This is a genomic window from Arenibacter echinorum, assembly GCF_003259375.1.
GTDB classification, from domain to species: domain Bacteria; phylum Bacteroidota; class Bacteroidia; order Flavobacteriales; family Flavobacteriaceae; genus Arenibacter; species Arenibacter echinorum.
This window is the reverse complement of sequence record NZ_QLLN01000001.1, coordinates 101,360-562,732: the sequence shown is the minus strand read 5'-3', so window position 1 is coordinate 562,732 and position 461,373 is coordinate 101,360. Positions and strand designations below refer to the sequence as shown.

General features: G+C 39.3%; 392 protein-coding genes, 5 tRNA genes, 2 other RNA genes and 1 riboswitch. Of the genes, 247 read left to right on the top strand and 152 right to left on the bottom strand.

All coding sequences use genetic code 11. The features are described from left to right. Positions 1–22: 22 nt before the first annotated feature. The 5 genes from LV92_RS02475 to LV92_RS02455 form a co-directional block, all read right to left on the bottom strand. Positions 23–373: an endonuclease domain-containing protein gene (locus LV92_RS02475; RefSeq protein ID WP_111622080.1), complete on the bottom strand. Its 351-nt coding sequence runs from the start codon at positions 371–373 to the stop codon at positions 23–25. A 437-nt stretch (positions 374–810) separates the two neighbouring features. Further along, positions 811–3,138, bottom strand: coding sequence for a beta-N-acetylhexosaminidase (locus LV92_RS02470; protein WP_111622330.1), 2,328 nt, complete (start codon positions 3,136–3,138; stop codon positions 811–813). 61 nt (positions 3,139–3,199) lie between these two features. Further along, on the bottom strand, positions 3,200–4,267 hold the full coding sequence (locus tag LV92_RS02465) for a carbohydrate-binding family 9-like protein (RefSeq protein WP_111622079.1): 1,068 nt from the start codon (positions 4,265–4,267) through the stop codon (positions 3,200–3,202). Between the two features lie 56 nt (positions 4,268–4,323). Continuing rightward, positions 4,324–5,304, bottom strand: coding sequence for a glycoside hydrolase family 130 protein (locus tag LV92_RS02460; protein WP_111622078.1), 981 nt, complete (start codon positions 5,302–5,304; stop codon positions 4,324–4,326). A gap of 74 nt (positions 5,305–5,378) precedes the next feature. After that, entirely contained in the window at positions 5,379–7,256 is a 1,878-nt protein-coding gene (locus LV92_RS02455) for a sodium:solute symporter family protein (protein WP_111622077.1), read from the bottom strand. A 315-nt stretch (positions 7,257–7,571) separates the two neighbouring features. Here LV92_RS02455 and LV92_RS02450 point away from each other — a divergent pair, with 315 nt between their 5' ends. From LV92_RS02450 to LV92_RS02420, 7 genes are all read left to right on the top strand, one after another. Continuing rightward, the gene (locus LV92_RS02450) at positions 7,572–8,654 is read left to right on the top strand and encodes a sensor histidine kinase (protein ID WP_245946220.1); all 1,083 of its coding nucleotides are present in this window, start codon (positions 7,572–7,574) and stop codon (positions 8,652–8,654) included. After that, positions 8,654–9,370 carry a LytR/AlgR family response regulator transcription factor gene (locus LV92_RS02445; protein ID WP_111622075.1) on the top strand — a complete coding sequence of 239 codons (717 nt, stop codon included), beginning with the start codon at positions 8,654–8,656 and terminating at the stop codon, positions 9,368–9,370. The genes LV92_RS02450 and LV92_RS02445 overlap by 1 nt, the downstream gene beginning before the upstream one ends. Positions 9,371–9,501: 131 nt before the next feature. Further along, positions 9,502–11,874 carry a PSD1 and planctomycete cytochrome C domain-containing protein gene (locus tag LV92_RS02440; RefSeq protein ID WP_111622074.1) on the top strand — a complete coding sequence of 791 codons (2,373 nt, stop codon included), beginning with the start codon at positions 9,502–9,504 and terminating at the stop codon, positions 11,872–11,874. 2 nt (positions 11,875–11,876) lie between these two features. Next, the gene (locus LV92_RS02435) at positions 11,877–13,370 is read left to right on the top strand and encodes a DUF1501 domain-containing protein (protein WP_111622073.1); all 1,494 of its coding nucleotides are present in this window, start codon (positions 11,877–11,879) and stop codon (positions 13,368–13,370) included. A 16-nt stretch (positions 13,371–13,386) separates the two neighbouring features. Then, positions 13,387–15,444 carry an FN3 associated domain-containing protein gene (locus LV92_RS02430; RefSeq protein WP_111622072.1) on the top strand — a complete coding sequence of 686 codons (2,058 nt, stop codon included), beginning with the start codon at positions 13,387–13,389 and terminating at the stop codon, positions 15,442–15,444. A 93-nt stretch (positions 15,445–15,537) separates the two neighbouring features. Further along, a complete protein-coding gene (locus LV92_RS02425; RefSeq protein ID WP_111622071.1) occupies positions 15,538–16,101 on the top strand; it encodes a YeeE/YedE family protein in 564 nt (187 codons plus the stop codon). A 133-nt stretch (positions 16,102–16,234) separates the two neighbouring features. Beyond that, the gene (locus LV92_RS02420) at positions 16,235–16,648 is read left to right on the top strand and encodes a DUF6691 family protein (RefSeq protein ID WP_111622070.1); all 414 of its coding nucleotides are present in this window, start codon (positions 16,235–16,237) and stop codon (positions 16,646–16,648) included. Between the two features lie 168 nt (positions 16,649–16,816). Here LV92_RS02420 and LV92_RS02415 read toward each other — a convergent pair whose 3' ends face one another. The 5 genes from LV92_RS02415 to LV92_RS02395 form a co-directional block, all read right to left on the bottom strand. After that, positions 16,817–17,092 carry an ATP-dependent Clp protease adaptor ClpS gene (locus LV92_RS02415; RefSeq protein ID WP_072862636.1) on the bottom strand — a complete coding sequence of 92 codons (276 nt, stop codon included), beginning with the start codon at positions 17,090–17,092 and terminating at the stop codon, positions 16,817–16,819. 21 nt (positions 17,093–17,113) lie between these two features. After that, on the bottom strand, positions 17,114–17,950 hold the full coding sequence (prmA, locus tag LV92_RS02410; protein WP_111622069.1) for a 50S ribosomal protein L11 methyltransferase: 837 nt from the start codon (positions 17,948–17,950) through the stop codon (positions 17,114–17,116). Between the two features lie 144 nt (positions 17,951–18,094). Further along, positions 18,095–18,847, bottom strand: coding sequence for a triose-phosphate isomerase (gene tpiA, locus LV92_RS02405; protein ID WP_111622068.1), 753 nt, complete (start codon positions 18,845–18,847; stop codon positions 18,095–18,097). Positions 18,848–18,925: 78 nt separating this feature from the next. Further along, a complete protein-coding gene (locus tag LV92_RS02400) occupies positions 18,926–20,023 on the bottom strand; it encodes a BT_3928 family protein (protein ID WP_111622067.1) in 1,098 nt (365 codons plus the stop codon). A gap of 81 nt (positions 20,024–20,104) precedes the next feature. Continuing rightward, positions 20,105–20,653, bottom strand: coding sequence for a DUF1599 domain-containing protein (locus LV92_RS02395; protein WP_111622066.1), 549 nt, complete (start codon positions 20,651–20,653; stop codon positions 20,105–20,107). 108 nt (positions 20,654–20,761) lie between these two features. Between LV92_RS02395 and folP the strand changes: the two genes are divergently transcribed. Further along, positions 20,762–21,601 carry a dihydropteroate synthase gene (folP, locus tag LV92_RS02390; protein WP_111622065.1) on the top strand — a complete coding sequence of 280 codons (840 nt, stop codon included), beginning with the start codon at positions 20,762–20,764 and terminating at the stop codon, positions 21,599–21,601. Between the two features lie 110 nt (positions 21,602–21,711). Continuing rightward, entirely contained in the window at positions 21,712–22,497 is a 786-nt protein-coding gene (locus tag LV92_RS02385) for a diadenylate cyclase (RefSeq protein WP_111622064.1), read from the top strand. A 22-nt stretch (positions 22,498–22,519) separates the two neighbouring features. Here LV92_RS02385 and LV92_RS02380 read toward each other — a convergent pair whose 3' ends face one another. Together LV92_RS02380 and truA are read right to left on the bottom strand one after the other, a co-directional pair. Beyond that, the gene (locus LV92_RS02380) at positions 22,520–24,286 is read right to left on the bottom strand and encodes an ABC transporter ATP-binding protein (protein ID WP_111622063.1); all 1,767 of its coding nucleotides are present in this window, start codon (positions 24,284–24,286) and stop codon (positions 22,520–22,522) included. Further along, positions 24,279–25,031, bottom strand: coding sequence for a tRNA pseudouridine(38-40) synthase TruA (truA, locus tag LV92_RS02375; RefSeq protein ID WP_111622062.1), 753 nt, complete (start codon positions 25,029–25,031; stop codon positions 24,279–24,281). The genes LV92_RS02380 and truA overlap by 8 nt, the downstream gene beginning before the upstream one ends. A 224-nt stretch (positions 25,032–25,255) precedes the next feature. On the opposite strand from truA, the gene LV92_RS02370 reads away from it, so the two are divergent. Continuing rightward, the gene (locus LV92_RS02370; protein WP_111622061.1) at positions 25,256–25,753 is read left to right on the top strand and encodes a metallophosphoesterase family protein; all 498 of its coding nucleotides are present in this window, start codon (positions 25,256–25,258) and stop codon (positions 25,751–25,753) included. 173 nt (positions 25,754–25,926) lie between these two features. Here the strand turns inward: LV92_RS02370 and LV92_RS02365 are convergent, their stop codons facing one another. Next, positions 25,927–26,337, bottom strand: a complete 411-nt coding sequence (locus LV92_RS02365) for a DUF4293 domain-containing protein (RefSeq protein WP_111622060.1) — start codon at positions 26,335–26,337, stop codon at positions 25,927–25,929. Positions 26,338–26,534: 197 nt separating this feature from the next. On the opposite strand from LV92_RS02365, the gene rho reads away from it, so the two are divergent. The 5 genes from rho (at position 26,535) to LV92_RS02340 (ending at position 31,053) form a co-directional block, all read left to right on the top strand. After that, complete coding sequence (gene rho, locus LV92_RS02360; RefSeq protein WP_111622059.1) at positions 26,535–28,220, top strand: transcription termination factor Rho; 1,686 nt, start codon at positions 26,535–26,537, stop codon at positions 28,218–28,220. A 239-nt stretch (positions 28,221–28,459) separates the two neighbouring features. Continuing rightward, entirely contained in the window at positions 28,460–29,149 is a 690-nt protein-coding gene (locus LV92_RS02355) for a hypothetical protein (protein ID WP_111622058.1), read from the top strand. A gap of 40 nt (positions 29,150–29,189) precedes the next feature. Continuing rightward, complete coding sequence (locus LV92_RS02350) at positions 29,190–29,870, top strand: hypothetical protein (RefSeq protein ID WP_211322915.1); 681 nt, start codon at positions 29,190–29,192, stop codon at positions 29,868–29,870. Further along, on the top strand, positions 29,861–30,061 hold the full coding sequence (locus tag LV92_RS02345) for a hypothetical protein (protein WP_111622056.1): 201 nt from the start codon (positions 29,861–29,863) through the stop codon (positions 30,059–30,061). The genes LV92_RS02350 and LV92_RS02345 overlap by 10 nt, the downstream gene beginning before the upstream one ends. Positions 30,062–30,435: 374 nt before the next feature. Further along, positions 30,436–31,053: a nitroreductase family protein gene (locus tag LV92_RS02340; RefSeq protein WP_111622055.1), complete on the top strand. Its 618-nt coding sequence runs from the start codon at positions 30,436–30,438 to the stop codon at positions 31,051–31,053. Positions 31,054–31,077: 24 nt separating this feature from the next. Here the strand turns inward: LV92_RS02340 and LV92_RS02335 are convergent, their stop codons facing one another. Further along, entirely contained in the window at positions 31,078–32,439 is a 1,362-nt protein-coding gene (locus LV92_RS02335; protein WP_111622054.1) for an NAD-dependent succinate-semialdehyde dehydrogenase, read from the bottom strand. Between the two features lie 94 nt (positions 32,440–32,533). Then, complete coding sequence (locus tag LV92_RS02330) at positions 32,534–33,814, bottom strand: DUF2254 domain-containing protein (RefSeq protein WP_111622053.1); 1,281 nt, start codon at positions 33,812–33,814, stop codon at positions 32,534–32,536. A gap of 481 nt (positions 33,815–34,295) precedes the next feature. Between LV92_RS02330 and LV92_RS02325 the strand changes: the two genes are divergently transcribed. The 10 genes from LV92_RS02325 (at position 34,296) to LV92_RS02285 (ending at position 41,991) form a co-directional block, all read left to right on the top strand. Then, entirely contained in the window at positions 34,296–35,180 is an 885-nt protein-coding gene (locus LV92_RS02325; protein ID WP_111622329.1) for a mechanosensitive ion channel family protein, read from the top strand. A gap of 140 nt (positions 35,181–35,320) precedes the next feature. Further along, a complete protein-coding gene (locus tag LV92_RS02320) occupies positions 35,321–35,482 on the top strand; it encodes a DUF1328 family protein (protein WP_031443085.1) in 162 nt (53 codons plus the stop codon). Positions 35,483–35,550: 68 nt separating this feature from the next. After that, the gene (locus LV92_RS02315; RefSeq protein WP_111622052.1) at positions 35,551–35,742 is read left to right on the top strand and encodes a hypothetical protein; all 192 of its coding nucleotides are present in this window, start codon (positions 35,551–35,553) and stop codon (positions 35,740–35,742) included. 203 nt (positions 35,743–35,945) lie between these two features. Then, positions 35,946–36,266 carry a hypothetical protein gene (locus tag LV92_RS02310; protein WP_111622328.1) on the top strand — a complete coding sequence of 107 codons (321 nt, stop codon included), beginning with the start codon at positions 35,946–35,948 and terminating at the stop codon, positions 36,264–36,266. A gap of 303 nt (positions 36,267–36,569) precedes the next feature. Then, a complete protein-coding gene (locus LV92_RS02305) occupies positions 36,570–37,133 on the top strand; it encodes a helix-turn-helix domain-containing protein (protein WP_111622327.1) in 564 nt (187 codons plus the stop codon). A gap of 12 nt (positions 37,134–37,145) precedes the next feature. Next, positions 37,146–37,592 (top strand): response regulator, encoded by a 447-nt coding sequence (locus LV92_RS02300; RefSeq protein ID WP_111622051.1) that lies wholly within the window; start codon positions 37,146–37,148, stop codon positions 37,590–37,592. Between the two features lie 13 nt (positions 37,593–37,605). Beyond that, complete coding sequence (locus tag LV92_RS02295) at positions 37,606–40,185, top strand: ATP-binding protein (protein ID WP_111622050.1); 2,580 nt, start codon at positions 37,606–37,608, stop codon at positions 40,183–40,185. A gap of 401 nt (positions 40,186–40,586) precedes the next feature. Beyond that, positions 40,587–40,727 (top strand): hypothetical protein, encoded by a 141-nt coding sequence (locus LV92_RS21715; RefSeq protein ID WP_170126267.1) that lies wholly within the window; start codon positions 40,587–40,589, stop codon positions 40,725–40,727. 60 nt (positions 40,728–40,787) lie between these two features. After that, positions 40,788–40,934 (top strand): lmo0937 family membrane protein, encoded by a 147-nt coding sequence (locus tag LV92_RS22155; protein WP_111622049.1) that lies wholly within the window; start codon positions 40,788–40,790, stop codon positions 40,932–40,934. A gap of 25 nt (positions 40,935–40,959) precedes the next feature. Continuing rightward, positions 40,960–41,991 carry a helix-turn-helix domain-containing protein gene (locus tag LV92_RS02285; RefSeq protein WP_111622048.1) on the top strand — a complete coding sequence of 344 codons (1,032 nt, stop codon included), beginning with the start codon at positions 40,960–40,962 and terminating at the stop codon, positions 41,989–41,991. Positions 41,992–42,234: 243 nt separating this feature from the next. On the opposite strand, the gene LV92_RS02280 is transcribed toward LV92_RS02285, so the two are convergent. After that, the gene (locus tag LV92_RS02280; RefSeq protein WP_111622047.1) at positions 42,235–42,726 is read right to left on the bottom strand and encodes a Dps family protein; all 492 of its coding nucleotides are present in this window, start codon (positions 42,724–42,726) and stop codon (positions 42,235–42,237) included. 356 nt (positions 42,727–43,082) lie between these two features. Next, positions 43,083–44,585, bottom strand: coding sequence for a hypothetical protein (locus tag LV92_RS02275; protein ID WP_146613495.1), 1,503 nt, complete (start codon positions 44,583–44,585; stop codon positions 43,083–43,085). Positions 44,586–44,846: 261 nt separating this feature from the next. Between LV92_RS02275 and LV92_RS02270 the strand changes: the two genes are divergently transcribed. The 7 genes from LV92_RS02270 (at position 44,847) to LV92_RS02240 (ending at position 52,560) form a co-directional block, all read left to right on the top strand. Continuing rightward, entirely contained in the window at positions 44,847–45,350 is a 504-nt protein-coding gene (locus LV92_RS02270; RefSeq protein ID WP_111622045.1) for a hypothetical protein, read from the top strand. A gap of 373 nt (positions 45,351–45,723) precedes the next feature. Further along, complete coding sequence (locus LV92_RS02265; RefSeq protein ID WP_111622044.1) at positions 45,724–46,467, top strand: SDR family NAD(P)-dependent oxidoreductase; 744 nt, start codon at positions 45,724–45,726, stop codon at positions 46,465–46,467. A gap of 64 nt (positions 46,468–46,531) precedes the next feature. Continuing rightward, entirely contained in the window at positions 46,532–47,320 is a 789-nt protein-coding gene (locus tag LV92_RS02260) for a glucose 1-dehydrogenase (RefSeq protein WP_111622043.1), read from the top strand. A gap of 57 nt (positions 47,321–47,377) precedes the next feature. After that, entirely contained in the window at positions 47,378–48,712 is a 1,335-nt protein-coding gene (locus LV92_RS02255) for an enoyl-CoA hydratase-related protein (protein ID WP_111622042.1), read from the top strand. Between the two features lie 83 nt (positions 48,713–48,795). Beyond that, positions 48,796–49,974: an acyl-CoA dehydrogenase family protein gene (locus tag LV92_RS02250; RefSeq protein ID WP_111622041.1), complete on the top strand. Its 1,179-nt coding sequence runs from the start codon at positions 48,796–48,798 to the stop codon at positions 49,972–49,974. A 5-nt stretch (positions 49,975–49,979) separates the two neighbouring features. After that, positions 49,980–51,062 (top strand): phosphotransferase family protein, encoded by a 1,083-nt coding sequence (locus LV92_RS02245; protein WP_111622040.1) that lies wholly within the window; start codon positions 49,980–49,982, stop codon positions 51,060–51,062. A 76-nt stretch (positions 51,063–51,138) separates the two neighbouring features. Next, positions 51,139–52,560: a sulfatase family protein gene (locus LV92_RS02240; RefSeq protein WP_111622039.1), complete on the top strand. Its 1,422-nt coding sequence runs from the start codon at positions 51,139–51,141 to the stop codon at positions 52,558–52,560. A 58-nt stretch (positions 52,561–52,618) separates the two neighbouring features. Here the strand turns inward: LV92_RS02240 and LV92_RS02235 are convergent, their stop codons facing one another. From LV92_RS02235 to LV92_RS02220, 4 genes are all read right to left on the bottom strand, one after another. Beyond that, positions 52,619–53,608: a bile acid:sodium symporter family protein gene (locus tag LV92_RS02235; RefSeq protein ID WP_111622038.1), complete on the bottom strand. Its 990-nt coding sequence runs from the start codon at positions 53,606–53,608 to the stop codon at positions 52,619–52,621. A gap of 288 nt (positions 53,609–53,896) precedes the next feature. Next, positions 53,897–54,925 (bottom strand): zinc-dependent alcohol dehydrogenase family protein, encoded by a 1,029-nt coding sequence (locus LV92_RS02230; RefSeq protein ID WP_111622037.1) that lies wholly within the window; start codon positions 54,923–54,925, stop codon positions 53,897–53,899. A 181-nt stretch (positions 54,926–55,106) separates the two neighbouring features. After that, on the bottom strand, positions 55,107–56,192 hold the full coding sequence (locus LV92_RS02225; RefSeq protein WP_111622036.1) for a DUF6544 family protein: 1,086 nt from the start codon (positions 56,190–56,192) through the stop codon (positions 55,107–55,109). A gap of 212 nt (positions 56,193–56,404) precedes the next feature. Next, the gene (locus LV92_RS02220; protein WP_111622035.1) at positions 56,405–56,854 is read right to left on the bottom strand and encodes a hypothetical protein; all 450 of its coding nucleotides are present in this window, start codon (positions 56,852–56,854) and stop codon (positions 56,405–56,407) included. Positions 56,855–57,012: 158 nt separating this feature from the next. Between LV92_RS02220 and LV92_RS02215 the strand changes: the two genes are divergently transcribed. From LV92_RS02215 to LV92_RS02205, 3 genes are all read left to right on the top strand, one after another. Further along, entirely contained in the window at positions 57,013–57,855 is an 843-nt protein-coding gene (locus LV92_RS02215; RefSeq protein WP_111622034.1) for a universal stress protein, read from the top strand. A gap of 350 nt (positions 57,856–58,205) precedes the next feature. Next, complete coding sequence (locus LV92_RS02210) at positions 58,206–60,584, top strand: TonB-dependent receptor (RefSeq protein ID WP_111622033.1); 2,379 nt, start codon at positions 58,206–58,208, stop codon at positions 60,582–60,584. A 23-nt stretch (positions 60,585–60,607) separates the two neighbouring features. Continuing rightward, positions 60,608–61,762 (top strand): PepSY-associated TM helix domain-containing protein, encoded by a 1,155-nt coding sequence (locus LV92_RS02205; protein ID WP_111622032.1) that lies wholly within the window; start codon positions 60,608–60,610, stop codon positions 61,760–61,762. A gap of 46 nt (positions 61,763–61,808) precedes the next feature. Here the strand turns inward: LV92_RS02205 and nhaA are convergent, their stop codons facing one another. Together nhaA and LV92_RS02195 are read right to left on the bottom strand one after the other, a co-directional pair. Continuing rightward, complete coding sequence (nhaA, locus tag LV92_RS02200) at positions 61,809–63,116, bottom strand: Na+/H+ antiporter NhaA (RefSeq protein ID WP_111622326.1); 1,308 nt, start codon at positions 63,114–63,116, stop codon at positions 61,809–61,811. 189 nt (positions 63,117–63,305) lie between these two features. After that, entirely contained in the window at positions 63,306–65,531 is a 2,226-nt protein-coding gene (locus LV92_RS02195; protein ID WP_111622031.1) for an FUSC family protein, read from the bottom strand. Positions 65,532–65,732: 201 nt separating this feature from the next. On the opposite strand from LV92_RS02195, the gene LV92_RS02190 reads away from it, so the two are divergent. The 12 genes from LV92_RS02190 to LV92_RS02130 all read left to right on the top strand — a co-directional run bounded on the left by LV92_RS02190 (position 65,733) and on the right by LV92_RS02130 (position 76,345). Next, positions 65,733–66,632 (top strand): MerR family transcriptional regulator, encoded by a 900-nt coding sequence (locus LV92_RS02190; protein WP_111622030.1) that lies wholly within the window; start codon positions 65,733–65,735, stop codon positions 66,630–66,632. A 286-nt stretch (positions 66,633–66,918) separates the two neighbouring features. Beyond that, positions 66,919–67,575: a TetR family transcriptional regulator C-terminal domain-containing protein gene (locus tag LV92_RS02185; protein ID WP_111622029.1), complete on the top strand. Its 657-nt coding sequence runs from the start codon at positions 66,919–66,921 to the stop codon at positions 67,573–67,575. 9 nt (positions 67,576–67,584) lie between these two features. Beyond that, positions 67,585–68,895, top strand: a complete 1,311-nt coding sequence (locus LV92_RS02180) for an ABC1 kinase family protein (protein WP_111622028.1) — start codon at positions 67,585–67,587, stop codon at positions 68,893–68,895. Positions 68,896–68,937: 42 nt separating this feature from the next. Continuing rightward, the gene (locus LV92_RS02175) at positions 68,938–70,362 is read left to right on the top strand and encodes an SDR family oxidoreductase (RefSeq protein WP_111622027.1); all 1,425 of its coding nucleotides are present in this window, start codon (positions 68,938–68,940) and stop codon (positions 70,360–70,362) included. Positions 70,363–70,571: 209 nt separating this feature from the next. Further along, a complete protein-coding gene (locus LV92_RS02170; protein ID WP_245946218.1) occupies positions 70,572–70,910 on the top strand; it encodes a hypothetical protein in 339 nt (112 codons plus the stop codon). Continuing rightward, positions 70,907–71,179 carry a TIGR03643 family protein gene (locus tag LV92_RS02165; RefSeq protein WP_111622025.1) on the top strand — a complete coding sequence of 91 codons (273 nt, stop codon included), beginning with the start codon at positions 70,907–70,909 and terminating at the stop codon, positions 71,177–71,179. The genes LV92_RS02170 and LV92_RS02165 overlap by 4 nt, the downstream gene beginning before the upstream one ends. Positions 71,180–71,233: 54 nt before the next feature. Beyond that, entirely contained in the window at positions 71,234–71,932 is a 699-nt protein-coding gene (gene folE / locus LV92_RS02160; protein WP_111622024.1) for a GTP cyclohydrolase I FolE, read from the top strand. A gap of 4 nt (positions 71,933–71,936) precedes the next feature. Then, the gene (locus LV92_RS02155) at positions 71,937–72,167 is read left to right on the top strand and encodes a hypothetical protein (protein ID WP_111622023.1); all 231 of its coding nucleotides are present in this window, start codon (positions 71,937–71,939) and stop codon (positions 72,165–72,167) included. Positions 72,168–72,177: 10 nt separating this feature from the next. Beyond that, positions 72,178–72,861, top strand: coding sequence for an SDR family NAD(P)-dependent oxidoreductase (locus tag LV92_RS02150; protein WP_111622022.1), 684 nt, complete (start codon positions 72,178–72,180; stop codon positions 72,859–72,861). Between the two features lie 3 nt (positions 72,862–72,864). Continuing rightward, positions 72,865–73,407 carry a glutathione peroxidase gene (locus LV92_RS02145; protein WP_111622021.1) on the top strand — a complete coding sequence of 181 codons (543 nt, stop codon included), beginning with the start codon at positions 72,865–72,867 and terminating at the stop codon, positions 73,405–73,407. Positions 73,408–73,409: 2 nt separating this feature from the next. Further along, complete coding sequence (locus LV92_RS02140) at positions 73,410–73,580, top strand: Lacal_2735 family protein (RefSeq protein WP_111622020.1); 171 nt, start codon at positions 73,410–73,412, stop codon at positions 73,578–73,580. 503 nt (positions 73,581–74,083) lie between these two features. Further along, positions 74,084–76,345, top strand: coding sequence for a carbohydrate binding family 9 domain-containing protein (locus tag LV92_RS02130; protein ID WP_146613494.1), 2,262 nt, complete (start codon positions 74,084–74,086; stop codon positions 76,343–76,345). 21 nt (positions 76,346–76,366) lie between these two features. Here LV92_RS02130 and LV92_RS02125 read toward each other — a convergent pair whose 3' ends face one another. The 3 genes from LV92_RS02125 to LV92_RS02115 form a co-directional block, all read right to left on the bottom strand. Continuing rightward, complete coding sequence (locus tag LV92_RS02125; protein ID WP_111622017.1) at positions 76,367–77,386, bottom strand: acyl-CoA dehydrogenase family protein; 1,020 nt, start codon at positions 77,384–77,386, stop codon at positions 76,367–76,369. After that, the gene (pnuC, locus tag LV92_RS02120; protein ID WP_111622016.1) at positions 77,355–77,957 is read right to left on the bottom strand and encodes a nicotinamide riboside transporter PnuC; all 603 of its coding nucleotides are present in this window, start codon (positions 77,955–77,957) and stop codon (positions 77,355–77,357) included. The genes LV92_RS02125 and pnuC overlap by 32 nt, the downstream gene beginning before the upstream one ends. 60 nt (positions 77,958–78,017) lie before the next feature. Beyond that, positions 78,018–78,129: riboswitch (TPP riboswitch) on the bottom strand. 139 nt (positions 78,130–78,268) lie between these two features. After that, positions 78,269–79,138, bottom strand: a complete 870-nt coding sequence (locus tag LV92_RS02115; RefSeq protein WP_262511289.1) for a DMT family transporter — start codon at positions 79,136–79,138, stop codon at positions 78,269–78,271. 330 nt (positions 79,139–79,468) lie between these two features. Between LV92_RS02115 and LV92_RS02110 the strand changes: the two genes are divergently transcribed. The 4 genes from LV92_RS02110 (at position 79,469) to LV92_RS02095 (ending at position 82,484) form a co-directional block, all read left to right on the top strand. Beyond that, positions 79,469–80,131, top strand: coding sequence for an adenylate/guanylate cyclase domain-containing protein (locus tag LV92_RS02110; RefSeq protein ID WP_111622015.1), 663 nt, complete (start codon positions 79,469–79,471; stop codon positions 80,129–80,131). A gap of 44 nt (positions 80,132–80,175) precedes the next feature. Then, entirely contained in the window at positions 80,176–80,577 is a 402-nt protein-coding gene (locus LV92_RS22150) for a DUF6010 family protein (protein ID WP_111622014.1), read from the top strand. Positions 80,578–80,666: 89 nt separating this feature from the next. Then, positions 80,667–81,161, top strand: coding sequence for a helix-turn-helix domain-containing protein (locus LV92_RS02100; RefSeq protein WP_245946216.1), 495 nt, complete (start codon positions 80,667–80,669; stop codon positions 81,159–81,161). A 408-nt stretch (positions 81,162–81,569) separates the two neighbouring features. Further along, positions 81,570–82,484 carry a GlxA family transcriptional regulator gene (locus LV92_RS02095; protein WP_111622013.1) on the top strand — a complete coding sequence of 305 codons (915 nt, stop codon included), beginning with the start codon at positions 81,570–81,572 and terminating at the stop codon, positions 82,482–82,484. A 317-nt stretch (positions 82,485–82,801) separates the two neighbouring features. Here the strand turns inward: LV92_RS02095 and LV92_RS02090 are convergent, their stop codons facing one another. Next, positions 82,802–83,482, bottom strand: a complete 681-nt coding sequence (locus LV92_RS02090; protein WP_111622012.1) for a Crp/Fnr family transcriptional regulator — start codon at positions 83,480–83,482, stop codon at positions 82,802–82,804. A gap of 231 nt (positions 83,483–83,713) precedes the next feature. Here LV92_RS02090 and LV92_RS22145 point away from each other — a divergent pair, with 231 nt between their 5' ends. From LV92_RS22145 to LV92_RS02080, 3 genes are all read left to right on the top strand, one after another. Further along, positions 83,714–83,902, top strand: coding sequence for a GDCCVxC domain-containing (seleno)protein (locus LV92_RS22145; RefSeq protein WP_394336253.1), 189 nt, complete (start codon positions 83,714–83,716; stop codon positions 83,900–83,902). 95 nt (positions 83,903–83,997) lie between these two features. Then, positions 83,998–84,594 (top strand): methyltransferase domain-containing protein, encoded by a 597-nt coding sequence (locus LV92_RS02085; protein WP_111622011.1) that lies wholly within the window; start codon positions 83,998–84,000, stop codon positions 84,592–84,594. After that, positions 84,576–84,836, top strand: a complete 261-nt coding sequence (locus tag LV92_RS02080; protein ID WP_111622010.1) for a hypothetical protein — start codon at positions 84,576–84,578, stop codon at positions 84,834–84,836. Before LV92_RS02085 ends, LV92_RS02080 begins: the two co-directional genes overlap by 19 nt. Positions 84,837–85,499: 663 nt before the next feature. Here the strand turns inward: LV92_RS02080 and LV92_RS02075 are convergent. From LV92_RS02075 to LV92_RS02065, 3 genes are all read right to left on the bottom strand, one after another. Next, positions 85,500–85,577 (bottom strand) — tRNA-Pro (locus tag LV92_RS02075). 43 nt (positions 85,578–85,620) lie between these two features. Continuing rightward, positions 85,621–85,704, bottom strand: a tRNA-Ser gene (locus LV92_RS02070). A 155-nt stretch (positions 85,705–85,859) separates the two neighbouring features. Further along, positions 85,860–87,908, bottom strand: a complete 2,049-nt coding sequence (locus LV92_RS02065) for an HD family phosphohydrolase (RefSeq protein ID WP_111622009.1) — start codon at positions 87,906–87,908, stop codon at positions 85,860–85,862. 237 nt (positions 87,909–88,145) lie between these two features. Here LV92_RS02065 and LV92_RS02060 point away from each other — a divergent pair, with 237 nt between their 5' ends. Then, positions 88,146–89,321: an acetyl-CoA C-acyltransferase gene (locus tag LV92_RS02060; RefSeq protein ID WP_111622008.1), complete on the top strand. Its 1,176-nt coding sequence runs from the start codon at positions 88,146–88,148 to the stop codon at positions 89,319–89,321. A 22-nt stretch (positions 89,322–89,343) separates the two neighbouring features. Then, entirely contained in the window at positions 89,344–90,096 is a 753-nt protein-coding gene (locus LV92_RS02055) for a C40 family peptidase (protein WP_111622007.1), read from the top strand. 54 nt (positions 90,097–90,150) lie between these two features. Here the strand turns inward: LV92_RS02055 and LV92_RS02050 are convergent, their stop codons facing one another. Together LV92_RS02050 and gyrA are read right to left on the bottom strand one after the other, a co-directional pair. Continuing rightward, positions 90,151–91,413: a tetratricopeptide repeat protein gene (locus tag LV92_RS02050; protein ID WP_111622006.1), complete on the bottom strand. Its 1,263-nt coding sequence runs from the start codon at positions 91,411–91,413 to the stop codon at positions 90,151–90,153. 43 nt (positions 91,414–91,456) lie between these two features. Next, entirely contained in the window at positions 91,457–93,988 is a 2,532-nt protein-coding gene (gene gyrA, locus LV92_RS02045; RefSeq protein WP_111622005.1) for a DNA gyrase subunit A, read from the bottom strand. A 257-nt stretch (positions 93,989–94,245) separates the two neighbouring features. Between gyrA and LV92_RS02040 the strand changes: the two genes are divergently transcribed. Beyond that, positions 94,246–96,798: an ATP-dependent Clp protease ATP-binding subunit gene (locus LV92_RS02040; RefSeq protein ID WP_111622004.1), complete on the top strand. Its 2,553-nt coding sequence runs from the start codon at positions 94,246–94,248 to the stop codon at positions 96,796–96,798. A 204-nt stretch (positions 96,799–97,002) separates the two neighbouring features. Next, positions 97,003–97,413 carry an STAS/SEC14 domain-containing protein gene (locus LV92_RS02035; RefSeq protein WP_111622003.1) on the top strand — a complete coding sequence of 137 codons (411 nt, stop codon included), beginning with the start codon at positions 97,003–97,005 and terminating at the stop codon, positions 97,411–97,413. Between the two features lie 45 nt (positions 97,414–97,458). On the opposite strand, the gene LV92_RS02030 is transcribed toward LV92_RS02035, so the two are convergent. Next, entirely contained in the window at positions 97,459–99,003 is a 1,545-nt protein-coding gene (locus LV92_RS02030) for an NAD(P)H-hydrate dehydratase (RefSeq protein ID WP_111622002.1), read from the bottom strand. 268 nt (positions 99,004–99,271) lie between these two features. On the opposite strand from LV92_RS02030, the gene thrA reads away from it, so the two are divergent. The 3 genes from thrA (at position 99,272) to thrC (ending at position 104,048) form a co-directional block, all read left to right on the top strand. Next, the gene (gene thrA / locus LV92_RS02025) at positions 99,272–101,716 is read left to right on the top strand and encodes a bifunctional aspartate kinase/homoserine dehydrogenase I (RefSeq protein ID WP_111622001.1); all 2,445 of its coding nucleotides are present in this window, start codon (positions 99,272–99,274) and stop codon (positions 101,714–101,716) included. A gap of 36 nt (positions 101,717–101,752) precedes the next feature. Beyond that, complete coding sequence (locus LV92_RS02020; protein ID WP_111622000.1) at positions 101,753–102,685, top strand: homoserine kinase; 933 nt, start codon at positions 101,753–101,755, stop codon at positions 102,683–102,685. Positions 102,686–102,752: 67 nt separating this feature from the next. Then, positions 102,753–104,048, top strand: a complete 1,296-nt coding sequence (thrC, locus tag LV92_RS02015; RefSeq protein WP_111622324.1) for a threonine synthase — start codon at positions 102,753–102,755, stop codon at positions 104,046–104,048. 11 nt (positions 104,049–104,059) lie between these two features. Here the strand turns inward: thrC and glf are convergent, their stop codons facing one another. Beyond that, complete coding sequence (gene glf, locus LV92_RS02010) at positions 104,060–105,157, bottom strand: UDP-galactopyranose mutase (RefSeq protein ID WP_111621999.1); 1,098 nt, start codon at positions 105,155–105,157, stop codon at positions 104,060–104,062. A 141-nt stretch (positions 105,158–105,298) separates the two neighbouring features. Between glf and LV92_RS02005 the strand changes: the two genes are divergently transcribed. After that, a complete protein-coding gene (locus LV92_RS02005) occupies positions 105,299–106,342 on the top strand; it encodes a beta-1,6-galactofuranosyltransferase (protein ID WP_111621998.1) in 1,044 nt (347 codons plus the stop codon). 18 nt (positions 106,343–106,360) lie between these two features. Here the strand turns inward: LV92_RS02005 and LV92_RS02000 are convergent, their stop codons facing one another. Continuing rightward, the gene (locus LV92_RS02000; RefSeq protein WP_111621997.1) at positions 106,361–107,974 is read right to left on the bottom strand and encodes an aminopeptidase P family protein; all 1,614 of its coding nucleotides are present in this window, start codon (positions 107,972–107,974) and stop codon (positions 106,361–106,363) included. Between the two features lie 259 nt (positions 107,975–108,233). Here LV92_RS02000 and gcvT point away from each other — a divergent pair, with 259 nt between their 5' ends. The 4 genes from gcvT to LV92_RS01980 all read left to right on the top strand — a co-directional run bounded on the left by gcvT (position 108,234) and on the right by LV92_RS01980 (position 111,291). Beyond that, positions 108,234–109,319 (top strand): glycine cleavage system aminomethyltransferase GcvT, encoded by a 1,086-nt coding sequence (gene gcvT, locus LV92_RS01995; protein ID WP_111622323.1) that lies wholly within the window; start codon positions 108,234–108,236, stop codon positions 109,317–109,319. A gap of 39 nt (positions 109,320–109,358) precedes the next feature. Continuing rightward, on the top strand, positions 109,359–110,177 hold the full coding sequence (locus LV92_RS01990; RefSeq protein WP_111621996.1) for a sugar nucleotide-binding protein: 819 nt from the start codon (positions 109,359–109,361) through the stop codon (positions 110,175–110,177). A 48-nt stretch (positions 110,178–110,225) separates the two neighbouring features. After that, positions 110,226–110,513 (top strand): 4a-hydroxytetrahydrobiopterin dehydratase, encoded by a 288-nt coding sequence (locus LV92_RS01985; RefSeq protein WP_111621995.1) that lies wholly within the window; start codon positions 110,226–110,228, stop codon positions 110,511–110,513. Between the two features lie 67 nt (positions 110,514–110,580). Beyond that, the gene (locus LV92_RS01980; RefSeq protein ID WP_111621994.1) at positions 110,581–111,291 is read left to right on the top strand and encodes a YebC/PmpR family DNA-binding transcriptional regulator; all 711 of its coding nucleotides are present in this window, start codon (positions 110,581–110,583) and stop codon (positions 111,289–111,291) included. 106 nt (positions 111,292–111,397) lie between these two features. Here LV92_RS01980 and LV92_RS01975 read toward each other — a convergent pair whose 3' ends face one another. The 9 genes from LV92_RS01975 to LV92_RS01935 form a co-directional block, all read right to left on the bottom strand. After that, a complete protein-coding gene (locus LV92_RS01975; RefSeq protein ID WP_111621993.1) occupies positions 111,398–112,492 on the bottom strand; it encodes a right-handed parallel beta-helix repeat-containing protein in 1,095 nt (364 codons plus the stop codon). 391 nt (positions 112,493–112,883) lie between these two features. Further along, complete coding sequence (locus LV92_RS01970; RefSeq protein WP_111621992.1) at positions 112,884–113,771, bottom strand: PorP/SprF family type IX secretion system membrane protein; 888 nt, start codon at positions 113,769–113,771, stop codon at positions 112,884–112,886. A gap of 35 nt (positions 113,772–113,806) precedes the next feature. Further along, complete coding sequence (locus LV92_RS22110) at positions 113,807–116,767, bottom strand: thrombospondin type 3 repeat-containing protein (RefSeq protein ID WP_111621991.1); 2,961 nt, start codon at positions 116,765–116,767, stop codon at positions 113,807–113,809. A gap of 372 nt (positions 116,768–117,139) precedes the next feature. After that, entirely contained in the window at positions 117,140–117,679 is a 540-nt protein-coding gene (locus tag LV92_RS01960; protein WP_111621990.1) for a 1-acyl-sn-glycerol-3-phosphate acyltransferase, read from the bottom strand. Positions 117,680–117,815: 136 nt separating this feature from the next. Next, the gene (locus LV92_RS01955; RefSeq protein ID WP_245946214.1) at positions 117,816–118,943 is read right to left on the bottom strand and encodes an iron-containing alcohol dehydrogenase family protein; all 1,128 of its coding nucleotides are present in this window, start codon (positions 118,941–118,943) and stop codon (positions 117,816–117,818) included. 4 nt (positions 118,944–118,947) lie between these two features. Continuing rightward, complete coding sequence (locus LV92_RS01950; protein WP_111621989.1) at positions 118,948–119,649, bottom strand: HAD family hydrolase; 702 nt, start codon at positions 119,647–119,649, stop codon at positions 118,948–118,950. Further along, complete coding sequence (gene kdsB, locus LV92_RS01945; RefSeq protein ID WP_111621988.1) at positions 119,640–120,368, bottom strand: 3-deoxy-manno-octulosonate cytidylyltransferase; 729 nt, start codon at positions 120,366–120,368, stop codon at positions 119,640–119,642. The genes LV92_RS01950 and kdsB overlap by 10 nt, the downstream gene beginning before the upstream one ends. A gap of 117 nt (positions 120,369–120,485) precedes the next feature. Continuing rightward, complete coding sequence (locus LV92_RS01940) at positions 120,486–121,049, bottom strand: DUF4126 domain-containing protein (RefSeq protein WP_111621987.1); 564 nt, start codon at positions 121,047–121,049, stop codon at positions 120,486–120,488. Positions 121,050–121,083: 34 nt separating this feature from the next. Next, positions 121,084–122,517: an ATP-dependent DNA helicase gene (locus LV92_RS01935; RefSeq protein ID WP_111621986.1), complete on the bottom strand. Its 1,434-nt coding sequence runs from the start codon at positions 122,515–122,517 to the stop codon at positions 121,084–121,086. A 101-nt stretch (positions 122,518–122,618) separates the two neighbouring features. Between LV92_RS01935 and LV92_RS01930 the strand changes: the two genes are divergently transcribed. From LV92_RS01930 to LV92_RS01920, 3 genes are read left to right on the top strand one after another with little or no spacing between them, the layout of a single operon-like run. Next, the gene (locus LV92_RS01930; protein WP_111621985.1) at positions 122,619–123,269 is read left to right on the top strand and encodes a hypothetical protein; all 651 of its coding nucleotides are present in this window, start codon (positions 122,619–122,621) and stop codon (positions 123,267–123,269) included. Continuing rightward, positions 123,247–124,083 (top strand): DUF3822 family protein, encoded by an 837-nt coding sequence (locus LV92_RS01925; protein WP_111621984.1) that lies wholly within the window; start codon positions 123,247–123,249, stop codon positions 124,081–124,083. Before LV92_RS01930 ends, LV92_RS01925 begins: the two co-directional genes overlap by 23 nt. Then, on the top strand, positions 124,083–124,628 hold the full coding sequence (locus LV92_RS01920; protein ID WP_111621983.1) for an RsmD family RNA methyltransferase: 546 nt from the start codon (positions 124,083–124,085) through the stop codon (positions 124,626–124,628). Before LV92_RS01925 ends, LV92_RS01920 begins: the two co-directional genes overlap by 1 nt. Before the next feature lie 264 nt (positions 124,629–124,892). On the opposite strand, the gene rnpB is transcribed toward LV92_RS01920, so the two are convergent. Continuing rightward, positions 124,893–125,209: RNase P RNA component class A (rnpB, locus tag LV92_RS01915), an RNA gene on the bottom strand. Between the two features lie 133 nt (positions 125,210–125,342). Here rnpB and LV92_RS01910 point away from each other — a divergent pair. Beyond that, on the top strand, positions 125,343–127,178 hold the full coding sequence (locus tag LV92_RS01910) for a DNA polymerase III subunit gamma/tau (protein ID WP_111621982.1): 1,836 nt from the start codon (positions 125,343–125,345) through the stop codon (positions 127,176–127,178). Here LV92_RS01910 and LV92_RS01905 read toward each other — a convergent pair. The 8 genes from LV92_RS01905 to LV92_RS01870 all read right to left on the bottom strand — a co-directional run bounded on the left by LV92_RS01905 (position 127,167) and on the right by LV92_RS01870 (position 138,065). Continuing rightward, on the bottom strand, positions 127,167–127,526 hold the full coding sequence (locus tag LV92_RS01905) for a transmembrane 220 family protein (RefSeq protein ID WP_111621981.1): 360 nt from the start codon (positions 127,524–127,526) through the stop codon (positions 127,167–127,169). The genes LV92_RS01910 and LV92_RS01905 overlap by 12 nt on opposite strands. A gap of 1 nt (position 127,527) precedes the next feature. After that, positions 127,528–128,904: an alkaline phosphatase family protein gene (locus LV92_RS01900; protein WP_111621980.1), complete on the bottom strand. Its 1,377-nt coding sequence runs from the start codon at positions 128,902–128,904 to the stop codon at positions 127,528–127,530. 3 nt (positions 128,905–128,907) lie between these two features. Further along, a complete protein-coding gene (eboE, locus tag LV92_RS01895; RefSeq protein ID WP_111621979.1) occupies positions 128,908–130,101 on the bottom strand; it encodes a metabolite traffic protein EboE in 1,194 nt (397 codons plus the stop codon). Beyond that, on the bottom strand, positions 130,095–131,276 hold the full coding sequence (locus LV92_RS01890; protein WP_111621978.1) for a 3-dehydroquinate synthase: 1,182 nt from the start codon (positions 131,274–131,276) through the stop codon (positions 130,095–130,097). Before LV92_RS01890 ends, eboE begins: the two co-directional genes overlap by 7 nt. 11 nt (positions 131,277–131,287) lie before the next feature. Beyond that, positions 131,288–132,190, bottom strand: coding sequence for a UbiA-like protein EboC (gene eboC / locus LV92_RS01885; RefSeq protein WP_111621977.1), 903 nt, complete (start codon positions 132,188–132,190; stop codon positions 131,288–131,290). After that, positions 132,190–133,098, bottom strand: coding sequence for a TatD family hydrolase (locus tag LV92_RS01880; RefSeq protein ID WP_111621976.1), 909 nt, complete (start codon positions 133,096–133,098; stop codon positions 132,190–132,192). Before LV92_RS01880 ends, eboC begins: the two co-directional genes overlap by 1 nt. A gap of 245 nt (positions 133,099–133,343) precedes the next feature. After that, a complete protein-coding gene (locus LV92_RS01875; protein WP_111621975.1) occupies positions 133,344–136,694 on the bottom strand; it encodes a ThuA domain-containing protein in 3,351 nt (1,116 codons plus the stop codon). A 513-nt stretch (positions 136,695–137,207) separates the two neighbouring features. Further along, entirely contained in the window at positions 137,208–138,065 is an 858-nt protein-coding gene (locus LV92_RS01870; RefSeq protein WP_111621974.1) for an EboA domain-containing protein, read from the bottom strand. Positions 138,066–138,242: 177 nt separating this feature from the next. Between LV92_RS01870 and miaE the strand changes: the two genes are divergently transcribed. Continuing rightward, complete coding sequence (gene miaE, locus LV92_RS01865) at positions 138,243–138,824, top strand: tRNA-(ms[2]io[6]A)-hydroxylase (protein ID WP_111621973.1); 582 nt, start codon at positions 138,243–138,245, stop codon at positions 138,822–138,824. 53 nt (positions 138,825–138,877) lie between these two features. On the opposite strand, the gene LV92_RS01860 is transcribed toward miaE, so the two are convergent. The 9 genes from LV92_RS01860 to rpsA all read right to left on the bottom strand — a co-directional run bounded on the left by LV92_RS01860 (position 138,878) and on the right by rpsA (position 148,426). Continuing rightward, positions 138,878–139,765 (bottom strand): Ppx/GppA phosphatase family protein, encoded by an 888-nt coding sequence (locus LV92_RS01860; RefSeq protein ID WP_111621972.1) that lies wholly within the window; start codon positions 139,763–139,765, stop codon positions 138,878–138,880. Between the two features lie 14 nt (positions 139,766–139,779). After that, a complete protein-coding gene (gene ppk1, locus LV92_RS01855) occupies positions 139,780–141,858 on the bottom strand; it encodes a polyphosphate kinase 1 (RefSeq protein WP_111621971.1) in 2,079 nt (692 codons plus the stop codon). Positions 141,859–141,860: 2 nt separating this feature from the next. Continuing rightward, positions 141,861–142,343 (bottom strand): SixA phosphatase family protein, encoded by a 483-nt coding sequence (locus LV92_RS01850; RefSeq protein WP_111621970.1) that lies wholly within the window; start codon positions 142,341–142,343, stop codon positions 141,861–141,863. A gap of 136 nt (positions 142,344–142,479) precedes the next feature. Next, on the bottom strand, positions 142,480–143,127 hold the full coding sequence (gene pdxH / locus LV92_RS01845; RefSeq protein ID WP_111621969.1) for a pyridoxamine 5'-phosphate oxidase: 648 nt from the start codon (positions 143,125–143,127) through the stop codon (positions 142,480–142,482). 312 nt (positions 143,128–143,439) lie between these two features. Then, a complete protein-coding gene (locus LV92_RS01840; protein ID WP_111621968.1) occupies positions 143,440–144,345 on the bottom strand; it encodes a ribonuclease Z in 906 nt (301 codons plus the stop codon). Between the two features lie 145 nt (positions 144,346–144,490). Then, the gene (locus LV92_RS01835; protein WP_111621967.1) at positions 144,491–144,823 is read right to left on the bottom strand and encodes a ribonuclease Z; all 333 of its coding nucleotides are present in this window, start codon (positions 144,821–144,823) and stop codon (positions 144,491–144,493) included. A gap of 7 nt (positions 144,824–144,830) precedes the next feature. After that, the gene (locus LV92_RS01830; RefSeq protein ID WP_031442959.1) at positions 144,831–145,757 is read right to left on the bottom strand and encodes an aspartate carbamoyltransferase catalytic subunit; all 927 of its coding nucleotides are present in this window, start codon (positions 145,755–145,757) and stop codon (positions 144,831–144,833) included. A gap of 2 nt (positions 145,758–145,759) precedes the next feature. Continuing rightward, complete coding sequence (gene pyrR / locus LV92_RS01825) at positions 145,760–146,299, bottom strand: bifunctional pyr operon transcriptional regulator/uracil phosphoribosyltransferase PyrR (protein ID WP_031442958.1); 540 nt, start codon at positions 146,297–146,299, stop codon at positions 145,760–145,762. Positions 146,300–146,584: 285 nt separating this feature from the next. Continuing rightward, on the bottom strand, positions 146,585–148,426 hold the full coding sequence (gene rpsA / locus LV92_RS01820; protein ID WP_111621966.1) for a 30S ribosomal protein S1: 1,842 nt from the start codon (positions 148,424–148,426) through the stop codon (positions 146,585–146,587). Positions 148,427–148,690: 264 nt separating this feature from the next. On the opposite strand from rpsA, the gene LV92_RS01815 reads away from it, so the two are divergent. Further along, positions 148,691–149,068: a LysM peptidoglycan-binding domain-containing protein gene (locus tag LV92_RS01815; protein WP_110357789.1), complete on the top strand. Its 378-nt coding sequence runs from the start codon at positions 148,691–148,693 to the stop codon at positions 149,066–149,068. Positions 149,069–149,177: 109 nt separating this feature from the next. Here LV92_RS01815 and cmk read toward each other — a convergent pair whose 3' ends face one another. Continuing rightward, positions 149,178–149,870, bottom strand: a complete 693-nt coding sequence (cmk, locus tag LV92_RS01810) for a (d)CMP kinase (protein WP_111621965.1) — start codon at positions 149,868–149,870, stop codon at positions 149,178–149,180. A gap of 227 nt (positions 149,871–150,097) precedes the next feature. Next, positions 150,098–152,548 (bottom strand): endopeptidase La, encoded by a 2,451-nt coding sequence (gene lon / locus LV92_RS01805; protein WP_245946212.1) that lies wholly within the window; start codon positions 152,546–152,548, stop codon positions 150,098–150,100. A 218-nt stretch (positions 152,549–152,766) separates the two neighbouring features. Between lon and LV92_RS01800 the strand changes: the two genes are divergently transcribed. From LV92_RS01800 to LV92_RS01785, 4 genes are read left to right on the top strand one after another with little or no spacing between them, the layout of a single operon-like run. Next, positions 152,767–153,330, top strand: a complete 564-nt coding sequence (locus tag LV92_RS01800) for an RNA polymerase sigma factor (protein ID WP_111621964.1) — start codon at positions 152,767–152,769, stop codon at positions 153,328–153,330. Further along, on the top strand, positions 153,320–153,880 hold the full coding sequence (locus LV92_RS01795) for a hypothetical protein (RefSeq protein WP_111621963.1): 561 nt from the start codon (positions 153,320–153,322) through the stop codon (positions 153,878–153,880). The genes LV92_RS01800 and LV92_RS01795 overlap by 11 nt, the downstream gene beginning before the upstream one ends. Beyond that, a complete protein-coding gene (locus LV92_RS01790; protein WP_111621962.1) occupies positions 153,861–154,952 on the top strand; it encodes a DUF4097 family beta strand repeat-containing protein in 1,092 nt (363 codons plus the stop codon). The genes LV92_RS01795 and LV92_RS01790 overlap by 20 nt, the downstream gene beginning before the upstream one ends. 16 nt (positions 154,953–154,968) lie before the next feature. Next, positions 154,969–155,694, top strand: coding sequence for a head GIN domain-containing protein (locus tag LV92_RS01785; RefSeq protein ID WP_111622320.1), 726 nt, complete (start codon positions 154,969–154,971; stop codon positions 155,692–155,694). Positions 155,695–155,722: 28 nt separating this feature from the next. Here the strand turns inward: LV92_RS01785 and LV92_RS01780 are convergent, their stop codons facing one another. From LV92_RS01780 to glgB, 4 genes are all read right to left on the bottom strand, one after another. Continuing rightward, positions 155,723–157,045 carry an MFS transporter gene (locus LV92_RS01780; protein ID WP_111621961.1) on the bottom strand — a complete coding sequence of 441 codons (1,323 nt, stop codon included), beginning with the start codon at positions 157,043–157,045 and terminating at the stop codon, positions 155,723–155,725. A gap of 72 nt (positions 157,046–157,117) precedes the next feature. Further along, positions 157,118–157,927: a M48 family metallopeptidase gene (locus tag LV92_RS01775; protein ID WP_111621960.1), complete on the bottom strand. Its 810-nt coding sequence runs from the start codon at positions 157,925–157,927 to the stop codon at positions 157,118–157,120. Between the two features lie 39 nt (positions 157,928–157,966). After that, entirely contained in the window at positions 157,967–160,366 is a 2,400-nt protein-coding gene (locus tag LV92_RS01770; protein ID WP_111621959.1) for a glycoside hydrolase family 31 protein, read from the bottom strand. A gap of 98 nt (positions 160,367–160,464) precedes the next feature. After that, positions 160,465–162,360 (bottom strand): 1,4-alpha-glucan branching protein GlgB, encoded by a 1,896-nt coding sequence (gene glgB, locus LV92_RS01765; RefSeq protein WP_111621958.1) that lies wholly within the window; start codon positions 162,358–162,360, stop codon positions 160,465–160,467. Positions 162,361–162,542: 182 nt separating this feature from the next. Here glgB and LV92_RS01760 point away from each other — a divergent pair, with 182 nt between their 5' ends. The 4 genes from LV92_RS01760 (at position 162,543) to LV92_RS01745 (ending at position 165,727) form a co-directional block, all read left to right on the top strand. After that, positions 162,543–163,118, top strand: a complete 576-nt coding sequence (locus LV92_RS01760) for a collagen-like protein (protein ID WP_111621957.1) — start codon at positions 162,543–162,545, stop codon at positions 163,116–163,118. A 160-nt stretch (positions 163,119–163,278) separates the two neighbouring features. Then, entirely contained in the window at positions 163,279–163,773 is a 495-nt protein-coding gene (gene msrB, locus LV92_RS01755; RefSeq protein ID WP_111621956.1) for a peptide-methionine (R)-S-oxide reductase MsrB, read from the top strand. 163 nt (positions 163,774–163,936) lie between these two features. Then, entirely contained in the window at positions 163,937–165,328 is a 1,392-nt protein-coding gene (lpdA, locus tag LV92_RS01750) for a dihydrolipoyl dehydrogenase (RefSeq protein WP_111621955.1), read from the top strand. Between the two features lie 99 nt (positions 165,329–165,427). Beyond that, a complete protein-coding gene (locus tag LV92_RS01745; protein WP_111621954.1) occupies positions 165,428–165,727 on the top strand; it encodes a DUF3817 domain-containing protein in 300 nt (99 codons plus the stop codon). A 115-nt stretch (positions 165,728–165,842) separates the two neighbouring features. Here LV92_RS01745 and aroQ read toward each other — a convergent pair whose 3' ends face one another. Then, positions 165,843–166,268, bottom strand: coding sequence for a type II 3-dehydroquinate dehydratase (aroQ, locus tag LV92_RS01740; protein ID WP_111621953.1), 426 nt, complete (start codon positions 166,266–166,268; stop codon positions 165,843–165,845). 212 nt (positions 166,269–166,480) lie between these two features. On the opposite strand from aroQ, the gene xerD reads away from it, so the two are divergent. Beyond that, positions 166,481–167,392: a site-specific tyrosine recombinase XerD gene (gene xerD, locus LV92_RS01735; RefSeq protein ID WP_111621952.1), complete on the top strand. Its 912-nt coding sequence runs from the start codon at positions 166,481–166,483 to the stop codon at positions 167,390–167,392. A 27-nt stretch (positions 167,393–167,419) separates the two neighbouring features. On the opposite strand, the gene LV92_RS01730 is transcribed toward xerD, so the two are convergent. Continuing rightward, positions 167,420–168,712: an NAD(P)/FAD-dependent oxidoreductase gene (locus LV92_RS01730; protein ID WP_111621951.1), complete on the bottom strand. Its 1,293-nt coding sequence runs from the start codon at positions 168,710–168,712 to the stop codon at positions 167,420–167,422. 262 nt (positions 168,713–168,974) lie between these two features. Between LV92_RS01730 and LV92_RS01725 the strand changes: the two genes are divergently transcribed. Beyond that, entirely contained in the window at positions 168,975–169,469 is a 495-nt protein-coding gene (locus LV92_RS01725) for an RNA polymerase sigma factor (protein ID WP_031442937.1), read from the top strand. A 4-nt stretch (positions 169,470–169,473) separates the two neighbouring features. Next, the gene (locus LV92_RS01720) at positions 169,474–170,121 is read left to right on the top strand and encodes a hypothetical protein (RefSeq protein ID WP_111621950.1); all 648 of its coding nucleotides are present in this window, start codon (positions 169,474–169,476) and stop codon (positions 170,119–170,121) included. Here LV92_RS01720 and LV92_RS01715 read toward each other — a convergent pair. Both LV92_RS01715 and LV92_RS01710 read right to left on the bottom strand, forming a co-directional pair. Continuing rightward, positions 170,118–170,921, bottom strand: coding sequence for a lysophospholipid acyltransferase family protein (locus LV92_RS01715; protein WP_111621949.1), 804 nt, complete (start codon positions 170,919–170,921; stop codon positions 170,118–170,120). The two genes, LV92_RS01720 and LV92_RS01715, sit on opposite strands and share 4 nt — an antisense overlap. Before the next feature lie 41 nt (positions 170,922–170,962). Beyond that, positions 170,963–171,604: an NUDIX hydrolase gene (locus LV92_RS01710; protein ID WP_111621948.1), complete on the bottom strand. Its 642-nt coding sequence runs from the start codon at positions 171,602–171,604 to the stop codon at positions 170,963–170,965. A gap of 100 nt (positions 171,605–171,704) precedes the next feature. Between LV92_RS01710 and LV92_RS01705 the strand changes: the two genes are divergently transcribed. Further along, positions 171,705–172,424 carry a peptidylprolyl isomerase gene (locus tag LV92_RS01705; RefSeq protein ID WP_111621947.1) on the top strand — a complete coding sequence of 240 codons (720 nt, stop codon included), beginning with the start codon at positions 171,705–171,707 and terminating at the stop codon, positions 172,422–172,424. Between the two features lie 78 nt (positions 172,425–172,502). On the opposite strand, the gene LV92_RS01700 is transcribed toward LV92_RS01705, so the two are convergent. Both LV92_RS01700 and LV92_RS01695 read right to left on the bottom strand, forming a co-directional pair. After that, positions 172,503–173,120: a trimeric intracellular cation channel family protein gene (locus LV92_RS01700; RefSeq protein ID WP_111621946.1), complete on the bottom strand. Its 618-nt coding sequence runs from the start codon at positions 173,118–173,120 to the stop codon at positions 172,503–172,505. Positions 173,121–173,123: 3 nt separating this feature from the next. Continuing rightward, entirely contained in the window at positions 173,124–173,849 is a 726-nt protein-coding gene (locus tag LV92_RS01695) for an RDD family protein (protein ID WP_111621945.1), read from the bottom strand. A 38-nt stretch (positions 173,850–173,887) separates the two neighbouring features. On the opposite strand from LV92_RS01695, the gene LV92_RS01690 reads away from it, so the two are divergent. From LV92_RS01690 to LV92_RS01665, 6 genes are read left to right on the top strand one after another with little or no spacing between them, the layout of a single operon-like run. Continuing rightward, positions 173,888–174,868 (top strand): stage II sporulation protein M, encoded by a 981-nt coding sequence (locus LV92_RS01690; protein WP_111621944.1) that lies wholly within the window; start codon positions 173,888–173,890, stop codon positions 174,866–174,868. Beyond that, entirely contained in the window at positions 174,837–175,787 is a 951-nt protein-coding gene (locus tag LV92_RS01685) for a hypothetical protein (protein WP_111621943.1), read from the top strand. Before LV92_RS01690 ends, LV92_RS01685 begins: the two co-directional genes overlap by 32 nt. A gap of 17 nt (positions 175,788–175,804) precedes the next feature. Next, positions 175,805–176,512 carry a hypothetical protein gene (locus tag LV92_RS01680; RefSeq protein WP_111621942.1) on the top strand — a complete coding sequence of 236 codons (708 nt, stop codon included), beginning with the start codon at positions 175,805–175,807 and terminating at the stop codon, positions 176,510–176,512. Next, positions 176,505–177,716, top strand: a complete 1,212-nt coding sequence (locus LV92_RS01675; protein ID WP_111621941.1) for a DUF4350 domain-containing protein — start codon at positions 176,505–176,507, stop codon at positions 177,714–177,716. The genes LV92_RS01680 and LV92_RS01675 overlap by 8 nt, the downstream gene beginning before the upstream one ends. A 3-nt stretch (positions 177,717–177,719) precedes the next feature. Beyond that, positions 177,720–178,724 (top strand): AAA family ATPase, encoded by a 1,005-nt coding sequence (locus LV92_RS01670; protein ID WP_111621940.1) that lies wholly within the window; start codon positions 177,720–177,722, stop codon positions 178,722–178,724. Positions 178,725–178,772: 48 nt separating this feature from the next. Continuing rightward, the gene (locus tag LV92_RS01665) at positions 178,773–180,107 is read left to right on the top strand and encodes a DUF58 domain-containing protein (RefSeq protein ID WP_111621939.1); all 1,335 of its coding nucleotides are present in this window, start codon (positions 178,773–178,775) and stop codon (positions 180,105–180,107) included. A gap of 25 nt (positions 180,108–180,132) precedes the next feature. On the opposite strand, the gene LV92_RS01660 is transcribed toward LV92_RS01665, so the two are convergent. Continuing rightward, positions 180,133–180,525, bottom strand: coding sequence for a hypothetical protein (locus LV92_RS01660; protein ID WP_211322914.1), 393 nt, complete (start codon positions 180,523–180,525; stop codon positions 180,133–180,135). A 93-nt stretch (positions 180,526–180,618) separates the two neighbouring features. On the opposite strand from LV92_RS01660, the gene LV92_RS01655 reads away from it, so the two are divergent. Continuing rightward, the gene (locus LV92_RS01655) at positions 180,619–180,843 is read left to right on the top strand and encodes a putative signal transducing protein (RefSeq protein ID WP_111621938.1); all 225 of its coding nucleotides are present in this window, start codon (positions 180,619–180,621) and stop codon (positions 180,841–180,843) included. Positions 180,844–181,174: 331 nt separating this feature from the next. Then, the gene (locus tag LV92_RS01650) at positions 181,175–182,905 is read left to right on the top strand and encodes a tetratricopeptide repeat protein (protein WP_111621937.1); all 1,731 of its coding nucleotides are present in this window, start codon (positions 181,175–181,177) and stop codon (positions 182,903–182,905) included. Between the two features lie 108 nt (positions 182,906–183,013). Here LV92_RS01650 and LV92_RS01645 read toward each other — a convergent pair whose 3' ends face one another. The 6 genes from LV92_RS01645 to LV92_RS01620 all read right to left on the bottom strand — a co-directional run bounded on the left by LV92_RS01645 (position 183,014) and on the right by LV92_RS01620 (position 191,203). Further along, a complete protein-coding gene (locus LV92_RS01645) occupies positions 183,014–183,955 on the bottom strand; it encodes an NAD(P)H-dependent flavin oxidoreductase (protein ID WP_111621936.1) in 942 nt (313 codons plus the stop codon). Then, positions 183,955–185,580, bottom strand: a complete 1,626-nt coding sequence (locus LV92_RS01640) for a S8 family serine peptidase (protein ID WP_111621935.1) — start codon at positions 185,578–185,580, stop codon at positions 183,955–183,957. Before LV92_RS01640 ends, LV92_RS01645 begins: the two co-directional genes overlap by 1 nt. 1 nt (position 185,581) lies before the next feature. Continuing rightward, a complete protein-coding gene (mnmA, locus tag LV92_RS01635; protein ID WP_111621934.1) occupies positions 185,582–186,772 on the bottom strand; it encodes a tRNA 2-thiouridine(34) synthase MnmA in 1,191 nt (396 codons plus the stop codon). Positions 186,773–187,304: 532 nt separating this feature from the next. Further along, positions 187,305–189,161 (bottom strand): membrane protein insertase YidC, encoded by a 1,857-nt coding sequence (yidC, locus tag LV92_RS01630; RefSeq protein ID WP_111621933.1) that lies wholly within the window; start codon positions 189,159–189,161, stop codon positions 187,305–187,307. Positions 189,162–189,280: 119 nt separating this feature from the next. Then, a complete protein-coding gene (locus LV92_RS01625; protein ID WP_111621932.1) occupies positions 189,281–190,906 on the bottom strand; it encodes a CTP synthase in 1,626 nt (541 codons plus the stop codon). Between the two features lie 63 nt (positions 190,907–190,969). Continuing rightward, on the bottom strand, positions 190,970–191,203 hold the full coding sequence (locus LV92_RS01620; RefSeq protein WP_072862729.1) for a DUF3820 family protein: 234 nt from the start codon (positions 191,201–191,203) through the stop codon (positions 190,970–190,972). A gap of 316 nt (positions 191,204–191,519) precedes the next feature. Here LV92_RS01620 and LV92_RS01615 point away from each other — a divergent pair, with 316 nt between their 5' ends. Next, complete coding sequence (locus tag LV92_RS01615; protein ID WP_111621931.1) at positions 191,520–192,389, top strand: hydroxypyruvate isomerase family protein; 870 nt, start codon at positions 191,520–191,522, stop codon at positions 192,387–192,389. A gap of 40 nt (positions 192,390–192,429) precedes the next feature. Here LV92_RS01615 and LV92_RS01610 read toward each other — a convergent pair whose 3' ends face one another. The 4 genes from LV92_RS01610 to guaA form a co-directional block, all read right to left on the bottom strand. Beyond that, positions 192,430–192,960 carry a DUF922 domain-containing protein gene (locus tag LV92_RS01610; RefSeq protein WP_245946210.1) on the bottom strand — a complete coding sequence of 177 codons (531 nt, stop codon included), beginning with the start codon at positions 192,958–192,960 and terminating at the stop codon, positions 192,430–192,432. Continuing rightward, a complete protein-coding gene (locus LV92_RS01605; RefSeq protein WP_111621929.1) occupies positions 192,948–193,352 on the bottom strand; it encodes an OsmC family protein in 405 nt (134 codons plus the stop codon). Before LV92_RS01605 ends, LV92_RS01610 begins: the two co-directional genes overlap by 13 nt. A gap of 5 nt (positions 193,353–193,357) precedes the next feature. Continuing rightward, positions 193,358–195,523: a LysM peptidoglycan-binding domain-containing protein gene (locus LV92_RS01600; protein WP_245946209.1), complete on the bottom strand. Its 2,166-nt coding sequence runs from the start codon at positions 195,521–195,523 to the stop codon at positions 193,358–193,360. A 139-nt stretch (positions 195,524–195,662) separates the two neighbouring features. After that, positions 195,663–197,195 carry a glutamine-hydrolyzing GMP synthase gene (gene guaA, locus LV92_RS01595; protein ID WP_111621927.1) on the bottom strand — a complete coding sequence of 511 codons (1,533 nt, stop codon included), beginning with the start codon at positions 197,193–197,195 and terminating at the stop codon, positions 195,663–195,665. 418 nt (positions 197,196–197,613) lie between these two features. Here guaA and LV92_RS01585 point away from each other — a divergent pair, with 418 nt between their 5' ends. Then, complete coding sequence (locus LV92_RS01585) at positions 197,614–198,159, top strand: pyridoxamine 5'-phosphate oxidase family protein (protein WP_111621925.1); 546 nt, start codon at positions 197,614–197,616, stop codon at positions 198,157–198,159. 16 nt (positions 198,160–198,175) lie between these two features. Here LV92_RS01585 and LV92_RS01580 read toward each other — a convergent pair whose 3' ends face one another. Then, positions 198,176–199,561, bottom strand: coding sequence for a pyridoxal phosphate-dependent decarboxylase family protein (locus LV92_RS01580; protein WP_111622319.1), 1,386 nt, complete (start codon positions 199,559–199,561; stop codon positions 198,176–198,178). 79 nt (positions 199,562–199,640) lie between these two features. Further along, on the bottom strand, positions 199,641–201,242 hold the full coding sequence (bshC, locus tag LV92_RS01575) for a bacillithiol biosynthesis cysteine-adding enzyme BshC (RefSeq protein WP_111621924.1): 1,602 nt from the start codon (positions 201,240–201,242) through the stop codon (positions 199,641–199,643). Positions 201,243–201,444: 202 nt separating this feature from the next. On the opposite strand from bshC, the gene LV92_RS01570 reads away from it, so the two are divergent. The 7 genes from LV92_RS01570 (at position 201,445) to LV92_RS01540 (ending at position 212,211) form a co-directional block, all read left to right on the top strand. Further along, complete coding sequence (locus LV92_RS01570; protein ID WP_111621923.1) at positions 201,445–203,901, top strand: M14 family zinc carboxypeptidase; 2,457 nt, start codon at positions 201,445–201,447, stop codon at positions 203,899–203,901. 230 nt (positions 203,902–204,131) lie between these two features. Further along, complete coding sequence (locus tag LV92_RS01565; protein WP_111621922.1) at positions 204,132–204,584, top strand: DUF1569 domain-containing protein; 453 nt, start codon at positions 204,132–204,134, stop codon at positions 204,582–204,584. A gap of 156 nt (positions 204,585–204,740) precedes the next feature. After that, positions 204,741–206,840, top strand: coding sequence for a beta-N-acetylhexosaminidase (locus LV92_RS01560; RefSeq protein ID WP_111621921.1), 2,100 nt, complete (start codon positions 204,741–204,743; stop codon positions 206,838–206,840). Between the two features lie 130 nt (positions 206,841–206,970). Continuing rightward, positions 206,971–207,705, top strand: coding sequence for a 23S rRNA pseudouridine(2604) synthase RluF (rluF, locus tag LV92_RS01555; RefSeq protein WP_111621920.1), 735 nt, complete (start codon positions 206,971–206,973; stop codon positions 207,703–207,705). 43 nt (positions 207,706–207,748) lie between these two features. Beyond that, positions 207,749–209,278 carry a carbon-nitrogen hydrolase family protein gene (locus tag LV92_RS01550; RefSeq protein WP_111622318.1) on the top strand — a complete coding sequence of 510 codons (1,530 nt, stop codon included), beginning with the start codon at positions 207,749–207,751 and terminating at the stop codon, positions 209,276–209,278. Positions 209,279–209,720: 442 nt separating this feature from the next. Further along, positions 209,721–211,058, top strand: a complete 1,338-nt coding sequence (locus LV92_RS01545; RefSeq protein WP_111621919.1) for a carboxypeptidase-like regulatory domain-containing protein — start codon at positions 209,721–209,723, stop codon at positions 211,056–211,058. A 94-nt stretch (positions 211,059–211,152) separates the two neighbouring features. Then, positions 211,153–212,211, top strand: a complete 1,059-nt coding sequence (locus tag LV92_RS01540; RefSeq protein ID WP_111621918.1) for a S66 peptidase family protein — start codon at positions 211,153–211,155, stop codon at positions 212,209–212,211. Between the two features lie 113 nt (positions 212,212–212,324). Here LV92_RS01540 and recQ read toward each other — a convergent pair whose 3' ends face one another. Further along, on the bottom strand, positions 212,325–214,526 hold the full coding sequence (gene recQ / locus LV92_RS01535) for a DNA helicase RecQ (protein WP_111621917.1): 2,202 nt from the start codon (positions 214,524–214,526) through the stop codon (positions 212,325–212,327). A gap of 212 nt (positions 214,527–214,738) precedes the next feature. On the opposite strand from recQ, the gene LV92_RS01530 reads away from it, so the two are divergent. The 4 genes from LV92_RS01530 to lptB all read left to right on the top strand — a co-directional run bounded on the left by LV92_RS01530 (position 214,739) and on the right by lptB (position 217,685). Next, positions 214,739–215,704 carry a KpsF/GutQ family sugar-phosphate isomerase gene (locus LV92_RS01530; protein ID WP_111621916.1) on the top strand — a complete coding sequence of 322 codons (966 nt, stop codon included), beginning with the start codon at positions 214,739–214,741 and terminating at the stop codon, positions 215,702–215,704. Then, a complete protein-coding gene (tatC, locus tag LV92_RS01525) occupies positions 215,704–216,546 on the top strand; it encodes a twin-arginine translocase subunit TatC (protein WP_111621915.1) in 843 nt (280 codons plus the stop codon). Before LV92_RS01530 ends, tatC begins: the two co-directional genes overlap by 1 nt. Next, positions 216,530–216,880 carry a carboxymuconolactone decarboxylase family protein gene (locus LV92_RS01520; protein WP_111621914.1) on the top strand — a complete coding sequence of 117 codons (351 nt, stop codon included), beginning with the start codon at positions 216,530–216,532 and terminating at the stop codon, positions 216,878–216,880. Before tatC ends, LV92_RS01520 begins: the two co-directional genes overlap by 17 nt. Before the next feature lie 64 nt (positions 216,881–216,944). Continuing rightward, a complete protein-coding gene (gene lptB / locus LV92_RS01515) occupies positions 216,945–217,685 on the top strand; it encodes an LPS export ABC transporter ATP-binding protein (protein ID WP_111621913.1) in 741 nt (246 codons plus the stop codon). 124 nt (positions 217,686–217,809) lie between these two features. Here the strand turns inward: lptB and LV92_RS01510 are convergent, their stop codons facing one another. Beyond that, the gene (locus LV92_RS01510; protein WP_111622317.1) at positions 217,810–218,571 is read right to left on the bottom strand and encodes a CDP-alcohol phosphatidyltransferase family protein; all 762 of its coding nucleotides are present in this window, start codon (positions 218,569–218,571) and stop codon (positions 217,810–217,812) included. A gap of 198 nt (positions 218,572–218,769) precedes the next feature. On the opposite strand from LV92_RS01510, the gene LV92_RS01505 reads away from it, so the two are divergent. The 8 genes from LV92_RS01505 (at position 218,770) to LV92_RS01475 (ending at position 228,667) form a co-directional block, all read left to right on the top strand. Then, positions 218,770–219,954 carry a lipoprotein N-acyltransferase Lnb domain-containing protein gene (locus tag LV92_RS01505; protein WP_111621912.1) on the top strand — a complete coding sequence of 395 codons (1,185 nt, stop codon included), beginning with the start codon at positions 218,770–218,772 and terminating at the stop codon, positions 219,952–219,954. A gap of 8 nt (positions 219,955–219,962) precedes the next feature. Beyond that, positions 219,963–221,843 carry an ABC-F family ATP-binding cassette domain-containing protein gene (locus LV92_RS01500; protein ID WP_111621911.1) on the top strand — a complete coding sequence of 627 codons (1,881 nt, stop codon included), beginning with the start codon at positions 219,963–219,965 and terminating at the stop codon, positions 221,841–221,843. Between the two features lie 21 nt (positions 221,844–221,864). Then, positions 221,865–222,371, top strand: coding sequence for a hypothetical protein (locus LV92_RS01495; protein WP_111621910.1), 507 nt, complete (start codon positions 221,865–221,867; stop codon positions 222,369–222,371). Between the two features lie 45 nt (positions 222,372–222,416). Then, positions 222,417–222,572 (top strand): hypothetical protein, encoded by a 156-nt coding sequence (locus LV92_RS21705; protein WP_170126264.1) that lies wholly within the window; start codon positions 222,417–222,419, stop codon positions 222,570–222,572. A gap of 106 nt (positions 222,573–222,678) precedes the next feature. Then, positions 222,679–223,254: a cob(I)yrinic acid a,c-diamide adenosyltransferase gene (locus LV92_RS01490; RefSeq protein ID WP_111621909.1), complete on the top strand. Its 576-nt coding sequence runs from the start codon at positions 222,679–222,681 to the stop codon at positions 223,252–223,254. A gap of 137 nt (positions 223,255–223,391) precedes the next feature. Then, positions 223,392–223,616: a DUF2795 domain-containing protein gene (locus LV92_RS01485; protein WP_013994285.1), complete on the top strand. Its 225-nt coding sequence runs from the start codon at positions 223,392–223,394 to the stop codon at positions 223,614–223,616. A 173-nt stretch (positions 223,617–223,789) separates the two neighbouring features. Beyond that, the gene (secA, locus tag LV92_RS01480; protein ID WP_111621908.1) at positions 223,790–227,149 is read left to right on the top strand and encodes a preprotein translocase subunit SecA; all 3,360 of its coding nucleotides are present in this window, start codon (positions 223,790–223,792) and stop codon (positions 227,147–227,149) included. A gap of 309 nt (positions 227,150–227,458) precedes the next feature. Beyond that, on the top strand, positions 227,459–228,667 hold the full coding sequence (locus tag LV92_RS01475) for a sensor histidine kinase (protein WP_111621907.1): 1,209 nt from the start codon (positions 227,459–227,461) through the stop codon (positions 228,665–228,667). A 278-nt stretch (positions 228,668–228,945) separates the two neighbouring features. Here the strand turns inward: LV92_RS01475 and LV92_RS01470 are convergent, their stop codons facing one another. Further along, positions 228,946–229,185: a hypothetical protein gene (locus tag LV92_RS01470; RefSeq protein ID WP_111621906.1), complete on the bottom strand. Its 240-nt coding sequence runs from the start codon at positions 229,183–229,185 to the stop codon at positions 228,946–228,948. A gap of 414 nt (positions 229,186–229,599) precedes the next feature. Between LV92_RS01470 and LV92_RS01465 the strand changes: the two genes are divergently transcribed. The 5 genes from LV92_RS01465 (at position 229,600) to LV92_RS01445 (ending at position 233,461) form a co-directional block, all read left to right on the top strand. Next, positions 229,600–230,163 (top strand): TetR/AcrR family transcriptional regulator, encoded by a 564-nt coding sequence (locus LV92_RS01465; protein WP_111621905.1) that lies wholly within the window; start codon positions 229,600–229,602, stop codon positions 230,161–230,163. A gap of 78 nt (positions 230,164–230,241) precedes the next feature. Beyond that, entirely contained in the window at positions 230,242–230,805 is a 564-nt protein-coding gene (locus LV92_RS01460; protein ID WP_111621904.1) for a carboxymuconolactone decarboxylase family protein, read from the top strand. A gap of 322 nt (positions 230,806–231,127) precedes the next feature. Beyond that, positions 231,128–231,772 (top strand): DsbA family oxidoreductase, encoded by a 645-nt coding sequence (locus LV92_RS01455; protein ID WP_111621903.1) that lies wholly within the window; start codon positions 231,128–231,130, stop codon positions 231,770–231,772. 44 nt (positions 231,773–231,816) lie between these two features. Then, on the top strand, positions 231,817–233,058 hold the full coding sequence (gene fabF, locus LV92_RS01450) for a beta-ketoacyl-ACP synthase II (RefSeq protein ID WP_111621902.1): 1,242 nt from the start codon (positions 231,817–231,819) through the stop codon (positions 233,056–233,058). Between the two features lie 163 nt (positions 233,059–233,221). Beyond that, positions 233,222–233,461 carry a DUF1059 domain-containing protein gene (locus LV92_RS01445; protein WP_111621901.1) on the top strand — a complete coding sequence of 80 codons (240 nt, stop codon included), beginning with the start codon at positions 233,222–233,224 and terminating at the stop codon, positions 233,459–233,461. A gap of 215 nt (positions 233,462–233,676) precedes the next feature. Here the strand turns inward: LV92_RS01445 and LV92_RS01440 are convergent, their stop codons facing one another. Then, the gene (locus LV92_RS01440; protein WP_111622316.1) at positions 233,677–233,916 is read right to left on the bottom strand and encodes a hypothetical protein; all 240 of its coding nucleotides are present in this window, start codon (positions 233,914–233,916) and stop codon (positions 233,677–233,679) included. Positions 233,917–234,280: 364 nt separating this feature from the next. Between LV92_RS01440 and LV92_RS01435 the strand changes: the two genes are divergently transcribed. The 5 genes from LV92_RS01435 (at position 234,281) to arsB (ending at position 237,519) form a co-directional block, all read left to right on the top strand. After that, positions 234,281–234,877 (top strand): class I SAM-dependent methyltransferase, encoded by a 597-nt coding sequence (locus LV92_RS01435; RefSeq protein ID WP_245946207.1) that lies wholly within the window; start codon positions 234,281–234,283, stop codon positions 234,875–234,877. 72 nt (positions 234,878–234,949) lie between these two features. Then, the gene (locus LV92_RS01430) at positions 234,950–235,282 is read left to right on the top strand and encodes an ArsR/SmtB family transcription factor (RefSeq protein WP_111621899.1); all 333 of its coding nucleotides are present in this window, start codon (positions 234,950–234,952) and stop codon (positions 235,280–235,282) included. 47 nt (positions 235,283–235,329) lie between these two features. Beyond that, complete coding sequence (locus tag LV92_RS01425; protein ID WP_111621898.1) at positions 235,330–235,803, top strand: DUF6428 family protein; 474 nt, start codon at positions 235,330–235,332, stop codon at positions 235,801–235,803. A gap of 30 nt (positions 235,804–235,833) precedes the next feature. Then, on the top strand, positions 235,834–236,466 hold the full coding sequence (locus LV92_RS01420) for an arsenate-mycothiol transferase ArsC (RefSeq protein ID WP_111621897.1): 633 nt from the start codon (positions 235,834–235,836) through the stop codon (positions 236,464–236,466). Positions 236,467–236,469: 3 nt separating this feature from the next. Further along, positions 236,470–237,519, top strand: a complete 1,050-nt coding sequence (gene arsB / locus LV92_RS01415; protein ID WP_111621896.1) for an ACR3 family arsenite efflux transporter — start codon at positions 236,470–236,472, stop codon at positions 237,517–237,519. A gap of 58 nt (positions 237,520–237,577) precedes the next feature. Here arsB and LV92_RS01410 read toward each other — a convergent pair whose 3' ends face one another. Continuing rightward, on the bottom strand, positions 237,578–237,817 hold the full coding sequence (locus tag LV92_RS01410) for a hypothetical protein (protein ID WP_111621895.1): 240 nt from the start codon (positions 237,815–237,817) through the stop codon (positions 237,578–237,580). Positions 237,818–238,247: 430 nt separating this feature from the next. Between LV92_RS01410 and LV92_RS01405 the strand changes: the two genes are divergently transcribed. Further along, a complete protein-coding gene (locus tag LV92_RS01405) occupies positions 238,248–238,631 on the top strand; it encodes a VOC family protein (protein WP_111621894.1) in 384 nt (127 codons plus the stop codon). 48 nt (positions 238,632–238,679) lie between these two features. Further along, positions 238,680–239,432, top strand: coding sequence for a class I SAM-dependent methyltransferase (locus LV92_RS01400; protein WP_111621893.1), 753 nt, complete (start codon positions 238,680–238,682; stop codon positions 239,430–239,432). Positions 239,433–239,506: 74 nt separating this feature from the next. On the opposite strand, the gene LV92_RS01395 is transcribed toward LV92_RS01400, so the two are convergent. Continuing rightward, positions 239,507–240,715, bottom strand: coding sequence for a multidrug effflux MFS transporter (locus LV92_RS01395; RefSeq protein WP_111621892.1), 1,209 nt, complete (start codon positions 240,713–240,715; stop codon positions 239,507–239,509). 236 nt (positions 240,716–240,951) lie between these two features. Between LV92_RS01395 and LV92_RS01390 the strand changes: the two genes are divergently transcribed. Continuing rightward, positions 240,952–241,560 carry a hypothetical protein gene (locus LV92_RS01390; RefSeq protein WP_111621891.1) on the top strand — a complete coding sequence of 203 codons (609 nt, stop codon included), beginning with the start codon at positions 240,952–240,954 and terminating at the stop codon, positions 241,558–241,560. A 48-nt stretch (positions 241,561–241,608) separates the two neighbouring features. Here the strand turns inward: LV92_RS01390 and LV92_RS01385 are convergent, their stop codons facing one another. After that, entirely contained in the window at positions 241,609–242,853 is a 1,245-nt protein-coding gene (locus LV92_RS01385) for an NAD(P)/FAD-dependent oxidoreductase (RefSeq protein ID WP_111621890.1), read from the bottom strand. A 105-nt stretch (positions 242,854–242,958) separates the two neighbouring features. Between LV92_RS01385 and LV92_RS01380 the strand changes: the two genes are divergently transcribed. The 34 genes from LV92_RS01380 (at position 242,959) to LV92_RS01215 (ending at position 278,752) form a co-directional block, all read left to right on the top strand. Continuing rightward, positions 242,959–244,515, top strand: coding sequence for an HAL/PAL/TAL family ammonia-lyase (locus LV92_RS01380; protein WP_111621889.1), 1,557 nt, complete (start codon positions 242,959–242,961; stop codon positions 244,513–244,515). Positions 244,516–244,648: 133 nt separating this feature from the next. After that, positions 244,649–245,785 (top strand): WG repeat-containing protein, encoded by a 1,137-nt coding sequence (locus LV92_RS01375; protein ID WP_111621888.1) that lies wholly within the window; start codon positions 244,649–244,651, stop codon positions 245,783–245,785. An 18-nt stretch (positions 245,786–245,803) separates the two neighbouring features. Beyond that, entirely contained in the window at positions 245,804–246,547 is a 744-nt protein-coding gene (gene fabG, locus LV92_RS01370) for a 3-oxoacyl-ACP reductase FabG (RefSeq protein WP_111621887.1), read from the top strand. 17 nt (positions 246,548–246,564) lie between these two features. Continuing rightward, positions 246,565–247,788 (top strand): beta-ketoacyl-[acyl-carrier-protein] synthase family protein, encoded by a 1,224-nt coding sequence (locus LV92_RS01365; RefSeq protein WP_111621886.1) that lies wholly within the window; start codon positions 246,565–246,567, stop codon positions 247,786–247,788. A gap of 2 nt (positions 247,789–247,790) precedes the next feature. Further along, a complete protein-coding gene (locus LV92_RS01360; protein ID WP_111621885.1) occupies positions 247,791–248,033 on the top strand; it encodes a phosphopantetheine-binding protein in 243 nt (80 codons plus the stop codon). Positions 248,034–248,050: 17 nt separating this feature from the next. Continuing rightward, positions 248,051–248,932: an LpxL/LpxP family acyltransferase gene (locus tag LV92_RS01355; protein WP_111621884.1), complete on the top strand. Its 882-nt coding sequence runs from the start codon at positions 248,051–248,053 to the stop codon at positions 248,930–248,932. Between the two features lie 165 nt (positions 248,933–249,097). After that, positions 249,098–250,024, top strand: a complete 927-nt coding sequence (locus LV92_RS01350; protein ID WP_111621883.1) for an NADPH-dependent FMN reductase family protein — start codon at positions 249,098–249,100, stop codon at positions 250,022–250,024. Beyond that, positions 250,024–251,154 carry a beta-ketoacyl-ACP synthase III gene (locus LV92_RS01345; RefSeq protein WP_111621882.1) on the top strand — a complete coding sequence of 377 codons (1,131 nt, stop codon included), beginning with the start codon at positions 250,024–250,026 and terminating at the stop codon, positions 251,152–251,154. Before LV92_RS01350 ends, LV92_RS01345 begins: the two co-directional genes overlap by 1 nt. Next, positions 251,155–251,592, top strand: coding sequence for a hypothetical protein (locus LV92_RS01340; protein ID WP_111621881.1), 438 nt, complete (start codon positions 251,155–251,157; stop codon positions 251,590–251,592). It abuts the gene before it with no gap. Between the two features lie 68 nt (positions 251,593–251,660). Further along, entirely contained in the window at positions 251,661–252,053 is a 393-nt protein-coding gene (locus tag LV92_RS01335; protein ID WP_245946206.1) for an ABC transporter permease, read from the top strand. Between the two features lie 84 nt (positions 252,054–252,137). Further along, on the top strand, positions 252,138–252,539 hold the full coding sequence (locus tag LV92_RS01330) for a hypothetical protein (RefSeq protein WP_111622315.1): 402 nt from the start codon (positions 252,138–252,140) through the stop codon (positions 252,537–252,539). 3 nt (positions 252,540–252,542) lie between these two features. Continuing rightward, on the top strand, positions 252,543–253,544 hold the full coding sequence (locus LV92_RS01325; RefSeq protein ID WP_111621879.1) for a BtrH N-terminal domain-containing protein: 1,002 nt from the start codon (positions 252,543–252,545) through the stop codon (positions 253,542–253,544). An 8-nt stretch (positions 253,545–253,552) separates the two neighbouring features. Further along, on the top strand, positions 253,553–254,296 hold the full coding sequence (locus LV92_RS01320; RefSeq protein WP_111621878.1) for an ABC transporter ATP-binding protein: 744 nt from the start codon (positions 253,553–253,555) through the stop codon (positions 254,294–254,296). After that, positions 254,289–255,557 carry an ABC transporter permease gene (locus LV92_RS01315; protein WP_111621877.1) on the top strand — a complete coding sequence of 423 codons (1,269 nt, stop codon included), beginning with the start codon at positions 254,289–254,291 and terminating at the stop codon, positions 255,555–255,557. Before LV92_RS01320 ends, LV92_RS01315 begins: the two co-directional genes overlap by 8 nt. Next, positions 255,547–255,984, top strand: a complete 438-nt coding sequence (locus LV92_RS01310) for an acyl-CoA thioesterase (RefSeq protein ID WP_245946205.1) — start codon at positions 255,547–255,549, stop codon at positions 255,982–255,984. The genes LV92_RS01315 and LV92_RS01310 overlap by 11 nt, the downstream gene beginning before the upstream one ends. After that, on the top strand, positions 255,977–257,125 hold the full coding sequence (locus tag LV92_RS01305) for a beta-ketoacyl-[acyl-carrier-protein] synthase family protein (protein WP_111621875.1): 1,149 nt from the start codon (positions 255,977–255,979) through the stop codon (positions 257,123–257,125). The genes LV92_RS01310 and LV92_RS01305 overlap by 8 nt, the downstream gene beginning before the upstream one ends. Continuing rightward, the gene (locus tag LV92_RS01300) at positions 257,122–257,745 is read left to right on the top strand and encodes a 3-oxoacyl-ACP synthase (RefSeq protein ID WP_111621874.1); all 624 of its coding nucleotides are present in this window, start codon (positions 257,122–257,124) and stop codon (positions 257,743–257,745) included. Before LV92_RS01305 ends, LV92_RS01300 begins: the two co-directional genes overlap by 4 nt. Further along, a complete protein-coding gene (locus LV92_RS01295) occupies positions 257,742–257,999 on the top strand; it encodes a phosphopantetheine-binding protein (RefSeq protein ID WP_111621873.1) in 258 nt (85 codons plus the stop codon). The genes LV92_RS01300 and LV92_RS01295 overlap by 4 nt, the downstream gene beginning before the upstream one ends. A 97-nt stretch (positions 258,000–258,096) precedes the next feature. Next, positions 258,097–259,293, top strand: coding sequence for a beta-ketoacyl-[acyl-carrier-protein] synthase family protein (locus tag LV92_RS01290; protein ID WP_111621872.1), 1,197 nt, complete (start codon positions 258,097–258,099; stop codon positions 259,291–259,293). Between the two features lie 84 nt (positions 259,294–259,377). Next, a complete protein-coding gene (locus LV92_RS01285) occupies positions 259,378–260,442 on the top strand; it encodes a beta-ketoacyl synthase N-terminal-like domain-containing protein (protein WP_111621871.1) in 1,065 nt (354 codons plus the stop codon). Further along, positions 260,436–261,212, top strand: coding sequence for a polysaccharide deacetylase family protein (locus LV92_RS01280; protein WP_111621870.1), 777 nt, complete (start codon positions 260,436–260,438; stop codon positions 261,210–261,212). Before LV92_RS01285 ends, LV92_RS01280 begins: the two co-directional genes overlap by 7 nt. Then, positions 261,205–261,834, top strand: a complete 630-nt coding sequence (locus tag LV92_RS01275) for a LolA family protein (RefSeq protein ID WP_245946204.1) — start codon at positions 261,205–261,207, stop codon at positions 261,832–261,834. The genes LV92_RS01280 and LV92_RS01275 overlap by 8 nt, the downstream gene beginning before the upstream one ends. Further along, on the top strand, positions 261,815–262,423 hold the full coding sequence (locus LV92_RS01270; protein ID WP_111621869.1) for a hypothetical protein: 609 nt from the start codon (positions 261,815–261,817) through the stop codon (positions 262,421–262,423). The genes LV92_RS01275 and LV92_RS01270 overlap by 20 nt, the downstream gene beginning before the upstream one ends. Before the next feature lie 2 nt (positions 262,424–262,425). After that, positions 262,426–263,019 (top strand): porin family protein, encoded by a 594-nt coding sequence (locus LV92_RS01265; RefSeq protein ID WP_111621868.1) that lies wholly within the window; start codon positions 262,426–262,428, stop codon positions 263,017–263,019. A gap of 5 nt (positions 263,020–263,024) precedes the next feature. Next, on the top strand, positions 263,025–263,393 hold the full coding sequence (locus tag LV92_RS01260; protein ID WP_111621867.1) for a 3-hydroxyacyl-ACP dehydratase: 369 nt from the start codon (positions 263,025–263,027) through the stop codon (positions 263,391–263,393). Next, positions 263,394–263,882, top strand: a complete 489-nt coding sequence (locus LV92_RS01255) for a hypothetical protein (protein WP_111621866.1) — start codon at positions 263,394–263,396, stop codon at positions 263,880–263,882. 109 nt (positions 263,883–263,991) lie between these two features. Then, positions 263,992–265,161, top strand: a complete 1,170-nt coding sequence (locus LV92_RS01250; protein WP_211322913.1) for a DUF2062 domain-containing protein — start codon at positions 263,992–263,994, stop codon at positions 265,159–265,161. Next, positions 265,154–268,843: an MMPL family transporter gene (locus LV92_RS01245; protein ID WP_111621864.1), complete on the top strand. Its 3,690-nt coding sequence runs from the start codon at positions 265,154–265,156 to the stop codon at positions 268,841–268,843. The genes LV92_RS01250 and LV92_RS01245 overlap by 8 nt, the downstream gene beginning before the upstream one ends. Positions 268,844–268,977: 134 nt before the next feature. Continuing rightward, positions 268,978–270,513 carry a phytoene desaturase family protein gene (locus LV92_RS01240; protein WP_111621863.1) on the top strand — a complete coding sequence of 512 codons (1,536 nt, stop codon included), beginning with the start codon at positions 268,978–268,980 and terminating at the stop codon, positions 270,511–270,513. A 1-nt stretch (position 270,514) separates the two neighbouring features. Beyond that, positions 270,515–271,387, top strand: a complete 873-nt coding sequence (locus LV92_RS01235) for a cupin-like domain-containing protein (RefSeq protein ID WP_111621862.1) — start codon at positions 270,515–270,517, stop codon at positions 271,385–271,387. 14 nt (positions 271,388–271,401) lie between these two features. Then, positions 271,402–273,072, top strand: coding sequence for a C45 family autoproteolytic acyltransferase/hydolase (locus tag LV92_RS01230; RefSeq protein ID WP_111621861.1), 1,671 nt, complete (start codon positions 271,402–271,404; stop codon positions 273,070–273,072). Further along, on the top strand, positions 273,072–274,361 hold the full coding sequence (locus LV92_RS01225) for a phenylacetate--CoA ligase family protein (protein ID WP_111621860.1): 1,290 nt from the start codon (positions 273,072–273,074) through the stop codon (positions 274,359–274,361). Before LV92_RS01230 ends, LV92_RS01225 begins: the two co-directional genes overlap by 1 nt. A gap of 223 nt (positions 274,362–274,584) precedes the next feature. Further along, entirely contained in the window at positions 274,585–277,491 is a 2,907-nt protein-coding gene (locus tag LV92_RS01220) for a PEP/pyruvate-binding domain-containing protein (RefSeq protein ID WP_111621859.1), read from the top strand. A 1-nt stretch (position 277,492) separates the two neighbouring features. Next, positions 277,493–278,752 (top strand): serine hydrolase, encoded by a 1,260-nt coding sequence (locus LV92_RS01215; RefSeq protein WP_111621858.1) that lies wholly within the window; start codon positions 277,493–277,495, stop codon positions 278,750–278,752. On the opposite strand, the gene LV92_RS01210 is transcribed toward LV92_RS01215, so the two are convergent. Together LV92_RS01210 and LV92_RS01205 are read right to left on the bottom strand one after the other, a co-directional pair. Beyond that, positions 278,742–281,597, bottom strand: a complete 2,856-nt coding sequence (locus LV92_RS01210; protein WP_245946203.1) for an Npt1/Npt2 family nucleotide transporter — start codon at positions 281,595–281,597, stop codon at positions 278,742–278,744. The genes LV92_RS01215 and LV92_RS01210 overlap by 11 nt on opposite strands. A gap of 126 nt (positions 281,598–281,723) precedes the next feature. Next, positions 281,724–282,668, bottom strand: coding sequence for a serine hydrolase (locus LV92_RS01205; protein WP_111621857.1), 945 nt, complete (start codon positions 282,666–282,668; stop codon positions 281,724–281,726). A 369-nt stretch (positions 282,669–283,037) separates the two neighbouring features. Here LV92_RS01205 and udk point away from each other — a divergent pair, with 369 nt between their 5' ends. The 11 genes from udk to LV92_RS01150 all read left to right on the top strand — a co-directional run bounded on the left by udk (position 283,038) and on the right by LV92_RS01150 (position 294,035). After that, positions 283,038–283,646, top strand: coding sequence for a uridine kinase (gene udk, locus LV92_RS01200; protein ID WP_111621856.1), 609 nt, complete (start codon positions 283,038–283,040; stop codon positions 283,644–283,646). Positions 283,647–283,652: 6 nt separating this feature from the next. Next, positions 283,653–283,985 carry an FtsB family cell division protein gene (locus tag LV92_RS01195; RefSeq protein ID WP_111621855.1) on the top strand — a complete coding sequence of 111 codons (333 nt, stop codon included), beginning with the start codon at positions 283,653–283,655 and terminating at the stop codon, positions 283,983–283,985. After that, positions 283,978–285,360 (top strand): methylmalonyl-CoA mutase subunit beta, encoded by a 1,383-nt coding sequence (locus tag LV92_RS01190; RefSeq protein WP_111621854.1) that lies wholly within the window; start codon positions 283,978–283,980, stop codon positions 285,358–285,360. Before LV92_RS01195 ends, LV92_RS01190 begins: the two co-directional genes overlap by 8 nt. Positions 285,361–285,436: 76 nt before the next feature. Beyond that, positions 285,437–287,611 (top strand): methylmalonyl-CoA mutase, encoded by a 2,175-nt coding sequence (gene scpA, locus LV92_RS01185; RefSeq protein WP_111621853.1) that lies wholly within the window; start codon positions 285,437–285,439, stop codon positions 287,609–287,611. Between the two features lie 331 nt (positions 287,612–287,942). Beyond that, positions 287,943–288,716: a ParA family protein gene (locus LV92_RS01180; RefSeq protein ID WP_111621852.1), complete on the top strand. Its 774-nt coding sequence runs from the start codon at positions 287,943–287,945 to the stop codon at positions 288,714–288,716. After that, complete coding sequence (locus tag LV92_RS01175) at positions 288,716–289,642, top strand: ParB/RepB/Spo0J family partition protein (protein ID WP_111621851.1); 927 nt, start codon at positions 288,716–288,718, stop codon at positions 289,640–289,642. The genes LV92_RS01180 and LV92_RS01175 overlap by 1 nt, the downstream gene beginning before the upstream one ends. Next, the gene (locus LV92_RS01170; RefSeq protein ID WP_111621850.1) at positions 289,635–290,282 is read left to right on the top strand and encodes a DUF5683 domain-containing protein; all 648 of its coding nucleotides are present in this window, start codon (positions 289,635–289,637) and stop codon (positions 290,280–290,282) included. Before LV92_RS01175 ends, LV92_RS01170 begins: the two co-directional genes overlap by 8 nt. A 3-nt stretch (positions 290,283–290,285) precedes the next feature. Next, positions 290,286–290,987 (top strand): 4-hydroxy-tetrahydrodipicolinate reductase, encoded by a 702-nt coding sequence (gene dapB, locus LV92_RS01165; protein WP_111621849.1) that lies wholly within the window; start codon positions 290,286–290,288, stop codon positions 290,985–290,987. A gap of 84 nt (positions 290,988–291,071) precedes the next feature. After that, positions 291,072–292,805 (top strand): signal peptidase I, encoded by a 1,734-nt coding sequence (lepB, locus tag LV92_RS01160; protein WP_111621848.1) that lies wholly within the window; start codon positions 291,072–291,074, stop codon positions 292,803–292,805. Between the two features lie 296 nt (positions 292,806–293,101). After that, positions 293,102–293,734 carry a WbqC family protein gene (locus LV92_RS01155; protein ID WP_111621847.1) on the top strand — a complete coding sequence of 211 codons (633 nt, stop codon included), beginning with the start codon at positions 293,102–293,104 and terminating at the stop codon, positions 293,732–293,734. Then, positions 293,727–294,035: a DUF6122 family protein gene (locus LV92_RS01150; protein ID WP_111621846.1), complete on the top strand. Its 309-nt coding sequence runs from the start codon at positions 293,727–293,729 to the stop codon at positions 294,033–294,035. Before LV92_RS01155 ends, LV92_RS01150 begins: the two co-directional genes overlap by 8 nt. 327 nt (positions 294,036–294,362) lie before the next feature. Here the strand turns inward: LV92_RS01150 and LV92_RS01145 are convergent, their stop codons facing one another. The 7 genes from LV92_RS01145 to LV92_RS01115 all read right to left on the bottom strand — a co-directional run bounded on the left by LV92_RS01145 (position 294,363) and on the right by LV92_RS01115 (position 300,544). After that, the gene (locus LV92_RS01145) at positions 294,363–295,397 is read right to left on the bottom strand and encodes an endonuclease/exonuclease/phosphatase family protein (RefSeq protein WP_111621845.1); all 1,035 of its coding nucleotides are present in this window, start codon (positions 295,395–295,397) and stop codon (positions 294,363–294,365) included. A 3-nt stretch (positions 295,398–295,400) separates the two neighbouring features. Further along, positions 295,401–296,273 carry a rhomboid family intramembrane serine protease gene (locus LV92_RS01140; RefSeq protein ID WP_111621844.1) on the bottom strand — a complete coding sequence of 291 codons (873 nt, stop codon included), beginning with the start codon at positions 296,271–296,273 and terminating at the stop codon, positions 295,401–295,403. Next, a complete protein-coding gene (locus LV92_RS01135) occupies positions 296,273–297,019 on the bottom strand; it encodes a rhomboid family intramembrane serine protease (RefSeq protein WP_111621843.1) in 747 nt (248 codons plus the stop codon). Before LV92_RS01135 ends, LV92_RS01140 begins: the two co-directional genes overlap by 1 nt. Then, entirely contained in the window at positions 297,020–298,873 is a 1,854-nt protein-coding gene (mutL, locus tag LV92_RS01130; RefSeq protein WP_111621842.1) for a DNA mismatch repair endonuclease MutL, read from the bottom strand. Beyond that, positions 298,873–299,163, bottom strand: coding sequence for a riboflavin synthase subunit beta (locus LV92_RS01125; protein ID WP_111621841.1), 291 nt, complete (start codon positions 299,161–299,163; stop codon positions 298,873–298,875). The genes mutL and LV92_RS01125 overlap by 1 nt, the downstream gene beginning before the upstream one ends. 135 nt (positions 299,164–299,298) lie before the next feature. Next, positions 299,299–299,778, bottom strand: coding sequence for a 6,7-dimethyl-8-ribityllumazine synthase (gene ribH / locus LV92_RS01120; protein ID WP_111621840.1), 480 nt, complete (start codon positions 299,776–299,778; stop codon positions 299,299–299,301). 1 nt (position 299,779) lies between these two features. Next, entirely contained in the window at positions 299,780–300,544 is a 765-nt protein-coding gene (locus tag LV92_RS01115) for a tetratricopeptide repeat protein (protein WP_111621839.1), read from the bottom strand. Between the two features lie 124 nt (positions 300,545–300,668). Between LV92_RS01115 and recF the strand changes: the two genes are divergently transcribed. From recF to LV92_RS01100, 3 genes are read left to right on the top strand one after another with little or no spacing between them, the layout of a single operon-like run. Beyond that, positions 300,669–301,748, top strand: a complete 1,080-nt coding sequence (gene recF / locus LV92_RS01110) for a DNA replication/repair protein RecF (RefSeq protein WP_111622312.1) — start codon at positions 300,669–300,671, stop codon at positions 301,746–301,748. A gap of 1 nt (position 301,749) precedes the next feature. Further along, a complete protein-coding gene (locus tag LV92_RS01105; RefSeq protein WP_111621838.1) occupies positions 301,750–302,166 on the top strand; it encodes a lipocalin family protein in 417 nt (138 codons plus the stop codon). Positions 302,167–302,168: 2 nt separating this feature from the next. Further along, positions 302,169–302,465 carry a DUF721 domain-containing protein gene (locus tag LV92_RS01100; RefSeq protein ID WP_111621837.1) on the top strand — a complete coding sequence of 99 codons (297 nt, stop codon included), beginning with the start codon at positions 302,169–302,171 and terminating at the stop codon, positions 302,463–302,465. Between the two features lie 72 nt (positions 302,466–302,537). Here the strand turns inward: LV92_RS01100 and LV92_RS01095 are convergent, their stop codons facing one another. After that, the gene (locus tag LV92_RS01095; protein ID WP_111621836.1) at positions 302,538–302,957 is read right to left on the bottom strand and encodes a nucleoside-diphosphate kinase; all 420 of its coding nucleotides are present in this window, start codon (positions 302,955–302,957) and stop codon (positions 302,538–302,540) included. A 226-nt stretch (positions 302,958–303,183) separates the two neighbouring features. On the opposite strand from LV92_RS01095, the gene LV92_RS01090 reads away from it, so the two are divergent. After that, a complete protein-coding gene (locus LV92_RS01090; RefSeq protein WP_111621835.1) occupies positions 303,184–303,336 on the top strand; it encodes an SsrA-binding protein in 153 nt (50 codons plus the stop codon). On the opposite strand, the gene LV92_RS01085 is transcribed toward LV92_RS01090, so the two are convergent. Then, positions 303,333–303,845 carry an adenine phosphoribosyltransferase gene (locus tag LV92_RS01085; protein WP_111621834.1) on the bottom strand — a complete coding sequence of 171 codons (513 nt, stop codon included), beginning with the start codon at positions 303,843–303,845 and terminating at the stop codon, positions 303,333–303,335. The genes LV92_RS01090 and LV92_RS01085 overlap by 4 nt on opposite strands. Positions 303,846–303,930: 85 nt before the next feature. Here LV92_RS01085 and LV92_RS01080 point away from each other — a divergent pair. Both LV92_RS01080 and LV92_RS01075 read left to right on the top strand, forming a co-directional pair. Further along, positions 303,931–304,007, top strand: a tRNA-Arg gene (locus tag LV92_RS01080). A 434-nt stretch (positions 304,008–304,441) separates the two neighbouring features. Further along, positions 304,442–305,284, top strand: a complete 843-nt coding sequence (locus tag LV92_RS01075; protein WP_111621833.1) for an AraC family transcriptional regulator — start codon at positions 304,442–304,444, stop codon at positions 305,282–305,284. A gap of 158 nt (positions 305,285–305,442) precedes the next feature. On the opposite strand, the gene LV92_RS01070 is transcribed toward LV92_RS01075, so the two are convergent. The 5 genes from LV92_RS01070 to proS all read right to left on the bottom strand — a co-directional run bounded on the left by LV92_RS01070 (position 305,443) and on the right by proS (position 309,161). Continuing rightward, positions 305,443–306,870, bottom strand: a complete 1,428-nt coding sequence (locus LV92_RS01070) for a purple acid phosphatase family protein (RefSeq protein ID WP_111621832.1) — start codon at positions 306,868–306,870, stop codon at positions 305,443–305,445. Positions 306,871–307,086: 216 nt separating this feature from the next. Further along, positions 307,087–307,338: a 30S ribosomal protein S20 gene (gene rpsT / locus LV92_RS01065; protein ID WP_031442787.1), complete on the bottom strand. Its 252-nt coding sequence runs from the start codon at positions 307,336–307,338 to the stop codon at positions 307,087–307,089. Positions 307,339–307,389: 51 nt separating this feature from the next. After that, a tRNA-Glu gene (locus LV92_RS01060) sits at positions 307,390–307,461 on the bottom strand. Between the two features lie 72 nt (positions 307,462–307,533). Further along, positions 307,534–307,605 (bottom strand) — tRNA-Glu (locus tag LV92_RS01055). 80 nt (positions 307,606–307,685) lie between these two features. After that, positions 307,686–309,161, bottom strand: a complete 1,476-nt coding sequence (proS, locus tag LV92_RS01050; protein WP_111621831.1) for a proline--tRNA ligase — start codon at positions 309,159–309,161, stop codon at positions 307,686–307,688. A 99-nt stretch (positions 309,162–309,260) separates the two neighbouring features. Here proS and LV92_RS21700 point away from each other — a divergent pair, with 99 nt between their 5' ends. Next, positions 309,261–310,520 (top strand): hypothetical protein, encoded by a 1,260-nt coding sequence (locus LV92_RS21700; RefSeq protein WP_146613493.1) that lies wholly within the window; start codon positions 309,261–309,263, stop codon positions 310,518–310,520. Between the two features lie 46 nt (positions 310,521–310,566). Continuing rightward, positions 310,567–312,075: an OmpP1/FadL family transporter gene (locus LV92_RS01035; protein ID WP_111621828.1), complete on the top strand. Its 1,509-nt coding sequence runs from the start codon at positions 310,567–310,569 to the stop codon at positions 312,073–312,075. 67 nt (positions 312,076–312,142) lie between these two features. Here the strand turns inward: LV92_RS01035 and LV92_RS01030 are convergent, their stop codons facing one another. Both LV92_RS01030 and LV92_RS01025 read right to left on the bottom strand, forming a co-directional pair. Further along, entirely contained in the window at positions 312,143–313,579 is a 1,437-nt protein-coding gene (locus LV92_RS01030) for a T9SS type B sorting domain-containing protein (protein ID WP_111622311.1), read from the bottom strand. A 228-nt stretch (positions 313,580–313,807) separates the two neighbouring features. Then, on the bottom strand, positions 313,808–315,613 hold the full coding sequence (locus LV92_RS01025) for a T9SS type B sorting domain-containing protein (RefSeq protein ID WP_111621827.1): 1,806 nt from the start codon (positions 315,611–315,613) through the stop codon (positions 313,808–313,810). 137 nt (positions 315,614–315,750) lie between these two features. Here LV92_RS01025 and folE (LV92_RS01020) point away from each other — a divergent pair, with 137 nt between their 5' ends. The 7 genes from folE (LV92_RS01020) to LV92_RS00990 all read left to right on the top strand — a co-directional run bounded on the left by folE (LV92_RS01020) (position 315,751) and on the right by LV92_RS00990 (position 323,589). Then, a complete protein-coding gene (gene folE / locus LV92_RS01020) occupies positions 315,751–316,431 on the top strand; it encodes a GTP cyclohydrolase I FolE (protein WP_111622310.1) in 681 nt (226 codons plus the stop codon). 15 nt (positions 316,432–316,446) lie between these two features. Continuing rightward, complete coding sequence (gene cysS / locus LV92_RS01015) at positions 316,447–317,928, top strand: cysteine--tRNA ligase (protein ID WP_111621826.1); 1,482 nt, start codon at positions 316,447–316,449, stop codon at positions 317,926–317,928. A 149-nt stretch (positions 317,929–318,077) separates the two neighbouring features. Then, positions 318,078–318,299, top strand: coding sequence for a membrane protein insertion efficiency factor YidD (gene yidD, locus LV92_RS01010; RefSeq protein WP_034248263.1), 222 nt, complete (start codon positions 318,078–318,080; stop codon positions 318,297–318,299). A 179-nt stretch (positions 318,300–318,478) separates the two neighbouring features. After that, the gene (lgt, locus tag LV92_RS01005; RefSeq protein ID WP_111621825.1) at positions 318,479–319,447 is read left to right on the top strand and encodes a prolipoprotein diacylglyceryl transferase; all 969 of its coding nucleotides are present in this window, start codon (positions 318,479–318,481) and stop codon (positions 319,445–319,447) included. 44 nt (positions 319,448–319,491) lie between these two features. Next, positions 319,492–319,983 (top strand): DUF192 domain-containing protein, encoded by a 492-nt coding sequence (locus LV92_RS01000; RefSeq protein ID WP_111621824.1) that lies wholly within the window; start codon positions 319,492–319,494, stop codon positions 319,981–319,983. Between the two features lie 80 nt (positions 319,984–320,063). Then, positions 320,064–322,277 (top strand): DUF5916 domain-containing protein, encoded by a 2,214-nt coding sequence (locus LV92_RS00995; RefSeq protein WP_245946202.1) that lies wholly within the window; start codon positions 320,064–320,066, stop codon positions 322,275–322,277. Positions 322,278–322,341: 64 nt separating this feature from the next. Beyond that, positions 322,342–323,589: an ATP-binding cassette domain-containing protein gene (locus LV92_RS00990; protein ID WP_111621822.1), complete on the top strand. Its 1,248-nt coding sequence runs from the start codon at positions 322,342–322,344 to the stop codon at positions 323,587–323,589. A 50-nt stretch (positions 323,590–323,639) separates the two neighbouring features. Here LV92_RS00990 and secDF read toward each other — a convergent pair whose 3' ends face one another. Further along, the gene (gene secDF, locus LV92_RS00985) at positions 323,640–326,603 is read right to left on the bottom strand and encodes a protein translocase subunit SecDF (RefSeq protein ID WP_111621821.1); all 2,964 of its coding nucleotides are present in this window, start codon (positions 326,601–326,603) and stop codon (positions 323,640–323,642) included. A 171-nt stretch (positions 326,604–326,774) separates the two neighbouring features. Continuing rightward, on the bottom strand, positions 326,775–327,701 hold the full coding sequence (mdh, locus tag LV92_RS00980) for a malate dehydrogenase (RefSeq protein ID WP_111621820.1): 927 nt from the start codon (positions 327,699–327,701) through the stop codon (positions 326,775–326,777). A 297-nt stretch (positions 327,702–327,998) separates the two neighbouring features. Between mdh and LV92_RS00975 the strand changes: the two genes are divergently transcribed. After that, positions 327,999–328,373, top strand: coding sequence for a hypothetical protein (locus LV92_RS00975; protein ID WP_111621819.1), 375 nt, complete (start codon positions 327,999–328,001; stop codon positions 328,371–328,373). A 24-nt stretch (positions 328,374–328,397) separates the two neighbouring features. Here LV92_RS00975 and LV92_RS00970 read toward each other — a convergent pair whose 3' ends face one another. The 3 genes from LV92_RS00970 to asnB all read right to left on the bottom strand — a co-directional run bounded on the left by LV92_RS00970 (position 328,398) and on the right by asnB (position 333,645). Beyond that, a complete protein-coding gene (locus LV92_RS00970) occupies positions 328,398–329,408 on the bottom strand; it encodes a DUF6588 family protein (RefSeq protein WP_111621818.1) in 1,011 nt (336 codons plus the stop codon). A 73-nt stretch (positions 329,409–329,481) separates the two neighbouring features. After that, positions 329,482–331,437 carry a DNA topoisomerase (ATP-hydrolyzing) subunit B gene (gene gyrB / locus LV92_RS00965; protein ID WP_111621817.1) on the bottom strand — a complete coding sequence of 652 codons (1,956 nt, stop codon included), beginning with the start codon at positions 331,435–331,437 and terminating at the stop codon, positions 329,482–329,484. A gap of 537 nt (positions 331,438–331,974) precedes the next feature. Continuing rightward, positions 331,975–333,645, bottom strand: coding sequence for an asparagine synthase B (gene asnB / locus LV92_RS00960; protein WP_111621816.1), 1,671 nt, complete (start codon positions 333,643–333,645; stop codon positions 331,975–331,977). Between the two features lie 242 nt (positions 333,646–333,887). Here asnB and LV92_RS00955 point away from each other — a divergent pair, with 242 nt between their 5' ends. Beyond that, complete coding sequence (locus LV92_RS00955; RefSeq protein WP_111621815.1) at positions 333,888–334,427, top strand: DUF2911 domain-containing protein; 540 nt, start codon at positions 333,888–333,890, stop codon at positions 334,425–334,427. Between the two features lie 102 nt (positions 334,428–334,529). Here the strand turns inward: LV92_RS00955 and LV92_RS00950 are convergent, their stop codons facing one another. After that, complete coding sequence (locus LV92_RS00950) at positions 334,530–334,964, bottom strand: hypothetical protein (RefSeq protein ID WP_111621814.1); 435 nt, start codon at positions 334,962–334,964, stop codon at positions 334,530–334,532. A 188-nt stretch (positions 334,965–335,152) separates the two neighbouring features. On the opposite strand from LV92_RS00950, the gene LV92_RS00945 reads away from it, so the two are divergent. Then, positions 335,153–335,863: a hypothetical protein gene (locus LV92_RS00945; protein WP_111621813.1), complete on the top strand. Its 711-nt coding sequence runs from the start codon at positions 335,153–335,155 to the stop codon at positions 335,861–335,863. Positions 335,864–335,990: 127 nt separating this feature from the next. Here LV92_RS00945 and LV92_RS00940 read toward each other — a convergent pair whose 3' ends face one another. Beyond that, entirely contained in the window at positions 335,991–336,680 is a 690-nt protein-coding gene (locus LV92_RS00940; RefSeq protein WP_111621812.1) for a GNAT family N-acetyltransferase, read from the bottom strand. Continuing rightward, positions 336,652–337,521, bottom strand: coding sequence for a BKACE family enzyme (locus LV92_RS00935; RefSeq protein WP_111621811.1), 870 nt, complete (start codon positions 337,519–337,521; stop codon positions 336,652–336,654). Before LV92_RS00935 ends, LV92_RS00940 begins: the two co-directional genes overlap by 29 nt. A 279-nt stretch (positions 337,522–337,800) precedes the next feature. Here LV92_RS00935 and LV92_RS00930 point away from each other — a divergent pair, with 279 nt between their 5' ends. Beyond that, positions 337,801–339,438 (top strand): ABC-F family ATP-binding cassette domain-containing protein, encoded by a 1,638-nt coding sequence (locus LV92_RS00930; protein WP_111621810.1) that lies wholly within the window; start codon positions 337,801–337,803, stop codon positions 339,436–339,438. A gap of 63 nt (positions 339,439–339,501) precedes the next feature. On the opposite strand, the gene LV92_RS00925 is transcribed toward LV92_RS00930, so the two are convergent. From LV92_RS00925 to LV92_RS00895, 7 genes are all read right to left on the bottom strand, one after another. Then, positions 339,502–340,317 (bottom strand): alpha/beta hydrolase, encoded by an 816-nt coding sequence (locus tag LV92_RS00925; protein WP_245946200.1) that lies wholly within the window; start codon positions 340,315–340,317, stop codon positions 339,502–339,504. Positions 340,318–340,666: 349 nt separating this feature from the next. Further along, entirely contained in the window at positions 340,667–341,269 is a 603-nt protein-coding gene (locus tag LV92_RS00920; protein ID WP_317046751.1) for a YkgJ family cysteine cluster protein, read from the bottom strand. A 139-nt stretch (positions 341,270–341,408) separates the two neighbouring features. Next, positions 341,409–343,169 carry an arylsulfatase gene (locus LV92_RS00915; RefSeq protein WP_111621807.1) on the bottom strand — a complete coding sequence of 587 codons (1,761 nt, stop codon included), beginning with the start codon at positions 343,167–343,169 and terminating at the stop codon, positions 341,409–341,411. 112 nt (positions 343,170–343,281) lie between these two features. Then, positions 343,282–344,439, bottom strand: coding sequence for a sialidase family protein (locus LV92_RS00910; RefSeq protein WP_111621806.1), 1,158 nt, complete (start codon positions 344,437–344,439; stop codon positions 343,282–343,284). Positions 344,440–344,475: 36 nt separating this feature from the next. After that, positions 344,476–345,492 (bottom strand): exo-alpha-sialidase, encoded by a 1,017-nt coding sequence (locus tag LV92_RS00905; RefSeq protein WP_146613492.1) that lies wholly within the window; start codon positions 345,490–345,492, stop codon positions 344,476–344,478. A gap of 226 nt (positions 345,493–345,718) precedes the next feature. Next, the gene (locus tag LV92_RS00900; RefSeq protein WP_111621804.1) at positions 345,719–346,435 is read right to left on the bottom strand and encodes a ribonuclease activity regulator RraA; all 717 of its coding nucleotides are present in this window, start codon (positions 346,433–346,435) and stop codon (positions 345,719–345,721) included. Between the two features lie 25 nt (positions 346,436–346,460). Then, a complete protein-coding gene (locus LV92_RS00895) occupies positions 346,461–347,429 on the bottom strand; it encodes a sugar phosphate isomerase/epimerase family protein (protein WP_111621803.1) in 969 nt (322 codons plus the stop codon). Positions 347,430–347,564: 135 nt separating this feature from the next. Between LV92_RS00895 and LV92_RS00890 the strand changes: the two genes are divergently transcribed. From LV92_RS00890 to LV92_RS00840, 11 genes are all read left to right on the top strand, one after another. Continuing rightward, positions 347,565–349,874, top strand: coding sequence for a chondroitinase-B domain-containing protein (locus LV92_RS00890; RefSeq protein WP_111621802.1), 2,310 nt, complete (start codon positions 347,565–347,567; stop codon positions 349,872–349,874). A 635-nt stretch (positions 349,875–350,509) separates the two neighbouring features. Then, positions 350,510–352,564: a polysaccharide lyase family 7 protein gene (locus LV92_RS22105; protein ID WP_317046750.1), complete on the top strand. Its 2,055-nt coding sequence runs from the start codon at positions 350,510–350,512 to the stop codon at positions 352,562–352,564. 71 nt (positions 352,565–352,635) lie between these two features. Continuing rightward, entirely contained in the window at positions 352,636–353,013 is a 378-nt protein-coding gene (locus tag LV92_RS00880) for a cupin domain-containing protein (RefSeq protein WP_085495706.1), read from the top strand. 48 nt (positions 353,014–353,061) lie between these two features. Further along, positions 353,062–353,814, top strand: coding sequence for an SDR family NAD(P)-dependent oxidoreductase (locus LV92_RS00875; RefSeq protein ID WP_111621801.1), 753 nt, complete (start codon positions 353,062–353,064; stop codon positions 353,812–353,814). Positions 353,815–354,280: 466 nt separating this feature from the next. After that, complete coding sequence (locus tag LV92_RS00870; RefSeq protein ID WP_111621800.1) at positions 354,281–357,463, top strand: SusC/RagA family TonB-linked outer membrane protein; 3,183 nt, start codon at positions 354,281–354,283, stop codon at positions 357,461–357,463. 10 nt (positions 357,464–357,473) lie between these two features. After that, entirely contained in the window at positions 357,474–358,808 is a 1,335-nt protein-coding gene (locus tag LV92_RS00865) for a RagB/SusD family nutrient uptake outer membrane protein (protein WP_211322912.1), read from the top strand. A gap of 336 nt (positions 358,809–359,144) precedes the next feature. After that, entirely contained in the window at positions 359,145–359,852 is a 708-nt protein-coding gene (locus LV92_RS00860) for a FadR/GntR family transcriptional regulator (protein ID WP_111621799.1), read from the top strand. A gap of 235 nt (positions 359,853–360,087) precedes the next feature. Continuing rightward, complete coding sequence (locus LV92_RS00855) at positions 360,088–361,389, top strand: MFS transporter (RefSeq protein WP_111621798.1); 1,302 nt, start codon at positions 360,088–360,090, stop codon at positions 361,387–361,389. Between the two features lie 30 nt (positions 361,390–361,419). Beyond that, the gene (locus LV92_RS00850) at positions 361,420–362,184 is read left to right on the top strand and encodes an SDR family NAD(P)-dependent oxidoreductase (RefSeq protein WP_111621797.1); all 765 of its coding nucleotides are present in this window, start codon (positions 361,420–361,422) and stop codon (positions 362,182–362,184) included. 202 nt (positions 362,185–362,386) lie between these two features. Further along, positions 362,387–363,055 (top strand): bifunctional 4-hydroxy-2-oxoglutarate aldolase/2-dehydro-3-deoxy-phosphogluconate aldolase, encoded by a 669-nt coding sequence (locus tag LV92_RS00845; protein WP_111621796.1) that lies wholly within the window; start codon positions 362,387–362,389, stop codon positions 363,053–363,055. A 4-nt stretch (positions 363,056–363,059) separates the two neighbouring features. Continuing rightward, entirely contained in the window at positions 363,060–364,334 is a 1,275-nt protein-coding gene (locus LV92_RS00840; protein ID WP_111621795.1) for an Nramp family divalent metal transporter, read from the top strand. A gap of 16 nt (positions 364,335–364,350) precedes the next feature. Here LV92_RS00840 and LV92_RS00835 read toward each other — a convergent pair whose 3' ends face one another. The 6 genes from LV92_RS00835 to LV92_RS00810 all read right to left on the bottom strand — a co-directional run bounded on the left by LV92_RS00835 (position 364,351) and on the right by LV92_RS00810 (position 372,663). Further along, the gene (locus LV92_RS00835; protein ID WP_111621794.1) at positions 364,351–365,067 is read right to left on the bottom strand and encodes a sugar isomerase domain-containing protein; all 717 of its coding nucleotides are present in this window, start codon (positions 365,065–365,067) and stop codon (positions 364,351–364,353) included. 394 nt (positions 365,068–365,461) lie between these two features. Then, entirely contained in the window at positions 365,462–365,653 is a 192-nt protein-coding gene (locus tag LV92_RS00830; RefSeq protein ID WP_031442744.1) for a cold-shock protein, read from the bottom strand. Between the two features lie 124 nt (positions 365,654–365,777). After that, entirely contained in the window at positions 365,778–366,863 is a 1,086-nt protein-coding gene (locus tag LV92_RS00825; protein WP_245946198.1) for an OmpA family protein, read from the bottom strand. Positions 366,864–367,016: 153 nt separating this feature from the next. Next, positions 367,017–367,442 (bottom strand): hypothetical protein, encoded by a 426-nt coding sequence (locus LV92_RS00820; RefSeq protein ID WP_111621792.1) that lies wholly within the window; start codon positions 367,440–367,442, stop codon positions 367,017–367,019. A 420-nt stretch (positions 367,443–367,862) separates the two neighbouring features. Then, positions 367,863–369,614: a TonB-dependent receptor domain-containing protein gene (locus tag LV92_RS00815; protein ID WP_111621791.1), complete on the bottom strand. Its 1,752-nt coding sequence runs from the start codon at positions 369,612–369,614 to the stop codon at positions 367,863–367,865. A gap of 25 nt (positions 369,615–369,639) precedes the next feature. After that, positions 369,640–372,663, bottom strand: coding sequence for a tetratricopeptide repeat protein (locus LV92_RS00810; protein ID WP_111621790.1), 3,024 nt, complete (start codon positions 372,661–372,663; stop codon positions 369,640–369,642). Positions 372,664–372,810: 147 nt separating this feature from the next. Between LV92_RS00810 and LV92_RS00805 the strand changes: the two genes are divergently transcribed. The 4 genes from LV92_RS00805 (at position 372,811) to LV92_RS00790 (ending at position 376,199) form a co-directional block, all read left to right on the top strand. After that, on the top strand, positions 372,811–373,494 hold the full coding sequence (locus tag LV92_RS00805) for a cell division ATP-binding protein FtsE (protein ID WP_111621789.1): 684 nt from the start codon (positions 372,811–372,813) through the stop codon (positions 373,492–373,494). Between the two features lie 281 nt (positions 373,495–373,775). After that, entirely contained in the window at positions 373,776–374,258 is a 483-nt protein-coding gene (locus tag LV92_RS00800; protein WP_111621788.1) for a hypothetical protein, read from the top strand. Positions 374,259–374,403: 145 nt separating this feature from the next. Further along, positions 374,404–375,441, top strand: a complete 1,038-nt coding sequence (locus LV92_RS00795; protein ID WP_111621787.1) for a sensor histidine kinase — start codon at positions 374,404–374,406, stop codon at positions 375,439–375,441. Next, positions 375,438–376,199: a LytR/AlgR family response regulator transcription factor gene (locus LV92_RS00790; protein ID WP_111621786.1), complete on the top strand. Its 762-nt coding sequence runs from the start codon at positions 375,438–375,440 to the stop codon at positions 376,197–376,199. Before LV92_RS00795 ends, LV92_RS00790 begins: the two co-directional genes overlap by 4 nt. A gap of 70 nt (positions 376,200–376,269) precedes the next feature. Here LV92_RS00790 and LV92_RS00785 read toward each other — a convergent pair whose 3' ends face one another. After that, positions 376,270–379,305, bottom strand: a complete 3,036-nt coding sequence (locus LV92_RS00785; protein WP_111621785.1) for a ThuA domain-containing protein — start codon at positions 379,303–379,305, stop codon at positions 376,270–376,272. 274 nt (positions 379,306–379,579) lie between these two features. Here LV92_RS00785 and LV92_RS00780 point away from each other — a divergent pair, with 274 nt between their 5' ends. From LV92_RS00780 to ppgK, 3 genes are all read left to right on the top strand, one after another. Continuing rightward, the gene (locus tag LV92_RS00780; protein ID WP_111621784.1) at positions 379,580–380,395 is read left to right on the top strand and encodes an NUDIX hydrolase; all 816 of its coding nucleotides are present in this window, start codon (positions 379,580–379,582) and stop codon (positions 380,393–380,395) included. A 55-nt stretch (positions 380,396–380,450) separates the two neighbouring features. Continuing rightward, on the top strand, positions 380,451–381,938 hold the full coding sequence (locus LV92_RS00775; protein ID WP_111621783.1) for a sulfatase: 1,488 nt from the start codon (positions 380,451–380,453) through the stop codon (positions 381,936–381,938). Between the two features lie 146 nt (positions 381,939–382,084). After that, positions 382,085–382,837: a polyphosphate--glucose phosphotransferase gene (gene ppgK / locus LV92_RS00770; protein ID WP_111621782.1), complete on the top strand. Its 753-nt coding sequence runs from the start codon at positions 382,085–382,087 to the stop codon at positions 382,835–382,837. A gap of 125 nt (positions 382,838–382,962) precedes the next feature. Here the strand turns inward: ppgK and LV92_RS00765 are convergent, their stop codons facing one another. The 3 genes from LV92_RS00765 to typA form a co-directional block, all read right to left on the bottom strand. Continuing rightward, complete coding sequence (locus LV92_RS00765) at positions 382,963–383,871, bottom strand: hypothetical protein (protein ID WP_111621781.1); 909 nt, start codon at positions 383,869–383,871, stop codon at positions 382,963–382,965. A gap of 40 nt (positions 383,872–383,911) precedes the next feature. After that, a complete protein-coding gene (locus tag LV92_RS00760) occupies positions 383,912–384,700 on the bottom strand; it encodes an SDR family NAD(P)-dependent oxidoreductase (protein WP_111621780.1) in 789 nt (262 codons plus the stop codon). A 307-nt stretch (positions 384,701–385,007) separates the two neighbouring features. Next, entirely contained in the window at positions 385,008–386,807 is a 1,800-nt protein-coding gene (gene typA, locus LV92_RS00755) for a translational GTPase TypA (protein ID WP_111621779.1), read from the bottom strand. Between the two features lie 169 nt (positions 386,808–386,976). Between typA and kdsA the strand changes: the two genes are divergently transcribed. Next, complete coding sequence (gene kdsA, locus LV92_RS00750) at positions 386,977–387,795, top strand: 3-deoxy-8-phosphooctulonate synthase (protein WP_111621778.1); 819 nt, start codon at positions 386,977–386,979, stop codon at positions 387,793–387,795. A 306-nt stretch (positions 387,796–388,101) separates the two neighbouring features. Beyond that, the gene (locus LV92_RS00745; protein ID WP_111621777.1) at positions 388,102–389,709 is read left to right on the top strand and encodes a sulfatase family protein; all 1,608 of its coding nucleotides are present in this window, start codon (positions 388,102–388,104) and stop codon (positions 389,707–389,709) included. Positions 389,710–389,831: 122 nt separating this feature from the next. Here the strand turns inward: LV92_RS00745 and LV92_RS00740 are convergent, their stop codons facing one another. Beyond that, positions 389,832–390,188, bottom strand: a complete 357-nt coding sequence (locus LV92_RS00740) for a DUF1801 domain-containing protein (RefSeq protein ID WP_111621776.1) — start codon at positions 390,186–390,188, stop codon at positions 389,832–389,834. Positions 390,189–390,280: 92 nt separating this feature from the next. Here LV92_RS00740 and LV92_RS00735 point away from each other — a divergent pair, with 92 nt between their 5' ends. Next, on the top strand, positions 390,281–391,396 hold the full coding sequence (locus LV92_RS00735) for an Sb-PDE family phosphodiesterase (protein WP_111622307.1): 1,116 nt from the start codon (positions 390,281–390,283) through the stop codon (positions 391,394–391,396). 113 nt (positions 391,397–391,509) lie between these two features. On the opposite strand, the gene LV92_RS00730 is transcribed toward LV92_RS00735, so the two are convergent. Continuing rightward, positions 391,510–392,733, bottom strand: coding sequence for an NAD(P)-dependent oxidoreductase (locus LV92_RS00730; RefSeq protein ID WP_111621775.1), 1,224 nt, complete (start codon positions 392,731–392,733; stop codon positions 391,510–391,512). Positions 392,734–393,191: 458 nt separating this feature from the next. Here LV92_RS00730 and ssrA point away from each other — a divergent pair. The 3 genes from ssrA (at position 393,192) to LV92_RS00715 (ending at position 396,423) form a co-directional block, all read left to right on the top strand. Continuing rightward, positions 393,192–393,590: a transfer-messenger RNA gene (gene ssrA / locus LV92_RS00725) on the top strand. Positions 393,591–394,164: 574 nt separating this feature from the next. Then, a complete protein-coding gene (locus LV92_RS00720; RefSeq protein WP_111621774.1) occupies positions 394,165–394,449 on the top strand; it encodes a DUF2188 domain-containing protein in 285 nt (94 codons plus the stop codon). Between the two features lie 414 nt (positions 394,450–394,863). Next, a complete protein-coding gene (locus LV92_RS00715) occupies positions 394,864–396,423 on the top strand; it encodes a M81 family metallopeptidase (protein ID WP_245946196.1) in 1,560 nt (519 codons plus the stop codon). A gap of 246 nt (positions 396,424–396,669) precedes the next feature. On the opposite strand, the gene LV92_RS00710 is transcribed toward LV92_RS00715, so the two are convergent. Continuing rightward, positions 396,670–398,823, bottom strand: a complete 2,154-nt coding sequence (locus LV92_RS00710; protein WP_111621772.1) for a hypothetical protein — start codon at positions 398,821–398,823, stop codon at positions 396,670–396,672. A gap of 527 nt (positions 398,824–399,350) precedes the next feature. Here LV92_RS00710 and LV92_RS00705 point away from each other — a divergent pair. From LV92_RS00705 to LV92_RS00695, 3 genes are read left to right on the top strand one after another with little or no spacing between them, the layout of a single operon-like run. Beyond that, positions 399,351–400,748: an efflux transporter outer membrane subunit gene (locus tag LV92_RS00705; protein ID WP_111621771.1), complete on the top strand. Its 1,398-nt coding sequence runs from the start codon at positions 399,351–399,353 to the stop codon at positions 400,746–400,748. A 12-nt stretch (positions 400,749–400,760) separates the two neighbouring features. Further along, positions 400,761–401,969 (top strand): efflux RND transporter periplasmic adaptor subunit, encoded by a 1,209-nt coding sequence (locus LV92_RS00700; protein WP_111621770.1) that lies wholly within the window; start codon positions 400,761–400,763, stop codon positions 401,967–401,969. Between the two features lie 7 nt (positions 401,970–401,976). After that, complete coding sequence (locus LV92_RS00695) at positions 401,977–405,150, top strand: efflux RND transporter permease subunit (RefSeq protein ID WP_111621769.1); 3,174 nt, start codon at positions 401,977–401,979, stop codon at positions 405,148–405,150. A gap of 348 nt (positions 405,151–405,498) precedes the next feature. Here the strand turns inward: LV92_RS00695 and LV92_RS00690 are convergent, their stop codons facing one another. The 3 genes from LV92_RS00690 to LV92_RS00680 all read right to left on the bottom strand — a co-directional run bounded on the left by LV92_RS00690 (position 405,499) and on the right by LV92_RS00680 (position 411,146). After that, positions 405,499–405,927: a response regulator gene (locus LV92_RS00690; RefSeq protein WP_111621768.1), complete on the bottom strand. Its 429-nt coding sequence runs from the start codon at positions 405,925–405,927 to the stop codon at positions 405,499–405,501. Between the two features lie 428 nt (positions 405,928–406,355). After that, positions 406,356–408,593 carry a hypothetical protein gene (locus LV92_RS00685; RefSeq protein ID WP_211322911.1) on the bottom strand — a complete coding sequence of 746 codons (2,238 nt, stop codon included), beginning with the start codon at positions 408,591–408,593 and terminating at the stop codon, positions 406,356–406,358. 147 nt (positions 408,594–408,740) lie between these two features. Beyond that, on the bottom strand, positions 408,741–411,146 hold the full coding sequence (locus LV92_RS00680; RefSeq protein ID WP_111621766.1) for a transglycosylase domain-containing protein: 2,406 nt from the start codon (positions 411,144–411,146) through the stop codon (positions 408,741–408,743). Positions 411,147–411,696: 550 nt separating this feature from the next. Between LV92_RS00680 and apaG the strand changes: the two genes are divergently transcribed. Both apaG and pruA read left to right on the top strand, forming a co-directional pair. Further along, positions 411,697–412,083, top strand: coding sequence for a Co2+/Mg2+ efflux protein ApaG (gene apaG / locus LV92_RS00675; protein WP_072865274.1), 387 nt, complete (start codon positions 411,697–411,699; stop codon positions 412,081–412,083). Positions 412,084–412,292: 209 nt separating this feature from the next. Further along, on the top strand, positions 412,293–413,921 hold the full coding sequence (pruA, locus tag LV92_RS00670) for an L-glutamate gamma-semialdehyde dehydrogenase (RefSeq protein WP_111621765.1): 1,629 nt from the start codon (positions 412,293–412,295) through the stop codon (positions 413,919–413,921). A 411-nt stretch (positions 413,922–414,332) separates the two neighbouring features. Here pruA and rsmG read toward each other — a convergent pair whose 3' ends face one another. Then, positions 414,333–414,968: a 16S rRNA (guanine(527)-N(7))-methyltransferase RsmG gene (rsmG, locus tag LV92_RS00665; protein WP_111621764.1), complete on the bottom strand. Its 636-nt coding sequence runs from the start codon at positions 414,966–414,968 to the stop codon at positions 414,333–414,335. 116 nt (positions 414,969–415,084) lie between these two features. On the opposite strand from rsmG, the gene LV92_RS00660 reads away from it, so the two are divergent. Together LV92_RS00660 and LV92_RS00655 are read left to right on the top strand one after the other, a co-directional pair. Further along, on the top strand, positions 415,085–416,188 hold the full coding sequence (locus LV92_RS00660; RefSeq protein WP_111621763.1) for a fatty acid desaturase family protein: 1,104 nt from the start codon (positions 415,085–415,087) through the stop codon (positions 416,186–416,188). Positions 416,189–416,202: 14 nt separating this feature from the next. Then, positions 416,203–417,387, top strand: a complete 1,185-nt coding sequence (locus LV92_RS00655) for a pyridoxal phosphate-dependent aminotransferase (RefSeq protein WP_111621762.1) — start codon at positions 416,203–416,205, stop codon at positions 417,385–417,387. A 70-nt stretch (positions 417,388–417,457) separates the two neighbouring features. Here the strand turns inward: LV92_RS00655 and LV92_RS00650 are convergent, their stop codons facing one another. Together LV92_RS00650 and trkA are read right to left on the bottom strand one after the other, a co-directional pair. Continuing rightward, entirely contained in the window at positions 417,458–418,948 is a 1,491-nt protein-coding gene (locus LV92_RS00650) for a TrkH family potassium uptake protein (protein ID WP_111621761.1), read from the bottom strand. A gap of 1 nt (position 418,949) precedes the next feature. Continuing rightward, positions 418,950–420,299, bottom strand: coding sequence for a Trk system potassium transporter TrkA (gene trkA, locus LV92_RS00645; RefSeq protein WP_111621760.1), 1,350 nt, complete (start codon positions 420,297–420,299; stop codon positions 418,950–418,952). Positions 420,300–420,649: 350 nt separating this feature from the next. Between trkA and ubiE the strand changes: the two genes are divergently transcribed. Together ubiE and porT are read left to right on the top strand one after the other, a co-directional pair. After that, positions 420,650–421,378 (top strand): bifunctional demethylmenaquinone methyltransferase/2-methoxy-6-polyprenyl-1,4-benzoquinol methylase UbiE, encoded by a 729-nt coding sequence (gene ubiE / locus LV92_RS00640; protein ID WP_111622306.1) that lies wholly within the window; start codon positions 420,650–420,652, stop codon positions 421,376–421,378. A gap of 3 nt (positions 421,379–421,381) precedes the next feature. Further along, entirely contained in the window at positions 421,382–422,077 is a 696-nt protein-coding gene (gene porT, locus LV92_RS00635) for a type IX secretion/gliding motility protein PorT/SprT (protein ID WP_111621759.1), read from the top strand. A 4-nt stretch (positions 422,078–422,081) separates the two neighbouring features. Here the strand turns inward: porT and LV92_RS00630 are convergent, their stop codons facing one another. Beyond that, complete coding sequence (locus LV92_RS00630; protein WP_111621758.1) at positions 422,082–422,804, bottom strand: TrmH family RNA methyltransferase; 723 nt, start codon at positions 422,802–422,804, stop codon at positions 422,082–422,084. 75 nt (positions 422,805–422,879) lie between these two features. On the opposite strand from LV92_RS00630, the gene tamL reads away from it, so the two are divergent. Genes tamL through accD form a run of 3 tightly spaced genes read left to right on the top strand, consistent with a single transcriptional unit; the run spans position 422,880 to position 427,435 of the window. Beyond that, complete coding sequence (tamL, locus tag LV92_RS00625) at positions 422,880–425,423, top strand: translocation and assembly module lipoprotein TamL (RefSeq protein WP_317046748.1); 2,544 nt, start codon at positions 422,880–422,882, stop codon at positions 425,421–425,423. A gap of 59 nt (positions 425,424–425,482) precedes the next feature. After that, entirely contained in the window at positions 425,483–426,550 is a 1,068-nt protein-coding gene (gene fbaA, locus LV92_RS00620; RefSeq protein ID WP_111621756.1) for a class II fructose-bisphosphate aldolase, read from the top strand. A 24-nt stretch (positions 426,551–426,574) separates the two neighbouring features. Beyond that, a complete protein-coding gene (gene accD, locus LV92_RS00615) occupies positions 426,575–427,435 on the top strand; it encodes an acetyl-CoA carboxylase, carboxyltransferase subunit beta (protein WP_111621755.1) in 861 nt (286 codons plus the stop codon). A 46-nt stretch (positions 427,436–427,481) separates the two neighbouring features. On the opposite strand, the gene LV92_RS00610 is transcribed toward accD, so the two are convergent. Further along, entirely contained in the window at positions 427,482–428,342 is an 861-nt protein-coding gene (locus tag LV92_RS00610; RefSeq protein ID WP_111621754.1) for a hypothetical protein, read from the bottom strand. A gap of 249 nt (positions 428,343–428,591) precedes the next feature. Here LV92_RS00610 and rpsO point away from each other — a divergent pair, with 249 nt between their 5' ends. The 5 genes from rpsO (at position 428,592) to LV92_RS00585 (ending at position 435,426) form a co-directional block, all read left to right on the top strand. Beyond that, positions 428,592–428,861: a 30S ribosomal protein S15 gene (gene rpsO / locus LV92_RS00605; protein ID WP_103474172.1), complete on the top strand. Its 270-nt coding sequence runs from the start codon at positions 428,592–428,594 to the stop codon at positions 428,859–428,861. A 229-nt stretch (positions 428,862–429,090) separates the two neighbouring features. Then, on the top strand, positions 429,091–431,310 hold the full coding sequence (locus LV92_RS00600) for a polyribonucleotide nucleotidyltransferase (protein ID WP_111621753.1): 2,220 nt from the start codon (positions 429,091–429,093) through the stop codon (positions 431,308–431,310). A gap of 186 nt (positions 431,311–431,496) precedes the next feature. Next, positions 431,497–432,360 (top strand): sigma-70 family RNA polymerase sigma factor, encoded by an 864-nt coding sequence (locus LV92_RS00595; protein WP_031442671.1) that lies wholly within the window; start codon positions 431,497–431,499, stop codon positions 432,358–432,360. Between the two features lie 276 nt (positions 432,361–432,636). Beyond that, entirely contained in the window at positions 432,637–434,838 is a 2,202-nt protein-coding gene (locus LV92_RS00590) for a B12-binding domain-containing radical SAM protein (RefSeq protein WP_111621752.1), read from the top strand. Positions 434,839–435,132: 294 nt separating this feature from the next. Then, positions 435,133–435,426, top strand: coding sequence for a hypothetical protein (locus LV92_RS00585; protein WP_146613491.1), 294 nt, complete (start codon positions 435,133–435,135; stop codon positions 435,424–435,426). A gap of 124 nt (positions 435,427–435,550) precedes the next feature. On the opposite strand, the gene LV92_RS00580 is transcribed toward LV92_RS00585, so the two are convergent. Beyond that, entirely contained in the window at positions 435,551–436,525 is a 975-nt protein-coding gene (locus LV92_RS00580; protein WP_111622305.1) for an NmrA/HSCARG family protein, read from the bottom strand. Between the two features lie 517 nt (positions 436,526–437,042). On the opposite strand from LV92_RS00580, the gene LV92_RS00575 reads away from it, so the two are divergent. The 3 genes from LV92_RS00575 to LV92_RS00565 all read left to right on the top strand — a co-directional run bounded on the left by LV92_RS00575 (position 437,043) and on the right by LV92_RS00565 (position 440,031). After that, entirely contained in the window at positions 437,043–438,278 is a 1,236-nt protein-coding gene (locus LV92_RS00575; RefSeq protein WP_111621750.1) for a DEAD/DEAH box helicase, read from the top strand. Positions 438,279–438,379: 101 nt separating this feature from the next. Continuing rightward, a complete protein-coding gene (gene rpe / locus LV92_RS00570) occupies positions 438,380–439,039 on the top strand; it encodes a ribulose-phosphate 3-epimerase (protein WP_111621749.1) in 660 nt (219 codons plus the stop codon). After that, a complete protein-coding gene (locus LV92_RS00565) occupies positions 439,039–440,031 on the top strand; it encodes a YpdA family putative bacillithiol disulfide reductase (protein WP_111621748.1) in 993 nt (330 codons plus the stop codon). Before rpe ends, LV92_RS00565 begins: the two co-directional genes overlap by 1 nt. Before the next feature lie 86 nt (positions 440,032–440,117). Here the strand turns inward: LV92_RS00565 and LV92_RS00560 are convergent, their stop codons facing one another. Together LV92_RS00560 and LV92_RS00555 are read right to left on the bottom strand one after the other, a co-directional pair. Then, complete coding sequence (locus LV92_RS00560; RefSeq protein ID WP_111621747.1) at positions 440,118–441,347, bottom strand: glycoside hydrolase family protein; 1,230 nt, start codon at positions 441,345–441,347, stop codon at positions 440,118–440,120. 76 nt (positions 441,348–441,423) lie between these two features. Further along, on the bottom strand, positions 441,424–442,452 hold the full coding sequence (locus LV92_RS00555; protein ID WP_111621746.1) for a LacI family DNA-binding transcriptional regulator: 1,029 nt from the start codon (positions 442,450–442,452) through the stop codon (positions 441,424–441,426). Between the two features lie 152 nt (positions 442,453–442,604). Between LV92_RS00555 and kduI the strand changes: the two genes are divergently transcribed. The 12 genes from kduI to LV92_RS00495 all read left to right on the top strand — a co-directional run bounded on the left by kduI (position 442,605) and on the right by LV92_RS00495 (position 456,702). Then, the gene (gene kduI, locus LV92_RS00550) at positions 442,605–443,447 is read left to right on the top strand and encodes a 5-dehydro-4-deoxy-D-glucuronate isomerase (protein ID WP_111621745.1); all 843 of its coding nucleotides are present in this window, start codon (positions 442,605–442,607) and stop codon (positions 443,445–443,447) included. Between the two features lie 18 nt (positions 443,448–443,465). After that, on the top strand, positions 443,466–444,260 hold the full coding sequence (locus LV92_RS00545; RefSeq protein WP_111621744.1) for a gluconate 5-dehydrogenase: 795 nt from the start codon (positions 443,466–443,468) through the stop codon (positions 444,258–444,260). A gap of 10 nt (positions 444,261–444,270) precedes the next feature. Next, on the top strand, positions 444,271–445,449 hold the full coding sequence (locus LV92_RS00540; protein ID WP_111621743.1) for a DUF4861 family protein: 1,179 nt from the start codon (positions 444,271–444,273) through the stop codon (positions 445,447–445,449). Positions 445,450–445,635: 186 nt separating this feature from the next. Further along, positions 445,636–447,177 carry a pyruvate kinase gene (locus tag LV92_RS00535; RefSeq protein WP_170126263.1) on the top strand — a complete coding sequence of 514 codons (1,542 nt, stop codon included), beginning with the start codon at positions 445,636–445,638 and terminating at the stop codon, positions 447,175–447,177. 254 nt (positions 447,178–447,431) lie between these two features. Next, entirely contained in the window at positions 447,432–448,874 is a 1,443-nt protein-coding gene (locus tag LV92_RS00530; RefSeq protein ID WP_245946194.1) for an ATP-binding protein, read from the top strand. 196 nt (positions 448,875–449,070) lie between these two features. Beyond that, the gene (locus LV92_RS00525; protein WP_111621740.1) at positions 449,071–449,562 is read left to right on the top strand and encodes a DUF2975 domain-containing protein; all 492 of its coding nucleotides are present in this window, start codon (positions 449,071–449,073) and stop codon (positions 449,560–449,562) included. Positions 449,563–449,902: 340 nt separating this feature from the next. Beyond that, positions 449,903–450,913, top strand: a complete 1,011-nt coding sequence (locus tag LV92_RS00520) for a hypothetical protein (protein ID WP_111621739.1) — start codon at positions 449,903–449,905, stop codon at positions 450,911–450,913. Between the two features lie 6 nt (positions 450,914–450,919). Beyond that, positions 450,920–452,224, top strand: a complete 1,305-nt coding sequence (locus LV92_RS00515; RefSeq protein WP_211322910.1) for a YHYH protein — start codon at positions 450,920–450,922, stop codon at positions 452,222–452,224. A 40-nt stretch (positions 452,225–452,264) separates the two neighbouring features. Next, positions 452,265–452,939, top strand: a complete 675-nt coding sequence (locus LV92_RS00510; RefSeq protein WP_111621738.1) for a hypothetical protein — start codon at positions 452,265–452,267, stop codon at positions 452,937–452,939. A gap of 134 nt (positions 452,940–453,073) precedes the next feature. After that, on the top strand, positions 453,074–453,541 hold the full coding sequence (locus LV92_RS00505; RefSeq protein WP_111621737.1) for a hypothetical protein: 468 nt from the start codon (positions 453,074–453,076) through the stop codon (positions 453,539–453,541). 197 nt (positions 453,542–453,738) lie between these two features. After that, positions 453,739–454,257, top strand: a complete 519-nt coding sequence (locus tag LV92_RS00500) for a GNAT family N-acetyltransferase (protein ID WP_111621736.1) — start codon at positions 453,739–453,741, stop codon at positions 454,255–454,257. Positions 454,258–454,572: 315 nt separating this feature from the next. Beyond that, complete coding sequence (locus LV92_RS00495; protein WP_111621735.1) at positions 454,573–456,702, top strand: S9 family peptidase; 2,130 nt, start codon at positions 454,573–454,575, stop codon at positions 456,700–456,702. A gap of 235 nt (positions 456,703–456,937) precedes the next feature. Here the strand turns inward: LV92_RS00495 and LV92_RS00490 are convergent, their stop codons facing one another. Further along, positions 456,938–458,734 carry an arylsulfatase gene (locus tag LV92_RS00490; RefSeq protein ID WP_111621734.1) on the bottom strand — a complete coding sequence of 599 codons (1,797 nt, stop codon included), beginning with the start codon at positions 458,732–458,734 and terminating at the stop codon, positions 456,938–456,940. Between the two features lie 272 nt (positions 458,735–459,006). On the opposite strand from LV92_RS00490, the gene LV92_RS00485 reads away from it, so the two are divergent. Further along, on the top strand, positions 459,007–461,163 hold the full coding sequence (locus LV92_RS00485; protein WP_111621733.1) for a cation:proton antiporter: 2,157 nt from the start codon (positions 459,007–459,009) through the stop codon (positions 461,161–461,163). Positions 461,164–461,373 lie beyond the last annotated feature (210 nt).

The window sequence follows — 461,373 nt, the reverse complement described above, 5'->3', positions numbered from 1 at the left end:
TTCATAATCCCGGATATAGGATTCAATTGCCCTCAACACATTGTCCATATCCCTCAATATTTTGGTCATCGGTAAAACGTAAAATATCAATACCCAAGTTATTCATCTTCTCCTCTTTTACTATATCCTTATCATATACTTCGACTATACCGTGTGAATAACCGTCAACTTCAATACCCAACATAAGTTCCTGGCAAAAGAAATCCAAAATATAGTTGTCTATAGGTTTCTGACGATGAAAATCGTAACCATACATCTGTTTTGATTTCAACTTTAACCATAGTATTATTTCTGCTTTCGTACTATTATTACGCAAATCACGAGCTAATTCTTTCAATTTAGGGTTATAAGGAATGATTTTTCTTTTTTTCATTGCTTATCTTATTACACACCCCCAGCCCCTCTCAAGAGGGGAGTTCTCAATGCCCCAATAACAAAATTTATCCTCACAATAAAACATCCTTCTTACAATTATTTCTCACATAAATATTGAACCAAGAAATAAATCTCTACTTCCAAAATACTACTCCTAATTGAATACGACTCATATTTTAATAACCGTCAACATTCCCCTCTGAAGAGGGGAGTTCTCAATGCCCTAATAATAAAATTTATCCTCACAGTAAAAACATCCCTCTTACAATTATTTCTCATATAAATTTTGAACCAAGAAATAAATCTCTACTTCCAAAATACTACTCCTAATTGAATACGACTCATATTTTAATAACCGTTAACATTCCCCTCTTGAGAGGGGTTAGGGGTGTGTTTTCAGTGGAAGGCTAAGGGTATGTTTCCCCAGCTTTCCAATTATTCCACGACTACCTCATCTATAAACATCCAAGAGCCACCTCCTGTAGGCGGAGTTCCTAAATTTGTTGCCTTTACCTTAAGGTATCTAGCGGTTTGTCTCTCTGTTTCGATTAAAAAATCCTTTAATTCCGAACCATTGTTTGCCGCATAAGCCCGTTTTACGATTCCTGCACTTCTGAAGGTTTTGCCATCATCCGAAAGGAAAACTTCCACTTGAATTGGAAAGTAGATCCCAGAACCTTGATTTTCCAAAGCGCCAACAGATATTTTTTCCATTTCTGTAGGAGACTCCATATCGATCACCAATTCCATATCATCACCCAACCATCCCTGCCATTGTCCGTCGTGAAAATTTTTGGAACCGCGAACTACATTCACCATCCCCAATTCTTTGGCTCCCTGATAACTGTCGTGATATTTATTGATATAGTTTACGGGTTTCCCAACAGCTTTATGATAGGTGATCGTTTTTTCAAATAAGGCACCAACTGGTAGGTCATCTTCAAAAACTTGAGCCTTAATGGTAGTGGTATTTTTGACGTCTATAGGAGTAGTGTACTTTTTGGAAGCCGAAGTAATATCACTACCATCTACAGTAAAGCGAATATCCGCATTGGGGAATTCCGACTTAAGGGCGATTGAAATAACTGCGTTTTCAGTATTGACCGAAGTCTCAGTGGTTACCTGATAGGCACTTTTGGCATAATTGACCCCCATAGCACCATATCTCTCAAAAAGACTGCTTACCCTGTTTGAGAAATCGTCCCAATTTCTATTATCCTTACTACTCCAAACAGCTTCTGCCAAGGCGGCCAAACGCGGATAGGTCATATACTCCGCTTGGTCATTGGTCGGGACGTATTCCGTCCATAAATTAGCCTGACCTCCCAAAACATGCTTGGCCTGCTCCTCACTCATCCCCTCAACCACAGGATCAAATTGATAGACCTTGCTAAGCGGTAAATTACCACCCCAAGCCAAGGGCTCTGCATCTTGGTCCCCTTGGTAATAGTCAAAATAACAATGCGAATTAGGAGTCATCACTACATCATGACCAGCTTCGGAGGCCTCCAAGCCACCTTTTACCCCACGCCAACTCATAACGGTTGCGCCTGGAGCCAAGCCACCTTCCAATATTTCATCCCAACCCAATAAAATTCTTCCCTTGGAACTTAAAAAACGTTCCATGCGTTGAATAAAGTAGCTCTGAAGCTCTTCAACATTGGCCAAGCCTTCTTTTGCCACTCTTCTTTTACAGTCAGGACATATTTTCCAATTGGTCTTGGTAGCCTCATCACCGCCTACATGAATGTATTGTGAGGGAAACAATTCCATCACCTCCAATAAAACATTCTCCAAAAACTCGAAAGTTGAATCCTTCCCAGCACAATAAATTTCAGTTATGGGCCATACCCCTCCGGAAGGTACCATGATCGGATTTTGGAAACATGATAATTCAGGGTATGCCGCTATAGCGCTCATTACATGGGCGGGCATTTCTATTTCGGGAACCACAGTTACACCCCTGCTCTCGGCATAAGCCACAATTTCTTTAATATCCTCCTGGGTATAAAATCCACCATATGTAGTCTTAGTCCCCAAGTCAGGTGTTGGTCTAGCATTCCAAGGCTTATCTTCTTGGTCCACCCTAAAGCCACCTACCTCTGTTAATTTTGGATATTTTTTTATTTCTATACGCCAGCCTTGGTCATCTACCAAATGAAGATGAAGGGTGTTCATCTTCAGCAATGCCAATTGATCTATAGTGGCCAAAACATAGTTCTTGTCGAAAAAATGCCTGGAAACATCCAACATAAAACCTCGCCATTTAAAACGAGGACTATCCTTTATTTCCACATTGGGAATATCCCAATTAATATTGGTAACCACGCTTTTACTTTCTATAGCAACTGGAAGTAATTGTCTAATAGTTTCCAAACCATACAAGAATCCATTATAGCCTTGGGCCTTAATAATCACCTGATCATCCGTTACCTGTAGGTTGTAGTCCTCCTCGGCCAAGGACGGATCTATAGATAATAGTACAAAATTCCTACTAGGCGCCGTCTCTACCACTTCCAATTTCCATCCGGCTGCCGAAACAAATTTATTTTGCAATACTTCTAGGACATGGGCTTTATCCATATCCACCACCAATTTGGTGTCCTTGGTAAACCTAAATGCCCCTTGGTTAAATTTCATTTCCAAAGGTTTGGGAACAATACTTATATCATTCTCCGTAAAAATGGTTTTGCTCTCCTCTCCACATCCCATCAGGATAACTAGCAGAATCACTAAAAAGCTTTGAATTATTGTCTTTTTCATTTTACTCCCTTTATTCATTTCCATTGACCAGCCCTATAGCTTGTATTACGATATCATTTTTTTATTTATCCACACTACGAAATTCCCCATCTTCCTTGATAGTCAATATTTTACCCGTAAATGGACTTTTTACCCAAATATTATATCCAAACCGGTGCTTGTCCAGGTTTGGCTTTATAGTCTTGTCCAAAATAGTCTTGGGCATTTCCACCAATTTTTCAGCGTCCTTTTTCCCTTGTAAAACTCCCCTGTAAAGCGAATACAAGTGCCATTTTATATAATCGTCCTTAGGAATGGTGAAATTGGCCTTTCCACCGGCCTCTTCGGATGAAAAGTATACATAGCCCCAATGTTCCGGTTCATGCATATTAATAACTCCCTGAGGCGACCACACCCAGTTATATTCGGGCATAAACTTGCCGTTATCGTCCTTTTTCCTGGAATAGCGTCCATCCGTTAGATCAAATTTCCAATTTACCCTAGAAAAGTTGATCCTCCAAAAATCGTTCTCCGGCACCTGGCCTCCGCTGCTTGCCTCAGTGATCACCTTCCAAGGAATGGCTATTTCCACCGTCCATCCTTTGTCCGTGTCCGAGGAATCATTTAAGGTGCCATCGATATTCACTGCCGATTTCACCCCTTGTATATCCCAGCTATCCACCACCTTGCCGTGGTTCCTATACGGCTTTGTCAAAAACAAGTCCCACAATGTATTATGGGCATTCATTTCATATTCATAATAATTGTGGGTATCCCCGTCCGGGTCTATAAAAATTTCAAAATCATTGTTGTAAAAAATAACGGTGTCCCGTTGCTTTAAAGTAGCCCATACATGAGGCTCCTCCATTTCCGCCAAAACATATAGGTAATCATTATCCCATAACATTTTCATCCTAGTCCTGTAATTAGGTATCTGTTTCCCTTCGATATCGATATAATCCTGCGACAAAGGTGCTTTTTGCCATGAATCATCATCCGCTTTCCCATCTATAACAAGTGTTTCACTTGCCTTAAATGCAATATAGCTTCTTGGTACAAGCTCTTGCCCTTTTATGGTAGTAATGCCAAGGCACAAAAGCAAAAGCGCTAATGACCAGGTTCTGGTTTGGAAGGAAATAGTGGTTTTCATATTTTGATTTTTATGGTTTCTATTTAAAAAGGAAGGGCCGTGCGGAAAAGAACGGATTACAAACTATTCTCCTTAGTGAATTTTACAATTTCAGATATACGTCCAAAAGCCAGTCCGGTAACCGTATCCGCAGCCCCATAATAAATAGCAACCTTGTCCTCTTCGATCGAATGCAATGCAGCACATGGAAACACCACGTTGGGCACATCACCTACACATTCATAATTGGTCTGTGGAGATAACAAATAGGGCTTGGTCCTATATAACACTTGATCTGGACGCTCCCTATCCAAAATAGCCGCTCCCATAGAATATCTAAATCCGTTACAGGTATTTATTACCCCGTGATAAAAGGTCAACCAACCCTCATCGGTCAGTATGGGAATGGGTCCGGCTCCAATTTTGGTGCACTGCCATGCGCTATCCACAAAAGGAGTTACCTTCATTACACAGCGGTGTTCCCCCCAATATTTCATATCCGGACTATAGCTAATGTAAATATCTCCAAAGGGGGTATGTCCATTATCACTTGGGCGGCTCAACATAGCATATTTGCCATCTATTTTCTCCGGAAATAATACGCCATTCCTATTAAAGGGTAAAAAGGCATTTTCACACTGAAAAAATTCCTTAAAATCGAAGGTATACCCAATACCTATGGTTGGACCGTTGTATCCGTTACACCAAGTTATCCAATACCTATCCTCTATAAAGACCACCCTGGGATCGTATTTATAGTCCGATTCGATCATATCGGTGTTACCAGCTTGAAACTGAATGGGCTCATGGTTAATATCCCAATCTATCCCATTCCTACTGAAACCGGGAAAAATATTCATTTGTACCGCTTTGTTATCACAACGGAATACCCCGGAAAAGCCATCTTGGAATGGCACTACCGCACTATTAAAAATACTGTTGGAAGAAGGAATTGCATCTCTCTCAACAACTGGATTCTCTGAATATCGCCAAACTACATCTGCACAATTGGCAGGCCTTTCTTGCCATGGAATGTTACTCACTTTATTTTGATTCATAAATTATTATTAAACCTTTTTTATCTCTAATTTAAACTATCCAATACGTTAATCAAGGGCACTTCAATTTTATTCTAATTGGGAATTTTCCTAACCTTATCCAACCAGGTGAATTTTAGAATTGAGGTAGTTATACCAAAGACAATCAAAGCAATGATGGCTTTTGGGTAATCCCTGATCATAAAATATATGGGGAGGACGATCATACTGGATTGCCAAATGATACCAATGGCACAGTTCATCATATCCCACCAAAACTCATGATTCTTTTCAAAACTGGGGTCTTCTGCTTTCAATTCCTTATAAACAGGATTCCACCAACCCCAAGGTTTCACATTTTTATAGAACGCCTTTAGTACTTCCTTGTCGGTAGGGGGACTAAAATAGGTTCCCAAAAACGATCCCAACATGGAAACCCCGAAAATGATTGGAAAAAGATAAATGGCGTGCACATGGGAAAGATCGTACAATAAACTACCCTCCATAAAATTGCCCTTGTTGTTATCCAGTACAAATTGCAAGGAAGCAACAATCAGTCCGGACAACATACCCCAAAAATAACCCCAGCCGTTAAATCTCCACCAGATCCATTTTAAAAAATTGGCCGCAACATAGCCCCCAAAAAGGGCACTTGTTATCCAAAGGGTCAGGGAATTGATGGAATCTGCGAAAAACCCCATAATAACACCTAAAATCACCACCAAAAACGACGCTATATGACTCACCTTAATATAATGTTTATGCGACGCCTCAGGCCTAAAGTATTTTTTGTAAATATCATTGACCAAATAAGCTGGGCCGGCATTTACAAAGGCAGAGAAAGTAGACATAAAAGCGGCAAGCAACCCTGCCAACAACAAGCCCTTTATTCCTACGGGCACATGAAAGTTGATTACTTTGGGAAGCAGCACCTCCAATTCAGCACCCGAAAGTGCAGGGTTAGCAATCATTTCCGGTGTTAGAACCACCAAGGCGATGACCACGATCCCGGATATAAGCAAATACCTTGGGATAAACAACACCAAATTGGTGAAACCACTCATATACGCGGCATCTTTGACCGTTCTGGTAGACAATATTCTCTGAAGATCATAACTAGGGGTTGGCCCTGCAATACTAGCAAAGAAACCTTTAAAAAGTGTCATACCTATCAAGGCCCCGAACATCTTATAACCTTCGGAATCGATCAAATCATTAAATGCTTGAAATTCTTTGTCCCAATGGGTTCCCAATTCCCAACCGAAAAATACGTTTTTCCATTCGGTGCTTATTACCGAATTGATCTCTACATCGGAGAAAGCAAAAAAAGCATAGCCTGCCACAAGTATTCCTGCAATAACCATAATGATATATTGCAGAACTTCTGTAGCTACCACCGAGAACATTCCACCTTTTACGGTATAGATCGTGGTCAAAAATATAATTATCATGGCATAGGACTGTTCGGAGTTCAACAAAACCAGACTCCCTATATGCAAAGCCATATCCCATGGTAAAATAATGGTCAAAAATTTGCCAACACCTTCAAAGAAATAAGCAATAAAACCTACGGCGGCAACAATGGCAAACACGGCAACTATACTATGGGAAGCCCTCCCCGCCCTATCGTCGCCAAAACGGGTAAGTATCCATTCCGATCCGGTCATAATATTGGAGCGCCTAATCCAAACGGCCAAAAACATCATTACAAAGATTTGGTTCCAAATTGGCCATAGCCACATGAACATAAAACTCTTTACACCGTACAAAAATAGAATTCCAACCATCCAGGCCGTACCGGAAACATCGAACATGCCAGAACCATTACTAAGCCCCAGATAATACCATTTTATGTTATTGCCCCCTAAAAAATAAGACTTTAGCCCTTGGGAGGCTTTTTTTGAAACCCAAATACCTACAAAAAGGGTCAGTATTATATAGGCAACTATAATTGCCACATCGATTACATTCATTCAAATTAATTTTTAGAGTTGAAACAAAGAGTCCAACAACCAGTATTTTCTAATTTTCAAAGGTTAAAAAGATAACGCAACCTTGTGTTTTTTCATTCCCATAGACAACAACTCTTATTTTTTTTATAAATTCCCCAAATTTTCAAGACGGCATTGGGGGTATAATTCATAAAATAAACAAAAATCAACAAGGGGATTCCACTTACCTGAATTAAATATTTGATTTTTTTTCATGACGAGGAATAAAATTAGACCAACAACCAACCCGTAAAGCCAAACGCCAATTTTTAGAAATCAATATTGTGACCCATGCTAATGCAAATCAAAACACTGAATCATAAATTACTTGGTAGAAATAGTTCCGGTGATTTCAATATAAATTACCGGCACCATGTTATTTTTTGGGCCGTATATATCCTTTTCAATATTTTCCGTTGGGGAAATCTGCATCAGGATTTTGCCTATTCCATAAAAACCAACCTGTTGGGATTCCCAATACATATGGCCTTGGCATACTTTAATATTTATTTTTTGATGCCCAAATTCGTATACAAAAAACGATATATCACTTATACTTTTTTGCTTCTCGCATCTTTACTTATTGGACTTTTGGTAAAATTCAACCTTACTTACTATTTGGTCAGCAATAACGTAATGCCCGAAGCCGGAGATGTTGAAAGCCTCACATTAAATTACGCCATAGTAACCATGCTGGGAGAACTTTATGTAATGTCGTTTGTGACGGCCATAAAAATTACGGTGGACTGGTTAAATGAAAACAGCAAACTCCATGAACTGGAAAAAAGGCAGTTGACCACTGAATTAAAATTCCTGAGATCGCAGGTATCCCCTCATTTCTTTTTTAACACGCTTAATAACATATATTCCTTAACTTTAGAAAAATCGGACAGGGCACCCCAGGTTGTCCTTAGGTTATCAGAATTAATGCGTTATTTGCTATATGCCACGGACAAACCTTACCAAGATTTGAACAAAGAAATTGAATGTATCCAAAACTATATCGATTTGGAACGTATCCGATTTGACAATTCCTTAAAAATTGATATGAATGTATCGGGCGATATAGAAGGAAAAGGTATTGCCCCGATGCTGTTAATGCCCTTTATAGAGAACAGTTTTAAGCACGGCGCCAGTAAAAATATTGGCAACATGTTTATCAAAATTAACTTGGAAGTTGTTGACGACATCCTGAATTTTGAAATCAGCAACAATATTCCTCAAAATAAATCACGCAACCCAATAAACCCAGAAGTGGGAGGAATTGGACTTTCCAATGTAAAAAAACGTTTGGAACTAGGCTACGAACCCAAAGATTACAACTTATCTATCTTTGAAAAAGACAAAATGTTTAACGTTATTCTTAAATTAAAAGTGTAATGAGTTTTAAGGTAATAATTATTGACGATGAACCCCTGGCAATCAATATATTAAAAAACTATGTAGAACAGATCAAGGAATTGGAGTTGGTACAAACCTTCACCAATGCCATTGACGCTTCCACTTTTTTACAAAGAAATGAGGTAGATATTGTGTTCCTGGATATCAATATGCCCATTATGAACGGGCTTGACCTTCTAGGTAGTGTAAATTCGAAGGCCATGGTAGTTATGACAACGGCCCATGAAGATTATGCCCTTAAAAGTTTTGAATTGGAGGCTATAGACTATTTGGTGAAACCCATACCTTTTCAGAAGTTTCTAAAGACCGTTAATAGAATTATTAATCTAAAGGAAGGAGTTACCAAAAACGAAGTGCATACTACCAATGATAATCCCAGCATTTTTGTAAAGGTAGATAAGAAAAAATTGCAAAAAATTTATTTGGACGACATTATTGTTATTGAAAGTCTAAAGGATTACATCAGGATAAAGACCAAAGCCAACAAACATATCATTCATAAAACCTTGAGCAGTTTTACCGAAGAACTCCCAGCGGACAAATTTATTAGAATCCATAGGTCCTATACCATAGCCATTAACAAGATAGATGCTATTGAAGGCAACAGTGTGGAAGTGCAAGGCATTAGATATACCATTGGGCGTAGTTATCTCAATGAAGTAAAAAGTAAAATCTTAGATGGCAATTTGGAATAAACCGTCCTGAATAAACTTTATTCCCTTTTTTTTCGGCGCATTTAGCTACTTGGGATTGTCATTTGTCGAAATTTACCGTTAAATAATTGTAAACTCGTTAACTTAGAGGGTATTAATTTATCTAAAGTCAAATGTTCGCCCATCCCATAAGTAAATACATTACTCACTACCTATCTGGGTTATATTCGCTATTGGTATTCATTCCTGTTTTAGTTGTCCATGGCTGTAACACTGGAGAACAAACCTCCGAAACAATCGCCAACCATGATTTTAATGGGAGAATACCTGATAAAATAGACTTTACTTTCCATGTAAAACCAATCCTATCGGACCGTTGTTTCAAATGTCATGGTCCCGATAAAAATGCCATAGAGGGTGGACTATCCTTGAATACGGCCGAAGATGCCTATATGGCCTTGGGCAAAAAGAAGGATCATTACGCCATTGTTCCCGGAGATGTTGAAAAAAGCGAAATGGTCAATCGGTTGTACACTACGGACGAATCTTTAATGATGCCGCCTCCAGAATCGAACCTTATCGTCACCAAATACGAAAAGGAAATTCTAAAAAAATGGATAGAACAAGGAGCCGAGTACAAAGAACATTGGGCATTTATTGCTCCAGAAAAGCCGAGCATACCGAAAACAACCAACACTGCATGGGCCCAAAATGAAATTGACCAATTTGTTTTATCCAAACTGGAACAAAACGGTTTGGAGCCCAATGAAAAAGCTTCAAAAGAAAAGATGCTGAGAAGGGTATTCTTTGACCTAACTGGATTACCACCAAGCGTGGAACAGATAAACAATTTCGTTCACAACAACTCCCCCACCGCCTATGAAGAAATTATAGATTCACTATTAAATACAGTTGATTATGCTGAGCACATGTCGGCTGAATGGATGGATATTGCCCGATATGCAGACACCCATGGATACCAGGACGATTTTGAACGAATCATGTGGCCTTGGCGCGATTGGGTGATTCACGCCTTTAAGGAAAACATGCCCTATGATCAATTTGTCACCTATCAATTGGCGGGCGATCTTATGCCAAATGCCAATGCCGAACAGATTCTTGCAACGGGCTTTAACAGAAACCATAAGATCACCTTTGAAGGCGGGGTTATACCCGAGGAATATCGTATTGAGTATGTAGAGGACAGGGCGGTGACCTTTGGAACCGCTTTTCTGGGCCTCACTTTTGAATGTGCCCGATGCCATGATCACAAATATGACCCTATAAGTCAAAAAAATCATTTTGAATTGTTCAGTTTCTTTAACAATATTGACGAATTGGGACTGACACCAGGCGGGGCAGGAAAAATTCCAAAACCCTACATGACCATTACCGAAAAGGAAAAAAATGGTGTATTGAGCTTTGTTCAACTCCAAAAATCTACCATGAAGACAGTACCCGTAATGGTCATGAACGAAATGGAGGAAATTAGGCCATCCTATATCTTGAACAGGGGCGTTTATGACCAACCTACTACACAGGTATTCCCCAATACACCCGAATCCATACTCCCTTTCCCGGAGGAATATCCCAAAAACAGATTGGGATTGGCAAAATGGCTGTTCCATAAAGACAATCCATTGACTGCCAGGGTTACCGTAAATAGGTTTTGGCAACGCATGTTCGGTACGGGCTTAGTGGCATCTTCCTTCGATTTTGGAAATCAAGGTTCACTGCCAACACATCCCGAATTGCTGGACTTCCTTGCTATTAAATTAAAGGAAGAAGGTTGGGATTCAAGAAAAATATTAAAATATATGGCTCTTTCGGCTACCTACCAACAAAGTACCAAAGTATCCAAAGAATTACAGGAATTAGATCCTGAAAACCGTCTCTTGGCACGTGCCCCAAGATTAAGGCTAACAGCCGAACTCATAAGGGACCAAGCCTTAAAGATCAGTGGTTTGCTCAACCCAGAGGTGGGAGGCCCAAGTGTTAAGCCCTATCAACCGGCCGGTATTTGGGAGGCCACTACCGGAGGTGGAGGAGGAAGTACGGCAACCTATATTACCAGCACTGGAAAAGATCTATATAGAAAAAGTTTATATACCTTTTGGAAAAGGACCGTTCCCCCACCAAGCATGATGACTTTTGATGCTGCATCAAGAGATCTTTGTACGGTAAAACGGCAAGAAACAAATACCCCCTTACAGGCGTTGGTATTGCTAAACGACCCTCAAATCATAGAGGCATCCAGGCTCATTGCCAAAAACGCTATTGATGGTAACAAAGAAATCAGTGATCAAATAAAATACATTTTTAAACTGGCAACGTCCAGAACTCCGGATGAGGAAGAATTGTCCGTGTTGAACAATTATTACAATAGCATGCTCCAAAAAGTAGATGAAGAAGGCATAGACCCACAGGAGTACCTGTCCATCGGAGATTACGAAATAGACGGTACCTATTCAAAGAACCAATTGGCCGCATTGGCATTAACGGCACATACCATTTTAAACTTAGATGAAACTATAACCAGGGGTTGATCATGAGCGAAAAAAAAATTATAGAAGAAAGATCCTTGATTTTAAACCGAAGGTCATTTTTGGGCAAAACGGCCTTAGGCGTAGGCGGGGTAGCCCTAGCATCCCTTTTAGGTGCCAACCTATTTAGAAAAGATGAAAATGGCCTACTTACCAAGGATGATGGACTGGAAGGGGTCAAGGGAATTTTAAATTCTCTGCATCACCCGGCCAAAATTAAAAGGGTAATATATCTGTTTCAAAGCGGGGGACCTTCCCAATTGGAGCTTTTTGACTATAAACCTCTTCTGAACAAAAGGCGTGGGGAAGATCTTCCGGAATCTATAAGAAATGGACAACGGCTTACTGGGATGACTTCCGGACAGGATACATTTCCATTGGTCGGCTCCCTGCACAATTTTAGTCAGCATGGCAAGAATGGCACCTATATAAGTGATATTCTGCCTTATACTGCAAAAATGGTCGATGAGCTTTGCATTATAAAATCCATGTATACGGAAGCCATCAATCATGATCCTGCGGTTACGTTCTTCCAGACGGGATCCCAACAACCGGGAAGACCCAGTATAGGATCATGGCTTAGCTATGGCTTGGGAAGCGAAAATGAAAACCTCCCGGCTTTCACCGTCCTATTGTCACGAGGTACCGGAAGACCCAACGGACAACCCTTATACACAAGGTTATGGGGTAATGGATTTTTACATTCCCTGCACCAAGGCGTTCAATTTAGGGCAGCCAAGGATCCCGTATTGTATTTGAACGATCCCAAGGGGATTACCAAAGAGGTTAAGCGCGAAATGCTGGACAATTTAGCAGCTCTGAACGATAAGCATTATCAAGATTCCGGTGATCCAGAAATAAAAAGTAGAATTGCCCAATATGAAATGGCGTACAGGATGCAAACCTCCGTGCCCAATGTTATGGATACCGCCAATGAACCGGATTATATCTATGAAATGTACGGACCCGAAGCTAAAATTCCGGGAACCTACGCAGCAAATTGCCTTTTGGCAAGAAGATTGGCGGAACAGGACGTACGTTTTATCCAATTGTACCATATGGGTTGGGATCAACACGACAATCTTCCAGGGGCCATTGCCAAACAGGCAAAAGATGTGGACCAAGCTTCAGCAGCTCTTGTAGCCGATCTAAAACAACGTGGATTATTGGAAGATACCCTGGTGATTTGGGGAGGAGAATTTGGAAGGACCAATTATTCCCAAGGTCTTTTAACCGATACCAACTATGGTAGGGACCACCATCCGAGATCTTTTACCATTTGGATGGCTGGGGGAGGTATTAAACCTGGTATCGTCTATGGAGAGACGGATGATTTTGGATACAATATTGTAAAGGATCCGGTACATGTCCACGATTTCCAAGCTACAATGTTACATTTATTGGGAATAGATCATGAGAAATTAACCTATAAGTACCAGGGAAGAAGGTTTAGATTAACAGATGTTGAAGGCCATATCGTAAAGGATATCCTAACCTAAACCTATAAACCAAAGAATGATACTACAGATTATAAGCATTGGTCGCCTACATCCACTATTGGTACATTTGCCCATCGGCATTCTTGTGTTGGCCTTTCTAATGGAGCTATACTTTAGGGATAAAGATTCCGAAACAGAAAACAATATTATCAAATTTACCCTTGCCATTGCTGCAGCAACCACAGTTCTATCTGTGGCCAGCGGTTGGTTATTGGGTGAAGACGGGGGGTATGATGAGACCTTGTTGTTTAGGCATCGCTGGATGGCCGTTGGCTTGGCCATAGGCAGTACTCTTCTATATTTTATTAAAAAGTATCCTAAGGTCTGGTCCAAAAAAATATACCTGCCCCTTTTTATCTGCGTAATGGGCCTTTTAGGCCTAACGGGACATTATGGCGGGAGCATGACCCATGGGGAGGATTATCTGTACAAAAGTGAGAAGGGCAAAAAGGTAGTTATTACCGATGTGGACAAAGCCGTGGTATTCAATGATATTATTATGCCAATTCTGGATGATAAGTGTATAGGTTGTCACAATCCCAACAAGATCAAGGGAGGTTTAATTATGACCAACAAGGAACAAATGCTTGCAGGGGGAGACTCCGGCAGCTTATTGCTTGCCGAAAAGGGGGAAGCCCCCAGGTTGATACACCACATTAAACTACCCATGGAAGACGAGGACCATATGCCCCCAAAAGGCAAGGTTCAATTGACCAATCACGAAATTCAATTATTGGAATGGTGGATAAGCCATGAGAACTGTTTCGACTGTGTGGCCGGGACTTTGGATAAAACCGAAAAGATCAATGATATTTTAAATTCTTTGGAAGAAGACACTTCCACGAGGGCGATTATTGCAAAGGAAGTGGCAATGGTTCCAGAAGACTGGTTGGCCTCCATAAACATCAACGGACCAATTATCACAAAATTGGCGGAAAAAAATCCCCTTTTGATAGTCAACTTGTCGGGCAATAAAAGTTTAGGGAAGAATGATCTAAAAGCATTAAAAAAGCATGCCGACAACATTGTTGAACTCAATTTGGGAAACTCCAATTTTAATGACACCATTTCTTCGTATCTAACTTCCTTCAAGAATCTCACCAAACTACAATTACAAAATACAAAGATCACGGATAAGTCCATGGCGTCTATTGGAGATTTAAAACACCTGGAATCCCTAAATATTTATGGTACCGATATTACGGATCAGGGTCTGGAAAAGTTGACCGCCCTTAGTGGTTTAAAAACTTTGTATCCATGGAATTCCAAAATCACCAAAGAAGCTCTGGATCGATTTAGCGAAAAGAACAATGGTGTAACAGTGGTCAGTATCAGCGAAGATCTCTTTACCCCATCCAGTTTGGAACCTCCATCTATAATTGCAGATACGGATTTCTTCAAGGATTCCATTGAAGTGACCCTAGATTATTTTTTCAAGGGAGTGGACCTCTACTATACCTTGGACGGTTCAGAACCGGACACCACATCCACGAAATACAATGAACCCATTTTACTGACCAACTCTACCCAGCTCAAAGCAGTTAGCCATAAACCGGGTTGGGAATTAAGCCCTGTTAAAACCGTCAGTTTTAAAAAATCGAATATTCTACCCAATTCCATTACCCTAAACAATAAACCCAACGAAAAATACAAAGGAAATGGAGGAAACACCTTGATAGATCTTAAAAGAGGAACCATCAATTTTGTTGACGGCAATTGGATAGGTTATGAAGGCAGTAATTTTACAGCCACTCTAAAACTCCAAAAAGAAGAATTGATATCTACGGTATCGGTAGGGGCATTTTCTTCACCTGAAAAATGGATTTTTTATCCAACAGGTTTCAAAGTGTGGGTATCACAGGATGGCAATAATTTTAAGCTTGTCCACACGGAGAAAGTTCCGACGGAAAAACCCAACTCGGATACCAAATTCCAATTTTTCGACCTAAACATACCTCCAACCAAATCTACTTATGTAAAAGTAGAAGTAATAAGTCAACTTAAGAACCCGTCCTGGCATACCAACCCAGGTGGAAAAAGTTGGTTGTTCGTAGATGAGATAGTCCTTAACTAAAAACAATGGAAATTTCAACGTCAAAATCCCTTGTGTAACAATTGTTACAAAGAGAATTTTAGATAACTTTATATTTGCATTTTAATAAATAATATGGATTATATACTTCAACCCTGGCCATGGTATGTGTCCGGGCCTTTGATTGCCCTTGTAATGCTAATTTTGGTGTTTTTCGGGAAAACTTTCGGAATGTCCTCCAATTTACAGACGCTTTGCAGTATTGGTGGTGCAGGAAAATATTCGGACTATTTCCGGTTCGATTGGAAAGCCCAGCGCTGGAATCTCACCGTTGTTCTAGGTGCCATCCTTGGTGGATTTATAGCAACACAATATTTATCCGATGGTTCTGCAATTGCCTTGAGTGCCGAAACCGTTGCGGACCTAAATGAATTAGGATTTAGTGAGGTTGGGGAAACACTCTTACCTCCCGAGATTTACAGTTGGGAAAATGTGTTGAGCCTAAAAGGGATTGCAGTCTTGGTCATTGCGGGATTTTTAGTGGGCTTTGGAACAAGATATGCCGGAGGATGTACTTCAGGTCATGCCATAACCGGTCTAAGCAACCTTCAACTGCCCTCACTAATAGCGGTAATTGGCTTTTTTGTAGGCGGACTTATTATGACCTTTTTTATTCTACCCTTAATTTTTGGATCTTAAAAACGAATTTCAGGAGGTTCACCGCATATATGTGGGGCTAAATATTCGATTCATAAATTATTGTAGTAACAATTAAAAATAAGCTTAAGGCTGAAGAAATTGTTCTCAGCAAAAAGTACATAACATAAATAAAATGAAGTTTTTAAAATTCTTGTTGGTAGGTATCTTCTTTGGGATAGTACTAGTAAAATCGGAAGCGGTATCCTGGTATCGCATCTATGAAATGTTCAAGTTTCAAGCCTTTCATATGTATGGAATAATTGGGTCTGCAGTATTTCTAGGCGTTCTATTTATTTGGCTATTTAAGAAGTACAAGATAAAAAGTATTGAGGGCAAAGACATAGATTTGGTCCCAAAAGATAAAGGGGTTGCAAGATACATTCTTGGTGGCACCATCTTTGGATTCGGATGGGCCTTGGCAGGTGCATGTCCTGGTCCCATGTATATATTAGTGGGTACCGGTGTTTTTAGTATGTTCATTGTAATAGCCGCTGCCCTTTTGGGCACTTTTACCTACGGCCTACTCCAGAAGAAATTGCCCCATTAAATTATGCCCATAGACCAACATACTGGAGGTCATTTTACCAATTACCACAAACCTAATTTTTGGGATCAATTAAGGGAAACGGGTATGGACAAAACAACTCCCTGCATTAGAAAGTGAATTGGTTGGTTGAAATAAGGAAGAAAAGGCTTTTTGGTATCTATTTCCTGTTTACACGATCTCGGCACTTAATCCAGCATTCAAAAGCTTACTACACCTTGGCTTTAAATCGTTATATTCCCCTGTCTTAACCGTACATTTTCCATTGTAATGTACAATGAGGGAACATTGCTCCGCCTGTTCCGGAGTATGGTCACAGGCCATTATTAAAGTTTCAATAACGTGATCAAAAGTATTAACCTCATCATTGAACAAAACAATCTCATTTTGCTTTACAGTCTCCTCATCCAAAAGTAATTCTTCCGAGACTTTTTCCTTTGTACTCATAGAATTCAATTTTAATACCTCCTAAAATACATATTTTACGGCAACCCAATTATTCTTTTCCAGATTTTTTTCGAATTTTAACCCTACTTCCTTACATCTTTCCGAAATCCGTGGGATATCCTCTTTATAAAAGCCACTTAAAAATAATATGCCGCCCTTTTTTAATGATTTCACATAGGTCGGTATGTCTTCCAGCAAAATGTTTCTATTTATATTGGCTATGATAATGTCGTATTTCTGGTCTACCAGTAAGTCGGCTGTTCCTTCGTACACATTAATATGGTTGCAATTGTTGCGCTCTACATTTTCTTTGGCATTTAGGTAGCACCAGTTATCAATATCTATAGCATCTATGGCAGCTGCTCCTTTCATGGCCGCCAAAATAGCCAAAACCCCGGTTCCACTTCCCATATCCAAAACGGATTTCCCTTTTAAATCATGTTCCAGTATATGTTGTAACATCATATGGGTGGTTTCATGATGGCCAGTCCCAAAACTCATCTTTGGCTCTATAACAATGTCATACTCCACCTTGGGCTTTTCATGAAACGGCGCTCTTATAACACACTGCTGACCAACTTGAATAGGATTGAAGTTACTCTCCCAGGTAGCGTTCCAATTCTCCTGTTCTATCTCCGAATAATCATAATCAATACTAAACAAAGGATTGGAAAGAATCTGTAGGTCATCCAGAATATTTGGATACCAATCTTCCTGTTTAATATAAGCTTGAACCCCATCTTCCGTTTCCACAAAACTTTCAAATTGCACTTCTCCCAATTCCGCAATGAGAATATCCGAAGCCGGTTGAACAGGGACTACCTTAAAATTATACTCTAGATATATAGAATTCAACATTTCGTTAAAAAACTTAATTAGACACCTTTTAGGTAAGAAGAACCCGTTGATATTTCAACGGGCCTTTAAATTATTTCGTTGCACCCAAACCCTTCAATTAAGTAATTATCACAAGGCTTGAATCCAATATTTATTGTCGGTTTCTTATGCTATTGCGTTAATTATAGCAATAAAGTCGTCCGCTACCAAAGCAGCTCCACCTATTAAACCGCCATCTACATCCGGTTTGGAAAAAATCTCTACCGCATTATTTGGTTTCACACTACCTCCGTAAAGTATGGAAACATTGTTTGCTATACCTGCATCATAAGCATTGGTAATAGTCTTGCGAATAAAAGCGTGCATTTCCTGTGCTTGTTCCGGCGAAGCGGTTTCTCCGGTACCTATGGCCCATACCGGCTCATAGGCCAGGATAATTTTACTCCATGCAGAGGCATCTAAGGAAAATAAAGCATTTTTTAATTGGCTTTCCACAATTTTAAAGTGGTTACTGGACTTACGATCCTCCAATTCCTCTCCAAAGCAAAACATTACTCTCATGTTTTTTCCCAGGGCAGCTACTACCTTTTTGGCTAAAATCTCATCGGTCTCTCCAAAATAAGCCCTTCTTTCCGAGTGACCTATAATTACGGTGTCTACCCCTATCCCTAACAGCATATTGGCCGATATTTCACCAGTGTAGGCGCCATTTTCCGCAAAATGCATGTTCTGGGCTACTACCTCAATGCTGGATGATTTTAATTGATCCACCGCAGCGCTCAAATTTACAAATGTAGGTGCCACCATCACTTCTGCCTTGGTATCTGGAAGTTTAGCGGAAAGTTCTGCTAACAAAACTTCTGTTTCCGCTAAATTCTTGTTCATTTTCCAATTTCCTGCTACTATTTTACTTCTCATTTTGATTCTAATTTATGTTGTTCCCTTTAATATCGTTAAGGCTAATTTATCTTTGGTTATAGAGGCATTGCTTAAGAATTATTCAAACTTCAAATCCTCCAAGTCGTTGTAATGGACTTTTTGTATTATTGTCCCCTCTTCCAACACCAACACACCAGGATTGGAGCGTACAATGGTTTTTAAAGTGGTTTCATCTGTGAAATAAAAATCGAAACCCAATTGATATTCCTTTTTCAGTTTTTGGGTATAATCCTTTCCCGAAGCGGACATTCCTATAACCTTATATCCATTCTTCATAGCCTTATCTGTTACCTCCTTAATCTCACCAAAAGCCCTGTAATTGCTCTTTGCCAGATCATAGGCTATCACCATAACCAATTTAGGTTCCTGTAGCAAGGAGGCTGCCATATCCTCACCATCCAATTCAATTGTAAAATCATGGATCGGAGGTTCGTATCCCTTTTGAATTTCCTTGGTTTCCACTCCAATAAACTCTCCATTTACAGCCGGATAATCGCCATTGGTAACCACTACCTTTTCTTCGCCATCCACATTAAACTTCCAACTGTAATCAAAAATGGCTACCGGAGCGTCCTCTGGCACACTCATGCCTTCCTCAATATTGGCACCTATTTTATAAGGCCTAAAATCCAAAGCTGGTAAATGATTAAGCACATAATAGGCAAAGATAGCACTAACCAACAAACTAAGACCTACAATAAGTCTTTTGGAACTATCACCAAAAGGCGATTTAATATGTTTTACACCCATGAAGAGTACGACAATAAGTAGCAATAAAATCACATCCTTGGTAAAGGATTCCCAAGGCGTTAATTTTATGGCATCCCCAAAACAGCCACAATCGGTAACCTTATTGAAATATGCGGAATAAAAAGTAAGAAAAGTAAAGAAAATGATCATCAAAAGTAAGCTCCAGACCGTAATTCTAGCTCTGAACCCAATTAATAACATAATACCCAACAGTACCTCCAGGATTACTACAAAAATAGAGATTCCTAATGCATAGGGCATCAAAAAACCCAAATCGAGTACTCCTGGACTAAAATATTCTTCCAATTTAAAGGAAAACCCAACTGGATCATTCAATTTAATAAATCCGCTGATTATAAATAAAATGCCTACAATTATACGACACAAAGTCACTAAATATTTCATATTCTAATACAATTCTGATTTTTATACTTAAATTGATATCATCACTTACCGGCCTTAAATGGACAAGTTTAAATATTAAATTTAGGATGTTGTTTTTTGCCCAAGATGTATCATTGCAAATACAGCATAGTTGATCATATCCTGATAGTTGGCATCTATCCCTTCACTGACTAATGTTTTTCCTTTATTGTCCTCTATTTGCTTAACGCGCAACAACTTCTGCAAAATTAGATCTGTCAGGGAACTCACCCTCATCTCCCGCCAGGCTTCGCCATAATCGTGGTTCTTATTTTCCATTAAGGTCTTGGTAATGGAAATGTGCTTATCAAACAGGGTCACAGCTTCTGCAGCGGAAAGATCTGGTTGATCAACTATTCCTTTTTCGATTTGAATCAAAGCCATAATGGAATAATTAATAATTCCGATAAACTCGGAAACCTCATCCTCATCCACCTTGCGCACTTCATTTTCCTGCAAACTCCTAATGCGCTGTGCTTTGATATAAATTTGATCTGTAAGGGATGGAAGCCTTAAAATTCGCCATGCACTGCCGTAATCTTGCATCTTTTTCAGGAAAAGGTCCCTACAAATTTTAATGACGGCATTGTATTGCTCGGAAGTATTATGCATTTAATCTTTCTAATTTGTGTAAATTTCGCTTAAAATTTTAAACTATTCAAAAATCGAGATTTAAACTTAACTACCAAAAGTTTTACTCCCCTTTATCTTATAAATAACATGACCATTAACTGCAAAGGAAATTTAGTGGACCTAAGTACTCCCAGAGTAATGGGGATAATCAATATTACTCCCGACTCCTTCTACGATGGTGGCAAATACAAAGACGAAACCGAGATTATTGCACAGGTAGAAACCATGTTGGCCAATGGGGCAAGTTTTATAGATATCGGGGCATACAGTTCCAGGCCAGGTGCGGATCTTGTAGAAGAAAGTGAGGAATTGGCTCGAATTATCCCTATCCTAAAACTATTACTAAAGACCTTCCCGGACATCCTTATCTCCATAGACACCTATAGAAGTAGGGTTGCCGATGAATGTCTTTCCCTTGGAGCAGCAATAATCAATGACATTTCCGCTGGTAATTTGGATCCAAATATGTTGGAAATAGTAGGTAAGCACCGGGCACCATATATTATGATGCATATGAAAGGAACTCCCGGAACTATGCAGGGCATGACCAATTACGAAAACCTTTTGGGAGAAATACTATATTATTTTTCGGAAAAAGTAGCCTTGGCAAGGGCTGCCGGTATTAATGATATTATTATTGATCCAGGTTTTGGGTTCGCAAAAACCTTGGGACAGAACTATGAAATTCTGAAAAAATTTAATCTACTGCACACCATGGACCTGCCAATTTTAACGGGCGTAAGCAGGAAATCCATGATTTACAGACTACTCGAAACCACTCCAAAAAATGCCTTGAACGGCAGTACGGCCCTACATATGTACTCGCTTACCAAAGGATCTCATATATTAAGGGTACATGATGTTAAGGAGGCCATGGAATGTATCCATTTGTTTAATGCCATTAACGGATCCGAGAATCATCTGTGACCAATTTTTATTCCCAGCTAATGAAAAATTGTTCAAAAAAGAGCCAAAACATTTTTTCGAATTTATCATGAGGTTATAGCTTATTTCCTATTTTTACAAAAACCACAGGATTGGATTTTTTAAACTTCTTAGATTTTAGTGTTACCGATATTATAGACATCTTTTTGGTGGCTATACTAATGTATTATGTATACCAATTAGTCCGTGGAACCGTAGCCATTAACATATTTATAGGAATCGTTATTGTTTGGGCTTTTTGGAAGTTGACCGAAGTTTTGGATATGAAAATGATCAGTAGCATGGTCGGTGGTTTTATGCAAGTGGGCCTAATTGCCCTTATCATTGTTTTCCAACAGGAAATCAGAAAATTTCTATTGATGGTAGGCTCTACCAATTTAGCCTCCAAACGCAATTTTTTAAAGCATTTTAAATTCCTCAAGGAAGACGGACTTACCATAGGCACTAATGTTGATGCTATTATATCTGCCTGTGAAAGAATGGGAAGTACCAAAACCGGTGCCCTGATCATTATTGGCAGAAATAATTCCTTGGACTTTGTTAAGTCGACCGGAGATAAAATGTATATTGAAATAACCCAGCCTATTCTGGAAAGTATTTTTTATAAGAACAGCCCCTTACATGATGGAGCGGCCGTTATTGAGGATAATTTTATAGTGGCTACCCGTGTAATACTCCCTGTTTCCAACGAACGTTCCATACCATTGCGATTTGGACTTAGACATAGGGCAGCAGTAGGTATAACGGAAAAAACAGATGCCCTGGCCATCATAGTGAGTGAGGAAACGGGCCTTATATCCTATATAAAAAATGGTGAATTTGTATTGTACAAGGATTTGGAAGAACTTTCCAGTTTAATTAAATCGGACCTGCTTTAATTGTATAACCTCAAAGGAAACCTTAGGCTACCTCTTCGGCCAAAAATTGGGCTTCATATAAATTTTGATAATACCCTTTTTGTTTCAATAGTTCTTTATGGGTTCCTGTCTCGACTATCAAGCCGTCCTGCATTACCAATATTTTATCGGCCTTTTTAATCGTTGCCAAACGATGTGCTATTATAATGGAAGTACGCCCTTCGGTAATCTTTTCCGTTGCACGTTGTATCAACTGCTCGGAATAGGTATCTACCGAAGATGTAGCCTCATCCAATACCAAAATACTGGGATTACTTACATAGGCCCTTAAAAAGGCTATCAACTGTCGCTGACCACTGGAAAGCATGGTACCCCTTTCCTTTATATTGTAGGTATAACCTCCGGGAAGACTGGAAATAAATTCATGGACACCTATCTGCTTTGCGGCCTGTTCCATAAGCTCTATGGTAATAGCATCATTCTTTAGGGAAATATTATTGGCTATTGTATCGGCAAAAAGAAATACATCCTGCAACACTACGGCAATTTTAGACCTTAAAGAGTTTAACTTGTAGTCCTTGATATTAATCCCATCAATCAAAATAGCTCCGGAATTAATTTCGTAGAAACGATTGAGCAAATTAATTATGGTAGATTTTCCGGCTCCCGTTGCCCCCACTATGGCAATGGTCTCTCCCGCCTTTACCTTAAAGGAAATTCCATGTAGCACTTCCTCATTTTCCAAATAGCCGAAGCGCACATTTTGAAACTCAATATCCCCTTTAATACTGTCTTTATCTATTGTACCTACGTCTTGAATATTACTGTCCGTATCCAATATTTTAAACACCCTATTGGCGGCTACCATTCCCATTTGTAAGGTATTGAATTTATCCGCAATTTGCCTAAGTGGCCTGAACAACATACTGGACAGCAATATGAACATGAAAATGGTACCGTATTCTTCCTTACTAATATTGGTAACATTCTGCAGACCCCCGTACCACACTATCAATCCAACGGTAATAGAGGATACAATTTCAGCCACCGGAAAAAAAATGGAGTTGTACCAAACTGTTTTTAACCAGGCATTTTGATGTTTCTCATTGATTTCCCTGAATTTTTCCTTCTCTATCTCTTCCCTCGTAAACAACTGTACTATCTTCATTCCGGTGATACGTTCCTGCACAAAAGAATTTAGATTTGAAACCTGTGCCCTTACCTCAATAAAAGCAACCTTCATGGCCTTTTGAAACAGTCTGGTTGCGTATAAAATTATGGGCAATACGGCAAATACTATTAGCGACAGTTTCCAATTAGCTACAAGCATTACAATCGCCACCACCAACATTTTAAGGAGGTCGGATACGATGACGAAGAAACCTTCACTAAAAATTTCACCTATCCTTTGCATGTCCGTAACCGCACGCGTAACCAACACGCCTATGGAGGAATTGTCATAATACTTCATTTTAAAACCCATGAGGTGCTTAAAGAGATTTATCCGAATATCCTTAATGACGGATTCCCCCAACCAATTGGCGTAATAATTAAAATAAAGCTGACTTAAAACTTCGCCGATCAAAACTCCTACCATAGCCAAGGTCAAGGTCAATAATTTTTGCCCGTCCTTATTGGTAATGGCGTTATCCACAATTTCCCCTACTAAAATAGGGGTCAGAACAGCAAAACCCGACAATAAGATTGCCGCTATGGCAACGCCGTAAAAAGTTAATTTATATGGCCTAACATGTCTAAGCAGACGCTTGAACAATCTATAATCAAATGCTTTTCCTGTATCCTTATCCATTGTACTCAATAATATTTTTTGGATATTTTATTGCTGTCAAATATAATCCTTTTGCAGGTACCGATACCCCGGCCTCACCCCTATCCTTGCTTGCCAAAATATACTCCATGTTGCTCGGGGAAGATTTGCCCAAACCAACATCTATAAGGGTTCCTACTATGGCGCGGACCATATTCCGCAAAAATCTATCGGCGCTTATGGTAAAAACCAACTTCTCTCCATCTTTGGTCCATTGGGCCTTTCTAACATCGCAGCGGTAGGTTTTTACATCGGTATTGGATTTTGAAAAACATTCAAAATCCTTATGCTCCACTAAAATAGCTGCAGCTTTGTTCATCTGCTCTATATTTAACGGATATTTCACATAATAGGCCCCATCTACCAAAAAGGGATTCTTATTTTGCACTATCCAATATTCGTATGTACGCTCAGTAGCATCGAAGCGGGCGTGTGACTCTGCGGGAACTTCAAATATAGAAACAATGGCTATATCTTCTGGAAGATAAGCGTTTAAACGATGAACTATTTCCGTTCCAGCAAAAAGTAAATCGGAATCAAAGTGGGCGAACATTTCCCTGGCGTGGACCCCTGCGTCTGTTCTCCCTGCCCCTGTCAGAGACACTGATTCCCGTAAAATTAAGGAAAAAGCGTTTTCCAAAACCTCCTGTACGCTTATTGCATTGGGCTGTTTTTGCCAACCGTGATACGACCTGCCCTGATAAGAAAATTGGACGAAATATCTCAAATGAATAATTTAGTTTTGTAGTAGGCAAAGATACTTGTTCTAAGGGAGAAAAACAGATAGAGGAAATGTTTTAATACAATATTGTTATAAAGTATTACTATGCCCATTTGAGCAATTCCCTTATGTTTACAGCTCCAAAAATTCCAATGTAAAACCCGTTGGGTTACCTAGTTTTTATATTTGTCATTTGTTTTCTTGGCAAAAAATTAAAAAGAATTAAACGCATGAAAAAAATACTCCTTCTTTCCGATACCCATGGGCATATGGACGAGAAAATCCTAAAATATGCCGGGGAGGCCGATGAAATATGGCATGCGGGGGACATTGGTAATTTGGAAGTAATGGATACCTTACTAAAAATAAAGCCGGTAAAAGGCGTCTATGGAAATATAGACGAAAACAAAATTCAGTTGGAATATCCTTTGGACAACCGATTTAAATGTGAGGAAGTTGATGTCTGGATGACCCATATTGGCGGATATCCCAACAAATATAATGTGCGTATCAGGGAGGAGATCAAAAGAGATCCCCCAAAACTTTTCATCTCTGGACACTCCCATATTCTAAAAGTAATGTGGGATAAAAAGTTAAACCTTTTACATATGAACCCAGGGGCATGTGGAATTCATGGTTTTCATCAAATACGGACCATGTTGAGATTTAAGATAGAAAAAGAGAACATTAAGGAGCTGGAGATCATAGAGCTTGGTAAGAGGGGATGATTCTCAGGGGCCTCTGATACCAAAATTAAACCACAATATCCCGCTAAAAAAGCGGAATTAGTTCTACTATCAGCTACAAATTCGTTGCAAGCAACTTTTTTAAACCGAGTTTCAATAAAAAAAACCCGGGCACTACCCCGGGTTCACGCACTAATACTACTAAGATGTTAGGCTTAACGCAATCGATCAACAGATTTTACAAGATCTTCATCCTTTTTTATTGCCCTGTTGGCCAGGACTAAAAAAACGATAGAAAATACAGGAATCAGCATCCCAATACCCTTCTCAGAAACAATAGTTTCTCCGGATAAGTTTAGTGATCGGTAAACGAAAAATCCTAGTAAAAAAAGATTCAATATTATATTCAACCTGTTCACTACAAATTGATTTTGTCTATTTTTATATAAAACTATCCCCAACAGCCCAAGGACTGCAACGGCATAAAAAGCAATGGAAACAAATACTGCATTTTCCGCGAATATTTCATTACCCCTAGCATCCGACCATAGATTTACAAAAAACGGAACAACCGCCCCTAATAGTATAACTACGATTAAATAAAGGGTCTGAATTCTTTGAATCATGCTTTTTAATACAATTGAGAAGCAAAAATAAGCGTCTTTTTAAAAATTATCACTCTAATATTGAAAATAATTTGTAATATTGCTACGTTATAAGTCAGATTACTTACCAACAGGGGATTTCATTCCCCTTATTATCCAAAAACAATAACAACATACACTTCATATTTTCGTAATAAGTATAATTTATTCAAAACTTAATGTTTGAGATTTCAGATTTAAAATCAAAAAAGCTTCCTGAGCTTCAGGAAATAGCCCAGGGCCTAAATGTTGCCAAATTTAAAACTTTAAAAAAGCTCGATTTGGTCTATCAAATTTTGGATGTTCAAGCATCCAATCCAAAAATTGTTCAAGAAAGAACCGAGGTAACCACAGAGGAAAGCAGTACTGCCAAGCCCAAAAGGTCTAGAATAATCAAGTCTAAGCCAAAAGAAACGGCGGCAAAGGCACCCGCACCTGAAAAACCGGAGGTGAAATCTATTGAACCAACAGAAAAATTGAGCACCCCAGAAGAAACCACTTCTGTGGTTGAAGATAAAAAAGAGGATACAAAACGCGAAAGAAAACCTCGCCAACACAATAATCCTGTACAGGCAAAAAAGGATTTTCAAAAAGGTGCAACGCAACAAAATGCATCACAGCAAAATACTCCGCAACCCAACAAACCTCAGCATAAAAAAAATCCACACCATCAAAAAGGTAATGTTGACAAAAACAACAGCAATTTTGATAAGGACCTAAAAAACAAATACAAAGAACCGGAATTTGAGTTCGACAGTATTATAGAAAGTGAAGGGGTCCTGGATATTATGCAGGATGGCTACGGATTTTTAAGATCCTCGGATTACAACTACCTTTCTTCTCCAGATGATATTTATGTATCACAATCCCAAATAAGATTGTTTGGATTAAAAACTGGAGATACCGTACTTGGAAATGTTCGTCCTCCAAAAGAAGGTGAGAAGTATTTCCCACTTATTAAGGTAAATAAGATAAACGGAATAGATCCCCAAATAGTTAGGGACAGGGTGTCTTTTGAACACTTGACCCCGTTATTCCCACAAGAAAAATTCAATCTTGCTGAAAGACAAAGTACCATCTCAACAAGAATTATAGATTTATTCAGTCCTATAGGAAAAGGACAAAGAGGTATGATCGTATCCCAGCCAAAAACTGGTAAGACCATGCTTTTGAAGGATATTGCCAATGGTATTGCCGCCAATCATCCAGAAGTTTATCAAATTATCCTTTTGATAGATGAACGCCCAGAGGAAGTTACGGACATGCAGCGTAATGTTCGCGGAGAGGTTGTTGCCTCTACTTTTGACAAGGAAGCAACAGAACATGTTAGGGTTGCCAATATTGTTTTGGAAAAAGCTAAGCGCTTGGTAGAATGTGGTCACGATGTGGTTATCCTATTGGATTCCATTACCCGTCTTGCCCGTGCTTACAATACAGTACAACCAGCCTCCGGAAAGGTATTGAGTGGTGGTGTTGATGCCAACGCCCTTCATAAGCCAAAGCGTTTCTTTGGAGCTGCGCGTAATATTGAAGGCGGAGGTTCCTTAACCATTATTGCAACAGCACTTACCGAAACCGGCTCTAAAATGGATGAAGTAATCTTTGAGGAATTCAAAGGAACTGGTAACATGGAATTACAATTGGATAGAAAAATATCCAACCGTAGAATATTCCCAGCCATCGATCTTACTTCCTCAAGTACAAGAAGGGACGACCTTTTATTGGATGAAAACACCATTCAGAGAATGTGGATCATGAGAAAGTATTTAGCGGACATGAATCCGGTTGAGGCCATGGAATTCATTGAACAAAGATTTAGACAAACCAAGAATAACGAAGAGTTTTTGCTCACCATGAATCAATAAAACCAATAAGAATAATCCCTAAAAAATTAGGGACAGACTTAAAATCCCATTTGGCGTTACAACCAAATGGGATTTTTTTTGTTATCAACACCTTAAATAAAAATACATATATATTTTTGCGGGATTTTTTTAGATGTACAATAATCAGTACTTTAACATATAATTTAACAAGTGTTTTCCCCCAACGCTTACCACTAAATAATTACTTTAATTAACAACTAATTGTAAAAATTTGAATTATGAAAAACCTAAAAAGAATTCATGCAACATTATGCCTTGGAATCCTTGCCGTTTTTGGTTTCACGTCCTGTGAACAAAAAAAGGAAAAAACCCCGGTAACAGAACCTGAACCTATGGAAATTAGTGCTCCCAAGCAGATTGTTTCCGTTTCCCAAGCAAAAACCATGTACGATGCCTACGGCGAGCGCAGGGTAGGCTTAATTGAAAAATATGAAAATGAACTTGCCCCAGAGAAGAAATTCGATGTGGCCCGTTTTGGTTATTATGACTACAACACCATTAAGGAATACATGAACTATATTGAACAAGAAGCTAAAAAGGCCAATGTGGAGATTTCTTCCCTACGTTTTTATTTTTCCAATTATCCGGATAAAATGTCCTTCGAAGATGGTAGGGAAATAAAACATCCAAAACAAAATTCATTTTTTATAATACCTGCTGTAAAGGACAACGATCGGGAATATGGGTTCTATATTAGGGAAGAGGACGATGGTAAGAATGTCCCCGTTTTACTTACTGATAATTTGGAACCAAAAAAAGATGGAGTAATGGACAAGATGCAGACAGGGGAAAGTAAATCCGAGGCTTCCTTTATGCCTACAGCAGCCCCTGCTCCCTTCTATGCCAGAAATAAGAGTCTGGTGCTGAACGAGGCCAATATGGTTCCTCCGCCTTATCACGAGGATTAAAAAGATCCATTAACCCCAGATCGAAGTAAAAATGGAAATATTGGATACTATTTTAGAGAATGCCAGTCAACCTCTCTATGCCCTAACCTTATTAGTAGCCTTAATAAAATACCCCAAATATTACAGTACTCCTTTAAAGTATTTTCCAATACTTTTAATGTACACCTTCTTAACAGAATTATTGGGCTATTTTACAAAGAACTATGAGGTATTCCATATTTCCATTTTTTCTGCTTTTGTAAAGCACAATGTTTTTATTTACAATATTTACAACTTAGTTTTCTTTAGCTATTTTTTTTACGTCTATTGGAACTATATAGAGAACAAAAAATATAAAAATTACATATTATTGATCGGAATATTTTATCTGACCGCCTCGCTGATAAATCCATTTTTTCAAAACTTTAAGTTAGAATCCCAGGTATATAGCTATTTGGCCGGAGCGTTTGCTATTTTGATATGCATTGTCCTATTTTTCTTGGAACATAGGCATAGTTCAAAAAAATTGGATTACAGGTTTACTGGCATTAAATGGATTAGCATTGGGCTTTTAATTTTTTATCTGGGTTATGCCCCCATCAAGGCTTCCAGGTTTTACAATTATACCTACCAATTAAACGAATATGTTCACATTAGAAGAATACACCTATCACTGATCGCATTGATGTATATCAGTTTTATTATCGGATTCCTAAGAATGAAACGCAAGTTTTGGATTTAACCTGGGCCAATCTGGAACCCTTGGAGTTTCTAGGTAGAAATCCTATCTCAGAAATAGACCACCGCATTACCCTTGGAGCTATTTCAGGTGGATATGTTACAAATGCCACATTAAACACGGCATATCATTATCAGCTTATAAAGAAACCTCGAAAAACCATTTTGGAAAGAATCAATTATTATTGGTTTTGAGTCAATGAAGCATCCCAAAATTTATTATCATTGGTATAATAATTAAGGCCTCGACAGTTCAAACTCCCTTGTGGGCTATCCCTTGGGAAGCTACAAATAACTGGCTCAGAGGTATACAATGCCCTTTGTCAGCGGCAAATACAACTCAAAATAATTAGGAATAAAGTAGACCCGCTAGCAACGCCCGACAAAAGCTGTGTTAGGGTCCATTTAATAAAAGTTGAAACTAATGATGTTAAGCCCTAGAGCAAGTTGCGAACCCATAGAATGAACGGTCATAATAAAATAGCTGCTATAGTAGAATCATTTATTATGGCAACCCAGTTATTTCACGAAAAAAACCGATTAACAAAACATTGCTAAAAAAAGAAATCATGACAGCACCGGAACAAATACAATTAGAAAACATTGCCGATTCCGATTACGAAATATTTGCACTCTTAAAACAAAGATATAGTCCTCGGATTTTTAAGGATAAAAAAATTACCGAACAACATTTGCACCAACTTTTTGAAGCTGTGCGCTGGGCTCCGAGTTCCAATAATCAACAGCCCTGGCGATTCCTATATGCGGAGAAAGGTTCAGAGGCCTATAGAAAAATTATAGACAACCTAACAGATTCCAATAAGATATGGGCCAAGAATGCTCCCCTTTTAATACTTACGGCATACAAGAAAGAAACCGAAAAGGGAAAAGAGAATTTACACGCGCTTCATGACCTGGGCATAGGATTGGGTGCTATGACAGTTCAGGCACAGTACATGGGAATAGCCATGCACCATATGGCCGGATTAGACTACAAAAAAGCCCAACACATCTTCAATATCCCAGAAGATTTCCATATTGTAACGGCAATTGCCCTAGGCTATTATGGTGGGGAACTGGATGATCTGCCCCAAAAACTTCAGGAGAAAGAAATTAGCGAACGGCAACGTATGCCCCAAAACCAATTTGCGTTTAAAAATAGTTGGGGTACAGACCAAAATATATAGCTATAGCAAATTCGAGCCAAAATTCTATTTCCTTATATAGACCGTCTTTTTGTTCACAAACTCCAATATACCTTCCATGGAAAGCTCACGACCAAATCCCGACGCTTTCGTTCCTCCGAATGGTAATCTTGGATCGGACTTCACCATTTCATTTATAAAAAATGCCCCATCAGGTATGTCCCCAATTATTTTCCGTGCAGATTTTATATCTTCTGTGAACAGCATGGACCCCAGACCAAATTTAGAATTTGCCGCCATCACAACGGCCTCCTTCCTATCCTTTGCCTTGACCACTGCTGCCACTGGGCCAAAAAGTTCTTCATCAAAGGCAGGCATACCTGGTAGTACACCAGTAAGTACTGTAGGCTCATAATAGGCTCCGTCCCGCTTATTTCCAATCTTAACTTGAGCCCCCTTGTCCAAGGAATCCTTGACTTGTTCCTCCAAAGTTTTGGCCAGGTCCTCTCTAGCCATGACCCCTATATTCGTGTGTTTATCCAAGGGATCTCCAGATTTAAGATCTTGGACTCTTTTGGTAAACTTGATTAGAAACTCCTCGTAAATAGTTTCGACAACTATGAATCTTTTTGCCGCTATACAACTTTGACCGGTATTTTGCATTCTGGCCATAACCATGGTGTCCATATATTTGTCCAAATCAGCATCTTCCCATACTATACAGGCATTATTGCCCCCTAGTTCCATAACACATTTTTTTAAATGCTTTCCTGCCTGGGCCGCAATTGCCCTACCTGCCTTCTCACTTCCCGTAAGGGTTACACCTTGTACAATAGAATTCCCAATGATAGATTCAAGCTTTTGATGGTCCGCAATAAGAGACTGAAAGCTGCCTTCTGGATAGCCTGCCGAAAGAAACAATTCCTGAAGTGCCAAGCTGCAGCCTGGGACATTACTGGCATGTTTTAATATTACAGTATTACCTGCAGTGAGCGTTGGTGCCGCGAAACGGATTACCTGCCAAAAGGGAAAGTTCCATGGCATAATGGCCAATACACATCCAATGGGATCGTAACTTACAAAACTTTCGTCCGCCTCGGTATCTATAAGGTCATCTGCAAGAAACCCAACGGCATTCTTAGCATAAAAATCGCAGGCCCAAGCGCACTTTTCAATTTCGGCAATACCTTGATTTACGGGTTTCCCCATCTCCTTGGACATTAATTGAGCGTAAGATTTTTTATTTTTCAACAAAGCCTTGGCCAGTTTTTTTAAAAGTCCCGACCTATGTTCTACACTTACATTTTTCCAGTTTTGGAAGACCTGTTCGGTTTTGGCCAATACCTTATCTATATCGTCATCCGAAAATATTTTATATTTTTCCAATGACTTGCCATCATAAGGGTTCACTGATTCTAAATATTCCATTTTAATACCAATTTATAGTTATTGATCTAAGTTTATAAATATGTCCGTGAATATAAGTAAAGGTCAAGGGCATTAATATTTGCCCTAAGGTTTATTAAAAAAAAGCCAGAATTTTTTCCCGGTCATATTTATTTTCAATTGTGGCAATTATATCCATTTTTAAGGCCTCCAATTCCTTTTGTATTTCGTCCCTATTTTCCTTAGAAATTTTTGTGTCTTGTACAAGATATTTTAAAGCTCCAATAAGGACAAGAACAACTGAGCTATCTTTTTTTGCATACAACCGGATAGGTTGAATAATTGTCTGCATTAGTTCCTTGGCGGTAACGTTCGTTCTGACCAGAATGATCTTGCCTTCCCTTAAATAATTAGATGTTTTATGTGGAAATCTCATGATTTTTACCAGTAGAGGTGCCAATCTATTAATGGCATCAATAGCTGTCCCAGGATCATTTATCCCAGGTGACATTGCTTTGACTGCTATTTCCATCAATTTAATAAATCCATCAAATCCCTCGTTTTGATCGCTTCTATTACTGCTAATATTTACACACAACATTAGGTCCTCCAAATCTTCATCCTTAAGCACATTCTGAACCTTTAACAAGGGCATTCCCTCCCATAAATGCCTGCCAACGTATGGCACTACTTCAATTTGATGGCAATGTTCAGCTAAGGAATCGCTTAACAAAGAATTATCAAATCCTCTGTAATAGCCCGACTTATGGGAATAAATGGTTTCAAAATTATCCATCCTAAATTCTTGCAAGCCAACTTTCAAATTACAAGTATCTTCATAATCTTTGTCCAAATACCTTGAGCTGGATCGAAATATATTATCTATAATATTTTGAATTTGAATAGATGTGGAAATACTATGAATGAAATAGACAAACAGTCCTATACAAAATACTCCTGAAATTGCGGCCAACATGGTTGAGAACCCAACCGAATGTGTATCAATATCGTTAGCTCCTAGAGCAATTAGAATTATAATACAGTACAACAAAGTACCGATGTATACTCCCAGAATTAGTTGATGTCTTTTATTGGAAACCAAACTCGGTAATAATCTCGGTGAAAAATTGGAAGAAGCTTGGCTGAGTACAACCATGACCATTGTAAAACTAAACACCGTTAATGAAAGAATGCCACCAATCAACGTTGTTAAAATGGCACGGGCCGTTTCATAATCTTTTATAAAAAGGTAAGGTATCCGTTCTTTTAACGTTTCGGCCAATTCCAAACTTTCCAGTTCCAATATTATAAATGCCAATAGAAAAAATGCAAATGAAATTAGCACAGGATAAAATGCAATACTCAGTAGCACTCTGCGATAAAACACCTTCAATATTTTAATGGCATATTTAAACATGGTGCAATTAATTAACAAGTTGTTTAAAGGTAATTAATCCCTTTTATACGACTAGCCCAATACCAATAAATTGTATCGCAAACACTGGAATGAATTAAAAAAACCAACAATTGTCTGCTGCCTTGTTTATTTGTATAAGAGTCAATATTATTTAGATTACAGCACATAAATGTTAACCCCCTTTGATAAATTTGACTTATAAGAAAAAGAAAAATATTGCCATTTAAGAATTGGCAATCAGATAAACCCAAAATTTCGGGGGGACATTTGGGTTTAAATGTATTCTTCTTTGAATTACTACGAACTACAACTGTAATTCAATTTAGATGGTTAGGTTGGTTGTTAATTAATGGTTCCGATACACTTTATTATCGGAACCATTTTTATTGGAACAATTTCTTTTACATCGGTATATTTAAGAATCATGGGGTTATTCCTAAAAATCTTCTTAACTTTTAGAACAACAACTAAAATTATGGTTATGGATTTAAAGATAGACGAGGCCTGGGCGGAAATGATCAATAGACTGACTTCTTGGGTGGACAGTTTAATAGTGAATTTGCCCAATATCATTTTAGCACTTCTCGTATTCACCATCGTAATTCTACTTTCCAAATATTTTACCAAACTTACCTGGAAACTATTGGCGAAAAGTAGTTTACAGAAATCCATGAAGAATTTAATCACCAAATTAATTTCAGTTCTGGTCATTCTAACAGGGCTATTTTTAGTGCTTGGGATCTTGGACCTAAGCAAAACGCTAAATACAATTTTAGCCGGTGCAGGGGTAGCCGGTCTGGCTGTAGGCCTGGCTTTACAGGGTGCCTTGGCCAACACCTATTCCGGTATAGTACTGTCCTACATAAAGCATATTAAATTTGGGGATTGGATAGAGAGTAATGATTATGAGGGTGAGGTGATAGATATAGATCTAAGGGCTGTAACCATAAAACAATCGGACAACAATTTGGTTTATATACCCAATAAATTGGTTTTGGAGAACCCCATAAGAAATTTCTCGACAACAGCACAATCACGAGTAATCCTTAAGTGCGGAGTTGCCTATTCGTCCAATTTGGAATTTGTTCGCGACCTAGTTTGCAAGACTATTTCCTCCAATTTTGACAACGTAGAAAATGCCAAGGAAGTAATTTTTCTCTATACCGAATTTGGAGATAGCTCCATTAATTTTGAAACTCGCTTTTGGATCAAATCTACCTCCTCACTAGAAGTGCTAAAGGCCAAAACCATCGCCATGATAGCCATTAAGAAAGCATTTGACGATAACAGCATTAATATCCCCTTCCCTATACGAACATTGGATTTTCCAGAAAACTTCAAATTCAACAACCCTACAAACAATTGAATCAAAACAAGTTACAACAAAGTCATCTGTGTTAACCATTAACGTGATAACGTTAAACAATGTGATTGAATATCCCGAGATTTGTTTTAGAAATTGTTTAAAGAACAATTTATAGTATTAACCTAAAAAACACATATATCATGCTACGATGGACAGTAACATTTGTAATATTAGCAATAATTGCCGCAATTTTCGGATTTGGGGGAATAGCAGCAGGCGCTGCCAGTATTGCTAAAATCTTATTTTTTATTTTCTTAATTCTCTTTGTAATATCCTTATTTACAGGAAGAAGTAAGATCTAATCAAGACAGCTTTTTAAAAATTAATAAAACTTTAAGTACACTATGTACATAATCCTAAAACTATAAAAATGAAAAAATCGATAATATACTTCTTATTCGCTCTACTATTTACTGTTTCATTGGCCACCTTTACCAGCTGCAGGGAAGAAAAAACTGCAGGTGAGAAAATTGAAGATGGAATAGAAAAGGTAGGTGACGACATTGAGGAAGGTGTGGAAGAAATTGGAGATGAAATAGATGACGCCACAGACGACAATTAAAAATTCTCTTTGGTTGGTTAGATTTTGTTTTGAACGGACATTTTCCTTTGCGGATCTTGTCCGTTCTTATTTCAACTACGAAATAAATGAACATACCCGGGGAAACGTTATAACCAATGGCTTGTGGTTGCACTCAACATAGGAGCCTTTTACCAAAGACTCAATTAAAAATATAATCCGTTATTAATTTAAAAAATATGAAAATGAAGAATGAATTTGCCAAGAACGAAAAAGAAATTATAGACGAATATCAAAAAAAGGGCTTTAAGGGCAACTACCGTGTAGATAACATGAAATTGATCGATTTGAAGACAAAAATTGGGTACGAGCCCGAAAATGTTACCATTTTGAAGGAATATCGCTTCGAAGGTATGAGCAATCCGTCCGACATGTCCATCTTGTATATTGTCGAAACAAACGACGGCAGTAAAGGCACGGTATTAGCCAATTATAGCCCATCCAGCAATATTGAAACGGCCGAATTTTTTAAGGAAATCCCCAAAGAAAACTACATGGCAAAATAAAATTAAACAAAGCTTGATAAAGCAATCTCATCTGGGAAGAGAAGAAAGTGTTTTCCTATTAACTCATGTTGTGCATTAGGCTTTATCAACACATCTTACACTACACAACAATTAAAAGATATAGGTAGTTGTGAAGTCACCTACAATATCAATTAGTAATACATAGGCATAAGCCAATATTGATAAAAAATTCACTGAGCAGTTTAATTGAAATTAAAAATTCATCATCTTTGTGTATAACGCCTACATTGTTTTCCCAAGTTTATAGGAATCGATGTCACAGGCCCATATTATATGCAATTAATGAGAATCTATCTGAAATTTGATTTTAACCTTATCTGTAAAGCTGTTTTACAGGAACAACTGGACGCCTTGGGAATGAACTATACCATTCATGGTGTTGGGGAAATTGAATTTGATAGAAGGCCAACAGATGAGGAAGATCAGGAAATGGCCTCGCTCTTGGGAAATTATGGCATAGAAATTATGGATGATCAACAAATGGCCTTGGTACAACGTATTAAAGATTCTGTTTCAGAATGGATAAATGATGAAGAGAATCCTAAACTTTATAATTTCTCTACCTATCTTTCTGAAAAACTGGATTATTCATATACCTATTTGTCCTCGGTATTCTCTGAAGCCACCTACTCTTCAATCGAGAACTTTGTAATTCTAAAAAAAATAGATTTCGCCAAAAGTTTAATCCTCCAAAATAACCTAACCTTAACGGAAATAGCGTATAAGCTCAACTATAGCAGTGTATCACATTTATCGGCCCAATTCAAAAAGACGACCGGACTTACTCCCTCGACTTTTCAGAAAATAATCCTGAAGCGGAAAGAAAGAGCCTTAAACCAAAAATAACCAGACCAAAATATGCCCCTACATTCCCTAAACATAGCCCTTGCCGATGATGATGAAGATGACAGAACATTGTTCAAGGAAGCCATGAACGAAATAAAAATTAAGACCAAATTATCCCTTTTTAACAATGGCAAGGAGTTGATGGATTACTTGACCCTGCCCAATGTGATTTTACCGGAAATAGTATTTCTAGATTTGAACATGCCCATCAAGAATGGAATGCAATGTCTCAATGAAATTAGAAACCACCCTAGACTTCAGGACCTATTGGTTGCCATATATTCAACCTCCTCTTCTGAATCCGATATTGAAGAAACCTTTGTGAACGGTGCCAATATTTACATTAATAAGCCCAATAACTTTGGGGCTCTAAAACAAGCCATTGAAAAAGTTTTACAGCTCAACTGGCAATACCACACCTCGGCCTTGAACAAGGATAATTTTTTATTAAGGATCTAAAGGGAGTTAAGGCATGCCAATAAGAAAAATAACATCGTCTCCAAAAGTACTTGCCGTATCCCTTATTTTGGCCATTGCCCTTCTCATGTTTCTCGGAAGTATTAGTTACAAGCAAATAGTACAACTTGGAGAATCGGCAGATATGGTTTCCCATACCTTGGAAGTGGACATGGAAATTAATCAGCTTTTTTCCTATTATGCCCAAATGCAATCCACCGAGCTTAAAAATCTGCTTTCCCAGGACACTTTAGGTATTGCTTCCTTTGAAAATTACAAACCGGAAGTACAGGAATCATTCCTAAAACTCAAGGAACTAACCCAAGAAAATGCTATACAGCAGAAAATTCTACTTTCGGTACAATCTTGGCAGGATAGCCTTTATAGTTCCTTAAAAATAATAGCAAATATCCCATTTCAAAAAACAAATTATTCTTCCAAGGATAGAGAAAAAATAAACAGGGTTTCAAAATCCATTACCCAGTTAAATCTGCTCAGGAACCAAATGTATCAAGAAAAGCAGATACAATTAGCAAAGCGTAAGGAAGAATATAGATCGCAAATATTATTTACGCCCCTAATGACTTTGCTCTTGGGTATGTTTGCGTTATTTATCTTCATTATTTCATTTCTTCAGATCAACTCCCAACGAAAAAAAACGGCTACTGCGGAGAAATTCCTTCAAAATATTTTGGGCAGTACGGACAATATTATAAGTTATTTCACCCCTATCTATAATATTGCAGGGGAAGTAGAAGATTTTACCATTGTATTTTCCAATGACAAAATAGAGTCGGTCCTCGGACGAAAACCCAACCGAATAGCACAGAGTAAAATGTCCGAATTAGTTCCCATTAACTTTGAAAATGGCATTTTTGAAGAGTTGACCAAGGTTATTAATGAAGGGACCACCCGTAAATTCGAAAAACATTTTCATTATAATGGCCATGAGTTTTGGTTCAGGACCACTGCCGTAAAAATGGAGGAAGGTGTTTTAACCACTTCCATCGATACCACCTCGGAAAGGGAGTTTACGCGAAATTTAAAGGATTTGAACGAACAGCTGGAAAAGCAGAACCATAACTTGATAGAAACCAAGTCTTTTTTGAACAACATCCTTGAAAGTACAAGTAACACTGTTAGCCATCTTGTTACCGAGAGAGATGCCAATGGTAAAATAATAGATTTTAAATATTTATTCACCAATACCGAAAGTGAGAACCTTACCGGAAAACAGGTAGATGAAGTGATTGGAATGTCCATTTCCAAAATCTATCCCTTTGTCCACGAAACGGGATTATACGACCTTATGGTAAAATGCGCCAACAATGGAACCATAGAAACACATGAAACCGAATATCCTTTAAAAGAAAAACGCGTTTGGGTCCATACTACCATAAATAAACTGAACGATGGTATCACCCTTACTTCCTATGATAGCACTCAGATAATTAATGCCAAACAACGCTTACTGGAGCTCAATGAACAATTAATGGTACAAAATTCTATTTTAAATGATGCTGAGGCAGTTGCCAAAATTGGTAGCTACCGTTGGAACATTGAAACTGAAGAGGCCACCATGTCCGATAATTTTTTCAGGTTATTGGGTTGTGAACCCATGGAGTTTAAACCAGCACCTGAAAATTACAGACCTTTTGTGCATCCCAAAGACCTTAAGGTTTATGACGAAAAAATTAACCAGGCCTTGGAGAAAAAAATAATCAGTCATTATACCTACCGCATTATCACCAAAAATGGAAAGGTAAAATATCTTCAGAATACAGGTCATTTTTTAAAGACCGAATTCATTGGAGTGGTAAAGGATATTACTAAAGAACTAAAAAATGAACAAAAGCTGAAGGACAAGAACTTGGAACTAAAACGCACCAATAGTGAATTGGAATCTTTTAACCGCGTTGCCAGTCATGATCTTCAGGAGCCTTTAAGGAAAATTCAGATGTTTATTTCGCGGATAATTGATTCCAATTCCTCCAATTTTACGGAACAACAAACACAGTACATTGATAAAGTACAATCTTCTGCCAACCGGATGCAGACCCTTATTAAATACCTATTATCCTATTCCAGACTTAGCAAGAAGAAAAAGGACTTTCAACAAGTAGACCTGAATCTGGTATTGGAAAAAGTACAGGAAGATCTGGAGGCCCCTATTAGGGAATCCAGGGTAGAATTTGTTATTGGTGATCTTCCTGAGGTAAGAGGTGTCCCCTTTCAGTTAGAGCAACTTTTCAACAACCTTATTTCCAATTCCATCAAATATCACAGTATTCAAAATACTCCAAAAATAGAAATCGACTGCAAGAAAATGGAAAGCACTTCAATTCCTGATAATTTTAATAAAAAAACAAAGGAATATTACTGCATTTCCGTAAAGGATAACGGAATTGGCTTTGAACAGGCAAATGCCCAAAAAATATTTGAACTATTCCAACGCCTTCATCAAAAAAACGAATATTCGGGTACAGGAATAGGGTTGGCTATTTGCAAGAAGATTGTGGAAAAACACAAAGGGCATATTGTGGCCCATGGCCATGTAAACAAAGGAGCTACTTTCTTTATTTATTTACCTGTCTAAATAGGATTTTTTGCCTCTGGGCAATTTTCCTCTCCAGTAGGCATCGTTAACAAAACCAACAACTAGAGCTAGGCCTTGTAAAAGTTGATTATTTCCCTAATTATTATACCCATTAAATCGTAATAAGTATAAAGTTACTCTAAGGTCGAGTCCAACCTGTAATTCCCTTTATTAAGAAGAATACCTAGTCTTAGGCACTCTAACCTGAGCTCGAAATTCCATTAAACTGCAGTTAAAATTCGTCTTAAGCATTGATTCAACCCATTAAAATATTGCTTCAATTAATGAAATAAGGGTCATTTCGTGGAATTATATAACAGAATATAAAAATTGTATAACATAAAAGGAACGCTCATTAACGAACTTTGTTAAACACAACAAGACATTTAAAGACAGCCTACATGAAAAAGACGACAGAACCATATCAACTGAATTCAAAAATTGGAAAAAGCTGGACTTTGGATTCCAAAGACAACAGAAATTATGACCTCCCAGATAATTTTATCATGGGCATGACCAATAGCAATTCAGAATCAAACTAAGTTCAATACTTATTTAATTCGGAAGACCAAGGAGGCCTTTTAATTATCATAAAACAGGATATGTCGAAAATGTTGATTATCGCCGCAATAATAATGCTCTTTCTATGGGCTATCGGCTTTTTTATATTCAACATAGGCATAATAATACATCTCCTCCTCCTTCTTGCAGTTGTACTATTTATTGCGAGGGTGATCAAAGACAAATGAAGTAATAATTCTAAAATACGGGAACATGAAAATTGTATATCTTAAAACGAACAATATAGCTAACATATTCAATCAGTTACAACAAGACTTAGGTGGAAAATTAAAAATCCGCCCACAGGAGTATAGTCTAGAATTGCACAATAATTTAGTAAGCGGGGTCATAAGCGGAGTTTCCTTTAAGAACAATATATCTTTTATAGAATACGACATTGTCTTTAAGGAAGATATGCTTCTCATAAATAATATGCCTATTACCAACCCTATTCACTTTATGTATTGTGCCAAAGGAAAAATCAGTCATAGTTTCGGAATCAAAGGAGAAAAAAGACAACTGAACCAATTCCAAACAGGAATTTTTTCCTGTGACCCCAGTCAGGATACCACTCTATTCTTTAGGAAAAATGAAACTGTGAAACTTTCCAATATAATGGTGGACACCCATGAAGTTCACCAAGATGATGAAAATGCCGATCTACTAAGAAATCAGTTGTTAAAAACCTTTTTGCCAAAGGCAGGGGAGAACATCTTTGCCTATACCGGATCCTATAATCTTAAGATTGCAGAAAAAATGCAACAGTTAGGTACCATTAATCAAAAAGGATTGGTTAGAAATTTATTGATAAAGGGTATTGTGCACGTTATTTTGGCCATGGAAATTCAACAACATAAAGAGGATAAAAAGAACGCGAAAAACAATTTCGGATCCTTGACCAAAGATGAGATGGATGATATAAAAGAGCTATCCCATTTCATTAAGAATTATCCTGAAATTCAATACAGCCTAAAATACCTAAGTAAGAAATCCGGTCATTCACCAGCGAAGCTACAGGAAGGATTTAAACTATTGTTCGATAGAACGGTTACAGATTACATAAGGAACGTAAGGGTAGAGACGGCAGAAAATCTTATTAAAACTACCGACCTGAACATTTCGGAAATAGTATATAGTGTAGGCTTAACGAGCAGAAGCTATTTCTCCAAGATATTTAAAGAGAAATACAATTGTAGCCCAAAGCATTATCAGGACAATCAAAATCCGATAGCTGTCACAGCCTAATATATAGTTAAGTTAGTTTACACAACCAGTCTAAAGACTGGTTTTTTTGTTATCATAAGCTAGCCCAAAATACACTCATTCCTTTTGGTCCGCCCATTCCCCTTTGCCCTGACTGAACTGGGCTAATACCTTAACTTAAATATCCATTAAGGTATTAGGGGCCTAAACCACATATATCCTTATTACAAAAAACGGCAGGAGAAATTCCCGCCGTTGTTGTATGATTTGCAAAGTCTTATTGACTTATTTAAAGGTTTTCAAGGAAGCCCTTAGCATCCAGGACATCTGCTCATGTAATTGCATGATTCCTGTAATGAAATCGGCCGTACCTTCGTCATTGTGTTCCTCTGCATTTTCACTAATACTTTTTCTAATGAACTTGATAATGGTGACATGGTCTTCCAATAAAACTTCCATAAAACTTGAGCTATCGTTCCTTTTTGGACTTTCATCCTTCAAATGTGAAAGTTCTAAAAACTCCTTCAAAGTCCCGGGAGAATAAAACCCTAGCATACGGATTCTCTCGGCCACCTCATCTACTATTTTTTCTATCTTATTGTATTCTTCCTCAAAAAAAACGTGTTTGGTATGGAAGTCGATTCCCTCCACATTCCAATGTGCGTTCCGCAGTTTAGTATAGAGCAAATATTCGTCCGCCAAAAGTTTGCCCAGCATTCCCACGACGGCTTTTCTATTGTCTTTTTTGATTCCGATAGTTGCTTGTGCTGTTTCCATAATATATAAATAATTTTATTTTTTGTTATAACAACAAGTTAGGGCGTTTTCTAGGGAAACATTGATCCAAACGATTTTTTGCTTTGCTCTATTTAAGTAATCTTTACAAAGTTCAAATGCATAGCTATAAACCAACAAAAAATAGCCTTCGTGAGACTTATTTGGATCTTGTAGGCCCAGCCATAGGAATAACAAGGTGGGTGTATATTTCTTAGGAAAAAAGTTACCTCGGCATAAGAACACTGCCCGGATTAAGAGAATGCCAATTTTGATGTATTCTTTTACAAGACAAAAAAAATAACCCCTAAATCAGGAGGTCCAATCCTTTTTCAATTTCATCTTATCCTTACAGCAAATTATTCCTTTTTGCCATCGCCGGTAAGTGTATTTACAATCCCGTCCCTTACATTGAGCCATAAATAATTAAAGAATGACTTGGTATTATCCCTCTCTGCATAAATTTCGCCATATCTATAGCCAGTTTTGTCTGTTTTGGAGCCGTCATTAGTAAAAATATTACCAACGAAAGTCAATAGTTTATTGACTCCCGCTCTATCCTTTTTAAGAACCGTAAAACGAAAATCTTCATAGTTCATTTTCATATCCCCACTAGAGCTAATGGCGTCGCCACTTACGGTAAAATAGAGTTCTTGCACATCACCTTCAGCCTCGGTACGCAGATTGGATCTTAGGAATTGATTGATGCTTTCGGACTTAAAATTAGTAACAACGCCAGATACGAAAAACGCATCGTTCTCCTTGTGGACATCAAAATTCCATGTAAGCTCAATTGGGGCTTCTCCCATAAGTTGGGCCACGGCCTCTATCTCCGTCATTTCTCTATTTTCATGGGTATTGGAAACATTGCTTATCGTAGCTTCAAGATCTGCAAATACAATCTCACCCGGAACGGTTCCCATTTTTACCAATTCTGAATACGCAATATATCCATCGTTGATTTCAACTGTAGAAACATTGAGATCTATGGGCAACTCGCGTAACATTCGGCTGTATAGTCTTTTTTGTTCAAAATCGTCCTGAACAAGCTTGTCGCGATATACTTCCATTTTTGGTTTTTGGAGAGCAAACAATGTGGAGTTAAGAAAAAAACGTTCGGCATTAAATCCAAAATCCAAATTGACCATCCTAACTTCGGGAATTTCCAAATCAATATAATCATGCTCCTTGTCCAGCTTTCTGGAAAGCGTTAACTTACTATATTTGGACTTCAAGGATAAATTAATAAGTTGAGATTCTTTGTTGTTGATATTGGTACCGCTCAATGTTAGGGCTTCATATGGTCCAAGATCAACATAAATCATCCCTGAGCTCAAATCGTAATCCCCATAGGAAAACGGAATTTCCCGTTCTATAGTTTCTTTATTCAAGTTTAGATTTTCAAGGGACAAATTCAAGTTTTCCACCGAAAAAACCGCAGAATCCCCACCCTTTCCCAAAATCCTGAATTCGCCGTCAACAATGGACAATCGCGCTATGGACAAAGTTCTCTCCTTGGCACTGTCATTAGTAACAATCCCATTATTTTCAACTTGATGCTCACTTTGATAATATTCTGCTTTTGGCTTTAACAATCGAATTTCACGAAAGCTTATTTTGTTTCCAAATAGGGCCTGGTAATAACCTATGTCTTTTAGGTCAATAGCTTCCAACCTCATCCCTGCTTTTTTAATATTGGTATCTTTATCCAAAAAATCCAACCCAACATTTGTTAATCCTACGGAGCCTGTTATAAGGTTTACTTGAATTTGGCTATAAGTCAAATGTATATGATCGGGTATTTTTTTATCAAGGAAATTGACAATATATTTTTTTACAACAATATGCAAGATGAGTATCATCGACAAAATTATGGCTATCGCAATAGCAATAATTTTGAATAATCTATTTTTTAAAATTTGAATTGACATGAGCATCCTTAAAAAACATCAGCTACAAAATTGGAATATTAAACCTTATTTATTGGTCCAACAAAATTTTATTTTGACTGAATTGAACACTAAAATTCAATTTCATCTAATGAGTTATAATTTGGTTGGATGGAGGTCTTATTGAAGCCATATTTTCACTAAGCTTGCCAATAAATTTAACAATAAATAATTATGAAAAAAATATTGAGTCTACTTACAGTTATAACACTGACTATTGTCGCGGCCAACGCCCAATCCATCTCCAAAAATGCCTTAGGATTAAGACTTGGAGACAACGACGGATTTGGTGGAGAGATTTCCTATCAGGCACGTTTAAGCGATACCCATAGGCTAGAGGTGGATTTAGGTTGGAGAGATGGCAAAAATTATGATGGATTTAAACTTGCCGGCTTGCACCAATGGGTATGGAATATTGAAAATGGTTTTAATTGGTATGTTGGTCTTGGCGGTGGGGTCGGATCTTATAGTTTTAACGACAATAAGAACTTTAATGACGGTAATGATTATACCGATACATTTGTTTTTGGCGCTGGTGATATAGGAATTGAATATAATTTTGACATCCCTTTATTAATTTCTTTGGACTTTAGACCTGAAATAGCTTTTGGAGACGATCGTTATAACAATAACGATTTAGGTCTAGATATTGCACTGGGATTAAGATATCAGTTTTAAATAATGTAAATCCTGGGGTCAAATTAATTGATTCCAGGATTTATTAATCACACCGCTTTACCACAAGATTTGAAATTGGAATAATCACTTTTCAAATACACATAGCTGGCTGCCACCTATTTTGATTATATTCCTCTTTTCCATTAATAAGTACTCTCCCTTTAGACCTTCCAAGGTTTTATAAACCAAGTCAATACTCCCTTAGTAATATTTCAATTTATTTTTAAATTAATTTTGGGGTATTGGAAATTTCCCAATAGCATTAAAAGGCTATTGCAGATGCGTTAATTAATAATACTTGTTTGATCATTAGAGTTTGTCTTTAAAGTTTTTTAAATTACTGAAGTAAAATCAGTTAAATAATTAAAGAAAAATGAAAAAACTAGAAGGGCAGGTCGTAATTATTACGGGTGGGGCAAGAGGCATAGGTGAAGGCATCTGCAAAGTCTTCTGCAATGAGGGAGCCACTGTGGCCTTATGGGATGTGCTGGAAGAAGGCCAGAAAACTGCTGAAAAGATTGCCAAGGATGGGGGTAGAATATTTTACCAAAAGGTGGATGTTTCCAGCCAAGAATCCGTTGACAAGGCTGTTGCAAAAGTCATCTCCGATTATGGAAAGATAGATGTACTCATTAACAACGCCGGAATAATTCGCGACCGATCTATCCTAAAAATGAGTCGTGAGGAATGGGACCAAGTTATGCACGTAAATGTTGATTCCCTTTATATTACTGCCAAAGCGGTAGTACCCCATATGAAGACGGCCAATTATGGTAGGATTATTTCCGCCTCTTCCGTGAACGCCTTCCAAGGCGCCTTTGGGCAGACCAACTACAGTGCCAGTAAGGCGGCTATAGTAGGCTTTACACATTCCCTTTGTAGGGAAGTTGGCAAATACAATATTACTGTAAATGCCGTTGCCCCTGGATTTATTAAAACTGAAATGACAGATTCCATGCCAGAGGATGTTATCCAGGCAGGGATTTCGATGATTCCCGTAGGGCGAATTGGTACTCCAGAAGATATGGGGCATGCCTATCTCTTCCTGGCCTCCAAAGAAGCCGGATTTATAAGCGGGCATACCTTACATGCCAATGGTGGTGCCATGCCAATGTAATACCAACCTTTTAGACCTCTAATATAATTCACATAACCAATGGTACTCTAACAATTAAAGTGGGATGCAAACAAGGATAAAACAAAAATTCGATTTAAAGAACAAAGTGGCTATTGTCACCGGTGCCAGTAAAGGTATTGGGGAATCTATTGCCAGAGGTCTTGCCGAATACGGAGCCAAGGTTGTCATTAGTTCCCGTAGCCAAGAAGCAGTTGAACATGTAGCAAACAATTTTAAAAAGGAAGGTTACGATGCTTTAGGGATAGGCTGCCATGTTGGCGATGAAGACCAATTGAAAAAATTGGTAGAGGAAACGGTAAATGCCTATGGAGCTGTGGATATCTTAGTAAACAATGCCGCCACCAATCCGTTCTATGGCCCTTTGGATACTATGGAGAACTCACTATTCGACAAAATAATGGACATAAATACCAAGGCACCATTCCAGTTGGCCAATCTATGTTATCCGATTATGAAAAAAAGGGGAGGCGGGAGTATCATCAATATTGCTTCAGTGGAAGGAATGAAACCAAGTGTTGGATTAGGATTGTACAGTGTTAGTAAGGCAGCTTTAATTATGTTGACAAAATCACAGGCCGTGGAATGGGGCAAATTTGGTATCCGTTCCAACGCCATCTGCCCAGGACTTATCAAGACCAAATTTAGTTCGGCCCTATGGCAGAACGAAAAAATATTGGACCAAGTAACCCGTCATTTACCAGCAGGGAGAATGGCCGTACCGGACGAAATGGCCGGCCTAGCCTGTTTTTTGGCCTCAGATGCTTCCAGCTATTGCACTGGATCGGTTTTTACGGCCGATGGGGGGCATATGATTGCAGGCGGATTTAACTAGTAATTGTACGAAGCTTAGGAAATACCAAATAATTTAAAAGGAAATAAAACAAACCAAATGGCAGAAGAAAAACTAATCAATAAGGCGTATTCTACCGAAATTCCACAGCTGTCGGATCTGACCCATTACCTAGGGAAGGAATTGGGGCTATCCAATTGGATGACAATAACCCAGGATATGATCAACACTTTTGCCAGCACCACGGAGGATAAGCAATGGATCCATACAGACCCCGAAAAATCCGCCAAATATTCCCCCTATAAAAAAACGGTGGCCCATGGATTTTTGGTCCTTTCCCTAGCTTCAAAATTCTGCTTTGAAACCCTCAAGATCAAAGATATTGCAATGGGGGTAAATTATGGATTGGACAAAGTGCGGTTCATGAATGCCACCCCGGTAGGGGCCTTGTTAAGGGCGCGAGTGTCCTTAATGGAATTCAGCCCTTTTGAAGGCGGGGCCAAATACAAATTAAAACTTGTATTTGAGCTAAAAGGGGAAGAAAAACCGGCTTGTGTAGCCGAATTTATAGCCCAAGCCTATTCAAACCCAAATAGTAAAAAAACAAATCCGGCACCTAAAAAAGACACCCCAAAGAAAATTGAAAACAACAATAATGAGAGTGTTCTTTTTGAAAAGGAGGGGGATATCGGACTTATCACAATTAACAGGCCTTCACGATACAATGCGGTTACAGACGATGTAGTGAACGGAATTACCAACGCCATCAATATCATCCGTAAGGATGATGACATTCGCGCAGTGGTTATTACAGGAGCCGGAAAAGGTTTTTGTGCCGGTGCGGATATGGCTGTCTTCGGCCAAGTTACACCAGAAGAAGGCAGGGCATATATTACCAGTACCTACCAACCATTGATGCGCACTCTTTTTACACTTCGCAAGCCCATTATCGGCGCAATTAACGGAACTGCGGCCGGAGTAGGAGCTTCCCTGGCCCTTGCCTGCGATTTTAGGGTAATGTCCCAAAGCAGTGCTCTTTTGTATGCCTTTATCAATATAGGCTTAGGCCCCGACGGCGGTGGCAGTTGGCTTTTGGCAAGACAAGTAGGATATAGCAAAGCATTACAAATAGCCGTGGAAGGCAAAAAAATAATGGCTGCAGAATGCCTGGATCTTGGCCTCACCAATAAGTTGGTACAGGACGATTCCGATTTGCTTAAAACGGCCAAAAATTGGGCCCATGAATTGGCCAAACTGCCCACTTTAGCTATTGGTGTTACCAAAGAAGATATGTTCTATGCCATGGGCCATGATCTATATGACACTATTGCTTATGAAGCGGAAAAACAGGTTACCACATTTGGGAGCCGCGATTTTGCAGAAGGCGTCAATGCCTTTTTGGAAAAGCGTCCCGCTAAATTTATAGGCAAATAACACTTTATTACAGTTGCTGCCGAATTCAAAAAATATCCCCAGCTGATTATATATTAAGACCGAAACTTCCAAAAACTAAACAAATGAATTTCGACGATATAAAAAATAGGATAAAAGCCTTTGTTAAGGAGGAACTATTTCCTTTGGAACCCTGGATTTTAAATTGTAGCTGGGATGAAAAACTACCAAAGCTCAATGAACTTCGAAAAAAAGTAAAATACCTCGGACTCTGGCTACCTCAGATTCCAAAGGAATACGGCGGTTTAGGGCTAAGCAATAAGCAGCACGGGGAAATCAGCGAAATTTTAGGTGCCAGTCCCTACGGACATTATTGTTTTAATTGTCAGGCCCCTGATGCCGGTAACATGGAAATTTTGATCGAGTTCGGGACCAAGGAACAAAAAGAGGCATACCTCTCCCCTCTTCTAGCAGGAGATATTAGGAGCTGTTTCGCCATGACCGAACGCGATTTTGCAGGCTCCAATCCTGTAAATATGGGCACAATGGCCTTTAAAAAGGATGGCAATTATGTAATAAACGGTCATAAATGGTTTACCTCGGGTTTTGACGGGGCCGCCTTTGCCATTGTAATGTTGGTAACCAATCCAGAAGCAATAGAAGCCCATAAAAAAGCAAGTCAGGTTATTGTCCCCACCAATACCACAGGTCTGGAATTTGTTAGAAACATTCCCGTTATGGGACATGCCGGAAACGGCTGGGAAAGTCATTCAGAAATAAAATTCCAAAATGTAAAAGTACCATTGACCAACGTACTTGGGGGAGATGGCGAAGGATTTACAATTGCCCAAAAACGTTTGGGACCGGGCCGTATCCACCATTGTATGCGTTGGATGGGAATATGCGAACGCTCCTTTGACCTGATGTGCCAGCGGGCCGTATCCAGGGAATTGGCACATGGAAAAACATTGGCCGATAAACAGACCATCCAAAACTGGATTGCAGAATCCAGGGCCGAAATTAACGCCGCGCGATTGCTGATCCAAGATGCTGCCCATAAAATTGATACTCAGGGTGCCTATAAAACAAGAAAAGAAATTTCCATCATTAAATTTTACTGTGCCAACGTCCTACAAAAAGTGGTGGATCGGGCCATTCAGGTCCATGGTGCCCTAGGCCTAACAGACGATACCATCCTAGCTTTCTACTATAGACATGAGCGGGCTGCCCGAATTTATGATGGGGCAGACGAGGTGCATAAGAGCAGCTTGGCCAGACAGATTTTAAAAGAATACAGAATTTAACAGCTATGTTGAACACATGGAACGATAAATCCACGACCATCCGTCAAGGGGAAGAATTGCAACTGGAAAATTTACAATCCTATTTGCAACATTTCTTTGACCACAAGGGAGATTTAAAAGTAACCCAATTTCCAAGTGGCTATTCCAACCTGACCTATTTGGTACAATTGGGAAATAGTGAATATGTATTGCGAAGACCGCCCATTGGGGCCAATATAAAATCCGGTCACGATATGAAGCGTGAGTACGACATTTTAACGGCATTAAAACCTAAGTACGGCAAAGTCCCCACACCAATACTTTACTGTCAAGACGAATCCATTCTAGGCTGCCCCTTCTACCTTATGGAACGGGTAGAGGGGGTAATATTGAGGGCAAAAATGCCAACTGAAATGATTCCCTCCCCTGAACTGATGCAGGGCATATCCAACAGTTTTGTAGATACGTTTGTTGATCTTCATCAATTGGATGTAAAGGAAATTGGTTTGGCCGATTTTGGTAAACCTCTAGGATATATGCAACGACAAATTGAAGGTTGGACCAAACGATATTACAAATCCATAACGGATGAAATACCGAAAATTGAAGCCGCGGCCAAATGGTTGGGCGAGAATATACCCAAGGAACCAAAAAACTATTCCCTGATCCATAACGATTTTAAATACGACAATTTGGTACTGGATCCCCGGGATTGGACCAAAGTAAATGCAGTACTGGACTGGGAAATGGCTACCATCGGAAATCCGTTGATGGATCTGGGTACCACTTTGGGATATTGGGTAAACCCCAATGACCCAGACTTCATGAAGGCCTTAAACCTAACCCCAACCCATCTGCCGGGTAATCTTTCCAGGGAAGAAGTGGTGCATCAATATAGCCTAAAAAGTGGACAAACAGTAGACCATATTATCTTTTATTATGTCTACGGCCTGTTCAAAATAGCAGTAATCATCCAACAAATATACTTTCGCTATAAAAAAGGATTTACTCATGACCAGCGTTTTGCAAAACTCATTGATGGGGTAAACCTGCTTGGGGAAATAACACACATGGCCATTGCCAAAAAACGCTTGGACCGCCATTTTTAAACCTTTAGGGCTATCATAAATCTTCCTTTATCATTTTTTGTTATCTTCAAATCCGAACAATAACAACCAAAAAAAAATGATCATACATTGGCTTAAAACAGGCTTAACTTTTAAAACATTTTTAACTCTAGTTCTACTATCTTCTTATTGCAGTATTGCCTATAGCCAAGAAAGCCTAGGCAAAACCCCTAATTTCATCATCATTTTTGCGGACGATCTGGGTTATGGCGACCTGGGTGTTTATGGTCATCCCACCATTAAAACGCCGCATTTGGATAAAATGGCGGCCGAAGGTCAAAAATGGACCAATTTTTATGTGGGGGCCAGTGTATGTACCCCTAGTAGAGCGGCCATATTAACTGGCCGGTTACCCGTAAGAAGCGGAATGGCAAGTGATACAAAAAGGGTGTTGTTCCCAAACTCTAAATATGGTTTGCCAAGCTCGGAAATAACCCTGGCGGAACAATTAAAAAAGGTTGGCTATAGCACGGCTTGTGTTGGCAAGTGGCATTTAGGCCATAAAGAAGAATATCTGCCCACCAATAATGGTTTTGATTATTATTTTGGCATCCCCTACTCCAACGACATGGATTTTGTGGGCGACGGAACAAAGTTTAAGGAGGCCAGAGGAAATTTACCCACGGAAAATTTTAATGTTCCCTTGATGCGGAATACGGAAATAATAGAAAGGCCTGCCAATCAAAATACCATTACCAAAAGATATGCGGAGGAAACTATTTCTTTCATCAAAAAAAATAAGGACAATCCCTTCTTTATTTACTTGGCGCACAATCTGCCCCACATACCCCTATTTGCCTCAGAGGACTTTTTGGGCAAAAGTAAAAGGGGTATTTATGGAGATGTATTGGAGGAAATTGATTTTGGCATAGGACAAATTATCGCTGCGCTAAAGGAAGAAGGATTGGACAAGAATACCATTGTGGTATTTACCTCGGATAACGGTCCTTGGCTTTCCTATGGGGTTAATGGAGGAAGTGCAGGCTTATTAAAGGCCGGAAAAGGAATGACCTGGGAAGGTGGCATGCGCGAACCATGTATATTTTGGTCGCCAACCAACATTAAGCCAGCAGTGATTTCCGATTTGGGTACTACCATGGACCTTTTCCCCACTTTTAGTGCCTTGGCCGGTGTTCCAATGCCTAAGGACAGGATTATGGATGGGTTTGACCTAAGTGCCACCTTATTGAAAGGCGATCCCACCCCAAGAAAGGGGGTTTTCTATTATAGGGGAACACAATTATATGCGGCCCGACTTGGAGATTACAAGGCGCATTATATCACCGAAGGTTCCTATGGGCAATTTGGTGAAAAGGAAATACATAATCCACCAATCCTTTACAATCTAAGTGTGGACCCATCCGAAAACTTTGATTTAGGGGCAAATCACCCAGAAATTCTTACCGAAATTGATCTTATGGTCAAGGAGCACCAGTCCAATTTAGTAAAAGGTAAAGACCAACTGGTGGATATTGAATAAACAATTATAAGAAAACAGCCCTAAAGTTCAGTAGAAACTAGGTCTATGGAATTTTAGGCTAAGCCTCTACTATGGGTTCCCCCTCTTCTGGTCTGGTGGCCCGTATTCCGGCAATTATGCTCAAAATTAAGATTTGGGTGGCATGGAATATCATAAGGGGCAGTAAAATTATGCCTATAGAAGCCATATTTCCGAATAGAATTTTGGAGAAAACGGTCCCGTGAACCAAGGATTTTTTGGTACCACAAAACTGGGCCGTAATTTGGTCCTCCGTATTGAATTTTAATTTTTTGGCTACAAATCCTGTTAAAAAAAATGCCAAGTAAAACAATCCCAATACAGCTACAAAAAGTATCCCCAAATCCAAAAAGGATACCACACCAAAAATGTTTTCTTCAAACGATTCCGCAAAACTTTTATAGATGATAAGTAGAATAATGGACTTATCGAAAAGGCTTAAATAGCTATTATATTTTTGTGCCAGCATCCCAAGAAATCGCTGTAAAAACAATCCTAATATTACGGGTAGAATAATTTGAAGGATGAGTTTTGAATAGATGACTGCAAAATCAAAATCTGTTCCTGTTTCCTGTACAAAGGGCCCCATCCACAATGGCGTTATCAAAATGCCAATAATCCCCGAAATACTGGCATTAAATATTGCAGCCGGGATATTGCCCTTGGCCATGGAGACCATTACCACCGAGGAAGATACGGTGGATGGTAGTGCCGCCAAAAAAAAGAAGGCCAACCATAGGGTCTGCTGCTCTGCATTTTGCATGAGCGGATAAAATGCCAAAACAATTAGGGGGAAAATTAAAAACGTGGAGGCCTGCACCAACAAATGCAACTTCCAGTTCTTGAGTCCTGCCTTTAATTTGGAGGGACTCAATTTTAATCCATAAAAGAAGAAAATCAATGAAATTCCTATTGCACTAATCGTATCGATAGGAACGCGACTGTCTGCCGCACCCCATTGTGGAAAAATATAAGCTATTCCAATAACAGCTATTATAGATAGGACAAAGCCATCAAATCTTATTTTCATATTAATTTCAATATTACCTTAAACTAAACAGCAGGGCATAACAAACCTCACCAACTTGGGCATAACCCCGATACCCTTAACACGAAAGCAGGTACAAACAAATACCTGCAATGTTGGCGCAAAGGTATTTGTTTTCTAAACATTTTAAACGCTATTATTTTTTTCAATGGTCAACAACACCCAACTAAAAATTAAGTTGAATATCAAGTAGAAAATGTACGGGAAACTTTAATTAAGGGAATAAGGATTGTAATCTGTCATGGAAACAGTTGGCTTTCACGTTCCAGCTCATGAAATTTTTAAAACCTTGGCTCCAATAATATGTTTTTGCTTTAATTCCAAAAGGGCCAAATTGGCATCTTCCAAAGGGTACACCTGTACTTTAGGTTTAATGCCAGCTTTCGCTGCCAGATTCAAAAATTCCACCACGTCCTTTGCCGTAACATTGGCGACGGACTTAATTTCTTTCTCCATCCACAGATGATCTTTATAATTCAGGTTTTGGAGGTAATTTTGATCGGTTTCCTCCTTCCTAATGGCATTGATTACCAATCTGCCACCCTTATTTAGAAATTGAAGTGCTTCCACTATAGGTTTCCATGCCGGGGTTGTATCTATAATACTGTCCAATTTAACCGGTGGGGTACTGGAGGTATCTCCTGCCCAGTCCGCTCCCAAATCCAGGGCAAAACGCTGTTCCTCCTTTTTTCTGGCAAAAACATAGATTTTGGTATTGGGGTAACTGTATTTTACCATTTTTAGCACCAAGTGCGCCGACCCTCCAAAACCGGTAAGCCCCAGACTATCCCCGTCCGTCAATTGTGAAAGTACAATTGATCGGTAACCAATGGCCCCTGCACATAAAAGTGGAGCGGCCTCGGTATCCGAATAAAATGCAGGAATTACATGGGCGTATTTTTCAGGAACTGTCATATATTCGGAATATCCGCCATTCACATCTTTTCCCGTCGCCAGAAAATTATCGCAGAGATTCTCCTTGCCGTCCAGACAAAATTTGCATTTGCCACAGGCCGAATATATCCAGGCAACCCCTACCCTATCCCCAATCTTGAATTTGGACGCAGCTGTTCCCAACTTATGCACCCTACCAACCACTTGATGCCCTGGCACCACAGGAAATGTCATGGGGCTTATCCTCCCCTCTATTTCATCCAATTCCGTGTGGCATACCCCGCAAACGGATATCTTTATCAAAACTTCATTTGCTTCAGGTTCAGGGATGGGAATATTCACCAAATCCAAAGGATGTTCATTAACTGTTAAATCGCTAACGCGATTCAATATCATTGCCTTCATTCTTTCACTTTATTTGTATTCCCCTTACTGCATTTCAACTATAAATTCTTGGGGAATATTTGTTCTGTATTGGCAGTTTTATAATTATTCCAAATGTCATTGTATTCTGTGATCCAAATTGGCTTTTTAAGGCAATCTATAGACCATGTGCCATTATTTATTGGATTTCATTACCAAATACCTAAGGACTCAAAACATTGTAAACCACATCCTTGACCCGGAATTTCCCATAGACAAAATCCCCATCAGGATAGTGCCATATCGCCTCGCCATAGTTAGGCAATTTATAGCCGTTAACTTCCTGATAATTGCTCGCAGGAGTTGAAAAAGGAAATGCTTTCATTTCCGAAACGGAATAGCGGTCATTGGAAACAAAATTTACCAATTGTCCCTTTTCATTAAAATATAAAATGGCAGATATAGTGGTTCCCTTGTTATTAAAGGTGGCTTTAGCGCTCAAAGCATCCAAGGTCTCCCATGTTATTCTATCATCTATTAGGGCTGCCGGGGCAAATAAACATAGATCGTTAAAAAAGGTGACTGTTTCCGTGGGATACAATTCCGGTTCTGACAAGTCCACCACCGAAAAAAGAGAAAGGAGCTTTATACGCATGCTTGCCGTTTCGTTGGTATACTTATGATAGCCATTAGTTGGCAGCCCCATTATCTTGGCCTTCATAAAAAACAAACGCGTTGGGGAATCCATAAAATTGTATTGTTCCGAGGTAAAATGAAACCAATCCTTGCCCTTATCGCGCATTTCTCCAGTGAACACAATTTTCATATTGTAAACCTTGGGTTTTCCCACCGCCCCCACATAACGCAGATAGTTCTGGACGCATTCTGGCAAAGGTTCCAGATCTTTTTCATTTAGAATTTCAGGTATTGGGGCCACTACGCTCATGGCTGAAGCAACATCCTCCTTAAAACTATTTTCAAATGTTAAATTAGATTGGCCAATTATAGCTGCGCCCAAAATAATAGCATTCGCAATTGTCCCATATTTGGCATCTGCCCAAGTGGTGAAAATTAAACCCTGTGAAAGAACCACCATAATAATTCCCAGTATTGGCCACCAGTCCTTTCTTAAAAAAAATCCAATTGCCGTCACTAGAAAGAGTAACGCAGCCAAAAGCCAAAGTATTCCCATTGGCCTTGAAATTTCTTTGGTGAATTGTGCCATTTCCCCAAATTGGAAAGCTTTTGCAAAACCCATAAAATGTATAAGGCCGTGCAGGATTATCAATAACACCAACACAATGCGCATATCCTACCTCTTTAAAATTATCAATAAATTAATTAGCTTATAATTCATAGGTTTAGTTGAATTTTCGAAGCATTTGCTCATTTGTTCTTCTTATATCGGTTGTTGCCAGAATATGTTGATCAATTGTTTACAATCCCTTTATAAGGGGAGAAAAAGTACCGCTTCAAACATATCGCACTATAATACCACTAGGGTGGACGAAGTTATTTATTTCACTGGTCCATCAAACTTGCAAGGGACTCACTATCAATTATAAATTCCGTTATGGCAAAGACCTCTTTCCTATTGCTACGGAACAGTGTTACGAAATTTGCTACCTCTTCTTCAAGATGTTCATGCTCGGTCCTAATTATACTGGCATCGGCCTTATTGTAATCCTCAACCATTTGGCCCAAATGTGTCCTGTGTCTTCCTACTTTCTCCAATAAATCCCGGCATTTATTCTTTAAGTCGAACAATCCAACTTTTAACTCTTTTACCATATCCAAATTTTCCGGTTTGGTAATCCACATAAAGTATTTATCTATTAAATGATGTAAAAAGCGAAGGTCGTCCTTATAAAACTCCAAATCGGATTTCCAATGCTCCGTTAAAACATACAATTCGGACCATGGTCCGTCCTTAACAAATTGAAGTTCCTTGTTGTTTTTGGTATGTTCCATGATATTAAATATTAAAGGTTAAAGGATTAAAATTAGTCTAGTCACGGGTCTTTGAAAATGACATATATCAGGTACCCCAAAAGCAATGCATGACAACGGTCATTTTGAATAAAAAATATATACAGTAGATTAGGAAAAGAAATCCTAATCGGCAAAAGATGAAAAACATTCTCTACGCAACGGACTATTCCCAAAATTCGGTCGCGGCCTTACGATTGGCCCACCTATTGACGAAAAAATTTGATGCAAAATTGTTTGTAATGCATGTATTTGATATCCCAATAACACTAAGCACTGTTTCTATTAGCCACATTAAAAAGGAAAAGCGACTTTTGATCGAAAACCACAATAAGTTGAAAGAATTTTGTGCTGAACATCTGGGAGACACTTGGGAAGGCTGTAGTATTGATTTTATAGTTGAAGAAAACGCATCAGTGGTACAAGGCATATTGGAAAACGCTACGAAACATGAAGGTGATCTCATTGTTGTTGGGACCAAGGGTACAAGTGCTGTCAAGGATTTTCTTTTTGGCAGTGCTACCACAGCCATGATCAAAAAGGCGCCATGTGCTCTATTGGCAGTTCCTGTCATGTCCCCACTAGAGGATTTTAAAACCATGGTTTATGCCACCGATTTTGAACAGGCCGACATTTTTGCCATCAATAGACTTGTGGAAATTGCCAAGAAATTCAACTCTAAAATAAGTATCGTTCATATATCCACCAGCCGGGAATATGCTGGTGATCAGCAGATGGAATGGTTTAAAGAAATGCTAATTCAAAAAGTGACCTATGACAAAATGGAATTCGATCTGATCTTGGACGATGACATTTTTGAAGGGTTAAATAGGTATTTGGTGAAATCCAATGCCAGCCTGTTGGCAATGTTGGAGAGAAAGGACAACTCCTTTTCCCAAAAATTCCTGCAAACAGATATGATCAAGAAAATGGTATCGGGTAGTAACGTTCCCCTTATTAGTTTTAACATTGGGGGACTATAAGCTGTCCTGCAGATTACCAAACCTGTAAAATTCTCCGTTACAATGTTCTATCAAAAATTACACGATAGACCTTAATCCTACAGCTTCCCCATTACACCTTTTTTTTTAATCTTCCTTGTTTTTTTTGGGTCTTAAATATTGAAACCCATGTAGAATTGCTCATAAAATTATATTAAGTTGATGAATTTGACAATTTCTGTATAGATGCTATCGGTTGCCAATCCCCGTAAAATTGGGACTCAATAATTGATTTCATTTTCTTATTTAAAATTATTCTAAATAGTTTTGCACATTAAAAATTTCCATTCTATTTTAGCGCCTTATTTATAACCAGTCTAATTTAAAATAAGATGAGAAATTTATTTCTATTTATCAATCTGTTGATCACTACCTCCATTTTTTCCCAAAATTATGGAACGGTTAGCGGAACTATACTTGACAATGACAACAATCCTGTTCCATTCGCCAATATCTATATAGAAAACCTAAAAAAAGGTGGAATGGCCGATGAGTTGGGAAAATATACCCTAACCGAAGTACCCTATGGAGACTGGCAAATTAAAGTTAGTTCGGTAGGATTTAGAACTATAAAATTTCCAGTGACCGTATCTTCTGCCATAATCGACAAGCAAGTAATAAAGCTTAGTATGGACAATCCTTTAAGCGAAGTAGAAGTATTTGGCAGGAGATTGTCTCATCCAGATAAAATAGAGGCCCTTACACGTCTACCCTTAGAGCCTTATGAACAGATTCAGAGTATATCGGTCATTTCAGAAAAATTAATAGCAAATCAAGGCGCACTTACTATTTCAGAAGCTACAAAAAACGTTCCCGGAGTATACACCTTTGCCACCTATGGCAACAAACGCGAGAGTATGTCCTCCCGAGGTTTTAGAGGCATCCCTATCCTAAAGAATGGGGTTAGGGTTCATTCCGATTTTAGGGGGGTTGGTATTTTAACCGATATGCAGGGAGTGGACAACATACAGGTACTAAAAGGCGCGGCTTCCATTACCCAAGGGGTTGCAACAGATTTAGGAAGTCCGGGAGGGGTGATCAATATTGTAACCAAGACCCCGATTTACCAATTTGGTGGAGCGGTTACCCAGCGCTTCGGCAGTTTTGGGCAGGTAAGGCCTACCTTCGATATTTATGGACCCATGGACGACAATCAATCTGTAGCCTTCCGTATCAATGGTGCCCTGGAAAGGGCAGATAGTTTTAGGACTGGTGTCAGTTCCGAACGTATCTATATCAATCCTTCCCTACAATGGAAAATAGATGACAGAACGAAGATTACCTTGGAGTTTGATCATTTTGACGATAGCAGAACCCCTGATCTCGGAACCGTAAATCTGGCCTCCAACGATGTAAGTGCCATTTATGATCTACCTACCGATCAGTTTCTAGGATTCGAAAACGACCGTTCACTTACCAAAAACACAACCTATTCACTGAGATTCGACAGACAGTTGAACGATAAACTTACTTTGAAGACCGCCTTTTACAAATCCCATCTAAAACTGGACGACAAAGGAGCCAGTCTTGGAAATGTAGTTTCCATAGATGATGTGGAGCAATACAATCTGCGTACCAGAGGCTACTCTACCTCTACCCGAAACGATAACAACGGTGTTTTACAGATTGATCTAATTGGTGATGAGGTTAAAACTGGAAGCATAAAACATACCTTTCAGGTGGGCTTCGACTATAGAACTTCAAAATATAGTACAAACAGCCAATCCCTAAGTGCCATAGACACCATCAATGTTTTTGAGAGCAATTCCAATACTTTGCCCAATGTGGCACTCAACAGTGGGAATCCCGCTGCCGCCGAAAGCAAATCCTTGGGTCTTGTAGCACAGGACGTAGTTTCCTGGACAGAATGGTTCAAAACATTTTTGGGAATTAGATATAGTACTACGGAAACCATTACAGATGTAGAAAATGACAAGAGTGATGCCTTTAGCCCTCTCGGCGGAATAATAGTTAATCCCTTTAAAAATATTAACGTTTTTGCCTCATACACCAATAGTGCTTATCCCAGAACAGCTGCACGCCTAAGTGTCAATGGCGAAGCTCTGGGAAATGAACGATATGACCAACTGGAAGCTGGTGTAAAAACGAGTTGGCTTGCCGACCGTCTAAGATTTAACCTGACCCTTTTTAAAATCAACAATAAGAATATTAACTTACCCGTATACGATGAAAACTGGGTAGCTACCGGCTATTATCAAAAAGGTGGTAACGACCAAAGGCAGGGAGTTGAAGTGGAACTTACAGGTCGAATTCTGGAAAACTTGACCGCAGTTGCCGGTTACTCCTACATTGATGCGCAGTATAAGGAACACACCTCTTATGTTTATGGTTCGGCACCACTTAACACCCCTAAACATTCGGCCAATGCATATTTAGACTATAAATTTCAAGGTCAGCTGGAAGGACTTTCATTGGGAGGTGGGGTATACTATACTGGCGAAAGGCCCATCAACGATTGGTCTTCTGGGGCAGTTACCCATCAAGGTATAGTTCCCAATGAAAAACCATTCAATGTAGAAGCTTATACCTTGACCAACTTTCAGGCTGGATATAAGTTCAACCATCATTGGGATGTTAGGCTTATGGTAAACAATGTTTTTGACCAAATTGGTTACAATGCCTATCGTACCAGCTATATTAACCAAACCGACCCCAGGTCCTTTGCCGGGATATTACGATATACACTTTAAAAGCTTATAAAAATAGTCTGACCATGTCCAAAAAAGCTAAAAAATATACCTTCAGAAAATTTATCAACGATGCCCATCTTTGGTTGGGAATAGGCAGTGGAATTATTTTATTCCTTGTCTGTCTAAGTGGCACCGTATTAACTTTTGAGGAGGAAATAAAAGCCCTATTTGTCAAAGAATTTGTAGTTGCAGATGCATCGGGAAGTCCTCTTTCCATGAAGGAATTGGCGGAGTCTTTGTCCAAGGAAGGAATTGTAAGCAATGTCATTATCCCGGCAGAAACGAACGAAGCGCTAAAATTCAGTGTAAAAACCTCTCCACAAGAGAGAAGGGGCACAACCTATTTCGTTGACCCATATTCCGGAGAATACCAAAAAGTTCAAAAATCCAATTTGGACGGATTCTTTCTGACCATGTTCAAAATGCACAGGTGGTTATTATTGGAAACCGAAGTAGGAAGGCCCATCGTAGGAGTTGCCACCCTTATATTTCTGTTCATGGCGATCAGTGGTATTATCTTATGGTTTCCTAAAAGGATAAAGTGGAAGAATTTTAAGCCAGGATTCAAAATTAAGCTTAACGCCAACTGGAAACGGATCAACCACGACCTGCACAACACACTTGGATTTTATGCCTCTATCTTTTTGGTCATCATGTCGCTTACTGGGCTATTTTGGTCCTTTGAATGGTATCGCGATGCCGGGAGCAAGGTATTGGGCACCAAAGTTTTTGGGAACCGCGATGGCGGACCAAAATTTGAATCAGCACTAAAGCCTGGTACAACGGAAAAAACCTTTGAGGAGATATTACAGCTAACGTCAGCGGAGTTCGCCTTTAAAGGCGAGACCACCATCACTATCCCGGCTAAGGACAAAGAGGTCTATACGATAACCAAAAATAACCATTCCAGATTTTCCCCTATCATAACCGATAAGCTTGTATTGGATAGGGATGGAACCCTACTCCATAAAGAACTTTTTGCAGAAAAGCCTTTGAACGTTCAGATAGCCTCTTTGATCAAACCTATACATATGGGTACCATATACGGTACCTTTTCTAAAATTATTTACTTTTTTGCCTGCCTAATCGCTACTAGTTTGCCTATTACAGGAACCCTAATCTGGATCAACAAACTAAAAACCAAAAAGTCGAAAAAGAAACAGCCTGCATTTGTCTAAACCCCTTTCACCGAGGTTTAAACATATTTAGGTAAACATAGGGCCTTTATTGGCCCTTTTCTTTTTCTCCACTCCACCGTAATACAAGATATCCCACCAAACCTGAAACAACAGACCCAATTAAAATACCAACCTTGGCGGAATCAATAAATATTAAATTGCTCGCAAATGCCAAGTTGGCTATAAAGATCGACATGGTAAAACCAACTCCGGCCAAAATCGCTATTCCCGAAATCTGGAGAAAATTAATGTCCTCTGGCAATACCGCAATCTTTAATTTAACACCTAACCAGGATAACAAAGTAACACCCACCAATTTCCCAAAAAACAAAGCTAAAGCAATGTTCAGCATCAATGAGGAATTCAATTCCATATTAGAACCAAAGACGACTCCTGCATTGGCCAAGGCAAAAATGGGCATAATAAAATAAGCCACCCAACCATGAAGTCGATGCTCTAATTTTTGCAGTGGCGAAGTAAATTTATCGGTCAAATCTTCCAGATCGTCCATATGCCCTATTTGTTCATTGGACAGGACCGGAACATTCTCGTTATTGGATTGGGCAATACCTGTCATAATTTTGGATAAGTTCTCCTTAAAATAATGCATATCTACCTTTTGCCGAATAGGCACGGTAAAGGCCACAAGTACACCCGCGATAGTTGGATGTATTCCCGACTTTAAAAAAAGCACCCAAATTATGATCCCAAGAATTACTGTCCAGTACTTGGAATAGATTCCCTTGTACCCAAGAAAAGAGAGTATTAGCAAAGGAATCAATGCATATGATATTAATAGCCAATCAACCCCGCCGCTATAAAAAATAGCAATTACCATTACGGCTCCCAAATCATCCACTATGGCAAATGCAGTAAGGAATATTTTAAGGCTTAGGGGAACCCTATCCCCTAATAGTTTCAAGATTGCCAAAGAAAAAGCAATATCGGTTGCCATGGGAATACCCCATCCTTGGGCCGTTTGGGGCGAATCATTTAAGAACAAAAATAACAACAAAGGAAAGATCATTCCCCCTATTGCCGCGAACAAAGGAAACATTGCTTTTCGAAATCCGTTAAGTTCCCCAATCAGAAGCTCCCTTTTAATTTCCAATCCGATCAGAAAGAAAAATAAAGCCATGAGTCCGTCGTTGATCCAAAGAATAAGCGGTTTTGTAAGTTGGAAAGTTTCAGAGCCGATGCCTATTTTATATTGCCATAAGGAATTGTAGGAATCACTAAAGCCGGAATTTGCCCAAATCATGGCAATAAGTGTAGCACTAAATAATAGGATACCACTTAAACTTTCAATTTTTACGAATTTTTGAAAGGGAGTCAGGATAATTCTTTTGATCATAAAATTTAAATGTGAGTTTACAGAATTGTCATAAATGTAAAAATACATAAATGCTTTAAATTGCAAAGGACAAGCAATTATTATAGGTCAATTACATAGGACGCCGAACAGTATAAAACAAGGAACTATCCGTACCCAATTTTCTCCACTTAATCCACCAACAACAGCTAATAGCTTTCTGTGAAGCTTCTATTCAAACTCAATTTTTGAGACTAGCCCTAACATTTTTCCACTTAAGGAAAATAGCCATTGTAATTGTTCAGTAACCAAATGGGCTTCCTGAAGTTCACGCTCCAATTTTACATCAAACTTAGAGGAAAGCTCAATATTCTGCGGTACAAAGCTGGGAAGCTGTTCCTTGGGTAATTGATCGCCTTGCTGGTCTATAGCTGATTTAGAACCCTCCAAAGCAAGAAGTACCTGCTCCAGATTTTCATCAATTTCAGCAATAAAATTTTTAAATTTTAACGAAGCTTCAGTGGTAGGATTGTTCTGGATATAAGTACTGAATGATGCCAAAGACGAAAGAAATGTATGGTTCAGCACAACCAGTTCATATATTTTATCCAGATTTTTCTGTTTGGATACAGGTTCTTGGGCCATTCTTTGAAAGGCCGAACTAAGGTTGGAAGTTTCTACAAAAGCGTCCTTACGGGATACCTTATATGTGGTAGTCACCTTACCCTTTTGTTGGTAATAACAGGCAATTTGGGCAAGAAACGCTCTATTGGCCTTGACGCTATTTTCTATTTGCTCCCGGATCTCCATGAATCCCCAAGCCGGCAAAATCCACAACATGGCCACAAAGGACAGTCCGGCACCGATCAGCGTGTCCAGTATTCTATACTGTATAACGGTTATCACATCGGGACGAATAATGGCATAAACGAATACTACTGTAAGTGTTATGAATGTTGCCCCTGCCCTATAATTTTTCTGAACCATTGAAAAGGCAATAACCAATGACACCACTCCCAATGCTCCAAACACATAGGGGTTCTGTATAAGAAAAACAAAACCTGTTGCAATAGCGCCTCCTAAAAGAGTTCCAATAATTCTATCCTTAGTGCGTGATTTGGTAAGTCCGTAACTGGGCCGCATTATTACAATTATAGTTAAGAGTATCCAATACGGATTTTGAAAATCGAAAAAGTTACCTAGGGCATATCCGAGCATAACAGTCACTGACAGCCTTAAGGAATGTTTAAATATGGCAGACCTAAAACTAAAGTTGCTCAGCAATAGTTTGGGATCATAATCTTGGGCAACTATAAAACGTTTGGCAGCGGCCTGATCTACCAAATCCACCGAACCCATATCCGGATTCCCTAGAAGCCATTTTATCTTTTTGAGCTTTTCAAATTGTTTTTCCAGATATTGTAAAAGGTTTTGAAGCATTAGAAAGCCCTCGTAATCTTCCATGCCCGTTTCATTCCTAAAGCTCGCTATTTCATGTTCCACCTTCCCAAAATATTGGACCAATTTGGAGTTTTTGGGAAACTTGCTATGGTCGGTTCCCACCTCGGCGATTATCCTTAATTGACTGGCCATTTCGAATATCAGATTCTGAAAGCTCTCAATAAACTCTGGGTGGTCTCCAAAAAGAGCATCCATTTTATCATAATTGACCGGATTGGCAATAGCGGTTTCAAGCATATCTATCAATTCAACAAAAATCAAAAGCCTCTTGGCCTGATAACTGGACCTTCCAGAGCTTTTCCTTGAAAGAAGTAAAATCTCCCTTAGGGTTTCGTGATGCTCAATTAACTTACTTTGGATTTCATATAATTTGGATTGCAATTCCAATCGATCCATCTTCGGGCCTACCAATTTAGCCCGCGTTTCCAAAAATTCAGCTGTGAGCCTATAAGTCTCCCAAAAAAGTTCCTCGGTCTGCGCCTTGGGGTTTATCCGGTACCAAAGTACTGCCAAAAGCAAATACCATAGTCCACCGGCACCTATTAAAAGTGCGTATTCATAAATTTCGAGTTCCTGCGATTGATGGGCAAAACTCAATACCAGGGCCAGCAAGCCGGAAAAACTGATAAGGGAAGCCCGAAACCCATAGACCGAAATAAAGGCGATTGCAAAAGTCAGAAGCCCCAAAACGGGGATTAATAACCACGTTTGGAACTTCAAATAACCCCCGATGAAACTTACCAACATTATCAGGAATGCAGAAAACAAGATCCCATACTTCTTATGACGAAAATTCCCGCTCACATCACTGGGCGAACTCCAAAAGGCCCCAAAGCAAAGCGCAAGTCCAATTTCTAAATGTCCCCATCTAATGGAAAGTAAAATAGGTAACGTAACTGCAATGGTAATCAGAATGGCCTTAGAGAAATTGGTACTTTTCAAGAAGTGCAGCAGTTCCCTAAAATTATTGAAAATGATTTGGCTGTATGATTTCAATACATAATTGTTCAGCCATAAAGATACGATTTGCCATGGCTACAGCAAATATTGGAATATTCTGTTTTCAGGAAATATTCCCTGGGAAAATAACTAGCACACGATAAAGCTACAAGCAAGGACCCCATAAATTAAAGGTCTCAAGAAACTTTGAAATAAAATATAAAAATGATATTTTTGTTTAATCTTTTTTAAAAATACATGAACAACGTTAAGAGTAACTTTAGCATTAAAGATCTTGAGAATCTTTCCGGTATAAAGGCCCATACCATTCGCATATGGGAAAAGCGCTACAATCTTTTTCAACCTAACAGAACGGATACCAACATAAGATGCTATGATTTAGAGAACCTACAGAAACTTCTTAATGTTACTTTTCTCTACAATAACGGTTATAAGATTTCAAAGATCTCGCAGCTAGGGGAAGATAAAATTCCGGGCGTTGTTAGAAATTTGGTTTCAGAACAAAGCGATAACGGACATGTTTTAAATTCCTTTAAAATGTCCATGATGAACTTTGATCAGGCACTATTTTTTAAAACGTATAATGCCCTTTTAAAGGAAAAATCGTTTAGGGAAATTTTCTATGAAGACTTTATTCCTTTTTTAAACGAAGTAGGACTGCTTTGGCAAACTGACACCATAAAGCCCTCCCATGAACATTTTATTTGCGCCTTGATCAAACAAAAGATCTTGGTAAATACCGAAAAGTTGCAATTCAGCACACCCACCAATAACTCCAAAACATTTGTACTGTATCTTCCAGATAACGAAATTCACGAGTTGGGCTTAATGTTCCTTAATTATGAAATCCTGTCCAAAGGCTATCAAGCCATTTTTCTTGGACAAAGCATCCCTATATTTAGTTTAAAGGATTTAATACGATTGTATGATAATGTTGTATTCGTTTCCTATTTCACAGTACAACCGGACAAGGAAAACATTATGCTATATCTAAAGGATTTTCATGACTTGCTGCTGAAAAATACTACTTCCGAGCTTTGGATATTGGGAAAAATGCTCCAGGAAATAAATCAAAAAGATTTGCCCAAAAATGTTGTTGCCTTTTCCCAGATAGATCAATTGGTCCAAAATCTTTGACAACCCAAGGCTTAAATAGTTTTTGAACCTTCTTTTCAAGCTGAGTACCATCATTACTCCGTAAACCGGTTTGGGAAGAAATCCCAGCGAACCCTACTTACATCCAAGATTGTAAACCCACCACCCTTAAATAGTAGCGCTTATATTGAGTTCTAAAATTATATACAAATAATAATGCCTTTATAGGCTTTGTAAGCAAGGACAGCATAAATCCAAGTTAAATTTTGTTTAATATTTAATCTAAAACGTTAAACATTTCGTATCTTGTACCATACAATATAAAGTCATGGCAAAAAAGAAAACAATAACAGAAAACGACATCATTTCATCTTATATGGATTATGTCCTTGAACATAATGAAAACCCCAAATCGGTTTATGCCTTTGCAAAAGCCAGCAACTTTGAAGAGTCTAAATTCTATGATCTTTTTGGTTCGTTTGAAGCCATTGAAAATCATATTTTCGAAGCTTTTTTTAAGAATACCGTTACCGTTTTGGAAAAAAGCGAAGATTATAAATCCTTCGATGCTCGCAATAAACTCTTAAGTTTTTACTTCACCTTTTTTGAAAATTTAACGGCCAATAGAAGTTATGTTATATACGCCCTGGATCGCCATAAAAACGGACTTAAAGGACTAGCAGTTCTTTCAGATTTTAAAAGATCTTTTACCTCCTACATTGAGGAATTGAACATAGATACCTTGGATATAAAACAGGAACAAATAGATAAAATTCAGCGGCGTGCACTACAAGAATCGGCTTGGCTACAATTGTTATTGACCATGAAGTTCTGGATGGAAGACACCTCAGCTGCTTTTGAAAAGACCGATATATTTATAGAGAAATCGGTCAACACCAGTTTTGATGTTTTAAATATTTCGCCTCTTAAAAGTGTGCTCGACTTTGGAAAATTCATTTTCAAAGAAAAAATGAACATGAATTAAAAACACTGGATGAAAACAATTGACAATATACCTGTTTCAAAAATACATCGTGCCTCAAAATTAGTGTCCACGGGCGCCAGAGTTGGAGTTAACTATCTAAAGTACTATGGCGATAAACTAACAAAAACAGAGCTGGAGGCAAGATCAAGGCTCAACGAGAACAATGCCGAGGACATATATGACAGCCTTAAACAACTTAAAGGCAGTGCTTTAAAAGTAGCTCAAATGTTGAGCATGGAAAAAAGCATAATGCCCCAAGCGTATGTGGAAAAATTTTCTTTGGCCCAATTTTCAGTTCCCCCTTTATCGCCTCCTCTGGTAATTAAAACTTTTAAAAATTATTTTGGCAAACTGCCCAATGAATTATTTGATTCCTTCAACACAACTTCAGTCAACGCTGCCAGTATTGGACAGGTCCATGAGGCAGCAAAATATGGGAAAAAACTTGCTGTGAAAATCCAATATCCTGGAGTTGCCGAGAGTATAGCCTCCGACCTTGCACTTGTTAAACCTATTGCAATTAAAATGTTTAATATAAAAGGCAAAGATTCGGACAAGTACTTTAAGGAAGTTGAAGGAAAGTTAATAGAGGAAACAAATTATGTGTTGGAAATGGAACAGAGCAAGGAAATTGCAAAAGCCTGCTCACGCATTCCCAACCTTTTGTTTCCTCAATATTACGAAGAATTGTCCTCTGATCGAATTATTACCATGGACTATATGCAAGGGGAACACCTTTCGGAGTTTACGGCCTACAATACCGATCAAGAAAAAGCCAATAAGCTTGGGCAGGCGTTATGGGATTTTTATATGTTTCAAATGCATAATCTGAGAAAAGTACATGCAGACCCACATCCCGGAAATTTCCTGGTGTCCAAGGAAGGTAAATTGATTGCCCTGGATTTTGGCTGTATGAAAATTATTCCCAACGAATTCTACGTGCCCTATTTTGAGTTGGCCAAACCAGAAAATATTAACGACCAGAAATTCTTCGTTTCCAAATTATACGAACTGGAGATTTTACGTGAAGACGATTCCCCAGAGGAAGCAGAATTCTTCACGGAGATGTTCCATGAATTGTTAAGCCTTTTCACCCAACCGTTTCAAGTGGAAACCTTCGACTTTTCAAATGGCGAATTCTTTGGAAAAATCACAGAATTGGGGCAGCGATACTCCAAAAGCACCGAACTGCGCAAAATGAACGGTAACAGGGGTTCCAAACATTTTATCTATATCAACAGAACCTTTTTTGGCTTATATAATCTTATGTTCGATTTAAAAGCCGACAATATTAAGATCAACAACTTCAACGGATTTTAGTGTTTAACGGAAGTTGAACAATTTATCCAATAAATATAACAAATGAAAATTCTCGTAACAGGCGCCACAGGGTATATCGGTAAACGATTGATTCCCATTTTAACCAACGAAGGGCATCATGTGGTTTGCGCTGTAAGGGATACATTAAGAGCTGATAAAAATTATCTTGATGATGAAAATATCAGTATAATCGAGGCCGATTTTTTAAAACCTGAAACTCTTAAAGGCATACCTAAAGATATTGATGTGGCATATTATCTTATACACTCAATGTCTAACTCTTCAAATAATTTTGAACGTTTGGAAGCTGCTTGTGCAGCCAATTTCAAAGCCTATTTTTCCACTACCAACCTTAAGCAAGTTATTTATCTAAGTGGCATTACAAACGAAGAGCAGCTTTCCAAACATTTACAGTCCAGAAAAAATGTGGAAGAAATTTTAGCCTCGGATTCCTACGGGCTTACCGTTTTTAAGGCAGGTATCATTGTTGGATCGGGAAGTTCATCCTTTGAGATCATAAGGGACCTGGTCGAAAAACTACCCGTAATGGTAGCACCAAAATGGCTCAATACCAAAACGCAACCCTTGGCGGTAAGGGATGTATTGGCTTTCTTATCACGGGCAAAAGGAAGGAAAGAGCTTTTTAACACCTCATATGACATTTTTGGGCCAGAAATTTTGACCTATAAGCAAATGCTCCTGGAATTTGCTCAAATAAGGGGGTTAAAGCGGTATATTTTAACGGTACCGGTCATGACTCCAAAACTCTCTTCGTATTGGCTGTATTTTGTAACCTCCACCTCTTACAAATTGGCAACGACATTAGTGGATAGCATGGGAGTTCAGATTGTAGGGAAACCCAGCAATATTAATCAACTCCTGGACGTACACCCTATTACCTATAAAGAGGCCGTACAATTGGCTTTCGAAAAAATTGAACAAAACAGTATAATATCCAGTTGGAAGGATTCCATGGTGAGCAGCGGCCGCTTAAAGAACAGCCTGCACAAATACATTAATGTTCCCAAATACGGATGTTTTAAGGATTATAAAGAACGTAAAGTCCAAAATGAGCAGGCCACCATCAACAAAATTTGGTCTATTGGTGGAACCACTGGTTGGTATTACGGCAATTTTCTCTGGAAAATCAGAGGATATCTGGACAAATTAGTAGGAGGTATTGGACTGCGTAGGGGACGAACCCATGTTTCCGAATTGGATGCTGGGGATGCACTGGATTTTTGGAGGGTTATTTTCAGCGATAAGAAAGAAAAGAAACTTTTGTTATACGCAGAAATGAAATTACCAGGGGAAGCTTGGCTGGAGTTTAAAATTGAAAATGGACTTCTAAAACAAACTGCCACCTTCAGGCCCCGTGGACTTGCCGGACGTTTGTACTGGTACAGCGTGTATCCATTTCATGGATTTATCTTCAATGGGCTGATCAATAAATTGGTAACCAATTAAAACTCCTTTATATAGTGATAGCCTATACCATCATAAGAAAATAGAATGTAATACTGTTTAACTTATTTCAAAAACCCTTAAACATTTTGTAACTTTGATTACACCGTTTGAATAAGATGATTTTAGAAACCTCACACAATAATAAAGATATTTCCCTACTAATAAACGATGTAGTTGGGAAACCTTTCAGTTTTATAAAAACAATAAAATTGAAAGGAACTGTTTCTAAAAGAATGATTATAGAGGAATCCAGTGCCAATATGAAAGATTATCTCAACAGCACTTTTGATGCTACTTATGCCAATATAGAATTACGTCCGCTAGGAATATTGGTGAGAATAATTAAAGGTTTTAGCAATTTCACTTGGGTTATTCCCTATTATCAATTGGTCATGTATAAAGGTGACTATAGCAGTCTATATGCCCAAGGACGATTTATTAGGTTCAGAAAAGATGAGACCTTTAAAAGCAGTAAATCTTTCCTTCATAAGTTGCTGAAATATAAAGCGAGATACGAGTCGAAATATGATTTTTTAAATTTTAAATGAGATTTAACGAAAGGGATATTGACCGAATTATTGAAATGGCCTGGGAAGACAGAACTCCTTTTGAAGCCATAACCTATCAGTTTTCAATACCGGAACAAGAAGTAATTAAGCTAATGCGCCGGGAAATGAAACCAAGTAGTTTTAAAATGTGGCGCCAACGTGTTCAAGGACGCGCTACCAAACATCAAAAATTAAGAACCTTTGAACAAGGACGCTTTAAATGTTCTAGACAAAAACAGATTACACATAACTCAATTTCAAAAAGATAACAGTGCTTTGACTTATGGGATGAGTTCATAAGTACAGCACACTAAAAAGATAATATGAATGCAGATACCTTAACCCTAAACAAAAAAAACGGACATAAATTAAATGGTTTTACCCATGAGGATATTGGCGATGACCATCTTTATACAGGTTTGGAAACCCCAATGAAACTAGATGCCTTTAAACTGTCTGACACAGAGAAAAAGCAGCGTATTGCCCTATTGTTTGAGGAAATTATGGATGTCATGGGATTGGACCTAACGGATGATTCCCTAAAAGGTACTCCAGAGCGAGTTGCCAAGATGTACATCGATGAGATTTTCTCGGGATTAAATCCGGCAAACAAACCAAAAATAGCATTATTCGATAATAAATATCAGTACAATCAAATGTTGGTGGAAAAGAACATTAGCTTTTATTCCAACTGCGAGCATCATTTTGTACCGATCATTGGAAAAGCACACGTGGCCTATATCTCCTCGGGGAAGGTAATAGGTTTGTCCAAATTGAATAGAATTGTACAGTACTATGCCAAACGGCCACAGGTACAGGAACGCCTTACTAATCAAATCGCAGAGGATTTGAAACGTATTTTGGGCACTGACGACGTTGCGGTCATTATAGATGCCAAACACCTTTGTGTGTCTTCAAGGGGCATCAAAGATGAAACATCCGCAACAGTAACCTCCTATTATGGAGGAAAATTTAATACTCCATCAAAAATAGCAGAATTGCAAAACTACATTAAAGACTAAAATTATGGACCTCATCAACGAAGCATTGGAATTTGAGCAAAGGAAATTAAGATCACTTTCAACAAGCGACAGAATTGAAATTTCAAGAAAAGCAAAAGCCTTAATCTTGGGCCTGAATGAAATTTATAAGAGCAAGAAGGATGATAAGATTATGGATATCATGAAACGCCTGACCGCTATAAAACGTAAAGTAGAAAAAAGGTTAAAGGGTAAACATTTGGTAACCAATATTTAATACAAAAAAAATGAAGACAATAGTCATTGTAGGGGGCAGTAAGGGAATAGGAAAAGCTATTGTTGGTAATTTGGTAGATGCCCATAAAGTAATCAACCTTAGTAGGTCGGCGCCGGAAAATACCCACGCCAACCTAACACATTATAATGTTGATATCCTTAAGGACGATTTACCGGAAATTACTGCCCTGGACGCCATAGTTTACTGTCCTGGAAGTATCAATCTAAAACCGATTGCGCGTTTAAGTTTGGAAGACTTTAGGGAAGATTTTGAAATAAATGTTATTGGTGCCGTCAAGACCATTCAGAAGTATTTGGAGGTATTAAAAAAAGGGCAACACCCCTCAGTGTTACTTTTTAGCACTGTGGCCTCCAAATTAGGAATGCCATACCACGCCAGTATTGCCACAGCCAAATCCGGCGTGGAAGGTTTGGTAAAATCCCTAGGTGCGGAATTGGCGCCCAACGTACGTATTAATGCCATTGCACCTACGGTGACGGATACCCAATTAGCTTCAAAGCTTCTGCGTAATGAAAAGATGATCGAAAATATTAAAGAGCGCCATCCTTTAAAAAAATTCCTGGATCCCAAGGAAGTAGCGGAAATGGCCGAATTTCTATTATCTGAAAAAGCATCCTCGATCTCAGGTCAAATATTTGAAATGGACTATGGAATCGTAACTTTTAAAATATAGTATATGAATCCCTTCAAAACCTTTGCCGCAACCTTATTCACTAGTACCAACCCCAAGGAAAAGATGGATCAGCAATCCATATATGATATCAAAATCAATAGCCTAAGCGGTAAGCCCATGAATCTGAAAGACTTTGAGGGCAAACATATCCTATTTGTAAATGTGGCTTCAAAATGTGGCTTTACCCCACAATACAAGCAATTGCAGGAACTCCAGGATTCCTATAAAAACAATTTAGTAGTTATTGGGTTGCCCTGCAATCAATTTGGAGGACAAGAACCAGGTAGCGCAGCAGAAATTGAAACATTTTGTGAAGTTAATTATGGGGTAAAATTCATAATAACAGAAAAAATCGATGTTAAAGGAAAAGACCAACATCCTTTATACAGGTGGCTTACTAAAAAAGCTGTAAATGGCCATAAAAATTCTACTGTAAAATGGAATTTTCAGAAATATCTTGTGGACGAAAAGGGAAGTTTGGTCGATTATTTTTTTTCCAACACCAAGCCCATGAGTTCTAAAATAACTAAATTCTTAAAAAAATAGTCATGTTCGGAATATTCAAAAACAAATCCAAGGAAGAAAAACTTCAAGAAAAATACAATGGACTTATGAAGGAGTGGCATACACTTTCCAGCATCAATCGTTCTAAAAGCGACGAAAAATATGCAGAAGCGCAGGAAGTCCTGGAGGAACTAGTAGCCCTGCAAAAGAATTGAGTAAACTTATACGTCAATTATTTTGTACATGCCTTTAAAGCATTAATGTATTCCACTACCGTGTAATTAGTAACAACTATCTTTCATACTCTTATACTTCCAAGATTGGGCAACAAGCCTTTAACCATTTTTCTGTTTTTACTCCTATCTACCAGTTATAGATTATCCTATTTCTGGAATTGATTTATATATCCTTAGGTGACATAATACCCATGGCAAACTTTACAGACTCAAACACTTGATTCAGCACTATATTTCCATCTCCAGCTCTTGAGCTTTACTTATTTCACAGGCCAAATAAGAATTGGTCACAATCGAAAAAGAAATTTTAAGATTATACCTACTAATTAAAATCACATAGTCCGTTGAAATACCCATGCATTTCCGAACTATCTCAAGGTAAATCCAATAAAAATTGGATTGGCCAGCTATAGAAATAATAACCATAAATAGTTTATCTTTAAGTCATATAGACCAAAAACCAACCATAAAACTGGGAACAAATGAAGTGTTGCTTACATTTGACCTTACTTTTTTTATCTTCCATTGTGTATGCCCAAAACCTACCGGGCACTAAATTGAAGATCAAAAAGTTTCAAGGCGACATTGTGCTGGACGGGGTCCTGGATGAAAATGCCTGGAAGGAAGCCGACGTAGCCGACGATTGGTACCAAAACTTTCCCGTGGATAGCTTGCCCTCCCCTTTTCAAACAGAAGCTCGGATGACTTATAACGACGAGTTTCTATATGTATCCTTTGTATGTTATGATGACAACACCCCAGATGTAGTGAGTACTCTTAGAAGGGATTTTAATTACGCCATCAACGATAATGTTTCCTTTATATTTGGACCGTACAACGACCGTTTGAACGGTTATTTCTTTAATGTAACTGCTATAGGGGCGCAAAGAGAGGGAACGGTATCCAGCGGCGGAAATGGCGAAAACGCCTTCAATATATACTGGGACAATAAGTGGTACTCCAAGGTAGTTAGATACGAGGACAAATGGATTGCCGAATTGGCAATCCCGTTTAAGAGTTTTAAATACAAAAGTGATGTAAAAGAATGGAATGTTACTTTTGATCGACTGGATAAAAAACGGAATATAAAGTCTGCCTGGGTGCGCACACCCAGACAATTCTATACCGGTACCTTTGCCTATGCGGGCCAGCTTGTTTGGGAGGGTCCTATTCCCAAGGCCAGTTCCAATATTTCACTTATCCCTTATATTTCTGGAGGTACGTTCGAAGATAGGGAGGTAGATCCAAAAGATTCCTCAACAGAACTACAGACTGGATTCGATGCGAAAGTAAGCATTAGCCCTTCCATGAATTTAGACCTTACGGTGAATCCCGATTTCTCCCAAATAGAAGTTGATGAACAAATACTAAATTTATCAAGGTTCGAATTTAGGTTCCCGGAAAGAAGACAATTTTTTCTAGAAAATAGCGACCTTTTTGACAATGCCGGTTTTGATTCGGCCAGACCATTTTTCTCCAGACGTATCGGCATAATCCAGGATTCTACCGGAATTCCCCAGAAAGTACCTATAATGTATGGGGCGAGACTTAGTGGAACTATAAACGAAAAATGGCGTTTAGGGGTCATGAATATGCACACAAAGAAAATGTTGGAATTGGGATTACCCGCCCAAAACTATACCGTGGCAACGGTTCAAAGAATGTTTCACGAACAATCCAGTTTTTCCATGACCTTTGTGAACAAAGAAAGTTTGGGGGTAACGGAAAGTGATTCCCTGAAATATTACCACCCCAGTATTTTCGGCAGACCTACCTTGGAAGATCGTCTTAGGCCAAACACTTACAACAGGGTCCTTGATGCCGATTTAGTGATGAGAAGTAAGGATAACAGGTGGTACCACAGTTCGTTTCTGGCCCAATCCTTCGACAATAGAAACAAAGCCAAGACCATGTCCGGTTCAGCCTTCTTTCAATATTCGGACCGTAGCCTTTTAGCTAATTTGGGAACCTTCTTTGTTGATAAGAACTTTAATGCCGAAGTTGGTTATGTACCTGGAAGTATGGTCTATCCTGGACAAATGGGCTATTATTCCGAAGTAGCCTACAAAATTTACCCCGAGAACAACAGTTTGCTTTATTCAGGGCCCCAAGCCAGAATAAATGACACCTATTTACCTAATGGTAATTTGGTAGATAGGGAATTTGCCATAGCCTATGTATTCGATTTTAAAAATTCTGCAAACCTAACCTTCGATTTAGCCCATATTTTTCAACAATTGACCTTTGATTTTAATCCAGTGAACGATGGGGAATCCAGAAAATTTCTAGAGGGAGAGGAATATCGTTGGAATACTATTTCTGCTTCCTATCAAAGTAACACGGTCAAGAAAATGAATTTCCTTTTAAATTCTACTTATGGCGGATTTTACAATGGCACCAATCTAAATATATCCGGGCAGCTGGATATGCGCTTTCAACCATATGTAAATATTGCAATGCGTTTTGACTATAATAATCTTAAATTGGATGAAGATTATGGTGAAGCAGAGTTATTTCTTCTAGGACCAAAGCTCGATGTTACCTTTACGGATAAGCTGTTCTTCACTGGTTATTACCAGTACAATAATTTAACGGACAACATGAATTTGAATGCTAGGTTTCAATGGCGATATAAACCGGCTTCCGATTTCTATATTGTTTATACCGAAAATTATTTTCCTTCCAATTTTACGAGTAAGAATAGGGCTTTGGTATTTAAACTTACCTATTGGATTAATCTTTAAGCGGCTTATTTACTTTCTCTATTATTTCCTTGTAAAAATGTGATGTTGGGTTGCCGTAAAATAATCACAGAAAATTTGGTTTAAGTTATGGCCATTTGTACTTGCCTTCACTCCCAAACTTGGGAAGATTTCTATGATATTCCTAGAAATCCCTTTCACCGATTGTACGGCCACATGGTGTATTTCTTCCATAAAATCCGCCTCAATCGCCCTTTTTTCATCGATCCTTTTCTCAATCTCACTGGCGTAAAAGAATATTTTTCGATCGGACTCTAGAATAATCTCTTCCAAATCGTTCAACTTCCCTTTGCCTATATCTGAACCGACTTCTTCCAATAAATGATCGGCAATACCTATATAATTTACCCATAGCGTTAAATCGGCAAATAGGGCAAAGGGAATTTTAAAAATAGGGTGAGGCAGATGGCAATCATCATAGCCAAAACTACAGCTCTTATGGGCCATATAATCTGCAACAGCAAAAGAATGGGTGGCGGTAGCTTTTAGACCCATGGTATTCCAGTCTTCAATGACCTGCACCGCATCTTTAGGAATTACAAATGACTGCACCCTAGGCGACCCGTCATCATTCCGCAATTGGATCCCGTTTTCCAATATTTGTGCGTTTAATGTGAAATGTGTGAGGTAGGGAGCGCCAGTGGCGTAGTGCCATTTTCCTGAAATTTTGTACTGATCATCAACAATTTCAGCCGTACCAAAAACCCCTCCACTTCCCCCTAAACAAGGGGAAACTCCTGCCGTCATAAAAATTTCCTTGGCCTTACTTGGCCGTAAATTGCCTATAAAATAATTGGCCCCACTACATAATGTGATGGTCCATCCCAAGCTGGCATCAATCTTGGCCAATTCCCTAAGCCTGGACAATCCCTCTGATAGGGGTAGTTCCAATCCGCCATAAGTTTCAGGAACCCATATGTTCCAGAGGTTTTCATTGTTGATCCAATCCAAAACATCTTGCGGAAACACCTCAGCTCCCTGATATAATTTTCTAAGCTTGTAAAGGTTGTCCACTAGTGCCATCTATAATTAATTTTCTCCATTTAAAATATCCCGAGGTTCCAACTATAAACAAGAAAATGGTCAAGCCTGCATAAATGTACAGTTCTTTGTACAAGAGCAAGGGAATTGAAATAATATTACTAATATTTAAGTAGATCCAATTCTCTATCTTTCTTTTGGCCATGAGCCACATCCCGGCCCAAGCAAAGGCACTTATAGCCGCATCCCAGATAGGAACATCCGAATTGGTATAAAACCTTAGCCAGTAGACCATCAGTGCAAAACAGGCCATTACAATGCCAACTGCCTTAATCTGTTCCGATCTATCCGAGTAAGTAATAGGAGTTTCTTCTTTTTGCCTACCATACTTCCAATAAAGCCAGCCGTAGATACTCATAAGCAAATAGTAAAGATGCAGTACAATATCCGCATACAGTTTTGTTTGGTATAGTACCCAGATGCCAATCAGAATGGAAACAATCCCGAATAAATAGTTGTGGATATTATTATTCCTTGCCAATAGCACTTGCGCTACTCCAAGAACTGTTCCAATTGCCTGCAACCAAGTAAGGTGTGTAAAAAAATTCTCCATCGATTCCCTAATCTTTGTTTATGAAATGGGAAGATGAAGAAAGTACCGACTTGCAATGGTGCAACATCGAACTAAAATCCCTACGCCGGCATTATCCGGATCAGGTTCGGAGCTAAAACTCCTGGGTATCTTCTCAGCCCGCCTTTAATGGCAAGCACCCCATTTCAAGGACAAAGCTAAAACTTATTTGCGATATGTAGTCCATTTTTAGATATGTATTTCAAAAAAGAATACTACTAAACTAGATAGTCATACTTGAAAGTGAAAGTGTAATTTTATACGTCTATCATGAAGGTAGTGAAGGTGGATATTTAATCTTTCTTCACCAATGTATTCAACACCAAGGCTGAAATAATCATAAATAGTCCAATAAAACTATAAATAGTGTAGGACTCATTGAACCATAAAACACCGATGGAAATTGTAAAAATCACCTCAATGTATTTTAAGGGTGCAACAAGGTTTGTTTTTGCTATTTGAAATGCTTTGGTCATATATAATTGCCCCATGAAACCAAAGACACCTAACAGAAGTAAAAACATCCATTCGTAACCCATAGGCCTTACCCAAACGGCAATAGCCAAAAGTCCGCCAATTACGGTACCTACGAACATAAAATAATTTACCACAACGGCAGGGTGATCGGAAACTCCTATTTTTCTAATAACCACATAGACCATTCCACTAAAAACGGAGGCGGTTAAGATAAGCGTCAACCCTATGGTATTAATATTGCCATCAAACCCTTTTAAAACAAGTACCCCTGCAAAAGCAGTTATAAAGAAAAGCCATTGAATATTTTTCAACTTTTCCCTTAACACGAAAACGGCAAAAACAGCCGCAAAAATTGGAGCTATATACCGCAATGAAACTGCCGTACCAACGTTCAAGTATTTTAAGGAAAGAAAGAACAAACTCATGGCCGTTAGGCCCAACACAGCTCGTAACAACATAAGTCTTCTCTTGATTCCAAAAATGGGAATCCCCTTGACCAAAATATAGGTGGTTGCCAATACCAAGGAACCAAAACATCTGAAAAACACAATTTGAAATGTTGGGATTCGGTCTAAATATTTTACGGATACATTCATCAACGCAAATGAAAAGGTGCTGATGGTCATAAAAAGCACTGCTTTTTTAAAATCCAATCCGGAAGATTTACTCCATTTAATATTTAACAAAATATCGTTGTTGTTTTGCCAAAGCCAATGTTTATTGACTTAAAAGTGCTAAGGTATGAATACCTCACCTTTCCTTACGCTTATAGGCGTATAAATTCTAAGAATCAACGATTTTAGAATTCCATACTACTTGAAGTCTGTGTATTAGAGAGGGGGGCGAAATTACTTCACAGCGTCGAGAGCTGCTGGTTTTGTATTTTCCTTGGACCAGATGATTTCAATTTAAAATTTGCCTCTGCTAAATTAACAAATGGATTGTCCGTTTTTGACATCTTGTTGTCCGTTGCAAGCATTAATTCTAGGATACATTTGTATTATAAAATATTATCGATGGAAAAAAATATAGCCATTCTAATAGCAGATTTATCGGGATATACTGCGCTTACAGAAACCCATGGCGCCACCTCTGCTGCTAATTTAATTGACAAATATATACGTATCGCAGAAAATTGCCTTGTTGGTGACAGCAAAATGCATCAGCGTACAGGGGATGAAATTATGTTCATCTCCGACTGTCCTGACTTTTTACTTGCCACTGCACTTAATTTAGAAACCAATACATCAAACGAAGAATATTTTCTTCAGATACATGGGGGCTTACATTTTGGTAAAGTTTTGAACCGGGACGATAATTATTATGGATCTACTGTAAATCTGGCGTCAAGAATTGCCGCCAATGCTATTGCAGGCACCTTTTGGTGTTCTGATGACTTTGTGAAATCATTAACGAACAAATCTATTTGTGCATTTAAACCCATGGGTAGTCATCTATTTAAAAATATTAATGGACAGAAAGAAATATATGAAGTAAGTATCGAAAAAACAAAAACTACTCTTATCGATCCCATTTGCCGTATGTTGATCGTCAACCCTCAAAATGCCTTCCATCATCCAAATGAAAACCAAATCTATTTTTGCTCCATACAATGTAGCGAAGAATATAATAAGAGCCAAAGTAGTGTTCAATGCCTAGAAATGCATGAGCAATCTTAAAATTAGCTAATTTCCAATTAAGTCGATTTAAAAAACAAAATATTATGATTCCAATCACAATAGGTATTTCCTCGGGACTTCTCATTATATTACTATTTAGCATAGTAAAACAATTGGACAAAAAATTAGTTTATGGGCTTATCCTGTCTGGAATCGGATTTCTCTATGTAGGTTTTGTCTGGACAGATATACAGGCTCTGGTGATAAATGCCATCCAAGCAGTTTTGTTCCTGTTTTTGGCCTATTATGGCATCAGAAAGGGTGTTCATATACTTGCTCTCGGTTATTTTCTGCATGGATGTTGGGATGTTGCCTATAATTTCTTTTCAAACCCAGGATTGATTCCTCCAAGCTACGATATGTTTTGCTCATCACTTGATTTTACAGTTAGTGCTTATATTTTAGTCTTCAACAACCAGTTTACAATAAAAAGATTTAACCAATAAATAAGTATTATGAATACTACTACACTACTTATTAAAAATATGGTCTGCAACCGCTGTATACTTGCAGTTGAAAATATTTTAAAAATAATATGATCCCTTTTCAAAAAGTCAATATTGGGGAAATAAGGTTAATGTTAGCGCCTTCAACAAATGAAAAAGAGCAGCTAAATGAAAAACTCAATGCACTAGGCTTCGAAATTATTGATAATAAAACCGGGGGTCTTATTGAGAAAATTAAAAACCTCGTGATTAAAAGGGCTCGTAATGAAGTGGATGAAAAGGCCATTAGAGTAAATTTGTCTACCTACCTCTCCGAGAACGTTCATCATGAGTATACTTACTTGAGTAGTTTATTCTCATTTGTTGAAGGAAGAACAATTGAGAATTATTTTATTGAACAGCGCATTGAAAAAGCGAAGGAGTTGTTGATCTATGACCAGATGACATTATCACAAATTGCCTGTGAACTAAATTATTGTGGTGTATCCCATCTATCAAAACAGTTTAAAAATATTACTGGTTTAACTCCTACTTTTTTTAAGGGAATGGCTATTGCCCACCGTTTCGCAATGGACAAGATTTAACTCAAAACTGTACAATCAATTCCCAAAGATGTATAACAACGAAATCCTTACATAGGCTACTTTTACTCCATTAAAAAACAATAAAAAACATAATTATGAAATCAACAACAGTGAGCAATAGCGCTCAAAAAACAGACAATGTAAAATGCGGAAATCCAAATTGTAAATGTGTTAATTGCAAATGTGGTTCAACATGTACATGTGCAGATTGCATTTAGATAACGCTTGGTTAATTTTATAGGCCGTTCATTAGTGGACGGCTTTTTTTTGTCTATTTAGATATGGGATATCCTTTGGATATATTAAATTCAGGATAACTTGAATAGATCGTCTGTAATTGACGCCTTAATGTCTGATATTAAAATTAGACTTGGCTTACCTTTATGAAATAGATTAAAAACCAAAAATATGCAAAAGGTCGCCTTTATTATTCCACCAACTGTTGAATTACTTGACCTTGCAGGTCCGGTGCAGGTTTTTACCGAGGCTAAATTTTATGGCCTTCAAATTGATATTGAATTTTATCAATTTCAGGATAAACCTGTAAGTACGGCTGGATTGGGGTTTGAAAAAATCAAGAACTATAGTGAAGCCAATTTAAATGAAGGGGATTTTGTCTTTGTTCCAGGTATGCATTTTGATTACGTTAACAGTATAGCTTTTAAGGCTGAAAAAGAATTTTTCAAATGGCTCAAAGATGTTTCTGAGACAGGGGTAATGGTGTGTTCCATTTGTAACGGAGCTTTTGCTTTAGGGTATGCGGGTTTATTAAAGGATACAGAATGTACTACACATTGGCGAAGAATAAATGAGCTGCAACTCCAATTTCCACAGGCAAAGGTTGTAGCCGATATATTATATATTAAGAGTAATAATGTTTACACAAGTGCCGGCATAAGTGCAGGAATCGATCTTGCCTTGGCCATTCTTGAAGATTTAAAGGGGCCTCTATTTACGCATAAAGTGGCAAGAGGCCTTGTTGTTTATCATCGGAGGGGTGGAAAACACAAACAGCAAAGCATTTACCTCGATTATAGAAACCATATCAATCCACATGTGCATCAAGTTCAAGATTATTTAATTGATAATCTTTCTAAAGAGAATGACATAGAATCCTTAGCTTCACTTGTGGGGATGAGTTCACGAAATCTTAGCAGGGTATTTAAGGACAGAACAGGGTTAACAATTCTGGAATATCTGACCCTATTGCGAAAAGAATATGCCAGTACCATGCTTAATAACCCCGACTATACCGTTGAATATATAGCTTCTAAATGTGGATTTAAAAGTGCAAGACAACTACAAAGAATTTTAAAAAAATGAGCCACAATAAAACTAAAATTAGCTAATGGATTTTAAGGATAACTGCCAAAAAGGAAAAATTCAAAAGACTAGGATATAGTCTTAAAATCCTAAACCAACTTATAATGCTCAACCCCAAACAATCTTTAATCCTTAAGCAGCTCGAGTTAAACTCTTTACAAACCAAGTGCCACTAGTTAAGGTTTATCCTCCACCTTCTATGATCCCTTATGGGCGTCGGTACTCAAGAAAATCGAACACAGGCCAACGCCTGTCCTTATTTTTTTTGTTTTCCTCCTTCCTAAGCTCCTGTAGAGGTTAACAAGAAATTAATTAGATCAATAAAAATTCGCAATCTGTATGAGACGTTCAATATTTAGCAATTGAATTTTACGACCATCTGTAGCAATAAGTTTATCATGTTTAAAATCATGAAGTACACGTGCTAAAGTTTCAACCACTGTCCCAGCCATATTGGCTAAATCTGAGCGCGAAAGCTTAATATAGGTAATTGCCAAAGCATCAACCTTATATTTATCATGTAAAATTAATAAATTAAGAGCCACTCTTTCCCTAACAGTACGTTGAGATAATACCGCTATAAGATTTGCCAAAACACTAAATTCGTGGCTTAAACTTTTCAATAGCAAACGAGAAAATGATGAAGAAGCGTTAAGTATCTCATTAAAATCCTTAATGGTTATAAATGAGATAATAGCGTTTTCTATGGCGACTGCTGTATCTCCGTAAGTATTTTCACTTAAAACCGATGAATAGCCAAAAAACTCACCTTCATTGTAGATATAAATAATTTGTTCTCGCCCATCATTGTCTATTTTGTATTTTTTTACTTTACCGCTTTGCAAATAAAAAATACCCGATGGCAAGGTGCCTTCCGTAAATATGGGTTGGTTTTTACGATACTTTTTATCAATCATTAATTCCTCAAGCAAATCTTTATCAGCTGGAGGTAATTCATTTAAAATATACTGGCTATTGAATGTGAATTTAGTAATCATAATTGGGTCATAAAGTTACGTCTTAATTATTTTTTAATTTAAAACTTGATTTAAATCAAACTTTTCCAAGACTCCCATCAAGCACATTTATTTTTAGACATGGTAATTTTACATCCATGGTTTGCAGTTATTTATTAATGAACAAAATAACGATGAAATCTTTTATAGAATTCCGATTCATCTAAAAAATTAAAACTATTTCGTTTGGTAAAATTAATTTCTTATGCAACAATGAGCTGTCCAATCTGCGGTTCTAAATACAAAGAAAAAATGCCCCAAATCGGCAAACATATTAATAGTAGGTGTGTGTTTTGTCATACTCTTTTTGGAATAAAAGATACAAATGACTGTTGTGTTTATTGTACATATAGTGATAAAATATGTCCAAAAGCACAAATGAAAATAAAGAAGAATAAATAAAAATACCAGTAAATCTTTACTCATAAATACTAGCTTGCAATTTTAACAACTAAAATAGCTACTGTTGCCTTATTAGCTAATCAAGTTTACACACAATGATTTTTAAAAATCTGCAATTAAATATTGACATTGAAGACCATCTTTTTAACTCACTCTATCCGCTGCGTATCAAAAAGCTTTCTGAGCGCCATTGGACACCTGTAGAAGTAGCTAAATTAGCGGCCGATTATTTAGTGGATAAACCACAATGCAAAGTTTTGGATATTGGCTCGGGAGCAGGGAAGTTTTGTTTAATAGGAGCAGCTTCAACAAAGGGCATTTTTTATGGTGTTGAGCAACGAAAGGAACTTGTTACCTTATGTCAAAGTATAGCAAAAACACATCATATAAATAATGTAGAATTTTTTCACTCCAATATTACAGAAATTTCTTTTTCTGATTATGATGCCTTCTATTTTTATAACCCCTTTTACGAAAACATAGATAATTCCCTTTTAATAGACAACAAAATCGTTTTAGACGAAAAATTATATTTTACGTATTCAGAATATGTAGAAAATCAATTAAAAAAAACGCCCATTGGAACTCGTGTTGTTACCTATTGGAGTATGTGGGTAGAAATTCCAGAAGGTTTTGATTTAGAATTTACGGCCTACAATGGGAAACTAAACTTTTGGGAAAAGAAATTTTGATAGCCATGAATAAAAATTTGAATCACATTCAAAAAACTAAGGAAGCGCTATTGATACAAGGTGTTGAAAAGCTCAAAATCATTGGCTTTGACAATGTTACCATACATAATATTTTGACCGAGGAAATTTATATTCTCTACTTCTCAAGCTATTTAAAAAAAATATCCGATCCGAAAAACGATAATGAGATTATTGCAATAAAAGAACTAAAATCATTCATTACCAAACGACGTGAGATTTAAAAAAGATAAGGTCGTAATTAACTATTTAACAAAATAGCGATGTTGTATTGCCAAAAGCAAAGTCCAATGGCATAAAAGTACTAAGGTATGAATACCTCTCCCTTTCTTACACTCAGAATTGAACGAATTGCCCTTATTTGATGAATTTCATGTTTTTTAGCCAGGCCCGGTCAGTCGGGTTGGTGAAATTACCTCATTGAGTTCGGTGAACATGTCCCTACAGCTATCGTGACGGGTCGGTGCTCAAGATAATCCGATACAGGCTGGCGTCTGTACGGTTTTTTTGTTTCCATTGCTTAACCGCCTAACGGTGCTACGCTTTAAAATCCGAACATGCCAATTCAGGATTACCTCGCTCTTCTCGGTGATCCTGTCCCGATAGCTATCAGGAGGCTGGGTGCTCAAGATAATCCGACACAGGCTGGCGTCTGTACGTATTTTTTGTTTTCCTAAGCTTAAGTGCCCAGTGGCAAAAGGAAAAATTAGAATACCAAAGTGGATTACCTCGCTGTGCTAGGAGAACCTGTTTAGGTTTCGGTGCTCAAAATAATCCGATGCAGGCTGGCGCCTGTTCTTATTTTTTTGTTTTCCGACGCTTAAGTGCCCAGTGGCACTACGCGTCAGAAAACAAAAAATCCGATCACTTTCGTGATCGGATTTTCTTGGTCGGGGTGGCAGGATTCGAACCTGCGACCTCCGCGTCCCAAACGCGGCGCGATAACCGGGCTACGCTACACCCCGAGAATGGTTAAAACCATCTCAATAATACTACTCTAAAAAAAAGCGGAGAGACAGGGACTCGAACCCTGGCGACAGTTACCCGTCGACAGATTAGCAATCTGCTCCGTTACCACTCCGGCACCTCTCCAATAATTTTAAAGCTCACGCATTAAAAATGCGGTTGCAAATGTACTTTTTCATTCATAAGAACGCAACAATTTTTCAATTTTTTTTTACTTGTTCTTGCTAATTAGTTATTTATTCTACTTATCTAATTAAGCTTCAAACAATTCTAAAAACCAACTACTCTGGATATTCTACCCTTAAATGATAAATATTGACCAATTTCTGTTTCAAAATCTTCTTTATCGCTTCTATTTCCTTGAAAGTAATATTGGCATTTAAAAACTGGCCCGCCTTGATTTGCCCCCCAATGATCCTTTCCACGAATTCATCGATTATCAAAAAAGTCGGGTTCTTTAGACTCTTGGAAGCAGCTTCCACCGAATCTGACATCATTAAAATAGCAGTTTCCTTCGAAAAAGGAATCGGTCCGGGATATCTAAAATCCTCTTCATTGACTTCTCCGTCCAAAGCCTCCTGCTTTTTGTAAAAATAAAAGACCAAAGAAGTTCCATGATGGGTACGTATAAAATCTATTACGCGATCCGGCACCTTGTTCTTCCTTGCTATTTCTATGCCTTCAATGACATGGTTAATAATTATGGCTGCAGCATCCCTGGGCTCAAGGTCATCGTGAGGATTTACATTGGTAACCTGGTTTTCCGTAAAATAGGTTGGATTGTTCATTTTTCCGATATCATGGTACAGTGCCCCTACCCTCACCAGCATGGCATTGGCCCCAATTTCATTGGCCGCAGCTTCGGCCAAATTGGCTACCTGAAGGGAATGATGAAAGGTTCCCGGAGCCTTATTGGACAACTCCTTTAATAATTTGGAATTGGTATCGGACAATTCCAACAAAGAAACATCGGACACCAAACCAAATATTTTTTCATGGATATAAATTAAGGGCTGAACGAAGAGCGTAATCATTCCATTCAAGAAAAAATACCCAAAAGACATCCAATATATATCTTCCAGGTTTCCCTCATGGATCATATGAAAAGCAAAATAACCAATTATATAAATCAGGGTTATTTGCCCTACCGATATAAATAAATTTGCCCTTTTATACAGTTCGGACACAGACAAGATGGTAACAATACCGGCCAAAGTTTGGAGAAATATATATTCAAAACTGTTGGGTACCACAAAACCTAAAATTAAAACGGTAAGAACATGCACAAAGAGCCCCATTCTGGCATCAAAAAACGTCTTGAGCACCAAGGGTAGAATGCATAATGGAACTACAAACACATACTCTACATCATATTTTACCACCATGGTAGTTAAAAATACCATGATGAGAATATTGACTACAATAAAGGTAACTTTTGTATTGTCCTTAAAGATTTCCGGACGATATTTTTTAAGAAAAAGAAAAAACATCATCAACACCATTGCCACTAATACAGTATAGCCGAACAGTATAAAATATTGATTGTTTTCTGCCCATAATTCCGATTCAAACTCACTTTTCAACGAATCCAACACCCTTACGTCCTCCTGTTCCACCACCTCCCCTTTGGCAATAATGAGTTTGCCCTCGTCCACATTCCCCAAAGTATAGGAAATCTTAGAAAATTCGGACTCCAGCTCCTTACTGGACAGATCGGCATCAAAACTAACATTGGGTTTTATAAAATTGAAAAATACTTCCTGAAAGGAAGGCTCATAAGCCGACAAATTGCTTTGGGCCAATTTTTTCCTAACAACGCCCTCTACCTCGGATAAGCTATATATATCATTAAAATTTAATTTAGTGGCTTCATTATTCTTAACCAGATAAAGACTATTACTAGTGCTCCTCCGCTCAATTTTAGACAGAATACCATTCGCATATAGATCCGCCAAAACGTCATTGGCAACCACTTGTATCCTTTCAAGTTCATTCTGGTTAAAACTGGAGGAGTTAAAAACCTTACCCAACTCTTTGCCAATTGTACTGTCCACTTCGACTACAATATTGGAGTCATAATAATAGTAGTCTATATGATTGCTTTCTATTTTTTCCTTTTCCTTAGTAATTTCCTCCTCGCCCTTATTTATAGAAAAATCAAATGGAGCATAAAAATTATTGTATTGCCATGGCTTGCCTTTTTGGTATTCGTACTTAAACTTTCCGCCACGTGGAAAAAAGAATACAATAAAGAAAACAGCCGAGAAATATAAAAAATACTTATAAACCAGGGAGTGATTTTTATAAAGGCTGTCCAAAAAAGTGCGCATACGGAAAGTATATATAGTCAAAAATAGAAAAATATAAACTTAAAATGATACTTTACCCAAATAACACCACTTTTGAAACCAACTTATAGAATTTAACCAACTGGCAGTGGCTTTATTTCCCCTATTAACAATACCCAAAAAACAGTTTCGGATTTATAAATAACTTGGAATATTACACCGTTGCGCATCTCATTGCACATTAATTTATTAAATTCGCAAATAATAAAAATGAACTTGATGAAAGATGTTGTGATCGTTTCCGCTGTTAGAACACCCATAGGAAGCTTTATGGGAGCATTGTCCACCATTACGGCACCAGAACTTGGCGCTATTGCCATTAAAGGTGCATTAAGCAAAATAAAATTGGATCCTTCCCAGGTGGAGGAAGTTCTAATGGGAAACGTTGTACAGGCAGGAACCGGTCAGGCACCGGCTAGACAAGCCGCCATTTATGCCGGCATACCCAATACGGTACCTTGTACTACAATCAACAAAGTATGTGCCTCCGGAATGAAATCGGTGATGATGGCGGCCCAGTCCATAGCATTGGGAGACAACAATATTGTTGTTGCCGGGGGTATGGAAAACATGAGCCTAATACCCCATTATATTCATTTAAGGAGTGGCCATAAATTTGGGCCTGCCACGATGATCGATGGCATGCAAAAAGATGGACTTGTGGACGCTTATGACCAGCAGGCCATGGGAACATGTGCGGACGCCTGCGCTATTGAATATAAATTTAGCAGGGAAGACCAAGATAATTTTGCAATTCAATCCTACCAAAGATCCGCGGATGCCTGGGCAAGTGGAAAATTTGCCAATGAAGTAGTACCCGTAGAAGTTCCGCAAAGAAGGGGCGAACCTATATTGGTAACCGAAGACGAAGAATTTAAAAATGTTACACTGGACAAAATTCCTGGATTGCGCCCTGCATTTTCCAAGGAAGGTACAGTAACGGCAGCCAACGCCTCAACCATTAATGATGGTGCAGCGGCTTTGGTACTAATGAGCAGTGAAAAAGCGAAAGAGCTGGGGCTAAAACCCTTGGCAACCATAAAAAGCTATGCCGATGCGGCCCATGAACCCAAGTGGTTCACAACAGCCCCGGCAAAAGCCCTTCCAAAAGCGTTGACTAAAGCCGGCATCGGCATGGACGATGTTGATTATTTTGAATTTAACGAGGCCTTTTCGGTGGTTGGCCTGGCCAATATGAAAATACTTGGTCTTACCGATAAAAATGTAAATGTGAATGGCGGAGCCGTTTCTTTGGGTCACCCCCTGGGTTGTTCCGGTGCAAGGATCATTATTACATTACTAAACGTACTTGATCAAAAAAAAGCTAAAATAGGAGCAGCAGCCATATGTAATGGTGGCGGTGGCGCTTCTGCAATAATTATAGAAAGAAATTAATAAGTTCTTGTAAAGCAAGCCCATGCAATACGGTATTTGCCACCTTAGTATTGTCCCAATACGTTCCGTTGCAGACGACACCAGCGAAATGGTTTCCCAACTTTTGTACGGGGAACATTTTAAGGTATTGGATCAGAGAAAAAAATGGAGCAAAATCCGCAATGCTTTCGATAATTTTGAAGGCTGGATCAACAATCAGCAATTTACCCTTATTGACGAAAACCTATTTAAGGAAATGGAGAGTCTGGAATCAACAAAAGTATCTTCCGAACTTATTTCATTTATAGAAACAGAGAACAATGTACTGCTTCCTATTGTACTGGGATCCTGCATACCACAAAATTGCCCTTTAAATCACAAATTCGACGGCTCTTTCACAGTAGGCAAACAAGATAAAGACCAACTCGTAAACAAAGCTCTTCTCTATTTAAACGCACCTTATCTATGGGGAGGAAAAACCACTTTTGGAATTGATGGTCCGGGATTTACCCAAATGGCCTACAAAACAAACGGCTATAGTTTACTAAGAGGAGCCCAACAGCAATCTACCCAAGGCGAGGCTCTAAGTTTTATTGAAGAAAGTGAACCGGGAGATCTGGCATTTTTCGACAATAACGACGGCACTATAGACCACGTAGGGATTATCATGGAGAACAACTATGTTATCCATTCCTTTGGCAAGGTAAGGATAGACCGGATAGACCATACGGGAATTTTCAACACCGAAACAAACACCTACACCCACAAACTAAGGGTAATCAAAAAAATCATATAAAAAAAGGGCCATCGTTTTGCGATAGGCCCTTTAAAATATGGTTGAAAAGTGATATTACTCTCCGCTAAGCTTTTTAAGGCGCAAGAAGTTTTCATTATCTCCCAAGGCACCATAAATATTCTTTAATTGGGAAAGAATACTTTGATTGTCAGGGTTCAATTTTAGAGCATCCTCCAAAATTATAGCCCCATCACGGAACAAGCTATCCTTTTGCTCCTTTAACTCGTCATATCTGGCGATATCCTTTTTGGAGTTTCCAAGTGAATTCATTTCATCTATCAGGCCATTACCCTCGTTAACATAGGTAGTAGAAAGATTCAATTGCGCATTCACATAGCCGGGATTAATTTCTATTGCTCTTTTATAAGCTTTCCTTGCGTCTTCAATTAACCCTTGTTCCATATTGATAACACCAACATTGTAGAACAAATCCGGGTTATCCGGAGCAACTTCTGAAGCTTCTGCCATTAAAGCCTTAAATTTCTCCTTATCGCCCATCTTATAATAAAGGTTGGCTTCGTTCAGAATCAAGTTCACATCATTTGGATCTTTTGCCCTAGCATCCTTGTAAGCATCCAAGGCATTGTCATCTTGACCCAATTGTGTATATATCAAGGCAATATTCTTAACAATTTCCGTGGTTTTCGAAGGAGTCTTCTCGTCCACTGGATCTTTGTAGGCACCGGATTTGACCATTAGCTCTCTTTGAGTTTTCTCCATCTCCTCGACTTCACCGGTAGACACGTTGGTAGCTTTGTAGACCATTCCGCCTCCATCATAACCCAAATCCTTTAACTCGTTGTAATATTTAAGTGCCTTCTCATAATGTCCTCCATTTACAGCGCTACTGGCCGCATAATAAAGATAAACAGTATCCTGAGGACTTAATTGGTATCCCATATAGAGTTTACCGGCCGCTTCCTCGTACTTTTTATTGTTGTTATCTTCCACGGCAGAATTGATAAGGTCGGCAGTCATACCAGAAAGTTTTTCCTTGGCATCGGCTCCGTACTTGGCCTTACCACTCTTCTCCTCTACTTCACTTACTTTTTTAAAGGAAGAGATAGCTTCATCAAAAGCTCCCGCGGTTCCTTTTTTAGCCAGTTCGGCATAAGCGCTTCCCCTTAAAAAGTAATATTGGGCCTGCATTTTTTCATCTGCACTGGCAATTAGTGAAGATGCACCATCCAATGCTGTTTTCGCAGCCATGGCATCGCCCGACTTTAACGCCTTATCAGCCGTTTTTATCTCATCCTTTTGAGCAATTCCGACTACCGAAAAAAGCATAGTCGAGAGTATTAAAATATTTGTTTTCATTTCAAATTAAATTTACTTATTAGTGTTTATTAGTGTTTAAATGTTATTCTTTGGTTTCCGCACTATCATTATCAAGAGCCGTGCCATCTTCTTCTTTGGCATCTACTTCCAAGGTTGTAATGTCATCTATTTCATCCTCGTCCTTCATCACTTTAGCCACAGCCGCAATGGAATCGTTGCCTTTAATGTTTATGAGTCGAACCCCCTGTGTTGCCCTTCCCATTACCCTTAAATCCTCAACACTCATCCTAATAGCGATGCCCGATTTATTGATAATCATTAAATCATCGGAGTCCGAAACATTTTTAATAGCTACCAATCCACCAGTTTTATCAGTAATGGAAATGGTCTTCACCCCTTTACCACCTCTATTGGTGATTCTATAGTCTTCAATACTGGAACGTTTTCCGTATCCATTCTCGGACACTACCAATATTTCCTCTTCAAAATTATGCACGGCCACCATGCCTATTACCTCATCGTTATCATCTGCAAGGGTAATTCCGCGTACACCGGATGCATTTCTACCCATAGGTCTCGTCTTTACCTCCTCGAACCTAATGGCCTTACCTGACTTTAACCCTAGGAATATCTGACTTGCACCTGTGGTAAGTTTTGCTTCCAAAAGTTCATCGTCCTCACGAATACCTATCGCATTAATACCATTCTGTCTTGGCCTTGAGTATTGCTCCAAAGATGTCTTTTTAACGATACCCTTTTTGGTCGCCATAATAACATAATGACTGTTTACATATTCCTCATCCTTTAAATCCTGGGTACAGATGAAGGCTTTAACCATATCATCGTTCTCAATATTGATCAAGTTTTGAATAGCACGTCCTTTGGAAGTTTTTGTACCCTCTGGAATTTCATAGACCCGCATCCAGAAACATTTACCCTTTTGGGTAAAGAACAACATATATTGATGGTTGGTACCCACGAAAAGATGTTCCAAGAAATCTTCATTTCTGGTGGAAGATGCTTTTTGGCCCACACCGCCCCTGTTCTGGGTCTTGTATTCGGTAAGGGGTGTTCTTTTAATATAACCGGCATGGGAAATGGTAATTACCACTTGCTCATCAGGAATCATATCCTCCATACTTAGGTCACCACCAGCAAAATTTATTTCGGAACGACGGTTATCCCCATACTTGTCCTTAACTTCCAACAGCTCGTCCTTAATTATCTGCATCCTGCGCTCTTTCTTGGCAAGGATATCCTTTAAATCCGCAATGGTCAAGATTATTTCATCATATTCCGTCCTTAATTTATCCTGCTCCAGACCTGTCAATTGGCGTAAACGCATTTCAACAATGGCCTTAGCCTGAATTTCACTAAGCTTAAAGCGCTCCATAAGCTTTTCCCTTGCCTCATCAGCATTGGAAGAAGCCCTTATGATCGCAATTACCTCGTCTATATTATCCGAGGCTATAATAAGTCCCTCCAAGATATGCGCCCTGTCTTCAGCCTTCTTCAGCTCAAACTCTGTACGCCTTACAACCACTTCATGACGGTGCTCCACAAAATAGTGGATCATCTCCTTAACATTCAATAATTTCGGCCTTCCCTTTACCAGTGCAATGTTATTAACACTAAAGGAAGACTGCAAAGAGGTATATTTGTACAACGTATTTAGAACGATATTGGGAATGGCATCCCTTTTAAGGATATAAACGATACGCATACCGTTCCTATCCGATTCATCCCTAATAGTAGAAATACCTTCTATCTTTTTTTCATTGACCAGATCGGCAGTCTTCTTGATCATGTCCGCCTTGTTGATCTGATAAGGAATTTCCGTCACTACAATACTCTCCCGTCCCTGAACTTCCTCAAAATTGGCTTTCGCCCTCATTACTACACGCCCACGTCCGGTATGAAAAGCCTCCTTTACCCCATCATAGCCATAAATTATACCACCTGTTGGAAAATCCGGCGCTTTGATATGGGTAATAAGCTCATCGATTTCAATATCGTTATTGTCTATATAAGCTACAGTCCCGTCCACTACTTCGGAAAGGTTGTGTGGCGGCATATTGGTCGCCATACCCACTGCAATACCTGAAGCACCATTGATCAATAAATTGGGTATTCTAGTAGGGAGTACGGTTGGCTCCTGCAAGGAATCATCAAAATTCAGTTGATGATCCACAGTATCCTTATCTATATCGGCCAACATATCATCCGCAATTTTACGCATACGGGCCTCCGTATAACGCATCGCTGCAGGACTGTCACCATCTACGGAACCAAAGTTTCCCTGGCCATCGACCAACATATACCTTAAACTCCACTCCTGGGCCATACGGACCATGGAATCATAAACAGAAGTATCTCCGTGTGGATGATACTTACCTAATACTTCCCCGACAATACGCGCGGATTTTTTATGGGCACTATTAGATCTAACACCTAACTCATGCATTCCGAACAAAACCCTTCTATGCACTGGCTTTAAACCATCCCTAACATCTGGCAGGGCACGTGACACAATGACCGACATTGAATAATCAATGTAGGCAGATTTCATTTCATCTTCAATGTTAATCGGAATTAATTTTTCTCCTTCTGCCATTTAAAATCTTCTATTTATTTTTAGTTAAAAAAGCAGGACAATATACGTAAAATCGATACTATACAAGTACATACGACATACTTTTGTGAAGAATTTATTAACACTTCAAATATGAGGTTCGGATATCGATTCGATTGTTAATTTTTTTGCAAATAATGGCTTATTTCGTCAAATCGACCACGTTTAACGAATATTAGGTATAGTATTTGCCATAGATTGATATAGATTTACTATTTTTAAAGTTGAAAGGATATTTTATGGACGACAATTTTTCCCCTAGAGTAAAAGATGTTATTGCTTACAGTAAGGAAGAGGCCTTAAGATTGGGTCACGACTTCATTGGAACTGAGCATTTAATGCTTGGATTACTGCGGGACGGTAATGGAAAAGCAATAAGCATTTTAGACGCATTGGACGTGGACTTGGATCACTTGAGAAGAAAAGTGGAGATATTAAGTCCTGCCAATCCAAATGCTGGCGCTGCACAAAAGGACAAAAAGAACCTGCATCTGACCAGACAGGCGGAGCGTGCGCTGAAAACAACATTTCTAGAAGCTAAATTATTTCAAAGCTCCTCTATCAATACTGCCCATTTATTACTGTGTATTTTGCGTAATGAAAACGATCCTACGACAAAATTATTACATAAATTAAAAGTGGACTATGATGGAGTAAAAGACCAGTTTAAATCAATGATAACAAGTGATGACGATTATATAGACTCTCCTACTTCGGAATCCTTTCCTAGTGATTCCGATGAGCCCAGTGAGGAAAAAGAAGGTACTTTTGGCACTTCAGGTACCGGGCAAAAAGGAAGTAAAAAATCAAAGACCCCTGTATTGGACAATTTTGGTCGCGACCTGACCAAAATGGCAGAAGAAAACAAATTGGACCCTGTTGTGGGCCGTGAAAAGGAAATTGAAAGGGTTTCCCAAATTCTTAGCAGAAGAAAAAAGAACAATCCTCTGTTAATAGGTGAACCCGGCGTTGGTAAAAGTGCCATTGCCGAAGGACTTGCCCTAAGGATAATCAACAAGAAAGTATCCAGAATCCTTTACAACAAAAGGGTAGTAACCTTGGATTTGGCTTCTTTGGTAGCCGGCACCAAATACCGTGGCCAGTTTGAAGAGCGAATGAAGGCGGTTATGAACGAACTGGAAAAAAACGACGATGTTATACTGTTCATAGATGAAATCCATACTATAGTTGGGGCCGGTGGCGCCACAGGCAGTTTGGATGCATCAAATATGTTCAAACCTGCACTCGCCAGAGGTGAAATTCAATGTATAGGAGCCACTACATTGGACGAGTACAGACAATACATAGAAAAAGATGGTGCCCTGGAAAGACGATTTCAAAAGGTAATCGTTGAGCCCACTACTGTAACCGAGACCATTGAGATCTTAAAAAATATCAAAGGAAAATACGAGGATCACCATAACGTAATTTACACCGATGAGGCCATAATTGCCTGTGTAAAACTTACCAATAGGTATATGACGGACAGGTATTTACCGGACAAGGCCATTGATGCCTTGGACGAGGCAGGTTCGCGCGTGCACATTGTTAACATGGATGTTCCCAAACAAATTTTGGAACTGGAAAAACAGTTGGAAGACGTTCGTGAACTAAAAAATACGGTCGTAAAAAAACAGAAATACGAGGAGGCCGCCAAACTAAGGGACGATGAAAAAAGAATAGAAAAAGATTTGGCCATTGCCCAAGAACGATGGGAGGAAGACAGTAAGCTCCACAAAGAAACTGTTACCGAAGACAATGTTGCGGACGTAGTTTCCATGATGAGTGGTATTCCCGTAAACAGGATTGCACAAACAGAAAGCAATAAACTGGCCGAATTGCCAAAACTTATCAAGAGCAATGTAATTGGTCAGGACGAAGCAGTGGCCAAAGTTGCCAAAGCGATTCAACGTAACAGGGCCGGTCTAAAAGATCCGAACAAACCTATTGGCTCCTTCATCTTTTTGGGGCAAACAGGGGTAGGTAAAACACAACTTGCCAAAATACTGGCCAAGGAATTATTTGATTCCGAAGATGCCTTGATCAGAGTGGACATGAGTGAATATATGGAGAAATTTGCCATATCACGACTTGTAGGTGCACCTCCAGGATATGTCGGATACGAAGAAGGCGGACAGTTGACCGAAAAGGTGCGCCGTAAGCCCTATTCCGTTATTCTGTTGGACGAAATTGAAAAAGCACACCCAGATGTATTCAATATGCTTCTACAAGTACTGGATGATGGATATTTAACGGATAGTCTTGGTAGAAAGATCGATTTTAGAAATACGATTATTATAATGACTTCCAACATTGGAGCTAGACAGATTAAGGATTTTGGCCAAGGGGTTGGTTTTGGGACTTCCGCAAAAAAGGCCCAAGCAGACACCCATCAAAAAAGTGTTATAGAAAACGCTTTAAAGAAGGCCTTTGCTCCAGAATTCTTAAACAGAATAGACGACGTTGTTGTCTTTAATGCCTTGGAACGCGAAGATATCCATAGGATAATCGATATTGAGCTGAACAAACTATTCCTTAGGATCAAGGATATTGGGTATGATTTGCAGCTAACCGATAAGGCCAAGGATTATATTGCTGAAAAAGGCTTCGACAAACAATACGGCGCCAGGCCACTAAAGAGAGCTATTCAAAAATACATTGAAGATGCACTGGCCGAAGAAATCGTAAATTCCAAATTAGAGGAAGGCGATACTATTCATATGGATCTAGATGAAACCAAGGAAGAGCTAACTATTAAGATCAAAAAAGCAGAAAAGTCGTCCAAAACCTAAATTGGACATCTATAATACACACAAAAAAGGAGTAGCAAAACGCTACTCCTTTTTTATTTATTCCCAGAGGTTTGTAAGAAATCAAACACAGTAAGCCCATTTCCTTTCCACATAAACGATTAAAGTGTCTTTAATCTAATAATTTTTATAATAGTTATACTTAATTCTACATTCGCTGCGGACACACTATATAAAATACGGAGAATGAAAGTCGGACGACCCAAGAAGACTATAATCGTACGAGAATATCAACTGGACATTGGAAAAGTACAGGTATTTGACGATTACATGGTTTCTATTTTTGACGAAGGAAGCACCATAACCAAAGAAAGAGTATTTCAAATAATTGGCATTATGGAAATTCATTTTAGAAATAAAAACTTCGGTTACATAAGTTTAAGGAAGAACTCTTATGCCATTGATCCAATGGTATACAATCAAATTAGGGAAATAGAGAATATTAAGGCTTTTGCAGTAGTTTCAATAAAAGAAATAGACATGCACAATTTTAATATTGAGAAACTATTTTACAAGAAACCCATGAAATTCTTCATTGATCAGGACAATGCCCTGATGTGGGTAAAAAGACGTGTAAGAACATCCAATACAGAATAGCAGAGTGAAGGTATGTCCTTATCATAATTGGTAATGACATACCTTCTACAACTCACTTTCACCTGTGGCAACATCAGGTTCCGAAACTTGAAAAAGATCCAAATAAGCCTTGCCAATATTATCTAATATACCACTGGCTATCAAGGCCTGAAATCCGCATTTCTCAACCGCAATATCAGCGGCTTTTCCATGGATGTAGACCCCAAAAATAGAAGCATTTAATGCAGAATACCCTTGGGCGATCAAGCCCGTTATTACCCCTGTCAACACATCCCCGCTTCCACCAGTTGCCATACCTGGATTTCCGGTGGTATTAACATAGCCCATATCCTTATAAACAGTAATGGTGTTTGCACCTTTTATAACCAAAATACAGTCGTACTTTTCAGAGAACTCCTTTGCTTTTTTCAACTTGTCAAAGTCATCGGCCCATTTCCCAATTAAACGCTCCAACTCCTTTGGGTGCGGAGTTAAAACTGTTTGTGGAGGCATTTCTTTAAACAAGTCCTGATTTGTGGAAAGAATGTTCAATCCGTCGGCATCTATAACCAATGGCAGTCTATTCCTTTTAAGAAATTCAGAGAAAGCTTTAATTGTAGTCGCCGTTGTTCCAATTCCAACACCAATTCCAATCACGCTGGGCAGCATGCTGAAATTAATTTCGGAAATTTCCAATTCTTCATTATCCGTAATTACCATGGCTTCAGGCAATGCCGTTTGCAAGGGTAAATAGCCGCACCTTGGGACAAAGGCCGTAACCAATCCGCTTCCAGCCAACATACTTCCTTTTGCCGCTAAAACAACGGCCCCGATCTTTCCGTAACTTCCACCAATTATCAGGGAATGACCATAGCTGCCCTTATGGGAATATTTCTCGCGGGGTACGTACATGGACAGTACTTCGTTCTTACCGATCAGCTCAAATTGCGATTTCAACGTAAACAAAAACTCTTTGTCCAAGCCAATATCCAGAATCTCCCAATGATCAATATATTTACCGGTTTCCGGAAGAAAAAAAACAAGTTTCGGCACTTGAAAAGTAAGCACGTAATTTGCTTTTATAACCCCTTCAGTATTGGGGAGGCCAGCCTCCATAAAAAGTCCGGAAGGCATATCTATTGAGAGAATAAAAGCTTTTGAGTTGTTAAGGTGATGCATTAGCCTAATCACCCATTCATCGGGAACCCTGTTCAATCCAATACCGAAAATAGCATCCACCACTATATCATCTTTTCCTATCGCGGGGAAATCCGATTGTTCATTTAGAAAATTGGGCCAAACGCCCTTCTCCTTTAAACGATCTAGATTTATTAAAAAATCCTTAGACCTGTGCTCGCTATAGTTAACAACAAATACCTCTATATTATAATCATGATCCTGCAAATGTCTGGCAAGTACCAGCCCATCCCCACCATTGTTGCCTATACCGCAGAACAAATGAATTTTTGCCTGAGCACCCTGCATTCTAGAATGCATCCAATTAAAAATCTGAATTGCAGCCCGTTCCATAAGCTGTTCACTGGTAATCTGCTGCTTATCTATTGTGAATTTATCAGCTTCGTATATCTGTTTAGCATTAAAAATCTTCATTCAATAAGATTATTTAGTAAAAATTGATGATTTAGTAAAAATCCGTCAAAACATTTGATTGGGTACTCAAAAATACTACATTTGATTCTTTATTCTTGCGATGACATTTAACCATACGGACAACAAACTACTTAATACGCCATTTATAGATGGTTGCATTGCCATTACCGTTATCAGCACCACCACCCCTTTGGGGTAAGCTACTACATATACGTCTGTTACACAATTTTATCAAAATTAAATTTTTCTTACTTAATACCTTTGAACCATGAAAGTTCTAAAATTCGGTGGCACTTCAGTGGCCAACGCCAATAATATAAGTTTAGTAAAAAATATTATCGCAGACCTTGGGTCCAACAAAACCATTGTAGTGGTTTCTGCTCTTGGAGGAATAACAGATCTTCTTTTAAAGACCGCAGCTCTAGCTTCCGCACAGGAACAAACCTACAAAACCTTTCTTAAGGAAATAGAGGACAGACACCTTTTGACTATAAAGGAACTGATCCCTATTCATTCCCAAAGTAAGGTACTAAGTAAAGTGAAGAGTGAGCTTAATACCCTGGAAACACTTTTGGAAGGGGCGTATTTAATTGGGGAGATTACACCCAAACTATCGGACAAAATTGTTAGTTATGGAGAGTTGCTGTCTTCCTATATAATAAGCGAATATTTCATTGTTGAAGGAATAGATACCGCGCATGCCGATAGCAGACAGCTTATAAAAACAAACTCCAATTTTGGTAAAGCGGCCGTTAACTTTGATCTGACGAACAAAAATATTACCGACTACGTCAACAACTGCAATACTTCCGTAATTCTTATGGGAGGTTTTATTGCTTCGGCCGTAAACGGAGATTCCACCACCTTGGGCCGAGGAGGATCGGACTATACTGCTGCCATTGTTGCAAATGCCATAAATGCGGAAGTTCTGGAAATATGGACAGACGTAAGCGGCATGTATACTGCCAACCCTAAAATAGTAAAACAGGCCATGGCCATTCCTCATATTTCTTATGAAGAAGCTATGGAACTATCGCATTTTGGGGCGAAGGTTCTTTATCCGCCTACGATACAACCGGTATTGACAAAAGGAATTTCTATAATCATCAAGAACACCTTTGATCCAAAGGCAGCAGGCACTTTGATTACCAAGAATAAAAATGGACAAGGCAAAACTGTAAGGGGAATAAGCCATGTGGAAAATATTGCCCTAGTGTCCCTTGAAGGCCCGGGCATGGTAGGAATCACAGGTATCTCCAAGCGCTTTTTCGAAGTACTTTCAACTGCAGGCATCAGTGTTGTAATGATTACCCAGGCATCGTCCGAACATTCTATCTGCATAGGAATAGACAATCAGGATGCAGACCATGCAGTTCAAGTTATCAATGATGCATTTGATATTGAAATTTCCCTTGGAAAAATAAAACCGGTAGTTGCAGAGAAGGATTTGGCCATCATTGCCTTGGTCGGAGATAACATGAAAAGTCATCAAGGGCTTAGCGGAAAAATGTTCAGTACCTTAGGTAAGAACAATGTTAATATCCGTGCCATAGCCCAAGGAGCTTCAGAGCGTAACATATCTGCCGTTATCCTTAAAGAGGATGTAAAAAAAGCACTCAATACATTACATGAGGAATTTTTTGAGGAAAATATAAAACAGCTGAATCTGTTTGTCATGGGAGTTGGTAATGTAGGGGCCAAGTTCCTGAACCAAATACAATCACAAAAAAAGTATTTAAAAGAGAAACTAAAACTTAATATCAGGGTTATCGGAATGTCCAATTCCAGGACTATGATATTCGACGAAGATGGCATTGCCCTTAAAAACTGGGAAGAACTTCTGAGCAAGGGAGAAAAAACCAACCTAGAACTTTTCTTCGAGAAGGTAAAAAAACTCAATTACAGAAATAGCATTTTTGTAGACAATACAGCCAGTCAGAAGGTATCGGAAACCTATAATTCATATTTAAGGAATAGTATATCCGTTGTTACCTGTAATAAAATAGCCTGTTCATCGGCCTATGAGAATTATCAGGAGTTAAAAGATCTAGCAAGACAGTACAATGCACCCTTTCTTTTCGAAACAAACGTAGGTGCAGGCCTGCCCATTATCGACACCTTAAAGCATCTAGTAGCTTCAGGCGACAAAATATTAAAAATTCAAGCGGTTCTTTCTGGTAGTTTAAATTTTGTATTCAACAATTTTAACAATAGCACCACCTTTCACGATATAGTTAAGCAAGCTCAAGCGGAAGGCTATACGGAGCCAGACCCCAAAATAGATTTAAGCGGGGTGGATGTAATGCGAAAAATATTGATACTGGCCAGGGAAAGTGGAAACGTATTGAACATAGAGGACATCCAAAACAATTCCTTTCTACCACAGGAAAGTTTGGAGACAACCAACAATGAGGATTTCTTCAAATCGTTGACCAAGTATGAAGATTCGTTTCAAGAGATGTACAAGAAAGCGGTTGAGGAAGACAGCAAATTGAAGTATGTGGCGCAATTCGAAAACGGACAAGCCAGTGTGGGTCTCCAAAGGATACCCAAAGGACATGATTTCTATAATTTGGAAGGAAGTGATAATATCGTTTTGTTCTATACCGAACGCTATCCTAACCAACCTATGATTATTAAAGGCGCCGGGGCCGGAGCTGATGTTACGGCCTCTGGAATCTTCGCAGATATTATACGTATCGGTAATTTTTAAAAGTGGCCCGAGAGTGTGAAATTTATTTGATTAAAAATGAAAACTAACGAAATTAGAATTTTCTGTCCAGCTACCATAGCCAATGTTTCCTGTGGCTTTGATGTTCTGGGGCTTGCATTGGACTCCGTAGGTGATGAGATGGTGGTAAGGAAAACCAATGAAAAAGGAATAAAGATCACCAAGCTTACAGGGCAGGACCTACCCACCGAAACCCTTCAAAATGTTGCCGGGGTTGCTGGTTTGGCCTTATTGGCGGAAAGTAATCATGTTGGTGGTTTTGAAATCGAGATTTACAAGAAAATAAAAGCGGGCAGCGGTATAGGCAGTAGTGCCGCCAGTTCTGCAGGAGCGGTATGGGCCATGAATCAACTATTGGGTAGCCCCTTTAGCAATCTGGAGTTGGTAAAATTTGCTATGGAAGGAGAGCGATTGGCCAGTGGGGTTGCCCATGCGGACAATGTTGCCCCTGCCCTGTTCGGAGGCTTTACCCTGGTGCGCAGTTACCAACCTTTGGACATTGTAAAAATTCCGACCCCTCCAGAATTATACGCAACGGTAATACACCCACAAATAGAAGTAAGGACTTCAGACTCCAGACGAATCCTTAAAACATCCATTTCCCTAGAAGATGGCATTAAGCAATGGGGAAATGTAGGTGGCCTGATTGCAGGGCTATTTACCAATGACTATAACCTAATAGGCAGGTCTTTGGTAGACCATATCATAGAACCCATTAGATCCATTCTTATACCTGGATTCGACAAGGTAAAGGAAGATGCCATTGGAGCTGGAGCCCTTGGCTGTGGAATCTCTGGTTCAGGTCCATCTATCTTTGCACTAAGCAAGGGTAAGGAAAATGCCCTTAAAGTGGCCGAAGCCATGAGAAATGTATACGAAAAAATAGGGGTCGATTATGACGTACATGTTTCAAGAATAAACACGCAAGGCATTAAAATATTGGAAAGCTAATGTACTATGTTCTTCCGTGCATTTAAGCGGAACTAAAAAACTACAACTCACTCTAACACTAAAAAATATGAACTTTTATAGCCTAAACCAACAAGCACCCAAAGCATCCTTCAAAGATGCCGTTATAAAAGGAATTGCCCCTGATCGTGGGTTATATTTTCCAGAAACAATCGAGGCTCTGCCAAAAGATTTTTTTAAAAAGATAGAAGATTACTCCAATCATGAAATTGCCTTCTTGGCCATACAACAATTTGTAGGCAAGGATATTCCAGAAGAGGCGCTAAAAGAAATTCTTGCCGACGTTTTGGATTTTGATTTTCCGCTTGTGGAAATTGAGGACAAGGTGGCCGCACTGGAACTTTTTCATGGTCCTACACTGGCTTTTAAAGATGTAGGCGCGAGATTTATGGCAAGATGCCTTGGCTATTTTTCAACCGAAAACACCAAAGATGTAACGGTATTGGTAGCCACTTCCGGAGATACGGGAGGCGCAGTGGCGAACGGATTTCTTGGAGTGGACGGGGTTAAGGTTGTTATTCTATATCCTAGCGGAAAAGTCAGCGATATTCAAGAGAAACAATTGACCACATTGGGCAAAAACATTACTGCCCTGGAAGTTGAAGGTACTTTCGACGACTGTCAAAATATGGTAAAAACAGCTTTCTTGGACGAAAAGTTGATCCAAAACATGCAATTGACCTCCGCCAATAGTATCAATGTGGCCAGATGGCTTCCCCAAATGTTTTATTTCCTGTTCGCATACAAAGAGATGAAGTCTAAGGGCAAGGATATCATATTTTCCGTCCCTAGTGGAAATTTTGGAAACATCTGTGCAGGTATTATGGCTCAAAGACTGGGAATGCCCTGCAAACATTTTATTGCCTCAACGAATGTAAATGACGTTGTTCCTCGTTATATGAATACAGGGGCATATGAACCAAAAGCCTCCATTGCCACTATTTCCAACGCCATGGATGTAGGTGATCCCAGTAATTTTATCAGGATAAGACATTTGTACAAAGATAATTTTGAAGAGCTGTCCAAAAACATATCTTCTTATTCCTTTACAGATAATGAGACCAGAGAAGCCATGCTAAAATTATACAACGACTTTACATATGTGGCGGACCCCCACGGTGCTGTTGGCTATTTGGGATTAAAGAAATATCAACAAGCCCATCCGGATACCTACGGCATTTTTCTAGAAACTGCACACCCAGTGAAGTTCCTGGATGTAGTGGAGGATACAATTCGTGAAAATATTGATCTACCGGAAAGTATTGTAAAAATTATGGGTAAAAAGAAAAAGTCTATTAAAATCTCCCAATATGACGAGCTAAAAGGATACCTATTGGGTAAATAAATAGCTTTATCTCAGCTAAAGATTTTTTTGCACTTGGCCAATGCCGAGGCTATTACTTGGTGCATATCGTAGTACTTGTACTCGGCCAGCCTTCCCCCAAAAATAATTTCGTCCTTTTCGGACAAGGTCTTGTACTTGGAGTAAATTTCATTGTTCCTTAGATCATTGATAGGATAATAAGGCTCCTTATTACCAGACCATTCCGTGGGATATTCTTTGGTTACAACGGTCTTTTTCTGCGTTCCAAATTCAAAATGCTTATGCTCTAGGATACGGGTATATGGAATTTCTGAAGCTGTATAGTTTACGACTGCATTACCCTGGTAATTTTCCATATCCAGGGTTTCATGCTTAAAATCCAGACTCCTATATTCCAGCTTGCCATATCTGTAATCATAAAACTCATCAATCTTGCCCGTGAACACTAGCTGATCGGCCATTGCCATCAATTCCGATTTATCTTTAAAAAAGTCGACCTCTAAACGTGTTTCAATTCCATCCAACAAACCATTGATCAACTTATTGTAACCCCCTATGGGAATTCCTTGGTATTTATCATTGAAATAATTATTGTCGAACGTAAATCGCAAAGGCAACCTTTTTATGATAAATGCAGGTAGTTCGGTAGCCTTCCGCCCCCATTGTTTTTCCGTATACCCTTTGATCAACTTTTCGTAGATATCCCTACCAACCAGCGAAAGAGCCTGTTCTTCCAAATTCTTTGGATTTTTAACACCTACTTCCCTAACTTGTTCTGCTATGACCGACTTGGCTTCCTCGGGAGTCTTTACCTTCCACAACTGATAAAAGGTGTTCATATTGAAGGGCAAATTATAAAATTCGCCCTTATAATTGGCCACAGGTGAATTGGTATATCTATTAAACTCTACAAAACTATTTACATAATCCCAAATTGCTTTGTCATTGGTATGAAAAATATGCGCCCCGTACTTATGAACATTTATGCCATCAACTTCTTCGCAATAAACATTGCCCCCAAGATGTGACCGCTTATCGATTACCAAACACTTTTTCCCCTTCTTTTTAGCCTCATGCGCAAACACGGCACCAAAAAGTCCAGCTCCAACAATCAGGTAATCGTATTTCATTTTATGTTTATTAGAGCTTATTTTAATTAATAAAAAAAGTAAAACTAATGTATATTATAACGTTTATGAATTGAATTTAAAAAAAAAATCCGCTTTGCCATAACATGGTTATATTTGTAGAGCTTAAAGAACCGACCCAAAATGGCCAATTTATATTATATCTCACGAAATTATAAAGCTACCAACAGTGCGGCCTCCAAGCCAAAAACAGATTGTGAGCGGATCTTGGACACCATAGATTTCCAAAATTTGGGCTTTAAACAAACTACTTTTGCCAGTTCTGCCATAGGTGCGATAGTAAGTTTTTTTGGAATAACCAAGGGTGTTATTCTTTTGCCAAAAAATTCCACTTTGGCCATACAATACCCGCTAAGCAAATATTACAAATACATCACTACCATAGCCGGAATAAAAAAATGTAAAATAGTGTTGATAATCCATGATGTCAAATACCTCATGGGAAAAAACAAGGATATTGCCCGGGAAATGAAAAAATTCTCATGTGCAGATGTAATCATTGTACATAACGACAACATGAAAAAATGGTTCGAGCAACAAGGGTCCACTGCCAAATTAATACCCTTGTACATGTTCGATTATTTGGATAACAATAGCAGCTATACTGCTCCAGAACTTTCTAAAAATGGCTTATTCGATGTAGTTTTCGCAGGTGGTTTGGGAATGGCAAAAAGTGCCTTTATCTATAAATTGGATGCCTTAAAAAATAATAGCTTTCATTTGAAGCTATACGGTAGCGGTTTTATCAAAGGCGATGTGGACCCGGCCAATACCATCATAAGTTTTGAGGGCATGTTCTCTCCGGATGAAGTTGCAAAACACATAAGAGGTTCCTTCGGCCTGGTGTGGAACGGGAATTCCATAGAGGAATGTGCCGGACATTTTGGACAGTATCTTTTGTATAACAATCCCCATAAGACATCTCTATATTTGCTTTGTGGCCTTCCCATAATTATATGGGACAAGGCCGCCGTTGCCGCCGTAATTAAAGAACGCCAATTGGGTATTTGTATATCCTCCTTGGAGGAGTTGGATGGCAAATTAAAAAACCTAAGCAATGAGGACTACCAAAAGATGGTAAAAAATGTAGCTGAAGTTAGGGAACAAATAATTTCAGGTGGATTTTTGAAAAAGGCTATGAAAAAGGCACTCCTAGCCATATCCTAGTTTCCCTTATCGACCCATTTAATCCAGTGCTGGCAATTTAAAATGATCCAGCGGACTGGATTGTTTCATTACTGCCTCTATGGCTTCCGTGGTCCTAGGAGCCATTCCCGATAAATTAACAGGACCATTTTTAGTGATAAGAATATCGTCTTCGATCCTTACGGCTATCCCCCACCACTTTTTATCGCAATCGCTTCCCTCCGGTATGTAAATTCCTGGTTCAACCGTAATCACCGTATTTTCCTTAAAGGGCTGATAGGTTCCCTTATCATGAACATCGAGCCCTAAATAATGGGATGTGCCGTGCGGAAAGTATTTTCTGGCCTCCTCAGGGCTTCCAATTATTCCCAGCTTCATCAACCCCTTGGCAACAACCTTACTTGCAGCCTGCCCAGGAGCCTGAAAAGAAGCCCCTAATACACTAGCCTTTATTCCCGCCTCTTGTGCATTGTAAACAATATCATAAATTTGCTTTTGTTCCTTTGAAAATTTTCCATTTGCCGGAATGGTCCGGGTTACATCGGCAGTATAACCGTGATATTCAGCTCCTAAATCCATCAATACCATGTCGTTCCCCACCTTGGGTTTATTATTCTCTATATAATGCAGAATACAACCATTATTGCCGCCACCCACAATTGAAGGATAGCCCTCATATTCGGCACCGTACTTCTTATAAACAAACTCATGTACCCCTTGAATTTCCATTTCGGACATATTGGGGTGCATGGCCTTCATAACCTCAATTTGCCCTACTGCCGAAATCTCTACGGCCCTCTTTAGAAGCACCAACTCTTCTTTGGTCTTAATTTCCCTTAAGGTATTCATTATTTCCTCCAGCATGGCGCTGTTAAGGTTATTGGATTTCAATTGCAGGGCCACCTTTTCCTTAATTTCGATCCGGGACCTATCATCTGTGGCCTCAACAAAATCGACCAATAATTTATCCGATTTTAATTCCTGATTATAATTTAAATACCGCCCCAAGGTTTGGGCCACATTGGCACTATTTTCCAATTCCGTTGACTTGATCATGCCATAGAGCTGTTGTTTAGTGGCATCGTAATCTGACGGATAATTGGATTTTTCTTTAAATGAGCTTATCAAATCAAATATATCAGCGGGGTCATTGGTATCCCTAAAATCATTATTGAAATCGAAAAACAGCACATTTTCAAACTTGGAAAAATTAATATCGGCGTTTAAAAATTCTTCCGCATTAAAGGCGCGTTCAAAACCCAATTGCCCTTTAACCCCTTCTACTCCTAACCGTTTTCCATTCCATTGTTCGGCCTTTTCATCCCTTTTCTGGGCATAGAGCACCTCATCATAACTGTTCCCATCCTTATCCTTTTGCCTTTCGGAAAATATGAGCAAAATGGAATTAGGCTCCTTATATCCAGTTAAATAATAAAAATCCGGATCTTGATGATATATATAATCTACGTCGTTTGCCCTATTCCTAACAGCTGCGGCAAAAAATACAGCTACACTATTTGGAGGCATGGCCTTACGCACTTCCTGACGCCTTCCCTTATGAAAATCCGCACTTAAAAAATCGTTGGGAGTTTCCTGGGCCTGCAACCAAGACGTTAAAAAAAGAAATAAAGAAATCATTATCAAATTCCTCATAGTCATCATTAATTTAATGTTTAAAAATAATCAATTATAATACCACATTGATTAAGAATTGGTCGGAAATTTCGAAAAGCAAACCGGCCAACCGCATAAGGGACAAATAATAATCACTGCTCAGTTTAAACAAAATACCTACCTCCTCGTCAAATTATCAAAGCAGGAATCCAAATTAACATTAATTTGTGCAAAACAAAAAGTATATAGATTCTCCCTTCGATTAATTTTCGATATTTTTACGCCTCAAATTATTCAAATGAAAAACACCGCATTGACAAAAACCCATGAGGCATTAGGTGCCAAAATGGTACCTTTTGCAGGTTATAATATGCCTGTTTCCTATGAAGGAGTTAATATAGAACATGAAACGGTCCGCAAAGGAGTGGGCGTCTTTGATGTATCCCATATGGGCGAGTTCTTGGTAGGAGGACCTAAGGCATTGGACCTCATACAAAAAGTAACTTCCAATGATGCTTCCAAATTAACCATAGGTAAGGCGCAATACAGTTGTTTGCCTAACGAAACTGGTGGTATTGTGGATGATCTTATAGTCTATAAAATTAAAGAAGAGCAATATTTATTGGTAGTAAATGCGTCAAATATTGATAAGGATTGGGAACACATTAGTAAATACAACAAAGAATTTGGTGCAGATTTGCGCAATATATCCGATGGATATTCCCTTCTTGCCATTCAGGGTCCCAAAGCCGTGGAAGCCATGCAATCGTTGACCTCAATTGACTTAAGTGCTATAAAGTTCTATTCCTTTGAGGTAGCGGATTTTGGGGGCGTAGAGCACGTAATTATATCAGCCACCGGTTATACAGGTTCTGGAGGTTTTGAAATATATTGCAAGAATGAAGAAGTACAACAGATTTGGGACAAGGTTTTTGAAGCCGGTACCTCATATAACATAAAACCTATTGGACTTGCCGCCAGGGATACCTTGCGCTTGGAAATGGGCTACTGTTTGTACGGTAATGACATTAATGATAATACCTCGCCACTGGAGGCAGGCCTTTTGTGGATTACCAAGTTTAACAAGGATTTCGTAAATAGCGAATTCCTAGCCAAACAAAAGGAAGAAGGGGTTACCAAAAAACTGGTAGCTTTTGAGTTGGATGAGAAGGGGATTCCAAGGCACGATTATGATATTGTTGATGCAACAGGAAATAAAATAGGGGTTGTAACCTCGGGCACCATGTCGCCTTCCATGGGAAAGGGAATTGGTTTAGGCTATGTACCTACGGCCATATCCCAAATTGGCGATAAAATCTATATTCAAATTAGGAAAAATGCAGTTCCTGCTACCATAGTTAAACTACCTTTTTATAAGGCCTAACAGATGTAGCGATTGAGTTTTGCACAAGGAGGTGATAGAATGAACAAAATACTCATTTTAGGAGCAAGCGGTTTTATAGGCTATGCCATTTACAAGGAATTAAATTCCTATTTTGATACCTATGGCACTTATTACTCTTCAAGAAAGAGCTTTGAGAACAATCAACAGTTCTTCCGGTATGACCTTGAAGAGGATGATGTTCATGATATTTTGAACAAAGTAAAACCCGACTTAATAATTTCGGCCTTAAGGGGGAATTTCCAAGCACAGGTAATGGCCCATCAACATATGGTGGAATACATCCAAAACAGAGATTGCAAATTGTATTTTATATCCTCTGCCAACGTCTTTGATGCCTATAGCAAATACCCTTCCTATGAAAATGACAAGACCTTGTCCGAAAGCATCTATGGCCGACTGAAAATCAAAATAGAAAATATGCTGCTGAGGATACCTGTTTCTAAAATGGCCATTCTTAGAGTACCCATGGTTTTTGGCATAAATTCACCAAGAATTAAAGAAATAAAGAATGCCCTGACCAATAAGGAACCTATTGAAGTATTCCCCAATTTGATCATCAACGTCACTAACGATGATAAACTAACACAACAAATACATTACCTTATAAACCACAATAAGTCTGGCACCTTTCATTTGGGAAGTGTAGACCTAATACACCATGAAGATTTTATAAAGGAAATTGTAAGCCGCTTGGGCAACTACCAGCCTATTTATAAACGTGTTTTTACAACCAATGAAGACCGTTATTTGGCGGTGCTTCCAAAATCGAATCAGCTTCCAAAGAATCTATTATTTAACTATCAGGAGATAATAGACCATCATATCTTTAGTGAATAAGCCCCGCGGAATTGTACTGTTTTAATTAACTTTATAAAAAATAGCGACATGAAAAAATTATCTGAATCAGAAATAGAAAAACGATTGGAGGAATTGGACGGTTGGGATTATGTGGATGGTGCCATTGAAACCTCTTTTGAATTTAAAAATTTCAAGGATGCTTTCTCCGTAATGACCAGAATCGCCTTTGAATGTGAATCACAAAATCATCACCCAGATTGGAGCAATGTCTATAATTCCCTTAATATTAGACTATCTACCCATGATGCGGAGGGCGTTACGGAAAGGGATTTTAAGTTGGCACACAGTATTGAGGAAATTATCGTAAGCAACTAGCCTTTACACTTGCGTCAGTAGTAAAAATTGTTACATTTGTTCCATATTATTCTAATAAAACTAAGAAATGGGAAGAGCTTTTGAGTTTAGAAAAGCACGTAAAATGAAAAGGTGGTCCGCGATGTCAAAGGCCTTTACCAGAATAGGCAAAGACATTGTTATGGCAGTAAAAGAGGGAGGGCCAGACCCTAGCTCCAATGCGCGATTAAGGGCCGTTATCCAAAATGCCAAGGCAGTAAACATGCCCAAGGACAATGTGGAAAGGGCCATTAAACGGGCATCTGACAAAAGTTTGGGCGACTTTAAGGAAGTGCTTTTTGAAGGTTACGCGCCTCATGGAATTGCCATTTTAGTAGAAACAGCTACGGACAATAACACAAGGACCGTGGCCAATGTTAGAAGTTATTTCAACAAATGCAACGGGAGCTTGGGAACTTCGGGTTCTGTTGAGTTTATGTTCGACCATACCTGTAACTTTAGGATTCCTGCCGAAGGCATAGACCCAGAGGAATTGGAATTGGAAATGATCGATTTTGGGGCCGAAGAGGTTTTTGCAGATGAAGATGGTATATTGATATATGCTCCCTTTGAAAGTTTTGGGGCCATTCAAAAAGAATTGGAAAACAGGGAGATCGAAATTTTATCTTCCGGTTTTGAACGTATTCCGCAGGTCACTAAAGCACTAAGCGAGGAAGAAGCGGCCGATGTGGAAAAACTCTTGGAAAAAATAGAAGAGGATGATGATGTACAGAACGTATATCACACCATGCAGGAGTAATAATCACTTTATTAAAATAATGAAAAAGAGGCCCTCATCGGGCCTCTTTTTATTCTTCAATAATCTTTCTCTTTATATCAATTCCAATATTTGGAAACATTAACCTTTAGTGTAGTTCTTCTCCTGCTTCTATAAGCAATGATTTGTTCAGCGAAAGAAAGACCGTGCCATCATTTTCTGATGGCCTAACCGGGGTAATAAAATTGTTTTGTTGGTTTCCAGATTCTACAATGGGATTACCGTACCACTTATTTCCGTTATTCACAAAAGTATTATTCGTAATAGTAGTTTTGGAATCATGCTTAAAACCCCCACCGGTATTAAGAATTGTTCCTGTATTCCCTTGAAACAAGTTCCCGTCAAAAAGAGTATTATTGGCCCCTAGGGTATCCATGCCCCATGATGGTGTATCACCAATCTTACTTGAAAAGGTAAACAGCAGATGACCAGTATTGTTAACAAAGGTAGAGTTTAAGACTTGGTAACGGTTTACCCCCTTAAAACTGGCTATTTGATCATAATTCCCATTAAAGGTACACTTATCAATTTTCACAAAATGCTCCGTTGAAAAAATTAAGCCCCTGTTGTAACTAAATTTAGATTCCGTTATGATTATTTTATTGGTATAGTCGTTCTCATTATCTGAAGTAAAACTGGGAGTAGACCCCCAATAGCTCCTAAATAGGGTGGCAGAATTATTTTTAAAAACGGAATTGGAGATTGCAATGGTTGAATGGTCTCCTTTAGACCAAAACGCTGTTTGATTGGCAACTCCTGTAACCACTATTTCAGAGGCAGTTATGGTGGATCCCGAAGCCGCAAAAATAGTCCCATTATTATAACTATCCGCAGAATCGGTTAAGGTAAATCCAGAGATATCCAAACTAAACCCTTGATTAACCGTGAACATTAGGAACTGGCCATTACCTGAAATTACAACATCCTCTGACCCCGGTCCAACAATAATTAAATCGCTATTGATTTGTGGAAGATCCGAAGATAGTACAAGCGTGCCCCTCAATCCAGGTTGAAATTTGATTTCCTTGACATCAGAATCCTTATTGGCTAAATTTATAGCCCAACGCAAAGTACCTGTGCTACTATCGTCGCCAAGACTGGTAACCTTAACCTCAGTTTGTGCAATGGTCGTAGAAAAACAGAAGACGGCAATTAAAAAAACTATAATTTGACTTTTTTTCATTCTCAATGGAATTAATACTATAAACGCTGTTTAAAACAACATTATCCCTAACTGGAAATAGGCTTATACCTTGTTCCTTGATAACGTATTACAATCAAAATTAGTATTCCACACCTAAATAAGGTTTTATTAAGGCACCAATGATGTATAAGTGACTGAAAATGTTGTGTACAGCTCTTATTGAGCAGTTTGATTTTTAATGTTGCAAACCCTTGCTGCCTAAAATGTTGGTCTTAAGGATTGTATAGGCATGTTAATCCGAATAGGCTAGGTATGGCAAGAACAATTAAAAAATAGTCTTCGGATAGGACTAACCCGTTTCCGTGAAGCTATCAAAAAAAAAGGCCATTGCTTCCGCAATAACCCTTTTTAATTTTATATCCTTTATAAACTAAAACAAGAATCTCAATAAAAACTCATTGGTATTCTTGGCACTGGCCAATTCGCTCCTGGTACTTACCTCATAGGCATACCCAATTAACAATCTCTTTTTGATGCTAAAATTTACCAGACCGGCAAAAGCCCCATCGGTCCTATAACTGCCCCCCATACCAAAGTTGTCGTCAAAGGAGAGCATTGCGTTGAAATCTACCGAAACCGGTGCCCCGCTTACATAACGTCCCATGGCCGATGGCCTTAGCATTAGGTTAGTTGCTGGATTCAACAAAAACTCATAGCCTGCCGTAGCGTACGCATGTGGCTTGGCCAATGCCGCCGTGGCCACACCGTTGTCGTTGTCTGCACGATCGGTGGACAAAAGTCGTGGTACCGCAAGGGAAGCGTACCATTTTCCGCTCTTCAACAAGGCCCCTACCCCTACATTGGGGTTAAAGCGGGAAATAGACGAGATACTGGGGTCCGTATTTACGTTGTAGGTCTCCAGGCCCGAAGTGTTCACGCTGTAGGCATTGCCCCCGGCTTTTAGCCCAAGATAGAGCTCCGTGCCTGCTGACAACTGTAGCCTATAGGAAAAATCAATGCCAGTAAAGGTCTGACTCTCCACAAAGGTATTGCTGTTGTAAAGGGATATCCCAATCCCTAAATTTTTGCCCAAGGCGGTCCCAAAGGATACTGCCTCCGCACTGGGGGCATCCGGGATGCCAGTCCATTGTTGCCTAAAGGTGGCGGTTACCATAGTTTCCCCGTCTACTCCAACATAGGCAGGATTATAGGAGTTCATATGGTACATGTAATTGGTAATCACCCCTTCCTGTTGGGCAAACGTGGTACCGCCCACTAATAATAGTGCGCCTAAAATAATCTTATTGTATATCTGCATGCTATGTATGTCTTTTATCTTCGTTAATGGAGTTGTTAATTTGAACTGATATAAAGCCAACCGTCCTGGTCTACCTTACCATCTCCCTCAAAATCGATCTGGAAATAATACGATCCGGAATTAGGGAGTTTGGCACCAAGATCTTTGTAACGACCGTCCCAGGTGTTCTGATAATTCCTGGCCGAGAACACTTCTTTACCCCAAGAGTTGAATACCCTTACCATAGAATTAGGAAAATTCTCAATATTAGAAATCACCCAGGTATCGTTGATGCCGTCCCCGTTGGGGGTAAAGGCTTGGGAAGCGTTAAGCTCTACCGTATCACATACATCACCTTGGCCATCGCCGTCACGGTCTTCCTGGCCAGGGTTGGAAAACATTGGACAATTGTCCAAGGAATCCTGAATACCATCGCCGTCCTGGTCCTTTTGTGAATCGGAGCAACCATTTGTGTCCGCAATCTCATCCGATGCGGTATTGGGACATTCGTCCAAAACGTTGTTCACTCCGTCGTTATCATCATCCTTTTGGCTCTCGCTACACCCTTGGGCATCCACAGCCTCATCTTCAGGAGATTCAGGGCATTGATCTTCTGCATCGTTGACTCCGTCAAAATCACTGTCCTTCTGGGAAGCTGAACAGCCATTGGCATCCACTGTTTCTCCAGCTGCTGTATTGAGGCAATCGTCCATATCATTATTCACACCATCACCATCGGTATCTTTTTGGGACGTGGAACAACCATTGGCATCCACGGTTTCTCCAGAAGGAGTATTGGCACAGATATCAACATCGTCCATAACTCCATCATAATCAGCATCTTTTTGACTATCTGAACAACCATTGACGTCTGCTGTTTCTCCTGATGGTGTGTTAGCACAGGTATCAATAGCATCTGAAATACCATCGTTATCTGCATCTTTTTGACTGTCTGAACAGCCATTGGCATCGACTAGTTCTCCACTTGGAGTATTGTCACAGACATCGATATTATCCATGATACCATCATTGTCACTATCCTTTTGGGAATCCGAACATCCATTGGTATCTACTGCTTCCCCACTTGGAGTATTCCCACAGGTGTCAACATTATCCATGACACCGTCATTGTCGCTATCCCTTTGGGAATCCGAACATCCATTGGTATCTACGGTTTCCCCCAATGGAGTATTCGCACAAGTATCAACATTGTCCATGACACCATCATTGTCACTATCCTTTTGGGAATCCGAACATCCATTGGCATCTACACTTTCTCCTGTAGGTGTATCATCACAAGTATCAATTACATCAGACACACCATCATTGTCACTATCCTTTTGACTATCTGAACAACCATTTGTATCTACTGCTTCCCCACTTGGAGTATTCCCACAGGTGTCAACATTATCCATGACACCATCAATGTCGCTATCCCTTTGGCTATCCGAACAACCATTAGAATCCGGTGTTTCTCCAGTTGGTGTATCTGCACAGGTATCAACATCGTCCATGAGGCCGTCGTTATCGCTATCCTTTTGACTATCTGAACATCCATTGGCATCTACACTTTCTCCTGCAGGTGTATTATTACAAGTATCAATAGCATCAGAGACACCATCATTGTCACTATCTTTTTGACTATCGGAACAACCATTGCTATCTATTGTTTCTCCGCTAGGCGTGTTGGCACAGGTATCGGCATCATCCATAACACCATCGTTATCGCTGTCCTTTTGGCTATCCGAACAACCGTTAGAATCCGGTGTTTCTCCAGATGGTGTATCTGCACAGGTATCAACATCGTCCATTACGCCGTCGTCATCACTGTCCTTTTGACTATCGGAACATCCATTGGCATCTACAGACTCCCCACTAGGGGTACTTGAACATAAATCAAGGGAATCATGTATTCCGTCCTGATCCGAATCTAAAAAAGGTTTTTCAAATACTATATTTCCCAAAAAATCACTGGAAGAAGTAGATATTGTACTTATATTCCCCGAGATAAGATCCACATGTTTTAATACATTTGAGGACACAACATACAAGAATGAACCTGTTGGATCAATTTCCATATGACTTACAGAACCTGTACTGTAGGTAACTGTAGAAAGTGAGTGCGCATTAGTACTAAGATTTCTTTCTATAACCTTTACTCCACTCCCAGTTCCAACATAAATTCTAGAACCGTCATTATTTAAAACTACATCAACTGGTCCTCCTACATTAACATAATCAATTACCGAATTGGTATTAGTATTTATAATGGCAATATCAGACGAATGATTGGAGTTTGCAACGCCATTTATATCCGTCATCAATGTAGGATCATCTCTACAGACACCATAACCCCAACCAGTATTACATACATATACAAAATTATCATCTGAACTTATATTTAACCTTGTTGCCCCTGAAATACCGGAATGTATTTTAATTTCATTCCCCGTAGAAGTATCATAAACAGAAACTCCTTTTTTCCGAGGATCCAAATTTGCCACATATAGTTTGGTTCCGGTTGAATTGAGCGCCAATCTTACACTTTGATAGGCTTCATTAGGATTTTCCACAGTGCAGGTTCCTGTATTCCTGCCAACAAAATTGGTACTCAACTGAGTGTTAAGATCATAAATATTAACACTATATGCAGCTGCCGTATAAATCTTGCCCCCAGAGGGAGAAGATACAATACCACTTTTACCAGAAAAATTACTAATATTTCCTATTATAGAATTATCTGATAAATCTATTATTTTAGTACCACCGCCACAATTATAGCAATCCTGAAAAAGATATTTATTATCATTACTAACACCAATTGTTCTTTCGTTATTACGCCAATTTGTATCGCCAGAAATTGGACCTATAGTTCCAGACAAAGTATGGGTTTCGGTATTGATAATTTGAATATTACCTCCTTTTAATGCAGAAACGTAGGCTTTGTTCTGAGAAAACAATGCTAAAGGAGTCAATAGTAAGAAAAATAGAATTCTGATAATACTTTGTTTATTCATATTCGGGGGATTTGGTTTTTATTTATATTTTGTAGTCTATTTCTTAATAGTATAATTGCGTTACGCTATGAACAAGAATAGCTACAATGGAGCCAAAAGTAGCAATACACCGATATAATTGGTAGTTAATCCAAGGTAATGATGTATAAGTGTAAAATTATGTTGTGAAATATCCTATAAGCGTAGTCGGATTTTAGTGTAGGAAAATTAATCGATTGCAATCCCCAAAAATGTAGGTGATAACACACATAATCAATGCCTGAAATGTGGAATTATAGATATAATTCTAAAAATTAGTTGGACAGTATCAATTAGTATATTTAGGAAACAAAAATGAATCCTGTAACCGGGAAGAAATAAAATTTACTCAATTCAAAAACTATTTGCAGGAATCTTGCCCACCACACCCTTGAAGAAAGCTTTATAAGTGGCAAAATCATTCTCCTTGTTCTCCGTAGGATATTGAGGCTTGGAAATTTTGATCTGTTTTTTTCCAAAGTCGAACGCCACCATTACAATGGGAACCTTGGCCGCCTTGGCGATAAAATAGAAACCTGTCTTCCATTCCGTAACCTTTTTTCGGGTTCCCTCCGGGGAAAGGGCCAATCTGAACTTTTTATTATGATTAAATATTTTAGCCGTAGCACTCACGGTATCCATATTTTTACTTCTATCGATGGGAGCACCGCCCATCCAACGAAAATACCAACCAAATGGAGGTTTAAACAGCGCTTTCTTTCCTATAAAATGAATATCCTCATTCAAAACCCTCCTAATCAAAAGTCCCAAAAAAAAATCTACCCAACTGGTATGGGGCACCACAATAACAACACATTTGTCAACCTGAGGAAAGGTACCCACCAATTTCCAACCTAAAATTTTAAAATAAATAAATTTGGCAAGGGTATGCATAAACCATTTACTATTTAAACTGTTAGGAGCCTTTTGTACTTGATCGAGTTTTTCCTATTGATCATTATCTGCCTTGATCCCGTTTGCTACCAACCTAGCATTAGTTGGAACCTACAGAATCATGTTCGTTGGTTGATTATATTTTTTGATAGATCGACTTTAATTTTTCAGGGGTTATAATAGTGCGCCATTCCTTTCCAAGGGCATTTTCCCATAAGGGCACAAGACTAAGGGCCACATTGATCATAATTTCAAAATCATCATTGGTCAGTTCACTGCAGATGCCTTTTGGCAGCTGAATATAGTGCTTTTCCCTCATTTTATTAAATAATTCCACCCCTTCAGGATAGAATTCCATCAAATGCTGGAACACCAAACAGTTCCCTATTCCATGTCTAACTCCCAATAAATAGGAAAGGCCATAACTCATAGCATGTGCAACCCCTACCTGTGAATAGGCAATGCTCATACCCCCATGCCAGGAAGCCATCATTAATTTATTTCTAGCATCATCCTCTTGCAGATCTTCCAAATAGACCTGCTTACATAATTCCAGTGCCTTTTCACCATAGCTCTGGCTAAAAGCGTTTAAAAAAGTGCCATTGAGGGATTCTATACAATGTATAAAACAATCCATACCGGTATAAAACCACTGCTCTTTAGGCACCCCGGTTGTTAAATCGGGATCCAAGAGCACTTGGTCAAAAGTGGTATAATCTGAGTTTATTCCCAATTTTTTCTCAGGCCCCAATAGTACCGTTGTTCTGGACACTTCCGCACCGGTACCACTTATGGTAGGTATACCTACATGATATATGGATGGTTTATTTACCAAATCCCAACCTTGATATTGATAGGCATTGCCCTTATTGGTCAACAAAATGGCCACGGCTTTGGCAAGATCCAGCAAGGTGCCTCCACCAATACCTATAATTCCAGAAGGTAATTTGGTATAATCGTTTTTGATTTTCTGGACCAAGACATCTACTTGGTCCGTTTTGGGTTCCTCGTCCGCCGAAATGAATATTATCTGATCGTTAAAAATTAACGGTATTCTGGAAATTAGCCGGCTGCCTTCGAAAACATCGTCCACCAAAAAAATAAACGGTGCCTCGGAATTAATCCGTTTTGGCAACAAAATCTCGCCCAACTGCCCAAAACAACCTGCACCAAATATAACCCGTGGCACCATGGGAAAGTTCTTGTAATTCGTCTTCAATTCAGGGCTTATAATTGTGTTGATATTTTTACTCTTTATGTCCATAAACTTATTTAAGATACTCTAAAATATCGGAGATTGTGCCTAAGGTAAGATGATCATTGTTATGTTCCTCCATCTTTACTTCTTCGTGCTGCCATGTAGTATGAAAGGGAATATGTACGGCTTTTGCACCAATTTTCAGTATAGGCAATACGTCCGATTTTAAAGAATTGCCAATCATTAAAAACTCCTCCACAGGAATTTCCAAATGCTCCAATAGATTCTTATAATTTTCTTCCTTTTTATCGCTCAGAACTTCTACATGATGAAAATATTGGGACAGGCCAGATTTTTCCAATTTCCGCTCTTGATCCAACAAATCCCCTTTGGTCAATACTATTAGACGATATTTATCCTTTAATGCTTCCAATACCTGCTCCACACCATCCAATAATTCCACTGGGTGCGACAACATTTCCTTCCCTAGATTCAAAATTTCCGTAATCGTTGCTTGGGAAATTCTATTATTGGACAGATCCAGGGCAGATTCTATCATGGATAGCATAAAACCTTTAATACCATAACCATATAGCTCAAGGTTCTTGATCTCGGTTTTAAACAGCTCCTGATCTATTTGATTCTTAGTTTCATAACCGTCCAAAAGACTGGCAAATTTTTCCTCCGCATTCCTAAAATACGTTTCATTTACCCAAAGGGTATCATCGGCATCAAAACCAACCACTTTGATATTGCCAAAATCTATTTCCATACCTTCTTTGCTTTTTCCAAATCTTCCGGAGTGTCAATTTCTATTCCTGTAACACTAGTTTCTACCATCTTTATTTTCTTGCCATATTCCAGATAGCGAATGGCCTCAATCTTTTCCGTCGCCTCCAATATAAGCATGGGCAGTCTCTGAAAATCCATCAACGCACTTTTCCTAAAGGCATAAATTCCTTTGTGTTTAAAATAAGGTATATCCAACTCCCTTGACCTTGGATATGGAATTGGGGCCCTGGAAAAATAAAGGGCAAAATTTTGATTATCCACAATTACCTTCACAGTATTGGGGTCATTGATCTCTACCCAATCGGTAATCCTAGTCATTAGGGAAGCTAAATCTATTTCTTTTTTAACGTCATCCTTAAAAACTTCGATAACACTGGCCAGGCTTTCCCTGTCCGTAAATGGTTCATCTCCCTGAACATTTACGATGATATCAACATCCATGGATTCCACTGCCTCGGCAATACGATCGCTTCCACACTCATGTTGCTTAATACTCATTATTGCTTTGCCTCCTATGTCTGTAATGGTATCAAATATGGTAGGACTGTCGGTAACTACATAAACTTCCTGAAACAAACCAGTTTTTAGCGCTGCTTCATAAGTTCTTTGTATAACAGGTTTCCCCTGTAGGTCCTGCATAAGTTTACCCGGAAATCTGGAGGCTGCATAACGAGCCGGTATCATTGCAATGATTTTCATTAGTAGATATTTATTGTTTTTTAGCAGTCATATGCAATACGCATATCTTCATTGATTTTTCGACCAGTTTTGGGGTCATGCTCATTTCACACGAAAATTATTTAAAATTAAATTGGATTATGTTCTCGGTCTAAACTTTCTATATAACCTATATATAACAATCAATATTATAAGGACCAAGAACCCAGCAAGAATAGGGGCGAAAATTGATGCTGTAGTTACTACTGCCGCAGTTCCCGTTTCCATAAGACCTATTACAGGATTGGCCGTTCCCCCTGTGGTGACCGTAGAGGCCAATCTGCCGGTAGCCGAAGCTCCTTTTATTGCGGTGGCCGTTCCCCCTCCAGCAATTATAGCCAAGGTCCAGGTAATCACTGGATCTAAATTGGAAGCTGTTGACACCATGACAGCGGTACCGGCCAAAGCAGCCATAGGTATTGCAAAACTATCCAACAAATTATCCAACCAAGGAATAAAATATGCGAAAATTTCCACAATAGTGGCAACGCCAAGTGTTATTAGGGCGGCCATACTTCCTACCCATTCCCAATTTTCATTTAATTGCCATACATCAAAGTAAGCGGCCAAACTTAGAGCAAACAATGGCAAAAAAATCCTAAAGCCTACCGATGCTGCCAGTCCAATACCTAAAAATATGCTTAAAACGGTCTCAAAAGTCATATTCCCTTACTTTAAATGCGAAATTAGGCTATTCCTAATCAACAAAAAAATCGTCCTTAAAGCCTATAAGATACAATTTATGCTTTGCCCTGGTCATGGCTGTATACAACCAACGAAGATATTCCTTATCAATTCCATTGGGTAAATACGGCTGTTCCACAAACACGGTATTCCATTGGCCCCCTTGGGACTTATGGCAGGTAATGGCATAGGAGAATTTAACTTGGAGCGCATTAAAAAACTTATTGTTCTTTACTGCCAAAAACTTTTTGTATTTGGATTTCTCATCGGCATAGTCCTTCATAACTTCCTGATAAAGACGGTTACCATCATCATAGGACAAAGATGGGGTCTCTGCCATAATGGTATCCAACAAAAGCACGGTTTCAAACGGTTTTTGATTGGGATAATCTACCATTTTCACCTTGACCTCGGCAAATTTAAAACCGTACAACTCTTTAATGGCAAATATCTCCAATACTTCAATGATATCGCCGTTGGCAATAAAACCGGCCTCGGAGGTAGGCTTTAACCAAAAATAGTTGTTTTTTACTACCATCATATAGTCCCCTGTGGCCAACTCGTTCTCCAGGTAGAGGATCCTATTCCTGATATTCTCATTGTATAGATTGGCCCGCTTATTGGAACGTACTATAATAGCGGTTTCCTCTTTTCCATTTTGGGAATATGATTCATCTATTGCCTCTTGGATATCATTCCCATCCACCAATCGAACTATATCTGTATAATGACTGACAGAAAACTTAAAATCATCAAAATACTCCCCTTGCAGCTGCTCCCTTAAATTGGTTGCATTTACCAATATTCCAGAATCCTCCGCTTGTCTCACTACTTCGTCCAACTCCAATAACACTACTTCCTTATTATAATTCAAGGCCAATTGGTCCTCGTTCAAAGCCGGACTAATATTCAAATGTACCGGTGGCAACTGGGCCGTATCACCAATGAGTATCAATTTACAATTATGTCCTGAATACACATACATTAGTAAATCGTCCAGTAACGATCCATTTTCCATCAATTTGGAATCAGTGGGAGTATCCGGAATCATGGAGGCCTCATCTACAATAAAAATGGTATTTCTATGCTTATTGGGCGATAATACGAACTGTACCCCACCCCCACTCTGTTTTTTGGGAAAATAAATTTTTCTGTGTATCGTAAAAGCCTGTGTTCCGGAGTAATTGGACATTACCTTTGCCGCCCTACCTGTAGGAGCCATTAAAACAGCCTTCATCGTGGTCTTCCAAAGATTGGTCACAATAGTACCAACAATGGTAGTTTTTCCAGTACCTGCAAACCCTTTTAACATAAAAACACTATCCTTTTCCGTAGATAAAACAAAACTTGCAAGTTTTTGCAAAGCCACTGACTGCTTGGCAGTTGGATCATGCGGAAATTTGTCTGTCAGTAGTTTAAAAAAAGTAGCATCGGTTATAGAAGTCATAGGTCATCAAAGATAATCAGTATTTTTAAGGTCAAATACTTTTACCATTAAAAAAAAATTGTAGATTTGTGACAACCACTAAATAAAATAACACTTACAAAATGAAGACCATTTTACAAATTTTCCTTTGGATAGTATCTATCGTGTTGGGTTATATGATATATAATTCTGTGAACGGCCCAATTGAATTTAAGAAAGTTAAGCAAGAACGTTTTGCTAAGGTAATATCCAATTTGAAGGACATTAGAAATTCACAAGAAGCCTATAAAACTGTAAATGGCAGATATGCAAAGGATTTCAATGCCCTTGTAAGTTTTGTTGATACCGGCAATTATACCATAACCCAACAGAGAGATTCCTCTTATTTGGAGTATGATAAGAATTTTGGTATCGATATGCTGAAAGAAGTTAAAATAGTAGATACACTTGGTACTGTTTCTGTTAAGGATTCCTTATTCAAAAAAGACGATCGTTTTAAGACAATGATGAATGTTCCTTATGCTCCTAATGGCGAAAAATTTGAAATGAAGTCGACCATCATCGAAAAAAGCGGTTACAAAGCTCCAGTTTTCGAAGCAAAAGTTAGCAAGGATGTTGTTTTACATGACCAACCCAAAGCTTTATTGGCTAGGGAGAATAGCCAAATTAATGTAGATGAGGTTAACGGTAATGTAATTAAGGTTGGATCTTTGACCGAGGTAAGCACCAGTGGAAATTGGCCATCTATATATGACAAACGAAACGACCAATAGCATTTTAGAAAATTCTAAATCGGAATATCATAAATTGTCCATTCAAGTTAGCTTGAATGGACTTTCTTTTTGTGTCCTGGATACACTTTCCAACACCATTCTTGCTTCTGAAAGGCTGGTGTTTGAAAATGAACTTACCCCATATGCCGTTCAAAAGGAAATAAAGCAGCTTTTTGAGAAAAATAAAATAAGGGATGTAAAGTTTTCAGAAGTCGTTGTAATTCATAGGAACAATCTTTTCAGCCTAGTCCCAAAGCCACTTTTCAACGAAGATGAATTGGCCAATTATCTAAAATTCAATGCCAAAATCCTGGCAAACGACCATCTGGAATATGATGAAATTAAAAGCTTGGACATGGTAAACGTTTATGTTCCCTTTATGAACATAAACAATTATATATACGACCTTTTTGGCGAATTTGAATTTATGCACCATGGCACGGTCATGATCCAGACCTTGACAAACCATCATGGAAACCAAAATGAACCCATTTGTTACGTACATCTCATAGAAGGACATATGGACATCGCCGTAATTTCCAACAAAAAATTGATTTTATACAACAACTTCAGTTTTGCGACCAAGGAAGATTTTATTTACTATCTACTATTTACCTTGGAACAATTGAAATTGGATACGGAAACCACTAAACTTAAACTTTTTGGATCTATTGAGGAAGGTGATGAACTATACAATATGTGCCATCAATATGTAAGGGACATTTCCATTTTCATTCCTTCCAACACTTCATTTTATCATTTTGGGGAATCGGATAAGGAAACTATAGATTTTACTCTACTAAACACTCTTTAATGCGTATTATATCTGGTAAAAACAAAGGCCAAAGACTAACTGCTCCCAAAAAGCTCCCTGTCCGCCCCACCACAGATATGGCTAAAGAGGCCCTCTTTAACATACTCAACAACCAATACTACTTTAACGAGGTAAGTGTATTGGATCTATTTGCAGGGACTGGAAACATCAGTTACGAATTTGCCTCCAGGGGCTCGGAAAGCATTACAGCCGTGGATGCAGACTTTGGATGTATTAAGTTTATTACAGCAACATCCACTGACTTGAACTTCCCTATAGTGGCCATCAAAAAAGATGTTTTTCAATATCTGGAAACTAACCCTGTAAAAGCGCATATTATATTTGCCGATCCGCCCTATGATCTTTCCCCTGAAGAGTTCGATACTATTCCCAAACTGGTATTTGAAAAGCAGCTACTGCTAGAGAATGGTGTTTTGATCATTGAGCATTCCAAACATACCGATCTATCACATTTGGAACATTTCACCAACCAAAGAAGATATGGCGGTAGTGTTTTCAGCTTTTTCGAATGGACGGAAGAATAACTAAAGTCTAATACAACTGAATTACATTGAAATGATACCACCTACTGAGACATTAGGTAGTTGCTTTAACGCCTGCAACGCTGTTAAGTGCACATTATACAGCCTGGGGCGGCATTAACTGAAAGGACTTCTCCTTTACTTGCATAATCAAAATGATACCGCCTGGGGCGGCATTACCCAAAAAAAACACTTTTATAATCAATGATACCGCCTGCGGCGGCATTAATTCGACTACGCATTTGCTGCGCAAATGCTGTCTCATTAAAAAAAAGCAGGTCATAAGCCGGATTCTGTTAACCTTGAATTGCTTCATGGCCTCCCTATCATTTATCTAGGCCAATGGTTGCCCAAAGGCTCTAACCGCCTACCCTTCAGCTTGGGCGTGCAGCCCTCAAACACTGATTTACATGACGTTGCACCGTATAGAGTTTACCTGGTTTCACTACAGCATAACCTGTACATACTTTCTGTTGCACTTGTCCTCATCTCTCGACGGACGGGCGTTACCCGCTATACTGCACTATGGTGTCCGGACTTTCCTCCCCCCACGGAACGCGGGGAGCGATAAGGCGACCTGCTATTGCAAAGGTAATTCAATTGTTGATAAATAAAGTACTAAAGAAAGTTAAATAGGCCCTTTAATGCAATGCTATTTTTATATTTGTACTTAACCCATCGGGGTATTATTTTTACACCGAATTTAAGTTAATAGCCTTGGAACCTTTTATAGTATCCGCCAGAAAATACAGGCCCCAAACATTTAAGGATGTTGTTGGGCAACAGGCTATTACCAATACCCTTACTAATGCCATAGACAATGATCACCTGGCTCAGGCACTATTGTTTACGGGTCCCAGAGGGGTAGGAAAAACTACTTGTGCCCGTATTCTGGCAAAGCAGATCAATCAAGATGGTAGAACGAACGAAGATGAGGACTTTGCCTTTAATATTTTTGAGCTGGATGCCGCATCTAACAATTCGGTAGATGATATAAGGGAGCTTACAAGTCAAGTGCGCATACCCCCACAAGTTGGAAAATACAAGGTATACATTATTGATGAGGTGCACATGCTGTCCCAGGCCGCCTTCAATGCTTTCTTAAAGACGTTGGAGGAACCACCCGCACATGCCATATTTATATTGGCCACAACGGAAAAGCATAAGATTATACCTACAATACTGTCTCGCTGCCAGATATTTGATTTTAAGCGCATCACAGTTAAGGATGCTGCCGAATACCTTAAATATATCGCGGAGAACCAAGAAATAGAAGCTGAAGACGATGCACTTCATATCATAGCCCAAAAAGCTGATGGCGCTATGCGCGATGCACTTTCCATCTTTGACAGAGTAGTGAGTTTCTCGGGCAAAAAACTGACCAGAAAAGCCGTAACCGAGAATTTAAACGTTCTGGATTACGACACCTATTTCGCTGCTACGGATCTTATTCTAAAGCATGATATTCCCGGCTTACTCATTCTTTTTAATGAAACCTTGGCCAGGGGGTTTGATGGACACCATTTTATAAGTGGCCTAGCTTCACATTTTAGGGATTTAATGGTATGCCAGCATCAGAACACTATAGAACTCCTGGAAGTTGGGGAGGAGGCAAAAAAACACTACAGCGAACAATCCAAAAACACAACTAGTGGCTTTCTTTTATCGGCGATCGATTTGGCCAACGATTGCGACATAAAGTACAAGTCCAGTAAAAATCAACGTCTTCTTGTTGAATTGACCTTAATGAAATTAGCCTCTATCGATTTTGATGGAGAAAAAAAAAAGTCTGAATCCTTAGGGAATGGTCGCAACAAACCAGATTTTATTATCCCCGCCTCCTTTTATAAGGTTAGTCGTCCTACCGCTGTAGCGAAAGAAATCCAGTCCAACCAAACGGAGGCAAAAACCACCCCTACCAAAGCACCGATTACCGAAAGCGTCATTGTAGAGGAACAAACTCCCCAGAACCAAGCTTCCCCTTTACATACTTCCACAAAGACACACAAAAGTGATGGGAGTGGATCCGTAAATGTTGCCCAGGAGTCCAATCCAGCGCCTAGGACCAAAATCAACATAAAATCTGCCGAAAGGAGGGTTTCTGGTCTTTCACTTTCCAGCTTAAAGGCCAAAAAGGAACATCAACTGAATAAAAAAGAAGATGTTATTGATGAAAGCAACCTTCCCAAAGCCAATTTTATAGAGGCAGAAATGCAAAAACATTGGGCAGATTTCGTTGAAATTTTGGATAATGATGGGCGTAAAATTTTGGCATCCAACCTGCATTCGGATGTTCCCAAGCTTACGGATAATTTTACTATTTGGATAGAATTGCCAAATGGCACCATGAAAAAAGAAATTGAGCGGGAAAAGTACGACCTTATGGAGTATTTAAAACTAAAGCTCAACAACCACTTTATACAACTGCGAATAACTGTAAACGAGGCCACTGCCAAGAAATTTGCATTTACCCCAGAAGAAAAGTACATGAAATTAAGGGAAAAAAATCCGGCTATAGATCTTTTGCGAAAAGAGTTCGATTTAGATATTTAGCGCCCTTCCAACCTTAACCCTCCAAACATAGAACAACATTACCAAAGCATTAATTATGAGTCCCAAGGACTCCCTAGCATGTTCTATATTATCTATATTTCCCCCATCTATTGAAACTCCTTCAAAGTAATCAGGCCAAAAAATCCACGCCCCAATTAAATAAGCAAACGATAGCACAACAGGAATCAATAAATTCAATTTGCCAAGGAAAAACAAAAATGATGCCCCAGCCGCTATTCCGTAAATGAAGTACCACATAAAGGCATCCGGGTCGTTGTATTGGACAAATGCCGCCCAAACAAACAATACGGTAAATACCCCCGAAAATATCTTGGAAAAAAGCCTCATGCTAAGAATTTATAAGATGGTTCTCTATAATACCGTACACTTCCGTTGCCAATAGACTATCCTTTAAAGTAGCGCTTTTATTATTGGTTATCAATATTGGATGATCATTGGAATTCTCGGGCATCCTACCATGTGACCCTTTAACCAAAGTGGCGTCCAAGGGAATAATATCCATTACCGTTCGGAAACCCAATTTCTTTTTCAACAACTTCCACATAACCTTTGGCATCAAGAATTTATCCTTTGGATCCAGCAGCATCTCCACCGGATCGTATCCTGGTTTTTTGTGAATGTCTACCATTCTTGCATAATCAGGTGCCTTATTATCATCCAACCAAAAGTAATAGGTAAACCAAGAATCCTTATCCGCAATCACCACCAAATCTCCACAACGTTCATGATCCAATTGCAGATCTTTAATTTCGTCACCAGACAGCACTTGCTCTACCCCCTTAAGGCCTTCTAATATAGCCTTGACCTTATCTATATCCTCTCTATCCTTTACATATACATGGGCCAACTGATGGTCTGCAACGGCAAATGCCTTACTGGCTCCTGCATCCAATAATTCCAGTCCCCTTTCTACCCGTATATCGAGGTAACCCTCTTGCCTAAGTTTTCTATTCAAATGAATTGGATTATTCACATTGGTTATCCCATATTCTGAAAGTAGAATAATATGGGCCGATTTAGCCTCATAATATTCCACCAATTGTTTAACTACATCATCGATCTCCCTTAGGTCGCCTGAAATTTTGGTTAGATCGGTCCCGTAGCGTTGCATATTGTAGTCTAAATGCGGTAGGTAGACCAAGGTGAGGGTGGGATCATGTAAAACGTCCGTTTTTAAACTGGCATCCGCAATCCATTGACTGGATTTTATAGATGTTTTTGGGCCCCAAAAGTGGAAAAGCGGAAATGTCCCCAATTCCTTTTGCAAATGGTCCCTTAGTTCCGCGGGATAGGAATACACATCAGGAATCTTCCTTCCATCTGCCAAATAATTTGGTCTGGGAGTAACACTGTAATCTACATTAGAGTACATATTGTACCACCAGAACATATTGGAACAGCTAAAATTACTGTCCAGCTTTTTTAGTTTGTCCCATATTTTTTCGGATTGGATAAGGCTATTGGATTGACGCCAAAACTTAACCTCATGCTCCTCCTTAAAATACCAACCATTACCAACTATACCATGTTCAGATGGCGTTTTGCCTGTTAAATAGGTGGCTTGAACTGCACAGGTCACTGCAGGCAATTGTGGTGTAATAGTTGCCGAAGCTCCTCTCTCCATAAAAGATTTAATAAAGGGTGTATGCTCCCCTATCAATCCCCGTGTTAATCCTACAACGTTAAGCACTACGGTTTTCTTCATTCCTTAAATTTTACTCTTTAACCATTCAATTTCACGAACAATGCAATTGGACAGTTCGGTTTTAAGATCTTTAGGCAAAACATCCCATGTATAGGTCTCAATCTCCAATTGATCCGAAAATTGATCTTTCCTTAGATATTCCAACACCTTGAGTATTTGGTCCTGGGTAGAAAATAAATGGTCGTACTTTTCCAAAAAAATGGGTACATGAAAATGGGACCTTAGCTCTTTGGCATCGGAGCGATGCTTCAAAACTTCGGGCAGATCCTTATAGGTAACTATTTTGTCACCTATCTTTTCGGTGACCTGATGCAAGTAAGTGGGTTCGTTAAACTGACTAAGCGAGTGCCATATAGCCTCATTTTCACCCTCCTTAAAAAGTATTTTAAGGGCAGAGCTCACTTGTATTTTACCAACCTTTATTCCCGCTTTGTTAAATTTTTCCAAAGTATGTTCCGGTTCCTCATAGGCTAGGGAAAAGTGGCAGACATCATAACAAACCGTTATATGTCTTAGAATTAAATCCTTGGCCGTTTCCTTGTTACACCCCAAAACATCAATCAATTTTTGGGTTGATCTGGGAATCAAATAGGTATCGTAAAAGTGAACTACCTCATCGCTATTCTCTAACATACCATCCGGCTCCGGTTCTATATCCATATGCAGATATTTACCCGTATTCCTTTCAATTTCTACCAACTGCAAAACAATCTCTGCCATACTTTCGGCTCCGGTTGCAAAGGCCTTGTCCAAAGCTTCCTTAGAATTATGCCAGTGCCTATAACTGACAGGTGAAGTAGAAATACCTCCCGAAATACCTTCAGGAACTAAAAAGGCCAATTGATCAAAAAGTCGCTTCGTATAATCCAATCTTTCCTTGGTGGTCCAATCTGGGGCATGTACCATATCTTTCACCCTTTCGTTGTGAAAATTTCCATAAGGGAAACCGTTCATGGTAAAAACATAGAATTGATTTTGGTCCAACCAATCCTTGAAATCTTTCAAATTACTACCTTCATTTAGCCCCAAACTTGCCACATTGGACAAACGCAGTCCAATACCAAAAGGGGATTCCGGAGAAACTTCCTTCTTTATTTTAGGAAGATATTTTTTTAGGCTATTATAGGTCTGCTCCCAATCTTCACCAGGATGGATATTGCTACAATAGCTTAGATGATATTTGTTTTGTATTAACATGTGGTATTGGATACTTTAGGTTTGTACATTTCGTTTAACCATACGATTGCTTTTTCCATGGTGGCAACATCAATTTCATGCACATCGTGTTTGCTGCCTATTTTGGATATCAAGGTAATAGTAAGTTCCCCTCCCAAATGCTCCCTAAATTCCTGAATGCCGTTTAACAAATCATCCAGATCACTGTCTTTTTCAATAGGGATATGTAAATCGAACCCAATTTGTTCCAGAACTTTTAAAATGCGGTCCAGCGTTTCCTTACTTATCAACCCTATAAAATGGGCATATACCAAATCCAAGGCCATACCAATTGCAACAGCTTCGCCATGTCTCAGTTGATAATTGGTCATGTATTCCAATTTATGGGCTGCCCAATGGCCAAAATCCAAAGGTCTGGAAGAACCGCTTTCAAAGGGATCTCCCCCTAGGGCAATATGCTCCATATGCATCTCTGCACAACGATAAATTAAGTACTCCATGGACTCCATATCACGTGCCCGAAGCAGTGTACTGTTCTCTTCTATAAAATCAAAGAATACCGTATCCTTGATTAAAGCCACTTTTACCGCCTCGGCTATGCCGGAAATCCAATCGCGCTGTTCCAAGGTGGTTAAAAAATTACTGTCGTTTATTATGGCATAAGCTGGCGCAAAAGTTCCCAGAAAATTCTTTTTGCCTAAAATATTAAAACTATTCTTCACCCCTACGGCCGAATCGTTCTGGGACAGCACTGTAGTAGGAATTCTTATCAGCTTCACCCCCCTGTGGGCTATGGCGGCAGCATATCCCACCATATCTATAATGGCACCTCCCCCAATGGCCACTACAAAAGAATGCCTGCAAATTCGATTATCATTCACGGCATTCAATATCCGCTCCACATTGTGGTAATCATTCTTACACTGTTCCCCTCCAGTAATCACCAATTGTTCCATTAGATGTATCGCTGAACTATTTTGTGTGCAATAGGAAGTAATTTCCGCCATTAAATTTGGATGGCAGGCCAATACACCACTGTCTATTACAAAAAGTACTTTTACATGCCCTTTATTGTTATACCCATTAATAATATTCTTGAACAAGGGGTTGTGCAAACTAAAAATATTTTCCGTAAAATGTAGCTTATACTCATAAGCTACTTTAAAGGATTGTTCTATTGGTTTATAATGTGACATACTTTAAAACGTTAGGTAACTGCGAACAGTTTTGATAAAAAAATAGATAATGGCAATAGCAACAGTATAATCAACCCTACCCACCAATGGGAAAATCCTACGGCCAAGGTTGCGTCCAAAACAATAATCGATATTACCCCGGCCATTACTGCCTTTTTAATGTTCTTGGGCGAATTTTCTGCATATGCCCTCAACAAAGGCCTAAATATTAAAAAAGCGAACAGTAATAGAAATGGAATGGCCTCCAATAAATTAAGGCCAGTAGTTGAAAAAAGAACAACTAATCCCAAAATCACACTACTGTACAATCCCCCTGCAAAAATAATATGGTTCTTATTGTCCCCATGCACTTCGCCCCTACTTATCAGGGTTATGGCCGCTATATATAAAACTGGAAAAATAAAATACCCCCAATTGCTAAAATCACCCATAATGGTAATCCCTAGAAGCAAATTTAAGCCTCTGCAAACTCCCATATTAAGTGGACCAAAAAAGGAATGGTGTTTCCCCAAGGCGTCGTACAAAAGAATGGAAAGTCCTAAAGTAATAGCTACCATTCCACTTACTGGGCCTACCAAAAATGAAAATAGTACCCCTAAATTCATTAGCACACCTCCAAAGATTGCGGCAAATCGCACAGAAACCAATCCAGATGGAATGGGTCTTTCCGGGCGCTCTGTTTTGTCCAATTTATGATCAAAGACGTCATTGAGAACCACACCGGCAGCATAAAGGAACACTGAGGAAAACACCAACAAAAGTATTTTCCCAACCATGGAAGTATTCCAATCCGTATTAAGGAAAATACCCATAAATACGCCCGCAATAGCCACACCTGCCAAAACATCGGCAGCAGCTGTAGGTAAATTTGCTGGTCTGGCTAGCCTTAAATATCCTTTCAATACAGGATTCATTATACTATTTTATCCACATCAACCTTAGGCTCCTGCCCTCGTAAAACACTATTGTCGTTGTATAATTTAGTTTGATTGATGCCTTGTGGATTTAACCAATCGGATTCTTTCATCTTACCATTTTTCCCAAAAATGTCCAATGCATTTTGGTAACAGGTTTTAACCACATCCGATTTTGCTATGCCCCTTTTTAACATCAGGGAAGCCGTTTTTGGCACCGCTAAGGGATCGCTAACCCCCCAGTCCGCAGAACTATCGACAATAATTCGATTGCTTCCAAAATTTCTTACTACCTCTACCATTCTTTCGTTCCCCATTTTGGTTTTTGGATAAATCGTAAATGCCGCCCAAAAACCGCGATCCAATACATCCTTAACGGTTTCTTCGTTGTTGTGATCAATAACAACCATACCAGGATCCAAACCATGTTCCAAACAAACCTCCATACTTTTTAAGGTACCCGACTTTTTATCCCTATGCGGGGTATGTATCTGTACCGGAATGTTCAGTTCTTTGGCCAACTCCAGCTGCATTCTAAAATACTTATCTTCTGCAGGGGTCTGATCGTCATAACCAATTTCACCAATGGCTACCACATTTTCCTTATGTACGTACAATGGCAATAATTCAATTACCTGTTCCGCCAAGGCTTCATTATTGGCCTCCTTGGAATTTAATCCTATGGTGCAATAATGATGTATCCCAAATTGACTTGCCCTAAAAGGCTCCCAACCCACAAGGCTGCTATAATAATCTTGAAAAGAACCTACTTGGGTCCGTGGTTGCCCCAACCAAAACGAAGGCTCTATAATGGCCACTACACCCGCGGCTGCCATTGCCTCATAATCATCTGTTGTCCTAGAGCTCATGTGTACATGCGGGTCTATAATCATCATTTTCTCTTCCATAATAATATTGTATACTTTAATTGATAAACGTCTCTAAAATTAAAATGTTTTGGAGCCCATAAAGGAATTGATCAAAACATCGCAAAAAATTCATTTTTGTAATCGACTCCAACCGTTAAAGTTAATTAATTAATGGGTCACAACGATTATAAATAGCCCATTTTAAAAGTGTTTTAACAGTAAACGCAACTAATAACTTTATTTAATCCTTAAGAGTGCTATTTGTATTTAGCGCCAAAACCGGTTTAATATTTCAATATCATAGCGTTAAAATTGGCTATTATTTGCTCCTTGTCTCCCATACCTTTAAAAACAAGGCACAGGGCATCAAAATCCTTGGTAGGTTTTATCGGGATAAGATAGTTCTTCTTTGCTCCCTTTTCTTTGTTAAAATACTTCAGGGAGCTTTCTCCGATTAGCGTACCGCTAGGACTATTCTCCCTAATTTCCACTTTGCCCTCGTACGGATAGTCGGCACCAAAATACATCAACAACTCTATATTTTTTAGGCCCTCCAAGCCAATGTCGTTGAATTTTAAATAGGAATCATTTTTAATGGAGCCAATAACCTTGTCTCCTTCCACCTCCCAATTACTCAATCCCCCACTTTTTTCATCTGCATTAGCGCCTTCATACTTTGGAAATTTAAAAATAATTTGATCTCTAACAGAAAGGGATGATTCCGGCTGCTCTTTACTTCCCTTGTCCGTGTACGAAGCCATTAAAACATACTTTCCTTGACTATTTTTTGCCTGATGGGCGTTAAAACCAACTTCTCCCTGTATAGCCAATAGATTTTCATCTTTCCCAATTTCGGTATTTAAAGAAAGAATATAATCTACTATTTTATCCACTTCTGAAACCTTAAGTTGAGGGTGTGCAGACATCATACTTTCTCCCCAAACTCCGGAGCCTCCCTTAATGATCTTATCTATCAAATAGTTTTTGTCCTTGGCCGAATAGCGCGCTGCTATTTCCTCGTACGACGGCCCATTTACCTTGACATTTATGGCATGACAGGCCTTACAGTCCGTATCGTCCATAATCAACTTGCCTTCCGGTATCGTATTCTGTTGATGCCCAATAGTAGCCTTGACCATATCCTCACCTTCGGGAATATAATCAAAGGTGACTTTTACATCCTTGGGATCAATGGTACCTGCGAGGGTACTGCCATCCTGTTTATCGGTTACGACAACCTTATAGCCTACTTTATGCCCATTCCAGTAAGTTCTGTTCTTGGTATCCAATTCAATCTTTAATTCGGGAATATCATTGCCCACCAAAATCTTCTGGGTGGATATATCCGTATTTCCAGCTTCATCGGTTACCTTTAAACGCACCGTATAATTCCCTGGTTCATTGAAAGTAAAGCTTGGCTCCAAGGATGTATCCTGAACCTCATCCGAATTAAAATACCATTCGTATTGCAATTTGTCCTTATCAAAATCTTCAGAGCTACCACCGGAAAAATTTACAGTAAAGGGTTGTGCGCCAACCATTTTATCTGAGGTAATTCGGGAAACTGGTTTGCGATTACCACTAACATAACTAATCCTATTTAAGCGAGCATCCATGTTTTGGGAATTCCATTTTTGCCCATATTCAAGGATATAAAGGTTGCCATCAGAGGCAAAAAGCATATCCATTGGATGTGAAAATTCGTTACCGGGCATAAAAGGATCTGCCTTTACATAATTGTGATCTTCATCCAGTGTTACCACATAGATCCAATCCCGCATCCATTCATACAATAAAAGCTTATCCTCAAAATATTCCGGAAATTTATTAGTAGCATTGGGATAGTTGGAAGAATGATAAACTGGCCCAGCCATTGGATTGACCCCTCCAGAACCCAACCAAGGAAATTCTTCCGAAGCACTATAGGAAAACCATATCAATGACTCCTGAGCAGGAGGAAGTTCTTTAATACCTGTATTGTTGGGAGAATCGTTGATCAACTTTGCAGGGTCAAATTTTTCACCCGGAGTCTCGGTAGTAAAATTATAATCGTTATAAGCCTGATTATTACCGCGTGTATAGGGCCATCCCCAATTCCCAGCTGTTCTAGCCTGGTCAAATTCGCCCATACCATGGGGTCCCCTATTGGGATCGCCCTTTCCGGCATCAGGACCAACATCTCCCCAATATACATACCCAGTTTCACTATCTACGGAAAACCTAAAAGGGTTACGGCTACCCATTACATATATTTCAGGTCTAGTCTTAGCTGTACCTACTGGGAACAGATTTCCCTCTGGAATGGAATAGGTTCCGTCGTCCTCGGGTTTAATTCTCAAAATCTTTCCTCTAAGGTCATTGGCATTGGCCGCTGATTTTTGGGCATCCCATAATGCCCTACCCTCCCTTTCGTCTATTGGTGCAAAACCGGAAGATTCGAAGGGGTTGGTGTTGTCTCCCAAACCAATAAATAAATTGCCGTCGGGACCAAATTCCAAGGCCCCTCCACTATGGCAACATTTGCGCAATGTGGGAATAGTCAATAGATTTTTTTCAGATGCTAAGTCCAAGGAATCACCAACCAAGGTAAATCTTGAAATGCGTTGTTCGGATATTTCACCTGGTGCAGAATAAAACAAATAGATCCAATTGTTATTCTTATAATTCGGATCTACTGCTATACCCAATAACCCATCCTCATTGCCATAAAACAAATTAAGCTGGGCTATTTGCTTTGTTTTTTCTTCCTTAAAATCATAAAGTTTTAGAGCCCCCCTGCGTTCCACGAACAAAATTCCCCTACCGGGCAGTTCTTCCAGTTCCATAGGTTCGTTTAGGTTAAAATCGAGGACCTTACGAACATACCTGTTTTCCTCAGGAATCCTTTCTGTCTTTGCCTTGCTGTAATCCAAAGCAGTATCGCCAATTGCATAGGTAATACCGCCCAAGACATGCTTTAAAAAATCAGGATTTTCAAAGGTGGCATCGGTATGTCCCATTTCCGTATAAAAGGACCTTCCTCCGTCATACTCATGATACCAGGAAATAGGATGATGCTCCCCATTTTCTCCTCCCTCATAACTGGTCTCGTCTATTTCTATCAATACCTTTATTTCTGGGTTGATATCCCTGAAATTATACCACTCGTCCGTCTTCATCCATGTATCGGACATTGATTTGGTAGCAGGGTGGTTTTTATCAATTATATTCAACCTTGCTTCTTGAATTTTGGGATGCCCCTTAAAATAGGCGCCCACTAATTTATTGTACCAAGGCCAACCATATTCCGCATCCGTAGCCGCATGAATTCCCAAAAATCCCCCACCTGCTTGAATATATCTTTCAAAATCAGCCTGTTGCACCTCATTTAAAATATCCCCGGTAGTGTTTAAAAATATAACAGCCGAATACTCCTTTAATATTTCCTCAGTAAAATAGGTTGCATCATCGGTCGTATCCACCATAAAGCCATTTTGTTCTCCCAAGCTCTTCATTGCCTCCACACCTTTCTCAATGGAACCGTGCCTAAATCCTTCCGTTTTACTAAACACCAATAATTTGGTTTCCTTGGAAGTACAAGAACCTAGTAAACAAACAAGGATAAGTCCCATTACCCATTTTAAAATATTATCCATAAAAACTAATTAATTTAATATAATCCATTAACTATGATGTCCCAATTGATGATTCAACCTAACTTTTGAATCCTTAAAACACCTCATCTAAAAACAAATTATGCTTTAATAAATACTTTTTTTGCCCAAAAATGAAATATCCATACAATAATGCAGCAATTTAAATCATTTGGAAAGAATTTTATATAAACCTGTGAAAAAATCCGACCATACACCAACAAATCTAAACGAGTTCAAAGATCCGTACCTAAAATGAAAAATATTTTAGTGATATTATATCTGCCAGAGCGGGTATTTTTTCCACGATTACAGCTCTACCCAAAAAAGAGAATCTTTTGTATCAATAGGAACATGAAGAAATAAAACTGGTTGGAGATCTTGATTCCCAATAAATCAAATTCAGGTCATTATTTGCTGGTAAGTTATAAATCATGGAAGCCAAATAAAAAAAGCGGTTCAAAAAAGTACAAAATCAATACTTTTCAACCGCTTATTGTTTTTTATAATTTGGGGTTATTCCTTGATATTCCCCCAGGTAATACCTCCATTTTCAATTCCTTTTACTAGTTCAGGAAATCCTTCCAACAATGCCTTCGCTTCGCTTGAACTGGAGTGGTAACAACAAAGAGCGGCTGCTTTTCGCTCCACAATATTTTCACTTGAAAATAGTCGCTTCATGTCCTTTAAGAGTTTTTCGTTCATGAAATTACTCACTGGCCTCCAAAAACAGGGATCTATTTCCCTTGATGCTGCCCAACGTTCGTGGGCGTAATCCGAAATAATTCTTGCAAGTTCCTTGTTACCTCTTTTTTCTACCTGTACAATTTCATTTAAATTTTGCTGCATAAATGCCGCCTTCAGGTACATTTGGTTCCATTGCTGTTCATTAAAATAAAGCGCAGGATAAGGATTGTTTAACGCTATTGCATCAAAAACGTTAGAGATATTGGTCCTTAGAGCCTCAACAGCCTGTACTTTATAGTTTTCGGGATGAGGCAACAATATCAAAAATTTAAGGAAGGTTTCCAGTTCACTCTTATCCGCGACTTCTATAATATTGGCTACCTTGGCCTTAAAAAATTCCTCCTTGGCCTCCAACACCTTGTAAAGCAAATAAATTCTACCTATCTGCTGTAGGTTGGCGTGTTGAATTTCCAGGTAAGCCTTTAATTCCTTATCATCCAATAAAAGCGACAGTTCCTTTTCCGATCTAATTTTTGTGGGTACCAAGCTATAGGTCAGATATAAATCCTTTGTGGACTCTGATTCCACAATGCCTTCGATTTTTGACAACAGCCACTGCTTATTTACGTTGTCCACATTATCCTCTAAAATTTTCAGAAGCTTGGCACCAATATTTTCAAATAACATATTACAATATATTTATCCCGTGTTAAACCATAAATTTTAATAATGCATATAGTAAGCCGATGAGTAATTCAAATAATTGCACCATGCTTACAAAGAAGGCTTAAATATAAAACTATATCAGCATTAATTACCGCGGTTTATGGTATTCTTTCTATTTTTGAAACAGAAAATTGTGCTATGTTAGGTTTAAAGTTACCCACAGACCCCAGATGGGTCAACATTGTTGAGAAAAATATCGATGAAATATTAACAGATCACGCCTATTGTGAGCAAAAGGCGGCAAGCACAGCTATTTCCTTGATTGTGAGCTTTCCAGAATACACTGAACTAACCCAAGAAATGATAGCGCTCTCAAGAGAGGAAATGGGACATTTCAAAATGGTTCACGACCGCATATTGGCCCGCGGAAAATCATTGGGAAGGGACAGAAAGGATGACTATGTTGTTGCCTTACTAAAGTTTTTCCCAAAAGGAGGCAGCAGAACCACCCAATTGGTACATCGCTTGTTATATGCCGCATTAATTGAAGCCCGCAGTTGTGAACGCTTTAGGTTGCTATCCGAGCAATTGCAGGATAAGGAGCTGGCAGATTTTTACCATAAACTCATGATCAGTGAGGCGGGGCATTACACCATGTTTCTAAACTTTGCCCGTAAGTATGGAGATCGCAAGGAAGTGGACAAGAAATGGGACGAACTACTGTCTTACGAAGCATCCATCATGAAAGATCTGGGCAATTCTGAAACCGTCCACGGCTAAATTGCCTTTTAAGTTTAAAATACTTTAGAATTCATTTTCTACAATAAAATTCCTTATTCTTTAGCGTAGTACAGGGTTTTTATAATCCCATCCGATAACCCTATTTTGGGAACATGAATTTTTTTGGCTCCGATCCACTTGGCAGAAGAGACAAAAATTTGTGTAGCTGGAATAATTACATCTGCCCTATCCGGATTTAATCCCAATTCGGAGACCCTTTCCTCAAAAGTCAGGCTCGACAGAAAATGATATTGTGCCCTTAGCCATATATAGGACAGGGACTCCCCTTCCTTACGGCCGGACATTTTATGCAGTTTATTTATGTTTCCCCCCGAACCAATGATCGATAAATTGGGCAGTCCCTTAACGTGTTTCTTCAGCCAGAGTTCCAGTTCGTTCCAAAGGGAATCATCTACCATACCATTCAGGAGCCGAACGGTTCCAATCTTAAAGGATTCCGAAATTTTTATTTTCCCTTCGGAAAAGACCGTAAACTCGGTACTCCCGCCGCCCACATCTATATAAAGATAAGTCTCATCCTTCCTTATCAAATTCTTAAGGTCTGTAGAGGCTATAATGGAAGCCTCCTTTTCCCCGTCTATTAATTGAATCTTTACCCCGGAAGCCTCTAAGATGCGATCAATAACCAACTGCCCATTATCTGCCTCCCTCATGGCCGAAGTAGCACAGGCCATATATTTTTCCACCCCATGTACTTCCATCAAAAGTTGAAACGCCTTCATGGCATTCAACAAACGCTCTTCATTGCGCTTGGAAATAGTCCCGTTTTTAAACACGTCCTCCCCTAACCTGATCGGCAATCGGACCAAGGCACTTTTTTTAAAGAGGGTATCTTTCCCCTCTTCTTCAATAACGTTATGGGTAAGTAAGCGTATAGCGTTGGAGCCAATATCTATGGCGGCATATTTCCGTACTTTCAAAGTAGCTGTTTTTTTTAGGAATTCAATTTATTAAGGTAATAATCATAGGTAGCGAATTGTGAACGCATTTTGGGGTTATTGTTCTTTCTATAAGCATTATCGTGCCTTTCGGAAAAAACCCTTGCTTTTACGTTATCCCTCCAAGAAATATCAAAGGTATCCAGAAGTTCCTGTTTAACGTCACCATCATAAATAGGCACTCCAACTTCTACACGATAATCCAAATTTCTTGTCATCCAATCGGCGGAGGATATATATACTTTGGAATTACCATCATTTCCAAAAATGAATACTCTTGGATGTTCCAAAAATTTATCCACAATACTAATAGCCTCTATGTTTTCGCTCATCCCCTTAACACCCGGCACCAAACAGCAAATACCCCTGATTATGAGCTGAATTTTTACACCGGCCCTACTGGCCTCATACAGCTTGTCCACCATTTTATATGACGTAAAGCTGTTCATTTTTATCTTAATATAGGCCTCTTTACCCGCCTTTGCGTTTTGAATTTCCTTATCGATCAACTTCTTGAACACATTTTTGGTATAATGGGGAGAAACTATCAGATGTTTATATTTATTGATCTTATAGGTAGTCTCAAAGAAATCGAAAACTTTGTTCAATTCCTTCAATATGCCATCATGTGCCGTGAACAAAGTATAATCGGTATAGATACGGGCCGTTGATTCATTAAAATTGCCGGTACTAACAAAACCATAACGTTTAATTTGGCTGTCTTCCTCACGTTCTACAAGACAAATTTTACTGTGCACCTTTAACCCCCGTACACCAAAAATAAGCTTTACCCCCTCTGCCTGTAACTGTTCTGCATATTCAATATTGGCCTGTTCGTCAAACCTGGCCTGCAATTCTATCTGCACCGTAACATGTTTTCCATTTTTTACGGCATTGATCAAGGATGCAGCTACTTGGGAGTTATCGGCCAATCTATAAACCGTAATCTTGATATTTCTCACCTTGGGATCCAAGGCCGCTTCCCTTAGAAATTTAATGATATACGAAAAGGTCTGGTACGGGGTATATTGTAGGAAATCCTTTTCCGCTATCCGCTCAAAAAGGCTCCCTTCCATCGATATTCCCTTTACCGGCAATGCGGCAATCTTATCGTACATTAGATCATTTCTTCCCAAACTTGGAAAGCCCATATAGTCCCGTCTGTTATGATATCTTCCTCCAGGAATTACACTATCCGTATCCTCTATGTCCATTTTTTCCTTTAAGAATTCGAGGGTATCCTTACCAATGCTCTTGTCGTAAACAAAACGCACGGGATCACTTATTTTTCGATGCTCTACACTGGACGATATTTTCTCAATAAAACTCTTGCTTAGATCATTATCCATGTCCAACTCGGCATCACGGGTAATTTTGATCATATGTGCCGATATGGATTCATAATCGAACATATTAAAAATACTCCCTAGGCAATACCTGATAAGATCATCTAGAATGATGATATAGTACTTATCACCCTCTTTCGGCAAAACCACAAAACGGTCTATACCCTTAGGAATTTCTATAAGTGCATATCGCTTTTCTTTAACATTGGATTTGCTACCAGGCTGTTTCTTTAATATCAATTTAACCGCCAGATAGGCCGCTGTATCCTTAAGCATGGGGAAGCCGGCCAAATCGTTCAAAATAATGGTCATCAAAACCGGACTGACCTTTTCGATGAAATAATTTTTAATAAAGGAACATTGGGACTCCGTTATTTTCTTTTCATTGATCAAAAAGATATTCTGAGATTCCAATTCCTTTTCAATATCGCTAAGGATTTTTAAGCTTTTGGTTTGCTGCTTAATTACAATCTCCGTAATTTCCTCGAGAAGATCCTTTGCCGTTTCCCCACCCAAAACACTCTTTCCTGTTCTGCCAGCTTCTACAATTCTTTTGACGGTAGCATACCTTACTTTAAAAAATTCATCCAAATTATTGGAAAATATCCCTAAAAATCGGAGTCGCTCTATTAAAGGAACATTCTTGTCCGCACTTTCCTGTAAAACCCTCTCATTAAAACTTAACCAACTAATTTCTCTATTTATATATTGATTTTTACTCTTGATCATTCTTATAACTGTTTTGGGAAAAGTGTCTGTACCGTAATTCCTTTTGTTAGGGCACTCCATTCGTTTGTGTCAAATTTTAATTGTACCAACCCACTAGTGGGAACATTGTCAATATACATGTTTCCTAGAGAATTGGCAATATGTGTAAAGGCTTCGTTGTGTCCAAAAATAATAACCGTATCCTGATCATTGTTCAATCCTTTTAAAAATCGGTATACGTCCTCACCTGAAAAGTCATAAAGTTCATTGGACACTTCAAACTGTGTATGTGGAAAATTTATAGTTCTCAAAAAAATCATAGCCGTGTGCAAAGCCCTATTGGCGGGACTGGAATAAGCAGCGTCAATGTGGATTGAACTGGATAAGAATTCCTTTGCCACCTTATTCACATCCTTTATACCCCTTTCCATTAGGGGCCTATCCCTGTCCGAAACATTATATTCCCAAGACGATTTTCCGTGCCTTACCAATATTACCGTTTTCATACGTTTAAGATATTTTAATTCATTCCAAAAAAGAAAGCTAAAAACTGAGAGCGTGTGCCATTGTTTCTTAGCTCTGTTTCCATATAATAATTCGCACAAGCACACTACTATTCAAATACAATGTGCCGGCCAAGCGTCATGGGGCCAACCTTTCAATTTTCCAATCGTAATTGGCCTGTAGGCTATATCGTATCCTATCATGCAATCTATTGGGCCGGCCTTGCCAGAATTCTATGGACACCGGCTTTACAATAAATCCGCCCCAATATTTGGGACGTTCTATCTCCTTATTTTCGTACTCCTTCTCCAAATCCTTTAATTTCTTTTCCAAATAATCCCTGCTAGGAACCACCTCGCTCTGGTTGGATACTATTGCACCCAGTTTGCTACCATCTGGTCGCGATTCAAAATAGCCGTCAGATAAATTTTCAGCTATTTTCTCAGCTCTTCCCTTTATAATGATCTGTCTTTCCATATTGGGCCAAAAAAAAGAAATGCAAACATGGGGATTTTGGGTTATGGCCCTCCCCTTTTCACTTTCATAATTGGTATAAAAAATAAAACCTTCAAAGGTGTACTTTTTCAAGAGTACCACCCTGTTTTTTGGAAACCCGTCCAAACCTATGGTAGAGACCGTCATGGCATTGGGTTCATCTACCCCATCTGATGCCTCAACCTCATAAAACCATTTTTGAAATAACTCCATAGGGTTATCCGAAATAACCTCTTCGGTAAGCGAGCTTTTTTCATAGGATTTCCTGTAATTCCCTAGGTCTTTTTGCATATGTCCTCTTGGCTATTATTATCGTGAAAAGTTACTATACAAAATTGCATAAAACAAACTGAAACACGAAAAGTAAGTAGAGTTTTTTTAACCTTTGGAAACCAAGGATTGACCAACATACTTAGGCACAATTATAGTTTAGGAATAGTCCCTACAAAACAATACTTAAGCCCTAAATCAAAACCTAAAATTTTAAAGTGTATCGCATAAGAGGCCTGGTAGGTTTCAAAGTTACTGGGTCAGAACAGCAGGGCATATAGCTTTAAAATAAAAACATTCATTACCCAACAAAATTATTGCGATTTCTCCAAGCTACAGATCAAACTCCTTACCATCGTCTGCTAGTTCCACATTTGGAAATATGGTTTTGGCCTCTTCCTTAAACAGGTCCAAAGATTGATATCTAGTGGAAAAATGTCCCAATATCAACATCCCTACATTGGCTTCTTTGGCAATGGTAGCGGCCTCTTTGGCGGTGGCATGTTTAGTTTTCGGGGCCAATCTTTTTTCTGTCTCCAAGAAGGTAGCCTCATGATATAGCACATCCACATTCCGGATCCAAGGAATAATTTTTGTTGAAAAGGCAGTGTCACTACAAAAAGCATAACTTTTGGGAGCGGGAGGATCAAAAGTCAATAGGGCATTGGGAACAACAGTATTGTTCTCCAAAACAACGTCTTTGCCGTTTTTGATATTCTGAAAATAGCATTTGTCTATTTTATATTTGGCAACGGCTTTTACATTTAATTTTCGTTCTCCTGGCTGCTCCTTAAACAGAAAACCATTGGTATATACCCTGTGTTCCAATGGAATTGTGGTTATGGACACCTTGTCATCCTCATAAATCCTTTCTTGCTCTGTTGAAGTTAATTCGTGAAAAATAAGGGGATAATTGGTCCATGAATCCCCCAATTTGAGCAATAGGGTAATAGCTTCCTTAATTCCTTTTGGACCATAAACATGCAATTCATTGGTCCTGCCCAATAACCTAAAAGTAGATATCAACCCGGGCAAGCCAAAAAAATGGTCTCCGTGTAAATGCGATATTAAAATATGATTGATACGGGAAAATTTTATTTTGCTCTTGCGCAACTGTACCTGTGTACCTTCCCCGCAGTCAATTAAAAACAATTGATTCTTAATCTCCAGTACTTGTGATGTAGGATTGTTCAAAGATCTTGGTGTTGCTGCATAACAACCCAATACGGTTAGTTTCATAAAAATGAAATATTGAAAGTGGAAAATGGAAGATTATTCCCTGGTTATATTTAAAAGACCCCTAATGGACAGTAATAACCTAATAAATTTGGCAATCACATCATTTAAAATCTTTCCTCCACTATCACTTATAAATTATAATTTTTTAAAGTTCCAAGTCCCTTTCTATCTCCTCCATTTCTATAATATCCTTTGCCTCTTGAATGGTAGGCACAACAACTATCTTGTCAGGAACTTCATCGTAGGATACTTTTTCGGTTACCAGGACGAAGGATTTTTTAGTCTTTCTATGCGCATCGGAGAGCTCCAAAAATTCCAAAACATCGCTGGAAGTAAGTTTTGAAAAGGAAAAAAGATTCACAATAATATGATCGTTCTTAATCTTGGGATACATGTCCCTAAAATTGGAAAGAAACTGGTTCAATGAGATATTCTCTTGAAGCACGGTGGTTACATTCCCTTCTTTATCCAAAATCATAGGCTTGTTATTTAATTTTTGACGCCAGTAAATAAATCACTGCCATACGTATAGCTACCCCATTTTCTACCTGGTTCAATATAATGGATTGTTTTGAATCCGCTACATCACTGGTTATTTCTACTCCGCGGTTAATGGGCCCCGGGTGCATAATTACAATTTCCTTGTCCAAACTATTCAACAAGGCTTTATTAACCCCAAACTGCTGGGTATACTCCCTTGTTGTAGGGAAATAACTAATATCCAACCGTTCATTCTGAATACGCAGCATATTGGCAACATCGCACCAGTTCAGCGCTTTTCGCAAATTGGTTTCTACAGTAACACCCAAAGATTCTATATGTTTGGGCAGTAAGGTTTTGGGTCCGCAAACCTTTACATTGGCACCTTGTAGTTGCAAGGCAAAGATATTGGACAGTGCCACCCGTGAATGAAGAATATCCCCCACAATGACCACATTTTTCCCTGCTACATCCCCTAATTTTTCCCTTATGGAATAGGAATCCAACAAGGCTTGGGTAGGATGCTCATGGGCACCATCCCCTGCATTGACTATAGAGGCCTTAACATGTTTGGAAAGGAATATTCCAGCTCCAGGATTGGGATGGCGCATTACCACCATATCTACCTTCATGGAAAGGATATTATTTACGGTATCTATCAAGGTCTCCCCCTTTTTCACCGAAGATTGTGCTGCAGAAAAATTAACAACATCTGCTGACAACCTTTTTTCCGCCAATTCAAAAGAAAGTCGTGTACGGGTACTGTTTTCAAAAAATATATTGGCTATGGTAATATCGCGTAAGGAAGGAACTTTTTTGATAGATCGGTTGATCACTTCCTTAAAGTGATCTGCAGTTTCAAAAATGAGCTGGATATCCGATTCTTTCAGATACTTGATTCCCAACAAGTGTTTTACACTTAATTCGCCCATACCTATGTCTTTACTAAATATATTACATCCTCCCCATCATTTTCCTCCCACATTACCTTTACTTTTTCTCCGTTTATTGCATCTACTTGCCGCCCCCTATAATTGGGCTGAATGGGCAAATGCCTACTAAAACGCCTATCGATCAATGTCAACAACTCTATTTCCAAAGGTCTGCCAAAAGATTGTATAGCCGTTAGAGCGGCCCTTATACTTCTACCGGTATAAAGTACATCATCCACAAAAACTACTTTCTTATCCTCTACAAGAAAATCAATTTTAGTCTTGTTGGCTTCCAAGGTCTTATCGCCTCTCCTAAAATCATCGCGATAAAATGTTATGTCCAAGAATCCTAAATCGATTTTTTTCACCCCATAATCCTCTTTAAGGATCTTGGCTAGACGTGAAGCCAAAAATATCCCCCTAGGTTGTATCCCTATAAGAACGGTATTTTTAAAATCGAGATGGTTTTCTAATAATTGACAGGCCAGGCGATGCAGGATAATATTTATTTCTTTGGAAGAAAGTAATACTTTTTGACTCATAGATGATTTGGCCAATGCTTTTGAAATACAAAAGTAGGGATTTCTATTTAATATTGGCGGCATAAAGACAAAAGACCACCACAAAACAGCAATAAGGAATTTAAGCCTATTGGCAATTCCCTGATAACCCTAGGGTTGCATATTACTTAACTTTCCAGGCAAGTACAATACATGAATTAAACTCAACTTCAATTGCAACTCCAAGAGAAATTGAAATTACATATGTTTTGGCAATAAAAAAGCCCTGACAAATGACAGGGCTCCCTTGTTCAATAATCTAAAAGCTTACTTCTTTTTCTTGTCGTTAGCTTCCATTTTATCTTTCAACGCTTGCAATGCTTCGTTGGCATCACCTATAGTAGGCTTAGCTTCATCAGCAGAGGCTGCAGCTTTCTTAACGGCAGCTTTTACATTACGTTGTTCCTCTTCTCTAAAGATAGCGGTGTGACTAGCTACAACCCTTTTGAATTCTTTGTTGAATTCAATGATCTTGAACTCGGCCTCTTCACCTTTTACCAATTTCTTGCCATCTTCTTTTTCCAAATGACGTGATGGTACGAAGGCAACGATATCCTCGTTGAAATCGATAGTTGCTCCTTTATCCACTATTTCAGCGATAGTTCCTTTGTGAACTGTATCCAATGCAAATTCAGTTTCGTACTTATCCCAAGGATTTTCTGTAGTCTGTTTATGCCCTAAACTTAATTTACGACCTTCAACATCCAATTCCAATACCTCAACTTCCAAAGTATCACCTACGGTTACAAACTCTGATGGATGCTTAATTTTCTTGGTCCAAGAAAGATCGGAGATGTAGATCAACCCGTCTATTCCTTCTTCCAATTCAACAAACACACCGAAATTGGTGAAATTACGAACAATTCCTTTGTGCTTAGATCCAACAGGATATTTAGTAGTGATATCAGTCCATGGGTCTGGAGTTAATTGCTTAATTCCAAGAGACATTTTACGGTCTTCCCTATCCAAAGTCAATACTACAGCTTCAACCTGGTCACCAACTTTTACGAAATCCTGAGCGGAACGTAAATGTGTAGACCAAGACATTTCAGAAACGTGAATCAATCCTTCAACACCTTCTGCAACTTCGATAAATGCACCGTAGTCTGCAATAACGACTACCTTACCTTTAACTTTGTCTCCAATTTTAATGTCTTCGCTAAGAGCATCCCAAGGATGTTTCTCCAATTGCTTAAGACCTAATTGGATTCTAGACTTGTTCTCATCAAAGTCAAGAATTACAACATTCAATTTCTGGTCTAATTCCACCACTTCATTAGGATGGTTGATTCTGCTCCAAGATAGATCGGTAATATGTACCAATCCGTCTACACCACCAAGATCAATAAAGACACCATAAGAAGTAATGTTTTTAACAACACCTTCCAATACTTGTCCTTTTTCCAATTGACCAATGATCTCTTTTTTCTGCTCTTCAATATCAGCCTCGATCAACGCTTTATGAGAAACTACTACGTTTTTAAATTCGTGGTTTATCTTAACCACCTTAAATTCCATAGTCTTGTTTACATATTGGTCGTAATCGCGGATAGGTTTAACATCGATCTGAGAACCTGGCAAGAATGCCTCAATTCCAAAAACATCGACGATCATACCTCCTTTAGTTCTGCACTTAACAAAACCACTAACAATCTCTTCTTTGTCATGGGCAGCATTTACGCGATCCCAAGCCATGATAGTTCTTGCCTTTCTATGTGAGAGTACCAACTGTCCACTTTTATCCTCACGGATATCGATCAACACCTCTACCTTATCACCAACTTTTAGGTCAGGATTGTAACGGAATTCGTTAAGAGAAATAACACCTTCAGATTTAGCATTTATATCAATAATTGCTTCACGCTCCGTTAGGTATACTACTGTTCCCTCTACTACTTCCGCATCGGCAGTATCTACAAAATTTTCAGCGACTAATTCTTCAAATTCTTTTAATTTGGAGTCATCAACGCGCTCAATTCCTTGTTCGTACTTGTCCCAATCAAAACTAGCCAAAAACTCTTTTGGATCCTGTACTGGGGCTTCTACTTTTGTTTCTTGTGTAGTTGCGGCAGTTTCATCTACCTCAACTGTTGTTTTTTCTTCAGCCATTTGCTGATTATAATTTTGTATTCCATGGAGTTACAAGAGTTAACAATTACCACAGAAGAAGTTATATTGATTTTCTTTTCGTTCCTTTTTTCTCTCGATACTTTGCTAAAAAAGGAGTGCAAAAATACAATTAAAAAATGGTTTTACAAACCTAATAATGAGATGAGTGATAATTACTTGACTATTTTCCGAAAATGAATGAAAACTATGCCAAGAATCCCTATCTTGAAGCCATAAATATTAACCGTTAAAAAAAATACGATTATGAGTGTTAAAGCAAAATATCAAGCTGTCCTAAACCTTGGTGAGCAGTTAAAAATAAAGGATGGTGATGTAAGTGAGGAAGCAGGTATTCTAAAAATAAAAGGGCAGGCCGCAACCCAGTACGAGAAAAATCTTTTATGGGATAAAATAAAAGAATTGGGCGGAGAAAATCCTTCGGATATTAAAGCCAATATTACCGTTGCCGATGAAAGCGTTTATCACAGACACACTGTAAAAAGTGGAGAGTCCCTAAGTAAGATTGCCAAAAAATACTATGGCGACCCTATGAAATACAAGAAAATCTTTGAGGCAAATACCAATATCCTAAAAAATCCGGATGTTATTCATCCAGACCAAGTATTGGTTATCCCCAACTAAGGGAAGCACAAATTAAATTCGGGCGGAGTCCGGGGTTCATGCCACTAAGGCTATTAACTTCCTAACTCCGCCCGAATTGATATTGAGAAGATCTAATAAATAGAAATTTCTATTTTCCTTCAATTTTACGGAGAGCAAAATTATATATGCGTTCCAATTGTTCCTTTAAACCCATATCACTATTATCAAATTCTATGGCATCATCCGCTTTTCTCAGGGGTGAAAATTCACGATGGGAATCAATATAATCCCGGGTCTGAACATTCTTCAACACTTCTTTATACGAGACCTTCTCCCCCTTGTCCAAAAGCTCTTTATATCTTCTAAACGCTCTAGTCTCAGGAGAAGCCGTCATAAAAATTTTAAATTCGGCATTGGGAAAGACCACGGTCCCTATGTCCCTACCGTCCATTACAATTCCTTTCTTTTTGCCCATTTCCTGTTGCATCCCCACCAATTTTAACCTAACTTTCTCAATGGTAGCAATCTTACTAACTTGTTGGGAAACCGGCAATGTCCGGATTTCCTTCTCCACATTCTCCCCATTCAAAAACATTTCAGAAAATCCAAGGGATTTATTGTATACAAATTTAAGATCCAAAGAGGGAAGGGCATTGACCAATCCTTCCAGATTGTCTTTTTCACCCCCAATAAAACCTTCGCGCATAGCAAAAAGCGTTACCGCCCTGTACATGGCCCCTGTATCTACGTAAACATAATCCAATGCCTTCGCTAATTGTTTGGCGATAGTACTTTTTCCTGTAGATGAATATCCATCTATTGCAATTGTAATCTTTCCCATGGGCTTAAAAATAATAAGAATTGCTCAAATGTAGCACATCGACAAGCCTAAATATTAACAGTTAGACAAGGGAAAGCTTACAAATTTTGAATCCCAGACAACATTCCTATCTTGCTGAAACTCTAATTACCTAAACATAGCCATCTTTAACATAGCCATCTTTAAAAAACAAAAGTACCTACTAATCTCCCAGTAGGTACTTTTAATATATTGATATAAAAATCTCCTTAAAGTTGCTTTGCATTTTTAACGGACTCATCGGTAATGGCAATATCTATCACCTCCTGCATGTCGTTCACATAATAAAAAGTAAGGCCCTTTAAATAATCCTCCTTGATCTCCAAAATATCCTTCCTGTTATCCTCGCAAAGAATGATCTCCTTAATTCTCGCTCGCTTTGCGGCCAAAATCTTCTCCTTTATTCCTCCTACAGGAAGCACTTTACCCCTTAGGGTAATTTCTCCCGTCATGGCCAAGCTCTTCTTTATTTTTTTCTGGGTAAACAAGGATACCAAGGAGGTCAACATGGTAATCCCCGCACTGGGACCGTCTTTTGGAGTAGCCCCTTCCGGAACGTGAATATGTACATTGTACTTATCAAATACTTCTGGATCAATACCATACCTATCCGAATTGGATTTAATATACTCCATGGCTATCGTGGCAGACTCCTTCATCACCGTACCTAAGTTACCGGTAATGGTCAGGGTACCTTTTCCCCTGGACAAAATGGACTCGATAAATAAAATATCCCCACCAACACTGGTCCAGGCCAATCCTGTAACAACACCGGCAACGTCATTATTCTCGTACTTATCCCTTTCCATTCGTGCAGGTCCCAAAACCTTTTCTACATCTTCAAAGGAAACCTTTTGGTTGTATTCCTCATCCATTGCTATGGATTTCGCGGCATGACGCACCATTTTGGCTATTTGTTTTTCCAAAGACCTAACCCCGGATTCCCTGGTATAGCCCTCGACAATCTTTTCCAATTGAGGTTTGCCAATTTTCAGATGATTTACACTTAAACCATGCTCCTTTAACTGCTTTGGCAGTAGATGCCTCTTGGCAATTTCCACCTTTTCCTCTATGGTATACCCGGTTACGTGTATAATTTCCATTCTATCCCTAAGGGCAGGCTGTATTTCCGATAAGCTGTTGGCCGTAGCAATGAACATTACTTTGGAAAGGTCGTAACCCATTTCCAAAAAGTTATCGTGAAACTCATTGTTCTGTTCCGGATCCAAAACCTCCAGCATAGCCGAGGAAGGATCACCTTGATGACTATTGGACAGCTTATCTATTTCGTCCAAAATAAAAACAGGGTTCGACTTACCCGCCTTTTTTAAACTTTGAACAATTCTACCGGGCATGGCTCCTATATAAGTTTTACGGTGCCCGCGAATCTCGGCTTCGTCCCTGAGACCACCTAGTGAAATTCTCACATACTCCCTTCCCAAAGCCTCGGCCACAGATTTGCCCAAGGAGGTTTTACCAACTCCCGGAGGTCCAAACAGGCATAGGATAGGCGATTTCATGTCATTCCTCAATTTTAGCACCGCCAAATATTCAATGATCCTTCTTTTAACATCTTCCAGACCATAATGGTCCCTGTCCAATATTTTTTGGGCCCTTTTTAAATCGAACTTATCCTTGGAATATTCGTTCCAGGGAAGGTCCAAAAACAAATCCAAATAATTACGTTGAATGGAATACTCCGCCACCTGCGGATTCATCCGTTGCATTTTTGCCAATTCCTTTTCAAAATGTTCGGCAACGTCTTTGTTCCACTTCTTCTTTTTGGCCTTTTTGCGCATCTCATCCACTTCCTCTTCATAAGAAAGTCCACCCAATTCCTCTTGAATGGTTTTCATTTGCTGATGAAGATAGTACTCCCGCTGTTGCTGATCCATATCAGTTCGGACCTTGGACTGAATATCATTTTTAAGTTCCAGCTTCTGAAGCTCAATGTTCATATATTTAAGGGTGGCCAATGCACGATCCTGTAAACTTCCGATCTCCAATAATTCCTGCTTATCCTTTACGCTCAAATTGAGGTTGGAGGAGACAAAATTTATCAAAAAAGAATCGCTCTGTATATTCTTTATGGCAAAAGAAGCCTCACTGGGAATATTGGGATTGTCCCTAATAATCTGCAATGACAGTTCTTTTATAGTGTCTATGATGGCCCTAAACTCCTTGTCTTCACGTGCCGGTCTAACTTCTGTTGTTTCCCTCACAGTGGCGGTGATGTAAGGCTTTTCGGTAAGCACTTCGGCCACTTCAAATCGTTTTTTACCCTGAATGATCACGGTTGTGTTTCCATCGGGCATTTGCAGCACCCTTAAAATTCTTGCCACAGTCCCCAGAGTATTGATATCCTTTACGCCAGGATTCTCTGTTTCCTCATCTTTTTGAGCTACCACACCAATAACTTTTGATCCGTTATTGGCATCCTTTATCAATTTAATGGACTTATCCCTCCCTGCTGTTATTGGAATAACTACCCCGGGAAACAACACAGTGTTGCGCAATGGTAATATAGGCAAGGTTTCGGGTAACTTTTCATTGTTGATTTCCTCCTCATCTTCAGGTGTCATCAAGGGTATTAACTCCGCATCCTCATCAATCCCGTGAAATGACATAGTGTCAAATTGTATGTTTTTTGTTTTAGCCATATTCTAATTTCGGTCATTCTGTCATTCAAAGACAGAAAAATAATTTATATTAAATCCTTTGTATACCTACTTTCCCTATAATAATCAGTAGGTTGAGGATTCTAGCATTTCCTTTTATTTCTATTTGGGCAATTCTTATGCCAACAAAGAGAATCTTTTTATAAATAAACTGTAACATTCCCTAAATTACCTCATCTATTAAGCAAACCATTACCTTTTTGAGCCTAGAAAAGAGACATATTGATGAGTTGATACCATTGTGCTTGAATGGCAACCGGAACGCGCAATTAGAGATTTACAATCGCTATTACAAGGGAATGTACAATGTTTCCTATAGGATTGTAAAAGACAGCGCCATTGCAGAAGATGTAATGCAGGAATCGCTATTAAGTGCACTGACCAAATTGGACCAATTTAAGGGAGAAGTTTCCTTTGGAGCCTGGCTGAAACGAATTGTGGTCAACAATAGTATTCATCAATATAAAAAGAGGTTGAAACGCCAAGAAGTAGATCTTGGAAATGTAATGTACAAGGTCGAAGACAACGATGGATGTGTCCCAGATAATGGAATGATTGAACTAAAGGCTCAAAAAGTGATTGAAACCATGAAGCTGTTAAAAGACAATTACAGAATTTCTTTGACCTTACATTTAATTGAAGGGTATGATTACGAAGAAATAAGCGAAATAATGAATTTGAGTTATGCCAATTGCAGAACAATGATTTCAAGGGCCAAAGAAAGCCTTAGACAGAAATTAAATACCGAATACCATGAAAACTGATGATTTAGACAAACTGTTTGGGGAATTAAAGGGCTCCTTTGATACCTCGGAACCGGTAGATGGACACAGACAAAGGTTCTTGGCAAAATTAGAAGCCTCGTCCAAAGTGGTAGTAAAAACCAAAAAGAAGCGCTTCGGATGGAAGCCACTATCCATAGCCGCTGCCATCCTAATATTGTGCAGCATAGGATTCCATTTCCTTTACACATCCCCAAGCGTGCAGCAGCAGGTTTCCAAAATTTCCCCGGAAATCACGAACTCGGAATACTATTTTGCCAGTGTTATAGAGGATCAGGTAAAAAAAATGCAAAACGAAAGTACGCCCGAGACTCAAAAATTGATTGACGATACCATGATCCAACTTAGGAACTTGGACCACGATTACAAAAAGATGGAGCAGGATCTATTGGATGGCGGCAATAGCAAATTGATATTAAGCGCCATGATTACCAATTTTCAGACCAGAATAGATCTTTTGAATGAAGTGTTGGAACAAATTGAAGAAATTAAAAATTTTAAAAACTACGAAAATGAAAATATTACCGCTTAGATATATACTCGCCCTATTATGGCTTGTTCCCATTAGTTCCTTTTCCAACAATGATATGCCCAGAGGGAAGTATACCAAGGAAAAAACCATTAAAAAAGAGTACAAAGTAAATTTGGAAGCCTTATTGAAAATAGACAATAGCTATGGTAATTTAAATATAAGCTCTTGGAACCAGGATAGGATAACTATAGAGGTACATATTAAGACCACTGGGGACAACGAAGATAAGGTACAGCGTAAGCTGGATGAAATCACCGTGGATTTTGAGGGCAACAGCACTATGGTTTCTGCCTCTACCGTCTTTAACAAGGATAAAAATAGTTGGGGATGGAATTGGGGCAATAGCAATACTGTAAATATGCAGGTAAACTATACGGTAAAAATCCCCGTTAAGAACAGTGTTAATCTCAGTAACGACTACGGCAGTATTATATTGGACAGAATAGACGGCCACGCCAAAATTAATTGCGACTATGGCCGATTGGAAATTGGGGAACTGCACGGCAGAAGCAACCAATTATCCTTCGATTATACTTCAAAATCCACAATAGGATATATCAACAGCGGTAAAATCAATGCCGATTATTCCGGCTTTACCATTGAAAAGGCAGGAAATCTGGATATCGTTGCCGACTACACCAATGCCACTGTACAGACAATGGAAGATCTGTCCTATGTTTGCGATTATGGTAAATTGGAAATCGGGGAGGCCAGAAATGTTCAGGGCAATGGAGATTATATAAATGTAAGCTTGGGAACAATACACGGCAACATGGATATAAAATCCAGCTACGGATCGGTGAGAATTGACGAGATGGCACCCGATGCCAAAAACCTAAAGATAAACACGGAATACACCGGCATAAAAATAGGTTATTCCCCAGCCTATCATTTCGATTTTGAAATTGATACAAAATATGCCGGAGTAAGCGGAAAGGATGAATTTGAGATAAACATTAGCAATGAAAAATCCAACCAAAAATATTTGAAAGGCTTTTACGGAAGGCAAAACAGTGGTAATCTAATGACTATTACCAGTGAATATGGCGGGATTTCATTTAATAAAAAATAACGTTAAACAGAAAAATATGAAACACTTAACAACCACCCTACTAAGTCTATTTATCATTGGCAGTTTTAGTGCCCAAAGAAACGATAAAATAAATGGTAGCGGCAATCAGGTTACCCTAGTGAGAACAACAAAGGACTATGATCAAATAGCTATTTCAGGTTTCTTTGATATTGAGTTGGTAGATGGCAAGGAAGGTATGCTCACATTGGAGGGGGAACAAAATATATTGGACCATATTATTACCGAAGTAAAGGGCGACAAATTAACGATAAAAGTAAAAAACGGATATAACCTAAATCCGACTTCATGGAAAAGAGGGGTTTCCATAACCATTCCTGTGGAAAGTATTTCGGCCTTGAGCTTATCCGGCTCGGGGGAGATTGTTGGCAAAAAGACCTTAAAGGCCAATAATTTTGAAACCGCTATATCTGGTTCCGGTGACATTATCATAGCTCTGGATGTAAATTCCTTAAAAGCAAGCATGTCCGGTTCCGGGGATATGGCCTTAAGTGGAAAAGCAAGTGATTTTGTTGCTTCCATCTCGGGATCGGGAGATATCAATGCCTATGACCTAATTGCCGACAACGTGGATGCCACGGTTTCGGGTTCTGCAAATGTTAAGGTGACGGCCATTAAGGAAATAATTGCAAAAGTGTCGGGTTCGGGCGATATAGATTATCGGGGCAATCCTGAAAGAATTGACACTAAAGTTTCAGGATCCGGGGATATCACTCAACATTAAAGGAAAACACTCCCTTAATAACTCAGATTTAATTGGCCCTATTTACTCTGGTCAGAAGAAATGCTCCTGCCATAAAAAACAATCCGAGCAAAATAATGGCATATCGCATACTTCCAAAATATTGGGCCGCAAAACCATATAAGAAGGTACCTATTACAATTCCTATCTTTTCCGCTACATCATAAAAACTAAAGAACGATGCCGTATCTATGGTTTCTGGAATAAATTTGGAATATGTGGACCTAGAAAGTGCCTGGATTCCCCCCATAACGATTCCGACGCACCCTGCAGCTATATAAAAATCCATAGGTGTGATCAAAAAATAAGCATAAATGCAAATCAATACCCAGAGTATATTCACCACAATAAGTGTCCCAATATTGCCGAAAGTTTTGGATGCCCTGGCCGTAAGTGTTGCCCCGGCAATGGCAACAAGCTGAATAAGAAGGATACTAACTATCAATCCTGTAGTCCTTTCGGAATCTGAAGACCATTGAATCTCCTCTTCCCCAAAATAAGTGGCAATCAACATCACGGTCTGCACGGCCATGCTATAGATAAAAAAGGCGGCCAAATATCGCTTCAATTTTATTTGCCCCCCAATTTGATGCCATACATTTTTTAGCTCCCTAAAACCATTAAGAATTACATGTTGCCTAACCCCTTCCCTTTTAAACCCCTTGGGAAGAAAGTAAAAACTATACTGGGAAAACCCTATCCACCAAAGGCCTACCGTTAGAAAAGAATACCTCATAGCCTTAATTTCGGCGATTCCACGAGCGTCGGTTTCTATCCCAAAGAGATTGGGCTTCATGACCATTGCCAAATTAAATAGCAGTAAAATAACACTTCCTATATAGCCCAGTGAAAAGCCTTTTGCGCTAATTCTATCCTGTTGTCTTGGAAAAGCAATATCGGGCAGGTAAGAGTTGTTAAAGGCAAAACTTACCCAAAATCCCACCAATCCAAAAAAATAACAAACCAGACTGAAGTAAATATTCTCCAGGGAAAACCAGTATAGCCCTATACAGGACAAGGCTCCCAAGTAACAAAACAACTTCATAAAGAGCCTTTTGTTCCCCAAATAGTCTGCAATACCAGATAAAATTGGTGTTATTAAGGCTATAAATAAGAACGCTGCCGAGGTAACATAACTTATTAGGGGTGCTCTGGCAATTTCTCCACCAAAGACTGTAACCTTCTCTATTCCGGCCACTCGAAACAGGGCTCCATAAAAAATAGGAAATATGGCAGACGAAATTACAAGGCTATAAACAGAATTCGCCCAATCATAAAATGCCCAAGCGTTTAATAATTTTTTACTGCCCTTTATAGGAAGGATTCTACTCATATATAAAAAAAGCTACTCCTATTAGAGCAGCTTCCCAATTGAATTTGTACTGTATTTTTAATTTACCAATCACTATTGAAAAGAGGTAACGCCAAATTTAGCAGCTTCTTGTCTGGCCAATGGCGCCCATTCCGTTAGGTTGGCTATACGGGTTTCATTTGAAGGGTGGGTACTTAGAAACTCAGGTGGTGCACCATCTCCACTATTGGCCTGCATTCTCTTCCATAGTTCCGCAGCTTCATCTGGATTATAGCCTGCAATGGCCATAATTTGTAAACCAATTCTATCCGCTTCTGTCTCATGGCTTCTGCTAAAAGGAAGCATTACCCCAACTTGGGAACCAATTCCATAAGCTTGATTGAATATGTTCCTTTTTTGCTCATCCTGTATCACGACATTACCGGCTACGGCTCCCAATTGTTGTAAGGTTCCAGCACTCATCCGTTGAGCCCCATGGTCTGCCAGGGCGTGGGCCACCTCATGGCCCATTACTACCGCCACTCCAGTTTCTCCTTTACAAATTGGAAGAATCCCGGTATAAAAAACAATTTTACCTCCAGGCATACACCAGGCATTAACGGTTTCATCGTTCACCAAATTATATTCCCATTTGTAATCCTGAAGGTAACCTGGATAGCCATTGGCAGTTAACCAACGTTCCGCTGCTGCTGCAATACGCTGACCCGTTTTGGTTATCATTTTTGCGTCTTCCGTTCCGGTTATTACCTTGTTCTCTCCAAGAAATTGGTCATATTGGGCAAAAGCTGTTGGAAAAATTTGACTGTTTGGGTAAAAGTTCAAAACCTTTTGCCCTGTAAACGGATTGGTCTTACAGGCCGCTACCCCTAAAAAGGCCATTATTATTAAAACTATTTTTTTCATCTTATGATTAGATATTTATTCCCCGAAAATTACAAAAAATTACTCACCAATAATGTGCAATAAAGTAAAATCCTTGCTGATATGAATATTGTTGTTCCCGTTTAACTTGACATCCTTTAAATCCACAAACTCATTATCTATTTGTATTTTCTTAATTTTAAAGGGTAGCCCATGAAGATTCATTTTTAGGGTTTCATAGGAAGTTATAAAACTGCCATCCTTAAATTGTTGAATAAGCAGTTCGTTTGCTTTTCCCTTTAAATTAAAGTTTCTAAGGCTGTACCTGCCTTTTTTGTAATCGTACCCATCCTGTCCATCCTCATAGACCGTTGAAGTTTCCACACCATTTTTAAAGTACACATCCAAGACCATTTCTTTTATTTCCAGTTCACCAACGTATTGTTGAACCGGGTATTTTGGGATCATAGCCCCTTCCTTAATAAAGATTGGAATTTTATCCAACCCGGCAACCACCCATTTCTCCATACCGCCAACCACAGCTTCATTGGTCCAATAATTGTACCAAGTACCTCTGGGCAGATACATCCTTCTGCCTTGGGCATTGGGTTCATGAACCGGACAAATCAAAATTTGCTCCCCAAAAATAAATTCATCAGTCCTAAAATGCGTCTGATGATCCTCTTGATCAAAATGCACCAATGGTTTTAACATAGGCACTCCTTCTTTGGAATACCGGTAGAACATAGTGTACAAATATGGCAAAAGTTGGTAGCGCAATTCAATAAATTTACGCACAATATTGGTTACTTCATCATCAAAGGACCATGGTTCCTGATCGCCGTGATCGCCACTGGAATGCACCCTGCAGAAAGGATGAAAAACCCCCAATTGAATCCATCTGGCAAACAGCTCGCCATTGGGTTGTTCCGCAAAACCACCAATATCCGAACCTACGAACGAATATCCGCTCATACACATACGTTGCGCCTGTACATTCGCAATCCATAAATGTTCCCATGTGGCAACATTATCGCCGGTCCAAGTAGAAGAAAACCGTTGGGTCCCCGCAAATGCGGCCCTGGTAATTACAAAGGGCCTCTTTGGATATACGTACTTTTTAATACCCTCATAGGTAGCACGAACCATCTGCATTCCATATACATTGTGGGCTTTTCTATGCGAACATGGATGTCCATCATAATCATGACGGGTATCCAAAGGTGCCGTCTTGGTGGGCACCTCCATAACTGCCGGTTCATTCATATCGTTCCAAACCGCATGAACACCAATTTCCGACATCATTTCCTTATACAATTCGGCCCACCACTCCCTAACCTTGGGATTGGTAAAATCCGGAAAATTACATTCCCCCGGCCAAACCTTACCTTTCATAAACGCACCATCGGCCCGTTTGCAGAAATAATCATTTTCAATAGCCTCTTGATATACCCAATAATCTTTATCTATCTTTATCCCCGGATCAATCATTACAACCGTCTTGAAGCCTTTTTCCTCCAAATCCGAAATCATTTTTTTTGGATTCGGAAATCGGGATTTGTCCCAAGTAAAACACTTAAATCCGTCCATATAATCGATGTCCAAATAAATGGCATCACAAGGAATCCTCATTTTTCGAAAATTCTTGGCTATGGCCCTAACGTTACTTTCCGGATAGTAGCTCCATTTGGATTGATGGTAACCCATAGCCCACATTGGCGGCAACTCTGGCGTCCCAGTTAAATTGGTGTAGGATTTGACCACTTGGCTCATTTGGGGACCGTAGATGAAATAATAATTCATCTCTCCCCCATCTGCCCAAAAGCTGGTTACATTTCTCCGCTCATGCGCGAAATCGAAATTTGTTTTAAAGGTATTGTCAAAGAAAATTCCGTAGGACTTATTGTTGTGCAAGCCTATAAAAAACGGAATTGCCTTATATAAGGGATCTTGATCCTTACCATAGGCGTATTGATCCGTTACCCAATTACTAACTCGTTTTCCTTTTAGGTTGGAATGTGTGGCTTTATCCCCCAAACCGTAGAAACTCTCGGCATTTTGGGTAATCTTGCTCATTTTTACGGAATTCCCCCCAAACTCATAATTTTCTTCCCAATGAAAACCAAGCTCATCCTCATTAATAATATTGCCATCAAGATCCGAAATCTGGGTCCTCAAGGTCTTTTTATCTACGAGCACTTTTAGTTTGGCCGTATATACCAAATATTCTGTAGGAGTCTCCTCTACCTTAAGGTGATTAAACCCAACACTAACATTTTCGCTAATGGCATAAGAAAAATCGGGCTCAAAAATATTTTCGGTAGCATATCTAAATCTCAATATACTGTCCCGCAATATTGTCATCTCCAAAATGACACCGTTGGAGGTGGTAAAAAACAGTTTATCCGTATCCCTGTGAAATTCAACAATTGTATTGGGGTATAAATTGCCTTTGTATTCAAGTTCAGTATTAGTGATCATGGGTGGTTAAATTTGCGAATACAAAAAAAGTACATTCATGTGAATTAATGAAATGATATGCGGTGCAATTATATTCTGTAGCATTATAATACCTAAAATCACTTAAAAACGACCACTCCAAGTGGTGGAATATTGATTTCCACAGACTTATCATATCCATGCCAAGCGGTTTTACCAATTTTCAATGTGCCGTTTTTCATTCCTGAACCGCCATATTTGGTATCATCACTATTGAAAATTTCCTTTAATTGCCCCGTTTTGGAAATTCCCATTCTATATTTTTCCCTCGGAACCGGTGTAAAGTTACAGGCTACATAGATATTCTCCTTAGGATTGTTTCCTTTTCTAATATAGGTTAGGACGGAATTTTGATGGTCCCCATAATCTATCCATTGAAAACCTTCCGGACTAAATTGTTTCTCGTAGAGAGCCGGATACTCCTGATATAATTTGTTCAAGTCCTTTACCAATTTTTGAATTCCACTATGGAAGTCAAATTGTAAAAGATGCCAATCCAAACTTTTTTGAAAATTCCATTCGGAAGATTGCCCAAATTCCCCGCCCATGAAAATTAAATTGGCCCCGGGATGGGTATACATATACCCAAAAAGCAATCTTAAATTGGCAAAACGTTGCCATTCATCTCCAGGCATCCTATACAGCAGGGACTGTTTACCATAAACCACTTCATCATGTGAAAACGGCAACATAAAATTCTCTGTAAAGGCATAGGTTGCACTAAAGGTCAAATCATTTTGATGATGTCTCCTATAAATAGGTTCTTTTTTAAAATACTCCAAGGTATCGTGCATCCATCCCATCATCCATTTCATTCCAAAACCAAGGCCTCCCATACTCACTGGTTTAGATACCATTGAAAAGGAGGTAGATTCTTCCGCAATCATCTGTATTCCTTCAAAATTGGAATAAACGGTTTCATTAAGTTCCCTTATAAATGAAATGGCCTCCAAATTCTCGTTATTACCATATATATTTGGCTCCCACTGACCTTCATCCCTGGAATAATCCAAATACAGCATAGATGCTACCGCGTCTACACGCAGTGCATCGGCATGGAATTGATCTAACCAAAACATGGCATTACTGATCAAAAATGCCCTTACCTCATTTCTACCGTAATTAAATATCAAACTTTTCCAATCGGGATGATAGCCCCTTCTACTATCGGGATGTTCATAAAGGTGGGAACCGTCAAAAAATCCCAAACCATGGGCATCTTCCGGAAAATGCGAGGGTACCCAATCCAAAATAACCCCAATCCCATTTTGGTGCAATGCATCTACCAATAGTTTAAACCCTTCTGGTTTTCCGAATCTCGAGGTAGGGGCAAAATAGCCCGTTAATTGATATCCCCATGATGGATCATATGGATACTCCATTATTGGCATAAACTCCACATGCGTGAAATTCATCTCCTTAACATAGTTCACCAAATCTTCGGCCAATTCCGTATAGGTCAAATAATCATTGTTGGATTTTCGTTTCCAAGATCCCAAATGCACTTCATAAACAGCAAATGGTTTATCCAGGGCATTTTTTTCCTTTCTGAACTTCATCCAGGTTTCGTCTCCCCATTTGTGTTTATCCTCCCAAACAATAGATGCCGTCATAGGTGGATGTTCACAGCTTCGGGCAAAGGGGTCTGCCTTTTCCGTTACCACTCCGTGATTTGTAGAGTGTACAATATATTTGTACAGGGTACCTTTTCCCAAATCGGGTACGAACCCCTCCCAGATACCACTACCGTCCCAGCGTACATACAGTTGATGGTCTGCTTCGTACCAATTATTAAAATCTCCTACAACGGAAACTGAGCGCGCTGAAGGTGCCCAAACAGCAAAATAAGTGCCTTTTACCCCGTTGACTTCAATAAGGTGGGATCCCAACTTTTCGTATAATTTGAAATGTTTGCCCGCCTTGAATAGATTAATGTCAAAATCTGTAAATAAACTATGGGATACTACTTTGGTCATGATTACGTTATTTAGTGCACAGTTTAGACAACTTTGTTCCCTAACTTTGGATTGTAAGAATAACAAGTTTTCTTTAAAACCTAACTTTGCAAGTATAGATATAAAAAATGGAACGCTTTTTGAAACTACTATAAAAATACAATAACATTTATAGATATTGATTAATCCCTAAAATAATTATTATGAAAAAAGTCACCTTAGTACTCGGCGCATTTATTGCTTTATTTTTTATCTCCTGCGAAGGACCGGCAGGACCTCCGGGATATGACGGTTTTGATGGAGAGGACGGACAGGACGGAGAGGATGGTATCGAAGGACAGGTATTTGAAGTGGACAATATTGACTTCAACTATGATGCCGGAGGAGACATCTATTCCTACATTATTACATTTTCTGATTTTACCAGTTTCCCAGTTTACGAGTCTGATGCGGTTTTGGTATACCGATATGATGGTCCTGTTGATTATCAAGATAACACAACAGCCGATGCATGGAGCCTGATTCCACAAAATTTCTTTTTACCGGAAGGTACCATACAATACACCAATGCCCATACCTTTATAGATGTTGAGATTTTTATTGATGGAAATTTTAACCTTTCCAATTTAGATACCGGGTTTACGGACAATCAATTGTTCAGAATTGTTATTCTTCCAAGCCAATATGCCGAATCGAAATTGGACAAATCCAATATTAATGCAGTAATGAGAACTATAGGCGTTGAAGATATAGACGTTAAGCGATTTACTCTGGACTAAAAATTTGATCTAAAATTTAATTGGCCCTTATTTCCTTTAAGAAATAAGGGCTATTTTTATATATTAAAATCCCAACTATAGAATTGGCGTAAGTCAAGGAATGAAAGGAAGCCACTTTTATTTCGTCTAAATGTAGGAAGCACAAAAAATAAAATATACTATGAAAAAAATAATATTCGCACTCTGTGTAATTTTTATTGGATGCAAGGGAACCTCACAGGAAAAAGAGGCATCCAAATTGGATACCAAAAAAAAGGAACAGTTTAAAGTTACCAAAACCGAGGCAGAGTGGAGAAAACAGCTTACAGACATGCAGTTTTATGTCCTTAGAAAAGCAGGTACGGAAAACCCGGGATCCAGCGAATTACTTAACAACAAACAAGAGGGAGTTTATACCTGTGCTGCCTGTGGAACCGAGCTTTTCAAAAGCGAGTACAAATTTGATTCCGGAACGGGATGGCCCAGTTTTGATAGGGAAATAAAAGGAAATGTTGCTTTTGATGTGGATTACGATTTAGGCTATGCCAGAAAAGAAGAACACTGTGCAACCTGCGGTGGCCACTTAGGGCACGTTTTTGATGATGGCCCTAGAAAGACCACCGGCCAGAGACACTGCATTAACGGTGCGGCCTTAAGCTTTGTGCCTAAAAAATAAGGTTGATCCACAATTCCAAAATCCTTTCAATTCCTCAGGCTGGCCAGCACTTGAAAACAGGTCGGCCTTTTTTATTCCAATTAATTTAAAATGGCCTCTGTGTGGATTCAGTATGGTTTTGTAACTTTGCGACTTCATAATTTATTTACCAAAAAAAATATAAATGAGCAATTTCGATATTATTGTATTAGGTAGTGGTCCTGGAGGTTATGTAGCCGCAATCAGAGCCTCTCAATTGGGATTTAAAACTGCCATTATAGAAAAAGAAAGTCTTGGTGGCGTTTGTTTAAATTGGGGATGTATCCCTACCAAAGCATTATTGAAATCCGCTCAGGTTTTCGAATATTTGCTTCATGCGGCCGATTACGGACTCAAGGCCGAAGGTGTGGACAAAGACTTTAATGCGGTGGTCAAGAGAAGTAGGAACGTAGCGGAAGGCATGAGTAAAGGCGTTCAATTTTTGATGAAAAAAAATAAGATTGAAGTCATTAACGGTTATGGAACCTTAAAACCGGGCAAAAAGGTAAGTGTTAAGTCAGATGATGGTAAAGAAACCGAATATTCGGCCAATAACATTATTATTGCTACAGGTGCTCGTAGTAGGGAATTGCCCAGTTTACCACAGGACGGCAAAAAAATTATAGGCTACCGCGAGGCCATGTCCTTGGACAAACAACCAAAGAAAATGCTTGTAGTGGGTAGTGGAGCCATAGGTATCGAATTTGCCTATTTCTACAATGCCATGGGTACAGACGTAACCGTGGTGGAGTTTTTGCCAAATGTAGTACCAGTAGAAGACGAAGAAGTTTCCAAACAATTGGAGCGCAGTCTTAAAAAGACCGGAATAAAGATTATGACCTCCTCAGAGGTAACCAAGGTAGATACCTCTGGCCCTGGAGTGAAGGCCACAGTCAAAACCAGCAAAGGGGAAGAAATCCTAGAGGCCGATATCGTATTGTCTGCAGTAGGTATCAAGACCAATATTGAAAATATTGGCTTGGAAAATGTTGGTATTGCAACGGATAGGGATAAAATTTTGGTGAACGATTATTACCAAACCAATATTCCGGGATACTTCGCCATTGGTGATGTAACCCCAGGACAGGCCTTGGCCCACGTTGCCTCCGCAGAAGGAATACTTTGTGTAGAGAAACTTGCGGATATGCATGTGGAGCCCTTGGATTACGGTAATATCCCTGGATGTACCTACTGCTCACCAGAAATCGCTTCTGTTGGATTGACCGAAAAACAGGCCATTGAAAAAGGTTACGAAATAAAAGTTGGTAAATTCCCATTTTCAGCTAGTGGAAAAGCCAGTGCTTCCGGTAACAAGGACGGCTTTGTAAAAGTAATTTTCGATGCCAAATACGGCGAATGGTTAGGATGCCATATGATCGGTGCAGGGGTTACGGACATGATTGCGGAAGCAGTAGTGGCCCGTAAGTTGGAAACTACCGGACATGAGATCCTGAAATCAGTACACCCCCACCCTACCATGAGTGAAGCTGTAATGGAAGCTGTGGCACATGCCTACGGGGAAGTAATACATATATAGATAAAGTCTTATATTTTCTTTACCTATTTAGACCCGTCAGGTTTTAAAACCTGACGGGTCTAAAAAAATAATTTGATTACGAATCTCACCGAAAAAGATATGTTGAAAATTTTTAGTCTTACCGCAATTCTTGAAGGTATTTCCTATCTATTGCTTTTTGGCATTGGAATGCCCCTAAAATATTTGGCCCAAATACCGGAACCCAATATCTATATTGGTTATGCCCATGGATTTCTGTTCATGGCCTATGTAGTCCTGGCAATCGTGGTCTGTATTGAAAAAAAGTGGGACCTTAAAATGTTTGCAATTCTATTTATTGCTTCTCTTGTACCTTTTGGCACTTTTTATGTAGACAAAAAGTATTTAAAGCCGCAAATGGCTGTTAATAGTGGGCAGTAGACTGCAAACAGTTTTCAGTAGGCAGTTTTCAGTAGGCACAAAATGTACGTCACTGATATTATTCAATTATTGAATACGACTTAGATAGTTTGTCTGCTTTGCACAATCATCAACCCTAGCCTTTATTTAAAAAGCTTTCAATGGCCAGGTCATAACTTTTTAGCCCAAAGCCCAAAATTACACCTTTGGCAACTGGGGAAATATAGGAGGTATGTCTAAACTCTTCCCGCCCAAAGGTATTGCTAATATGTACTTCCACCACAGGAGTAGTTATTCCCTTTATGGCATCGCCAATACCAATGGAGGTGTGGGTATATGCACCGGCATTCAAAATAATGCCTTCATATCCCTCAAAACCGCAATCGTGTAATTTATTTATGATTTCCCCTTCTATATTGGATTGATAATATTCCAATTGCACATCCTTAAATTTAAATTGCAAAGTGGCAAAATACTCCTCAAAAGTTGTTTTTCCGTAAACCTCAGGCTCGCGTTTGCCCAAAAGGTTAAGGTTTGGTCCGTTGACAATAATAATCTTCATGGGATAAATGTAAGAAATTGTAATTCATAAAAAAAGAGGGGCAATGAGTATTAATTACTCCGCAAAAAAGAATTTGATTTAAGGCGGTTTTTATCACTAAAAAAAGATATTCAATTATACAAACCCAAGGAAAGATCAAATATTAATCGGTTGTAATAAGAGTTAATGTGCGTTTACTATTTCAACCCAAAAAAGTCCATTATATTTAGCTTATGAAATGGAATCGAGCCCTTCAGGATTTTCAACATTACCTAAATTTGGAACGAGGACTATCCAAGAATTCCATAAGCAACTACGTTCTGGATGTTGAGAAATTAATACTGTTTCTGGAAGACCATCAAATTGTGGAAACGCCTATAAATATTCACAAAAGTACCATTCAACAATTTATTTACGAACTGGCCAAAAATGTTAATCCCAGGTCCCAGGCAAGGGTAATATCGGGATTAAAAAGCTTTTTCAATTACCTGGTCTTCGAGGATTACCGCCAAGACAATCCCATGGAGTTAATAGAATCCCCTAAAGTAGGGCGCAAACTCCCCGACACCCTTTCCGAAGAGGAAATCAATAAACTAATTGGGGCCATAGACCTTTCCAAACCGGAAGGAGAGCGCAATCGGGCTATTTTGGAAACACTTTATGGCTGTGGGCTAAGGGTTTCAGAGTTGTTGGACTTAAAACTATCGGACCTTTATTTTGAGGAGGATTTTATCAAGGTTACCGGTAAAGGTGACAAGCAACGTTTTGTTCCCATAAGCGAAATCAACAAAAAATATATAAATATCTATAGAAAGGAAATACGTGTACACATGGCAATTAAAAAGGGGTCTGAAGATGTCTTGTTTTTAAACCGCCGAGGGAATAAATTGACCCGTGCCATGATATTTACCATTATTAAACAACTTGCACTGGAGATAGGACTACAAAAAAGTATAAGTCCCCACACCTTTAGGCATTCTTTTGCCACCCACTTATTGCAGAATGGAGCAGATCTGCGGGCCATTCAACAAATGCTGGGCCATGAGAGCATAACCACTACAGAAGTTTACATGCATGTAGATCGCACACATTTGGCCGAAGTAATGAACAAGTACCATCCTAGAAAAAGTGGGACATCCGATTAGACAATTGCACTTGGCGGTTAAATATTTCTAATCCTTAAAGGCGCTATAATTTCTATTGAAGGGTCTAATAATTAATCTAGCCTCCCTATCGAACCGAACGTAGTTGTACACCCAGTTCACAAAGACCACCATTCTGTTTCTGAACCCAATAAGAAAGAAAAGGTGCACAAACATCCATACAAACCAGGCAAAAACACCTTGGAACCTAATATTCTTCATATCCACGACCGCCTTGTTCCTGCCAATGGTGGCCATACTCCCCTTGTCTCTGTATACGAAAGGCTCTAACGGCTTGTTTTCCAATAATCGAACCAAGTTCTCGCCAAGGTTCTTTCCTTGCTGCATCGCTGGCTGGGCCATCATGGGGTGCCCTTTGGGCGTATCTTCGGTCTGCATACAGGCCACATCGCCCACAGCAAAAATATTAGTATGCCCTTTAACCTTATTAAATTCATCCACCGGAATTCTACTTCCTCCCACCAATAAATCTTTGGCATTCAAACCTTTAATCTCCACCCCTTTTACGCCAGCTGCCCAAACTAGGGTAGCTGTTTCAAAATCAACATCGGTATCCGTGGTAACCGTTTTGCCGTCATAACCCGTTACTCTTGTGTTTTTCCAAATTTGAACTCCTAGTCCATCTAAAAAATCTTCCGCTTTTTGGGAAGCTTTTTCACTCATTTCCTTAAGAATACGATCTCCGGATTGTATGAGGTGAATTTGTACCCGCCTGGTATCCAAATCTGGATAGTCCTTTGGCAAAATCCCTTTTTTTATTTCCGCCAGGGCCCCGGCCAATTCCACCCCTGTAGGTCCCGCCCCCACAATAACAAAATTCATTAGGGCATCCCTTTCATGATACTGATCGGTAAGAAGTGCCTGCTCAAAGTTTTCCAGTATTAAACTTCTAAGATTTAAGGATTGGGGTATCGTTTTCATGGCCATACTATTTATTTCAATCTCCCTATTCCCGTAATAATTTGTTTCAGAGCCAGTAGCAATCACCAAATAATCATATTCCAAAGCACCTATATTGGTCACGATGGTATTTTCTTCAGTTCTTATTTCCTCTACATTGGCCAGCCTAAAGAAAAAGTTGTTATAGTCCTTTAAAACTTTTCGTATGGGATAAGCAATGGAATCCGGCTCCAACCCCCCAGTAGATACTTGATAAAGCAGGGGCTGAAAAGTATGATAATTATGTTTATCCAGAAGTACTACCTGCACCTCTTTATTTTTCAATCCTTTGGCAATGGAAATACCTGCAAAACCACCACCTACAATAACAATTCTTGGAAAACTAGTCTTAGGAATATTCATACATGTAAATATGGGTAAATTTAAACATTCGCAAACTAATCAAGAAGAAGAATATTGGTTTTAAGTATTTTTCGGTTCTCCACAAATAAAACAGGACACAACTTTAACTAACCATGCTACCATTTGGATCGATGAAATATACTGTACCATGAAGCAAATCCACAATACTTTTCAATTTTCGGCCTTAAAGAAGTAATTTCTATATTCGTTGTAACATAATTAAATTTTCTACTACTAATCATCAACTAACTACTAGAACCGAGTGACCAAAGATTTGGAACATCAATTCGTTACGGAATTAGAGTGCAATCAGAATATTGTGCATAAGGTCTGTACATTGTACACCAATGATAGGGATTCCCACAATGATTTATTTCAGGAAATAACGATTCAATTGTGGAAGGCCTATCCCAAATTTAGGGGAGAATCCAAATTTAGTACCTGGATGTATCGGGTTGCGCTGAATACTGCCATAACATTATATAGAAAATCAAAAAAAAGTATACCGACCCAAGATTATGAGTCGGTCATGTTTAAAATAACAGCAGACGAATACGACCCTACCGAGGAACAACAGCTTAAACTGATGTACAATGCGGTAAGGCAATTAGGGGATGTAGATAAGGCCTTGGTCTTTCTTTACTTGGAAGACAAAGACTATAGAGAAATAGCGGAAACCTTGGGTATTACTGAGGTAAATGCCAGAGTGAAAATGAACCGAATAAAAAACAAGTTAAAAACCATTTTAAATCCCTAGCCATATGATGGATGAACTGGAATTATTAAAAAGGGATTGGCAAAAGAAAGACAAGCAATTGCCTCAACTGTCCTTTGATGAGATTTATAAAATGATATGGAAGAAATCGTCTTCCATCGTTAAATGGATTTTCTTAATAAGCATTATTGAATTTTTAGTGCCCCACTTATTGTACTTTCTTCCTTCTATGTCCAAAAATTTGGCGGTTTGGAAAGATCTGGGCCTGGGGAATTTTTTATTGATTTCCAACGTGCTTCAATATACCGTGGTACTGTATTTTATCTTTCAATTTTATAGAAGATATAGGGAAATATCAACTTTGGACAATGCCAAAAAGCTTCTATCCAATATTTTAAAGACCAGAAAGACAGTTAAATACTATGTTATTTTTTGTTTGTCCCTGATATTCATGTCCTTTATTGTCATGGCCGTAGGAATATACTTGAACGAAGACCCTATGGCCGCGATGGGATATAACTATCAGCCAGAAAATATTAGCCCTGAAAAATTAAAGACCATTTTGATATCTACAGTGGTCGTTCTCGGGATAGTTGTTACCCTAGTAATGGGATGCATTTATTTTTTACTTTACGGAATCCTCCTAAAGAAACTTAAGAAGAACTATAAGGAACTGAAGGAAATGGATATTTAAACCCTGAATTTCCGTTTTTTATTTTCCTCTTCATAAGCCATTAACTCACTTTTGGGAATAACCTTTAAAAAGGAAGGATGTTGCTCTATGGCATATTCCAATTTTTCAATGATGGAATCGAAAGATTCATTCTCATAATCAATATCCAATGGTTCCTTGATCACCATAGACTGAAGAATTCCTTTCTTTTTAATGCGCAGTCCTTTTTTATCGAAAGATCGCCTAAAACCGTCAATGACCACAGGGACCACTACGGGCCTGTATTTTTTTATAATATGGGATGTTCCTTTTCTTAGCGGTTTCCAGGGAGTTGTGGTTCCTTGTGGAAAGGTAATTACCCAACCATCATTGAGAGCAGTACCAATATTGGATATATCACTAAATTTAACCTTCCGATTAACATCCTGTCCTTCGGACCTCCAAGTACGCTCCACACTTATTGAACCCGCGTATGCCAAGATTTTTGTCAAAAGACTTTTCTTCATGGTTTCTGCCGCCGCCACATAATACATATTCAATTTGGGCTGCCATATATATCCCAAATTTTTTATAGAATCTTCCCGGCCGCTTAAACTGGCGTTGAATACATGGAACATGGCTACCACATCGGCAAAATACGTTTGATGGTTACTTACGAAAAGAACATTTTGTGGAGGCAGTTTTCTAATAATATCCGACCCCTCAATTTCAATGGTATTAAATCCCCTATATCTTTTGTGGGTGATAACGGCCAGAATGCGAATAAGCCACTTCTTGATAAACAAATTATGTCCAAACGGATTTTTCTTAAACAGGCCCATATATTTTTTTTGTTAACATTCAAAATTACGAAATAAGTACCTTATAACACTTGCTTAAACAATTCCTTGATTTCACTCAACATCATCGCCGTTGCCCCCCAAACCGTATAACCATTTAATTTAAAGGCTGGTACCTCTACATTCTGGGCGTAGGATGTATTCAAAATTTGATGAAATATTTTCTTATCGTCCATAAAATCATGCAAAGGAACCTCAACAATGGCCGCCACCTCATCTACCTGCCTTAAAAACGGCTTCTCCTTTTTATACAGCCCAAGGTAGGGCGTAACCTCAAAATTGCTTGGAGGAATATATATTTCACTCATGGAACGGATTACAGTAATCTGTTCCCGAACTGCCCCCACTTCTTCATGAGTTTCGCGTAATGCCGTCTCCAACAAATTTATGTCCCTTTTTTCCACCTTGCCACCCGGCAATGCAATCTGATTGCTATGAATACCCTTATAGGTATTTCTAAGGATCAGAAGAAGGTTGGTCTGGTAGTCCAGATTTGGGTAAAAAAGTGCCATTACTGCAGCCTGCTTGGGATTTTTCTTTACAATTTCACCGGACTCCAACTCCTTAATCCTGAACATTGGGGCCATTTTATAATGCGAAGCACTCCCTGGAAGTTCTAGATTTTCTATTTTTGATATTCTGTTGGAAAAATCGTCAAAATGCACGAATTCTATTTTAGTAATTTTAAGCAAATTAATTAAAAAACAACCAACCCTTAGGCGATATTAATCATTTAACACTCATTTAAAAAATAACACAAATTACATGACACTTAAAGAGATTTCACTTTTTACGATATTGTTTATGTTCCTTTTAGGGAGCTGCAAAGATCAGCCGACTACCAAAGAAAACGAGCATCTGCAAAACAATATTAAAAAAGATAGCATTGTTCCCGACACACCCCCAAAAGTGGAAAAAAAAGAAGAAGAGGCCTTTGAGCTCACAGAGGATAATGCTATTGAGTTTTTCTTCAATTACAGCAAAAGCCTAAAGGAGAACAAGGTAAAACTTACCACTAGTCTAGGGGCCATTACAATTGAGTTGTTCGACAACGTTCCCTATCATAAAGCCAACTTTATCTACCTTACCAAAATGGGGTATTTTAATAATACCTATTTCCATAGAGTAGTTAAAAACTTTATCATTCAGGGAGGAAATGCCGATAATGTGGAAACTGCGGAAAAAAGATCAAAAATAGGCAGATACCTTTTACCTCCGGATACAAGAAAAGGGCACAAACACCATAGGGGAGTTGTATCCATGCCCAGTAGTGAAATTAACAACCCCCATAAATTGGCATCTCCCTACGAATTCTTTATAGTAGTTACCAAGCCTGGCTCCTATCACTTGGACGGTGGATATACCCCATTTGGACAGGTGATAGAAGGTATGGATGTGGTAGACGATATAAACAGTCAACCTGTGGACAACGGGGATTGGCCTTCCCAAAACATATATATTTTAAAAGCGGAAGCCTTTGAATAGAGGATAAATAATTTGGAATCGATAGAAAGCAAGCGGTCCCATTCCTAACAACTACTTTCACCCAAAATTTAAATACAACTATCCTACCTTGGCACTGCGGTATATACTTGGAAGGGATATTTTAAATCTAACCGCAAGTAATCGGATCCCAATGACCATCAATATGGTTGCCACATAGGCGTAGGCATCATCATAGGGCAATTTACGCATCAGAAAAAAGCCTATACCCCCCATTATACAGGCCGTAGCATAAATTTCCTTCCTAAATATTACCGGTATTTCATTGCATAATATATCCCGTATCACCCCTCCAAAACAAGCTGTTATTGTACCAAGGGCAATACACATAACAGGAGGCAAGCCCGCCTGTAGTCCATGGGAAATACCTACCATAGTGTACAGACCTATCCCAATAGTATCGAAAAGAAATAGAGACCTACGTACATACTTCAATTGATTCCTGAAAATAATAGCAAAAACAACGGTTCCAGCAATAACATAGACATAGGTGGGTTCCTGCATCCACAAAACTGGAGTATTGCCAATTAACAAATCCCTTAAAGTACCTCCTCCGGTTGCCGTTACAAAGGCTATGATAAAGACTCCAAAAAGATCCAGCTTTTTGTCCATAGCCACCAAAACCCCGGAAATAGCAAAGGAAATTATTCCTAATATATCAATTATGAAATAGAACATGATCTATGATTTTTGGGTATAAAAATTATAATCTTTTAATACGGTATCTATATATTGAACGTCATATAGGTCCGAATTGGAATTCAAAAGACCTTCCACCTTATCCCTCAAGGCCTTCAAAGTCTTATAATCATGACTTTTTTTGGCAATTTGATAGGTTTCCTTTATAAGGCGAACATCCTTATCCGTTAATATAGTAACATTGGTAAACTTAGGAGCATAGGTTTCCTCTACCTCTTCCAAAATAGTATGTGAAATTTTCACCGTATTTTTTGTGCTAATGACCACGGTACCGGCAGCGGCGTCCCCTAATCTTTGTTTTTTATCCGTAAATAAAATGGTCAATAATCCTACGGACCCAAAGAAAAGCCAAATGTCCACCACGCGCAGCATCCACCTAACCAATAAATTGGACCAATGTACGGGGGATCCATCCAATCTTACCACCCTGATTTTCATGATCATTTTCCCCACCGTTTGCCCATTGAAAAGGCTGTGCAATATTAAGCTATAAAACATGGCAGGAAGAAAAATAAGGCTTACCAATCCTATTTGTGTCCAATTGTCATCAAACACATAACCTATGCCTCTTCCTATCAACTGCACCAGTACGGCATAGAGATATAGGATAAATCCGTCGATTAAAAAAGCTACGATCCTTTCACCAATACCAACAATTTTATAATCCAGGTTTACATTTTGCGTTGTATTGATTTGAAGTTTGGACATATTAGTACTATTTTTATTTCTTAAAGGATGATCCTAGTATGCGTGAGGCAGCTTTTGTGAAGCAAAATAAAGAAAAATGGATAGCATTTGAAAAGGCTATCAACTATAATGCCCACATTAACCCGGACGAACTTGCCAATGGTTACATTCAACTGACCAACGACCTTGCCTACGCACAGACTTATTACGCGGAAAGCAAGACATTATTGTACTTAAATTCCTTGGCATCCCAAGCCCATCAAAAAATATATAAAAACAAAAAGGAGAACCGGAACAGAATAGCGGATTTTTGGAAAACTGAATTCCCTATTTTCTTTAGGCAATATCATAAGACCTTGGGCATCGCCTTTCTTATCTTTATTGTTGCCAGTGCTATAGGCAGTATTTCTGTTATGAACGATGATACGTTTGTGAGATTAATTTTAGGTGATGCCTATGTTAATGAGACCCTCAACAATATTGCCAGTGGAGACCCTACGGCCATATACAAAGGAGGCAGTGAAATTGGCACTTTTTTAGGGATTACCATAAACAATATTAAAGTAGCCTTTATGGCCTTTTCCTTTGGCGTAATTACTAGTATTGGTACAGCCTATATTCTTTTCAGCAATGGCGTAATGCTAGGTGCTTTCATTACTTTTTTTTACACTCAGGATGTATTTTATCAGGCAAACAAGCAGATTTGGCTGCACGGGACCATAGAAATTTCGGTTATCATCATTGCAGGTTGTGCCGGATTGATCATGGGAAATAGTATACTTTTTCCCAAAACCTATTCCAGAAGGGTTTCTTTCATGAAAGGGGCCAAGGACGGGTTGAAGGTAGTGGTCAGCACCATTCCCTTTTTTATCATTGCCGGTTTTATAGAAGGATTTATTACCCGCTATTCCAATATGCCCTCTTGGTTGGCGTTTTTAGTTATAGGCTCATCTTTAGTGCTAATTCTTTTTTATTATATCATTTATCCCATTTTGTTAAACCAATCTTATGCAAGTCGAAAATCAGGAAAAATTTATTGAACTAAGAGTAAATAGGGACTTTGGGGATATCATCAATGCTTACTTCGAATTCTTTAAACAAAACCTTAAAAAATTTACCAACGTTTTTCTAAGCTATAATGGTATTTTTCTAATAGGGCTATTGATCGTTAGTTATTTGCTGGTATCCGGGATGATCGGCCTTTTCACCGACAATCAGAATACAGTCATAAATGCGGTTGGTTCTGATAGTGAAAGCTATGTAATGTACCTCATATTTGGAGGAATTTTATTCTTCATTATTTTCATAATGGTGGCTGCGTTAAATTATAGCCTTAGCACTTCGTACATGATAAAATATGAAGAACGCAAAGGACTGAATTTTGATAAAACCGATGTCTGGGAAGAAGTGAAAAATAATTTGGGAAGCATTATGGTTTTTATTTTGATACTGATAGTCCTCTTTTTTGGCCTTATGATCGCAGCTGTGGTTCTGACCTTTATACCTCTGGCAGGAATGCTTGCCCAATATGTAATTCAATACTTCGTAATGGCCTGGGTCGGAGTGTCTTTTTTTGTTTTGCTAAAAGAGAAAAGAAGTGTAACGGACGCTCTTGGGGAAGGTTGGAATTTGGTGACCAAAAACTTTTGGAGAGCGGTGGGCGTAAATTTTATTCTGGGATTCTTAATTGGTCTTTTGTTTATGGTGGTTATTATGATACCAGGGATCCTTATCGGGATATACACTTTTCATGTGGTACAAAACGATGTTGATCTAGGCGCTTCCATATTGCCTACTATCATTTACACCTTAGGAACATGCCTATTCCTAATTATAGCCGTTTATTCACAATGTTTATCACAGTTCGTAAATGGGCTATTGTATTTCTCCCTGCACGAAAAAACCTATAATTTAAATTCAAGAAGCAAAATAGACCAAATAGGACTTCAAGACCAGTGATAAAATTAGCTGCCACCATGTACTGTTTTTTCGTCCTATTCCCCGGCTTGTCCCAGGGGGAAAAAGATTCAGTTGCCTTAACCCAGGATACCAATAGTAAATTGGCATTGCGAACATTGGATGAAAATTTCACGCAAAAATATCAGGGGAAAGAATTCAACTACGATATCAAGGACGGGGAGTCACAAAATATACTGGCCCGCTTTCTCAATTGGCTTATGAACGGGCTAAGGGATGTTTTTGGCATTGACCTTCCACCAGGGCTTACCCAAATATTGGAAAACATAATTTATGGGCTAATGGCTGCATTGGCCATATACCTACTTGTTAGATTCCTGACCGGAGAAAATGCCTCTGCCATATTTAGAAAAAAGGAGGCTTCAATGATTAATCTAAACTTGGCAGAGGAACACATAGAAAGCCTGGATCTGGATGCTTTAATAAGTGATGCCATACAACAAAGGAATTACAGATTGGCCATTCGTTATCAATACCTAAAAGTATTAAAAACACTATCCCAGCATCAGATCATTGAATGGCATTATGAAAAAACCAATCAGGATTACGAGAAAGAAATAAAGGTCCCAAAAATAAGGTTGCTCTTTAAAGATGTTTCCTATTTGTACGACCATATTTGGTACGGGGAACAAGAGATAGACGACCAAAAATATCATGCCGCACAGATGAAATTTGTCAACCTAAACAATATAGGTGCCCATGGATAAGCGTTCCAAAATAATCCTAGGGCTATTTCTTGCTGTACTTATTGGTATTATAGTAACGGAAATTGTGCGCCCTAAGCCCTTGAACTGGAGACCATCCTATACGTCCTCTGACAAAATACCTTTTGGGTGCTATATATTGTTCAATGAACTTCCCAATCTATTTCCAGGACAAAAAATACATGCTACAAACGAAAGTTTGTACAATATCTTGGTGGCAAGGGACACCACCAGCGCCTCCAACTATTTATTGATAAATGATTTCCTGGACCTGGATAAACAGGAGGCCAATCAATTACTTCAATACGTTCATGCAGGCAACGATTCCTTTATTGCTGCTTCCAACTTTGGGACCTACCTCGCGGACACCCTAAATATTGAAGTAGAAACCCAATATTCCGTAAAGGAGGATACGGTGCTGATCGATCTTACCAACAATTCATTTTCCAAACAAAACTATTCTTTGACCAGGGGAATTTACAGTACTTATTTTTCTTCTGTAGACACTTTAAACACTTCCGTTCTAGGTCATATTTCCTATGATTCGGAAAAAGGGCTTATTCCTTCGGAGTCCAGTAAAAAAACCAAAAGCCCCAATTTTGTGAAGGTAAAATTCGGGAAGGGCAATTTTTACCTGAATACCACACCACAGACGTTTACCAACTACTATATGCTAAAAGGTAATAAGGACTATGTGGCCAATACCTTTTCCTATTTAAAGGATATGGATGTTTACTGGGACAACTACAAAAAAACTGGCCGGATAGTTATAGATTCCCCTATGCGTTTTATACTCAACCAAGTATCCTTAAAGTGGGCCTATTATTTGAGTATGGTCGGACTAATAATTTTTATAATATTTAAGGCCAAAAGGGAACAACGGATCATTCCGGTGATTACGCCTTTGGAGAATTCATCCATTGAATTTGCCAAAACCGTAGGGGGGCTGTATTATGAGCACAGGGATTATACAGATTTGATCGTTAAAAAAATAAATTATTTTCTGGAGCAGATCAGAAGTAATTATCATCTTAATACCGAAGCTATCAACGAAAAAACCGCTAGAGATCTGGCGGTAAGATCGGACAAACCACTTTCTGAAGTAAAGGATCTATTGGATATGATAGTGCATCTAAAAAATAAAAAGCATCACAGTGAGCAGGATGTAATTCAATTGAACAAAAAATTAAATCAATTTAAAAAATAATACATGGAAGAAAGTCAAAAAGGGGAAGACTACAAGCCGTTGGAATTTAAGAGTAGAATAGACCTTGGTCAACTACAGACATCGGTAGCACAGATAAAAACGGAATTGGGAAGAGTGATCATAGGGCAACAGGACATGATAGAATTACTGATAATTTCTATCCTGGCCAATGGGCATTCCTTAATCGAAGGCGTACCGGGAGTAGCCAAAACCGTAACCGCCAAACTCTTGGCAAAAACTATGGATGTAGGCTTTAGTAGAATCCAATTTACCCCGGACCTAATGCCGAGCGACATTTTGGGCACCTCCATTTTTAATGTAAAGACCTCTAAATTTGAGTTTAAAAAGGGGCCTTTATTTTCCAATATTATTTTGATCGATGAAATTAACCGAGCCCCAGCCAAGACACAGGCGGCCTTGTTTGAAGCCATGGCCGAACGCCAAATTACCATGGACGGACAAACTTATGAAATGTCGCCGCCATTTTTGGTATTTGCTACCCAAAACCCCATTGAACAGGAAGGCACTTACCGACTTCCGGAAGCACAATTGGATCGATTCCTATTTAAAATTAAAGTAAACTATCCATCCCTGGAGGAAGAGATAGAAATCTTGGAAAGCAAACATCGCCAAAAGAATAAAAACTTGGAAAGCTTAATAACTTCGGTGCTTACCGCTGAGCAAATAGCCAACTATCAAGAGGTTATCAAGGAAATTATAATAGAGGACAACTTAATGAAGTATATAGCCGGAATTGTCCACAACACGCGTAACAATGCCAACCTATATCTTGGGGCCTCCCCTAGGGCTTCCATAGCTATCATGGACGCCTCCAAAGCTCTGGCCGCTATCCACGGACGTGATTTTGTAACCCCGGATGATATTAAAAAAGTGGCAACCCCGGTTTTAGTGCACAGGGTTATTTTGACACCGGAAAGGGAAATGGAGGGATTAACTCCGGATAAAGTGATAAAACAAATTATGGAGACCATTGAAATTCCAAGATAATGAACAAAACTTATCGGCATTAAAAAATACCATAGCTACCTAAAGCAAATGAAAAAAATCCTAAGAAACATTTATCTACAAAAGAGATTCTTTGTTGTATTGACCAGTTTGGTCTTAGGTTTTTTGATTTCCTATATGGTACCGAATATTTTGGGGGCAATAAAACTGTTGTTCTATGTTTTTGCCCTATTTTTTTTGGTCGATATTATTCTGGTATTTGCCTCCAAGGGCGGAATAAAAGGTCGCCGTTCGGTTCCCGAAAAACTTTCCAATGGGGATGAAAACGAAATTACAATTAGCCTATCCAATTCTTATTTGTTCCTGGCAGGTTTGAAAATCTTGGATGAAGTCCCCCATCAGTTTCAAAAGCGGGATTTCGGTATTTCCACTACTCTAGGGAAAGGAAAGGAAAAGGTGTTCAAGTATTACTTGAGACCTACTGAAAGAGGGGTATATTCCTTTGGGAATTTGAACGTCTTTGCCAACTCCCCTATTGGTTTCATCTCCAAAAAGTACACTTTTGATAATGAGCAACAAGTCCCTGTCTACCCCTCCTTTTTACAATTGCGGAAATATGATCTAATGGCCTTTACCAATAAACTCTTCGAATATGGCCTTAAGAAAATTCGCCGTATTGGCCATACCATGGAGTTCGAACAAATTAAGGATTATGTTCTGGGGGATGATATCCGAAACATTAACTGGAAGGCGACGGCAAAAAAAGGTGGCCTGATGGTAAATCAGTACCAGGATGAAAAATCGCAACCTATATACTCCATTATAGATAAGGGGAGGGTCATGAAAATGCCTTTTGATGGACTTAGCTTGTTGGATTATGCCATTAACGCCACATTGGTTATTTCCCACATTGCCATTAAAAAGCAGGACAAGGCCGGAATGTTCGCCTTTAGCAAGAAAATTGAAAACCGGGTAGTTGCCGAGAGACGCAGTTCCCAAATGAACCTTATTTTGGAAACACTCTACAATTTGGATACCAATTTTGTAGAAAGTGATTACAGTCGATTATACGCCGATATAAAAAGAAATATTACCCACAGGAGCCTATTATTGCTATATACAAATTTTGAGACCCTGGATGCCTTGGAGCGGCAACTTCCTTATCTACAGGCTATTGCCAAGCAACATTTGTTAGTGGTCATTTTCTTTGAAAACACTGAATTGATCAAATTTACTGATGAAAAAACCGAGACCATCCAACAAATATTTGAAAAGACCATTGCGGAGAAATTCGTTTATGAAAAGAAGCTAATCGTTAACGAATTAAGGAAATACGGTATACAGACTATATTAACAAAACCTGAGCACTTGACCATAAATACCATCAACAAATATTTGGAAATAAAAGCACGCGGACTAATTTAGAATTCGGAATACATCAATTTCCTTATCAATCCATATCCCTCTTTCCAAAGGTCATATTTTCTTCGATGATTTCGACCATCATCTCCTTTTCCTTTCTATGTTTCTTCTCCGAAAATATATCTATAGTTATTCCTATGGACACGCCTCCTAATACTGTAGCAGCAAGGTCCCGATTGTCCCAACCCTTGTATTTATAATCATCATAGGCCTCCTTGGCCAAGCCTGCCAATAAACTTGAAGTTACGGCTCCTGCAATTCTCCAATAGCGGTTTCCTCCAGAAAAGCCATCCGCTATATCGGCACCGATAGCCCCACTTAAGGCACCGGCCGTAAAATGTTTGACCTTATCCTGTTCCAGTTGCCCGAACAACGGCAATGTGCATAAAAAAAAGATAATACCTATTACGACAGTCTTCATCGGCCACAAAGATACTAATGCCTTTACAAATTCTCTTGGATTAGGATTTATATAAAATTTGTATCTTAACAACAGCTTACAAACACTACTAAAATGAATTCCAAATATACCCGCGTATTTTCCGGAAGTTTTATTTTGGCACAGACCATAGAAAATCAACTAAGGGAAATTGGAATAATACCTGTGATAAAGGACGAATCGGAATCTGGAAGATTGGCAGGCTTTGGATCCGCCATTCAAGGGAACCAGCAAATTTATGTCCATGCCGATGAGTTGGGAAAAGCGCAAGATATTGTCAAAAAAGTTATAGACGCGTAAAAGAAGACCCGGCTAAAGGGATTTTTAAAAAACATTCTTGACCATACAGTTTGTATTAATGGCCAAATCATAACTCGTGGAATAAAAACTTTGGCCCCTTTGCAACACAAACCATATAATTCTAGCATTACCCCTTAGAATTCACTACTTTTAGATATAGGAAAAATTAGTTTTCCATCTCCCCAATAAGTCAGCGATCACAAATTTCCCCCTCGTAATTAAATAGTCTCTATTAGAAATCAAAGCAACCTATCTTCAAACATAGGTTGACCCCTGTAACATCTTGTAAATCCAAATGGAATTAACAACATCAACATAAAACTTCACCGTCATGAAAACAAAATTGAGTCTCACTATAGTGGCCATAGTCTTATTGGCCATAAGCTATTTTTGGAAACCGCAACCCGCACCCCAAGTATTGGAGGTTACACAGGAAGCCAGTTTTTACTCCATGAAATGTACTGTTGCCAAATACTTGTTGAGCAATGTGGATACCACCCAACAAATTGCACCCTTATTTGCAAACCTTGGGAATTTACATTTCGGAATAAGTACAATAGACCAAAAGGCCCAAACCTATTTTGATCAGGGCGTAAAACTTACTTATGCCTTTAATCATGCCGAAGCCCATCGCTCATTTATGGAAGCATCGCGACTAGACCCCAAGTCGGCCATGACCTATTGGGGGCAGGCCTACGCCTTAGGTCCAAATATAAATGACCCCATGCCGGATGACGAGCGTAGGAAAAGATCTTATGAAGCAATATTAAAAGCCCAAAACTTGTCCAAAAGCGGTACACCCATAGAAAAAGCTTTAATAGAAGCTCTGGCGCATAGATATAGTGATGATTTAACAAAAGAAATTTCAGAATTGAACATGGCCTATATGGGTGCCATGGAAAAAGTAGTGCAAGCATTTCCAGATGATGCCCATGTACAGACCTTGTACGCCGCCTCCATTATGAATACCATGCCGTGGAATTATTGGGACAATGATGGAAACCCAGCTCCTAACACCTTAAAGGGAAAAGCCGCCTTGGAGAGAGCCATGGTGCTAAATCCAGATCATCCCGGAGCCCATCACTATTATATCCATATGGTTGAACTTCCCAAACCGGACCTCGCCATTCCCAGTGCAGATAAGCTAGGATCTTTAATGCCGGCAGCCGGACACATTGTTCACATGCCATCCCATATTTATATAAGGGTAGGTAGATATGCGGATGCAGTAAAGGTAAATCAAGCCGCTATTTTGGCAGATGAGGATTATATCTCCCAATGTTATTCCCAGGGCATGTATCCATTGGGATATTACCCTCACAATCTACACTTTCTATGGTCTGCCTCTACCCTCTTGGGCAACAGTGACCTAGCTATAGATGCCGCAAAAAAAACCGCTGAAAAAGTTCCCTTAGGAGAGATGGCGTCTTTGCCATTTTTACAAGATTTTGCTTCCTCGCCACTATTGGCCTATACCCGCTTTGGAAAGTGGAATGAAATTCTGACCATCCCATATCCAGGGGATCAATATAAACACCTTAAACTTATATGGCATTACGCAAGGGGAATAGCCTTTGTCAGGAAAAACAACATCAAAGAGGCCAAGGAAGAGTTAGACGCCCTGAAGCTAATGAAGAACGACCCGGAACTGGAAACTGTTGTGGCCAATTATACCAATCCATCTTCAAGAATAGCCCAAATTGCACATGGGGTGGTTTCCGGTGAAATTGCCAATGCAGAAGGTAATATACCAGAGGCCTTGAAACATCTAAGGCAAGCGGTATTTTATGAAGACCAGCTAATATACAGTGAGCCTACCGCATGGCATATACCGGTAAGACAGACTTTAGGTGCCGCATTAGTAAAGGCTCAAAAATATGAAGAAGCTGAAAAAGTGTATAAGGAAGACCTGGAAATAGTGCGCCAAAACGGCTGGTCCTTAATTGGACTCCATGAAAGCCTTATTGGTCAAGGTAAATTGGAGGAAGCCAAAAAAATAAAACAAGAATTTGAAAATTCCTGGGAACATGCAGATATACCCATAAAAACTTCTGTTTTATAATTATGCCCAAAAAATATAAATGGGGTACATTTTAAGGAATCTTCCTATATGTCAGGAAATCTTTTTCCCAATTTGGGTATAAGCACAGTATTTTAACCAATGTCCCTCCTACAAATGCTTCACTTCTGCCTTGGCATGGGTAAATTCCGTCATTATATCCATCACAATTTGGGCAGCGGGTTTTATTTCATGGATTATTGCGGCCACCTGACCAATTTCCAATTCCCCTTCCTCCAAATCGCCCTCGAACATACCTTTTTTGGCCCTGGCCCGACCCAATAGCGACTTTAATTCCTCCACCGTTGCACAGTCGGCATAGGCTTTTTGTATATCGTTATAGAATTTATTTTTTATCAATCTAACGGGAGCCAATTCCTTTAAGGTCAATTGCGTGGCACCTTCACCGGCCTCTACCACTTTTTGCTTAAACAAGGGATGGGAAGAGGCTTCATTGCTCGCCACAAATCGACTGCCTACCTGCACCCCATCGGCACCCAAAACCATAACGGCCAACATGGCCCTGCCCGTTGCTATGCCCCCCGCCGCTATTAAAGGGATGCTTATTTTTTCTTTTACTGCAGGAATTAGTGTCAGTGTGGTGGTCTCATCCCTACCATTGTGACCGCCAGCCTCAAAACCTTCCGCAACAATGGCGTCTACCCCAGCTTCCTCTGCCTTTTGCGCAAATTTCACACTGCTCACTACGTGCACTACAGTAATGCCCTTGTCCTTTAAATATGAAGTCCAAGTTTTGGGATTTCCTGCCGAGGTAAATACAATTTTCACATCTAGTTCCACTATGATTTCCATGAGCTTCTCAATATCCGGATACAGCATTGGTACATTGACCCCAAAAGGCTTATTGGTCGCCAATTTACATTTCTCTATATGTTCCCGCAGCACCTCTGGATACATGGACCCTGCCCCTATTATCCCCAATCCGCCGGCATTGGAAACGGCAGATGCCAAGCGCCATCCACTGGCCCAAACCATTCCGGCCTGAATAATTGGATACTGTACTCCGAAAAGATCTGTAATTCTATTTCCCATTAGTTTTTTATCAATTTAAATTCCTGGCGAACCCCATCCACATTTACGCGTACAATATACAGGGCCGTACTTAAATTTTCTACTGATATTTCCTCGTTGCCTTGGATAAATTGTTTTTCCAGAATGCGCTTCCCGTAGATATCAAACAGCGTTAAACGAGCACTTCCAAAAGCCTCGGGAAGCTGTACTTGAAACTCGGTCTTAGAGGGATTCGGAAATAAATACCACTCATCCTCAGGATATGAAATATCTATTCCCAATAGCGCCAAGGGTAGGGTAAAATTGGGTATTCCATAGCCCATTTGGGAATTTGGATTTTGATAACGGGAAGACGATTCCCGCACCATTGCCATAATCTCTATATTGTTTTTTTCGGGGAACGCCTGCCAAAAGGAAGCGATAGCGCCGGCCATAATGGGCGAAGCAAAAGAGGTACCATTATTTTTCACCAATCTGTCGTCCGGGCCTATTACCGTTGCTCCTGAGCCCAAGGCCATTCCATCTGGTTTAATCCTTCCATCCGCGCTTTGTCCCCTGGAACTAAATGCCACATAATTGCCAGATGTATCAACCGCTCCAACACCAAATACATTGGCATCTGCCGGAGCCGTAATAATACCCCAAGAACTATTACCGGAATTCCCGGCAGAATTCACAACCAATATCCCCTTTTCAGTTGCTATATTGGCCCCTTTGGAAATAAACGCGGTATTTCCATCCATATCTATTGGGGAATAATTATATCTTGGATTATCATAGGTACTATATCCCAAGGAACTATTGATTATATCTACCCCAAGGCTATCTGCCCGCTCTGCGGCCTCCACCCAATAGCTTTCCTCCACCGGCGTTTCGGTAGCGGCATCTTCCGTTCTAAAAAGTAGGAAACTGGCATCTGGAGCGGTCCCAACAAGTTGTCCGTCCACAAAACCAGCCATATCGGACAATACCCTGGTGCCATGATCATTTCCATTGGCCGCATAAATGTTTGTTGATCGAACAACAAAATCATACCCGCCCCATAAATCATTGTTAGTACGTAAACGATCAAATGCTTCCATTTGATCCACATTGGGGAAGCCACTATCCAAAACGGCAATTAAAAAACCTTCACCCGTAAAGTTATTTAGATGCAAAATATGTACCCCCAATTGTTTTACTTGCGAATCGCTTTGGCCATAGACAAAATCCGCCTCTTGTTCCAGAAACTTGTTAGAATGATTGTTGGACTGATTTCTCGATGCCATAACCGAGTTGGATTTGGCATTCAAACCCTTATCGGCATAAGAAATATGGTCAACGAACTGAAGGTCTGTTAAAGCTGAAATATCTGATACACTACCTAGAACGTGAACACAATTGAACCATTTGGACTTGGCCTTGACCGTGATTCCGTTTTGAAGTTTTAACTGGGAGATATATGCCTCGTTGACAGGAACATCCCTTTCATCTATGGCAATATTAAATCTGTTCTTTTTTTGTATTGCCCGTTCCGATAAAATACTTGATGGATTTAAAATGGATTCCTCTACCTGGACTTTATCTTTAAAAAATACCCAGGCATGCTCTTGGGCCCTTCCCCAAACCGAGAATATTAAAAATAGATAAAGGGTAGCCTTGACCATTTTAAGAGATTACACCAGACCCAACCAGTTCCTCTCCAATATACCAGGCAACAAATTGCCCTTCCGTAATAGCAGATTGTTTTTCAACAAAATCTACATACAAACCGGCATCCACCTTGTAAATAGTCGCCTTTTGCAAAGGTTGACGGTATCTTATCCTGGCCATAACCTCCATAGTCTGGTCTACTTCCAATGCCAAATCCGTGCGTACCCAATGCAATTCATCATTGCTTACAAATAAGGTCCTACGGTAAAGTCCTGGGTGACTCTTCCCTTGACCGGTATAGATTACATTTTGGTCAACATCGGTTTCAATTACGAACAAAGGTTCTTTGGTACCCCCTACATCTAATCCCTTGCGCTGTCCTTTTGTAAAATAGTGGGCACCTTGGTGCTCCCCTACCACCTTCCCATCGGTTGGGTCATAGTGAGGTTTTTCTGCGTAATAGGCCAATTCCTCCAATTTGGAATTAAACTGGGGAAGGGCACTCCCATACTGCTCCAATACCGCCGGCACTTCCACAATTACCCCTTTTTTGGGCCTTAACTTCTGTTGAAGAAATTCTGGCAAACGCACCTTCCCAATAAAGCAAAGACCTTGGGAATCCTTTTTATCGGCAGTAATCAAGTCATTTTCCGCTGCAATTTTCCGCACTTCAGGCTTCTGTAATTCACCTATGGGGAATAAGGTTTTGGCAAGTTGTTCTTGGGATAGCTGGCATAAAAAATAGGATTGATCCTTATTTCCGTCCGCACCGGCAAGCAACTGATACGTTTCCGTTCCGTCCTCATTTATAATAACGCCCTTTCTACAATAGTGTCCTGTTGCCACAAAGTCTGCTCCCAACTGCATGGCAATTTTCATAAACACATCAAACTTTATTTCCCTGTTACAAAGCACATCAGGATTTGGTGTTCTCCCTTTCTCGTATTCCCTGAACATATAATCCACAATACGTTCTTTGTACTGGGCACTTAAATCTACCGTTTGAAAGGGTATTCCCAACTTCTCGGCAACTATAAGGGCATCATTGCTATCCTCCAACCAAGGGCATTCCTTGGAAATGGTCACGGAATCGTCATGCCAATTTTTCATAAATAGGCCAATAACTTCATACCCTTGTTCCTTTAATAGATATGCCGTAACACTGGAATCCACACCGCCGGAAAGTCCAACTACCACCTTTTGCATCTGTAATTATTTATTGTTTACCCTTGGTCGCTGCAAACCATTTATGGCTTACACTTAATATGCAAAAATACAAAATTGGATTTTGCCCGCCTTATAAATATAATCCAACTAAAATTGAATAACCGTCCACCTGAAAGATTGAAAATTATATTCAAAAAAATACCCATACATCAAAAGAAGCCACTTTAGCATACTAAAAAGACCACTTTACAACTATTAGTTTTATACAGCTTAAAAAAGCACAATCTTTGGGAACCCAAAACTTACCAAACTAAACCAAATCAATGCTAAAAACCCCGACCATCTGGCCGGGGTTTTTGTTTTTATAATTATCCCAGTACGTCAATCTTCCTCTTCAAAAGCATCAATTACCTCATTACCATCCTGAAAAGGCCATTAAACGGCACTAGGTATACAAACCAATTAAATTTCAGTGGTATTTGGGTTCCCGTTTCAGAACCGTGGATTATGTCCATAAAAAAGTGCTTGAAAAAATTCAAGCACTTTAATCGTATGTTAAGAAAATCTAGACTTATTTCTTCCCTATTTTTTTCTGCTCCTCGGCCTGCTCCATCATCTCGCGCATCTTTTTCTGAAACTTATTTTCCTTCTTAGGCTTCTTTTTATTCTCTTGTATCTGGGCGTGGATCTTGTCCTCGTCCAAAATGAAATTCTTGATGGCCAGCATTATAAAAATGGTAATCAAGTTAGACACAAAATAATACAAACTTAGTCCACTTGCATAGTTGTTAAAGAAAACCAACATCATCAAGGGGGACAAATACATTATAAATTTCATATTGGGCATTCCTGGTTGCGTCTGCATATTCTGCCCAGTGGTCATCATCATATAAAAGAATATGGCAACAGAGGCCAAAATAGGAAACAAGCTTACATGATCCCCATAAAATGGAATGGTAAATGGCAATTGCGCTATAGCATCATAGGAAGAAAGGTCATCTGCCCACAAAAACGGTTTCTGTCTCAACGCAAAGGAAGTTGGGAAAAACATAAAAAGGGCGTAGAATATCGGCATCTGCAACAGAGCAGGCACACAACCACTCATAGGGCTTACCCCGGCCTTATTATACAATTTCATAGTTTCCTGTTGCTTTTTCATGGCATTGTCCTTGAACTTCTCATTAAGCTCGGTAATTTCAGGTTTCAACACCTTCATTTTGGCTTGAGACAAGTAGGACTTATAGGTAGCTGGCGACATTATAAGTCTTACCAAAATGGTCATGACTACAATGGCAATACCAAAAGGTAGGAACGAACTTAGGAAAGTATATACCGGGGTAAAGATATATCTGTTGATCCATCCAAAAATTCCCCAGCCAAAAGGAATGGAATCTTCCAGTCCCAATTCCTTGTACTGCGCCAATACCTTTACATCTGTTGGTCCGTAGTACCAATTAAAATTATAGGCAAACTCACCGCCCTGCAGCTCCAAAGGCACCTCGGCCGCGAACTCCTTGGTAAATTGTTGGGTGTGACTTTCCTCCTCCACTAAATTTACAGAATTCAATTTGGCCGTTTTAAACTTATTGGCATAAGTAAGAATAGAACTAAAGAAATGCTGTCTGTAAGAAATCCATTTTATATCCACTTCCGTTTCCTCATCCTCACTGCCTTCGGATAATTTACTTATTTTGTCACCATCGTGGTTATAGGTAACCCTGGTATATCTATTTTCATATTGGATACTTTTGGAATGGCGGATCGACTTCATCTTCCAATCCAAATCAATGGGCTTGGAACTATTTACGATGCCATTTAAGCCTTGAGAGCGCACTGTAAAACCAATCAGGTATTCGTCAGGTTTCATTTCGTAGCGATATTCCAAGAACTTATCCGATGCCACTTTGGCTTTCATGGACAGCACCTGATTCTCACCAGATTTGGAAAGAGTGGGTTCAAAATATAGATCGTTTGTATTTAAAACCCTATTGTCCGAAGTACTAAAATTAAGTGCAAAATTGGCATTGCCGTCTTTTATCAAATAAACTGGAATGGAATCATAGGTTACGTAACCTTTCATTCTCGCCTCGATAATCTGGCCTCCCTTGTTGCTTATTTCCAAATAAACCACATCGTTCTCCAATACTGTGGTTCCTTCTGAAGGAGCCGTATATCCAAAGGCACCTAAGGCACTTTTGTAGCTTGCCACCGCTGTTGAATCTTGTAGATCGATTGTTTTGGGTTGGGCAATCTCTTCATTGGGAGCATTGGCTTTTTGCATTTCAGCGGCTTCCAGCTGCTCTTGTTTTGCCTTCTGTGCTTCCAGCTCTTCCGGTGTTGGCTGGTTCTGCCAAAACATAAAAATAAGAATACCAAAAATCAGCACAAAACCGATAATGGTATTAATATCCAATTTCTTTTCCTCCATCTAAAGTTTAATTTAAAATATTATCGGCAGGGATACAAACAACAACTACGTTCCCAGCGAATTAAATCAGCTTGCAAATATATGCCCAATTGGGTGATATATGCCAAACTGGCACTAGTTTATTGCTTTCCTTCCTTCTGGTGCTTTAAAGCAGCTTTAATAAACCCTACGAACAACGGATGCGGATTGTCTACCGTACTCTTGTATTCAGGGTGATATTGAACCCCAACAAACCAAGGATGGGCAGGAACCTCTACTATTTCTACCAATCCTGTTTCCTTGTTTACACCGGAAGCTACCAGTCCAGCTTCCTCCAGTTCCTTTTTATATTGGTTGTTGAACTCATAACGGTGACGGTGGCGCTCAGAAATTTCGGATGCCCCATGATAGATTTTTTGTACCAGACTGCCTTTTTCCAAATGACAGTCCCAGGCTCCCAATCGCATAGTTCCTCCCTTATTGACAATATTTTTCTGTTCCTCCATAATACTGATCACTGGATCTGGGGTATTTTCATCCATCTCCGTGGAATTGGCCTTTTTAAGACCAAGTACATTTCTGGAATATTCTATTACGGCCATCTGCATTCCCAAGCAGATGCCTAAAAATGGTATTTTATTTTCACGGGCAAACTGCACCGCTTTAATTTTCCCTTCTATTCCTCTTTCCCCAAAACCTGGGGCCACCAGTATACCGTCCAGACCTTGCATCTTCTTTTCAATATTTTTTGCAGAAAGATGTTCGGAATGAATTGATTTCACTCTTACTTTTACATGGTTTACAGATCCGGCATGGATAAAAGATTCCAAGATGGATTTATAAGAATCCTGCAATTCAACATACTTCCCAATAAGACCAACGGTTACTTCATTTTTAGGATTTTTATGCCATTGTAAAAATTGTTTCCAATTTGTAAGATCCGGCACTACATTGTCCGGCAGGGCCAATTTCTTTAAGGTCACGGTATCCAATCCTTCCTCTTGCATTAAAATAGGCACATCATATATGGTCGATGCATCTATGGATTGTATTACCGCCTCCCTTTTTACATTGCAAAAAAGTGCCAATTTATCTTTTAAATCGTCTGGAATTTCATGTTCGGTCCTACAAACCAAGATATCGGCCTTTATCCCACTTTCCATCAAGGTCTTTACGGAATGTTGGGTAGGCTTGGTTTTTAATTCTCCGGCCGCAGAAAGATAAGGTACCAAAGTCAGGTGGATCACTATCCCATTATTATCGCCCAACTCCCATAGCAACTGGCGAACGGCTTCAATATAGGGTAGAGATTCTATATCCCCAACGGTACCACCTATTTCGGTAATTACAATATCATAATCCCCGCTCTTTCCCAATAATTGGATACGTTCCTTAATTTCGTTGGTAATATGGGGTACTACCTGAACGGTCTTTCCCAAAAATTCACCTCTGCGTTCCTTTTCTATAACACTTTGGTAAATTCTTCCCGTGGTAACATTATTGGCCTGTGAAGTCCTAACATTTAAAAAACGCTCGTAATGCCCCAAGTCCAAATCGGTCTCGGCACCGTCATCGGTAACATAGCATTCACCATGCTCATAGGGATTTAAAGTTCCCGGATCAACATTTATATAAGGATCTAATTTTTGAATAGTGGTTCTATAACCTCTAGCCTGTAATAATTTGGCAAGAGAAGCTGCTATAATCCCTTTTCCGAGGGATGAAGTAACCCCACCGGTTACAAAAATATATTTAGTCTGCGACATGAAGCGTTAGGTTGAATTCGTAACGCGAGCAAAAATACGAATTGCTATCACAATTCACGGGTATTATTGGGGAAAATCTTTTTGAATTTTACGAATTAGGCCCTCAAGTCCGTTAATTTTAATTTCCAGCATGGCCCGCAACAAATTTCCCAGCTTTCCCTCTGGAAATCCGCTTTGTTGAAACCATACCAAATAAGGTTCGGGCAGTTCCACCAAATATCTTCCCTTAAATTTACCAAATGGCATTCTATAATGTGCCAATTCTATTAATTGTCTCTTGTCCGGAACTACATTCATACTACAGATTCTACCCAAATATACCATCTTAGGGAACGCATCCCAAGTTTTTGATTGAAATCTATTTACTAATATACCCCAAGCCCATTTTGAACTTTCTATTTCGAAATTTCGTACTTTTAAGACAAATCACCTATCTTTATACACGTACGATTTACATTTATAAAGAATTGCGCATTATCCATGGATATATCCAAAATAATACAATGGGCAACCCAGAGGAAAGATTGTAGTACACCTCAGGCCCGATAAATACACAAGGAAAGTGCTAAAGCGATCCATATAGTACCTTCAATAAAAAAATAAAATAGAACAGATGAAACGAAGAACATTTATAGGAACCTCAGCAGCGGCATCGGTTGGCATGCTGGCATACAAAACTGGAAATGCAATGGAGCCAAACAAAAAAGAAGAGTCCAAATTAAAAAACAACATTAACCACAGTGTTTGCTACTGGTGTTATGGGAGCATTCCGCTAGAAGATTTTTTAAAGTCACTAAACGACCTGGGCGTAAAAAGCATTGACCTTATTGGTCCAAAAGACTGGCCATTGCTTAAAAAGTACAATATTAATTCCTCCATGTGCAACGGGGCCGAAATAAGCCTTACGGAAGGATGGAACGACCCGAAATATCATGAGACTTTGATTAAAAATTACACGGAAATGATTCCCAAGGTGGCAGCAGCGGGCTATACCAATCTTATCTGCTTTAGCGGCAATCGAAGGGGAATGGATGATGCTATTGGGTTACAAAACTGTGTGGACGGATTAAAGAAGATTATGCCGCTAGCCGAAAAACACGGAGTGATAATACAAATGGAGTTATTGAATTCCAAGGTGAACCACGAAGATTATATGTGCGACCACACTGAATGGGGCGTGGAATTGTGCAAAAAATTGGGATCCAACAATTTTAAACTGCTTTATGACATTTACCATATGCAGATTATGGAGGGCGATATTATTCGTAACATCCAAGACTACCATTCGTACTTTGGACATTACCATACCGGAGGCAATCCTGGACGAAATGAAATAAACGAAACCCAGGAATTATATTATCCGGCAATAATGAAGGCTATTTTGGCCACAGGCTACAAAGGACATGTGGCGCAAGAATTTATCCCCACTTGGGACGATAAAATAGCCGCCCTAAACGAAGGGGTTACCATTTGCGACGTTTAAGAAATAAATCCAATTAAAGGAGAATTTGAAAAAATCTCCTTTAATTGTTTAAGGCTTTTTTAATCTTTTTATTCCAAATTAATTGCTGAACGGTATCCCTGGAAAAGTTGGTTTCGGAATCATATTGGTTCTGATAGTCGTTTAGCTCACGAAGTATATTCCTATATATCTCCTTTACTTCAGATTTTGCATTGTTGGTAAATTTGGTCTTGGCCAAAATTTGCCTAAAATTTCGGGCGTACACTTCGGATATATCAAAATGTAATTGCTCATGGCTTAATATAATCGGATTGGCCAATTTAGTCTTGTACCAGGATTTATCCGGATAAAAATGGGTGTCCACCTTGAAATCGAGTTCCATTCTATCCTTGGTTCCCTTAGCAGAAAAACTGTAGGTGATACCGCTGGCCGTAATAGCCGCGGCATTGGAAATATTGGATGGCTTGCCCTTGAAATCGGACCACTCTAATTTTCCTGTGGGGGTCCATAAAACCACTTCCTCTTCCTGGCCATAGCCCAAATGCAGCATAAGCCCCATAAAAAGCCATATTGCTTTTTTTAAAGATCCCACTGGAAAGTAATATTCCTTACGATGTCTGGGTGCAAACTATAATGAACGGGGCAGGTACGAGCCGTATGTTCCAAAATTTTTCTGTGTTTATCAGAAATTATCTTGGGCATATTAAATTTAACATCTATCCTGGTAATCCGCCTTGGATCGGCCTCCATATGCTTTATTACTTCGGCAGTGGAATTCTCCAAATCCAATTCCAAGCCCCTAGCCTTTATTCCCATAACAGAAAACATGCAACTGGCCAAGCCTGTGGCAACAGTGTCCGTAGGGGAAAATGCTTGTCCCAAACCTTGATTATCCAATGGTGCATCCGTAATAAAGGAATTGCCAGATCTTATATGTTCACAGTTTGTTCTAAGTCCACCGGTATAGATTACTTTCGCGGTCATAGGATTCAGTCTTTAAGTTCAATAACATTCATATTCTCATATCCAAGAATATAAGAAGCCCTGTTATAATACCCGGAAGAGATGTCTTTGTTAAAGTTAAATTTGTTCCCCACATATTCGGTCTCCCCAACAAGTTTGGAAGCACTTACCAAGTCCCTTTTATAGGCCAATTTTAAAAGTAGGTCATAAGTGAGGTCAAAACCACGAACTGCATAAGCATCCGGATCCGCCCCATATCTCTTTCTATATAATTTTACAAAACTATTCTCCCCAATTTCCCGTGAAGCCGAAGGATAGGTAAACCTCAAATTGGAAAGATGGGAATAGGAAACAACCTCACTGTCAAAAGCCTTGTTCTTGTCTGTTGTAAAAAGTCGTATGCCAATATCCTCACTTATCAATGAATTAAGTAAAGAACCTACGTGATAAACCACATTGGCCTGGTCGGTTTCCAAAAACACCCAGTTCTCGGTCTCCAAAGAAAGTATCTTGGAGATTTTATCGATATCCACCGTTCGATCCTCCTTTAAAGCCACTATTTTGGCCCCAGGAAACTTCATTAACAAAGCAGATTCCGTAGGCTTGTTCTTTTGATCTGCAATTATGATTACATTTTCCTTTGTCCTTAATCCTTCAACATAGGTCATCATATGATCCGCCATTACCTTTTCCGAAGGCAGGGCAAAAAACACATTGTTCAAGCTTAAATCGCTCTTATCTGTTAAGGGTGCTACCACGGGCACTCCATATTCCGAAGCTTGCAGCGCTACCTCTTTTAAGGATTGGGACTCCAAGGGACCAAAAATTGCCGATACCCCAATTAAATTTTCCTTTTGCAAAATACCCTTGGTGCGATTCAGGTCCAATTGGGTATCATATGTTTTAACATCTACGGAGATTCCCAGTTTGGCTATAGAATCTAAAGCAACCATTGCCCCAGAATAGAGTCCCAAACTGTATTTTACATCTTTTCTATTCTCAATGGCACTCTTGGTGGCAGCATTATCGTTTAAATCCAATCTATCCAATCTAAACGGTAAAAGAAATACCAATTTTGGGCGGTTTAATGTATTGACACTGTCCCTTAAGTTGATCTTATCCAGGATAAGTGCATTTTTTACATCAAAATTTCCTGTCTGGGCCTTGGGCAGTTTCAAGACCATACCCGCCTTTAACCCATCTTTTAATTCTGGATTAAGTTCCAATAATTCCGTATAAGTAACACCAAATTTACGCGTAAGTGAAAACTCTGTTTGTTTTGGTTTCACCTCATAAAAATTGTAATTCTCAATATTGACCTCACCGGTCTCCATCTTTTTCGCCGGTATCCTCAGTATCATACCTTCCTTAAGCCCTCCCCTCTCTTTTATTTCAGGGTTCAAGGCTATAATTTCGTTGGCCGTTAGTCCAAATTTTTTCTCCAAACTATAAAAAGTTTGCTTGGCCGGAACGGTATATGAATTGTACAATTGGGTTTCTTGATCCTTGATGGAACTCCCCAATATCTTTGGCAATAGAAGCTCCTGTCCAGAAGAAAGGTAATCGGATATTTTGGACAATTTAGGATTTAACACCAATAAACTATCTATAGTGATCCCGTATTTATTGGCTATACTCCAACGTGTTTCCTTAGGTTGTACGGTATAGATTTCATAATTATCTTCAATGTATGCTTTTTCGGAAGGGTCTACCTTTTTATATTTGGGTATCTTAAGAATCATGCCCTTTTTCAACTGAACGGAATATAGCTCTTTGTTGTAACGCTTAATATCATCCTCAGAAATATTGTACTGTTTGGAAATACCAAACAAGGTTTCCTTTCTTTTGGTCTTATGTGAGGTATAACCTATAGGTTCCCGTTGTTGAAGACCGGACTCATCACCTTTTAAGGCCTGCAATAAGGTATTGACTTCCGAAACACTATCTTTTTTTACTGCCACGCCGTTGGACGCTGGTATTACCAAGATGGTATTGGCCCTTAAAGCTTGACCTTTTTTTATCTCCTTGTTGTAATTTAATATTCCTTGCTCGCTAACATTGTATCTTTTTGCGATACTTTCCAAAGTTTCACCCGCTTTAACGGAATGAGTAGTGAATTTTTGCGCAATTGCATTGATGCTCACCAACATTAATAAAAATGTTGTCAATATTACTTTTCTATATATTTTCACAAGAATAGATTTTATTTGTTCTATTTAAAATAAGCCAAGTACAAAATTGAGAACGAACATAAACACAACAATGTTATAATAATAATTAAAAATTAATGCACAGCTGGAAATTTAAAATTCCTCTGCACTTGCTCTTCAATTATTCCCATTCGATCGTTGCCGGTGGTTTGGAACTAATATCATAAACCACTCTATTTACACCCCTAACCTTATTTATAATGTCGTTGGAGGTTTTTTGCAAGAACTCATAGGGTAAATTTACCCAATCCGCCGTCATACCGTCTGTACTTTCTACTGCCCTTAAAGCTACACATTTCTCATATGTACGTTCATCCCCCATTACGCCAACACTATTGACGGGCAAAAGCATAGCTCCCGCTTGCCAAACCTTATCATAAAGACCCCACTCCCTTAATCCGTTGATAAAAATGGCATCCACTTCCTGTAAAATAGCCACTTTCTCCCGGGTAATATCTCCTAGGATACGGATGGCCAAACCTGGTCCCGGGAAGGGATGTCTACCCAACAACTCCTTATCTATTCCTAAACTGGCACCTACACGCCTAACCTCATCCTTAAACAACATTCGCAAGGGCTCCACGACCTTCAATTTCATATAATCGGGCAATCCACCAACATTATGATGACTCTTAATGGTCGCTGACGGACCTCCGGTGGCAGAGACAGACTCTATAACATCAGGATATATAGTTCCCTGTGCCAACCATTTTGCATCTTCCACCAAGTGTGATTCATCATCAAAGACCTCTATAAAAACTCTACCTATGGCCTTCCTCTTCTTCTCTGGATCGCTTTCTCCTTCCAAGCTGTCCAAAAAACGTGCCGAAGCATCAACACCCTTCACATTTAAGCCCATTCCTTCATATTGGTCCAATACCGATTGGAACTCATTTTTCCGCAACAGTCCATTATTTACGAAAATACAGTGCAAATGTTTTCCGATGGCTTTGTGCAACAAGACTGCTGCAACAGTGGAATCCACTCCGCCGGATAGGCCAAGTATTACCTTTTCATCACCAATTTTAGCCTTCAATGCCGCAACGGTAGTTTCAACAAAAGAATCCGGAGTCCATGTCTGAGCTACCCCAGCTATATGGACCAGAAAGTTTTCCAACAATTTTTTCCCGTCGGTAGTATGATAAACTTCCGGGTGAAATTGTATGGCATAGGTCTCTTCATCCTTAAGCTTATAGGCCGCATTTTCCACATCATGGGTACTTGCCAATTTAATGGCACCTAAAGGCAATTCTTTTATGGTATCACTATGGCTCATCCAAACCTGGCTACCTTCAGAAATCCCTTCAAAAAAGGATTCACTGTGATCTATAAAGGACAATTTTGCCCTACCGTATTCACGGGTGTTGGAAGGAGCTACATTGCCACCGTTAAAGTGGGCCAAATATTGGGCTCCGTAACAAACGGCCAACAAAGGCTTTTTCCCTTTTATTTGAGACAAATCCGGGTGTGGTGCGTCATCTCCCCTTACCGAAAACGGCGATCCAGAAAGTATCACTGCTTTGTATTCCGATAAATCTTCGGGCAAATGGTTGTACGGTTTTATTTCGCAGAAAATATTAAGCTCCCTTACCCTTCTAGCGATGAGCTGCGTATATTGGGAACCAAAATCTAATATGAGGACGTTATTTTGCATGGGCAAAAATAGTAATTTGAAATTTTTGAAAAAGTATCTTTAGGGTATAATAATCACAAAACTTATAAACAGAAAGATATGTAGGTAAGCTTTTTGCCGATATGCCCTTTGAAATAAGGGCTTCTTTTAACCAATGGAAAACACAATAATTAATCAAAACACCCAACAATCAAATTCGAACAGGGCTTATTTTTAGGTCAATTGCAAAGATTTTTACATTTAAGCACAAAAAAGCCCGGTAACCAACCGGGCTTACTAATCAAAACTAACCTAAACCAATTAACTAATTATAACTACTCACAATTTCGTTTGAAATTATTTTCAAATTCATAGCAATTTATATCTATAACACCTGAGAAAAGAAATACCCTACTCCAACAATTATTTTTATCTTTAATATAACTAAAAAAAGATCATCATGGCCACCGTTTATTTAAAGGAAATAAGGGAAGAGCTACAAAAAGTGCTCACGGAAAAAGACCATCCTTTCCGATTTTTCACACTTGCCACCGTAGGATTGGATCAGGTTGCGCGTTTGCGCACCGTTGTATTAAGGGATGTTTCCGAAAATCTAAAACTGACTTTTTATACCGATAAGCGCTCAAAAAAAATAACACATATAAAAGAAAACAAAAGGGTTAGCCTACTTCTATACCACCCTACCAAATTGCTTCAATTAAAGATTGAAGGCACGGCAAGCTACAAAGATGATGATGCCACCAAAGAGAAATATTGGAGCAAACTGGATAGCTACGCAAAAAAACAATATACTACGAGCAGGTCTCCTGGAAGTAATTTAATCAATCCCCAAAATTTGGAATATTTAAGTGAAGAAAATCATTTCTGCCTGGTAGAGATTATACCCTACAAAATAGAATACCTAAAATTAAGTCAACCCCATCATATAAGGGTCCGGTTCTCCAAAGTTGGTACTCAGTGGGAAAGTGAGTATTTGGTGCCCTAGGATGATTTTAATCAACCTAAACCACATCCTTCAAGGCCATGGAATCCAAAATCATGGAAATATCTTTCTCGGTTGTATCCGGGTTAATAAAACAGAATCGCGCCACAGTTTCGTAAACGCCCTTTTGCCTATACTTGGTAGGAGTAACCAGCGCAAAACCTTCCCTGTGATTTTTATAGGTCCAATGAGTATAATCTTGAGGTAACCATCCTTTTCTTCTGAACAGGACACAGGATAGACTGGGCTCCCTTACCAATTCTACCAAGGGATGCTTCCTTATTAATTGTCCTGCTAAATTGGCCAACCCAATACCCTGATCAACGGCCCATGAATACTTATCGGTTCCGTGCATGGCCAGTGAAAACCAAAGCGGTAAGCCCCTTACCCTGCGCGTCAACTGTATTTGATAGTCCGAAGGGTTAAAACCATGGGCACCTTCATCCTTAAATATTTCCAAATAGGAACCTTCCTGTGAATGTGCTTCCTTGGCCAATTCCGGATTCTTATAAATTATAGCCCCACAATCATAGGGCGAGAAAAGCCATTTATGGGGATCAATGGTTATACTATCCGCCTTTTCTATGCCATGGAACAACGGTCTGGCCGATTTGGACGCCAAGGCGCCGCCACCATAGGCAGCATCCACATGGAACCAAAGATTTTCAGCCCCACAAATTTCGGCAATACCGGACAAATCATCTATTATACCTGCATTCGTGGTACCTCCGGTTGCCACAACGGCGAATAACCTATCCCTTTGTTGGGCATCCAAGGTAATTATGCTGTCACTTAGGGCCTCTGCAGTCATCTGTTCCTCTGTTTCCACCAAAAGCACGTCACAATCTATAACCTTGGCCATAGATTTTACTGATGAGTGGGCCCCTGAAGAGGTTATGATCAACCCTTTTTTATTGACATTTTCTGGATTCTTCCGCCAATTTTCCCTGGCTGTTACCATGGCCGATAAATTGGCAGCCGTTCCTCCGCTGGTGAATACCCCAAACGATCCCTTTGGCAAGCCTGTTAGGGACACCAACCATTTCATGGCTTCGTTCTCACAAAATATTCCGCCAGCCCCTTCCATCCAATAAGCCCCATGAATGCTGGATGCCGAGGTTACCAGATCGAACATGACTGCCGCCCGTGTAGGTGAGGCCGGTACAAACGCCAAATGTCTGGGATGATCAATGGGTACCGTAGCCTTTATAAGTACCTCTTTAAACAATTGAAAGGCCCTTTCCCCTCCAATACCATCAGGAGTTATTGTTTCCCCTACCAAGGTCTTTAACTCCTCTTCCTTTTTGGGCTTGCCTAATTCCGGGGCTGGATGGGTAATTCGACCAATGGCGTATTTCATGACATCCAATGTCATTTCCACCATTTCAAAGTCTACTTTGTGCATGGACATAGTCTGTTTTTAACAAATATAACCTTTTTGATTGTCTAAAAATATGCGCTGCAGTGCAATAAACCAGTGTAGATCAATCCATTTTTACTATAGAAAACTCACCCGAAAGCGGCCTAAGTGCTTTCATTAAATGTGGTATCAAGCGCTCTCCATACTCTAGATAAAGTTCTGAGAAATTAAGGTTGCGTTCTTGAAGTGATTTATTGGGAAAAAGTTGATTCTGAATTTCGGTCATACGCACCACATGGTCCTGTAACTTCCTTTTTTGGGCCTTAAGCAGTCTCCCTTGCAAATTATCCAAACCCTTTAATTGTTTAACCTCCTGGGCTTTCACGGCTCCTAAAAAAGAAGCATCAGTTTTATCGGCCAGGTCGTACAAGTCCTTGAACTGCTCCTGTAAATATTTTTTTTGAGGTGTAAAGTCAATATCTATATTGGATATTTCCCTGATCTTCTTATTAATAAAACTACTTTGATTTAAAAATATGTCAGAAAGGGAAATATTCATTCGTTCTAACTTCTCCATCTGCTTCCCAGTAATGACCAAGGCCGAATTACGAAGCAATAATATTGGAAAAGGCACCTTCATTTCCGTAAACATGGCTTTCAATTGCAACCAATACGCCAATTCGCCTCCTCCTCCTATATAACACAAATTGGGCAATATAACCTCCTGATAAAGAGGTCTAGTAATTACATTGGGCGAAAAACGTTCAGGATAATGCTCCAATTCCTTCAGAATTTCTTCTTCACTAAATTCAATTTTAGTGTCGTTTACATAAAACCTACCATCCTGCTCCACAATCCTCTCCCGGACACCATCCAACAAATAAAAATAATTGATTTCCCTTGGGTTTACCTGTATACTGTAATTACCGGGTAGTATCTGTAGTTGATCTATAGTTTCAACGACCTTATTGTAAGAAGCGTTTTCCAACAAATCGCGCTTTACAAAGGGCACCAATAAGCGCTTCAATTCGGTATTGTTCCCATCCAATATAACCAAGCCGTGTTCACCAAAAAGTTCATTGGCCAAAAAACGGGTTGCATCTGCGAGATTATCGTGCTCCAAATACGCTTTGGCAAACCATTCCTTAAGCTTAGTGGCGTTGATACTATTTCCCATTTCATTGGAAAAAGCCTCCAGGATAGATTCAAGTCCATCGGTTGCCAATGGCCCTACCGCACCGGAAACATTTTTATTCCACTGTAATTTTTTCCCTTTAAAATTGAAGTAATTTATTTCATCAAAATCATGATCCTCGGTCGCCATCCAATAAATAGGCACAAAATTATTTTCCGGATTGGCCAGCTTCAGTTCTTTGGTCAAATTGATCGTAGAAATAATTTTGTAGAGAAAATATAATGGCCCTGTAAACAAATTTAATTGATGCCCGGTTACAACGGTATACGTGGAGGGCTCTTTAAGGAGTGATATATTTACCTTAGTATCCTCCGAAACATCAATATCCCTATATTGATGTTTAAGAGCCAAATACAGAACTTCGCGATGGGAGCTTGGAAAATTTTGCTTGGCACTTATCTGCTCGGCAAACTGATCAATTTGGGGTGGCCTTTCATAAAAAGGAGACAAAGATTCCTTCCCATCCAGATAATCACATATTAAATTGGAAAAATAACCGGTTTTTTTAAAGGGTATGCATTCGACTTCCATAGAAATAATTGGTAATAGCTGGTAAAGATAAAATTATCCCTTTTTTCAGTTCCTAAAAATACGTTAAGAAGTTTAATATTCGCTTTTTTAAATCTTTTTGATGGGCAACTTACTCAATCCTAAAAGCTACAAGTACTTTTAGAAGACAATTAATATCACGAATATTCCTTAGATTTGATTCTTAGCAAATCAATGGATTTAAATGAAAAAACTTCTACTAGCCTTTTTTCTTCTTTCTTCTGCCTTGGGAATTTCCCAAACATTACTATCTCCCTCCGAATTTTTAGGATATGAATTGGGATCTGAATTTACACGACACCATCAAGTGGTCGACTACTATAAATATCTGGCCGCAAATGCTTCAGATCGGGTTAAATTGGTAGAATATGGAAAAACCAATGAACGCAGGCCCCTTCTCGTGGCCTATGTTTCCGCCCCGGAAAACATTCTTGCCTTGGAGTCCATTAGATTGGAGCATCTGAAGAATACTATTGGCCAGGGATCGCCCACAAAGGCTATAGTCTGGTTAAGTTATAATGTTCATGGAAACGAAAGCGTAAGTACAGAAGCCTCCATGCAGACCATTTATGAACTGTTGACCAGCAAATCTGCTTACTTGGAAAACACGGTAGTAATCATGGATCCGTGTATTAATCCGGATGGTCGCGATAGATATGTCAACTGGTACAACCAATTCAAGAACACTCCGAACAATATAGACCCGAACAGCAAGGAACACCATGAGGGTTGGCTTAACGGACGATCCAATCACTATATGTTCGACCTAAATCGGGATTGGGCATGGCTTACCCAAATAGAGAGTCAGCAGCGCATAAAAGTTTTTAACCAATGGTTGCCCCATGTACATGTTGATTTCCATGAACAGGGTGTAAACAACCCTTATTATTTTGCCCCGGCCGCAGAACCCTTTCATGAAGTGGTAACCGATTTTCAGCGCGATTTTCAGATTACGATTGGGAAGAACCACGCCAAATATTTTGATGCCAATGGTTGGTTTTATTTTACCAAAGAAGTTTTTGACCTTTTATATCCCAGCTATGGTGACACTTACCCAACATATAATGGAGGTATTGGAATGACCTACGAGCAAGGTGGTAGTGGGCGTGCCGGACTGGGAGTAAGAACTTTTATAGGGGACACCCTTACCCTGAACGACCGCATTGCCCATCATCTTACAACTGGGTTGTCTACCGTGGAAGTAGCTTCCAAAAACACAGAAAAATTAAATAGGGAATTCAAGAAGTTTTATCAGAACAAAAATTTCAAATACAAAAGTTATGTAATGAACGGGGATCCAGACAAAATTGATGCCATTGCGGCACTTCTTAGGTCCCATGAGATTAAATACGGTTGGGCCAAGGAAGGTACTGCCAAAGGCCATCTTTATGGCACGGGAAAATTAGGGTCCTCAAAAACCACCCCTTCCAGTTTGGTAGTTTCTACTAACCAAGCCAAAGGCACTTTGGCGCAAGTTCTTATGGAACCCAACACAAAGCTAAGCGATTCGCTGACCTATGATATAACGGCATGGTCTTTACCATACGCCTACGGATTGGAGACAATTGCCTCCCAGACGTTAGTGGAATCCGACCCCTCTGGAGATTGGGAAGTTCTTCCGCCCAAGGGGGCCAACATTAACCAGGACACCTATGCCTATATAAGTGACTGGTCCAGCATGAAGGATGCGCGTTTTTTGGCAGGATTGGTAAAAGAAAATATCAGGGTGCGTTTTGCAAAAAATCCTTTTTGGGCGGAAGGTAAAAAATTTGACCGCGGTAGCTTGATCATCACCAAAGGGGACAATAAAAACCATAAAAACTTTGTGGAGACCTTGAGCCGGGTTGCGTATGACAATAAAACCATATTAACTCCGACCAATACAGGATTTGTTGAAAAAGGAAACGACTTTGGCTCCAGCTATGTACCTGTGGTTACTGACACCAAAATAGCAATGCTATCGGGTGAACCTACAAGTACCCTTGAATTTGGAGAAATTTGGCACTTTTTTGAACAACAACTTCGCTACCCACTAACAATTTTGGATACCGAATATTATGATGAAGTGAACTTGTCAGAATACGATGTCCTTATACTCCCCAACGGGTGGTATAGCAAGTTCTTTAATGAAAATAAACTGAAAGAGCTGAAGGAATTTGTCAAAAATGGAGGAAAGTTGATCGCCATGGAAGGTGCCATAAAGGGTATAAATGGGGAACATGGATTTGCTATAAAAGAAAAGGAAATAAAGAAAGACAGTACAGAAAACATACTCCCTTATGAAGAGGCGGAACGGGAAGATATTAAAAATGCGATTACAGGAGCCATTTTCAGAACCAAAGTTGACCAAACACACCCCCTGGCCTATGGCTACGGAGATCACTATTTTACCCTTAAATTGAGCGACGATGCCTTTGAAAACTTAGAGACGGGGACCGTAGTCTATTTGGAAAATGCCAATTCACCAATTGCGGGTTTTGCAGGAAGTGAAGCAAAGAAAAAAATTGCCAATACATTGGTATTCGGTGTGGAGGAAGTGGGCAAGGGACAGGTTGTTTATATGGTAGACAACCCATTGTTTAGGGGTTTTTGGGAAAATGGCAAACTCTTCTTCGTCAATGCCCTGTTTATGGTAAAATAATTCATATGAAACCAATTTGGTCGGTTGGCCTGGCAGGTTCTAAATAATTTCGGAACCAATAAGTTTAGGTCGAATTAAAGGGGGAATACAGTATACGCCTACCCTGCTATGACACAAACCTTAATATTACATATATAACAATATTAATCTAAAGTGGACAAACAAGCGTTCATATAAAAGCAAACCAAACAACCATAATAAGGAACAGGAACAACTAAAAATATTGGAACATGAAAAACATTTTCGAGAAAAAAGTAGTAGACGAGCTAATAGGGAGAATCAACAAATTAAACCCTAATAGTACAGGATTATGGGGTAAAATGAATGTAGCACAGATGTTGGCCCACTGCAATGTCTCCTATGAAATGGTATATACCGAAAAGCATCCCAAACCCAACGGACCAATGAAACTTATGCTTAAACTTTTTGTGAAACAAGCAGTGGTAAATGAAAAACCATACAAAAAAAATAGCCGGACTGCACCAGCTTTCCTAATCGTGGACGAAAGGGATTTTGATAAGGAAAAGAAGCGATTGATAGACCACTTGATAAAAACCCAAGAACTTGGAGGGGTTTATTTTCACAATAAGGAATCACATTCCTTTGGTCCTTTGACCAAAACAGAATGGAACAATTTGTTTTACAAACATCTCAACCATCATCTGGAACAATTTGGGGTATAGAAAATTAAGGAATAGAGCTTTGGAGCCCATGTGAATGAACATTCCAGAAGGCTTTGAGGCAATTTTAGAGAAAGATTCCATGTTTAAATATTATTCAATAATTTTGCAAATTAATCAACAAATTAGTTCCGAAATTAACTACCAATTGTAAATTTTATGAGAAAGATTACAGGCATTTATCTATTGACAATCTCCATTTTGCTATTCTCTTGTTCCCCCAAAGAAAATAAGATGGGCGACTTTAAATTACTACCCCAACCTCAAGAAATTGAAGTTACCGGGGTTAGTTCAATTTCTCATGATGGAACCCTGAAAGCAGAAGCAAAAAACGGAGAAGTACTACCTATAATTGACTTGGATATTTTAGCGCTGGATAAAAATCAAGGGAAGACAACTTTAATGTATGAAATAGATTCCAATTTAGACGTACCGGCGGAAGGTTACACCCTGACCATTGCCGAGGAACAGATCCTTATCAAAGGTAAAGACGAGGCCGGGCTGTTTTATGCGTTTAAAACCTTGGAACAATTGATGGTGGACGCCAAAGACCAAAAGGTAAACCTTCCAGTATGCCAAATAAAGGATTATCCTTTATTAGCCTACCGCTCCGTCCACTTGGATGTAAAACATCATTTGGAAAAAACAGAATACTATTATGACCTGCTGGATAAGTTTGCCAGCTACAAAATCAACGGTATTATTTTGGAAGTTGAGGATAAATTAAAATTCAAACGTCAACCCATAGTTGCGTCGTCCGATGCCCTGAGTATTGAGGAATGGAAAAAAATCAGCGATTACGCCAAAGAGCGGCATATTGAAATAAGTCCATTGGTACAAGGATTGGGCCATGCCTCGTTTATTTTAAAACACCCGGAATATATGGAACTCAGGGATAACCGAGAAAGCGATTGGGCCTTTAATCCACTAGACCCCAAGACTTATGAAGTACAATTTGACCTTTATTTGGACGCCATGGAGGCTTTTCCTTACGGAAGATACCTGCATGTTGGGGGAGACGAAGTACACACTACTGGACGGGGCAGCAAGGAATCGCCCTTGAAATTACAGCTGTTGTGGTTGGACAAAGTGGCCAAATTTGCAGAAGAACATGGAAAGACCCCAATTTTTTGGGATGATATGCCTTTAAAACAGGCCGATGTTTATGACCCCATGTTCAAAAAAGATATGACACAGGAAGAAGTAGATCAGGTCTGGAAGGAAAACGAGCACAAATTATTGGAGTTTCTGGATATCTTCCCAAAGAATTGTATCTATATGAGATGGAACTATAGTTCGCCACAAGCATTTGGAAATATCAAGGCCATGCAATGGTTTACAGACCACGGGATGGAGGTTATGGGTGCCACGGCAGGCCAAACCAGATGGGTTTTGATGCCGCAGGAAGAGAGCAATATGGAAAACATCCGTTCTTTTGCGGTTAGCTCCATAGAAAGTGGCCTCAATGGTTTGTTGTTGACCCTATGGGATGATGATTCACCACATTTTGAATTGTACATGAGAGGTATTTTGGCCTTTGCCGAATATTCCTGGATAGGGGACAAACGAAGTAAGGAGGAAATAAAGAGCGCCTATAGGCAAAGGGAATATGGATACCCCATGGCCAATGACAATAAGGCCTTTATTACCGAACTTGAATCCCCTGTGGCCTTTTGGAAAAATGCACTGCTTAAAAAGAACCAGCGCAATTTTCTTCATAAGATGACGGATCCCTTGGAAGAAGCCGTTATTGACTTTCCCGACAAAGACAATATAGGGGCATGGAGCTTGGCCAATGAAGTGCGTTTAAAGACAGCTGCCCAAACTTTATCCCAAACCGATAGTATAGCCCAGAAAATAGATAATGCCCGTTCTCTTGCCCTGCGCAACGACCACAACCTACAAGTGTATGAACAGGTAAACAAATTGGCCGGTTATAGTCCAAAAATGCTACTGGCTCTTCGTGATTACGACATGGCGGATAGCAGGGAAGATATCATAGCTACAGCTTCCAAACTAAAGGAGTTGGAGTCAGAATTCGGTAGCCTTAGAAAGGAATTGGAAATGGTCTACAGTAAAACGCGTATTTTGAACAAACCGGATAACTATATCTTAGATCAGGACCATCATGTACATTTGGCCAATCAGTCCATAAATTTTGATTGGCAATTCTATGCAGAAATGATGTTCTTTAAAAAGTTGAACCAAGAACTCGCAAAGGAAATTTATATGGAAAATGCAGATCCCCTAAAAAAATAATTATTTGCCAAAATTTATTACAGAAGAATTAGGGGTGAAATATCTTGTGCCAATGTTAACAATAATGAGCGTTTAATTAAGTATATTTCCCCCCTAAATCCGATATGGAAATCGGACTTAAGGAGCGTGTATGAAAGAGAAGGAAGCCACCCGAATAAACAAGTTTTTAAGCGAAATGGGGTATTGTTCGCGAAGGGCCGCGGACAAACTTATTGACCAGGGAAGGGTAACCATTAACGGAAAAGTTCCCGAAATGGGCACCAAAATTACCCTGGACGACGAGGTACGCGTAGATGGAGAACTTATTTCCGAACCTCAAGAAAAGCCAGTATACATTGCCTTTAACAAACCTATTGGCATTGTTTGTACAACCGACACCAGGGTGGAAAAGGACAATATTATCGACTTCATCAATTACCCAAGCAGAATATTCCCAATTGGAAGGTTGGACAAACCCAGTGAAGGATTAATTCTATTGACCAATGATGGAGATATTGTAAATAAGATTTTACGGGCCAGAAATAAACACCAGAAAGAATATATAGTTACCGTTGATAGGCCCATTACCAAGGCTTTCCTAGAAAAAATGGCCAATGGGGTTCCCATCTTGGATAGGGTAACCCGTAAATGTGAAATTGAGCAAATAGATAAGTTTCAATTCAGGATCATTCTAACTCAGGGGCTTAACCGTCAGATAAGGCGAATGTGCGAGTATCTGGGCTACAATGTAACCGCCTTAAAACGTATTAGGATCATGAATATTCAGTTGGACGTTCCCGTTGGAAAATGGCGATATTTATCCGAAAAGGAATTAAGTGAAATCAATGAAATGATTTCCGATTCCACAAAGACCCATCACAAGTAATAACAAAACAACTACCCCCTAATTTAATTTTAATAGTATGACCATGAAGATGGAAGAAATAGAAAATATTGAGTTATTGTACTTAGGTGTGGATGACTATCAAGAGCTTAAAACTGCTATGATTGAATCCTATACCACTATGCCCGAATCTTACTGGCGGGAGCATCAAATAGAAAATCTGATAAACAGATTTCCCGAGGGCCAAGTAGTTATAAAAGTAAATGGCCATATAGCCGGCTGTGCATTGTCCATTATTTTGGATTATAGCAAATTTGAAGACAAACACACCTACCAACAGATTACTGGCAATTATACATTTAATACCCATTCTCCGGATGGGGATGTACTTTATGGTATCGATGTTTTTATAAAACCGGAATATAGGGGAATGCGTTTGGGCAGAAGGTTATACGACTACAGAAAAGACCTTTGTGAACGCTTAAACTTGCGAGGGGTTGCCTTTGGCGGCAGAATTCCCAACTATCATAAATACATGGATAGTATCACGCCCAAGGAGTATATAGAAAAAGTAAAGCAAAAGGAAATAAACGACCCCGTACTTAATTTTCAGATTTCCAACGATTTCCATCCCAGTAAAATTCTAAAAAACTATTTGGAAGGTGACTCAGCTTCGGACGATTACGCCGTGCTTTTGGAGTGGGACAACATTTATTATGAAAAAAAGAACATAAAGGCAAGCGTCATAAAAAAGGTAGTACGGGTAGGGCTCATTCAATGGCAAATGCGACCCTATAAAAATCTAGATGATGTACTTCAACAAGCAGAGTATTTTATAGATGCCGTTTCCGGGTATCGCTCAGACTTTGCCCTGTTTCCTGAATTCTTTAATGCTCCCTTAATGGCAGAGAACAATCATTTATCAGAGTCTGCTGCTATTAGAGAGTTAGCCCAACACACGGCCACTATCGTACAACGATTTTCTGAATTTGCAATTTCCTATAACATCAATATTATTACAGGTAGTATGCCAGAAATAATAGATGGAGGGCTTTACAATGTTGGTTACGTCTGTAAAAGAGATGGTACCAAGGAGCGATATGAAAAACTCCACGTAACTCCAGACGAGGCAAAGGTATGGGGCATGCAAGGAGGCAACGAACTAAAGGTATTTGACACGGATTGCGGAAAGATAGGTGTCCTGATCTGCTACGATTCCGAATTTCCGGAATTGAGTAGGTTATTGGCAGATGAAGGAATGGATATTCTATTTGTTCCCTACCTAACCGATACCCAAAATGGCTTTTCCAGGGTCAGAAATTGTTCACAGGCCAGGGCCATTGAAAATGAATGTTATGTAGCTATTGCAGGAAGCGTGGGCAACTTGCCCAAGGTACATAATATGGACATTCAATATGCCCAATCCATGGTATTTACCCCCTGTGATTTTGCTTTTCCAGCCAATGGGATAAAGGCCGAAGCCACACCAAATACCGAAATGATTCTGATCGTTGACCTGGATATAGATCTACTGAGGGAACTAAACCAATTTGGTAGCGTTAGAAACCTAAAGGATAGAAGAACGGATATTTTTGAGGTGCGCAGAAAGAACTGAATTAAACCAATATAGCAAACTTTTTAAACCTTACCGGATGCCATTGCCTCATAAAGGACCAATGTCTTGGGTAGGACCAAAATCGTTGTAGGGGAATCACTGTGGCAAAAGCTCTTAGAAATTGCTGTTTCCCTAAAGTATCAACAACAGTTGGGCTGCGAACCGTACACATTGCTGTTTGCCCAGCTACACTGGCTTTAGAACAAGCCACCTTAATTTATCGACCGGAAAACAAGGCTCCAGTAGCGGGGGCTTAACCGTCCTAGGCCTCCAAAAAATTAAACAAATTTTTAATAGGGTATTTCATTAAAAATCACTAACTTAGGAAGACAATCGTTCATTGATATAAGCTTTGAATGCTTAGCTTGAATTACCTACACCAACTACTATTTAGATTTATTGCGAATACCTCTGAGCGATTGGAACAATAAAATTTAAACAGATGAAACTCAAAAAAAATCCTTTTAGAAAAAACCCCCTTATAGCTGCAATAACCATTTTGTTGTTCTTTGGGGTAACGCCCTCCGTTTCGGCGGCCTTCCTGTACCAAGATATGCAGGAACAAGAAAATTCATTTAACCAATATCAAGGTAGAATTATAGATAGCGAAACCAATAATCCATTGGTATTTGCCACTCTTTCCATTGAAAATACGAATATTAGTACTGTCAGTAATACAGAGGGTTACTTTTCCTTGAAAGTTCCCAAAGATATGAGCGAGGGACAGGTTATCGTTTCCTTTTTAGGATATAAGACCAGAACAATCCCATTAAGCCAGTTACAGGAAAATAAAAATGAAATTGCTCTTGAGGTAAGCTTTACGGAATTGTCCGAAGTGAGCCTTGCCGTTCCGAAAGACGCAAAAGAACTAGTTAAGGAAACATTGCTCCGAAGGGGTGATAATTATTTTGACGACCCCACCTTAATGACAGCCTTTTATAGGGAAACCATTAAAAAAAGAAGGAAAAACGTATCCTTGTCAGAAGCAGTAGTCAATATTTACAAATCTCCCTACAATTCCGATCGGAGGGATGCATTACAGCTTTATAAGGCAAGAAAGAGCACCGATTATGATAAACTGGACACCTTGGCCATTAAATTGCAAGGAGGGCCTTTTAATACCCTCTTTGTGGACATGATCAAATACCCACAATATATCTTTACGGAAGAAACGTTTGATGATTATAACTTTAGTTTTGAAAATTCCACCAAAGTTAACGACAAACTCATCTTCGTAATCAATTTCAAACAAAAGGAAACTATTATAGACCCCTTGTACCAAGGTAAGCTGTATATAGATGCCGATAAAAAAATTCTGACCAGCGCCATCTATTCCCTGAACATTACGGATCGGGAAAAGGCCGCCAAAATGTTCGTGCGCAAAAAGCCTGCCCATGCCAATGTTTGGCCAACGGATATTGCCTACCGTGTGGATTACAGGGAAAAGAACGGAAAATGGTATTATGGGTACAGCAATGTCCTATTGGAATTCAAAATAAATTGGGACGATCGACTTTTCAATTCGGTATATAGTATGACCTGCGAAATGGCCATTACCGACTGGGAGAAGAATACCACAGGAGAATCACCCAAATTTAAAGATCGAATTAAATCTTCCATAATTTTGGAAGATGAGGCAATAGGATTTTCAGATCCGGATTTTTGGGGCGAGTATAATATCATTGAACCCGAAAAATCTATAGAATCTGCAATTAAGAAAATACAAAGGCAATTAAGAAGGTCCAAATCCAAAGAGGACTCTTCCTCCTTGGGAATGTAGAATTATTATTTTTTAACATTCAAGTCCGTCATAAACATGACGGACTTTTTTTTATGCGATTTTTTATATATTTAGATGTTAGAAAACAAGATTAATGAAAAAAAGGAGACAGTTCTTTAAAACAGCCCTAGGGGCAGGGGTGGCCGCCCTAATACCATCAACAATATTTGCCAATCCGAACGAAAAAATATCGGCACTTACAACCATAAAGCCAAGAGCATTAAAAAAAGGTGATACTATTGGTCTTATTGCACCTGGTTATGCCATAAAACCCGAGGTTTTGATAGAAGCCAAAGAAACATTGGAAAAAATGGGATTTATACCCTACCATACAGATCGCATACACGGTAACCATGGCTATTTTAGCAATACGGATTCGGAAAGGGTTGCTGATCTGAACGAAATGTTTGCCAATAAAAAAGTAGATGGTATTCTTTGCGCACGTGGTGGATACGGATGTACCAGGATTATGCATTTGATAGATTATGAGCTTATTAGAAAAAACCCAAAAGCTTTAATTGGTTTTAGTGACATTACGGCTCTATTAAATGGCATATACCAGGAAACTGGCCTAATCACGTTTCACGGGCCCGTAGGAAGCACCATCAATGACCCTTATAGTATTGAGCAACTGCAAAATGTGGTAATGAAATCCACAGGATTACCGCCTGTTATAAAAAATGTTGAAATAACAGATCTAGAGGAATATAGCAAGCCTGAATATGATCGATATTGCATTAACCCAGGAGTTGTAACAGGAAAGTTGGTAGGAGGTAGTTTAACTTTGGTAAATGCCCTAATAGGAACTCCCCATGAAATTGATTTTACGGATGCCATAGTCTTTCTTGAAGATATTGAAGAAGCCCCCTATCGTATAGACAGGATGCTGACCCAATTGATGCAGGGCCCAACTTTTAATAAAGCGGCAGGAATTGCTTTAGGGGTTTTTAAAGGGTGCGACAGTGTTCCGGACCCTAAATCGTTTACTCTTAAGGAAGTGATACTGGACAGAATAAAACCCTTGGGAATACCCGCTGTTTACGGTATGACATTTGGCCATATAGAAAACAACTTTACGCTCCCTTTAGGAATTAATGCCCAATTGGATACCAAGAAAATGACACTGCAAATATTGGAAAAGGCGGTCCGATAAATAAACCCCGCACAACCTATAAACTAGAAAATATTATTTAAAGAAATACCTCAAATCATAATGCAGCCATCATAAGTATGGCTGCTTTTTGGTTGAAACCAAGCACTAATCGGTTAGTTGGCCACCTCACTTATAAACTTCAATCTATATAACCTAAGCTCTTCATCCTCATATTCTCCATCAAATTCCTTTAAGGCCACTTCAAGATCGTCCGTATTGGCTTCCAAGAAGTAATCATGGATTTCCTCCTGCTGTTCTTCATCCAAAATCTCATCGATCCAATAGGCGATATTCAATTTGGTACCACTAAAGACAATTTGTTCCATCTCCTTGATCAATTCGTTAAGTTCCAATCCCTTGGCAGAAGCGATATCATCCAAGGGCAATTTTCTATCTACGTTTTGAATGATATAAAGCTTAAGGGAAGAATTGGCACCAGTACTTTTTACGATCAGATCATCGGGCCTTAAAATGTTGTTATCCTCCACATAGGCAGCAATCTGATCTACAAAGGGCTTCCCGTATTTTTTGGCCTTACCTTCCCCAACTCCATAGATATTGACCAATTCATCCAAGGATATCGGATATTTAAGGGCCATATCCTCCAGAGAAGGATCTTGAAACACAACAAAAGGCGGAACACCCAATTTATGGGCCTCTTTTTTTCTTAAATCCTTTAAAATTCTCAAAAGATTACCATCGGCAACTCCACCAGCAGATTTGGCAGCACTTACAATAGCATCATCTGCCGCCTTATTGTAGACGTGATCCATGGTCATCATAAATGATGTTGGATTCTTTACAAATTCCTTTCCTGAAGGAGTTACATGTAGTATACCATACTGCTCAATCTCCTTTTTCAGCAGTCCGGCTACCAGGGTTTGACGTATCAAGGCCATCCAATAGCCTTTATCTTTATCTTTTCCAATACCAAAAAAATCCTTTTCGTCAGTTTTGTGGGAAGATATCAAGGCGTTGACCTTTCCCGTCAGTGCCCTTACAACCTCTTTGGACTTAAATTTCTCGCTAGTCCCAATTACTACATTGATCAGCTTAACCACATCGTCCTTGGCCTCTTGCTTTTCCTTGGGGTTACGGGTATTGTCATCCATATCGGCACCGTCGCCGTTTATTTCGTCGAATTCCTCTCCAAAATAATGAAGTATAAATTTTCTTCGGGACATTGAAGTTTCGGCATAACCCACAATTTCCTGTAGCAAGGCGTTTCCAATCTCCTGTTCAGCAACGGGTTTGCCGGACATGAATTTTTCCAGTTTTTCCACATCCTTATAAGAGTAGAAAGCAAGGCAATGTCCCTCTCCCCCGTCCCTACCAGCCCTACCAGTCTCTTGATAATAGCTTTCTATGCTCTTGGGAATATCGTGATGAATTACAAAACGGACGTCCGGTTTGTCGATTCCCATCCCAAATGCAATGGTAGCAACTACAACATCTACATCCTCCATAAGGAACATATCCTGGTGCCTGGACCTAGTTTTACCATCCAATCCCGCATGGTAAGGTACCGCACTAACTCCGTTTACCTGCAATACCTGGGCAAGCTCCTCTACTCGTTTCCTGCTAAGGCAATAAATAATGCCCGACTTGCCCAAATTTTGTTTTATAAAACGAATGATATCACTATCAACATTTTGAGTTTTAGGCCTTACTTCGTAATAAAGATTTGGTCTATTAAAACTTGCCTTGAACACCTTGGCATCAGTTATTCCTAAATTTTTAATAATATCTTCCTGTACCTTGGGGGTCGCCGTAGCAGTTAGGGCAATTAACGGAATGTTATCCCCCAACCTACCAACAATAGATTTAAGATTGCGGTATTCCGGCCTAAAATCGTGTCCCCATTCCGAAATACAGTGGGCCTCATCCACCGCCACAAAGGATATGGTTTCCCCTTGCAAAAAATCAACATATTCCTCCTTGGTCAAAGATTCCGGAGCAACATACAAAAGTTTGGTTACCCCACTGCTTACATCACTTTTTACCTGCTTGATCTCTGTTTTTGTCAATGAAGAGTTCAACACATGGGCCACCCCTATCTCACTGGACACGTCCCTTATTGCATCTACTTGATTTTTCATTAGGGCGATCAATGGTGATACCACAATTGCCGTACCTTCCTGCATCAATGCTGGCAATTGATAACAAAGGGATTTTCCACCTCCCGTGGGCATTATTACAAAGGTATTTTTACCTTGTACAATATTCTTAACAACATTTTCCTGTAAACCTTTGAATTGGGAGAATCCAAAATACTTTTTTAGAGAGGCATGTAAATCAATCTCATTTATACCCATACCGTATACTTCACCATTATTAATATTATATATTGACGCCAACGCCAAAAATGAAATTCCTTAAGTTAAGGAATTTTTGTGTCTTAAAGAGGTATTTATTTGAAATAAATTTGTTCTAATTTAAAATATTCTATAAACTTAAGTTTATGTAATTTTGTAGAATAAAGATAAGACTTTCTTTTAGGAAAATCATCACATAATTTTAATTTACTTTGAGCGACACCAAAGCTATATTGGCCATAGCAAAGAAAACCATTGACAATGAGGCCGAGGCAATATCCTTTTTAGCGACTCTCTTGAACGAAGATTTTTCCAATGCCGTGGAATGCATCAGACATTCCAAGGGGAGGGTCATAATTTCCGGAATTGGGAAAAGTGCCCTAATCGCTTCCAAAATTGTTGCCACCTTAAATTCCACAGGTACCCCTTCCATATTTATGCACGCTGCCGACGCCATACACGGTGACCTAGGAACCGTACAGAAAGATGATGTGGTTATCTGCATATCCAAAAGCGGAAATACTGCCGAAATTAAGATGCTGGTGCCCTTAATAAAACGGGGCAAGAACAAATTAATAGGAATGACAGGGAACCTCGATTCCTTTTTGGCGGCACAGGCAGACTTTATTTTAAATACCTATGTTGAAAAAGAGGCCTGCCCCAACAATCTTGCACCCACAACCAGTACAACTGCTCAATTGGTCATAGGGGATGCCCTAGCCATTTGTCTATTGGAACTCAAAGGATTCAGCAGTAAGGATTTTGCAAAGTACCACCCAGGAGGTGCGCTTGGAAAGAAATTATATTTAAGGGTAGGCGATATTGCCAGTAATAATCAGATCCCCCAGGTCCGCACCAATAGTGACGTAAAATCTGTGATCATAGAGATCTCCGAAAAAATGTTGGGGGCCGCGGCCGTATTGGAAGACCAAAAAATTGTTGGGATAATAACAGATGGCGACATAAGGCGGATGCTCAACAAATATGACAATATTTATGGTTTAACCGCCAAAGATATCATGAGCGTTACACCTAAGACAATAGCTTCCGATGTCCTTGCCGTAAAGGCATTGGAAATAATGCAAGCCAATAAAATATCACAAATATTGGTTGTTGATGGAGAGAATTACAAAGGAATAGTACATTTACACAATTTAATTAAAGAAGGCATACTGTAATGGCAAAAACGATTAAAACCCCAAATGAAATGTCCTTTCTGGACCATTTGGAAGAACTAAGATGGCATTTAATAAGATCAACCTTAGCCGTAGTTATTATAGGAGGAGTAGCTTTTTTAATGAAGGGGTTTATTTTTGATACGGTCATTTTTGGGCCGATGATGCCAGATTTCCCAACCTACGGTGTTTTTTGCGACTTCTCCAAGTTATTGGGTTTTAGTGAAGCATTTTGCAATACGGAACCGGAATTTACGGTGCAGAGTAGGCAAATGTCGGAACAATTCTCTGCACATATCTGGACTTCCATTTGGGCAGGTTTTATTATCGGATTCCCCTATGTGCTTTATGAAATGTGGAAATTTATTGCTCCCGGCCTATACGACAACGAGCGTCAGAACGCAAGGGGATTTATCTTTATTGCTTCCTCCCTTTTCTTTATGGGGGTATTGTTCGGATACTACGTTGTAGCTCCTCTTTCCATTAACTTTTTGGGAGGCTACTCCATAAGTGATTCCGTGGTAAGGGAAATAGATTTGATTTCCTATATCTCTACGGTAAGGGCGGCTGTAATAGCCTGTGGTTTAATATTCGAATTACCCATTATCATTTATTTCTTGACCAAAATAGGATTGGTTACCCCGGAAATACTCCGTAAATACAGAAAAATAGCACTGGTTGTGGTACTTATTATATCCGCAGTAATTACTCCTCCGGATGTAGCCAGTCAGATAATTGTGGCGGTCCCCATTTTAATCCTGTACCAAATAAGTATTTACATTTCCAAAGTGGTTCTTAAAAGAGAAGCCAAAAAAAATCAGAAGAAAAATGTCAAATCAAGTTAAGGAGTTCAACGCCTATCGTTCCAAAATGAACGAAAAGCTCTTAGCGGACAACAACAAGATCATAAAAAGAATCTTCAACTTGGACACCAATGCTTACGCCGCCGGTGCTCTGGACGTAAAGACCAAAGAGTTATTGGGATTGGTTGCTTCGGCTGTACTGCGTTGCGACGATTGCGTAAAATACCATCTGGAAAGCTCCTATAATGAAGGCGTCAGCAAGGAAGAAGTTATGGAAACTTTAGGCATAGCCACCCTTGTCGGCGGCACCATAGTAGTCCCCCACTTGAGAAGGGCTTATGAATATTGGGAGGAATTGGAAAAACAAGAAGGTTAAAAAAACTACAATATCTTTTCCTAAACTAATATAAGGCTTAGTTTTGGAGGAATAGAAAGGCACTATGAAGCTAAGAGCAGATAACATTATGAAGTCCTACAGGGGACGACAAGTAGTTAAAGGAATTTCGTTGGAGGTCAACCAAGGCGAGATTGTTGGTTTATTGGGTCCCAATGGTGCCGGAAAAACAACATCGTTCTATATGATAGTAGGGTTGATAAAACCCAATGGAGGTAATATTTATCTTGATAAAATGGAAATTACGCAGTTTCCCATGTACAAAAGAGCGCAAAATGGTATTGGATATTTGGCTCAGGAAGCCTCTGTATTTAGAAAATTGAGCATTGAAAAAAATATTCTGAGCGTTCTTCAATTGACCAAATTGAGCAAGAAGGAGCAACTGATGAAAATGGAATCGCTCATAGAAGAATTTGGCCTGGGACACATACGTAAAAACCGTGGAGATCTTTTATCAGGTGGGGAAAGAAGACGGACCGAGATTGCAAGGGCCTTGGCAACGGACCCAAAATTTATCTTATTGGACGAACCCTTCGCTGGAGTAGACCCAGTGGCCGTTGAGGACATTCAGAGAATTGTGGCCCAACTAAAAAATAAGAATATTGGCATTCTAATTACAGACCACAACGTACAGGAAACTTTGGCAATTACAGAGCGTTCCTATCTTATGTTCGAGGGTGGTATCCTTAAATCTGGGATTCCTGAAGACTTGGCAGCCGATGAAATGGTCCGCAAGGTGTATTTGGGACAGAATTTTGAACTTCGTAGAAAAAAATTGGATTTTTAATTATATCCACTCCCTCCCAATCGATAATTGTTCAAAGCATTCACCCTTCCAAAGTCAATACATTTTTATAGTCCATTATTTATTCAATGGGCCCAACCTGTACGAAGTCAATTTTTATAAGTAATCAATCTGATTTTGCAACTTTTAAGTTATTCACCAGAGAACTTATAATATAAAAAGCTATGATTCCCGGAATAGCCATAAATTTCATGGTGAGGATCAATACAAAACTTACCGTTATAAAAATATAGCGTAGGGCATTATCCCGAAAACTCCAATTTTTAAACTTCAGGGCAAATAGACCAATACGGGCATTTAACAGATACGAACTCAATAGCGTTGTCCCAATCAAGAACCATTTATTCAAGATTATGGTATTTAAAAAATCATTGTTGTGATATAGTAATATTAAGGGAAAAGAAAGTATCAGCAAAGCATTGGCAGGGGTTGGGAGTCCTATAAAGGAGGATACCTGATTTTCATCAAGATTAAATTTTGCCAATCGATATGCTGAGGCCAGAGTAATTAAAAATCCAAAAAAAGGAATCAACGGAATGTCGAAGGCTGCCCAATGCATAGTATCCGGCGTTTCTGGTTGAAGACCTATGTTCCATCCACCGCTATAGGACATATTCAATAGTTGAAACATTACTATACCAGGTACCAAACCACTTGTAATTACATCGGCGAGGGAATCCAATTGCAGCCCCAACTCACTTTTCACGTTCAAGGCCCTAGCGGCCAATCCGTCAAAAAAATCGAAAAAAATACCCAAAAAGACAAAAAAAGCAGCTACCTCCAACTTGTTCAAAACTGCAAAAACGGTGGCTACACAACCACAAAAAACATTTAACAAAGTTATAATATTGGGAATATGGCGCTTCATAGGTCTTGTTTTATTTGGTTGGTCACCTACATTTGCACATTGCAACTTAGGTACCATGATGTAAAAATACCATTTATTAAAAAATGCTGTTAAAATATATCCTGTTTTTTATAATAGCTTGGACTATCCATCTTAAATCCTATAAATTATTCGATATTTGCGTTGGTAATTTCAAAAAATAGTGGCTCCCAATAGTATATGAGCATAAGGATTCTTTTTATAACATTTTTTTTGGGCCTGATGTTCAACGGCACCGCACAGGTAAGGGAATTATCTCCCGAATCCCAAATAAGCGTTTTAACCTGCGGCTCAGGCAGCGACCTGTATACCACATTTGGACATAGCGCTTTTAGAATCCAAGATCCCACCCAGGGAATAGACTGGGTATATAACTACGGGACTTTTAATTTTGACCCGCCCATGTTCTATGTGGAGTTTGCCATGGGCAAATTATTCTATTCCTTGAGCAAGCAAAATATGCCCAATTTCCTGTATGCCTATGAAATGGAAAATAGATGGGTAAAAGAACAACTCCTGAAGCTTACCCCTACAGAAAAGAATAAATTGTTCCAATTTTTGGAAAATAATTATCGCCCAGAAAACAGGGATTATAAATACGATTTCTTTTTTAACAATTGCGCTACTAAAATTGGGGATGTGCTTCAAGAGGCCCTTGGTGAAAATCTTCATTTTAACGAAGGACATTTGGAAAAAAACTACACCTTCAGGCAGCTTATACACCAAAACCTAATTACCAATTCTTGGTCCAGCTTCGGAATAGATTTGGCCCTGGGGTCAGTAATAGACAGAACAGCAACGGTTAAGGAGCATATGTTCTTGCCCATATATGTTATGGAACAATTGGACAATACCACCTTGTCCGAACACGATTTAGTAATTAGGGACAGATCAATTTTAACAACCGTAAAAAAGGACGAAAAGGGATACTTTCTGGCCTCCCCCCTATTTTGGATATTGGCAATGTCATTGTTTGTTTTGACCATCACCTATATCGACTTTAAGAATCATGTCAGGAGCAGGGTCATAGATTCCGTACTGTTTTTTACTACAGGGCTGGCCGGGGTGCTACTGATTTTCCTTTGGTTTTTTACCGACCATACGGCTACCGCCAATAACTTTAATATCCTTTGGGTATTTCCGTTGAATTTAATTGTTGGCTTTGTCATCGTTAAAAAGAAGGATGCCCCCAATTGGCTGCCCAAATATTTATTGTTTCTGCTGGGACTATTAAGTTTAACCGTGGTATTGGCAATATTTAAAGTACAGGTTTTCTCTCCCTTGGCCATACCCCTTTGGATTATGCTTGGCGTTAGATATCTTTTTTTATGGAAGTTTTTCCAACAACACATCAGTTTAAAATAACATCTTAGATGAACCTACTTACTGTAGAAAACATATCCAAATCATTTGGCGAGTTATCACTTTTTTCAAACATTTCCTTTGGTATTAACAAGGACCAAAAGATTGCGTTGATTGCCAAAAACGGTAGTGGAAAGACTTCCATCTTAAACATACTATCCGGCAAGGATGCCTCGGACAGCGGCCAGATAAACAGCCGTAAGGGCATTCGAATTTCCTTTTTGGAACAAGAACCGGAACTTGATCCCAAATTAACGGTGGAGGAAACCATCTTTGCGTCGGACAATGAGGTTTTAAAAGTTATTCAAAATTACGAACATGCACTTCTGGATCCAGAAGATGCAGATGCCTATCAAAAGGCCTTTGAAGCAATGGAACGCTATGATGCCTGGGATTTTGAAACCCAATACAAGCAAATCCTGTTCAAATTAAAACTGGAAGATCTGGATGTAAAGGTAGATCTACTTTCCGGAGGACAAAAGAAACGTTTGGCCTTGGCCAACGCCCTTATTAACAGGCCGGACTTACTTATATTGGATGAACCTACCAACCATTTGGACCTGGAAATGATCGAGTGGCTGGAACAGTATTTCGCCAAAGAAAACATGACCCTCTTTATGGTTACCCATGATCGTTACTTTCTGGAAAGGGTATGCAACGAAATTATTGAACTGGACAATGGGCAGCTGTATTCCTACAGGGGCAATTATTCCTATTATTTGGAAAAGAAAGAAGCCCGTATAGAACAGGAGGTAGTGGAACAGCACAAATCAAAAATTCTGTTCAAGAAAGAATTGGATTGGATGCGCAGGCAGCCCAAAGCCCGAACCACTAAATCGAAATCCAGGATCGACGATTTTCATACCATAAAGGAAAAGGCAAGCCAACGCAGAAAGGAGCACGAGGTGCAGCTGGAAATTAATATGGAACGTATGGGCAGTAAAATTGTGGAACTCCATAAAATATCCAAATCCTTCCCCAACAAGCCCATTTTGGATAAATTTGAATATAATTTCCTGAAGGGAGAACGTATCGGGATAATAGGAAAAAATGGTACAGGAAAATCTACCTTTTTAAATATACTAAGTGGCACCGTACAACCGGACAGTGGCAAGGTAATCATAGGCGAAACCATTAAGTTTGGCTATTATACCCAAAAGGGGATTACGATAAAGGAAGGTCAGAAAGTAATCGACGTTATCCGCGATTTCGGGGATTATATTCCGTTAATGAAGGGAAAACAAATTTCTGCCCAACAATTGTTGGAACGTTTTCTGTTCGACCGTAAAAAGCAATATGATTTTGTAGAAAAATTAAGTGGAGGGGAACGCAAACGCCTATACCTGTGCACCGTATTAATACAAAATCCGAACTTTTTGATCCTGGATGAACCTACCAACGATCTGGACATTGTTACGCTAAACGTATTGGAAAGTTTTCTACTCGACTTCCCGGGCTGTCTTTTGGTAGTTTCCCACGACCGTTATTTTATGGACAAGATTGTGGACCACCTCTTTGTTTTTAGGGGAAATGCAGAAATTGAGGACTTCCCGGGCAACTATTCTGATTTCAGAACTTATGAGGACAGTAACATACAGGAAAACAAGGCTTCTAAAGAAAAAGCCAACGAAGTAAAAAATACCAAGAACACTTGGAAAGAGGAAGAAACGGGAAAAAAGCTTTCGTTTTCGGAACAAAAGGAGTACCAACAATTGGAAAAGGAAATCAAAAAACTGGAATCCCAAAAAGTGGAAATCCAGAATAAATTCACGGACAGTACGCTTACCGGTGAAGATATTTCCAAATTATCCATTGAGCTCAAGGTGATTACAGATGCAATTGAAGAAAAAACGGAGCGCTGGTTCGAACTTTCCATGTCCATGGACGAATAAATCCTGTACAATATAGTTGACATGTTAAATAGGCTATTCGCATTTATAAAGTTCCGGCTGTCATCCAACAATCAGCACGGGGTACACTCCCCGTTTGTTTACGGATTTATAACCAAATGTCTTTATGCTGCCCCTCATTTTACAACATCGAAGTCCCACAATATCCTATTAAAAACAATAGCCTATTTTGAACTTGACCAGATACAATTGGTCCCCGCCAATATTGCTTTGGAAAAAGAAATATTAAAATACCTAAAAGGGGTATCCTTCACCAATACCTCCAACGAATTAATTTTTATTGACAAGTTGGATACAGAAACCATTAATGAATTTATTATTAACAATGATAGCATTTCCAACGATGCCATTGTTTTCGTAAATGAAATATACCAAACTAAGGACACTCATAAATTATGGGAAAGCATAAAAGAATTGAATCAGATAAAGGTAACCTTGGACCTATTTTACTGCGGACTGGTATTTTTCAGAAAGGAACAAGTCAAGGAGCATTTTAAGATTCGGATATAAACCCGTATTTTTAATGGAGATAAGGAAATTGAAAAAATATGACCGATGGACTACATCATTTACATAGTGCTTGCCGTTCTAGGAGTTATTTTCTTTGTTGCCCAAGGGTTTACCAAAAGAAAATCTAGAGACAGAAAATCCAGAAAATTCATGGAAGATTACAAGAGGGAGGATAGAAACAAGTCTAAAGACCAAGTATAGAACAACATAAGAATTGTTATTGGACAAACCCTGCTATACACTACTCCTACACTCCCCTATTATCCAAAAAACTAATTAGTACCTAAATAAATATACATTTACCGGAATGAAAATATATACCAAGACAGGCGATGATGGCACAACAGGTCTTTTTGGCGGTACCCGGGTACCCAAGCATCACATCCGTATAGAAAGTTATGGTACTTTGGACGAACTCAATTCCTGGATCGGATTGATACGGGATCAGCCAATGGAGGATTCCACCAAGCAAGTGTTGATAAGAATTCAAGAGAAATTATTTACCGTAGGAGCCTTGTTGGCCATTGACCCGGAGAAAGAAAGACTAAAAAGTGGAAAAGACCGATTAAATATTCCTAAAATTGGTACCGGGGATCTAAACTTTTTAGAGACGGAAATAGATCTAATGGAACAGCACCTGCCCCCCATGACCCATTTTATATTGCCGGGAGGGCATACAACAGTGTCATATTGTCATATTACAAGGACTATTTGCCGTAGGGCCGAGCGTCTGGTCTCCCAATTGAACGATTTTGAGCCTGTAGACCCTATTTTATTATCCTATATAAACCGACTTTCCGATTTTCTCTTTGTATTGGCACGAAAATTGTCCTTTGATGTACAAGCCGAGGAAATTAAGTGGATTCCGGAGAAGCGGGACTAATAAATTCGTTAATTCTTCGTTATCAAATTATTAAAGCGATAAAATTAGAATATAATTAGATGAATTTTATGCAAAAAAACTTGGCCGTTTCAGTTTAAAAATTACTTTTGCAAAATATTAAAAAATAAACAATTACGATGTATTGGACATTAGAATTAGCATCCTACCTAAGTGATGCGCCCTGGCCCGCAACAAAAGACGAATTGATAGATTACTCAATTAGAACCGGTGCACCTTTGGAGGTTGTAGAAAACCTACAGTCCATGGAGGAAGAAGGAGGGGAGATTTATGAATCAATCGAAGAGATTTGGCCAGACTACCCCACGGAAGAAGACTATCTTTGGAACGAGGACGAGTATTAAAATATTAACGGAATTACAACAAAAAAGTCTCATATGAGGCTTTTTTTTTACGTAATTTTGATGTTGGAAATCTTAAATCCAAAAGAGGGCACTACACGTGCCTACTAAAATATTTTGTGCATATACATTGTAAAAGACTTTTACCAAGTCTTTCATTAATAACAGAAATCATTATGAGTTTTTTAAATTCAGTATTAAAGGTATTTGTAGGGGATAAATCAAAGAAAGATGTCAAGGACCTACAACCTTTGGTCAATCAAATAAAATCGTTCGAAGCGGCGTTGGAAAAATTAAGCCACGATGAACTTCGGGAAAAGACTGCTTATTTTAAAAGTAAAATAAAGGAAGACTGTAAAGAGATCAATGAGCAAATAGACAAGTTGCTAAAAGAGGTAAAGGAGTCTGCAGACATAGACAAGAACGAAGACATTTATGCAGATATAGACAAACTAAAGGAGGAGATATATACCATTTCCGAAAAGGCCTTGACAGATATGTTGCCCGAAGCCTTTGCCGTTGTAAAGGAAACTGCAAAACGCTTTGCCAATAATGAAACCATTACCGTTAAAGCTTCGGAATACGATAGGCTACTTTCCGGTTCAAAGGATTATGTTACCCTAGATGGCGACAATGCCATTTGGAAAAATTCTTGGGACGCCGCCGGTAAAGAAGTTACCTGGGACATGATACATTATGATGTGCAATTAATTGGAGGCATTGCCCTTCACCAAGGAAAGATTGCAGAAATGCATACTGGGGAAGGTAAGACCTTGGTGGCTACCCTTCCACTCTATTTAAACGCCCTAACTGGAAACGGAGCACATTTGGTTACAGTAAACGATTATCTGGCCAAAAGGGATAGCGCTTGGATGGCGCCCATATTTGAATTCCACGGACTTTCAGTGGACTGTATAGACAAACACCAACCCAATTCTGACGGACGTAGGGCTGCCTATAACGCGGATATTACCTATGGCACCAACAATGAGTTCGGTTTTGATTATCTTAGGGATAACATGGCCCATACTCCCAGTGACCTGGTTCAAAGACCACATAATTACGCCATAGTGGATGAGGTGGATTCTGTTCTTGTAGATGATGCCCGTACCCCCTTGATCATTTCAGGTCCGGTACCGGAGGGCGATCGACATGAATTTAATGAACTGAAGCCCAAAGTAGGTGACATTGTAAACAAGCAGCGTGCCTATTTAACCGGAGTTTTGGCCGAGGCCAAAAAGTTGATTACCGAGGGAGACTCCAAAGAAGGTGGTTTCCTTTTATTGCGTGTACATAGAGGTCTTCCAAAAAATAAGGCCTTGATAAAGTTCTTGAGTGAAGAAGGGGTAAAACAGTTACTTCAAAAAACCGAGAACTTTTATATGCAGGACAACAACCGTGAAATGCCAAAGGTAGATGAAGAACTTTGGTTTGTTATCGATGAAAAAAACAATCAGATAGAGCTTACCGAAAAGGGAGTTGAATATCTATCCGGGGATGGAGAAAAGGACTTTTTTGTAATGCCGGATATTGGCAACGAAATAGCAAAAATTGAGAATCAGGATCTTGAAATCAATAAGGAAGCCGAATTAAAGGAGGAATTGTTCAAGGATTTCGCCATAAAAAGCGAACGTATCCATACCATGAACCAGCTTTTAAAGGCATACACACTTTTTGAAAAGGATGTAGAGTATGTGGTAATGGAAAACAAGGTTATGATCGTTGACGAGCAAACAGGCCGTATCATGGATGGTAGGCGTTATTCTGACGGATTGCACCAAGCCATTGAAGCCAAGGAAAATGTAAAAATCGAGGCGATGACCCAAACCTTTGCCACCGTAACCTTACAGAACTACTTTAGGATGTACAGTAAACTGGCAGGGATGACCGGTACAGCTGTTACCGAAGCTGGGGAATTTTGGGAAATTTACAAGTTGGATGTGATGGAAATCCCTACCAACAGACCTATTGCAAGAGACGACAGACAAGATTTGATCTACAAGACCAAACGCGAAAAGTACAATGCCATTATAGATGAGGTCACCAAAATTTCACAATCCGGTAGACCGGTACTTATTGGTACCACCTCAGTAGAAATCTCGGAACTTCTTTCCCGTATGTTAACGATCAGGAAAGTACCCCACAACGTACTTAATGCCAAATTGCATAAAAAGGAAGCGGATATTGTAGCCGAGGCCGGAAATGCAGGTGTGGTAACTATAGCTACCAACATGGCAGGTCGTGGTACCGATATTAAATTGAGTACAGAAGTGAAGAAAGCCGGGGGTTTGGCCATTGTAGGAACTGAACGCCATGATTCAAGAAGGGTAGACAGACAGCTAAGAGGTCGTTCTGGCCGACAGGGAGATCCAGGAAGCTCTCAATTCTATGTTTCCTTGGAAGATAACCTTATGAGATTGTTCGGATCGGACAGGGTAGCTAAAATGATGGATAAAATGGGCTTGGAAGAAGGAGAAGTAATCCAACATTCCATGATGACAAAATCTATTGAGCGTGCCCAGAAGAAAGTGGAGGAAAACAATTTTGGTGTCCGTAAGCGATTGTTGGAATACGATGATGTTATGAACGCCCAAAGGGAAGTAGTCTACAAAAGAAGACGTCACGCCCTACAAGGGGAGCGACTTAAAGTAGATATTGCCAATATGATCTACGATACCTGTGAGGTAATTGTAGACACCAATAAGGCGGCCAACGATTTTAAAAACTTTGAATTTGAACTTATAAAGTATTTCTCCATTACCTCTCCTATTAGTGAAAACGACTTTTCAAAAATGGGTGTACAAGAAATGGCGAACGTTATTTATAAAACGGCATATACCCATTACAAAAACAAAATGGAGCGCAATGCTGCCACGGCCTTCCCAGTAATAAAAAAGGTTTATGAGGACAATGCCAATAAGTTTGAAAGAATCGTGGTACCATTTACGGATGGCATAAAATCTTTGAATGTGGTTACCAATCTTCAGGAGGCCTACGAAAGCAATGGCAACCAATTGGTTACGGATTTTGAAAAGAACATTTCCCTCGCCATAATTGACGATTCCTGGAAAACACATCTACGAAAAATGGATGAATTAAAACAATCCGTTCAATTGGCCGTACACGAACAAAAGGATCCCTTGTTGATCTACAAGTTTGAGGCCTTTGAACTTTTCAAAGGAATGATAGAAAAGGTGAACAAAGAAATCGTCTCTTTCTTGTTCAAGGGAGAACTTCCAACACAGAGTCCGGAAATCCAAGAGGCCAGAAATATTCGCAAACCAAAGGAAAACTTAAAGACCTCCAAGGAAGAAATTCCAAACAGTGATGAAATGTCGGCACAAAGTAGGGCTGTTGGCCAGAATCAAGGTGGAAGGCCACAGGTAACCGAAACCATTGTGCGGGAAAAGGCCAAAATTGGAAGAAACGAAAGGGTTACCATTAAGAATGTAATGTCTGGTGAAAGTAAGACGGTGAAATACAAACAAGCAGAACCGCTTTTGGACAAAGGCGAATGGGTAATTATAGAAGATTAGCAAAAATACCGAACACCTTTATAATTGAAGTAGTACATCAAAAAAAGCGACGCCCCTCAAAGGCGTCGCTTTTTTATTGTCCAAATTTTAATATATTTATAACAACACTAAGGTTTTTTCTGACGGAAAAGTAGAATTAAAATCGAATAAAAAAGGTGAAAAATTGGGGCCAAAAATCAATAGATCCAAAATCCAACCTAATAGCCAAAGGGGATTTCCATAAAAATATTGTTTTAACCTTAAAATTCATCCCGCTTTAATTCAAACGATTATCTTTACCTTCAGAATACAACCATTAACCAATTTTTAATGCAAATACCCACTCTGGATCAGTACCGACTAAAGGACAAAGTCCGTTTAACGTTAAGGGTTAACTATATTTCCTCTGTCCTTTCCATTCTTTTTGGTATTATCTGTATATTTTTCCTAAAGATCACTGAAATAATTCCCACTACTTTTATCCTTTTTGGCACTTTAAATTTGGCCAACACCCTATTGTTCCATAAGCACCAACTACTGGGATTAACTTACAATATTACCTCGATAATGGCCTTGGCATCCTCTGTTATTGTTACCATATACAGTGGTGGCATTAACAGTCCCTTTATTTTTGTGTTGGCCCTAGTGGTTTTTGCGGGATACATCAGTACCAAAGAATATGGCCGTATTTATTTAAACCTAAACTTGCTGATTATTATTCTGATCTACTCCCAGAGTATAGCGGAATTTAATTTTACGGAAAATTTGGTCCCCGAAGAAAGTAAAAATATTTTTGCCCTTTTTAGTATTCTTTTCTCTGTATATCTCTTGGGGGGTGTCATAGGAAAAAACCTTCTTAAGGCACATAACGAATTACATAAAATCAGAAACGAAAACGAGGCCCGTATCAGGGAAAAAGACACGCTACTAAAAGAAATTCACCATAGGGTAAAGAATAATCTACAAACCGTATCCAGCTTGCTTAGTCTTCAATCCAGAAGCATTGAAGAGCCTAGAATAAAAACTTTAATAAAAAGCAGTCAAAATCGGGTAATTTCTATGGCCATGGTACATGAGATGTTGTATATGCGCCACGATTTGTCCAAAATTGAATACAAGTCCTATGTGGAGGAATTAAGTGACTATCTCATACGTTCCTTTAAAGGCACCGAAAACAATATTAAGCTGAACATCATAATCCCGGATATTAAACTCGGGATAGACACGGCCATCCCACTAGGATTATTGATCAACGAAGTAATTACCAATGCCCTTAAATACGGTATTAAGGATAATGACCAAGGGGAAATACATATAGAACTTGTGAAATCGAATGGCAAAGATTATATACTCTATATTGGTGATGACGGCGAAGGCTTTCCCGAAGGAATCAGCCACAAGAACACAAAATCGCTTGGACTAAAACTCATCCATAATCTGTCCCGCCAATTAAAGGGATCCATAAACAGGGACTCCTCTAAAAAAGGCACCAACTACATTGTCAAATTTTCCGATATTCAACATCCCTTTAAGACCTAAGGACATAAATAGTATCTACACTACTTCGCAATTTTTCCTTGATGTTTATGAAAACAAACTGAGGATGAGTCTTATATGGTCGTAAAATCGGATCCCGAAAAATACCTTATTCCTTTTCTTGTTTTACCGACACTTTCAAAGGTCTCAGAATACCCTTTGTTTTAGGAAAAATAACAATATGACTAAGGCCAAGAAATATGAGGACTAAAAGCGCAAATAATATCATAATAGTCTATTTTGGGACTGTCCGTTTTGGGGCAGCAGGTTAGTGTATCGTATTAGGCCAATTTGGCTTTGTTTAATTTAGTTGAAAAAGACAATGCTTTCGTAATCTTGGAATTTTTGTTCATGTACAAACGTGTAACTGAGTTTTCATTTTTTACAGAAACCTCTTGTTTTGCTGTGGCAGCAACAACACTCATAGTAACAGTTTCAACCTTAACCTCAGCAGCACCGTTTTGAGCCTGTGCAGCTACTCCGATAAAAAAAACAAAGATTAAAGTTAAAATGGCTTTCATGACTTGCGTTTTGTTATATATATAACTCGAGCAAGTGTACTTATGCAGGTTCCGATTCGCTGAAAAGCACTGTTACTCGTTCAGTGGAAAAAAGTCTGATAATGTGCAGAATATTGTCGATAAACGTCCAGTGGACTAAGTTCACTTTAGCGATAAATGAAGCATTTGACCGATGTTAAATAGCTCAAATAGGGGGCAATTGTCATTTCATGTATTTAATACTAATATCCCCAGAAATTAAAAAGACACAGGAAAGATAAAAAACCATCATTCTTGGTTAAATGGTAATTTTCTTAATTGAAATCAATAAAACCCGGATTTTACCAACAACTATATCCATAAGGAATATCAAACAAAATGTTAAATGTTTTTTTATTTCAAAGCAACTGCTTAGTTTTGTCCCTTATTTAAATTATGGCGCGAAGCAAACAATATAACGAAGAGGAAGTAATAGAAAAGGCCATGGGCCTGTTCTGGCGCAACGGGTATGAGAATACCTCAGTTCGTATGTTGGAAAAGGAAATGGGAATAAACCAATTCTCTATTTACTCAAGTTTCGGAAGTAAGAATGGGGTTTTTTTGGAATGCATTAAGTCCTATAAAAAGAAGATACACCGTATCACGGAAATTTTAGAAAAATCCAACAACGGGGTAGCTGGAATTAAACAATACTTTTACGATTTCCTGGAATTCTCCAAGGATGATAATGGCAAAAAGGGATGTTTGGTTACCAATACCGTAAATGAATTGGGAGAGCACGGAGATCCAATTATAATGACGGAACTAAAGAGTTTTTTTAATGAAATTAAAACCCTGTTTGCAAATAGCTTAAAACAAGACAAAAATAAAACCCAAGAAACTATTGAAAAACAAGCAAATTACTTGGCAACATCTATGTTGGGACTTTCCCTGGCCTCCAAAATCTTAAGTGGGGAACAATTGGAAGATTTTATAGAAACAGCATTTATCAACCTTTAACATTTTTTTTATCCCAATTCTAAGCAAATGCTTAGAAATAAATCAAAATCGAATTAACAATAAATTAAAAATTGAATTATGACTACATTAAAAGTACACGACATTGAATCCGCACCTGAAGAAAGCAAGCCCTTTTTGCAAAAATCGCTTAAGGGATTTGGAATGATACCCGGTTTACATGGGGTTTTGGCCAGTTCTCCCGGCATCCTAGAGGCGTATCAGACATTGCATCAATTATTTGTAGACTCTTCCTTTAACAACGAAGAACTAACCGTAGTGTGGCAAACTATAAACGTGGAGCACGAATGTCACTATTGTATTCCGGCACATACAGGTATAGCCCATATGATGAAGGTAGATCCAGAATTAAGTGAAGCATTGAGGAATAGGACCCCAATGCCCACGGAAAAACTACAGGTATTGCACGAGACCACTCTATCCATTGTTCGGAATCGTGGAAATATTTCGGAAGAAGAATTGAACAGATTCTATGCTGTGGGTTACGGGCAAAGACAAGTTTTGGAAATCATCCTTGGTCTTTCACAAAAGGTAATAAGTAATTATTCCAACCATATTGCCAACACTCCGGTTGATGCGCCATTTCAAAAATTTGCCTGGAAACCCGAAACAATAGTATCTTAATCAAGGAAAAGTACTAAGAATGGAATCGGACAGTTAGGGAGTTCAATCTCTAACCGTCCGTCTGGTTCCAATCGCTACCAATTTTGAAAAAGGTTCTATACAACCCGTCCCATATTCATTAACTTTGATCTTTTGAATCTTGGAATCATTTGAACAATCGTTCGGGACAAATGCAGCAAAGATCTTGGCAGATCTTCCAAATTTTACCAAGGTACAGCCCCTTGTTCAAATTAGCGAGGCAATTTAAGTCCAAAACCTGTATAAATTAAGCTGAGAGCATTAAAATCTCACTTAGTGAGTATATTATTAAACGATCATTATTATGGCAGATAAAATTAAATTGGATATTATTTCAGATGTGGTTTGCCCATGGTGCGCCATAGGTTACAAACGTTTGGAACAAGCCATTTCTGAATTGGGATTACAGGATAGGGTAGACATTGAATGGCAACCCTTTCAACTAAATCCACATATGCCAAAGGAAGGTCAAAATGTACAGGAACATATTACAGAAAAATATGGTTCCAGCCTGGAACAACAACAACTTTCCCAGGAACGTATGGCCGATTTTGGAGCAGAACTCGGATTCAAATTTGACTACTTTGACGAGATGAAGATGGTCAACACCAAGGATGCACATATATTATTGGACTATGCCAAAGAATACGGAAAACAGACCGAACTGAATATGAGATTGATGACCGCGTTTTTTGGCGAGCGAAAAGATGTTTCAGACAGATCTATTTTAATTGAAGAATTAAAAGCCGTTGGCCTGAATGTAGATGAGGCCATGGCTAGATTGGATAGTGATGATGTACGTTACCAGGTTCAAGCTAAGGAGAAATATTGGCAAAGTCTTGGTGTTTCCTCGGTACCTACTGTGGTGTTCAATAACAAAAGTGCATTGACCGGGGCCCAGCCAGTTGAAGTCTTTAAAGAAGTACTAACGGAGCTACTAGAAAAATAAGAATCGTAAATTCCGATTATAGGCAAAGTGATAAAACTAAAAATATGAAAAGAGTCGTCATAACAGGCTTGGGAGCCTTGACTCCCATTGGAAATTCGGTAAACGAATTTTGGGAAAGTGCCATAAAAGGCAAAACAGGGGCATCAAAAATCACAAAATTCAACCCATCCCTTTTCAAGACAACCTTCGCCAGCGAGATAAAGAATTTCACTCCGGAAAGTTACTTGGATCGCAATGAAATTAAAAGAAGCGATCCCTTTACACAATACGCCCTTTATTCGGTTACTGAAGCCTTTACCGATAGTGGAATAGACATGGAATCCTTATCCCCTTTTGACATAGGTGTCATTTGGGGATGCGGTCAGGGAGGCATGCAAACCTTCGAGGACGAGGTAAAGAATTTCACCAAAGGGGGAATGAATCCGCGCTTCAATCCATTTTTTATTCCAAAGATGTTGGTGAATATGGCTTCAGGCATGATTGCCATGAAGTTTGGATTGATGGGAATAAATTATACGGCAGTTTCCGCATGTGCCTCTTCCAATTCCGCTATAATGGATGCTTTCAATTACATACGGTTAGACAAGGCCAAAGTTATGGTTACCGGAGGGTCCGAAGCTCCCATTACTGAAGCCTCCATTGGCGGATTTGGCTCCATGAAAGCCTTATCTAAACAAAATGATGATCCACAACACGCATCCAGGCCATTCGATGTTGAGAGGGATGGATTCGTTATGGGAGAAGGTGCCGGGGCCCTAATTCTAGAAGAATATGAACACGCCAAGAAGCGAGGTGCAAAGATTTATGCCGAGATAGTGGGCGCCGCCATGACGGATGATGCCTACCATATTTCCGCCACCCATCCTGAAGGCATAGGTGCTATAAAAGCGATGCAATTGGCTATGGAAGAAGCCCATCTAAATCCAGATCAAATTAACTATCTAAACGCCCACGCTACTTCTACTCCTGTTGGCGATATCAGCGAGATGAAGGCTGTGGTAAAAACTTTCAACAACAAATTTAACAACCTGAAAATTAGCGCCACCAAATCTATGACAGGGCATCTTATGGGAGCCGCTGGGGCTATTGAGGCTATTTTAGCCATTAAGGCAATTCAGAACAACATTATTCCCCCAACCATCAACACAATCAATATTGATCCAGAGATTCCCAGTTCACTTCCTATTGTTCTAGGGGATGCAATTGATGGTAAAATAAATGTAGCCATGAGCAACACCTTTGGTTTTGGTGGACATAACGGAACGGTAATTTTTAAAACGGTCTAATACCATGAATAACTTGGCGGTATTTCCCACTGCAATTCGCGGCCATTTTATTACCTTGTAAGCTCCTCCCAAAATAATTATCATTCCTAAAGGTTATTAAAATCAATTTCCGATTTTGCGGTGTAAAAGATAAACCAACATTAAAAAGCTAATATATTCCGATATGAAAACAATGACATGCAAGCAATTGGGAGGAGCCTGTGATATGGAATTTAAGGCCGAAACCTTTGAAGAAATGGCAGAAAAAAGCAAAAAGCATGGTATGGCTATGTTTCAAGCCGGCGAAGCAGAACATCTAGAGGCCATGACCAAAATGCAGGAACTTATGAAATCTCCGGGGGCAATGGCCAATTGGTTTGAAAACAAAAGAAAGGAATTTGAAGCCCTTCCAAATAATAACTAGATAGGATAAAGAACAATTAAAGGTAACCAAAGCTAGATACCCGGACTATTTATCCTCTTCCACCCTACTCCTTAAAGGTTCTATCTTCCTCTCGGTTTTAGGAAAAACAACCAAATAATTGAGGCAGATACAGAAGAAGGATAGAAGGGCAATTATTATCATGATTTATTTTTGATTAAAGGTGGGATGCCAACCTTATTAATTTTATCCAAGTACTAAGCCAGTTTAGCCTTGTTCAATTTGGTAGAGAAAGACAATTCTTTGGTTATCTTAGAATTTTTGAACATGTACAAACGTGCAACAGAGTTTTCGTTTTTTACGGCAACCTCTTGTTTTACAGTAGCAGTAACAACACTCATGGCAACAGTTTCAACCTTAACTTCTGCAGCACCGTTTTGAGCTTGTGCAGCTACTCCGATAAAAAGAACAAAGATTAAAGTTATAATGGCTTTCATGACTTGCGTTTTGTTATATATATAACTCGGGCAAGTGTACTTATCCAGGTTCCAATTCGCTGAAAAGCACTGTTTCTCGTTGAGCGGAAAAATCACGGATTAAGTGCAAAAAAATGTCGATAAACGTAACTAGTTTCAAAAACACTTCAACGATTAAAATTTGTATTTCATCGGTTGTCCTAAGTAATTACTGACGTTTATAGCCTCTATGAATTCTAATTTTCTATTCTGAAATCAAAAAAATAGCAAAATATTTAAGTTTTAGTTTATGGATTATGCCGAACTTTATCTCTGTTAACCAATCAATTTGTAATAACACAAACCTTTGGATCGTTATAAAGAAACATTCGAAACATGGAATAAAATGGCTGCCCTATATCAAGCCAGGTTTATGGATCTGGACTTGTACAATGACAGCTATGACCTTATTTGTAGATCGATAACAAAAAAAAATGCCTCATTATTAGAAATTGGCTGTGGCCCGGGAAACATCACGAGATATCTTTTATCGCAAAGACCCGATTTCAACATTTTAGGAATCGACATTGCGCCCAACATGATAGCACTTGCCCAAAAGAACAATCCGACCGCTAAATTCAAGGTAATGGATTGTAGGCAGATCGGCGAACTCAACACCTTATTCGATGGCATCGTTGGTGGTTTTTGTATGCCCTACCTCTCCTACCCCAATTGTGTTCAATTAATTGCCGATTCCCACAAGTTGCTTTCAAACAATGGATTTCTCTATTTAAGTTTTGTGGAGGGAGACATTAACAAATCCGGTTTCAAAGTAGGCCCCAATGGAAACAGAGTATATTTCCATTACCACAATTTGGACTCCATAAAAAAAATTCTGTCGAGCCATAAATTTGAAGACCCAGAGCTGTACTATGTACATTACCCAAAAACCGGGTCTCTATCAGAAAAGCACACCATCCTAATATGCCGAAAAAAAGAATGAGATAGAAAAAATGCAAAAATGTTTGTCAAATCAAATATTCATCGTAATATTGCGATATACAAATAAAGTAAAATGGGTTTAGCCAAAACAGAAATATTTTCGGATCAACAAAATGAAATTGCCAGTTTTGCCAAGGTCTTTGGTCACCCGGCCAGGGTGGCCATCTTACAACATCTATTTAAAATAAACACCTGTGTTTGTGGTGATTTGGTAAGCGAAATTGGATTGGCACAACCAACCATTTCACAGCACCTAAAAGAATTGAAACTCCTAGGACTCATTAAAGGTAGTGTGGAAGGGACCAGTGTATGCTATTGTATCAATACCGAAAAATGGCTGGAAATGAAGGAAATCTTAAAGCAATTTTTAAATCAGGATATCTCCACACAGGGAGATTGCTGCTAAAAAATTTAAATTTATTAATCGCATCATCGCAATAAACAAATAACAAAATGAAACTATCAGAGGTAAAAACAATTTTAGGAAATTTGGATACCATTGCATTTCAATTGCCAAATGGTAAACTAGTGCCAAGTCATTTTCACGTAACTGAAGTGGGTAAAATCACCAAGAACTTTATAGACTGCGGCGGAACGGTTAGGAAAGAGGAAGTCGTGAATTTTCAGCTATGGGATTCCAACGACTATGATCACCGACTTCATCCGGAGAAATTGGTCCACATCATTGAACTATCGGAAAAGGTATTGGAAATTGGGGATTTGGAAATTGAAGTGGAATACCAAGGAGAGACCATTCAAAAATTTGGATTGGACTTTGACGGTACCAACTTTCTTTTGGCCACCAAACACACCGATTGTTTGGCGAAGGAGAACTGTGGGATTCCGGCTGAAAAACCGAGAGTAAAATTATCCCAATTGCAAGAGACTTCGGCAAACTGTTGTACTCCTAATTCCGGATGCTGTTAAACCTTTTATCCATCCTATAAATTATATTCAATGACGCCGGTTAAAACTAAGATCTTCGACCAAATTGAGCAGGTTATCTCCACATTAAGTACTGACAAAATAAGTGAGGAGCGCAAAGAAATTTTACAGCCCCTTGCTGAGTTTATACAGTCCAAAACAAATACCCAGGAACCCATAAGAATTAATTTTATTTGTACCCATAACTCCAGAAGGAGTCTCTTATCACAAGTCTGGGCGCAAACAATGGCCTTCTATTTTAATGTGCAGAATGTACAGTGCTATTCGGGTGGAACGAAATCTACGGCCTTATTCCCAATGGTGGCACAAACCTTCAAAAACACTGGATTCCAAATAGAAACCATTTCGGAAGGGAAAAATCCAATTTACAGCATAAAATATGCCGAGAATGAACCACCTGTAATCGGTTTTTCAAAGAAGTTGGATGATGACTTTAATCCCAAATCGGAATTTGCGGCAGTTATGACCTGTTCGCAGGCCGATGGGGGTTGTCCGTTTATCGCCGGCGCCGAAAAGCGTATTCCTATAACTTTTGAGGACCCAAAGGCGTTTGACAATACCCCACAACAGGCAGAAAAGTATCAGGAAAGAAGCCTTCAAATTGCAACAGAGTTACTATACATATTTGCCCAAATAAAATCATAATTAATGGCCTCGAACAAAAAATTGAGCTTTCTGGACAGCTATCTTACCTTATGGATTTTTTTGGCAATGGCTTTGGGAGTAGGCATGGGCTATTTTGTACCTAGCTTTCCTAAAATCATTAATAGTTTTAGTAGCGGAGCAACCAATATCCCTATTGCCATTGGACTTATCCTAATGATGTATCCACCCTTGGCCAAGGTAGATTACTCCCTTTTGCCCAAGGTTTTTAAAAATACCAGGATTTTATCCATTTCCTTAATCCTCAATTGGATCGTTGGACCAATTTTGATGTTTGCGCTAGCCATTACTTTCTTAAGGGATTATCCCGAATATATGGTTGGACTCATACTTATTGGCTTGGCGCGTTGCATTGCCATGGTACTCGTTTGGAACGATCTGGCCGAAGGAAGTAGCGAATATGGTGCCGGTTTGGTTGCCCTAAATAGTATTTTTCAAGTATTTGCCTACAGTTTTTATGCCTGGATCTTTATTACCGTACTTCCGCCCTATTTTGGATTTGAAGGAGCAATAGTAGATATTTCTATAGCAACCATAGCCGAAAGCGTAGCAATTTATTTAGGAATTCCGTTTGCACTGGGTTTTTTAAGTAGATTGATTTTGGTTAAATTGAAAGGTGAGGAGTGGTACTCCAAAACATTTATTCCAACTATATCCCCAATGACTTTGATAGCCCTACTGTTTACCATAGTGGTCATGTTTTCCTTAAAAGGTGAAATGATTGTTGAGATACCCATGGACGTTCTTATCATAGCCGTTCCTTTACTGATCTATTTTACCCTGATGTTTATCATTGGTTTTTTCTTTACCAAGGCCATGGGTGCAGATTATGATAAAACGGCCTCGGTAGCTTTCACAGCGGCCGGGAACAATTTTGAATTGGCCATAGCCGTGGCAATAGCTGTCTTCGGATTAAATTCGGGACAGGCATTCGCAGGAGTTATTGGTCCCTTGGTGGAAGTTCCTGCCTTAATTTTATTGGTCCGCGTATCCTTTGGATTACGAAAAAAGTATTATCCCAAAGTCACAACCTAGTTCTTGTAAAATTAGTTGTAATCAAGAAGTTGTAACGCCTTAAAGATTTAAATGGGTCTTAAGCCAATTTAGCTTTGTTCAATTTAGTAGAGAAAGACAATTCTTTAGTTACCTTGGAATTTTTGAACATGTACAAACGGGCAACAGAATTTTCATTTTTAACGGCTACGTCTTGTTTGGCAGTAGCAGCAACAATACTCATGGTAACAGTTTCAACTTTAACCTCAGCAGCACCATTTTGAGCTTGGGCGGCCATTCCGATAAAAAGAACAAAGATTAAAGTTAATATGGTTTTCATGACTTGCGTTTTGTTATATATATAACTCGGGCAAGTGTATTTATCCAGGTTTCGATTCGTTTAAAAGCACTGTTTCTCGTTGAGCGGAAAAATTTCGGATGAAGTGCAAAATATTATCGATTAACGTACGGGTGCCAAAAATCCTTTTAACGATAATTTTTTGCGTTTCAACGATGAGTGTAAGTAAATACTTACGTTTTAAAGCATCATTAATTTTTGTTTTCCCCTACTTTTATCGCAAATTCAAGAAATACCCTAACATCTGGCAGAAGAATAATTAGGACTTTTATATAGAATATTAGGTAATTTTAAGCAGAATTTCAAAATTGGGCCATTTTAAGAAAACCTTCGAAACTTGGAACAAATTAGCGCCGACCTAAAAGGAATTAATAATGAAAATGATGATTAAAATACATTTACTATATTAAAAATGATAAAAACAGAACCTATTATAGCCGTGGAAGATGTTGAAAAAAGTTCAAAATGGTACCATACTCTTTTAAACTGTTCAAGTGGTCATGGTGGATCCACTTTCGAGATTTTGTTAAATGAATTAGGGGAACAGATTTTATCTCTGCATAAATGGGGAGCTCACGATCACCCTACTTTATCCAACCCTAAAATAAAGGTTGGAAATGGCCTAATTTTATATTTTGTTGTTGATGATATAGATCTCATATGGAAAAATGCCACAGAATTAAACGCTATCATTTTTGACATGCCACATTTGAACACTAATTCCGGACGTAGGGAATTTTCTCTTCAAGATCCCAATGGTTATTATTTGTCTATCTGCTCCAACAATAGCAAATAGATCCAAAATCATGTCCATTGACCAAAGCCTTTTATAAATCAGTTTACCATGAAAAGAAAACTGGACCGCTTTTCCAAACAATCAAAAATATACAGCCAATACCGTCCTACCTATCCGGCACGCTTATACCAATATATCTATTCCTTTTGCGAAGCAAAAAATGCATGTTGGGACTGTGGAACCGGAAACGGACAAGTGGCAGTAGTTCTTTCAAAATCCTTTGCGCAAGTATCTGCCAGCGATATTAGTAAGCAACAAATACAGCACGCTGTCCACATGGATAATATAGAGTATAGCGTACAAAGGGCAGAGCAAACCTCTTTCGTCAACGATAGTTTTGATTTGATCACAGTTGCACAAGCAGTTCATTGGTTTGACCTGCGCGCCTTCAACCATGAAGCAAAAAGGGTACTAAAACCCAATGGTATCATTGCCATTTGGGGATATGGCCTTATGCGAATCAATTCTGAAATTGATCCTATAATAATTCATTTTTACAATAATATTATCGGGGCATACTGGGATAAGGAAAGGGATTATATCGATTTAAAATATTCTTCTATTCCATTCAATTTTGATGAAATCGATCTTAAGGAAACCTTCAAAATAGAAACATCATGGACCCTATTGCAATTGGAGGGGTACTTTAATTCCTGGTCCAGTGTACAAAATTTTATCAAAACAAATAATGGCCACAATCCTGTAGATCAACTTATAAAGGACATTTCCTTAAAATGGAATTCCTTTCGGCAAAAAATCACCTTCCCCATTTTCATGCGTTTAGGCAGAAACGCTAAGTAGAAAATTCCCCTAAAACTATAAGAAGTTGAATAACTGGGAATTTATTCCCAAATGTGTACCATACTTTCGTAGTACTAAGCAGCAGCCAAAATGCTACGTCTACGCATCAACATAAAAATCCCCAAGGAAATGGATCCACAAACCAAAAATCCCATGAAAAGAGGAAGAATAGTATCCTGTATATAACTACCAACATAGGTTGCAATGGGAATAGCGATCATAGTAGATATAAATCCGGTGATGGCAGCCCCTATACCTGCAATATGTCCTATGGGCTCCATGGCAATAGCCCTAAGGTTACCGAACAAAAAGCCGAGGGTAAAAAATTGCATAGCCAAAAAGGTAATCAATATCCACAAATCAGGATTTGGGGAATTCCAGAACAAGCCCACATAAACCACGGAAACAGTACAAAATAGGGTTAGGGCAATCAATGCCAATCTTCTCATCCCCAATTTAACCACCATGGTACCGTTCAACAAGGTAGATAGGCCCACGGAAATCGCCAATCCGGCAAAAACATAGGGAAAATTATCGGTCAAGCCATATTGCACTTCAAACACCTCTTGCGCCGAACTCAAATAGACCATAAAGGCTCCGGTGATGAGGCCAGAAACAATAGTAAAAGCCATTGTTTCCCGGTGTTGGAGCAACTCCCTAAATCCGTCCACAAACACATGATTGGAAAATTTAATCTTATATTCCGGTTTTAAAGTTTCCGGTTGCCTTCTCCAAAACCAGACACCCACCACTAAAGTGGCCACCAATTGCATATAAAAAATAGCCTCCCAACCATAATGATCTAAGAAAAACTTTCCCATAGCTGGAGCAACAATAGGTACCAAAATAAAAAATGCCGTAACGAAAGACATGATCTTGGCCATATAATCTCCCTTATAGGAATCCCTTATCATGGATATGCTTATTGTTCTCGGGGCAGAAAGTCCAATCCCCTGAAGAATTCTACCTAATATCATCCATTCCAGATTGGGGGCCAAAACGCAGATAACACTGGCCAAACAAAAGACAATAAAGCCAATATAAACAATGGGTTTCCTTCCAAAACTATCCGATAAAGGCCCAAAAATCAATTGTCCCACGCCCAAGCCCAAAAAAATCATGGTTATAAACTTTTGATTTTCTGTAGGGTCCAAGCTGTTGATATCTATGCCAATAGTGGACATGGCCGGCAGGAGGGCATCAATTGCCAGTGCCACAATAGACATTAAGGAAGCCATAATGGCAACAAATTCGAATTGTGGTCGCTGCTGACTTTTTTGCATCCGGCAAAATTAAACATATGGAATAAGATTCACCTATATATTAGGGGAAATAACAAAACGATAACATTTATAGAAAATCTGCAAAGCGCTGGCTTTTTGAGGATTATATAGGCAGCTGTTTATTGCAAGAACCGTATAGGCCACTTTATGAACAGCTAACAAAAAATTAATTTCAGAAAAGCCACCTTAAAATATAATTCCCATACATTTGAAGTTATAAACACTAATTATTTATTATGAAAATCAATTTTATCATTGCTCTAGTATTTTTATCAAGCTTATTTAGTTACGGCCAAAAGCTAAAAATAGTACAAGGAGATTTTAATTTTATCAAGGGTCAGAAGGAAATAAACGTCGAATTTGTTTATGACAATATGAAACTCCTTAAAAAGAACCTATCCAATGAAGATTATGTGAAGGAACATTCCGCAGAATTGGAAGAAAAAACTCGCGGAAAAGGCACCTCTTGGGAAAAAAGCTGGTATGCCAGTAGAGAGCTGATCTATGCCCCAAAGTTTTTAGAGTTAATGAATAGATATCTATACGAGGACCATAAAGTGTTTTTTGCCGAGAATTTAACAGATGCCAAGTATACACTTATCGTGGACACAGTATGGGTATATCCTGGCTGGGATGCCGGGGTCATGAAACAGCCTGCAAAGGTTAGCACCTTGTTAAAATTTGTAGAGACCGATAACAAGGACAATATACTTTTGGAAGTTTCCAGTGAAAACGCACCTGGAGACCAGTGGGGAAGCTCTTTCAGCAATGAAGACAGATTAGGGGAAGGTTATGCCAAAACTGGAAAATCCTTCGCCAAGTTAATTTTAAAAAAAGGCTTTTAGACCAAGTATTCTTTTAATCGATTACAATACAAAAAGTGAATGATATTATCATTCACTTTTTTGCTTTTCAAGTTCAATTATATGTGCTACAGTCCTTATAAGTCTATTGTGCTTAGTTACAAAAGGGTTGGTCTTATCCCATACATATCCCGCCAAAACTGAACAAATTTGTCTTTTTACCTCAGGGTTTTCCGGTTCGTGGAAAAACAGGGTCTGTAGATTACCACTGTACCACTCATTAACATAGGATGAAAATACACTTACTCCTTCCCTAATATAATCAGAGTATTCCGTCTCCCAGTCTACTGCCTGTCCATTAAGAACTTTGGTAATAAGTTTTGCCCCCAACAAGGCCGATTCCGTAGCAAAAGTAACCCCAGAGGAAAAAACAGGGTCCAAAAATTCGGCACTATTGCCCGTTAAGACAAATCCCTTTCCAAATAGTTGTTTTACCGATTTCGAATAATTTTTAATCATCACCGGTTCAAATAAAAAATCAACACCCTTAAAGCGTTCATAATAATAATCGGACAACCGCAATAACTGGCTCAATTTTTCGCTCTTACTTCCCTCAAAAGACTCTAAAAATTCTGTAGGGCCTACATAACCAATACTTGTTCTTCCATTGGAAAATGGAATTACCCATAACCACACTTCGGTCTCTATTACATCAAAAGTAATCAGGGTGCCCTCCCTGCCCTCAGGTCGATTTACGTCTACTACATGTGTGAAAATGGAAGAATGATTGGGCAGTGCAGAAGGTTTATCCAAATCCAACAATCTGGGCAAAACTCTCCCATAACCACTGGAATCTATGATATATTTGGCATTAACCTGGTACGGCACTCCATTTTCATCCTTTATGGTGGTCATGGAACCCCCATTTTCGTCTATAACAACATCCACAACTTCATGTCCAAAAGATACCTCCACTCCCTTCTTGACCAATTCGTCTGCCAATACCTTATCAAAATCCGCTCTTGGAACCTGCCAGGTCCAATCCCAACCTTTGGTGTGTTTCTTACTAAAATCAAATTCACAGATTTTATCCCCTTTTATAAATCGGGCACCAAATTTCTTTTCAAAACCAAAGGCATTCAAACCGTCTAACAGACCTACTTCCTCAAAATGATCCATACATCTGGGCAAAAGACTCTCCCCAATAACAAACCTGGGAAAAACACTTTTTTCTACCACTTGAACTTTAATTCCTTGACCTTGCAAATAGGCTGCAGAGACGCAACCAGAAGGCCCTGCGCCAATTACCAAGACTTCCACTAAACGTTGATTCATTATTTTTAAAATATTGATTGGTTAAATATCATACATTTGCAATCCAAAATAACTATTTTTATTAATTGTTATTCAATTTACTTTTTAAATATTGAATTTATATACATGTTGACTATTAAAGGAAAGTTAGGAATAGAGGATTTCTATCGTATAATTTTTAAAGAAGAATCTATTCTAATAAATAAAGACGTATTAGCAACCGTCGAAAATAGTTTTAATTTTTTAAGCCAATTCTCCCAAAACAAAATTATTTACGGTGTAAATACAGGTTTTGGCCCAATGGCGCAATATAAAATAAATGACTCCGACCGAATTCAATTACAATACAATCTAATTAGGAGTCACGCTTCCGGAACTGGCAATTTAATCCCAGAGCAATATGTAAAGGCCGCCATGTTGGCTAGATTGAACACTTTAAGCCTTGGACATTCAGGAGTACATATTTCGGTAATCGAATTAATGACTACTCTCATCAATAAAAACATTACCCCTATAATTTTTGAGCACGGTGGTGTGGGAGCCAGTGGAGATTTAGTCCAATTGGCGCACATTGCCTTAGTACTTATTGGGGAAGGTGAAGTTTTTTACAAGGACGAAAGAAGACCCACAGAAGAAGTTTTTAAAATTGAAAACCTAAAGCCTATCACCATTACCCTACGAGAGGGCTTGGCACTTATTAACGGTACTTCCGTGATGACCGGTATAGGTCTGATCAACACTATCAATACCCGAAAGTTATTGGATTGGATGATATGCTGTTCTTCTGCCATAAATGAAATAGTACAGGCGTATGATGACCATTTGTCCTTAGAGTTAAATCAGTCCAAAAAACACAAGGGGCAGCAGCAGATAGCCAAATCAATGAGAAATCATTTAAAGGACAGTACACTTACCCGAAAAAGGGAACACCATTTGTACAACGGCAATAATGAAGTGTCAATTTTTGAGGAAAAAGTTCAGGAATACTATTCCTTGAGATGCGTGCCCCAAATTTTAGGCCCGGTCCTTGACACTTTGAACAATGTGGAAAAAATTCTTATTGAAGAGGTTAATTCAGCCAACGACAACCCTATTGTGGATGTTGAAAAAGAGCATGTTTACCACGGTGGAAATTTCCATGGCGATTATGTTTCCCTTGAAATGGACAAACTAAAATTAATTGTCACCAAAATGAGCATGCTCGCCGAAAGACAATTAAATTACCTATTAAATCCCAATCTAAATAATATACTTCCCCCATTTGTCAATCTTGGCAAACTTGGTTTGAATTTTGGAATGCAAGGTGTACAGTTTACTGCCACCTCTACCACTGCTGAGAACCAAATGTTGTCCAATCCCATGTACGTGCACAGTATTCCTAACAACAACGATAATCAGGATATTGTCAGCATGGGAACCAACGCAGCCAATATTACCAAAAAAGTCATCGAAAATACTTTCGAAGTGCTTGCCATAGAAACGATAACTATTGTTCAGGCAATTGAATATCTGAAAGTACAAGATAAAGTATCATCCAAAACAAGAAAAATGTATGATGATATTAGAAATTTGGTTCCCCCTATCTCCGACAAAGATGTTCCCATGTATCCTTATGTAAATAAGGTTAAGAGCTTTATTCTAAATTTTGAGGAAGAAACTTACGCTTGTAAGGAGCTTAATTAAAAAATTGAGTTAGAAAAGTTATTTAAATAAAATAATCCATAATTTAATAGTGGCTTAGTTTAATCCTAAACATACACCGAGTCCTAACTTGGTAATTATTGAATATGAACGTTTTAATTTAAAAAAATCACAGATGAAAACAAAGATTGGATTGTCAGTTGTACTTTTTTTAGTTTTTGGTAATTTTTATTCCCAGGAATATGCCCTGGTAAGGGAAAATGGCCTATTCGGGTATATTAATACCTCCGGGGAATATGCGATTAAGCCGCAATTCAAGAAAGCGGACAATTTTACGAACGAGCGCGCAGCTGCCTCTATGGGCGACAAATGGGGCTACATAAATACTGCTGGAGAATGGGCAATTCAACCAGAATACGAACATGTAAAGGAGTTTAATTCCGGTCTTGCCCTTGTAAACAAAGGTGACCAATGGCACTATATCAATGTTTCGGGCGAAACTTTGGAAACCCCGGTTTCGGAAAAATATTATGATTTTGACAATGGTGTGGCCTTTTTTAAAAGTGGTGAAAAAATTGGTCTTTTAGGGACCGACGGAAAATTAATAGCCGAACCTGATTTTGATGAAATAAAACCCTTTATAAATGGTTATGCCAAGGCCAGAAAAGGTGAACTATGGGGAATGATCAACAAAAAGGGAGAAATCTATATCCCTATTGAGAACCAAGAAATAGGGGATTATAACAGTAAGGGGGTCTGGGTAAAAAAACAGGAATCTTTTGGTATAGTAGCCGACGGTAACTTTAACCCGGTAAAGAATGCAGACAAGATTTGGGAATTCACGGATAAATCCGATTTAACATATGCCCGCAGCAATAAATTGATGGGTTTTATCAATAATAAAGGAGAGTGGGTCATAGCTCCCACCTATGAAAAGGCAAGGGATTTCAGCCAAGGATTGGCTCCAGTTTTCATGAACAAAAACTGGGGGTATATTAATGAAAAGGGAGAAAAGGTCATAGATTTCAACTTTAAGGATGCCGAAGTATTTTCCGCAAACGGTCTTGCTCCTGTAAAAGAAAAGAAATGGGGATTTATAGATAAAACTGGAAAATGGGCAATACAACCCGAATATGATATCACGGCAGGATTATCGTTTTCTATCTTTCAAAAGAATTTGGAAAAAGGTTTCATAAATGGGCTTGCCCGGGTAAAATATAACAAAGAATGGGGATTTTTAAATGCCAAGGGAGAAGTTTTGGGCAATAAATGGTACGAAAATGCGGAGATATTCGACGACGTAAAAAATTAAATCACACTAACTAACTAAATGAGCGAAAAAAAGAAATTTGCACTGGTAACCGGAGGGTCAAGAGGAATCGGAAAAGCTATATGCCTGCAGCTCGCAATGGATACCGAGTATAAGATTCTAATAAATTATAAAGAAAACGCATCCGCTGCACAGGAGACCTTAAATGAAATAGAGAAAATTGGTGGGAGTGCGGAGATTATTCAATTTAATGTCGGTGACAACAAGGATGTACAAAATAAATTGGACCAGTGGCATGAGACCAACAAGGACGCTATTATTGAGGTAATTGTAAACAATGCCGGAATTACAAAGGACGGCCTTTTCATGTGGATGAAACCTGAGGATTGGAACAATGTGATCAACACCAGTTTAAACGGTTTTTTCAACGTAACCAATCATTTGATCCAAAAATTATTGGTCCACAAATATGGCAGGATCATAAATATGGTTTCCGTATCCGGCCTTAAAGGAACACCGGGGCAAGTCAATTACTCTGCGGCAAAAGGAGGTATAATAGCCGGCACAAAGGCCTTGGCCCAGGAAATCGCAAAAAGGAACATCACTGTTAATGCAGTGGCACCTGGTTTTATAAAGACAGATATGACCGGTGATCTAGACGAAAAAGAGCTTAAAAAAATGATTCCTATGAACCGCTTTGGGGATGCAGGGGAGGTTGCCCATTTGGTTTCCTTTTTGGCATCCAAAAAGTCATCGTATATTACAGGCGAGGTCATAAATATTAACGGAGGAATATATTCTTAAAAATAACACTAGGAAAGATGAAGAGGGTCGTAATTACAGGTATGGGAATATACTCTTGTTTAGGAAAAAACTTGGACGAAGTCAAAGAATCACTTTACAAGGGAACTTCAGGAATTGTTTATGACGAAAAAAGGAAGGAATTTGGATATCGCTCTTGTTTAACGGGTATGGTAGAAGAACCCGACCTGAAAGACTTGCTCACTAGAAGGCAACGGTTAAGTATGGGCGAGGAAGGAGCCTACGCATATGTAGCTACTTTGGAAGCCTTAAAAAATGCAGGTATATCCCAGGAATATATAGACAACAATGAAGTTGGCGTACTATACGGAAATGATAGCACCGCCAAATCCGTGATAGAATCTATAGACAAATTAAGGGAAAAGAAAGATACTACCTTAGTTGGTTCGGGTGCCATTTTTAAGGCCATGAACTCGTCGGTAACCATGAACCTCTCCACCATTTTCAAATTAACGGGTATCAATTTCACAGTAAGCGCCGCATGTGCAAGTGGGTCGCATGCCATTGGTATTGCCTATCAATTAATTAAAAGTGGGCTTCAAGATTGTATCATATGTGGAGGAACCCAAGAAATAAATGAATTGGCCATGGGAAGTTTTGATGGCCTTGGGGTATTTTCGGTCAACGATGCAGAACCTGGGACCGCTTCGCGCCCGTTCGACAAAAGTAGGGACGGACTGGTACCTAGTGGCGGGGCTGCATCCCTTATAGTTGAAAGCTACGAATCCGCTAAAAAAAGGAATGCTGTTATTTTGGGAGAAATTATTGGCTACGGGTTTTCCTCCAATGGGGATCATATCTCCACTCCCAACGTAGATGGCCCTACCTTGGCCATGAAAAAAGCAATAGACCAAGCCCAAATTAAACCCAGCGAAATAGACTATGTAAATGCCCATGCAACCTCTACACCTGTGGGGGATTCCAATGAGGCCAAGGCCATATTTGCTGTTTTTGGCGAAAATGGCCCCTATGTTAGTTCTACAAAATCCATGACCGGCCATGAATGTTGGATGGCTGGTGCCAGTGAGATTGTGTATTCCATGCTGATGATGGAACATTCGTTTATTGCGCCCAATATAAATCTTGAAAATCCTGACGAAGATGCGGCCAAATTAAATCTGGTAAGAAAAACACTGGATAAAAAAATTGATGTATTTTTGTCGAATTCTTTTGGATTTGGAGGTACAAATTCAGCATTGCTAATAAAAAAAGTGAAAGATTAAAGATGAATAAAGAAGTAATTATTGATAAAATAAACAACTTTCTTATAGATGAATTTGAAGTTGATGCAGATGATATTTCTCCATTGGCCAATTTAAAGAAAACACTTGAATTGGACAGTTTGGATTTTGTTGATTTAGTAGTGGCCATCGAATCTAACTTTAGTGTTAAGTTGGTGGGGGAAGATTTCATTAATGTAATTACATTACAAGACTTTTATGATCTTATAGAGAAGAAATTAAACTAAAATTTTATTCGTAAAAAATGTCAAATCAATGGAAAGGAAAGTCCAGAGGTTCTGTTTTAGGATATAAGATTTTTGTTTTTTCCATTAGAAGACTTGGCTTGGGATCTGCCTATTTTATCCTGTATTTTGTAGCCCTATATTTTTGTTTTTTCGCCCCTGAAAGCACTAAATCCAGCTATTATTACTTCCGTAAAAGGCTTAAGTACAGCACTCTAAAAAGCATTATATCCATTTACAAAAGCTACTACGTATTTGGACAGACCATTTTGGACAAAGTAGCTATTTCTTCGGGTCTTAGAAATAGGTTCACCTATCATTTCGACGGAATAGAACATTTAAACGAAACCTTGGCCAATAAAAAAGGGGGGATTTTGATCAGTGCCCATTTGGGCAACTTTGAGATAGCCGAGTTTTTCCTGGACGAATTGGAAGGGGATGCCACTATAAATTTACTTACCACTGATGCCGAGCATAAGGCCATAAAGGAATACCTAGATCAATATATTAAGAAATCCTCGACCAAATTTATTATCCTACAGGAAGATCTTTCCCATATCTTTGAAATGAACGCCGCCTTGGCAAAAAATGAGATAATTTGCATGACGGGAGATAGATATGCTACAACGGCCAAGTTGATGAGCTCACCAATTTTAGGTGAAAAAGCACAATTTCCTTCAGGTCCTTTTTTGATGGGATCTAGATTAAACGTACCGGTCCTATTTGTATATGTAATGAAGGAAACCAATAAACATTATCATCTTTACGCCAGAAAAGCAGATTTTAAGAAAAGGGATGCCGAAGGATTATTGGCTAATTATATTAAAAGCATGGAATGGATAATAGAACAATATCCATTGCAATGGTTCAACTATTTTGATTTTTGGGGTTCAAAAAACTAAGTTCGGTTAGGATAACACTAAGTTTTGGTTACATTTTCCAAATCCGGCTCTGATCTGAAAATTAAAATTAAATTTGAACTCTATTAAAAGTCATAGGAAAGACCATTTAGGTATTAATATAATGGCAATCTTGGCGGTATTATAAAGAAGATTAATAGCTTACCAATGAAAGAAGTTCTTATAATTTATTACTCCCAATCCGGGCAGTTGTTGGATATTGTTCAAAATTTAGCGACTTCCATAGAGGGGGCGAACGTAAGCATCACATATTATAGGATAAGCCCCAAAAATGATTACGAATTTCCATGGAAACAGGATGATTTCTATGATGCGTTTCCTGAATCCTTTCTGCAAATACCATGTGAGCTAAAGCCACCAAAGGCCGATATCCTTGAAAAGAAATATGACCTGATAATTCTAGGTTACCAAGTTTGGTATTTAACCCCGTCCATACCCATTAATTCTTTCCTAAAATCTGATGTTGCCAAGAAATTACTCGATCAGACACCCGTAGTTACAGTAATTGCCTGTAGAAACATGTGGTTAATGGCACAGGAAAAAATGAAACGCCTTCTAGTTTCCTGCAATGCCAGTTTAGTGGGTAATATAGCTTTAGTTGACCGTCACATAAATCACATCAGCGTAATAACAATTGTGCATTGGATGCTCGGTGGAAAAAAAACCAAGTACTTGGGCATTTTTCCAAAACCGGGAGTTTCAGACGAAGATATAAAAGCCTCGGAAAAATTTGGAACGCCCATCAGGAAAGCACTATTGTCCAATGATTACAGCAGCTTACAGGATGATCTATTAAAATTGGATGCCGTTAAAGTAAAACCCTTGTTGATACAGACAGACATAAGAGGTAATGTTTTGTTTACGAAATGGGCCAACCTTATTATAAAGAAAGGGCCTACAGGTAATCCGAAACGAAAAAAATTACTGGTTTTGTTCAAATATTATTTGTTATTTGCAATTTGGGCTATAGCTCCAATAGTTTTTATTGTATTTTTGGCGACTTACATACCCCGGTACAATAAAATTAAAAGGGATAAAGCATACTATTCATCCGTTAGATTAAAGAACAATTAATGAAAGACGTTTATATTACCAGGATTGCCAAGTTCTTACCTAATGAACCTGTTGACAATGAACAAATGGAAGAAAAATTGGGCATTATCAATGGTAAGAGTTCCAAGGCTAGACGTATAGTCCTGCGGAACAATCAAATTAAGACCAGATATTACGCCATAGATGCCAATGGAAACATTACCCATAACAATGCCCAACTAACCAAGGAGGCCATTGAGCTTTTATGTGACGACACTTTTAGTACCAAGGATATAGAACTTCTTTCTTGTGGCACCAGTAGTCCCGATCAAATATTGCCATCGCACGCTTCTATGGTACACGGCTTTTTAAAAAACGGAAATTTAGAGGTTAATTCCCCATCGGGGGCCTGCTGTTCAGGAATGAATGCCTTGAAATATGGTTTCTTGGCAATTAAGGCGGGGCAAGTGTCCAATGCAGTATGTACGGGTTCGGAAAGAACCTCGACTTGGATGAAATCCGATATTTTTGAAAATGAGGTAGAACACCTGAAGGAGCTGGAAGACAATCCTATATTGGCCTTTAACAAAGAATTTTTACGCTGGATGCTTTCCGATGGCTCAGGAGCCGTTTTACTGGAAAGCGAACCTAAAGGCATTGCTTTAAAAATTGAATGGATGGAAGGGTATTCCTATGCCTTTGAAATGGAAACATGCATGTATGCCGGTGCCGATAAATTGGAAAATGGCCATTTAAAGCCTTGGAGCGAATATCCTGCCGAAGACTGGGCCAACAAATCCCTTTTCGCCATGAAACAAGACGTTAAACTCTTAGGTGAAAACATATTGGGCAAAGGAGTGGACAGTCTAAAATTGGCCATGAACAAGCACAATATCACTACCGCCGATTTTGACTATTATTTACCGCATATCTCTTCCTATTATTTTAAGGAAAATTTATACGAGGAATTAAAGCGACAGGGAGTGGAAATACCTTGGGAGAAATGGTTTATGAATTTGAGCAAGGTTGGCAATGTAGGCGCAGCCTCAATTTTCGTAATGCTTGAAGAATTGGTGAGTTCAGGACAACTAAAAAAGGGAGATAAAGTATTGTTGCACGTACCGGAAAGCGCTAGGTTTTCCTACTCATATGCATACCTAACGGTCTGTTAAATGAATTTATTGAAACAAACAATAGATGACAAAGGTCTAATTGAAAATCTAATCCCCCAAAAGGCTCCTTTTGTAATGGTGGACAAGCTGATTCACTTTTCCGAAGAAAAGGTGATTACCGGTTTTACCCCTACGCCGTCTAATCTGTTTGTGTACAACAGTAAATTTATGGCTGCCGGACTAATTGAACATATGGCACAGTCTGTGGCACTTCATACCGGGTATCAATATTTCCTAAAAAATGAGCCTGCCCCCACAGGTTATATCGGGGCCATTAAATTGGCCGAAATACTGGAGTTGCCAACCGCAGATCAGGAATTAATAACAACAGTCACAATTCTACATGAGATCATGGGTGTTACCTTGGTTCAGATTCAGGTAACTTGTAATGGCAAAATTATGGCAAACAGTGAAATGAAAACCGTATTGGCAAACTAAACTAATTGAATACAGCGCGTTCACATATAAATATACACAAGTTTTTGCCCCATAGAGAGCCAATGCTCATGGTCACAAAAATAATTGATCTTAACAAGGAAACGGTGACTACCGAATTTAAAGTAACCGAAGATTGTATCTTTGTAAAGGACAATAAGTTTACCGAATCAGGGATTATAGAAAATGCTGCCCAATCCTGTTCCGCAATTGTTGGGCAAGATTTCTTTGCCGCGGATGATCTAGAAGGGGAGGGCAATAACGTAATTGGTTTTATTAGCGGTATTAAAAAGGCGAACATTTTTTTATTACCTAGAACAGGAGACACCTTAACTACGAAGGCTAAACTCCTATCCAATTACAGTTCGGGAAATTTTAGCATATGCACTATGGAATGCAAAATATATACAGAGAAAGAATTAGTGGCAGATTGTATATTAAATTTTCTGATACAGGAAGTTTAGTTACATCTGCGGATCGAATATGAAATTGTATTAATAACTTTATAAGCCAGTAACCTTGGCCTATAAATTATAATGACCTTAGGCATGAAAAAGAATGAAGTACCACAGGACAAAAGCAATCTTGAGTCGGCCAATTTCAAAGAACTGTGTTATGCCGTTGACGAAAACGGGGAATATACCACCGAATTAAGTACTGGATGGAGCCCCAAGACCATTGCCCTGAACAATGCTATAGAGGCTTTAAACGAACGCATTTCAGCTTCAAAACAAAGGGTAATAGACCTTAAGGTGAGTCCCTTGGAATACTATATGGAACTCCACAAAATGGACCTCCCCATCTTAGCGAGCTACGTCGGGATTTGGAAGTGGAGGGTTAAAAGACATTTTCGCCCTGCCGTATTTAAAAGCCTAAATAACAAAACATTACAAAAATATGCAGATGTCTTCGATATTACGATCGAAGAGCTACAACGTACCGATCTCTAAACAATGGAAATAGATTTTAAACACAAGCAAGCTGCACACTGCGAGAATGGTGTAGTAGCCAACTTAATGACGTACAATGGGTTTACAGTAAGTGAGCCCATGGTTTTTGGAATAGGCTCAGGGCTCTTGTTTACCTATATTCCTTTTTTAAAAGTTAATCATGCACCTGTAGTATCCTATAGGGCAATGCCGGGAATTATCTTTACCCGGTTCGCCACACGTGTCGGAATTAAAATAAAGCGAGAAAAATTTCGAAATGTCCAAACCGCCAAGGCCAGATTGGACGAAAACCTGCAAAGAAATAATCCGGTAGGACTCCAGGTAGGCGTTTACAACCTACCCTACTTTCCTGACGAATATCGCTTCCATTTTAACGCCCACAATATGGTGGTCTATGGCAAAAAAGATGGTTTATATTTAATAAGTGACCCGGTAATGGAAACCGTTACCTCACTTACCGAAAAAGAACTGGAAAAAGTAAGATTTGCCAAAGGCGCCTTTGCCCCAAAAGGACATATTTATTACCCTACCTCTTTCCCGGAACAGCTACAGCTGGAAAAAGCCATTATTAGGGGCATAAAGCACACCTGTAGGGATATGTTGGCCCCCGTCCCGGTCGTTGGGGTAAAAGGAATAAGAAAAATTGCCCAACTTATTCGTAAATGGCCAAAGTCCAAGGGCGTTAAAATTGCCAATCATTATTTGGGGCAAATTGTACGTATGCAAGAAGAAATAGGTACCGGAGGCGGTGGGTTCCGTTATATTTATGCCGCATTTTTACAAGAAGCTGGAAAACTATTGAACAACAATCAACTTTTAGAGCTTTCCAAAGAAATGACCCTGATCGGCGACCAATGGCGCGATTTTGCAGTGGAGGCATCGCGCATATATAAAAACAGGAGCAATTCCGTGGCCGTAGACCAATACGATCATGTGGCCACCCTTCTTGAAGATATAGCCAACAAAGAAGAGGTTTTTTTTAAAAAACTGAAAAAGGCAATATAAGGTAGCAAATGATCCAAATTTCCCATCTCTCCAAAAAATATAAAAATAACGAGGACTACTCGGTGATGGACCTTGATCTAAAAATAGACGAGGGGGAAATTTTTGGGCTTTTAGGACCCAATGGGGCAGGAAAAACTACCCTTATCTCTATGTTAAGTTCCTTGATAAAACCTACCTCTGGCAGTTTTACCATCAACGGACTAACCTTTCAAAAGAATGCCAACCAACTAAAACAAATAATTGGTATCGTACCTCAGGAATATGCCCTTTACCCTACCCTGACCGCATATGAAAATTTGTATTACCTGGGCAGCATGTACGGTCTAAAAGGAAAGCAATTGAAGGAAAAAATTAATTTTCATTTGGAAGTTTTAGGGTTGGGGAAATTTTCCAACAAAAAATTGGACACTTTTTCAGGGGGAATGAAGAGACGTGTCAACTTAATTGCCAGCATCCTGCACGACCCCAAAGTTTTATTCTTGGACGAACCCACGGTTGGTGTGGACGTACAATCCAAAAATGTAATTATTGAAAATTTAAAAAAATTGAACACCCAGGGAACCACCATTATCTATACGTCCCATCATTTGAACGAAGCAGAACAATTTTGTACAAAAGTGGCTATTATCGATCATGGTAGGATTATCATTGAAGGGGCTCCTAATAATCTTATTTCCCAATACCCGGAATCACACAACCTAGAAGACGTCTTCTTAACCTTGACCGGAAAAGCCCTTAGAGATCATGCATAAACTTTGGGCCTCAACATATAAAGAATTACTACTACTATCCAGGGATATTGGCGGATTGGCCATCTTATTTGTAATGCCCCTGGTATTGGTGGTCACCATTACTTTAATTCAGGACAGCACCTTTAGGTCTATCAATGAGAACAAAATCCCTATACTATGGGTGGACTATGACAAGGGTGAGGTTTCCAAAAACATATACGATGGGCTGGCAGAGTCCAAATCCTTCAATATTATTGGAAAAGAATCGGACAGCGAAGCCAAAGAACTAGTTTTCAAAGGCAAGTACCAATTGGCCATAGTAATTCCAGCCAATCTTAGTTCTGAACTGGAAAAAAAAGTGAATCTAAATGTGGAAGGCTTGCTATCCAAATTTGGTTTGGAAGAAGAAACTCCACCATCCCATAAATCGGATTTGGAAAAAAAAGAGGTCATACTTTATTTCGACCCCGCAACACAAATGTCCTTTAAAAACTCCATAAAGAATGGAATAGACAAGATGATCTTTAAAATAGAGACCCAAACTATTTACAAGGCATTCCAATCCCAAATAACAGACGATGAAACTGAAGCTATATTTGACACCGAAAGTTTTATCACCTTTAAGGAAGTTACCCCTAATATAGGCAACAATGAAATAATTCCCAATTCGGTGCAGCACAATGTTCCTGCCTGGACCTTGTTCGCCATTTTTTTTATCATTGTTCCCTTGTCCATCAATATGGTCAAAGAAAAAAGCCAGGGCACCTTTGTCCGTCTAAGGACTAATCCCGTTTCTTATCTAACGGTATTGGGCGGTAAAACTGTGATATACCTTGCCGTATGTCTCATACAATTTGGACTAATGTTAGGAATAGGTGTTTATCTATTCCCAGTCTTAGGCCTTCCCAGCCTTGACGTCTCAGGAAAAATACCTCTATTGTTCCTTGTAGCTTTATTTGCAGGACTTGCGGCCATTGGCCTTGGATTGCTATTGGGAACAATTGCAAGGACCCAAGAACAATCTGCTCCTTTTGGAGCTACTTTTGTGGTTATTTTGGCGGCATTGGGAGGTGTTTGGGTACCTGTCTTTATAATGCCTAAATTTATGCAGACTCTTTCAAATTTATCTCCTATGAATTGGGGCTTAAATGCTTTTTATGATGTTTTTTTGAGAGATGCGGGCATTTTGGATCTTATACCTGAACTAACCTTATTATTTTTATTTTTTGTAATAACCACCGCAATTTCTATTGTGTATAATGAAAGGAAAAATGCCGTCTAAGAATAAAACAGAGATTAGCTTTACCAGTGAAATTAGAGTTCGCTTTGCAGAAACAGACCCTTTGGGCATTGTGTGGCATGGAAATTATATCCAATATTTTGAGGATGGCAGGGAAGCCTTTGGTAGATACCATGGGATTGCCTATCTGGACCACAAAGCAGCTGGTTACACCACCCCGATAGTTAAATCTAGCTGTGAACACAAACTTCCTTTGCGCTATGGCGATGTTGCCACTATTAAAACAATTTTTGTAGATTCACCAGCGGCCAAAATGGTATTTAAATACGAAATTTATGATCCACAAAACAAATTGGTATGCACTGGGGAAACCATTCAGGTTTTTGTGGAAGACGAAAACGGTTTATCCCTGACCATGCCGAAATTTTTCTTGGATTGGAAACAAAAAGTTGGATTATTGAATGAATAAGACCTATCTCTCATATAACAATATTGTATCATCTATAGGCTTTGATAGTCTTACGGTGGTGCAAAATATTCATGAGGGCTTATCGGGGATATCATTAATTGAAGATGAAAACCTATTTCCCAACCCCTTTTACGCCTCGGTTATTGATTCAGATTACCTAGAAAAGGCCTTTAAAAAGCTAAAACCAAATGGTGAATATACCCGCTTAGAGCAAATGATGGTCCTGTCCCTGGACAAAATCATTCAAGCATCGGGAGTAGCATTAACGGATAGGGTTGGTCTAATTCTGTCCACAACCAAAGGAAATGTAGATACCTTGGATCCAAGGAACCCAATGCCTGCAGAGAGGGCCTATTTAGGAACTTTAGGGCATATAATCAAAAACTATTTTGGATTTTCTACAGAACCCATTGTGCTGTCCAATGCCTGTGTTTCAGGGATATTGGCCATTTCAACGGCCAAAAGATTCATTTCACAGGGAACGTTCGATAAAGTTTTTATAGTTGGAGGGGATATAGTTTCCAATTTCATTCTTTCTGGCTTCAATTCATTCCAGGCCATGAGTTCCCTACCTTGCAAGCCCTATTGCAAGCAAAGATCCGGTATTAACATAGGGGAGGTGGCCGCCAGTATATTGGTAAACAAGGACCAGGACAATTTACCCTCCGAAGCTGTCGAAATATTGGGCGAAGCTTCCTGTAATGACGCCAATCATATTTCCGGCCCATCAAGAACAGGGGAAGGCCTTTATCGGAGTATTCTTTCGGCCTTTAAAGAAGCCCATGTAGGTCCCGGTGATATAGATTATATTTCCGCCCATGGCACCGCAACCATTTTCAATGATGAAATGGAGGCAATTGCCCTGAACAGATTAGGTCTGGACGCTGTTCCATTGAACAGCCTTAAAGGCTATTTTGGACACACCCTGGGGGCATCGGGCCTTTTGGAAACTATTATTGGCATGCATTCCCTTTACCACAATACTTTATACCCCTCCAAGGGGTTCACCGAGTTGGGAGTTTCACAACCCCTCAATATAATTACGGCACCCACTGCCAAGGATTTAAATTGTTTCTTGAAGACTGCCTCCGGTTTTGGAGGCTGCAATACAGCCGCCGTATTTAAAAAGGTTCAATCATGAAGGCCCAACATCTGAAAATAAAGGAATATTGTAGAATATCCAACAATAGGGTACTGTTGAATGATGAGTTGCTCTTGGAAGACCTAGGGAGCGATTTCATCACTTTTATAAAACTGGCCTATAAAAAGATGGATACCAATTATCCCAAGTTTTTTAAAATGGACGACCTCAGCAAACTTGGATTTCTGGCCACTGATATTTTACTTAAGACAGTGACCCAGGATTCCGAAATGCCCAAAAATATTGCTTTGGTATTTTCCAATAGTGCTTCTAGCCTGCAAACGGACAGAAAGCACCAAGAGTCCATTGTGGACAAAGAAAACTATTTTCCGAGTCCTGCTGTTTTCGTCTATACCTTGCCCAATATTTGCCTTGGAGAGATAAGTATTAAGCATAGGCTATATTCTGAAAATAGTTTTTTTATCTTTAACCACTTTAATGCAGAATACCTACACGACTACGCAAGCAGTTTAATTAAAACTGAAAAAGCGGATGAAGTGTTGTGCGGGTGGATAAACTGTGACGTAGACGACTATGAAGCTTTTTTATACCTAGTTTCTACGGAAGGAAGCATTGCACACAATAAAGAAGAAATAATAAAATTGTACACAACCAAATGAGCGATTTAAAACAAGAACTAAAGGAAAAAATTATTACTCAATTAAACTTGGAAGATATTGCAATTGATGAAATTGCAGATGACGATTCCTTGTTTGGTGATGGTCTTGGACTGGACTCCATTGACGCATTGGAACTCATAGTAATGTTGGACAAGGATTATGGAATTAAACTTACCGACCCAAAAGAGGGAAAAAAAATATTTGAGTCCATTGAAGTTATGGCAAAATATATTGCTGAACATCGCACAAAATAATTCCGTTGCATTTGACAGTACAATATCAAGGTGTTTATTCATTGAATGAAGAAATTGGTCACATCCAAGGAAATCAATACCTTAAAATAAAAAATTCATGTCCACAGGAGTAGCTATAACGGGAATGGGTATAATTTCGGCTATTGGAAACAATGTGTCCGAGAATTACAGTTCACTTTTAGAGGGTAGAACAGGAATATCCCATATTTCCAAAATAGACACCGTCCACAAAGGCAGTATTATGGTAGGTGAAATTGAATTCACCAACGCGGAATTGGAAGCAAAATTGGGTTTGAGTGCCGACAACAATTACTCCAGAACAGCCCTATTGGGAGCCGTTGCCGCCAAAGAGGCCATTGCAGATGCCAAAATAACCAACATAAAAGACTACAGGACTGGCCTTATTTCATCCACCAGTGTTGGAGGCATGGATATGACCGAAAAATTTTATTACGATTACTTGGAAAGTGAAGATAATAGAAAGTACATTGAAGGCCACCATGCCGGGGACTCTACGGAAAAAATAGCGGAACAATTGGGCATCGACCAAAGCTTGGTCACGACCATCAGTACTGCCTGTTCCTCTGCTGCGAATGCAATAATGTTTGGGGCAAGATTAATTAAAACAGGTAAACTGGATAGGGTAATTGTAGGTGGTGCCGACTGTTTGTCCAAATTCACTATTAATGGTTTTAAAACCTTAATGATCCTGTCCGATACCTACAATACACCTTTTGACGAAAATAGAAAAGGACTTAATTTAGGGGAGGCTGCAGCTTATTTGGTGTTGGAATCAGATTTCTTGGTAAAAAAGGAAAAGAAAAAAGTATTGGGATATGTGGTCGGATATGGCAATGCCAACGATGCTTATCACCAAACGGCCTCATCCGAAAATGGTGACGGTGCCACTTTGGCCATGGAGAAAGCACTTGCCGTTGCTGGACTGGAACCAAAGGATATTGATTATATCAATGCCCATGGAACCGCCACGGGCAACAATGATTTATCCGAAGGACGGGCCCTTATCCGTGTTTTTGGAAAAGAAATTCCAGAATTCAGCTCAACAAAAGCCTATACCGGGCATACCTTGGCTGCAGCAGGTGCAATAGAGGCGGTGTATGCCATACTATCACTTCAAAACAACATTATCTATCCCAATTTGAATTTTAAAACTCCGATGAAAGAGTTTTCCCTTATCCCGCAAACCACCTTAAAAGAAAAAGCATTAAACACCGTTCTGTCCAATTCCCTAGGGTTTGGAGGAAATTGCTCCACACTTATTTTTTCAAAATAGGCTTAAGAAGGAATTGTTATATTTACATTTGGACCATTTGATCCTTTTAGATATTATATTAGAAATCGGAATTCCCAACAACTAATGGAAAAAGTTTATATTAACAGTATCGGTTCCATATCTGCCCAAAAAACATTTGACAACAATGATTTTTTGGAGGAAATAACTACCTATGAAGACAACATCATACCGGTAATAGAACCCAACTATAAGGATTTTATTCCCCCGGCAGCGGCTAGAAGAATGGCAAAGGGTATAAAAATGGGGGTCGTTGCCTCTAAAATAGCCTTGGAGGAAGCAAATCTAACAGATATAGACGCCATTATTACCGGAACGGGAATGGGGTGTGTTAGGGATTCCGAAAAATTTGTAACCGCCATTTTGGACAATAATGAGCAGTTCCTTACCCCTACCTCGTTTATACAGTCTACCCATAATACAGTTGCAGGCCAGATAGCATTGGGCATTGGGTGCAAGGGATATAATTTCACCTACGTACATAGCAGTGTTTCCTTTGAATCGGCCCTCATTGATGCCTTAATGCAATTAGAACTAAAGGAAGCGGAAAACATACTTGTAGGTGGAGTTGATGAATCCGGGGAACACACCAACGCCATACATAAACTAATACAACATATAAAACCGGAAAAAATAAATTCCAACGAGTTGCTCAATTCCAAAACCGCTGGCGCCGTATTTGGGGAAGGTGCCAATTTCTTTGTGTTGTCCAACAAAAAACAAGATTCCAGTTATGCCCAGGTATTGGGAGTAAAGACCTTTAATACCCTTGCTATATCAGATCTATTGGCCAATCTTGAGGCATATTTAAAGGAAAATAATCTATCCGCGACCGACATTGATGTGCTGATCAGTGGAAATAATGGAGACATTGACTACGACAATTATTATACTGAGCTTACCAATGGACCTTTTAAAAACACCCAGCAAGTGGTTTACAAACATCTAAGTGGTGAATTTAACACAGCTTCGGCATTTGGATTTTGGCTGGGAGCCAAAATTCTTAAGACCCAGCAGATACCAAGTGCCGTTGCCATAAACACAATTAAAACCAAGGGCTTTGAAATTGTTTTACTGTACAATCAATACAGAGGTAAAAACCATAGTTTCACCCTTCTTCGCCGATGTTGAAGTATCCTATAATAAATAGCCTTTTTAGCATTGCTTTGGCCGCCCTTCTTGTATTGGATGTTTTTTGGGAAATCAAGTGGTGGGCCTATATACTATTGGGTGCTGTTTGGGTTACTTTTACTATTATTGGCTCCTTCCACATCCGCTGGAATTATCATCTCCCTGCCCTGCATTTCAACAATAAAATTCCCGATAATCTGGTTGCCATTACCTTTGATGATGGTCCCCACCCCAACTTTACGCCCAAAGTTTTGGAACTACTTCAAAAATATAATGCCAGAGCATCTTTTTTTTGTGTGGGACAACAAGTAAACTTATTTGGTGGAATTGCACAGAAAATAGTAGATAACGGGCATACTATTGGGAACCATACCTACACACATTCCAACAAATTTGGATTCTTTGGGACACAAAAAGTAATATTGGAACTCCAAAAAACAAATGCTACCATAAAAGAAGTAACCGGTCTTAACCCTAAATTATATAGACCGGCCTTTGGGGTAACAAATCCCAGTATAAGCAGAGCAGTTAAAAAATTGGAAATAAAAACGGTGGGCTGGAACATTCGATCTTTGGACACTACCAAAAGATCAAAAAAAGTAATCCTGAAACGCATCACCAATAAAATAAAGAAAGGCGACATTATACTACTACATGACAGTAGTGAAAAAACAGTTGAAGTATTGGAACAGTTATTGCTATTTTTACAGCAGCACAAAATGCAATCTGTAACTGTAGACCAATTGTTAGATATTGAAGCCTATGCGTAACCTATTATTTTTAATTGTCCTAATTGCCCGTACAACCCTATTGTTCGCCCAAGAAAGCAATATGAACAATGCCGAAATTGCAGAGCTCAAGGCCATGATAAACGAGACGTCCAAGGCCACGAACACTATACAAAGCAATTTTACACAGTATAAGCATCTGGACTTTTTATCCAATGATATTACTACACAGGGCAGAATGGCTTTTAAGGCTCCCAACATGGTAAAATGGGAGTATACAGAACCCTTTAAATACAGTATCATTTTTAAGGACGACAAATTAACAATTAACGATTCCGGAACCAAAAGCAATATGGATCTGGGAAATAGTGCCCTGTTTAAAAAGCTAAATCAATTAATTGTCAATAGTGTAAAGGGCAACTTGTTCCAAGATTCGGATTTCACTATGAGCTACTTTAAAAGCCCAAATTATTACAAGGTCATCTTTATCCCTAAAGACGAAAAAATAAAAAGTTATATCGCCTCTTTTATTTTGTTTTTCGATAAGAAAAAGGCCGATGTTATGGAGGTTAAAATGGTGGAACCCACCAATGATTTCACTAGAATTGTCTTTAACGACCGACTGATCAACAAACCATTGGACAATGAGGTATTTACTAATTAGCTTGACCCTCTTGCTGTTTGCCTGTGCTTCCTTTCCAAAAAAAAATAATCTAGAAAGAATAAACGGCAATAGGCCAACTGTAATCAATCCTTACTTTTCCGACCTTTCCAAGGATTATATCTACAAGGCCAAAATTAATTTCGCCGAGAAATCCTTTGGCGGAATATTTGCTATAAAAAAGCTGGGACAAGAACACTATAGGGTTGTATTCACAACCGAAATGGGAAATAAACTATTTGATTTTTCGTTCATCAAAAACGAATTCAAAATTAATTTTATTCTTAGTGAAATGAATAAAAAGATTCTTATTAACCTGCTTAAGAAGGATTTATTTGTTTTGACCAGTGAAAATCCCAACATTTTGAACCATTACCAGAAAATGGGAGATAGCATGTTCTTTGAGACCAAAATAAAGAATAACACTTACTTTTACATCACGGCAGATGAACGGCTAAATAAAATACTGGAAACAAAAGGAAGCAAAGAGAAATCGGACTATATTTTTACAGAAATAGAAAACGATCATGCAAGGGAAATTAAAATACGGCACAAAAACATTAAATTAACTATAGATTTAAAAGCCATATAATAATGAAAAAGTTACTGCTTGCAAGTCTTCTCTTCACCATTGCCTATACCATGGCTGCTCAAAGCAAATCGCAACTAGGGATAAGATTGGGCTTGAACAACGCCAAGATCCTGAATTCCGGACTGGATAACAAACCTGGATTATACACTGGATTGTTTTTAGCTGTCCGTTTTACAGAGAATTACACTATGCAACCAGAAATTGTATATTCCAACCAGGGAGGCAATGCCAGCTATAGAAATGGGGAAGACATAAATATTAACTATGTATCCATTACCCTTGCCAATAAATTTTTTGTTAGTAAAAATCAGGGTTTCCACTTTATTTTGGGTCCCAGTCTAGACGTTAATTTTGATGACAATTTTATCAACTTAATCAACGATAACGGTGAAAATCTAGAAATCACTCCTATTGATCTGGCCGTATTTGGAGGAATTGGATATGAGTTTGATTTTGGATTGGCATTGGAATTGAGATATAAACAAGGATTGATAGATCTGGATTTCAATGACTCCGGAGAATATGGAGGCAATTCTGAGGAGAATCAATTGAACAGGGTATTCCAAATTGGACTCGCCTACAAATTTAATATGTGAGCAAAATGTTAATAGAAGGACTATATACTACAGAAACTTTTAATAAAAACGAGGAAGGCATATCGGCCCTAATCAAGTTGAACCCCAAGCATGAAATTTTTAAAGGCCATTTCCCAGGAAAGCCTATTATGCCAGGGGTATGTATGATTCAAATCATAAAGGAATTAACGGAAAAAAGTCTTGGGCATGATTTATTTCTATCCGTCGCCACCAATGTAAAATTCATGGCCATTATAAATCCTGAAACGGATCCGATACTTTTAATAGACATCAACCTTTCTGAAATAGACGGTCTGATCAAGGTAAAAAGTACAACCACCTTTGGGGAAACAGTTGCCCTAAAACTAAGTGCAACCTTTAAAAGCGCGGTGTAAATGAAACTTATCTGTTTTCTTCTATTCGTGATTTCCATTTCTCCTTTCACACCCGATCTAGACCAGGTTCGAAAAGATTTTAGCCTGGCCACAAACGACCGTGAATCGGCCCTGGCCTTAAGGGATAAACTGGAAACTGTTTCCAAGGAAGATAACACTGTATTGGTAGCTTACAAGGGTGCAGTTTCTGCATTGACGGCAAAATACACAAAGGATAATGCGGAAAGGAAGGACCTTTTTAAAAGTGGGGTTTTACTACTGGAATTTGCGGTATCCCAAAAACCGGAAAACATAGAAATTAGGTGCCTAAGATTGAGTATACAGGAAAATTCCCCAAAGTTTTTGAAATACAGATCCAACATCGAAGAGGACAAAACTTTCATTTTAAACCACTACGAAAAGACCAATTCTAAAGCGGTCAAGGATTTTGTGAAATCGTATATATTACAATCCACAGGATTTAATACTGAAGAAAAGCAACGGTTTTGACTTCAGTAATTGCTATTTTTGCGAACCATATCTTGTATTTTTCTACAAGATGGAACAACCAAATTACGTTAAAACCGTGTCACAACATACTACATCCACAACTAAAGCTATGGATCAGCTAAAATGCTGTGTGATAATACCTACCTACAACAATCATAAAACCCTAAAAAAAGTCCTGGAAGGGGTGCTGCTATACACCCAAAATGTTATAGTAGTAAATGATGGGTCAACCGATACCACTTCGGATATATTGGATAAATTTTCCAATATCCGTACTATTTCCTTTCCACATAACATAGGCAAAGGATATGCTCTGAGAAAAGGTTTTGAATTGGCTCTGGAACTAGGTTTCCACTTTGCCATCACTATTGATTCCGACGGTCAACACTTTCCGGATGATATACCTGTACTTATTGGCAACCTAAGCCAGGAAACGTCCAAAGACGTACTGTATATAGGAGCAAGAAATATGGGACAAAAAGGCGTTCCTAAAAAAAGTAGTTTTGGCAACAAATTTTCCAATTTCTGGTTTTGGGTCGAAACTGGAATTAAACTACAGGACACCCAATCCGGATATAGACTATATCCCATACTGGCTTTAAAGGATATCAAATTCTTTACAAAAAAATTCGAGTTTGAAATCGAAGCAATCGTGAAGGCTGCATGGAACGGAATAGAAGTGAAGAATATTCCCATAAAAGTAACCTATGATGTTACGGAAAGGGTATCCCATTTTAGACCCTTTACCGATTTTTCAAGAATTAGCCTGTTAAACACCTACTTGGTAATTCTGACCCTTCTCTATATTTTTCCACGTGATTTAATTCGAAAAATAAAAAAAAAAGGAGTTAAGAGGTTTTTCCATGAAGACTTTCTGGGCAGCAACGATTCCCATGAAAAAAAAGCGCTGTCCATAGCATTGGGAGTACTTATTGGCTTATCCCCCCTATGGGGGTTCCAGACCTTGATAGTAATTTTTTTGGCGGTACTGTTTAAACTGAACAAGACAATTGCCTTCGCTTTTTCCAACGTAAGCTTTCCTCCTTTTATACCTTTTGTGCTGTATATCAGCCTTAAAATAGGCCACTGGGTCTTAGGTAACGAGTTTAATTTTACTTTTGAGGAGGCAGGGGCCAATTTTGAAGTCATAAAGCATTTAAAATCCTATATAATTGGCAGCATAACCCTTTCCCTTATTGGAGCTTTTGCCACGGGAATATGCGGTTATATTATTTTGAATATTTTTGATAGAAAGAAAATTGCACTTAAAAATGGGTAGTTATTTATATAGGATTTATAAATATGTGGCCAAGAAAAGACTGCTTTCCGGCATTGGTCTCTTGGCTCTGTTTTTAATCCTTATATATTTTGCTTTTAAAATTGAATTTGAGGAAGACATAACCAAGCTCATACCCAGCAATAGCAAGACCGAGGAAGTTCAAAAAGTATTAAAATCGGTAAATTTTTCGGATAAGATTATCGTGAATATTGTGCGGGATCCAGGGGTACCTATTGAAGAACTAACAAGCTATGCAGCTGATTTTTTGGATAGTATCTCCAAAAAATCTTCTTCACACATAAAAAAAATCCAGGGCAAAATAGATGACGGAGATCTGGGGAACACCTTGGAGTTTGTCTATGAAAATGCCCCTCTGCTGCTGGATAGGGAGGATTACAATACCATCTCAAAAAAACTCGACCAGGACAGCATTGCCAAAATAATACAAAAAAACTACAGAACATTAATTTCCCCTTCTGGCATAGTTGCCAAGGAAATGATTCTGAAAGACCCCCTAGGCATTTCTTTTATTGCCCTAAAAAAACTAAGGGGTTTGGGCATAGGGGATCAGTTTACCCTTAAGGATGGTTTTATCCTGAGCAAGGATCTTCAAAACATTTTACTATTTATTACCCCTACCCACCCTTCCAGTGAAACCGTGGAGAATACCAAATTTGTTACGGAGCTTTATGAGACCCAGGATCAATTGGACCAAATGTATACGGACAGGGTAAAAAGTGAATATTACGGGGCCACATTGATAGCCGTTGCCAACGCACAACAGATCAAAACCGATATTCGCCTTACGGTAACTATTGCCTTATCCATTTTAATGGGAATCCTAATCCTATTTTATAGAAAATTAACCATTCCCATTATTCTTTTCGCCCCTACCCTTTTTGGGGCAACACTATCCGTTGCCGTTCTGTATTTGACAAGAGGGAAGATTTCTGCCATTTCCTTGGGGATAGGCTCTGTACTGCTAGGGGTTACCTTGGATTATTCCTTGCATATATTAACCCAAATAAGAAATAACCCCTCTGTAAAGACACTATACTCAGATGTGTCCCAGCCAGTTATCATGAGCAGTATTACCACTGCCCTAGCCTTTTTGTGCCTTCTGTTCCTAGACTCGCAAGCCCTTCAGGACCTCGGCATTTTTGCTGCCGTTAGCGTAATTGGCTCCTGTATTTTCGCCCTTCTATTTATACCCCATGTTTATAGGAATACAGATAATCTAAATGTAAAGTACACCCTCTTGGATAAGATAGCCTCCTATAATCTTCATAAAAACAAATGGAGCATAGCCATCCTTGTAGGCCTTTTGATTGCCAGTATTTTTTTTCACGAAAAGGTAATTTTCAATAAGGACATTGCCAAACTCAACTATGAACCTACAGCCTTGGCACAAGCTAGGGAGAGATTGGACGCACTTACCAATATGTCTTCCAAATCCATTTATTTGGCTGTCTATGGGGAAGATAGAGAAAAGGTCCTTCAAACCAACAATACCATATCCCAAGAATTGGATAGCCTAAAGAATAACGGAGAAATACTTAGTTTTAGCTCAATAGGCAACCTAGTCCTCTCCCAAGAAAAACAGCAAGAAAAAATTGAACTTTGGAAGGAGTTTTGGAACGAGGATATCATTGAAAATACTAAGAAAAATCTTGTGGAAAGTGGTACCGAATTAGGATTTAAACCCAACTCCTTTGATAAATTCTATTCGTTTCTCAACAAGGATTTTAGATTGTTAAATATTGTGGACTACAGTAGTGCGGCTGCCCTGCCTATTGATGACTATTTTGTTACCGACAATGATTTTACCACTGTTACCTCCTTGATTAAATTAAAGGAGGGACATGAAGAAAAAGTAAAAGAAATTTTTAGAGCTTACCCCAAAACATTGGTAATTGATAGGCAGGAAATGAACGAGATGTTTTTAGGCAATCTCAAAAATGATTTCAATAAGCTTATTGGTTATTCCCTTGGTATCGTAGTCCTTATCTTGTTCTTTTTCTTTAGAAGTTTTTCTCTGGTTTTGGTCACCAGTATTCCAATCTTATTGACTTGGTGGCTCACGATTGGTATTATGGGGATGTTCCATATAGAATTCAATATTTTTAATATTATTATCTCCACCTTTATCTTTGGATTGGGAATAGATTACAGCATATTCATAACAACTGGACTGCTCAAGGAATACGGTAAGGGAGAAAAGGTCCTAAGAACCCACAGAACATCTATCCTATTGTCGGCAATTACTACAGTTTTGGGAATTGGCGTACTAATTTTTGCAAAACACCCGGCCTTGCATTCCATTAGCCTAGTATCACTTATAGGTATCCTATCGGCGGTTTTTGTAGCTTTCACCATTCAACCATTATTATTTTTACTCTTTATTGGCAGTAAGGAAAAACGCCCCATTAGCCTTCGATTACTTATTCATTCCGTTCTTTCATTTGGTTATTATGGTTCCGGCGGACTCCTATTGTCCATCTGGAGCGTTACCTTTATGAAAATACTGCCATTCAAGAAAAAAATTAAAATGAAATGGTTCCATAAGACCATTTCAAAATTCATGAAATCGGTACTTTATACCAATCCCTTTGTAAGTAAAAAAATTATCAATTTATCAGGGGAGGATTTTAAAAAACCAGCTATTATCATAGCAAACCACACTTCATTTTTAGATATTTTGGCCGTTGGCATGTTATATCCAAAGATTATTTATTTGGTAAACGACTGGGTGTATAAATCCCCAATTTTTGGAAAGGCCGTACAACTGGCCGGATTTTATCCAGTGTCCGAAGGGATAGATAATGGCCTTGAACATTTAAGAAACAAGTTGGCCCAAGGATACTCATTAATGGCTTTCCCTGAAGGAACAAGGTCTAGAACCAACAAAATAAGACGATTTCATAAGGGGGCCTTTTATTTGGCGGAAAAGTTTAATATGGATATTGTTCCTGTTTTGATTCATGGAAATTCTGAGGTGCTTCCCAAAGGAAGTTTTGTAATAAAAGATGGCAGTATAACGGTCAAGATTTTAGATAGAATTTCCCCAAAGGATCTAGGCTACGGCAAAAATTACAGAGAACGCAACAAGGGTATAGCCGCCCATTTCAGGTCCGAATTTCAGAACTTGAGGAATGAAGTGGAAGGGGATACCTATTTCATGAGAACAATTCTCGAGGATTATAGATACAAAGGAGATTCCATTTACCGTGCGGTAAAAAATGATTTAAGGAACAACTCAAAAATTTACGCCCTTATCTCAAAACGCATTGGATCCTCCGATTCCATAATTCATCTTTCAAAAGAATACGGGCAACTGGATTTTCTATTATCTTTAAATGCCGTTGATCGTAAAATTTACGCTTACTTGGCAGATGAGGAGATAAGGCCAATTGTAAAGAACAGTTTTATTGCCCAACAAATAGCCAAGTTAACCTTGACAGCATCCATTGAGGAGGCTTTGGCACAGCCTGCGGATATAATGATCATTGATTTGGAAATACAAGACTTGGATAGCCTGGCACCAAAAATCAAAAATAATATTAGGCTACTGATATTGGTAAAGGACGGAGCAAAATTATTGGAAAGAATTATATTATCCACTAGATTTAAAAATGTCTTTGAAAATGATAATCTTATTATCTTAGAAAAAACAAAGGCCTAAAATAATCTGGTTTCGCAGGAGTTAAAAAAATCCTCGGATTGAACCAAGGTTTGATATTAATTATTATAAGGGTGCAAGACCTACCGAAATCCGATATTAAAATTTGGTTTTGGAAATTGTAAAGAATACCATTTATGAAAGAACATTACGACATTGTAATTGTTGGAAGCGGATTAGGGGGATTGGTTTCTGCCTTGATAATGGCCAAAGAAGGTTATAGTGTCTGTGTCTTGGAAAAAAACAATCAATTCGGGGGCAACCTTCAAACCTTTGTCCGGGACAAAACCATCTTTGATACAGGGGTGCATTATATTGGGGGGCTTTCGGAAGGCCAAAACCTGAACCAATATTTTAAGTATTTGGGTATCATGGACCAATTGAAGCTTAAAAAATTGGATGAAGACGGTTTTGATGTGGTCACCTTCGATGGAGATCCTAAAGAGTACAGACACGCCCAAGGTTATGAGCGCTTCGAGAAAAGTTTACTGTCCCAATTTCCAGAAGAAGAAAAGGCGATAAAAACGTACAGTAAAAAATTAAGGGAAACCTGTTCCAAGTTTCCCTTATACAATTTAAACAAGGGCAATCCTTCCTATGGGCAAGATGATGTTTTTAAACTGAATGCCAAAACCTATATCAATTCCCTTACAAACAATAAGAAATTACAGGCCGTGTTAGCGGGGACTAATTTTCTATATGCCGGTGACGGGGAACGTTCTCCTTTTTATGTACATGCCCTATCCGTAAATTCCTATATAGAAAGTGCATACAGATGTATAAATGGGGGAAGTCAGATTACCAAAGTGCTTATTAGACAAATAAAGAAATTTGGGGGCAATACCTTCAAGCATCATGAAGTTACCAAATTTAATGTCAAAAATGGGGTAATCACCTCGGTGGATATAAAAAATGGAAAGCAAATAAAGGGTGATAAATTTATTTCCAATATAGAACCTAAGCTTACTTTAAAAATGGTTGGTGTAGAAAACTTTAGAAAATCGTACACCAACAGAATAAATAATATTGAAAGTGTTATTTCGGCCTTCAGCGTATACATTGTACTAAAACCTAAATCCTTTAAATATCACAACAAGAATTATTATCATTTTAAATATGGAGATCGTGTTTGGGATGCACAGAATTACACTCAGAAAAGTTGGCCCGAGGGCTATATGGTCTCTATGGGCATTAACAAAAAAGACGATGGATGGGGAGATAGTTTAATAGCTATGACCTATATGAATTTTAGTGAGGTGGAGTACTGGCAGAAAACTTTTAATACGGTTGCCTCTAAAAATGATAGAGGGCAGACCTATGAAGAGTTCAAATCGTATAAAACTGAAGTTTTTATTACAGAATTGGAAAAAAAATTCCCTAACCTAAGAGATTGTATTCAAACCGTATATGCCTCCACCCCATTGTCCTACCGAGATTATATTGGGTCCCATAATGGATCTATGTACGGCTATGTTAAGGACGTAAACAATCCACTACACTCATTTGTTTCTCCCAGAACAAAAATCACAAACCTGCTATTTACGGGCCAAAGTTTAAACATGCACGGAATCTTAGGCGTAACCATTGGAGCAATTATTACCTGTTCCGAGTTAGTGGGAAAGGATTATTTATTGGAAAAAATTTTAGAAGTCAATAAAGCTCAAGAAGTTTAATATGGGACAGATTAAAACAATTCCTATTACAAGGGTCAAATCTATTAGCAAAGAGGATTTTATTAATCAATATTACAAAACCCAACGCCCTGTTTTAATTGAAAACCTCACCTCGGATTGGCCTGCCCGCAGCAAATGGAACATAGACTACATACAGAAAAAGGCCGGCGACCAAGTGGTTCCCCTCTACAATAATGAGCCTACCAAAGGAAAACAAAACTCCGCTGCCCCGGTTACGGAAATGAAACTGTACGACTACCTGGAAATCCTGAAAGCCAAACCAACGGACCTGCGTATTTTTTTCTATAACATCCTGGATAAAATGCCGGATTTGATCAAGGATATAAGTTACCCTGATATTGGACTAAAATTTTTTAAGCGCCTGCCAGTCATGTTTTTTGGTGGTGAAGGTTCTGTAGTGCTTCCCCATTATGACATGGACTTGTCCGACCTACTTCATTTTCATTTTCACGGACATAAAAGTGTGCTTTTATTTCCGCCCGAACAGACCAAATACCTGTACAAGGTTCCGTTCGCTGTACATAATTTGGAATCCATAAATATGGATGATCCTGATTTTGATCGCTATCCCGCCTTAAAAAAGGCAGAAGGATTATATGTAGAGATGAAACACGGGGATGCCCTATATATGCCCAGCGGATACTGGCACTATATCAAATACCTGGATGGCGGATTTTCCATCACCTTGAGGGCCTTGCCAAAACATCCTGTATTGTTGTCCAAGATGTTTGGAAATCTATTTTTTATGAGACCGTTTGAAAATACAATGAGGAAAATATGGGGACAGAAGTGGGTAGATTTTAAGGAGAACAGGATGATGGTAAAAACCAATAATAGGTTTGGAAAAGAATAATTTAAGCAATTAGGATGTACAGGATTAAATGGATTATTGGTGTTGCTGTTTTGCTTGGGCTTTTTGGCTCTTGTGGAATTTCAAAATCCCTAAAGGATAGGCCTGATTTAAGTAACTACAACACTCAAATTCCTGAAATAACAAAAACCTCTGATACCTCCTATATTTATTCCAATAACTCCCTGACCAAAAACAAACAAGGGCTTTGGGAACTTTATGTTTCCGGAGACCCCTTGCAAAGGGGATTAATTACAGGAGCCCTAACGGAAGACCTATTTCAACAACAGGAAGCTATATTTTTATCCAAGGTAGAAGAATTGGTACCCTCCAAAACAAAAAGGTACTTACTTAAAAAATTCCTGGCCTGGTACAATAGAAAAATGTACCTGAACATTCCGGAGGAAATCAAAACAGAAATTTGGGGGCTTTCCCGCTACGCATCCCAAAACTTTAATGATATAGCTGATCCATATTCCAGGGTTCTCTACCTTCATGGCGCCCATGACATAGGGCATGCCCTCCAAGACCTGGCCCTTGTAGGCTGTTCTTCCTTTGCTGTCTGGGGCGATAAATCCGAAGACGGAAGTTTAATCCTTGGTCGCAATTTTGACTTTTACGCTGGGGATGATTTTGCCAAAAACAAAATAATTTCCTTCATAGACCCTACAGAAGGCCACAAATTTATGTCCGTGACCTGGGCTGGCATGACGGGAGTGGTCTCCGGTATGAACGAGCATGGACTAACGGTTACCATCAATGCGGGGAAATCCAAAATCCCCTTGGTGGCCAAAACCCCTATCAGCATCCTTACCAGGGAGATTTTACAATATGCAACTACGCTGGAGGAGGCCGTAGGCATCGCAAAAAAACGACAGGTCTTTGTATCGGAATCTATTTTGGTAGGTAGCGCCAAGGATAAAAAGGCGATGATAATCGAAGTCTCCCCACATAATTTTGGGGTATATAAAGTTCCCAATTCCAATCACTTGATCTGCTCCAACCACTTTCAAAGTGCTGCCTATGCAGAAGACAAAAACAACCAAAAACACATTTTCGAAAGTCATTCCAAATACAGATATGAGCGCATGGAAGAACTTTTGGGAGATCAAAATAAAATAACCCCAAAAATTGCAGTGGATATTCTTAGAAATAAGCAAGGACTTGAGGATAACGACATCGGCTATGGGAATGAAAAGGCCCTAAACCAATTACTGGCGCATCACGGTATTGTATTTAAGCCAGACCAGCAATTGGTTTGGGTGTCTTCAAATCCGTATCAATTAGGTGAATTTGTGGCCTATGACCTAAACAAAATTTTTAAGGACAGTTTAAGTATCAGAACTGGATCAACGCTTTCCATCCCCAATAAAAACATTGAAAAGGATAGTTTTCTATATACCCAAGCCTATCAAAACTATGAAAAGTATCGCGTAGAAGCACATCAAATAAAACAAGCCGTTGCCGACAAGCAACACTTGGCACCTGAATTTCTTGAAGAATTTAAAAGATTGAATCCTGAATTTTGGGAAACACATTATTGGGTAGGCCTCTATAATTACAATAGACAATATTATAGGGCAGCTTTAAACAACTTTATGGAAGCAAGCACAAAAGAAATTACTACTGTTCCAAAGAAAGCTTTGGTACATTCGTATATTCGAAGTCTAAAACGTAAATTAAAATAATGATCCCTGAAATCGAAAAAGCATCGGCAGAGGCAATTCAAAAGTTACAAGAACAGCGTTTAAGGGAGCTTATAGAATATATTACCCAAAACTCTGCCTATTACAAAAGAATTTTCAGGGAAAATAATTTACATGCTAGCGATATCAAGACCTTGGCAGACCTTACCAAGCTCCCCACAACTTCCAAAGAGGATCTACAACAATATAATGATGATTTCTTATGCGTAGATAGACGCAAGATTATAGATTACGTAACTACTTCCGGAACTTTGGGCGAACCTGTGACCTTTGCCCTTACAGATAATGATCTAAATCGATTGGCTTACAACGAGGCCATCTCCTTTGACTGCGCCGGCGTTACGGCAGACGATATTTTACAATTAACAACAACTATAGACCGACGGTTTATGGCCGGATTGGCCTATTTTTTGGGCGCTCGGAAGTTAGGCACCGGAATTATTAGGGTAGGTGCCGGAATTCCTGAACTTCAATGGGACTCCATCCTTAAGTTTAAGCCAACCTACCTTATCGTTGTGCCTTCTTTTTTATTGAAACTCATAGAATATGCCCAACAGCACGGTATTGACCCCAACGAATCTGGGATTAAAGGCGCCATATGTATCGGGGAAGCACTGCGGAATGAAGACTTTTCATTGAACACGCTGGCAGCCAAAATAAAGAAAGATTGGAACATTCCCCTTTATTCCACATATGCCTCCACAGAGATGAGTACGGCCTTTACCGAATGTTCTGCAAGACAGGGAGGACACCATCATCCAGAATTGATCATCATCGAAATTTTGGATGAGGAAGAACAACAAGTCGAAGAAGGAATGCCGGGAGAGCTGACCATTACTACCCTAGGGGTTGAAGGTATACCATTGCTGAGATTTAAAACCGGTGATATTGTCCAAGCGCACTCATCAAAATGTTCCTGTGGAAGAAATACACAGCGCTTAGGCCCTGTTATTGGCAGGAAGAAACAAATGATAAAATACAAGGGGACCACGCTATACCCTCCGGCCATGTACAACGTACTTAACTATTTTAATGAAATAGACGCCTTTGTAATAGAGATAGACCATAACGACATAGGTACGGATGAAATTTGTATTAAAATAGCTACTTCCAACCCTACAAATGATTTATTGCAGACTATAAAGGATCACTTTAGGGCAAAACTAAGGGTACTCCCCAAAATCGAATTCCACGATTTTAAAACCCTTCAGGAGTTGCGATTTCCAAAAATGAGTAGAAAACCCGTTATTGTGATAGACCACCGACTCTAAACTGATACTTGGTCTTGGTAACGCCAATAAAAAATCAATTTGTAAATCTTCCTTCAATTGCTTACATTCTAAAGGAATATAGGCTAATTTCCACTCCTAAAACAATTTCCCTGCTATATGGCATGGTTTATTTGGTCAGGCCATCGAAACTAGGCTTAAAAAGTATATTTGCATTAAAATTGGTATTACATTTGATTACACTTTGAACTGCCATTACAAGACTATGAAAAAACATATATTCATATATATCCTACTCTTTTGCTTTCCATTATTAAGCCCAGGCCAAAAATTGGGCAATCAGGAAATAAAGGATCTTATCAACTCATACAAAAAGGATATCCGCGGACCTTACAAAGAAATTCGCTGGTTCTGTACGGATGGAAGTATACGCCAACCCAAAGACCCCTGTCCCGATAACATTGGTCCTGGAGTACAGCACGCCACCTATAAAAGCTCAATTATCGATTTAGGTAAGAGCAACCACCTCTATTTGGGTCAAATTTTATCCTATACCTCCAAGGAGGAATTTTGGGACGCCGAAAACAACCATTCCCGTCTTAAACAATATCAATTGGACAAGTATTTAAAAACTGTTGATAATGGCTGGATCCTGGAAAAGGGGCAGTTCTATCGCGGGGCCATTCAGGCCGAGGACGAAGAAGCATGGGGCGTTGACTTTTATAAATGGCTATTATCCGACACTCAAAATTTAGCCCAAAATTTTTATCTCATTCGCCAGTCCTTAAAAGACATACCCCATAATGGTGACGATAATCTAGCCCAAAAAATAAGGAGTGATTCAAAGGTAATTTCGGACATAATCCCAGAATTTATGGACTTAAGGGTTAAAATCCATAGTCAGCCCGATGCTGGGGATATAAACAAAGTAAAAGACTTTAAGTCTAAAAATAGCAACAAGCTGACGAATGAGGTAAAAGCACAAATTGATGCCTTAGTGGTGACCATGGCTAATTTCTACAAACCAGTAGATATTGCACAAATACAAAAAAATACCCCCCTTGTCAAGGATAGCCCTATTGGGGTTTCCATAAAAAACTTTACCTCTAGCTATAGTAACGAAACAAATGCAGCTGTGCTTATTCCTGCTACAGCCGAATTGCTATTGGATATAAGACAGGCCCTTCTAAAGGAAGTGAATGCGGTAGCCCGACTTCAGTTATTGGACGCCTCCCTTAAGTTGGAAGAAGTAATATTTAAAAATTCTCCCCAATGGCAACCGGAAGACTTAAACGGTCTATTGGACAAGGTTTGTTATTTGGGCATGGCGAATGCCGGTGCAGGATATATAGAACTGGCAGAATGGGAACAACTCAATCTATCCCTAAAGGGATCCAATAGCAATGCCATGTCCTTAGGGCAGCTTACCTCAATATTGGAAAATGCACGTAGGGAAGTGGAATGGAGTTCCTCCATGGTAAAGGCCAATTATCAGGAGATAGTAGACATTTACACCGCTTTTGAACCCAAGGCGTATGGATTTATTGATGATAAAATTCGAGGTTCCATTGCCCTTTATTTAGGTCAAACCGTGGGAGAACTGGGCGATATCATTGCCCAGGAGTCCGCCTTGACCAATATGGTGATGGACATAGACAATCAAAGTGGCCTACGAGGCCTAAATCCTGGATATGCCTTAGGCGAATTGGTAGTGGTCAGCGGATCTCCAGATGACATTGAGGTAACTTCAGACAAAATCTATATTTTTCAACGGCCCCCGTCTGACCTTAAGCCAGTGGCCGGAATTGCCACGGTATCAGAAGGAAACATGGTGTCTCATGTGCAATTGCTTGCAAGGAATATGGGTATCCCCAATGCCGCCCTAAGTGATGAAAATCTTAAAAGTCTTCAAAAATACAACGGAGAAAAGGTATTTTATGCGGTGTCCAACAAGGGAAACATTATTATGAAGTTGGAAAAAGACATGTCCGAGGAGGAACGCAATTTGTTTATTAAAATAGAGCGTAAAGAAGAAAGAATTGAAGTGCCCATAGAGAATATCCGTTTGGACGAAAATTCCATATTAAACCTAAGGGCGGTGGATGCCGAAGATTCAGGTAAACTTTGCGGTCCAAAGGCGGCCAATTTGGGACAGTTAAAAAAAATGTTCCCGGATATGGTGGTCGAAGGTCTGGTGATTCCCTTCGGCATCTTTAGGGACCATATGGACCAACCCATGCCCGATCAGCAGGGCAGCTATTGGGAATTTTTAAATTCCACCTTCAAGGAAGCGGAGAATATGCGTTCCCAAGGCATTGCCGAAGGCGAGGTTGAAAACTATCAACTAAGGCAATTGGAAATCCTAAGGGAGGCCATAAAGAAAATGCCAATGAAGTCCGAATTCATTACACAACTGGAAGAGGGGTTTACAGAAGTATTGGGAAAACCAATCGGTGAAATCCCGGTTTTTCTAAGAAGTGACACCAACATGGAAGATTTGAAGAATTTTACCGGGGCCGGATTAAACCTTACTGTATTCAATGTAGCCGCCAAGGAAAAAATCATATCAGGAATTAAGGATGTTTGGGCATCCCCCTATTCCGAACGCAGTTTTAAATGGCGCCAAAAATATCTCCTAAACCCTGAAAATGTATTCCCTTCCATTTTGATAATCCCCAGTGTGGATGTGGATTATTCCGGGGTATTGATCACCAAGGGCATCAGTTCGGGCCATCTGGACGATCTTACCATTGCCTTTAGCAGGGGGGCCGGGGGTGCTGTAGATGGTCAATCGGCGGAAACTTATTTAATTAGGGATATTGGCGGTACCCAACTCTTGGCCCCCGCTAGGGAAATGTACCACAATCGACTTCCGAATGCGGGAGGAACGGAAAAAAGAATGTCCACCTTTGAGGATTTCATCCTAAACCAAAACAACATTGAGGAAATAAGGGCATTTGCCAAAACTATTCGCGAAACTATGGCTACCGAAACCAAATCGGATTATGAAGGGGCCTATGATGTAGAACTGGGATTCAAAAACAATAAGTTGTGGCTGTTTCAAATACGCCCCTTTGTAGAGAATAAGAAAGCGTTGAGTTCCAATTATTTGGAATCTATTACGCCAAAAATAGATTTGGATAAAAGTATTCCCCTTTCTAAAAAAATGTAAGATGCAAAAGAATATAAAATATATTTTTCTATTACTGGTATGTTCCGCCTTTACCACCATGAGTTATTACCCCATTGATGGCTATTTGCATACGGGAATCAAAAGGCTAAAATACTTGGAGCTCGTTAAAAGTGGGGAACTAAAGTCGACCACCGTTATCCCTTCAGGCGCCCAAAAGTCCTATATGGATATTGAACTGAACCTAATATCCAAAAAGGAGGACAGCACTGCCGCCTTCCTAAGTGTAGATGAACAGTTCCAAAAGGACATCAACGCGCTTTTCAGGGGGTTGGACAAGAGTTATTCCATTGCCGTATTGGATATTTCGGATATAGACAGTGTTAGATATGCCAAGAGAAACGAAACTGCCGGCTATCAACCAGGAAGTGTTGGCAAACTGGCCGTAATGGTAGCTTTGTTTACCCAATTAAAAAAAATATACCCGGATTCCTTTGAAAAGCGATTGGAGCTTTTACGATCCAAATCCGTGAAGTCGGGAGTTTGGGGATTGACAGATGAGCACACTGTGCCCATTTTCAATTTGGAAACGAATAAATTACTAAAAAGACAAGTAATAGCGAGTGATGTTTTTACCCTGTTTGAGTGGGCAGACCATATGCTTTCCGTTAGTAATAACGGGGCTGCCAGTATTGTATGGCGGGAGGCCTTATTGATGGCCGCCTTCGGAGAATCCTACCCCAGCCTGACCCAGGAAGAAGCGGATACCTACTTCAGCACTACCCCAAAAAAGGAATTGACCGATTTGGCCAATGATGTGGTAAACCTACCCTTACGGGAACTTGGAATTACAACTGACGAATGGCGTTTAGGCAGCTTTTTTACCTCAGGCCCCAACCGCTATGTAGGCGATAAAGGGGGCAGTATAGGGTCTCCATTAGGGTTGATGAAATTCTTGATACAGTTGGAGCAGGGCAAGGTGGTGGACCAAGAATCCAGCCTGGAAATGAAACGCCTTATGTATATGACGGACCGAAGGATAAGATATGCACAATCCCCGGCCCTGAAACCTGCTGCCGTATATTTTAAATCGGGGAGTTTATACAAATGTGATAGAAGTACAGGGGAAGCCTGTGGAAAATATATGGGCAATGTTACCAACTACATGAATTCTGTAGCCATTGTAGAACATCCGGACAATTGTAAATATATGGTGGTACTTATGACCAATGTATTGCGAAAGAATTCAGCAACAGACCATATGACCTTGGCCAGTAGTATCGACAAAATTATTAAACGCTGATTTTTTTAAAATCACTCAAGATTTCGGCCGCCTTTTTTCTGGCCTTCTCATTAGAATCCTCCAAAATCATTTCCAAAAGGGGGGTAAATTTAGGGTCCTTGGTTTTTTCGATCAAGTAGAGTACCGCCAGTTTCAGCTTAATATCCTTACGCTTTAATAGGGCCAAATAGCTTTCGGATTCGCTAAGAACCTTTACATTCAGATTTTTCAGATTTTCTTCGGAAATAACCCCTGCTTGTATAATGGATTCCGCAACAGGAATCAATTCCTTTTTGAGTTGAATATCCAGAATATTGTCCAGAAATTCAATGGCATGTATGCGTTGCTCCTCCTGACCTTTTAGTATGGCATTTAAAATGGGGTCCACATCCTGGGGCGGGTATTTTACTCCCAAGAATTGAAAAATTCGTTTTAATTGCCTGTCCAACCTCAGTTCCAACAAATGTATAAGCCCATTTCTGGCTTCATTTTCTTCCTTGGTTTCCTGCTTTTCCGGGTTCTTTTTGTACTGTAGTACTATTTGGGTATGGATTACAGATAGGGTACTTTGATATAGGTGACACTCGTCCAAGATCTTATCCACAATAAATTGATCCCTTATTTTTAGGTGGGGATATTTCCACTTTAGGTGCTTTAAAGCTTCAATAGCTTCAATTTTCACCGTATGTTCCATATCCTCCGTAAGTTTCATCAAAATATTAATGGCCTTTTGTGAATCGAACTTTCCAATAACCATAACCACGTAGGCACTGTCGTCCGGGTCAATACTTTCCATTCTTAATCCCTCGAACATAATATCGATAATGGGCTCCCCATAAAAGTAGAGGGCCTCCATTGCCGATTTCCTGGTATCCTTGCCCGATAATCTGGAAACAATTAGATCTATAAACTGTTTGTCCAATGTTTTGGATGCCGCCAATATAGCGGTATTTGCAATTAGAACATTATCGGAATATAAATGTGCTTTTATAACTGGGTAGAAAGTTTCTAGCTTGGCATTCCCAATAGTTTCAAGAATGGCCAGGATCTTATTGGTTCTTTCCAGTTCTGTATTGGTTTGCGATAACTGGGCTAGGGTATTTTCAATTCTTTGTTCCAAACTAAATCGGTCCTGCATTACCCTATTATTTCGCAATTCCATGGATAAGCCAATAAGGGCCGCATTGGCTATGGTATTGTCCTCTACCGATAAATATTTGTCCAAAAGTTCTACTGGGTTTTGTTGATAACGCTTCAAGAGATATCGAAAGGCAGAGGTGGTCACTTGTTGATCCTTATCATAGATCATGGGCTCTATAGCTGGACATAAATTCTCCGTATTCAAAAAATAAAGATTTTCAATGGCCAAAGCCCTCACCTTGGCAGACGGATTGTTCAATAGGGCTTTAATTGCAAAAAAGAAACGCTCATCCTTTACTTCCAATGTTTTGTGCAACATATGCAATATCTGATTCTCGTTCCCTGTTTCAAATACCCTGATTACCGTTTCTATGATTGAGGTAACCTTTATTTCCGATTTGGTGGCCTTCTCTTTTCTCGTAGGGTTATATTCCAACAAGCTCTTAAAGGAAATTATATATTCATTCCTCAAATGATATATAAAGTACAACCAGATTAAAATAAGACCTATAATAATTATACTAATGTAGGTGGATGATATATCCAGTCCATTAATAAAAAAGATTAGAATAAAGCCCGCCATTCCCGTAGCTATGCTGTCTACGACCACGTCCGTAAATGTCTTGGTCTTCTTTTTAATTTCTATAGGAATGGGTATGGAAAGTAATTCCGTAGCCGCCTTGTTTACCGACTGCTTTAAACTTCCGTCCACAATTTTAATAAATACCACCACCCAAAGTTGCGGCACTATCAATAACAAAAAAGATCCCAACAATATGCCCGAAGGCAACCATAATAAGGATTTACCTACGCCGAAAGTGCCCACTATACGTTTAGTGAGGAATAATTGAATTAAAAGTGAAATAACGCTCAAGGTAGAAAACCAAAATCCAAAAAAGGATGTTAATTCATCCTGATCTTTAATGAACCTAGAGGCGTAATCACTATACTGGTAATCTACCAATTTGGCCACCAAAACGCTTATTCCGATGACTACCGCAATTAGGCTAAGTAATTTGGATTGTTTTATCAACCTAAAAGGGGACTCGGCTTTGGGATTGGAGCGACTGGAAACTTGAAAAGGGTTGAGTTTCAACACTTCGTTCTTCCAGATATAACGGGTAATGGGCAAACAGCACATTAAGAGAGTTGCAGCAACAAACAATAAATCCTCAGTGTTAAGAATAGTGGTCAATAAAGAGGTTAAGTACCCCCCAAATATTCCCCCGCCAATGGCACCGGCACCAATAAACCCAAATACGCGTTTGGCTTCCCTAACATTATAGACCAGATTTGCCATTACCCAAAATTGAGAAGCGGTCAACAACCCAAAAATAGCCACCCAGACATAGGGTATATACAATGCAAATCCATACCCAAGGTTAAAATTTAAGGCTACTCCAAATATTACCAAAGAAATAACGGATCCTATCAAGGTGCGGTCCACAATAATATTCAATGGATACTTTTCCAAGGCCCTGTCGTAAAAAAAAGAGCCCAATACGGCCATGATAGCTGTTAAAACATAGCCCAATGGCAGTGCATCCGAAGAAAGTTCCGAAAGAAAAAGTGAATTTATAGTAGGTTTTACTATCAATAAAACCGTAATAATGAGGAATATATTTAATTGAAGTAGAAGTGTTTTGGTCAGTTCCTCCTCTTTTAAATCAAATGCCTTTAGAATGTAGGTTTTAAACGTTTTAATAAATGAAATAAGGTAGTTCAATTTTCATGCGTTTTAGTAATATCCAACAGCACTCCTATCTAAAACCAATCCATAGAAGATTAGGACCAAAATTAATTCATTGGCAAACATTATACGAATAAACAAAAGGAAATATACTAAATGGATCTAGTTAACGGCAAAATGCACCCGCTCTGCCTTCAACACTTTTTCTACAGGTCTTACCAAGTCCCTAATGATTTGCTCACCTCCTGCATCATCTATTAAAGCGACCAAAATATAACGGCGATTGGGATTGTTTCCCCAAACCAAAATAGAATCGGAATGAAAGGTTCTCCAAGAGCCCGACTTTCTGTACAATCTGGCATCGGGAGCTATATTGTCTAAGGTATTTACAAATTTATGATGTAGTTCGGGATCTCCCATGATATCCAACATTTGTTTGGACCTACCCTTATTCACCAATTTGCCATTGGCCAACAGATAATAATACCTACATACCTGGTTTACTGTGGCAGCATGGGACAAATTCTTCAAGGGTTCCCTATTGGTATCCCCACCACTTCCATATCTTTTACCAACCCATAATCCGCCACCACTACTTTCATCATAGAACATGTATTTTGGATCGGTCATAACGGACTGAATTTTATCATAGCCCAAACGATCGATCATTCTTGTAGTTGCTTCGTTGTTGGATTTGCTGATCATAGAACGCATATCCTTCTTTATTTCCAGGGTTTCCTTAAGCTCCCCTTTTTCTATAGCATCCATAGAGGACAAGAGCACGGCTATTTTAGGCAAACTGGCAGCATACATCATATAATCCCCATTAATACTGGCATATTTTGCATTTTCAGGATTTGACAGGTCTACTATGCCAACAGCCATCTTGTTCTTGTTCATTAAGGATTTCCAGTTGGGATTGGACATAAGCTCCTTTTCCAAACTTTTCTGCAAGTCGCTATTTACCAAACTGGGAAGTGGCTTTACTTTGGCATCATCTATGTTTATGGGCAAGTCCTTTTGAGAGTACACCAAACTACAGCAGAAAATTACACCCAACATTAAAATTAGGCGTGCATTGAATTGAAAATGAGTTCTACCCGTCATAAAAGAATAATAAAATACTGGTTATTAAGAAAAAAGTACGAATCACTATAAAAAAGAACTACCAAAAAAACAATCAAATATATTCCATATTCGTGTTGGGTATCTGTTAATTTTTTAAACTTCATATAAAAAATTACACCCAAAGAATATAACGCTAATTTTATCATTATCTGATTTTTATCTGTTAAATTAATTTCAGATTATGAAAAAATTATTCCAATGGCCTAAAGAAAAAATATAGACATCACTAACACTTCCTATACTTACGTTGGAGGCGCGTAAAAAGTTTACGTGTATATGGGCAAGGCATCTATTTTAATCATTACGGTTTGCTTGCAAATTGTTATTTTTGGAACAAATTAGAAATGCATGTTGGTTATTGGGATTGCCGGAGGAACAGGTTGTGGAAAAACTACGGTTGTAAATCAAATTATAAATGAATTGCCGTATGAGGAAGTAGGGGTTATTTCCCAAGATTCCTATTATTGCGATCTTTCCCATTTAACCTATGACGAGCGTACACAAGTAAATTTTGACCATCCCCGTGCCATAGATTTTGAATTGTTGGGCAACCACCTTCAGGATTTAAAGAAAGGTATTCCAATTCACCAACCTGTTTACTCATTTGTTAAACACAACCGCACCACCGATACCATTTTAACCCATCCAAGAAAGGTCATGATCGTAGAAGGTATCCTTATCATGACAAATCCCAAGATCAGGGAGATGTTCGACATTAAAATCTTTGTACATGCCGATTCGGACGAACGTTTGATAAGGCGCTTAAAAAGGGACATCACCGAGCGTGGCAGGGATTTGGATGAAGTTCTAACGCGATATCAAAACACGCTAAAGCCTATGCACAATCAGTTTATTGAGCCAACCAAGGAATATGCGGACATTATAATTCCAAACAATAAGTACAATACCGTGGCCATAGACATTGTAAGGACCATAATCAACGAAAAATTAAGCTAATCACCTATGGGACTAAAAGGGATAAGAAAAAAGAAATGGTTTGGGGTGGTTACCAATATGTATGTATTGGTACTGACCGTTTTTGTGGTTTGGATGGTTTTTTTCGATACCAACTCCCTTCTAATACATTGGGAGCTTAAAAAACAAATAAATAATCTGGAAAAACAAAAAGAATTTCTTCATGAAGAGATAGACAGAGATAAAAAAATTATAGAAAAGCTATCGGACCCCGAGGAATTGGAAAAATTTGCTAGGGAACAATATTATTTAAAAAAGAAAAATGAGGAAATTTATTTAATTGAATATGAGGATAGTGTAAAAACCAAGGAAGATGAGTAAATCCGAACTCTTTAGCGATTTTCAGGAGATTTCTTCCAAAGCTTGGAAGCAAAAGATCCAGTATGAGTTGCAAGGTGAGGATTACAACGATAAATTGGTTTGGGAATCTCCCGAAGGCATTAAAGTAAAACCCTTCTACAACTCTGAAGACCTAAAGGCGCTCGATATATCCGAATTACACAGAGAAAATGGCTGGAACATAGCACAGGGCATATACGCTGGGAATGCTAAAATGGCCAACAAAAAAGCCTCGGATGCTATAATCAGGGGCGCTGAATGTATTTATTTTACCATTCCTTCCACAGAATTAAATATTCATGAACTGCTAAATGAAATTGACCTGGACAAAACATGTATCCATTTTAATCTTCAATTTCTATCTTACGACTTTGTAAAATCGATTCTGGCAGCTACAAAAAACCATCATCAAAAGGTCTTCACCAATGTCGATATTATAGGTCATTTGGCAAGGAATGGCAACTGGCAATACAACCTCGATAAAGATCACAAACTGTTAGGGGAAATTATAAATTTAAATCACGACCAAACCTTGGGTGTGGATGTGGCGCTCTATGGAAATGCAGGAGCCAACATGGTACAGCAATTGGCCTATGCCCTTTCGCACGCCAATGAATATCTAAATCACTTAAACGACCACCACAAAGACAAGCTAAAAAGTGCTGTAATAACCTTTAAGGTCTCCGTTGGGAGCAACTATTTCTTTGAAATAGCAAAGTTGAGGGCCTTACGGGTTTTGTTCGGGACCCTTGCAAGGGAATATGGAGCTTTGGAGCATTGCCGTATAATAGCTACGCCCACTCTGAGAAATAAAACCTTGTACGATTATAACACCAATATGCTTCGAACGACAACGGAATGTATGTCTGCCATTCTTGGGGAAGCAGATACAATATTGAATACGCCGTATGATGCCATATACCATAAGGACAATGAGTTTGGGGAGCGTATGGCCAGGAATCAACTGTTGATCTTAAAAAATGAAAGTTATTTTGACAAGGTGAACAATGCGGCCGATGGGGCCTATTATATTGAGTCCGTAACACATCAACTCTCATCCAAAGCATTGGAATTATTTAAGCAAATTGAAGTAGGTGGTGGATTTCTTGTGCAATTAAAGGAACATCTCATTCAAAAAAAGATAAAGGAAAGTGCCACCAAGGAACAGGAAAGTTTTAATAGCCTCGATAAAATCCTGGTAGGAACCAATAAATATGCATCCAGATTGGATAAAATGAAAGATGATCTGGAAATATACCCCTTTGTAAAAACCAATACCCGCAAAACCTTGATAGAACCGATCTTTGAAAAAAGATTGTCCGAAGAATGGGAACAGGAGCGATTGAAAACTGAATAAAGCAGTTACAACTGTTTTCAAAGGGCAATTTTATTTGCAACAGATAAGTATAGTTTAGGACAAGACGAACAAAAACATGGCAAGAAAAAATCTTCAACATATTCAACTGAAGTCAGTTCCAGAAAAGAATACTCTGGATCAAGACTCCATTTTGCCATATGAGACTGCGGAAGGAATAATACTGAAAAAAAACTATTCTAAGGAAGATATTGAGGGTGTGGAACATTTAAATTTTGCAGCAGGCATACCTCCTTTTCTCCGCGGCCCCTATTCCACCATGTACGTCAGTAGGCCCTGGACTATAAGGCAGTATGCAGGATTCTCTACCGCAGAGAAAAGCAACGCATTTTACAGACGAAATCTAAAGGCAGGTCAAAAAGGACTATCCGTAGCTTTTGATCTACCAACCCATAGGGGATATGACAGTGATCATCCGCGGGTGGTGGGAGATGTTGGTAAAGCCGGCGTTGCCATTGATTCCGTGGAGGATATGAAAATTTTGTTTCAGGATATTCCATTGGATGAGATGTCGGTTTCCATGACCATGAACGGAGCCGTGTTGCCCATAATGGCCTTTTATATCGTAGCAGCAGAGGAACAGGGAGTGTTACCAAAAGATCTTTCGGGAACCATACAGAACGATATTCTTAAGGAATTTATGGTAAGGAACACCTACATCTACCCTCCTGCCCCATCCATGCAGATCGTTGCCGATATCTTTGAATATTCCAGTAAATACATGCCTCAATTCAATAGTATAAGTATATCCGGTTATCACATGCACGAGGCCGGGGCCACTGCCGATATTGAATTGGCCTATACCTTGGCCGATGGATTGGAATATATTAGAACCGGCTTGAAAGCAGGATTGAATATTGATGATTTTGCCCCAAGATTATCTTTCTTTTGGGGAATCGGGATGAATCATTTTATGGAAATTGCCAAAATGAGGGCCGCCAGAATGCTCTGGGCCAAATTGGTAAAACAATTTAACCCCAAGAATGAAAAGTCGCTCACCTTAAGGACCCATTGCCAAACCAGCGGATGGAGCCTTACTGAACAAGATCCTTTCAACAATATAACCAGAACGACCATAGAGGCGGCTGCAGCAGTTTTTGGCGGCACACAAAGCCTACATACCAACGCTTTGGATGAGGCCATTGCCCTCCCAACGGATTTTTCGGCGCGTATTGCCAGAAACACTCAATTATATTTGCAAAAGGAGACCGAAATCACCAAAACTGTAGACCCTTGGGCCGGCAGTTATTATATAGAAAAACTAACTGACGAAATTGCACAAAAGGCATGGGCCCTTATAGAAGAGGTGGAAGAATTGGGGGGAATGACCAAGGCCATCGACGCTGGAATTCCAAAATTGAGGATAGAGGAGGCCGCCGCTAAAAAACAGGCCCGTATAGATGGTGGCAGGGATATCATTGTTGGTATAAACAAATACCCTTCCAAAACAGTAGATGAACTTCAAATATTGGAGGTGAACAATGCCGAGGTCAGAAAACAGCAATTGGCACGTTTAGAAAGGGTCAGGGCAAATAGGAATGAACATGAAGTGCAGCAAGTACTTTCGGCACTTACCAAAGTTGCAAATGAAAGAATGAAGCCCAATTCCTCCAAAACTGCCAATTTAAATGCTCTGCAAGAGGAAAATTTCTTAGCTTTAGCTATAAAGGCTGCCAGGGCAAGAGCTACGCTGGGCGAGATCAGTACGGCCTTGGAAAATGCCTTTGGCAGGCACAAGGCAATTATAAATTCATTTACCGGAGTGTATTCAAAAGAGATAAAAGGAGATGACAGCTTTGGCATAGCCAGGAAAATGGCCGACAGTTTTGCCGAGCAGGAAGGTCGCAGGCCTAGAATAATGATTGCCAAAATGGGGCAGGACGGTCATGACCGTGGTGCCAAAATTGTGGCAACAGGATATGCCGATCTGGGTTTTGATGTGGATATTGGCCCCTTGTTCCAAACCCCGGCCGAAGCCGCAAAACAAGCCGTGGAAAACGACGTCCATGTTTTGGGGATCTCTTCCTTGGCAGGCGGACATAAGACCTTGGTGCCTCAGGTACTGCAGGAATTAAAAGCCTATGGACGCGAAGATATTATGGTAATTGTGGGTGGGGTAATACCCAAACAGGATTATGACTTTTTATATAAAGCAGGGGCCGCAGCAATATTTGGTCCCGGCACTAAAATAAGCGATACGGCCATCGAAATATTAAAAATCCTAAGTACATAATATTCGTAGTTCATTGTCAGGCAAACTGTGGATCATTATTAGAAAATAAGCTCAAAGGCTAGGATATTTAACCAATGACTCCTCCTTTTTGGGCCTTCGTTCTACAATTTTCCTACAATGTGACCGAGGCTTTTAATAATTGGGTTCCATTAATAAGTTGTGTATAAGTGATTCGCAAAAAAATAATAAACCACTAATAGCCTGACAACAAATCGCATACAACTTTAACGTACTTTAACGCCAAAGACTACAGTTATTCACCCAGTGTTAACAAAATACATTTTATAACAACTTAAATAATCGTATTTTTACCCCCTAACTTACTATGATAATGGGCAAAATAATTGCTATTGCTAATCAAAAAGGTGGTGTAGGAAAAACTACTACTTCGGTAAATTTAGCCGCCTCTTTGGGTGTATTGGAAAAAAAAGTATTACTAATAGACGCTGACCCCCAAGCTAATGCAACTTCCGGACTAGGTTTGGATGTAGATAGTATTGAATTGGGAACCTACCAACTATTGGAACATACCAAAACCGCCGAAGAAACCATCATTAAGACCTCCTCCCCAAATGTAGATCTTATCCCGGCACATATTGATCTTGTAGCCATCGAAATTGAATTGGTGGACAAAGACGATAGGGAATATATGATGAAAAAAGCCATTCGCCATCTTAAGGACAAATACGACTATATTCTTATAGATTGTGCGCCTTCCCTTGGTCTTTTAACATTGAACGCCCTTACAGCGGCCGATTCTGTGATGATTCCTATACAATGTGAATATTTTGCATTGGAAGGATTAGGCAAATTATTAAATACTATTAAGAGTGTTCAAAAAATACACAATCCCGATTTGGATATAGAAGGAATGGTACTTACCATGTACGATTCCAGATTAAGGCTTTCCAACCAAGTAGTGGAAGAGGTAAAAAAGCACTTTTCTGAAATGGTTTTCGATACCATCATTCAAAGAAATGTAAGGTTGAGCGAAGCCCCTAGTTATGGTGAAAGCATTATTAAATATGATGCCAGTAGTAAAGGAGCTGCCAATTATTTAAATTTGGCAAATGAAGTAGTTGTGAAAAACAAGGAGACAGTATAATGGCGAAAGCGATAAAAAAACAAGCGTTGGGCCGCGGATTATCGGCCCTATTAAAAGACCCGGAAAACGATATTCAGTCGGCTGGCGACAAGAATGCCGATAAGGTTGTGGGCAATATTGTGGAATTGGATATGGACTCTATAGATGTGAATCCATTTCAGCCCCGTTCCAATTTCAATGATGAAGCACTACAGGAATTGGCCTCTTCCATAAAGGAATTGGGGGTAATTCAGCCAATAACTGTAAGAAAGATTGATTTTAATAAATATCAATTAGTTTCAGGGGAACGAAGGTACAGGGCATCCAAATTAATAGGACTGGAGACCATACCAGCCTATATCCGTATTGCAAACGACCAGGAATCCCTGGAAATGGCCTTGGTTGAAAATATTCAACGACAGGATTTAGATCCCATTGAAATTGCACTATCCTACCAAAGGTTGATCGATGAAATTCAATTGACCCAGGAAAAAATGAGCGAACGGGTAGGTAAAAAACGCTCTACGATTACCAACTATTTGCGATTATTGCGATTGGATCCAATTATACAGACCGGTATACGTGATGGTTTTGTAAGTATGGGCCACGGTAGGGCATTGGTAAATGTGGAAAAAAAGCAAGACCAGATTGCCCTGTACGAAAAAATAGTAGGCGAAAATCTATCGGTAAGGGATACGGAAAAAGCAGTAAAGGATTATCAGGAAGGCAATAACCAGGTAGCCCCGGTTGCGGCCCTATCTGGAAAAGAGCCAAAGAAATCTGCCATAAACCCAGATTTCATTGACAAAAACCTTGGTGCGTTTTCAGATTATTTATCGGTAAAAGTAGACATTAAAGCCTCAGAAAAAGGTAAGGGAAAAATCACCATCCCCTTTCACTCCAAGGAAGAATTCAATCGGTTAAAAAAATTGATTACGGGTGAGTAAATATTTTGTATCACTGGCACTTTATTTTCTTGTTATCACCTTTGGACTAGCGCAAGAGGAAGAAAGCAATACCCAGGCATCAGATTCTATTACAGCCTCTCTTAAAAAAGAGGGGATTACCGTGGTCGACACCCTTAAAGTCAAAAAAAAGGCCATTAATCCTTTGGCCCCAAGCAAGGCCGCCTTTTATTCCGCTGTGTTTCCCGGACTTGGTCAAATATACAACAGACGTTATTGGAAAGCTCCCATAGTTTACGCCATTATTGGTGGTGGAATATATGGCTATATATATAACGACGACCTCTATGACCGTTTTAGAACCGCATTTAAGCGACGACAGGCTGGTTTTACCGATGATGAATTCTATGATCTTGGCACACCCAATGCCCCTGGGGCAGATCCTGACTTTTCAGATGCCGCTTTGGAAAGTGCACAGGAAAGATATCAGGAAGATCGGGATTTATGGCTTCTTGTCACCATTGCGATGTACGCCCTAAATATTGTCGATGCCAATGTTGATTCCCATTTAAAGCAATTTAACGTGGATGATGACCTTAGTATGGATTTAAAACCATATTTGGACATGGACGCTATTACCGCCAAACCAGTTTATGGTATGGCATTAACCATTAAGTTTTAATTTATGAATATTGCCTTGTTCGGATATGGTAAAATGGGTAAAATGATTGAAAAAATCGCCATAAAAAGAAACCATATTATTGTAGCTAAAATTGATTTGGACGCTACGGATATAAATTTTTCCGATATCGATGTTGCCATCGATTTTAGTATGCCCAACGCAGCTTTTGGAAACATTAAGAACTGTCTGGAACACAATGTTCCCATAATTTCCGGAACAACCGGTTGGCTACAGGATTACCAAAAAGCAGTTGAATTATGTAAAAAAAATAACGGAGCATTCATTTATGCCTCCAACTTTAGTTTGGGTGTCAATCTTTTTTTTGAGCTGAACTCCTATTTGGCAAAACTAATGGCTTCCCAGGATCAATATAGCGTTGCCATGGAGGAAATACACCATACCCAAAAATTGGATGCCCCCAGCGGAACAGCCATTACTTTGGCCGAAGGTGTTATTGACAATACCGACTACGCCAATTGGAAATTGGACAGCGCAGGGGACAGGGAAATTCCAATCACGGCCAAACGTATCGCCGATACTCCAGGGACCCATACCGTATCTTATGAAAGTGAAGTGGATAGCATTGAAATTAAGCATACCGCCCATAACAGGGAAGGATTTGCCCTAGGAGCAGTGATCGCTGCGGAGTGGATCGTTCGAAAAACAGGGGTTTTCACAATGAAGGACGTGTTAAACCTTAGTTAAAGAACGTAACAAAGTACAACTTAAAATGACTTAATGCTTGATAGGTTCTTTTAAATTATCAAGCATTAAATAACAATTACCAATATGAACGGCACACAGTGGATTATTTTTATTTTAATTATTCAGGTGATACATTTTTTAGGCACCTGGAAATTATATGTAAAAGCAGGAAGAAAAGCTTGGGAAGCGGCTATCCCTGTTTATAATGCCATTATTCTGATGCAGATTATCAATAGGCCTAAATGGTGGGTAATATTGCTTTTTATACCAATTATTAATTTATTGATGTTTCCTGTAGTCTGGGTCGAAACACTTAGAAGTTTTGGAAAAAATAGTTTACTGGATACCTGGTTGGCTATATTGACGCTTGGGCTGTATATCTATTATGTGAACTATTTTGAAGATGTAAAATATGTTGAAAACAGGGACATCCATCCCAAAACTGCCCTCGGAGAATGGGTTAGTTCCATTGTATTTGCCATTGTGGCCGCTACTTTGGTCCACACCTATTTAATTCAACCTTTTGTTATTCCTACCAGTTCCTTGGAAAAAACCCTACTGGTAGGTGATTTCCTCTTCGTAAGTAAATTTCATTATGGGGCAAGGATACCAATGACCACTGTAGCTGCACCCATGGTCCACGATACCCTGCCCATACTAAAATCCAGATCCTATGTTGCCGATGTAGACCCTGCTACCTACAAAACTTCTATTTGGAATAAATTACAATTACCATATTTAAGACTTCCCGGCTTTAAAAAGGTAAAACGAAACGATATTGTTGTATTTAGTTGGCCCGCGGATACCGTATACCAATTCTTTAAAAGACAGCAAGGAGTACGCAAACCCATCGACAAAAAATCCAACTATGTAAAACGTTGCGTTGGTGTACCGGGAGATTCATTGACCCTTAAAGATGGCTATGTTTATATCAACGGTGAAAAAACGGTTTTACCCTATAGGGCAAAACCAGAATTCCTTCATACCGTTACCGTAGACGGACAATTTTCCAATGCCGCTATAGAACTTTTGGGCAGGGAAAACCTATCGGGGAATGTAATACGTGTTCCCAACAGCGCTCTCCAACAGGAACGGGCTACAGAGGTAATACAGGCCATGAATCTGGAACAGATAAAATCGGATTCTTCCTACACCTATTACGCCGGCAATGTGGGCAACCAAAAGGTAAAGGACTACTTAAAGTCCGAAGACATGAAGAACATGGCACTCTTTAATTTAACAGAGCAAGAAGCCAAAAATTATACTGGAAAGGATGGAATTACCTCTATCACAAAATTTTCATATAAAAATCCTGATACTTCGGTATTCCCCCAAGATGCGGCACATACAGGTACTGTAGACAATATAGGGCCAATTTATATTCCAGAAAAAGGAAAAACGGTGCCGCTCAATATAGAGGTACTTCCTATTTATAAAAAAATAATTAACGAATACGAAGGAAACAATATTAAAATAAATGGAAATCAAATCATGATTAATGGTGAAATTGCCAATTCCTACACATTTAAACAGAATTACTATTGGATGATGGGCGATAACAGACATAGATCGGAAGACAGTAGATTCTGGGGTTATGTACCTGAAGACCATATAGTGGGGACCCCAATTTTTATATGGATGAGTATTGATGGTATCAACGATGGCATGAGTAATTGGAAGGTAAGATGGGACAGGGTCTTTACTACGGTAAACGGCGATGGTGAGCCTACCTCATACTTTAAGTATTTCCTGATCTTGTTGGCCGCTTGGTTCATATTTGATTTCTTTAGGAAAAAGAAGAAAGTGGACAGTAATTAATTAATGTAGCAATGATTTAATGTACCAATGGGACAATTATGGTTTCGAATACTGCCAATGGCCAACTAAACAATTATGCCATAAAATTACATATCTGCCGACATAGGCAGCGTTTTAACTTGTATTAGGTTAGGGATGTTTTGTCATTGCATTCAGGTCTCGATTCCGCTCGACCAGACAATCGATCGTTACTTCGAGCGGAGTCGAGAAGTCATTTCACGGTTAACTTGACACTAAATAATAAATCAATTTATAAATTGATACATTTTCGAATCGATATATTTTCAAATTAGACCATGAAACTGCTGCTACATCCTGGTTATTTTCCCAATATCGCCAACTTTGCCGCTATTGTTCAAAATGATATTTGTTGGGAAGCAATGGACAATTTTCAAAAACAAACTTTTCGCAACAGGTGTTATATAGGTACGGATCTCGGTATGCATATGCTCACTATACCTATAAAACACGTAGGGAACAAAAAAGGGAAGCAAAGGTACAGTGATGTACAAATAGACAATGATTATCCTTGGCAAAGACAGCATTGGCGAACCTTGGAAACAGCTTATAGGACCTCACCCTTCTTTGAGTTCTATGAAGATGATATTGCCCCCTTGTACCACAATACATTCCACTCCTTATTGGATTTTAACTTGAAGACAATCGAAACCATATGCGAATGTTTGCAAATTAAAATGCCTTTGGAAAGGACAAAAGTCTTTCAGGTTGATGTTACCGACAAAATTGATGGGAGGACTTTAATAAATTCCAAAACAAAGCTTCAATTTCAACAGCCGGAATATGTGCAGGTATTCGATGACAGAAATGACTTTATTCCTAATTTAAGTATTCTGGACCTTTTATTCAATGAAGGCACCAACGCTTTAACCTATTTGAAAAACCTGAACCTAAATCTATCCAATGCTTAGGTTTTGTTTGCATTATGGCATTCATTTTATACTTCCAATTATTATTGGTCTGGTTTTTTTTAAAAAACACCGTCTAAAAATAATCTTGATACTTTTGGCCGGAATTCTTTTGGATTTAGATCACCTATTGGCCGATCCAATTTTTGACCCAAACCGATGTAGTATCAACTTTCACCCCTTACACATGTATTGGGCCATTGCAGGTTATTTCCTCATGCTTTTTTTTACAAAAACCAGGATCTTTGGAATTGCCTTTTTAATACATATTTTGGCCGATACCGTAGACTGCTATTTAATGTAAAGTCGTTTCGGCCTACGAATTTACCATTAACATAAATACACTTACCTCCTATTTTATCCAATTATAGCTGGTGGCCTCATTTCCCCCGTAATTTACCTTAATAATAATAGAAGTTCCCTAATATAATAACCCAGTAAAAGTCATTTATAAGGTTAAGGAAGTAATTGCTATTTTGTATAGACTTTTAAAAAAGTTAAATCCAATCGACAAAAAAAATGAAAGATTGAAAATCTATAAATTCAGCCAACCCGTGAAGAAGTGATTTATATAAAAATCGGGGATAACGATTATTGAAAAATTAGGTATTCCAATTATCTGGGAGAAGAACTATTTGGAGTCAATTTTAATCGATGCCATGACCGGGAAATGGTCCGATAATTTTATGTCAAAATTCTTATGGGCCGCAATTTCAAAAGCTTCATCGGCCAAAATAAAATCAATTCTAACCGGATAATATCTAAAATTAAAGGTCCTGCCATAACCCGTTCCCTGCTCTGTAAAGGAATCTTTCATATCCCCCTTGATCACCTTATAGACATTGGAAAACTGGGTGTTGTTAAAGTCCCCACATACAATTTTCTTATAGGGAGTGGCTTCAATATTCTTCTCAACCAATTGCGCCTGCTCTCCCTGTTTCGCAAAGGATTTACTTAACCTTTTTAGCAACCTCCCCTTGGGCTCATTTGATAATCGCCTTACACTGGGTGAGATCCTATGCGACTCCAAATGAAGGTTATATACCCTTAAGGTGTCCTTTTTCACAACGATATCGGCAAATATGGCATTATTTGCACTATCAGGAAAATCCAAAGATCCGCTATTGATTATGAGGAATTTAGAATAAATAGCCTGGATGGATTTTCTTTCACTAGATTTATAGTCAGTAATATATTTAAAGGGATACATCTTTTTTAGCTTCCTATCCTTAACCCGATGAAACTCCTGAATACATAATATATCAGGGTCTTCCGAGGAAATAAATTCCATTATACGCCCCTCAGCCGATGGGTCATTAAGCAAATCGTACTTATTGAATCCCCTAACATTATAACTCATGATACTTAAATCACTTTCTTTGATCTCCTCCTCGGCCAATTTAAATCGGAAAAAGTTTCCCAAACAAATATATCCCAGCACCAATACAAAGGCAGATAACCATAATTGTTTCTTTCTTTTGGACAACCAGTAAGTCAAAAAAATTAAATTGAAAAGAACCAATACGGGGACCGTAAGGCTCAGAATAGAAAAATAAGCAAAATGCGTCACAGAAATTTGTGGCACAAAACAGGAAATAAACAACAGAATGGCAAAAATTGCATTTATGAAGAACAAGAATTTATCAATAAAATTAAGGTTCTTCACGATTTATTCTTTTCCTGCTTTAAATAAAAAATCCTTTTCAGCTTTGGAAAGACTTTCGTAACCAGACTTGCTAATCTTATCCAAAATAGCATCTATTTTACGTTGCCGACTTTCTTTGTCATAATGGTCCGTACTGGCACCTCCACGGTTCTCTTTGCGATAAACCGTTTTTAAGGGTGCTTTTCTCTCTTTACGCTTAAATAAATTGGCAATGCTATCCAAAAGCTTCGCAAAGCCGCTGCCAATATCGTTGCCGTTAATAAGCTGGCGTGCATAAAAATAACCCAATGCAGCACCGCCCAAATGAGCCAAACGACCTCCTACATTACCTCCAATTGAAATTTGAATAAGATCCAGCAGCACTACAAAGACCCCAATATGCCACAGCTTTACATTAAAAAAAATAACCCTCACCTCCTGATTGGGCAAATAGGAACACACAAATATTAGTACAGCGGTAACACCGGCAGAGGCACCGATCAAGGAGGTATTTATACCTAATAGCGCTGGGAATATATTATAACTCAACAAGAATATCATCCCACCAAGAATTACCCCTAAAAAATACACATTGAGAAACCTGCGGTTATCAAAGAGGTTCAAAAAAATTCTGCCTGCAAAATACAGCATCAACATGTTCCAGAAAATATGGCCCAAGCCGGAATGGAAAAAAGAATAGGTAACTATGGACCATGGCTGGGTAAGAAAATGAAAAAAGTCTTTTGGAAGTTCAAACCATCCAGTAATGCTATCCCCTGAAAAACCAAACAATATCTTTAGCAATCCACTTAGAATAAATACCGCTACATTAATGACTATAAGCCTTTCTGCAATATTTAACCTGTTGTAATAATATCTAATGTTCTGATTGCCCATTATCTGTCCCAGCGATTGTTGTTAAACTGATTTTTTTTCCAATACCACATCATAATGAACCCGAACAATGCACCCCCAACATGGGCAAAATGAGCTATTCCATTTCCAAAAATCGAATACCCAGTTACCCCTGAAAACAGATCAAGCCCAATTAATACAGGGATAAAATATTTGGCCTTTACGGGCACTGGAATAAACATTAAAAAAAGTTCGCTGTTGGGGTAAGACATGCCAAAGGCCACCAAAACACCGTATATGGCACCAGAGGCTCCTACCGCAGGGGTATTAAAAGCACCCAAAAAATTATCTATGGTACTCTTGGAGGCCACATCGTACCAACTAGGACTGTATTTGCCTCCAGTAATAATTTCCATTATCTGTTCCTTGGGAATGCCGGCACCTATCAATGCATCCATTCCTTGATTAAAATAATAGTAATTTACGCCTGTATGAATCAAGGCGGCCCCAATTCCAGCTGAGAAATAAAAGAAGAAAAATTTATTTCTTCCCCACATGCGCTCCAGTGGCGAACCAAAAGCCCATAAGGCGTACATATTGAACAATATATGCATAAATCCACCATGCATGAACATATGGGATATAACCTGCCAAAATTCAAAATTTTCATTTTTCGGAAACCAAAGGGAAAACCATTGGTACATTTGATCGCCGTATAATTGTGTCGCCACAAAAAACAGCACATTAACAATTATCAAATGCTTTACTGCGTCCGTAATCCTACCCATTTATATAAATTTTTTATCAATATCGTCCTCGGTAATGGTGACGTATATTGGCTTATTAAAAGGACTTACCCCATATTCCTTACAGGCAAACAAATCGTTTACCAGGGCCAACTGGGAATCGCTGTCCAATATCTCTCCTGTTTTTACCGATAAGGATTTGGCCAAGGTTTTTGCTAGTATATCGGTCTGCGAAAAGCCATCAACCACAAAATCCTGTTGATAGTCCGATATCAATTGATCTAGAATAATACCTACCTCACTCTCCGGGACGGACAAGGGTACCCCCGTGACCGTTACCTCTTCCCCGCTAATACTTTCAAAAACAAATCCTACCGTGGTTAAGCTATCCTGAATTTCCTCGATAATAGCGCAATCAGATGTGGAAAACGTCAAAGATAAGGGAAATAACAGTTGTTGGCTAACGGCCTCCTTGATGGTTATGTTTTTCAAAAACTTTTCGTAGAGTACCCTTTGATGCGCCCTACTCTGGTCTATGACCACCATACCAGATTTTATGGTTGTCACAATGTATTTTCTCCTTAATTGAAAAGTGGTCGTACCCGTGTCTATGGTCTCTTTTTTATTCTCAAAAATAGAACCTGTAATAGTATCGGATTCGAAACTTACACTACTAAATCCTGAATTCTTACCTATATTGGATTCCATTCCAACATATAAACTATCCCAACTTTTTGTATTCTGTTTATGAAAGCTCGGCCTCTGTGCCGTTCCGGCTCCTGGGCCTTCCTTGAAAGGATTAAAACTGGAATCAACGTTAATTCTCGGTAATTCCGCAGATTTATCCTTATAGTTATATGGAGTTTCCAAATTTTGATCCTGCTCAAAATCCAGGGACGGGATTACGTTGAATTGCCCCAAACTATGTTTCACGGTAGATCTTAAGATAGCATAAAGGGTATGCTCATCATCAAACTTAATTTCCGTTTTGGTAGGATGGATATTGATATCGATAGAACCAGGATCAACAGTTAAATACAAGAAATAACCAGGATGGTTTTCCTTTTTTATAAGTCCATCAAAAGCACCCAAAATAGCATGATGCAGGTATGGGCTTTTTATAAACCTATTGTTTACAAAAAAGAACTGCTCTCCCCTACTCTTTTTCGCAAATTCCGGCTTACTTATATATCCACTTATTTGAACTACCTGTGTATCCTCATTTACCGGAACCAACTTTTCATTGGTCTTGGCTCCAAAAACATTCACAATACGCTGTCTACTGTTGGAAGTGGGCAGGTTGAACAATTCACTACCGTTATTATAAAAGTGAAAATTGATAGTTGAATGGGCCAGGGCCACTCTGTGGAATTCATCCATAATATGACGCAGCTCCACATTGTTGGATTTAAGGAAATTGCGTCTGGCAGGAATATTAAAAAACAAATTCTTCACCATCATGGAAGTTCCCTTAGGAGCCACGGTTACTTCTTGTGAGATAATCTTACTACCCTCAATTTTTATATGCGTTGCCACCTCATCTTCATCCGTCCTTGTTTGCATTTCCACGTGGGCAATAGCGGCAATGGAGGCCAAGGCCTCTCCTCTGAAACCCTTGGTATTCAACTGAAAAAGATCTTCCGCTTTCTGAATCTTGGAGGTTGCGTGCCGCTCAAAACTTAGTCGGGCATCGGTAACGCTCATTCCTACACCATCATCAATTACCTGAATAAGTGTCTTTCCGCCGTCCTTCACCACTAATTTTATGGTAGAAGCCCCTGCATCAATAGCGTTTTCCATAAGCTCCTTCACTACCGAGGCTGGACGTTGAACTACTTCCCCTGCAGCAATCTGATTGGCAACATGGTCTGGCAAAAGCTTAATAATATCTGCCATTATCGAGTTGTAAAGATAGATAGATCAAAATCTATGATGTAAAGAAAGATAAGAATCAGGATGGCAATTATTATAAGGGTTCTAATATTTTGATTTCGGTTACCGGATCGTTTTAAATCGTCCACAGCCCTACCGAACTTACCTTTAAGCCCGCTACGACCGTCCATAGTAGGTCTAAATTTGTCCAGTTTATGTTCTATTTTGTACGGATTTCCCTCACCTTTATCATCGAAGTATCGAGGTGTATAATTGTACTTTTTGTTTTTACGTAATTTTGAAAACTTTCCCATAATCCTTATTGTTTCAAAGTTACTCAAAAACAAAAAATATGCCTTAAATCCCTTGCCAAAAAATGTTAACAATTAGAGGAAAGAAGCTTATTTTTCTCAAAACCAACAAGCTTAAAAAAGAAAAATTTTCAGAAACTAACCTAGGTTTGCCATCTTTATGGCTGCTATAGCCGCTTCGGCGCCCTTATTACCGTGTTTACCCCCACTACGGTCTATGGCCTGCTGCATATTGTTGTCCGTTAACACACAAAAAATAACAGGTACTTGCGTCCTTACGTTTAAATCCATTATCCCCTGAGCGGTAGCGCTACAAACAAAATCGAAATGCTTGGTCTCCCCCTGAATTACACTTCCAATGGCAATAACAGCGTCCACCTTCTTGGATTCTATCATTTTCTTGGCACCAAAAGTAAGCTCAAAACTCCCTGGAACGTTCCATCTAATAATATTTTCTGCATTGGCACCGCAATCCAAAAGTGCCTCCATGGCCCCATCGTAAAGTCCTTCGGTAATTGCTTCATTCCACTCTGAAACAACAATCCCAAACCGAAGATCCTTCGCGCTTGGGATTGTTGTTTTATCGTAAGCCGATAAATTTTTATTAGCCGTAGCCATACTAGTTGTTATTTGCCTTACCTATAAATGCATCTATAGTCCTAGCCTCTTCCGAACTTGGATATTCATCCTTTATTCTTTGAAAATATTTAAGGGCCTTATCATTTTCCTTTAACTCCAATGCAGTAACACCAGCTTTAAATAAGAATTTTGGTGTTGTAAAATCGTTGGCACTATGGGCAAAAGCTTGTTCGTAGTACCCCAAAGCATCACCAGGTTGGTTCAATTGCAAGAAAGCATCTCCCAATCCCCCTTTGGCCAAGGCTCCCAAGATAAAATCATCTGAGGAAAATCCTTCCAAATACTTAATGGCCTCATCGTACTTCTGCATATTCAAAAATGCCATGCCGGCAGAATATTTGGCCAAATTGGCGGCAGGAGTACCATTGTACTCTTCAATAATATCCAAAAATCCATACTTACCTTCTGCCCCGTTCAAGGCCAGGGTAAATAGGGAATCCTTTTCGGCAGTAGCCGACAATGCTTGATCAAAATATTGTTGTGGATATAACATTTCATTGGCAGCACTTGCTTCCTTTGGCTTCTCCACAAATTGAAAATAGGCCATATATCCCAAAACGGCCACGGCAATAACCCCAATTACGGCAAGAATATAATTTTGATTTCTGGAAACCCATTCCTCGGATCTGGAAGCTCCTTCATCCAAGGAACTAAATACTTCTGCAGTTGTACTTTCCTGCTCATCCAACAAATTCTCCTCCTCTTTATTTTTTGGTTTAAAACCTCTTTTCTTGTATGTTGCCATTTTTGAATTTTATTAATCGCGCAAAAATAAAGTTTTTATCCAAAACCGAACGGGTATTTATTCGTTATTTTTGGATATTTTACAGTTTCCGGGAGGATTAAAATTAAATATTTTACAAGCCAGAATGTTTCTAAAGAAATTATCACTAATTAATTATAAAAACTTTGCGTCCGAAAACTTCGAATTCGATGCTAAAATAAATTGTTTCGTAGGCGATAATGGAGTAGGTAAAACCAACGTTTTGGACGCCATTTACCACCTTTCCTTTGGAAAAAGTTACTTTAATCCAGTTGCCACCCAAAATATAAAACACGAGGAGGACTTTTTCGTGATCGATGGGGAATTTCAAAAAAATGACAGGGAAGAAAGGATTCTCTGCAGTCTAAAAAAGGGGATGAAGAAAATTATCAAACGCAATGGCAAGGCTTACGATAAATTCTCCGACCATATAGGCTTTCTGCCCTTGGTCATTATTTCGCCCGCAGACCGCGATCTAATCATTGAAGGCAGTGAAACCAGAAGAAAGTTTATGGATGGCGTAATTTCCCAGTCCGACAAGGAATACCTTCAAAATCTGATCAAGTACAACAAGACCCTAAGCCAGAGAAATTCCCTTCTAAAGTATTTTGCCGTTAACCAGACTTTTGACAAAACCACTTTGGCCATCTATAATGAACAGCTTCAGGAATACGGAAGTACAATTTTTTCGAAAAGGGCCAAATTCCTGGAAGAGTTCATACCTATATTCAAGGAACAGTATCTTGCTATTTCGGGTGGAAAAGAGCCCGTAAATTTAACATATGACAGTAAGTTATTGGACAACGATCTCTTAACTTTATTGGAGCGGAGTCTGGAAAAGGATAAAGCCCTTCAATACACAAGTGTTGGCACACATAAAGATGACCTAAACTTTGAGATAGACGGTCACCCTATAAAAAAATTTGGTAGCCAAGGGCAGCAGAAATCGTTCTTGATAGCCTTAAAACTGGCTCAATTTTACTTTATAAAAAAACAGGCCGGAACTACGCCCTTGTTACTTTTAGATGATATTTTTGACAAATTGGACGAAAACCGGGTGGCCCATATTATTAATTTGGTAGATGAAGAAAATTTTGGACAAATATTCCTTAGTGATACCCATGCCGATAGAACAGAGGAAGTTGTAAAAAAAATACATCAATCATATAAAATATTTAAATTATAGTATGAGATATGTTTATATTATAGCTACCTTAATTAGCCTTGCTGGCTGCCAAAATAAAGTGAACAAATCGGATTTACCCTATTTGAACGGCTACTGGGAAATAGAAAAAGTTTCTTTCCCGGATGGCACCGAAAAGGAATACACAGTTAATACCAGTATAGACTACATTGAAATAAATGACCTAAAGGGATATCGAAAAAAGGTACAACCAAAATTTAACGGAACCTACGATACTTCCAATGATGCGGAATTGTTTACTATTTATGAAAACGAAGGAGTTTTTACATTAAATTATAAAACAGATCTTAGCGAATGGCATGAAAAAATTGTTAATCTATCGGAGAATAGCTTTACAGTTCTAAGTGAGGAAAACATAAAATACCACTACAAAAGATTTGAACCCATTAATATTGAGTAAAAATGGCCAAAAGAAAAAATGACAACCTTCGCCTTGGTGAAGCCTTACAGGAATTTATTGTCGAAAACAAGCTACAAAAAGGAATGGACCGGGTTAACGCAAGGGAAGCCTGGATAAATCTAATGGGCAATGGCGTTAACAACTATACCACGGCCATTGAATTACGGAGCGACACCCTTTTTGTTTCGCTATCTTCATCCGTACTTAGAGAGGAGCTAAGCTTGGGCAAATCCAAGATCATAAAATTATTGAACGAGGAATTGGGAAAGGATCTAATCACAAAAATTGTTCTTAGATAAGATTCCGTTATAATTTAACTAAAAAAAACCACGCCCTTGGGCGTGGTTTTTAATTCTATAAACAAAATTTTCTTAGAAAATTTCCCTTCCAGCAAAATGAAATGAACCTTCAATGGCTGCATTTTCATCACTGTCAGAACCATGTACCGCATTTTCAGCTATTGAGGTAGCGAACAATTTTCGTATAGTCCCTTCTGCAGCATCTGCAGGGTTTGTTGCCCCGATCAAGGCGCGAAAATCTTCAACTGCATTATCCTTTTCCAGGATAGCGGATACAATTGGCCCTCTGGTCATAAAGTCAACCAATTCCCCAAAAAAAGGACGTTCCTTATGTATTGCATAAAACGCTTGTGCATCCCTTCTGCTCAATTGCGTATATTTCATTGCAACGATCTTGAATCCGGCCGAAGTTATTTTGTCCAAAATTCCACCGATGTGTCCATTCTCAACGGCATCGGGCTTAATCATGGTAAAAGTTCTATTTGTGCTCATTACTCTAAAATTTTGCGCAAAAATACGTTTTATTCTAAAACTCGCAATATTTGAGGTGCATCTTATGATCTTTAATACACTTTACCGACGATGCCAACCTTTTCACGGTGTACTTTAACCGTCAAAGCGAAACCGTATACCTTTTTTCCACTTAGTCCTTATATTTGTACCAATATGAACATAGGCCACTAAATTTAGGATCTAACCCACAAAATAATTGTAACGGATGAAAAAAGCATTCTTTAAACTTCTGGCAAAAATGAACAAGTTGGTATTACCTTCCTATTCCAAAAAACAGTTGGACCTTTCAAAAGCTACAAAAATGCAAATGGCCATTATAGGATGGCGCTACCTAGTAACTACTAATTCCTTGGACTAATACTGTATAAGGGCCTCAACCGGGTAACCGGATAACTTGTCCCTGCCCTTTAAAAACTTTAGTTCCAACAAAAAGTTGCACTGCACAACTTCTCCACCTAACTTTTCTATAAGTTTACATACGGCTTTGGCAGTCCCTCCAGTAGCCAGTACATCATCATGAATTAGCACCTTCTCCCCTTTTAATATGCCATCCACATGAATTTCCAGAACATCCCTACCATATTCCAGGGCATAGGGCTCACTAATTGTTTGATGCGGCAACTTTCCGCGCTTTCTCACCGGGACAAAGCCGGCATTGAGTCGGGTTGCCAGTAGAGGTGCAAAGAAAAATCCGCGACTCTCCATACCCACCACTTTGTCCACCTTTTTATTTTTGATCAATTCAAACAATGCTTCGGCTGCGCTCTCCAAGGCCTTAGCGTCCTTTAACAGGGGGGTAATATCCTTAAAAGAGATTCCTTCTTCGGGAAAATTCGGGATTTCCCGAACATATTTCTTTAAATCCATTTATTTTGGTTGCTGTAATTTTGTGGTAAATTTAAAAAGAAATATATTTGCAGCCCGTTAAACGGGAAAAATGAATTTTTACAACGGCCTCGTGGCGCAACTGAATAGCGCATCTGATTACGGCTCAGAAGGTTACTGGTTTGAATCCAGTCGAGGTCACCACAAGCAAGAAACCACGTCTTTTAGGCGTGGTTCTTTTTTTTGCGGAAAAAGCCAAACGTAGTTTGAGGTTTTGGAGTAAAACAAAGAACCAGCAGCGATAGCTGCGGGGTTTCTTATTTGCAAAACGGAGCTCAATGGAAAACCTAAGGTAATCCAGTCGAGGTCACCACAAGCAAGAAACCACGTCTTTTAGGCGTGGTTCTTTTTTTTGCGGAAAAAGCCAAACGTAGTTTGAGGTTTTGGAGTAAAACAAAGAACCAGCAGCGATAGCTGCGGGGTTTCTTATTTGCAAAACGGAGCTTTGCTGGTTCACAGGTATAATAGGTTATCTATTAAAGGCTTATAATTATTCCAGAATAGCATATTATTATACTATATTACCCCATATATGGCATAATATTATATTTTTAAATAATATTTGCAAAAAACATAACTTGAAGGTACTGCCATTTAAAATACCAAAACCAAAAAACGAAGCACTCATCTACCAGGAGGATCGCGATAGAATACTCTATGGCCAACTTCATCAACATCAAGAAATACAAATAAGCCTTATCGTAAAAGGATCCGGTTCCTTTGTTGTGGCAGACACTATAAATGAATATCAGGAAGGCGACATTTTGGCAATAGGTGAATATCTTCCCCATGTTTTTAAAAGTGATTCCCACAAAAGTGATGAATCCATCATGTGCTCCTTATTTTTTAAAAAGGACGCGTTTGGAAGGCATTTTTTCGAGTTAACGGATATGGCAGAAACCAAGGAATTCTTTAAGGGTTCGGAATACGGGTTGAAGGTGCTATCCAAAAAACAGAAAATCACAAAACAATTCAATAAGTTAAGCCATCAAAATAAGTTAGAAAGGGTAGCTACGCTTTTAAAAATACTTAATTTAATCAGTATAGCGGAAACAACTCCCCTATCTTCTTTTGTTTACAAAAAGAGGTTTACGGACGACGAGGGAAAACGCATGAACGATGTGTTCGAATATGCTATGGAAAAGTTTTACGAACCTATTACTTTGGAAGAGATTGCGGACAAGGCCCATATGAACAAGAATTCCTTTTGCCGCTATTTTAAAAAACGAACCAACAAAACATTTTTTCAATTTTTGATTGAAATACGAATTGAAAATGCCTGTAAACTTATCAATAGCAACCCCGACCTTTCAATTTCCATGATATCCGAACAATGCGGATTTAGAACCATAGCCAACTTCAACAGGAAGTTTAAAGAAATTAAAGGCGTTACTCCAACGGATTACCGCAGACAGCGATGACAATAATTTACCTTCGGTAAAAATAAAAAAACTATTTATAAGACCCAATGAGGCAAGATCTGGTATATGGTTATCCTCCTAAAATACCCATTTTGGTATCGTAGAACTTAGTACCAGTCCATATCTTCGGATCAATGCACAACAATAAATAGAATTCTCTATTTATCTTCTCCCACGAAGTCCTTTTTTAGTCGGATAGGACTGTCCGGCACCCTATTGATCAGCTGTTTTTTGCCGTCTTTTTTAATAAGGTCGAAGGCGTCATACAGGTTTCCAATGGGAGTGTATGCCTCATATTTAATGGTATCCTTGGCAACCGTAATTATTTGAAACAACTGGGTGTATTCCCCCCTTCGTACCATCCAATCCTGGTCCGCGGATTCGTACATTTTAGGTCCACTTACGGAAACCGCATAAACGGTACCGGCATGGTCCAAAAGTGTCAGACCCTTACCTTCGTTATCAGGATAGCCTCTTGCATATGTATGATCATGCCCTTGTAATACTAAATCTACCCCATATTTATCTATCAAAGGTTTAATACCTTCTCTCAGTTCCCAATTGTCTCGCCCTTCTTTGGTAGAATAAACTGGATAATGCGTGAAAATGGTTATCCATTTTTTAGTGTTTGATTGCAATACAGAATCTAGCCATTTTATCTGTGCCGAACGGGCTTCCAAACTTTCATCATAACCTTCGCTATCGATAGAAATCAATTTCATGTCTTGATAATCAATTACAAAACACGTTTCTTTTAATTCCTCAATTGGTCCATTTTCGGGCAAAGTGAATTGTGGTTTCCATAAAGAGGTCAATACACCATCCCTGTATTCATGATTACCCGGCGTCATAACACTTGGCACCGTGGCATGAATAAAGCTACCTGCATAAAACCATTCCCCCCATTCCAGATTGGCATCCCTGTCATTTATTAGATCGCCAGCGTGCAACATAAAATCAACTTCTGGAAATTTTCGGTAAGAATTTCGTATTACCCTGGACCATAGGGCTTTTACATTATTTTGGGCATCCCCAAAATAAATAAAGCTAAAAGGGTCTCCAGTGTCACTGGCCGTGGTATATTGAAACCATTCGCTCCAACCGTCGTTACCCTCCTTTCCATTACCTACCCTGTATACATAGGTGGTTTTTGGCTGTAAATTGTTCACTACTGCAGAATGATATACTGCCTTTACAAGAGGCTCCTTTCTGTTCTGATTTTGAAAAATTTCACTTTTAGCCTCCACTCTTCTTACGTCTTTTAATAAAAACTCCGGTCCATCGGTCGCCACGGCAATTTCAACAAATCCAGCTTCCACTTGCTGATCTGTTCTCCAATTCACAGCCATACTATGGGCTGGATCCGCCGTTAAATTGGCAATGACCCTATCCGGTACTCGGGATGGAAACATTAATTTATGGGCCGTTATGGAATCATGTTCCGGATAATGGCTATGCGAATGGGAATGGGAGTGATCAGTTTCAGAGGAGTGACTATGCGGTACTTTTTCCTGTTGTGACTTACAACCTAAAAGAATCACGAATAAAATAAATCCTAAATTTTGTTTAGCTCGTAGTAATCCCATTATTCTTAGTTCATTTTTTTTAGAAGTCCAATATAATATGATTCATTGAAATTACCTAGACTTCACAGAAGCAAACCATAAAGGTTAACTTCTTTTAATAATTTCATAATTTATGTGATAAGAAACACTTTTATATCATGAGAAATATGGCGGATAGCAAAAACAAAAAAAACGCCCATTCTTACGAAGGGCGTTCCTTGATATAAATTATAAAACTTATAGTGCAGCTACTTGCTTAGTCAGCTTGCTCTTTAAGTTTGCAGCTTTGTTGGAATGGATAATATTGCGCTTGGCCAATCTATCGATCATACTTACCACGCTTGGCAACAAAGTTTCTGCAGCTTTCTTATCCTCCTCGGTACGCAATCTTCTGATCGCGTTACGGGTTGTTTTATGCTGGTACCTATTACGTAATCTTACCGCTTCGTTCCTTCTAATCCTCTTTAATGCTGACTTATGATTTGCCATTTTCTATCTAATTAATTTTTTTTATTGGGTTATACCCCTAAACATACTGTGTAGTCCGTAGGGGAATCGAACCCCTGTTACCAGGATGAAAACCTGGCGTCCTAACCCCTAGACGAACGGACCATTTTTTGGTTTCAAGTACGGACAGAATTTTTAAGTTGCCATCAGTACCCCAAAATTTCAAAATAACCTTAGTAGTCCGTAGGGGAATCGAACCCCTGTTACCAGGATGAAAACCTGGCGTCCTAACCCCTAGACGAACGGACCATCAAATCGCATAATTGCGGATGCAAAAATACAATTATTTTTTACTATCGCAAGACCTAAATAAATTTTTTTAAAATCTTTTAATACGCCTTGGCAAAAAGCACTCTTTTAGAGGATGGTTTTCCCGTTACCATGCAGACTCCGGCTTCTTCTTTGGCATCAATAGGAATGCAGCGAATAGTAGCTTTTGTTTGCTCTTTCACCAATTCTTCGGTTTCTGCTGTCCCATCCCAATGTGCCGATAAAAATCCACCTTTACTTTCCAAAACCTCCTTAAATTCTTCATAAGAATTTACCTCGGTTATATGTGTTTTTCTATATTCCAAGGCTTTATTATGAATATTTGTCTGGATATCCTCCAACAAAAACTCAATTTTGGCCACTACCTCATCGCCCTTTACGGTTTCCTTTTCAAAAGTATCCCTTCGCGCAACTTCATAAGTACCATTATCCATATCCCTCTGCCCTATCGCCAAACGAACAGGCACCCCTTTCAACTCGTACTCATTAAACTTAAATCCCGGTTTCTGTGTATCGCGATTATCATATTTTACAGAGATTCCTTTGGAACGTAATTCCTTTACCATAGGCGCCACTCTTTCCGAAATAGCGTCCAATTGATCCTCACCTTTATATATAGGCACAATTACGACTTGTATAGGCGCCAATTTAGGCGGTAATACCAGACCGTTATCATCACTATGAGCCATAATCAAGGCCCCTATTAATCTTGTGGAAACTCCCCAAGAGGTTGCCCATACATACTCCTGCACCCCTTCCTTAGTAGCAAACTTCACGTCAAAAGCCTTTGCGAAATTTTGCCCCAAAAAATGTGATGTACCTGCCTGCAAAGCCTTACCATCCTGCATTAAAGCCTCTATACAGTAGGTCTCCAATGCACCGGCAAAACGTTCGCTTGCCGTTTTAGTTCCTTTTATAACAGGTACCCCCATATAATTCTCCGCAAATTCCGCATAAATGTTCATCATTTGTTCCGCTTCGGCAACAGCTTCCTTTTCTGTAGCATGCGCGGTATGCCCCTCCTGCCATAAAAATTCTGCAGTTCTCAAGAAAAGGCGGGTCCGCATTTCCCAACGCACTACATTGGCCCATTGGTTGATCAGCAGTGGTAAATCGCGATAAGACTGAATCCATCTTCTATAGGTATCCCATATAATTGTTTCAGATGTAGGTCTAACGATTAGCTCTTCCTCCAGTTTGGCTTCGGGGTCCACAATAATACCACTACCATCCTCGGCATTTTTTAGCCTGTAATGGGTCACAACGGCACATTCCTTTGCAAAACCTTCCACATGACTGGCCTCTTTGCTCAAGTAGGACTTAGGTATAAACAATGGAAAATAGGCATTCTCATGTCCAGTTTCCTTGAACATAATATCCAATTGGGCCTGCATCTTTTCCCAAATGGCGTAACCATAAGGTTTAATGACCATACAACCCCTAACTCCCGAATTTTCAGCCAAATCCGCTTTCACTACAAGTTCATTATACCATTTGGAATAATCCTCTGCTCTTTTCGTTAAATTTTTACCCATACCAGTAAGTTTGGCACAAAACTTGCGACCTTATTATTAAATGAAATAGTTCGGCAAAACTAACTATTTTTACAATGTTCAACAATTAAATTTACAGCGATGATACATTCTCTACCCCACCGAAGAATACATATAGCAGCAACTGTTGTACTCCTTAGCATAGTATTGGCATCTTGCGGGTCTTACCAGCAAGCGTCCTATTACGATAATGACGGCATCTATTCCAATAGGACCGAACAAGTTAGGGTAACCGAACAACGGCCAAGAACCCAACAGCCCACCCAAAAACCAAATGCCTATGGCGATTATTTTGGGCAAAAGGCGGATGAATATGGAGAAATTCTGGATAGTGAGGTATTCACCGATGTTGACGGTTACTATAGCGATATGGAATCCGACAGCCTTAACTACAGCCAGGATCTCAGCTATGATGCCACCAACAATGACTATAATGGATACGGATCTTGGGGGGATAATGCCACCAATGTTAACATCAACATTTATGATGACTGGGGTTGGGGCGGATCTCCATTTGCATGGGGATATGGTGGTTTTTATGGTGGCTTCTACGGAGGTTATTACGGATACAACCCTTGGAGATGGAACCGTTTCGGATATGGAAATGGCTGGAACAACTGGGGTTGGGGAGGCTATGGCTATAACAATTGGGGCTGGGGAGGCTACGGATGGGGCGGTTATTACAGTCCTTACTTCTATTCTCCTTATCGAAACTACCCTTATTACTATTCCCGCAGTAGGTTCGGCAATAATTACTACAATAGAAATTACGCTTATAGCGCTAGTAGGAGGGGCGTTTACAACTCTAATTCCAACCTTAGGAGCACTGCTCTGAACGGAAGATCAAATATTGGCACCGCAAACCGAACAAGCACCAGCCGATATAGAAGTACCACCGGACGTAGTAATGTCAATAGAAGTGGAACTACATCGCGAAGTAATGTTGGGGTTGATGCATTGGAAAGAAACAGATCTTACCGCACCAGCAGAAGCACAAGGGCGGTACCCAATTACAACAGCAGTTCCAGAAGTAATCAGACATACAGAAGCAATTCATCTAGTGGAACCTATAAAGGCACCGCTCCTAGAACCTCTACCTATAGAAGTTCCGGTAGTACTCCTACAAGGTCTTCAAGTGGAACCTACAGAAGCTCTGCTCCAACAAGATCTTCAAGTGGAACCTATAGAAGTAACTCCAGTAGCACCCCATCAAGATCATCGGGTAGCACTTATAGAAGTTCCAGCAGCTCCAACAGTTCCAGTGGAAGTGTAAGAAGCTCTAGCAGTTCTTCTTCAAGATCATCGTCATCCACTAGTAGGAGCAGCGGAAGGCGCAACTAAAAAACATGGCCCCTTATTTCAATAAAAACTTTCAAAATTATTTAAAATGAAAAGGAATTACACTTTCATTCTACTATTGGTATGTGCCTTTGCCAGCGCTCAGAACATCAATGATGTTTTAAGGTTGAGCGGAGAGGGTTCTTATGGAACAGCACGTTTTCAAGGATTAAATGGCGCATTTGGTGCGTTGGGAGGAGATTTGTCCTCCCTAAACATAAATCCTGCCGGTTCAGCTGTTTTCAACAACAGCTTGTTATCCTTAACTGGATCAAATTACAATACTAAAAATGATTCCCGCTATTTCAACAGTAGCTCCAGCACCTCCTTAAATTCATTGGACCTTAATCAAGTTGGGGGTGTTTTTGTATTTAAAAGTACCAACACCAGTTCTCCATGGAGAAAACTTGCATTGGCATTTAACTATGACCTGATCAAAAATTTTGACGATGACCTTTTTGTTTCCGGTAACAGCAATCAGGGCATAGATAATTACTTTTTGGATTTGGCCAATGGAGTACCCTTTGGACCACTTTTAATACAGGACGACGAGTATATAGAAGAAGCCTATTTGGATATAGGATCCACCTTAGGTTTTGTGGACCAACAAGCATTTTTGGGATATTACGGTGGTATAATAGACCCTGTAGATTTCTCGGACGACAATAATACGGATTACATCTCCAATGCAAAATACAGTACCCTTAACCAAGATTACTCTCAGATCACTGCTGGATACAATAGTAAGTTTACTGCAAATTTAGCCTCACAGTACGGTGATAATTTGTATTTGGGAGCTTCCCTGAACATTCACAGTGTATTCCTGGACAAACTTACCCAATTGTCCGAAAGAGGCTTTGATTCCGATTCGGAAATTCAGACCATAACCTTCGATAATTTGCTTAGGACTCAGGGAAATGGTTTTTCCTTTAGCTTGGGCGCCATTGGGAAATTAAATGAAAATTTTAGAATAGGTGGTAGTTATCAATCCCCAACCTGGTACAATTTATCGGATGAAACCTCCCAAAAAATATATTCGGATCTGGCGGATAGCGATATTTCATTTATCAACTTTAATATCATTAATGTTTTTGAGGACTATACCATTAAAATACCAGGGAAATTAACAGGTAGCATAGCTATGATATTTGGTCAGGATGGCCTTATAAGTTTCGACTATAGTTATCAAGACATGTCAAAAGCAGAGTTAAGACCTGGTTCAGATCCTAGTTTTGCCTCGGAAAACAATTATATCTCCGATAAGCTAAGTACAGTTTCAACATTTAGATTAGGTGGGGAGTACCGCATTGAAGCCCTAAGCTTAAGGGCAGGATACAGATTTGAACAGAGTCCGTACGCCAGTGGCAATACCATTGGTGATTTAAACGGCTATTCAGGTGGTATAGGTTATAATTTTGGGGGAAGCAGGCTAGACCTTTCCTACAACTACTCCACCCAGGACATAAACAAACAACTGTTTGATGTTGGCCTTCCTACACCGGCCAGTATAACCAATAAAAACTCCGTTGTAAGTTTGGGCTATACCCTGAATTTCTAACGAAGAAAATATTTTAGAAACTAAAAAGACGGGATTTACCCGTCTTTTTTATTTTAGAATAATATGATTATCGCTTCAAAGTAAAGTGGGTCCTAACCGAACGCGCCACTACTATTCCGTCTTCGTCTCGTGAATAGTCCATCCTAAACCAGTAGTCCGATGAAGGCATTGGCCTTCCATTAAAGGTACCGTCCCACCCTATTGTGGTTTCATCAATTTGCTTAAGGAGTTTGCCGTAACGATCAAATATAAATACCACCGGATCTATCAAGGTGGAGATTCCATATACATTCCAACGGTCATGGATACCATCGGCATTGGGTGTAAAGAATTTTGGATAGCCTACCACTAAAAACTCGATGGGCTCTGTAGTTCCGCAACCATTTTTATCATTAATAATTACCGTATTTACACCCGGTGGAACATTATTAAAAACAGGGTCATCCTGAAACTCACCACCGTTAATGGCATATTCGTAATTACCATCCGGGTTGGCCACTACTATTTCTACAATGTTGTTATCGGAAAGGTCGTCCCTGACGATAACTTCTTGTAAAACTGGGGTTCCAAAAAAGGTGATTAGTATATCATCACCTACGTCATTTCCAAAACTGTTGGTTAGTTCAACAAAATAGCGACCAGAATTGGGGCTGCTCACCACCAATTCGGCATTGGAAGGTCCGGATCCCGGCAAGGTGGCATCAATAACGCCATCATCCTCATAATCCACAGTCCAAACAACAGTTGCAATATCAGGTCCAAAAGGAGAATTCAGTGCAGATAGGGTGATGTCCGGATCACCCTCACAAGCAATTATATCCAAACCTAAAAATTCGTCACGTAAGGTACAATCCAACGCATTATCTTGATCGGCATCAACCGAACTACCCGTAAAAGTCAATGAAAATTGCTCGGCATCATCATCGAAATTGGTGTTGAAATTATTAACGAAAATATAGTAGATTTCTCCTGGGAGTACATCTAACCATTCATCATATGTGTTTTGGCTTTGCTTTAAAAAAGGTGCACCCACATCCCCATTCTCCGGATTAATGCCTATTCCTGTAAAACGCGTGTTATTGGCTTCGTAATTACAACGGATAGGTTCTGTTCCACTTCCAATAATCGAACAGAAATTTTGCCCACTTGTTTGATCATAAGGACCATAAACCGCAAAGTCCCATTCCGCTGTTATTGTAGTACCCGTAACCGGCAAAGCTTCAATGTCAAAACCTACCTGTCCTCCCGTACCTGCCCTAAAAACGAACCAAGAGGTGTTGTTTTCGAGATTCGCAGAACTTACACTCCCTTTCTCCAAACAACCACTTTGCCGAATTACATCAGGGTCAAAATCATCTATATCTCCACCGCCATCAACAATTGGCATAATTGGCTGGCCATCTGCACAAACAGGAATAGCAGTCCTACAATCAGGTGAGTTTTGTGCAACTATATTACTGACAAACAGAAACATAACACATATAGAACAGATAAGTGTCCGCATAGAAATTGGGGCTAAATACATTCTTAAATCAAGTATAATAACTCTTATGAAAAAGATTTAGTATATAACCGGTATATTTTATCACAAAAACTTGGGCCTCTTAACAGGTATTCATAGGGCTTTGGCCTATCCCAGATACTCTTTCCTGTATGTGATTGGATTATTTGTATTTGCAGATAATGGCTACTATGATTAGCAGGATAGGACTAAGTTACCCCCTATTTACCATTAACGTTTTAAGGAAAAATGATTATTAATATACTTGGCCACTATACGCTGGCCGTCTTGATCTTTAAAACTAAGTTTGAACCAATAGTCGTCCGATGGCAATGCCACACCATTATAGTTGCCGTCCCAACCCATGCTATTTTGGGACAATTGTTTAAGCAACTTTCCATACCTGTTATAAACCGTTAATATAGGTTCTTCCAAACTGGAAATACCAACAATATTCCAAACATCGTTTGCCCCGTCCCCATTGGGAGTGAAAAACTTGGGAAATCCTACCACGACTATAGTTTCCGTAGCAGTTCCGCAACCATTTAAATCGTTCAATGTAACGCTATGCCTACCGGGAAGTACATTATAAAATTTATTATCTGGCTGATATGCTCCTTCATCCAAACGATATTCAAAATCGCCCTCCCTATCGGGAACTATAGTAACAGTATTGCTATCCTGCAGATCATCTATTATCACCTCCTCTATATGAGGTGTTTTTGAAGCATAAACATTAATCATAAAGGTATTGTCACATGCTGAAACACCAAGCTTATCGGTAATCGTTAGGGAATATTCCCCGCCTTGGGTAACGGTTATACTGGAAGTTGACTGGCCAGTATTCCAAAGATAATTATATTCTGGATCTGGAACCGTCTCCCCTATTAAAGCGCTGAGTTCACCTTCACAAAGAAAAACTTCCAAGGGAAAATTAGCAATCAAAGGTTCATGGACCGTTAATTTAAAATTCTCTGAAGCATCATAACATCTTGGATTCTGTACAGAGGTGGCCCTAATGTATATCTGTTGTTCCCCTGCCTGCAACGCATATTCCAAAGGAAGGGCATTTATCCCTGCCTGCGCATCGGCCAAACTACTATGATATGATATAATTACCTCGTTCGAAGATTGGCTACCCAAAGCCATTTGATCCTTATCACTTAAATAAAAATAACCGGAATCCAAGCAAAGGTGTTCATCATTTACAGGAGAAGTTGTGGGCGCTTGGGAAAATCCTACTTGTACATCACTAATAATATTATTCTGGGACTGGGTTATTACTTCCACTCGGTAAAAAGCAGCTTCCAACACATTTAAGGTAGCGGAAACCTCCCCTGGAATTACAGCATAACCATTTCCTATATCCTTATACCAGGTATAACTTACCACATCCGCAGTAGTGGCATCCAAAACAATATTTTCATTGTTACAAGCTGCAATTGGAGGTCCCAAAAGATTGTTGATTATGGCGCAATCCAATGCGTCATAAGGGTTGGTAACAAAGATTTGACCTGTGAACTGAATGGAAAATCCTGAATTAATATTACTAAAGTTATTCACCAATAAATAGTAGTCCTCTCCGGGCAATACCTCCAGCCAATCTTCGTATTGAACATTATCCGTTGCCCCTTGTGGATCCACCCCTACACCAATAAAACTATTGGCATCCCTATTGTCAAAAAAATTACAACGTATGGGGTCGCCAAGGGAATTGCAATCACTGGCCTTATATAGGGCAAAGTCCCAATCTTCACTGGAATCGAAACCAATATTAAATCCTAATTGCCCTGAAGCCCCAGTCCTAAATCTATACCAAGCAGCATTGGATTCAATTGCGCCGGAGAGTGTTTTTTCCAAACAACCGGATTTACCGGCACCTTTAAAGTCATCCGAACCATAGCCATTGGTACCCCCGTTGACCGGTGTATTGTTACAAATTGGCACCGCATTTGAGCAATCCGGAGCCACTTGGGCCCTGGCCAAAGCAGTACCTAGACACCAAATAACACCTAAAACGACGACCAACCTGTTCATGAATACCTAGAAAATTTGGGAATTTCAAAAGTAACACCCTAGTTTAGTTAACACTAATTTATGTTGTGTAACTAGGCAAACTTGGTATAAAGTGGCATATTATGTATATCTTTGCTGCCTTAAAAAGCAATATTTTAATGAAAATCGACAACGCATTGGAAAAGCATTTTGAAGAGTTAGGGGACGATCACGTTTCCGCTGCTGAGGACACACCTTTACGTAAGGATGCATTTGTGCTAAGTGATGAAGAAAAAATAGCCCGTATCAGGGCTAGTGTAAACGAAATAATGCTGACTTTGGGCCTCGACCTAGAGGACGACAGTTTAAAGGGAACACCTAATAGGGTGGCTAAAATGTTCGTTCAAGAAATCTTCGGAGGACTTAATCCAAAACGACGGCCCAAATCATCCACCTTCGACAATAAATACAAGTACGGTGAAATGTTAGTAGAAAAAAACATTACACTTTACTCCACCTGCGAACATCATTTATTGCCTATAGTAGGGAAAGCACATGTGGCCTATATCTCCAAAGGCACCGTTGTAGGTTTATCCAAAATGAACAGGGTAGTGGATTATTACGCCAAAAGACCACAGGTCCAGGAGCGACTAAATATTCAGATTGTAAGGGAACTTCAACAGGTTTTAGGGACGGAAGATGTTGCCTGTGTTATAGATGCCAAACATTTATGCGTGAATTCCCGAGGGATACGCGACATTGAAAGTAGTACAGTAACGGCAGAATATGGAGGAAAATTTAAGGAAGAAGCCGTTAGACGAGAATTTTTGGACTATATAAACATCGATACTAAATTTTAATTGTCCCACTCAATAATGTCTTTGTACCAAACTCAAAAATTAAAAGTTTACAATTCCCTTTCGGGAGAAAAAGAAGTTTTTGAACCTTTAAGCGAGGGTCATGTAGGCATGTACGTCTGTGGACCAACTGTTTACAGCAATGTACACTTGGGCAACTGCCGAACTTTTATGTCTTTCGACATGATCTTCAGGTATTTAAAGCATTTGGGTTACAAGGTGAGATATGTACGGAATATTACAGATGCCGGGCATTTGGAAAATGATGCGGAAGACGGAGAGGATAAGATTGCCAAGAAAGCGAGACTGGAGCAACTGGAACCCATGGAAGTGGTACAACAATATACCCTGGATTTTCACAGTATACTGCAAAAATTCAATTTATTGCCTCCAAGCATTGAACCTACCGCTACCGGACACATTATTGAACAAATTGAAATAATAAAGAATATTCTTGAAAAAGGATATGCATACGAAATTAACGGGTCTGTTTATTTTGATGTTGAAAAATTCAACAAGACCAATGAGTACGGTAAATTAAGTGGGAGAAAATTGGAGGATATGATTGCCAATACCCGTGAATTGGCCGCTCAGGATGAAAAAAAGAGTCCCCAGGACTTTGCGTTGTGGAAAAAAGCAGAAGCCCAGCATATAATGCGTTGGCCTTCTCCTTGGGGTGATGGTTTTCCTGGTTGGCACCTGGAATGTACCGCTATGAGCACCAAGTATCTAGGTGAAACTTTTGACATACATGGTGGCGGTATGGACCTAAAATTTCCACATCATGAGTGTGAAATAGCCCAGGCCGAAGCCTGCAACGGACATGCTCCCGTAAAATATTGGTTGCATGCCAACATGCTGACCTTGAACGGAAAAAAAATGGCCAAATCCACAGGAAACAACATCCTGCCCAATGAAATGTTTTCTGGAGAGAATGAAATTCTAAGTAAACCATATACACCATCTGTGGTGCGTTTCTTTATGATGCAGGCACACTATACCAGTATATTGGACCTTAGCGATGAAGCGCTTGCCGCATCAGAAAAAGGGTTTCAAAAATTGATGGATGCCATTGACAGCATGGAAAACCTAACTACCAGTCCATCATCTAGCTTTAATTTGGAGGAATGGAAACAGAAGGGTTACGATGCCATGAACGATGATTTCAACACCCCTATGCTAACGGCCAATTTATTTGAAGCCGTGAAAAGAATCAATTTAATAAAAGAGGGCAAGGAAACTATAACCGAAAAGGACAAGGAACTCTTTATTGAGTCCATGCATAATTTTGTTTTTGATATATTAGGTTTGGAAAATCAAAATAGTGCACTACTTAATTCTGATAAATTAAGCAGTGTTGTTGGTCTTCTTATACAGTTACGAAATGAAGCACGTGCCAATAAAGATTTCTCCACATCGGACAAAATAAGGGACCAACTGGCAGGGATGGGAATTCAATTGAATGATGGAAAAGATGGCACTACTTTTAGTCTCAGCTAAATTAGGCCTTCTGGATACGCGCATAAACAAAATTGATTTTAAACTTATCGACCAAAATGATCAATTTTTAAGCCCATAAGTGAAGCGTTAGACCTATGCGAAAAAATTTATTAAGTTCATTTTCAGAATAGTACAAAATTTTTGAATAGATGAAAAAAATATTAATTGCCCCCTTTGTACTATTGGTGAAATTTTACCAAAATTTTATTTCCCCTCTTACCCCGGCCTCATGTCGCTATTCCCCCACCTGCTCACAATACACTTTGGAAGCCCTCCAGAAACATGGTCTTTTCAAAGGTGGGTGGCTAGCCTTAAAAAGAATTTTTAGTTGTCATCCTTGGGGCGGAAGTGGTTACGACCCGGTACCATAATTTCTTTGTTCCCAAATTTCTATTTTAATAATTATTTATCAAGCCAATTTTGACATAATTGCATAGAGATGCAGCAAAGCTTTTCCAAATTTATTCATACCTGCATTTCCAAATTAACCTATTTCCGTCCACTATTCTTTGCAGTATTTACTTATCTTAGTCGCTTAAAAAAATCGTAGATGTACTTTTTAGGCTTTACTTGGAATCCCGCCGATACCCTTTTTAAAATTGGGGTAATTCAAATAAAATATTACAATCTTCTTTGGATAATTGCTTTCGCATTGGGCTGGTATCTCATGAAGAAGATATTTTTAAAAGAAAAAAAATCCCTGGAGCAGTTGGACTCCCTTTTTATCTATACCGTTCTGGCTACCATGTTGGGGGCAAGATTGGGGCACGTGTTCTTTTACGATTGGCCATATTACCAAAACCATTTATTGGAAATTTTACTGCCCATTAGAGAAAGTGCCGATAGCACACTTTTCGGGTTTATCAATGGTTACGAGTTTACAGGGTTTACTGGTTTAGCAAGTCATGGAGCGGCCATTGGAATTATAATTGGCATGTACCTCTACACCAGAAAATATCCTGAATTTAAAATTCTATGGATTCTGGATCGTATAGTTATTCCAGTGTCCATTGGTGCTTTCTGTGTTCGTTTGGGGAATTTCTTCAATTCGGAGATCAACGGTAAACCTGTGGAAAAATCTTTTGCCTTGGCCACTAGGTTTGTGCGCGATTCCGACGACATGCCTGCATACAAAGCATTGGCCATTACCAAGGAAAAAACCGTAAATGCCGCTTACAACCTTATTGAAAAAGACCCACGTTTTGCCGAGTACTTAGAGGCTATTCCCTACAGGCATCCAGCACAACTCTATGAAGGGTTTTGTTATATTTTTGTTTTTGCCATTTTGTATTATCTATATTGGAAAACAGATAAAAAGGATAAACTTGGATATCTATTTGGGGTATTCCTAGTGCTTTTATGGACGGTTCGCTTCTTTGTGGAATACGTAAAGAAAAGTCAAGGCGGATTTGAGGAATCACTTGGTTTGTTATCCACCGGTCAATGGTTGAGTATACCATTTATTCTAGTTGGATTCTATTATATCTTTAGACCTAAATCGGGCACCTCTAAAAAGTAAGCTGCAAAAGATTAAAGGCAGCTGCAGCAAACAGAAATTGTAAAATGCGAAATAATAAAATCTATCTACTCTTTGTTGTTTGTTTTATCATTCAGCTTTCCTGCAAGGAAGAATCGAAAAAAGCTATAAAAACAGCTCCGGTTACCTTTAAAAAGGAAGGCGATCTCCGCATACTTAAGAAAGAATCAGATTCCCTTTTAACCACTCTGGACATAGAGATAGCGGATACCGACTATGAAAGGGAAACTGGCCTCATGTACCGCAGTTCCATGGAGCCAAGCCAGGGCATGCTGTTTGTTTTTGATGATGTTTCCATGCATTACTTTTATATGAAAAACACTGAGTTTCCCTTAGATCTCATCTTTGTGGACGACCAATTGAAAATCGCCAGTTTTCAAAAAAATGCACAACCCTATAAGGAAAATAGCTTGTCTTCCAAAGTTCCCGTAAAATATGTTCTGGAAGTAAATGCTGGTATGACGGACAAATGGTCTTTAGCCGTGGGGGATTCCATTGCATATAGGAAAACACCATAACTGGCGAGTAAGAATGTTGTATTTGGCATTGAAAGTAAGGGAAGCTAAATGGTTCAGATACTCATAAAATGCCTATTTTAGTGAGTTCAACCAACAAAAATACCATTCCTTTGTCAGCCTATATAAAAGTGCCCCTAACTCTTTTAGCCCTTGCTTTGGCCTTACCCCTTGCAGCTCAGAAAAAAAACCAGTCCTTTCAACTTCATATCCGCAAGACTACAGCGGCTATAGAAATAGATGGCATTGGGAACGATTTGGCCTGGCAGGATACCGATGTGGCAACCAACTTCTACATGGTATTGCCCATGGATAACGGAATGGCGAATGAACCCTCTGAAATCCGAATGACCTACGACGAAAACAATCTCTACCTCTTGGCCACTTTTTACAACGCCACCAAAGGTCCTTACTATGTAGAATCATTGCGACGCGATTTTATTTTTGGAAAAAATGACAACTTTTTATTGTTTATGGATCCCTTTAACAACCAAACCACCGGTTATTCTTTTGGCTCCAACGCGGCCGGTGCCCAATGGGACGGAACCATGCACAGTGGAGGCAGTGTAGATCTCAATTGGGATAGCAAATGGATCTCTGCAGTAACAAGTGATGAAGAAAAATGGGTCTTTGAAATGGCCATCCCCTTCAAATCCATACGTTATGAGGACGGCGTTATGGATTGGGGCATTAACTTTAGTCGACTGGATTTAAAGTCGGGCGAAAAATCGAGTTGGACTCCCATTCCACGACAATTTCCCACCGCTTCCCTGGCCTATACCGGAACTTTGGTCTGGGATTCCCCTCCTCCCTCCCCTAGCAGCAATTTTTCCATTATTCCATATGTTCTAGGAGGCATCAACCAGGATAAGGAAAATAACACTGATACCCAGTATGACAAAAAAATTGGAGGGGATGTTAAATTAAGTCTGAGTACCTCCTTGAATTTGGACTTGACTGTAAACCCAGATTTCTCCCAAGTAGAGGTAGATCGCCAAGTAACCAATCTTGACCGGTTTGAACTTTTTTTCCCTGAAAAAAGACAGTTCTTTTTGGAGAACGGAGATCTTTTTGCCAACTTTGGATATGCCACCATACGTCCCTTCTTTTCTAGGAGAATAGGATTGGGTGTACCCATAAGGGCAGGTGCCAGGGTAAGCGGAAACCTCAATAACAAATGGCGCCTGGGGTTAATGGATATGCAAACCGCAAGTATAGAGGAAACAGGCCTTCCCAGTCAGAATTTTGGAGTACTTTCTTTGCAAAGAAAAGTTTTCGCCCGTTCCAGCATTGGTCTAATGTTGGTCAACAAGGAATCTTTTAATTACCCTCAGGATACGGATTCCCTAAGAACAGTGTTTCCAAAGTTTAATAGAAATGTGGGCTTGGAATATAATTTGGCCTCCGCCAATAACCAATGGACAGGGAAAGCCTTTTTCCTGAAGTCATTCGCTCCCAACAAGAATGGCAACGGTTTTACCCAAGCAGCACACCTGGAGTATAAAAGCCGTAAATGGAATTGGCGAATACAGGAAGAGTCGGTAGAGGACGATTATACAGCTGAAGTAGGTTTTGTTCCGCGAAATGGATATGTCAACATAACCTCTTACGCAGGATATTTATTCTTTCCAAAGAAAAGTACCATTTTAAGTCATGGCCCCAAACTTAGCGCCAGCTATTTTTTTAGTGAAAAATTGGAGCGTACGGACAATATTACCCTTTTTGAGTACCTGTTAGACTTTCGGGACCGTTCCAAATTAAACTTTGGTGTATCCGACGAATACGTGGAACTACTATCACCTTTTGACCCTACAAGATCGGGCAAGGAATTATTGGACATTGGAACCCTGCACCATTGGAATGCCTATACCTTCGATTTCATTTCCAAGCCGCAGAGTATGTTTACCTATTCCTTTGGTGGGCGTTTTGGAGGTTATTATTCCGAAGGCCATAGAACGAGCCTTATTAGTGAATTGGGTTACCGTTTTCAACCCTTTGTAAGTCTAAGCAGTAATTTAAGTTATAACCACATCAATCTACCAGCACCATGGAACACTACAGAATTCTGGCTAATTGGCTCGGAGGTCGATATAACTTTTACCAATAAATTATTCTTTGCGACCTTGTTCCAATACAATGAGCAATCCAAAAACTTTAATCTAAATTCGCGGTTTCAATGGCGCTATAAGCCAGCGTCCGACTTGTTTTTGGTGTACAGTAACAACTACCTTATTGAACCCCTAGAAGGAAGAAATTGGGCTTTGACTTTAAAATTCACTTATTGGTTCAATAAATAAGACCACAGATCTCAAAACAAAATTGATTATATATTTCCATTGAATTGTATAAAATGCCATTACCATGAACAAAAAAATACACTGGGCCGTATTTATCAGCAACAATTCACATAAGGACCAGTTCATAAAAAATGTATTGGAAGGACCCCTCCCGGAAGGATTTGACGCCCTGGAGAATTTGAATGGGGCCCTATTTTCAAAAATAACCTTAAACCAGTTTATAGACGAAGAGGAAAGGCACGGCATCCAGATTATCAATAAAAATTCACAGCAATTGCTTAAGACGATGTCCAGTGGGGAACAAAAAAAGGCGCTATTGAAATATATCTTTCATCTAAAGCCCGATTATATTGTTTTGGACAATCCCTTCGATAATTTGGATAAGGACGCCCAAAAAGACTTAAAAGCCTCTCTTGACCACATTTCCAAAAACACATTTATTATTCAGCTCATAAGCAGAAAAGCCGATATTCTACCGTTTATAACCCAAGAGATGATTTTGGAAGGATCCAAAATAAGACAGCTTACCAATGGCTCCAAAGTCAATAAGGAAGATCATCCATCCATAAGTGCTTCTTTTGCCGGTAGAATTCCCATGCCTATAACACCTACGGACTATGAAGAATCCGTTTTAATAGACTGCAAGGACATAAGCGTCATATATGGGGATAAAAAAGTACTGGACAAAATTAACTGGACCATTAAAAAAGGGGAGTTCTGGCAACTTATAGGACCAAACGGAAGTGGAAAATCAACACTACTCTCCATGATTACGGGTGACAACCACAAAGGTTACGGACAGCAACTATACCTTTTTGGCCATCGTAAAGGCAGTGGGGAAAGCGTTTGGGACATCAAGAAAAGGATTGGATACTACACCCCTGCCATGACCGATAAATTTTCGGGCCTGCACTCCTGTCTAAACATGGTTATCTCCGGGATGAACGATTCTGTTGGACTCTATCTAAGGGCTACAGAAAACCAAAAGGCTCTTGCCAAAGAATGGTTGCTCATTTTGGATATGTGGCACCTAAAGGATGTTTATTTCGCCGACCTATCAACGGGCCAACAGCGTATGATCATGACGGCCAGGGCCATGATAAAACATCCGCCATTATTAATTTTAGATGAACCTACGGCAGGTTTGGATGATGACAGCGCGATGCTTTTTATATCCCTCGTAAACAAAATTGCCAGGGAGAGCAAAACTGCCATTGTTTTTGTATCCCATAGGAAAGAACCTGGATTGGAACCCCAATATATCTACGAGCTACAAGCATCACCTGAAGGATCCCATGGAAAAATAATATAAAAAAAGGCCGCTGATCAGCGGCCTTTTGTATTATAGTCGGTTAGAGATTACTACTCTTCCTTACCTAATTGAGTTTTCTTCTTCAATGTATCGAACATTACAGGAGTTGCAATGAACAAAGAGGAATAAGTTCCAACAATGATACCTATAATCATTGCAAACATAAATCCTCTTAGGGATTCACCACCAAATATGAATATTGCTAACAACACAACCAAGGTAGTCATGGAGGTATTCAAGGTTCTACTTAATGTACTATTAAGGGCCAAGTTGGTATTCTCACCTGCTTTCCATCCTTTTTCAGCTATAATCTCCCTAATACGGTCGAATACTACCACTGTATCGTTCAAGGAATAACCAATAACCGTTAGTATTGCTGCAATAAAGGCCTGATCGATCTCCATATTAAAAGGCATCAACTTACCAAAGATGGAGAACACTCCCAACACAATCAAAATATCATGGAATACAGCAGCCACCGCACCCAAAGAGAACTGCCATTTGCGGAACCTAAATAAGATATAAAGGAAAACTACCGCCAATGAACCAATAATGGCCAAGAAGGCATTCTTTTTAATATCATCCGCAATGGTTGGACCCACTTTTACAGATTGAAGGATACCTATAGATTTTTCTCCACTACCTATAGTGAAATTGTCAAAACTGGTACCATCCGGCAAATATTTTTGAAGGGAAGTGTACAGTTTGTTCTGAATTTCATTATCCACCTCAATTCCTTCAACATCCACTTTATAAGGAGTGGTAATTTTTATTTGATTGGCCTCGCCATAAGTCTTAACATTGGTACCACTTCCAAAAACAGTATTCAACTCCGAAGCGATTTCAGATGGATTTACCATCTTCTCAAATCTTACTGTGTAGGAACGACCTCCAACAAAATCGACCCCTTGTTGTAAACCTTGGGTAAATAATGAAAACAGTCCTATTGCCACTAAAATGGAAGAAGCTATGTAAGCAATCTTTCTTTTTGCCAAGAAATCGATATTGATATTCTTGAACAGGTTTTTGGTCATGGCCGTGGAGAAATCCAATTTTCTTCCTTTTCCACTCACATACCAATCAACCAAAAGTCTAGTGATGAATATGGCGGTAAACAAGGAAGTAACAATACCTATTAATAAGGTGGTAGCAAAACCTTTAATAGGTCCTGAACCAAATATAAATAATATAAGCGCCGTTAGACCAGTGGTAATGTTGGCATCCAAAATAGAAGAAAGTGCATTACCAAAACCATCCGCAATTGCCTGACTCTGTCCTTTACCTTTAGCCAATTCCTCTTTAATACGTTCAAAAATAAGTACGTTCGCATCCACGGACATACCAATGGTCAATACAATACCTGCTATACCCGGCAAGGTAAGAACGGCATTTAAACTAACCAGTACCCCAAAGATCAACATGATATTAAGAAGCAATGCGATATCGGCAAAAATACCAGCCTTACCGTAGTAAAATATCATCCATAACAATACTATAGCCATTGCGATCATAAAGGAGAAGAAACCACTATTGATAGCTTCCTGTCCCAAGGAAGGTCCTACAATTTCCGATTGAATGATTTCTGCGGAAGCAGGTAATTTACCAGCCCTTAAAACATTCGCAATATCTTTGGTCTCGTTAATGGTAAAAGTTCCTGTAATTTCAGAGCGACCGCCAGAAATTGGTCCTGAAGATACTCCAGGAGCAGTATATACTTTATTATCCAATACAATAGCAATACCAGTTTGATTATTAAAGGCATCACCTGTTAATTTCTCCCATTCCTTTGCCCCTTTGGTATTCATGGTCATTGAAACCGCAGGTTTGTTATATTGATCAAAAGTATCCGAAGCGTCGGAAACAACATCACCACTTATTCTTGGTGTATTATCCCTGTTTGATTTTAAGGCATATAATTCAACAACTTCCGAACCTTCGGTTGGACGTTCCCAAACAAACTTAACAAACTGTATATCCGCTGGAATCAATCTGCGAATTTCCTTCATTCTAAGGTATTCCCCAATTTTAGCCGTATCCTGAATAGCAGCACTTACCAAGGCATTTCCGTTAGGATTTGCTGGGATAAGCAAGCTGAAAAGTGGATTTACATCTTGGGAAAAATCTAATGAATCTTGGGCAACATCAGACAACAAAGAATCCAGTTCGGATTCCGGCTTAACCACTTCTTCCGGCTTTTCAACCTCTACCAAAGTCTTCAACCTCTCGTTGGCGGCCTGTAAAAATGTACTTAAACTAGGGTTGCTCTGTTTATAAGTTTCCCAAAATTCCAATTGGGCCGTACTGGACAATAAATCCTGTGCACGTCCTATATCCCTTGCTCCAGGCAATTCAACCAAAATTCGACCAGAATTACCTTCACGTTGAATATTGGGCTGGGTAACACCAAAGCCATCTATACGCTCACGAAGTACTTCAAAAGCAGAAACGATGGATTCATCAATCTTAGTCCTAATAATTGGTTTTACCTGATCATCTGTCATTTGAAAATTGATGACATCACTCAAACCTTTATTTGCAAAAATATCTGGAGAGGCCAATTTGGTATCTCCCTTTATTTTGTCAAAAGATTCAAAGAACAGGTCTATATAAGTAGCATCACTATTTTTAGAAGCGGCATCGGCGTCGGCCAAGGCTTTGTTGAAAACCGGATTCTTGGTATTGTTGGCAAGGCCTTTTAAAATATCCTTTACAGAAATTTGCAGGGTAACATTGATTCCCCCTTTTAGATCCAGACCCTTATTAAGTTCCTTTTTCTTGGCTTCGTCATAATTAGTAAATCCCAAAATGGAATTCCCTCCTATAGAGTCTAAATATTTTGCCTCCAGCGCTTCCCTTTTTTCAAGGTAATCCTCTTCAGATTCTGAAATTTTATTGGTAGCAAAGACAGTTGCATCCTTTTCTACTTTATTGGTAATAAATGTATAGGATAGCTGATAAATACTGACTAGCCCAAACAAAAAAGCGAAAAGCTTTATAAGTCCTTTATTTTGCATTGGTTATATATTAATTTAAAATGGTATTCTTAAATAGCGTGCAAATATATTATTTCCCATAGGAACTAACAATATATTTATCAGTTTTATAAAATAAGGGCATCCGCCCCGTTCCGATGTATTCGGAAACAAATGGGGCGGATGCCCTAAATATTTGGCAACCCCAATAAACTATAGGGTCAATAAGCTATTTGTCTTTCTTACGCCTTCAGCACTTTCCTTCATTTTTGCTTTTTCTGCCTCGGCCAATTCTATTTTTACAATTTTTTCGATACCATTTTTCCCTAAAAGTACCGGCACCCCGATGCAAATATCATTAAGACCGTACTCACCTTCCAGAAATGCAGAACAAGGGAACATCTTCTTCTGATCACAGGCAATTGCCTGTACCATAGATGAAACGGCAGCACCTGGTGCATACCAAGCACTGGTACCCAATAATTTTGTAAGCGTGGCACCACCCACTTTGGTATCCTCAGAAACTTGAGCAAGACGCTCTTCGGACAAAAATTCGGACACCTTAATACTATTCCTGGTTGCATGTGCTGTTAAAGGTACCATACCTGTATCACTATGACCCCCGATAACCATGCCATCCACATCGGAAATCGGAGCCTCCAATGCCTCGGCCAACCTGTATTTAAACCTTGCGCTATCCAAAGCACCACCCATTCCTATAATTCTATTCTTGGGCAAACCAGTAGTTTTATGAACCAAATAAGTCATGGTATCCATTGGATTACTAACCACGATCAAAATTACGTTGGGAGAATGTTCCAATAAATTGGAAGAAACCGTTTTTACAATCCCTGCATTTATCCCTATCAACTCTTCACGGGTCATTCCCGGCTTACGTGGAATACCAGAAGTGATAATAGCCACGTCGCTTCCCGCTGTTTTGCTATAATCATTTGTAATCCCGGTTATTTTGGTATCAAAACCATTCAATGAAGCGGTTTGCATTAAATCCATGGCCTTGCCTTCAGCAAAACCTTCCTTAATATCCAAAACAACTACTTCAGATGCAAAATTCTTTATAGCAATGTACTCTGCACAACTTGCGCCAACAGCACCTGCTCCAACAACGGTAACTTTCATTATAAGGTTATTTTAAGTTAAAATTTATCTTTCAAAAGTACTGATTTTTAACAGAACAATACCACCCTATCCATAGAAACCAACTAAATTTTATCGCGAAGTAGAATTTGTCTTTTTCTATTGGCTTTAGAAAAAGTAATTGCAAATAAAGCCCAATCCTGTTTTATACTGAACGTAATAAAAAGACCTTTTATCGAAAAAAGTTAAAATACTGTTCCATACGTCGAATTAATATAATAGAAGGTTGAAACTAAGCGTTCAATAGTAAGTACCCAAATCTAAGAAAATTCCTACAAAATGAAGAAATTATTTTCATTCTTGGCGATAATTGGCATCCTACTGGCCAGTAATTGCACCAGAATCACAGAAAACAATGATCCGGTAATTGGGATATGGTCCCATATTTCCACGGATGGAAGCGCTACCCAAAAACAGGATGTTACAGTTAGACAGGAGTGGATATTTAATGATGCCTACCTAGGTAGATACCACACCTATCACAACAAAAATTTAACGGTTATTTCGGACTTTAAATGGGTCCACAAGGACAGTATATATGTTATTTCCTATCCCGGCCTTGATAAAGAGGAAGACATAGTACTCATGACCGAGTCCGAGAATGGCATTATATTGGCCGATACCGAAGGCAACGTTTTGGCAATAAGGGAATAAAGCAATAAAGGGTAAATTTTGGATTTATCTAAATCCAAAATTTACTCCTACAGTTAGGTTATTAAATTCTGCCAAGGAATAATCCGCGTGCAACCTAAAGAATCCAAGTTTTAATTTGGCACCTAAAGTTCCCGAGACTCCACTGGCCTTTCTGGTCAAAGAAAAAGGATCTACATAAGTTTCTTGAAATGGCCCTGACTGCACTCGGTAGGTCCCTAAAACATCTGTTGTAGATTTTCCGGAAACATATCCAATAGCCCCATAAAAATTGATTACTGGAAGCTTGGTGGAGGCCACGGCCTGAACCGTTAAAACATTCATGTCCACTTCTATCTTCTGATCGCTACCATCCACAATATTACTGTCAGTAAAATCATAGGAGGCATTCAAATGCGTATATCCCGCCACAGCGGAAAGCGCAACTGGCAATATTTTATCTGCAGGCAACAATTTGGAAAAGTCATATTGTAGGCCAAGACCGTATAATCCTACCGCAACATCTTCCGTATCAATTTTAGGCAAAAACCTGGCCTTAACTTCCAAACCCTTGATTAATCCTACACTTAGCTGTAAAAAGGCCGTTGGAATAAAATTGATGTTTTCCGAAGCCAGCCCGGTCGGCAATTCAAATTCCTCCCTCGTAGTTACTCCAAGCACATCACCTTCAACAAAAACATTAATCCCCTCAAGGTTCCCCAAAGCAGTGGAAACCGGTTGGGAAGTGCTTCCATCTACGAACTGCAGATTTTCATAATCAGCTGTATTTAGAACAAATGTCTTTTTGTCTTCCTTATTTTTAAAAGAGGTCATATTACCAATTATGGAAATCTCAAAACCCCCCAAGGGTTTGGAATCGGCGGAATTGTACCATCCATTGGACAAACTGTAAATAGCACCCTCGGACACTGGGCCGAAATAACTATCGGAGAATTTTTCAGCATCATTAATCCCTGCAGCAAATAGCTCATTCAAGTTGGATTGTGAAAAACCCGCTACACTAAAAAACAAAATTCCCGTTAAAAATAAATATTTCATAACTCATAGATTTTTGCTAAAACTAAAAAACTCGCACCAGTAGTGCGAGTTTTTGTTGTGTAAACACTATTTTTTATGCATCAATGTTCGCATAGACCGCATTTTTCTCAATAAACTCCCTACGAGGTGGTACTTCATCTCCCATCAACATAGAGAATACTCTATCCGTCTCTGTAGCATTATCTATAGTTATCTGCCTTAAGGTCCTAAATTCCGGATTCATGGTAGTATCCCACAATTGTTCCGCATTCATCTCTCCAAGACCTTTATATCGCTGAATCCCAACACTACCATTGAAACTCTCGGCGATTTCATCCCTTTCCTTATCGTTCCAGGCGTATCGTTTCTTATTTCCCTTCTTCACCAAATATAGTGGTGGGGTTGCTATATAAACGTGTCCTCCCTCGATCAATTCGCGCATATATCTAAAGAAAAAGGTCAATATCAAGGTCTCGATATGGCTACCATCCACATCCGCATCACACATAATCACCACTTTGTGATAGCGCAACTTATCCAAGTTCAAGGCTTTACTGTCGTCCTCGGTACCAATGGTAACACCCAAGGCCGTATATATATTCTTGATCTCCTCATTTTCGAAAACCTTATGGGTCATCGCTTTTTCCACGTTAAGGATCTTACCCCTTAAAGGTAGAATAGCCTGAAAGGCCCTATCCCTTCCTTGCTTGGCCGTACCTCCCGCAGAATCTCCCTCAACTAGGAACACTTCGCACAATGTTGGATCCTGTTCAGAACAATCCGATAGTTTTCCTGGTAATCCACCTATACTCATGACTGTTTTACGCTGGACCATTTCACGGGCCTTGGTAGCCGCATGACGTGCTTGGGCCGCCAAAATTACTTTTTGAACAATTATTTTGGCATCATCCGGATTTTCCTCCAAATAATTGGTCAACATTTCAGAAACCGCCTGACTTACTGCCGCGGACACCTCCCTGTTACCTAATTTGGTCTTAGTCTGACCTTCGAATTGTGGCTCGGCAACCTTGACCGATACAATCGCCGTAAGCCCTTCCCTAAAATCGTCACCTTGGATCTCGAATTTTAATTTGTCGAGCATCCCGGAGGCGTCGGCATATTTTTTCAAGGTAGTGGTAAGTCCCCTGCGGAAACCGGACAAATGCGTACCACCTTCATGGGTATTGATATTGTTTACATAGGAGTGTAAATTTTCGGTATAGCTAGTATTGTAGGTCATAGCTACCTCAACCGGAATATCGTTCTTTTCCCCTTCCATGGCGATAACATTGCGAATCAATTGCTCACGGTTACCATCCAAAAAGCGGACAAATTCCTTTAATCCCTCATCCGAATAGAAGGTCTCGGACAGAAATTCTCCTTTCTCATCCTTTTGACGTTTATCGGTCAAGGAAATAGTCACTCCCTTATTCAAAAAAGAAAGCTCTCGCATTCTATTCGCCAAGGTTTCATAACTAAATTCTATAGTTTGGGTAAAGATGGTCTCGTCTGGGTGAAAGGTTACCTCGGTACCACGATCATCGGATTCACCAATGCTTTTTACAGGGTACAGTGCCTTTCCTCTTTCGTACTCTTGTTCCCAAATTTTTCCATCCCTATAAACGGTGGCCCTTAAATGATTGGATAGTGCATTCACTACAGACACCCCAACACCATGCAAACCACCAGAAACCTTATAGGAGTCCTTATCAAATTTACCTCCGGCACCAATTTTGGTCATTACCACTTCCAAAGCGGAAATACCTTCTTTTTTATGTAAATCTACTGGTATACCCCTTCCGTTATCCTTGGTAGTGATAGAATTGTCTTCATTTATAATTACACCAATCGTATCACAATGACCTCCCATTGCTTCATCAATGGAGTTATCTACAACCTCGTAAACCAAATGATGCAAACCACGTACCCCTACGTCACCTATATACATGGAAGGCCTCATACGCACATGCTCCATACCCTCAAGGGCCTGGATACTATCTGCAGAATAATTGTTCTTTTTTTGCTCGTCTTTATTTGCTTCTTCGCTCATAAATAAATACTTATTTCATTATAATTTTAGCAATCCTACAAATATACGCAATACCCTATGAAATATAGGGTTGATGCCCAATATTAGTTACTAAGTTATCAACAAAAATTGTGGAAAAATACCAATCGATATAAAAGCCGGCAAAGAGCGCTCTTCCCACCTCTACCTATCCAATTCCAAACATGCAGATCAACTAAATCAACAAGAAGTTATAGCGGAACAACCAGGCTAATACAAATGAATTAAATTGTTAAATTTATTAATTCGATGAATTGTCTTTTACCGCAAAATCTTCACCGATTTTCTGTACTCCAGACAAAAACAACCTTGAACTTGGCTATTTCGGGGAAGCCGAATAAACCCGTTACATGACTTTATCACATTCGGCTCTAATTTCCACAGTGATATGGTCGGAACCCCCAAATTTAAATCCCCAAATAAACTCTTAAAATAAAAGAGGCACCCCCTAAAGGATGCCTCTTACACTAATAAACTAAAACTAGATTTATTGAATTCTTATTCACTATTCCGGCATCATTACTTTACATAAGCATCGGAATGTACCTTTGACACAGCCCTACCGGACGGATCGTTCATGTTTTTAAAGGCCTCATCCCATTCCAGAGCAATTCTGGTACTACATGCCACCGAAGGTTCTTGTGGAACACATAATGCCGCAGCATCGGATGGAAAATGCTCTTCAAAAATTGAGCGGTAATAAAATTCTTCTTTGGACGTAGGTGTTTGCAAAGGAAATCTGTATTTGGCATTTGCCAATTGATCATCCGTAACTTCCTTTTGAACCATTTCCTTAAGAGTATCTATCCAACTGTAACCAACTCCATCCGAAAATTGTTCTTTTTGTCTCCATGCAACACTTTCCGGCAACATATCTTCAAAAGCCTTACGAACTACCCATTTCTCCATGCGTTCCCCGTTGATCATCTTATCCTTAGGATTGATTCTCATGGCTACATCCATAAATTCCTTATCCAAAAATGGAACCCTTCCTTCTATACCCCAAGCGGCCAAGGATTTATTGGCCCTTAGACAGTCGTACATGTGAAGCTTATCCAATTTACGAACTGTTTCCTCATGGAATTCCTTTGCATTTGGCGCCTTATGAAAGTATAAATAACCCCCAAATAATTCGTCCGCTCCTTCGCCCGACAAAACCATTTTAATACCCATGGATTTTATAACCCTGGCCATTAGGTACATTGGAGTGGACGCTCTAATAGTAGTAATATCATAAGTTTCCAAGTTGTATACTACATCCTTAATGGCATCCAAACCTTCTTGAATGGTGAATTTTATTTCGTGGTGCACGGTACCGATATGTTTTGCAACCTTTTGTGCTGCTGCCAAATCCGGGGAACCTTCCAATCCTACCGAAAATGAATGCAATTGCGGCCACCACGCATCCGTAGTGTCATCCGACTCAATTCTCTTCTGTGCATATTTTTTTGCTATGGCAGAAGTTACCGATGAGTCCAATCCGCCCGAAAGCAATACACCATAGGGTACATCGGACATTAATTGCCTATGTACAGCGGCTTCCAAAGCCTCTTTGATAGCCTGTATACTAGTCTCATTGTCCTTTACTGCATCGTATTCCATCCAATCACGGGAATACCATCTTTTAAACTCCCCGTCCTTACTATGCATGTAATGACCTGGAGGAAACAACTGTATCTTGGTACAGGTTCCTTCCAAAGCTTTTAGCTCTGAAGCTACATAAAAGGTACCATTAATATCCCAACCTACATATAGTGGAATTATCCCCATATGATCTCTTGCAATAAAATATTCATCCTTTTCCGAATCATAGATGGCAAAACCAAAAATACCGTTCATTTCATCCAAGAAATCAACCCCTTTCTTCTGATATAGGGCCAAAATTACCTCACAGTCAGATTCGGTCTGAAAATCATAGGTTCCAGCAAATTGCTTACGCAATTCCCTATGGTTATATATTTCACCGTTAGCGGCCAAAACCAATTTCTTATCCGGACTGAACAAAGGTTGTTTCCCCGATGCCGGATCAACGATTGCCAAACGTTCATGAGCCAAAATAGCCTTATCATCGGAGAATATCCCACTCCAATCTGGCCCTCTATGTCTAATTTTCTTGGACATTTCCAGCAATTGAGGCCTTAAAACCTCGGTACTCTCTTTTACATCAAAGGCACATACAATTCCACACATACAATATTATTTATGTCAATTTTTAAGCAAATATCGAGTTAATATATATATTATAAAACACAAAACCCATTATTAGTTATAATTTATAACTAATAATGGTCAAATACTGTTGTATTGTTATGATTTAAATGAATTCACTTACACCAACCATCTATTTTGTAAGGTGTCCAAAATTTACCGACTTTTAATTCAAATTAATAGGAATACTACTTAAATTTGACAATCACTAAAACTAAAAAAAAATGAAAAATTTATTTACGATTACACTTATGGTTATTGCTCTGACCTTTAGCTCTGAAGCTTTGGCACAGAAATTCAGTGGATTGGACAAGAGTCCAGCGGACATTGCCTCTTATCCTACTGATTATAAAGTTTCGGAAAAATTGGTTCGAGTGACTTATGGTCGCCCACAATTAAAAGGACGTTCAATTTCGGAACTAGCCCCAGCCGGTAAGGTTTGGAGAACTGGAGCCAATGAGGCAGCTGAAATTATTTTTTACAAGGCTGCTACCGTAGGTGGTAAAGCAGTTGCCGCTGGTACCTATTCCCTATTTACCATCCCAGGTGATAAGGAATGGACCATAATACTGAACAAAAATTTAAATCAATGGGGTGCATATTCCTACCAGGAAAATGCTGATGTAGTGCGTGTACCTGCCAGTGTAAGCAATGCATCCGAATCATTGGATGCCTTTTCCATTGCTTATAAAGATGTAGACAATGGTACCCATATGGTTTTAGGATGGGGAAACACCAGAGTTTCCTTACCAATTACCTTTTAAGGGAAATAATTTGTAACATAAAAAAAACCGAAGTTTTTAACTTCGGTTTTTTTTATGTCTTAAGGGAATACATAGAGCCCTAAAAAGATTAAAAATCAAATCCTATTCAGGATCTAATCGCCTTTCCCCTGTTAATTGGAAAATACCGTCCTGAGAACTTGCCTTTCCACTTATCTTATCACCTTCCGCCGTTATACTCACGGATACTATTTGGCCCTCCAAATTAAGGTCAAATGTCAAAGTATTATCTTCTACCTTAACGTCCTGTGCCTTGCGTTCCCCGCCTCGTAAGGCAACCACAACTGCAAGTACGCCTTCCTTTTTAGAAATAAACAATATCCCCTTAGCATATTCATAAGGCACATTTTCGGCAGAATATTTCCAATTTCCCAGAAATTTTTCCTCGCCAAAAAGTGTGGGGCTATTTTTTACCCCTATATTAAATTGATTTACATTGTCAGAAGCAAAGGAAGAAAACCCCAATAACAAGGTGTATACTAAAAATCCCGTCTTGACAATAGCTTTAAAATTTCCCATCTCTTTATTTTTTTGAATCAGAATTGTTTTACAGACAATAAAATTTATAAATAAACCCACTTAAAAGAATGCCCATGATAATTTTATTACATATTTCCAATTGAGGCATATCACCATAAGAACTCCGTTTGGGCAATTTTTATTGTTTAAATTGCCATCTAAATAAGATTATCATTGCCCTGGAACCCATGACTAAAAATCACCTTCCCAGTGAACTCCCGACCCAAATTCAACTCCTACAGGCGGAGATTAATAGCCTGCAAATGGAAATCAATGGAATAATTCAAAAAATATCCGCTTTTGAAAACCTACTTCGGACCAGAATAGAGGATGAATTAATTGAGGAACAAGAACTTTCACTACTCTATAAGCAACAGAAAAAGGCAAAAAAGGCTAAACGCTTGGCGCAAAAAAAGCGCGGAAAGAACTATGATCAAGCCGGAATCCTAATCACAGGCCAATCGAAACCGGTTCCAGAAAAGAATTCAAGGGAACAACAACAAAGGAAGCAATTGTACCGAGAGGCCATGCTATACGTACATCCCGATAAATTTTCTATGCAAACCGATAAATTGGACTTGGCCACGGAGATCACGACCCAGCTCATAGAAATATATCGATCTGGGGATTTGGCTGCCCTAAAGGCTTATCATGCACATATTTTTAGTGGCAACACCTTGATAAAGACTCCCGAAAAACAAAATCCCGCAAAAGGTCCCGAACTTACGTATTTAAAAATGGAGCTAAAAAAACTGCAGGAGGAACTGGCAGCGGCCAAAAACAGGCATACATACAAAGTATTGACGGAATACGAAAACCCGATAAGCTTTTTGGACGAATTGAAGGCCTACTATAAGGATCGACTCATGAAACTCCGCAAGCGGACAAGATCACTATAAGCATGTACTGTACAAAAGAATACATCCACAAAACAGTGGATTAACCGTTTATTGTTCCTTATCTATGTCTCTAAATTAAAAGCGAATGAGCAAATTGCACCACTGCCGTGAATTTCACAAGCACGTTTCATTTATCTGTATAAGATTTTAGCAAGTAGTGTCTTTTCCATTTACCAAACAAGTCAATATATATATAAAGTTGCAAGTTCTTGGAATTGAGTTTATTTTTAAACTTTATAGAGGACTTGTTAAAATAGTCGGTGACGCTATATTTGGTATCTCTCCCTTGGTCCTTCAAAAGTTCATAACATTTATAACGCAAATAGGGAGCAAGGTTTCTACCCCTAAAAGAATGAAAGGTCCACATGTTATAAAGATATGCCTCATTCCCATTTATGTGGAATATTTTGCCTTTAAAATTTAAGTCGTTCAGGCCGATAAACATATAAGCTGCAATTTCACCCTTATGTTCCAACCCCATACATAGCTGACAATTCTCATAATCTTCCATCAAATTTTCAATACTAAGATTGTCTATGCCTTTACTAATCAATTTCATTTCATCCAGACTTAACTCCCTAAAAGTGAATTCTGAAACATTACCTTTAATTTTTGGTTCCTCACTTTTTTCCACCTCTTCTTTTACCCAGTAATAGGGTTTAATGTTAATCCCAATTTTTGCCAAACGATTTTTCAAGCCAAATAGGAACATTCCATTTTTAATAATGTTCAAAAATCTTTTGACTGTTGATATCTTTTTACTCTCCTTTAAAGATATCTCTATTGAATTAGGATGCTTTTCTTCCATATTTTCCATTTCCAGGCTCCAGTTTCATTTTCAACCTAAATTCTTGCGGCGTCATAATTTCTCGATCATTAGCCTTAGCTATAGTATGAATTCTTTCTAGTAAACCTATATTGGTAGCTAGTTTCGTCCTTGAGGTATCAAACCAAATATTATCCTCCAATCCTACCCTTACCCCAGCACCAATAGCAATAGCCAATGAGTTCATCTTCAACTGTTGATTTCCAATTCCTGCCAAGCTATAAATTGAATCTTCAGGAATATCACGAATCATAACACCTGTATGTAGAATATCGGCTTGAGCGCAAGCAATATTTCCCAATAGCAGATTAAAGTAGTATGGTGATTTAATAAGCCCCTTCCTTTCTAAATACTTGGAATAGTTGATCATTCCAATATCAAATACTTCCAATTCCGGAACAATGCCTTTTTCTTTCATAAGTGCAGCCAAATCTTGTACCATTGAGGGGGAATTTATACTTGCCGTTTGGTTAAAATTTAAAGAGCTTAGGGTTAAGCTACCAAAATCGGGTTTTAATGGCCCTTCCAACATCAACGGATCTGCCCTTAATTCTAGTTTTTTTACATTTCTTCCACTAAGGGATACACAGATAACAAGGTAAGGGGCATGCTTTCTAATGCCCTCGATAATTTCACCATAAATCTCCTTTTCATGAGTCGGCTCTCCTGAAATAGGGTCCCTAGCGTGTAAATGCACCATGGTTATTCCCAATTCGCAAGCCTTATGTACATCCTCAACGATTTCAGAAACGCTCACCGGAACATATGGAGTCATACTTTTGGTCGGTATCATTCCAGTAGGCGTAAAATTTATTACTAATTTATCATCCATCTTATTTGTTTTAATGAAAATAAATGTAAACAATTGAATTTTAACATAGTATAAAAGCTAATTTTATTCGACCTTACTCCTTTTATCTCCGTTCAACCGGGCAACAACAAGTATATGAATCATTCCTAATCATGATTAAGATATAGCTCGTTTACCCGCACTAAATTTAAATTTAAGAAACTATCTTATATTTTGGGGCGAGACTAAAATTCACAACCTAGCAATTAAATAGTTAGTGTATCATGCTTTTTTATAGTTTTGCAAACTTAAAATTGAAATATGATTTCTGTAGATGCAATAGCAGTTGAGTTTAGTGGAGATACCTTGTTTAGTGACGTTTCCTTCGTTATCAACGAAAATGATAAAATTGCCCTAATGGGTAAAAACGGGGCCGGTAAATCTACTATGATGAAGATAATTGCGGGAGAGCAAAAAGCAACCCGTGGTCATATTCGTTATCCCAAGGACGCTGTAATTGCCTATTTGCCCCAGCATTTACTGACCGATGACAGTTGTACCGTTTTCGAGGAAGCTTCCAAAGCCTTTAAGGAAATCTTTAGTATGCGCGATGAAATTGAACGCCTTAATAAAGAATTGGAAACCCGTACCGATTATGAATCGGACGCTTATATGAATATCATTGAAAAAGTATCGGACCTAGGCGAAAAGTTCTATGCTCTTGAAGAAATAAATTACGAGGCAGAGGTAGAAAAGGCATTGAGGGGATTAGGGTTTAAACGCGAAGATTTTCATCGCCTTACCAGTGAATTCAGCGGGGGATGGAGAATGAGAATAGAACTTGCCAAGATATTATTGCAAAAGCCGGACCTGATCCTTTTGGATGAGCCCACCAACCACGTAGATATCGAATCCGTAATTTGGCTGGAGGATTTCCTGTTGAACAAGGCCAAGGCGGTTGTGGTAATCTCCCACGACAAAACCTTTATAGATAATATTACCAACAGAACCATAGAAGTGACCATGGGCAGGATCTATGACTACAAGGCCAACTACACCCATTACCTTCAATTGAGGGAAGACAGACGAAGTCACCAAATAAAAGCTTATCAGGAACAACAAAAGTTTATTGCGGACAACCAGGCCTTTATTGACCGATTTAAGGGCACCTATTCCAAAACCAACCAGGTAACTTCGAGAGAACGGATGTTGGAAAAACTGCAGATTATTGAAATTGACGAAATAGATACCTCAGCCCTAAAACTGAGGTTTCCTCCCTCCATTCGCTCTGGGGACTATCCGGTTACTGCCGAAGGGCTATCCAAAAGTTATGGGGACCATGTGGTTTTCAAAGATGCCAATCTCTCGATTTCACGAGGCGAAAAGGTTTCTTTTGTAGGGAGGAACGGCGAAGGGAAATCTACTATGATCAAGGCCATTTTGGGCGAAATTGAAGTAGATGGCAAATGCAGCTTGGGGCATAATGTAAAAGTGGGTTATTTTGCACAAAACCAAGCCTCCTTGCTAGACCCTGAACTCACCATCTTCCAGACAGTGGATGAAGTAGCTGAAGGGGACGTACGGACCCAGATCAAAAATATTCTCGGCAGGTTCATGTTTAGCGGAGATGACTTGGAAAAAAAGGTAAGTGTACTTTCGGGAGGGGAGAAAACCCGTCTTGCAATGGTGAAATTACTTTTAGAACCGGTGAATCTTTTGATACTGGATGAACCCACCAACCATTTGGATCTAAAATCCAAGGATGTACTTAAAGAAGCCCTGCTTGCCTTTGATGGCACTCTTATATTGGTCTCCCACGACCGGGATTTTCTACAAGGCCTGTCTCAAAAAGTGTTCGAATTTAAGGACAAACGCGTCATAGAACATTTTGAGACCATAGATGCCTTCTTGGTACGCAACAGAATAGAGAACCTTAAAGAAATAGATTTAAAGGTTTAGCTCCCAAAATGTTCTATGCAATTAGAACTCCGGGGTTAGGTCAACAAGAAATACAACCCAACCTTAGGATTTAAAAAAACTATCAAAAAACAATAGTTGGAACTGAATTGCATTGGCCCAATAATCCCAATTATGGCTTCCTGGGCGTTCAATATAATCATGGGGAATATTTCTTTCCATTAATATTTGGTGCATTCTCATGTTCGCATCATAAAAGAAATCATTCACCCCACAATCAAAAATGAGCTTTAGATTGTCCTTTTTCAACAAATGCACCATATTGATTACCGTGTTATCTTCCCAATTGTCAGGATTTACAGCATAATCGCCCAAGCGCTGTGAAAGGTCCCAATTCTCAGGAAAAGGACGGATATCCAGTCCCCCGCTCATACTTCCGGCAGCACCCCAAACCTCCTGATGTTTAAAGGCTAGGTAAAATGCCCCATGACCGCCCATACTCAAGCCGGTAATGGCCCTAGATTTACTATTGGCCAGAGTATTGTATTTCTTATCCACCGCCTGAACCAACTCCTTGGCAACATAGGTCTCATAACGCATGACCGGATCTACTGGACTATCAAAATACCAACTGGTCTTACTTCCATCCGGACAAACTATAATCATGTTATAGGCATCGGCATACTTTTTTATGGCATCTACCTTGGTAACCCAATCCGTATGGTCGCCTCCAGCCCCATGCAACAGATAAAGCACCGGGTATCCTTGCTTCTGTGCGGTATAACTATCCGGCAAAATTACCAGATTAGCAATGGATTTACCCATTGACTTACTTGGCACCTTTAAGGTATCTAGCCGCGATGCAAAAGCACTCAGTGCGGCACAAATAACAAACAGTGTAGTCAATAATTGTCTCATCATTTTATAATTATCCTTTAAGTCCGATCTACTTTTTAGCCTGAAGATGTCATGTTATTTTTAAGACAAAATAAAATTTACCTCCCACCAAATAAATATCTCGACAGACCTCATTTCAAAACTAGTCAAAAAACACCATACCCAAAATGAATTAAAGTGGTTTTACAAGATTTTAGAGTCAATTACCTCAGGGCAAGCCGGCCTGAACGGAACGGACAATCCCATAAAGCAAAGGAAGGAATAATGATAACATTTCGACGTCCGCCAGAGCATTCAAAATGAACTTAATCAGTAAAAGAAATCTGATCAAAACAAGTAAAAACCAAGTTTTGGGGTAAATTTTTGGAGGATATTAAGCTGTAACCTTGTGCCCTTCAGGAAAGGGACGGTATGCATAATATTGAAGCACTTCTTCTATCGCAGCCTTCATGGCCTTGTTGATAGGAAGTATAATATTACCCATCCTAAAATCTATCTGATTAAGGTTCATATAATAGTCAGTAAAAATGGGCACATAAAGTCCGTTTTTCATCGCTACCTTGGAATTCTCATATAGATCGGCTTGGCTTTCCTTTATAATCTTGCAGGTAGCCAAACGGAGTTCTCCCATCTTGTCCCTACTGGCGCCATAGCCAAACAAGCGACATATTAGTCCACGATACTTATAATCACCACATCTCCCGCTATTACTATCCAAAACGGACAATGGTCGGTATAAAGGGCAAATAGAACTTTCACTTATTTTTAATTCCTCCAAAGTTGTTTCTGCCTTCCCATTCAAAAAGAGATGGAAAGCCCATGGCAGAAATTCCAAAGGGGAAGCGTCTATATCCGGATGGGTGCAACATTTACCGCATCCTGCTTTACAGCCCAGACCCGTTTGGGATTGAAAAGTAGCAATTTCAAGATCCAAACCGGCGAATAATGCCTCAACTGCTTTTACCCTACTTTCCATGGACATAAATATTTTGCGCGAATGTACGCCAATAAAGGTCTCGTACAACAATTAATTAATGTACCACTTTGGAAAAAATATGAATCTAAAAAATTCATCCATTTCCTTGAAAATGAACAAGAAACAAATACATTAGAACCTAATCCACTCTTTCCATTTCCATCCAAAAAGGAAAGATATTTTTGTTGCCTACGGCATAAAATGGCAAAAGTTTGCCCGTCATTTTTGGAAAATAAACTTTCTCCATTTTTATAATATCGGTATTCCCCTTTTTATTTTCCATTTGCCTTACCAGGGTATTGGCCTCCAAAACCATTTTCCCATTGGCGACTACCGGCTTAACAAACTTAAAGGTAATATCATAATAACCTTCTTCAATATCAGTATCCCAATGACCATAAATTTCCTCTTGATTCCATATACCACGTTCCCCTCCAGCATCATTCCTATTCAAAATTACCGGATTCTCATACGGGGTACCCACCAAAATTTTTGGAGGGTTTACAAGATTTTCAGAAAAGATCAACTCCCCGTATATTTTATCCAATTCATATTTAAGGTCCATGGCCAATGCCTTGTTTTCCTTTATCACATTGTACTGCTCATAGGGATCCTTGGTAAGCTGGAACAATTCGAAATCTTCAATAGCGGCATTATAGTCAGTTTTTCCCACCAATTTATATCCCGCTTTTTGAATGGCCATATTGTTGTATAGCTCAGGGTAGCGACGCGACCAATAAAAAAACAAGGACCGATCCGCCCACTCCACTGGCTGGCCATGTATTAATGGAACAAGACTTTTACCATCTATTATCCTATCCTTGGGCATTTCCACATCGCAAATTGCCGATAGTGTAGGCAGTACATCCAAATGTGCCGTCATGGTTTCTACATCTTTGTTACCCTTGGAAAGTGCTGGATACTTCAAATAAAATGGCACTCGGACACCCCCATTGTATACATCTCCCTTTAGCCCCCTCATACCACTCACATATCTGGTCTGCTGGGGACCATTATCGGTCATAAAAATTATTAGGGTGTTTTCCGATAGTCCCAAGGCATCCAATTTTTTGAAGAGTTTGCCGAGGTTGTCATCAATATTGTTTACCATGGCATAAACCTTTCTGGCATCTTCCTTATCCTTTTCGCTCATTTTTGAAAAAGGCTTTCCCTCCTTACCAAACCCGGTAGAAGGATCTATATCCTTGTACTTTTGATAATAGGAATCAGGCACCTGCAAGGGGGTATGTGGAGCATTAAAAGCCAAATAGCAGAAAAAAGGGGATTCTTTATTTTTATCAATAAAATTGATGGCCTGGTCGGTAAAAATATCGGAGCAATAGCCATCAAAAGATTCCTGTTGATTATTGTGCCAAAGTACAGGGTCAAAATAACTTCTATCCCCCTTAAAATAAGTAGTAATATCACCTACCTGCCCCATGCCTCCAGAAAGGTGAATAACTGATTCGTCAAAACCCTGGTCGCTGGGCCTACTTGGATAATTATCCCCTAAATGCCATTTCCCAAAAGCCCCGGTCGTATAATCGGCCTGCTTCAACATCTCGGCTATGGTAACCTCATTGGAAGCCATAATGGCTCCCCCATTGTATGTATCACGCATACCTGTACGCAAGGAATATCGACCTGTCATTAAACTGGATCTGGTAGGAGCACAAACTGGGGAAACGTAAAAATTGTTGAACCTAACACTTTCACGTGCCAAGGCATCAATGACCGGTGTTTGTACATGGGGGTTTCCAGTAAACCCCAAATCCCCGTACCCTTGATCATCCGTAATCACCAAGATTACATTGGGACGTTGATTCTTCTGGGTATAGCCACTAGAAGTTAGCCCCAAAATCATTATGAGAAAAATACAATACCTATACTTTAAGTTCATAAGTGTTAGTTTCAGATTTTGTTGATTATTTTATAAAACAGACGAAATTGGAATACAAATTACCCAATTTCCAATAAATCCATATTAAATACCTGCCTAAAGACGAAAAATGTTATTCTTTATCCTCAGATTTAATTATCCAATCCCAATTCAGGGTGGTTAAATTGGTTACCGCCAACCCTGTTCTTTGGATACTGTTGCCGGCGCAATGCCCTAAAATAAGATTTTGCGAATCTATAAAATACAAGGCGGTATAACAATACCAGCCTTCAGGGTCTGTTGCAATATTTTTAATATTGCCCCATGTTTTTCCCTCGTCCTTGGAAATTGCAATCGTAAAAGGGGTTCTTTTACCTTTAATTACTGGATCGGAACCATCGTTATTGTTCCACACCATAACCCAATCCTTGGTTCCAGGGACTTTTTCTATAGTAGCCGGCGAAAGGGGGGAATAAATAGAACTAGGCTCAATAGCACTCCATGTAGCCCCGCGATCTTTTGAAAATGACAGCTGCTGTACCCCACCGCTGGCCCGAATATACATCATGATCCGGCCATCATTCATTTCTATAAGACCTGGTTCCTGGGTGATAGTTTCTGTATTATTGGGCACCATTTCGCTGGAAGTCCAGGTTTTGCCATTATCATCGGAGTAATAAGAAAATAAATTGCCTTGGGCACTGAAACCTTTTTCGGTAGTGGGGTGTTCTGCCACTGCAAACAGCAATCGCCCATCTTCCAGCTGAATAACCCTATCGTTATTCAAAACAAAATACCCTTTCTTGTCAGTGATACAGGGAATTGGCGAACTCCAACTCTGTGTCTCATCCGTGGATATTCTCATCATGGGAATACAATCCTCTGTACTATTCTTCCTCAAGTAAAATAAGGCTATGGAACCATTTTGAAGTCGCAATAGGGAAATGGACATCACATTCATTCCTCCTTCATTAGGCAGCAACACCTTATCCTGTTTACTCCATGTAATTCCATTGTCATCGGAATATCTGCTTGCCAAATGTGCTGGGTCATGGTCGGACCCAGAGCCTTCGGTATAATGGGTATATACAAATAACAGATTTCCATTTTTCAACCTTATAAAATCCCCCTCACTGTTACGGGGGTTGCTTACCGAAGGCTGTAGGCTCAAAACGGTTTCAGGTTCTTTGGAAACCAATATTTTGTTGGTTGTTTTAATGCTCTTACAAGAGAAGGCGATTCCCAGCAACACCCAGAGAAGTATTGGACTAAAAATAAATTTTATACTCATTATTGGATTTTAGAGGGTAAACTTACGCATTGGTATTCATTTAAGTTCAACCAAGGGTATTTCGGCAAAATAAATGGAGGTTTTTTCAGTCTCGTGGGAAGAATAGTAGCTCATGTATAGGGTATTATTTTCAAAAACAAAACCTGGATAGCTGCTATCGGAATTAGATGGCAATTTCAATACCTCTTTAAAATCTCCATTTTCACCAAAGGAAACCAGTCCAGTATACTCACTATTAATCCTTCCCCCACCAATAAAATGATTATCGCCTATCGGCACAAAGTCTGGACCTCCTATAAAGTAGGGCGACTCGATAAAATTCCAGTCGGTAAAAGGAGGACTACTTTGTCCCAAATAAGCCCTTTTGTTTCCCTTTTCACGTCTTATAAGCATTAACATGTCACCATTGGGCAAAAAGCGAATTGTGGATTCATTGGGATTTCCTTCAATTCCCAAATCGGCAACCCTTTGATAATCCACTCCATTGGTGGTTTTTACCAATTTTATGGTCGTCTCATTTTCACCTTCTTCATTTTCTTTTCTGGAATACATGCCTCCATAGCCCGTACCCTCATGCCAAGTTAAGCTCCAGAGCCAATCGAATTTCGATTTTATATCGGCATCATATTTAATAGGTTGTGGCGGGTTGAACTTGGTCCCTTCAGGGTTGGAGAATGCTACATGAGGTATTCCACCCAACAAGGTCTTGCCATCATAAATAGACCCTCCCATGGTAAGCATTATTTGCCCTTTTGGAGTAATGGACAGCTTGGGGTCGCGCAAATCAAACCCTTTTAAAGAAATTTCATCCACTTTCTTCCATTCTTTTCCATCCTCGGAGGTAATAATTTTTATTACGCCATCCTTTCCATAAACATGCCTTTCCCCTGAGCGAAATGCACAATAAAAGTCTCCATTAAATCTAATTAAAGATGTAAAGGCATTGTAATTATCATCGGAGTATATCTTGGATACTTTGATACTTTTTGGCAGGGTCTGCGAAATGCCATTAAAAGTGACAAAAAAGATTAAAAGTGATAGGACTTTCTTCATTCTTAAGGGTTTGAATTTGATGAATATCGCCATGTATTAAATGTTGGTTTGTCAAAATCGATGCCCCACACTTTGCCACTTAAATCAGAAATTATCTACGGTAAATTGCCTGTAATAAATCTTCTGCCAAGTGAACTTCCTAAATTAAAAAAATATGTGTTATAAAAAAAAAGAAAAGTCCAACCCCTGCCTTCCTGTGCTAAACATAAAAACTTTGAAAGCTATTCTAATTTTTATTAGCCCTCCAACCCTCATATTCCTTCTTGATTTTTTCATCAACCAGTGGATATAACCCAATAATTGATCGCCCATTTTGTACATTTTCCATGACAAATTCCTCGAATAAGGTCATTTGCAAACATTCGTCGGCCACCTCATCGGCAATTCCGGCCGGGATTACCATAACCCCATCATCGTCCCCTACCAAAATATCTCCTGGAAAAACAGCCACATCACCACATCCAATTGGTTCGTTAATGGCAATGGCCTGGTGCAGGGTCAGATTGGTAGGTGCCGAGGGTCTATTGTGATATGAAGGAATATTCAACTCGGCAATTTCAGCAGAATCCCGAAAACCTCCATCGGTTACAATTCCCGACACCCCTCTTACCATTAATCGCGTGACCAATATGGAACCTGCCGAAGCAGCTCGGGCATCCTTTCTACTATCAATAACCAAAATAGCGCCTTTTGGACACTCCTCGACCGCTACCCTTTGTAAATGTTTAGGATCCTTGAACACTTCTATACTATTCAAATCTTCACGAGCCGGTATATAACGCAAGGTATAGGCCTCCCCTACCATAGTGGGCTTGCCCAGTTTTAAGGGTTTAATGTCCTGAATAAATTGTTTTTTCAATCCTTTTTTAAAAAGACAGGTAGCAATGGTGGCGGTACTGACTTTTCTTAATTTCTCTTTTGTAGAATTTTTTGTGTATTCCATATTGTTATGCTCTGGTTATCCCTATTTATTCCGCTCTTTGCCAAGCTTCCTGAAGGAAGGTCAAATCCTTTTTCATTTGTGCAAAGACTTCTTTTTTATCTATGGTGATTTCAGTCGCGCCGTGTTCAGCACCACCCAGCCCGTACTCCAGGTGCAGGGATACGGGCACGTTTATTTTATATTTTTTGAGCAATGAAAAGTAGCGCTCAAAATCTACCATCCCCTCCCCCAACGGAGTATTGATGGGCTTCCATTGTCCATTGACGGTTCCCCATTTAAAATCTTTAATGACTATGGTTTTAATAAAAGGTCTAATAAGTCGCAACCCGAGTTCCCAACAGCTGCCCCCTTCCACAACGGCGTGTCTTATATCATATTGGCAACCAATATTTGCATTTTTGGTAGCCTGAAGAATAGGCGGTAAATCCCAAATGGGCGCCCCTACGTGATTGCCTGCATGATTTTGATAACAGCCGATAAGACCCAGCTGTTTATTTAGAACTTCCAAATTCTTCAATTGTTGACCATAGATAGTCTGACTTTCAGAAATCTCCCTGTTCTCAGGATAGCTTAGCCAAGCAGTACGATAATGGGAAAACCCACTTTTGCTGGCTGTTTCCAACACGGATCTATGTTCCTTGTTATTGACATCAATAACGTTGGTGGTCATCAGTCTAGGGTTTAGACCATATTTTTTCATGGCCTCGACCGCCTTAGGTAAATCCTCGGATACGCGATCTGGAAATACGTGCCCCTCCGGCCTTACCGTTAAATCCAATCCGTCAAAACCTATTTCTGCTGCTGCTTCCGACATATCATTATAATTCAGGAACTGCAAGTGTTTGGAAAATAGGTTTACGGATAAATCAGCCTTTACCGGAGCAGCTTGTTCCATTAATATATGATCGAACCCAAGGAGTGGTGTTGCCGCCAGACCCATTGCAGACAACAGGGCAAATTCCCTTCTTGAACAATGTAAATTATTATTTTTCATTTTATAGCTATGATTTATTAAGCAATGATAGTTTTTATGTTAAAAATTTGTTAGTTCAACAAATATACGTATTTTTGGTTAACCAATCTGGTTAACCAATTATTATTTATAAGTGCTACCTTAAATTCATTAACTATGACTAGACTAGTAACGTTGCTGTGCTTTTTGTTTATTATCGGCGCTTGTGGGGATAAGACCAATCTTAACACTAAAACGGTTAGCACTCCTGAAGAATTGGAAGAAGCCATAAAAAATGTGCAGGCTGGCGATAACATTGTGTTGGCCAATGGTATATGGAAAGATGTCCGCATTAAATTTATAGGCGAAGGCACAGAAGACAAGCCAATCACCATTAAAGCTGAAACACCTGGAAAAGTTTTTATTGAAGGCGTATCCGATTTAAAATTTGGAGGGAAGTACTTAGTGGTGGATGGCCTGCACTTTAGAAATGGTTATTCGCCAAGTGAAGCAGTATTGGAATTTAGAATAGATGCGAATACGATAGCAAATCACTGCACCCTTACCAATTGTGTTATTGAGGATTTTAATAAGATGCATCGTGATGATACGGATCTCTGGGTTCAATTCTGGGGAAGACACAATACCTTAAGCAATAATTACATTGCGGGAAAAACTAATCGCGGACCCACCATTAGGGTGGACTTGGAAGGCAATGAGAGTATAAACAATTACCATCAAATCGTATACAACCATTTTGGACCAAGACCTCCCAAAGGTGGTGCCAGTGGCGAGACCATTCAAATTGGCAACAGTTTTTCTTCTATGTCCCCAAGTTATACAATGGTTGCCAATAACTTATTTGAAGAGTGCAACGGTGAAGTAGAAATTATTTCCAGCAAAACCAACTTCAATGAGTTCAGAAATAATGTCTTTTATAAAAGCGAAGGTTCTTTGGTAACAAGACATGGCAATTACTGCACTATTGATGGCAATTACTTTATTGGCGATGGTAAAAACGAAAACATAGGAGGTATCAGAATCATCAACACAGGGCATTGGGTAACCAACAATTACTTCTATAATATAAAAGGAAAGAATTTTAGAAGTGCCCTGGCCGTAATGAACGGAATTCCAAAATCCCCCCAAAATAGATACAATCAGGTTACCGATGTAGTGGTCGCTTATAATACCTACATCAATTGCGATTCCCCTTGGCAATTCGGAGTTGGTCAAAATTTAAGTCAGGAAGATGTTCTGCCTTCCTCTGAGATTCGCTCTGCCAGACCCATAAGGACCATTATAGCAAACAATGTAATTTATAATGAAAAAGGTGATACGTCACCGATTGTGGAACACGATAAGGCCGATGGAGTGACCTTTAAAAGCAACGCAATCCATAATCAAGGGGTGGATTTTAAACCCTATGACGGCTTGGAGGCTGTAATTTTTGACATTAAAGAAATTGCGGAAAATATTGCTATCCCTTCTTCCAAAATAGCTATCGAACCTTACAAAGGGTTCGAATTTGAAAAAATATCCAAAGATTTGGTCGGCAGTTCCAGAGCTAAAAACAACTCCATTGGAGCCTTTGTCTCTACGGATTTTAAAGACCCAAAAATTTTGGAAAGATCCAAATATGGCCCAAGCTGGTATTCAGTTGAAGATGAAGCTCCAGAGCCTAAAACTGTAGCTGTAGGCAAAGCAGAAAATCTACAAACTAAAATCAATGAGGCCGAAAATGGGGACATCATTTCATTGGAAGCAGGAAATTATGACATCCCACAATCCTTGGTTATCAATAAAGAGTTGACCATTAAATCTTTGGATAAGTCGAAAGTGATCCTAAATTATTCGGGAGCAGAAAATTCACCACTATTCCAACTTCAACCTAAAGGATTTTTAAACCTAAAAAATGTAACCCTAAAAGGAAATAATTACCAATATGTATTCGCCAGTTTAAAAGAAAATATGTTTACACATTTTGGTTTAACGGTTGCCGATTGTGATATCAGTGATTTTAATTATGTCTTAAAGGTCTATAAGGAGTCCTTTGCAGAACGTATCACCTTTGAAAATACTTCAATATCAAATTGCGAAAATGGTTTGGAACTATCTGAAGAAACTAATGATCTAGGAGATTATAACACTGAATACCTAACTGTAGATAATTGCCGGTTCTCCAATGTAAAAAACAATGTCATAGATTACTATCGCGGAGGTTATGACGAATCTACCATTGGTGGGAATCTGTTGGTCACCAACAGCACCTTTACCAATTGTGGTGCTCAAGAAAAAAACGGTATTCTGATCAACTCCCATGGCATTGTAAATGTCGATATTTCCAAAAACACCTTTAAAAACAATCCGGTAAAACTGGTAGCCTTACTTTGGGGAGCGAAAAACAATACCCATTCGGACAATGAGATAAGCAATTCAGGGGAAATCCGTGTTGAAGAGAATTTAGAAATGAAATTACTGTACTAAACCAATCCCCCTGTCATTAAGCCACTTTGCAAGGACTACATCTAATGTTTCTAATTAAAAAGAAATAAACAAAAATTAAAACCTATTAAAATGGCCGCCATAATTGCAAAATTATTCGTACCAGCTCATATAGCAGCATTAAATAGCTGTCTTAATACCGCTAAGAAGTCAAATAATGAAGACATAAAAGTCACAATTTATCCAAGCGATGTAATACCATTGCTTCTAATTTGATTAGCTCTTATAAGGTCTATTATTTAGCGGTCTTTTGGAATAAAGAACCTTAATCCCAAATTCTTTTTTGACTACCCCCTATACAATACTCTATTTGAGCAAAATTCACATTTACTGAATTAGCAATTTCACAGATAGAATATTATTAATTAAAGATAAAACAGATCGATTTAATGTTAAATATTTGGTGGTTCCACAAATTTGCGTATTTTTGGTAAACCAATCTGGTAAACCAATTTTTACAAAATCACTTTCGCTCTGTTTTTTAATGGCTTTCATTATCGTAGAAGTGCAGGTAAAACCATCTGATAGAAGGTTTCTTTTAGATTGTTGAAGAAATTATCCTAGCCGTTAAAAAAATGACTTTTTACGGTTTTTATAGAAAACATAATCCATATCATATGAACTTTAAAATATTCAATTCGGTTTCGGTACATTATTTATTCATGATGAGTACCATTTTGCTATTTATTGGCTGTAAAGAAAACAAAAAACAAGAATCTACAGACAATTCTGAAAACGCAGCTATAGGTCGTAGTCCAAACGACATTATACCATTTTTTCAACATTGGAATTTGATCCTAGGTGATGGCTCTAATGTAGGCCAAGCTCTTGACTATGAGAACAAGAATTACTTTTATACTGCGAGTGATGATCATGGCGATTGGGTAGTATTCAAAACTCCAAATGCAGGAAATACCCATGGTACCTCGAACAATACAAGAACCGAATTGGCCCAATTAAAGAAGTGGACACCAATGACAGAAGCTACTATGAAAGCGACCCTAAAGGTAATGAACGTGTCAACTACCGGCGATGCCCGCGTTGCTTCAACGTATTCAGTAGTAGTTGGTCAGATTCACAGTGCAGATGGGCATGAAAACGAACCACTTAAAATCTTCTATAAAAAATTTCCTGGGCATGAAAAAGGCTCTGTCTTTTGGCATTACGAAATAAATACTGCAGGTGATGATAATTCCAAAAGATGGGATTATTCCTATCCTATATGGGGCTATGACTTTTCTGTTGTCGGTACTGATGAAAACACCTATCCACCTGAACCAGTTGACGGAATTGCCTTAGGTGAAGAATTCACTTATGAAGTAGTTATTAAGGAAGGTATGATGCATCTAACATTCACGAGTGAAGGCCATGAGACCAAAAAATTTACTAAAAATCTTATTTCCTCTGAATATGCAAATCTTTCGGACATGCCAGAGCAAACCAAGAAATTATTTGTACCCATTGGGCAGGATGGCCTCGAGCGCAAAGAAGCGTATACCGGTGAGGGTCTCTTTTTTAAATTGGGCACATACAACCAAACGAACGGAAAAGACCCTAAGGTTAATAAAGTCTGGTGTTCTGGGGCCGAAACCCATGGTGGTGATATACAAAAACAATATGCAGATGGCAATTACGCCGAGGTTTGGTTTAAATCCGCAGATATCACAATCAGCGATGACGCCATTTCTAATACAGGTTATTTCGAAGCAAATGATGGCCTAAGTACTAAAACGGTCTATCCCAATGAGGTGATTCCATTTATGGATAAATTTAAAATATTGCTGGGTGACGGTAAGGAGGTGGAAGATATCACGCAGTTCGAACACAAAGATTTCTTCTACAGTGTAATAGACGGTACAAGGCGTTGGGTAGTCTACAAAACTCCAAATTCTGGTGTCACTTCAAAAAACTCCAGTAATACAAGAACCGAACTACACGAAAAAAGAGAATGGCTCCCTGAAGAAGGTGGCAAACTAACAGGCACCTGCAAGGTAATGCAGGTCTCCATTTCTGGCGATGCCAGAGTAGCTGCATCCTATTCCACTGTTGTGGGGCAAATTCACAGTGGTGAAGGACATGAAAATGAACCTCTTAAAATATTCTACAAGAAATTTCCTGGTCACACCAAGGGTTCCGTTTTTTGGAATTATGAAATCAATCCAGTAGGGGATGATAATTCAGGCCGGTGGGAACATTCCTATGCCGTATGGGGGAACGATATGTCCGTCATTGGGAAAGGTATAAACGACTTTCCTGCTGAACCTAAAAATGGCATTGAATTAGGTGAAGAATTTAGTTATGAAGTAAATGTTTATAAGGGAATCATGTATCTAACCTTCAAAAGTGAAAATCACGAAACCAAAACATTTACCAAAAATCTGATATCATCAGAATATGTTAAAAAGTCGGACTTCCCTGAACAGATGAAGCAATTATTCGCCCCCATAGGGCAAGACGCCATTGAACGTGCCACTGCCTATAGTGGAGAATTGAATTATTTTAAACAAGGCGCTTATAACCAGACCAATGGAAAAAGTCCAGAAACCAACATGGTTTGGTTTTCAGGTGCGGAAACCTACGGAGGTGATATCGCCAAACAATACGAAAACGGATGTTATACGGAAGTATGGTTTAGGGAAGCAACCGTAGGTCAGGGTACACCCCCAAAGTAAATCGACTTGATCCGTATAAAAGAGTTGATCGTAATTAAAAAAGAGTAAAGACTAATTAAAATCAAAAAAAAATGAAACGATTTAGTGAAAAGTACATCACCACAAAAGAAATGGAATGGGAAGAACTTGGAGGAGGAGTATCAAGACAGTTTTTGGGGTACGATAACCAAATCATGATGGTAAAAGTGAAGTTTGAAAAAGGAGCATTAGGTTCCCCACATAAACATTTTCATACCCAAGCTACCTATTGTGCTTCAGGCAAATTTGAATTTGAAATTAATGGAGAAAAGAAAATTGTAGAAGCAGGAGATGGAGTTTATATTGAACCTAATCTATTGCACAGTGCAGTTTGTTTGGAAGAAGGGATACTAATTGACACATTTAGTCCTGTAAGGGAAGATTTCTTAAGCGGTGGAGCGGTTTCTTATTTTGGAGATAAGAAGTCATAATTAAAAAACCGCCCCATTCGGGAAGACTTTATGTCATAAACAACACATATGAATTTAAAAGGAAAAATAGCCATTGTTACTGGTGGCACTAGGGATATTGGAAAGGCCATTTCCATAAAATTGGCCAAGGAAGGCGCCAAGGTTGTAGTAAATTACTATAGCAACGAGGCAAATGCCCAAGAAACTCTTAACGCAATTGAATCGGCCGGTGGCGAAGCAATAATTGTCAAGGCGGATGTGACCAAGAAATCTGAAGTAGACAAACTTATAAAGGAAACCATTAGCAACTATGGAGAAACAATAGACGTCTTGGTAAACAACGCCGGTGGCCTAGTGGCCAGGAAGACAATAGCCGAGATGGACGAAGCCTTTTTTGACAAGGTGATAAAATTGAATCTTAATTCTACCTTTCTTGTAACACAAGCAGTACTGCCCCATATGAAATCTGGGGCCTCTATAGTAAATATAGCCTCCCAAGCCGGTCGGGACGGTGGGGGCGGAGGATCTATAGCCTATGCAACTTCAAAAGGAGCTATAATGACCTTTACACGAGGTCTGGCCAAGGAGGTAGGCCCAAAAAATATTCGGGTAAATGCCCTTTGTCCCGGAATGATCGCCACCACCTTTCACGATACCTTCACTACAGATGAGGTACGGGAGAAAGTAGCGGGAATGACCCCACTTCGCAGGGAAGGCTCGGCAGAGGAAATTGCAAATGCAGTAGCCTGTCTGGCTTCATCCGAAACATCATTTATTACAGGTGCAAACATCGATATTAATGGTGGACTTGCCTTTTCGTAAAATAGCTTTAATGCGAAATTGATAATTTCTATACCCCTAAATTATCACCTCCAAAATTTTAACAAACAAAAATTGCAATTAAATTTTTAATTAACAATTAAATAACATATATTTGGTAAACCAAACTGGTTAACCACTTTGGTTTACCAAAAGAAACTAAAAACTTTAAGAACCATGTTAACAGAAAAATACTCGAAAATAAACCATAGGATTTGACCAAAAAAAAAGGACGGGCGCACACCCATCCTTTTGTAAAAAGATTACTTCATTCTGAAGGGAAGTAATACCAAACATGCAAATATTACTATAAACATATTTACTGCAAAAATAAGCAATTTCATTAAATATTAGTGCAGCTAAATGTTTAAGTAAGTTGAAGGATTAAATGTGAACAATATCACATTATAGGAACCAATGGCATATAAGCCATTATTAATCAATTGTTACTAACTTAATTAAATCACTAATGAAATTCAAAACTAATTTAATTCTAACAGTAGTATTGTTATTCAACATTGCACTGTTTGCCCAGGATGGACGTATGCTGTCTGGAACGGTAACGGATGCTGCCAAGGTCCCAGTACCTGGAGTGAATGTAATTATTGCCAATACTACTACCGGTACAGCAACCGACTTTGATGGAAATTATCAAATTACGGTAAAAAACGGGGACGTACTGCAGTTTTCGTCCTTGGGATTTGTTTCCCAATCAATCCCCATTACAAATCAAGAACAATTGAATATCACCCTACAAGAAGATGCAAGTCAACTTGATGAGGTAGTAGTAGTTGGATATGGTACTATAAAAAAATCGCATCTTACCGGAGCGGTCGCGAAAGTAGGCGGAGATGAAGTTGCTGCTGTTCAAGTAGCCCGTGTTGATGATGCTCTTGCAGGTAAGTTATCCGGGGTACGGATTCAAAATCAAAGTGGAGAACCTGGTGCGGATCCTAAGATCCAAATTAGGGCAGCTTCATCTGTTTCGGGTGACTCTGGGCCGTTAATTGTTGTGGATGGTTATCCAATTTCAGGTAATTTGGCAACCGTTAATCCCAACGATATTGAAAGTTTAGAGGTGCTAAAAGATGCTGCTTCAGCTGCTATTTATGGTTCTTTAGGTGCCAATGGTGTTATTTTGGTAACCACCAAAAAAGGAAAAGCAGGAAAAGTTAGTTTTAATTATAATTCATATGCAAGTACCTCGAGCAAGTATGTGAAGGACATAGAAATGCTTAAGACAGCAGGAGAATGGGCCGAAGAATTACAAACTAGTGCTTATGATCTTTCCGAAACCGACCCAGGTTTATTGGCTTACAGACTAGATGCATTCGCTAATGCACCCGATGTTGTAAGCATAGAAGATTGGCTTTTCAAAAATGGTAGTACCACTAATCATGATTTTAGTGTGAGCGGAGGGTCAGAAAACTTAAAAGCCTTTGCTTCACTCGGATATTTGAAAACTGATGGTATAGTAAAAGGGCAAGGTTATGAAAGATATAACGGACGTATGAACCTAGATGCCAACTTGGGTAAAAAGTTAAAGGCCGGATTGAGTATGAATGGTTATTATGGTAAACAAGATATTGTTCCTTGGGAAATGAGAGACCTTTTGAGATCATATAGCATTAGTCCTATTTACCATACGCAAGCCTCAATAGATTTCGTTCAGCAATTGGATCGTAACAGACAAGCATTATTCGATTCTGGATTTACAGGAAATAACATAGGTAGATCATTTGACCAAGATTATAGAGGTATCGGTCTAGATCCTACAAGCATCTATGATTTGCAACCTGGTGATGTAGCTCACGATTGGCAATACGGTAGAAATCAAAATGGTATTGGAGGAACAGGAGATGCAGGTGTTGCGGCTAAATTTGATAATTCACAAAGATGGAAAAAAACGTATTTTGGGAATGTGAGTTCTTATTTACAATATGAAATCATAGAGGGTTTAAATTTAAAAACTGTTTTCGGAGCAGATTTGGAAGATACCCAGACCTACGAATATCACGGAATATTGACAGATGGTCAACAACGTTCCAATCAAACTGAATTGGACATATCCAATATAAAAAAATCTACCGTCTTAAGTACAACTACATTGAGTTATGCAAAAGTACTTGCTGAGAAACATGACATCTCTGCGGTGGCGGGAATGGAATTTGTAAATACCTATTATAAGGGAATTGTAAACAATGGATCGAACGTACCATATGGTCTGCCTTTAAATTATGATTTTTTTGATCCTGCAGACGTGATTACCAACGAGATAGATGAGACTCAGTCAAGAAATGGTTTTTTTGGAAGAATTGCCTATGCGTTTGATGATCGTTATCTACTATCGGCATCCATTAGAAGGGATGGGGACTCACGATTTGGAGCCAATGAAAAATACGCAGTATTCCCAGCATTATCCTTAGGCTGGAATATTCATAATGAATCTTTTTTCGGAGATGCTGATGCTTTTAGCCTATTTAAACTTAGGTTTAGTACCGGATCTTTAGGAACTGCTTCTTTCTTAGGTTCATACAACTCATTAAGTATTTTGGGTACCTCACCGACCGCTTTCGGGACAGGATTTTTAATTCCTGAGGATATAGCAAACCCAGATTTAACATGGCAGACCAATAAAGAGACCAACTATGGTGTTGATTTAGGTTTTGTAAGTAACCGTATTAGATTTAGTGTTGATTACTATACGTCTGATGTCCAGGATATGTTGATCAATCAAAGTGTTTCTGAGGTTCTTGGGACACCTGCTATAAAACTTAATCGAGGTGATGTTACCAGTTCCGGTTTGGAGTTTGAACTTAGTACAAAAATAATTACCAATCAAAACTTCTCTTGGAATGTCAACGCCAATTTATCAACTGCTGAATCAGAAATTACCAATCTTGGCGATTTGACCGAACTGCCTAGGCAAATTTACGGTGGACCCAGTGGTAGAGGTCCAGAGTTTAGAAACTATGTAGGAGGTGAAATTGGTGAAATGTGGGGATACGAAGTAACTGGTGAGGTTGAAACGATACATATGTCAGATCCATCAAGAGGCGTTGGATTTGGAAGCGGAGAATATTATGTTGTGGACCAAAACGGTGACGGTGAAATTACCTATGAAGAAGATTATGTAAAGTTGGGATCCGCAACACCGGATTTCTATTGGGGACTTTCAAGTTCAATGAACATAAAGAATTTTGATTTCTCGTTCCAGTTCCAAGGATCCCAAGGAGCAGAACTTTACAATATCGACCCAATTTACTGGAAATCACAATTTGGCGGTAGATTAAAGTCCAGTTTTGATGCCAATGACGACGGTATTGCCGATGCAAGTGGCAAGTTTTATCAGGAGACCAGAAATGCTCATGGTTCAGGTATTCAGGATGCTTCCTTTACTGCTTTAAGAAATATAACTTTAGGATATACACTTGATTCTGATTTAACAGACAAAATTGGCTTAAGTTCTATGAGAATATATCTTGCGGCTACCAATTTGTTGTACATAATGGCAGACAATTATACCTCATTTAACCCCGAAGGTGTGGAGATTGAAAATGATGGTTATGCGGGTCCAACCACTTACGGATACCAAGAAGGAGCGAGCCCTCTAGTAAAAAGTTTCACTTTGGGTATAAATGTTAATTTTTAATTAAGAAATCATGAAAAAAATGAAATCTATTTATATAGTATTAGTTTCCTTGTTGTTGACAACAGCATGTGATAACGATTTGGATCAAACACCACCATTATTACTTGAATCCAGTGGTTTGGAGGAATATGGACCTGTTTTGAACGCAGCATATTACTATCAGACCGGTGGTTCAACACCAATGGGTGTGATGGGCGACTTTAGGGCCGACAATATGTTGATGTTAGAAAGCCCATATACGGCTTTTGACACCTACAATGCAGATTTAGGAGGTTTGGATTTGGTGGAGCAATTCTTTCGCCCCTTCTATAGCAATTTGTACAAGGCAATCTTAAGTGCGAATAACGTCATTGAAAATTCAACGAAGCCCACTGAGATAGCGGAGGCCAAATTTTTAAGGGCTTTGTCCTACTTTAAATTGGTGATTGTTTTTGGTGATGTCACCGTGAATTTATCTCCTTCACCCAGTCCATCCGATTTGTCCATTTTAGCAAGACAACCGGCCGCAGACGTATACAATAATGTAATAATCCCAGACTTTCAAGCTGCAATAGCAGGTTTGAGCAATTCCGGATTAAGTAGTGGACGCGCAACCAAAATCGCTGCTCAGGCTTTTCTAGGAAAAGTTTATCTGTTCAGAGGCAATTTTCCCGAAGCTGCAACAACGCTTGGAACTGTTGTAAGCGGCGCTGCTGCTGCAGGGATTAGTTTGGAAAGCGACTATGCCAACGTTGTAGTAGACGGTAATTCAGAAATTATTTTTGCAACCCAGTTATCAACTTCAGTTCCAAACGCATATGGATCAGCCACCACCTTTGTAGGATGGGTTAGCGGGGCAGATACAAAATCTCTTACACCTTTAGATCCGCGCTTAACGGCCGCTTTTGACGCCAGTAGTGCTGCTGGAGGAGGTACGGATTTAAGAAAGACGCTTACTATTGATACCGATAATCAGAATGGTAGTAAGAAATATACTGGAGCTCTTGATCAGGACTTTATAGAAATGAGGTTATCCGATGTTATTCTAATGCACGCGGAAGCACTGAATGAAACTGGCTCCGCTGCAGCAACTGTACTTCCATTATTAGATCCTATACGAACTAGGGCAGGTTTAAATAGTTTAACTGGAACAGTAAGCTCACAAGCCGACGTTAGACAGGCCATTGCCGACGAAAGAAGATTGGAGTTGGCCCTTGAAGGACATAGATGGTTTGATTTGGTGAGAACGGGCACAGTAGATGCAGAAATGGGAGCAACGATTAGTAGTAACTACTATGTGTTTCCAATACCAAACTCAGAAATTCTTGCTAGCGATGGAGTTATTACCCAAAATGATGGATATTAACAATAGATAAAATTATTACAGGGTCGTTTATTACCTTCAAATTAAGGATGAAAGAACATTTGCTAAAGTCCGGTTTTAAAAGTTGGAGGTAAAGAATAAATAAAGAATGGTTTAAATGCACTTAATCGCTTTGGAACACCCCATCAAGGATTAGTAGTTTAGTTAGTTTTGTTTTAGAATTTACTGGCTTGATGTCAGGCCAGTAAATTTTTATTATCGTAACGTTAATGCAACAAAGCTGGAATTATAATTAGGTAATATTTTTCTCGATTGCCTTTTATACCTAAATTTGACAAACCAATCTGGTTAACCAATTTAAGAAATAGCAAGATTAGCATGAAAATAGAAATTCTCCCGAAAAACGAAAACGACGCAATTCAGAAAGAAATTATATCCAAGATCAGGGATTATATAAATTACAAGAACCTGGAGCCAGGGGACAAATTACCCTCGGAAAGAAAGCTTTCCGAAAATTTTGGAGTGAGCAGAAGCAGTGTAAGGGAAGCCATACAGACCTTGGAGTTCTATGGCCTGTTAAAGTCAAAGCCGCAGAGCGGTACCTTTGTTGCCGATATTGGCTCCGTGGCATTGAATGGAATGATCACTGATATTCTTAGATTGGAAAAACCAGATTTCAAATCCTTGGTGGAGACAAGGATACTTTTGGAGCTAAAAACCGTTAGATTGGCGGCCTTGAGAAGATCCAAGGAAGAATTGAAAGAAATAGAGGAGGCTTTGGAGGCTTATGCTACAAAAGTAATGAACGGGGAAGATGCGGTGCAGGAAGATCTCTTGTTCCATTTGGCAATAGCCAAGGCAAGTGGGAATAGTACCATTAATACATTCATGCTGACCATAACACCGGAGATCATTACCAACTTTACCAAATATCACGTTTGCGACAAGAATATAGCATTTATAGGAATTCAAGAGCACAGGGATATTTATGAAGCGATAAAGAAACAGGACCCCCAATTGGCAAAGGAAAAAATGAAGGTACATTTTAAAATGCTATATCAATATTGTTACAACATTCCGGATTGAGAAAAATTAAAAGTTATAAAAACGCACATTTTTATCGCTTTTAAAAAAATAATCTGAAGGGAATTAATACTTAGAATAATACCATGAAATTGCGTAATATTTAAATTACAATTTAAATACTCCCAAAATTTTCAGCCCTAATTCAAGTATTAAAAGAGCACGGACAATTGGTCCGCATACCTTCTATCGCCTATAAATTACATAGCAACAATAATACAAACCAAAGCAAAATACTATGAAAATTAAAGGATTAAGATGGTGGATTATTGGGCTCATCGCCTTAGCCACAGTTATCAATTATATAGATCGCCAAGCCCTACCTGTTCTTTGGCCTGATATTGCTGCGGATCTATATCCTGAAAAGACGCCTGATGAACGAAAAGGAATTTATGCAATAATCTCTACCATATTCATATTTTCCTATGCTTTTGGGCAAGCTATATTCGGCAAAATTTTCGACAAACTGGGCACAAGGATAGGGTTTACACTATCTATTGGTTTTTGGTCAATTGCAACCGCAATGCATGCTTTTGCAAAGGGAGTGGTAAGTCTTAGTATTTTCCGCTCTTTGTTAGGGATATCAGAAGCTGGAAACTGGCCGGGAGCAGCAAAAGGAAATGCAGAATGGTTTCCAACAAAGGAACGGGCATTTGCACAGGGGTTATTCAATTCAGGGGCAGCTATCGGAGGAATTATTGCCTTCCCCACGATCGGAATATTATCTGTCTATTTCAACTGGCAATATATTTTCATATTGGTAGGTGTAGTAGGGCTATTATGGCTTATTCCATGGTGGATCTTAGTGAAATCCCCACCAAAAAAGCACCCATGGATAACAGATGAAGAACGCGAATACATCTTAACTGGACAGAAGAACCAAGATTTAGATGAGGATGGGGATTTTGATGAAGGTTACAATCCTACTACTAGTAAGATGCTAAAGCATAGAGAAAGTTGGGGAGTTATCCTTGCATCTGCTGCTCTCGACCCGATTTGGTGGTTGTTCGTTTTTTGGATACCCATTTACTTAAACGAAGTTTATGGAATGGATGTAAAATCAATCGGTTTTTATGCTTGGGTACCTTATGTAGGGGCTATGATCGGAGCTTGGTTTGGAGGACTACTAGCCCAAAACCGTATTAAAGTAGGTTGGACAGTGAACAAAACACGTAAGTTCGTAATCACACTTGGATGTGTCATTATGTTACCTGCCTTACTTGCGATGGCCAATCCGGGAGGCCCTGAAATCGCGGTGTTACTAATGGCAATTATTTTATTTGGTTTCCAAACAGCAATTGGAAATGTTCAGACCTTACCTAGTGATTTATTTGGCGGAAAAACAGTAGGTACACTTTCCGGGTTTTCAGGAATGGCTGCTAAGCTAGGAGCATTTGGATTAACAGCACTAGTCCCGTGGCTTACATCGGGTGGTAATTATACACCAGCCTTTGTGATTGGTGCAGCATTAGCTATAATAACTATGGCGAGTGTATGGATATTATGCCCAAAAATTGAACCGCTTAAAAGCAAAAATTAAATTAAACAAAAACAGATTAAAATTAATAACATGAGCAATTCAAAAGGAAAAGTAGCAGTAATAACAGGAGCAACAGGGGGTATTGGTTTCGCAGTGGCACAAAGATTGGGCAAGGACGGATACACTGTTGTCCTAAACGGTATCGATAATGAAGCTGGAGCTAAAAGAATTAAAGAGCTTAGTGCGGAAGGCATCACTGCTGAATATTACGGATTTGATGTTACCAAGGAAGACGAAGTAACGGCAAACATTAATAAGATCGGGAAAAAATATGGGAAAATTGATGTTCTAGTAAACAACGCAGGTGGACTTGGCGGAAGATCCAGATTTGAAGAAATGACAACTGAATTTTACCGATTTGTAATGGCGTTAAACCTTGATTCAGTGTTTTTCGCTTCAAGAGCTGCCATACCTTATCTAAAAAAAGGAGATCTTCCTACTATAATTAATTATACATCTATTGCCGGTTGGAATGCCGGAGGACCTGGAGCAGGAATTTATGGAACATCCAAAGCGGGTGTCCATGCAATAACCAGGGCATTGGCCAAAGACCTTGCCGAATATGGGATTAGAGTAAATGCGGTATCTCCCGGTACCATTGACACCCCTTTCCATACCGAAATTAAATCCACTAAGCCAGAAGTATTCGCTTCTTGGAAAAACAATATTTTGTTAGGAAGATTAGGGCAACCTGAGGAAGTAGCATCTGTAATTTCATTTTTAGCTGGCAAAGATGCCGCTTTCCTTACAGCCGAAACTATCCAAATAGGTGGTGGACAAGGTTTAGGAATTTAAGAAAATACAAAACAATAGGTAAAAAAGTAATTAAAATCCGGGAATTCATGCACTAATAAGCTCTTCCCGGATTTATTAGTATTTGCAAATTACATATGTAGCCAAGGTCCGTGCGACCAGAAGTGTAAACACTTGGTTTTCTATGCCAAAGAATACAGTTCATTACAATACTTGGATTACTACCAAACACTGATATAATTATATGGCAAAATACACAAGAATAGAAGTAGCAACAGTAATGAAGGAAACCGGAATGGTACCTTTATTCTACCATTCGGACATTGCATTGGGCAAGAAGGTATTAAAGGCCTGCTATGACGGGGGTGCCAGATTGATGGAATTTACCGCAAGGGGCGACTTCGCCTTCGAAGTATTTTCTGCACTCAACAAATTCGCCATCAAGGAACTTCAGGGCATGATACTCGGGGTAGGTTCCATTACCGACGCAGCCGCAGCATCTTTATATATGCAGATGGGGGCCAATTTTATAGTAACCCCGTCCCTAAGGGAAGATATTGCCATCGCCTGTAACAGAAGAAAAGTCCTTTGGTCTCCAGGCTGTGGTTCCCTCACCGAAATTAACAATGCCGAGGAATTGGGTTGCGAAATTGTAAAATTATTTCCCGGAGCTACCTACGGCCCTTCCTTTGTAAAGGCCATTAAGGGCCCACAACCTTGGACAAGTATTATGCCCACTGGAGGGGTCACTACTGAAGTTTCCAACTTAAAAGCATGGTTTGATGCCGGTGTAACCTGCGTAGGACTGGGTTCCCAACTTATCAGTAAAGAAATATTAACCAATGGGGATTTTGTTGGACTTGAAAATACCGTTCGCGAAACATTAGGATCTATTATAAAACTAAGAAACTAATTAGATGGAAAACCCGACCAAAAACAATTCATTTCTAAAAAAAATATTGGCCCTAATACTGGCTTTTGGCCCAGGGATTTTTGCAATTGGTTATACTATAGGTACAGGGAGCGTAACGTCTATGATCGTTGCGGGAAGCACCTATGGCATGCAATTGCTATGGGTTTTATTGTTGAGTTGCATATTTTCTGGAATCTTAATGTTCTCCTATGGCAATTACGCCCTAGTTACCGGAGAAACAGCGCTATTTGCTTTTAAAAAACACCTAAAATGGGGTAAGCTTATTGCCATAATGATAATCATTGGCATTTCATTTGGGCAATGGAATTCCTTGATGGGAATTTTAGGGATTTCCGCCAACATTATCTTCGAGATATTCCTTATCTATTTTCCCAATTTACAGGGCCATCAATATGAATCTGTTTTAATAATTGCTATTGTGGTGATTATAATTATGTATGGATTCCTCATGGTAGGAAAATATGCCTTCTTTGAAAAAATATTGGTGATTTTCGTCACTATAATGGGGCTTTCCTTTTTTATATCTCTTTTTATGGTCTACCCCTTGCCTATTGAAGTGGCAAAAGGTCTAATTCCATCCATACCCCAGGTGGAAGGAGGTAAAATGATGGTGGCCGCCTTTGTAGGGACTACTATGGCAGCCGCCACTTTTTTATCGCGTCCATTATTCGTTAAGGGTAAGGGATGGAATATCAACAACCTCAAGCAACAAAAAAAGGATTCCATAATAGCCGCTTGTCTGGTCTTTGTTATTAGTGCATCGGTTATGGCCGTAGCCAGTGGCGCCCTGTTTCATCAAGGTCAGCCAGTTACCAAAGTTTTAGATATGGTAAACACCTTGGAACCGGTAGCAGGAAAATTCGCTTTGACCCTGTTTTTCTTTGGAACTTTAAGTGCCGGTCTGTCCTCTATATTTCCATGCCTATTGATTGCTCCTATTCTATTGGCCGATTACCAATCAGGGGAATTGGACACCACTTCCAAGCAGTTTAAGATAATTACGGCGGTTGCATGTCTGTTTGCGCTAATTGTACCTGTTTTTGGCGCCAACCCTATAGAAATGCAGATTTTATCCCAAGTATTTAATGTATTTGTACTGCCCTTGGTAATATTCGGGATTATTCTACTGATCAATAATAAAAAGCTTATGGGCAATTACAAAGCAAGTATTTTCCTAAATATAGGATTATATGCTGCTTTTCTTTTTTCAATTATTATTTCTTATAATGGGATTGTGGCACTCTTGGACTACTTTTAGAGAGCCCATATAGATGCTATAGGTGTTTAATCCGGGACTCATATTTTTGATAGAGCGCCTCATTGTCCGCCTCATCTATGTTCTGACTTTGAAAAACGGAGACATACACACCTCTGTCCAGATTAATTTTGATGGCTTCGGTGGAGATTATATTTACAATGATCATTCCCAACACCGAGGAAGCTGGACCTATGAGAAGATCGTTTATGGAGATAACCCCATCCCCGGAAGGAACACAATTATCAATGACCAAATCCGCAATCTGATATAATTTCTTTCCACTCACGTGTCTGGAAGCATACCTTTTGGACTGCTCCAAGGAGGTGATCGCTATTGTACTTAATCCTTCCTGCTTGGCCTTCATAGCCATCTCCAAGGGCAAGGCATTTCTTCCGGAATTGGAAACAACTATCAATACATCCCCTTTATTAAATGTATAGTTGTTCCAAAGTATTTCGGCAAGACCACTAATCTGCTCCATTTCTGCCGATCTTCTTGCCCCGCCTGCCATAAGCACCATATCGTCCATAATGGCATTTACATTGGCCAAATTGGAGGCCCTGCCAAACATTTCCATACCGATCATCTGGGAATGACCAGTACCTATGGTGTGGATTATGCCATCGTTCTTTATAACGTCCGCCACAATTTTAGCGGCACTAACCAATTGATCTTTCTGATCAGTAGACATTTTATTGATCAGTAATTTTATTTTCTCCAAATATTCGAACATAGGGACAATAGCATTTTAGTTAGGTAAGGAAACCAACAATAGTAATATGGGGATTAGCGTGACTGTGTACCAATATTGCCCATAAATGTTTCCATAGACCAATATAAAGAATAAAACTAGGCCCAACTAAGGTCTATAAATATAAAGCCAGATCAGCACATTCAGGTGCAATAATTTCCAACTTCATAACTTAAACCCTAAACCAAATACGGGACTCCTATAAGGGAGGTACCCCAAGGTCGGGGTATTGAACCGCAAACTCCGCCAAAAGGCGGGGTTCGTTCGACTATCGTATTTCAATGCGCCTGCGGCTTTTGAAATACGGGTCTCACGAACAAAAAAAAAGCCTATCAAACGATAGGCCTTAGGTCTTAGGAAATTAAAAAAGTATATATTAAATAACTTTAACGTTTACTGCGTTTAATCCTTTTTTTCCTTCTTTCAGTTCAAACTCAACTTCATCGCCTTCGCGAATTTCGTCGATTAAACCAGAGATGTGTACAAAATGTTCTTTGTTAGAACCTTCTTCTGTGATGAACCCAAATCCTTTGGCATCGTTGAAAAATTTTACTGTTCCTCTACTCATTACTAAAATTTAAATTAATTACTTATTGTGGATCAAATATAGTTCCAAAAGTTTGAACCACAATCATTTATAGCCAACAATTTTAACAAGTACCAAAAAAAAATTCGCTTAACCCTTTAAAACCTTACTTTTCAGGGGTTTTGGAAATTATAAACTCCACCCTTCTATTCCGTGCCCTACCCTCTTCATCCTCATTATTTGCTAGGGGTTGCGCTGTTCCAATGCCATTATAGGTAATTCTTTGTCTGGCCAAACCCAATTTAATCAGCCTATTTGCCACCGTCATTGCACGTTTAACAGAAAGCTCTTTATTGTAGGAAATAGTTCCCAAATTGTCCGTATAACCGTTGATTACAATATTCAAAGTACTATCAGATTGCAAATATTTGTAAACGCGCATTATCTCATGTGCGCCCTTTTCCCCTAGATTAAACTCATCGAAATTAAAATTGACATTCTCAAAAATATGGGCCTCGTCCAAGGCATAGGTGTGCATTCCCTCCCCAACATATACCATATCCAAGAAATAATAAGCCCCATTCACATTTTTTTCCTTTACCAATTTTTGTCGCCTTGTAGAAGCATTATTCTTAAAATTACCAATAGTAATAAACTGCTCGCCGCCCGCGGCAAGAAAGGAAGTGGAGATGTTGGTCCATGCATTGTCATCCGTTATAAATTCGTCACCCAAAATTTCGATGATGGTGAAATTATTCCCTTCAATTTTGGAAAGCTGCCATTTGGTAATTCCCTTTTTTATTTTGACATCTATTGGTTTTGTCGAGAATAGAACGTCAAAATCACGAACAACATGATCCGAATTCTCCGCCAGGCTTATATAAAAGGACAGTGTATAGGTAATCCCTTTCTTTAAAGGCTCCTTGAACTCACCTTGAATATATTCCCTGTAATCCTCAGGGGCGAACATATAAAATCCTAGATAGCCATCCCCAAATTTTGCCGTTTGCTCACCCATAAAATTAGTGGGCACCCCCATGCTAAGACTACAGGTATTAAAATAATCCGTGGTTCCCTGAGTGGGTACGGACCAATATTCAAGGTCTTCCCCAAAGTTCCCTAAACGATCCGGACATTCCAAAAAAGCTTCAAAACTGGGATTTTCCACTAGGTTTTGGGACATAGCCCTTCCGAGGCATAATACAGACAAAATCCCTATCCAATTTCTACAACTTACAGTGATTAGCCTCATACCGAATAAATTGTATGCTAAACTTTTTGGCAGAAAGAATCCCTCACGGACAAAAAGTTTAGGTACATTTTATCAAAAATAAAAAAACATCCTCATATTCAAGGATGTTTGTAATACCTACAGTCAAATACAACTGTCTGTTCTATAAAATTTTTAGGATTTATTTCTTTTTCCTTTCAATGAAAATGAACCTTCTGTAGAATTGGCGTTACCATTTATAAGATCATCCTTTACTTGCAAGGAAACTTGTACTTTACCCCCCTCAATATAAACCGAAAAGTTTACTTCATCTTCATTGACCTTTACATCTGAAGCCGTCAGGGTATTGTAATTGACTTTTACTAACACCTTATACTCCTCTTTTTCCTTGGTAATGACCAACACTCCTGCACTGTATTCGTAAGGAACATCCTCCACTGTATATTCCCATATTCCGATTGGGGATTTATACACTTTTTCAAGTACTTCGGTAGGATCAATGGAACAAAAAGTACTATTACTTGGGTTCTCTGCCAAAAGGGACATACTGCCGCAAACAAAAAAAATACTGGCGTAAAACAATTTTCCAAAATTTCTCATTCTTATAAAGTTTTAATATTAATATTTATCGAGACAACAAAAGAAAGTTATCCATTAACAAAAAGTAATCTTTTTTCCTATTCTGTGACTAAATGTCCCGTAAGCGTGACGAATGGGACAGTTTTAAAAAATACAATTTCCCAAATATAACTTTGTTCAAGATTTGCCATCACCGCTTTAAAAAAAATCTTATCCTTGGTAACCTCATCGCGGGGTGTCTAGTTAAAAATGGGACAAGAGGTCACATCGTTATTTAACTCCCAATAATGCAATTACTCTTAAAAACAAAAATACCTTACTGCCTTTTTGCCTCCCAAGATAGAAGGCTAAAGGCAGAAGGTACATTTACGGAGATCATAAAATACCACGGGGTTTTTGGCAGATCATGACCAACCGCTAATTTTAATAATTAATTCTTATCTATAAATCAAATTTGTACGTGGCTCCGGCCAAGACCTGGAATCCCTGTACTTGATAATTGTTCCAACGCATATAATTCTGGTTGGCTATATTATTAGCTTTTGCAAAAACGGACAATTGCTCATTTATTCGATAGCCAATATGCGCATTGGCATCAAAATAGCTATCCAAGGTAATGGGAGTCATATCAAAATCTTCCGGTAATGTACCTGGCGAGGCCACCGTATAAAGATCATCGCGTTCTCCCACATAAAATAAATTGGCACCCATGAACCACTTCTCTCCTATTTGATAATCCATAAACATAGATGCGGTAAGACCTGGCAGGTTCCAAGCCGGATTATCCGTTTCCGTATCATAGTCATACACTTGGGCATTTATTCCTAGACTAAAATTACGGTTTATATCTACATTTAATTCACCAAAAATGCCTAAGGTCTTTACGTCATCATAAAACACCTGGAAACTATTTCCATAGAAATACCCTTTTTCATCTGTCCTGGAAGTATTTTCAGGATTCAGCAAAAATAGTGGTTTTCTATTTTCCGCCATATAAGAGCCCTTAAGATTGTAACTAAGATTAGGTAATAATTGCCCTTTTAAACCAATGTAGGCGTCGTATTGCTGATCTGTTGGTTGCATGTCCAAGGTTGGGGAAACGTAGGGGTTCTCCTCTACAAATCCATAGAACGAGTTTTGCTTTAACTCACCTTCTACCCCACCGTAAGCTATGGCCACCTCATCCAACAAACGATACGATGCCGTAATTGTGGGATAAATATAGAAATTGCCCTCGCTGTTTTCCAAATCCATACCATACACTAAATTAACGCCGAGGTTAAGCGAAAGATCGTCTCCTAAAATATTAATATTGGGATTTATACCAACTTGCAAATGCGAATAATCTATTCCAGGCACATTGGAATCATTGGCCACTTGGCCATTTTTAAACTTACCGCCCAAATAATCTACCTTGGCCTTAAGTGTCAATAACTCATCGCCTAAGGGAAATTCGAAGGCAGGCTTTAGCACTGCCCTATTTTCACCTGATTTGGTGGAATCCCAAAACCTTCTATAGAACAAATTGACACTTTTAAAGAAGGAATCCTCCATTTCCACAAAACCACCTGCAAATGCATTGAAATAGTTCTGTTTTTCATCTATATCGTTCACTAGTTCCTCTGTATAATATCCATTGGGGATTCCGTACCAATTATATAATTGATGTTGTGCCCCTATATTGGCTCCCCAACTTATATCCCTGTCCCTTTTGGTATAATTGGCATCCAATTTGGTATTATAAAATATATTATCCAAAGCGGTTCCGTCTATTTCCCCCCTAGAGGAATGGTGGTTAAGACTTACATCCAATCTTTCATCCCTGTTCAGGGCGCTACTGGTATAGAAATCCGCCAAAGCGTTATTAAAGTTGCCCAGACCTAAGGATGCATAGGAGTTATATATTTTTTCCGGGGGTAGTTTTTTCACCCCGGAAGCCTTACCCTTAGAAGGTGTAAATGTAGAGGCCACGGGCACGGAAAATATACTGTAATTGATAGGCTTTTTTTGCAAAACAATGGAATCGTTCAAAGTAGGTATTGACTTCACCTTAAACGCATCCGAAATGGTAGGTGCATATGCCTTTACCACTGTCACCGTTTCCGTACCTAAATCTTTTTTATCATCCTGTGCCAATCCGATCTGTAGAAAACCTAAAATAGCAAATATGGATATTTTAATGTGCTTGTGCATATTGTGTTCTTTTTGCAAGGAAATTTTAATTTCCCTCTGGATTAATAGAGGAATTACTTTGAGCTTCTTTTGCCTTAATAATGGACGATTCCTGTTTGGCCTGAGCCACTATTTCAGGAAAATCTCCGAAATTGGCGATAACACTATCCAAAATGTAGGTAGCTTGGAAAGCATCTCCCAAGGCATAGAAATTCTTGGCCATAATGATCAAACCTTTGGCACTCCATTCCTTATACCCCGCATAATCCTTGGCCAATTTTTGAACCGAAGCATTGGAAGCCTCGTGATTTTGGGCCTTATTCTTAAAATAAGCGTCGTAATAAAGTGCCTCGGCCGCTAACTCCCCAGTTGCAATTTTAACCACTTCCGAATAGGCCTTTTCCGCCCTGTTCTCATCCTTGGTCTTAATAGCCGATCTTGCGATCATTATTTGTGCATCACTTTTAATTCGGTTATCTATGTTGGAATTGGACAACACCTTAGTGGCATATTGAATGGTCTTGGCGTAGTCTGACCGCTGATAATAACCCTTCATTAAATTGGACTGGGCAAAGGTGATATTCTGTTGAATTTCCGCCTTGGCTTCCAGTTCTTCCAAGTAGGGAATGGCCGTAACATAATCATTCTTGCCTACATAGATCTCGCATACCCTGGTAAGTGCCTGCTCGGCATATTCATTGGCGCCCTTTCCGGCCACATTCTTAAAGTAGGGCAGTGCTTTGTCCTTCTGACCTTTGCCAAAATACAATTGTGCCAAATTAAAATTGGCTTTTAAGGAATTCAGTCCGTTTGGAAATTGTTTAATATAGGCCTCATATCCCTTTATGGCCGCATCCTGATTGCCTTCAATATATTGTTTGTCCGCAGATTCAAAAGTAGCATTGTCCAGTTCTGTATCGGTTACCTCAACAAAATCGAGACCTTTAACCCATTGGGCATATTCATTCACCCTACCCAGATCTACATAAATAAGCTTGGCCGTAGTTACGGCTTGAAGCGCTTCCTGAGTGTTTGGGTGATCCCTTACCACTGTTTTGAATTTGGCCAAAGCCTGTTCATTTCTATTGGCATTATAATACACCAATCCCTGACGCAGCATGGCCTGTGGCACCAAAGTGCTGCCCTTGTAATCCATGATAAGTTGATCGTACAGCTGTAACCCTCTTTCCGTATTATTGGCCCTGACATAGGAATTGGCCAGTTCAAACAAGGCGTCGTCCTTAAGGGTTGAGTTTGGATATCTGGACACAAAGTTGGAAAGCTCCTCTATTTTGGTAGCACTCCTGTCAACAAACCCATAGCTCATTGCCTTCTGGTAGGCCGCATAGTCGCTCGAAGGACTATTCCGAGCTATTGCCTTATTATAGGTCTCTATGGCAGGCCAATATTTGCTGCTCACAAAATAACTATCCCCTAAGCGCAGATAGGCATCATTTAGTTTTTCGCTATCCCCGTTATTGGACTCCACGTAACCAGAAAACGCAGCTATGGCATTATTATAATTTCTTAGTTTGAAATAGGTATAAGCCAGATTGTAATTCAAATCCTTTAATTCAGGAGTTGCTTTGGCACTGGGATTTGATTTGAATTGAAGATATCCAGCCAATGCCTCATCAAAGTGATTCATGTTATAGTCGGATTCCGCCTTCCAGTAGCTGGACCTGGCCTTAAAGTATTGGTCTTCGGCATTGTCCAGGGATTTTTTAAACACGGCCGATGCTTCCTCATAATTCATTTCCAAGAACAATTCCACTCCCCTGTAAAAGGCCACTTTTTGATAAGTTGCCTTACTGGCAAAGTTTTTGTTTTTCTCCAAAAGCTCCATGGCACCGGCAAAATTTTTGGAAGTGATATAAGAATCCACCAAAAGTTCCTGCATCTCCCCTTTATTGGGGTCATTGGGATATTTCTCCAAATAATTGGTCAATACCTTAGGTACGGGCTCATACGCATTCCCTATTTCATAGCTCAGTCGGGCATAATTTAAATAGGCATCCTTTTGAATTTCAGGAATGAAATCCATTTGGGAAGCATTTCTAAAGGCGTTTAAGGCCTCTTGTTTTTTATCCAACTTCAGATAACATTCCGCCAAATGATAATAGGCATTCTGGGAAACATCGTTGTTGCCATCAATTATTTTGTTGAATTGCTGTATACCATTGGCATAATCGCCCTGCATATAATAGGAATAGCCCAATAGATAATAATCCGTGTTGCTCCACTTTCCTCTTTTTCCCTTATATTCGGTTAAATAAGGAATTGCATTGGCGTATTGTTTTAGGTTGAAATAACTCTCCCCAATAATTTTATTGAGTTCCGAAACTTCATTTCTATCAGATTTTGGCAATTGTTTTTTTGCCAAGGCTATAGCCTCTTCGAACTTGCCCAATTTAAAGTTCATATCCGCCTGATAATAGGACAGCTTTTCCTCCAACAATTCTTGGTCGGTGATCTGATCAAAACGCTGATTGGCCTGTGCATAATCGTCCTGCTGATACGAAATATACCCCAAGTAATACTTGGCTTGGGAACCATAGGTCGGAGAAGTGGTCACCTGGTTTAGATAACGCTCGGCCTCTTTTGGTTTGTTGGAGGAAAACAAGGCATAACCATTGTTAAAATTGAAGCGTTCCTTGTCTTTCCTCGACATGGAACTTTGGTCTACCTTGGAATACCATTTTAAGGCATATGGATATTTTCCGGTTGCAAAATAATAATCGGCAACATCGATATAGGCAGAATTGCGTTTGGTAGAAGTTGGGTACTTTTCAACAAAGTCTTCCATTAACCTATCGGCCCCCAACTGATTTAGGCGAATTGCCGCAGTAGCTGCATAATACGCACTATTGGCCTGGGTCTCTTCATCCCTGGTATTGTTTTTTACCTTTTCAAAGATAGTCTGAGCTGCTTGATACTGTTTATTGTTATACAAGGCCAAAGCTTCCTGGTAGTCCTTTTGGTCAAAAGTATAGATTTCGGATTCTTGGGCATTCACGTAAAATAAAGACCCAACAAAACACAGTATTACAGCGGTTTTTTTTCTTAGCATAGTGTTCTCTAGAAGTTAAGAATTACCGTAATTAAATTATATAACGATAAATATTGTCCCTAAGTATATGATAAAGAAAAAGATTTTTAAAGAAGATTCGATTTAATTCCACAGGAACTTATTACTTTTATATCAACATTAAAAACTATGGGCGAAAGCATATTGCAGTTGAAGGACGTAGCCGTATTTCAGGGTGAAAATTTAGTATTGAACGATATTAGCCTTGAAATTAAAAAAGGGGAATTTGTATACCTTATCGGAAAGACGGGCAGTGGAAAGAGCAGCTTTATGAAAACTTTGTATGGAGATCTTCCATTAAAACAAGGGAGCGGCCATATTGTAGATTTCGATCTTACCACCTTGAAGGAAAAAGAAATTCCGTATTTGAGAAGAAAATTGGGGGTGGTTTTTCAAGATTTTAAACTTTTACCCGATCGTAACGTCAACAACAACCTCCTATTTGTGCTGAAGGCTACCGGCTGGAAAGACCAAAGCGAGATGAATGCCAAGATTGAAGATGTCCTGGATAAAGTGGGAATGAAAACTAAAGGCTTCAAATTTCCGCATGAACTTTCCGGAGGAGAACAGCAGCGTATTGCAATTGCCCGGGCCCTGCTCAATGACCCGGATCTTATCCTAGCGGATGAACCAACGGGGAATCTCGACCCACAGACCAGCGTGGAAGTGATGAAGGTACTTCAGGATATCAACAAAACGGGAAGGACTATCCTTATGGCCACCCACGACTATGCCCTTTTACTAAAATACCCTTCCAAAACCCTTAAGTGCGATGGCAATAAGGTATTTGAAGTTATACAGCGGGCGATATAAATATTAAAAAAGACAAACTTCTAGATTATACATATAAAATTTTGCAGCTTTGCAACCATAATCTGATTATTTCTTCATGGGCTTAATTGGCTGTTATTAGTCCGCAGACACTAGTTTTACTACATTATTTTACCTAGCTGGTCCGGTTCAGTTGAACCCAAAGTCGGTTCACCCTCAATTTTATCCACTTCACTCAATAACTATCTACTGGACACCATGGTGCCCATTATCTTTGCACCAGAAATAAAATGTAAATCAACATATTCATACAAATAAATAATATGAAAAACGTAGCCTTATTATTAAGTACCATACTAATATCCCTTTCACTGTTCTCATTTTCAGGAAAGGACAAATGTTTAAATTCAGATGATATTGAGTGTTATTTAGAATCACATAACCCCTTTGCAGAAGGATTGCTTTTGGATGAAGAAGTAAGAAATTTAAGCTTAAATGAAATTAACCTTATTGAAGTGGAAGAAGAAATTGTACTAAATTTTGATCCGACCACTTACTTACCATTAGACTTCAACGCTTATAAGGTAAATGGATTGAATCTTGACGAAATTGTAGTTGAAGACATAGAAGAAGAAATTGTCCTTGGCTTTGATCCGGCTCAATACCTTCCAATTGGCTTCAACGCATATGAAGGCATGGAACTGGACCTAAAAGATATAGTTGTAGAAGAAATAGAGGAAGAGATCAACCTTGGCTTCGAAGTAATGAACTATCTGCCCAAGGGATTTGACGCGTATGCAAAATAACAACAGATATCTGAGTTAACTACCTACAGGCCCTTGACTCTTTTCAAGGGCTTTTTTTGATTCCAAAACTGGAGACATACAAAATCCATTCAGAGAACTATGATAGGGAGGTGTAATGAAGTATATTTAAAACTATTTAGTTCATATGGACACTACAAAACCGGTAAAACAGCTCGAAATTATAAAAATTGCCCTGCTCATTGCAGTTTTGGTGACATTACCACTAACTATATCCCTTTTCAGGACAACCGGTTTTAATAAAGAGATTTTTTCCAGCGAACTGTTTGTAGATCTTGATTTAAAATTCTGGTTTTTCTTCCTTTTTTCTTGGGCAACACTGCAATTCAACACCAATTGGATTTATCGCATTCCCAAAAGGAAAAGCTTATTTGTTTGGGTACTGAGACTCTCAGGTAATATTGGAATCCTAGTCTCCACAATTTTACTTTTAGATTTCATATATCCCTATTTGGTGGACAAAGATGTTTCCAATAGAGAGGAGGACTTTCAAGTTTTTATATTCATCGTTGTTCTCATCATCATTATTTTTATTTCCAGAATTTTAAGGCTTCAAATTATTCAGCGCCAAAGCATATTAGAAAACGAACATTTGAAACAGCAGAACCTTCAAAATGAACTTTCAGCCCTTAAAAATCAAATAAACCCTCATTTTCTCTTTAATTCCCTTAACTCCCTAAACTCTCTTATCCGAGACAATAAAGAGGCTACCATGTTTGTTAAAAAGCTTTCCTTTATGTACCGCTATATATTGCAGAGTGGAGACAGGGATTTGGTTGCACTTAAGGAAGAACTTAAATTCCTGGACAGCTATACTTATTTAATAAAGACAAGATACAGGAACCGTTTTCAAATTGAAATAGCCATAGACGAAAGTTATCTGAACAGAAAAATCCCTCCATTGGCATTACAATTATTGGTAGAAAACGCGGTAAAGCACAATGAAATTTCGGAAACACACCCTTTAAAAGTCAATATCTATTCCCAAGATGATTGTATTTATGTGGAAAATAAAGTACGAACCCGTACCACCCTGGCCGAAGGTACCGGGACAGGACTTCTAAACCTGTACAAACGTTACTATATGATACGCAAACAACAAATTATTATTGACAACCAGAGTGATATTTTTAGAGTAAAACTACCCTTGAATAAAATGACATGAAAGTAGTAATTGTAGAAGATGAACTGGCGGCTAGTGAAAATCTAGCCTATATGCTTAAAAACCTACAGGATAAGCTTGAGGTATTGGCTGTTTTGGATTCAGTAAAAACTGCCATTGATTATTTTTCAAAAAATCAGGATGCGGACCTTGTTTTTATGGACATTCATCTAGCCGATGGACTTTCTTTTGAAATTTTTGATGCCGTTAAAATAGATGCTCCAATTATATTTACCACTGCTTATGACCAATATGCCTTAAAAGCATTTAAACTAAATAGCATTGATTATTTATTAAAACCGATAGACGAAGATGAATTAGAAGTAAGCCTTGCTCAATTCAAAGGACAAGTAAAGGGCAAGGGGCTTATCAATAATCAAGTTGAAGGTCTACTAAGCCTATTAAAGGACCAGAAAAAGACCTATAAATCCATGTATTTGGTGCATCATCGCGACGAACTTATACCATTGAAAACAGAAAAAATCGCCTATTTATATATTGAAAACGGAATAGTTAAGGCGGTAACAAAAGACAGCCAAACCCATATAATCGAACAGAAATTAGAGGATGTTGAAAACGACCTGGACCCTTCCAACTTTCACAGGGTCAATCGACAGTTCATTGTCCAAAGGGATTCCATTGCGGGAATAAAACAATATTTTAATGGGAAGCTAATCATTAGCGTTATGCCGCCCCATGAAGAAAAAGTGATTGTAAGTAAGGCAAAAGCCTCCGAATTTAAAAATTGGATGAATCATTGACCTGAAAGTCATTCATAATTAATAACCCCAGGTCAATTACACTCCTAGTGCCTTCAATCCATAAACATCATTACTTGGCTCCGGCATTATCCGTATCGCCTTCCATTTGCAATACTAAGGATTTAGACCCAGTCAAAGGTTTCACATTGTTTCCTCCTTGATCCGTGTAGCTGGCCGTTATTACCATTACCGTTGCTCCTTTTGCAGGGTTTGGCTTTATAGTTCCAACTGCCGGTAGGGATTTCTTCTTAACCGCATTACTTGCCATTGATTGAATATACAACCCTATCTGTCTGGATTCATCCTTGGTCAAGTTGGGATGCGCCGGCATGGTTACTTCTCCCCAAACTCCACTACCTCCGGAAATTATCTTTCCTTGTAGATAACTAAGTCCTTTTTTATCATTCTTATACTTTTCGGCAATATCGCGGTACATTGGACCAACGGATTTTTCCTTTTCCTTATGGCAGGTTTTACAATCGAGAGCCAATGTTAATGCCTTACCGGTAACTGCCGCCGAAACCTCTTGATGCCCTAACGAAAGAGAGGCCTCATCCATACCTTCCAAATAATCTACGGAAACAAATATGTTATTTTCATCAATGGCCGAACCATCCGGATCTTTAACTGAAACCTTATAATCTAAAGCTACTCCCGGTTTAAAAGAGGCAATATTGCCTCCGCTAATATCTATGGAAACCTCAGGTCTCGAATTTCCTACTACTATATTAATGGCCTCGCTCTTAACCGATGCTTCCTTGTTATCCACTACAGTAGTCGATATAAAATAGTCCCCCTCATCCTCATAGGTATAGGTAATTTCCGGATCAGTAGTTTCCTTGGTTTCCCCATTTCCAAAATCCCAGACATAGGTCATAGTATCCTCTTCCCTATCACTGGCCTCAACTTTGGCTATAATGGTCAACGGTAGTTTTCCAGAGGTTTTATCTACCGTGAAATTCCCTACGACAGGAGGCCTATTGCCTCCATTATATTCAATATAACTTAAGGCCGAATTATCATTCTTTGAGAACCAACCGCTACCGTATTCCAAAAGGTATACCCTACCATCAGGACCTACCTCCATATCTATCAGGTTATTTACCTTGATTTGATCGGCAAAAGGTTCCATCTTGTTGAATTCCCCATTGGGAAATAGGGTTACGGCCATCATCCAGCCCCGAATCCAATCATAGACCAATACTTTACCATCGTAATACTCGGGCAAAGCATTGGGACCATTATAAAGATCTGAATAATAAACGGGTCCCGCCATGGCATTTCTGCCACCAGTACTAGTCTGCGGAAATTCCTGGGATGCTACGTAGGGATAAAATCCATAGGCCGGCATTGCTTTTGGAAGTTCCCTAAGACCAGTATTGTTTCTGGAATCGTTAATAGGCTTTTTAGGATCAAAAAAATCTCCACTTTCTCCCGAAGCGTAATCATAGCTGCGGTACGGCTTGTTATCCGCAACAAATAGCGGCCAACCAAAATTACCGGCTTCCCTGGCCTGATTCATTTCATCATAACCCCTTGGCCCTCTTGTATCCAAACTGTCGACCCTTGCGTCTGGCCCAACATCTCCCCAATATACATATCCCTTTTTGGGATCTACGGAAATCCTATACGGATTACGATGGCCCATAGTAAAAATTTCAGGCCTGGTTTTAGCCGTTCCTTCCGGGAATAAATTACCTTGGGGAATACTATAACTACCGTCTTCATTTACCTTAATACGCAATATCTTACCCCTTAAATCATTGGTGTTTCCAGATGACCTTCGGGCATCGTACTGTTCTTTTCCAGGAATATCATTTAAGGGAGCAAAGCCACTATTTACATATTTCACTCCTTTTTCACTAAAGGGAGTTGAATTGTCCCCAGTGGACAAATACAACATATTATCAGGACCAAAAGCTATTGATCCGCCGGTATGACAACATATCTCACGCTGACTATCCACTTCTAGAATAATTTGTTCCGTGGACATATCCAAAACATCGTTCTCAAATTTAAATCTGGACAAACGATTCACCCACTTATCACCAGTAGGACTGTAATACAAATAAATCCAATGGTTAGTTTCAAAATCGGGATCTTTCTGTAAACCCATTAGTCCTTCCTCCGCATTAGCATTTGCACTTAATGTTTTGTTATAAACATCCAAATAACCAACTTGCGACAACTCTTGGGTCGCCGCTTTGTATAGCATTATTTCACCCCTTCTTTGGGAAATCAAAACATCATTATTCGTCAAAATAGCCATTTCCGTAGGCTCAAAAAATTCCCCATACTTTAAGGGAACTTTGGTAAAGCGATCGGAATCTGGGGGAATCTGAGTGGTAACCTTTGTATAATCTAAGATTTCATTCTTCGCTATGGCATATTTAATACCCCCTAGAAGATGTTTTAAATATAACTCTTCGGAAAAACTTTCATCAGTGTGGCCCAAAGCAGTATAAAAGGCGCGACCACCATCGTACTCGTGATACCAACTCATAGGATGATATTCTCCATTTTCACCCCCTTCGTAGGACTTTTCATCAACGGTCATTACTACGTGAACCTCGGGATTTATTTTCTTAAAATTATAGAGTTCGTCTGCACGATGCCAGATAGAATCGGTAAACATCTTAGTAGCGCCAAAAGCGTTGTCCTTAATAATAAAATCGGCTTCCGGTGTGCCTGCTGGGTGACCAGCAAAATAAGCCCCGACCAATTTTCCATACCAGCCCCAGTCATATTCGGTATCGGTTGCTGCATGTACACCCACAAAGCCTCCGCCGGCCTGAATATATCTTTCAAATGCAGCTTCCTGTTTGGCATCCAAAATATTGCCCGTGGTACTTAAAAAAATTATAGCAGAATACTTTTTCAAGTCCCCATCGTTAAAGACTTCGGCATTTTTAGTCGTATCTACAAGAAAGTTATTTTCTACCCCCAATTTTTGGATGGCTTCAAGGCCCGTGGGTATGGAAGCATGCTTAAAGCCCATAGTCTTGGAAAAAACCAAAATTCGCGGCTCGCCTTCCCTAATATTACTAGTACAGGAAGAGAAGAAAATAACAAACACAACAAGAACAAGCACAATGTAATTTTTCATCAAAATAGGATATTAAAGAGATTATTTAGATTTAACGGAGAAGCTTAAATTAAACATAATATGATTGGAAGTAAAAACAACATTGGGACACAACTCTTTTTATTAAGCCATCCCTAAATTTTGAATTTCTCAAATATAGCATTTATTTGATTGTATAGCAGGTGGATATTTAATTATTGAGTATATTTCATTTTCTACAATTTCCAACATCGCATACAAAACCCTTCCCACCGGCAAGAATTAATTTATATCTTTAAAGAACCAATCAAAGTCAATGATTCTAAAAAAACAGATCTATAAGGTGGATAAAAAGGTGAATCCCTTGATCGGGATCCTCCTTTTCTTCATCTCCATCTTTTTGCTCATATTTACCATTCCATTGGGCTTTGTATATGGTATTTTTCATGGACTATTCAAAAAGGGCATTGTAGGACTGGGAGAGTATTTTCTAGAAATAGCCATCTCTATAGATCAATTGGGAAATGTTGGGATGCAACATCTTTTAAATGTATTATGGATCAAAAAAGGAGGCTATAAATTTGGAAATCGGGACGAGACCATTTCCAGTGCCCTTGGCAGAAACAACAAACTGGGAACGCTCACCAAATTTGGCTCTGCAATTGATAAGCTCCTTGATTTCTTGGACAAAAATCACTCCTTAAACTCAATTGACTACTATATAGAACCTTCAAAAGAAATTTTGGACCAATTGGCTTGGATCCATATCGTGAACCAAAAATTATTGGCCATTAGGCCTATAGGAAAGACCCAGTATATACTTCCGGGAGCACAAAAAGAACCAAAAATATCTGACGTAATGGTGCTGGCCAAGAAAATAAAAGAGGATTGGAATATATCCCTCGATATCTCCACTTTTGAATACATTGGAGTTTTTGAAGCACAGGCTGATGGTAAAGGGCCTGGAATTCTAGTTCGAAAAACCTGTTACTTTTCCGAATATACAGGAGAAATTTCTGTTGACCCGGAACTAGGAGAAATTGTTTGGCTGCAATACCAGGACAGGAAAAACGCATCCGAAGTTGATAAATTAATTTTCGATTTCCTTAAAGATTCGGACCAATTGATATGATAGATGAATAGCCGCTATATTTGAAGTAATTTTAAACCATTAACCAAGTTCAGCTATGCCGACCGTTTTTAAAAAACTATTATACACCCTTATTACCCTATTCTTTTTGACCAGCAATTTGCAATGCCAGGGGGTGCAAAAACAGCCCAATGTTCTGTTCATTTCCGTTGACGACCTAAGAACGGAATTGGGCGTATATGGCCACCCTGTTGTAAAGTCACCAAATATGGACGCTATAGCTTCCGAAGGATCTGTTTTCACCAATCATTTTGTACAGGTTCCCACCTGTGGGGCTTCCCGCTATGCACTATTGACCGGGATGCGCCCCTCTAAACCTGATCATTTAAAGAACAGTGCCATTGAAAACGAAATATCCGACAAGGAGGAAACAGATGTACCCGAGAGTTTTATCCATCATCTTAAACGAAACGGTTACCACACTGTTGGTATAGGTAAAATTAGCCACTCCGCGGACGGCTTGGTCTACGGCTATGAAGAGCCGGTATCTACCAAAAAAGAGCTGCCCCATAGCTGGGACGAACTCTTGTTCAATGCAGGCAAATGGGCTACGGGATGGAACGCCTTCTTTGCTTATGCGAACGGGGAAAATCGACAAAGCCTAAAAAAACAGGTAAAACCATATGAAGCAGGGGAAGTAAACGACCAGGGTTATCCCGATGGACTTACTACCGAGCTTGCCATTGCAAAACTTAGGGAACTAAAGGATAAGGAAGGCCCTTTCTTTATGGGTGTCGGTTTTTTTAAGCCACATCTTCCGTTTAATGCACCCAAAAAGTACTGGGACCTTTATGAGCGGGACCAGATACCTGTTTCTCCATATCCCAATATTCCTGAAAATATAAGCTTGAAAAGCCTACATGAAAGCGGCGAATTTAATGGATATGCCCTGGGTGATGAACATCCCAACCTATCCGAGCCGGTTTCCATTGATTATGCAAAAAAGTTGGGACATGCCTATTTAGCTTCCATAAGTTATATCGATGCACAAATTGGGTTAATTTGGGATGAGCTAAAAGTGTTGGGATTGGACAAAAATACCATTATAGTGATATGGGGGGACCACGGTTGGCACTTGGGAGATCAGCGGGTCTGGGGAAAACACACCTTGTTTGAAAATGCCTTGAACAGCACATTGATCATAAGATCACCTTTTGAAGAACATCAAAATAAAAAAGTAGAAACCATTGTGGAGACAGTGGACATTTATCCAACAATAATGGAAATGTGCAATACAGCAATTAGTCATGAAATAGACGGGGAAAGCTTTAGGGACAGTTTTATTGGCTCAAAGCCCAATACCGACCAAGTAGCCTATAGTTACTACAGAAATGGCATATCATTAAGAACCGATAAATACAGATTAACCAAATACTTTAGAGAGGAGGAACCAACAATTGAACTATACGATCATATTTCGGATCCTTATGAAACCAAGAATATTGCCCAATTAAATCCAAACATTATCAAGGGGCTTATGCCTTTGTTGGAAAAGGGAAATACGGGCCTTTATAAAGAAAACTAGATAATTATGCAGAACTACAAGGGCTATTGTAGTAATTTTATATAAGTAAGGCACCACAGGACTACAAAAGTCTGTCCTAGAACTATGCATACTACAACTCCCAAAAGTTTTTTGTTACTTTGTTTACAAATACATCAATATAATACATGGAAATCCTAGGAATAGATGTCGGTGGCTCGGGCATAAAAGGAGCTTTAGTGAATATGGAAACTGGTGAAATGATAACGGAGCGGTTTAGGATACCGACTCCAAAATCGAGAAAACCAAAACCCATGGCCGAAGTAGTAGCCAAAATTGTAAAACATTTTGATTATAGCGGACCCATAGGCTGTGGATTTCCAACAGTTATAAAAAATGGCATCTGTAAGACTCCAGGAAATCTTCATAAAAGGTGGGCCGGTGTAAACGTTAATGCATTGTTCAGTGAGGCAACGGGATTACCGGTTACTGTGGTAAACGATGCCGATGCCGCAGGATACGCTTCTATGAATTTTGGCGTAGGCCGGGGCAAGGAAGGTCTTGTGCTGATGATCACTATAGGAACGGGCTTGGGCAGTGGTGCCTTTTACAATGGTGAATTGATACCAAATTTTGAATTGGGCCAGATTCCGTATAAAAAATATGATAAAATTGAACTTTGGGCGGCGGCTTCAGCTAAGGAAAGAGAAGAACTTACTTATAAGAAATGGGGCAAACGGTTTAATGTCTTCTTGGAGTTTGTTGAATTGATCGTATCTCCGGATCTAATTATATTAGGAGGAGGCACCTCCAAAGATTGGGACGAGTTCAAGGATTATATCAGCATTGAAACCCCCGTAATTCCTGCAGAATTGCAAAATCATGCTGGCATTATTGGCGCAGCGGCCGCTGCCTTCAACAAAAAGGGAGTTTTACAATAAGGGAAGATTTTAGCATGTAGCATATAATGATAAAAAGCAACCCCCGAAATACAATGCAATTTCAGAACATACGCAATAAAAAAGAGGTGATTTTCAAGGATAGAAAATCACCTCTTTTTTATGAATTATAGACCCTCCAAGACCTTCCCGCCATCTGGGCGTTCAAAAAAACCTTCTTCCAATGTATTTTTGAATTCAATATCGCTCAATTCAATGGTCGTGATAGCTTCTCCCTTTGGTTGGCCGTCATCTGTGGACCAATAGGTGTTGAATTTTAAAGGAAAATTTATACCTTCGACGGTAGTACTACTTACCAATTCCATAAACTTTTCAGGATTATTTCCGCCATTGGGAAAATATCCCGGATAGGAAACTATATAACGTAGCGCTGATAAAAGGTGGGTTTTAGCATCAAAATACAAAATATAATAATCGTCGGGCGCATCACCTGTCCCTGACTCAAAGGTTACCTTTACCACATCTTGTGGTTTATCCTTATAATTAATCTGTGGCAACAATTCCAAATTAACACCCTCCCCGTCCAACACTAGAGGCTGTGCGGCAAGATATAAAGGGGTCAAGGCCCAAAAACGCAGATTATATTTAAAAGTGGCACTATCCTTGGCTGTTACCCAAGCATTTTTTCCATCCCATCCATATATAGCGGTACTGTCCGTAACACTACGGTGTCTCGCTTTATTGCTCCATGTATCTATAGTTTGATAGGTATCCCGAGGTTCGGAACCGTCCAAAGGTTGATAGTTGAATCTAAAGGACAAATAGCCATTGCTATACCATTTATTTAAGCCCCCCATCGCTTCCATGGCATCCCAAACAACTTTACCGGCCTCAGAATTATCAAGTCTCTTTTTTGCCTTTTCAACCCTATTATTCACCCAAGAAATTGGAATCAGACTAGGATTGGCTTCTTTAACCAAATTGGTCTCAACAACATCCTGTTTTGTTTTGGTGGCCTCCTTACAGGACAACAAAGAACTACATATTATTACTGCATAGATAAGCGTATACTTCATATTGAATTATTCTTTTTCACTATTAGTTTTAGCGTTAGGACTAAACGGCTTTATGTCCTAAACTTGCTTGTTTTCGAACCTCATAATTCTGTGCCACCATTTTATCAAATTCTTCAGGCGCCTCAAAATTCATGACATCTTCCTTCAGTCGTTCCTCACCGCCAAAGATTACATGTAATTCTTTATTCAGTAATCCTTCTATTGAGCGTTGGGCCACAAATTCCGGAGAATCCATCACTCTACCTTTAAATTTCTTCATCATATCCGTATCAGTTGCGGTCGGAAAAGAGCAGGTAACACTTATATTGAACGGGGCAAGTTCCCTTCGCATGGAATCCGAGAATTGACGTACCGCAGCCTTAGTGCTTCCATAGGCCGCATAAAACGGCATGCCTATCAGACCCAAACCAGAAGATATGTTTAAAATTGCAGCTTCTTTGGATGTTTTTAAAAGCGGTATGCAATATTTAGTGAGCAAAAGCACAGCTGTAATATTTACCGCTACTTGATCATACAGATCTTCATCCTGTATATCCTCTAAAGGACCTGCAGATACTATTCCTGCATTGTTTATCAAGATATCCAAATGCCCCCATTTGTCTTCTATACGTGCCGCGGCCTCCCGTAAAACTTCAATATCTCCCACATCGCCAGCAATGCGCATAAACTTAACATCCTCAAATTCTTCGGATAGCTGTTTTAAATTTTGCTTATCACGGGCTATTACGGCAATATGGCGTACACCACCTTTTACCAATTCCTGTATCATACATTTTCCAATCCCTCTAGTACCACCTGTGATGAGTACATTTTTTCCTTCTAGTTGCATATTTTGTAAATTTTGTTTAGGCCGAATTAAGGTGAAATTCAACTTTAAATTAACTAAAATTCATATCCGAAGTGAAGAAAAATAGGCTTAGTTCAAATTATTCAGAAAGTAGGAAAATGTAGCCCAAAATTTTAGTGATTTCTTAATCCAAGTGGTCAAAATGACAATTTCCTAGACTGATTTTACAATGGCCCATTAGATAAAATAGAATTAACAAACGTCCGGTAACCAAAAAGCCACCTTAAAAGGTGGCTCATAGTATATATGAATTGGCAAAAAAAGCCCCTTTAAAAAGAGACTTTTCTACTTATGCTATTTTATTACGCTTGCGATCATTTTCCGTTAAATATATTTTCCTTAAACGGATATGTTTTGGCGTTACCTCAACATATTCATCTTTTTGAATATATTCCAACGCCTCTTCCAATGAAAATTTAATGGCAGGTACAATTTTAGCTTTATCATCAGCACCGGAAGAACGAACATTCGATAATTTTTTGGTTTTGGTAATATTAATGGTCATGTCATCCCCTCTAGAGTTTTCACCAATAACCTGTCCTTCGTAAATATCCTCACCAGGATCAACAAAAAACTTACCTCTATCCTGTAATTTATCTATAGAATAAGGAATGGATTTTCCCAATTCCATTGAAACTAATGAACCATTTTGACGTTGAGGAATATCTCCTTTCATAGGTTGGTACTCTAAAAATCTATGTGACATTATAGCTTCACCAGCTGTAGCCGTCAACAATTGATTTCTTAAACCGATAATACCTCTTGATGGAATCAGGAATTCGCAAATCATACGATTTCCTTTAGCTTCCATACTGGTCATCTCCCCTTTACGGATAGACACCATTTCCACTGCCCTTCCAGAAACTTCTTCAGGTAGATCAATAGTTAATTGCTCAATTGGCTCACATTTTTGCCCATCAATTTCTTTTATAATAACCTGTGGCTGACCAATTTGCATTTCGTAACCTTCACGACGCATTGTCTCTATTAATACTGATAAATGCAATACACCTCTACCAAATACTAAAAATTTATCCGCACTATCAGTCTCATTAACTCGCAATGCCAAGTTTTTTTCCAACTCTCGCGCTAAACGGTCTTTAATATGACGAGAAGTAACAAATTTCCCATCCTTACCAAAAAACGGACTGTCGTTGATGGTAAACAACATACTCATAGTTGGCTCATCAATAGCAATTGTTTTTAAGCCTTCTGGATTTTCAATATCAGCAACAGTATCACCAATTTCGAAACCTTCGATACCTACCAAAGCACAAATATCTCCGGTGGCTACTTCCTGAACCTTTAAACGGCCCATTCCTTCGAAGGTATAAAGTTCCTTAATTTTCGACTTTACAATGTTTCCGTTTCTTTTGACCAAAGATACTTGTTGACCTTCTTTCAAAGTACCTCTTTGCAATCTACCAATAGCGATCCTACCGGTAAAAGAAGAGAAATCCAAAGAAGTAATCAACATTTGCGTATTCCCTTCCTTAGGCTCAAAAGTTGGGACATGCTCAATAACCATATCCAACAACGGCTCAATGTTCTCGGTCTGGTTTTTCCAATCATCGCTCATCCAATTGTTCTTTGCAGAACCATATACTGTTGGAAAATCCAATTGCCATTCTTCAGCACCAAGCTCGAACATAAGGTCAAAAACTTTCTCATGTACTTCCTCTGGTGTACAGTTTTCTTTATCAACCTTGTTGATAACAACACAAGGCTTTAGACCAAGATCTATCGCCTTTTGGAGTACAAATCGGGTTTGCGGCATAGGACCTTCAAAAGCATCCACCAACAAAAGTACGCCATCTGCCATGTTTAGTACACGCTCTACTTCACCTCCAAAATCGGCGTGACCAGGGGTATCTATAATGTTGATCTTGGTATCCTTGTAAACTACGGAAACGTTCTTGGAGGTAATGGTAATACCCCTTTCACGTTCCAAGTCGTTGTTGTCCAATATTAGGTCCCCAGTATTCTGGTTCTCCCTAAATAATTGACAGTGATACATTATTTTATCTACCAAAGTGGTTTTACCGTGGTCAACGTGGGCTATAATAGCTATGTTTTTTGTAACTCCCATAATATGATTTTAAACGCATCTAAGCACCCTAAATGCGGGCGCAAAGATACTCATTTTTTTTACGCCAACTACAAAAGCCCAATTTTTCTTATCTTATTGATAGTGAAGCAGTTTTACTAAATACCAATAACACTCAAATTCCACTATCTTTGCATCAAAATTAAGATCGATGAATCTAGAACTCATACCTCAACTAAGACATACCAAAAGCAACAACTTTTTTCTACTCTGTGGCCCCTGCGCCATCGAGGGGGAAGAAATGGCGATGCGCATCGCGGAAAAGGTAGTTTCCATTACCGATAAACTTAATATTCCCTACGTTTTTAAGGGAAGTTTTAAAAAGGCCAACCGCAGTAGGGTAGATTCCTTTACGGGCATAGGGGATGAAAAGGCCTTGAAAATTTTGAAAAAAGTATCCGAAACCTTTAAGGTTCCGACTATAACCGACATTCATGAAATATCGGATGCCCATATGGCCGCCGAATACGTAGACGTATTGCAGATACCAGCCTTTTTGGTGCGTCAGACCGACTTGGTGGTGGCAGCGGCCGAAACCGGAAAAGTGGTGAATTTAAAAAAAGGGCAATTTATGAGCCCGGAGAGCATGAAGCACGCGGTACAAAAAGTCTTGGATTCCAACAATGAACAGGTTATGGTGACGGACAGGGGTACCATGTTCGGCTACCAGGATATGATTGTGGATTTCCGTGGCATCCCAACTATGAAGCAGTATGCACCGGTAGTCTTGGATGTTACCCATTCCCTACAACAGCCCAATCAGTCTTCAGGGGTAACCGGAGGAAGACCGGATATGATAGAGACCATTGCCCGTGCCGGTATTGTTACTGGTGTCGATGGAATTTTTATGGAGACCCATTTTGACCCTGCCAATGCCAAAAGCGATGGTGCCAATATGCTGCATTTGGATCATCTGGAAAAATTATTGACCAATTTGGTGGCCATACGCAAAACGGTAAATTCCCTATAAATTCAACTTCAAAACGTAAAAGCTTTAAACGAAGTTATTTTAAAATGCCTCACTTTCCCGTGCGGCATTTTTATTGAACAAATGATTTAAATTCTGCAAGACGGCCTAATAATTCAGATATAAATTTATCCCTAGCACCAAATCTACAATAGACCCAACCCCGAACTGCCAAGATTTTTTTAAGTTTCTTATAAAGTATTTTGTTGCCATTGGTACCGTAAAAACATAAATTTGCCGTAAACCCAACTTATATATCCAATTAAAAGTTGGTACAGGTTTTTTCTAATATCACCATAATCATTACTAATGAACCGCATTCTTTTTTATCTCATTTTTGGAGCATATTTTTTATTATTTACCTCCTGTAAGCAGGAAGCAAAAGAGCAAATTTCAAAAAAGCCGAATATAGTTTTCATCATGTCCGATGACCATGCTTATCAGGCCATTAGTGCCTATGATGACAGGCTCATTAACACCCCCAATATAGACAGAATCGCCAAGGAAGGTATGCTCTTTACCAATGCCAGTGTTACCAATTCCATTTGTGCACCGTCGCGCGCCGTTATCCTGACTGGAAAGCATAGTCACATCAACGGGAAGATAGATAACATCTCTCCATTTGACACCACCAATGTTACCTTTCCGCAATTGTTACAAAAGGCCGGCTACCAGACCGCTATGTTCGGGAAGCTCCATTTTGGGAACAACCCCAAGGGTTTCGACGAATTTAAGATTCTACCGGGACAGGGAGATTATTACAACCCCCGTTTTATTACGGCTACCGGGGACACCACCGTTACGGGTTATGTTACGGATATTACCACCGACCTCACCTTGGATTGGCTACAAAACCGTAGGGATACAAAAAAGCCTTTTATGTTGATGTATTTGCACAAGGCTCCACATAGGTCCTGGATGCCAGCACCAAGACATTATAAAGAATTCACTAAGAAAACCTATCCTTTACCGGCGACTTTGTTCGACGATTACGCTACACGTGAAACTACGGCAGGACCTGCTGAAATGAACATACTTAAGCATATGACGCTGCGCTATGACCTAAAGATAACTGACGCTGTACTGGAAGAATTAAATATTGAGGAACATTTGGGCATTGGAGGCCTAAACAAATTTAATCCTGAACAAAGAGCGGAATGGGATAAAATATACGGCCCTATTAACGAGGCATTTAAAAAGGAGTACGGCAATATGAACGATTCTACACTAATGGTTTGGAAATACCAACGGTATATGCAGGATTATTTAGGTACCATTGCTGCGGTTGATGAAAATGTAGGGAGGGTATTGGACTATTTGGAGAATGAGGGACTTACCGAAAATACTTTGGTGGTATATACCTCCGACCAAGGCTTTTACCTGGGGGAGCACGGTTGGTTCGACAAGCGCTTTATGTACAATGAATCTTTTAAAACCCCGCTACTTATAAAATGGCCCAATGTAATCACTCCAGGTACCACGGAGGATGAAATGGTACAGAATCTGGATTTTGCCCAGACCTTTTTGGAAGTTGCCGGTGTAATAGCTCCTGAAGACATGCAAGGAAAAAGTTTAGTGCCTTTGCTGAAAGGGGAAAAGGAAAAATGGGATAGGGATGCCGTTTATTACCACTATTACGAATATCCAGCGGAACATGCGGTAAAACGCCACTATGGCATTGCCACCAAGGAGTTTAAATTAATACACTTCTATTACGATGTAGATGTATGGGAACTCTATGACCGCGAAAAAGACCCTCAGGAACTCAACAATGTATATAACGATCCAGATTATGCCCAAGTGGTATCTGAATTGAAGGAGAAACTGAATGAGCTAAGGAAAAAATACAAGGATTCTGATACCCTGAGCAACCAATATATTCAGCTTTATAAGGACAAGGGGTTGATTGAGGATTAATCTGTGGTCAGTGGTCAGTAGTCAGTGGTCAGTAGTCAGTAGTCAGTAGTCAGTAGCAAAAAAAAATTGTCATAATTTCAGGCTTATTTACGATTAATACTGACTTTAAGAGCAGATTTCTATTACCAAAATTTTTTATCCTTAACGCTATAGGCATCCTCCAGGACTTCCTTTAAAACGGCAGTATCAATGTCTTCGAGGGATCTGTAACGAAGGGATTTCATCATTTTTCGCCCTTCTGTGTTCATTTGCTCCAAATGCACACTTAAATGGGCCGCGTTCCAGAACCCCAGATCCACATAATCCTTGCTTTGGTTTAAATAGCAGTAAGGCTTGCCGTTGATGTAGTAAAAAGGGATCTTATATTTAAATTTTAACTCCACACCTGGAATGGTACCTTCAATGACCGCTTGGAGGTACAATAGAATGCCCCTGTATGGCTCTGGCCGGTTAAGGATATATTCTTCAGCTGGATTCATAACGGACTTAATTTACCTTTTCTTAACCAAATGAACATATTTTTATTTATTTTCAAGATATGCAATCCATTATTTTTGAAAAAACAACCAAAATGAAAACTACCATAGTAGCAGTGACATCGCTTTTCTCTATCCTAAGTTTAAGCGCCCAAACCCATTCACATTCCGGGACACAGCCCCTATCCTATCCCGATATACAAGGATATGTTACCTTAAAGACCGACCTGCATATGCACAGTGTATTTTCCGATGGCAGTGTTTGGCCTACAATTAGAGTAGAGGAGGCACTTAGAGAAAATTTGGATGCCATATCCCTTACCGAACATTTGGAGTACCAGCCCCACAAGGAGGATATTCCCCATCCGGATCGTAACCGTGCCTACCATTTGGCCATGGAGGAAGCCAAGGAACATGACCTTTTAATAATCCCAGGTTCTGAAATAACACGTTCCGCACCTGTTGGACATAACAATGCCGTTTTTATTAAAGATGCCAACGAATTATTGCATGAAGATGCCAAGGATGCCTTTAGCACGGCCAAAAAACAAAATGCCTTTGTATTTTGGAACCATCCTGCCTGGTATGCCCAAAGTCCGGCTGGAACTCCCATTTTAAGTGATTTCCAAAAGGAGCGCATTAAAAAAGGGGAATTGCACGGTATTGAAGTCATTAATACTGTGGATTATTCCGAAGAATCACTTGCCCTGGCCTTGGAGAACAATTTAACTATAATGGGCACCAGTGACATTCATGGGTTAATAGATTGGAGCTACACCCAAAAAGGGAACCATAGGCCAATTACCTTAGTGTTTGCCAAAGACAAGAGCATAGAAGGACTAAAGGAAGCTCTTTTTGCCGGTAGAACCGTGGCAGTTTATAACGAACTGTTGGTTGGGAAGGCCGAATACCTTAAGCCCTTGTTACAGGCAAGCATTGAAATTGGGAAAGCAGAGTATATTGAGAAGACCCAGGTTTTGGAAGTGGAGCTTAAAAACATATCCAGCAGTGATCTATTATTTGAAAATGCTATGGGCTATACTTTTTATGATAGTTCTCCGGTTTTTGAAATTCCAGCCGGGGAATCAAAAACTCTAAAAATAAAAACTTTGGAAAAGTTGAAAACCTTGACAATAAAATTAGTGGCCTTGGGCGCTTACACCGCTCCCAAAGTACATCCTACAATTGAATGGAAGGTTATTATGGAATAAAAAAATGGTCCCGTATGACCCGTGAATGATTTAATTGCCGGTTTTGGTATCCTATAGTTCACTATTCACTGAATACTGCCACTGTTTACTGTTCACTGACTACTGTTCACTGATTACTGTTCACTGCTCACCACCCCTAGGCCGTCTACATAATCCTGTAAATAGGCAAATCTTTTGGTAAGCTTTCCGTTCTTCGTCATTCTTGCACGTTCCAAAACTCCGTCCGCATCCCCGTTAAAAAATGCAGGGATCACATATTTTACAAAAGCGCCGCCAAAACCTATACTGGCATCCCTAGGCAACTCGCAAGGTAAATTATCAACGGCCATAACGGCAATGGCATGGGGGTCCTTAAAATCCACTTCCGTTTCGGTGAGGGGGTCATAGCCATAAATGGGATCCGCTATTGTACTCGGTCTGATAGTTGTGGCAACGGGGCCATCGATATCACAGCTAACATCGGCCACTACTTTTATTCCAAAATCGGGATGCTTTGCATCTTCCCGTGTAAAAAGATAAGGTGCCTTATCACCGTAAAAATGACCGGCGATATAAAAATCGGTCACTTTGGCAAAACGAAAAAAATTGGATCTATAATCCTCTGGATGGGCAAAAAAGTCGGCCTTATTACCTCTAACCCCATCCTTGCGCTTATTGTATTCCGAAGCATCAATCTGGCAATATACAGGTTCCTGAAAGGTTTTATTCAGATAATCGGTCACTCCAACTTTTTTGATTTCCATGGCATCCAGCATTTCTTTGGCGCCATTGCCTACCCTTCCCCTACCCGTAAGGAGAATTTTAGTATTTGGCAATTTCACCTTTCTAAGTTCCAAAATCAAAGCTTGTTGGTCGGCCAAAGTTTCCGCTTTAGGCAATTGAAACAGACCGAATTTTAATCCGTACGCTCTTAAACCATTATAGGCGCCAACAATTCCGGCATACCTCCCAAATGCCACTAAGCGATGTCCTTTGGAAGATGAAATGACTTCATGATCATATAGTTCAATATTCTTGTCCAAGACTGCCCTAAGCAACTTTCTGTTATAGGGTTGCTTTTTAATGGTGTGAGAGAAAAAGAAGTATTTTTTATTGGGGATCAAATAGTCTATAGGAACTTCCTTTACCCCAATTAGAACGTCGCAATTTTCCATTTCCTGTGCAACTTTTAACCCCTGCTCCCGATATTCTTCATCGGTAAATATCCTAATTGGAGAAGGCTCTACCAAAATTTCTGCTTCCCTGAATTTGGCCAGCATATTTTTGCAGGCATCCGGTGTTAAGACCACTCGACGATCGGGTGGATTTTTACGTTCCCTAATAATCCCAAACTTCATAAATATAAATTTATAACTATATTCACATATAAAGTTATAAATATAACACATGACAAGATGACAAGCAAAACTTTTTTTGGAATACTTTTTGGAGTACCTTTGGCGACCGCGTTAGGGATAGAGGCGGCATCTTTTTTGATTTTCCCTGGACCGTGTTCAGGAAAAAATTAAAAAAATATAGCCGATAGCCCGACCTTTTTATAGACCTACAAGGTTTTGAAAACCTTGCAGGACAAGAAAAAAAGGGAACGCCCAAGAAACGATTATATAGTTCATTGAAAAAAAAGATGAGAGAACATTTCTGCCGTTGGCAGGATTTTATTCAACGAAATAATATTCCGCTGCTAGCGGAATCAAACCTGGCTTAATCCTACGATTAGACAGGTTGGATAAAATATCCCGCCATTGGCGGGATTCAATTCGATTACGGTACGCCCAGGCGTACCTATCTCATTGAAGGGGCCGACTGGTTTTGACAGCGAGACCAATTGGAATGTAAGCATGCCGAGCGCTGGGCTACAGCTCGTTAATCTCATTTTCCACACTTTTTAATTGGCGAAAATAATTACGCTCTTGCCGCTTAATCCGAATCATAGTAGGATTTAGCCTCGTCCCTACAAGGTAGGGAAGCGAGATGTTTCTGGGAAGCCCTTGTTGACGGCGTCCCTATCAGAAGCACCATCAAAGTCAATATAAGGGTAGTGAAACTTCGGCACTATCACCAAAACTTAAGAAGATAAGTGTGTATTAGGCCGTTTCTAGTCAGGTGCACATCGAAAATCAATTAGAAACTAAGCATGTAGAAGGCATTGTAATTGCTTGTTTGGACGAGGGTTCGAATCCCTCCGGCTCCACGACACTCAAAAATACGCAGCAAACTAAAGGCATGAGAAAATGCCAAGCTTGCTTGGGCATTTTTGAAGACTTTAGGATGCCCATTGTGATAACAATGGGTATTTTTATTTGCAACATTGCGAGAATTAGGGATATGCAATCCTCCGGCTCCACGATTAAGCGCAACTTTGTTGCGGATTAAAACATGAAAATCCGAGAAGTTTACTTCATCGGATTTTTGGGTTTTAAGACGCTTGTCTTGCAAAGACAAAAAGTTGCATTTACTGTACGGGAACCATTAGGGAAAACCGAAGGTAATCCTCCGGCTCCACGATTAAGCGCAACTTTGTTGCGGATTAAAACATGAAAATCCGAGAAGTTTACTTGATTGGGTTTTGTTGTTTTTAGATGCCTGGGTTGAAAAGTCCAGCAGTTGTATTTGCAGGATGGGAACCATTAGGGAAAACCGAAGGTAATCTCCCCGGCTCGATCCTTCACCAAAATATACACTTTAACTTTTCCGTGAGCTGCACCAATTCATTTTCATCAATCGGAAAACTAGAAATAATGGTATCTTAGGAACAACAATAATCAAATATGTCGAACGTCAAATCTTGGTTACGAACTCTCATTGACCTTTTGGAAGTCTTTTTTAACAGCTCGCAACAAAGCAAACGAGGCAGAACTTGGCACCACCATGTGGTGCCCTATGAGGATGGTTGGGCTGTACGTCGCGAAGGCAACCAACGTATAACCAGTAAACATCGAAAACAGAGCACGGCCATACGCAAGGCCAAAAGTTTAGCCAAAAAATACAAGGCCGATGTTATTATTCATCGAGAGAGTGGCGGTATAAGAGACCGGATAAGCTATGATGATTAAGAAATAAATTCAATGTAGGAAGCCATTGGGATTTTCAAAGAAGGACAATCAGGGTTGTAAATAAGAGGAATTTTTTACATACCCTTATGAAAATTTAACATTTTAAAAATTAAAATGTTTACAAAAAGTCGGTTGGTCATTTATATAAAATCATCAACCAGGTCCCTGAAATTTTATATGATTTTCAAATTCTATGGTTTAAAATAGAATATCCATATTTCATGAGTTCCAATTTGCATTGAAGTTAAATTTAACTCACGCTATTGTCTTCGGAACATCCTATTTTGTTCACTTCTTATTCAATAAACTCATCATTAAATTCTTATATTCGATACTTATAATTAGATTTTTAAGGAATTTTTATTACTACTTTCCTTATATCAAACCTTATAAAGAACCTAAAACGAAAAAATATTGAAACCACTTTACACTTGCTATATCCTTCTACTGGTCCTCATGATTTCATGCCAACAAGGTAAAAATCAAAAACTACCTAAAATTGCCATTGCTGGTCTGGGAATAGAAAGCAGCACCTTTTCACCTGCCTTGACCCATGAAGAAGCCTTTCATGCCAAAGAAGGAGATTCCATATTCGCAAAATACCCATTTCTGCAAAGTGATTCTCTAAACAGAACTAGGGCGCAGTGGGTGCCTACCTTGGTAGGGAAATCATTGCCAGGAGGTACGGTTACCCGTGAGGCCTATGAATCCTTGGTAACCAAAACCTTAAAATTATTAAAGGAAAATGGCCCCTATGACGGACTTTTCTTTGATATTCACGGTGCCATGAGCGTGGTTGGATTGGATGACCCTGAGGGCGACTTAATAGAACGTATTAGGGACGTTATTGGGACCGAGGTGCTTATATCCACCTCTATGGACCTTCACGGAAATGTGTCCGAAAAATTGGCGAAACATACAGATTTAATAACCTGTTATAGAATGGCACCCCACGAGGATGCCATACAATCCAAGAAAAGAGCAGTCACCAATCTTCTGGATCGACTTGAAAATGGCAAAGGTAAACCCCGGTACAAGGCCTGGATCCCAGTACCCATATTATTGCCAGGTGAAAAAACCAGTACCCGAATTGAACCGGGTAAAAGCCTTTATGCAAAAGTTCCCGATGTAGCCAATGAAGAAGGTGTTATCGATGCAGCTATTTGGATCGGATATGCTTGGGCGGATGAACCGCGCAATCATGCCGTAGTTATGGTTACCGGCGATGATAAGGAAAAAGTTAAAAAAGGGGCCGAAACATTGGCACAAAGCTTTTGGGATGTTCGAAATCAATTTGAATTTGTTGCGCCTACGAAAACTTTGGAAGAGAGTTTAGAAATGGCCCTGGCCAGTGAAAAGCATCCATATATGATCAGTGATATGGGAGATAACCCCACCGCTGGCGGTGCAGGTGACGTTACTTGGACTCTGCAACAGTTATTGGCCAGACCCGAATTTAAATCGGACAAAGGTCCTTCCTTGATCTATGCCTCGATACCAGGTCCGGTATTTATTGAAAAGGCCCTTGAAATAGGGGTCGGGGGTAAAATCAAGGCCATAGCCGGTGCTGCCGTGGATAACCGCTTTGCCGGTCCTTTGGAGTTAGAAGGAACCATAGAAGCGATAAAGGCAGGCGATATGAACGCAGAAGTGGAGGTCGTTGTTAAAATTGGAAGTATACAGGTAATCGTTACCAAAAAAAGAAAGCCGTACCATTACTTAAGCGACTTCACCAGTTTAGGCTTACATCCCAAAGAAACGGATATCATTGTAGTCAAGATAGGTTACTTGGTCCCAGAACTGTACGACTTACGTGGGGATTGGGTTATGGCATTGACCCCCGGTGGTGTTGATCAAGATCTTAACAGATTGGGCTATAAACGTATCAAAAGACCTATGTTTCCGTTGGACAGTACCATGGCACAACCGGATTTGAAAGCTCAATTCATTCCGGATTCAAATGCTACGGAATAATTGTAGACAACTTATTTTAAGACTGACTGTGAGGTTGTATTTCCCAATTTTACTGAACGCCCTTTCGATAAAAACATCCAGTGCCTCCAATTTTGGGGTAATGGGATAAGTAACGGCAAAACGCTTGTAGCAGCTTGCAGTATTTATATTTACAGGTCCCAGCTAATTCCCGTATATGGATCTGCTGTTGAACATAGTGGCCTTATCCCTTACCTAGAGATTGCGCTTAAAACAGTGCGCTCCTTATCATTCGATTAGCTTATAATACCGGGCCATCCAGTAAGGCAAAAGGTATTCATCACCTGCCAAACGGCTATTTTGACCTCCACCTTGATCCAGGGTAAACGGATTGGTATTGTGCCTGTGCATTTCCCTCTCCCCAGGATAGAGTAAATTTTTGGTGGTCTGTCCCCTAAAATTCTCAGGTAAGAATTCCAGATCCTTTCGATGGGAGTTTTTAGTGGAATAGCGATCCAGATCAACATTGAATTCCCTTAAAAAGAATAAGGTAGATGCCATATCTATATCCCCACTAACCCCATAGGTACAGAGCTCCCACAGACCATCCTTTTCAGGTCGTTCCAATTCCCAATGATCGCGCGCAACGGTTTCATACTTTTGTTTCAGCTCGTTATTGAAGGGATATTTGTGCAAAACCCAATAGGTCAGAAATGACATTTCATCATCAGAATGATTCCAATAATCCCCCATTACATCCCCCATATGCACATAATCCAAAGTCTTGCGCATAGTCTTCATGGGAATCATGATATTTTCTAAATATCCATGCTCCTCCATCAACCGAAACGCCTCTGTTTTGTATATTTTCTTTCCCGTCAAGTGATATGCCAATTGAAGTCCCGCTATTAAATGGGCACTGTTCAATTTTCTATCCGACACATATTCTGGATACCAATTCACGTATTCAGGATTCCATCGGCCCCAGCGTGTAGGCTTCCCGTCTACATCAACAAAATAGTAGTCATTTTCTATAATGTGGGTCATTATCGCATCTATAAAATTGGTAATCCGCTGTTTTTCTTCCTCAGTGTTAACAATAAAATTATCCATCACCGCAACCACAAAGAGGTAGGCAATATATTCATCCGTGCTTGTGGTTCCCTTCCAATCCCATTCTTTTTCTTGAGAAGGCCGCCATGCGTCATCGTCGATTATAATACCCCTTCTTTCAAAGGTCCGGGCAGGAAAGCCTTTTAAAGGATTTACGGTCAATAATCTCTCATAGGACTCAAATGATTCCCACACGTATCTTTTGGCAATTTCTTCGCCCGTGACGGCATATCTAAAGGCCTGACTGCCTAGATAAAGTGACGTCCATAATCCATCATTGTCATTATCCATGGAATGGGCAGTTTTCATATCTCCCGGACTGCCATAACGAAATTCGTTTACCCAGCCAAAACGCATATGGTATTTACGGATATCGTCCTCTATCTTTTTTGTCTTCTCTGCCAGGGTTTGCGTGATGTATTTTACCTTGTTCAATCCCGAAGGTGTAAGAAAGTATAGGTCGCCCTTACTATCGCTTGAGATATCGATCACTTTATTTTGATCCAGCCAACGCCTACCGGCAAAATAACGGAATCGATCCGGTTCCTGTAAAAAGGCTCCATTATCAGATCCAAACCAGAGCTGATTGCCCACCTGAAGCAACTTTGTAATATTAGGTACCGGTAGTTTATTATTTATTTCTAAGATTATTTCTCCATCATAGCTGTCAACGGCATAAAATCCATCAGTGGTTCCCACAGAAATAGTATTGCGTCTGAATGAAAGGGCCCTTAGGTTCTCACCCTTATGTAACACTTTCCAATCCATATTTTCCATTACATAGATGGCGTCAGTGGTCAGGTAATAGAATTTTTTATCATAAACATAAGCCTCAACCAATGTCCCCTCAGGCAATTTGAGGTTGGCTAACTTTTTAGTTCGTTGATACAGCGCACCTTTTTTATTGCCTAATAAGAGCACTTGATCTTGCTCGTTGACCAAAATACGCTGGTACTCATTCTGTGGAAAGTACTCATAGACGGTACCTGCATGGGCATTGGTTAGAAATTGATCGGCATATAAGTAATATAGATAACCTGTTCCTTCCTGCACGCAAATATCAACGGGATTTTTTTCGGCCAAGAGTCGATAAAAAAGATCTTTGGACAGTTCGCCTTCTTTGTAATCCCTAAAAAGCCCTTTGTCCGTCAACACATATACAATATCGTTATAGTCCACGACGACCTTTTTAAATTGGGCGTCCTTGAGCTCTTCGGATAACACATATTTGACCGAGGTGGCCTGTTTAAAGGGCACATCGATGACTTGGGCTGTCATATATGTTACGACCAAAGTCAGGCATAGCAATAAATAAATCCTCATTTTCATAAATATAGTTTAGGTCTCGAATCTTACATAGGCAAGAAAAGAAGGATATAAAGGTACAGGAAGGAAAAACGATAAACTGCTGATATATTACAGGATTTATATTATTTATTACCCCTTTTACCGCCTTTGATTTGGAGTCAAATCGATCATAAAATGTGAGCCTTGTGGAAAGGAAACCTATTTAGCAAAAAAAGGCCAACGGGTCAGTGCAGCAGTTGGCTCCTTAGCCAGTCTGAGTGTTTTGAAAGGTTTAGAAAGGTGCTGTCTACTTTTATAAACGCACGGAGGTATTTGGCTCCACAGTTAGTCCAGGAAATAATGACCGCCTAATTGATGAACCTGATTTTCGTGCCATTTGACCGACAGATAATAGACCTACCAACTCTAATTCTCAGACCAATTTCCTTAAGAAAACATTAATAATTAAGATTTTGTTAATATAGTATTAGCCCTAAAAAAGGTATTTTAGGGAAAAACCAAAACAAACCCTACCATTGCAGACTCAAACCACTTTCCTAAAGTTAAAAATGCAATTCAAACCAAAAGGAATACACAAGTCCTTTCTATTTTGTTTTTTGATCTTCGTCCTGCTCTTTTTTGGCTGCTCCCCTAAATTTTCTAATATAGCTTTACCCATCAACGATTTAAAGGAATTCTCCTACGGGGGCGCGAATGTTTTGGAAGATAAATGGTGGACCGCGTTTAATGACGAGCAACTAAATACCCTAATCGATTCCGCCTTACAGTCCAACCTAAATCTAGCGGCTACTTGGCAGCAATTTTTAGCGGCAAGAGCCATAGTAGCACGCGAAGCCGGCGATAAATGGCCACAAATTGGAGCAAGTGCACAATCGGCCATAAATTTACCTGAACCCGATTTTGTGGGTGGGGAAAATACACAATTAGGTCTGTCCGCCAATTACGAACTGGATTTATGGGGCAGGATACGAAGTTCGGTACAGGCAGAAAAATTCAGATCGGAGGCCAGCCTGTATGATTACCGAACTGCGGCAATATCCCTATCAGCAGAAATTGCAACCACTTGGTACCAACTAATAGCGGCAAAAAAACAACTTCAAATTACAAAAGACCAAATATCTACAAACGAGGATATTATTAAACTTATAAGAACGAGGTTTGTTGGCGGTCAGATTAGGGCAGTGGACATTCTGAGACAGGCACAGTTATTGGAAAGCACCAAAGAGCAGCAGATTATTTTTGAAACCAATGTAGCCCTTTTGGAAAATCAATTGGCGGTATTATTGGGCAAACAGCCTCAAGTAAACGTTGCTTTTGAATCCACCGATCTACCTACATTGCCAGAACTACCAGTGGCAGGTATGCCTTTGGAACTTATTAGGCGTAGACCGGACATACAACAATCCTACGCCATATTATTAGCAGCCGATAGGGATATGGCCTCCGCCGTGCGAAGTAAATACCCAAGAATATCGGTAAGTGGCAGGGGACAACTGCGATCCAACAGTTTTCAAAACCTCTTTGATAATTGGGCCTATACCCTAGCTGGAAACATATTGGCTCCCTTATTCTATGGCGGACAGCTAAGTGCTGAAGTGGACAGGACCCAGGCCATTAAGCAACAACGCCTATTGGAATACGGACAGACCACTTTGGAGGCTTTTCAGGAAGTGGAAAATGGCCTGATTCAGGAAATAAAACAAAAGCAAAGGGTAGACAATATTGGCAGACAATTGGAATTGGCACAAAAAAGCAACAGGCAACTGCGGGTAGAATTCCTTAACGGATTTAGCCCCTACCTGGATGTACTCATCGGTTTGGATGCCGAGCAACAACTCCGTAGGGATTATGTAGTATCCCAGCGGCAACTAATTCAAATTCGAATTACATTGTACAGGGCATTGGCGGGCGGATTTGAAACCTATAGAGAGATAGACAATCAATAGAAATTTAACCATATGAGCAATAAAAAAATACTGTGGATATGTTTAGCTATACTTATTGCCGGGATTGCTATCACCACCCTAATATTTTCTACGGAACCGGAAGCAAAGACTGAAGGGGCAAGTATAGAAACGGCCATGTTAGTGGATGTGATTACCGTAAAAGGAGGCTCCTATGAACCTACCATATCAGCAACGGGAACAGTGCAGCCCGTAGAGGATATTACCTTAAGTCCGTTGGTATCCGGACAAATAATAAATAGGGATCCCGCTTTTACTCCCGGGGGGTTTGTAAAAAAGAATCAACCGCTGCTGCAGATAGACCCCTCGGATTATAGGAACACCCTGGAACTTAGAAAAAGCGAACTACTGCAGTCCAAGACTACCTTGGATACCGAAATGGGCCGACAACAAATAGCGGAACAAGATTTAAAGCTTATAGCCAACGATTCCCTTTTTAAAGACAATCCGCTGTCCGCAGATGAGCAACAACTAATATTACGGCAGCCCCAGCTTAATGCAGTTAAGGCTACCATTGTAGGTGCCAAGGCCTCTGTGGACCAAGCGCAATTAAACTTGGAAAGAACTACTATCCGTGCTCCTTTTGATGCGCATATTCTTAGCCAGAACGTCACAGCTGGTTCGCAAGTTGGTCCAGGGGATGATTTAGGTCGGCTCGTTGGCACTGAGTATTATTGGGTTACTGCAACCGTGCCGGTTTCTAAACTACAATGGCTGCGCTTCCCCGAAAATGATAGGGACAAGGGTTCTGCCGTGCTTATCAAGAATTCTACGGCCTGGCCCGACGAGCAGTATCGCGAAGGTTATTTGGACAAACAGATTGGTGCCCTGGACGGACAGACCCGTCTGGCCAGGGTACTGGTAAAAGTGACAGATCCACTAGCTAAAAATACCGATTTAGAAGGGAAGCCTATATTAATGATAGGCACTTTTGTTGAAGTGGATATTCAGGCCAATAAATTGGACAATGTAGTACGCCTTAACAGAGATTATATTAGAAGTAACGAAACGGTTTGGGTGATGAAAGAGGACAAATTGGAAATTCGTAAAGTTGATATAGTTCTCACGGATAATGAGTTTGCCTACATCAGAAAAGGCTTAAGTGAGGGAGAACAGGTCGTTATCACAGATTTAAGTACGGTAAGCAATGGTATTGGACTAAGAACACGGTCAGAAGGCTCCGAAGAAGAACCGACACAATAGATAGACCATGGACAACAAGGAAAACAAAGAAAATAAAATTCCAAGAAAAGAAGGTGCAATTGCCTATATGGCCAAGAACTCTATTGCCACCAACCTACTTATGTTGGTGCTTCTAGGCGGTGGAATTTTTACCATGTTCAAAATCCAAAAGGAAGTATTTCCGGAATTTCAATTGGATTTTGTAGAAGTTTCTGTGGCCTATCCGGGCGCCTCTCCGGCAGAGGTGGAGCAAGGTATTCTGCAACCCGTAGAGGAAGCCGTTAGGGCAGTTCAGGGAATCAAGGAAATTGCTTCCGAAGCCAGTGAAGGCTCGGGAGAGATTCTTATAGAACTTGTTGCCGGATCGGAACGCATGAAGGCCTTCCAAGATATTGATCAGGCCATTAATCGCATACGTACCTTTCCCGATGATATTGAACAGCCCATTGTTAGCCTACAATCCCGTCAACAGGATGTAATTCAAATCGGATTATATGGCAATTCAGATATTTGGACCTTGCGCCAATTGGCCGAACGCCTGCGCAATATCCTTCTCAGCAATCCCATGATTACCCAGGTGGAACTGGGGAACGTGCCCGATTATGAAACCCGGATCGAAATACCCCGCCACAACCTACAAAAATACAACCTGACCTTAGGACAGGTAGCGGACATAATTCAACAAAGCAGTAATGACGTACCTGCCGGGGCAGTACAGACCCAAAGCGGGGAAATATTGCTACGGATGCAGGAGCGAAAACAATGGGCCAAGGAATATGGGAATATCACTGTGGTCTCCTCTGACTCTGGAGCCAAGGTAACCTTGGAAGATATTGCCACCATCACCGATGGTTTTGAGGAAACCGGATTTCACGGACAATTCAATCAAGAAAACTATGTTGAACTTCGTATTTTCCGAATCGGGAACCAGTCTCCTCTGGAGATTGCCGATGCCGTTGAGGGCATCATGGAAGATTTCCAATTGCCCCCTGGAATCAAATATCGTACGGATAGCAATCGCGCCGCGGACTATCGGGAACGGCTGTCGCTTCTTACAGAAAATGGAATTCTCGCCATCATTATTGTGCTGATTATACTGACCCTATTTTTGGAGTATCGCCTAGCATTCTGGGTAATGATGGGCATGACGGTTTCCTTTGTGGGAGGAATGATATTCCTGCCCCTCATCGGTATCAGCGTAAACATGATTTCCATGTTCGGATTTTTGGTAGTGCTAGGTATTGTAGTGGATGATGCCATTGTGGTAGGGGAAAATGTGTACGAATACCGTCAGAAGGGATTTAGCCCCATCCAGGCCGCCATTGCGGGAACCAAAGATGTTTCCTTGCCTGTCGTCTTTAGTATTGTGACAACTATTATAGCTTTTGTACCCCTCTTATTTATGCCCGGAGAAACTGGAAAATTCTGGCAACCCTTACCTGCGGTGGTGATCGTTATTTTAGGGGTTTCATTACTGGAAGCGCTATTTATTTTACCATCCCATTTGGCTCATCTAAAAAAGGAAACAAATAAGAACAAATGGGTGAAAAAGTTGGAAGGCTGGCAGCGCACTTTTGCCAATGCATTTGACCGTTTTATAGAAAATAAATATCGCCCGCTATTGGACAAATGTTTACAATACCGATATATTACCCTAACAGCTGCCGTTGCACTATTGCTCATTGTGGGAGGCTATGGCTACAGTGGGCATATGGGACTGATCATGATGCCCGAAGTTGCGGCCGACGAAATAGAAGCGGGGGTTCGCTTACCGGTTGGCACAACCCCGGATCAGGCGGCCAAAGTAGCACATGCTATCTCTAACTCCACCCAACGCATGTTCGAGGAACATAATCTTTATGAAGTAGCGGAAGGAATAAAGACCAATGTACGTGGACAGAATTTTATTGACGTTGAGATTGTGATGTTGCCTCCAGACCAAAGGGATATTACAGCTGCCGAGATCATTGCCCTATGGCGTGATAATATTGGGGATATTGAGGGTGTTGACCAAATTACCTTTGAGGCGGAAAGAGGTCCTGGAGGAGCTAGACAGGCCATTAGCATAGACCTCAGCCATTCGGATATAAATGTGTTGGAAAAAGCTAGTGGCGCATTTGTAGAAAGTATGAAAGCTTTTTCCAATACACGTGACGTCACGGACAACTACAATAAGGGAAAAATGCAGTTCGACTTTAAGTTATTGCCGCAAGGCAGAAGCCTTGGACTAACTTCGGACGAGGTAGGGCGACAGGTGCGCGATGGTTTTTTTGGAGCTTTGGCAATGCGGCAGCTGCGGGGAATGAACGAAATTGAAGTACGGGTAAAACTACCGATAGAAGAACGTAAGGATATACAAAACTTGGAAAATTTCTTGATACGTACTCCAGAGGGCATAGAAGTTCCGTTGATGGATGTTGTGGAAGTTGAGCAAAGGGAGGCCTTTAGCAGTATCAACCGCAGGGACGGACGCAGAATAGTCAATGTTGGAATGGACGTTGAACCCGCCAATGCCGTTACCAGGGTCATCGACATGGTACAGGAGGAAACGCTTCCACAATTACGGGCCGATTTTCCTGGGATTACTTGGAGCTTTGAAGGTAGTCAGGCAGATATGAGGGAAAGTACCAACACCCTTAGGGCCGGCTTCGCTATTGCCATGGGTTTAATTTATGTATTGCTGGCCATAGCCTTTCACAGTTATGCGCAACCCTTGATTGTAATGACCGCCATTCCATTTGGTATAGTAGGTGCCGTTATAGGCCACATCTTGCTCGGCTATGACCTCTCATTGGTTAGTTTGATGGGCGTCATAGCATTATCGGGAGTAGTAGTCAATGATTCCCTGATCATGATAGACTATGCCAACAAACGGCGTAAGGAAGGCAACCCTATATACACTTCCATACACGAAGCGGGCCTTAGAAGGTTTAGGCCCATTATGCTAACAACCATGACCACCTTTGGTGGTTTGGCCCCTATTATCCTTGAAACCTCGAGTCAGGCCTATTATTTAATCCCTATGGCAATTTCCTTAGGGTTTGGAATTGTTTTTGCCACAGCCATCATTTTGGTCATCGTACCCTGCTTATACCTAACACTTGAGGATATACGGCTGATAATAGAAAAAGGCAGAACGGTAAGGCAAATGGATGTATCCAAAACCAAAGTCCCAGAAAACAGTGTACTGGTGGATAAATGAAATAACGCCTGTTAATTCCTAAATCCAAACTTAAAAAACATCACATTAATATGGATTTAGTTTGGCCCCGCCCAATAGATAGCCAACCCAAATGGACTACCGCCCTTGTTGTAGGATTTGGGAAATGATGTAAAGACAGATACGATCTCTTTTGAGAATTTACCGTTCTATAGCAAATATATAATGCAAATAAATATAGAGGCCTATGGTAAAGACATATGTTTCCAAAGTGCGTTATGTACTAGACCATCAGCTCTAGGCTATCACAATGCGAAGCATTAGTGTTCTTTAAAGAGAAATTAAAGCCCAATGACCAAATTCCAAAAGCCTACAAAATAAACAAAGCGACTATTTTTCAATTGAAGTGTTTTGCAGTCCCTCGGCCTCTATGGTCTTGAACAGATCAGAAAGAATGGAGTCCGACAATGGCTTTACTATAAAGTCTTTTACTATATCATAGGTATTGGCCTTTTCAATATCCTGATTATCTATTGAAGAGCTCACTATATACACCCTTGGGGTATTCTCAATGGGCAATTTTACAAATTCATCCAAGAATTCCCATCCATCCATTATGGGCATATTTAAATCCAAAAAGATGACATCGGGCAGTTTCTCACCACATCTAGACATTGAAGTTAGATTTTCCAAAGCCTCCTTTCCATCCTCATGAACAATAACAGAGGAACCAAAACTGCTGTTGTAGTTTAATAAAACTTTGGTTCCATAAACAAAAATCGGATCATCATCAATAATGCATACTGTCTCTATCTTCATAACCTTAAAAAGTGTAAAAAGGGCTCATTCAAATCGCTAGTGCACTGTTCTCTCCGAATGATTACATTGGGTTATTACTAAGCCAAAATAATCACAGAAATAATGCCAAGGATTTAACGCTCCTTAGTTGGGTAAGTCTAAATTTTTATAAAGTAATATTTTTCCTATAAATTTTGTTTTTACAAATGTAGGTAAAAAATACAAACCAAAACGGCGTATTTTATTCCAATCACTTGCAATTCAACGGATAAAGCTGCATTTCAAATAATAGTTTACACGATTTGCCTATGGTCGGTATTTACTAATAGGTTTAGGACTCCGGCAAAAGTTAATTAAACTCAATCACTCTCATGGCCAGAAACGTTGAAAAAAATTAGATTTGCTCTAAAACCAATATATCTTACCCCAACATCATTTTTAATGATCTACTACCCCTGAACCCTGTTCAATATATAGCTTTTAACGTTTTTGCCATCCTTTAATTCGTTTAATATCCAGGTATCCTTGTTTTCCCCATCGAGCAATCTCCAATTCTTTTCAGGCTTTGTTAATAGTTTTTTTACATCCCTAGGAAAGGCATTTGCTGCCCTAGCATTTTCCCAAGTTCTGATCACCTTAAATATGGCCTCCTTTTCAGGACAGCTTTCCACATCTTTCTGATTTAAATAGAGACTATAGGTAGTACCTAGCCCTACCGAAATTGCCTGTATATGCTCATAGTGCTCGACAGTGGAATTGGCTTTGATAGGGAAATTTCCACCCATTCCCACGGGAAAATAATTGGCATAGGTTACATCCCTAAGATCTTTGCCCTGGCTTGTTGTACTTCCCCATTCCCTAGTTTCCACATCATATAAATTCTTCCCCCCTCCTACGTTCCAAATACTTTGATAATGCCATGAACCTTCGGATAAGGTAGCGCCCGTAAATCGGATAGAAGGAATTCCATGCATAGCGGCCCTGTCGAACATTTTTCTAAAAAAGCGTTTGGCAGAATAATAACCATGCCCGTTATTGAACAAAAACTCCTGCCCGTCAAAATCGTAATAGCCCAGGCCGTTAATATAACTTACATCGGCATAATACTCTGCAATTTTATCCTGAAGCTGCAAATTGGGTATCAATCCGTCATAGCCGTAATTAATTGTAACCTGTAATTTGCATATAGTATCATTGGTTCTGTGTTCTGCAGGTGTGGTTCCCCAATAGCCCCGTTCTACATTTAAAAGGCGATAGGGTTCCTCTTCCGATACTCCAAGATAATGGATAAGCTCCTTCCCTATTTTTACCATATTCAGGTTTTTGGCATGACCCTCCCAACTGGCAATCTCGTTCAAATACTTGGGATCATCTACAAATATTAGGGTATCTGTTGTGCCAATATTATTTACCAACAAGCGCTTTTGTTGGCAACATAGACTATCACTGGGAATTGGGCTTGCATCCTTGGTCCCCGGGGCCAATGAAGTTGTTATAGGGGTCCTCCCAATCGTAAGCCCGTATTTTGCAGCCATCTTGGCAAACTCCTTATGCGACAAATTACCAGAGGTCAGCTTCAATGGTTGCTTTTGGAAATCCTTCCCGTCTATATATCCATCGTTACCGCGATCTGGACGCAAAAAGCTCTGATCGTACAGACTGATCGCCTTAAAGCCCAATCTGGAGGTATAGGATATAATACTATCGTAAAGACCTCCACTGGTAATGGCGTCCGGAACATAGGCAGTAGGGTCTTTTACCCATTTTCCATCTATGGTGGGATAGGGAAGTCCTTCATTCAAAACAATATCCTGAATTACGTTCATCAAGGCCGTGCTATCCGGACTGCCCCATAAGGCTACCGAAGACCCAATATAATCAACACCAGGCACAGGTTCAACTTGCAAATGATTGGGCGTATTTGCCTCCATATTGGGTATCAGCGAAAAATAGACCTCTCTTTTTTTTGTTCTGTCCCTTGAATTGTAGGTGATAGAGATCCTTCCCTTATTATCAATTTCGGCAGCATTGCCATACAAAATCCTATAATAAGGTTCCTTGTGGGCATAAAAAGCTACATCACTAATTCCGTTGCCGCCCAAGGTAAAAATTTGCCCTTCATGTAGGTCATCCGGTAATGGATATTGGATAGTATCTGGAGAGTGGATAACATATTGAAAAGGTGCTGCGTCTCCAATAGTCCTGGAGGTGCCGCCCAAGGTATTGTCATCCAAGGCAAGCATCCCGATGGCATAATTAACGGTTTCACTGGTATCCCGGGCCACTCCAATGATTTCCCCAAAAAGATTGGTAATATTGGTATGGATGGATCCCCATTGCACACCTTCAATATCTTCCCGATTGGTCAAGGAAACAAGGGTAAATTTTAGATACTTGTCCTTCGGCTCAACTCTGATTTCAGCCTTGGAATTGTTGGGAAAGACAAGCTCTATAAGGCTATGTGACTTGTTAAATTCAGCACTCAGCGGACGGTACAAAGTGTCTAGCTTGCTATTATACAAAGTCAATAATGGAGAGGGCCTATCAGAAGGACTCAACTCCCTTGGCTGAGGCTTTGTAAGGTCTTTAATGCTATAAATAAAGCCCTTTTCATTTATACTTATTTTCAAATAATTAGTGCCAAAACTGGTTTTTGAACTTTGGGAACAACCAAGTACTAAAACCATTGTTAGCATGAGAAAAGTTCTACCTCTATTTCTTTTGAAATAATGAGCTATATAAACAATTGTATTTATCAATTTGTATACTATTTATGATTAAAAAGGTTTCTTTTTACCATTGCTAAAAGCAAATCCTAGATTGTAGCTACATCTCTAATCAACATTTGTTTTGGAAATATCGATATCGATTGTAAGACTATCCTTTGATATGGAATCCAAGGGTATTTCGCCAGGAAAAATTCCTTGTACGCTATCAATTGCTATGGGCTTATCTTTTAGTATGGCAAGGGTATCCTTAATTCGCAATTCCTGTAAATAGGTAGAATCTGACTGAGCCAGCTCAAAAGCCTCCGTTGCATTGGATTCCACAAAAGGCCTACAGGGAAAATAATCAAAATCGTACACAAAATTGGTGAGCAAAGGTCTTTTCCAATAGCTCAAATTTTTAAATATGGAGGCTACAATTGGCAAAGCAGTATTGGCTCCAGATCCCATACTCGTAGACGAAAATTGTACCCGTTTATCAAAGGTGCCCACCCAAGAACCGACAACCAGCTCGGGGGAACAACCAATAAACCAGCCATCGTTATTATTCTGGGTGGTTCCCGTCTTTCCAATAATATTGAAGGGAATCTCATAGCCCAACAAACGCGACCCAGTGCCATCCCTAATAACACCATCCATCATTTTTTGCAAGGCCTTAATATTCTCGCTGCTCGCCACACTTCCTTCGTACCGAGGTTTTGCTTCGAATAAAACATTGCCCTGTTCATCTTCTATGCGGTCAATGGCATAGGGTTTTATTCTGTTTCCTCCATTGGAAATACTGGCATAGGCAGTTACCATTTCCAACAAACTGATATCGGCCGTGCCCAATACGATGGAGGGCACATTCGGAAGTTCCGATTCTATTCCCATTTTCTTTGCCTGGTCCAAGACCTTATCCGTTCCCGTCCTCAGTTGCAGGGTCACCGAAACCGTATTTATGGAATTTGCCAAGGCACCATGCATGGCATAACTGCCCCCGTACTTATTATTCGAATTTCGCGGTCTCCAATCCTCATATTTGGAATATGTTATTAAATTGTTGTCGTAATAGTTACAGGGATCCTCCCCCGCCTGCAAAGCTGCCAAATAGGTAATAGGCTTAAAAGTAGAGCCTACCTGCCTTGGCGTAACAACATTGTCTATTTGGCTAAATCCGTAATCGATACCGCCTACATAGCCCATTATCCTACCAGAATTACTACTGAGCGCTATGACTCCGGCATGTAATCTATTGATACTTTTCGCGATAGAATCTTCCAACGACTGCATTTGCTCTTCATACCCCTTACCGATTACCCAATATTTTCTTTTCCGCTTTTCCTTGACAAAGGCTGCTATTTCCGCCTCGGTCCTACCCCCTTGTCGCATTTGCTGTAATTCCCTATTTTGATCCATCAATTTTTGAAGTAGCGCCTCCCTACCTCCCTCTGTGGTTGCCGCTGCCCAATAGGTATCCATAAGTTTCTGAAGATTGTCCGCCTGTCTGTGGAGGGCTGCTTCCGCATATTTCTGTATGTTGGTATTTAAAGTGGTATAAATATTTAACCCGTCCGCCTCCAAATCGTAAGTATGCCCGTCAGGAGCAGGATTATCTTCGGCCCATAGGGCAAACTCCGCTGCTACATAATCTTTGAAGTATGCAGAAAAGGAAGATACCTTTTTAGGAGTCTGATAATCCAATTTCAAGGGAGCTTGGGACTCTTCAAAAGTTTCAGGGGTAATATAATCGTATTTAAGCATTTGGGATAGCACCACATTCCGTCTCTGTTCTGCCCTTTCCGGAAAATTTCTTGGATTATAATAGGACGGGGCCTTAAGGAGCCCCACCAAAGTGGCGCTTTCGGGCAAGGTCAATTGTTCTGGCGCCTTATTAAAAAAACGAAATGCCGCCTTTTCGATTCCATAGATATTTTCCCCAAAAGAAACTGTATTAAAGTACAGCAATATAATATCCTCCTTATCGTAGATACTTTCCAACCTTCTGGCAATGAATATCTCCCTAATTTTATTGATAGGCGTAGAAAGGAAGAACTGTTGCTCCCTACCGAACAAATTTTTGGCCACCTGTTGGGTAATGGTACTACCACCACCTGCATTTTGTTGCAAAATGATAGATTTTATCAATACCCTTGCATAACTCTTGTAGTCTATCCCCCTATGCTCATAAAACCGCGAATCTTCCGTTGCTACAAGTGCCTGCATTAGGGCAGGTTTTATTTGCGAACTATCTGCATTGGATCTGTTTTGAAGATAATAATACCCTATTGGCTCTTTATTGGAGGCATAGATTGTAGAGGTAACAGGGTTTTTTAGGGTTTTTAAATAGGCTTTGCTCGGTAATTTCCCAAAAGCACCTAGGTAAATAACCAGAAAAAGTAAAAACAGGCTACAAAAACCGGCAATAGCCGCAAATAGCAATGATTTAAAGGGATGCTGCCTAACATAGACTATAAATCTACGGAACCTTGACCAAGTTTGTGCCAAAACACTTTTTACACCTTCAATTATCATAATACCTTTTGACAAATTTCCACAATTAAAAATCGATTACAAATAAAAATAATCCAATATTCATTAATTGCTGCCTTTTTCACCTTAAATAAATTTGAGTGAGATTACATACATTAGTATCCGAGTGAACCGATAGTTGCAAAATCTTAACGTATAATTGAAACTTATAATATAGTTTGGGAAGCAGCACAAAATTTCATCAATTGCTTTGGACTGTGGTGCAGAAATCGATTGTATTGACTTATAGCAGAAATAATTATAATTACACCGATTATATCTGTATTAACTTTTATAATTTGTAGTTGTTGTTTATCTTGCTGACTAATTGCTTTTTAAAGGTCCCTAATTCATTTTAAAAGAATTATAATTTTAAGATAAATTGTAACATTTGCGTTTTATCTTTGTAAAACAATGTGGAATTCCTTTGAGCAAGGTAGATTGATAACCGCATTAAATACATATCTGAAAATACTGTATTTTTTGTTTTGATGGCACTATAGATTTTAGTGCTTACAATGGGAAGTTTATTTACATATTAGAATCCGATCTTATGATAACACAGGTAACAAAAGGCATTAAAATTTCGGTAAACACCAGTTTTGAAGGAACTTTTTTCAAGAACTACAAAATGCATTTTGCTTTCGGCTATACCATAACCATAGAAAACCAAAGCAAGGATTCGGTTCAACTAACATCTCGTCATTGGCAGATTTATGATTCCTTGAACGAATTGGAAGTATTGGACGGCGAAGGGGTAATTGGCAAAAAGCCGGTTATTAAACCTGGAGAATCCCATACTTACAGTTCAGGATGCCTATTGGCTTCCACCATTGGGGCCATGAAGGGCCATTACAATATGGTAGGAATAAATAATTCCGAGAAATTCAGGGTATACATTCCCACATTTAAGTTTAGTGCCCCATTTGCACTAAATTAAATTTCAAACCCTTCTTTTTTACTCATATTTCCATTATGTTATTTTATGGAAAATGCTGTGCGTTGTAACACAACAACAGTTACTTCCATTCCTTTCACTTAAAATTGGAATTCTTTCCCCATATTCCAAAATTCACATAGCACTTAGCTTTATTTTCGCTAATGCATTTAGTACCTTTGCCGTGAATTTGAACTTAAAAAAAAATTATCATGGGCAAAGGATTTTTTCAAGTCCCCACGGCATATAACGAACCTATTAAAAGTTATGCCCCCGGCACTGCAGAGCGGGAAGAAGTACTAAAACAATACAGTGCATATTTCAATGGCAACGCAGACATTCCAATGTACATTAGCGGAAAAGATATAAAAACTGGAAACACCAGAACTATCTCCCCTCCCCACGACCATCAACACATAGTTGGCCAATACCATACTGCCAGTAAGGAAGATGTGTCCAATGCCGTATCCAACGCTTTAGAAGCTAGGAAACAATGGGCAGATCTGGCATGGGAACAACGTGCTGCCATATTCCTAAAGGCTGCTGAATTGATATCGGGTCCATATAGGGCAAAAATCAACGCCGCAACTATGATTGCGCAGTCAAAAAATATACATCAGGCCGAGATTGATGCTGCCTGTGAACTTATAGATTTCCTTCGTTTCAATGTGGAATACATGTCACAGATCTATGAGGAACAACCAGATTCTGCGGAAGGTATTTGGAATAGGGTGGAATACCGTCCTTTAGAGGGTTTCATCTACGCCATAACCCCATTTAATTTCACTGCAATTGCCGGAAACCTTCCTGCAAGTGCGGCAATGATGGGAAATGTGGTATTGTGGAAGCCCAGCGACAGTCAGGTGTTTTCCGCTAAGGTAATCGTGGATATCTTTAAGGAAGCCGGTTTACCCGATGGCGTTATAAATGTAGTTTACGGAGATCCTGTAATGATTACAAAAGTAGCTTTGGACAGTCCGGATTTTGCCGGAATCCACTACACTGGATCCACGCATGTATTTAAAGAATTGTGGAAGCAGATCGGAAACAATATCCACAAATACAAAACCTATCCTAGGATTGTTGGCGAAACTGGGGGCAAGGATTTTATTATTGCCCATCCTACCGCCAACCCAAAACAGGTTGCGACTGCCATTGTAAGGGGAGCTTTCGAATTCCAAGGCCAGAAATGTAGTGCTGCCTCTAGGGTTTATCTTCCAAAATCCATATCCAAAGAAATATTGGATTATGTAAAAACAGATGTGGAATCGTTTAACAAACCAGGTTCCCCCGAGGATATGGGCAACTTTATTACAGCCGTTATCCATGAAGCTTCTTTTGACAAATTGGCCAAATACATAGACCAGGCCAAAAAGGACAAGAATGCTGAAATTTATGTGGGCGGAAATTATGACAAATCCAAGGGCTACTTCATAGAGCCTACAGTAATTGTTACCACCGACCCACAATACACCACCATGGAAACCGAACTTTTCGGCCCTGTGGTCACCATTTATGTGTATGAGGACAAGGATTGGTCCAAAACGCTTACATTGGTAGATAGCACCTCCGAATACGCACTTACCGGTGCCGTACTCTCTGGAGATCGTTATTCTATTGCCGAAGCAACCAAAGCATTACAGAACTGTGCGGGCAACTTTTATATTAACGACAAACCAACTGGTGCCGTTGTAGGACAGCAACCATTTGGTGGTGCACGAGCTTCTGGCACCAACGACAAGGCCGGTTCTGCACAAAATCTTTTGCGTTGGGTATCCCCCAGACTAATAAAGGAAACTTTTGTTACTCCAGTAGATTATAGATACCCGTTTTTGGGATAAGGAAAAAACTATAATGCCAAGGCCCGTATTTGCTTTCTGCAGATACGGGCCTTTCCTATTATAAAGTTTAATGCATCCTTTAGAAAACCGCAGGGCCCTAAGTTTGTATTGTGAAATCTATTATTTGGACCTACCAAAACCATTAAATTCGGAATAATCCAGGGCGTAAGGATAGATTTAACATAAAATAAACCAACTTTTTCACAATTATAATGTAAATTTAACGTTAACTTATTGTAAATTTATAGTCAATTTAAAGTTAACTCTAAAGCCCAAAGTCATGAAAGAAAGTATCGAAAACACAACTCCGAAAAAAACGAAAAGTTTTTCATTTAGGAATATCCCCAATTACATTAAGGCATACGCCAAAACTTGTAGGGAGTCTTATTACCACATGTTAAGTTTATAGAATTAGCCCTTAAATTTTACTGGTAAGTACACCAACTTTTTGGTTTCGAAGAATTCCTCTTCAAAAATTTCTGAAAGATTATATATTTCCACCGTACGGTATTCCTTTAATTCCTCTTCCAAATCCCCTCCCTTTAAGTATAGGATTCCATTTTTACGGTCGTGTTCGGATTTCTTTTTTATTTTGCCTTTTACCCAATGTGTAAAGGTAGGCATTGCCGCTACTGCCCTACTTACGATAAAATCGAACTGCCCTTTAACTTCTTCCACTCTTGAATTAACCGCAGTGACATTTTCAATTTCCAGTCCCGCCACAACTTCCTGAACTACTTTGATTTTTTTTCCAATGGCATCAACTAGTGTAAAATGGGTCTCTGGAAATAAAATGGCCAAGGGAATACCAGGAAAACCCCCTCCGGTTCCTACATCCAAGACTTCCGCCCCTGGGTTAAATTTTTGAAATTTGGCTATTGCCAATGAGTGTAGCACATGACGCAAATACAGCTCATCTATATCCTTTCTGGAAACTACATTTATCTTTATGTTCCAATCCTGATACAAATGTTGCAATTTTTCAAATTGCTGTTTCTGCAAATCCGTTAAATCTGGAAAATATTTATAAATGATTGTGTAGTCCATTATGATTCGTTAAATTTTTGCAAAAATAGCACTTTAATGGGCATGGCCTAAGTTTTAACAAAGCAGTTATACATAATTTGGGCACGATTTGCCGTATATTTACAAAAAATTAAATCATGGATAATAAACCCATAAGATTTTCAAGAAAAGACTCTGCACAGTTTTTCAAAACCCTAAATAAGCGCGTTAATGATTATTTCAAGGAAAACAACCTTAAAAAGACGGGGAACTGGAAATTGCATTTAAAAACCGCAGTAATGTTTGCCTTGTTTTTGGCACCCTATTTTCTAATTCTAACCCTAGGACTTCCAAATTGGGCCAATTTATTGCTGACCATTACCATGGGAGTGGGCATGGCCGGAGTTGGGATGAATGTAATGCACGACGGTAACCACGGTTCCTATTCCAATAAAAAATGGGTAAACAAACTCATGGGAGGAAGTATCTACATCCTTGCTGGTAACGTATACAACTGGCAGGTACAACACAATGTGCTGCACCATACCTACACCAATATACATGAACACGATGAAGATTTGGAAGCTGGAAGGATCCTAAGGTTTTCAAAGCATGCCAAATGGCACAGATTCCATAAATTTCAGCATTTTTACTCCATACTCCTATATGGCCTTCTCACATTTAACTGGGCTATAACAACAGATTTTCAGCAAATGTACCGCTATACCAAAAGAAAATTGGCTTATGGCAAGTTCCCAAATCCGTTTATGAACTGGAGTATGCTGGTAGTAACCAAACTAATATATATAACCGTTTGGATCATAGTACCTATGGTATTTCTAGATATTGCCTGGTGGAAAATTCTTTTAGGATTTTTCATAATGCATTATGTTGCAGGAGTAATTCTGAGCGTAGTTTTTCAATTGGCACATGTTGTGGACGAAGCGGAAACGCCACTTCCCGAAAAGGATGGTACCATGAAAAATACTTGGGCCATTCATCAATTGTTCACCACTGTAAACTTTGGCACCAAAAACCGTATAGTAAACTGGTTTACAGGAGGCTTAAACCATCAAGTGGAACATCATATTTTCCCAAATATTAGTCATATACATTACACAAAAATTGCCAAAATTGTTAAAGAGACTGCAAATGAGTTTAATTTGCCATACAACGAATATAAAACTACAAGAAAAGCTATAATTTCGCACTTCAAACATCTGAAGGAACTGGGCAAAAAACCCAAATTACAATATCAGTAAATTATAACATAAAAATGAAGAACCATTTATCCGATAGGATCAATTCCATGTCCACCTCGGCCACATTGGCTATGGCCGCTAAAGCCAGAGAATTAAAAAATGAAGGTAAAGATATCATTGGCTTAAGTCTTGGGGAACCCGACTTTAACATCCCTGATTTCATCAAGGAAGCCGCCAAAGAGGCCATCGACCAAAATTACAGCAGCTATTCCCCTGTGGATGGTTATGCCGATTTAAAGCAAGCCATTGCCAATAAATTTAAAAGGGACAATGGACTTACTTATGGCCTTAACCAGATTGTAGTCTCTACAGGAGCAAAACAATCCTTGGCAAATATTGCGATGGTAATGCTCAATGATGGTGACGAGGTTATTCTTCCAGCGCCTTATTGGGTAAGTTATAGCGATATCGTTAAATTGGCCCAAGGTGTGCCCGTAGAAGTACCTACCAGCATTGACACCGATTTTAAGATGACACCGGAACAATTGGAGAAAGCTATTACTCCGAAAACCAAAATGATGTGGTTCAGTTCCCCATGTAATCCAAGTGGATCTGTTTACAACAAGGAAGAGCTGGAAGGTTTAGCCAAAGTATTGAGAAAGTATCCCAACATTTTTGTGGTATCCGATGAAATATATGAACACATCAATTTCAGGGGAGGTCACGTAAGCATTGCCAATATTGAAGGCATGTACGACCGCACTATTACGGTAAACGGTGTCTCCAAGGCATTTGCAATGACTGGATGGCGTATTGGATATATCGGTGGTCCAGATTGGATTGCCAAGGCCTGTAATAAATTTCAGGGCCAGATTACCAGTGGCGCTAATTCTATTGCACAACGCGCAACCATAGCTGCCCTTGATGCGCCAATATCCTCCATTAAATTTATGATCGACGAATTCCATAAGAGACGCGATCTTGTTTTGGAACTTTTGGGAGAAATAAAAGGATTTAACCTTAATGTCCCTGAAGGAGCATTTTATGTATTTCCTGATATCTCCAGCTTCTTTGGAAAAACAATTAACGGAACATTGATCAATAATGCTTCTGATTTTGCTCTGTACCTTTTGGAAAAGGCAAATGTAGCTACCGTAACCGGTGAAGCTTTTGGAAATGATAATTGCATACGTATTTCCTACGCTGCTTCAGAACAGGAACTAAGGGAAGCAATGGCCAGAATAAAGTCAGTCTTATAATACAGACTTTAGTTATAAAAAAAATGGACGTCCTAACAGACGTCCATTTTTTTTACTTTTTTTTAATTTTCTAAGTACGTTTCCAAAAATAAGGCGAAAATAGGATCAATACCGTAAATAGTTCCAACCTGCCCAAAAGCATTAGAAATCCACACCACCATTTCCCCAAGGCCGGAAGGCTATTAAAATTGACCAACGGATTTAACGTACCCAAGGCAGGACCTACATTCCCCAAAGAAGATGCGGCACCTCCAACTGCACTTTCAAAGTCCAGTCCAAGCGCACCGAGCACCAAGGACCCTATAATAAACAACAACATATAGAGCACAAAGAAGGCAATTATATTATATACAATATTTTCGGGCACAGTCTTGTTGTTATACCTAACTGGAATAATGGCATTGGTATGCAGTGTACGCTTAAACTCCAACAGACCATTCTTAATAATAAGCAAGTGCCTCATCACCTTGATACCTCCTGCTGTTGAGCCGGCAGAGCCTCCAAGGAAAAACAGTCCAAAAAAGAATATGGTCAAAAAAGGTGTCCAAGAAGTAAAATCGGCCGTAACAAAACCTGTGGTCGTAATAACCGAGACCACTTGAAACAGGGTATGTCTAAAGGCGCTTTCCACCTCTCCCAATACCATGGGATGAAAATCGGACACCTGCACATTGGCCTGAAAATAAACTACCAAACTTGCTACTATGGTAAAGCAAAAAATAAAAATGGAATAGAATTTAAATTCCTCATCCATTATCACTTTTTGTACCTTGCCCTTAAATGCATAATAGCTGAGTACAAAATTGCTACCGGCCAAAAACATGAACAAAATAACAATGTATTGTATCAAAGGTTGATCGTTCCAATAAGCCATACTGGCGTTTTTGGTAGAAAAACCTCCAGTGGAAAGGGTTGCCAAAGAATGGTTTACAGCATCAAAAAAGGACATTCCGGCCAATTTCAACAATAAGGTTTCGGCCACAGTATAGCTAAAGTAAATTAACCAAAGTCGCTTGGCTGTATCAGTAATCCTAGGATGTAATTTGTCCCCGCTTGGCCCTGGAGCCTCAGCGGCAAACAATTGCATTCCCCCAATACCCAATAGTGGCAAAATAGCAATAGCAAGTACTATAATCCCCATCCCACCTATCCAATGGGTTAAACTTCTCCACAATAGGATACCTTCCGGCAAAGCCTCTATATCATCCACTACCGAGGCACCAGTAGTAGTATAACCGGACATGGTCTCAAAAAAGGCGTTGGTGACGTCCGGAATGGCCCCCGAAAAAAGATAGGGCAACATCCCCGAAGCGGACATGACCAACCAACCAAAAGTAACAATGATGTATCCTTCCTTTCGTTTAACCTCTTTTTTGTGGTTTCGCGTATAGAACATGGCCAAAACACCTACCAGCATTGTAACCACTGCCGCAAGGGTAATATCCAAAGTAGCCCCATCGTCATAGACTCCACTTACCACTGCAGCCAAAATCATAAAAAAACCATTACAAAGTAATAGCAATCCCATGAGGTGAATGATAATTTTCGAATTTAGGCCCATACTAAAGGAATAGCTTTTCAATTTTTGGAATGGCACTTGGCAAACAACACACCACTACCCTATCGCCCTCTGTAATTCTAAATCCCCCTAAGGCAATAATCCCTTGATTATCACGGATTACCCCACCAATGGTTGCCTCCCTGGGAAATTCAAGCTCCCTAATTATTTGCCCGTTTACCTGGGATGTTGGCTTAACAATAAATTCCAAAATCTCTGCATTTAAATTATTCAGCCGGGTCATCGCCACTATTTCCCCTTTCCGGATATGCCTGAAGATATTATTAGCAGCTAGCAGCTTTTTATTGAGCAGGGTATCTATCCCTATGGAATGGGATAATTGAAAATAATCCATGTTCTCCACTAGGGCAATTGTCTTTTTAACATTCTTGGATTTGGCCACCAAGCAAGACATTATATTCGTTTCAGAATTTCCGGTGACAGCTACGAAAGCATCCATGGCCTCAAGATTTTCCTCCTCCAGCAGTTCTACATTTCTACCATCGCCATTAATGATAAGGGCATTGGGCAGTTCATCCGCCAAATCGAAAGCCTTTTCCTTATTTTTTTCTATAAGTTTAACATTGAACTTATTTCTGCAAAGATCCCTCGCGGTTTTAAAACCCACCTTACTGCCACCAAGTATCATTACGTTTTTGATTTCCTTTTTTTCCTTCCCGGTGAGTTTGTACAGTTCATCCAACCCCTCTCTGGAAGTTATAAAGTACACCTGATCATTATCCTTAAAAACAGTATCTCCCCTAGGCACTATGGTGTATTGGGTACCCATCCTTTGAATGGCTATGGGCATAAAATGTAACTCAGAAAATATCTTTGCGGCCTCCTTTACAGTCTTTCCTACAAAAGGTGCGGTACTTGGTAAGGACACGCCCACCATGATCAAAAGGCCCTCCTCAAATTCGTAGGTATTATTAAAAGCGGATTGATTCAACAAAAGTTGAATTTCGGTAGCAGCCAAAGCCTCTGGAGAAATAAGCTCATCGATTCCCAAGTCGGGAAATCTAATAGCCTCTTTATTGTGAATAAACTCAGCGTTGGAAATACGGGCTATGGTTCGCTTACATCCCAATTGTTTTGCCAACATACACAAGGTAATATTGGTGGTCTCCGAAGAGGTTACTCCAATAACCAGGTCGGATTTCTCTACCTGGGCATCCTTTAAAATGGCAATGGAAGTAGCGTCTCCCCTAAGTACCCTAATATCCAAATGACTGTCCGCATAAGATAAACTATCCTTATTAGTGTCTATAAGAGTAATATCCTGGGATTCATAGGACAGTAATTTAGCCAAATGAAAACCTACTTCACCAGCCCCTGCAATAATAATTTTCATCTGTTATATAAATTGTTTTTCATCAACCGAAGTACACAATATTTAATGGTCAATCCCGTGTTGTTATAGTTTTACATCCTAAGTCTACTAAATTTAATTATAAACCAAATCTATTTCCTTTGTATAACTCCTTTTCGAATTCCGAATTAAATCCATTTTTCCCAAATAGGAAAGAAGCTTGCTAAAGCATATTTCGATTAAAATCTGAATGTAAACACGACAAAATTACATAATTAAATTGGGTTGTATTCTAAAATATGCCAGTTAAACAGATAGAGGTCAGCTCTTATTGATAAATTAGAAGTATAACTTTAGGTCTATATAGTATCTTTACCAAAAATTTAATGATTATGGATAAAAAGGTGACTCCTTATAAAGATTCAACGCTAGGCAAAAAGGAACAGGTTACAAAAATGTTCGATACTATTTCCGGAAATTACGATGGACTTAATAGGGTTATATCTTTTGGAATAGATATTAAATGGCGAAAGCGCGTAGTATCCATAGTCTCCGAAAAAAATCCCAACAAAATTTTGGACATAGCTACCGGAACTGGCGACTTGGCCATTAACATGATTAAAACAGGGGCCAAAGAGATTATCGGTTTGGATATCTCTCCCGGAATGTTGGAAGTTGGCAAAAGAAAAATTTCGGAAAAAAATCTAGGGGGCATTATCAAGATGATTGTTGGAGACAGTGAAAATCTGCCTTTCGAAGCCAACTCCTTTGATGCCATTACGGTCGCCTTTGGTGTAAGGAATTTCGAAAATCTCGAAAAAGGACTCAAGGAAATATATCGGGTCCTAAAACCTGGAGGTTCTTTTGTAGTACTCGAAACCTCTATTCCCACTAAAACACCCTATAAACAAGGTTATAAATTATATACCAAATTCATCCTGCCAGCCATTGGAAAGTTATTTTCCAAAGATCGCAGTGCCTATGCCTATTTATCCGAATCCGCAGCTGCCTTTCCCCATGGAAAAGAGTTCAACAATATTTTGGCCAAAATTGGGTTTATAGGTATAGACAATAGACCCCAAACATTTGGGGTTGCCTCTATTTACGTAGCTACAAAGTAAAATATGAAAAATATTTTTATTCTTTTAATTGTTTTTTGTGCACTAGGCAACACTGCCAATGCCCAGTTTAATGAAAAACCGGTAATGAACCTTGAAAATGAGGACGAACCATTACTAAATTGGGGATATTTTTTAGGCTTCAATCAATATGACTTTAAATTTGAATACAAAGACGATCTACCCGATATTTTAGTGGACAAATCATTTGGATTCAATGTAGGACTGATTGGGGAACTACGTCTCAACAAATTTTTGGATCTTCGCTTTGAACCTGGATTGCACTACAACCAGAGAAATTTAGGCTTTCCTGGATTTGATAACGAAAGGGATGCCATTAGGGAGGTAAAGTCGACCTATATTAACTTTCCCTTGCTCCTAAAAGTCAGTACCCTAAGACTGGGGAACTGGAAACCATTTCTGGTTGGCGGGGCGTCTACTTCATTAAACTTGGGCAGTAACGAACAAAGTTTGGACGATAACAGCAGTGCCACTTTCCGAATGAAAAAGACCACCTATTATTACGAAATGGGTTTTGGGATTGATTTCTATTTGGAATATTTCAAGTTTACCCCCTCTATCCGAGGAGTTTTTGCAATTAATGATGAATTGGTGCGTGATAATGACCCCAATAGCCCATGGACAGGCAATGTTGAGGCAATGATGACCAGGGGACTCTTTGTCAATTTTACCTTTGAATAGAGAATTACCCCCTTCTAATTTCGTTCATTAAAATAGCCGTAGCCGTTGCCACATTTAAACTTTCGGCAGTTTTAGGCCCAAACTGTGGAATGCTAATTTTTTTGTCGACTAAAGCTTCAATAGCTTCCGACACCCCATTGGCTTCATTCCCCATAACCAATATTCCCTTTTTGGGAAATTTCTCCTTATAAACCTCGGTACCTTCCATAAACGCGCCATATACCGGAACTTCGGAATTACTAAAAATTCTTTGTAAATCCCCGTACACAATATTCACCCTACTTATGGAGCCCATAGTAGCCTGTAGGACTTTAGGATTAAAACAATCCACGGAATTGGAGGAACAGAGCAGACTCCTGACCCCAAACCAATCGCAAAGGCGGATAATGGTGCCCAAATTTCCGGGATCCCGAACATCATCCAAAGCAATGACCCAGTCAGAAAAATCCAATGGCTCCGATACCGGAATATGAAATACGCCCAAGACCTTATTTGGAGTAGACAAGCCGCTCATTTTTTTCAATTCCCCCTCACTTATCACCTCAACAAAATCCCCCTCAAACTCCAACACCGTGCTATCCGTAACATATATTTTATAGACCTTCAGGGAAGAATTAAGTAGTTCCCTAACTGTCTTTATCCCCTCTGACACAAACAACTTGTTTTGCGTTCGGTACTTTTTTTGCTGTAAATTTTTTATAAATTTTATTTGGCTTTTAACAACCATACAAATAATGTATTTTTGACTTCTATGAGGACACGGCCGTGTATGCATTTAAACATTACGAAAATAGGATTATTATTGCTAGTAATTGCAATTACCTCCTGCAATGCAACAAAAAGAGTTGGCGAAGAGGAGCTCCTGTTGACCAAAAACCTTATTTATGCCGATAGTGTAAAAATTACCAATGAGGATATACATAGCCTTATTTTTCAAAAACCCAACAGCACCCTATTGGGATACCCCTTACGCCTAAATCTTTACAACCTGGCCAAGAAAAATCCAGATTCTTCCTATCAGGTCTGGTTGCACAAAAAAGAAAAAAGAGAGCAGCGCCTCATCAATATCCTATCCAAAAAACAGGTGGAAAGATTGGGGGAGTCCTTTTTGGTCAAAGGAGCTAGCGTATGGCTAAAGAATATTGGTGAACCTCCTAGCATCATAGATACCTCAAGAACAAGAAGGTCCTTGCAAAGACTGAATGCCTATTATAAAAGTAAGGGATATTTTAACAACTCCACGACTTATGAAATAGATACCAGTGCTAGAAAGCAAAGGGCCGTCATGAACTACAAATTAGAGCTGGGCACCCCTTATCTCATAGACTCGGTATCCACGAATATTACCTCCTCCGCCTTGGACTCCATTAACATGGTATACAAGAATAATTCCTTTATAAAACCAGGGCAGCGGATCGACCTCGACAATTTTAACAGTGAAAGGGAACGATTGACCAATCTTTTTAGAAACACGGGAATCCACAACTTTCAAGAAAGTTCCATTTCATACGATTTAATTGGTGACACTACCAAACTGGGGAACAATCAAAAAATGGATATCCTTTTAAATATCGAAGATCTAAAAACTAGGACAGACAACGCTCTTTCCACTTCGGAATACAAGGTACACACCTTTAAGAAGATTAATATTTACACTAACTACACCTTTAACAATGGGTTGGACAGCCTTAAAAAGGTGGATTATAAAGATTTCACGATCTATTACCAAGGAAAACTGCGATACAAGCCAAAAACGCTTACGGATGCCGTTTTCCTAAAAAAGGACAGTATCTATAGGGAAATTAACCGGATTAGAACCTATAGACAAATTACCAACCTTAATACTTTCAAATATCCCAATATTGAATTCGTAGCAGATAGTATTTCTTCAGAATTAACTGCAAATATCTATCTGTCGCCCCGGCCTAAATATTCATTGGGTACCGATTTTGATGTAACCCACTCCAATATTCAATTTTTAGGTATAGGGTTTAGTCCATCCCTACAAGCTAGAAATTTATTTAAAGGTGCAGAAAACCTGAGCATTTCGGGAAGGATAAGCATTGGGGCTTCCAGTGATCCGGACATAGCGGACAACCGCTTTTTCAACATTTTGGAAACGGGAGCCGATATCAACCTTAATTTACCCCGAATTTGGTTCCCCTTTGTAAACACATCTAAAATTATACCCAACTATATGCTTCCCAAGACCAAATTATCCATAGGAACAAGCTTTCAACAGAATATTGGTCTGGACAAGCAAACCCTGAATACTGTTTTTGGATATAATTGGTCCCCAACAGATTTCAAAAAGAATGCTGCCGAGCTGCTAAATGTGCAATTTGTTCGCAATGTAAACCCTGATAGATTCTTTGCTGTATATGAGAGTACCTATGAAAATTTGGATGAAATTGCCGACAATTACGAAACCGAACCTGCCCTGGCCGATTATTTTGAGAGCGTTGACGGCAGTACGGATCTCCAGTTGATTATTCCGGAAGGCACCACGGGCTTTACCAACGCCATTTTAAATGGAGAGGTATCTTCCAGCGACACGGATTATGAGGATGTAAGTAGTATTGAGGAAAGACGAATAAGACTTACTGAAAACAATTTAATTTTCGCAAGCAATTACACTTTTACCAAAAACAATAAAACCGGCTCAGCTGATAACGATTTTTATCAGTTTAGGTTCAAATTGGAAAGTGCCGGGAACCTATTGTCCGGGATTTCCAAAATAATTCCATTCTACACCAGTGATGACGACAAACTCTTGGTTTTTAACGTGCCCTTTTCCCAATATATAAAAACGGAATTCGACTATATAAAACATTGGAGCACCTCTAGGACCAATGTACTCGCCTTTAGGGGTTTCTTTGGTATTGCGATTCCTTATGGAAATTCGGACAACATACCCTTCGTAAGAAGTTATTTCGCCGGCGGGTCCAACGATAACCGTGCATGGTTGCCTTATTCCCTGGGACCAGGCAGGACGGAGGACGTAAACGACTTCAACGAGGCAAATTTAAAAATCGCCTTCAATTTGGAATATAGGTTTCCAATTGTAGGGGATATTAAAGGGGCACTATTTGCCGATGCCGGTAACATCTGGAATGCCCTGGACAATGTTACCGATGAGAAGGCAACCTTTGAAAATTTGGGATCCTTGGCAGACATCGCTTTGGGAACAGGTCTTGGAATCCGTTACGATTTTACGTATTTTGTATTCCGGTTGGATATGGGTCTTAAAACCTATAATCCCGCTGAAGAATCTTCTAAAAGATGGTTTAGGGACTACAATCTGTCCAACGCAGTATTCAACATAGGTATAAATTATCCTTTTTAGAGCTGATTATTTTATTACTTTTGTCCCATCTTTTTAATTAACTACACAAAAACAAGAATATGGCACACAATATTAAACCAGGAGTTGCAACTGGAGATGAGGTACAAAAAATCTTCAATTATGCTAAAGAAAAAGGATTCGCACTACCTGCTGTTAATGTTATAGGATCGAACACTATAAACGGAGTTTTGGAAACTGCTGCCAGTTTAAATGCTCCAGTAATCATACAGTTCTCTAACGGGGGCGCACAGTTCAACGCAGGAAAAGGTTTATCCAATGACGGCCAGCAAGCCGCCATTTTGGGTGCCGTTGCAGGAGCAAAACACATTCATCAATTGGCCGAAGCCTATGGTGCTACCGTTATATTGCACACAGACCACTGTGCCAAAAAATTATTGCCTTGGATAGATGGTTTATTGGATGCAAGTGAAAAGCATTTTAAGGAAACAGGAAAACCGCTATACAGCTCACATATGATAGACCTATCGGAAGAGCCAATAGAGGAGAATATTGAAATCTGCAAAAAATATCTTGCCAGAATGAGCAAGATGGGAATGACCTTGGAAATAGAATTGGGAATCACTGGAGGTGAAGAGGATGGTGTGGACAACTCCGATGTGGACGATTCCAAGCTATATACCCAACCGGAAGAGGTTGCCTATGCCTACGAGGAGCTATCCAAAGTAAGCCCTAAATTTACCATTGCCGCAGCATTTGGGAATGTACACGGTGTTTACAAGCCAGGAAACGTAAAATTGACCCCAAAGATCCTTAAAAATTCACAGGAATTTGTCACTAAAAAATACGGTGTGGAACACAACCATATCGATTTCGTATTCCATGGCGGATCGGGATCTACCGTTGAGGAAATACGTGAGGCTATTGGATATGGTGTTATTAAAATGAATATTGATACCGATTTACAATATGCCTTCTTGGAAGGGATCAGGGACTATGTTCAAGGTAAAAAGGATTATTTACAATCCCAGATCGGTAATCCAAATGGGGCCGATGAGCCGAATAAAAAGCATTACGACCCACGTGTTTGGTTAAGAGAAGGAGAAAAAACGTTTGTTACACGTCTTAAAAAGGCTTTTGAAGACCTAAATAACGTGAATACCCTATAATCCCCCAACCCAAAAAGAAAGCTTATGTCGTCTTGGTTTAAAAGAAAGGAAAAAGGAATACAAACTGCAACGGACCAGAAAAAGGATACCCCAAGGGGCCTTTGGTACAAATCACCTACCGGAAAAATTGTTGAATCCGATGAGTTGGCAAAGAATTATTATGTTAGCCCAGAGGATGATTATCATGTACGAATAGGTAGTAAGGAATATTTCGAAATTCTTTTCGACAACAACAAGTTTACAGAATTGGATGCCAAACTAACTTCCAAGGATCCGTTGAAATTTGAAGATACCAAGAAGTATGTGGATCGTTTAAAGGCGGCCGAAGCAAAAACAGGCCTTAAGGATGCTGTTAGGACCGGAGTGGGCAAATCACTGGGAAAAGATGTAGTTATTTGCTGTATGGACTTCAGCTTTATTGGTGGTTCTATGGGCAGTGTGGTAGGAGAAAAAATAGCAAGGGGAATCGATCATTCTATCAAAAAGAAAATGCCCTTTGTAATGATTTCCAAATCTGGCGGTGCACGTATGATGGAAGCAGCATTGTCACTTATGCAATTGGCCAAGACATCGGCTAAGTTGGCACAACTTGCGGATGCAGGCATCCCATATATTTCTTTATGTACGGATCCGACTACTGGAGGAACAACAGCTTCCTATGCCATGCTAGGGGATATCAATATTTCAGAACCAGGAGCCTTGATAGGTTTTGCCGGACCCCGTGTGGTTAAAGAGGCAACCGGTAAAGAATTACCGGAAGGGTTTCAGACTGCCGAATTCCTACAGGAACATGGATTTTTAGACTTTATCGTCCATCGCAGGGATCTTAAGAAGAAAATTAATCTTTATATAGATTTAATAGAAAACAACCCTGTAAGGGTATAAAAAAAGGCCCTGATCATGATCAGGGCCTTTTTAATTAAGCATTGCTCTATCTATTAAACCTTCTTAGCAAAATTTCCTTGGTTTCTCCATTTGGAAAGGTCAACATTCCCTTGGCATCACAAGTACCATCTCCAAAATCAAGGCTCACCGTGGTATCGTTTTTAGAAACCTCCAAGAACCCGCTAACGATAAACCGACAGGACAATTCCCTGCGGAGGGAGCTCATGGTTTCCCTGGAATAAACATCACCTTCCTTATTGGTATAGGTACCCTTACCGGAAATAAGAAAAACATTATCGGCCCAAAATCCGGAACCATATCCCTCTACCCATTCCCGTGTCCTATTTCCTGTAAAACTGGCAACACTACCGTCCGGCCATACTCCGTAATAACTGGCTACGGCATCGGATTGGGGGTTTCCATTGTCATTGGAACGTTTGCGCACCAAGGTGGCTCCCCCTGTTACGGCCACCTCATTAAAGGTAAAATTCTCCAAGGAAAGACTAATGGCCTTAGTTGCTGCATCCATATCCTTGGCATAACTTAAACGGATTATTCCACCTAATAGATTGCCATTGGGCAGATCGCAACCCTCTCCAAAATCTATGGTAGTTTCTTTTGTATCATTGGTAACCACTGTTGTTATAGTGACACATTCCGGCAAATAATTGGAAAGAAAGAACGATTTTGAGGTAGCCCTGATCTCTTCAGTGGCATAAACATCCTCTCCTATGTTGGCAATTTCCTCAGAAATTAAATCGGCTTCATCGCTAGCGACAAGTTCGGCAATTTCAAAGGTATCATCCTCTTCCACACTGGTTGGCTCTTCATTGTTACAGGAACCCATTACCAATAAGACCATTAGCAACCATCCTGTTAAGTTCGAATTTTTGAGACTTGTTTTCATCTGTTTTGATTTAAATGTTTACAATAAGAAAAATTTCAATTCTATCGCTGGCCAGCATTACGATCCGTTACGGCCCATTTGGCAATAACATTTCTTTAACGTTTTATATTAGGACGCCGGATAATCAAAAAAGTTTAATACACTTTTCAAAAAACATTGGGATTGTATAAGGTTTCTAAAAAAAAGTCTATCTTTGCGCCCTGATTGAAAATCAATCATGTACATAAAAATCATTAAAATAATATTGGAATGTATTTAACTAAAGAAGTAAAGGCCGAAATTTTTAAGAAACACGGCGGCGAGGCAAAAAATACAGGGTCTTCTGAAGGTCAGATTGCACTATTTACTCACAGAATTAACCACTTAACCGAACATTTAAAAAGAAACCGTAAGGATTTCAACACAGAACGTTCTTTGGTAAAGTTGGTAGGTAAAAGAAGATCACTTCTAGATTATTTAATTAAGACTGATATTGTAAGATATCGTGAGATAATTAAAGAATTAGGAATTAGAAAATAAATTACAAAAAGGGGAAAAGTTAACTTTTCCCCTTTTTTACAATATCAATAGTATTGTTTTTCAATGCTATTGTAAAGTCCCGGAGGTTTACCTTAGGGCAAAACAAAAAGCTTGCACATAGTTTTTCATTGGTCAACAACACACAACTACAACACAACAACGTCGTCTATAACAGACGAAAGACCATTGTTTAACAAACCTGTGACGATACAGGTTTTAATTCGTATTTATGATACCAAAAGTATTTAGAGAGGTCATTGACCTTGGGGACGGTAGGGAAATTTCTATCGAAACCGGAAAATTGGCAAAACAGGCCCATGGTTCTGTTGTTGTACAGTCTGGAAAATGTATGTTGTTATGTACAGTAGTTTCCAATTACAAACAAAGTGATGTGGATTTCCTTCCACTAACGGTAGATTACCGTGAAAAATTTGCAGCTTCAGGACGTTACCCAGGAGGTTTCTTCAAAAGAGAAGCAAGACCTAGTGACGGCGAAGTATTGACTATGAGATTGGTGGACCGCGTTTTACGTCCGCTTTTCCCTAAGGACTACCATGCTGAAACCCAGGTGATGATCCAATTGATGTCCCATGATGAGGATGTTATGCCAGATGCTATGGCAGGATTGGCCGCTTCCGCTGCCATCCAACTTTCAGATTTCCCATTTGAATGTGCTATTTCAGAGGTGCGTGTTGGTCGTATTGATGGTGAATTCATCATCAATCCAACAAGGGCCCAATTATTAGTATCGGATATCGATATGGTGATTGGAGCTTCAGCAGATTCTGTTATGATGGTTGAAGGTGAAATGAAAGAGATTTCCGAGGAGGAAATGGTAGAAGCTATTAAATTTGCCCATGATGCCATTAAGGTACAATGTGCTGCCCAACTTAAGTTGGCAGAAGCATTTGGAAGAAAAGAAGTTCGTGAATACGAGCCAGAAAGGGAAGATGAGGCTTTAGCCAAGAAAATCCACGACATGGCTTATGATAAGGTTTATGCCATTGCAAAAGCCGGTTCTGCTAAACACGAAAGAAGTGCATCATTCGACACCATAAAAGAAGAAATAAAAGCTACTTTCTCTGAGGAAGAATTGGCAGATTTCGGGGATATGGTTTCCAGATACTACTACAAAGCTGAAAAAGCTGCGGTTAGGGACCTTACCTTAAATGACGGACTTCGTTTGGATGGAAGAAAAACAGATGAAATTAGACCGATCTGGTGTGAGGTGGATTATCTACCTTCAACACACGGATCCGCTATTTTTACACGTGGAGAAACTCAAGCTTTGGCTACGGTTACTTTGGGAACTTCAAGGGAAGCCAACCAAATAGACATGCCATCGTTTGAAGGAGAGGAAACTTTCTACCTACATTATAACTTCCCACCTTTCTCAACTGGAGAAGCAAGACCTATTAGAGGTACCTCCCGTAGAGAGGTAGGACATGGTAACTTGGCCCAACGTGCCCTAAAAGGAATGGTCCCTGCGGATTGTCCTTATACAGTTCGTGTGGTATCCGAAGTATTGGAATCCAACGGTTCCTCTTCCATGGCAACGGTTTGTGCCGGAACTATGGCATTGATGGACGCTGGGGTACAATTGAAGAAACCTGTATCCGGTATTGCTATGGGATTAATTTCCGATAGTGAATCAGGAAAATACGCTGTGTTGTCCGATATACTTGGTGATGAAGATCACTTAGGGGATATGGACTTTAAAGTTACTGGTACTGCAGACGGAATTACCGCTTGCCAAATGGACATTAAAGTAAAGGGATTATCCTATGAAATTTTGGTAAATGCCTTAAAACAGGCAGGAGCTGGGCGTTTACACATCTTAAGCAAATTGGTAGAAACTATTGCTACACCTAATGCAGATGTTAAACCTCATGCACCTAAAATGGTTACCAGAGTTATTCCTGGCGAATTCATTGGGGCATTGATAGGACCTGGAGGAAAAGTAATCCAAGAATTACAAAAAGCTTCCAAAACTACTATCGTCATCAATGAAGATCCGATTACTGAAGAAGGTATTGTTGAAATATTGGGTACCTCACAAGAAGGTATTGATATGGTCCTAACCAAAATCGATTCCTTATTGTTTAAACCAGTGGTAGGTAGCGCATATGAAGTAAAGGTCATCAAAATGTTGGATTTTGGTGCCGTTGTGGAATATTTGGACGCTCCTGGTAACGAGGTATTGCTTCACGTATCCGAATTGGCGTGGGAAAGAACCGAAAATGTTTCCGATGTGGTAAATATGGGAGATGTTTTTGACGTTAAATACTTAGGTACAGACCCAAGAACAAGAAAAGAAAAAGTTTCACGTAAGGCTTTATTGCCAAAACCTGAAGGCTTTAAGGAAAGACCACCACGAGAAGATCGCGGTAGAAATGACAGAGGCAACGATAGAAATAGAGATAGGGATCGTAAGCCAAGAAGGGACTAGTTTTTAAATAAAAGTCACATTACCAAAGCCACGTTTTACCTTTTTTAAGGGAGAACGTGGCTTTTTTCATGCATTTTATCTAAAAAAGCAAAATAAAACGGACCAATTGTAACATTTCCAACTTTTGTACGTATAACCTAATGCAGCTTATGCTTAATGCACATAATTTAGAAAGATAAAATTTCGATGAGACAGCTTAAAATTACAAAACAGGTTACCAATAGGGAAACTGCTTCTTTGGATAAATACTTACAGGAAATTGGTAAGGTTGATTTAATTACTGCAGATGAAGAAGTAGAATTGGCACAACGGATCAAGGCAGGTGATCAACGTGCACTTGAGAAATTGACCAAGGCCAATTTACGATTTGTGGTTTCCGTTGCAAAGCAATACCAAAATCAAGGTTTGACCCTTCCGGATTTGATCAACGAAGGTAACCTTGGCTTGATTAAAGCTGCACAACGTTTTGATGAAACACGTGGTTTTAAATTCATATCCTATGCGGTTTGGTGGATTCGCCAGTCCATATTACAGGCTTTGGCGGAACAATCGCGTATTGTAAGACTACCTTTGAACAAGATCGGGTCTATCAATAAGATCAACAAGACTTTTGCTTTCTTGGAGCAAGCCCATGAAAGACAACCTTCTGCGGAAGAGATTGCCAAGGAATTGGACATGACCGTAGAAGATGTAAAACAATCACTTAAAAATTCCGGGCGTCACGTATCCATGGATGCTCCTTTAATAGACGGTGAAGATTCCAACCTATACGATGTATTGCGTAGTGGGGAATCACCAAATCCGGACAGGGAATTGTTGCACGAATCGCTAAGAACCGAAATAGAAAGAGCGTTGGAAACCTTGACTCCAAGGGAAGCAGATGTAATTCGTTTGTACTTTGGCTTGGCAGGACAACATTCCATGACATTGGAAGAAATTGGAGAAACTTTTGACCTTACCAGGGAAAGGGTTCGTCAAATAAAGGAGAAAGCTATTAGAAGGCTAAAACACACTTCAAGAAGCAAGATCCTAAAAACATATCTTGGTTAATCCAAACAATTAAAATTTTTGCGCAATTGCTTGTCCCCATTGGAAAGCTAGTGTAAAAATTGTAAATTGTATACAGTAACAACAGTTATCATGACTGTTCGTTTTTTGATTGATGAATAAACTCCGGCTGATTACCGGAGTTTTTTTTGTTAATGCAACTCATAATTGTAGCCAAAACCCAACCATGTCACCAAAAATTGGTTTTTTACCAGATAAATTAAATATTCCCATTACCCCAAACACCCCTATCTTTGTATCACCGTACACAATTATTCTATGGCGAAAGACCTCCTTTTAATAACACCTCCCTTTACCCAGTTGAACACCCCTTATCCGGCAACGGCTTATTTAAAAGGCTTTTTAAATACCAAGGGCATCAGTGCTTTTCAAATGGATTTGGGCATTGAGGTTATATTAAAAATTTTCTCCAAGGACGGAATTCGGAATATTTTTGACCATGCCCAGGCAAACAATTCTATTAGCTCGGACAACTGTCATAGAATAAACGCCTTAAAGGAAGATTATTTAAAGACCATAGATTCCGTTGTTTCCTTTTTACAGGGACATAATGCCACCTTTGCCAGGCAAATATGTACTCCAAACTTTTTGCCTCAGGCAGCGAGATTTGATCAATTGGACGATTTGGAATGGGCCTTTGGTAGTATGGGGCATCAGGATAAGGCAAAACACCTGGCCACCTTATATCTGGAAGACCTGTCCGATTTTATTGTGGAATGTGTCGATGAAAATTTTGGATTTAGTCGTTACGCAGAGCGATTGGGAAGGAGCGCCAATTCCTTTGACGAACTCTACCAGCATTTGCAAAGTAATATCACCTATATAGATCAATTGACCCTGGACATTTTGGCTGAGAGACTCAGTACGGTTAAACCTAAATTGGTATGTTTTTCCGTTCCATTCCCGGGCAACTTGTACAGTGCGTTTAGAGGTGCCCAATATATAAAGCAAAACTATCCAAAAATCAAAGTAAGTATGGGAGGGGGATTTCCCAACACGGAATTGCGATCGGTTTCGGATATACGGGTTTTCCATTTCTTCGATTATATCAGTCTGGACGATGGAGAGCTTCCCTTGGAGCTGTTGACGGCCCATTGCCTGGAAGCCCAACCTAACGATAGCAATGCCTTTCTAAAAAGAACCTTTTTAATAAAGAATGATGCTGCATTTTACAACAATCTCTCCTCAAGGACAGATTACAAACAAAGCGAGGTAGGCACCCCGGATTATTCGGATTTGTTATTGGACAAGTACATCTCCGTCATAGAAATTGCCAACCCCATGCACAGTCTATGGAGCGATGGCCGTTGGAACAAACTTACCATGGCACATGGTTGCTATTGGGGCAAATGTACCTTTTGCGATATCTCCCTGGACTATATAAAAATCTATGAACCCATCGCGGCCAAACTCTTGGTAGACCGTATGGAGGAGCTCATTGCACAAACCGGCGAAACAGGCTTTCATTTTGTGGACGAAGCCGCCCCCCCAGCCTTAATGAGAGCCTTGGCGCTGGAAATCATAAAACGAAATCTAACCGTTAGCTGGTGGACCAATATTAGGTTCGAAAAGAGCTTTGGCCGGGATCTCTGCAAATTGTTAAAGGCATCGGGCTGCATTGCCGTTTCCGGAGGGCTGGAGGTGGCTTCGGACCGATTGTTGGCATTGATCCAAAAAGGGGTTACCGTGGAGCAGGTAGCCAAAGTTAACCGTTATTTTACGGAAGCAGGAATAATGGTACATTGCTATCTTATGTACGGCTACCCTACCCAAACGGTGCAAGAAACCGTAGATAGCCTGGAAATGGTTCGACAGATGTTTCAATTGGGGATACTACAATCGGGCTTCTGGCATCAATTTGCCCTCACCGCCCATAGCCCGGTAGGTCTCAATCCTGCAGAATACCACATTATACCGGACTATCAGCCCATCACTTTTGCCAATAATGACATCCAGTTCAGGGATACCACTGGTATAGATCACGAACGGTTTAGTTATGGCTTAAAAAAATCGCTCTTTAACTATATGCACGGCATTTGTTTAGATCACCCCTTGCATCAATGGTTCGATTTTAAAATTCCGAAAACCACCATCGCACCAAACTTTATAGAAAATGCGCTTGCCGAAGAGCCTGTTCTTAACACTAAACCCAATGCCAAAATAGTGTGGTTGGGAAGTAAGCCCATCGTGGAGACCATTACAAAATCCAAAAAAGGGCAAAGCTGGATATTGCTTAAAATGACGTTTCATGACAAGGCATGTTCCATAGGCATTACTGTAGATATAAAACAAGGCGAATGGCTAAGGGACACCTTGGACAATATGTTGGTAACAAACGACAAAATCTCCACTTATGGTCAGCTTAAAACCGACTTTGAATCGCAGTTCGAGAATTTTGAGTTATTCTGGTATTCCAAACCTCTACAGACTTTAAGAAGCCACGGTTTACTGACCTTGTAAACCCGAAAAATACCTTTCACAATCACGTTAACGATATCACAATTAACAGATTACCTTCAGATCTAATCTGTAACTTTAGTTGTTATTTCAAATTTAAGCGACTGATAATGAATTTACTATAAATTCAAGACAATTACTTATCAAACCTTTTTTACAGTCCAATATTTCCCCCTCAAGTTAAGTTTCAAGTACTGCATTTATTAGAATTATATAGCACGAAGAGGAGTCCAGTAACCCCTTAAAAAAACGGGGCGTAACCGAAAAGCCACACGAGTAGGAAATAAATTCTATACTATGAAAAAAGTTATGGTTCAATTCGATTTCCGTGGCATGACCACAAAACAGTTTGACCAATGCTGGGATGAAATAAGAAAAGCTGGTCAGACCAACCCCAATGGATTGCTGCACCACTATGCCGCCCCAACATCCAATGGTATGTTGATTTTTGATATCTGGGAATCGGCAGAGCGTTTTGAAGCCTTTGGTAAAACACTTATGCCCATTTTGGAGAAATTAAAAATCCCAAAAACAAAACCTACTATTTTACCATTGCATTATGAATACAATGGTAATTTGGTTATTCATTAAGAAAAGATTTCACCTATCACTTAACTAAAAAAAATTAAAAGTGCGGTGGTTAACATCAAAAGAAGCATTGAACGATCAATGCTTCTTCTTTTTTTACTACCATAAGCCATAGAGCTTGGATTATTTAAGCAGTAGCGACTTCTCCATTAATGACAGTTTCTAATTTCTCTTTATTTTTGGACAACCAAGTGTTAAAGGACATTACTTGTGGATTTAATTCTTTTGTCAATTTCACATCCCTTGATTTGCAAAAAATATCTTCGAACTCCTTTTTAAACTGGAACATATTACCAAGGTCATCGGCTCCGGGAAACCCAAGTTTCCTGTAGTCATCGGCAGCAATATCGTTGAATCCGATTTCCACTCCCATCGCTTTAGTAAAAGCTTCGGCCATTTGTTTTCCGGTAAGCTGCTCGCTAGCAATACCCACAGTCTTATTTTGATATTTTTTTCCTGCTTTAAAGATTCCCAAGGCAGATTTACCTATATCCTCTGCTACAATTCCAGGAAGTTTGGAATTCCCTATAGGCATGGTGATTCTCAATTTTCCATCCATTCCCCTTGTGGGGCCCAAACCAAAATAGATGAAATTGTCCCAATAGAACGATGTTAAAAGCAATGTATAAGGAACTCCACTTTTTTCAAAGTAGGTATTGGAGGCACCCTTGGCATCAAAATGGGGCACTTTGTAGTTCTTCATTAGGGTCGGCATTCGATTATCACTCAAAGGAATCCATTTACGGGTATCTTCCAGAGTGGACCATATTACATGTTTTATTCCGGCTTCCTTGGCCGCCAAGGCCATATTCTTTGCCTGTTCCATTTCCTTTTCGGGAGAAAAATGTTCCCAAAAAAATGTCACACAATAAGCCCCATAAGCGCCTTTAAATGCCTTGACAATACTATCCTTATCGTCTAAATTGGCCTGTACCACCTCGGCACCCAATTGCTTTAACTCCTTGGCTTTTGGGGAATTTGCGTCCCGGGTAATGGCCCTAACCGCAAATTCTTTCTTTCCGTCATTTAGGATTGTGCGGACCAATCCGCCACCTTGGGCCCCAGTGGCCCCTACTACAGCAATTATTTTTCTGTTTTCCATAATTAATAACATTTTAGATTAATTGATCCTATTGAAGTATATCCTGAAGTGAACCACAATTCAGCTTCCGGAATACGTAAAAAATAATTCCATGGAATATTGAATTTATCTTCAACCAAAGCATTAAAACCCTTTCCGCATCTATGCCTTCTTAATTCTTAATAGCCAACAAATAAAAATATACTTACTAGGGGGAGATTTCTTTCAATCCAAAACAACCAATTTATATGGGGTTTTCGGAAGACCATTATAATATTCACTCCAATGCTCCAGTTGAGCAATGGATAAACTTAAAGCATCCCTAATTTAATGAATAACGGAATTAAATTTAAAATCCGGGCGTTAAGATTAAGCCAATTTTGAAGTGTTTTTTTAAGATAAATTCTTTCAAAACAACTTTCTTATATAACTGATTTATTGAATTTTACAATAGATAACCCATCATAACCAATACACCTCTGGATACGCCCGAATTTACCGTACCTTTGTAAAAATTTCCGGCAAAATTGTTACCTATATGAATTTTAAAGAATTAAAGCTAAATAAACATCTTTTAAGAGCAGTCGCAGAAAAAAACTATGACGACCCAACTGCCATTCAGGAAATTGCCATCCCCTTAGTTCTACAGAAAAACGACATTATAGCTTCTGCCGAAACAGGAACTGGAAAAACAGCCGCTTTTGCACTCCCCATACTGCAGCTCTTATTTGATAAGCAGGAAACCTCGGAAAAAGGTAGAAAAATTAAAGCATTGATTATAAGTCCCACCCGTGAATTAGCATCGCAGATTCATGAGAGTTTTATGGATTATGGCAAATACACCCATTTAACCTCAGCCGTTATTTATGGGGGAACAAAGATAGAACCGCAAATAGCCACCCTAAGAAAGGGAGTGGATATCTTGGTAGCCACTCCAGGTAGGTTATTGGACCTGCACAAACAGGATATGGTCAACTTGGATTATGTGGAAACATTGGTGTTGGACGAGGCCGATCTAATGTTGGATATGGGATTTATAGATGACGTTAAAAAAATAGAGCGTCTATGCCCAAATGAAAAACAGACACTCCTTTTTTCGGCCACTATGCCTTTTAAAGTTGTGCAATTGGCCGACACCATTTTAAAAGATCCCAAGAAAGTCGCCGTTACCCCTACATCTTCAGCTGCGGCCACGGTGCATCAGTTATTGTATTACACCCCAAAACCCAATAAAATAGAACTCTGCCTTTACCTTCTAAGAAATACCATAAAGGGCAATATCCTAATTTTTAGGCGAACAAAATTCGGGGTGGACAAACTGGAAAAAACCCTCCGTAACAACAATTTCAAGGTAGATAGCCTGCACGGAGACAAGTCGCAGGACGAGCGCCAAGCAGCACTAGGGAAATTCAAGCAAGGTGTAACCAACATTCTGGTGGCCACTGATGTTGCCGCCCGTGGATTGGATATAGACGATCTGGATGCCGTTATCAACTTTGACCTGCCCAATGTGCCGGAAACCTATGTGCATCGTATAGGAAGGACCGGAAGAGCGGGAAATACAGGGACATCCTATGCCTTTTGTTCCGCGGATGAAAAGGGATATTTGTCCACTATTCAAAAATTGATGCAAAAACACATCCAAGTTGTTGAGGACCATCCGTATCCCTTGGATCCCAAGGCCAAACCGCAAGTACATAAAAAACAAGGTAGCAAACATAAAAAAGGCAGGAAGTCCGAAGCCTCCAAAAAGAAAAAGAAACGTTGGTATTGATCGGAACCGTTTGGAGTACAACAACCTTGATACCCATGTGGAGGATACCTTATAAACATATCAATTCACTACCTTTGTAGAAACATTTATAGTAAATAGTAATGGACAAAAAGATTATTGCCCCTTCCCTCTTGGCCGCCGATTTTGCCAATCTACAGCGCGATATTGAAATGGTTAACAACAGTGAGGCCGATTGGCACCATGTTGACATTATGGATGGCGTTTTTGTACCAAACATCTCTTTTGGAATGCCGGTCCTGAAGGCCATTGCGGCCCATGCCACCAAAACATTGGACGTTCATCTTATGATTGTGGATCCGGACCGCTATATTAAGACCTTTGCAGAATTGGGTGCCAATAACCTAACCGTGCATTACGAAGCCTGCCCACATTTGCACCGAACCTTACAGGCCATAAAGGCCGAAGGAATGGCAGCAGGCGTGGCATTAAATCCACATACCAACATTAACTTATTGGAGGATGTAATAAATGATATCGATCTAGTTTGTATAATGAGTGTAAATCCAGGATTTGGAGGACAATCGTTTATTGAAAACACCTATGAAAAAATAAAGGCACTAAAAGAACTTATTAATAGAAAAAGTGCACATACCCTAATTGAGGTCGATGGCGGAGTTACCTCTGAAAACGCCAAGCAATTAATAGATGCAGGGGCGGATATTTTAGTGGCAGGTAGTTTTATATTTAAGAGCACTAATCCAACCCAGACCATTAAGGAACTCAAAAAAATAGTAGGATAATGAAGATTTGGGATATAGTTATTGTTGGAGGTGGTCCTATTGGAATTGCCTGTGGCTTGGAAGCCAAGAAAAAGGGATTGTCCTATATAATTCTTGAAAAGGGATGTATAGTTAACTCGCTCTATAATTACCCCCTAAACATGCAGTTCTTTTCCTCTTCCGAAAAACTGGAAATCGATGAAATTCCATTTATTAGCATAGAGGCGAAACCTAAAAGAAATGAGGCGCTGGAATATTATAGGCGGATAGTGACCTCCAATCATTTGAATATCTCGCTTTTTGAAAAAGTAAGTTCAATCAATAAGATTGATGGGCTCTTCAACATTGTCTCTGAAAAGAGTACTTATACCTCCACCAATGTGATCATTTCAACAGGATTCTACGACATTCCGAACAGAATGAACGTACCTGGGGAAGATTTGAAAAAAGTGACCCATTATTACAAGGATCCCCACTTTTACTCCAATCAGAAAGTAGCGGTCATTGGGGCCAGTAATTCGGCCATAGATGCTGCGTTGGAATGTTATAGAAAAGGGGCCGATGTATCCTTGATCATAAGAGGGCCGGAAGTTGGCCAACGGGTAAAATATTGGGTAAGGCCCGATATTATCAATAGAATTGAGGAAGGCAGCATTAAAGTCTATTACAATAGTACAGTTAAGGAAATTAAGGAAGACGAAATTATCCTTAATTCTCCAAGTGGAACCACAAGCTTAAAGAATGATTATGTACTTGCCCTGACCGGCTACATGCCCAATTTTGAATTCTTGGAAAAAATAGGAATCCAATTGACCGATGACGAGAAAAGGCTTCCCCAGTACGATCCGCAAACCATGGAAACCAATATTGATAATCTATACCTAGCCGGAGTAATTTGCGGAGGAATGGAAACCCATAAATGGTTTATAGAAAACTCCAGGATACATGCCCATATGATCATGGACCATATTGTAAAGAAGACCAAGTCGGTCAATTCCTATCAGGAAAAATAAGTTCAACAAGCTTGGCATGTCCAAAAAAAAAAGGAAGGCCCAAATGTAGTGAATGAACCTTCCCTTTTCTGGTTGTTATAAATGGGTTAATTGGACCGCCCCAATTTCTTAAGTCTATCCAAGGCCTCAATATAATAGTAATCTGCATAGATCAACGCCACATCAATTTCATGGCCCAAGGATTTAGCTCCCGTTGAATGCAACAAAAAGGAATCGGCCTTCCCTACTCCAGAATATTTATCGGAACTCAAAGATTCCAACATTCGTATGGCTGCATTATAATATTTTTGCTGTAGGGTTTTGTTTTCCATATAGGTGCTAAGTTCTAACAATCCAGAGGCTACAATGGCTGCAGCCGAAGCGTCCCTATCATCATCTTTAATGGTGTCAATATCGAAATCCCAATGCGGTATATAGTCTTCGGGAAGCAGTTCTAAATACCTATCGGTAAGCTTTTGTGCAAAATCCAAGAATTTCTTATCTCCAGTCTCCCTATACACCATAGTATAACCGTAAATTCCCCATGCCTGTCCGCGGGACCATCTGCTATCATCCCCATACCCTTGTTTGGTATGCCTGTTCAGCACATCCCCGGAGATGCTGTCATACTCAATAACATGCCACGATGTGTAATCTGGCCTAAAATGATTTGCCATGGTTGTCTCTGCATGTTTTACGGCAATATCGTAATACTGTTGATCGCCCCCATTTTTCGATGCCCAGAACAAAAGTTCCAAATTCAACATATTATCTATGATGGTAATATGTTGTTGCCAACGTGGATGCATTTTATTGGACCAAGATCGTATAGTTCCAACATTCGGGTTATACCTACTAGCTAGGGATTCCGCGGATGTTAGAAGAATGTCCTTGTATTCCTTTTTGTCTCCAAATATATATCCATTACCATAGGCTGGGAACATCATAAACCCAATATCGTGGTGTTCGTTAATCGTTTTAAAATCTTCAAAAACTTCTGTCCTTTTAATAGCTTCCTCTTTCCATCTTTCCTCTTTTGTTAAGTCGTACATATACCAAAGAATCCCAGGATAAAATCCGGAAGTCCACACCAACCTCCCGTTGGGAATTTCCTTCCATTCGGTTGCATTGGTTTCTATCAATCTTGGGTGTTTGGTGAGATCGGTAAGTTTGGGGACCGCTTGATTCAATTGAGCCTCACAGTTTTTAATTTCCTTATCAAGGTCAAAGGAAGTTATACTTGCCACAGCCTTAATATCTATTTCAGAATTTTTGTTCTTGGTTAAACTTTTGCAGCTTGCCAAACAGATAAAAAGGGACACATAGAATAGTTTCATGGGAAATTGATTTTAATTCTTATACAGATTTTGTTTTTATTAATTCTAGCCTATTTGCATATTAATCCTCGTAATTTCAATTACATTTTCTTGAGGAATCTCGTTCAATTAAGGACGACTTTAAAATCTTTGTTTTGGCCAAGATGGGATTGGCATTGGGTGCGTTGCTTATTTCTTCCAGCAATAATTTTGTGGCTATTTGCCCTATTTGAAAACCCGGCTGATCCATGGTGGTCAAAGAGGGATCTATTATCCCGGAAACAGGTTCGTTACTGAACCCTACAATGGCTATATCATCCGGTACCTTTACGCCTTCATTCTTAAAATATTTCATGGCTCCTATGGCGGCAATATCATTGGCAGAAAACAAGCCATCTACCTTGTAGGGCAAGGAAAGTAATGTTTTTGCTCCTTCTGCCCCATCATTTTCCATGAGGCTAGAACGTACTACCAGCTCAGGCCTATATGGAATTTTGTGTTTTTCCAAAGCCTTTCTATACCCAGCGGTCCTATTCCTGTAAATAGCCAATTCTTGGGGCCCGGAAAAATGCCCTATATTTTTGCAACCGTTTAAAATTAAATGCTCCGTGGCATCAAACCCACCTTGAAAGTCATCGATCAGCACACTGCTAATACCCTCAATCTCACAGTGCCTGTCAAAAAATAGAAATGGGGTACCATTGTTTTTCATGTGCAATAGGTGGTCGAATTCATCCGTTTCCATGGAAACTGACAACAATACCCCTTCTACCCTATTGGCCAATAGAGTCTCCACAAGTTTGCGTTCCCGTTTCAACTGTTCCAGGGACTGACAAATAATTACATTATAGCCCGCATCATAAGCAGTTTCCTCAATACCCGAAATTACGGATGAAAAGAAGTGACGGGATATTCTTGGTACAATTACCCCAATGGTGTTGGTAACGTTTTTACGAAGATTTGAAGCCAGTAAATTGCGTTGATATCCCAATTCATTTGCCTTCGCCATTATCCTTTCCTTGGTCTTTTGGCTCACCCTTGGACTATTGTTCAATGCCCGTGAAACGGTGGAGGCATCTATCTTCAAGGCCTTGGCAATATCGTGTATGGTTGTTTTATTTTCCACAAATAATGGGTATCTTAACTTTATCAAAGATACATATTCACAAATACAATCGATTGTATTTTGATGGATTTTTAATATATTTACGAACTATCTATAGAAACACCGCTATATTCACCACTATTTAAGAAACTAATAATTAGATATTTAGAATCATGAAAAACAATTACGAGGTTAGATATGCCTGCTCTCCCAAGGAGACCAAAGAGTTGACCACAGAAGGACTTAGAAAAGAGTTCCTAATCCAAAATTTAATGGAAGCAGATACCATCAATTTGGTGTACACCCATTTTGACAGATATATAGTTGGAGGAGCCGTGCCAGTTAAAACCTCTTTAAAACTTGCTACTATAGATCCATTAAAATCCGATTATTTTTTGGAGCGAAGGGAGATCGGTATTATCAATGTCGGGGGAGCGGGTTCTGTAACCGTTAATGGTCAGAAATATGAATTGGATTATAAAGAGGCCCTGTATATTGGCAAGGAGAACAAAGAGGTTAGCTTCAGCAGTGACAATGACGATAAGCCTGCCAAATTCTATCTTAATTCCACTCCTGCCCACAAGGTATTCCCTACCAAAAAAATAAGTAGGGCCGATGCAGAGATCGTAGAAATGGGATCTATGGAAACTGCCAATGCCAGAACCATAAGAAAATTGATCGTAAACAGTTTGGTAGAGACCTGTCAGGTTCAAATGGGAATGACAGAATTAAAACCGGGCAGTGTTTGGAATACTATGCCGGCACATGTACACGACAGGAGAATGGAAGTCTATTTCTATTTTGAGGTTCCCGAAGAGCAGGCCGTTTGCCATTTTATGGGTCAACCGCAAGAAACAAGACATATCTGGATGGCCAACAATGAAGCGGTAATCTCCCCACCATGGTCCATACACTCCGGATCCGGAACCAGCAATTATACTTTTATCTGGGGAATGGCCGGTGAAAACCTGGACTATGGCGATATGGACCACTGCAAAATAAAAGACTTAAAATAACCCTAAGAAAACACAAATATGTCATTGAATCTATTTGATTTAACAGGAAAAATAGCCCTGATTACCGGGGCTACGCATGGCCTTGGAAAAGCCATGGCTATAGGCCTGGGAAGAGCAGGTGCCACCCTGATCATTAATGGGGCCTCCTCCCAGGAAAAATTGGACAATGCCGTAGCCGAATACAAGGCTTTGGGGTTGACGGCCCATGGCTACCTTTTTGATGTTACCAATGAAGCCAAGGTCATGGAAAATATTTCCAAAATTGAAAAAGAGGTAGGGCATATTGATATTTTGGTAAACAATGCCGGGATCATCAAAAGAATTCCCTTGGAGGAAATGGAGGTCGCCGATTTTGAAGAAGTCGTAAAAGTAGATTTGGTGAGTCCGTTTATAGTCTCCAAACATGTGGTAAAGGGCATGATTGCCAGAAAAGAAGGCAAGATTATCAACATTTGTTCTATGATGAGCGAATTGGGCAGAAACACTGTAGGTGCCTATGCCGCTGCCAAAGGCGGATTAAAAATGCTTACCCGCAATATGGCTACCGAATGGGCCAAACACAATATTCAGATCAATGGTATTGGACCAGGTTATTTTGCCACTGCACAGACCGCCCCTATAAGGGTAAATGGCCATCCTTTCAATGATTTTATAATAGGCAGAACTCCAGCAGGTAAATGGGGAGACCCGGATGACCTACAAGGAGCGGCCATATTCCTAAGTTCCAAAGCTAGCAATTTTGTAAACGGGCAAATAGTTTATGTAGATGGAGGCATCTTGGCCACTATTGGAAAACCAGCTAACGAAAATTAAATAAGCGGTCATGAAAATACTTTATAAAATAGTTTTATTTTCCGCGATGACTGTGCTGTCACTAGCCTGTTCCGAAAAGGAAACGCCCACCACCATTACGGTAAAAAATGTTCTGGACCAGGAGAGAACTTCGGAGACCATAGAGCTCACCAAGGCCATGTTAAAGGTGGAAGATCTATCCTCTGTTGGTATTAAGAACAAGGAAACCAATACCCTTGAAATTGTCCAAACGATAGATAATGATGGCGATGGTACTATGGACATGATCCTTTTTCAACCCAAAATGGCGGCTAAGGGAGAAAGCAAGTTCGAAGTAATTACAGTAGAACCGGGAGAAAACCCTACAGCCGAGGAGCTGTGCTATTCCAGGTTTGTTCCGGAACGCACCGATGATTACACCTGGGAAAACAACAAGGTTGCCTTTCGGGTCTACGGACCCACCGCACAGAAAATGATAGAAAACAAGGTACCTGGTGGCACCCTATCCAGCGGTGTCGATGCCTGGTTAAAACGGGTCGATTACCCCATAATTGACAAATGGTATAAAGAGGAACTGAGCGGAGTCAGTAGTTACCACAAGGATACAGGCGAAGGCCTGGATGATTTTCATGTAGGTGCCAGTCGCGGTGTTGGAGGTATTGCTGCCAAGGTAGACACCACCTACTACTATTCTAAAAACTATACGAAATGGCGCACCATAACCACGGGCCCTATTAGGACCAGCTTTTATTTGGAATACGCAGCTTGGGACGCCAATGGAAAAACCATAAAAGAATCTAGAATTATAAGCTTGGACCTGGGGCAAAATTTATCCAAATTCAATATCACCCTGGATGGGGTAGATGATATTTACGCCGGACTCACCCTGCACGAAAAGGACGGTGAAGTTAGCGGGAATACCGATATGGGATGGGTAAGCTATTGGCAGCCCCATGGGGATTCGGAATTGGGTACAGCCATCCTTGCCCCTTCAGATACTTTTAGCGATTTTGAAAAGTACGATGTTCCAACAAAAGACTTGAGCAATGCCTATGCCCATTTAAAAGTGAAAAACAATGAAGTAAAGTACTACGCCGGCTTTGGGTGGAAAAAAAGTGGGCAATTTAATAACAAACAAGAGTGGGAGCAGTATTTAAACGCCTTTTCCGAACAGATCCAAAACCCCTTGGAAGTCACTGTAACTCCATAGGATTGGCATTTGACATATATTATATTTGGTAATACCCCCATGTGCATAACAATGCCTTGGGGGTATTGCTTTTTTTAACCCAAATTTTAACTTCTTTTTGTATTTTCCACAGGAAAAATCCCTGTTTTATATGCGTATTTTTATAAAGTAATGGCTTGCCAATGTTTAGAAAATAAAAGATGCTGTATGGACCTACAAAAACTGGAAAGGGAACTCGAAACAATTTACGAAACACTATTAAAACATGAGTCCACCGCGGATAGAATAGCCGCTTCCGTACATCCGCAATATAGGTCAAGCGCCAAGAACCTATATCGCTATTTACTGCTTCGCAATGTAGACATCCGCAAGTTGCAGAGCGACCTATCCGAATTAGGGATATCCTCTTTGGGCACAGGGGCCGGATACGTTTATGAAAATATCTCCAACGCCCTTAAGCTGGTCAAATTATTGAACGGAAAAACTTGGGAAAAGGATGGCGATTTGGAAACCCTTGGTTTTAAAGGAAGTAAAAACTTATTAATGGATCATGCCAATGATCTGTTTGCGTCCGATCGTGGGGAAAGGGATACCGAAATAATGGTCACCATGCCCGATGAGGCCGCAACCGACAAAAAACTACTTAAAAAATTGTATTCTGCAGGTATGGGCACTGCCCGTTTAAACCTAAGCCATGGCAATGAAGCGCTTTGGAAAAAGATCCTAGGCAAAATAAAAACTGTTTCCAAGGAAAGTAATCTCCCTATCCATATTTATATGGACCTACCGGGACCAAAAATTAGAATTAGCAATATTTATCTTAAAACAGATAAAGGAAAAGCTTGGGATGCCGAATCGTTCGTGAAAATTGGCAAGGGAGACAAATTGTTGCTAATAAAGCACCACTCCCCTTATGTTTCTGGGAAACATAAAAAGATATCACCACCTGAGGAAACCATCCTAGTGGAAGTTTCCCTACCGCAGATTATTGATGACCTTAAAAAGGGGCAAGCTGTATTTTTTGATGATGGTGCCATAGAGGCCAAAGTACTTAGTCTCAATGAGGACACAGCATCACTGGTGGTGAAAAAATCCCATAAGAAAAAACTAAGGCCAGGAAAAGGCATCAACTTACCAGATACCCATCTCAACCTGCCCTCCTTAACTCCGGAAGATGTTCAACTATTGCCATTCATAAGTGCCCATGCGGACCTTATGGGCTATTCCTTTGTACGAAATGCCAAAGATGTGGCCATCCTCTATGAGGAACTTGAAAAATTGGGGGATAAGGATACCGGAGTTGTTTTTAAGATAGAGAATAGAACCGCGTTCGAGAATTTACCCTCCATACTTTTCAGCGCAATGAAAAGACCAAAAATAGGCGTTATGATAGCTAGGGGCGACTTGGCGGTGGAGATAGGTTTTGAACGTATTTCCGAAGTACAGAACCAAATACTATGGTTGTGCGAGGCGGCACAGATACCTGTCATCTGGGCCACCCAGGTGTTGGATACCATGGCCAAAAAGGGCATGGCCACCAGGGCGGAAATTTCGGATGCCACCATTAGTGCCCAAGCGGAATGTGTTATGCTCAACAAGGGCCCTTTTATAGTGGAAGCCACTAAAACCTTAAAGAATGTACTGGAAAGAATGGAAGCCCATTCCCAAAAATCCAAAAACACCTTAAGGGCGCTAAAAGTGGCCAAAACGGGACTTAAGAATATCCATAAGGATTTTCCAATGAAATAGTAATACAATGAATTTCCAACTCCCGAACGGAAACATTTGAAAGAAAAGTTGTATCATATTGGACTGATATAATGGGGATATAAGTATTTGTTACTATATCCGTACGTTGTGCTTCATTGAAAATGAGATTCGATTGTAGAACTAGCAGTCTATTTCTTTAATTAATACCCTAAACATGCATTAATTGTAATTTTAGATAGATTTAAATCTATTTATTTGTTATGTATTTATCAGAATAAGATAAAAATATAGCATTGAAAAACCTTATTCCGACAGAAAAGATCATTGAACGTCTCCGTTATGAAAATCCATGGTGGATCACCAAAGAGATTCCGAATACATACAGTTCCATGTCTAAGAGATTATACTTTGATCTCTTTTATCCATTCGTCCTTGAAAGGAGTATTAAAAGGGCTTTGGTTCTAATGGGGCCTAGAAGGGTTGGCAAAACTGTAATGCTATTTCATTGCATTGAAAATTTATTGAAACAAGGAACAAATCCTCATAAACTATTCTTTATCGGGATTTACAACCCAATTTATGTAAATTTAAGCCTGGAGGATGTTTTAACTTTATGCAAAGATTCTTTAAACCTTGAAAACCTTAATGGTTGTTACGTATTTTTTGATGAAATACAATACTTTAAAGATTGGGAAAGACATTTAAAAGTATTGGTTGACTCCTATCCTGAAACTAAATTCATCGTTTCTGGCTCAGCAGCCGCAGCTTTGAAATGGCACAGTACAGAAAGTGGAGCGGGTAGATTCACTGATTTCTTGCTGCCTCCTCTAACATTTCAGGAATATATCCATTTGAAAAAATTAGATCATTTAATTTTTGAAGGTGATATTCCATATGGAAATAAGGTTATAAAGTATTGTCTAGCTCATGATTCAAAAGCATTGAATAAAGAATTTGTCCATTATTTAAATTTTGGAGGATACCCAGAGGTTGTTTTATCTGAAAAAATACAAGGCCATATGGGTAGGTATGTGAAAAACGATATTGTGGACAAAGTTCTGCTTAGAGATCTGCCAAGCTTGTATGGAATCAAAGATGTTCAGGAGTTAAACAGATTTTTTACATACATAGCTTATTATACTGGTAATGAATTCTCATATGAGACAATGTATAGGGAAAGTGGTATTCAAAAGGATACATTAAAAAAATATCTAGAATATTTAGAAGCAGCATTCCTAATTAAGGTATTAAATAAGGTTGGTGTCAATGCAAAAAGATTAAAAAGAATAACAAGCTTCAAAGTATATCTTACCAACCCATCACTTCGAACTGCTTTATTTTCACCAATAAGTGAAACAGACCAAGAAATGGGAAACATGGTAGAAACCGCAATTCTTTCACAATGGATGCATAGAGACCAATTAGATTTGACCTATGCTAGATGGAAAGACGGCAGGAAAGAAGATGAAGTAGATCTTGTTTTAGTAGATGACAAAAGTTATAAGCCTGTTTGGGGAGTAGAAATAAAATGGAGTAATCGATATTTTGATAAACCTCAAGAATTGAAAAGTTTGATTAAATTTTGTGAAACAAATAATTTTGAATCAGATGTTGTTACTTCAATTGATCAATTAGGAATGAAAGAAATACAAGGGTTGAAATTTACTTTTCTACCTGCTTCGATCTATGCGTACAATATTGGAGAGACTACACTAAAAATGAAGAATAAAAATTAAAAAAACAAAAGCACAACACTATGTATAGTGCAAATCCATGCTAATACAAGCCTGCCTAACCACTAGTTAGGCTTGCTATGTATTTGCTAAATTTAGGTGGTTGACCAAGCTACCAATCATGCACAAACACCTGATCGGCAAACGTTTGGCGACAATAATAGAATCAGATAACAGTAACCATTAACAAAACTCCATTATGAAACGAAGCTCAACATTATTTCTTCAGGGAGTCATTGTGCTGTTTGCCTTTGTAGCATTGGCCATTATGATTTGGTTTCCCTTGAACGAGGGCAGAGCTTCAAACTTAGATCTGTTCAGCATTTACTCTGATCCATTCATCGTATTTGGCTTTGTCGCGTCTATCCCTTTTTTTATTGCGCTGTATAAGGCGTTCAAATTACTTGGATATATCGGACAAAATAAAGCATTCACACTAAACTCGGTGAGGACTTTAAGGAGTATAAAATATTGCGCAATCATACTAAGCCTCTTGATTTTGATGGCTGGCCTATATATAAGGATATTTCATAATAAAGATGACGACCCTGCGGGTTTTCTTGCTATGTGTATTGTAACAACTTTTGTTTCTATTGCAGTTGCTACTGCCGCAGCAGTGTTTGAAAAAATCTTGCAAAATGGAGTGGACTTAAAATTAGAGAACGAACAACTATATGAGCAGTCAAAATAATGATTTTTACTTTATACCATGACATTGATTAGTCTCCCCGTTGGCGCGAGCCTGGATAGACATCAGGCAGGCCTGCCTAAGTTGGCAGTCAGGAGTCACTCTCGTGTCAAAATAGCTTTTGTTTTGCAAAATAGCTATCATTTGCCTTTCCAATCGGGCCCTCTGTTTTCTCACTTAATGGGTATTTTATCCTTCATCATAAAGGCATGAAAAATATGGGAAATAACTATCTTAGACCTATAGACCTGGATGGGCATTAATCTTGCACAAATAAGTATATCCCTGGTTCTTTAAATAGCTCGGCCGCTGGGTATAAATCATGTGCCAAAACAGACATACAATGAAGAACATATTTAATTTACTCACAGTTACACTCCTAATCTTTGGTTGTGCTGAAAAAAAATCGCAAACCAAAGAACTTGCCAATAGTTCGGAAACTATAAAATATAATGGAACCGCAAGTATTACCCAAGGAATAGCCACCGCCATAGCTGAAGATATTTATTCCTGTGCACGTGGACGAAAAACGGATGTGGGAGAGATTACTTCCACCGATGGTAAAAAATGGACGGTGCCTGCTCAAACCAATTATACAAATAATGATTTTCCTTTTGCCGCAGATTTATTTAATTCCTGTGAAGGAAAAAATTATGCAACAACACAAGAAGCGCTATCCCATTATGATGATTCCAAAATCATAGAAGTTGACAAGGATGGCGAGCTTTTTACCGCCTATATTTTTGCTGACAACTATTTTGAAATGTATGTAAACGGTATTCCCGTAGGAAAAGACAAAGTCCCATTTACAGAGTTTAATTCCAGTATGCTAAAGTTTAAGGCTAAAAAACCATTTACTATAGCCATGAAATTGGTGGATTGGGAAGAACACCTGGGTGTAGGTTGCGAAGCCAATAGAGGTAAATCTTTTCACGCCGGAGACGGCGGAATGGTAGCCGTAATTAAAGATGTTCAAAACAATATTATTGCCTCCACCAATGAAAATTGGAAAGCACAAACCTTTTACACGGCACCAATTATAGATTTAAATTGTACGTCTGAAGAAGGCAATTACAGATATTCCAAAAACTGTAGTGCGGAAGGAGGTCAGGATGGCTCCTCTTTTTATGCCCTACATTGGGAAATTCCTACCAACTGGATGCAAACTATTTTTGATGATTCCAATTGGCCAAATGCCACCACTTATACAAACCAAACCATTGGCGTAGATAATAAACCTTCTTACACCAACTTTACTTCTATTTTTGACGCTTCTGAAAATGATGCCAAATTTATATGGTCTACCAATGTAGTTTTAGATAATGAAGTGCTAGTTCGCTACACCATACAATAAATGACTATGAAAAACATTTTCTTTATCCTCCTTTCCCTCGTTTTTACCTCTATAACCTATGCACACGAAGGCGGACACGGCACACCTACAAAAAATTGGAGTTTTGTGAATAATAATGAAACCATTAAAGCCGATTTCATAATGAAAGTAGGCGACATGGTATATCTAAGCAATGAAAATAACGAAGTTTTAACTTTCAATTATTCCGAATTCAAAGAGCAGGATCAAAACTATATTTCAGAAAAGGCTAATTTTATTAATAACTTAAACTTCACAAAGGAAAGCCACAGACTTAAAACTTTCGACTATTCCATATTACTTCTACTTACAGGGATACTTGTATTCGTTTTCTCTCTTTTTAGTTGGAAGACGAAACCCAAAAAGTATTTTGTCACCTACAACCTGTTTAGTGCTTCATTAATAATGATGGGCTGTGCCAATACAAAATCATCCAAAGTTTTAAAAATGGCTGCCAATGATATTCCTTTTTTGGAATCGGTTTTTGGTGTTTTTAACAAGGTGAATACAAGACATGATGACCAGTATTTTTATGTGGAATCAGATGGCATACCGGAACATGAAATGATGACCGGCATCACCAACTGGCAGCAACAAGTACCCGTTGATCACGATTATTCGGGCAATAATGCCTGGGCCATTCCTTTACAACCTGAATTGGCCGAAAACACGCTGTCCACCAAAGAAAATTTTATGAAAGGTGCTATTGCTATCGCAGTGAACGGAATTCCCATTTTTAATCCTCTGAACAACCGTGGCGAAGATGCCAATGTTATTGGAGAGCTGGACAAATGGGGCGGTCATTGCGGGCGGGCAGATGACTATCATTACCACTTGCCCCCTACCCACTTACAAACTAAGGTAGGAGAAGACAGACCCATTGCTTTTGCCCTGGATGGCTTTGCTGTATACGGAGAAACCACAGAGGAACTGGATGAAAATTTAGGAAGATTTACATCAGATAGTACTTATCAATATCATGCCGTAAAGAAATATCCTTATTTAATTGCAGCAATGAAAGGAAAGGTTGAGCTCAACCCCAGAACACAGGCACCAGAAAATGAAATTATGCCACAAGCCAAAACAAGAGGTGTAAGACCGGATTTGAGACCATTACGGGGAGCAGAAATTATCGATTTTGAAAACCCTGAACCCCATCAATATAGTTTAAGCTATACAGTGAACTCACAAATCCATAAAATAAATTACGGTTGGGATACTGATGGAAATTACAATTTTGAATTTGTAAATCCAGATGGCACAACTGAAAAATCACATTATAAAAGGAATTAGATACTACTACCAATAAAGCGTTAACACTGTCAAAAAAAAAATGAAGAAACTATTATACCTATCCCTATTATTTATCAACTTCGGATTAGCCCAAAGTGGATTTATAGAAATAGAAATAAGGGATTCCATCAGAATAAAACCAAATAAATTTGAATATCATGTTCAGATAAGTGAATCCAAGTTTGCCAGATTGGATGCCAATGTGGTGGCCGGTACAGATTCGACCAAAATAAAAATGCGCGAAAAGTACAAGGAACTTGAAGTATTTCTTAAAAATAAAAAGTATAAAACCAGACCCTTAAATAATGCTGAATTTCAAATTCACGATTATGCTGGATTTTGGAAATTAGGTTTTGCCGTTGAATTACAAAATTCCAAAGAGCTGGAAAAACTGACTACGGAATTGAAGACGTTGGACTATATCTCCGGGGCTGTTGGAGAAATTGAATATGGAGACACCGAATTGTCCGAAAAAAGATTGTTTTCTAAGATTTTGGCAAAAGCAAAAAGAAAAGGTCAAATGATTGCTACCCTAACAGGACAAAAACTGGGTAAGATTATTGAATTAAAAGAAGGTAGGGAAGTTGATAATATAAGTGTAAATATCAGGGACGTCTATCTAAGTTCCCTACAAGATAAAAATTGGGATGTTAGTAAAAACATCTTATTTGGTCATCAATGGAAAACAGTAACGATAAAATTTAGTACGGAATAATAATATTGCCTACATTCCCCGGCATTGCGAGCCTGCCTGCCAGCTAAGGCTGTACAACTATTTCTGGAATACCTATACTTACCTATTAGGTTTGTCTTAAGGAAAAAGGTGAAAATCATTAAAAGTTAGGTACTATGAAAGTAAAGGCTATAGTTAAACAGGGTCACGGGGTTGCCTCAGGGAAGGCCAAAGACCCTCGCTATCCCAACGGAACATTAAAAGCCCAATACCAACATTTTTCACAAAAAGGTTTAGACTTGAGTCCATACTTTTTAGGGACTATTAATTTGGACATTGCACCTTATTTTTTTAAAATTTTAAAACCAAAATATTTTCTTGAGAATATAAATTGGTCCACACATATACCACCGGAAAATTTTTACTTTTTCGATGTTTCCCTTCATATAAATAAAAATAGTTATAACGGCTTAATCTATATGCCAGATCCTGCCACCAAGGCAGAACATTTTCAAAATCCAACAATATTGGAGGTAATACTTCCAAAAATTGAGGAATTGAACTATGGAGACACTGTAATAATTGAGGTCGATGATAAGCAGATCGAATTAAAAAATTCCCTTAAAAAACCTGATCACAAGTAGCACTAAACGGGGATGGCCTGCCTAAGCCATAGCAACTTAGTCCAATATGGCCAAATACTTGTTTTTGATCCAGACCTCCCCTTTTAAGCTTCATGGTCCTTACACCCTTTTTCAAAATGACATTGAAAAATATAGAAAATAATTACCTTAGGCTTTTAGACCCGGATAAACATTAATCGAGTGAAGTCAATTTAAATATGGGGGAGTATAAGACGTTCGAAACAGAAAGGTTATTCCTAAAACCCACCTCGGAAGAAGACGCAGCATTTATTTTTGAACTGTTCAATAGTCCAAAATGGCTCAAAAACATTGGAGATAGAAATATCACCTCTCCCGACATGGCAAAAGAGTATATCTTGACCAAGATGCAGCCGCAACTGGAAAGACTTGGATATTCCAATTATACCCTTATAAGAAAAATGGACAAGGCAAAAATTGGATGTTGCGGATTATATGACAGGGAAGGATTGGAAGGCATCGATATTGGTTTTGCCTTTTTACCAGAATATGAAGGCAAAGGTTATGCTTATGAAGCTGCCGACAAATTAAAAAATATAGCCTTCAATGAATTCGGTCTTCATGCCATTAGTGCCATCACCTCCAAACACAATGTTTCCTCCCAAAGACTTTTGGAAAAACTTGGTTTGGCATTAGCGGGAACAACAACACTTCCTGACAGTAATGAGGAATTGCTCTTATATAAAATTGAAAAATAACTTCTGCAGTCAAAACCTTCAAATCGAAATTCCAGTATAAGTAGATAATAATCGCAACTTTAAAGTTGAAATGTGATTTTTTTCATCCACACTTTACTGCATTCATTATGTGTTGGATAACAGGTTTTATGTATCTTTATAAGATGGGCATATTTGAAAGTCACCCTCCATTTTAAGATTCAAATTTGCTCATAAATTAAAAGCTTTAAACCTTTGCTACAATTAAGTTAAAGGCAGAATGATTTTCCCCTTTGTACTAATTTAAACACTGGCATTCCCCGTAAATTAAGGCATTATCACCTATCTATTTAAAAAATGAAAAAAATAATTACCCTATTAGGTCTTATAATTTGTATTGCCAATGCACATGCACAATTCCAGAAGGCGACAGCTCCTATCGCAGAAAAAAAAGAACACTGGCGAGTAATCCATGCCGATAGTGTTGCCGACAACTATTATTGGATGTATGACTATTTTGGCAAAGGCCCGGACAGTACAAAGGCCATAAACTATCTGAAGGCCGAAAACGCCTATTTGGATACCGTAATGAGTCCTTCCAAACCATTTCAGTCAGACTTATTTTTGGAAATGAAATCAAGGATAAAGGAAAAAGATGAAAGTGTGCCCGTATATAAAAATGGCTACTTTTATTACTACAGAACGGAAGAAGATAAACAGTACTATAAAATCTGCCGGAAAAAAGAAAGTATGGACGCCCCGGAAGAAGTATTACTTGATGCTGATAAATCGGCTGAAGGACATGCTTTTTATGCAGCTACCGGATTTGATGTCAGCCCAGACAATAAATTAATGGCATTTGGTGTTGATCTGGTCAGTCGCCGGCAATATACCATTCACATAAAAAATCTAGAGACTGGCGAAATTCTTAAGGACAGTATTCTAAATACCGAAGGTGACCCTTGCTGGGCAAATGATAACAAAACCCTCTTCTACACTTCAAAAAACCTGGCCACACTTTTGCCTGAAAAAATTAAACGCCATTCTTTGGGAACAAGTGCCGACCAAGATGAAGTGGTTTATCACGAAAAAGATAATACCAATTATTTATGGGTAAAAAAGAGCAAAAACAATCAGCACATTTTTATTTATTCCACTGGAACCTTGTCTTCGGAATTAAGGATGATAAATGCCAACAAACCTACAAGTGTCTTCAAGATTTTTCAACCAAGGTTGAAAGATGTGTTGTATGATGTAGTACCTTTGGATGACAAATTTTTAATCCTCACTAATAAGGACGGCGCCAAGAACTTTCAATTGATGGAATGCCCCCTTAACAACACTGGAGAATCCCATTGGAAGCAATTAATACCAAATCGCAAAGATGTTTTAATAGAAGGTATAGAAGAGTTCCAAGACTTTATTGTCGTTAATGAACGTAAAGATGGACTTGTAAAATTACGTATTAGAGGCTTAAAGGATAGTGCTGAACATTATCTCAATTTCGGTGAAGCCGCCTATTCAGCTTATATAATTCCCAATCCTGAATACACAAGCGATGTACTGCGCTATAGTTATACTTCATTGACCACTCCCTCGTCTACTTATGACTACAAAATAAAAAGCAAGGAGAAAATATTATTGAAACAACAGGAAGTTGTTGGCGGTTACAATTCAACCGATTATGTTACCGAGCGTATTTATGCCCAGGCAAAAGATGGCACTAAAATACCAATATCCTTGGTCTATAAAAAAGATTTAAATAAAGATGCCACAACACCTTTATTGCTCTTCGGTTATGGCAGTTATGGAATTAGTATGGAAGCAAGTTTTGCAAGTAGTAGATTAAGCTTATTGGATAGAGGCTTTGTATTTGCAATTGCCCATATAAGAGGTGGTCAGGAAATGGGCCGCAGTTGGTATGAAGATGGCAAGTTGATGAAAAAGAAGAACACATTTACCGATTTTATCGATTGTGGAGAGTTTTTAATCGAGGAACACTATACTGGCAAGGGTCATTTGTATGCTATGGGCGGTAGTGCCGGTGGTTTGTTAATGGGAGCTGTGGCAAATATGTCACCTAGTTTATGGAATGGGGTTGTAGCTGCAGTCCCTTTTGTAGATGTAGTAAATACCATGCTTGATGAAAGCATTCCATTAACGACAAATGAATTTGATGAATGGGGAAACCCAAAAAATGAAGATGCCTATTTCTACATCAAGTCTTATAGTCCCTATGAAAATATTGAAAAGAAAAACTACCCTAATATTTTGGTCACAACTGGTTTACATGACAGTCAGGTACAGTATTTTGAACCTGCAAAATGGGTTGCCAAACTCAGATCTATGAAAACTGATAAAAATCAATTGCTCTTCCGTACCAATATGGATTTTGGTCATGGTGGTGCCAGTGGCCGATTTGATTATTTAAAGGAAACAGCTGAGATTTATGCGTTTTTGTTGAATCTAGAGGGAATATATAAATAGCAAGGCTAATCTATTTCCAATTTCATTTGGTTACCTCATAACAACCAAATAGCTATGCCAACTACCGAGCAAACCGCTATTCTAAATAGCTGAATCGAATATAGGTTAAAGTACAACACAATAGAATGTGAAAAGAAGCACCATTGGAGTTGCCCCAACGAACCCTCTTTGAAAGTAAATTATCAGACTAGGTGGTGCAAGGATGATAATTGAAAGCCGATTTGCCCTTACCACATCAGTTTACCCTCTTAAACAATAATAATCGCATATCCATAACTTCCTCCCCAGGTATTTTTAGCACTTTTAGTACTAGGTTGCCCCTACCCTTTTTCAAGCCAATTTTCCCTAGATCCATAGGAACAAAGTCCTTGGTATAGGATTCAATTCTGGGGTCACGATCCCGTTCTGCCCCTACTAGCGGCGGATCATGTGCCTTGGCAATGGCTGCCTTTAAGGAACTTTCCCCCAAGCGTAATTCAAATTCGGAACCTAAGTCCTTTTCTTTGGCAGTGTAATAAAGTTCCACTTCAAATTCCCCATCGGCCAGGACATCCACATCCCAGCTGATGCTATCCTTTGTACTTTTCCAATTTGTAAAAAAGGTATCGTTGGGGTGTCTATTACTCCGTTCTATATTACCATGTGCCACCCCATCCCTAGCAGGAATCTGGGTGTACACATAATCAGGATGGCCCAAAGTAAAGGGCCGATCCTCTGTCTCTTTGGATTTTGGCATCACCTCCTGCAGCCAGTCTTTTTTTAATTGTTTCAAAGAATCTGTGAGTTGTGGCAGTTTCCCAGAAAGGTCTGTGGTCTGTCCGCCATCATTAGCCATATCATAAAGTCTGTCCTTACTATCCAAGCGATAATTTTGCGTTCGGATACTTGTACCACTATTCCAATGGTTATAGACCACCCTAGCGCCCCAAGATGGCTTATCTTCCATCAACAGTGGCTTTAGGCTTTTCCCATCCAGCTGTTTCAGAGTATTCATCTCAATTTGGGCCAAATCCGATAAGGTGGGCAATATATCTATGGAACTTGCTATTTCTGAAATATGCTTGCCCATAGGTAGCTTGTCCTTCCATTGCATGACCAAAGGGGAACGTACCCCGCCCTCATCGGTAGATCCCTTTTTGCCTCGCATTCCGGCATTCCATCGCCATCCGTTAGGTCCGTTGTCCGATAGATATATTACAATAGTATTCTCTTCCAGTTGAAGGTCCCTTAGTTTGTCAAATACCCGTCCCACATTGTAATCTATATTTTCCACCATGGCAAGTGCCGCCCTGCTAAAGTTTTCGTTCTCTTCTTCCTCCCCATGATATTTCATGCCAAGTTCCTTGTCCTTGAACCTATTCCAATATTCATCCGGCACCTGCATGGGGCTATGGGGCGTATTGTATGGCAGGTATAAGAAAAAAGGCTTTTCCTTGTTCCTATCCATAAAATCCAATCCTTTATTGGTAAGATCATCAATGATAAAGCCGTCTCCCTTTACTATTTCCCCGTTGTGCTCCAACATGGGACTGAAATAATTGCCCCAATGTCCGGAGCAGAAGCCATAAAAATCATCAAAACCCCTGGCATTGGGATGGTAAGGAGGTTGCATACCGTTATGCCATTTTCCATAAGCAGCAGTGGCATATCCGGCCTTTTTAAAAACTTCCGCAATGGTAGTTTCATCCAAATTTAGACGTTCACCACCTGAAGAAGTGGAATAGACCCCTACCCTCGGAAAATAACGGCCGGTCAAAAGTTCGGCCCTAGTGGGCGAACATACCGGGCTTACGTAAAAATGATCAAAAGTGACCCCGTTATTGGCAATGGCATCTATGTTCGGGGTTGCCAGATTGGTATTCCCGGAAATCCCCAAATCTCCCCAACCTTGATCGTCGGCCAAGATAAGCACAATATTGGGTTTTTCGTTGCGTTGGGCATTGGAAGTGGATTCAGGTTTTGCCTTTTCTTTGCAAGAAAATGATAATCCAAATATGGCCAGGACCATACACTTCACTAAAATATTCTTCATTTGGTAGTTATTTAATTGGTTGGATTTTGGAAGTATAAGATAAGGAATACAATCAATTTATATATAAATTCCCCTTTAACCTGAATTTGAAACGTTTTACAAATATTTTCATTGACGCTATACTTCAGTCCATATAGAACATGGGTATATTTCGAGGCCTCACATTATATGAATCATAGTATCATTTCTTGAAAGAATTCTTTCCCTAAATGAATATTATTAACCAAAAATAGTTGAATTTAGAGCTGACCTAAAAAGGGCGCATCAACACGATGAAAGATTTTTTTGAACACTTCAGACACGAATTTGAATTGCCATTGGAAAATCCGGTGCTGATATTTTCTTTAATCCTGTTTATTATTCTGCTATCGCCTATTCTGCTGAGAAAGCTAAATATTCCGGGCATAATTGGATTGATTATTTCAGGGGTGGCAATAGGGCCATTTGGACTCAATATTCTCGAAAAAAATTCGGCCATTGACCTGTTTTCAACTATTGGCCTCTTGTACATCATGTTCATAGCTGGTCTGGAACTGGACATGAACGAGTTTAAATCCAACAAAAACAAAAGTCTTGTGTTTGGATTTTTTACATTTATTTTTCCGTTGGCCATCGGTTTCCCTGTCTGCTATTTCTTTCTGGAATACGACTTTAATGCCAGTTTCCTCACTTCCAGTATGTTCGCTACCCATACACTGGTGGCCTATCCTATTGTAAGCAAATTAGGAGTTTCAAAAAATCAGGCTGTAGCCATTACCGTGGGCGGGACCATATTAACGGACACGGCCGTACTTATCATTCTAGCGGTAATTATGGGCAACAGCCAGGGAAATCTGAATATGGCTTTTTGGATCCGTTTGGGAATTTCATTAAGTGTTTTTTCTGCTATTATGTTCCTTATAATTCCTAGGATTGCGAATTGGTTTTTTCGTAAACTGGAAAGTGAAAAACACTCCCACTATATCTTTGTCCTTTCCATTGTTTTTTTTGCTGCATTCTTGGCCGAAATAGCAGGTGTTGAGCCAATTATTGGAGCTTTTGTAGCCGGATTGGCCCTAAATAAACTTATTCCCCATTCTTCTGCGTTGATGAATAGAATTCAATTTATAGGCAATTCCCTATTTATTCCCTTTTTCTTGATAAGTGTGGGAATGTTGGTTGATGTTAGCGTTATTCTAAAAGGACAAACAGCACTTATTGTGGCAGGAACACTTTCAGTCGTGGCACTATTTGGCAAATGGTTTGCGGCATTGGTTACTCAACTTGCTTTTAAATACACAAAAACTCAGCGTCAGCTTATTTTTGGATTGAGCAGTTCCCATGCAGCTGCAACACTTGCCGTAATTTTAGTAGGTTACAAAGCTCAAATTCTAGATGAAAACATCCTGAACGGAACCATAATACTTATCCTAATCACCTGTGTTGTTGCCTCTTTTGCCACTGAAAAAGCCGCTAAAAAACTCGTAGTTGAAACAGAAGACGATAGCTCAGGGCCAATGAAAGTAAACAGTTTGGATAATGAGCATATATTACTGCCCATTGCCAATATTGGGAACATGGAAAAACTTCTCGAATTTTCGATTTTTATTAAGGGGAAAAAATCGGCCAATCCCTTATCCGTTCTCTCCGTAGTTTCCAATAACAATGAAGCTGAAAACAATATTCTAAAAGCCAGAAAAAAACTGCAAGAATTTGTAGAACAGGCGTCTGCAACAGAAACAAAAGTAAGTATAATTGCCACCATCGACCATAACGCAGCCAGCGGAATTTCACGTATTGCTAAAGAAATAATGGCTGACATCATTGTTTTGGGATGGCCACAACGTACCGGATTTATCGATAAACTAATTGGGAAAAAAGTGGACAGCATTATAAGCAACACCGATAAAACTACTATAATTTGTCATTTTGAAAAAGCTTTGGTGTCCCATCAAAGAATTGTAATTGCGGCCCCACCTTTGACCGAACACGAAAACGGCTTTGAACTTTGGTTTACAAAAATGGCAAAATTGGCTCAGGAATTAAGCATCCCGATTCAACTATACTGCAATGAAATGACCTTAAAATCTATAAAAAAACTTGTTAAGGACTCTAAATTATCGGCTACAATTATACCTAGTCAATTTAGTGATTGGGAAGATTTCTTGGATCTCTCAAAAAATGTACGGGAAAACGATTTATTTGTTTTGGTTTCTGCCCGTGAGGGTGCGGCATCTTATATGGTTATGCTCGAAAACCTCCCGTCCAAAATGGAAAAACATTTCCCCAATAACAGTCGACTTATTATATATCCCCAGCAGTTCGTTCAGCAATTTGGTAGCAAACGATATGATCAGATCAACCCTGAACCAATCCACAAAGGAATTGAAACCATACAAAAGATTGGTAAGGGTATTGGCAATATTTTTAAAAAGGATAACAGGGAATAATCAACTTTAAGTATTCTTATTGCCTAGCTGTTTGTCGTAGTATTCTTGAAGGCCTAAAAAGCAATGAAAAATCTAGTAACACCCTATCACAGGACCTAGGGATTGGCTGCGCCCATCCCTACAAAGCTCCGCTTTGAAAACCACAAAAAGTTGCACTTCGCTATACTTCAGAACAACAGGCTCCGTCCTAAAAACGACCCGGGGATTGGC

Coding starts and splice junctions, on each gene's coding strand:
- LV92_RS01385 (WP_111621890.1), bottom strand. CDS start 242,853: ATGAATCAACGTTTAGTGGAAGTCTTGGTAATTGGCGCAGGGCCTTCT.
- LV92_RS02455 (WP_111622077.1), bottom strand. CDS start 7,256: ATGAATGTAATCGATGTGGCAATTATAGTTGCCTATATAATACTGACC.
- LV92_RS01745 (WP_111621954.1), top strand. CDS start 165,428: ATGTTGAAAATTTTTAGTCTTACCGCAATTCTTGAAGGTATTTCCTAT.
- LV92_RS01625 (WP_111621932.1), bottom strand. CDS start 190,906: ATGTCGCAGACTAAATATATTTTTGTAACCGGTGGGGTTACTTCATCC.
- cysS (WP_111621826.1), top strand. CDS start 316,447: ATGTCTTTGTACCAAACTCAAAAATTAAAAGTTTACAATTCCCTTTCG.
- rpe (WP_111621749.1), top strand. CDS start 438,380: ATGGACAAAAAGATTATTGCCCCTTCCCTCTTGGCCGCCGATTTTGCC.
- LV92_RS01690 (WP_111621944.1), top strand. CDS start 173,888: ATGCGTGAGGCAGCTTTTGTGAAGCAAAATAAAGAAAAATGGATAGCA.
- LV92_RS01275 (WP_245946204.1), top strand. CDS start 261,205: ATGCGTAACCTATTATTTTTAATTGTCCTAATTGCCCGTACAACCCTA.
- LV92_RS00830 (WP_031442744.1), bottom strand. CDS start 365,653: ATGAGTAGAGGAACAGTAAAATTTTTCAACGATGCCAAAGGATTTGGG.
- mnmA (WP_111621934.1), bottom strand. CDS start 186,772: ATGCAAAAGGTGGTAGTTGGACTTTCCGGCGGTGTGGATTCCAGTGTT.
- LV92_RS01070 (WP_111621832.1), bottom strand. CDS start 306,870: ATGGGATTACTACGAGCTAAACAAAATTTAGGATTTATTTTATTCGTG.
- LV92_RS02220 (WP_111622035.1), bottom strand. CDS start 56,854: ATGGAACATACCAAAAACAACAAGGAACTTCAATTTGTTAAGGACGGA.
- LV92_RS02355 (WP_111622058.1), top strand. CDS start 28,460: ATGAAAAACCTAAAAAGAATTCATGCAACATTATGCCTTGGAATCCTT.
- LV92_RS01115 (WP_111621839.1), bottom strand. CDS start 300,544: ATGGCAACATACAAGAAAAGAGGTTTTAAACCAAAAAATAAAGAGGAG.
- eboC (WP_111621977.1), bottom strand. CDS start 132,190: ATGAATCCTGTATTGAAAGGATATTTAAGGCTAGCCAGACCAGCAAAT.
- LV92_RS01930 (WP_111621985.1), top strand. CDS start 122,619: ATGAAGACCATTTTACAAATTTTCCTTTGGATAGTATCTATCGTGTTG.
- LV92_RS01435 (WP_245946207.1), top strand. CDS start 234,281: ATGGCTGCCCTATATCAAGCCAGGTTTATGGATCTGGACTTGTACAAT.
- LV92_RS01090 (WP_111621835.1), top strand. CDS start 303,184: ATGAAAAAAGCATTCTTTAAACTTCTGGCAAAAATGAACAAGTTGGTA.
- kdsB (WP_111621988.1), bottom strand. CDS start 120,368: ATGAAAATCATTGCAATGATACCGGCTCGTTATGCAGCCTCCAGATTT.
- LV92_RS02020 (WP_111622000.1), top strand. CDS start 101,753: ATGAAAACTAACGAAATTAGAATTTTCTGTCCAGCTACCATAGCCAAT.
- LV92_RS01830 (WP_031442959.1), bottom strand. CDS start 145,757: ATGGGCGAATTAAGTGTAAAACACTTGTTGGGAATCAAGTATCTGAAA.
- LV92_RS02210 (WP_111622033.1), top strand. CDS start 58,206: ATGAGAAATTTATTTCTATTTATCAATCTGTTGATCACTACCTCCATT.
- LV92_RS01795 (WP_111621963.1), top strand. CDS start 153,320: ATGAAAACTGATGATTTAGACAAACTGTTTGGGGAATTAAAGGGCTCC.
- LV92_RS01705 (WP_111621947.1), top strand. CDS start 171,705: ATGACACTTAAAGAGATTTCACTTTTTACGATATTGTTTATGTTCCTT.
- apaG (WP_072865274.1), top strand. CDS start 411,697: ATGATAACACAGGTAACAAAAGGCATTAAAATTTCGGTAAACACCAGT.
- LV92_RS01685 (WP_111621943.1), top strand. CDS start 174,837: ATGCAAGTCGAAAATCAGGAAAAATTTATTGAACTAAGAGTAAATAGG.
- LV92_RS01095 (WP_111621836.1), bottom strand. CDS start 302,957: ATGAGCACAAATAGAACTTTTACCATGATTAAGCCCGATGCCGTTGAG.
- LV92_RS01345 (WP_111621882.1), top strand. CDS start 250,024: ATGAAAGACGTTTATATTACCAGGATTGCCAAGTTCTTACCTAATGAA.
- LV92_RS01680 (WP_111621942.1), top strand. CDS start 175,805: ATGTACTGTTTTTTCGTCCTATTCCCCGGCTTGTCCCAGGGGGAAAAA.
- LV92_RS02180 (WP_111622028.1), top strand. CDS start 67,585: ATGAAAACAATTGACAATATACCTGTTTCAAAAATACATCGTGCCTCA.
- LV92_RS02305 (WP_111622327.1), top strand. CDS start 36,570: ATGAGAATCTATCTGAAATTTGATTTTAACCTTATCTGTAAAGCTGTT.
- LV92_RS01660 (WP_211322914.1), bottom strand. CDS start 180,525: ATGAAGACTGTCGTAATAGGTATTATCTTTTTTTTATGCACATTGCCG.
- typA (WP_111621779.1), bottom strand. CDS start 386,807: ATGGGAGTTACAAAAAACATAGCTATTATAGCCCACGTTGACCACGGT.
- LV92_RS01850 (WP_111621970.1), bottom strand. CDS start 142,343: ATGAAAACGGTAATATTGGTAAGGCACGGAAAATCGTCTTGGGAATAT.
- pnuC (WP_111622016.1), bottom strand. CDS start 77,957: ATGGAGAATTTTTTTACACACCTTACTTGGTTGCAGGCAATTGGAACA.
- kduI (WP_111621745.1), top strand. CDS start 442,605: ATGAAAAACAATTACGAGGTTAGATATGCCTGCTCTCCCAAGGAGACC.
- LV92_RS02090 (WP_111622012.1), bottom strand. CDS start 83,482: ATGATTACTAAATTCACATTCAATAGCCAGTATATTTTAAATGAATTA.
- LV92_RS00655 (WP_111621762.1), top strand. CDS start 416,203: ATGAAGAACCATTTATCCGATAGGATCAATTCCATGTCCACCTCGGCC.
- LV92_RS01935 (WP_111621986.1), bottom strand. CDS start 122,517: ATGACTTCTATAACCGATGCTACTTTTTTTAAACTACTGACAGACAAA.
- LV92_RS01310 (WP_245946205.1), top strand. CDS start 255,547: ATGCCGTCTAAGAATAAAACAGAGATTAGCTTTACCAGTGAAATTAGA.
- LV92_RS01550 (WP_111622318.1), top strand. CDS start 207,749: ATGAAGATGGAAGAAATAGAAAATATTGAGTTATTGTACTTAGGTGTG.
- pdxH (WP_111621969.1), bottom strand. CDS start 143,127: ATGCAAAAAGACCTAGGGAATTACAGGAAATCCTATGAAAAAAGCTCG.
- LV92_RS02100 (WP_245946216.1), top strand. CDS start 80,667: ATGATCCCTTTTCAAAAAGTCAATATTGGGGAAATAAGGTTAATGTTA.
- LV92_RS02365 (WP_111622060.1), bottom strand. CDS start 26,337: ATGATTCAAAGAATTCAGACCCTTTATTTAATCGTAGTTATACTATTA.
- LV92_RS01980 (WP_111621994.1), top strand. CDS start 110,581: ATGGGAAGAGCTTTTGAGTTTAGAAAAGCACGTAAAATGAAAAGGTGG.
- kdsA (WP_111621778.1), top strand. CDS start 386,977: ATGAATCTAGAACTCATACCTCAACTAAGACATACCAAAAGCAACAAC.
- LV92_RS00500 (WP_111621736.1), top strand. CDS start 453,739: ATGGGGGAGTATAAGACGTTCGAAACAGAAAGGTTATTCCTAAAACCC.
- LV92_RS02035 (WP_111622003.1), top strand. CDS start 97,003: ATGAAAGTCGGACGACCCAAGAAGACTATAATCGTACGAGAATATCAA.
- LV92_RS02060 (WP_111622008.1), top strand. CDS start 88,146: ATGAAAGATGTTGTGATCGTTTCCGCTGTTAGAACACCCATAGGAAGC.
- asnB (WP_111621816.1), bottom strand. CDS start 333,645: ATGTGTGGAATTGTATGTGCCTTTGATGTAAAAGAGAGTACCGAGGTT.
- nhaA (WP_111622326.1), bottom strand. CDS start 63,116: ATGATCAAAAGAATTATCCTGACTCCCTTTCAAAAATTCGTAAAAATT.
- secA (WP_111621908.1), top strand. CDS start 223,790: ATGAGTTTTTTAAATTCAGTATTAAAGGTATTTGTAGGGGATAAATCA.
- rho (WP_111622059.1), top strand. CDS start 26,535: ATGTTTGAGATTTCAGATTTAAAATCAAAAAAGCTTCCTGAGCTTCAG.
- LV92_RS00540 (WP_111621743.1), top strand. CDS start 444,271: ATGAAAATACTTTATAAAATAGTTTTATTTTCCGCGATGACTGTGCTG.
- LV92_RS01985 (WP_111621995.1), top strand. CDS start 110,226: ATGAAAAAATTATCTGAATCAGAAATAGAAAAACGATTGGAGGAATTG.
- LV92_RS01560 (WP_111621921.1), top strand. CDS start 204,741: ATGAGAAAGATTACAGGCATTTATCTATTGACAATCTCCATTTTGCTA.
- LV92_RS00950 (WP_111621814.1), bottom strand. CDS start 334,964: ATGGGAAATTTTAAAGCTATTGTCAAGACGGGATTTTTAGTATACACC.
- LV92_RS00690 (WP_111621768.1), bottom strand. CDS start 405,927: ATGAAGATAGAGACAGTATGCATTATTGATGATGATCCGATTTTTGTT.
- LV92_RS01490 (WP_111621909.1), top strand. CDS start 222,679: ATGAAAATATATACCAAGACAGGCGATGATGGCACAACAGGTCTTTTT.
- LV92_RS00575 (WP_111621750.1), top strand. CDS start 437,043: ATGAATTTTAAAGAATTAAAGCTAAATAAACATCTTTTAAGAGCAGTC.
- LV92_RS02145 (WP_111622021.1), top strand. CDS start 72,865: ATGAATCCCTTCAAAACCTTTGCCGCAACCTTATTCACTAGTACCAAC.
- LV92_RS01920 (WP_111621983.1), top strand. CDS start 124,083: ATGCGTATTATATCTGGTAAAAACAAAGGCCAAAGACTAACTGCTCCC.
- fabG (WP_111621887.1), top strand. CDS start 245,804: ATGAGCGAAAAAAAGAAATTTGCACTGGTAACCGGAGGGTCAAGAGGA.
- LV92_RS02130 (WP_146613494.1), top strand. CDS start 74,084: ATGAAGTGTTGCTTACATTTGACCTTACTTTTTTTATCTTCCATTGTG.
- LV92_RS00740 (WP_111621776.1), bottom strand. CDS start 390,188: ATGAATCCAGCTGAAGAATATATCCTTAACCGGCCAGAGCCATACAGG.
- LV92_RS01785 (WP_111622320.1), top strand. CDS start 154,969: ATGAAACACTTAACAACCACCCTACTAAGTCTATTTATCATTGGCAGT.
- LV92_RS00560 (WP_111621747.1), bottom strand. CDS start 441,347: ATGAAACTATTCTATGTGTCCCTTTTTATCTGTTTGGCAAGCTGCAAA.
- LV92_RS01545 (WP_111621919.1), top strand. CDS start 209,721: ATGAAACTCAAAAAAAATCCTTTTAGAAAAAACCCCCTTATAGCTGCA.
- LV92_RS01620 (WP_072862729.1), bottom strand. CDS start 191,203: ATGAATGTAGTTCCGGACAAGAGACAATTAATAGAATTGGCACATTAT.
- LV92_RS02240 (WP_111622039.1), top strand. CDS start 51,139: ATGATCATACATTGGCTTAAAACAGGCTTAACTTTTAAAACATTTTTA.
- secDF (WP_111621821.1), bottom strand. CDS start 326,603: ATGCAAAATAAAGGACTTATAAAGCTTTTCGCTTTTTTGTTTGGGCTA.
- LV92_RS00610 (WP_111621754.1), bottom strand. CDS start 428,342: ATGAAAACAAGTCTCAAAAATTCGAACTTAACAGGATGGTTGCTAATG.
- LV92_RS00765 (WP_111621781.1), bottom strand. CDS start 383,871: ATGAAGTATACGCTTATCTATGCAGTAATAATATGTAGTTCTTTGTTG.
- LV92_RS02245 (WP_111622040.1), top strand. CDS start 49,980: ATGTTGAACACATGGAACGATAAATCCACGACCATCCGTCAAGGGGAA.
- LV92_RS00805 (WP_111621789.1), top strand. CDS start 372,811: ATGGGCGAAAGCATATTGCAGTTGAAGGACGTAGCCGTATTTCAGGGT.
- LV92_RS01925 (WP_111621984.1), top strand. CDS start 123,247: ATGACAAACGAAACGACCAATAGCATTTTAGAAAATTCTAAATCGGAA.
- guaA (WP_111621927.1), bottom strand. CDS start 197,195: ATGCAAAATAACGTCCTCATATTAGATTTTGGTTCCCAATATACGCAG.
- LV92_RS02415 (WP_072862636.1), bottom strand. CDS start 17,092: ATGAGTACAAAGGAAAAAGTCTCGGAAGAATTACTTTTGGATGAGGAG.
- LV92_RS01875 (WP_111621975.1), bottom strand. CDS start 136,694: ATGGATAATATTTTAAAATGGGTAATGGGACTTATCCTTGTTTGTTTA.
- LV92_RS00990 (WP_111621822.1), top strand. CDS start 322,342: ATGAACAAAAAAATACACTGGGCCGTATTTATCAGCAACAATTCACAT.
- LV92_RS01580 (WP_111622319.1), bottom strand. CDS start 199,561: ATGCACAAAGTAGACTTTGAAATGGTGGAAATGACATTGGATGTCATG.
- LV92_RS02430 (WP_111622072.1), top strand. CDS start 13,387: ATGATACTACAGATTATAAGCATTGGTCGCCTACATCCACTATTGGTA.
- LV92_RS01320 (WP_111621878.1), top strand. CDS start 253,553: ATGATCCAAATTTCCCATCTCTCCAAAAAATATAAAAATAACGAGGAC.
- LV92_RS01190 (WP_111621854.1), top strand. CDS start 283,978: ATGAGTAAATCCGAACTCTTTAGCGATTTTCAGGAGATTTCTTCCAAA.
- LV92_RS01230 (WP_111621861.1), top strand. CDS start 271,402: ATGTACAGGATTAAATGGATTATTGGTGTTGCTGTTTTGCTTGGGCTT.
- LV92_RS02400 (WP_111622067.1), bottom strand. CDS start 20,023: ATGAAATATTTAGTGACTTTGTGTCGTATAATTGTAGGCATTTTATTT.
- lpdA (WP_111621955.1), top strand. CDS start 163,937: ATGAGCAATTTCGATATTATTGTATTAGGTAGTGGTCCTGGAGGTTAT.
- LV92_RS01465 (WP_111621905.1), top strand. CDS start 229,600: ATGGCGCGAAGCAAACAATATAACGAAGAGGAAGTAATAGAAAAGGCC.
- LV92_RS00865 (WP_211322912.1), top strand. CDS start 357,474: ATGAAAAAAATGAAATCTATTTATATAGTATTAGTTTCCTTGTTGTTG.
- rsmG (WP_111621764.1), bottom strand. CDS start 414,968: ATGGACTACACAATCATTTATAAATATTTTCCAGATTTAACGGATTTG.
- LV92_RS01835 (WP_111621967.1), bottom strand. CDS start 144,823: ATGATTTTGGATAAAGAAGGGAATGTAACCACCGTGCTTCAAGAGAAT.
- LV92_RS00970 (WP_111621818.1), bottom strand. CDS start 329,408: ATGAAATATTTATTTTTAACGGGAATTTTGTTTTTTAGTGTAGCGGGT.
- LV92_RS02285 (WP_111622048.1), top strand. CDS start 40,960: ATGAAAATTGTATATCTTAAAACGAACAATATAGCTAACATATTCAAT.
- xerD (WP_111621952.1), top strand. CDS start 166,481: ATGAAATGGAATCGAGCCCTTCAGGATTTTCAACATTACCTAAATTTG.
- prmA (WP_111622069.1), bottom strand. CDS start 17,950: ATGTTGAATTCTATATATCTAGAGTATAATTTTAAGGTAGTCCCTGTT.
- LV92_RS01425 (WP_111621898.1), top strand. CDS start 235,330: ATGAAACTATCAGAGGTAAAAACAATTTTAGGAAATTTGGATACCATT.
- LV92_RS01460 (WP_111621904.1), top strand. CDS start 230,242: ATGACTACATTAAAAGTACACGACATTGAATCCGCACCTGAAGAAAGC.
- LV92_RS02250 (WP_111622041.1), top strand. CDS start 48,796: ATGAATTTCGACGATATAAAAAATAGGATAAAAGCCTTTGTTAAGGAG.
- LV92_RS01030 (WP_111622311.1), bottom strand. CDS start 313,579: ATGCGGACACTTATCTGTTCTATATGTGTTATGTTTCTGTTTGTCAGT.
- rpsA (WP_111621966.1), bottom strand. CDS start 148,426: ATGGCTGAAGAAAAAACAACAGTTGAGGTAGATGAAACTGCCGCAACT.
- LV92_RS00775 (WP_111621783.1), top strand. CDS start 380,451: ATGCCGACCGTTTTTAAAAAACTATTATACACCCTTATTACCCTATTC.
- LV92_RS02265 (WP_111622044.1), top strand. CDS start 45,724: ATGAAAAAACTAGAAGGGCAGGTCGTAATTATTACGGGTGGGGCAAGA.
- LV92_RS01890 (WP_111621978.1), bottom strand. CDS start 131,276: ATGTCACATTATAAACCAATAGAACAATCCTTTAAAGTAGCTTATGAG.
- LV92_RS01440 (WP_111622316.1), bottom strand. CDS start 233,916: ATGAAAGCCATTATAACTTTAATCTTTGTTCTTTTTATCGGAGTAGCT.
- LV92_RS21715 (WP_170126267.1), top strand. CDS start 40,587: ATGAAAAAGACGACAGAACCATATCAACTGAATTCAAAAATTGGAAAA.
- LV92_RS21700 (WP_146613493.1), top strand. CDS start 309,261: ATGATACATTCTCTACCCCACCGAAGAATACATATAGCAGCAACTGTT.
- LV92_RS02000 (WP_111621997.1), bottom strand. CDS start 107,974: ATGAGGAATTTGATAATGATTTCTTTATTTCTTTTTTTAACGTCTTGG.
- LV92_RS01175 (WP_111621851.1), top strand. CDS start 288,716: ATGGCGAAAGCGATAAAAAAACAAGCGTTGGGCCGCGGATTATCGGCC.
- LV92_RS02445 (WP_111622075.1), top strand. CDS start 8,654: ATGAGTTTTAAGGTAATAATTATTGACGATGAACCCCTGGCAATCAAT.
- LV92_RS00840 (WP_111621795.1), top strand. CDS start 363,060: ATGGAAAACCCGACCAAAAACAATTCATTTCTAAAAAAAATATTGGCC.
- LV92_RS01950 (WP_111621989.1), bottom strand. CDS start 119,649: ATGGAAATAGATTTTGGCAATATCAAAGTGGTTGGTTTTGATGCCGAT.
- LV92_RS00900 (WP_111621804.1), bottom strand. CDS start 346,435: ATGGAATACACAAAAAATTCTACAAAAGAGAAATTAAGAAAAGTCAGT.
- LV92_RS00745 (WP_111621777.1), top strand. CDS start 388,102: ATGAACCGCATTCTTTTTTATCTCATTTTTGGAGCATATTTTTTATTA.
- pyrR (WP_031442958.1), bottom strand. CDS start 146,299: ATGAGTCAAAAAGTATTACTTTCTTCCAAAGAAATAAATATTATCCTG.
- LV92_RS00695 (WP_111621769.1), top strand. CDS start 401,977: ATGGACAACAAGGAAAACAAAGAAAATAAAATTCCAAGAAAAGAAGGT.
- accD (WP_111621755.1), top strand. CDS start 426,575: ATGTCGTCTTGGTTTAAAAGAAAGGAAAAAGGAATACAAACTGCAACG.
- folE (WP_111622310.1), top strand. CDS start 315,751: ATGAAAATCGACAACGCATTGGAAAAGCATTTTGAAGAGTTAGGGGAC.
- LV92_RS00850 (WP_111621797.1), top strand. CDS start 361,420: ATGAGCAATTCAAAAGGAAAAGTAGCAGTAATAACAGGAGCAACAGGG.
- LV92_RS02165 (WP_111622025.1), top strand. CDS start 70,907: ATGAGATTTAACGAAAGGGATATTGACCGAATTATTGAAATGGCCTGG.
- LV92_RS00545 (WP_111621744.1), top strand. CDS start 443,466: ATGTCATTGAATCTATTTGATTTAACAGGAAAAATAGCCCTGATTACC.
- LV92_RS02215 (WP_111622034.1), top strand. CDS start 57,013: ATGAAAAACATTCTCTACGCAACGGACTATTCCCAAAATTCGGTCGCG.
- LV92_RS00780 (WP_111621784.1), top strand. CDS start 379,580: ATGATTCTAAAAAAACAGATCTATAAGGTGGATAAAAAGGTGAATCCC.
- LV92_RS01645 (WP_111621936.1), bottom strand. CDS start 183,955: ATGGGAAATAGAATTACAGATCTTTTCGGAGTACAGTATCCAATTATT.
- LV92_RS02085 (WP_111622011.1), top strand. CDS start 83,998: ATGATTTTTAAAAATCTGCAATTAAATATTGACATTGAAGACCATCTT.
- LV92_RS02320 (WP_031443085.1), top strand. CDS start 35,321: ATGCTACGATGGACAGTAACATTTGTAATATTAGCAATAATTGCCGCA.
- rluF (WP_111621920.1), top strand. CDS start 206,971: ATGAAAGAGAAGGAAGCCACCCGAATAAACAAGTTTTTAAGCGAAATG.
- LV92_RS02420 (WP_111622070.1), top strand. CDS start 16,235: ATGAAGTTTTTAAAATTCTTGTTGGTAGGTATCTTCTTTGGGATAGTA.
- LV92_RS00495 (WP_111621735.1), top strand. CDS start 454,573: ATGAAAAAAATAATTACCCTATTAGGTCTTATAATTTGTATTGCCAAT.
- LV92_RS22110 (WP_111621991.1), bottom strand. CDS start 116,767: ATGAATAAACAAAGTATTATCAGAATTCTATTTTTCTTACTATTGACT.
- LV92_RS01215 (WP_111621858.1), top strand. CDS start 277,493: ATGCAAAAGAATATAAAATATATTTTTCTATTACTGGTATGTTCCGCC.
- ribH (WP_111621840.1), bottom strand. CDS start 299,778: ATGGCTACGGCTAATAAAAATTTATCGGCTTACGATAAAACAACAATC.
- LV92_RS01485 (WP_013994285.1), top strand. CDS start 223,392: ATGTATTGGACATTAGAATTAGCATCCTACCTAAGTGATGCGCCCTGG.
- bshC (WP_111621924.1), bottom strand. CDS start 201,242: ATGGAAGTCGAATGCATACCCTTTAAAAAAACCGGTTATTTTTCCAAT.
- LV92_RS01335 (WP_245946206.1), top strand. CDS start 251,661: ATGGTCACAAAAATAATTGATCTTAACAAGGAAACGGTGACTACCGAA.
- LV92_RS01365 (WP_111621886.1), top strand. CDS start 246,565: ATGAAGAGGGTCGTAATTACAGGTATGGGAATATACTCTTGTTTAGGA.
- LV92_RS00590 (WP_111621752.1), top strand. CDS start 432,637: ATGGCGAAAGACCTCCTTTTAATAACACCTCCCTTTACCCAGTTGAAC.
- LV92_RS02005 (WP_111621998.1), top strand. CDS start 105,299: ATGGCCAATTTATATTATATCTCACGAAATTATAAAGCTACCAACAGT.
- trkA (WP_111621760.1), bottom strand. CDS start 420,299: ATGAAAATTATTATTGCAGGGGCTGGTGAAGTAGGTTTTCATTTGGCT.
- recQ (WP_111621917.1), bottom strand. CDS start 214,526: ATGGGTATAAATGAGATTGATTTACATGCCTCTCTAAAAAAGTATTTT.
- LV92_RS01790 (WP_111621962.1), top strand. CDS start 153,861: ATGAAAATATTACCGCTTAGATATATACTCGCCCTATTATGGCTTGTT.
- LV92_RS01305 (WP_111621875.1), top strand. CDS start 255,977: ATGAATAAGACCTATCTCTCATATAACAATATTGTATCATCTATAGGC.
- LV92_RS01720 (WP_111621950.1), top strand. CDS start 169,474: ATGATGGATGAACTGGAATTATTAAAAAGGGATTGGCAAAAGAAAGAC.
- yidD (WP_034248263.1), top strand. CDS start 318,078: ATGAAAAAAATATTAATTGCCCCCTTTGTACTATTGGTGAAATTTTAC.
- LV92_RS00930 (WP_111621810.1), top strand. CDS start 337,801: ATGATTTCTGTAGATGCAATAGCAGTTGAGTTTAGTGGAGATACCTTG.
- LV92_RS01150 (WP_111621846.1), top strand. CDS start 293,727: ATGCTTAGGTTTTGTTTGCATTATGGCATTCATTTTATACTTCCAATT.
- LV92_RS00890 (WP_111621802.1), top strand. CDS start 347,565: ATGACTAGACTAGTAACGTTGCTGTGCTTTTTGTTTATTATCGGCGCT.
- LV92_RS00910 (WP_111621806.1), bottom strand. CDS start 344,439: ATGAGTATAAAATTTATTTTTAGTCCAATACTTCTCTGGGTGTTGCTG.
- LV92_RS01815 (WP_110357789.1), top strand. CDS start 148,691: ATGAGTGTTAAAGCAAAATATCAAGCTGTCCTAAACCTTGGTGAGCAG.
- LV92_RS00915 (WP_111621807.1), bottom strand. CDS start 343,169: ATGAACTTAAAGTATAGGTATTGTATTTTTCTCATAATGATTTTGGGG.
- ubiE (WP_111622306.1), top strand. CDS start 420,650: ATGGATAAAAAGGTGACTCCTTATAAAGATTCAACGCTAGGCAAAAAG.
- LV92_RS01900 (WP_111621980.1), bottom strand. CDS start 128,904: ATGAAGAAAACCGTAGTGCTTAACGTTGTAGGATTAACACGGGGATTG.
- LV92_RS00945 (WP_111621813.1), top strand. CDS start 335,153: ATGACTAAAAATCACCTTCCCAGTGAACTCCCGACCCAAATTCAACTC.
- LV92_RS01350 (WP_111621883.1), top strand. CDS start 249,098: ATGAAAGAAGTTCTTATAATTTATTACTCCCAATCCGGGCAGTTGTTG.
- LV92_RS00520 (WP_111621739.1), top strand. CDS start 449,903: ATGAAGAACATATTTAATTTACTCACAGTTACACTCCTAATCTTTGGT.
- LV92_RS22145 (WP_394336253.1), top strand. CDS start 83,714: ATGAGCTGTCCAATCTGCGGTTCTAAATACAAAGAAAAAATGCCCCAA.
- LV92_RS00895 (WP_111621803.1), bottom strand. CDS start 347,429: ATGAAAAATAATAATTTACATTGTTCAAGAAGGGAATTTGCCCTGTTG.
- LV92_RS01470 (WP_111621906.1), bottom strand. CDS start 229,185: ATGAAAGCCATTTTAACTTTAATCTTTGTTTTTTTTATCGGAGTAGCT.
- LV92_RS01760 (WP_111621957.1), top strand. CDS start 162,543: ATGAAAAAAGTCACCTTAGTACTCGGCGCATTTATTGCTTTATTTTTT.
- LV92_RS01870 (WP_111621974.1), bottom strand. CDS start 138,065: ATGTTATTTGAAAATATTGGTGCCAAGCTTCTGAAAATTTTAGAGGAT.
- msrB (WP_111621956.1), top strand. CDS start 163,279: ATGAAAAAAATAATATTCGCACTCTGTGTAATTTTTATTGGATGCAAG.
- LV92_RS00975 (WP_111621819.1), top strand. CDS start 327,999: ATGAAGAAATTATTTTCATTCTTGGCGATAATTGGCATCCTACTGGCC.
- thrA (WP_111622001.1), top strand. CDS start 99,272: ATGAAAGTTCTAAAATTCGGTGGCACTTCAGTGGCCAACGCCAATAAT.
- LV92_RS01840 (WP_111621968.1), bottom strand. CDS start 144,345: ATGAAACTAACCGTATTGGGTTGTTATGCAGCAACACCAAGATCTTTG.
- aroQ (WP_111621953.1), bottom strand. CDS start 166,268: ATGAAGATTATTATTGTCAACGGACCAAACCTTAACCTTTTGGGCAAA.
- LV92_RS01140 (WP_111621844.1), bottom strand. CDS start 296,273: ATGGGCAATCAGAACATTAGATATTATTACAACAGGTTAAATATTGCA.
- LV92_RS02235 (WP_111622038.1), bottom strand. CDS start 53,608: ATGAAAATAAGATTTGATGGCTTTGTCCTATCTATAATAGCTGTTATT.
- LV92_RS22155 (WP_111622049.1), top strand. CDS start 40,788: ATGTCGAAAATGTTGATTATCGCCGCAATAATAATGCTCTTTCTATGG.
- LV92_RS01615 (WP_111621931.1), top strand. CDS start 191,520: ATGAAACGAAGAACATTTATAGGAACCTCAGCAGCGGCATCGGTTGGC.
- LV92_RS02190 (WP_111622030.1), top strand. CDS start 65,733: ATGAACAACGTTAAGAGTAACTTTAGCATTAAAGATCTTGAGAATCTT.
- LV92_RS02440 (WP_111622074.1), top strand. CDS start 9,502: ATGTTCGCCCATCCCATAAGTAAATACATTACTCACTACCTATCTGGG.
- LV92_RS02140 (WP_111622020.1), top strand. CDS start 73,410: ATGTTCGGAATATTCAAAAACAAATCCAAGGAAGAAAAACTTCAAGAA.
- LV92_RS00510 (WP_111621738.1), top strand. CDS start 452,265: ATGAAGAAACTATTATACCTATCCCTATTATTTATCAACTTCGGATTA.
- LV92_RS01410 (WP_111621895.1), bottom strand. CDS start 237,817: ATGAAAACCATATTAACTTTAATCTTTGTTCTTTTTATCGGAATGGCC.
- LV92_RS02155 (WP_111622023.1), top strand. CDS start 71,937: ATGGACCTCATCAACGAAGCATTGGAATTTGAGCAAAGGAAATTAAGA.
- LV92_RS01270 (WP_111621869.1), top strand. CDS start 261,815: ATGAGGTATTTACTAATTAGCTTGACCCTCTTGCTGTTTGCCTGTGCT.
- LV92_RS02335 (WP_111622054.1), bottom strand. CDS start 32,439: ATGGAATATTTAGAATCAGTGAACCCTTATGATGGCAAGTCATTGGAA.
- LV92_RS00800 (WP_111621788.1), top strand. CDS start 373,776: ATGAAAAACGTAGCCTTATTATTAAGTACCATACTAATATCCCTTTCA.
- LV92_RS01585 (WP_111621925.1), top strand. CDS start 197,614: ATGGCCACCGTTTATTTAAAGGAAATAAGGGAAGAGCTACAAAAAGTG.
- LV92_RS02435 (WP_111622073.1), top strand. CDS start 11,877: ATGAGCGAAAAAAAAATTATAGAAGAAAGATCCTTGATTTTAAACCGA.
- LV92_RS02465 (WP_111622079.1), bottom strand. CDS start 4,267: ATGAAAACCACTATTTCCTTCCAAACCAGAACCTGGTCATTAGCGCTT.
- LV92_RS00815 (WP_111621791.1), bottom strand. CDS start 369,614: ATGCACAAGCACATTAAAATATCCATATTTGCTATTTTAGGTTTTCTA.
- LV92_RS01155 (WP_111621847.1), top strand. CDS start 293,102: ATGAAACTGCTGCTACATCCTGGTTATTTTCCCAATATCGCCAACTTT.
- LV92_RS01235 (WP_111621862.1), top strand. CDS start 270,515: ATGGGACAGATTAAAACAATTCCTATTACAAGGGTCAAATCTATTAGC.
- LV92_RS01250 (WP_211322913.1), top strand. CDS start 263,992: ATGGATCAGCTAAAATGCTGTGTGATAATACCTACCTACAACAATCAT.
- LV92_RS02460 (WP_111622078.1), bottom strand. CDS start 5,304: ATGAATCAAAATAAAGTGAGTAACATTCCATGGCAAGAAAGGCCTGCC.
- LV92_RS01380 (WP_111621889.1), top strand. CDS start 242,959: ATGTTGACTATTAAAGGAAAGTTAGGAATAGAGGATTTCTATCGTATA.
- LV92_RS00700 (WP_111621770.1), top strand. CDS start 400,761: ATGAGCAATAAAAAAATACTGTGGATATGTTTAGCTATACTTATTGCC.
- LV92_RS01675 (WP_111621941.1), top strand. CDS start 176,505: ATGGATAAGCGTTCCAAAATAATCCTAGGGCTATTTCTTGCTGTACTT.
- rpsO (WP_103474172.1), top strand. CDS start 428,592: ATGTATTTAACTAAAGAAGTAAAGGCCGAAATTTTTAAGAAACACGGC.
- LV92_RS01240 (WP_111621863.1), top strand. CDS start 268,978: ATGAAAGAACATTACGACATTGTAATTGTTGGAAGCGGATTAGGGGGA.
- LV92_RS00880 (WP_085495706.1), top strand. CDS start 352,636: ATGAAACGATTTAGTGAAAAGTACATCACCACAAAAGAAATGGAATGG.
- LV92_RS00580 (WP_111622305.1), bottom strand. CDS start 436,525: ATGGAAAACAGAAAAATAATTGCTGTAGTAGGGGCCACTGGGGCCCAA.
- tatC (WP_111621915.1), top strand. CDS start 215,704: ATGGCAAAAACGATTAAAACCCCAAATGAAATGTCCTTTCTGGACCAT.
- LV92_RS00875 (WP_111621801.1), top strand. CDS start 353,062: ATGAATTTAAAAGGAAAAATAGCCATTGTTACTGGTGGCACTAGGGAT.
- LV92_RS02205 (WP_111622032.1), top strand. CDS start 60,608: ATGTCCAAAAAAGCTAAAAAATATACCTTCAGAAAATTTATCAACGAT.
- LV92_RS02270 (WP_111622045.1), top strand. CDS start 44,847: ATGAAAAAAATATTGAGTCTACTTACAGTTATAACACTGACTATTGTC.
- LV92_RS01405 (WP_111621894.1), top strand. CDS start 238,248: ATGATAAAAACAGAACCTATTATAGCCGTGGAAGATGTTGAAAAAAGT.
- LV92_RS01970 (WP_111621992.1), bottom strand. CDS start 113,771: ATGCAGATATACAATAAGATTATTTTAGGCGCACTATTATTAGTGGGC.
- LV92_RS02125 (WP_111622017.1), bottom strand. CDS start 77,386: ATGGCACTAGTGGACAACCTTTACAAGCTTAGAAAATTATATCAGGGA.
- cmk (WP_111621965.1), bottom strand. CDS start 149,870: ATGGGAAAGATTACAATTGCAATAGATGGATATTCATCTACAGGAAAA.
- LV92_RS00795 (WP_111621787.1), top strand. CDS start 374,404: ATGGACACTACAAAACCGGTAAAACAGCTCGAAATTATAAAAATTGCC.
- LV92_RS02450 (WP_245946220.1), top strand. CDS start 7,572: ATGCAAATCAAAACACTGAATCATAAATTACTTGGTAGAAATAGTTCC.
- LV92_RS01180 (WP_111621852.1), top strand. CDS start 287,943: ATGGGCAAAATAATTGCTATTGCTAATCAAAAAGGTGGTGTAGGAAAA.
- LV92_RS01225 (WP_111621860.1), top strand. CDS start 273,072: ATGATCCCTGAAATCGAAAAAGCATCGGCAGAGGCAATTCAAAAGTTA.
- LV92_RS01695 (WP_111621945.1), bottom strand. CDS start 173,849: ATGTCCAAACTTCAAATCAATACAACGCAAAATGTAAACCTGGATTAT.
- LV92_RS02110 (WP_111622015.1), top strand. CDS start 79,469: ATGGAAAAAAATATAGCCATTCTAATAGCAGATTTATCGGGATATACT.
- LV92_RS00940 (WP_111621812.1), bottom strand. CDS start 336,680: ATGGAAAATATGGAAGAAAAGCATCCTAATTCAATAGAGATATCTTTA.
- folP (WP_111622065.1), top strand. CDS start 20,762: ATGACCATTAACTGCAAAGGAAATTTAGTGGACCTAAGTACTCCCAGA.
- LV92_RS02225 (WP_111622036.1), bottom strand. CDS start 56,192: ATGCGCATTGTGTTGGTGTTATTGATAATCCTGCACGGCCTTATACAT.
- LV92_RS01445 (WP_111621901.1), top strand. CDS start 233,222: ATGAAAACAATGACATGCAAGCAATTGGGAGGAGCCTGTGATATGGAA.
- LV92_RS22150 (WP_111622014.1), top strand. CDS start 80,176: ATGATTCCAATCACAATAGGTATTTCCTCGGGACTTCTCATTATATTA.
- recF (WP_111622312.1), top strand. CDS start 300,669: ATGTTTCTAAAGAAATTATCACTAATTAATTATAAAAACTTTGCGTCC.
- LV92_RS01605 (WP_111621929.1), bottom strand. CDS start 193,352: ATGACCGCGAAAGTAATCTATACCGGTGGACTTAGAACAAACTGTGAA.
- LV92_RS01205 (WP_111621857.1), bottom strand. CDS start 282,668: ATGACGGGTAGAACTCATTTTCAATTCAATGCACGCCTAATTTTAATG.
- LV92_RS01520 (WP_111621914.1), top strand. CDS start 216,530: ATGTCAAATCAAGTTAAGGAGTTCAACGCCTATCGTTCCAAAATGAAC.
- LV92_RS01700 (WP_111621946.1), bottom strand. CDS start 173,120: ATGTTCTATTTCATAATTGATATATTAGGAATAATTTCCTTTGCTATT.
- LV92_RS01195 (WP_111621855.1), top strand. CDS start 283,653: ATGGGACTAAAAGGGATAAGAAAAAAGAAATGGTTTGGGGTGGTTACC.
- LV92_RS02330 (WP_111622053.1), bottom strand. CDS start 33,814: ATGTTTAAATATGCCATTAAAATATTGAAGGTGTTTTATCGCAGAGTG.
- LV92_RS01540 (WP_111621918.1), top strand. CDS start 211,153: ATGAAAAAAAGGAGACAGTTCTTTAAAACAGCCCTAGGGGCAGGGGTG.
- LV92_RS00485 (WP_111621733.1), top strand. CDS start 459,007: ATGAAAGATTTTTTTGAACACTTCAGACACGAATTTGAATTGCCATTG.
- LV92_RS00585 (WP_146613491.1), top strand. CDS start 435,133: ATGAAAAAAGTTATGGTTCAATTCGATTTCCGTGGCATGACCACAAAA.
- LV92_RS22105 (WP_317046750.1), top strand. CDS start 350,510: ATGAACTTTAAAATATTCAATTCGGTTTCGGTACATTATTTATTCATG.
- LV92_RS00730 (WP_111621775.1), bottom strand. CDS start 392,733: ATGAAGTTTGGGATTATTAGGGAACGTAAAAATCCACCCGATCGTCGA.
- LV92_RS01420 (WP_111621897.1), top strand. CDS start 235,834: ATGACGCCGGTTAAAACTAAGATCTTCGACCAAATTGAGCAGGTTATC.
- LV92_RS00720 (WP_111621774.1), top strand. CDS start 394,165: ATGTCGAACGTCAAATCTTGGTTACGAACTCTCATTGACCTTTTGGAA.
- thrC (WP_111622324.1), top strand. CDS start 102,753: ATGAACTTTTATAGCCTAAACCAACAAGCACCCAAAGCATCCTTCAAA.
- LV92_RS01655 (WP_111621938.1), top strand. CDS start 180,619: ATGAATTCCAAATATACCCGCGTATTTTCCGGAAGTTTTATTTTGGCA.
- LV92_RS02340 (WP_111622055.1), top strand. CDS start 30,436: ATGACAGCACCGGAACAAATACAATTAGAAAACATTGCCGATTCCGAT.
- pruA (WP_111621765.1), top strand. CDS start 412,293: ATGGGCAAAGGATTTTTTCAAGTCCCCACGGCATATAACGAACCTATT.
- glf (WP_111621999.1), bottom strand. CDS start 105,157: ATGAAATACGATTACCTGATTGTTGGAGCTGGACTTTTTGGTGCCGTG.
- ppk1 (WP_111621971.1), bottom strand. CDS start 141,858: ATGATCAAGAGTAAAAATCAATATATAAATAGAGAAATTAGTTGGTTA.
- LV92_RS01220 (WP_111621859.1), top strand. CDS start 274,585: ATGAAAAAACATATATTCATATATATCCTACTCTTTTGCTTTCCATTA.
- LV92_RS02050 (WP_111622006.1), bottom strand. CDS start 91,413: ATGAAAACAAATATTTTAATACTCTCGACTATGCTTTTTTCGGTAGTC.
- lgt (WP_111621825.1), top strand. CDS start 318,479: ATGTACTTTTTAGGCTTTACTTGGAATCCCGCCGATACCCTTTTTAAA.
- LV92_RS00685 (WP_211322911.1), bottom strand. CDS start 408,593: ATGGTTTTAGTACTTGGTTGTTCCCAAAGTTCAAAAACCAGTTTTGGC.
- LV92_RS01475 (WP_111621907.1), top strand. CDS start 227,459: ATGCAAATACCCACTCTGGATCAGTACCGACTAAAGGACAAAGTCCGT.
- lepB (WP_111621848.1), top strand. CDS start 291,072: ATGAACGGCACACAGTGGATTATTTTTATTTTAATTATTCAGGTGATA.
- LV92_RS00810 (WP_111621790.1), bottom strand. CDS start 372,663: ATGCTAAGAAAAAAAACCGCTGTAATACTGTGTTTTGTTGGGTCTTTA.
- LV92_RS02325 (WP_111622329.1), top strand. CDS start 34,296: ATGGATTTAAAGATAGACGAGGCCTGGGCGGAAATGATCAATAGACTG.
- miaE (WP_111621973.1), top strand. CDS start 138,243: ATGTTAGGTTTAAAGTTACCCACAGACCCCAGATGGGTCAACATTGTT.
- LV92_RS00505 (WP_111621737.1), top strand. CDS start 453,074: ATGAAAGTAAAGGCTATAGTTAAACAGGGTCACGGGGTTGCCTCAGGG.
- LV92_RS02030 (WP_111622002.1), bottom strand. CDS start 99,003: ATGAAGATTTTTAATGCTAAACAGATATACGAAGCTGATAAATTCACA.
- LV92_RS02055 (WP_111622007.1), top strand. CDS start 89,344: ATGCAATACGGTATTTGCCACCTTAGTATTGTCCCAATACGTTCCGTT.
- LV92_RS02395 (WP_111622066.1), bottom strand. CDS start 20,653: ATGCATAATACTTCCGAGCAATACAATGCCGTCATTAAAATTTGTAGG.
- LV92_RS01325 (WP_111621879.1), top strand. CDS start 252,543: ATGGAAATAGATTTTAAACACAAGCAAGCTGCACACTGCGAGAATGGT.
- LV92_RS00680 (WP_111621766.1), bottom strand. CDS start 411,146: ATGATAATTGAAGGTGTAAAAAGTGTTTTGGCACAAACTTGGTCAAGG.
- LV92_RS02380 (WP_111622063.1), bottom strand. CDS start 24,286: ATGGATAAGGATACAGGAAAAGCATTTGATTATAGATTGTTCAAGCGT.
- LV92_RS01730 (WP_111621951.1), bottom strand. CDS start 168,712: ATGAATATTCCTAAGACTAGTTTTCCAAGAATTGTTATTGTAGGTGGT.
- LV92_RS00825 (WP_245946198.1), bottom strand. CDS start 366,863: ATGAGGCTAATCACTGTAAGTTGTAGAAATTGGATAGGGATTTTGTCT.
- glgB (WP_111621958.1), bottom strand. CDS start 162,360: ATGACCAAAGTAGTATCCCATAGTTTATTTACAGATTTTGACATTAAT.
- LV92_RS02310 (WP_111622328.1), top strand. CDS start 35,946: ATGAAGAATGAATTTGCCAAGAACGAAAAAGAAATTATAGACGAATAT.
- LV92_RS01780 (WP_111621961.1), bottom strand. CDS start 157,045: ATGAGTAGAATCCTTCCTATAAAGGGCAGTAAAAAATTATTAAACGCT.
- LV92_RS01390 (WP_111621891.1), top strand. CDS start 240,952: ATGAAAATCAATTTTATCATTGCTCTAGTATTTTTATCAAGCTTATTT.
- LV92_RS01495 (WP_111621910.1), top strand. CDS start 221,865: ATGTTAAATAGGCTATTCGCATTTATAAAGTTCCGGCTGTCATCCAAC.
- LV92_RS00565 (WP_111621748.1), top strand. CDS start 439,039: ATGAAGATTTGGGATATAGTTATTGTTGGAGGTGGTCCTATTGGAATT.
- LV92_RS01000 (WP_111621824.1), top strand. CDS start 319,492: ATGCGAAATAATAAAATCTATCTACTCTTTGTTGTTTGTTTTATCATT.
- LV92_RS00955 (WP_111621815.1), top strand. CDS start 333,888: ATGAAAAATTTATTTACGATTACACTTATGGTTATTGCTCTGACCTTT.
- LV92_RS00630 (WP_111621758.1), bottom strand. CDS start 422,804: ATGGTTGTTAAAAGCCAAATAAAATTTATAAAAAATTTACAGCAAAAA.
- LV92_RS00735 (WP_111622307.1), top strand. CDS start 390,281: ATGAAAACTACCATAGTAGCAGTGACATCGCTTTTCTCTATCCTAAGT.
- LV92_RS01025 (WP_111621827.1), bottom strand. CDS start 315,613: ATGAACAGGTTGGTCGTCGTTTTAGGTGTTATTTGGTGTCTAGGTACT.
- LV92_RS00710 (WP_111621772.1), bottom strand. CDS start 398,823: ATGAAAATGAGGATTTATTTATTGCTATGCCTGACTTTGGTCGTAACA.
- LV92_RS01770 (WP_111621959.1), bottom strand. CDS start 160,366: ATGATCACTAATACTGAACTTGAATACAAAGGCAATTTATACCCCAAT.
- LV92_RS01505 (WP_111621912.1), top strand. CDS start 218,770: ATGAGCATAAGGATTCTTTTTATAACATTTTTTTTGGGCCTGATGTTC.
- LV92_RS01640 (WP_111621935.1), bottom strand. CDS start 185,580: ATGGTCAAGGCTACCCTTTATCTATTTTTAATATTCTCGGTTTGGGGA.
- LV92_RS02280 (WP_111622047.1), bottom strand. CDS start 42,726: ATGGAAACAGCACAAGCAACTATCGGAATCAAAAAAGACAATAGAAAA.
- LV92_RS00705 (WP_111621771.1), top strand. CDS start 399,351: ATGCAATTCAAACCAAAAGGAATACACAAGTCCTTTCTATTTTGTTTT.
- scpA (WP_111621853.1), top strand. CDS start 285,437: ATGGCAAGAAAAAATCTTCAACATATTCAACTGAAGTCAGTTCCAGAA.
- LV92_RS02315 (WP_111622052.1), top strand. CDS start 35,551: ATGAAAAAATCGATAATATACTTCTTATTCGCTCTACTATTTACTGTT.
- LV92_RS00650 (WP_111621761.1), bottom strand. CDS start 418,948: ATGGGCCTAAATTCGAAAATTATCATTCACCTCATGGGATTGCTATTA.
- LV92_RS01570 (WP_111621923.1), top strand. CDS start 201,445: ATGAAAAAACTTCTACTAGCCTTTTTTCTTCTTTCTTCTGCCTTGGGA.
- LV92_RS01285 (WP_111621871.1), top strand. CDS start 259,378: ATGGAAAAAGTTTATATTAACAGTATCGGTTCCATATCTGCCCAAAAA.
- LV92_RS02230 (WP_111622037.1), bottom strand. CDS start 54,925: ATGAAGGCAATGATATTGAATCGCGTTAGCGATTTAACAGTTAATGAA.
- LV92_RS01315 (WP_111621877.1), top strand. CDS start 254,289: ATGCATAAACTTTGGGCCTCAACATATAAAGAATTACTACTACTATCC.
- lon (WP_245946212.1), bottom strand. CDS start 152,548: ATGGCTAAAACAAAAAACATACAATTTGACACTATGTCATTTCACGGG.
- LV92_RS01255 (WP_111621866.1), top strand. CDS start 263,394: ATGAAACTTATCTGTTTTCTTCTATTCGTGATTTCCATTTCTCCTTTC.
- LV92_RS00920 (WP_317046751.1), bottom strand. CDS start 341,269: ATGGAAAGTAGGGTAAAAGCAGTTGAGGCATTATTCGCCGGTTTGGAT.
- LV92_RS02260 (WP_111622043.1), top strand. CDS start 46,532: ATGCAAACAAGGATAAAACAAAAATTCGATTTAAAGAACAAAGTGGCT.
- LV92_RS02370 (WP_111622061.1), top strand. CDS start 25,256: ATGAAAAAAATACTCCTTCTTTCCGATACCCATGGGCATATGGACGAG.
- LV92_RS01500 (WP_111621911.1), top strand. CDS start 219,963: ATGAACCTACTTACTGTAGAAAACATATCCAAATCATTTGGCGAGTTA.
- LV92_RS01330 (WP_111622315.1), top strand. CDS start 252,138: ATGAAAAAGAATGAAGTACCACAGGACAAAAGCAATCTTGAGTCGGCC.
- LV92_RS01295 (WP_111621873.1), top strand. CDS start 257,742: ATGAGCGATTTAAAACAAGAACTAAAGGAAAAAATTATTACTCAATTA.
- yidC (WP_111621933.1), bottom strand. CDS start 189,161: ATGGAGGAAAAGAAATTGGATATTAATACCATTATCGGTTTTGTGCTG.
- LV92_RS00870 (WP_111621800.1), top strand. CDS start 354,281: ATGAAATTCAAAACTAATTTAATTCTAACAGTAGTATTGTTATTCAAC.
- LV92_RS01400 (WP_111621893.1), top strand. CDS start 238,680: ATGAAAAGAAAACTGGACCGCTTTTCCAAACAATCAAAAATATACAGC.
- LV92_RS01340 (WP_111621881.1), top strand. CDS start 251,155: ATGAATTTATTGAAACAAACAATAGATGACAAAGGTCTAATTGAAAAT.
- LV92_RS01100 (WP_111621837.1), top strand. CDS start 302,169: ATGGCCAAAAGAAAAAATGACAACCTTCGCCTTGGTGAAGCCTTACAG.
- LV92_RS01975 (WP_111621993.1), bottom strand. CDS start 112,492: ATGAAAAAAAGTCAAATTATAGTTTTTTTAATTGCCGTCTTCTGTTTT.
- LV92_RS01565 (WP_111621922.1), top strand. CDS start 204,132: ATGAAAAACATTTTCGAGAAAAAAGTAGTAGACGAGCTAATAGGGAGA.
- lptB (WP_111621913.1), top strand. CDS start 216,945: ATGAAGCTAAGAGCAGATAACATTATGAAGTCCTACAGGGGACGACAA.
- LV92_RS01360 (WP_111621885.1), top strand. CDS start 247,791: ATGAATAAAGAAGTAATTATTGATAAAATAAACAACTTTCTTATAGAT.
- LV92_RS01650 (WP_111621937.1), top strand. CDS start 181,175: ATGAAAACAAAATTGAGTCTCACTATAGTGGCCATAGTCTTATTGGCC.
- LV92_RS00595 (WP_031442671.1), top strand. CDS start 431,497: ATGAGACAGCTTAAAATTACAAAACAGGTTACCAATAGGGAAACTGCT.
- LV92_RS02040 (WP_111622004.1), top strand. CDS start 94,246: ATGGACGACAATTTTTCCCCTAGAGTAAAAGATGTTATTGCTTACAGT.
- arsB (WP_111621896.1), top strand. CDS start 236,470: ATGGCCTCGAACAAAAAATTGAGCTTTCTGGACAGCTATCTTACCTTA.
- LV92_RS02185 (WP_111622029.1), top strand. CDS start 66,919: ATGGCAAAAAAGAAAACAATAACAGAAAACGACATCATTTCATCTTAT.
- LV92_RS02470 (WP_111622330.1), bottom strand. CDS start 3,138: ATGAAAAAGACAATAATTCAAAGCTTTTTAGTGATTCTGCTAGTTATC.
- LV92_RS01260 (WP_111621867.1), top strand. CDS start 263,025: ATGTTAATAGAAGGACTATATACTACAGAAACTTTTAATAAAAACGAG.
- LV92_RS02255 (WP_111622042.1), top strand. CDS start 47,378: ATGGCAGAAGAAAAACTAATCAATAAGGCGTATTCTACCGAAATTCCA.
- LV92_RS01125 (WP_111621841.1), bottom strand. CDS start 299,163: ATGGGAAAGTTTTCAAAATTACGTAAAAACAAAAAGTACAATTATACA.
- LV92_RS00600 (WP_111621753.1), top strand. CDS start 429,091: ATGATACCAAAAGTATTTAGAGAGGTCATTGACCTTGGGGACGGTAGG.
- LV92_RS02150 (WP_111622022.1), top strand. CDS start 72,178: ATGAAGACAATAGTCATTGTAGGGGGCAGTAAGGGAATAGGAAAAGCT.
- LV92_RS00845 (WP_111621796.1), top strand. CDS start 362,387: ATGGCAAAATACACAAGAATAGAAGTAGCAACAGTAATGAAGGAAACC.
- gyrA (WP_111622005.1), bottom strand. CDS start 93,988: ATGGCAGAAGGAGAAAAATTAATTCCGATTAACATTGAAGATGAAATG.
- LV92_RS01670 (WP_111621940.1), top strand. CDS start 177,720: ATGGAAGAAAGTCAAAAAGGGGAAGACTACAAGCCGTTGGAATTTAAG.
- gcvT (WP_111622323.1), top strand. CDS start 108,234: ATGAAAAACACCGCATTGACAAAAACCCATGAGGCATTAGGTGCCAAA.
- LV92_RS00785 (WP_111621785.1), bottom strand. CDS start 379,305: ATGAAAAATTACATTGTGCTTGTTCTTGTTGTGTTTGTTATTTTCTTC.
- LV92_RS01775 (WP_111621960.1), bottom strand. CDS start 157,927: ATGAAAAAAATAGTTTTAATAATAATGGCCTTTTTAGGGGTAGCGGCC.
- LV92_RS02295 (WP_111622050.1), top strand. CDS start 37,606: ATGCCAATAAGAAAAATAACATCGTCTCCAAAAGTACTTGCCGTATCC.
- LV92_RS01300 (WP_111621874.1), top strand. CDS start 257,122: ATGAAGGCCCAACATCTGAAAATAAAGGAATATTGTAGAATATCCAAC.
- LV92_RS01430 (WP_111621899.1), top strand. CDS start 234,950: ATGGGTTTAGCCAAAACAGAAATATTTTCGGATCAACAAAATGAAATT.
- gyrB (WP_111621817.1), bottom strand. CDS start 331,437: ATGAGCGAAGAAGCAAATAAAGACGAGCAAAAAAAGAACAATTATTCT.
- LV92_RS21705 (WP_170126264.1), top strand. CDS start 222,417: ATGGACTACATCATTTACATAGTGCTTGCCGTTCTAGGAGTTATTTTC.
- folE (WP_111622024.1), top strand. CDS start 71,234: ATGAATGCAGATACCTTAACCCTAAACAAAAAAAACGGACATAAATTA.
- LV92_RS02275 (WP_146613495.1), bottom strand. CDS start 44,585: ATGATACTCATCTTGCATATTGTTGTAAAAAAATATATTGTCAATTTC.
- LV92_RS01955 (WP_245946214.1), bottom strand. CDS start 118,943: ATGGACATAAAGAGTAAAAATATCAACACAATTATAAGCCCTGAATTG.
- LV92_RS01455 (WP_111621903.1), top strand. CDS start 231,128: ATGGCAGATAAAATTAAATTGGATATTATTTCAGATGTGGTTTGCCCA.
- LV92_RS01880 (WP_111621976.1), bottom strand. CDS start 133,098: ATGGAAGAGAAAATGATGATTATAGACCCGCATGTACACATGAGCTCT.
- LV92_RS01990 (WP_111621996.1), top strand. CDS start 109,359: ATGAACAAAATACTCATTTTAGGAGCAAGCGGTTTTATAGGCTATGCC.
- LV92_RS01035 (WP_111621828.1), top strand. CDS start 310,567: ATGAAAAGGAATTACACTTTCATTCTACTATTGGTATGTGCCTTTGCC.
- LV92_RS01265 (WP_111621868.1), top strand. CDS start 262,426: ATGAAAAAGTTACTGCTTGCAAGTCTTCTCTTCACCATTGCCTATACC.
- LV92_RS00490 (WP_111621734.1), bottom strand. CDS start 458,734: ATGAAGAATATTTTAGTGAAGTGTATGGTCCTGGCCATATTTGGATTA.
- LV92_RS01395 (WP_111621892.1), bottom strand. CDS start 240,715: ATGCAAAAAAGTCAGCAGCGACCACAATTCGAATTTGTTGCCATTATG.
- LV92_RS00760 (WP_111621780.1), bottom strand. CDS start 384,700: ATGCAACTAGAAGGAAAAAATGTACTCATCACAGGTGGTACTAGAGGG.
- LV92_RS01940 (WP_111621987.1), bottom strand. CDS start 121,049: ATGACTTTTGAGACCGTTTTAAGCATATTTTTAGGTATTGGACTGGCA.
- LV92_RS02475 (WP_111622080.1), bottom strand. CDS start 373: ATGAAAAAAAGAAAAATCATTCCTTATAACCCTAAATTGAAAGAATTA.
- LV92_RS00855 (WP_111621798.1), top strand. CDS start 360,088: ATGAAAATTAAAGGATTAAGATGGTGGATTATTGGGCTCATCGCCTTA.
- LV92_RS01245 (WP_111621864.1), top strand. CDS start 265,154: ATGGGTAGTTATTTATATAGGATTTATAAATATGTGGCCAAGAAAAGA.
- ppgK (WP_111621782.1), top strand. CDS start 382,085: ATGGAAATCCTAGGAATAGATGTCGGTGGCTCGGGCATAAAAGGAGCT.
- LV92_RS01290 (WP_111621872.1), top strand. CDS start 258,097: ATGTCCACAGGAGTAGCTATAACGGGAATGGGTATAATTTCGGCTATT.
- LV92_RS01355 (WP_111621884.1), top strand. CDS start 248,051: ATGTCAAATCAATGGAAAGGAAAGTCCAGAGGTTCTGTTTTAGGATAT.
- LV92_RS01105 (WP_111621838.1), top strand. CDS start 301,750: ATGAGATATGTTTATATTATAGCTACCTTAATTAGCCTTGCTGGCTGC.
- porT (WP_111621759.1), top strand. CDS start 421,382: ATGAAAAATATTTTTATTCTTTTAATTGTTTTTTGTGCACTAGGCAAC.
- LV92_RS02175 (WP_111622027.1), top strand. CDS start 68,938: ATGAAAATTCTCGTAACAGGCGCCACAGGGTATATCGGTAAACGATTG.
- LV92_RS00525 (WP_111621740.1), top strand. CDS start 449,071: ATGAAACGAAGCTCAACATTATTTCTTCAGGGAGTCATTGTGCTGTTT.
- LV92_RS01665 (WP_111621939.1), top strand. CDS start 178,773: ATGAAAAAAATCCTAAGAAACATTTATCTACAAAAGAGATTCTTTGTT.
- LV92_RS02300 (WP_111622051.1), top strand. CDS start 37,146: ATGCCCCTACATTCCCTAAACATAGCCCTTGCCGATGATGATGAAGAT.
- LV92_RS02095 (WP_111622013.1), top strand. CDS start 81,570: ATGCAAAAGGTCGCCTTTATTATTCCACCAACTGTTGAATTACTTGAC.
- udk (WP_111621856.1), top strand. CDS start 283,038: ATGTTGGTTATTGGGATTGCCGGAGGAACAGGTTGTGGAAAAACTACG.
- LV92_RS01960 (WP_111621990.1), bottom strand. CDS start 117,679: ATGCATACCCTTGCCAAATTTATTTATTTTAAAATTTTAGGTTGGAAA.
- dapB (WP_111621849.1), top strand. CDS start 290,286: ATGAATATTGCCTTGTTCGGATATGGTAAAATGGGTAAAATGATTGAA.
- LV92_RS01905 (WP_111621981.1), bottom strand. CDS start 127,526: ATGAGGCTTTTTTCCAAGATATTTTCGGGGGTATTTACCGTATTGTTT.
- LV92_RS00860 (WP_111621799.1), top strand. CDS start 359,145: ATGAAAATAGAAATTCTCCCGAAAAACGAAAACGACGCAATTCAGAAA.
- LV92_RS02065 (WP_111622009.1), bottom strand. CDS start 87,908: ATGCGCACTTTTTTGGACAGCCTTTATAAAAATCACTCCCTGGTTTAT.
- LV92_RS01715 (WP_111621949.1), bottom strand. CDS start 170,921: ATGGGCCTGTTTAAGAAAAATCCGTTTGGACATAATTTGTTTATCAAG.
- LV92_RS01135 (WP_111621843.1), bottom strand. CDS start 297,019: ATGGGTAGGATTACGGACGCAGTAAAGCATTTGATAATTGTTAATGTG.
- proS (WP_111621831.1), bottom strand. CDS start 309,161: ATGGGTAAAAATTTAACGAAAAGAGCAGAGGATTATTCCAAATGGTAT.
- LV92_RS00515 (WP_211322910.1), top strand. CDS start 450,920: ATGAAAAACATTTTCTTTATCCTCCTTTCCCTCGTTTTTACCTCTATA.
- LV92_RS00820 (WP_111621792.1), bottom strand. CDS start 367,442: ATGAGAAATTTTGGAAAATTGTTTTACGCCAGTATTTTTTTTGTTTGC.
- eboE (WP_111621979.1), bottom strand. CDS start 130,101: ATGTTAATACAAAACAAATATCATCTAAGCTATTGTAGCAATATCCAT.
- LV92_RS02425 (WP_111622071.1), top strand. CDS start 15,538: ATGGATTATATACTTCAACCCTGGCCATGGTATGTGTCCGGGCCTTTG.
- LV92_RS00925 (WP_245946200.1), bottom strand. CDS start 340,317: ATGATGAGACAATTATTGACTACACTGTTTGTTATTTGTGCCGCACTG.
- rpsT (WP_031442787.1), bottom strand. CDS start 307,338: ATGGCAAATCATAAGTCAGCATTAAAGAGGATTAGAAGGAACGAAGCG.
- LV92_RS00835 (WP_111621794.1), bottom strand. CDS start 365,067: ATGTTCGAATATTTGGAGAAAATAAAATTACTGATCAATAAAATGTCT.
- LV92_RS00935 (WP_111621811.1), bottom strand. CDS start 337,521: ATGGATGATAAATTAGTAATAAATTTTACGCCTACTGGAATGATACCG.
- tpiA (WP_111622068.1), bottom strand. CDS start 18,847: ATGAGAAGTAAAATAGTAGCAGGAAATTGGAAAATGAACAAGAATTTA.
- LV92_RS01085 (WP_111621834.1), bottom strand. CDS start 303,845: ATGGATTTAAAGAAATATGTTCGGGAAATCCCGAATTTTCCCGAAGAA.
- LV92_RS01280 (WP_111621870.1), top strand. CDS start 260,436: ATGTTGAAGTATCCTATAATAAATAGCCTTTTTAGCATTGCTTTGGCC.
- LV92_RS00660 (WP_111621763.1), top strand. CDS start 415,085: ATGGATAATAAACCCATAAGATTTTCAAGAAAAGACTCTGCACAGTTT.
- LV92_RS01375 (WP_111621888.1), top strand. CDS start 244,649: ATGAAAACAAAGATTGGATTGTCAGTTGTACTTTTTTTAGTTTTTGGT.
- LV92_RS01510 (WP_111622317.1), bottom strand. CDS start 218,571: ATGAAGCGCCATATTCCCAATATTATAACTTTGTTAAATGTTTTTTGT.
- mutL (WP_111621842.1), bottom strand. CDS start 298,873: ATGGCAGATATTATTAAGCTTTTGCCAGACCATGTTGCCAATCAGATT.
- LV92_RS00790 (WP_111621786.1), top strand. CDS start 375,438: ATGAAAGTAGTAATTGTAGAAGATGAACTGGCGGCTAGTGAAAATCTA.
- mdh (WP_111621820.1), bottom strand. CDS start 327,701: ATGAAAGTTACCGTTGTTGGAGCAGGTGCTGTTGGCGCAAGTTGTGCA.
- fbaA (WP_111621756.1), top strand. CDS start 425,483: ATGGCACACAATATTAAACCAGGAGTTGCAACTGGAGATGAGGTACAA.
- fabF (WP_111621902.1), top strand. CDS start 231,817: ATGAAAAGAGTCGTCATAACAGGCTTGGGAGCCTTGACTCCCATTGGA.
- LV92_RS00535 (WP_170126263.1), top strand. CDS start 445,636: ATGGACCTACAAAAACTGGAAAGGGAACTCGAAACAATTTACGAAACA.
- LV92_RS00905 (WP_146613492.1), bottom strand. CDS start 345,492: ATGAAGAAAGTCCTATCACTTTTAATCTTTTTTGTCACTTTTAATGGC.